Annotated in this window: 319 protein-coding genes, 12 pseudogenes, 2 riboswitches and 1 other annotated feature (1 of these 334 only partly in view); of the genes and pseudogenes, 260 read left to right on the top strand and 71 right to left on the bottom strand. The window is 46.0% G+C overall.

The genetic code is table 11. From position 1 onward, the window contains the following. The 13 genes from RQP50_RS09675 to RQP50_RS09620 all read left to right on the top strand — a co-directional run. Window positions 1–701, top strand: partial view of a glutathionylspermidine synthase family protein gene (locus RQP50_RS09675; protein WP_072728618.1) — the 3' portion only. It extends 490 nt beyond the left edge of the window; the window shows 701 of its 1191 coding nt (coding positions 491–1191); its start codon lies beyond the left edge, outside the window; the stop codon is at window positions 699–701. Between the two features lie 2 nt (window positions 702–703). Further along, window positions 704–1345, top strand: coding sequence for a hypothetical protein (locus tag RQP50_RS09670; protein WP_072728617.1), 642 nt, complete (start codon window positions 704–706; stop codon window positions 1343–1345). Window positions 1346–1413: 68 nt separating this feature from the next. Next, window positions 1414–2331 (top strand): helix-turn-helix transcriptional regulator, encoded by a 918-nt coding sequence (locus RQP50_RS09665; protein WP_315745119.1) that lies wholly within the window; start codon window positions 1414–1416, stop codon window positions 2329–2331. A 232-nt stretch (window positions 2332–2563) separates the two neighbouring features. Beyond that, window positions 2564–3133, top strand: a complete 570-nt coding sequence (locus tag RQP50_RS09660) for a YdeI/OmpD-associated family protein (protein ID WP_315745117.1) — start codon at window positions 2564–2566, stop codon at window positions 3131–3133. A gap of 135 nt (window positions 3134–3268) precedes the next feature. Continuing rightward, window positions 3269–3952: a response regulator transcription factor gene (locus tag RQP50_RS09655; protein WP_315745115.1), complete on the top strand. Its 684-nt coding sequence runs from the start codon at window positions 3269–3271 to the stop codon at window positions 3950–3952. Continuing rightward, on the top strand, window positions 3945–5321 hold the full coding sequence (locus RQP50_RS09650) for a sensor histidine kinase (RefSeq protein WP_315745113.1): 1377 nt from the start codon (window positions 3945–3947) through the stop codon (window positions 5319–5321). Before RQP50_RS09655 ends, RQP50_RS09650 begins: the two co-directional genes overlap by 8 nt. Before the next feature lie 66 nt (window positions 5322–5387). Further along, on the top strand, window positions 5388–8537 hold the full coding sequence (locus RQP50_RS09645) for an efflux RND transporter permease subunit (RefSeq protein ID WP_315745111.1): 3150 nt from the start codon (window positions 5388–5390) through the stop codon (window positions 8535–8537). A gap of 101 nt (window positions 8538–8638) precedes the next feature. Further along, on the top strand, window positions 8639–8848 hold the full coding sequence (locus tag RQP50_RS29325) for a GrpB family protein (RefSeq protein WP_394358391.1): 210 nt from the start codon (window positions 8639–8641) through the stop codon (window positions 8846–8848). 23 nt (window positions 8849–8871) lie between these two features. Then, on the top strand, window positions 8872–9108 hold the full coding sequence (locus RQP50_RS09640) for a hypothetical protein (RefSeq protein WP_315745110.1): 237 nt from the start codon (window positions 8872–8874) through the stop codon (window positions 9106–9108). A 175-nt stretch (window positions 9109–9283) separates the two neighbouring features. Beyond that, window positions 9284–9781 (top strand): GNAT family N-acetyltransferase, encoded by a 498-nt coding sequence (locus RQP50_RS09635; RefSeq protein WP_315745108.1) that lies wholly within the window; start codon window positions 9284–9286, stop codon window positions 9779–9781. A 70-nt stretch (window positions 9782–9851) separates the two neighbouring features. Further along, window positions 9852–10319 carry a GNAT family N-acetyltransferase gene (locus tag RQP50_RS09630; protein WP_072728607.1) on the top strand — a complete coding sequence of 156 codons (468 nt, stop codon included), beginning with the start codon at window positions 9852–9854 and terminating at the stop codon, window positions 10317–10319. Between the two features lie 174 nt (window positions 10320–10493). Next, window positions 10494–11024: a 2'-5' RNA ligase family protein gene (locus tag RQP50_RS09625; protein ID WP_315745106.1), complete on the top strand. Its 531-nt coding sequence runs from the start codon at window positions 10494–10496 to the stop codon at window positions 11022–11024. Between the two features lie 46 nt (window positions 11025–11070). Then, window positions 11071–11616 (top strand): GNAT family N-acetyltransferase, encoded by a 546-nt coding sequence (locus RQP50_RS09620; RefSeq protein ID WP_315745104.1) that lies wholly within the window; start codon window positions 11071–11073, stop codon window positions 11614–11616. On the opposite strand, the gene RQP50_RS09615 is transcribed toward RQP50_RS09620, so the two are convergent. Next, window positions 11570–11947 (bottom strand): hypothetical protein, encoded by a 378-nt coding sequence (locus RQP50_RS09615; protein WP_072728604.1) that lies wholly within the window; start codon window positions 11945–11947, stop codon window positions 11570–11572. The two genes, RQP50_RS09620 and RQP50_RS09615, sit on opposite strands and share 47 nt — an antisense overlap. Window positions 11948–12112: 165 nt before the next feature. Between RQP50_RS09615 and ant(6) the strand changes: the two are divergent. Continuing rightward, window positions 12113–12969 (top strand): annotated as a pseudogene (gene ant(6) / locus RQP50_RS09610) (aminoglycoside 6-adenylyltransferase). A 339-nt stretch (window positions 12970–13308) separates the two neighbouring features. Here the strand turns inward: ant(6) and RQP50_RS09605 are convergent. Then, a complete protein-coding gene (locus RQP50_RS09605) occupies window positions 13309–13746 on the bottom strand; it encodes a hypothetical protein (RefSeq protein ID WP_175560662.1) in 438 nt (145 codons plus the stop codon). Next, on the bottom strand, window positions 13730–14203 hold the full coding sequence (locus RQP50_RS09600; protein ID WP_315745101.1) for a MerR family transcriptional regulator: 474 nt from the start codon (window positions 14201–14203) through the stop codon (window positions 13730–13732). Before RQP50_RS09600 ends, RQP50_RS09605 begins: the two co-directional genes overlap by 17 nt. Window positions 14204–14477: 274 nt before the next feature. Between RQP50_RS09600 and RQP50_RS09595 the strand changes: the two genes are divergently transcribed. The 14 genes from RQP50_RS09595 to RQP50_RS09530 all read left to right on the top strand — a co-directional run bounded on the left by RQP50_RS09595 (window position 14478) and on the right by RQP50_RS09530 (window position 52222). Beyond that, window positions 14478–14816: a PH domain-containing protein gene (locus tag RQP50_RS09595; RefSeq protein ID WP_315745099.1), complete on the top strand. Its 339-nt coding sequence runs from the start codon at window positions 14478–14480 to the stop codon at window positions 14814–14816. A gap of 187 nt (window positions 14817–15003) precedes the next feature. After that, window positions 15004–15555 (top strand): GNAT family N-acetyltransferase, encoded by a 552-nt coding sequence (locus tag RQP50_RS09590; protein ID WP_072728601.1) that lies wholly within the window; start codon window positions 15004–15006, stop codon window positions 15553–15555. Between the two features lie 234 nt (window positions 15556–15789). Then, a complete protein-coding gene (locus RQP50_RS09585) occupies window positions 15790–16287 on the top strand; it encodes a GNAT family N-acetyltransferase (RefSeq protein WP_072728600.1) in 498 nt (165 codons plus the stop codon). A gap of 1367 nt (window positions 16288–17654) precedes the next feature. Continuing rightward, a complete protein-coding gene (sbnA, locus tag RQP50_RS09580) occupies window positions 17655–18626 on the top strand; it encodes a 2,3-diaminopropionate biosynthesis protein SbnA (RefSeq protein WP_227774518.1) in 972 nt (323 codons plus the stop codon). A gap of 426 nt (window positions 18627–19052) precedes the next feature. After that, window positions 19053–19580: a sterol desaturase family protein gene (locus RQP50_RS09575; protein ID WP_315745095.1), complete on the top strand. Its 528-nt coding sequence runs from the start codon at window positions 19053–19055 to the stop codon at window positions 19578–19580. 85 nt (window positions 19581–19665) lie between these two features. Beyond that, on the top strand, window positions 19666–24246 hold the full coding sequence (locus RQP50_RS09570) for a non-ribosomal peptide synthetase (RefSeq protein ID WP_315745093.1): 4581 nt from the start codon (window positions 19666–19668) through the stop codon (window positions 24244–24246). A 129-nt stretch (window positions 24247–24375) separates the two neighbouring features. Then, the gene (locus RQP50_RS09565) at window positions 24376–25698 is read left to right on the top strand and encodes an aminotransferase class I/II-fold pyridoxal phosphate-dependent enzyme (protein WP_227774516.1); all 1323 of its coding nucleotides are present in this window, start codon (window positions 24376–24378) and stop codon (window positions 25696–25698) included. Window positions 25699–25723: 25 nt separating this feature from the next. After that, window positions 25724–33073, top strand: a complete 7350-nt coding sequence (locus tag RQP50_RS09560; protein WP_315745091.1) for a non-ribosomal peptide synthetase — start codon at window positions 25724–25726, stop codon at window positions 33071–33073. A gap of 26 nt (window positions 33074–33099) precedes the next feature. Continuing rightward, a complete protein-coding gene (locus tag RQP50_RS09555) occupies window positions 33100–40494 on the top strand; it encodes a non-ribosomal peptide synthetase (RefSeq protein ID WP_315745088.1) in 7395 nt (2464 codons plus the stop codon). Then, the gene (locus tag RQP50_RS09550; RefSeq protein WP_081677043.1) at window positions 40475–41335 is read left to right on the top strand and encodes a class I SAM-dependent methyltransferase; all 861 of its coding nucleotides are present in this window, start codon (window positions 40475–40477) and stop codon (window positions 41333–41335) included. The genes RQP50_RS09555 and RQP50_RS09550 overlap by 20 nt, the downstream gene beginning before the upstream one ends. A 17-nt stretch (window positions 41336–41352) precedes the next feature. Next, complete coding sequence (locus tag RQP50_RS09545) at window positions 41353–44499, top strand: cyclic peptide export ABC transporter (protein ID WP_315745085.1); 3147 nt, start codon at window positions 41353–41355, stop codon at window positions 44497–44499. Beyond that, window positions 44499–45245 (top strand): thioesterase II family protein, encoded by a 747-nt coding sequence (locus tag RQP50_RS09540; RefSeq protein WP_315745083.1) that lies wholly within the window; start codon window positions 44499–44501, stop codon window positions 45243–45245. The genes RQP50_RS09545 and RQP50_RS09540 overlap by 1 nt, the downstream gene beginning before the upstream one ends. Beyond that, the gene (locus RQP50_RS09535) at window positions 45233–49711 is read left to right on the top strand and encodes an amino acid adenylation domain-containing protein (RefSeq protein ID WP_315745081.1); all 4479 of its coding nucleotides are present in this window, start codon (window positions 45233–45235) and stop codon (window positions 49709–49711) included. The genes RQP50_RS09540 and RQP50_RS09535 overlap by 13 nt, the downstream gene beginning before the upstream one ends. Before the next feature lie 24 nt (window positions 49712–49735). Continuing rightward, window positions 49736–52222 (top strand): non-ribosomal peptide synthetase, encoded by a 2487-nt coding sequence (locus RQP50_RS09530; protein WP_315745079.1) that lies wholly within the window; start codon window positions 49736–49738, stop codon window positions 52220–52222. Window positions 52223–52578: 356 nt separating this feature from the next. On the opposite strand, the gene RQP50_RS29320 is transcribed toward RQP50_RS09530, so the two are convergent. Then, window positions 52579–52674 carry an IS3 family transposase gene (locus RQP50_RS29320; protein WP_394358381.1) on the bottom strand — a complete coding sequence of 32 codons (96 nt, stop codon included), beginning with the start codon at window positions 52672–52674 and terminating at the stop codon, window positions 52579–52581. Window positions 52675–53049: 375 nt separating this feature from the next. Continuing rightward, the gene (locus RQP50_RS29315; RefSeq protein ID WP_394358380.1) at window positions 53050–53499 is read right to left on the bottom strand and encodes a transposase; all 450 of its coding nucleotides are present in this window, start codon (window positions 53497–53499) and stop codon (window positions 53050–53052) included. A 310-nt stretch (window positions 53500–53809) separates the two neighbouring features. Here RQP50_RS29315 and RQP50_RS09520 point away from each other — a divergent pair, with 310 nt between their 5' ends. From RQP50_RS09520 to RQP50_RS09500, 6 genes are all read left to right on the top strand, one after another. Then, the gene (locus tag RQP50_RS09520; protein WP_315745075.1) at window positions 53810–54682 is read left to right on the top strand and encodes a phosphotransferase family protein; all 873 of its coding nucleotides are present in this window, start codon (window positions 53810–53812) and stop codon (window positions 54680–54682) included. Window positions 54683–54711: 29 nt separating this feature from the next. Further along, on the top strand, window positions 54712–55218 hold the full coding sequence (locus RQP50_RS29310) for a DUF2569 domain-containing protein (protein WP_174808722.1): 507 nt from the start codon (window positions 54712–54714) through the stop codon (window positions 55216–55218). Between the two features lie 487 nt (window positions 55219–55705). After that, a complete protein-coding gene (locus RQP50_RS09515) occupies window positions 55706–55915 on the top strand; it encodes a hypothetical protein (RefSeq protein WP_315745074.1) in 210 nt (69 codons plus the stop codon). An 837-nt stretch (window positions 55916–56752) separates the two neighbouring features. After that, window positions 56753–58474 carry a ubiquinone-dependent pyruvate dehydrogenase gene (gene poxB, locus RQP50_RS09510; protein ID WP_315745073.1) on the top strand — a complete coding sequence of 574 codons (1722 nt, stop codon included), beginning with the start codon at window positions 56753–56755 and terminating at the stop codon, window positions 58472–58474. 592 nt (window positions 58475–59066) lie between these two features. Beyond that, complete coding sequence (locus RQP50_RS09505) at window positions 59067–60257, top strand: amino acid deaminase/aldolase (protein ID WP_315745071.1); 1191 nt, start codon at window positions 59067–59069, stop codon at window positions 60255–60257. After that, window positions 60245–61582, top strand: coding sequence for a D-arabinono-1,4-lactone oxidase (locus tag RQP50_RS09500; protein WP_315745069.1), 1338 nt, complete (start codon window positions 60245–60247; stop codon window positions 61580–61582). Before RQP50_RS09505 ends, RQP50_RS09500 begins: the two co-directional genes overlap by 13 nt. Before the next feature lie 158 nt (window positions 61583–61740). Here RQP50_RS09500 and RQP50_RS09495 read toward each other — a convergent pair whose 3' ends face one another. Continuing rightward, window positions 61741–62463 (bottom strand): LytR/AlgR family response regulator transcription factor, encoded by a 723-nt coding sequence (locus RQP50_RS09495; protein ID WP_315745067.1) that lies wholly within the window; start codon window positions 62461–62463, stop codon window positions 61741–61743. A 36-nt stretch (window positions 62464–62499) separates the two neighbouring features. On the opposite strand from RQP50_RS09495, the gene RQP50_RS09490 reads away from it, so the two are divergent. The 8 genes from RQP50_RS09490 to RQP50_RS09455 all read left to right on the top strand — a co-directional run bounded on the left by RQP50_RS09490 (window position 62500) and on the right by RQP50_RS09455 (window position 70613). Next, window positions 62500–62682, top strand: coding sequence for a hypothetical protein (locus RQP50_RS09490; protein ID WP_315745065.1), 183 nt, complete (start codon window positions 62500–62502; stop codon window positions 62680–62682). 195 nt (window positions 62683–62877) lie between these two features. After that, complete coding sequence (locus tag RQP50_RS09485; protein WP_174809185.1) at window positions 62878–63003, top strand: lasso RiPP family leader peptide-containing protein; 126 nt, start codon at window positions 62878–62880, stop codon at window positions 63001–63003. A gap of 105 nt (window positions 63004–63108) precedes the next feature. After that, complete coding sequence (locus RQP50_RS09480) at window positions 63109–64923, top strand: asparagine synthase-related protein (protein ID WP_315745062.1); 1815 nt, start codon at window positions 63109–63111, stop codon at window positions 64921–64923. Window positions 64924–64956: 33 nt separating this feature from the next. After that, a complete protein-coding gene (locus RQP50_RS09475; protein ID WP_315745060.1) occupies window positions 64957–65205 on the top strand; it encodes a PqqD family protein in 249 nt (82 codons plus the stop codon). Further along, on the top strand, window positions 65205–65651 hold the full coding sequence (locus RQP50_RS09470) for a lasso peptide biosynthesis B2 protein (RefSeq protein WP_315745058.1): 447 nt from the start codon (window positions 65205–65207) through the stop codon (window positions 65649–65651). Before RQP50_RS09475 ends, RQP50_RS09470 begins: the two co-directional genes overlap by 1 nt. Then, window positions 65629–67473 carry an ABC transporter ATP-binding protein gene (locus RQP50_RS09465; RefSeq protein WP_394358379.1) on the top strand — a complete coding sequence of 615 codons (1845 nt, stop codon included), beginning with the start codon at window positions 65629–65631 and terminating at the stop codon, window positions 67471–67473. The genes RQP50_RS09470 and RQP50_RS09465 overlap by 23 nt, the downstream gene beginning before the upstream one ends. Window positions 67474–67642: 169 nt before the next feature. Continuing rightward, the gene (locus RQP50_RS09460) at window positions 67643–67783 is read left to right on the top strand and encodes a hypothetical protein (protein WP_315745056.1); all 141 of its coding nucleotides are present in this window, start codon (window positions 67643–67645) and stop codon (window positions 67781–67783) included. A gap of 544 nt (window positions 67784–68327) precedes the next feature. Continuing rightward, complete coding sequence (locus RQP50_RS09455; protein WP_315745054.1) at window positions 68328–70613, top strand: ATP-dependent DNA helicase; 2286 nt, start codon at window positions 68328–68330, stop codon at window positions 70611–70613. Window positions 70614–70736: 123 nt separating this feature from the next. Here the strand turns inward: RQP50_RS09455 and RQP50_RS09450 are convergent, their stop codons facing one another. From RQP50_RS09450 to RQP50_RS09430, 5 genes are all read right to left on the bottom strand, one after another. Next, complete coding sequence (locus RQP50_RS09450) at window positions 70737–71597, bottom strand: MurR/RpiR family transcriptional regulator (protein WP_065294031.1); 861 nt, start codon at window positions 71595–71597, stop codon at window positions 70737–70739. 67 nt (window positions 71598–71664) lie between these two features. Continuing rightward, window positions 71665–72375, bottom strand: a complete 711-nt coding sequence (locus tag RQP50_RS09445; RefSeq protein WP_315745052.1) for a hypothetical protein — start codon at window positions 72373–72375, stop codon at window positions 71665–71667. Window positions 72376–72494: 119 nt separating this feature from the next. After that, window positions 72495–74642: a hydantoinase/oxoprolinase family protein gene (locus RQP50_RS09440; RefSeq protein ID WP_315745050.1), complete on the bottom strand. Its 2148-nt coding sequence runs from the start codon at window positions 74640–74642 to the stop codon at window positions 72495–72497. A gap of 165 nt (window positions 74643–74807) precedes the next feature. Then, window positions 74808–76103 carry a citrate transporter gene (locus RQP50_RS09435; RefSeq protein WP_315745048.1) on the bottom strand — a complete coding sequence of 432 codons (1296 nt, stop codon included), beginning with the start codon at window positions 76101–76103 and terminating at the stop codon, window positions 74808–74810. A 38-nt stretch (window positions 76104–76141) separates the two neighbouring features. Further along, window positions 76142–77491, bottom strand: coding sequence for an FAD-dependent oxidoreductase (locus tag RQP50_RS09430; RefSeq protein ID WP_315745046.1), 1350 nt, complete (start codon window positions 77489–77491; stop codon window positions 76142–76144). Between the two features lie 493 nt (window positions 77492–77984). Between RQP50_RS09430 and RQP50_RS09425 the strand changes: the two genes are divergently transcribed. The 3 genes from RQP50_RS09425 to RQP50_RS09415 all read left to right on the top strand — a co-directional run bounded on the left by RQP50_RS09425 (window position 77985) and on the right by RQP50_RS09415 (window position 79737). Next, window positions 77985–78473, top strand: coding sequence for an NUDIX hydrolase (locus tag RQP50_RS09425; protein ID WP_315745044.1), 489 nt, complete (start codon window positions 77985–77987; stop codon window positions 78471–78473). Window positions 78474–78612: 139 nt separating this feature from the next. After that, window positions 78613–79086 (top strand): hypothetical protein, encoded by a 474-nt coding sequence (locus RQP50_RS09420; protein ID WP_315745042.1) that lies wholly within the window; start codon window positions 78613–78615, stop codon window positions 79084–79086. Window positions 79087–79359: 273 nt separating this feature from the next. Then, window positions 79360–79737 carry a cupin gene (locus RQP50_RS09415; protein ID WP_315745040.1) on the top strand — a complete coding sequence of 126 codons (378 nt, stop codon included), beginning with the start codon at window positions 79360–79362 and terminating at the stop codon, window positions 79735–79737. 35 nt (window positions 79738–79772) lie between these two features. On the opposite strand, the pseudogene RQP50_RS09410 reads toward RQP50_RS09415, so the two are convergent. Continuing rightward, window positions 79773–80277, bottom strand: a pseudogene (locus RQP50_RS09410) (transposase-like zinc-binding domain-containing protein); the annotation flags it as partial. 101 nt (window positions 80278–80378) lie between these two features. Between RQP50_RS09410 and RQP50_RS09405 the strand changes: the two are divergent. The 26 genes from RQP50_RS09405 to RQP50_RS09280 all read left to right on the top strand — a co-directional run bounded on the left by RQP50_RS09405 (window position 80379) and on the right by RQP50_RS09280 (window position 104949). Then, the gene (locus RQP50_RS09405) at window positions 80379–80807 is read left to right on the top strand and encodes a hypothetical protein (RefSeq protein WP_315745038.1); all 429 of its coding nucleotides are present in this window, start codon (window positions 80379–80381) and stop codon (window positions 80805–80807) included. Window positions 80808–81363: 556 nt separating this feature from the next. Further along, entirely contained in the window at window positions 81364–82017 is a 654-nt protein-coding gene (locus RQP50_RS09400) for an HAD family hydrolase (protein ID WP_315745036.1), read from the top strand. Window positions 82018–82243: 226 nt separating this feature from the next. Next, window positions 82244–82843, top strand: a complete 600-nt coding sequence (locus tag RQP50_RS09395; protein WP_315745034.1) for a hypothetical protein — start codon at window positions 82244–82246, stop codon at window positions 82841–82843. A 13-nt stretch (window positions 82844–82856) separates the two neighbouring features. Further along, window positions 82857–83381, top strand: coding sequence for a hypothetical protein (locus RQP50_RS09390; RefSeq protein ID WP_174809733.1), 525 nt, complete (start codon window positions 82857–82859; stop codon window positions 83379–83381). A 25-nt stretch (window positions 83382–83406) separates the two neighbouring features. Then, window positions 83407–83904 carry a hypothetical protein gene (locus tag RQP50_RS09385; RefSeq protein WP_072728945.1) on the top strand — a complete coding sequence of 166 codons (498 nt, stop codon included), beginning with the start codon at window positions 83407–83409 and terminating at the stop codon, window positions 83902–83904. 342 nt (window positions 83905–84246) lie between these two features. Continuing rightward, window positions 84247–85101 (top strand): ABC transporter ATP-binding protein, encoded by an 855-nt coding sequence (locus RQP50_RS09380; protein WP_028532073.1) that lies wholly within the window; start codon window positions 84247–84249, stop codon window positions 85099–85101. Next, window positions 85094–85750 carry an ABC-2 transporter permease gene (locus RQP50_RS09375; RefSeq protein WP_315745030.1) on the top strand — a complete coding sequence of 219 codons (657 nt, stop codon included), beginning with the start codon at window positions 85094–85096 and terminating at the stop codon, window positions 85748–85750. The genes RQP50_RS09380 and RQP50_RS09375 overlap by 8 nt, the downstream gene beginning before the upstream one ends. Next, on the top strand, window positions 85747–86112 hold the full coding sequence (locus RQP50_RS09370; protein ID WP_072728573.1) for a GntR family transcriptional regulator: 366 nt from the start codon (window positions 85747–85749) through the stop codon (window positions 86110–86112). Before RQP50_RS09375 ends, RQP50_RS09370 begins: the two co-directional genes overlap by 4 nt. A gap of 425 nt (window positions 86113–86537) precedes the next feature. Continuing rightward, a complete protein-coding gene (locus RQP50_RS09365) occupies window positions 86538–86741 on the top strand; it encodes a zinc ribbon domain-containing protein (protein WP_021255818.1) in 204 nt (67 codons plus the stop codon). Between the two features lie 230 nt (window positions 86742–86971). Beyond that, window positions 86972–87826, top strand: a complete 855-nt coding sequence (locus tag RQP50_RS09360) for an MBL fold metallo-hydrolase (RefSeq protein ID WP_315745027.1) — start codon at window positions 86972–86974, stop codon at window positions 87824–87826. A gap of 209 nt (window positions 87827–88035) precedes the next feature. Next, window positions 88036–88542 carry a nucleoside deaminase gene (locus tag RQP50_RS09355; RefSeq protein WP_315745025.1) on the top strand — a complete coding sequence of 169 codons (507 nt, stop codon included), beginning with the start codon at window positions 88036–88038 and terminating at the stop codon, window positions 88540–88542. A gap of 114 nt (window positions 88543–88656) precedes the next feature. After that, window positions 88657–88752 carry a competence inhibitor ComI gene (comI, locus tag RQP50_RS09350; protein WP_021255831.1) on the top strand — a complete coding sequence of 32 codons (96 nt, stop codon included), beginning with the start codon at window positions 88657–88659 and terminating at the stop codon, window positions 88750–88752. Between the two features lie 787 nt (window positions 88753–89539). Continuing rightward, a complete protein-coding gene (locus tag RQP50_RS09345) occupies window positions 89540–91498 on the top strand; it encodes a hypothetical protein (RefSeq protein ID WP_315745021.1) in 1959 nt (652 codons plus the stop codon). Between the two features lie 254 nt (window positions 91499–91752). After that, window positions 91753–92466 carry a hypothetical protein gene (locus tag RQP50_RS09340; RefSeq protein ID WP_315745019.1) on the top strand — a complete coding sequence of 238 codons (714 nt, stop codon included), beginning with the start codon at window positions 91753–91755 and terminating at the stop codon, window positions 92464–92466. A gap of 193 nt (window positions 92467–92659) precedes the next feature. After that, complete coding sequence (locus RQP50_RS09335; RefSeq protein WP_315745017.1) at window positions 92660–93310, top strand: hypothetical protein; 651 nt, start codon at window positions 92660–92662, stop codon at window positions 93308–93310. A 223-nt stretch (window positions 93311–93533) separates the two neighbouring features. Then, window positions 93534–94304, top strand: a complete 771-nt coding sequence (locus RQP50_RS09330) for a hypothetical protein (protein ID WP_315745015.1) — start codon at window positions 93534–93536, stop codon at window positions 94302–94304. Between the two features lie 513 nt (window positions 94305–94817). Next, entirely contained in the window at window positions 94818–95000 is a 183-nt protein-coding gene (locus tag RQP50_RS09325) for a hypothetical protein (protein WP_315745013.1), read from the top strand. Window positions 95001–95584: 584 nt separating this feature from the next. After that, a complete protein-coding gene (locus RQP50_RS09320; protein ID WP_315745011.1) occupies window positions 95585–96835 on the top strand; it encodes an XRE family transcriptional regulator in 1251 nt (416 codons plus the stop codon). Between the two features lie 147 nt (window positions 96836–96982). After that, the gene (locus RQP50_RS09315) at window positions 96983–97219 is read left to right on the top strand and encodes an aspartyl-phosphate phosphatase Spo0E family protein (protein ID WP_315745009.1); all 237 of its coding nucleotides are present in this window, start codon (window positions 96983–96985) and stop codon (window positions 97217–97219) included. Window positions 97220–97591: 372 nt separating this feature from the next. Continuing rightward, the gene (locus tag RQP50_RS09310) at window positions 97592–98251 is read left to right on the top strand and encodes a hypothetical protein (protein WP_174809851.1); all 660 of its coding nucleotides are present in this window, start codon (window positions 97592–97594) and stop codon (window positions 98249–98251) included. A gap of 469 nt (window positions 98252–98720) precedes the next feature. Further along, window positions 98721–99110 (top strand): hypothetical protein, encoded by a 390-nt coding sequence (locus tag RQP50_RS09305; protein WP_315745006.1) that lies wholly within the window; start codon window positions 98721–98723, stop codon window positions 99108–99110. A gap of 295 nt (window positions 99111–99405) precedes the next feature. After that, complete coding sequence (locus RQP50_RS09300) at window positions 99406–99813, top strand: YrvL family regulatory protein (protein ID WP_315745004.1); 408 nt, start codon at window positions 99406–99408, stop codon at window positions 99811–99813. Window positions 99814–100660: 847 nt separating this feature from the next. Then, entirely contained in the window at window positions 100661–101383 is a 723-nt protein-coding gene (locus RQP50_RS09295; protein ID WP_315745002.1) for an ATP-binding cassette domain-containing protein, read from the top strand. A 43-nt stretch (window positions 101384–101426) separates the two neighbouring features. Further along, on the top strand, window positions 101427–101804 hold the full coding sequence (locus RQP50_RS09290; RefSeq protein WP_315745000.1) for a YrvL family regulatory protein: 378 nt from the start codon (window positions 101427–101429) through the stop codon (window positions 101802–101804). A 283-nt stretch (window positions 101805–102087) separates the two neighbouring features. Beyond that, on the top strand, window positions 102088–102894 hold the full coding sequence (locus tag RQP50_RS09285; protein WP_315744998.1) for a DUF4097 family beta strand repeat-containing protein: 807 nt from the start codon (window positions 102088–102090) through the stop codon (window positions 102892–102894). A 936-nt stretch (window positions 102895–103830) separates the two neighbouring features. Beyond that, complete coding sequence (locus RQP50_RS09280) at window positions 103831–104949, top strand: RICIN domain-containing protein (protein ID WP_315744996.1); 1119 nt, start codon at window positions 103831–103833, stop codon at window positions 104947–104949. Window positions 104950–105125: 176 nt separating this feature from the next. Here the strand turns inward: RQP50_RS09280 and RQP50_RS09275 are convergent, their stop codons facing one another. Then, on the bottom strand, window positions 105126–108998 hold the full coding sequence (locus RQP50_RS09275) for a glycosyl hydrolase family 18 protein (protein ID WP_315744994.1): 3873 nt from the start codon (window positions 108996–108998) through the stop codon (window positions 105126–105128). A 111-nt stretch (window positions 108999–109109) separates the two neighbouring features. Continuing rightward, window positions 109110–109194, bottom strand: a riboswitch (cyclic di-GMP riboswitch). A 576-nt stretch (window positions 109195–109770) separates the two neighbouring features. On the opposite strand from RQP50_RS09275, the gene RQP50_RS09270 reads away from it, so the two are divergent. The 4 genes and pseudogenes from RQP50_RS09270 to RQP50_RS09255 all read left to right on the top strand — a co-directional run. Beyond that, complete coding sequence (locus RQP50_RS09270) at window positions 109771–110580, top strand: TrmB family transcriptional regulator (RefSeq protein WP_315744992.1); 810 nt, start codon at window positions 109771–109773, stop codon at window positions 110578–110580. Between the two features lie 79 nt (window positions 110581–110659). Next, window positions 110660–111388 (top strand): AzlC family ABC transporter permease, encoded by a 729-nt coding sequence (locus RQP50_RS09265; protein ID WP_315744989.1) that lies wholly within the window; start codon window positions 110660–110662, stop codon window positions 111386–111388. Next, a complete protein-coding gene (locus RQP50_RS09260) occupies window positions 111379–111705 on the top strand; it encodes an AzlD domain-containing protein (protein WP_315744987.1) in 327 nt (108 codons plus the stop codon). Before RQP50_RS09265 ends, RQP50_RS09260 begins: the two co-directional genes overlap by 10 nt. A 105-nt stretch (window positions 111706–111810) precedes the next feature. Further along, window positions 111811–112015 (top strand): annotated as a pseudogene (locus RQP50_RS09255) (IS5/IS1182 family transposase); the annotation flags it as partial. A gap of 197 nt (window positions 112016–112212) precedes the next feature. On the opposite strand, the gene RQP50_RS09250 reads toward RQP50_RS09255, so the two are convergent. Continuing rightward, on the bottom strand, window positions 112213–112878 hold the full coding sequence (locus RQP50_RS09250) for a helix-turn-helix transcriptional regulator (RefSeq protein ID WP_142546521.1): 666 nt from the start codon (window positions 112876–112878) through the stop codon (window positions 112213–112215). A 590-nt stretch (window positions 112879–113468) separates the two neighbouring features. Between RQP50_RS09250 and sdaAB the strand changes: the two genes are divergently transcribed. From sdaAB to RQP50_RS09205, 9 genes and pseudogenes are all read left to right on the top strand, one after another. Beyond that, window positions 113469–114167, top strand: coding sequence for an L-serine ammonia-lyase, iron-sulfur-dependent subunit beta (gene sdaAB, locus RQP50_RS09245; protein WP_315744985.1), 699 nt, complete (start codon window positions 113469–113471; stop codon window positions 114165–114167). A 22-nt stretch (window positions 114168–114189) separates the two neighbouring features. Then, window positions 114190–115080, top strand: coding sequence for an L-serine ammonia-lyase, iron-sulfur-dependent, subunit alpha (sdaAA, locus tag RQP50_RS09240; protein WP_315744983.1), 891 nt, complete (start codon window positions 114190–114192; stop codon window positions 115078–115080). Between the two features lie 294 nt (window positions 115081–115374). After that, window positions 115375–116697 (top strand): aromatic amino acid transport family protein, encoded by a 1323-nt coding sequence (locus RQP50_RS09235; protein WP_315744981.1) that lies wholly within the window; start codon window positions 115375–115377, stop codon window positions 116695–116697. A 215-nt stretch (window positions 116698–116912) separates the two neighbouring features. Then, window positions 116913–117617: a helix-turn-helix transcriptional regulator gene (locus RQP50_RS09230; protein ID WP_315744979.1), complete on the top strand. Its 705-nt coding sequence runs from the start codon at window positions 116913–116915 to the stop codon at window positions 117615–117617. A gap of 264 nt (window positions 117618–117881) precedes the next feature. Beyond that, on the top strand, window positions 117882–119111 hold the full coding sequence (locus RQP50_RS09225; protein WP_315744977.1) for an aminopeptidase: 1230 nt from the start codon (window positions 117882–117884) through the stop codon (window positions 119109–119111). A 324-nt stretch (window positions 119112–119435) separates the two neighbouring features. Beyond that, entirely contained in the window at window positions 119436–120011 is a 576-nt protein-coding gene (locus tag RQP50_RS09220) for a TetR/AcrR family transcriptional regulator (RefSeq protein ID WP_142546510.1), read from the top strand. 37 nt (window positions 120012–120048) lie between these two features. Further along, window positions 120049–120699, top strand: coding sequence for a GNAT family N-acetyltransferase (locus RQP50_RS09215; RefSeq protein WP_315744973.1), 651 nt, complete (start codon window positions 120049–120051; stop codon window positions 120697–120699). A 7-nt stretch (window positions 120700–120706) separates the two neighbouring features. After that, window positions 120707–120927, top strand: a pseudogene (locus tag RQP50_RS09210) (DDE-type integrase/transposase/recombinase); the annotation flags it as partial. A 109-nt stretch (window positions 120928–121036) separates the two neighbouring features. After that, window positions 121037–122569 carry a vanadium-dependent haloperoxidase gene (locus RQP50_RS09205; protein WP_315744971.1) on the top strand — a complete coding sequence of 511 codons (1533 nt, stop codon included), beginning with the start codon at window positions 121037–121039 and terminating at the stop codon, window positions 122567–122569. 351 nt (window positions 122570–122920) lie between these two features. Here RQP50_RS09205 and RQP50_RS29450 read toward each other — a convergent pair. From RQP50_RS29450 to RQP50_RS29300, 4 genes and pseudogenes are all read right to left on the bottom strand, one after another. Then, a pseudogene (locus tag RQP50_RS29450) lies at window positions 122921–123061 on the bottom strand (ABC transporter ATP-binding protein); the annotation flags it as partial. 171 nt (window positions 123062–123232) lie between these two features. After that, window positions 123233–124729: a sodium/proline symporter PutP gene (gene putP / locus RQP50_RS09195; RefSeq protein ID WP_315744969.1), complete on the bottom strand. Its 1497-nt coding sequence runs from the start codon at window positions 124727–124729 to the stop codon at window positions 123233–123235. Window positions 124730–124962: 233 nt separating this feature from the next. Then, entirely contained in the window at window positions 124963–125679 is a 717-nt protein-coding gene (locus RQP50_RS09190; protein WP_315744967.1) for a CAP domain-containing protein, read from the bottom strand. Between the two features lie 74 nt (window positions 125680–125753). Then, entirely contained in the window at window positions 125754–125855 is a 102-nt protein-coding gene (locus tag RQP50_RS29300; RefSeq protein WP_370510407.1) for a MerR family DNA-binding transcriptional regulator, read from the bottom strand. Window positions 125856–126093: 238 nt separating this feature from the next. Between RQP50_RS29300 and RQP50_RS09185 the strand changes: the two genes are divergently transcribed. Beyond that, window positions 126094–126483 carry a spore coat protein gene (locus RQP50_RS09185; RefSeq protein WP_072728546.1) on the top strand — a complete coding sequence of 130 codons (390 nt, stop codon included), beginning with the start codon at window positions 126094–126096 and terminating at the stop codon, window positions 126481–126483. 304 nt (window positions 126484–126787) lie between these two features. On the opposite strand, the gene trxA is transcribed toward RQP50_RS09185, so the two are convergent. The 6 genes and pseudogenes from trxA to hutG (RQP50_RS09155) form a co-directional block, all read right to left on the bottom strand. Beyond that, window positions 126788–127105: a thioredoxin gene (gene trxA, locus RQP50_RS09180; RefSeq protein WP_072728545.1), complete on the bottom strand. Its 318-nt coding sequence runs from the start codon at window positions 127103–127105 to the stop codon at window positions 126788–126790. A 2-nt stretch (window positions 127106–127107) separates the two neighbouring features. Next, entirely contained in the window at window positions 127108–127479 is a 372-nt protein-coding gene (locus tag RQP50_RS09175) for a MerR family transcriptional regulator (protein WP_028532044.1), read from the bottom strand. A 290-nt stretch (window positions 127480–127769) separates the two neighbouring features. Further along, a pseudogene (locus RQP50_RS09170) lies at window positions 127770–128525 on the bottom strand (hypothetical protein); the annotation flags it as partial. Then, window positions 128500–129090 (bottom strand): sigma-70 family RNA polymerase sigma factor, encoded by a 591-nt coding sequence (locus RQP50_RS09165; protein ID WP_315744962.1) that lies wholly within the window; start codon window positions 129088–129090, stop codon window positions 128500–128502. The gene RQP50_RS09165 and the pseudogene RQP50_RS09170, both read right to left, overlap by 26 nt. A 174-nt stretch (window positions 129091–129264) precedes the next feature. Further along, window positions 129265–130455 carry a sodium/glutamate symporter gene (gene gltS / locus RQP50_RS09160; RefSeq protein ID WP_315744960.1) on the bottom strand — a complete coding sequence of 397 codons (1191 nt, stop codon included), beginning with the start codon at window positions 130453–130455 and terminating at the stop codon, window positions 129265–129267. Next, window positions 130439–131428: a formimidoylglutamase gene (gene hutG / locus RQP50_RS09155; protein ID WP_072728542.1), complete on the bottom strand. Its 990-nt coding sequence runs from the start codon at window positions 131426–131428 to the stop codon at window positions 130439–130441. Before hutG (RQP50_RS09155) ends, gltS begins: the two co-directional genes overlap by 17 nt. A gap of 110 nt (window positions 131429–131538) precedes the next feature. Between hutG (RQP50_RS09155) and RQP50_RS09150 the strand changes: the two genes are divergently transcribed. Both RQP50_RS09150 and RQP50_RS09145 read left to right on the top strand, forming a co-directional pair. Continuing rightward, window positions 131539–132495, top strand: a complete 957-nt coding sequence (locus RQP50_RS09150) for a LysR family transcriptional regulator (RefSeq protein ID WP_072728541.1) — start codon at window positions 131539–131541, stop codon at window positions 132493–132495. 130 nt (window positions 132496–132625) lie between these two features. Next, entirely contained in the window at window positions 132626–132766 is a 141-nt protein-coding gene (locus tag RQP50_RS09145; protein WP_227774501.1) for a hypothetical protein, read from the top strand. Window positions 132767–133437: 671 nt separating this feature from the next. Here RQP50_RS09145 and RQP50_RS09140 read toward each other — a convergent pair. The 3 genes from RQP50_RS09140 to RQP50_RS09130 all read right to left on the bottom strand — a co-directional run bounded on the left by RQP50_RS09140 (window position 133438) and on the right by RQP50_RS09130 (window position 134766). Further along, complete coding sequence (locus RQP50_RS09140) at window positions 133438–133590, bottom strand: hypothetical protein (RefSeq protein WP_227774499.1); 153 nt, start codon at window positions 133588–133590, stop codon at window positions 133438–133440. Between the two features lie 85 nt (window positions 133591–133675). After that, the gene (locus RQP50_RS09135; RefSeq protein ID WP_315744955.1) at window positions 133676–134617 is read right to left on the bottom strand and encodes a hypothetical protein; all 942 of its coding nucleotides are present in this window, start codon (window positions 134615–134617) and stop codon (window positions 133676–133678) included. Continuing rightward, window positions 134614–134766 carry a hypothetical protein gene (locus tag RQP50_RS09130; RefSeq protein ID WP_175560651.1) on the bottom strand — a complete coding sequence of 51 codons (153 nt, stop codon included), beginning with the start codon at window positions 134764–134766 and terminating at the stop codon, window positions 134614–134616. The genes RQP50_RS09135 and RQP50_RS09130 overlap by 4 nt, the downstream gene beginning before the upstream one ends. 390 nt (window positions 134767–135156) lie before the next feature. Between RQP50_RS09130 and RQP50_RS09125 the strand changes: the two genes are divergently transcribed. The 8 genes from RQP50_RS09125 (at window position 135157) to RQP50_RS09090 (ending at window position 149287) form a co-directional block, all read left to right on the top strand. Further along, on the top strand, window positions 135157–136938 hold the full coding sequence (locus RQP50_RS09125) for a vWA domain-containing protein (protein WP_072728539.1): 1782 nt from the start codon (window positions 135157–135159) through the stop codon (window positions 136936–136938). A gap of 55 nt (window positions 136939–136993) precedes the next feature. Beyond that, on the top strand, window positions 136994–140383 hold the full coding sequence (locus tag RQP50_RS09120) for a tubulin-like doman-containing protein (protein WP_072728538.1): 3390 nt from the start codon (window positions 136994–136996) through the stop codon (window positions 140381–140383). A gap of 1 nt (window position 140384) precedes the next feature. After that, window positions 140385–142817, top strand: coding sequence for a transcription initiation factor TFIID (locus RQP50_RS09115; protein WP_315744952.1), 2433 nt, complete (start codon window positions 140385–140387; stop codon window positions 142815–142817). 216 nt (window positions 142818–143033) lie between these two features. Further along, complete coding sequence (locus RQP50_RS09110) at window positions 143034–144314, top strand: vWA domain-containing protein (protein WP_315744951.1); 1281 nt, start codon at window positions 143034–143036, stop codon at window positions 144312–144314. 20 nt (window positions 144315–144334) lie between these two features. Then, entirely contained in the window at window positions 144335–144970 is a 636-nt protein-coding gene (locus RQP50_RS09105) for a beta-mannanase (RefSeq protein ID WP_072728535.1), read from the top strand. A gap of 13 nt (window positions 144971–144983) precedes the next feature. After that, complete coding sequence (locus RQP50_RS09100; protein ID WP_315744948.1) at window positions 144984–146246, top strand: hypothetical protein; 1263 nt, start codon at window positions 144984–144986, stop codon at window positions 146244–146246. Beyond that, window positions 146243–149086, top strand: coding sequence for a GAP1-N2 domain-containing protein (locus tag RQP50_RS09095; protein ID WP_315744946.1), 2844 nt, complete (start codon window positions 146243–146245; stop codon window positions 149084–149086). The genes RQP50_RS09100 and RQP50_RS09095 overlap by 4 nt, the downstream gene beginning before the upstream one ends. A 42-nt stretch (window positions 149087–149128) precedes the next feature. Next, window positions 149129–149287, top strand: coding sequence for a hypothetical protein (locus tag RQP50_RS09090; RefSeq protein ID WP_175560650.1), 159 nt, complete (start codon window positions 149129–149131; stop codon window positions 149285–149287). A gap of 66 nt (window positions 149288–149353) precedes the next feature. Here RQP50_RS09090 and RQP50_RS09085 read toward each other — a convergent pair whose 3' ends face one another. From RQP50_RS09085 to hutG (RQP50_RS09070), 4 genes and pseudogenes are all read right to left on the bottom strand, one after another. Beyond that, window positions 149354–150223 carry a class I SAM-dependent methyltransferase gene (locus RQP50_RS09085; protein WP_315744943.1) on the bottom strand — a complete coding sequence of 290 codons (870 nt, stop codon included), beginning with the start codon at window positions 150221–150223 and terminating at the stop codon, window positions 149354–149356. A gap of 287 nt (window positions 150224–150510) precedes the next feature. Next, window positions 150511–150807 carry a thioredoxin family protein gene (locus tag RQP50_RS09080; protein WP_315744941.1) on the bottom strand — a complete coding sequence of 99 codons (297 nt, stop codon included), beginning with the start codon at window positions 150805–150807 and terminating at the stop codon, window positions 150511–150513. 255 nt (window positions 150808–151062) lie between these two features. Next, window positions 151063–151416: pseudogene (locus RQP50_RS09075) on the bottom strand (sodium/glutamate symporter); the annotation flags it as partial. After that, a complete protein-coding gene (gene hutG / locus RQP50_RS09070) occupies window positions 151400–152344 on the bottom strand; it encodes a formimidoylglutamase (protein WP_394358376.1) in 945 nt (314 codons plus the stop codon). The pseudogene RQP50_RS09075 and the gene hutG (RQP50_RS09070), both read right to left, overlap by 17 nt. 347 nt (window positions 152345–152691) lie before the next feature. On the opposite strand from hutG (RQP50_RS09070), the gene RQP50_RS09065 reads away from it, so the two are divergent. Next, window positions 152692–155103, top strand: coding sequence for a penicillin acylase family protein (locus RQP50_RS09065; protein ID WP_315744940.1), 2412 nt, complete (start codon window positions 152692–152694; stop codon window positions 155101–155103). A 149-nt stretch (window positions 155104–155252) separates the two neighbouring features. On the opposite strand, the gene RQP50_RS09060 is transcribed toward RQP50_RS09065, so the two are convergent. The 5 genes from RQP50_RS09060 to RQP50_RS09040 all read right to left on the bottom strand — a co-directional run bounded on the left by RQP50_RS09060 (window position 155253) and on the right by RQP50_RS09040 (window position 158681). After that, window positions 155253–155723 carry an SRPBCC family protein gene (locus RQP50_RS09060; protein ID WP_315744938.1) on the bottom strand — a complete coding sequence of 157 codons (471 nt, stop codon included), beginning with the start codon at window positions 155721–155723 and terminating at the stop codon, window positions 155253–155255. A 26-nt stretch (window positions 155724–155749) separates the two neighbouring features. After that, window positions 155750–156220, bottom strand: coding sequence for an SRPBCC family protein (locus RQP50_RS09055; protein ID WP_315744936.1), 471 nt, complete (start codon window positions 156218–156220; stop codon window positions 155750–155752). 31 nt (window positions 156221–156251) lie between these two features. Beyond that, window positions 156252–156692 carry an SRPBCC family protein gene (locus RQP50_RS09050; protein ID WP_315744934.1) on the bottom strand — a complete coding sequence of 147 codons (441 nt, stop codon included), beginning with the start codon at window positions 156690–156692 and terminating at the stop codon, window positions 156252–156254. A 5-nt stretch (window positions 156693–156697) separates the two neighbouring features. Next, entirely contained in the window at window positions 156698–157195 is a 498-nt protein-coding gene (locus tag RQP50_RS09045; protein WP_262866834.1) for a MerR family transcriptional regulator, read from the bottom strand. Between the two features lie 148 nt (window positions 157196–157343). Further along, complete coding sequence (locus RQP50_RS09040) at window positions 157344–158681, bottom strand: sodium-dependent transporter (RefSeq protein ID WP_315744931.1); 1338 nt, start codon at window positions 158679–158681, stop codon at window positions 157344–157346. 307 nt (window positions 158682–158988) lie between these two features. Continuing rightward, window positions 158989–159216: a binding site (T-box leader), on the bottom strand. Window positions 159217–159356: 140 nt separating this feature from the next. Here RQP50_RS09040 and RQP50_RS09035 point away from each other — a divergent pair. The 13 genes from RQP50_RS09035 to RQP50_RS08975 all read left to right on the top strand — a co-directional run bounded on the left by RQP50_RS09035 (window position 159357) and on the right by RQP50_RS08975 (window position 182134). Beyond that, entirely contained in the window at window positions 159357–159683 is a 327-nt protein-coding gene (locus RQP50_RS09035; RefSeq protein WP_072732257.1) for a hypothetical protein, read from the top strand. Between the two features lie 104 nt (window positions 159684–159787). Next, window positions 159788–160138 carry a hypothetical protein gene (locus RQP50_RS09030; protein ID WP_227775240.1) on the top strand — a complete coding sequence of 117 codons (351 nt, stop codon included), beginning with the start codon at window positions 159788–159790 and terminating at the stop codon, window positions 160136–160138. Window positions 160139–160180: 42 nt separating this feature from the next. Then, window positions 160181–160672, top strand: a complete 492-nt coding sequence (locus tag RQP50_RS09025) for a hypothetical protein (RefSeq protein WP_072732255.1) — start codon at window positions 160181–160183, stop codon at window positions 160670–160672. Between the two features lie 73 nt (window positions 160673–160745). Further along, window positions 160746–161147 (top strand): contact-dependent growth inhibition system immunity protein, encoded by a 402-nt coding sequence (locus RQP50_RS09020; protein ID WP_083545400.1) that lies wholly within the window; start codon window positions 160746–160748, stop codon window positions 161145–161147. A 370-nt stretch (window positions 161148–161517) separates the two neighbouring features. Next, complete coding sequence (locus RQP50_RS09015) at window positions 161518–161757, top strand: hypothetical protein (RefSeq protein ID WP_072732253.1); 240 nt, start codon at window positions 161518–161520, stop codon at window positions 161755–161757. 268 nt (window positions 161758–162025) lie between these two features. Continuing rightward, window positions 162026–162802 (top strand): alpha/beta fold hydrolase, encoded by a 777-nt coding sequence (locus RQP50_RS09010; protein ID WP_315744924.1) that lies wholly within the window; start codon window positions 162026–162028, stop codon window positions 162800–162802. Window positions 162803–162933: 131 nt separating this feature from the next. Next, window positions 162934–163263: a hypothetical protein gene (locus RQP50_RS09005; RefSeq protein ID WP_083545283.1), complete on the top strand. Its 330-nt coding sequence runs from the start codon at window positions 162934–162936 to the stop codon at window positions 163261–163263. A 191-nt stretch (window positions 163264–163454) separates the two neighbouring features. Continuing rightward, window positions 163455–164249: a hypothetical protein gene (locus tag RQP50_RS09000; RefSeq protein ID WP_268627641.1), complete on the top strand. Its 795-nt coding sequence runs from the start codon at window positions 163455–163457 to the stop codon at window positions 164247–164249. 308 nt (window positions 164250–164557) lie between these two features. Next, window positions 164558–165025, top strand: a complete 468-nt coding sequence (locus tag RQP50_RS08995; protein ID WP_072730748.1) for an NUDIX hydrolase — start codon at window positions 164558–164560, stop codon at window positions 165023–165025. Between the two features lie 196 nt (window positions 165026–165221). Next, window positions 165222–165653 carry a hypothetical protein gene (locus RQP50_RS08990; protein WP_072730749.1) on the top strand — a complete coding sequence of 144 codons (432 nt, stop codon included), beginning with the start codon at window positions 165222–165224 and terminating at the stop codon, window positions 165651–165653. Window positions 165654–165691: 38 nt separating this feature from the next. Continuing rightward, complete coding sequence (locus RQP50_RS08985; protein WP_072730750.1) at window positions 165692–166858, top strand: alanyl-tRNA editing protein; 1167 nt, start codon at window positions 165692–165694, stop codon at window positions 166856–166858. A 151-nt stretch (window positions 166859–167009) separates the two neighbouring features. Beyond that, window positions 167010–167576, top strand: a complete 567-nt coding sequence (locus tag RQP50_RS08980) for a hypothetical protein (protein WP_139295403.1) — start codon at window positions 167010–167012, stop codon at window positions 167574–167576. Between the two features lie 671 nt (window positions 167577–168247). Beyond that, window positions 168248–182134 (top strand): non-ribosomal peptide synthetase, encoded by a 13887-nt coding sequence (locus RQP50_RS08975; RefSeq protein ID WP_315744914.1) that lies wholly within the window; start codon window positions 168248–168250, stop codon window positions 182132–182134. Between the two features lie 146 nt (window positions 182135–182280). On the opposite strand, the pseudogene RQP50_RS29295 reads toward RQP50_RS08975, so the two are convergent. Then, window positions 182281–182349, bottom strand: a pseudogene (locus tag RQP50_RS29295) (hypothetical protein); the annotation flags it as partial. A gap of 242 nt (window positions 182350–182591) precedes the next feature. On the opposite strand from RQP50_RS29295, the gene RQP50_RS08970 reads away from it, so the two are divergent. The 12 genes from RQP50_RS08970 (at window position 182592) to RQP50_RS08915 (ending at window position 196568) form a co-directional block, all read left to right on the top strand. Next, entirely contained in the window at window positions 182592–182993 is a 402-nt protein-coding gene (locus tag RQP50_RS08970; protein WP_315744913.1) for a hypothetical protein, read from the top strand. Between the two features lie 122 nt (window positions 182994–183115). Continuing rightward, the gene (locus RQP50_RS08965; protein ID WP_315744911.1) at window positions 183116–183847 is read left to right on the top strand and encodes a DUF695 domain-containing protein; all 732 of its coding nucleotides are present in this window, start codon (window positions 183116–183118) and stop codon (window positions 183845–183847) included. Between the two features lie 174 nt (window positions 183848–184021). After that, on the top strand, window positions 184022–184480 hold the full coding sequence (locus tag RQP50_RS08960) for a hypothetical protein (RefSeq protein WP_174810329.1): 459 nt from the start codon (window positions 184022–184024) through the stop codon (window positions 184478–184480). A gap of 600 nt (window positions 184481–185080) precedes the next feature. Further along, window positions 185081–186475 carry an MATE family efflux transporter gene (locus RQP50_RS08955; RefSeq protein WP_065294092.1) on the top strand — a complete coding sequence of 465 codons (1395 nt, stop codon included), beginning with the start codon at window positions 185081–185083 and terminating at the stop codon, window positions 186473–186475. A gap of 317 nt (window positions 186476–186792) precedes the next feature. Beyond that, a complete protein-coding gene (locus tag RQP50_RS08950) occupies window positions 186793–187299 on the top strand; it encodes a DinB family protein (RefSeq protein ID WP_072730756.1) in 507 nt (168 codons plus the stop codon). Window positions 187300–187467: 168 nt separating this feature from the next. Next, window positions 187468–189066 (top strand): response regulator, encoded by a 1599-nt coding sequence (locus RQP50_RS08945; protein WP_072730757.1) that lies wholly within the window; start codon window positions 187468–187470, stop codon window positions 189064–189066. A 7-nt stretch (window positions 189067–189073) separates the two neighbouring features. Then, entirely contained in the window at window positions 189074–190816 is a 1743-nt protein-coding gene (locus tag RQP50_RS08940) for a sensor histidine kinase (protein WP_072730758.1), read from the top strand. Continuing rightward, window positions 190813–191784, top strand: a complete 972-nt coding sequence (locus tag RQP50_RS08935) for a substrate-binding domain-containing protein (protein ID WP_227774958.1) — start codon at window positions 190813–190815, stop codon at window positions 191782–191784. Before RQP50_RS08940 ends, RQP50_RS08935 begins: the two co-directional genes overlap by 4 nt. Window positions 191785–191920: 136 nt before the next feature. After that, entirely contained in the window at window positions 191921–192949 is a 1029-nt protein-coding gene (locus tag RQP50_RS08930; protein WP_315744904.1) for a galactose ABC transporter substrate-binding protein, read from the top strand. Between the two features lie 96 nt (window positions 192950–193045). After that, window positions 193046–194557: a sugar ABC transporter ATP-binding protein gene (locus tag RQP50_RS08925; RefSeq protein ID WP_315744902.1), complete on the top strand. Its 1512-nt coding sequence runs from the start codon at window positions 193046–193048 to the stop codon at window positions 194555–194557. A gap of 25 nt (window positions 194558–194582) precedes the next feature. Continuing rightward, window positions 194583–195593, top strand: a complete 1011-nt coding sequence (gene mglC, locus RQP50_RS08920; protein ID WP_315744901.1) for a galactose/methyl galactoside ABC transporter permease MglC — start codon at window positions 194583–194585, stop codon at window positions 195591–195593. 645 nt (window positions 195594–196238) lie between these two features. Beyond that, entirely contained in the window at window positions 196239–196568 is a 330-nt protein-coding gene (locus RQP50_RS08915) for a hypothetical protein (RefSeq protein ID WP_072730762.1), read from the top strand. 142 nt (window positions 196569–196710) lie between these two features. Here the strand turns inward: RQP50_RS08915 and RQP50_RS08910 are convergent, their stop codons facing one another. Next, window positions 196711–196848 carry a LuxR C-terminal-related transcriptional regulator gene (locus RQP50_RS08910; RefSeq protein WP_315744900.1) on the bottom strand — a complete coding sequence of 46 codons (138 nt, stop codon included), beginning with the start codon at window positions 196846–196848 and terminating at the stop codon, window positions 196711–196713. Window positions 196849–196979: 131 nt separating this feature from the next. Between RQP50_RS08910 and RQP50_RS08905 the strand changes: the two are divergent. The 5 genes and pseudogenes from RQP50_RS08905 to RQP50_RS08885 form a co-directional block, all read left to right on the top strand. Beyond that, window positions 196980–197413 (top strand): annotated as a pseudogene (locus RQP50_RS08905) (transposase); the annotation flags it as partial. A gap of 96 nt (window positions 197414–197509) precedes the next feature. Beyond that, window positions 197510–198766 carry an IS3 family transposase gene (locus tag RQP50_RS08900; protein WP_315744899.1) on the top strand — a complete coding sequence of 419 codons (1257 nt, stop codon included), beginning with the start codon at window positions 197510–197512 and terminating at the stop codon, window positions 198764–198766. 680 nt (window positions 198767–199446) lie between these two features. Then, a complete protein-coding gene (locus RQP50_RS08895) occupies window positions 199447–200073 on the top strand; it encodes an immunity protein Imm33 domain-containing protein (protein WP_315744897.1) in 627 nt (208 codons plus the stop codon). A 74-nt stretch (window positions 200074–200147) separates the two neighbouring features. Continuing rightward, window positions 200148–200594: an oxidoreductase gene (locus RQP50_RS08890; RefSeq protein WP_315744895.1), complete on the top strand. Its 447-nt coding sequence runs from the start codon at window positions 200148–200150 to the stop codon at window positions 200592–200594. An 86-nt stretch (window positions 200595–200680) separates the two neighbouring features. Beyond that, window positions 200681–201226, top strand: coding sequence for a GNAT family N-acetyltransferase (locus RQP50_RS08885; protein WP_315744894.1), 546 nt, complete (start codon window positions 200681–200683; stop codon window positions 201224–201226). Between the two features lie 200 nt (window positions 201227–201426). Here RQP50_RS08885 and RQP50_RS08880 read toward each other — a convergent pair. After that, a pseudogene (locus RQP50_RS08880) lies at window positions 201427–201693 on the bottom strand (hypothetical protein); the annotation flags it as partial. Between the two features lie 295 nt (window positions 201694–201988). Between RQP50_RS08880 and RQP50_RS08875 the strand changes: the two are divergent. From RQP50_RS08875 to RQP50_RS08865, 3 genes are all read left to right on the top strand, one after another. Next, window positions 201989–202795, top strand: coding sequence for an AraC family transcriptional regulator (locus RQP50_RS08875; RefSeq protein ID WP_315744892.1), 807 nt, complete (start codon window positions 201989–201991; stop codon window positions 202793–202795). A 77-nt stretch (window positions 202796–202872) separates the two neighbouring features. After that, window positions 202873–203835, top strand: coding sequence for a proline dehydrogenase family protein (locus RQP50_RS08870; RefSeq protein WP_315744890.1), 963 nt, complete (start codon window positions 202873–202875; stop codon window positions 203833–203835). A gap of 281 nt (window positions 203836–204116) precedes the next feature. Then, window positions 204117–205331 carry an MFS transporter gene (locus RQP50_RS08865; RefSeq protein ID WP_315744889.1) on the top strand — a complete coding sequence of 405 codons (1215 nt, stop codon included), beginning with the start codon at window positions 204117–204119 and terminating at the stop codon, window positions 205329–205331. An 84-nt stretch (window positions 205332–205415) separates the two neighbouring features. On the opposite strand, the gene RQP50_RS08860 is transcribed toward RQP50_RS08865, so the two are convergent. Continuing rightward, on the bottom strand, window positions 205416–205859 hold the full coding sequence (locus RQP50_RS08860; RefSeq protein ID WP_315744887.1) for an Lrp/AsnC family transcriptional regulator: 444 nt from the start codon (window positions 205857–205859) through the stop codon (window positions 205416–205418). Between the two features lie 168 nt (window positions 205860–206027). On the opposite strand from RQP50_RS08860, the gene RQP50_RS08855 reads away from it, so the two are divergent. The 6 genes and pseudogenes from RQP50_RS08855 to RQP50_RS08830 all read left to right on the top strand — a co-directional run bounded on the left by RQP50_RS08855 (window position 206028) and on the right by RQP50_RS08830 (window position 215589). Further along, window positions 206028–207209 (top strand): serine hydrolase domain-containing protein, encoded by a 1182-nt coding sequence (locus RQP50_RS08855; RefSeq protein WP_315744885.1) that lies wholly within the window; start codon window positions 206028–206030, stop codon window positions 207207–207209. Between the two features lie 367 nt (window positions 207210–207576). Continuing rightward, complete coding sequence (locus RQP50_RS08850; RefSeq protein ID WP_315744883.1) at window positions 207577–208854, top strand: S41 family peptidase; 1278 nt, start codon at window positions 207577–207579, stop codon at window positions 208852–208854. A gap of 106 nt (window positions 208855–208960) precedes the next feature. Further along, complete coding sequence (locus RQP50_RS08845) at window positions 208961–209563, top strand: YdcF family protein (protein ID WP_315744881.1); 603 nt, start codon at window positions 208961–208963, stop codon at window positions 209561–209563. A gap of 410 nt (window positions 209564–209973) precedes the next feature. Beyond that, window positions 209974–212325, top strand: a complete 2352-nt coding sequence (locus RQP50_RS08840; RefSeq protein ID WP_315744879.1) for a S9 family peptidase — start codon at window positions 209974–209976, stop codon at window positions 212323–212325. Window positions 212326–212636: 311 nt separating this feature from the next. Further along, entirely contained in the window at window positions 212637–213515 is an 879-nt protein-coding gene (locus tag RQP50_RS08835; protein WP_315744878.1) for an S-layer homology domain-containing protein, read from the top strand. A gap of 127 nt (window positions 213516–213642) precedes the next feature. Then, window positions 213643–215589: pseudogene (locus tag RQP50_RS08830) on the top strand (prolyl oligopeptidase family serine peptidase). 133 nt (window positions 215590–215722) lie between these two features. On the opposite strand, the gene shc reads toward RQP50_RS08830, so the two are convergent. Continuing rightward, complete coding sequence (gene shc / locus RQP50_RS08825; protein ID WP_315744876.1) at window positions 215723–217615, bottom strand: squalene--hopene cyclase; 1893 nt, start codon at window positions 217613–217615, stop codon at window positions 215723–215725. Window positions 217616–217895: 280 nt separating this feature from the next. Further along, window positions 217896–218246 carry a YciI family protein gene (locus RQP50_RS08820; RefSeq protein ID WP_065293284.1) on the bottom strand — a complete coding sequence of 117 codons (351 nt, stop codon included), beginning with the start codon at window positions 218244–218246 and terminating at the stop codon, window positions 217896–217898. Window positions 218247–219221: 975 nt separating this feature from the next. On the opposite strand from RQP50_RS08820, the gene RQP50_RS08815 reads away from it, so the two are divergent. Next, entirely contained in the window at window positions 219222–219551 is a 330-nt protein-coding gene (locus RQP50_RS08815) for a DUF2834 domain-containing protein (protein ID WP_315744873.1), read from the top strand. 362 nt (window positions 219552–219913) lie between these two features. On the opposite strand, the gene RQP50_RS08810 is transcribed toward RQP50_RS08815, so the two are convergent. The 4 genes from RQP50_RS08810 to RQP50_RS08795 form a co-directional block, all read right to left on the bottom strand. Beyond that, window positions 219914–220681, bottom strand: coding sequence for an amino acid ABC transporter ATP-binding protein (locus RQP50_RS08810; RefSeq protein WP_315744871.1), 768 nt, complete (start codon window positions 220679–220681; stop codon window positions 219914–219916). Window positions 220682–220693: 12 nt separating this feature from the next. Continuing rightward, complete coding sequence (locus RQP50_RS08805; RefSeq protein WP_065293289.1) at window positions 220694–221362, bottom strand: amino acid ABC transporter permease; 669 nt, start codon at window positions 221360–221362, stop codon at window positions 220694–220696. Window positions 221363–221469: 107 nt separating this feature from the next. Next, window positions 221470–222315, bottom strand: coding sequence for a transporter substrate-binding domain-containing protein (locus RQP50_RS08800; RefSeq protein WP_072730782.1), 846 nt, complete (start codon window positions 222313–222315; stop codon window positions 221470–221472). A gap of 149 nt (window positions 222316–222464) precedes the next feature. Further along, window positions 222465–222983, bottom strand: coding sequence for a thioredoxin domain-containing protein (locus tag RQP50_RS08795; RefSeq protein WP_315744867.1), 519 nt, complete (start codon window positions 222981–222983; stop codon window positions 222465–222467). A gap of 190 nt (window positions 222984–223173) precedes the next feature. Here RQP50_RS08795 and RQP50_RS08790 point away from each other — a divergent pair, with 190 nt between their 5' ends. The 4 genes from RQP50_RS08790 to RQP50_RS08775 all read left to right on the top strand — a co-directional run bounded on the left by RQP50_RS08790 (window position 223174) and on the right by RQP50_RS08775 (window position 227385). Continuing rightward, entirely contained in the window at window positions 223174–223611 is a 438-nt protein-coding gene (locus tag RQP50_RS08790; RefSeq protein WP_072730784.1) for a MarR family winged helix-turn-helix transcriptional regulator, read from the top strand. Between the two features lie 51 nt (window positions 223612–223662). Continuing rightward, window positions 223663–224880, top strand: coding sequence for a serine hydrolase domain-containing protein (locus RQP50_RS08785; protein ID WP_315744864.1), 1218 nt, complete (start codon window positions 223663–223665; stop codon window positions 224878–224880). 767 nt (window positions 224881–225647) lie between these two features. Next, entirely contained in the window at window positions 225648–225803 is a 156-nt protein-coding gene (locus tag RQP50_RS08780; protein ID WP_155987265.1) for a hypothetical protein, read from the top strand. 79 nt (window positions 225804–225882) lie between these two features. Next, the gene (locus RQP50_RS08775; RefSeq protein WP_315744862.1) at window positions 225883–227385 is read left to right on the top strand and encodes a malate:quinone oxidoreductase; all 1503 of its coding nucleotides are present in this window, start codon (window positions 225883–225885) and stop codon (window positions 227383–227385) included. A 105-nt stretch (window positions 227386–227490) separates the two neighbouring features. Here the strand turns inward: RQP50_RS08775 and RQP50_RS08770 are convergent, their stop codons facing one another. Beyond that, window positions 227491–228240 (bottom strand): MerR family transcriptional regulator, encoded by a 750-nt coding sequence (locus RQP50_RS08770; protein WP_315744860.1) that lies wholly within the window; start codon window positions 228238–228240, stop codon window positions 227491–227493. A gap of 297 nt (window positions 228241–228537) precedes the next feature. On the opposite strand from RQP50_RS08770, the gene RQP50_RS08765 reads away from it, so the two are divergent. Next, a complete protein-coding gene (locus RQP50_RS08765; RefSeq protein ID WP_072730788.1) occupies window positions 228538–228831 on the top strand; it encodes an RNA polymerase alpha subunit C-terminal domain-containing protein in 294 nt (97 codons plus the stop codon). A 60-nt stretch (window positions 228832–228891) separates the two neighbouring features. Beyond that, a complete protein-coding gene (locus tag RQP50_RS08760; protein WP_315744858.1) occupies window positions 228892–229665 on the top strand; it encodes a CPBP family intramembrane glutamic endopeptidase in 774 nt (257 codons plus the stop codon). A 253-nt stretch (window positions 229666–229918) separates the two neighbouring features. Here the strand turns inward: RQP50_RS08760 and RQP50_RS08755 are convergent, their stop codons facing one another. Further along, a complete protein-coding gene (locus RQP50_RS08755; RefSeq protein ID WP_315744856.1) occupies window positions 229919–231577 on the bottom strand; it encodes a S41 family peptidase in 1659 nt (552 codons plus the stop codon). Window positions 231578–231738: 161 nt separating this feature from the next. On the opposite strand from RQP50_RS08755, the gene RQP50_RS08750 reads away from it, so the two are divergent. The 4 genes from RQP50_RS08750 (at window position 231739) to RQP50_RS08735 (ending at window position 234657) form a co-directional block, all read left to right on the top strand. After that, window positions 231739–232143 carry a hypothetical protein gene (locus RQP50_RS08750; RefSeq protein ID WP_036591870.1) on the top strand — a complete coding sequence of 135 codons (405 nt, stop codon included), beginning with the start codon at window positions 231739–231741 and terminating at the stop codon, window positions 232141–232143. A gap of 69 nt (window positions 232144–232212) precedes the next feature. Then, window positions 232213–232575, top strand: a complete 363-nt coding sequence (locus RQP50_RS08745) for a DUF4181 domain-containing protein (RefSeq protein WP_072730791.1) — start codon at window positions 232213–232215, stop codon at window positions 232573–232575. Window positions 232576–232659: 84 nt separating this feature from the next. Next, window positions 232660–232902, top strand: coding sequence for a hypothetical protein (locus tag RQP50_RS08740; protein WP_315744852.1), 243 nt, complete (start codon window positions 232660–232662; stop codon window positions 232900–232902). A 264-nt stretch (window positions 232903–233166) separates the two neighbouring features. After that, complete coding sequence (locus RQP50_RS08735; RefSeq protein WP_315744850.1) at window positions 233167–234657, top strand: stalk domain-containing protein; 1491 nt, start codon at window positions 233167–233169, stop codon at window positions 234655–234657. A gap of 185 nt (window positions 234658–234842) precedes the next feature. On the opposite strand, the gene rluF is transcribed toward RQP50_RS08735, so the two are convergent. Next, window positions 234843–235556, bottom strand: a complete 714-nt coding sequence (rluF, locus tag RQP50_RS08730) for a 23S rRNA pseudouridine(2604) synthase RluF (RefSeq protein WP_315744848.1) — start codon at window positions 235554–235556, stop codon at window positions 234843–234845. A gap of 89 nt (window positions 235557–235645) precedes the next feature. Here rluF and RQP50_RS08725 point away from each other — a divergent pair, with 89 nt between their 5' ends. The 21 genes from RQP50_RS08725 to RQP50_RS08625 all read left to right on the top strand — a co-directional run bounded on the left by RQP50_RS08725 (window position 235646) and on the right by RQP50_RS08625 (window position 346252). Then, window positions 235646–236173: an MBL fold metallo-hydrolase gene (locus RQP50_RS08725; RefSeq protein WP_315744846.1), complete on the top strand. Its 528-nt coding sequence runs from the start codon at window positions 235646–235648 to the stop codon at window positions 236171–236173. Between the two features lie 285 nt (window positions 236174–236458). Next, window positions 236459–236935 (top strand): hypothetical protein, encoded by a 477-nt coding sequence (locus tag RQP50_RS08720; RefSeq protein ID WP_021252564.1) that lies wholly within the window; start codon window positions 236459–236461, stop codon window positions 236933–236935. Between the two features lie 238 nt (window positions 236936–237173). Beyond that, window positions 237174–237551 (top strand): SH3 domain-containing protein, encoded by a 378-nt coding sequence (locus tag RQP50_RS08715; protein ID WP_315744842.1) that lies wholly within the window; start codon window positions 237174–237176, stop codon window positions 237549–237551. Window positions 237552–237566: 15 nt separating this feature from the next. After that, complete coding sequence (locus tag RQP50_RS08710) at window positions 237567–237962, top strand: DUF6508 domain-containing protein (protein WP_315744840.1); 396 nt, start codon at window positions 237567–237569, stop codon at window positions 237960–237962. A 213-nt stretch (window positions 237963–238175) separates the two neighbouring features. Further along, window positions 238176–239306: an amidohydrolase/deacetylase family metallohydrolase gene (locus RQP50_RS08705; RefSeq protein WP_072730795.1), complete on the top strand. Its 1131-nt coding sequence runs from the start codon at window positions 238176–238178 to the stop codon at window positions 239304–239306. Next, entirely contained in the window at window positions 239260–240372 is a 1113-nt protein-coding gene (locus RQP50_RS08700; RefSeq protein WP_072730796.1) for a DgaE family pyridoxal phosphate-dependent ammonia lyase, read from the top strand. The genes RQP50_RS08705 and RQP50_RS08700 overlap by 47 nt, the downstream gene beginning before the upstream one ends. After that, complete coding sequence (dagF, locus tag RQP50_RS08695; RefSeq protein WP_072730797.1) at window positions 240365–241120, top strand: 2-dehydro-3-deoxy-phosphogluconate aldolase; 756 nt, start codon at window positions 240365–240367, stop codon at window positions 241118–241120. The genes RQP50_RS08700 and dagF overlap by 8 nt, the downstream gene beginning before the upstream one ends. After that, complete coding sequence (locus RQP50_RS08690) at window positions 241113–242150, top strand: sugar kinase (protein WP_315744835.1); 1038 nt, start codon at window positions 241113–241115, stop codon at window positions 242148–242150. The genes dagF and RQP50_RS08690 overlap by 8 nt, the downstream gene beginning before the upstream one ends. A 9-nt stretch (window positions 242151–242159) precedes the next feature. Next, the gene (locus tag RQP50_RS08685) at window positions 242160–242873 is read left to right on the top strand and encodes a GntR family transcriptional regulator (RefSeq protein WP_065293309.1); all 714 of its coding nucleotides are present in this window, start codon (window positions 242160–242162) and stop codon (window positions 242871–242873) included. Window positions 242874–243512: 639 nt separating this feature from the next. Beyond that, a complete protein-coding gene (locus RQP50_RS08680; RefSeq protein ID WP_315744832.1) occupies window positions 243513–263474 on the top strand; it encodes a non-ribosomal peptide synthase/polyketide synthase in 19962 nt (6653 codons plus the stop codon). Window positions 263475–263640: 166 nt separating this feature from the next. Continuing rightward, window positions 263641–282918 (top strand): non-ribosomal peptide synthase/polyketide synthase, encoded by a 19278-nt coding sequence (locus RQP50_RS08675; protein ID WP_315744830.1) that lies wholly within the window; start codon window positions 263641–263643, stop codon window positions 282916–282918. 260 nt (window positions 282919–283178) lie between these two features. Then, window positions 283179–292682 carry a non-ribosomal peptide synthetase gene (locus RQP50_RS08670; protein WP_315744827.1) on the top strand — a complete coding sequence of 3168 codons (9504 nt, stop codon included), beginning with the start codon at window positions 283179–283181 and terminating at the stop codon, window positions 292680–292682. Between the two features lie 369 nt (window positions 292683–293051). Then, a complete protein-coding gene (locus RQP50_RS08665; RefSeq protein WP_072730800.1) occupies window positions 293052–294863 on the top strand; it encodes an ABC transporter ATP-binding protein in 1812 nt (603 codons plus the stop codon). Beyond that, a complete protein-coding gene (locus RQP50_RS08660; protein WP_072730801.1) occupies window positions 294860–296701 on the top strand; it encodes an ABC transporter ATP-binding protein in 1842 nt (613 codons plus the stop codon). Before RQP50_RS08665 ends, RQP50_RS08660 begins: the two co-directional genes overlap by 4 nt. Window positions 296702–296924: 223 nt before the next feature. Continuing rightward, window positions 296925–297485, top strand: a complete 561-nt coding sequence (locus tag RQP50_RS08655) for a glycerol-3-phosphate responsive antiterminator (protein WP_072730802.1) — start codon at window positions 296925–296927, stop codon at window positions 297483–297485. A 173-nt stretch (window positions 297486–297658) separates the two neighbouring features. Next, window positions 297659–298459, top strand: coding sequence for an MIP/aquaporin family protein (locus RQP50_RS08650; protein WP_072730803.1), 801 nt, complete (start codon window positions 297659–297661; stop codon window positions 298457–298459). Window positions 298460–298598: 139 nt separating this feature from the next. Continuing rightward, window positions 298599–300089, top strand: a complete 1491-nt coding sequence (gene glpK, locus RQP50_RS08645; RefSeq protein ID WP_072730804.1) for a glycerol kinase GlpK — start codon at window positions 298599–298601, stop codon at window positions 300087–300089. Window positions 300090–300266: 177 nt separating this feature from the next. Then, window positions 300267–301937 (top strand): glycerol-3-phosphate dehydrogenase/oxidase, encoded by a 1671-nt coding sequence (locus RQP50_RS08640; protein WP_315744822.1) that lies wholly within the window; start codon window positions 300267–300269, stop codon window positions 301935–301937. A 276-nt stretch (window positions 301938–302213) separates the two neighbouring features. After that, window positions 302214–303290 (top strand): monodechloroaminopyrrolnitrin synthase PrnB family protein, encoded by a 1077-nt coding sequence (locus RQP50_RS08635; protein ID WP_072730806.1) that lies wholly within the window; start codon window positions 302214–302216, stop codon window positions 303288–303290. A 168-nt stretch (window positions 303291–303458) separates the two neighbouring features. After that, window positions 303459–345107, top strand: a complete 41649-nt coding sequence (locus tag RQP50_RS08630) for a non-ribosomal peptide synthase/polyketide synthase (protein WP_315744817.1) — start codon at window positions 303459–303461, stop codon at window positions 345105–345107. Between the two features lie 245 nt (window positions 345108–345352). Continuing rightward, window positions 345353–346252: a chitosanase gene (locus RQP50_RS08625; protein WP_072731091.1), complete on the top strand. Its 900-nt coding sequence runs from the start codon at window positions 345353–345355 to the stop codon at window positions 346250–346252. A gap of 66 nt (window positions 346253–346318) precedes the next feature. Here the strand turns inward: RQP50_RS08625 and RQP50_RS08620 are convergent, their stop codons facing one another. Continuing rightward, on the bottom strand, window positions 346319–346771 hold the full coding sequence (locus RQP50_RS08620; RefSeq protein WP_315744815.1) for an MFS transporter: 453 nt from the start codon (window positions 346769–346771) through the stop codon (window positions 346319–346321). A 298-nt stretch (window positions 346772–347069) separates the two neighbouring features. On the opposite strand from RQP50_RS08620, the gene RQP50_RS08615 reads away from it, so the two are divergent. The 24 genes from RQP50_RS08615 (at window position 347070) to eutH (ending at window position 370689) form a co-directional block, all read left to right on the top strand. After that, window positions 347070–347528, top strand: a complete 459-nt coding sequence (locus RQP50_RS08615) for a GNAT family N-acetyltransferase (RefSeq protein ID WP_072731093.1) — start codon at window positions 347070–347072, stop codon at window positions 347526–347528. Window positions 347529–347926: 398 nt separating this feature from the next. Further along, complete coding sequence (locus RQP50_RS08610; RefSeq protein ID WP_315744812.1) at window positions 347927–351091, top strand: collagenase; 3165 nt, start codon at window positions 347927–347929, stop codon at window positions 351089–351091. A gap of 232 nt (window positions 351092–351323) precedes the next feature. Next, window positions 351324–351761: a LytTR family DNA-binding domain-containing protein gene (locus RQP50_RS08605; RefSeq protein ID WP_315744810.1), complete on the top strand. Its 438-nt coding sequence runs from the start codon at window positions 351324–351326 to the stop codon at window positions 351759–351761. A gap of 12 nt (window positions 351762–351773) precedes the next feature. Next, the gene (locus tag RQP50_RS08600; RefSeq protein WP_021257974.1) at window positions 351774–352232 is read left to right on the top strand and encodes a DUF3021 family protein; all 459 of its coding nucleotides are present in this window, start codon (window positions 351774–351776) and stop codon (window positions 352230–352232) included. 141 nt (window positions 352233–352373) lie between these two features. Next, entirely contained in the window at window positions 352374–353690 is a 1317-nt protein-coding gene (locus RQP50_RS08595; RefSeq protein WP_315744807.1) for an alpha/beta hydrolase family protein, read from the top strand. Window positions 353691–353800: 110 nt separating this feature from the next. Beyond that, a riboswitch (adenosylcobalamin (AdoCbl) riboswitch) is annotated at window positions 353801–353952 on the top strand. Between the two features lie 570 nt (window positions 353953–354522). Beyond that, window positions 354523–355665, top strand: coding sequence for a 1-propanol dehydrogenase PduQ (locus RQP50_RS08590; RefSeq protein ID WP_315744805.1), 1143 nt, complete (start codon window positions 354523–354525; stop codon window positions 355663–355665). Between the two features lie 195 nt (window positions 355666–355860). Next, entirely contained in the window at window positions 355861–356217 is a 357-nt protein-coding gene (locus RQP50_RS08585) for a BMC domain-containing protein (protein WP_021252539.1), read from the top strand. A gap of 12 nt (window positions 356218–356229) precedes the next feature. Continuing rightward, on the top strand, window positions 356230–356661 hold the full coding sequence (locus tag RQP50_RS08580) for a EutP/PduV family microcompartment system protein (RefSeq protein ID WP_268624682.1): 432 nt from the start codon (window positions 356230–356232) through the stop codon (window positions 356659–356661). Window positions 356662–356735: 74 nt separating this feature from the next. Further along, on the top strand, window positions 356736–357308 hold the full coding sequence (locus RQP50_RS08575; RefSeq protein WP_021252537.1) for an ANTAR domain-containing response regulator: 573 nt from the start codon (window positions 356736–356738) through the stop codon (window positions 357306–357308). Further along, window positions 357301–358725: a sensor histidine kinase gene (locus tag RQP50_RS08570; RefSeq protein ID WP_315744799.1), complete on the top strand. Its 1425-nt coding sequence runs from the start codon at window positions 357301–357303 to the stop codon at window positions 358723–358725. Before RQP50_RS08575 ends, RQP50_RS08570 begins: the two co-directional genes overlap by 8 nt. Window positions 358726–358913: 188 nt before the next feature. Continuing rightward, window positions 358914–360344, top strand: a complete 1431-nt coding sequence (eutA, locus tag RQP50_RS08565; RefSeq protein WP_315744797.1) for an ethanolamine ammonia-lyase reactivating factor EutA — start codon at window positions 358914–358916, stop codon at window positions 360342–360344. Between the two features lie 48 nt (window positions 360345–360392). After that, entirely contained in the window at window positions 360393–361757 is a 1365-nt protein-coding gene (locus RQP50_RS08560; RefSeq protein WP_021252534.1) for an ethanolamine ammonia-lyase subunit EutB, read from the top strand. 18 nt (window positions 361758–361775) lie between these two features. Beyond that, window positions 361776–362741 (top strand): ethanolamine ammonia-lyase subunit EutC, encoded by a 966-nt coding sequence (gene eutC / locus RQP50_RS08555; RefSeq protein ID WP_028531609.1) that lies wholly within the window; start codon window positions 361776–361778, stop codon window positions 362739–362741. 78 nt (window positions 362742–362819) lie between these two features. Beyond that, a complete protein-coding gene (gene eutL / locus RQP50_RS08550; RefSeq protein WP_021252532.1) occupies window positions 362820–363473 on the top strand; it encodes an ethanolamine utilization microcompartment protein EutL in 654 nt (217 codons plus the stop codon). 11 nt (window positions 363474–363484) lie between these two features. Continuing rightward, a complete protein-coding gene (locus RQP50_RS08545) occupies window positions 363485–364414 on the top strand; it encodes a BMC domain-containing protein (RefSeq protein WP_315744794.1) in 930 nt (309 codons plus the stop codon). Window positions 364415–364441: 27 nt separating this feature from the next. Then, on the top strand, window positions 364442–365917 hold the full coding sequence (locus RQP50_RS08540; protein WP_072731102.1) for an acetaldehyde dehydrogenase (acetylating): 1476 nt from the start codon (window positions 364442–364444) through the stop codon (window positions 365915–365917). 107 nt (window positions 365918–366024) lie between these two features. Further along, a complete protein-coding gene (locus tag RQP50_RS08535; protein WP_005549798.1) occupies window positions 366025–366315 on the top strand; it encodes a BMC domain-containing protein in 291 nt (96 codons plus the stop codon). Between the two features lie 41 nt (window positions 366316–366356). After that, window positions 366357–366494, top strand: coding sequence for a hypothetical protein (locus tag RQP50_RS08530; RefSeq protein WP_315744789.1), 138 nt, complete (start codon window positions 366357–366359; stop codon window positions 366492–366494). Then, entirely contained in the window at window positions 366485–367300 is an 816-nt protein-coding gene (locus RQP50_RS08525; protein WP_142544427.1) for a cobalamin adenosyltransferase, read from the top strand. Before RQP50_RS08530 ends, RQP50_RS08525 begins: the two co-directional genes overlap by 10 nt. 9 nt (window positions 367301–367309) lie before the next feature. Beyond that, a complete protein-coding gene (eutD, locus tag RQP50_RS08520; protein WP_021252527.1) occupies window positions 367310–367945 on the top strand; it encodes an ethanolamine utilization phosphate acetyltransferase EutD in 636 nt (211 codons plus the stop codon). Window positions 367946–367963: 18 nt separating this feature from the next. Further along, on the top strand, window positions 367964–368692 hold the full coding sequence (locus tag RQP50_RS08515) for an ethanolamine utilization protein (RefSeq protein ID WP_315744784.1): 729 nt from the start codon (window positions 367964–367966) through the stop codon (window positions 368690–368692). 15 nt (window positions 368693–368707) lie between these two features. After that, window positions 368708–368983: a EutN/CcmL family microcompartment protein gene (locus RQP50_RS08510; RefSeq protein WP_021252525.1), complete on the top strand. Its 276-nt coding sequence runs from the start codon at window positions 368708–368710 to the stop codon at window positions 368981–368983. Next, on the top strand, window positions 368976–369521 hold the full coding sequence (locus tag RQP50_RS08505) for a BMC domain-containing protein (protein WP_021252524.1): 546 nt from the start codon (window positions 368976–368978) through the stop codon (window positions 369519–369521). Before RQP50_RS08510 ends, RQP50_RS08505 begins: the two co-directional genes overlap by 8 nt. Window positions 369522–369573: 52 nt before the next feature. After that, window positions 369574–370689 (top strand): ethanolamine utilization protein EutH, encoded by a 1116-nt coding sequence (eutH, locus tag RQP50_RS08500; protein WP_315744781.1) that lies wholly within the window; start codon window positions 369574–369576, stop codon window positions 370687–370689. A gap of 220 nt (window positions 370690–370909) precedes the next feature. Here the strand turns inward: eutH and RQP50_RS08495 are convergent, their stop codons facing one another. Continuing rightward, complete coding sequence (locus RQP50_RS08495; RefSeq protein WP_315744779.1) at window positions 370910–371887, bottom strand: endo-beta-N-acetylglucosaminidase family protein; 978 nt, start codon at window positions 371885–371887, stop codon at window positions 370910–370912. A 489-nt stretch (window positions 371888–372376) separates the two neighbouring features. On the opposite strand from RQP50_RS08495, the gene RQP50_RS08490 reads away from it, so the two are divergent. The 3 genes from RQP50_RS08490 to RQP50_RS08480 all read left to right on the top strand — a co-directional run bounded on the left by RQP50_RS08490 (window position 372377) and on the right by RQP50_RS08480 (window position 374248). Continuing rightward, a complete protein-coding gene (locus tag RQP50_RS08490) occupies window positions 372377–372703 on the top strand; it encodes a DUF6506 family protein (protein WP_315744777.1) in 327 nt (108 codons plus the stop codon). 167 nt (window positions 372704–372870) lie between these two features. Next, a complete protein-coding gene (locus tag RQP50_RS08485) occupies window positions 372871–373257 on the top strand; it encodes a MerR family transcriptional regulator (protein WP_021257957.1) in 387 nt (128 codons plus the stop codon). Between the two features lie 151 nt (window positions 373258–373408). Continuing rightward, a complete protein-coding gene (locus RQP50_RS08480; protein ID WP_315744775.1) occupies window positions 373409–374248 on the top strand; it encodes an SDR family oxidoreductase in 840 nt (279 codons plus the stop codon). Between the two features lie 314 nt (window positions 374249–374562). On the opposite strand, the gene RQP50_RS08475 is transcribed toward RQP50_RS08480, so the two are convergent. Next, window positions 374563–375072: a GrpB family protein gene (locus RQP50_RS08475; protein WP_315744773.1), complete on the bottom strand. Its 510-nt coding sequence runs from the start codon at window positions 375070–375072 to the stop codon at window positions 374563–374565. A 288-nt stretch (window positions 375073–375360) separates the two neighbouring features. Here RQP50_RS08475 and RQP50_RS08470 point away from each other — a divergent pair, with 288 nt between their 5' ends. From RQP50_RS08470 to RQP50_RS08455, 4 genes are read left to right on the top strand one after another with little or no spacing between them, the layout of a single operon-like run. Next, window positions 375361–376425, top strand: coding sequence for a bifunctional transcriptional activator/DNA repair enzyme AdaA (locus tag RQP50_RS08470; protein ID WP_315744771.1), 1065 nt, complete (start codon window positions 375361–375363; stop codon window positions 376423–376425). Beyond that, on the top strand, window positions 376422–376628 hold the full coding sequence (locus RQP50_RS08465) for a hypothetical protein (protein ID WP_315744769.1): 207 nt from the start codon (window positions 376422–376424) through the stop codon (window positions 376626–376628). Before RQP50_RS08470 ends, RQP50_RS08465 begins: the two co-directional genes overlap by 4 nt. A gap of 45 nt (window positions 376629–376673) precedes the next feature. Further along, window positions 376674–376973: an MFS transporter gene (locus tag RQP50_RS08460; RefSeq protein ID WP_315744767.1), complete on the top strand. Its 300-nt coding sequence runs from the start codon at window positions 376674–376676 to the stop codon at window positions 376971–376973. Then, window positions 376910–377353 carry an MFS transporter gene (locus RQP50_RS08455; RefSeq protein ID WP_315744766.1) on the top strand — a complete coding sequence of 148 codons (444 nt, stop codon included), beginning with the start codon at window positions 376910–376912 and terminating at the stop codon, window positions 377351–377353. The genes RQP50_RS08460 and RQP50_RS08455 overlap by 64 nt, the downstream gene beginning before the upstream one ends. Window positions 377354–377696: 343 nt before the next feature. On the opposite strand, the gene RQP50_RS08450 is transcribed toward RQP50_RS08455, so the two are convergent. After that, window positions 377697–379244 (bottom strand): solute symporter family protein, encoded by a 1548-nt coding sequence (locus RQP50_RS08450; protein WP_315744765.1) that lies wholly within the window; start codon window positions 379242–379244, stop codon window positions 377697–377699. A gap of 3 nt (window positions 379245–379247) precedes the next feature. After that, entirely contained in the window at window positions 379248–379589 is a 342-nt protein-coding gene (locus RQP50_RS08445) for a DUF485 domain-containing protein (RefSeq protein WP_315744763.1), read from the bottom strand. 384 nt (window positions 379590–379973) lie between these two features. Here RQP50_RS08445 and RQP50_RS08440 point away from each other — a divergent pair, with 384 nt between their 5' ends. Then, window positions 379974–380990: a serine hydrolase domain-containing protein gene (locus RQP50_RS08440; RefSeq protein WP_315744761.1), complete on the top strand. Its 1017-nt coding sequence runs from the start codon at window positions 379974–379976 to the stop codon at window positions 380988–380990. Between the two features lie 124 nt (window positions 380991–381114). Here RQP50_RS08440 and RQP50_RS08435 read toward each other — a convergent pair whose 3' ends face one another. Both RQP50_RS08435 and RQP50_RS08430 read right to left on the bottom strand, forming a co-directional pair. Then, window positions 381115–382197 carry an ankyrin repeat domain-containing protein gene (locus RQP50_RS08435; protein ID WP_315744759.1) on the bottom strand — a complete coding sequence of 361 codons (1083 nt, stop codon included), beginning with the start codon at window positions 382195–382197 and terminating at the stop codon, window positions 381115–381117. A gap of 105 nt (window positions 382198–382302) precedes the next feature. Further along, window positions 382303–382725 (bottom strand): hypothetical protein, encoded by a 423-nt coding sequence (locus tag RQP50_RS08430; RefSeq protein ID WP_315744757.1) that lies wholly within the window; start codon window positions 382723–382725, stop codon window positions 382303–382305. A gap of 176 nt (window positions 382726–382901) precedes the next feature. Between RQP50_RS08430 and RQP50_RS08425 the strand changes: the two genes are divergently transcribed. From RQP50_RS08425 to RQP50_RS08370, 12 genes are all read left to right on the top strand, one after another. Next, the gene (locus tag RQP50_RS08425) at window positions 382902–383660 is read left to right on the top strand and encodes an SMI1/KNR4 family protein (protein ID WP_315744755.1); all 759 of its coding nucleotides are present in this window, start codon (window positions 382902–382904) and stop codon (window positions 383658–383660) included. A 160-nt stretch (window positions 383661–383820) separates the two neighbouring features. Next, window positions 383821–384915 carry a DUF4303 domain-containing protein gene (locus tag RQP50_RS08420; RefSeq protein WP_072731116.1) on the top strand — a complete coding sequence of 365 codons (1095 nt, stop codon included), beginning with the start codon at window positions 383821–383823 and terminating at the stop codon, window positions 384913–384915. 306 nt (window positions 384916–385221) lie between these two features. Next, a complete protein-coding gene (locus tag RQP50_RS08415; RefSeq protein WP_072731117.1) occupies window positions 385222–385590 on the top strand; it encodes a VOC family protein in 369 nt (122 codons plus the stop codon). 57 nt (window positions 385591–385647) lie between these two features. Then, the gene (locus tag RQP50_RS08410; RefSeq protein ID WP_227775052.1) at window positions 385648–386145 is read left to right on the top strand and encodes an NUDIX domain-containing protein; all 498 of its coding nucleotides are present in this window, start codon (window positions 385648–385650) and stop codon (window positions 386143–386145) included. Between the two features lie 5 nt (window positions 386146–386150). Next, complete coding sequence (locus RQP50_RS08405) at window positions 386151–386741, top strand: GNAT family N-acetyltransferase (RefSeq protein WP_072731132.1); 591 nt, start codon at window positions 386151–386153, stop codon at window positions 386739–386741. 311 nt (window positions 386742–387052) lie between these two features. After that, complete coding sequence (locus RQP50_RS08400) at window positions 387053–387484, top strand: hypothetical protein (RefSeq protein ID WP_315744750.1); 432 nt, start codon at window positions 387053–387055, stop codon at window positions 387482–387484. A 16-nt stretch (window positions 387485–387500) separates the two neighbouring features. Then, on the top strand, window positions 387501–388493 hold the full coding sequence (locus tag RQP50_RS08395) for a 5'-nucleotidase (protein WP_083545318.1): 993 nt from the start codon (window positions 387501–387503) through the stop codon (window positions 388491–388493). Next, window positions 388493–388939 carry an NUDIX hydrolase gene (locus tag RQP50_RS08390; protein WP_227775054.1) on the top strand — a complete coding sequence of 149 codons (447 nt, stop codon included), beginning with the start codon at window positions 388493–388495 and terminating at the stop codon, window positions 388937–388939. The genes RQP50_RS08395 and RQP50_RS08390 overlap by 1 nt, the downstream gene beginning before the upstream one ends. 231 nt (window positions 388940–389170) lie before the next feature. Continuing rightward, window positions 389171–389719: a GNAT family N-acetyltransferase gene (locus RQP50_RS08385; protein WP_072731140.1), complete on the top strand. Its 549-nt coding sequence runs from the start codon at window positions 389171–389173 to the stop codon at window positions 389717–389719. A 39-nt stretch (window positions 389720–389758) separates the two neighbouring features. Then, the gene (locus RQP50_RS08380) at window positions 389759–390241 is read left to right on the top strand and encodes a GyrI-like domain-containing protein (RefSeq protein ID WP_072731142.1); all 483 of its coding nucleotides are present in this window, start codon (window positions 389759–389761) and stop codon (window positions 390239–390241) included. A gap of 320 nt (window positions 390242–390561) precedes the next feature. After that, a complete protein-coding gene (gene corA / locus RQP50_RS08375) occupies window positions 390562–391515 on the top strand; it encodes a magnesium/cobalt transporter CorA (RefSeq protein WP_072731150.1) in 954 nt (317 codons plus the stop codon). A gap of 312 nt (window positions 391516–391827) precedes the next feature. Beyond that, window positions 391828–392244 (top strand): GNAT family N-acetyltransferase, encoded by a 417-nt coding sequence (locus RQP50_RS08370; RefSeq protein WP_072731288.1) that lies wholly within the window; start codon window positions 391828–391830, stop codon window positions 392242–392244. A gap of 253 nt (window positions 392245–392497) precedes the next feature. Here RQP50_RS08370 and RQP50_RS08365 read toward each other — a convergent pair whose 3' ends face one another. Then, the gene (locus RQP50_RS08365; RefSeq protein ID WP_315744741.1) at window positions 392498–392992 is read right to left on the bottom strand and encodes a DUF6022 family protein; all 495 of its coding nucleotides are present in this window, start codon (window positions 392990–392992) and stop codon (window positions 392498–392500) included. Between the two features lie 163 nt (window positions 392993–393155). Here RQP50_RS08365 and RQP50_RS08360 point away from each other — a divergent pair, with 163 nt between their 5' ends. The 13 genes from RQP50_RS08360 to RQP50_RS08300 all read left to right on the top strand — a co-directional run bounded on the left by RQP50_RS08360 (window position 393156) and on the right by RQP50_RS08300 (window position 406977). Beyond that, on the top strand, window positions 393156–393902 hold the full coding sequence (locus tag RQP50_RS08360; RefSeq protein WP_315744739.1) for a MerR family DNA-binding transcriptional regulator: 747 nt from the start codon (window positions 393156–393158) through the stop codon (window positions 393900–393902). Between the two features lie 131 nt (window positions 393903–394033). Then, complete coding sequence (locus RQP50_RS08355; protein WP_315744737.1) at window positions 394034–394186, top strand: hypothetical protein; 153 nt, start codon at window positions 394034–394036, stop codon at window positions 394184–394186. Between the two features lie 132 nt (window positions 394187–394318). Continuing rightward, entirely contained in the window at window positions 394319–395197 is an 879-nt protein-coding gene (locus tag RQP50_RS08350) for a GNAT family N-acetyltransferase (RefSeq protein ID WP_072731153.1), read from the top strand. Between the two features lie 242 nt (window positions 395198–395439). Beyond that, entirely contained in the window at window positions 395440–395994 is a 555-nt protein-coding gene (locus tag RQP50_RS08345; RefSeq protein ID WP_315744734.1) for a GNAT family N-acetyltransferase, read from the top strand. A gap of 111 nt (window positions 395995–396105) precedes the next feature. Further along, window positions 396106–396840 carry a YfjL-like protein gene (locus RQP50_RS08340; RefSeq protein WP_315744732.1) on the top strand — a complete coding sequence of 245 codons (735 nt, stop codon included), beginning with the start codon at window positions 396106–396108 and terminating at the stop codon, window positions 396838–396840. Between the two features lie 204 nt (window positions 396841–397044). After that, window positions 397045–398619, top strand: coding sequence for a hypothetical protein (locus tag RQP50_RS08335; protein ID WP_315744730.1), 1575 nt, complete (start codon window positions 397045–397047; stop codon window positions 398617–398619). Continuing rightward, window positions 398616–400571, top strand: a complete 1956-nt coding sequence (locus RQP50_RS08330) for a TOMM precursor leader peptide-binding protein (RefSeq protein WP_315744728.1) — start codon at window positions 398616–398618, stop codon at window positions 400569–400571. Before RQP50_RS08335 ends, RQP50_RS08330 begins: the two co-directional genes overlap by 4 nt. A gap of 276 nt (window positions 400572–400847) precedes the next feature. Continuing rightward, the gene (gene yqeK, locus RQP50_RS08325; RefSeq protein WP_315744725.1) at window positions 400848–401471 is read left to right on the top strand and encodes a bis(5'-nucleosyl)-tetraphosphatase (symmetrical) YqeK; all 624 of its coding nucleotides are present in this window, start codon (window positions 400848–400850) and stop codon (window positions 401469–401471) included. Between the two features lie 260 nt (window positions 401472–401731). Further along, complete coding sequence (locus tag RQP50_RS08320; RefSeq protein ID WP_315744722.1) at window positions 401732–403048, top strand: hypothetical protein; 1317 nt, start codon at window positions 401732–401734, stop codon at window positions 403046–403048. A 15-nt stretch (window positions 403049–403063) separates the two neighbouring features. Beyond that, window positions 403064–403726, top strand: coding sequence for a DUF1266 domain-containing protein (locus RQP50_RS08315; protein ID WP_315744720.1), 663 nt, complete (start codon window positions 403064–403066; stop codon window positions 403724–403726). Window positions 403727–403761: 35 nt separating this feature from the next. Beyond that, window positions 403762–404811, top strand: a complete 1050-nt coding sequence (locus RQP50_RS08310) for a helix-turn-helix transcriptional regulator (protein ID WP_315744718.1) — start codon at window positions 403762–403764, stop codon at window positions 404809–404811. Between the two features lie 129 nt (window positions 404812–404940). Further along, window positions 404941–406428 (top strand): MFS transporter, encoded by a 1488-nt coding sequence (locus RQP50_RS08305; protein ID WP_315744716.1) that lies wholly within the window; start codon window positions 404941–404943, stop codon window positions 406426–406428. Between the two features lie 51 nt (window positions 406429–406479). Next, window positions 406480–406977: a GNAT family N-acetyltransferase gene (locus RQP50_RS08300; protein WP_315744714.1), complete on the top strand. Its 498-nt coding sequence runs from the start codon at window positions 406480–406482 to the stop codon at window positions 406975–406977. Window positions 406978–407215: 238 nt separating this feature from the next. Here RQP50_RS08300 and RQP50_RS08295 read toward each other — a convergent pair whose 3' ends face one another. Continuing rightward, window positions 407216–407671, bottom strand: coding sequence for an Lrp/AsnC family transcriptional regulator (locus RQP50_RS08295; RefSeq protein WP_315744712.1), 456 nt, complete (start codon window positions 407669–407671; stop codon window positions 407216–407218). 109 nt (window positions 407672–407780) lie between these two features. On the opposite strand from RQP50_RS08295, the gene RQP50_RS08290 reads away from it, so the two are divergent. The 3 genes from RQP50_RS08290 (at window position 407781) to thyX (ending at window position 409961) form a co-directional block, all read left to right on the top strand. Then, a complete protein-coding gene (locus RQP50_RS08290; RefSeq protein ID WP_174808009.1) occupies window positions 407781–408659 on the top strand; it encodes a sulfite exporter TauE/SafE family protein in 879 nt (292 codons plus the stop codon). Further along, window positions 408656–409066 (top strand): DUF1634 domain-containing protein, encoded by a 411-nt coding sequence (locus RQP50_RS08285; RefSeq protein ID WP_315744710.1) that lies wholly within the window; start codon window positions 408656–408658, stop codon window positions 409064–409066. Before RQP50_RS08290 ends, RQP50_RS08285 begins: the two co-directional genes overlap by 4 nt. 178 nt (window positions 409067–409244) lie before the next feature. Beyond that, entirely contained in the window at window positions 409245–409961 is a 717-nt protein-coding gene (gene thyX, locus RQP50_RS08280) for an FAD-dependent thymidylate synthase (RefSeq protein ID WP_315744707.1), read from the top strand. A gap of 119 nt (window positions 409962–410080) precedes the next feature. Here thyX and RQP50_RS08275 read toward each other — a convergent pair whose 3' ends face one another. Then, entirely contained in the window at window positions 410081–410686 is a 606-nt protein-coding gene (locus RQP50_RS08275; protein ID WP_315744705.1) for an undecaprenyl-diphosphatase, read from the bottom strand. 224 nt (window positions 410687–410910) lie between these two features. Between RQP50_RS08275 and RQP50_RS08270 the strand changes: the two genes are divergently transcribed. Further along, window positions 410911–411282 carry a hypothetical protein gene (locus RQP50_RS08270; RefSeq protein ID WP_315744703.1) on the top strand — a complete coding sequence of 124 codons (372 nt, stop codon included), beginning with the start codon at window positions 410911–410913 and terminating at the stop codon, window positions 411280–411282. 485 nt (window positions 411283–411767) lie between these two features. Here RQP50_RS08270 and RQP50_RS08265 read toward each other — a convergent pair whose 3' ends face one another. Then, window positions 411768–412664 (bottom strand): alpha/beta fold hydrolase, encoded by an 897-nt coding sequence (locus RQP50_RS08265; RefSeq protein WP_315744702.1) that lies wholly within the window; start codon window positions 412662–412664, stop codon window positions 411768–411770. A 174-nt stretch (window positions 412665–412838) separates the two neighbouring features. On the opposite strand from RQP50_RS08265, the gene RQP50_RS08260 reads away from it, so the two are divergent. Together RQP50_RS08260 and RQP50_RS08255 are read left to right on the top strand one after the other, a co-directional pair. Then, a complete protein-coding gene (locus RQP50_RS08260; RefSeq protein ID WP_315744700.1) occupies window positions 412839–413261 on the top strand; it encodes a hypothetical protein in 423 nt (140 codons plus the stop codon). A gap of 223 nt (window positions 413262–413484) precedes the next feature. Further along, window positions 413485–414378, top strand: coding sequence for a PhzF family phenazine biosynthesis isomerase (locus tag RQP50_RS08255; protein WP_315744698.1), 894 nt, complete (start codon window positions 413485–413487; stop codon window positions 414376–414378). Between the two features lie 307 nt (window positions 414379–414685). Here the strand turns inward: RQP50_RS08255 and RQP50_RS08250 are convergent, their stop codons facing one another. Next, the gene (locus RQP50_RS08250) at window positions 414686–415159 is read right to left on the bottom strand and encodes a pentapeptide repeat-containing protein (protein WP_174811547.1); all 474 of its coding nucleotides are present in this window, start codon (window positions 415157–415159) and stop codon (window positions 414686–414688) included. A 524-nt stretch (window positions 415160–415683) separates the two neighbouring features. On the opposite strand from RQP50_RS08250, the gene RQP50_RS08245 reads away from it, so the two are divergent. Then, the gene (locus RQP50_RS08245) at window positions 415684–416853 is read left to right on the top strand and encodes a serine hydrolase domain-containing protein (RefSeq protein ID WP_315744694.1); all 1170 of its coding nucleotides are present in this window, start codon (window positions 415684–415686) and stop codon (window positions 416851–416853) included. Between the two features lie 52 nt (window positions 416854–416905). After that, a complete protein-coding gene (locus tag RQP50_RS08240; RefSeq protein WP_315744692.1) occupies window positions 416906–418981 on the top strand; it encodes a serine hydrolase domain-containing protein in 2076 nt (691 codons plus the stop codon). A gap of 51 nt (window positions 418982–419032) precedes the next feature. Here RQP50_RS08240 and RQP50_RS08235 read toward each other — a convergent pair whose 3' ends face one another. Next, window positions 419033–419116, bottom strand: a complete 84-nt coding sequence (locus tag RQP50_RS08235; RefSeq protein WP_072731296.1) for an IS3 family transposase — start codon at window positions 419114–419116, stop codon at window positions 419033–419035. Window positions 419117–419301: 185 nt separating this feature from the next. On the opposite strand from RQP50_RS08235, the gene RQP50_RS08230 reads away from it, so the two are divergent. The 13 genes from RQP50_RS08230 (at window position 419302) to RQP50_RS08170 (ending at window position 433411) form a co-directional block, all read left to right on the top strand. After that, on the top strand, window positions 419302–419958 hold the full coding sequence (locus RQP50_RS08230) for a GNAT family N-acetyltransferase (RefSeq protein WP_315744690.1): 657 nt from the start codon (window positions 419302–419304) through the stop codon (window positions 419956–419958). After that, window positions 419955–420518 (top strand): histidine phosphatase family protein, encoded by a 564-nt coding sequence (locus RQP50_RS08225; RefSeq protein WP_072731187.1) that lies wholly within the window; start codon window positions 419955–419957, stop codon window positions 420516–420518. The genes RQP50_RS08230 and RQP50_RS08225 overlap by 4 nt, the downstream gene beginning before the upstream one ends. A gap of 120 nt (window positions 420519–420638) precedes the next feature. Beyond that, the gene (locus RQP50_RS08220; protein WP_315744688.1) at window positions 420639–421088 is read left to right on the top strand and encodes a GNAT family N-acetyltransferase; all 450 of its coding nucleotides are present in this window, start codon (window positions 420639–420641) and stop codon (window positions 421086–421088) included. Between the two features lie 128 nt (window positions 421089–421216). Beyond that, window positions 421217–422017, top strand: coding sequence for a hypothetical protein (locus tag RQP50_RS08215; protein WP_315744686.1), 801 nt, complete (start codon window positions 421217–421219; stop codon window positions 422015–422017). Between the two features lie 84 nt (window positions 422018–422101). Further along, window positions 422102–422983: a GNAT family N-acetyltransferase gene (locus RQP50_RS08210; protein ID WP_315744684.1), complete on the top strand. Its 882-nt coding sequence runs from the start codon at window positions 422102–422104 to the stop codon at window positions 422981–422983. 359 nt (window positions 422984–423342) lie between these two features. After that, window positions 423343–424359, top strand: coding sequence for an NAD-dependent epimerase/dehydratase family protein (locus RQP50_RS08205; RefSeq protein WP_315744682.1), 1017 nt, complete (start codon window positions 423343–423345; stop codon window positions 424357–424359). Then, the gene (locus RQP50_RS08200) at window positions 424359–425426 is read left to right on the top strand and encodes a dihydrodipicolinate synthase family protein (RefSeq protein WP_072731201.1); all 1068 of its coding nucleotides are present in this window, start codon (window positions 424359–424361) and stop codon (window positions 425424–425426) included. Before RQP50_RS08205 ends, RQP50_RS08200 begins: the two co-directional genes overlap by 1 nt. A gap of 230 nt (window positions 425427–425656) precedes the next feature. Continuing rightward, complete coding sequence (locus tag RQP50_RS08195) at window positions 425657–427288, top strand: extracellular solute-binding protein (RefSeq protein WP_028531581.1); 1632 nt, start codon at window positions 425657–425659, stop codon at window positions 427286–427288. 112 nt (window positions 427289–427400) lie between these two features. Next, window positions 427401–428327, top strand: coding sequence for an ABC transporter permease (locus tag RQP50_RS08190; RefSeq protein WP_072731297.1), 927 nt, complete (start codon window positions 427401–427403; stop codon window positions 428325–428327). Further along, window positions 428321–429184 carry a carbohydrate ABC transporter permease gene (locus RQP50_RS08185; RefSeq protein ID WP_021257906.1) on the top strand — a complete coding sequence of 288 codons (864 nt, stop codon included), beginning with the start codon at window positions 428321–428323 and terminating at the stop codon, window positions 429182–429184. Before RQP50_RS08190 ends, RQP50_RS08185 begins: the two co-directional genes overlap by 7 nt. 69 nt (window positions 429185–429253) lie before the next feature. After that, window positions 429254–431503 (top strand): helix-turn-helix domain-containing protein, encoded by a 2250-nt coding sequence (locus RQP50_RS08180; protein ID WP_315744679.1) that lies wholly within the window; start codon window positions 429254–429256, stop codon window positions 431501–431503. A gap of 17 nt (window positions 431504–431520) precedes the next feature. Then, window positions 431521–432528, top strand: coding sequence for a zinc-dependent alcohol dehydrogenase (locus tag RQP50_RS08175; protein WP_315744677.1), 1008 nt, complete (start codon window positions 431521–431523; stop codon window positions 432526–432528). A 253-nt stretch (window positions 432529–432781) separates the two neighbouring features. Further along, window positions 432782–433411 carry an HD domain-containing protein gene (locus tag RQP50_RS08170; protein WP_315744675.1) on the top strand — a complete coding sequence of 210 codons (630 nt, stop codon included), beginning with the start codon at window positions 432782–432784 and terminating at the stop codon, window positions 433409–433411. A 119-nt stretch (window positions 433412–433530) separates the two neighbouring features. Here RQP50_RS08170 and RQP50_RS08165 read toward each other — a convergent pair whose 3' ends face one another. Continuing rightward, the gene (locus RQP50_RS08165) at window positions 433531–434232 is read right to left on the bottom strand and encodes a transglutaminase-like domain-containing protein (RefSeq protein ID WP_315744673.1); all 702 of its coding nucleotides are present in this window, start codon (window positions 434230–434232) and stop codon (window positions 433531–433533) included. A gap of 43 nt (window positions 434233–434275) precedes the next feature. Then, window positions 434276–435058 (bottom strand): AraC family transcriptional regulator, encoded by a 783-nt coding sequence (locus RQP50_RS08160; protein ID WP_315744671.1) that lies wholly within the window; start codon window positions 435056–435058, stop codon window positions 434276–434278. A 198-nt stretch (window positions 435059–435256) separates the two neighbouring features. Between RQP50_RS08160 and RQP50_RS08155 the strand changes: the two genes are divergently transcribed. From RQP50_RS08155 to RQP50_RS08130, 6 genes are all read left to right on the top strand, one after another. Further along, the gene (locus RQP50_RS08155) at window positions 435257–435808 is read left to right on the top strand and encodes a GNAT family N-acetyltransferase (protein ID WP_394358390.1); all 552 of its coding nucleotides are present in this window, start codon (window positions 435257–435259) and stop codon (window positions 435806–435808) included. Window positions 435809–435846: 38 nt separating this feature from the next. After that, a complete protein-coding gene (locus RQP50_RS08150) occupies window positions 435847–436245 on the top strand; it encodes a RidA family protein (protein WP_315744669.1) in 399 nt (132 codons plus the stop codon). A gap of 108 nt (window positions 436246–436353) precedes the next feature. Then, the gene (locus tag RQP50_RS08145) at window positions 436354–436893 is read left to right on the top strand and encodes a GrpB family protein (RefSeq protein ID WP_315744667.1); all 540 of its coding nucleotides are present in this window, start codon (window positions 436354–436356) and stop codon (window positions 436891–436893) included. A 176-nt stretch (window positions 436894–437069) separates the two neighbouring features. Beyond that, window positions 437070–438974, top strand: coding sequence for a DNA translocase FtsK (locus RQP50_RS08140; RefSeq protein WP_315744665.1), 1905 nt, complete (start codon window positions 437070–437072; stop codon window positions 438972–438974). Between the two features lie 88 nt (window positions 438975–439062). Next, entirely contained in the window at window positions 439063–439356 is a 294-nt protein-coding gene (locus RQP50_RS08135; protein WP_028531575.1) for a hypothetical protein, read from the top strand. A gap of 10 nt (window positions 439357–439366) precedes the next feature. Further along, on the top strand, window positions 439367–440101 hold the full coding sequence (locus RQP50_RS08130) for a YdcF family protein (protein ID WP_044355356.1): 735 nt from the start codon (window positions 439367–439369) through the stop codon (window positions 440099–440101). A 64-nt stretch (window positions 440102–440165) separates the two neighbouring features. Here the strand turns inward: RQP50_RS08130 and RQP50_RS08125 are convergent, their stop codons facing one another. Further along, the gene (locus tag RQP50_RS08125; protein WP_315744661.1) at window positions 440166–440792 is read right to left on the bottom strand and encodes a phosphatase PAP2 family protein; all 627 of its coding nucleotides are present in this window, start codon (window positions 440790–440792) and stop codon (window positions 440166–440168) included. Window positions 440793–441104: 312 nt separating this feature from the next. On the opposite strand from RQP50_RS08125, the gene RQP50_RS08120 reads away from it, so the two are divergent. The 3 genes from RQP50_RS08120 to lepB all read left to right on the top strand — a co-directional run bounded on the left by RQP50_RS08120 (window position 441105) and on the right by lepB (window position 443777). Continuing rightward, window positions 441105–442304, top strand: coding sequence for an MFS transporter (locus RQP50_RS08120; RefSeq protein WP_072731226.1), 1200 nt, complete (start codon window positions 441105–441107; stop codon window positions 442302–442304). Between the two features lie 309 nt (window positions 442305–442613). Continuing rightward, window positions 442614–443264: a hypothetical protein gene (locus RQP50_RS08115; RefSeq protein ID WP_315744659.1), complete on the top strand. Its 651-nt coding sequence runs from the start codon at window positions 442614–442616 to the stop codon at window positions 443262–443264. A 15-nt stretch (window positions 443265–443279) separates the two neighbouring features. After that, a complete protein-coding gene (lepB, locus tag RQP50_RS08110) occupies window positions 443280–443777 on the top strand; it encodes a signal peptidase I (RefSeq protein ID WP_072731235.1) in 498 nt (165 codons plus the stop codon). Window positions 443778–444064: 287 nt separating this feature from the next. Here lepB and pgtP read toward each other — a convergent pair whose 3' ends face one another. From pgtP to RQP50_RS08085, 5 genes are all read right to left on the bottom strand, one after another. Further along, window positions 444065–445408, bottom strand: a complete 1344-nt coding sequence (gene pgtP / locus RQP50_RS08105) for an MFS transporter (protein ID WP_021255145.1) — start codon at window positions 445406–445408, stop codon at window positions 444065–444067. Window positions 445409–445411: 3 nt separating this feature from the next. Continuing rightward, entirely contained in the window at window positions 445412–446461 is a 1050-nt protein-coding gene (locus RQP50_RS08100; protein ID WP_394358389.1) for an ABC transporter substrate-binding protein, read from the bottom strand. Next, window positions 446452–447276 carry a DUF3919 family protein gene (locus tag RQP50_RS08095; RefSeq protein WP_072731246.1) on the bottom strand — a complete coding sequence of 275 codons (825 nt, stop codon included), beginning with the start codon at window positions 447274–447276 and terminating at the stop codon, window positions 446452–446454. Before RQP50_RS08095 ends, RQP50_RS08100 begins: the two co-directional genes overlap by 10 nt. Window positions 447277–447349: 73 nt before the next feature. Next, window positions 447350–448792, bottom strand: a complete 1443-nt coding sequence (locus RQP50_RS08090; RefSeq protein WP_072731248.1) for a sensor histidine kinase — start codon at window positions 448790–448792, stop codon at window positions 447350–447352. A 36-nt stretch (window positions 448793–448828) separates the two neighbouring features. Continuing rightward, on the bottom strand, window positions 448829–449509 hold the full coding sequence (locus tag RQP50_RS08085) for a response regulator transcription factor (RefSeq protein WP_021255141.1): 681 nt from the start codon (window positions 449507–449509) through the stop codon (window positions 448829–448831). Between the two features lie 302 nt (window positions 449510–449811). Here RQP50_RS08085 and RQP50_RS08080 point away from each other — a divergent pair, with 302 nt between their 5' ends. The 5 genes from RQP50_RS08080 to RQP50_RS08060 all read left to right on the top strand — a co-directional run bounded on the left by RQP50_RS08080 (window position 449812) and on the right by RQP50_RS08060 (window position 457936). Beyond that, on the top strand, window positions 449812–452262 hold the full coding sequence (locus RQP50_RS08080; RefSeq protein ID WP_315744650.1) for an EAL domain-containing protein: 2451 nt from the start codon (window positions 449812–449814) through the stop codon (window positions 452260–452262). Between the two features lie 419 nt (window positions 452263–452681). Further along, entirely contained in the window at window positions 452682–454136 is a 1455-nt protein-coding gene (locus RQP50_RS08075) for a lytic polysaccharide monooxygenase (RefSeq protein ID WP_315744648.1), read from the top strand. A gap of 189 nt (window positions 454137–454325) precedes the next feature. Next, window positions 454326–456101, top strand: a complete 1776-nt coding sequence (locus RQP50_RS08070) for an ABC transporter ATP-binding protein (protein ID WP_315744646.1) — start codon at window positions 454326–454328, stop codon at window positions 456099–456101. Between the two features lie 27 nt (window positions 456102–456128). Further along, window positions 456129–456803, top strand: coding sequence for a response regulator transcription factor (locus RQP50_RS08065; protein ID WP_021255137.1), 675 nt, complete (start codon window positions 456129–456131; stop codon window positions 456801–456803). Further along, window positions 456800–457936 (top strand): sensor histidine kinase, encoded by a 1137-nt coding sequence (locus tag RQP50_RS08060; RefSeq protein ID WP_072731254.1) that lies wholly within the window; start codon window positions 456800–456802, stop codon window positions 457934–457936. Before RQP50_RS08065 ends, RQP50_RS08060 begins: the two co-directional genes overlap by 4 nt. A gap of 25 nt (window positions 457937–457961) precedes the next feature. Here RQP50_RS08060 and RQP50_RS08055 read toward each other — a convergent pair whose 3' ends face one another. Continuing rightward, the gene (locus tag RQP50_RS08055) at window positions 457962–458477 is read right to left on the bottom strand and encodes a DUF1572 family protein (RefSeq protein WP_315744640.1); all 516 of its coding nucleotides are present in this window, start codon (window positions 458475–458477) and stop codon (window positions 457962–457964) included. Between the two features lie 440 nt (window positions 458478–458917). Between RQP50_RS08055 and RQP50_RS08050 the strand changes: the two are divergent. Continuing rightward, window positions 458918–461180 (top strand): annotated as a pseudogene (locus RQP50_RS08050) (PQQ-dependent sugar dehydrogenase). Window positions 461181–461373 lie beyond the last annotated feature (193 nt).

Genomic DNA, 461373 nt, shown 5'->3' with positions numbered 1-461373 from the left:
GGCCGGAATATGCGGCTTGCGTCGCGTATGGTGAGCATGCCGAGGATTCAGGAACGATCGAGATGCTGGTCAAGCATTCGGAGCTGCAAATAAGCTGCATGGATTGCTTGGATATGTGGATCGATGAGGGTGAAGTCAAGGTGGGACAGCAGACGATACGAAGTCTGTTCGCGTTGTATCCAAAGGAATGGATGGGTATCGACGATGGCGGAGAAGCGCTCGCTTATTCGATCGAAACAGGCCAAATTCAGATCCTGAATTCCCCGCATGCCATCATTTTACAATCGAAAGGGCTGCAGGCTGTCATATGGGCTATTCACGAATTAGGCTCAGAGATGTACACGCAGGAGGAGCATGCCGTTATTGAGCATTACGTGCTGCCCACCTACAATAAGGCCGTATTTAATGGAAGCTATGTGTCCAAATCGATGTTTGGGCGCGAAGGAGGCTCCGTACGCTTATTCGATGGACAGGGCAACATGGAAGTCGAGGATAAGGACGGATTCGATACGAGCTGCTTCTTTAGCCGCGTATTCCAGAAGCGAGCAGACCTGGCGAGCATCGAGCTAAGCCACGGCACGTTTCGGCTGCTGACAGGGGTATTCGTCATTAACGGCGTTCCGTGCGGAATTTTAGGCCGTGCCGGCGGGTTAATCACGGGCAATAACAGCCAATTCATCGCGATTGGAGTGAAAAAATAGATATGAGCCGCAAACCCTATAACTCTCGTAAAATATTGACGATCGTAATAGCAATCGCCATTATTATTTTAGTCGCAAACATGTGCAATCATCGTTCGGGAGAGAGCGTGGGCAACGGTAAGAGTACTGCCAACGTGAACGCAACGACGGTGCCATGGGATTATAAAATCGAATCTGTCACGGTTGGTGATCTCATTGGAGGAGACATGACGCTTTCTCCCGATAACGAGCTGCTGCCGAACGATGGCAATTATGCAACCGGCGATACGATCTGGGCGCTGAAATATATGACGGCCGACATGGTCGTCAAGGACGGCAAGCGGAATGATGTGCATCTGTCTCCATGGAAGGCGATCAAAACCTATTCTTCCAAGCAGGCAGCGGAAAAGGAACTGAAAAATGTAAAGCTCAGCCTGAAGGCAGAAGTTGAATTGATTGGTGTATATAAAACGGAATATCAAGGGAAATACCGTCAATTTGCGGTCATGACGCTGCCATCCGGGCACACGATTAAGCAGCCGATCAATCAGGAACGGTATTCCAAAATGAAAACTAAGAAAAAGGTTGCGGTATTGCTGGAAGAAGTACACGATATGAACAATTACGACCAAGCGATGGCCAAATTCAGGGGATGGGCAGATTAAATATCTAAATAAATCTGTGATATAATACTGACCAGCCATACGAATTGTAATAACGGGTGGGGACACATATGAAATTGGAGCGATTGATCTCTATCATTTACAAGCTGCTGAACCATGACGTGTTGTCTGCCTCCATGTTGGCCGAAGAGTTTCAAGTTTCCCAAAGAACCATCTACAGGGATATCGAAGCGATCTGTGCCGCGGGCTTCCCGGTCGTATCGTATCAAGGAACGAATGGCGGATATGGGATGATAGATGGATACAAAATGGATAAAAGTCTGCTCGGTTCATACGATGTCAATTCTCTGATTACCGTGCTCAGAAGCCTTTCCACCGTATTTGATGATGAGCGTGCGCTGGGGACCATCGAAAGACTGCAGACGCTTGAATCGGAGGATCGCGCCACGACTCTGTCCGTGGACCTGGAAACCTGGCGCACGGAACCCGATGTGCTTCGTTGTTTACACATGGCAATTGCCCAGCGAAATATCGTCCGCTTTGATTATATCAATGCAAAGAATGAACGCACGACCCGTGAGCTGGAACCGCTGCGGCTTCATTTTAAATATCGAAATTGGTACATGTACGGGTTTTGCCGAGCTCGGCAAGATTATCGGGAGTTCCGACTGTCGCGGTTGATGAATTTGTTCGTGACACAGGATACTTTTCAACCACATCAAAAAGTGCCGGAAGAGGCTGCTTCTTCAAACAAGGGATGGCAAGATCAGTTGGAAGATGTAGTGATCCGGGTGCGGCCGGAGGCATTGGCGGAAGCGCTGGATCAATTTCACCAGATTGATAAGCAATTTCATGCCGATGGAAGTATGACGATGCGGATTCCTGTTTATCAACCGTTGGAAGCACGATGGCTTTGGACAATTCTGCTTGGTTTTGGCAGTGGCGCCGAAGTTCTCGAACCTTATGCACTGCGAGGCATCTTAAAAGCACAGCTTCAAAATGCGCTCAAACGTTATGAAGATGTATGACAGACTGTTGTCATACATCTTTTTTTATACTATCAACAGAGAATGGCTCCGAAGTAAGCCGATTTGATTTAAGCAAGCCATTCTGCTTAACAATCCAATGGCCGGAATCCGTCAAACACGCATATCAGAAATTGTGCCGCGTCTGGCCAGTAATGTCGATGATATCAAAGGCCATAGGCTCTATAATGAATTCAATAACCCAAAACATGAGAACGGAGAATGTGTGTAATATATGGAAATCGGAAATTTAATTACGGCAAAATCGAGAGAAGATTTGAGGGAGTGGCTGCAGGAGAATAGTAAGACTGAAACCTCTTGTTGGGTCGTAGTTCGGTTGACGCCAATCCCGGATACGCTGCTATATTTGGACGCGGTCGAAGAAGCTTTATGTTTTGGATGGATCGATGGAATCAAAAAGAAAATATCTGAAACACAACTGGCGCAGAGACTGTCTCCCCGAAGCAAAAGAAGTTCATGGACTGAATTGAATAAGGAACGTGTCCGCCGCCTCGAAAAGTTGGGCTTAATGAGAGACGAAGGAAGAAAGGTATTGCCTGATATGGGCCACGATTCTTTTAAAATAGATAAGGTTATAGAGCAAAGGCTAAAAGAGGAAAAGCAAGTATATGAGAATTTTATGGCATTTCCGGATCTCTATAAAAGAGTTCGGATCGATACGATCCAAGGCTATAAAAATCAACCTGAATTATATAGGAGCAGATTAGATAAATTCATAACAAACACCAGAGAAAACAAAATGTACGGTCAATGGCATGATAATGGACGACTCCTCGATTATTAAGTGCGCTCGGATATGTTTCAAAGAACGGACATGGCGAAAATTTCGGTTCGGAATTCATAACGTTCGTGTATTTGACTTTATAGGTTGGACAAGTTACAAAGAAAAGTAACAAACAGCCTAGAAGGAGATGACACGGTGACGAAAATATTGCTGGTAGACGACGACACTCATATCCGCGAGCTGGTGAACTTGTATTTGACCGACGAAGGGTTCGAAATAATCGAAATGGCTAACGGCGAGGATGCATGGAAATACGTTGCCGAAGGACGCCCCTTCGATATGGTCATTCTCGATATTATGATGCCCAAGCTGGATGGATGGGAGTTATGCCGCAAGCTGCGCGAACACGGGGAGTTTCCGATATTGATGATTACCGCCAAAGGCGAGCAGGATCATAAAATCAAAGGGTTTCATCTGGGGACGGACGACTATTTGACGAAACCGTTCGATCCGCTCGAGATGGTGCTGCGGGTAAAAGCGCTGTTCAAACGTTATCGCATTGCGTCCTCCCAGCAGATAGAACTGGGTGATCTAACGCTTGATAAGCTCGGGTATCAGATTTTCGACCGCTCGAATCAGGAGACAATCACGCTCCCGCGGAAGGAATTCGAACTGCTCTATCAGCTAGCGAATCATTCGGGACAACTGTTTACCCGCAGGCAATTGATCGATCAGATATGGGGCATGGATTATGAAGGAGACGAAAGAACGGTCGATACGCATGTAAAAAAAATCCGCGAGCGCTTCGCCGATCATGAGTCTTTCCGAATCGTCACCCTGCGCGGGCTTGGTTACCGGCTGGAGGTGGCGCGTGATTAAGTCGCTTTATTTCCGGGTCGCGTTAGTGTTCATCGGGATTGTTATCGTGAGTCTTATCGCTGCCCTGTCGGTATCGACGACGATTTATACGAAGCAGATCAAGGGCTCGATCGAAAATGAAATCATTGCCTATGGAGGCAAGGTGATTCGAATGCTTCAGAGCTCTCCGAATGGAGAGGCAGAGGAGTATATGAAGCAAGCTGCCAATCTGTCGAACTTGAACATAGGCATTTTCGATACGTCCAAACAATTGATTTATCAGAATAAAAATATTGGAAGCGTCGATGCTTCAAAGCTGCAGTCTGTATTGAACGGTGGTGTTTATCGGGGAACAATTCACGTCAATGAGAGTGGACGGGAGGAGGAGCATCTATTGATCGGGCTCCCTTTCCAGATCGATTCTCGTTCTTATGCGTTGTTCCTCTCGCCTCGCTTCCAAGAGATGATCAAAACCTTCCAAGAGGTTACCCGCACGGTGCTGATCATTGCCCTAGTCATCGGTAGTGTACTCATCTTGATCGCGGCGCGTTATATCGTCAGGCCTTTGCGCGTCTTAACGGAAGGAACTCGCAAGATTGCTGCCGGCAATTTCAATGTAACGATCCAGTCGAAAAGCAAGGACGAGGTCGGGCAACTGACGAGCAGTTTCAATGACATGACCAAGCAGCTCGCCGCACTGGATCAGATGCGAAGCGAGTTCGTCAGCAATGTGTCCCACGAGATTCAATCGCCGCTTATGTCTATATCCGGTTTCACCAAAGCCCTCAAGAGCAAGAAGCTGAATGAGGAGCAGCGCGTGCATTATTTGACGATCATTGAGGAAGAGAGCGAGCGATTGTCCCGCATGGGTCAGAATCTGCTGCGGCTGTCTTCTCTTCAATCCGAGCATCCGGCCGTCATTCCGCGGAAGTTCCGCTTGGACGAGCAGCTTCGAAGTACGGTGATTGCGAGCGAACCGCAGTGGAAGGCGAAGTCGCTTGAGATTGAACTCGAGCTGGAAGAAGAATTGATGATCGAAGCGGACGAAGATTTGCTCAATCAGGTATGGACGAATCTGCTGAACAACGCTGTTAAATTCACGCCTAAGGGAGGACGTATTCAGATCTCGCTTCAACGTTCCGGCCAATGGGCGATCGTTCGCATAGCGGACAGCGGAATTGGCATCGCGGAGGAAGAGCGGACATTCATTTTTGTACCTTTTCATAAAACGGATAAATCCAGGGACACAGCGGTCAAAGGAAACGGGCTCGGACTGTCAATCGTCAAGCGCATCGTAGATCTGCATCATGGCGACATCACGGTTGGCGGAGCCCTTAACGAGGGAACCGTTATGACGGTGAAGCTGCCGCTGGCCTTCGAACAATTGTAAAGCTGAGAACACATTCGGGACAAATTCAGATGGTATACTCCTTTCGTAATAGAAAGGGGACTACGCATGAGTTACTTAAGCAAGCTGAGCTTGAAAAATGGAGTGGCGGTCATTATTTTATGCATTTTGGTGACCTCCCTTGGACTTTATTCAACCACGACGATTAAGCAGCAAACGTATCCAGATGTCAGCTTTCCTGCCGTGTTCGTGCAGGCGATCTACCCTGGGGCATCGACGGAGGAAATCGAAACGGATGTCACGACTCCGATCGAGGACAGCTTGAAGGGGCTGGAGGGGTATGACACGTTAACGAGTACGACGTCTGAAAATACGTCAGCCATTTTCCTTCAATATCCGTTCGGCAAAGACATGGATAAGATTGCTGCGGATGTCGAATCGGCAGTCTCGAAGGTAAACCTGCCGGACAAGGCGAACGTGGCTGTTAAACGACTGGCTGCCAATGAAATGCCGATATATACCGCGGCGATTTTTTCATCGAAAAATGATCCCGAAGGGCTGCAAAAGCAACTGGAAACGGAAATTGTTCCGAAGCTGCAAAAGTTAGAGGGTGTGAGCTCGGTCGAGCTGCAAGGGACAACCTCGAAGCATCTGAACATTGTCGTTGACAAAGAGAAGGCAAGCGCATATGGTATTTCGCTGAGTGCGATTCAGAGCGCGCTGCAAGCGCAGAACTATGCGGTTCCTCTCGGTTCCGTCAATCAGCAAGACAATACGATTCCGATTCGGCTCGTTGGCAAGGTCAACGCGGTTCAGCAAATCGAGAATATGAAGTTGCAAGCAAGCGGCGGTCAAAGCGCGCAAGCACCGGGCCCAATGAATCAAGGCCAGATGCCAAAGCAAACTCAATCGGGTCAAGCAGGCAAAACGGGACAACAACTGTCTGCTTCTTCGACATCTTTGCTTTCATCCGTGAAGCTATCGGACATCGCCGAAGTGAAGACCATATCGAAGCAGGATCAAATCTCGCGCTTTAATGGCAAAGAAAGCTATGTCATTCAAGTCATGAAATCTCAAGACGCGAACACGGCAGATGTTGCCGACGCCGTCAAAGACGTGCTAGCTGATCATGAGAGCAAGGCAGGCATGGACATCCATGTCATTAACGACCAAGGTGCGGACATTAAGGAATCAGTATCCGGCTTGGTTCGCGAAGGCTTGTACGGGGCGTTGTTCTGCATTCTGATAATATTCCTATTTCTGCGCAACGTAAGGGCAACGCTCATTTCGATTCTTTCGCTGCCGATCTCGATTTTTGCGACGATTGCGCTATTGGATCAGATGGGATATACATTGAATATTATGACACTAGGCGGCATCGCGGTATCGGTAGGACGCATCGTTGACGACAGTATTGTCGTGATCGAGAATATTTACAGATGGCGCCAAGAGAAGGGCACTGAAATGGGCGGCAAGGAGCTTGCCTATAAGGCTACGAAGGAAGTGATCAGCGCTGTTGGATCTTCCACGTTGGCGATGGTGGTCGTGTTCCTCCCGCTGGCCTTCGTCAATGGCATCGTCGGCGAGTTTTTCCGTCCATTCTCGATTGCGGTATGCATCGCAATTCTCGTATCGCTGCTCGTTTCCATGATGCTTATCCCCGTGCTCGGCGCGAAGTTTTTCAACAAAGTGAAGCCGCATACGAAGGAAAGTATCCTCGTTCGCGGTTACGAGCGCTTGCTGCGCGGCGCGCTTCATCGTAAGGCCCTTGTGATTGTCGCGTCCATTGTTCTGCTCCTTGGATCTTTGGCAACAATCCCGCTGCTCGGCATCTCTTTCTTGCCGACAGGTGCTGCACCAGCGATTCAAATCGAAGTCAGCATGCCAGCCAAAGAGGGGCTGGAGCAAATGAACAGAGTCAGCAAGCAAGTGGACAAGTATTTGGAGTCGGTAGATGAGGTAGAGAAGTATCAGTTGTCGATTGGTATGGGGGGAAGCGGGGGTCAAATGCTGCTAGGCGCTTCGTCAGCCAATAAAGCGACTTACACCGTCACGCTTCAAGAAGGAACGGCTACGGACGAATTGATTGATAAAGCGACAAAAGAAATTACGAATTCCGTTAACGCGATCGTTCCAAATACGGAAGTCATGATCAAGGAATCGCAAGCGCAAGGCCCGCCTTCCGGCAATAATATCGATGTCAGCTTGTATTCTTCCGATGCCGTGGCGCTGTCCAAGGCAGCCCATCAAGTGGAGATGCTGATGAAACAGCGGGACGATTTGAAAAATATTACGAACAACTTGAACGGAGTCGTTCCGAAGTGGGAGCTGTCGATCAACCAGGCAGGCAAGGATGCCGGCATTTCCTACTTCCAGATCATGCAGGTCGTTAGTGAGCAATTGAAACCGACCAATGTGGGAACGTACATGTTGGACAATAAGGAATGGGACTTGACGCTCTCTTATAAGGAGCAAATTACGTCGAAGGATCAGTTGGAGAATGTGACGATTCCTTCAGCAGCTGGAATGAATAAATTAAGTGATATCGCCGATATTCACGAAATTACCGCACCTGTATCCGTCAGCCACGATAACGGAAAAACGTATGCGAAGGTAAGCGGGACAATCAAGGGCACGGATACTGCCGCGATCACGAAGGAAGTGCAGAAGGACATTGACAGCCTGACGCTTCCGGAAAATGTGGAAGTGAATTATGGCGGCGGATTGTCGATGATCAACGATGGATTCCAAAGCATATTGCTTGCCATGATTGGAGCGATTGGCCTCGTTTTCCTCGTGATGAGCGTAACATTTGGCGGGCTGCGGACGCCACTGATCATCTTGTCTTCGCTGCTGTTCGTTCCAATCGGCTCGTTCGGCGCCTTGCTCATTACCGGACAGACGTTGTCCATGAGCTCAATGATCGGTGTGCTGATGCTCGTCGGCATCGTCGTCACGAATGCGGTCGTCATGCTGGATCGCGTTGAACGGAATGCCAAGTCTGGCATGGAGCTGCAGGAAGCGATCGTCGAAGCTTGCGCGACGCGTCTCAGACCGATACTGATGACAGCCTTTGCCACCATTTTGGCACTGATGCCGCTGGCTTTGTCGCATTCGACGACAAGCTTGATTTCGGGTGGACTAGCCATCACGGTTATCGGCGGTTTAACGACATCAACGTTGTTGACGCTTATCTTCGTTCCGGTGCTATATCTATTGACCGGGCGCAAACGAAAGTTTATCGAAGAAAGCTTCTAAGAGAGAATGAAGTTATTGTATAATAGTGGAATATGACATAGCGACGCGCGACCCGACTTGAGATAATCTTATCTAAGTCCGGGTCGCGTTATTGTTAATTTCTGCACTTCGTTGTTCATAATAGCGAGAAATGGAATGCGCTACTTATATTCAGAGACCAATTAAGAGCCAATCCGAATCTTGCACAAGCATATGTCGAGCTAAAGCAGAGCCTAGCAGCATTATACAGCAATGATGAACTCGCTTACATCGCAGGAAAAGAAGCATTTGTGAAGAAGGTAATACAGGACTTTCGTTTGAATAACTCTTAGATCAGAGAGGGAAGTGATTCAGTATGAAATCTCCTGGCGGATCACTGTTTCCTTACTATTACAAGGGTGGGGAAATCCATTGCCTGAAGTACGGAAGCCATTATTCGAATACTGAAAAGCTGTTCGAACTAATGAAGCAAGAAGAGGAATGTATCCTTCACACCAACAGGAGATTGAAGATATGGGTGGATTTTTATAAGACCTCGATTACGGAACAAGTACTGCAGCAATTTATCGCGCATATTACATACATGCATTGATAAGCTTTCGATAGTAGGGTTAACAAGATTCAATATGTGGAGATTGAAAAGAAGAATGAAAAAGTCGGGAATCAGACTGAACATTTCCTTCTACGAAGATCCTGAAGATGCAAAAACATGGCTCGTAAGTGATTAGAAAGAATTCTATAAATAGATATAAGAGGTGGGAATTAGAATGAAATATCATATTAGACCAATAACGGAACAAGATATCTCTTTTTTATGGATAATGCTATATGAATCTTTGTATGTACCGGAAGGCAAGGAATCCTTCAGCCTTGATATTATTAACGAACCTTCCATTTCGAAATATGTGGAAGATTGGGGCAGGGAAGGCGATCTGGGTTATATCGCTGAAAATGCCGAAGGAGAATCCATTGGCTCTATCACGGTGAGATACTTTAGTGAGGATAAACGAGGGTACGGATTTGTAAGCAGCGAAGTGCCGGAACTGGGAATGGCGATTCTACCGGCTTATCGTGGTCAAGGATTAGGAAGCGCTTTAATGAAGAAATTATTTGCTGGATTGAGCGAGCAGCGAATTGATCGCGTATCCTTAAGCGTAGATCCAGACAATGCGGCAGCCGTGAAATTGTATCAGCGATTCGGGTTCAAGGCAGTAGGTGAGGTGGGAACGTCCATCACGATGCTGGCTCAAGTAAATAGGGCATGAACAAAGGAATATGAATAGGAAAGAGATACATAACGTACTTGATAACTAGACTAGCATGAGGAGATCAACTATGAAAAAACTATCTATCCATCCTGTCACGCGGGATAATTGGGAGAACGCCATTCAAATCAAGATTCATGAGGAGCAAGTGCCTTTTGTTCCTTCCATTTATGAAGCACTGACGTATGCATATATCAAGCCATGGGATGAGGCGCTGGATCCCTTTCTTGTATGTGATGAAGGGATTACGATCGGATTTTTCTACATCAGTTATACGCCGAATAGCGCAGATAATTACTGGATTGGCGGCTTTCAAATCGATAAGTCTTGCCAAGGAAAAGGATACGGCAAACTGGCATTGGGAGGAATCATTGAATTTATTCAAGAGACTCATCCCAAGTGCAGGTTGATCTCCTTGACGGTCGAGCAGGACAATAAGCGGGCTCAGCGGCTTTATGAAAGCTTCGGCTTTGTAAACCAACAGGAGCATAATCAAGACGACGAAGTCATTTACCAACTGGTTCTTGAAGGATCGTAACGCATGAGACCTCAGATCATGTTACATCTCTTTTCTTCGCTGGATGGCAGATTGACGATATCTCCTTACCGCAATGTCAGCGAATGGATGGCGTCGGGATCGATGGATGATTCAATTAATAGCGGGTGACAGCTATTTTGCGTGCTAGAAATCAGAATGAATGGAGAGGATGCTATGAAGTATTTTTTCGGAATTGTTCCGCCTTTGAGCATTTATGAAAAATTGATGTCGGTGCGCAATCAATACCATTACTCTGGGGTCGAACCGCATATTACCGTTAAACTTTCGTACGGGACAGGAACGATGTTGCCTGTGAATTGGATGTCTGAGTGCAAGAGTATAATAGAAGGATTTCGTTCGTTTTCCGTATCCGTTGGCGAGCTTCACTATTTCGGTGATAAGGACGTGTTATATATAGGGGCTCACTCTCCCGAATTAACCGAATTACATCGAAAGCTTGTCACCGTATTTGAGCCGACTGAAGAACAAACGACGCGTTGCTTCGAATTGGACTTGTATATTCCGCATATTACGGTGGCCAAAAAATCAAGCTTATCGGAAGAGATTCTTGAAAAAATGGAGAGAACACTTTCTCCACATTTTCAGGATAGACAAACCTTTGATGTTCATGAGATCCGGCTGTATGCGCGGGACGATCAGAATAAGACGTTTCAGAAATATGAGGACATTCAGATGACACGGTAAGTTAACATAGAGCTGCCCACAAAATAATCATAAAGGAAGATGCCTCATGAAGTTGGAATCGCCACGATTGCTTATTCGTGATTTGCAGAGAGATGATTGGCTAGACGTACATGCATACGCCTCCAATCCAGAAGTAACGAAATATATGCTCTGGGGACCGAATTCCGAAGCAGATACGAAAGCATATATGGAGGAACAGTTCGAGCAGCAGCAAACTGCCGAGCGAAGCCATTATGAGTTCGGCGTTATATTGAAGGATACGAATACATTCCTTGGCGGATGTAGTATATACCCGCAGGGGAGAAATGCCGAAATCGGGTATTGCTTCAACCCTGATTATCACGGAAATGGATATGCGACAGAAGCGGCGCATGCCTTGCTCAGGTTTGGATTCGAAACCCTCAATGTGCATCGCATTTATGCCACTTGCCGTCCTGCTAACATTGCCTCCGCAAATGTCATGAGAAGAATCGGCATGAAGCAGGAGGGGCATTTGAGGGAGCATCTATGGAGCAAAGGGATGTATCATGATTCCTATTTATTCTCTATTTTGGAGTGCGAGTACGATTATTCGAACAATCCTGGGAGCTAACCTTCTTGTAAGCAGATCGGCGGCTCGGGCCAAGGCTCTGGATGACTTGTCCTGTATCGGGGTCAATCGCAACTGAAAAATCATAAAAGTGATCGCTGAACCCTTCCATCCAGTCTACTAGATCCTCCGAATAGAACCAGAACGAGAGGATGCGGGAATCGGACTGTTGTGCCAGACGCTCCTCCCGACAGTCTATGGAACAATTGCTGAGATCCAGACCCAACTCATCCGCCTTCGCCTGAGCCGCTTCGATCGCCTTCATCAGATGTGCGGTATAGGTACGATCAATATTAAAGATACTGTTTGGAAATTGCCTATTTTCACACGTCATCGCTATCTCCTCCAATTGTGTCAACTCTCATGCTACTTCTGTTTATTCAAGTTTTCTGGTTACAACTTTCTATTTTTTATAGTAAAGGATAGAAGGCCAAATGAGAAGTAATGGGTTAAAACGCTATTAAGGCTGCATGAGAAGGGGGAATTGAATTTGAATCAATTGAGAACGGAACGAGAAATGATGGACATGTTCATCGAGTTTGCCAAGCAGGATGATCGTATCCGATTAGTGACCTTGGAGGGCTCGCGCGCACGAACAAAAATATAATCCCTGATACATACCAGGATTGCGATATTTCTTATTTTGTGACCAATCTCGATTCCTTTAAAGCAAACGATCAGTGGTTGGACGTCTTCGGAGCTCGCTTAATGATGCAAAAACCAGAGGCCATGGAGTTGTTTCCGCCCGAACTTGGTAATTGGTTCTCCTATCTCATCTTGTTCGAGGACGGCAACAAATTAGACCTGACACTGATCCCACTGAACGAGGTCGAGGCTTATTTTGCTAATAGTGACGGCTTGGTTGAGGTGCAGCTTGATAAGGATACGCTTGTTCCTAACGAAGTTGTGCCGAACGACCACCAATACTGGATTAAGAAGCCGACCGCAAGAGAATTTGATGACTGCTGCAATGAATTCTGGATGGTATCGACCTACGTCGTAAAGGGGGTGGCGCGTAAAGAAATCCTGTTCGCCATTGATCATCTGCATGAAGTCGCCCGGCCTAATTTGCTGAGAATGATGGCTTGGCACATTGGCGCAGAACGAGGTTATACCTTTAGCGTGGGGAAAAACTATAAGTTTATAGATCGTTACTTGCCACCTGAAGATTGGGATACGTAACTCGCATCTTATGCTGAGAGCAGCTACCCAAGCATGTGGCAATCTTTATTTACGTGCTGCGAGCTATTCCGAAAATACTCGAAGGCTGTGGCTGAATATCACGGCTACCCGTATCCGGATTATGAGGAAGTGATAACAACATATATGAGAGAAATTTACGAATCGTTGTCTTGATGACCGCTACTATACCTAATAATGAACATCAAAAAGCAATTATTTGAATGAAGATGCGATTTCTGCAAGTGAGATCCATGAGCCATCCCAATAAGTACACATTGATATATTGCGAAGAGAATACGGTATATCTGTTATTCGTACGGCCCGTTTTTCCCATAAAAAAATCCCCTCTGGTCTCCAACGTTTAAGTCTATCTTACCAGAAGACTTTTTTACGTTGTCTACCATGAGGGGATAATAGGGGATAATACCACATTAGGCGGTTTATTCTGAACTAGTTTCCCGTTAGCATATTGCAAATCACTGGCAGTGAAACATAGTTTAGTGCTTCAAACTTTTACTGACTTGTGTTGATTGACCTCCTTACTCTTTTTTCTTTATTTCTTGTGCCCTGTATAATGAAAGCGGCATAGATTAAGATGGCGATCGAATCGATTAACGTATTCGTAAGTGCCGAAACATCATAAAATGCGGTTACACCGAGAATGACCATTAGACGGATGAGCAGAAGTGACACGATCATCCACGCAGCAAACAGGATCTTAGATTTCTCGCTTTGAAAAGACAGGATAATGAACACGATGCCGAAAACCAGATTCTCAGCGGTGATAATGTGCCAGACATACGTAAATGTTATCCGTGTATCCAAGGCTATATTATTCACTAAGAGCGTCGGCAGTACAGCGGATTGCCCGTTCCATGCGTGCGTAACCGCAAAAAGTATTGCAAGAACACCGGCAATCAAACAATAATAATTCTTAATTCTGATGCCCATCACAATCCTCCATAATTATTTGAGGTTCCTTCTTGTGAAGATCCCTGTAAATCTCCCGAACAAACATTGCCAGCCGCTCGTCACTTTCATGATTAAAGTCCCTTAGCGTTTTAACTGCTATGTCGAGCAACTGACAGACCTTTTCAAGATGTGCGATCTTATTGTGTGTTTCTGCTTTCTTGGCATCAAGGAATTCAGCGACATCCTGGCAATAAGCAGGATCTACACTCTGCATTCTGTGGAACTGAAACTTCCCCTTGATTTCTTCTAGAGAAAAGTCCGCATACTGCATGATTTGAATATTCATCAAATCGACGATGTCGTCCCTAGAATACCTGCGATAAGAATTGTTTCCTCGAGACGGCGATACGATTCCAATACGGTCATAATACCGGAGCGTATCCTTCGGGATACCGAGTATCCGTGAAACCTCTTTTATAGAATATTGTTTTTCCATACATTCAAAATAACATTGGAGCAGACTCCAATGTCAATCGTTTTTACTATCTTTTTGCACGAGATATTCTTGCAATCCATGCAACACTATGCTGCCCATTACTTCAATAAAAAGATTAACAACACAGGTTAACAAAGCCTATTTAAAAGAAGTAATGAAATAAGAAAGGCAATGGGTTACAATTCCAAATAAGGACTTGAATAAGGGCAACGCTATACGCAATTCCTAATGAAAGATTATAAAAAACGACAAAACATAGTAAGGAATGATCATTTTGAAGCATAACGCTCAATTTACAGTATACGAAGGGCAGGTCAACTACATTATTAGCAGTATGGAACAAGCCGTAGGGAAGTTACAGATAACGGAAGAAAGTATCAAATTTAAGTCATACAAAGTGACTATGATCCAAGAATCCTTTGAAATAAGAAGAACTGATATCAAAAAAGTTGAGAAGAAAAAAACGATGTACATAATGCAAAACAAACTAAAGATTTATTTGAAGAGCGGTAAGGACTATACAATAACAACATGGGAACAAGAAAAAATATATAACATATTAACTAAAGACGATAAAGGCAAAGAACAGTTGAAAGTATATCAGGGGAGTTAGGAACTGCGTATAACAACATCTTCACGCCGCAGGGGCTTTTAGCTCTTGGTTGTCAGATGCTGAAAAGCCAGACAACACACGGCCCGACCTAAGATAAGAGCTATCTAAGGTCGGGTCGTAGATACGAGAACGATAGACGAAAGTTCTACAAGAGATTTATATCAAGGGATCAAATGGAGGGGCTCATATGTTTATTCATAAGATAAACGATGATATTCAATTAAAAATACTCGAAATACGAGATGCGAATGAACTGTTTCTTTTATCTGATAAGAATCGGGAATATTTAAGAGAATGGTTACCCTGGGTTGATAGAACTGTAAGTGTAGAGCAAACAAAGGAATATATTCAGTTTTCTCTAAAGCTATTTGCTGAAAACAATGGATTTAATTTGGCTATTTTTTATAAAAGTAGAATTGCTGGTTGTATTGGATTACATAGTATAGATTGGAGTAATAGAAAGACTTCAATAGGTTACTGGCTGGGAGAAGAATACCAAGGAAATGGAGCTATGACAAGTGCATGCAAAGCACTAATTAATTACATATTTAATGATCTGGCTCTAAACAGAGTAGAGATTAGAGCAGCTGTATTAAATACGAAGAGCAGGGCAATTCCTGAAAGACTTGGATTTCTTAATGAAGGGACAGTTAGGCAAGCTGAATGGCTTTACGATCATTTTGTAGATCATGTAGTCTACGGGATGCTGAAAGAAGAATGGAATAAAGAAGTAAAGTAACTGCTTTTTAGCGTATTCAAGAAGGCAGAACATTCGTCTAACAACATATTCACGCTTCGAGCCACTCGGCACTCGGGATCAGGTGGACACATCTGCGAGGCAACTGCGCTTCGCGCAGCCGGTTCGATCATGGCCTCACCTATCTTTTCATACCTTAAGCCTCTCGACGTCGTGAATACAAGAACGTTATATGAAACCAGTCGAAAGACATTTGAGAAAAGGAGTAATAAAAAGATGATCATAAGGGAAGTAACTCAAAAAGATGCAAGTCAATTAGTTGTTTTGCATAAACAATTAGATAAAGAAACGAAATATATGTTATTTGAGCCTAACGAAAGAGAATTGGATGAAAATCAACAATTAAAGGTGATTACGTCGTTTCTTGAATCTGATAATTCAAATATCTTTGTTGCAGAGTACAACGATAGAATAATCGGACATTTAACGGTAATTGGAGGACATGCAAAGAGAATAAAACATAGAGCGTATATCGTTATTGGAATATCAAATGATTTTACTGGTAAAGGAATTGGAACTGATTTATTTAAAGCTATGGAGAAGTGGAGATTAGCAACCAATATTACGCGAGTGGAACTAACAGTTATGACGCATAATGATAATGGAATAAAATTATATAAGAAGACGGGATTTGAAGTAGAAGGGGTAAAGAAAAATTCGATAATAATCGATGATAGATTTGTAGACGAGTACTACATGGCTAAGATTTATTGAGCTAACTCTGAGAAGTGGCTGGCATCATGTTTCTCATCTATTAACGCTCTAATTGATCATTTCTGAACACTACTCAACTCACGCAGGTTTTAGATAAACCACTATTCGTAGATTTTAATCATAGCATTGAGATCAATATTGAAACGTGAAAAGTATGTTCTTATAGAGATGTTATTTAGGGACCAGCCCGTAGGAGTTGGGATTACTGACCAAAAGGGAGAAGGTCTCCAGGCATTTATTGATTACTTTTATTTATATGGTCAATGCCGTATACATTTCAAATGTGTTGAAACATCCCAGCTTTTTGTTATCGATGGTATATCTAAAGTTTGAGGGACGCATTTCCGGATTTTCTAATAGTGATCGTGAGAGACAGAGACACTATTCGTTCATGATATTATTAAATATCCCATTTTTATTGGTAGTTGACTTATGAGGGATAATATGTTATTTTTTGTTATGTATTTTTAATTAGATTAGATAGACCATGTCAGAGATAGGACTTAACTTTTGAAGTAAAATACTTAATCGTTGTTAAGGCACGTTAAGTGTTTAATTGCAAACTATGTAATATGTAGTGCGAGTGAATTCGCGCGAACGGGCGAAGCTATGCTCGTTGGCGATTTTTGAGCTTTGATGCTTAATGTATAAGAGAAAAGAGTTGAAACTTAATAATTCATTTAGAAGTAGAACTAGGCATCGATTGTTGGTCATGAACTAACAGTTTAATCCTGGTTTTTTTGCGTTAATGGACTATTTTCACAGATCTTCAGATATTACGAGGGAGGCACTTTTCAGGATCAGTGGATTTGGAAATGCTTTTATCATTTTCATAATTAATCAATCATTTGGTAGAGAAGACAATCTGACGAACGGTCTTCTTTTTTTATTTTGGGCTCGGAATTTTGATGTATGCTTATGGTCAACGTTATACAACTACCAAGCTTGTTACATTAACTAGCAATATGGTCTATGAAAAAAGAGCGGATCTGAAAAGGGAATAGGGGCAGTAGCCTTTTTATTTCCGGTTATGTCTCCAAACTTACTTTCTTCCACGATTTAAACATATGTCTTTGTATTTCTGTACATGACGGGGCCGCTCAATGGGATTTTGAACGCATATTCAACATTGTTGCGGTGTCGCATTTTATGGAACTGTATAAAGGTGCTTTCTGCTGAAATAAAGCAGCTTCAGGCTAATTTGATTGTTATGTAGCTACAACATGAGTATGGAGCTGTCGTCTGTGAAGAGGGTAAGCGAATCAACTCATAGATGGAGCTAAAATCTCCATTGCCACTTCCACTGTTAACATATATCCAAGTTTATTAGTGATCAGTTCAAGTATCTCTAGAAAGGGGAACTAGCCTTGATTCAAAATAATATTTTAAATCTTGTAGGAAATACACCCTTATTGAAACTTGCGATGTCAGAGCTTAAGCAGCTCAATATATTCGCAAAGCTGGAGATGTTTAATCCAACGGGAAGTGTGAAAGATCGAGCAGCGTCCTATATCCTTAAAAAATTGCTAGAAGATGGAACTATAAACAAAGACACAGTTATCATTGAGTCTTCTTCTGGTAATTTTGGACTTGCTCTCTCGGCGGCTTGTCGTTGGTTAGGCTTAAAGTTTTATTGTGTAATTGATAAAAATACAATGCCTGACAATGAGTTGTTGATCTCTGCATTAAGCGATAAAGTATTCAAAATCACGGAACCAGATGAGTATGGGGGATATCTTCTGAATCGGATCAAAAAAGTAAAAGAGTTGGTAGAAACTATTCCCAACTCTTATTGGATCAACCAGTATGAGAACCCGCTAAATGCCGAGGCTTATTATCATACACTGGCTAGTGAACTAATAGAGTCTGTAACAAAGATTGATTATGTATTCATGGGGGTGAGTTCAGGGGGGACGATAACTGGGGTTTCTAACCGTATTAAAGAGTATTTTCCTGAATCGCGAATTATAGCTGTTGATATTTATGGTTCGGTAATTTTCGGGTCACAACCTAAAAAAAGGAGTATTCCGGGAATTGGATCTAGCAAGTACCCATTGATACTTAATAAGGCCAAAATTGATGATCATGTAATGGTTAGTGAGTTGGAGACGGTTAATATGTGCCAGCGTTTGCTAAAGGAATATTTTATTTTGGCAGGGGGGTCTTCGGGATCTGTAATGTCAGCTATCTTAAAGTACTTCACACAAAATTTACCCGACCGCGAAATCAATGTAGTTACAGTTTTCCCGGATCGTGGAGATCGATATACAAGCACTATCTACAACCCGGATTGGAAATTGACTAGTGAGAAGGAGATTGAACACGTTATATCTAAATGAGGAGGATTTTTTATAAGCATTGGAATGGAGGGTGAGCCATATAACTTCTCAATCAATCGGAACTATTGGGACAGGAACGATGGCAAAAGTTTAGCAGCAGACTGCATACTTCCTCTATCGCAAAAAAATGGCTTATGCCGGGAGATTAGATTGTAAAAGAACGATCTGCAGTTGAAAGAGTCAATGCGTAGGACTATCAATACAGGAGCATATGCTTCGCCCATCATCATGCACAAGTAGCATTGTCAAAGAAGAGAAGTATTGTTAACCAGGAAAAGGGTTCTGCTCTGAACCAAGTCCCCTATCTGCAGCTTCCAGTTTTTCCATCAAGCATCGAAATTCTCAAGCGGGATTTGTGTATTATTCCCAGGGATTCTCGATGATTTTGCCTTTTGAAGCTATCCATAAAAATAGAGGATGATGACAATGATGTTAGTGATTGTAAAAGTTATTGCATACTTCTTCCTTTGGACGCTGTACTCGTACAGCGTACATCGGCTAGCACATATTCCCCATAAGAAAAATTTCTTATATAAAATTCATATCGTACATCACCGTGTCAAATATGGGGATTCGAATTGGCCCGAGTTTTCAAATTATTTCTTCTGGTTCGGAAGTTTTAAGGCTTCGCTGGATATTTGGCTTACTCTGACGTTACCCTTAATTGTCCTCGTCTTCATCGACCCGGTTCCAGGGGGCATATTGTTAGGATTTCATTATGTTTATGAAGTGTTTTTGGCTGGCAAGGTAGTCGATCACAATCCAAGGATAAGGGGTATCATCACCCGATGGCTGTCGATCGGCGCCTACCATTTAAAGCATCATGATCTATATAAGTGCAACTACTCTTTTTTCATTACCTTGTGGGACCATATCTTTCAAACAACCGACAAGAAATTTTTGGGGGTACGAGGTGCGAAGGGGAGAAGAGAAAATCTTGATGAGAGATACTGACCAAAAAAACATTCCAGACGTTATATTCTAGAAATTAACCGGCAGGAACTCGCGCCTATTCTGATAAGGAAAGGTTTGAAAATTCGTGATCATACCTCATTATGCTGATTATCATTATCCGCTAAGTCATCCTCAGAAGAGAATCTGGTATACCGAAAAACTATATCCCAATACTAATATTCATCATATTTGTGGTATCGCAAATATCTATGGACAGATAGACACGGATATGTTGATGCAGTCGATTCGGTCGGTCATCGCTGGCAATCAGGTATTTCGGTTAGTCATCTCAGAGGAAGATGACGACCCCATGCAGACCGTATCCAAGGATGGTAAGCACAGGCTGCAGTTTACGGATTTTAGCACAAAAGCCAACCCACAACAAGTGTGGGATCAATGGTTGCAAAATCAACTTCGTCTGCCGCTTTCGCTAGATGGACAACAACCCCTTTATCGATTTGAAGTGTACCGGCTAGATGAGAAACATTACGGTATTTTTGCCAAGATACATCATTTGATTTTTGACGGCTGGTCGCTTCCGCTCCTGACGGCAGAGATTTGCAACCATTATGAGCGGTTATTTCGCGGCGAGGATGATGCGATACAGGAAGATCAAACGTATTTACAGTTGATAAATCAAGAACAGAAATATGCACAATCTCCTCGTTTTGCGAAGGACCGTGCTTATTGGTACGAAAAGTTTCAGACGATTCCTGAGCCTGTTTTTCATATGGGCTCCGACCGACTTGAAGCGCAGCGGGCATCCTATGCGCTGGACAGGGAAATCACTTCGTCCATACATGATTGGACACAAAAATATAACTGTTCACTGAACGATTATTTTGTTCTATTAATGAACCTCTACATATTCAAAATGTATGGTCAGACAGATGTAACGATAGGTTTGCCTGTATACAACCGTTCCGGTCCAGCAGATAAACAAACTATTGGCATGTATACAAGCACAATGCCCGTACCGTTCCATATTCAACCGGAGGCTGCGGTGTTGGAGCTGTTATCCGCTGTCAAGCGCGAAATTCGCACCGGTTATGTTCACCAGAAGTATCCGTTCGACTTGTTGATGCAGGATTTACAGTTGAAGAAAAGAGGCTACGAATCCTTGTTCCAACTGTCGGTCAATTATTATCCATTTGTACCGAGCAATCAATTACTTGATCAGCCATTCGAGGTCATACAATTGCATTCGGGCTATCAACAGCTTCCATTGCAGTTGGTGATAAAGGAATGGGCAGAAGGAGAGTTGATGCTGGAATTTGATTATCGATGCGCCATATTCAGCAAACAGGATATAGATCTAATGTTTGATAGAATAATGAGGATCGCTACGCAAATCATGAATCATCCGCAACTGATGATTCAGCAAATTTCTCTTTTATCGGAAGACGAGCGGTATAGGTTGTTGGTTGAATTTAACGATACAACGCAATCGTATCCCGCAAACCACAATGTTGTGGAGCTGTTTGAACAACAAGTGCAATTAACGCCGGAACGCATAGCTATCAGTATGTATACCAAGACATGGAACTATCAGGAACTGCATCGGCAGGTTCTGCGACTAAGTGTACGCTTGCGGCAGCTCGGCATAGGTTCCGGGCACAAGGTGGGTGTGTACGGAACGCATTCGATGGAGCTGGTGGCCGGAGTGCTGGCTATTTTGAAAGTCGGAGCTGCCTATGTGCCTATCGATCATGCATATCCAAGCCGACGTATTAATGATATTTTGCAAGATAGCACCATAAACTGTATGGTACTGAATCGGGAACTGCCAGCAGATGTGGATTACAGCGGGACTATTCTTTGGCCGGAGCAACAGGATGAAGATGACGCAGCAGTTTGGACAATTACCGGACCGTCGGCAGGTCCGAGTGAACTTGCTTATATGATTTATACTTCCGGTTCAACCGGCAAGCCGAAGGGCGTTATGATCGAACACAGCAATCTGACGAATTACATCTGGTGGGCTCATAAGGTTTACATGCGGCAAACACCGGAAGTCTTCGCTTTATATTCTTCATTGTCATTTGATTTGACGGTTACGTCTATCTTTACACCGTTAATAGGTGGGCATGAGCTGAGAATTTATAGTGAATCAGACCATGGTTTTGTATTGTATGATATCTTGCGAGATAACAAGGTTACTGTACTGAAACTGACGCCTGCGCATTTGTCTTTACTACGTGAGCAATCGTATACACAGAGCTCTATACGCACTCTGATCGTAGGCGGTGAGAATCTGAACACCTCAATCGCCAAGGAAATAAATGATTGCTTCGGTGCAAATATTCATATTTATAATGAATACGGTCCGACGGAAGCTACGGTAGGCTGTATGATTCATAAATATGACCCCCTAGAGGATACTGATGTTTCTGTACCGATCGGCAAGCCGGCGGCTAATGTGCAGTTGTATGTGCTGGATGAGCATTTGCAGCCTGTACCGACAGGCTGCATTGGAGAATTGTTCATATCAGGTGCAGGAGTGGCAAGAGGTTACTGGAACCGGGAGCGATTGTCGGAAGCAGCCTTTGTACCAAATCCGTTTCATTCGCAGCAAAAGATGTATCGGACAGGCGATTTGGTTCGTTTTACGGAGCGCAATCATCTGGAATACATGGGCCGCAAAGACCGTCAAGTCAAATTGAATGGGTACCGTATTGAAATAGGTGAAATCGAAACGGCATTATTGGAAATTGATGAAATTTCCAATGCAGCCGTGCTGGGATACCGGATGAACGATGCGGAGCATACGGATCAACAGACTGTAAATGCAGGTAAGAGTGACCAACGAAGTAAGCTTTGCGCCTATCTGGTAATGAAAACGCCTGTAGAACTGGCAATGATCAAAACAAAACTTGCCGCCAAGTTGCCGTTGTATATGATTCCACAGCTAATTGAAGTGAACGAAATCCCGTTAACGATTAATGGTAAAATCGATTTTTCCAAATTACCAGTGCCGATAATGGAGCTAGAAGTATCTGTGGAGTCTAACAAGGACGAGCTTCAGTATCTGTATTCAGTGGAACAACAGTTGTTAACCGACACGCTGCAACAGCTTTTGAATATTCCGGTTGTACGATTGGAGCACGAGTTTTTTCAATTAGGTGGCGATTCCATTAAGGCGATTCAGCTATCTTCCAGAATGAAAACAGCAGGATATGTCCTAAAGGTCAACGATATTCTGACATATTCGCGAATCGGCGATATGGTGGCTTACCTTGTCAAAGATAAAGGCGCAGAACAGGAAGATCGTCATCGAATAGCGGAGGGGGTCTTGAAGCGTTCTCCCATATACGAATGGTTCTTTGATCAGCAATTGACTCAGCAGGATTATTATCATCAATCGGTACTATTGTCGCTGGATGCCTCGGTTACATTGGAAATGATAGAATCGGGCCTGCAAGCGCTAATTGTTCATCATGACAGTTTGAGATTAAATCTGAATGATGATCGTGTTCTTTTTTATAATCCTGTTCATCTGGATCTTCCTCTTCAGGTGCAACAACTGGATTTGTCGTCCTTGTCGTATGATCAGCAGCTGGAAAGGATCGAAGCGGCGGGCAGTACATTAAAATCGTCATTTGACTTGCAGTCTGATCTGCTGTTCAAGGCGATTTTTTTTGAACTCGGGAGTCAAGGCGCAAGGTTGCTGCTAACAGCACATCACCTAGTAGTTGATGGTGTTTCTTGGCGTATCTTACTGGAGGACTTGATTACCATCTTAACGGCAAAGAAAGACGGTCATGAAGCTGTACTGCCAGCTAAAACATCATCCTACCAGCAATGGACAGAGGAATTGGAACACTATGCTGCTTCGTTGACTTCCAAAAGCATATCTTACTGGAACGAAATATTTGATGACTGGAGTGGAGGAAACGCACCGAACGTCCGAGCGGTGGAAAATCGCCACACAGCTACCGTGACCAAACGGTTAAGCGCAGATTGGACGAGTCAATGGCTGCTTCGCGCCAATGCCGCGTATCACACGGAACCAGTTGATCTGCTAATTATCGCACTAGCACAGGTAGTGCAACAACTGGATACTGGTTCTTGCATTCTGCTGGAGCTGGAGGGGCATGGAAGAGAGAGGTTTAGCGAGGCTGTGGATGTATCTCGAACGGTAGGCTGGTTCACAAGCATTTTCCCAGTTCGGATTGAACTGCCTGCCGCTGATCTAGAGCAGCAGATCAAACTAGTCAAAGAACAGCTACGCAGTGTGCCGAATAAAGGTTTCGATTATTTGATAAGTCGGCATTTACAGCCTTCATCCATTCTTTCAATGTTAGAATCACCAATCGGGCAGATGATCCGATTTAATTATCTTGGTGATTTTGTTTCCTTATCCGCTCCTGGTCTGTTTGCACTGGCGGAAGAACAAACCGGTCATAATAATGGGCTGTTCAATGCCTTTTCGGTCCGACTGGATGTTAATGCGATGACGATTGGAGGCCAGCTTCGCCTTTCGGTGACTTACGTAAAAGAACACTTTACTACGGAAGCGATGGATCAGCTAATTCATGCCTGGCATGACCAGTTGATTGCCATTATCACACACTGCACAGCCCGGCAGTCGGCAACATATACGCCCTCTGATTTTGAGACGATCGGGCTGGACCAAGCAGAGCTGGATTCTTTGTTTATAGACTGATTAAATTTGTATATAGAAAGGAATACTTCCATGTCAAACAACTCGTACTACAAGGATAAATTTGAGAATCTGGAAATGTACCAACGCTTGATTCAGTATTGGAGTATTTTGTTTGATAGACGTGAATCAATGAACATATTGGATAATATGAACTTTAATGTTCATCTCTTTCCAGAAATCTTCACCATGGACGAAATTTCTGCTTTGCATCAGATAGAGCCGGGTTACACATCTCCCGACGGTTATACCGAGATGAATGCGTTGATCCGTAGACTGGAGCTGGCAAGACTGTTACAGAATGCCCCCCAGCGGGCGGAAATTAGCTACAGGCTGGTAGAGCAAGCCGGTATAGGCTGCGGGAACGGTTGCACCAATGTGATGAACGGTGTTATTAATTCAATTTTGAAATTAAAACAGGTTGAAAAAGGACTGGAGCATCCGGAAGTGATTCTGATTTTGCCCAACTATACGGTCTATGCAGCCCAACTGTCGAATCTGAACGACAAGGCAACCTCTAAATACGTATATACACAACGAGAGAATAATTATCTGCCCACCAGTTGCGAGATTCGTAATGCGATTACACCCTCTACAGTCGCGGTAATCATCACCTACCCTAACAATCCTGCCCAATCTACCTATGAGGGCGAGAATGTAAGGGAGTTGCAGCAGATCGTAGAATTATGCCAGGCCAATGAGATTTTCTTGGTGGTAGATAATATCTACCAGGACTTGATCTTCCCTAAAAGCCGCGGCTTTACAGAAATTTTTAATCTGACGGATAAGCTTGATTACGTGATTAAAGTATATGGTTGTTCCAAAGATACACCGTTTTATTCCGGTTTCCGTACGGGATACTGGTTTGGTGATCCGCGGATTGACGAGAAATACAAATATTTTATTTCATCGATGGAAAATAGCATGAATACCCACTCGTTGGTCTATTTTGCGCTCAATCTGTATTTCAAATATAAGCTGATTACCGGAGAAGAACCGGCGCTGGAGGATATGAAATTATTTGACCAGGGATTATTCGGCTGGAGTCAGAATGTGGATGAACATCTATTGTTTAAAAAAATGCAGGAGCTTAAGCTGTTTGCGAAATATCAATCCCGCATTCAGCTTTCGGATAACATACAGGCCGATGCGCTTCGACGTGTGACCGAGTATGTGAAAGGATCGAAAGTATTTGTGGATTATACCAATCAACAGATTGGCAATGTATTCTTCATTAAAGTGAATCCCGAGTATCGGTTTGACAATGATGATGAATTCTTCAAGAAGCTGTTTTATGAAGTAAACTGTGGCATTCTTCCCGGCAATGTATTTGGTATTTTGCAACGACCTGATGAAATTTGGTTCCGTATTACTCTGATTCATGACCGTGTGGACAATATTATTCGCTATCTAAGCAAGATCGAAGACGTTTTTGCCCATTCAGCAATTATTTAATCATGCAAACATACGGGAGGTCAGTATGGCCCAAAAGGTAAACAATCAGAACATTGAAGATATTATTGCGCTGTCGCCTACACAGGAAGGCATTTTGTTTCATTGTTTAAAAGAACCAGAGGTGCCGCTCTATTTGAGTCAAGTGGCATTGCATATTACCGGTGAACTGGATGCAGAAATATTGCAGAAGGCACTGAATTGGATGGCAGTGGATAATGAATGTCTTCGCTCTGTCATTCGCTGGGAGAATCTAAGTCAGCCTGTTCAAATCGTATTAAAGCAGCAAAAGTTGATCCTGAGCCAAGAGGATCTGTCCACCTTGTCTCCGGCCGATACAGAAACCAGGTTGAGTGAAATTGGACGTCGTGAGCAGAATAACGGCTTCGATCTCACAAAAGGTCCGCTGCTGAGGACTGTATTGTGCAAGAAAGATGCGAATAGCTATACCATTCTATTGCAATTTCATCACATTATACTGGATGGCTGGTCATTGGGACTGTTTTTGAGTGAATGGCTGCAAACCTATGAATTGCTACTACATGATCAACATGTAAGCCGCAGCAGTAAGCCTGCCTATATGGCGTACATCAAATGGCTGCAACAATATGATCATGAGCAGGCTCGCCAATTTTGGCAGACCGAATTGGAATCTTTAAGCTCGTATACGAAACTGCCGTATGCGCAGCAGACGAGAACACAGGGTGGCGACATTCATAAGGTAGAAATCGATCTTCATAGCATTTTTCCTCAAGTAGAGGAATTCTCGAGAGCGTATAGCGTATCGGCCAGTTCTATAATGAATGCTGCTTGGGCACTTCTCTTGCAACGGTACAACGACAGTAATGAGGTCGTGTATGGCCTGACCGTTTCAGGCCGCCCGGATGTACTTCCTCAGGTGGAGCGGATGATAGGTTTGTTCATCAATACCATTCCTGTCATTGTAAGTGAAGCTGGTGATTTGTCGATAATTGATTATATTCGACACATACATAATAAGCTAATTCACTATAAAAAGTCCGAAAACCTACCTCTAAGCGATATTCAAAGTATTTCCCGGATGAAAGGCACGGAGACGCTGTTTAACCATATTCTGGTATTTGAAAACTACCCTCTGGATATGCAATTGCTGCAGGGCTCTTTTAGCAGCTTCAACATTATCGGATATGAAGAATACGAGGTTAATCATTACGATTTGACCGTATCCTTCCTGTTGGCTGGAAGGCCGATGCTGAAGCTGGAATATCATTCTGATCTGTTCGAACAATGGATCGTACACAAGATGGGAGAGCATTTTATTTCGATATTGCAACAATTTATGAATCAGGCTGAACTGCCGGTTGCTGGAGTGGAGCTATTGACGGAAGTTGAGAAACAACAACTGCTGGTGGAGTTCAACCAGACGGACCGAATGGACCTGAAGCAGGACAAAACCGTATATCAATTTTTTGTTGAGCAGTCTCAAGCCACGCCCGAATATACGGCTGTGGTCTTTCAAGAAAGCAGGCTGACTTATTGTGAGCTGGCCCAACAGGCAGAGCGGCTGGCTGGTTTTTTGCGTGATCGGGGAGCAGGCGAGGGCAGGATTATCGCTTTGCTGATGGACTGGTCGACTGATTTAATTACCGCCATTATGGGAGTGCTTGGTTCGGGGAGTGCTTATTTGCCGATTGATCCAAGTTATCCGGAGGAACGTATTCGTTATATTGTCGAAAGTAGCAAGGTTAGCATTATTGTAACCATGGAGCAGTACCAGGGGGTTGCTGCCGCGATGGTTAGGACTACAGTAGTGCTGGAGCAGGGCCACTGCCGGCTAGTTGAGAATACTGCCGCTGGTCAATCAGTTGCAGCAGATCATGGGGGCGTTGATTTTCCACTGGCGTATGTCATTTATACATCTGGTTCAACTGGTACGCCCAAAGGTGTAATGATTGATCAGCGTTCTTTCACTGAATTTGTATTATGGACGCTAGAAGAATATGATCATACCCCAGGATATCAGGTGCTGTTGTCCAATTCCTACGCATTTGACAGTTCCATTCAGCAGATTTTCTCGCCGCTTGTTTCAGGTGGAACACTGCACTTGCTTCATCCGGACGTACGCAAGAATGCCGACCAGTATATGGACTATTTGCAGAAACACCGGATTAACAGTATTGATGAAATACCAGTGCTGATGAATATGCTGGTGGAGCAAGCAGAAGAACGGAGCGAGCGCCCTGTATTGCCTGATCTGACCTCATTGTCTCTGGGCAGCGAATATGTGCCGATCAGTCTGGTGCGCAAATGTCGTGAGATATTGAATCCTACCGGGAAAATTATTAACGGTTACGGCCCTGCGGAGACAACGGTAGAAACAAGCACCTATCATTTTGACGGTAATTCTGAGCATGAGATTTCATTGATAGGCAAACCGCGTTCTAATCTAAAAATATATATAGTGGACCGGAACAACCGCCTGTGCCCGATCGGCATTCCCGGTGAAATTTGTGTTAGCGGCACAGGGCTGTCGCGCGGATATTTGGGCCAGCCGGAACTCACAGCCGAGCGCTTCATTCCGAATCCGTTCAGCGATATTCCTGGAGATAAAATGTACAAAACCGGTGATGTGGGCCAGTGGCAAAAAGACGGCAATTTACAGTACCTCGGTCGTGTGGATAATCAGGTTAAAATCCGCGGTTATCGGGTAGAGATCGGAGAAATTGAAGAAGCATTGCTACAGCACCCGCAAATTCAGGATGCAGTAGTCGTGCTACAGGGAAAAGCTCTGAATAACCCTGTATTATGCGCTTTTCTTAAATCTCGAACAGAGCCATCAACAGCGGAATTGCGGCAGTTCTTAGCGGATAAGCTGCCGAGTTATATGATCCCCTCCTTTTACCAATACAGTGAAGCCTATCCGTTATCACCGAACGGTAAAATTAATCGCAAAGCATTGGAAAACACTGAAATTGTTCGCACGGGTGAAGACTACAGCGAACCGCGTCATGAATTGGATCAGAAGCTGGTTGATATCTGGAAGAATGTGCTGAACCTCTCCCATGTTGGGATTCAGTCCAACTTTTTTGAACTTGGCGGAAATTCAATTCAGATTATGCGGCTGTACAACCTGCTAAAAAAAGAACTGCCTGAAATAAAACTAGAAATCAGTGATCTGTTTTCCTACAACACTATTGCTCAACTGGCAGATTATATTATGCAGCCAGCTGATGACATTCTTTCGGCACCCAAGAATAAAGATCGATTGGAACAATCTGTGCAACCGGGCGAGGGTAAGGAAACTTCGAAGGCCGGGCAGGATATTGCCATCATTGGTATCGGAATCCACCTGCCTGAAATAGATGGCCCGGACCAATTCTGGGATATGCTAGTGAACGGTCAAACGACCATCAGGGAAATTCCCTCATCCAGAAAATTGCTGGACCCTACCGGTTATAGGGATAAAAATTATTTGCGCTACGGTTATCTTGAAGGGATCGATGAATTTGACCCGCAGTTTTTCGGTATTTCACCAAAACTGGCCAAATCAATGGACCCTAACCAACGTATCATGTTGGAAACGGCCTACCATACGCTAGAAGATGCCGGTTATACACGCGAAGAACTGCATAATCGTCCGGTTGGTGTTTTTATGGCAGGAATAATTCCGACGTATTATCAATACCTGGATCTAAAAATAGATGAGTTAATGTCAAGCAATTTGCCTGCTAATCTGGCGGGAAGATTATCGTACCATTTCGGCTTCAATGGCCCTTCCATGGTGATTGAAACGGCTTGTTCGTCTTCGTTGACAGCGGTGCATACAGCAGTACAGGCTTTACGAAACGGAGAGTGTGAGCTGGCACTTGCCGGCGGCATCCATCTGGATATTGAGCCGATTGAGCGTGAACTTGCTATGGAATCTAATATTGTTTCACCTAGCGAGTGCTGTCGGGCATTCAGCGAACAGGCGGACGGAACAATCGGTGGAGAGGGCAGCGTATGTATTCTTCTGAAGCCATTGGAGCAAGCGGTACGTCATAACGATCGTGTATATGCAGTCATTAAAGGCAGCGCCATTACTCAAGACGGTGCAAGATCGAACGGCATCACTGCCCCAAGTCCTGATGCCCAGGCTGAAACCTTATTAAAAGCTTGGAGCAATGCTAATATTGATCCAACAACGATCTCTTATATCGAAGCGCACGGAACAGGAACCCGGTTGGGCGATCCGATTGAAATCAAAGGAATTCAAAAAGCATTTATGCAGTATACGGATCGTAAGCAGTTCATCCGGCTCGGTTCGCTCAAGTCCAATGTAGGCCACCTTGACAGCGCGGCGGGATTGGCTGGACTAGTCAAGACGGCGCTGAGTTTGCAGCATAATGAGTTGCCAGCTTCACTCCATGCCACACCGCTAAATTCGTTAATTCCATTTGAACAGACACCTGTCCTTGTAAACGGTACATTAAGTTCTTGGCAGCCAGTCGCTGGAGAGCCGCTTCGTGCCGGTGTGAGTTCATTTGGGCTGAGTGGTACGAATGTGCATATCATTCTGGAGAAATTCGAACCTCAATCGGTGTTGGACGGTCCACAGAATGGATCTGATCCGGATCAAGTGCAGCAGATCCCGTATCTGTTCACCGTATCAGGTTCAACTCCTGCAATTGTACAACGAAAGATAGACGGACTGCGGCAGCATCTTATGCATAATCATCAAGCTGCCCTTGCGGATATAAGCTATACGTTGAACTGCCGGCGCAGTCAGGATAATTATCGGTTCGCTGTGGTCGCTCATACTCGAAAGGAACTCATCGAACGGCTGGAACAGGCTGCTGAAATTCACGCCCGCCATGGACAAACAGAGGCAAGGGTCAGTCTGTGGCTGCAAGATTATATTCCGGGTGCGGAGCGGCTTTACGATCAATTAGTCCTGACAGGCTGGATAAACCGTGAGCAACGAGCGCAATACGATGAGTATATTGCTGCTTCAAGTGATGACCCGCAGCTTCGGGCCAGAGCGATCTATGCTTCGTTTCTGTACGCTATCGTCAGTCTATTGCAGGCAACAGGACTGAACTATGAGCTGAGTGGAATCGGCATTGGAGCAGCGGTCTCTAATGTTATGCAGAATAAAGGAACACTGGCAAATGTTACAGACGCCGCGTTGCATACGAGCTTAGCACAACACAATACGAATATGAATGAACAGCAATGGTTTGCACATAGAGGCATCCTGCTGACTGCAGGCGCAATACCCATTCATCAGCTTCTTGACACAGCATCCCAATCCACCGAGGGTTCGTCCATCCCTCCCCAGCAATGGGAAGCAGATGTGTTCGGTTTCACACAGGGGGATCACCAGTTGCTGACGGTACTGTCACATCTGTACAAAGCAGGCTGGAACCTTGATTTGACACCAATTCAGACGGGCAATGTTGTTTCCCTGCCTGTCTATCCATTCGAACGCAAATCATACTGGTTCGATATGAACTCGACAAAGCGCAAAGCGATTGAAGTTCGTCATCAAGAACAACAGGAAACAGGTGCCGTAACCAGTAAACTGCTGCATCGGCTGTATTGGAAACCGACTCAGCTTCAGCGTGAGCGCAAGCATCTATTACAGGGCGTCTTGCTGATAGTTGGCGAACACTCTGACTGGCAGGAACAACTGGCGAATAAATTCCGCGGTGAGGGCATGGATGTCGTACAAATGTATCACGGCTCTCAATATCGTCAGTTAGAGCGGCAGGTCTATGAAGTGAATATAAATGAAGAAGATCAAATCGCCGACGTATTGAAGCAATTAAGAGACAGCGGCCAAATTGTCAATACATGCATTCATATCTCATCCAGTCAACCGTTGCAGGATCGGATGGTTACCGACAGGAAGCAGTTGTCTGCGGTGGTTGACGGGATACTCGCACCTGCCTGGTATTTGACGAGGCAGCTTGCGCTGCATACGGCTGCCACACCGGCGCGGTTGTTCCATATTACTAGAAATGCGGACAAGGTTGCATCTGAAGACGCCATTGTTGACCCGCTGCAAAGTTTTATCGTATCTCTAAATCGCAGCGCCAATCATGAATATCCGTTACTGGAGTCGCGTTGCATTGACCTGGAAGCGTCGGAGTGGGCGAAGGATGTCTCATTACATCATATTTATAACGAAGTATGCTGGCATGATGAAACGAAAGAAGTGGCCTACCGGAATGGCACTCGTTATGTTCGGTATTTGAACGAATCTGTCCCTTCCAAGACAAAGCGGGAGTTGTTTCGCAATGATGGTGTCTACTTGGTTACAGGCGGAACCGGAGGCATAGCGACAGAAATATGCCGTGCGATCGCAAGCAAATATCGTGCCACTTTCGTGCTGCTGGGACGTACCCGCGAAGAGAATATGAGCCAGCGTCAGCTTGCCGATATTCGTTCCCTGGCGGAGCTAGGCGCTGATGTACAGTATTTTGCGGTTAATATTGCAGAACGCAATGAGTTGGAGTCAACCGTTGAGCGAATCTCCACTCAATACGGCAACGTCGACGGGGTTATTCATGCGGCAGGTATACTAGGGAAGCGGGTTTCGCTGCAAGAGGCAAGTATGGAAGATTATCAGGATGTATATGAAGCTAAAGTCTATGGGACGGTACTTCTGGATATGCTGCTGCGTGAACATATGGTTGATTTTTTTATGACCTTCTCCTCTGTAGACGCTATATTGTCAGAGAAAAATCTGGGACCCTATACTAGTGCTAATCATTTTATGGATCAATATGCGTTGCAACAAAGACAGCTTGGCCGGCAGTTTATATCTATTCAGTGGGGAGGATGGCAATTTACCGGGATGGGAAGCAAGAACGAAGAGCTGCAGTCCTCCCATATTCATGAAATTGCCCGTTTATCTCCACTTATTCTGGGTTATGACCGCAAGCAGGGGATTGGGGCATTTTGGACGATTACCGGTGCGCGGTCCAGTCATTTAATGGTGACTGGATTGGATGAGCAGGATTTGCAGGCGCTGGACAAGCAGGCGTATTTCAAACTGGAGCCCGATCTTAGGAAAAGGATGAATGCCTCATCTGCCAAACTATCCATAGCGGATATCAGCCTAGAGAGTATTGAGTCTACGGTTGCGCGTGTCTGGACCGAAATGTTGGAGATGGAGCAGGCTCCAGATGTGAACGAGAACTATTTCTCCATCGGTGGCGATTCGATTCTTGGAATTGATATTACTGTGCAGTTGTCGCAAATCTATCAATTGCAGCTAGATGCGAACACGCTATTCCGCTATGATACGATTCGGTCATTAAGTAGATTTATCCATGAACAACTCCAAGATGCTAAGCCGGTATCCAAAATTCGGTCTTCCATTCCGAAAGCTGTTCCGATGAATCAGGAATAAGAAACTGCATGAAAGGAAGTTTTGCGATGAATATTTCTACACAATCGACAACTAATCAATATGAATTATCACATACGCAAAAACGATTTTGGTTCCTGGACAAGCTTGATTTTTCCGATGATCCATCAGCTCGCGCAATGTCCCATGTGTCTACTGTATTTACACTGGTCGGCCCACTGGAGCTGGGGCTGTTTAAACAGACAGTACAGGATCTAGCGAAACGGCATGCTGCCCTTCGCACCAGTTATCGGGATCATGACGGCTCGCCGCTGCAGCTCGTTTTTCACGATATTCAAATTCCGGTTGCGATCTATGATATTTCGGCTGATGATTCGCGTGAGCGGCTGGAGCATAGAATACAGGAGGAATTGAATACACCGTTCGATTTGCAGCAAGCCCCGTTGATTCGGTTCACCTTGTATAAGTTATCCGCGGACAAACATATCTGCATGATCGTCGCTCATCACAGTATCGTCGATGGGCTATCTATCGACATTATACTGTCCGAACTGATGGTGATTTACAAGGCGCATGTTACCCAGGTTCCGCCTGTACTACCAGAGCTTGATATTCAGTATAGCGACTATGCTCATTGGCATAACGGTATGCTGACAGGCGGTGAATTGGCGGACCAGCGTCAATTCTGGGCTGACTATTTGGCTGGGGAACTGCTCGATCTGAACTTCCCGCTGGACTATCAACGTCCAGCGGAACGAACCTATACCGGAGCGGCCGTACCGCTGGTTATTGGCGAGGAAATGTTTGTATCGCTCAAAAAAACATGTGAGCAGTTGGATGTGAGTCTATACATGTTTTTATTAGGAATTATGAATGTGTTGCTCGCCAAATATACACGGAATCAGGACATCATTGTCGGGACTTCTTTATCAGGCCGATTTCATCCCGATTTGAACGGAATGATCGGCAGCTTCATCAATACACTACCGGTGCGTAATCAGATAAACGGAGAAGAGTCTTTCAGCGTATTTGTCAAACGAATCAAAGAAAATGTGCTAAATATTCAGGAAAATCAGGCATATCCGTTCGATATGATCGTCCATGATCTGGGGGCAGATCGCAATAATAGCCATCATCCCGTATATGATGTTGTGTTTGAAATGCATACACTGCATGCAGACAGCAAAGCTGTACGCGAAATATCGCCAGGATTGTTTTTGTCATTTGAACATTCGCTTCAACCTATCCGTTATTCCGTATTTGATTTTATATTTGAGCTTTATCAAAAGGAAGGGCAGATCGAAGGCTATATTCAGTATGCCACCCACCTGTTTGAATCGTCTTCAATGGAACGGTTAAGCTGTAATTTTTTACAACTGGTCCAGCAGGCCATCCAGAATCCAACGATACTTGTTAGCGAAATGGATATGCTGTCGGAGACTGAGCGCACACAGGTGATGGAAGATTTCAATCAGGTGTCTGTTGATTTCCCGGTACATACGCCATTTCCTATACTGTTTGAACAGCAGGTTGTACGTACGCCGAATCATATTGCGGCCTCTTACGACGGAGAGCAATTATCGTATAGAGAATTAAATGAGCGTGCGAACCGTTTGGCGCATTTTTTACGCAGCCGCGGTATAAAGTCAGGGCAATTTGTTGCTGTTATGTGTGAGCGCAATCTTGACTGGCTGACCTCGCTGCTGGCAATTCTCAAGAGTGGTGCAGCCTATGTGCCGATTGATCCGAATGTGCCGGATGAACGCGCAACTTATATCTTACAGGACTGCGCTGCAAAGCTTCTGATTACTCAGAATCAACTGCTGGAACGCGTGAGCAGACTGGATACGGTTGCAAGCCTTTCTGTGCTGTGTGTGGATATGCCGATAGGGGAAGGGCCATTATGGCCGCAGCAACATGAGCTGATCACCAGCGAGTGTCTGGCTGATTTCCCGGTAACTGACGGGGAGGACGATCCTTCAGCCGAACGGCTTGCTTATATGATCTACACTTCCGGTTCAACCGGTACGCCCAAAGGTGCACTCGTACGCCATAATGGCATGATCAATCATCTGTACGCCAAAATTTATAGCCTGCAACTGAGTGAACGCGATATTGTAGCACAAAATGCTTCGATCAGTTTCGATGTCTCTATCTGGCAATCGCTTGTTGCGCTGCTGGTCGGCGGACAGACATCCATTGTTTCCTTTGAGGTGGGGCGGGATCAAACGTTATTGTTGCAGCATATAAAGAATCATCAGATTACAGTTATCGAGACCGTTCCTTCATTGCTGTTTGCTTTCTTGGATACGATGGAAAGTATGCCTGCTTCCGAACGTTCCTTGCCCTCCTTGCGCTGGATGATTGCCAACGGGGAAGAGCTGCCTGGCAAACTGGTCAAAAGCTGGTTTACCATGCTCCCGGATATACCGTTGATTAATGCCTATGGACCTACGGAATGTTCGGATGATGTAACCCAGTATATGATGCGCAGTGATGTTCAGGATGAATCTAACTTGACACATAAGCGCATTCCTGTAGGCAAACCACTTCCTAACATGCGTCTGTATGTGGTGGATCAATTTCATAAGCCAGTCCCGGTAGGGGTAAAGGGTGAAATATGGATTTCCGGAATTGGCGTTGGAGCCGGTTACTGGCATAATGACGAGCTGACCCGCAGCAAGTTCATTGCCAATCCGTTTGCCAACCACGAACATGAGCGCATTGTTTATCGGACAGGTGATTTGGGATGTTGGTTGCCGAATGGAAATCTGGAATTTTCCAGCCGGATCGATCATCAGGTCAAGGTACGCGGTTTCCGTATTGAGCTTGGTGAGGTAGAGGCGGTAATCAATCGTCATCCAGGGATAGACGAAGCGGCGGTGATTGCGAGAAAGCAAGGAAATGGCGATTCGATGCTGGTTACCTTTTATACAAGCAAGGAGCGTTTGGAGCCGGAACAATTGCGGACTTATTTGCAGGAGAAGCTGCCCTATTATATGGTTCCAGCGCAGTTAATCAGCATTGAGCAGATGCCGCTACTGACCAGCGAGAAAATTGACCGCAAAACATTGCAGTCATGGGCGAACGAGTATATCGCATCCGCACCATCCAAACCGGCAACATGGTCTACCCCGACAGAACGGGAACTTTCCTTCTTATGGGCAGAGATCCTGGAATTAAAGCAAGTGGATGCACAGGATCATTTCTTTCATCTGGGGGGGCATTCCATCAGTGCAGTCAAACTGGTAAACCGGATTCGGAAGCAGTTTGGTATCAGTATGGCACTCCAGCAAATTTTCACGACCCCGGTATTGCATGAACTGGCGGCAGTCATTGATCAGGAAAAAGCGGCCAAAACAACTGGCCATTCTCCAACGAGAGAGGCTGCGGACAATAATCCGTTGCGCCGTTTTCCGGCCAAAAGCGCATACGCGCTTGCTCCTGTTCAACTGCCGGAGTGGTATTTGCATGAACTGGAGCCGGACAACCCGTTTTATAATGTAAGCTTTGATTTGATGTTTTATGGTGATATGAATCTTCCAGCTTTTGAGTGGGCATGGCAGCGACTGATTGAGCGGCATTCCGTGCTTCGTACTCATTTTGCCAATCATGAAGGCGCAACGGTTCAAGTTGTGACATCGGAGCAGGACTTCCGACTGGACAGCGCATATGAGAATCGAACACATATAGAGCCGGATGAAATTATGCAAGATGTCTACCGGATGGCGGAACAGCATAACAATCAAAGTTTTGATTTTGCCCAAGGGCCGCTGTTTTCGGTCAAGTTGATCGAATATGCGGACAAAGAGTTTCTGATGATGTTCGTAGCGCATCATATTATCTGGGATGAGACATCGTCCATGAATCTGATTGACGAATTCAGTGAACTGTATAATTCGCAATTAGAACATCGTACTGCGCAGTTGCCTGAGCTGGAGATTGAATATACGGATTATGCCGAATGGATGAACACTTCAATTCAATCTGGATACCTGGAAGCCAAACGGCAGTATTGGCTGGATAAATTCGCTGTCGTGCCGCCAGCACTAGACCTGCCGACTGATTATCCGCGCCCTTCGATAGTGACGTTCAACGGTGGCACTGTGCTGAAGACGATTCAACCGGATTTGCAAAAGCGGATCGCCACTTACTGTCAGCAGCAAGGGATTACATTATATATGTTCCTATTGTCGGTATTGAATTTACAAATGCACCGTTTGAGCAATCAGGATCATTTCACAGTCGGTTCTCCTATTGTGAACCGTGACGATGTGAAGCTAGAACGAATGCTAGGGCTGTTTGCCACGGCGATTCTGTTGGAATGCCGAATAGAACCGAATATGACGTTTGCTGAATTGGTTTCCCAGAGCAGGCAGACGGCAATCGAGGCCTATGATAATCATCTATATCCGAGCAACTTCGTCATTGAGCAAATCCGGACGGAGAATGATCTTTCGCGTTCTAAGCTGTTTTCGGTTATGTACGGCTTGCAAAACAATAAACAAAATTTACTGAAAAACCTGAAATTTGTTGGGCTCGACTACAATCCGCGAGTTTATGATTTCATGGAAACCAGTTCGCGTTTTGATCTGACCTTTGCTTTTGATGAACTGGGTCACGGGATTGAACTTAATTTGAACTATAATACGGATCTGTTTAAAAGAACGACGGCAGAGCGGATTGCCGAGCAATTTATCTTGCTAACGCAACAGGTTATTGATTCGCCTGACGGCTCGCTTTATGCCTATGAGTGGCTGGACAAACAGTCCGAAACGATTATCGCCAACCTACGTAATCGCAAGCCACACAGCTATGAAGCCCAATCCTGTGTGCATCAAGTGATTGAACGTCAGGTGGAATTGACACTGAACGAGATCGCCATCTTCGATCATAATCAGACAATGACGTATAAACAAATGAATGAAAAAGCGAATCAGTTGGCGCATTTGCTGCTGACTGCCGGTGTGCGGCGGGAGCAAAAAATCGGAGTTAGGTTTGAACGTTCGGCTGATTTGATTGTTTCGCTGCTTGCCATTTGGAAAGCAGGCGCCGCTTATGTGCCTATCCATCCGGAACTCCCACAAGCACGTCAATTGGAGATTATACAGGCCGCAGATATTTCTGTACTGATCACGGGAACCGGTTCATGGACGGTGCAATCTGTACACCCGGTAACCGTGCTTGATCTCAGCAAGTTGGAGGCGCAGTTGCATGCACAGTCGACCATTAATCCGGGTGTAGAGGCGGATCGCTCCACACTGGCCTATGTATTATTTACCTCGGGTACAACCGGGAAGCCCAAAGGAATTGAGATCGAACATCAGGGCATCGTGCATTTGTTTGCCGGACTGGCGCAGCATTATTCGTTGCAGGTTAATGATACGGCGCTGTTCCACACCTCGTATTCATTTGATGCTTCGTTGCTGGAGATATTTTGGCCGCTCACCTGCGGAGCGCGCATTTTCATCCCACATCCTGATGAAGCCAAAGATCCGGCTGCGCTAGGGAAGCTTGCGGAGGAGCAGGGAGTTGCATTCTTGCAGTTTGTACCGCTGATGCTGGAGGAATTCATCAACGCCCGCAGAAACGGGGTATTTACACAATGGCCTGAACTCCGGTTTGTGATTAGTGGCGGAGCGCCGCTTACACGCAAGCTGCGCGATTTGTTCCGGGAGGAATTCGATTGCGGATTGTACAACCATTATGGACCGACAGAAGTCACGGTAGATGCAACAACATTTGATTGCAGGCTGGAATTTGAAGGAGAGATTGTGCCGATTGGCTCGCCGCTGGGCAATGTAATGGTATATGTGCTTGATCGAATGATGAATATTGTGCCAGCAGGCGTGCCTGGTGAACTATACATCAGCTCACCAGGACTGGCACGTGGTTATTTACATGATCCTGAACGCACGGCAGACAGTTTTGTGAACGATCCGTTCTCTGATACGTCTGACTCGAAGCTATACAAGTCAGGCGACCTCGTCAAATATACAGAAGAAGGCATCATTCGCTACATCGGCCGGCTGGACCAGCAGGTGAAGGTGAGAGGAAACCGGGTGGAGCTGGAGGAAGTTGAAACGGTACTTATGCAGCACCGTGATATCGCCAGCGCAGCCGTTATCCACCGCCATGACAAAGGAATGGATGGTTTGGTCGCCTATGTGGAAATTACAAACAAGTATCAGCCCTTTAGCAATACACGACGTTTAAAATGGTTTAATTTGGCGCAAATGCCGCAGTTGGCCGAGGGGATGAATGCACTGCATCGGCAGTCATGGCCTGATTATTTTATCGGGGATAGTGTAATGCTGGAACACTGGCCTAAACTGTTTGCCAATTTCATCGATTATCAATTTGCCTTGCTACAAGAAGATGGAGAGATTGCCGCTGTCGGCAATACCGTTCCAATGTATTGGGACGGATCACCGGATCATCTTCCGCAAGGCTGGGATGAGGGTCTGCTGAAAAGTGTGGAAACCGCCGGTTCGTATCCCTCTCCCAATACGCTACTGATATTGGCCGGGGTGGTAAATGAACAGCAACGGGGCAATGGACTAGCCGGGCTGCTGCTGGAAGCTTTCAAATATGTGGCTGACGCTCACCAGTTGGAGCATATTATCGTACCTGTTCGACCAACAGGCAAAACGAACTATCCCGAACAGTCATTTACAGAGTACTGTGCGTTGACCAGATCAGATGGCCTGCCGTTAGATCCTTGGCTGCGAACCCATATCCGGGCAGGCGGACAAGTTCTAAGTATTGCAGAACAATCACAGACGATCACAGGCAGTATTAGAGATTGGCAGCTATGGACCGGAATCGAGTTTTCGAAAAGCGGCAGTTATATCACGCCAATCACGTTACAGCCTGTCATGATTGACTTGGAACAGAAAAATGGAATCTATTACGATCCGAGTGTATGGGTGCAGCATTTTCCACATCCGGAATCCGGTGAGGAGAAGTTCCAGACGGGAATTTCCTTGACGAACCGGCAGGCGTTGTCCTCTTGGCTCCGGAGCAGACTCCCTGGTTATATGGTTCCGCAGGAGATTATTTTTGTGGCCAACATGCCGTTGACCTCTACCGGCAAAATAGACAAGGTACGCTTATCTGAAATTCAAAATACAGATGAACGCATCCGGGAAATCATACCGCCTCAAAATGAAGAAGAAGCACTTGTTCTGGCCATCTGGCAAGATGTTCTGCAACTGGATGAAATCAGCGTCAATGATAATTTCTTTGAATTGGGCGGTCATTCTCTCAAGGCGACCGCAGTTGTCGCTAGAATAGGCGCTGCTTGCGGTTATGTTCCAACCCTGCGCGAGTTGTTTGAAATGGCTACTGTCCGCAGTCTGGCACAATGGATTCTGCAGAAAAAGCAGACCATGCCCACCCTTGAAAATCCGGCATCTGTAAGCTTCACAAAGGTGGAGCGGCGTGAACGAACCAAACGCTAAAAATTCAAATAATAAGGAGTTAGACACTGTGGAAATCAAGGATTATACCGAAGCCAACCGGCGCTCATGGAATCAGGTGGCTGCCCGCCATCATAAGGGAAAGGAGGAGCGAAAGAAGCTATTCCGCCAGAAAGGATATTCGGTGCTGGATGAGACGATAACCGCCAAGTTGAAGGCGTACGGTCTAGAAGGCAAGTCTGTTGCTCATCTCTGCTGCAATGACGGCACGGAAACGTTATCCCTTAAAAATCTGGGGGCGGCCTCCTGTATAGGATTTGATATTAGTGATCTAGCGATCGATGAAGCTCGTAAGCTGGCAATAGATGCTGGGATTGAATGTGAATTTATGCAGACCGATGTGTACGAAATCCCGGAACAGTATAGCGGAACATTTGATCTTATATATATTTCAGCCGGCTCATTGATTTGGTTTCCTGATTTATCGCTGTTTTTCCAGATGGTGCAGCGGCTTTTAAAAGACGGTGGAAATGTACTGATCTACGATATTCATCCGGTGCTGTTCATGTTAGATGAGAATGATAAGGAACATCCTCTGGAAATGAAGTTCTCGTATTTCATTGATGAACCGCGCGTATATAACGAAGGCTTGGATTATATCAACAAAGAGACCTATGAAGGCGCGCCATATTATGTATTCGATCCTACCCTGTCGCACATTATGAGCTGTACACTGAGCAATGGACTGATGATTCAGTCTTTTGACGAGTACGATCATGATATTTCAGCGCTGTATGATCATTTAAAAGATCAGGAAGTGAAGCTTCCGAAGTGCTACGTACTGAGCGCTCGTAAACAGAGAAATGCTCTACTAATGGATTAGAAGGGGCGGGATTAAGCTTGAAATCCCCGTATAAATGCTGGAGAGTACTGTGGATATGTATATTGGCGTGCTGGCTGGCGCTGTCTGCACCGGTCATGTCCTATGCGAATGCAGCAAAGGACATGACGCCCCGCTATCTGGAGCAAATTGAATCATGGGTACAGGAGCAAATGGAACATGCGGAAATTCCGGGCATGTCTGTCACGATAGTCAGTGGAGATCAGATTATATTGCAGCGGGGTTACGGGTTCAAGGACGTGTCTGCCGGCACTGCCATCAGTCCGTCCACCCTGTTTGAAATTGGTTCAAACAGCAAGGCGTTTACTGGTCTGGCAGTGTTAAAACTGGCGAAGGAAAATCGCTTGCATCTGGATGATCCGGTGAGCAAGTATCTGCCCTGGTTTCAACCTGTGTATCATAATCAACCGGCCGTAATCACGATAGAGCAACTGCTGCATCATACGAGCGGCATACCGTTTGATACGATTGGCCATCTGCCGGAGGGTTATGGAGCGGGTGAATTGGAGAGGACGGTTCGCATATTGCAGAACCAGCCCTTGAATCGTGCGCCTGGCAAAACGTATGAGTATGCGACTATTAATTACGATGTGCTTGGAATAATCATTGAACAGGTTAGTGAGCAAAGCTATGCCGAGTATATGAAAGATAATATCTTTGAGCCGCTGGGGATGAAGCATACTTTTGCGGTGCAGGAACCGATAGCCTCCGCGGAATTGGCTTCCGGTTATAAAATGGCCTATACAAGGCCGCAATTATACAGCTCGCCGCCATTCGTGGGCAATGCCCCTGCCGGATATATAGTCAGCAATGCCGAGGATATGGCTCTGTGGCTTAAAATCCAGATGGGAATCGAACATTCAGGATCTTTTGAATATTCACTGATTGATCAATCTCATCTGCCGAATCGCACGGTTCCGCCTGAGAGCAACGGTGCATCCTATGCGGTAGGCTGGGATATCTTCCAAATTGGAGAAGGTGAGATTTCGCATTCGGGTAACAACCCTACATTTTCTTCCTTTGTGGGCATGCGTCCGGCAGAAGGCATTGGCGTTGTCATTATGGCTAATATGAACAGCGATTATACGCAAGGGATCGGACAAGGCATTCTGAGCCAGTTGCATGGTGAAGAGCCTCCGTTAATTCATTCCGATACCTACAAAAAAGCGGATTCTGTGGCGGTTGGCCTAATTATCGCCTTGTCTATTATTGGAGCTGCGGTACTTGTGTATCTGGTGCTGGTCTTCCGTGACATTGGCAACGGCAAACGCAAACCATCCTTTCAACGGGCCAAGCCCTACAGGTTGCTAGGATATCATCTAATTGCTGCCTGCCTGTTCGCATGGATGATATACAAGGCTCCTGATATTCTGATGTACAAACTGACCTGGCGATTTATTGAAATATGGCTACCATCGACGGTAATGACCGCTGTGTGGCTGCTACTGATTACTGGAGCCTTGTATATGGCTTACTCGCTGCTGACTCTGTTTTTTCCAAAAAACACGGAGAAGTCATTTCTGACGCCAATTGTTCTGGGTTTGGTCAGTGGTTTAGGGAATGCGTTTGTCATTTTTATTATCAATGAATCGTTCAACCGAACGGATAATCTGATGAATGGGCTCCTGTTTTATTTTGCGATGGCGCTTGCGATGTATGTGTTCGGACAGCGAATCATCCGATCTATACTGGTTAAGCTGACCAATCAAATTATTTATGCCAAGCGGATGGAGTTGGTTGATAAGTTTTTGCAAACGAGCTTCTCCAAAATGGACAGCTTTGAAAGAGGACGTGTAGAAGCGACGCTTAATAATGATACCGAAGCCATCAGTCGCTCCATGGGAATCCTGATATCGGGCGCGACCAATCTGATTACCTTGTTATGCTGTTTTCTATATCTTGGGATTATGAACATGTATGCCTTGCTGCTATCCATAGTGATCATTGCTGTGCTAGCGGTATTGTATATGTATGTAGGAAGCCGGGCGAACCATTTAATGGAGGAAACGCGTGATCTCCAGAATGTTTTTTTTAAGTTTATCAATGATCTGCTGAAAGGCTTCAAGGAGCTTTCGCTTCATTCTGACAAACGCCGGGAATTCAGAGAAGAGATGCAAATCAGTTGCGAAACGTACAAAGAGAAGCGCAATGTGTATCAACTGCGTTATTCGGACATTTTTGTGTTGGGAGAACTGCTGTTCATACTGGTGATCGGGTGTGTAGTATTTGTATTTCCAGAGCTTTTTAAGCAGATGGATACGTCGATGCTACGAAATTATGTGTTTGTGTTCTTGTATATGACCGGTCCCGTCAATCAACTGCTGGACAGCGTTCCCCAGTATGCGCAGAGCAAGGTCAGTTGGGATCGCATTAAACAAATGATCCGGGAGGTGGAACAGAGAATTCAACATCCTTCTGCTGAAGTTGCCGTCCAGACGGTTCCGATTCGATTGCAACTGGAAGATGTGACCTATAGCTATACGGGCAATAACACATCGGGGCCAACCGGGTTTGCGGTCGGACCCATCAACTGCTCATTTGACAGTGGCAGCATCACCTTTATTACTGGAGGTAACGGAAGTGGGAAGTCAACCGTGGCTAAGCTACTTACTGGATTGTACACACCAGATACAGGCAAGGTGACACTGAATGATGGCGTGATTTCCTCATGTGGGCTAGGTGAGTACTACTCGGCAATCTTCGGCGATTTCCATCTATTCGACCGTTTGTATGGCATCGACTGGCAGGCTAAAGAAGCAGAAATGCAACACTATCTCCGCTTGCTGGATTTGCAGGACAAGATCGTTATTCATAACGGCACATTCAGTACAACCAAACTGTCAACCGGACAGAAAAAAAGACTGGCCTTGCTGATTACGTATTTGGAGGATCGTCCAATCTGTCTATTTGATGAATGGGCTGCGGATCAAGATCCGGAATACCGCCGTTTCTTTTATTATACCCTGCTGCCGGACATGAAGGATCGGGGCAAATGTATTATAGCAATTACGCATGATGATCATTATTTCCATCTAGCTGATCGTATTATCAAAATGGATGGGGGGCGCATTGTGGCTATGCAGCAGACTACACAAACGGTAGTTCCCTTAATCAAGCCAAGCATTCCGTTATTCGAGAAGGGGTGATGACCGTTAAAACCATATTATTTTGCCTCCCATATGCAGGCGCCTCGGCTACAATATACTGGCAGTGGAAAGGTCAGCTAAGTCCACATATCGAGCTCCGACCGGTTGAACTTGCCGGCAGAGGCGCTCGTTATGACGAGCCTTATGCGGCCAGCATTGCCGATATGTTAAAGGATGCGGTGACACAGATAGGACCACAAGTACAGGAAGTACCCTATGCCATTTACGGGCACAGCATGGGGGCAGTGATAGCGTATGAATTATATTATTTGCTGCTCCGGGAAGGGTATCCGCCGCCTGTCCATTTGTTGCTATCCGGTCGGCCTGCACCTTTGTCTGATCGGAAGCGTACATTTTCTTGGTCCAGTCTCAAGCAAAGGCTCCTGGCCCCATTGTCTTTTCCGGATGGCCGTATCCCAGCGGAGATTAAACGCCGTCCGGAGTTGGCCGCAAAGTTCAAAAAAATATTAAATGCCGATGTCCGTGTACTGGAGACATATCGTCTTGATCCGGCACGGCCCTTGATAAATTGCCCGGTAACCGTATTCGCCGGGTTGAACGATAAGATCAACAGGGAAGAAATCCAGTTATGGAACCGGCACACCGTTCACAACTGCGAAATCGTATGGATTAAAGGGGATCACTTTTTTCTACACAGCCATATGGAGGAAGTGGTAAGCGTTATCAATCAGACCATCCCTGCCGCAATTCAAGATCAGGAGGGTTTCATTCAATGGAAACGATAGGTTGTTATGAAACATCATCAGCTCAAAGGAGATTGTTTGTCGTTCAGCAGTTCAATCCGCACAGTGTAGCCTATAACCTATCTTCTGTTTTCAAAATACTGGGGACACTGGATCTCCAAAAATTTGAGCAGGCAGTACAGCAGCTTATCCAGCGGCATGAATCTATGCGGACGATATTTGAGACAGATCTAGACAATAACGATATTTCGCAAACCGTACTGGCTACGGTTCCGTTTTCGCTGGAAACGCTTGAGGTGGAGGAAGAGCAGCTCGAGGAAGTATTGAAATCGCTGGCACAGCCATTTGCCCTGAATCAGGCTCCATTATTCAGGCTTAAGTTGATCCGCACTTCTCCCGCAGTCTATTATTTATTTTTTGATATTCACCATATCATTGCGGATGGCATATCCATTCAAATTATGATAAAAGAGATCGGCTGTCTTTATAACGGCATTCCGCTTTCTCCGGTAGAAGTGCAGTATGTGGATTATGTAATGTGGCAAAACGATTTGTTTTCCAGTGAGAAAATGAGCGCACAAGAGCAGTACTGGATGCAGCAGTTTGCAGACGAATTGCCGGTGCTGGATTTGCAGACTGACTATGCCAGACCGTCATACAGCAGTGGTCGCGGTAACTATGTGCATTTTAAGTTAAATGCGGATGTTGTCCAATCGGCGCGGCAGATAGCTCAACAGGAAGGAGCAACACTGTATATGGTGTTGTTCAGTATTTATTCGCTACTGCTGCATCGTTATACTTCCCAGACAGATATTGTAATCGGCACACCGATTGCAGGTCGCCGAAGCGCCGAATTGGAGTCGGTGATCGGTATGTTTGTGAATACGCTGGCACTTCGTACACGTCCTCAAGGGAACATGACTTTCCTGGAATTGTTGGCCCAAATCAAGCAAACTACGTTATCTGCTTACGATCATCAGGACTATCCGCTTGATATGCTGGTGGAGCGGCTGAATATTGCGCGTTCATCAAGCAGACATCCCATTTTTGATACTATGCTTGTTGTGCAAAATATGGACAAGTACGAATTGGAGATGAGCGACCTTGTCTTCCAACGCTATGAATGGGAGAGTGACAGCTCCAAATTCGACCTGACGCTGGAATTGACAGAAGATAATGATGTGATTACCGGCAAGCTGGAATACAGCACCGATTTGTTCACACCGGATACAATGAACAGAATGGCTGCTCATTTTGTCAGATTGTCCAGACTGGTAACAACGATGCCAGGTATGGAACTGCATCAGTTTGATCTGTTGGATGAAGTGGAGAAACAGCTTATATTACATCAGTTCAACGACAATATCATCAATTATCCTCTTTTAACAATTGATCGGATTTTTGAAGAACAGACAGAGTTGCACGCGGAACGAACCGCGTTATTTCATGATGGAAGGATGTATACATATCGGGAACTAAATGATAAAGCCAATAGGCTTGCACACAGCTTGCGGAGCCGTGGCTTGGTGCAAGGAACGAATGTTGGCATAATGGCAGAGCGTTCTCTCGAGATGATCGTGGGTATGCTTGCTGTGATCAAAGCAGGAGCCGCTTATGTGCCTATCGAGCCGGATTATCCGACACAGCGAATATTAAATATGCTGGAGGATAGCAGTATGGAATGGCTGCTTGTACAGGGAGAACCCGAGCAGCCGCTTCCGGGCAGCTTGAAGATACTGGATTTGTTGGATGAATCATTGTACAGTACAAACACCGCAAATTTAGGATTGGTTAGGGAACCTGACCAGACGGCGATCATTATTTTCACCTCAGGGACGACCGGTAGACCTAAGGGAATTATGATCAAGCATCTTGGCATTTCGCGTTTGGTCAAACAAACCGATTATGTGGAATTAAGCGAGAACACCCGGCTGTTGCAAACCTGTGCTTTGGGATTTGATGTCTTTACGTTTGAGACATGGGCACCCCTCCTTAATGGAGGATGTTTGTATTTAACCGATAAAAACACGTTCCTGGATACAGCGCGATTGAAGCCGTTTCTATTACAGCACTCCATCAACATAATGACTCCAACTACTGCCCTGTTCAATCATTTGTTAAACGAAGACCCTGAAATTTTTAATAACCTGGAGACCATTATTGTGGGTGGCGAAGTGATGTCCCCCTCACATGTGCAGATTCTGTTGCAACATCATCCGCATGTACGACTCAAAAACGGGTATGGACCAGCGGAAAGTACGACTTATACTACGACCTATGATGTGACCAATCAAGAGAAAAAAAGTATTCCAATCGGTAAACCGATAACCGGCACAACCTGTTATGTACTGGATGCATTTAATCAGCCCGTACCCATCGGAGTTGCCGGAGAGCTGTTTATAGGCGGAGACGGATTAACGGCCGGTTATGTGAATCGGCAGGACCTGACTGATGAAAAATTTCTTACGGTACCATGGCTTAACCAGGAGCGACTGTATCGTAGCGGCGATTTGGTCAAATGGCGTGCCGACGGTAATCTTATATACCTGGGGCGCAGAGATCACCAGATCAAAATTAGAGGCTACCGGATTGAGTTGGAGGAGATCAAACGGCAAATTTTAAGCTTGCCTCAAATTCAGGAAGCGGTTGTTATTCCTATCAAGCAGGAGGGTAAGGAGACGCAGATTTGCGCCTATTATACTGCAACTACATTGTTAAATGAATCGGACTTGCGAACACAGTTACAACAGTTGTTGCCCGAATTTATGGTTCCTCAACTGTATGTGCAGCTCAAGCAAATGCCCATGTCTGCCAACAATAAAATTAATACTAAAGAGCTGCCACCACCTGATAGGGTCACAACTGCTTCAGATTCAGATTTCATTTCGCATGAATGGCCGCTGGATGAGCTAGAGCGGATCATTTCTGATATCTGGAGTGAAATACTAGAATTGAAGATGATCAGCGTGACAGACAATTTCTTCCTGCTTGGTGGACATTCGCTCAAAGCGGTTCTGATCGTAGCAAGGCTTCGCAAAGAGCTGGGTGTCGATGTCGGCATGGATGAGATCTTTGCTCAGCCAACGATCCGTGGATTAGCCAATCAACTGCGTTTCCGGCAAAAAGAGGACCTGCCGGTACCGCAAATTGTGGAGCAGCGCGAATTCTACCCAGCTTCATATCAGCAGACCCGTCTTTATGTTCTAGAGAAAATGAGGCGGTTCGCGGATACGAGCAACAATATAACCGATGTGAATTGGATTACTGGAGCGCTCAACAAGAAACGTTTGAAAAAGACAGTCCAGCAACTAATGGAACGGCATGAGTCACTTAGACTTTCACATGAGCGAGCAGGCGAACAGATCGTATTCAAAGTTCATGACCAAGTGGAAGTCCCGCTAGAATGGATAAGCGGGACGGAAGAACAACTTCCAGAACGGATAAGACAATTTGTCCGTCCTTTTGATTTAACACAGGCGCCTCTATTCCGTGTAGGTGTTGTGACGATATCTTCCGAGCGGCATGTGCTGATATTCGATATTCATCATAGCATTTCGGACGGTTTTTCACTTGGATTGCTGACGGAAGAGGTTATGGCTTTATTTCGGGGAGAATCGTTGCCGCCGTTGGAATTCCAGTATAAGGATTATGCGGTCTGGCAGCAGTCGTTCCGGCAGTCTGATGCTTGGCACAAGCAGGAGCGGTATTGGCTGGACATAATGAAGGGATCGCTGCCGGTTCTTCATCTGCCAACGGATTATCCAAGACCCGATGAACAGAACTATGAAGGTGCATTGTTTCGATTCCAGGTGTCCATCGAAATGACCTTCCAACTCAAACGGCTGGCGGACGACACCCATACGACACTGTACATGTTGTTACTGACCGTGTATTTCACACTCCTGCAGCATTATTCAGGAGATGAAGATATTATGGTCGGCACTCCTGTTGCTGGGCGCAATCAGGTTGAATTCCAGCAGTTGCTGGGTATGTTCGTTAATACGATTGTGCTCCGCAGCCAACCGTCTGCCAGCAAAACTGTCCGCGAACTGTTGAAGGAAGTGCGAACTCGTACCATTGAAGCATTCAGTAATCAGGATTATCCTTTGGAATTGCTAATCGAGAAGCTGGACGTTCGACCTTTGGCCAACCGCAATCCGTTGTTCCAGACGATGTTTGCCTTGCAAAATATGGATATCCATCCACTGCAAGTGGATGGGCTGGTTATCACGCCGTATGCGTATGAACGAAAATCCAGTATAGCTGATATTCTCCTGATCGCTCAGGAGGATGGGGATGCACTGGGCTTCACGTTTGAGTATTCCACCCGTCTGTTCAGACAGGATACAGTAGAGCAAATGGCAAAATATTACGTTGCTTTGCTGGAATCATTGCTGTCGGATGGTCTTGATCAAACACTAGCAAGTATGAATCGGTACAGCGACCAATGTAAAAATGCCGAAAATGGAGATATGCATTCATTGTTGACCGACACATTTTCATTTTAACGCCGCTCAGAGAGGGGAAGCATTATGTTATTATCCGAAAAGGAAAGAACAAGTCAGCTTCAATTTTGGCATAGCTATTATTCAGATGAACTTCCAGTTGCTACGGTAATACCTGACTATACTAATATGGATTTGGCAGAGCATATGACCATGGAGACTGTAGATTATACTGCAGAGGACGCTATATTTAAGCAATTGGGTCAATATTGCAAAGAGTCGGATTTTTTATGGTATTGCTTTTTGCTGGCAACGCTGAACGTTTGTCTGTATAAATACTCTGGCGAAAGGGATCGACTGCTCGGCTCGCCGATGCAAGGGGACTCCGCGCAATCTGGCAGACTTCTGCCGATCCATCTTGCTGTCGACCCGGCCTGCAGCTTTAAAGAATATGTGCTGAAGCTCAGGGAACAACTGGCTGCAGTCTATTCCCACCAGCAGTTGGCACCGAATCGGATGAAGCAGCTCCATGTGGTGGCTGCAATGGAAGGGCTTCACAGCGAGATAGCGGATGCTTCAGATCCGGCCTATATTTGCATACTGTTCAATCGTCAGAATGATCGGCTGCACATTAAGTTTGATTATTCACCCAAACGGTATAAAGAATCTACGATTCGCAACTTGTCCGTGCATTATAATGAACTGTTGCAAACAACCATTTTTAACATGGATAGGGCGATTTGTGAATTGTCCATTTGTTCGCTAACTGAACTGGAAAAGATTATGTGCGATTTCAATCCGGTTATCCCCGACAGCAGACCGGCAACAACGCTTGCCAGACAGTTTGAGCAACAGGTGTTCTTGCAGCCTGATCGAATTGCATTGGTCCATAACGGCAGGAAGTTGACTTATAATGAGCTGAATAAACAAGCAAACCGGCTTGCAAATATGCTGCGAACAGAGTGGAATATTCAGCATAATGAATTAGTGGCAGTGCGCATGGGCCAGGGCATCGAATATATCATATCTATCCTAGCAATATTGAAAGCAGGAAGCGCCTATCTGCCGATCGATATGGAATATCCGGATGAACGTATTCATTTTATTCTGGAAGATAGCCAGGCTCGGTTTATGCTTGTACAGCATGTGGATGATATTCCGCAAGGACACATGGTTTCAACGCTTCTCGTAACAGAAAGCCTGAGCCGGGAACTTCCGATGGTCAATCTCGATGTGCCGACAAAAGCGGATGATCTGGCATATTTGCTGTATACATCTGGCACTACAGGCCAACCAAAAGGTGTATTGATCGAACAGCAAAATGTTCTTAATCTGGTACAAGATCCTCATTATCTATCCATGGATTGCCAGACGGTAATGTTGCAGGCAACATCAATAGTATTTGATTTGTCGACATTAGAAATATGGGGCACCCTGTTAAACGGCGGCACACTGGTTATTGTTGATAAAGCTACCCTGCTGGAGCCAAAACGGTTGAAAGAAACGATTCGAGAACAACATGTGAATTCAATGCTCATTACAACAGCGCTTTTTCACCATCTCGCGAGTCATCACTCTGATATTTTTTCCGGTATTGGCCAACTGTTGACGGGGGGAGAAGTGTTATCGTCCGTTTTAACCAATCGTATATTAGAATCATACCCGGATTTACGGTTGGTCAACGCCTACGGACCTACGGAATGCACGGTATTAACAACATATTATGATATTCGCTCGGCTGAAAGCATCAGTATTTCCATCGGAAAGCCGATCTCGGGAACCAATGTGTCGATTTTAGGTGTGGATGATCAGATTCAACCTATTGGTGTACCCGGGGAATTATGTATTAGTGGTGTCGGCGTAGGCAGAGGTTATCTGAATCAGCCGGAACTGACGGCGGATCGCTATGTGCGGATACCTGGCCGAACAGATCAAATCATGTACAGAACAGGAGATTTAGCCTATTGGCGCGAAGATGGAACTATCGAATTTATGGGACGCAAGGATCGGCAGTTAAAACTGCGGGGATACCGGATCGAATTGGGTGAAATTGAGAATATATTATTAAAACATGATCAAGTACTTGAAGCAGTGGTCGTTCCTATTAAAAATACTTCTGACGAGTTGTCGCTGTGTGCTTATATTGTGCCTGAAATCTGTACTGATGAACTGGAGAGCCAACTGATACTGCATTTACGGAAATCGCTTCCGGACTATATGATTCCAGCTGATTGTATTATTATTGAGAGGATTCCGTTAAAAACTAACGGAAAAGTAGACACTGACCAGCTACCGGTTCCCGATAGGCAACAATTACGCGGGCAGCAAACTATAATCCTTCCACAAACCCCAGAGGAACAAAAAGTTGCAGCGATCTGGACCGAAATACTAGGCATACAGCAGATTAGCGTGCATCATAACTTTTTTGAATTGGGCGGTCATTCGTTAAAATTAATTATACTAGCTGAAGAGTTGCAGCATGCCGGCTATTCTATCAATACTATGGATTTGTATAAGTATCCGACAATAGCAAGCTTTTTGCAGTTTCAGCATAAAAGTGGTCAAGAAGGATAGAAGCTCAACCAGGAAGCGGTTAATTGGAATTATCTATACCATATGTTTGCTCAAAGGAATATTATACGATATCCAACGTGGTTTTTTACTATATATCTAGTTTGCAGAGCTATTTTTGCCCTTAATCGATGTTCTGTACTTACTTCATTTATAAGTATACGATCTTAACATGTGAAATGTTTCCGTAAAAAGGGGGCTTTCGCCCCCCTCTTAAATGTCAACTATCATCTAGAGCGAATAGGTTTATCAAAATTGATCATTGTCCCTTTCTAGTAATTGGCTTTTGAGTTCACACAAAACCATTTTACAGAACTCTATTCTGGACATACCCCTGTCAAGTAGACAGATGAAAAAAGCTAAGCTGCTAGCGCGCACTGATACTCAATCGGTGCGCGTTGTTTCAATTTGGCTTGAAAGCGGTGGTAGTTATAATGATAAATGTAATCTTCCACCGCTTGCTGACTGAGGGCTTCTCCTTTACTAGATTTGGATACCGCTTTTTTAAGTAATCCACTTGCACTTTCAGGTAATCTCGTTCTTCTTCAACGCTTCCAAACGACGTCCGAGTACGCCCATTCAGTGGATTTGGCCCGTTGCTTTTCTGCTCATCGAATGACTCCCCGTTTTGCCATTTCTTCACCCAAACCTTCAACTGTGTCAAATAACGAACTCCTTCTCGTTTGGCTACTACCTTGTAACTTTCACAGCCCTCCAAGTAGCGCTCCAACCTCCATGATAACATGACGGTTTTTATTGAGTGTGGTACTTAAGGGGAGCGGCTTTTATAAATCTCAACTGTTCAGCGGAGATTGTTCTTAGATCCGTAACTACCCGGATTTCATGTCCATGACCATCTTGAAACATGACGACTCTATGACGCTCTTTGGATCGGCATGGGGGTGTTCCCAGTTAACAAGTGATATCCTTGGTAACTGGAGACTCGTTTGTTTTCTGTCGACTCGACGTAAAGAATGTGGAGATACGGTCTGTACGTTCTCTTTCAATCGAATGACAAAGGATTGACCTTCCGTTTTATAACGATCAAATCGTTCGATTTTTCCGTACGCGCGATCTTGCACGTGAATATATGACGAATGTGCAAGTTCCTCGCCAACAGGCCCGTCATGGCGGGAGCCAACTTTCTCTATCACGTTCTGTGGCTGACTACTGGCAGCGTGGAAGGTAACGTGCAGCTTGATCCCAGCTCGTTCTCCGTGATACGGTGCCCAAGGGAGACGGGTCCCACCAACAGTGACCGTAGTTGAATCGATAAGCAACAATCATAAAGTGTATTTGACGGTAGATGCTGATAATCCTGGTGTGATTATTCGAAGTTATGAAAAGTCAGGTTTCAAGAAGGATGGTATACTAAGAGACGAAGTCTATAAAAATGGTCAATATGTCGATCGTATAATAATGAGTATTTTGAAGCATGAATATGTAAAGCTTTAGTGGTGATTCAGGAAGGCAAATAAGTCATATAACATTGAGCTATCTAAGGTTGAGGAGTTTCGTGAATACTAGAACGTTATAGGAAATCAGCAACAACTCAAGAAAGCAAAACATTTATAATGAAGGAGCTTGAATATGATCTCTACCTACGTTAAACGCATTCAAGAAGTTTACCCAAATTTACATATTCAAGATGTTAAACAAAATGAGATTGGACAGAACAATGACGTATTTATTCTTAATCAATCTCTCGTCTTTAGGTTTCCTAAGTATAAGCAAGGATTAGAGAAATTAAAGCGTGAAACGGAGTTGTTGGAGTCAATCAGTAAAACTGTAGCGATGCCGATTCCCTATCCAGCCTATAAATCTTTTGATGAGATGGAGGTAGGTAAGGCTTTCATGGGCTATAAGCTTATTGAGGGTTCTCCTTTTTGGAAGGAAGAACTGAGTAATATCAAAAGTCAAAACCTTACGAATGCAATTGCCTCACAGCTTGTTACTTTTCTAATTGAACTTCACTCTATGGATATACCGAAAGCTTTTGTTTCTCAAAAACAACATGAAAGTGTGCATAGAACTATAGAACATCTATATGTAAGAATTAAAGAGAAACTCTTTCCTTTTATGCGAGTAGATGCACAAGAAAAAGTAGCAGAGAACTTTAATGGATTTTTGAATAATACATATAATCAGAATTTGGAGCAAACCTTTATCCATGGAGACTTTGGAGCAAGTAATATCTTATGGGATCCAAAAGTGAACAGGATTTCAGGAGTTATTGACTTCGGAGGTTCCGGACTTGGGGATCCAGCATATGATTTTGCGGGAATTCTCTCCAGTTATGGAGAAGAGTTTTTTGAAGTATGCACGAATTTATACCCATATGGAAAACAAATTTCAGAACGAGTTCATTTTTATAGAAGTACCTTTGCTTTGGAGGAAGCTCTACATGGGATAGATCATAATGACCAAGAAGCTTTTGAAAATGGAATTAAAGAATTTAGATAGAACAACTGAGATAAGAGGGAGTTTTCTCAATGGAGACAAATGTTCAAGAACAGAAATATGACCATCTGCCATTAGGTGTATCTGGGCTAGGGGGGTGGTTGATTCTCGTACAAATCGGTCTTTACTTAACGATGATTCTATTAACGGTTCAACTATTCCAGCATTCATTACCTGCATTCAGATCCGATACATGGGAAGTACTAACGTCATCAACATCACAATATTACCATCCTTTATGGGAACCTGTACTTATTTTCGAGGCGATATATAATGTGCTATTTTTATTCTTCTGTATATTTATACTTATTAATTTTTATAGAAAGAAGTCCACATTACCTCGGCTAATGATAATTTTTTATAGTGTTAGTTTAATCATTGGGGTGATTGATTATCTATTAGTAATTCAAATTCCCTTAGCGAGTGAACTGGAAGATGGAAGCTCATTAAGGGATATAGTGAAATCTGTAATAACATGTGCAATTTGGATTCCCTATTTTATGAAATCAGAACGTGTACATAATACTTTTATTAAGTGAATCGATGAGCCTATATAACCGTCCTGAGGGAGCTGATTCCCGAGTTCTTGAGCGACTTCCAATTTCATCTTCTCATAAGGACGGAATCCTTTCCCAGCTATACTATTTCAGTAGTTGAGCTTCTTCGACCTTCAGCCTTCGGAAAAATAGGAGCCATATGGGTAATTAACTATACCTGGCCAGCTGCAGAGGAATATATTGTGGGTATCCTGTATCAAGGGCGTCTTGTTGGCTCACCGTCCCCGGATTGCCTCGAAACATGCATAAAGATTGGAATGGCTTGTCGGGCGTTATGTGGCATAGCCGTCCCTTGGTTAGCTGCATGCTTCGCAGTTGAAGCTGCTGTCGCGCAATCTGCTAATCTTGTCTATGACGAAAGAAACTTATGAAGAAATCTGCCAGCTGCACTGTGGCATCAATCAAGCTGAGCGTGCATCGAGAGTACGGTGATCGGAAAGGAAGTTCGAATCAAAAGGAGGAACTCTAAATGAGAGCGACGGCCCCTGCTCCAGCTTGCAATAGCTGCACGTTAGCGATCAATGGAGCAATTCGGGATTTGAAAGCAGCGAAGCGATTTGTTGCGCATAGGAAATTTGAGCGTACTGAAGATGCGTTGGCTAACAGCCTCTCAGACATCGCTCAAGCAATTCGAGCAATTAACCGCTTTGAGAAGCGAAAACGTGAAAAATTAAGATAGGATTGTGGATGGATGGCCAGTTACTGATTGTATCGGCAGCTGGCTTTCTAGCTCAATAAGGTGTATGTTCTAAAAAGAAAGGGCCATCCGGCAAAGGATGGCCTTTAAACATGCCGTTACCGACAGCGTGGGAATCGTACCATAAGTGAAGCGAAATATTTGACCTTTACTGCTTAGGACATGGAAATACGCCCCAAGGGAGAGGGGCTCTACTGAATGGGAGGATTATTTTTAATAAGGGTGAGATGATCAATACCTTCCTTTTTAATGGCGTTCTATACGATTAATATTACGAATTGCCTTGGCAATGTCTGGGAGGCTGTTAGCTAGAGCAGTTTCAGCCCGTTCCAATCTCCCACGAGAAAGAAATCGCTTTGCTGCTCGTAGATCCTTTATCGCGCCATTAATTGCGGTCTGGGCATACTGTGAACAGTCTAAACAAAACGGTGGTCTGCGCTGCGAAATAATCGCACTAGCTTTGCGTGTTTTAGCGGTTTTACGGTTATTAGAATGCATGGTATAACCTCCTTTTTTCCAGCAATATATGCTAGTCTAACTTCACTTGCCAAGGTTCGTATCACAGTAAGTGAAAATAAACGCTTAAAATCATTGAGTTGCATATGCAGCTCTTTTTTCTATAGTACTAACGGGAGCATTCCTATATTAAGTGAATGTAATGACCGAAATTTGACTACATAATCTTATGATTGAAGCCCAACAAACCCGAGATGTGGATTGTCGGGCTTTCTTCTTGGTTCAGGCTTAAATCGTTGTGAAATCAAGAATAGGGTGCTCTCATTATGGCAATATAATAAAAACAGATAAGGAGAGATTCCCTTGAGAAGAACGATAGCGGATTCCATCGTGGAATCCCTTCTGAACTCTGGCGTGAAGCGAATTTACGGCATTATCGGCGATTCGCTCAATGCCTTGCTCGATGCAATCCGTCGTTCCGGAGAAATAGAATGGATCCATGTTCGCCATGAAGAGGTTGCAGCGTTCGCAGCGGGCGCGGATGCCGCCCTCAGCGGAGGAATCGCCGTATGTGCGGGTAGCAGCGGACCAGGTAATTTGCATCTCATTAACGGATTGTACGATTGCCATCGAAACAGGGTGCCAGTACTTGCGATTGCCGCTCATATTCCGAGCAGTGAAATCGGCAGCGGCTTCTTTCAAGAGACCCGTCCGGACATGTTGTTTCAGGAATGCAGCTTCTTTTGTGAAGTCGTAACCGGACCGAAGCAAATGCCCCGAGCGGTTACGATGGCGATGCAAACCGCGACGGCAAGGTCGGGAGTGTCTGTCTTAGTTCTTCCAGGAGATGTAGCTGCTTTCGAATACGACGAAAGCCCCGTTCCAGAACGCGTCATCCATTCCACCCGGCCGATTGTCTGCCCTTCTACAGACGAATTGAAGACGCTTGCCGACTACTTAAACAAAGGCAAGAGGATCACCTTGCTGTGCGGTGCCGGCTGCGCGGGAGCTCATGCTTCGCTCATGAAGCTGTGCGAGAAGCTGCAATCCCCGATGGTTATAGCGCTGCGAGGAAAAGAATATCTGGAATACGACAATCCGTATTCCGTCGGATTAACCGGCCTCATTGGTTATTCTTCCGGCTACCATGCCATAATGGAATGCGATGTCTTACTCATGCTGGGTACCGATTTTCCATACCGGCAATTTTATCCGCAGGAAGCGACCATCCTTCAGGTTGATTTGGATTCCTCCCGACTAGGCCGGCGAACGACACTCGCATACGGGGTGTGCGGAGACGTGAAGACGACGGTCGAAATGCTGCTACCCCTGTTAGAGGAACCGCACTCCCCTGAGCATCTGCAGCATTTTGCCGCAGATTATGCCAAAGTCCGCGAGGAACTGGACAAACTTGCAGATCCCGGCCGAGCGCCTATTCATCCGCAATTCCTCATGAAGGTAATCAGCGATCTCGCAGATGAGGATGCCGTTTTGACTTGTGATGTTGGGACGCCGACTGTGTGGGCAGCCCGATACTTGAGGATGAATGGAAAAAGAAGGCTTATTGGCTCATTTAACCACGGGACAATGGCGAACGCCATGCCGCAGGCAATTGGGGCGCAGGTTGCACAGCCGGGACGCCAGGTCGTATCACTGTCGGGGGACGGGGGACTCACCATGCTGCTCGGAGATCTATTGACCCTTCGTCAGCATAAGCTCCCGATCAAGATTGTTGTCTTTAATAATGGTGCGCTTGGATTCGTGGAATTGGAAATGAAAGCAGCCGGCTTTTTAGAATTCGGAACAGAACTCGACAATCCAAACTTTGCGGTAATGGCTCAAGCTATGGGAATCGAAGGAATCCGGGTTGAGGATCCCAACGACTTGGAAAGCGCTGTTCGTCGAGCGTTCGAACACAGCGGTCCGGTAGTGCTGGACGTCGTCGTCAATCGTCAGGAGCTGGCTATGCCGCCGAAGATCAACTTCGAGCAGGCACGCGGATTTACGATGTGGATGCTGAAAGCCGTTTTGAACGGGCAAGGCAACGAAATCATCGAACTCGCGAAAACCAATCTCCTTCGGTAATAAATAGGAGCTCTTTGAAGTAGTGACTACACACATTATCTTGGTCGTATGGCTAAGTAATCATCATTGTTGATGACTATCAAAATGAAGATCGCCTTTGCAACTATTTAAAACCACATACTAACTATTGTCGGGTGAGAAGAACATATATGCTTAAAAGTCGCTTAGTTGCGGCTTTTTTTATTTTCACGATAAATGTTCTTGCCAAAAACCAATGACAAGAACATTTATTGTTTTACGTAAATGAAGACGGTTTTCAATTTCACATTTTCGCTTGGGTCAAAACTGAACTTATAGTAATAACTTCAGGGGGGCAGGGAACTATGCCTTGAAAAATGATGCAGACTGAGTAATGGGGTTAAGAAAAGGGTAGTATAATCCAACGTGTTCTTTAATCCATAAAAAGGGAGCCCATTATGTGTTCATTTTATATGATGTAGAAAAATTCAGACCCAGCCTAAGATACGAGCTATCTAAGGCTGGGTCTTTTCGTATAAGAAATGGCCTTAGAATCTAGAAATAATAAATTCAAAGGATCTTAAATAATAATATAAGAAATCGTGTATCTTCCAGACAAAGGAGGTCGAGTAGAGTGCGTGATTATCGTTACTATAAAGAAGTCTGCACGGGGCTTCCGATGCCCTTTGCCTTCGTTGATCTGGATCTGTTGCAGCAGAATATTCAGAGCGTTCTTCATAGGGCGAATGGAAAAAAAGTCCGCATTGCGAGCAAATCGATCCGCTCTGTTGATGTGCTTCGGCGCATTCTACAGGCAAATGCGCAGTTTCAAGGGATCATGTGCTTCACGGTGCCCGAAGCACTCTATCTTGCGCAGCAAGGATTCACCGACTTGCTGCTAGGCTATCCTGCGACGGACGCACGACTGTTCAAGTCCGTCGCCATGCATCAGCGTGAAGGGCGCAGCATTACGCTGATGGTCGACTGCGAGACGCATGTCGAGCAGGCGGAAGCGGCAGCCGCCAAATATGGTGTGAGGCTGCCGCTCTGTGTGGACATCGATATGTCGATCGATGTCCCTGGGCTGCACTTCGGCGTATGGCGCTCGCCAATACGCTCTACAGCTGCGGCGCTCAGCCTCATCGAGCGCATCGCGCAGTCGAAGCACGTCGTTCTCGACGGGCTCATGGGCTACGAAGCGCAGGTCGCAGGCTTAGGCGACCGCGTGCCTGGACAGGCGCTGAAGAACGTAATCGTGCGGCTGCTCAAGCGCCGCTCAATCCGTGAAGCCGCTGCCAGGCGGGCCGAGCTGGTCGCAGCGATCGAGCGCATGGGCATTCCACCGCTGCGGTTCGTGAATGCAGGCGGCACGGGCAGCTTGCATACAAGCAGCGTGGAGCCGGCCGTCACCGAGGTTACAGCCGGCTCGGGGTTCTATTCGCCCGGTCTGTTCGATCACTATCGGGACTTCACCTTCCTTCCCGCCGCAGGGTATGCGATCGAGATCGTGCGTCAGCCGCGCGGCGATCTCTACACTTGCTTGGGCGGCGGATACACGGCTTCGGGTGCTGCAGGCAGCGACAAACTGCCGCGTCCATACCTGCCGCAAGGTACGGCACTTCTTACGATGGAAGGGGCAGGCGAAGTGCAGACACCGATCCGCTACAACGGGCTAGAAGAGCTGAAACTCGGCGATCCGATCTTCATGCGTCATAGCAAAGCAGGAGAGTTATGTGAGCGATTCGCACATCTCTACTACATTTCGAACGGCAGTATCGTTGGCAAGACAACGACATATCGGGGGGACGGACTATGCTTTCTGTAAATTTGAAGGAGCGCAATACGAAAGTATGGCGCAATTGGTCAGGACTCGTGCGCGGATTGCCAAGAAGCACTGTATATCCGGCCAGCATAGAAGAGGTGGTCGGGATTGTTAAAGAATGTGCCGCCGAAGGACGGAAGCTGCGTGTCGTCGGATCCGGACATTCATTTACCCGACTCGTCCAGACCGATGATGTATTGGTCTCCTTGGATCAATTGCAGGGTGTAATTGCTGTTGATTCGGAGCAGGGGATTGCCGAGGTGTGGGGTGGAACAAAATTGGATCGACTCGGGAAAGAATTGCATGCCTATGGGGTCGCGCAAGAGAATCTAGGCGATATTAATGCGCAATCCATTGCAGGAGCGATCAGTACAGGAACACATGGGACAGGGGAGCGGCTCGGGAGCCTCGCAACGCAAGCAGTAGGTTTGACGGTAGTGACAGCGGCAGGGGAAATCCTCGAATGCTCAGCCCAGCAGGATGAAGAACTTTTTCGGGCGATGCAGGTGTCACTTGGGATGTTCGGGATTATCGTTAAGGTGAAGCTTCGTGTTGTACCTTCGTACGCTCTCCGCTATACAAGCAGCAAAATGCCATTCTCCCAATGCCTTGAACAGCTTGATCTATTCAAAAAGGAAAACCGTCATTTCGAATTTTTTTGGTTTCCTTATACGGATATCGCTCAAGTAAAACTGACCAATAAGACGGATGAGATCCCCGGAACGCCAAGCCGCTGGAGTTACTGGAAAGTCATGCTGCTGGAGAATGCGCTATTCTGGTTATTGTCGGAGTGCTGTCGTTTCATTCCGCGCCTTTGCAAGCCAATAAGCCGATTATCAGCAACAAGCGTACCGGATGTGCAGGAAGTGGGGCATAGTCACCTTATTTTCGCGACGCCGCGGCTGGTTCGATTTAATGAAATGGAGTACAGTGTACCGGCAGACCGCATGCGAACTGTACTTGAGGAAATACGCGATGCAGTAGATCGGGATCAATTTGCTGTTCATTTTCCAATCGAATGCCGTTATGTTCAGGGAGACGATATATGGCTCAGTCCGGCGAATGGACGTGATTCTGGCTATATCGCTGTACATATGTACCGTGGGATGGAGTATGCCGACTATTTTGCCAAAGTAGAGGAGATCTGCAGACGGAATGGCGGGAGACCGCACTGGGGCAAGATGCACACGATGCGCGCTGATCAGCTACATACGGTATATCCGAAGTGGGATGCATTTCTTCGCCTTCGCAAAGAGCTTGATCCTTCGGGCATATTCTTGAACCCTTACTTGGCAGAAATGCTGCAACAGAGCGAGCAGGCGCAATAGCTGACAGTAATGTAACGAGTTCTTGATGATTCACCCAAACAAAGCCCCGAACCCGGTAAGGATTCGAGGCTTGGAACATGATTCATGAGCAATCACACCCGCAACGACTAAGCGCATCGCGTCCGACCACGTTGTGGCGTTCAAAAGGTCTCTTTAATTTAGGCTTTTAAAGGACATTCTCTTAGCTTCATCAAAATTTGTTTTCTGGCACTATCTATAAATTTACGACTAATTGGTATTTCAACAGTTTGCTTATCATTTAAATTGGAGACAACACAATTATTTCTAATTTGTTTTACATATCTAACATTAACAATAAACGAGGTGTGGACTTGCACAAAATTATGATTAACTTTGGATAAAAGGGCTCTTGTTTGAAGAAGCGTTTCATATGTATCAGAGGGAGTGTGAATAAGTACGCTCCTTTTATTTTTTTCAAAGTAAATAATTTCACTAAAAGAAAGACTGTAAAAAACTTTATTAAATGTAAACATAAATTTTGAATCATCTAAATCTAAATATTTTATAGCGCGATTCAAGGCAGGATATAGTTTGTCTTTCGTTGCTGGTTTTAAAATGTAATCAAAAGTGTTAACCTTAAAAGCCTTTTCCATATATTCTTTGAAACGTGTAATAAAGATAATTGGACAAGTATAATTATTCTTTCTAATGATCTCGGCAATCTCTATTCCTGATACATTAGGAAACTCAATATCTAAAATAAACAAATCATATCTATTTCTTTTAAGTAATTCAATTAAACGAAACGGATTATAAAATATATCAATTTCAAATAAAGAGGAGTCATATTCTAACATTAAATCTTCGATATTTTTTGCAAAAACAGGGACATCATCGCAAATAGCAACTTTTATTGCCATCGTTTCACTCCTTTGATAATGGTAAGTGTAGCTTTGATGCACCATCATGTCATAAACAACAATCAAATTAAACACATTGATATTGCTAAGGAGCTTAACATTCCTATTGGCTTTTTAAAAATGGTAGGGCAATGCCGGCAATTTAAAGATGAGGCTTTTGTTGGTAGCGGTAACTTACGACCTCAGAATCAAGTACAAAAGGAATTGAAAAAAGGATAAAAGATCCTTTTCTCTATAACCAATTATTATACTAGAATTGAAATGATGTCAATTATTACATTTAACTTGCAGTTTATTACACAAAAGAAAAATTGAGTTGAAAATAGATTACTATCTAAAACAAATAGGATATTAATTTCTATTTGGAATGTAATGTGGGTGATGTGAGCATATAGGTAAAGGGGGTGGAATTCAATGACAAACGTTGTTTACTCTAAACCAACAATTGAGAAAATTGCTAGTTTTAAAGAGTCTACTAAAGGGATTTGGTTTGGTAGATACAGAGATGTTCTTGGTGGTCGTGCTTTAACTAGAATATAATCGACAATTAATTAAGAGAGAAAAGTGGTCATTGGACAATTTTGAGATGTCCAGTGGCCACTTTTTGTGAAAAATTGATTGTTTTAGAGGCTCGTATGATAAATTTTGTTCAAAATATTAGGGATTGCGAGAGGGGAGACTGTTATTAGCATTCAGTTAAAAGAAAAGTTAACAAAATTAAGTTCTGATAAAGTACCATTCCAAGTACATATAAAAACAGCTTCGGCAAGCATTTTGCTTATTTCTCAACATAAGTATGTTAAGCATTCTATAGGCGACCTAGAGATATATTGTATACCATGTGAATATCCAAAAGTTTCAGACCAGATACAGGGAACTATGAATTTTGAGATTACAAAATTAGCGGGAACTTTTCAAAAGATTGTTTCTAAAGGGATCTTTGTTCTAGTTGATAATCACGAAGTTATTGTAGGAGGAGCATTATTTGATGTTTCTCTATCATGGAAAATGTTAAATGATATTTTAATTATTAGTGATTCGGCTAGTGATATTGCGCGATATTGTGATTTACATATATCCAAATCAGCAGTTGCATTGAACTTAATAAGTAGTCTACCCTATTACCCTTTTCAAAATATGCCTTTATGGGAAGGCGTGAATAAAATCCACCCATTTTGCGTTTTGAGATATGGGAAAAAGAAACAGTTTGAAGAATTCAAAGTTTGGATGCCGCCAGAACTAAGTAATGATGTAGAATTGACGCTGCAAAATATAAGAGAGCGGTTTTTTGAATTACTAAGGAATCATACTAGCAGCTATGCTAATATATCTGCTGACCTCTCTGGAGGTGTTGATTCAGCCGCAATTGCATATACTTTAAAAGCTCAAAGTGCAGACATTAAGCTATATCATGCAAAAACAGATAGTAAATGGAATAGTGATTCTAAGTACGCCGCTATGTTTGCAAATGATATGAATGAACCGCTACATTCATTGCCATCAATCGGTGTGTCTGGTCGGAGATATGAAACAGACATGCCATACTCAGGATTAACTCTTCCGGATTCCCCAGTATTTTGGGCAGATACAGAGGGCTATGTTGAAAAAATAGTTAATTTAAATGAGAACTATGGAGATTCAGTTCATTTCATAGGTGTGGGTGGTGATGAATTGTTTACACCTATGCCAGCATATGCGTGGTCCATTGTAAGGCAGAACAGAATGCGTGGTTTATCGTTTGGCTTCCAATATTGTTTACTTACGAGAACATCATTCCTAAAAAATGTATCCAATCTTATGAACAATACATCATTTAAAGAAGCACTGAAAACGGAAATAGATATTGGATTTGGCTACGCTAAATCCCGAAGGAAAGAGTCTGATGTGGATTGGTCTGGGAAAATTGCGATTCCTGCATGGCTTGCAAAAGAATATCATGCTCCGTGTTATCAGATTGCTATGAAAACTGTAAATGAAATTTCTGGAGGTCTTGATTCTGACCGTTCTAAACATCAAGCACTAGAGTCATTGCTGTTTCAAAGGCGGGTACTAAGCCAACTTAATGCTATTTATGGAAATAGATTCACTTGGCTAGCTCCGTTTTTAGATCCAAAAATTATTGAGTCTGCATTATCTATACCAATGCGGTATCACATAAAATCTGGGATGACTAAACCCATGCTATATCAAGCTACAAAAGGAATTGTTCCCCGTGAAGTATTTACCCGAGGCTTTAAAGGAGATTATTCAACATTTTTATACCAAGGATATAAGGAATCTGTAAAAAAAAATATTCATGCAGTTAGAGATTTCAAAGTTGTTGAGCTAGGAATTGTTGACCCTGACATACTAGTCTCTGAATTATCTATGCCAACTGCTTTACACAATCGAATAGAAGCCTTTGAAAGACTATCTGCTGTTGAGCGATGGCTTCATAATGCAATGAGTTATCCGTCATAATGTGGAAATATTATTTCAGAAAGGGGAAATTTTATGAAAAAGATAAAAAGAGAACTTAAAATAATTGAACAAGATACTGGGGCAATGATTTTTGACAAAAGTAGAGGAATTTATTTTCAAGTAAATCAAGTTGGAAAACTTTTAATTCAAGGATTAGATGAAGGAAAAACTAGGAATGAATTAGTGGCTGAATTAGAAAAGACTTTTGGTTTAGAGAGTGCTATTGCAGAAAATGATGTTAATGAATTTCTTTCAATGCTTAGAGAGGTGGGACTAGCATAATGGATATACCGCTTTTTCCAGAACAGCCAGGACAAGTATCAAATGGGGCAAGATGGCATGCTAGGCTAGCTATACTTCTATCAGCACCTCTGAATTGGCTCCCTCCAAGTATGATAGAAAAGATATTTTCTCGTCTAACGAGAAGTTATCCATCGGCTTCTAAGGAACAAGTTCAGGTTATTCGTGATGCAGTATGTACCGTAAGTAAGAGATGTCGAAGTCAAGAGGGTTGTCTGAGACGTTCACTTGCGGTTGTAGTAGCAACGTGGTTAAAACGAAGATCTGTTAGTTGGTGTACCGGATACGCCCTAGAGCCATTTAGGGCACATGCATGGGTTGAATTAAACGGTATTCCAGTTGGAGAGCCGGATGAAATAAGTTTATATTCCAAAGTTATAAGTGTACCTAATTTTGGTGAGGAAATTGCAGAAAAATATGGAGAATAATAATCCCAAACCTAAAGAACTTGAACAAGATGAGCGATATGAACCGATTCCAAGAGCTAGTTTACGACAATTGTTTGCTTTAACTACAGGACATAAATTAGAATTCTTCTTGGTATTAATGCTTGGTATTTCAAGTGCAATTTTAACACTTATTCAACCAAACTTAGTGGCAGATTTAGTAAAGCAATCAAGCTCAGGATTTACAGTCAATAGTACTTTAATACTTCTTATTTTGGTTTTATCCGTTTCTATGATTTTAACTACTATACAATATTATTTGTTACAGAAAATAGGCGAAGGTGTTGTTTTTGAAGCACGAAGCAATCTGATTAGCCATTTGTTAAGACTCCCAATTTATGAGTATGACAAAAGAAGTGTAGGGGATTTGCTTAGTAGAGTGAGCGGTGATTCTTCGAGACTAAGAATGGCTCTTATTCAAGGGACAGTTGCATTAACTAGTGGATCTTTTATTGTAGTTGGTGCAGCAATAGGTCTAGCTTTAAAAGATATCCTTTTATTCTTAACAGCTTTAGTAACCGTATGTCTGGCATTTATCGGAATCGTTTTTATGAGTAATATTATACAAAAGGCAAGTTTTCGTGTTCAACAAGAACTCGGAAAACTTAGTGGACTTGTTGAACGTGATTTACATGCGATTAGAACCATTCGTTCTACAAATTCTACTTCAATAGAGGAAGATAAAGCTAAGCTACAGGCAGAGCATTTACGAAAGTTAGGAATACGTTTAGCAAAAATACAGTCATTTATGATGCCAATTTCAAATATGAGTTTACAAGTATGTGGTCTGATTGTCCTTGGTTTTGGCGGGTATCGTGTTTCTATGGGATATATGACGATTGCAGATTTAATTGCTTTTGCTTTACTACTATTTATTATGATTGGACCAGTGGGGCAAATTTTTGGTGCTTTTTCTGGAATAGGAGAATCACTTGGAGCTTTTGCAAGAATTAAAGAATTATTAGATCTTGCTTTAGAAACTGATAATGATACAAATCCTGCAATAACATTTTCACTCAATTCTTCTGCACAAAAAGGGATGGTACTTTTTGAAAAAGTTAGTTTTGGATATAACAAATTAGAGTTTAGAGCAGATATTGCTCAAAAAGAAGAGGAAATGATACTTAAAGAAGTTACTTTACGTGCAGAATATGGGAAGCGCACAGCTATTGTCGGGCCTTCTGGTGCAGGGAAAAGTACTATTTTACAATTAATAGAAAGATTTTATGATCCTATCAGCGGGCATATTTATGTAGACGGAAAGGATTATCGAAGCTATTCTCGTGAAGAGCTTCGGAAACGTATCACTTATGTTGAACAAAATGCACCTGTTGTAGCCGGGACTTTACGAGATAATCTACTTTTAGGAAATTCTAATGTATCTGATCAAGAATGTTACGATGTTTTAAAAGAGGTAAACCTTAGCTATTTGATAGAACGTTCTTCTGAAAAACTAGACATGAAAATTGGAGAATCTGGTACTACTTTATCTGGTGGAGAACGCCAGCGGTTAGCTATGGCTCGCTCTCTTTTATCAAAAGCAAAGATTGTTCTTCTTGATGAATTGACATCCAATTTAGATAGTTTAAATGAAATTGGGTTGAAAAAAGCTATTGACAAGATGAGAGAGTCTAAAACGGTCATTGTTGTAGCACATCGTCTCTCGACAATAGTTGATTCAGATATAATCTATGTTCTTGAACATGGAAGAATTGTTGGTTCCGGTAATCATAACGAGTTACTGGATAAAGTACCGTTATATAGAGAATTAGCTAAAGAACAATTTCTTGACAAGGCCATTTAAATAAATATGGTAAACCGGAGAGTTTTAATTCATGAAAGCATTGAAGCCGCTCACATGAACAACGCATAGGGCAAAGCTGCTTATCACATAATACTACTTGAGGAGACAGTGGTTTTCTCAAAACGTTCAGATAATTGCCGATTCTCACGACATGAGGAGGTGTAATGTGATGAACAAGAAGAATAATGCGAAGCATAGCTCCAAGCAAGTAAAAAAGAAATTAGGTGTTCCAAATCTTGATGCGGAATTTGGGGCAGAAACAGGCGCTGGTGCAGCTTCTAAAGGAGCGTCCCAAAAGGCGAAGCAATAGACTGTTGAAACTATGCTTGCCTTGATGCAACGAGATTTCGGAACCGCCTGTCCGGACTGGTGAGAATCCGGAAGGATCTTCGGAGTACGAGCTGCGACTTATCAAGGAGCTGCCGTGTCCGTGGAACCGCCCGTCCGGACTGGTGAATATTTGGAAAGACCTCCGAAATACGCTTTAGTTAGAACCAGGTGAGGCAGCGGCTACCGAACTGAAGGACAATCTATTAGATGCTTCAGACAATAATGAGTCTTTGTGGTATCCGAATGATATACTTGAAATAAGTGATAATAGTCTCTCCAATGCATGGCCGTTCCCGTGGAATCATCATCAACGTCGATTCATAACTAGGGTAGATTATGAAAAAAGATCGAATTTCCGATTTACGAGCTGACAGCGTCCTTGCGTTCATAATGAATGCAAGGGCGCTGTTTTTTTTGTGAAGAAAGGATTTGTTGAAAAAGGTTCATTAAAAGTAAGGAGAACTAACCGTTTTATGGTATACTATGGAACAAATGTTCTATAGCGAAAGTCAGCGGGTGAAGCGATGAAGGATCAAGTGAAAATTGCGGTGAGGCCTTTGGTTGAGTACGTGTACCGCAGCGGGGATTTGGATAGCGGTTTCAGAGCGGGAACGGCCCTGACGGAGGGAACTAAAGCGCATCAGCAGGTGCAGCGAACTTACGGTGAGGCGGATCAGAAAGAAGTATATTTATCGGCAGAGATTCCTTGCGGAGATCTGCTGTTTGTCATAGACGGGCGCTGCGATGGGTTGTTGGTAGAAGAAGACGGATCCGTCGTCATCGATGAGATTAAGTCGACATCTGGCGAGATCCCACAGACACTGGAGGATACCTATCCGGTTCATTGGGCTCAAGCTAAATGCTATGCCTATATGTACGCCAGAGAGCATGAACCTGCTCGAATGAAAATCCAATTGACCTACGTACAAGTCGCAACGGGCGAACAAAGACGGTTTCAGCAGGAGGCAATTTTTGCGGAATTGGAGTTATTTGTACGGGATGTGGTGGAGAATTACGCTCCTTATGCACGGATGCTTCGCGATCACCGGATTACACGGGACAGAAGCATCAGCGGGCTGGATTTCCCTTTCGCTTCTTATCGGGCCGGACAGCGTAAATTGGCAGGTGCGGTCTATAAAGTGATCGATGAGGGAGTAAAATTATTTGCCAAAGCTCCCACAGGGATCGGAAAGACGATTTCAACAACGTTTCCCGCAGTAAAGGCAATGGGGACGGGACAGCTTGAGCAGTTTTTCTATTTGACTGCCAAGACGACTACCCGTACTGCAGCGGAGGAGACGTTCGCCCTGATGCAGTCGCGAGGATTGCAGATGCATACTGTAACTATTACGGCCAAGGAGAAAATTTGTTTTCAGGATCAGGTGAGCTGCCGCAAGGAAGATTGTCCATTCGCGGATGGTTACTATGATCGGATTAATGAGGCTGTACTTGATATATTGACTAATGAGTTGCTTATTACCCGGCAAATCATTGAGCAATATGCACGCAAGCACCGAGTTTGTCCATTTGAATTTTCGCTTGATCTCGCTTATGCGGCGGATGCGGTGATCTGCGACTATAATTATATTTTCGACCCTAGAATTTCGTTGAAAAGAATGTTCGCCGAGCGGAAGAGCCGGACGGCGATTCTGATTGACGAGGCGCATAATCTGGTCGATCGGGCACGAGAGATGTATTCAGCCACATTGAATAAAGGGGATTTTCTCAGCTTGCAGCGGGAATATAAAGAGCTTAACGCTGAGGTGTACAAGGCGGCCAAGGCAGTGAACGCCTTCTTTATACAACTGCGCAAAGAATCGGACGCAAACGCACAAATTACGCAGGAAGTTCCTGTACAACTGGTTGAGCGGACCGCGGCATTTATCCTTGCAGCAGAAGAGGAGCTTGGCTCCCGTCAGGATACTGAGCAGTCGCAATCGTTGCTGCAGGTTTATTTTGCGACGCAGAATTTTGTGAGGATCAGCAAGCTGTACGACGAAAGATATGTAACCTATGCCGAGATTTCTTCGAGAGAAGTATCCATGAAGCTGTTCTGTCTCGATCCTTCTCATCTGCTGCGGGAAATGGGCAAGGGTTTCCGCTCGCATATTTTCTTCTCGGCTACCCTTACGCCAATGTCCTATTTTCGGGACATGTTGGGGGCAAGTCCAGAGGAGGATTATACATTATCTTTACCGTCTCCATTCTTCCGCGAGCAGCTCGCGGTTCAGATCGAGCCGTTGTCGACGCGTTATCACGATCGCGAGGGAACCAAGCTTGGGCTGGTGAGACGGTTGGGGCAGATGATTACCGATCGTCCCGGAAACTATTTATTCTTTTTTCCTTCCTATGCTTATATGAATCTCGTCTATGAAGCTTTTGCTGCTGCTCATGCCGAAGATGCAAACTTGCGGCTGTTGCTGCAGCGGGGGGATATGGCGGAGGAGGAGCGGGACAGTTTCCTGTCAGCCTTCGATGCTGGAAATGAAGGGGTATTGATCGGTTTTGCGGTAATGGGCGGTGTTTTCTCCGAGGGGATCGATCTAGTGGGAGATCGCTTGACCGGTGTTGCCATCGTTGGTGTAGGACTGCCGCAGATCGGCCTGGAGCATGATATCATCCGCGACTACTTCAACTCGCAGGGCAAGAACGGTTTTGACTATGCCTACGTATTTCCGGGTATGAACAAGGTACTGCAGGCCGGAGGACGGCTGATCCGTACAGAGACGGATCAGGGGGAATTACTGCTGATTGATGACCGTTATCTGCACCCGCATTATGCGGCATTGATGCCGGATGAGTGGAAGTGAGCCGTAACGGGGGAACTTTCACATAAATATGGATTTGACCAAAAAGGCTTTTGCCCGCAAGTGTGGTCATGAAAAAAGCGCCCCTTCCGTGATGGAAAGAACGCTTTAGGAACTTTGTAATGTTCATAAATAATAGTTGGTCATCGCCTGATCGCTGGCCAGAACGGCCTCACTGTCAAGCTTCTTCTTCAGGTAAGCCTTGTCCGATGAAATGAAGATGCTCATGATCAAATCGACGACGAACAGGAACGTGATGTGGTTGGACATGAGAGCGCTGTTATTGACCGATATCTTATCCGGCACGATGATGTTCAAGTCCGCATTCTCCGTAATGGGTGACGAATCGTAACAGGTGATCGCAACCGTCTTGACCTGGTGAACTTGTGCGATCGCAACCGTCTCCACGATTTCCTTCGTCGAGCCGGAGCGGGAGAATGCCACAACAGCGTCTTCTTTGCTGCATTGTGCGGCGGCGATTTTCATGGCGCGGCTGTCATTGATCGCTTCGGCCATGATGCCGATGATGGACAAGCGATTCTTCAAGGCGATAGCGGCCAGATAAGAATCGAACATGCCGATAATATAGATGCGCCGTGCTCCCTTCAGAATGTCTACCACTTGGCGGAGCTGTTCCTCGGTGACAAGCGCTGATGTATTGACAATCAGTTCATTATAATCGAGTGCAAGCGCATCGATCGGATTGATTTCTCGTCTCTCTTTTTTCTTAGCCTGCATATCTCGATAGAAGGCGTCTTGGGCGAAGGCGATTTTGAAATCGTTGAAGCCCTTGAATCCGACTTTTTTACAGAAGCGGTTGATACTAGTCTCCGATACGCCGATTTCATTGGCAATGGCCGTAATCGTGTTGCGCGTAATAAAATCCGGATTGTGTATGACGAAATTGGCGATCTGATTCTCACCATATGTTAATTTTTGCGATTGGGATACGATTTTGGCGATGACGGCCGGAACCTGTGAAGACATGATACCTCCTCCTGATCTAACGCTGGAAATGACTACTCCGGTGCGTGTCTGGCAATAGCTTTTCCCATTATATCATACTGAGTGAGGTATTGAGAGTTCGCCTTATCCATAATTTGCAAGTTTCGATCTGTTCCATAAAATCTCCCTTCGCAAGCTGTTGCTCCCCGATTAAATAGGCATAGTCCAGCAAATTGGGGAGGAAGGGAAGTCCCAGCAGTTCTTTGCAGAAGGCATGCGCAGCAATCTCACAGCACTGCACTACGCTTGATTTCCTCGTATATGGCCCTAACTTAAAAACCTCGATCCGCTCAAGCTTTTCATTCGTGAAAATCTTCTCCCGATACTCCAGCCAGTGATAGAACTCATGAGCCAGATGAATATCGACTAGAAGGTCGAGATCCGCTGCGCTGCCACTGGATCTTTCGCCTAGGATCTCTTGGCATACCGTCCGCATTCCTTTGAGCGAGGAGGCGTACAGAATAATTTCCGGTGTAGTCTTGGAAAAATCAATCTGTGCGCGGAAGGAGATGTTATGAAATGTGCCAGAAGTCTCCGTGATCTCATAACGAAGTCCTGCGTCCCTGTACATGTCGCGAATGCCGAAGCCTTTGTATGTCTCAGCCGCCAAGCGTCCGGCCTGAAGCGACTCATGAACGTAATATGGAATTTTATCTGACGGTATTTTATAAAACAATGGATCTTGACGCAGCTCCATACAGCCTAAAACTTCATCGGACAGACCGGACAGCGAGTACGGCGATAGGGTTTGAACTGGCATTCGAACGCCTCCTAGCTAGCAGTAGGTATCTCCTTATAGAGCAATAGGAGTGACTGCAAGCCTGTTTTTATCCTAAATAACGCTCTGCAGTTTCACTAGAAATACAAGGCGGTTTCCTGTTACTGATAAGCCACAAGCAGCATTTCATCCTCTGCTGCGAGCATCTCGGCTTCAATTTCAAGGATGGACAGCAGCTGCTCTTTGGTCTGCATGCCGGTTAAGTCCAGCATCTTCTCCTTATAAAAGACGAATACCTTCGGAATCGTGGCATTGGCATCGGAATAAATGGTGTTATCGTCCAGGAATGAGCTTAGCGCTTCCGGCGCGGATTTGCTCAGCTTCGTATAGTGCACATTGCTCTTCTTGAAGCGGACGACGCCTTCGCGGTCGAGTACGCTGACAGAGTTGGATTTCTTTTTGAACAAGCCAAAAAAAGATTTCTTCACATTCTCGCTGACGAACAGGCTCCAGCGTCCGGTCTGAGCGGCGAGTGTTGTCGATTCTAGCGGCTGGTCGATGGAGCTGGCAGCAACGGCCCTCATATCTTCCACCGACATTGCTTCCTGTGTCAGATCCTTGGAGCGCAGCTCGGTTGAGCCAGTCGCCATAGCGCGGAGAATATTCTTCTGGCTGTCGATCTCGATGCTGACTTCGACCGTCTCCTCGGAAGCGCCAGACTGTACGATACGCTCGATGATGTCGGCGCGGATGCGCTTGATATCCTCTTCGGTCGGATTGACGACCGTCCGCTCTAGCTGTTCTTTGACCATGGCCAGTGCTACGCCGATCGTGGAGACATAAGGTGCATTGTTGGCAATTTGCGATTTGAATCCTTTGCGCTCCGCCATTGCTGGGATGAGTACCGCACCGCTGCCACCGCCGCCAACCAGTGTGACAAAGCTGCGGTCAAGCTCATAGTCCTCAATCATCTCGTTGACAGTTTTCATCGTCTTATCGATGGCGATATTCATAACCTGTCTAGCGGCTTCCTCTACGCTTAGTCCAACATGATCGGCTAGCGCCTTCCAGGATTTCAGCGCCGCCTCCTTGTTTCCTCTAGCATAATCGCCCTCGGGAATATAATTCAGTATGTTGGCCGCTCCGGCTAGTGTATACGAGAATTCTTTGCCCCCGGCACATTCGCAGATGACGTATTCGGCAGGGTCGCCCTCGCGGGGGCTGATGAATTTCACCTTCGGATCGACGATGTTCTCTGTTGGGGTGAAGGCTTCGTACTCTTTACCGGCGATATGCGCACTGCGCGGCCCGACATCGGTAATTTTTCCACCTGCCACCTTGATCATGCTGCCGCCGGCGATGCCAAGTGTTCGCACATCCAAGGATTGCAGGTAGGTGCGGTGGCCGCCGACCTCAGCATTTTTGATCATTACCTTGCCGTTCTTAATCACGGAGATGTCGACACTGGTTCCGCCGACCTCGAAGAAGATACCGTCGGAAATCTTCTCGTACATCAACGCCCCGGCAACGCCTGCGGCAAGACCGGATAGCATCGTCAAAATCGGGCGCTTGCGTACCTCGTCAATGCTCATGACACCGCCATCGCAGCGCATAATCATGAGCTGGGATTGGATGTTGGCATCTTTGACGGACTTCTCGGTCATATTGGCGGTCTCCATCATTTTCGGAATGAGGGAGGCGTTAATGACGGCTGTTCTTGTCCGTGTCTTCAGACCGTAGAGCTGGCTGATCTCATGTCCGCCCGTGGCATAAAGACCCTTGCGGTTAGCAAGCTCCACAACGCGTAGCTCATTGGTTGGGTCATCCACGCTGTACGCCTCGGAGGCAACGATCACCTCGGCGCCCTGGGCCGCCAACTCGTCGATGGCATTGTTAATCTGCTCATCCGTCATGTTCTTGGAATCTAGATATGTATGAAACGTGTGCAGGAATTTACCCGGAGCCAGCTCGATATCGCCCGGATTGGATTCGGAGCGGGCGCTGAGTCCGTCGATGCCGGAGCCCATACCGATGATGCCGATACGCGCCACGTCTCCTTCGAGCAGGGCGTTGGTAGCCTGCGTTGTTCCGTGGGCGATGAAGGTAACGTCTTCAGGCTGGATCCCTTTGCTGTCCAGAATTCGCTTTAGTATTTGTACAATCCCTTTGGCCACGCCATCCGGGTCATGGTGGGTGGTTGGGATTTTCATTTTCTCAATGACTTCGAATGTTTCATTGTCAATCAGTGCCGCATCGGTAAACGTACCGCCGACGTCAATGCCGACCCTTACTTTCGTTCTCCCCATCATGTTCTCCTCCAGTTGGCGGGTCAAGGACCTTCTGCTCGAGCCTCGAGGGTTCTTCGCAGGGCCCTTGTACCCGGTTTTATCTGTAAAGGTAATTCAAAAAGTCCACTTTTGATCATGAAGTAAATCATGTAGTTATTCGACATCGAATCTTGAATTCACCCGGGCTTAAAACACCATAAACGATCCAATGATGACGGCGATCAAGACGGATACCATTGTCCATGGCAGTGTCTTTTTCAGAATCTCATTAATGTCGCTCTTCGTGAAGTCAGCTACCCATACGTTATGCGAGTTCGTAGGGTCGGAGACGGATTGCACGTTGCTGACAGCGCGCAGGGCAAGCATTGCAGCTACCGGAGTCATGCCTGCGGATACGAACAGAGCGGCGATGCCGCTGCCAAGGCCCCATACGTTCAGCGGTCCGCGGTAGATGGCCAGCGGCGACAGAATCGTGAAGAACAGGATAAACATTAGTGGGGTATTCGGCAGCACGGACTCGATCAGCGGCGAGATGACCGCCGATACTTGCGGCGACATAACGGAACTGAGCAGAATGCCGATACCGATCATGAGTCCCATTGCGCCAGCAACGTCCTGAATTCCTTCCACTAGGGCACTGGAGAGGATATGGACTGGACGCTTTGGCCAGGTGAGCAGGATCGTGACGATCGCACCGGCAATGACGGCTGGAACGATATCGATCTTGAAGATAAAGACGAGCAGTACCGGTACGAGCGGGCTAATCAGGGCAATCGCAGGCACCTTTTTGTCACCGCCGCCAGGTGTTGCAGCTGGCATTGTCCAAGCTTTGCGGCCTTTGCCATCTTTCCGGATATAGAACACGATCATGGCCAGGGCAATGAGGATCAATGGGGAAGCCACAACCAATGTGTAGTTGGCGATTTGGTCAACGGAAAGACCAAGTACATCGACATATACAGCCCAGTTGGACACGTTGAACAGGGATCCGACGCCAACGGCAAGTAGAACAACGATGGAAGCGACGAATTGGGAAATTCCTGCCGTCAGCATAATCGGAATGACGATCGTGCCGACGAGGATGACCATGCCCAGTCCTCCTGCAGCGGAAAAAATAATGGATGCGGTAATGAAAAATAGAATAGCTATAAGTACAGGTTTATCTCCGGCCAACTCGGCCGCCTTGCGAATAATGGATTTGGTGATGCCGACTTTGTTCAGAATTTGGCCGAACCAGGCACCGAAGATGAGTCCAGCAATGGCGCCAGATAGTTTCATCGAGCCCCCGGCCAGAATCGTCTTGGCGATTGTTGCAGTCTCTGGATCACTTGATAACAGAGGTACGCCTGCGATAATGGCGAACAGAATCGCCATGCACGGAAGCGCCAGAATGGTTGGGAGCTTGCGCGTCATCATCAGCCCTACAAACACCAGAAATACGAGCAGAATACCGATTGCTTGGAACCACATTGTAGTTGTCATCTGAATTTCCCCTCTCCAAATGGGTGAAAGAAGTTGAACTAAATTTCCAGATATGCCCCTTGCTCTTTGAGAATCGTCTGCACTTTCTTGATGTCGATGTCTTGTACGTTCTTGCCCTCTAACGCCGCGAGTGCAGCGGCAATCCCGCCGCCATGACCGATGGCTCCAGTTGTCGGAGTGGTTCTCATCGCCGCTTGCGCTTCAAAAGTTGCCGAGATGCAGCGGCCGATGACGATCAGGTTATGTACGGAGGCGGTAATCATGCAGGAATAAGGAATGCTATATACGCCGCCCCATTCCAGTTTCTGATGCTTGGTGCCCTCGCCGTCCGGGCTATGGATGTCGATCGGATAACCTGAATGGGCGATTGTATCGTCGAACAGGCGCTGCTGCAAAATATCCTCGGCCGTCAGCGTATAGATGCCTTTGATTTGACGAGAGCCGCGTACACCGATGCTTGGTCCGGTGGACTCGACAACTGCATGCTCGAATCCCGGTATGTATTTGCGGACAAACAGCTCCAACTCACGACACTGCTTGCGGCCTTCCATTTCTGCCTGGCTGAGACTGTGCGCATCGGTTGCGTCATAGCCGATAATCCGCGTTGTATTGAGGATGACCTCGCCCGGGTTATTGGTCTCAAAGAACAAAATATTTTCACGAGGAATGGAGATTTCGCCCCGCTCCTTGGCTATTCTGAACAGGCTGTCAAAGCCACCAACTGACAGACGTGGGGACTTCTCAATAATGGAGGTATCCCCGTTATAAAGCGGGAAGTCTTCCGGATGACTGTGAATATATTCCTTGACCCTTGGGATATCGACGTTGTACATTTTCATTTTCAGGGTCATCGGCTGCGTTGCTCCGTCGGATTCGCGTCCTTTGGAGTATTCGACCCCGGCAAGGGCAGAGAGGTCGGCATCACCTGTTGCGTCGATGAAGACAGAGGCATGGATGTCGCTGAGCCCGGATTTATTGCAGACCTGTATGCCCGTGATGCGGCCATTTTCCATATAAACGCCTGCCAGCATCGTATGGTACAAAATATCGCCGCCTGCTTCCGTGACCATCAGCTCCAGCTCATGCTTCATCGCTTCGGCGTCAAACGGGGTAACAGAATAGGTAAATCCGACCGTGTCGAAAATATGTCCCGGGGATTTGCCCAACTGCTTCAGCCGCTCGATCAGATGCCCGGTGAAGCCCTGAATAACCTGCTTCTCGCCGGCATGGAAAGTCATCATCGGGCCGACGCCGTTAGCGGTCAGTGTGCCGCCAAGAAACCCATGAGACTCGACAATAAGCGTCTTCGCCCCGGTCTTGGATGCGGCGATGGCTGCCATAGCACCGGCGATCCCGCCGCCCATTACAACTACGTCATACTGAATCATGTACGCTTCGCTCCTTTACTCGTAAGAGGAAATCCTCTGATGCCTTTAGGCTAACAAATAAAAAATAGTTTGTAAACGCTTTTAGAAAATTATTTTCTAAATATCCGAAAATAATGAAAATAATTTACTGAATTATGATGATTGATGTAAGAGGAGGGTTGTATGGAATTATCGTAAAAAGAAGACTTCCGGATGTACGGAAGCCTTGATAAGGAATCGACAATGAGATTGATGGATCGCCGTTCGTCAGCGTCACAGAAAAACATCTAAACTGGTGGAAGAAGCAAGGTAAAGGCTTTCGGAGAAAGATTCCGATCCTCTTGAGCAAATACAAGTTTGACCAGTGAATCCGATTCGTGATTACAAATTACGTGAATTTGTTGTAAAATTGAACCAATTTAATAAGGCTTTGTTATCTTCCTAAGTAAGGAAGGAGAGAAGGAATTCTCTCTTTCTTTTTTTGAAATACAAATGGTTGGAAGGGAATGATTATATGTTCTTTGTTAACTCCAGAGCGATAATTGAAAGAGACTTTAATAATGAAAGACAAATTGTAATTCAGACAAGAAATAAACCCAACGAACCATTAAAGATTGAATTACCTGGAGGACGAATTGAACCATATGAATCATTAATACAAGCATTGAGAAGAGAAGTAAGGGAAGAGACCGGACTGGAAGTAACAGAAATTGAAGGAGAAGACACAAGAATTGATACGACCGGAATAGATCCAGAATTTGAAGTTGAATGTATGAAACCCTTTGGAGCATATCAAACAATAAGAGGGCCAATTGATTCAGTAGGGTATTATTTTAGATGTAAAGCGGAAGGAGAGATAGTAGAGAGCGGGGATGAAACGACAGATATTAAATGGATTACCATAAAGGAGCTATCAGATTTAATCAATAGCAACCCATTACAATTTTCAAATGTAGATCGAGCCGGGATCATTTATTATTTAAAGCAACTTGAAAGATCTTGAATGGGTAGCTCGATGAAAGCACATGACATCAGCTATCATTGTATCTATGCTACGGCCTAAATGCCTTACATAAACGATATAGGAAGTCAGCGAAACCGAAGACCGAAACGAAATAATATGATCTAGAGGGGGGCGAAATATGAAAAAGATCATTATAATGGCACTAATGGTTATGCTCATAAGTTCTTGTTCATTGCAAACAATTACTTATCCTAAGGAACTAGCACTTGCTAAAGAAACTGAGCATGCTATGATTTACGTTCGAAAAACAGAACAGGATATTAATGCCATGGTGGAAATAATATCAAGTGAATTCGAAAGTCAATATAAACGGATTACTGATATGTTTCAAATCTCACCCTCTGAAAAAGCAATTATTCATATTTATACGGATAAAGACCAGTTTCGCCAGATGATAGGTCGAGACACCGAAGGAACATATGATGCTAGAGATAAGATAATTAAGGTAATCGTACAATTCATTTATGAGAAGTATGGAAAAGACAAGTTCAATACAATAATCAGAGAACCTGATGAGATTGAAAACATATTAAATAAATCTATTGAAGATTTGTATATGGAATGGAAAGAGTATGTAAATGCCTTATATTAATGAACACACGACCCAGTCTAAGATAGGAGCTATCTAAGGGCTGGGCCTTGTCGTGAGATACAAGGACGTTAGATGAAATCTGTGCAATTTCAAAACCATTCATAGAAGTTCAATTAATAATGGCAAAAGCAACTGGAAATTTTAAGTGAGGAAATGAAAAGGATAATAAGAAAACGCTGTTTTCTAAAAGATTGTTGTTAAATATCATGTAATTGTAGGATACTTACTTTTTCCATGGTAAAATTAGTGCGACTATAGTATAGGGGGAAAACAATGGAATTTTATAGATTCGATAAAGAGATTGGCAAGAGAATTTCAAAATTCAATTCCGACTTTATTATGTCCCGGATTATTCAAACTGAAAAGGCTGCTCACATTGGGTGTATGCATTTGGAAGAAAAAGGTATTATGGGCTATCACCAAGCAGTTGTGCCTCAAATCCTCCTTATTATGGCTGGTGAAGGGTATGTTAGAGGCGAGAAAAATGAATATTTTAAAGTTGAAGCTGGAGATGCTGTTTTTTGGGAGAAGGATGAATGGCACGAAACAAAAACGACAAATGGATTAACTGCAATTGTAATTGAGAGCGAAGAATTAACCCCTTCATCTTTTATGACTTTTAAAGAGGCATCATCAGTCAAGTCGTTTTAAATGACCGAACCGTAGTGAAATTAGGTTTCTGACACACGTCCAACTATCTTTGAAAAAATTGAACCATTGCGAACAAGTGCCACCATGACTGACACTTGTTCATCACTAATCCCACGTTTTTGAGCTTTACCGCCTCTCTTGCGGGGATGTTCAATGCCCCCCTTCTTGCCCTTGTCACTTTCCACAATGCCTTGCAATGTTAGGTGACCTAATGAACGTAAGGCATTTAGAATCTTATGTCTCCAATAAAATGGAGTAGAAACGTGTATATCGAGTCCAACTGCAATTTGGGGCAATGACTTCCCTCTGTTTTCAACCATCATCAAAAAATACCACATCCACTTCTCTGGACTGTGTGTGTCAGAGAGAGGGGGTTCGCTAATATCGTTAAAGCTTTACCGCAATCCTTGCAGTATCGTTGGCGTTCACGGTACGTTCCATTTCGCTTTACACGAGGACTTCCGCAATGAATCACGCTAAGCCGTTCCAAAAGCGGGATTCACGAATACCTTCATTTATCCCAATAACCTTCTTGGGTTCGGCATTTATCATTCTTTATCGCTTCACATAACCGCGCCTAAGAGAAAGAAGTCTTGACATTGTTCCTGGGTCGGCTGAAAAATCAAAAGAGGTGAAACAAAATGAGTCAAAAGTGCTCAGCCTTTTTTCTCCCATTTATATTGATTACTATCATAATTTCAGGATGTTCCTCTAATCATAAATCCAATCAAACGATTGATCTTGAATACTTCAAGAAGACAGCAAAGATTGGAATGACCGAGGTTGAGATGCAGGAGGCATTCGGACAAGAACCTATAAGTGATCATGTAGATAATAGTAATGTTTGGCTCTACGATAGAACAAAACCAGAATATAAATATAAGCCTGATTTGAATAAGGTTGAACATGATGCTATCAAAAAAGGAGATATAGAATATCAACTATTTATTATTTTGAAGGAAAAACAAGCTATTATGTTTTCATATTTTTACTCAGGAGAAAATAATGAAGTATGGCAATATGTATTAAACCCTGATGGTACCATATTAAATAATCAAGTAAGTAATTAATACTCTCCTATCCTAATTTGAGGATGAAGTGAGTGATATTCTAAGGAATCATGTAGCAATAACTTTGTCGGATCTGAGATGTCAAGAAGTAGTGGTACCAATAATAAAATTACTGAAAGATCCAAATACAGAAACAGAAGGTAGTAGAGGAACACTTTTATATGCATTATAGCCATTGAATTACGAAAAACATGTTGATGTATTATTCGAGGTTATACTAGAAGATAAGCTAGAAGCTAGTATACAGTCTTACATTTTACTCGAACAAATAATTGATAAAGTATCATTAGAAACTAAAGAGAAGTACGGGTCAAGGTATCGAAAAGAAATTATAAAGCATAAGAATAAGATTAACACTCTGAATAAAGTACTTCGCAAATTAAATCTATAATTTATTTAGTTATTTCGAGAAGTCAATGACTTCAGTTATAACAACGTATCTAGGCTGCGGACTGCACTTGGTTTGTAAGAAGTTGTTAGTTGAGAGGAGAAATTTTGAGATGGCAATTTGGTAAATATATTTTGTTCTAGGGAACAAGAAAAGGAGTAGAAGTCAATGATACAATCATTCATTTTTGATATGGATGGCACACTTTTTCAAACCGATAAGATCTTAGAAAAATCACTCGAAGATACCTTTAATCATCTGAAGTCACTAAATAAATGGGATAGAGAAACTCCTATAGATAAATATCGTGAGATTATGGGTGCACCATTACCCAAAGTATGGGAAACTTTATTACCCAATCATTCCATAGAAGTAAGAGAACAGACTGATGCCTATTTTTTAGAGAGATTAATTGAGAATATAAATAGTGGAAAAGGGGATTTATATCCTCATGTAAAGGAAGTTTTCAGCTTTTTAACAGAGAATAATTGCACAATTTACATAGCAAGTAATGGCTTAACAGAGTACTTAGCTGCGATTGTAAAGTTTTATGATTTGGATAACTGGGTTACTGAAACATGTAGTATCCAGCAAATAGATTCATTGAATAAATCAGATTTGGTGAAGACGATTATAGATAAGTATGGTATTACTCATGGTGCAGTAGTAGGAGATCGAATATCGGATATAAATGCAGCTAAGGATAATGGGTTGGTTGCAATCGGATGTAATTTTGATTTTGCACAAGAAGATGAACTTGCTCAGGCTGATATCGTTATAGAGGACTTAAATGAACTAAAATCAATTGTATTTCAGTTATAGAGTAACTGATATTGATCGTGCAAGGTCAAATGTATGAATCTCGAAGAGGGCGATGACATCTTATAACACAGCATCTACGCTCCTTGGTCTGTATGAAGAATATTCGGGTGAGGATTCTTCAGATAACCCTGCAAGGCTAATGTCTGACGGCCCCTGCGCGTGCGTGCTATAAGCTTCTTGGTTTCGTAGATACAATAACGTTAGAAAATAGAAGTAAGGGGAATCAATGATGCCTTACACGAAAGCAGTAATAACTGGACCATATTATGATAAACCTGAATGGATTGCTAATGAAATTACTCGAGAAGAGTTTATCTGTTTATCTTCTGAATCGAATGAGCGGGATGTTGAATTATTTCTGATTCTTCTGTTTGGTTATAATCATATCAATGTAGAACAATCATTTCTTTTATCTTTTAATGAATTATTGGAGCAAGAAGGAGTTGTACTATCAGGTGGAATTGCTTTCTTTGAAGATGAGAACAAGTATATTTTACCGAGCTGTTGCTGTGGTTTAGAAGATTTCTCTGGTGTGATTGATACGATTATAAATAAACAAAGTCCGTGGATGGGGCATGATCCTGCCCCAGGTATTACATACATTAATGATCAAGTACACGTCTGGCCCGATGCTCCGGAAACAATTGATAGTCATGTTAACAAGTCCATACAATATTCATATAAAGAACTTATAGACAGTCTCGAAAAAACTCGAAACGAAATGCAGGGTTTTATTGAAGGTCCATTATATGATTGGATTAATAAAAGAGATGAAGAGATTGCTAGTACTATAAAAGATCGGATGAAACAATGGATAATCAAATAAGAGGATGATGGTAGTGAATATTATTAAGTTCGATGAACAAACAAAGAAAAATATCCGAATCTCATTCGGATTGCATTTATTTTTCTCATTTGGATTTTGGGTTTCGTTCCTTTACTTAAATGATCAATTTTTATCAAATACTTTATGGGTTGATATGATTGGATGGGTAAGTTATTTGGTTGTGGGAATATTCATTAAAGTATCAGAGCGCAATATACAAAACATTATCTCTGTCTCATTTATATCAATCATGGGGATCTTATTTTGGCTTTTACTATTTTTGATATACGTGAATGAAATCAATAATCAAAGTCCGAGTTTTTTTGGGCCGGTAATTATTTGGTTTATTTATCTACCTTATGTACATGGTTTTTATCTTATTTTGAATCAACAAGATGTATTACAAAACGATTATTTACTACCTTATATATTATTACTAAACAATATTTGTATCTCTGTTATTTTATATATAATAGTAAAAGTAAAGCAACAATTAAAAAAGTTTAAAATGAGGGAACCTCGAAGTCCAATTGTCTAAGATCCATAGTATCAAAGGGGTAAAAATGAAAAAAACAAATCAAAAAATGCATGAGGCACTAAGTAGAATACAAGTTAATCGTTTTCATGAACATACAGAACTGATTGAGCTTATTTGGCCTACTTTTATTGAAGTAGAAGGTTGTGTCATAATTCAAAAAGATAGTGAGTCTGAAAGAAAATTAAATTTGGATTTCATACTTAGTCAATTCGGAGATAGAACAGGTTTTGAAGCTGCAGAGAGTCATGTTCATATGAGGGATGTATCTAAATTTTTTGAAGAAAATCCAATAGAGGGTTTAAGATTCGCAAAGAAAGTTGTCAGTATGTGGGCGGCGAAGTTGAAATTAGATTTTCCTAATTATCGTTTTCTAATCATCCTGACTTTTCATGGAGATGATAGTATAGTCCGGTTTCATAAGTTAAGGAATAATGAGCCCTTATGGGTTAACATTGAGAAACTAGAGAATTATAAAAATGAAGGAATACTAGTTGAGGTAGTGTCATCCAGGAAAATTTGTTGAATTATTTAGGAGCAAGTAATCCCTTAGTTAACCATACCTCTAAAAATAAAGTGATTTGATGTTTCACATTGAACTGAATCTACTAGAGTTAAGGAGTCTGCAATTAATATTGCAGGCTTTTTTGTATGTGGGTAGGAGCATCGGTGAGCGAGGTGATTGCTCTCGCCGTAGGTAGAGCGAGCAAAATAACAAAACTGTTATGACTTGGGAAGGGATTCTTAGGATAGTTGAAAAATTGCTTAATAAATTCCGGAAATTAGGCCATGAAGTAATTGACTTCTAGAAATTTCCTGTGTTATATTGTGCATACACGACATGCACAATTTGATGAGGAGGTCCCTTATGCTGGCATTAGACATTCGAAACGTAAACAAGAAGTTTCAAAATTTTCAGTTAAAAGATGTGTCGTTTCAATTGGAAAAGGGTTATATTATGGGATTTATCGGTGCCAATGGCGCAGGTAAAACAACCACAATAAAATCGATCCTGAATATGATTCAAATTGACAGCGGCGAGGTACACATTCTGGGTAGGGACATGGCCGAGCACGAACTGGGATTGAAGCAGGAGATCGGATTCGCATTCGGCGGCATCGATTTCTATACGCGAAGCAAAATGAAGAAGTTGACCGATGTGATTAAGAAATTCTATACGAATTGGGATGATGAAACCTATTACAAATATCTGAGAAGATTCAAATTGGATGAGAACAAGAAAATCGTCGAATTGTCAACGGGAATGAAAGTAAAGTACAGTTTGGCCCTTGCCTTATCTCATGGTGCGAAGCTCCTCATTCTCGATGAACCAACAAGTGGACTCGATCCGGTAGCAAGAGACGATCTTCTCGATATTTTTCAAGAGCTTGTAGTAGATGGCGAAATCAGCATTCTATTTTCCACTCACATCACATCAGATTTAGAAAAATGCGCGGATTTCATTACCTTTATCGAAAATGGACAAATTATCAGCAGTTCTGAGAAAGATGAATTTGTTGCGTCTTACCGCCTGTTGAGTGGTGACGAAAGCCAGCTAAACCAAGTGAAGGAAAAGTTAATTTCCTACAAAATAAATTCATTCGGCTTCACAGGATTGATCCACTCCAAAGACTTCGATCCATCCTCTGATATTAAAGCAGCTACGCCGAGTCTTGAGGAAATCATGATTTATTTCGCGAAAAAGGAGGATGCGTATGTTTAACTTATTGATGAAAGATTTGAAGTTAGGCGTAAATCCGATGTTTTTTGTGTTTCCTTTTGTGATGGGAGCCTTGATGCTCATTCCGGGTTGGCTGTATTTTCTTGTGGTTATGTATTTTTTCTGGGTATCGGCACCGAATTTGTTCGCCCAATTTAGAGGCGCAAACGATTTACTCTTTACCGCGATGATGCCTGTGACCAAGAAAGACATGGTGAAGGCAAGGGTGTCCGTTTTTGTTATCTTGGAATTACTGCATCTTGTGATTGCCATGATCTACAGTTTGTTCACGGTTCACCTATACCCGAATGTGACGTACCACTTCTTCGCACCGTACATGGGTTTCTGGGGACTAAACTTTGTTATGCTTGCGATCTATAACATTTTCTTGTTCCCTATGTTCTATAAGACGGCGTATAAATATGGTACGGCGCAGTTTATATCTATAACAGCTGCAATGGTTTTTGCCGGTGTTGCCCAATGGGTGGGAATCGAGAGTCCTTATTTGTATGACATTTTCAATGGGGCCGGTGCCCACAATATGACGCTTCAAATTTCCATCCTGATCGCAGGAATCGTGATATTTATTGCATTCAACATGATTGCTTATCGAATTGCGATTAGACGGTTCCTAAAAGTGGAGATCCAATGAACGTATCTATTTCGAACACATCAGAAAAGCCGATCTATCAGCAGCTTTTCGAACAAATCAGCGCTCAAATTTTGAAAGGCGAATTAGAAAGCGGCTATTGTTTGCCACCAATTCGACAAGCAGCCCTTGAACTTCGTGTGAGTGTCATCACTGTAAAGAAAGCCTGGGAAGAACTCGAACGAAGTGGCTTGATAAATACAGTAACAGGTAAAGGGTGTTTCGTAGCCGAATTCACATCCGACGAAATGCAGCAAATACGCAACGAAATGGTTTTGAAGCAAATGGTTAACGACACTTCATACTACAAATCCTTTGGCCTCACTCTAGATGAAGTTATTGAGCTGTTGAAAAAGATTTATTAATAGCTGGCAGGTGTGGTTTATTACAAATTTCATAAAGGGGTTGTAGTGTCATGGGTACTATTTCTCAATAAACGAGGGCAAATGGGATCAGGCAAGATGAAACTTTGGATAGTTGGAACACTCATCGTGTTTGTTGCTCTGAAAGTCACGATCAATATTTCATTTCCATCGTATTTAGCTACGAGTGAGAATGGAACGGAAAGCTCTCATGACGGGAGCTTTTTTCATTGGTTTTTACAAAGTACCACGTTATATTCACGCATCAGGGCTTTCGCCTCCTTATTGTCAGATGTATAATCCGAGGAAGATACAGCACACAACTAACGACCCAGCCTAATTGAAAATAGATTCATTCTGTTTTTTCGCAACCTTATATGCTTTGGAAACGTACGAAGAAACATAACATGTTGGGGAGTGACAGATGTATGAGTGAAAAAGGATGCATCAAATGCGGAAGCAAAGACGCAAGGACGAAAGAAGTAGCAATGACTGGCACAGGGTTATCCAAAATGTTCGATATTCAGCACAATCAATTTATAGTCGTGTACTGTGCAAATTGCGGGTATTCCGAATTTTACAATAAAAAATCTTCGGCTGGCTCGAATGTTCTTGATTTCTTTTTCGGTTGATAAGGTAAGGCAACAATAATTTAATCACACATCTTGTTGAGCAGGCTACCGCAGCCTGCTTATTTTATTAAGCTTACGTACTGTTTAGTTATAATTGTTTATTACCTTCTATATCATTTGAGAGATGCTATAATTGTAAAATATAACTAAATTGGTGGGGGTGGTACCAATGAAAAATTGTGATGAAGAGACTCGTGAGAAACTAAAGTTCTTAAAAGAGGGGATATTGTATGTTAAATAAATTGAGTGATTCCATTTATTATTTATCTAACCAAAACGAGAAAGAAAGACCGACATTAGGGTTGGTTTGTGGAGACAAATATAGTCTAGTCATCGATGCAGGAAATTCTGTTCAGCATGCTAGGGATTTTTTAAATGAAATCGAGAAATTAAACGTACCTCCGGTTAAGTATTTGGTAATCACACATGCACATTGGGATCACTTTTTGGGGATGAATGAGTATAATGCAACGATTATTGTGAATAGCCTTACCAATCAATTATTGAATACGTGGCGAAGCTATTCTTTTGACGATCGCTCTCTACAAGAATATGTAGATGCTAATAAGATGACTTCGCAGTGTGTGGAGATTATCAAGAATGAAGTACCAAATAGGGATGTGTTCAAGTTAAAATCTTCGGATATTGTTTTTGATGGGTCTCTCGTTCTGGACTTAGGAAATAAGATTTGTGTTATTGAGAGAATCAGAAGCACTCATACTGATGATTCAACTATTGTTTATGTTCCCGATGAAAAAGCAATTTTCCTTGGAGATAGTTTTTATGGTACAACCAAAAATTCTTTATTTCACTATAAAAAGTCTCATTTAGAGCCAATGATAGAAGATATCCAGAAATTCGACGCGAGTCATTTCATAGCTGGTCATGAATCGATTTGCGATATCGAAGAAATGGAATTGTTCTGGAAAGAGCTAAGATCGGCCAGTAAAGCCACAAATTCAACTTCATTAGAGGAATCATTAGAGACTTTTGAGGAAGAAAATAAAAGAAAGCCTATTGGAGATGAACTATTCTTCATTAAAGCGTTTGTAAACGATCAGATATTACATTCAGAAGAGCGTTAATTTGAAGTGATTTTATGGTGCCGCAGTGAACCTATAACAAAGTATTCACGCTGGGGGCTTTCGCCCTATGGTTGCCAGATGTATAATAATGGATGAAGGTTAGAGAACAGACGAGCCAGCCTAAGATGAGAGCTATCTAAGGCTGGCTCGTGTCGTGAAATACGGGAATGAGATATGACATGACCGAAGGATGAGAATGAGGTGATTCGGTGGACGAAGATCGAAAGTATCTCCTTGCGGCTTTTGAGGAAGCTGAGAAATCGATGAAAGAAGGAACTTATCCAATTGGAGCAGTAATAGTAAATTCAATAGGTGAGATTGTTAGTAAGGGAAGAAACAAGGTCTTTACTGAATGTGATACAACTTCACATGCCGAAGTTGATGCGATACGAAATGCATCACAATTAATGCTGGATATGGAGAACAAGAAATATAAGAAAAGAGAGTTGACGTTATATACAACGTGCGAGCCGTGTCCCATGTGTAGCGGCGCAATATTGCTATCTTTCTCAATAAAGAGAGTTGTTTGGGCAGCGAATGATATATCAATGGGAGCGATGAGAAAATTAAAGAAAGAACCATTATTTATCGATAGATTTTCAGATATATCCATTGAAGCTGCACCGATAAAGGAATTAGAAGATCGGCAGATAAAGATGATGGCTGAGTTTTTCTCGAATCGAGGGAAGATAAGGACTGAATGGCATGATGGTTGACTTAAAGTTCAAAACCAAAATAGGAACGATTGTGCGTGGATGTGGAAAAAGGTAAAATATAACTACAATTGAATCTTGGGTGGGCATGGTTTCCCTTCGAAAGGAGGTGAAGCCATGGAAGTAAAAGATGCGATAACGATCATGCTCCTCTTTGGAACATTCATTCTTGCTCTTTTAACGTACATTAATCATAACAACAAGAGAAAGTAAAAACCCACCCCAAGGTTGGACGCCAAAGGTGGGTTTCCATTCATGAATGACTAAGAAGGGATTACCCATCCAAGCCAATTGTATGGACCAAGTGTTAGCGCACTTGGTCTTTATTACATATATAGTACCATATCAGAAAAGATGTATCAAAGGATTGAAAAAATGTTGAAGCAAAAAAACGTCGTCATTCGTAATCGAAAGAATCTCGAATATGAGATGATGGCATCCCCCATCAGCTAACACTGTATCTACGCTGCGGACACGTCCTTGGTTAGCGAGAAGTGAGGAGAAGATGAATCGGCCAACAATCCTACGAGGCTTAAGGCACAATCGCGCCTTAAGCCTCGCGGGTTCGTAGATAAAAGAACGCATACGACAGAATCAATAAATAGAGAAATCAGCAGGCTCTCAATACAAAGAAGTATGAAATTAATTATGTATATGATGAGTGTCTTTAAAATCTTTTAAATAGAGTTCATGTTCTACAATAGCTTGAACGGCGAGGTCTGCGTCATAATAAAGTGAATAGTGTCTTTTATATATCCTCTGGTAGTAATGCATGTATCTGCTTAAAGTAGAGATTCTGTATTGAAGAGTACTGATGTAGTTGGAGTTGTCATTGATAAGCTCGCCAAAAGACTTTGGCTTTCCAATCATTCAACCTGGGGACTTATAAGGTAACATATCCAAATAATAAATTCGGTTAATAAGAGGAATATATGAAAGGGTTGTAAAGTGACAATAGATAAAGTTATCGGAAGTCAATAGAGTTTAGGGGACATATATAATGAGGGAGATCAAGTTTTATTCGAGAAATGACTCAGCAAATGGGCATATTCTACAAGAAATTGAAGCTTTTTTAATGGAACACAAAGAGGAAAAAGAACTAGCAAACATCAACGATATGATTGAAATATATAATATAAAACAATATTTTGATCATAAGCTTTACTTGCCAAAGTGGACTTCGAATGAGATTGAAAAGTACGAAAGTCAAGTCGAAATATATTTTAAGCAGGTTGCGCGGTTTTTTAATTCTATTAACGGGAAGAATCAAACAGGTTTTTTTAATGAATTGAATATAGAATATAGAGAAGATTTTTGGGCACTTTTTGAAAAATTTAAAGTATACGCAAGAATCACAGATGAAGAATTTAAGCAACTTATGCATGAAGAGAATTTTTGGCTTTATCAACTATTGAGATATAAAACCCTTGTTCAACATTTTGGTGAAGTAATTAAAGAATATATGCTGAACGATCAATCATCAGCAGAGTTGTTGTTAGATGCATATGAGATGCAGCATACAGTGGAAAAAGGAAAGTTAATTTTCCCAAAAGAGCTAACAAATTCGGATAAGGAAACAATAATTCTTAACTATATTAATAGCGAAAGTCCTAACTTAAACTATTTGCGGCTTATTGTAAATATCCAAAGTAATAAAGACAAAATTGTTCTTTCACCAAGAACTTTATTAAATGCAAAAAAAAGAGTAGAGAAAGTAGAAGAGGAACTTTTCCCTGGAGATTCTGGGATCCTAGTGGAAACTTGCGTAGGTTTTTCAAAGAGTCAAGAAGAAGCTGTTATTGTTAATGTAGATGGGATGTCAATAAAGGCAATATACAGCACAAAATGGCTTGAAGAAAACAAAGATTTTGAAACACTATTGAATAACTTCATATATTTGTTTGAATTTGTTGATTCTCAAATGAGATGTAATTTTGTAAACAAACCTAATCAAATGGGAGTGATGGAAAGAATCATTGATTCTCGCTCTCGAAATGCTTACTTAACAGGAATGGCTTTTAATCGAATGAACATGCTATCTTTATTGCAAATTAACAGATATTATAATGAATTATTTAGCTTAGGAGTACGTCTGGAGTCAGTCATTGAGTGGTTTTTTAAAGAGTACTTGTCTAATGAGTTTCAAGCAGTAAATTTTGATATAAATATGCCGTCTACTCACTCTACATTACTCGAAAAGTGTACTAATATAATGCCGGCAGTAGAGTCGGTTCTAAAACAATTTTCTTTATTTGTTGAAGAAGGCATAATCGAATTTGAATTACTTGAAATACGCTCTGAACATCTAATATATGGGAATATACCCTCATTAGTAAATAAAAAGTATGTATACGGTGTTGGAGAAGAATATAACTATGCAGCATTTCTCTTTTTCTCAGATCAAAGCGGATTAAGATATAACGAGAAAAATCAAAGTATCTATAAAAATTTCTTTGAGCTGTTATGCAATCAATCCCTCAAATTAGTTGAATACCCAGAATACCGCCGTCAGAAGATTGAGTGGCTATTGGAGAGGAAATATCTAAAAAGTGACAATGAAGGATATATTACTTTTGAGGATAAAGCTGTAATTTTGGTCATGAGGGATTTATATTTTAATCAAGTAATTAACTATTGGAGATCTTCAAAAACAAAGAGAAGTGCTATAGATAAACTTGAAACAAAAAAAGTAATTGTTTTTGAAAGCTCATTATTTTCAAAACCTGAGCAAGATTATATAAACTATACGCTCAACAAGTCTCAATTCAATAATGGGTGGGATTTAAGAAATAGATATAGTCATACTCAACCCAAAAGTACTGAAAACGAAAAAATGCATGAACAAAACTACATGATATTTCTACGATTGTTAGTTTTATTTGTGATCAAAATAAACGATGATTTTTGCATATCAGATTCGATCTCTAAAGGAGAGTTTGAAAACAATTCTATCTCATAAATTGATGCTACATTGCTATGAGAAAACTGTATGAAGGGCAATTGACTGCGCATTGTAGGAGAATAAAGAACATTAAAAGATCCGCTACTGTCTCCGATCCGCGAGAAGCGATAGGCAGCAATGACGAATCAGTGAACACATCCGTACCGATTAAATGCATCGCGGCCGGATCCTGGCGATTCTTAAGTCGGTGAGACGTTGTGTATAGAACGTTAGGTGAAATACTTGCAAAATAAATAATGGAGATGATAGTTATGTACATTGATTTATTAACATCAAACGGAAGAAGGGAGTATGAAGTGCTTCCTTCCGTCGCTTATGAAACATATTGTGAACATATTGATTTTCCTGAGGTGGACTTTAATTCCGATATAGATCCAATAGTCCACACAATAAAGCTTGTTTCTAATTTGGAATTAATAATTGATAAATATGAAATAACAGATGAAATTGAAGAACAATTGAAAAAGAAATATTGGATTGATGAAAATAGGGATCAATTAATAATTGCAAAGATGACAATGACGGAATTCCCAAATGCTTGGAGAGAACGTATGGATGTTTCTTGGTTTTACTGGCTTGATGCAATTGATGGCGATCATATGGTAATAGGCTCAAGAGCTGATGAAATAATTGATAGAGAATTATATGACACACCCTTTGATAATGGAAGTTTATACTATATTGGTGATATTACCATTCATGATTCTTTTGATTATGATGATATCGAAATAGACTTAATACGTTATACTTTTAGAAATTTCATTCAAAACGATGCAGGGATGGTTTTTTATATTGCCCAAACTATTGATAATATTGAAGAGATCCAGAATACGAAAAATACAATGATAGTAAAAGATAAAAATATGATAAAAAAGCTTGAGAAATGTGGCTTCTCAAGAATTTTCAACTCAACAGTTGAAGATATGATTATGGAGATAGAGGTACATAAACTTCAAGATTTATGATTATTCAGGAAAGCAAGTACTTCCCCTAGCACCGTATCTGGCTGCGGGATGTGTCCTTGATTCGAAAAAAAGTGTAAGCGAAGAAGTAGGATCAGAGGCTAATTCCGTACGTTTCTGGTATTCCCTAAAGCCTCTTGGGTTCGTAGATACAGGAACGTTAGGTGAAATCGTTGAGAATATTAAGGAGAGTACTATGAGGAAATTGGCTTATTCATCTCTTGTAGTTTCGATTTTTATTATTATTTGTTCAATAATCCTATTGATAACTCCAATTTCATTTTATGATTTGAATAATAATTTCTCCCCAATAATGAACATTGTTTCTATTCTTAGTATGTCGTTTTCAATTATCGCACTATTAATTGCTAGTCTTGCATTTATTGCTTCAACTGCGAAACCTAAGCTTTCAATAAGAATTACTCCATTTAGAACGGATTATATTGAACCTACATTACATGTAGAAAGAGAAACAGGTTGTGTACCGATTTATGTTCCAAACACACGATTTTTGATATCAATAGAGAATAATGGAGATTCAGTTGCTAGGTACCCTATGGTTCAGTTAAAGTTTGGCGGTATTTATTTCGGGCCTGAAGATTTCAGTGGATGGGTCAAGAATTTTCATGAACATTCTCTTGGATACTATGGAATGCAATGGGCAGGTAACGAATCTATTTTGATTTATCCTGGATTTCCTAAAGAATTGCCGTCTCTTGATTTTACAGGGTTATACATTGGAGAAGAGTCAGAATCAAATGGGTATATAAATATGGAAATAAGTTATGTAGCTGATAATTTTAATAAAAAATGTTTTAATTTTAAGTTTAAACTGATTTATGTCTAAGGATTGTTGTGGGGGCGCTTTTGAAGTCAAAAACTTGACCTAACATTGTATTCACGCTTCGGGCCATTTGGCCCTCGGTTCACAGAGGATCTTCGGATTAGCGGTTCAGCGGAAACACCCGAACTGACTATCTGCGCAAGCGCATCGGAACCCTACGGGAATGATAAATACAAGAACCTTAACCGAAACTACTTAAATATCTATTTGAAAAGCAGGTGAAGAATTGGATTTTATTTTTAATTATCTTATAGAAATTTTAGATAGAGGGTTTGCGGGAGTAATTCTTGGGGCAATCATTGGTTACTGTACTAGTTATTACTTTACTGATCGAAAGCAATTGTCATATCAAAGTAATTCTTATTTTTTCTTAAGTAATGAGGCTCATAATCCACAAAAAATTAATGGAATTTATTCCACAAAACTCAAAAGAACAATGTTTATATTCTGGAATTCGGGGAATCAGTTGATAAATGGAGATGAAATTTCAAAAGTTGAAACGTTAAAAATCAAGTCAGATGATATTGCTGATAGTTTAAATGTGAAATTATTATATGTATCAAGATTGGCTAACAAAATTGAGGTGGAATGTATAAACAATGAAATAATAATTTTTTTTGAATATATGAACCCAAATGATGGATTTATTTTGGAAGTCACCAACAACAAAAGAAGTAAGCTCGTCGTTATGGGGGAGATAAAAGGGGCAAAAAGCATTAAAAACAATGGAAATTTTGATTTTAGCAATGGTAGAAGAGGAGTGAAAGCTCTAGGTTATTCTTTGCTTGGTTGCACTTCTGTGATTTATATTTCATATATTTTCACTGGATTTATTCCTCCAAAAATAGGTTCTTTAACCGGACTATACTTAACTACTGGATTAGGCTTTATTGTCGGCTGTCTTACTTTATTTTCTGCCCATAAACATTTTCCATTAAATTTAAAAATAGATCAATTTCTTGATAATAACGAATTTGCAAGTGAAAGGAGATTGTAGCTTCCCCATTATTTACGCATCGGGCAAATGCTCTCGATCCGGTCGATGAGTTTCGAGAACGCGGAAATAGCCGGAAAACCCTACGAGTCTAAGTCTGACGTCCTGTTCGCTGACACTGACTTAAGGCTCTCCTGGTGAATACAATAACGATATATGTAATGAATGCGAATGCGAGGCCTACCTTGAATTTTTATCTGTATTCCAAACAACGACCATAATATTAGCTTTTTTAGTTTAGTATTTGCTCCGAATAATATTTATTGAGCAGTTCATTATCTAGTTCTTTAATCTCATCTCCCATATATGTCTTTGAACAATTGAGGGACGCTAGTTGATTAGAAGATCGACATCCGATGACATTACATTCACATTGTCCTCGATTTACAGATGTATAATGGTGGAAAAACTAGTCAACAAATGACCCGATCTAAGATAAGAGCTAAGTTATCTAAGGCTGGATCGTTTCGTAAATACAAGAACGTTAGGCGAAACTTTTCTAGAAGGAGAATTTAAATGGAGCAGTGTAGTGTTATTCGTATCAGTGAAGCATTTCCTGCTGAAGAAATTATTACTCGTTGGATTATTGGATTAGCTATTATTCATAATGATTTTATCTATCTCAAGAGAAAGTTCTTAATACAGTCAGAAGATATATCAGTGTTTGTGACTGAGGCGACATCAAATTTTAAATTTTAGCAGCTTCTTTACGAGAAGCGATTTTCTATTTAGAAGAATCAGAAAGAAATCCTGATATTAAGAACTACATTGATTCCTTACCATCCCATATCATTGAATTATATAATAAAATCACTCCATTATTTAGGACTGGGATTAAATCTGACTTGTTGCAAAGGTTAACAAACATAAGAAATATAACATATCATTTCTCAAAAGGTTTTTTTTGTAAGTCAACCAAGTCAATCATTGCGGCATTGTATAATGCCGTATCTGCGCAGCAGAAGTTTCGCCCTAGGTTCGCAAGATATAGTAGTCAGAGAATCAGGAGCATCCCCTCAATTTTTCAGCCTAATGAGATTTAGGACACGCTAGATAGTGTGAAAACTAACGGGCTCTACTACATCACTACTTCTATCGAACTTCATTTTACAATCTTTCGAATGAAAAAGCGCTTTTAAGTCTTTATGTGTTCAAATATATAGGGTTAAACCATTATCATTATTCATTTTTCTTCCCTGTCGTTGAATGTTTACAAAATAGTATATATATGGTAGTTTAGGGGTGGAAATATGTAATGTACTCATTTTAGTAGTAAGGCCTTTTTGAAAGAAGGTGATGGTCTGAGTAAAGGAAATAGGCTAATCGGTGAGTTAATTTACGATTATCGGAAGAGTCGTAGATACACTTTACCGCATTTATCTACTTTATCAGGTATTCCTAAAGGAACGATATCGAAAATCGAAAGAGGAGAGACAAAGCATCCTGAATTAACTACTATTCTTTCCTTAACTTCTTCGTTATCCATTCCATATTCGGATGTGGTTGGTCATTACATCGTAACGGAGAGGCGTAAGAAGGTGCTGCAACGTCTGCTAATGGAAGCTATTCAGAGGGGCGAAAGCACAGTTATTGAAAAGATAGCAGTCAGGTTCCTGCAATCTGACAGTGAAGACAGCTACGATTTAATTGAAGAGCTGTACAAAATGACAGAAGCTGTGACTGATAATACGATTAGACTCACACTATTTGCTTTAATCGCAAAGTATGCCAGAGAGCACGGAGTACAACCTTACGTTGCCAAAGCTTTTTTTCAAACGTACTTGATTGAACGTAATGATTTTAGCAGGCTGGAGCAGACATTCCATACAGGAATATACCTTCTTAATTACATTGGTTTTTTCCCAGAAGAGGAGAAAGCGCTTATTCATTTCAAATTAGGCTTTCATGCTTACGCGCTACAAATGCATGAAAAGAGCATTGAATTACTCTCTGCTGTTGTGGAAGAGTATAAGAGTGATCCACTTACCAGAGCTCGTGCCTTGCTTCTGACTAGCAATTCATATTACTATTTGGGTAATTACTTTTTGGCAGAGCATTACATGCACGAATGTAACAAGTACTCGTTTAAAGAAATACAAGAAAACATTAAGCTTAATGAAGCTTGCATCCTTGGCAAGAAAGGACATACTGAGCAGGCCATATCACAACTCCTTATCTGTTTACAGCAATCCTCATCTGATCAAACCATCCATATCATTAACGAGCTTTTCGAATTATACCTTCATAATAAAGATACAGTTTCAATTGACATTTTACTTAAGCATGAATCTCAAATAATCAACACTGAATATAAGACGCCTTTTAAAAAATCTGAATTGGCTCTGTATTTTAAGTTAAAAGCAGGATATTACATACAGCTTAAAAAATATGAAGAAGCTATTGACTGCTTTATGCTGAGTATTTTGCATTATATAGGTGTGGATTCTCGTGTCAGGGCGAATGATTGTTTCAATTTAATTTTATTTATATTACCCAAATGGGCACAACAACAAGTTGATGACTCGACCAAGTAAGAGGAAGGAAAGTAATTATTATTACTTATCCTACCTCTTACTTTTGTTTATGGCAGAATATGTCGAAAAGGTTTTGTTAGAGGAAAAAAATTACGAATATAGGAAACCTGGTTTAAATTGTCATTGAGAAGGGGGTATCCAATCTCGATGCTAACTCAAGAAGAGGAATTTATTCAATTAAAAGTTAAAGAATTGCGTGAACGATTGGCAAGAACAGTAGAAAGTATGAAAAACCTAAGTGATAGACATGTAGTGGAAATTAGTCAGGAACTCGACTGGTACATATTGCAGCTTCAAAAAATGAATTTTTCGGAAACGAAGAATAAAGGTAACCAAAAGAAGATAGAAGGAGCTAGTCGTATTCTGCTCTCTCAAGCAAGATAACACGATTAAAGAGGTTGTCTCAAGGATGCTGTGTTAGTCAAGCTAGCACTCTTGTTTCAATAATATAGAGCCGATTCCAGATGAGCATAGGCAGGCAACACCGAAAATCGACTCTGAAGCGCTCATTCCTTTGCCGTGCAAAGAAAGCAGCTAGAATCATTATAACACCAACTAAATCTTTGTAATATTGGATCGGGTAGCCGTTAAACAGAGGAGGAATGCCTATTCTATTTGGTTGTAGTGATTGACATTAAAGGATTGCTTCAGAGAATTCTTTTGTCCATACCGCATCAAACCTCATCAAAAAATTGATTTAGTTCTAAAGTCAGATCCATAAGATATCGAATCATAATATGATTAAGGAGGAAAAAAATGAAAAAGCAAATCATCACTTCAGTATTGAGTGTAAGCATGTTATTGTCAGTCTTTGCTCCAGCAGCATTCGCATCAGAGGCCTCAATTGCAAAAAATCTTCAGCAACAGTCACAGGAAAGTCGAATTCTTGAGATTGGCAAGGATGCTTTTTCTCGAAGTGTCTTGGAAGCAGCTCCGGTGATGGATAAATACATCATCATTGGTGAAGAAAGCTTCTCTCTTGATCCTGTGGCAAAAAGCATCGTCTCCCCAGAAGTTTACAACCAATACGTTATAGGTGTAGAAAGAATGAATGAAGCTTTACAGGATGGGTATCTGTCCATTCAAAATGGGCAGATCAAGATTGTGCCGCCAAGTGAATTTCAAACAAATGCGTTTAGCAATGTATACTGGTGGGGAGTTGCTGTCACATACAGCGATTCAGAAACAAAGAGCTGGGTATATGCACTTAATCAAGGTGCAGGCTTATCTGGGTTTTTAGCAAGCATGGCGTCATTGATTCCTGGAGGTCAAATCGTGTCGTTCTGGTCGGCGGTTGCTGGTTTCGGAGCTTTATGGTTTGCGAATGAGCTGTCCTACAAAAACGATGGAAAGGGAGTAACGTTTAATTTTCATTGGCTCCCTGCACCATATTTTGTTATAACCTCAAATAGTTAATCGAACAGAAAGGAGGGGCTATGCACAATATTCTGCTAATTGTATTTGCTGTTTTAATAATAGCCGCTCTTGTAGGTAGCTTGATTTTCAAAAAGAACATTTTCAAATCAGATCAAACTGTAATGGTATTGTTTGTACTTATGGTTATCTTGTCATGGAATTATACAATCTCATATGACCACGCAAACATGTACTATTCGATTGCTCTGACGGTTGTCTTGATCTTATTTGCACTAAAAACATTCTTGTGGAGTAAGAAGAAGTGATTTAATAGGGCACGTTAGCTATCACACCAGCAAGCATACCCTAAATCTCAGTAAGCTGAAATAAGCGGATTGAACTCACAGGAACAGAAACTTGTAGCTTGTGAGTTCTCCCTCATAACTGGAAGGAAGCATGAGGCTTGTAAATCAAGGATTAAAAGAAATGAATATGTTAGACCTTGTAGTCTGTCAAGGAGTTGAGGACTTTGAAGGTTAAACGAAGCTCGTTTTTATTTTTTACTATACTCGTTATTTTCACTTTGTTCACACTAACAAGCTGTGGAAAAGAGCAAGTCTTTAAAGGTAGTGGTGAGTTTTGGAATGTTAAAGTTGTGCAAAATTCGGTACCCGATCACTTTGAGATCGGCTTCGAATATATTGGACAAGAAAGCTTATTGAATTCATTTGAATTCAAGTTTCTAAATAGCGATTTCAATGCTTCTGGATCGACGCAGATCAACAAAGAACCTCCCTACATTTATAGTGTCAAGTATGTAAAAGAACAAGATGCAGGTGAGAAACTTCAAACAGATTCATTAAAAGCAAAGATCAAATGGAATAACAAAGAAGAGGAAGTAACGCTTTCGAAAAGATAGTCCAATTTATGAGTTCAGCAATTACTTAGAGGAATATATCAAAATTATCTGAGCTTTTTACTGAAAGGGGACGCTAGAGAACTTCTGGATAGCTTGGAGGCAAGCAAAAAGTCAGTTCTGTTAGAAGAAAAGCCCCTTCCCCATGAAATTGAGGATGAAATAGAAGAATAATGATTTAATAATTACTCTAGGTGAGGATATGATGAAAAAAGAAGCCAGCTTCAATAGTTGGCTTCTTCACTTGTAACCATGTTATTAAAAATGAGGATAGAAAACGAAAAGGAATAAAGAAATCATGAGAAAGATAGTTCCTATTGTGATAGTAAGTATACTATTGCTCATTATTCTGCTCGGCGTGGCTGCCTTTTTGCTATTCTTCCATATTGGTATTTTCGAGGTATTAGGGATTCGATACGAATCATGGACATCAGTCTTCCTGTTTATCGGTTTATCGTTCGTTGCTGATACGGTTACCAAAGTATTATTTATATTTATGAAGACTAGGTATTTTTTCTCTACTGGCCAGCATTTTAAGCAGTACCATGACGCTATTTTCCGAATACTCCTCGATTTTATGGCCGTTCATCTGATTGATGAATGGATGACGTCCGTTCATTTTTCTATTTTTTCTGAGATTGGTTTTGTTCTTATTATCTATTTGATTGATACTTTACTTTTTCAGAAAAAAGACCATGATCGTTGATCAGAAAGAAGCAAAATAATGATTTTGTAATTCAAATGATTCCATTCGGTTAACGGGGAGTGAACGTTACATTGTCAGTTGCTCGAGAGTATATTAGATTGTATGCAAAAATAACGTTGAATCAGAAAGTGAGTTTCTTGTGGTACTTGCTTTTACCCTTAATTCTCTTTTTCGTATATCATTACAATTGGATCATGACTAAGCCAGAAGCTTCTTTTTTTCAATATCAAGCCAGCATGTTCTTAGCCTATATTACATTTGTTATGTCTATTGAGGTTACCACAAGTTTGATCCGTATGAGAGAAGATGGCTTCTTGAAAATGTTCGCATTCGTTTCGGGCACGAAGTATCCTATGATTATAGGAAAAGTCTTAACGCAATTATCCTTCCTGATTCTTTCGATCCTCATCTTTTCTCTAGTGACCAGCTTATGCAGTCTACATAACCCTACAGAAATTATATTATTTATGATTAGTTCCGTCGTTGCGGGCTTAATCGGGGCAATTCCGATAATGTTCTTCTTTTTAATACTTATGATTTTCCCGATGAAGCAAGAATCACTAGTTACTGTATTGAATATGCTCCTACTTGTATTTTTGTTAATAACCGCTAATAATTTGTCGCAATCATTGTCGTGGGGAATCCTGCTGTTATATATTAATCCATTAGAACTGGTTAGAGCTTTGAATCTATTAATAGCAGAATTCATAACGGGTAGGGAATATATGAATTTTGGCTCGGCTCATATCGTATTCGGCCTGATTTTATATACGGCTATCGGACTTTTGGGGATGAGATATACAAGAATCGTATCCCCGACAAATCGAACATGAATTGGGGCAGGCATATGATTACAATTGAGAATTTAAATTATAGGCATAAGAATTGTAATAAGAGTAATTTGGAAAATTTAACTGTAGATTTTAAACCGGGTATAGTAAACGTCATTATAGGAAAAAACGGTTCCGGCAAGACGACGCTTTTTGATTTGATTACAAATGTTATCCCAAGACCTGATGTAATCAAAGGTGTACCTAACCATTCTGAAATTATTTATCAGTTACAGGGGTTATCGTTTCCTTCGACTTTGAAAGGGAAGGATTTGTTTCGGTTTTTTTTGTACACGGATCACAATAATAGTATAGAGGTTTCGAATACTCCATATACCGATAAATACATGGAATCTTCAGAAATTGAGTTAATGGAAAAAGTATGGGACACCCAATTTGGTCAGTTATCTATAGGAGAGCGCCGATACTTAAGTATTCTGGCGGTAACGCTTATGCAAAGGAAGCTGTATGTATTTGATGAACCGACTTCCGGAGTTGATCTCGAAGCAAGATTGCAAATTTTAAAAAGAATAGAAAGACTTACTCTTGGTACAAGTTCGACAGTCATTCTTTCCACTCATACTTTACATGAGTTTCGAAATATACATTGTAAAATTCACTTATTGCATAAAGGGAGTATAAGATTCCAAGGAACGTTTGAGCAATTTATCGAAAACGGCGAAAACGGTGATCCAGACTCAGCATTTTATCAAAACCTCATGCTGCATCAAGCAGAGTAATGAAAAAAATCAATTCAACACATTTTAATACAAGAGAATTCAGATGGGCACGGTAGAGAAAATAATAAGCTCTATTGTGTCCTTTTTCTTCCATATTGGAATATTCGAGGTATTAGGGATTCAATACGAATCGTGGACATCGATACTTCTGTTTATTGGTTTATCGTTCGTTGCTGACGCGGTTACCAAAGTATTATTTATATTTATGAAGGCAAGGTATTTCCTCGCTACTGATCAGCATTTTAATCAATACCATAACGCTATTTTCCGAATACTCCTCGATTTTATTGCCGTTCATCTGATTGATGAATGGATGACGTCCGTTCATTTTTCTATTTTTTCTGAGATTGGTTTTGTTCTTATTATCTATCTGATTGACACTTCTTTATTTCGGAATGGTGAGAAAGATAGTGAATCATGAAGTAACATGAGACTATGTTAAAGCTTTATGGCTGTCTGTTTACATGGTGACTATGGTTCTTGTTATGACGGTGTTTACCGTTCCATTGAAAAAGTTTTTTCATGAGCATCATAGCACATAGAGTCAGCTTAAGAATTTCGTAAGAGTAAAGTAAGAAAAAAGAAGAATACGTCCCGTAAGATATAGATATGAGAGAGCGAGAGGAGAAAAGAGTATGGAGCATAAGTACGAACGATTCCAGGTTAATCAACACATCTAATGCAGAAGAAAGGAAGATAAACGTATGAGCAACAATATGAAGTTAACTATGATTCTCCTGGCCGCTGCCAGTATCGGACTCGCCGGATGTGCGAAAGAATCCTCCGTCACTAGTACACCAAGTTTGTTCCAGCAAAATTCTTCTATATCGACAAACACAATTGCAAATCCAGGAGACATGAGAAATGTCTCGAACGCAGTAAAAGGGGATATTTCTCAAATAGATGTAACTAACATTCATTCCCTAAAAATTCAGAGTAACGCTGCTATAGTTACAGTTATAGGCGACAAAAAAATCAATCAAGCAGAATTGGAATTATCCAAGGGCAATTCACTAGGAATGGATACCAACGTGACTACGTCGATCCAAGATGGAACATTACAGATTATCCTTGAAAATAAACTAAAGATCATAAATATGGGGCCATTGCCATCTTTAACGATTCGTCTTCCGTATAAAGAATTGAAATCCCTTGAGATAGAAAATAAAGTTGGCAACATATCCGTTGAGTCAGAATTGTCGGTCCAACACTTAAATGTGAGCAGCGATACCGGTGACGTTACTGTAACGGATGTAATTGGTATGGAAAGCAGTAACATATCTACTGACGTTGGTAGCGTCGAATTCGCTCTACCTGATCACCCAGCACCTCTATATGTAAATCTATCAACAAAAATAGGAACTATCGATAATCAGGTTGCTCTTGAAAAAGAAACAAATACCACAAAGGTTGTATCCAAAGAACTCCATGGATATGTTGGTAAGGCTCAATCCGAAAGTGCAACGCTCAACATTTCCACACAGGTGGGTGAAATTACGTTCAAAAATTAAGTGTCATCATCGTGCCTGGCTTGCCATAATGATCACGTGAATGAGAGACGTTAGAATATAGTTCATCGAGATTATATTCTCTACCCAATTCAATGGATAGAGTCCTTGTACATGAGCTTGGAAAAGCAACAGATCGTGATGCAATAAGAACGATATTATTCGTTCCATCAAATGGAGAACCGACAAAGAAAATCCCACTGCGAGAAATTACAAATATTTATTAAGAAGAGAGCGAGCCAAATAGGATACGCTCTTTTCTCATGTTCCCGTAGGAGCTCGTACTCCTGATCCTTCCGGATCCGGCCGTACTACCGATCGGTACGCCGGTGACGGCGGCGATCAAACATGCCCTGCAGCAGCTTCTTTCACTACCGAAATCATAGCAAAATCAATTTAGAAGGGGAAAGTACACAATATTTTGGGGAAGCGCTTCTAGAAGATAAAAAAATCAGTTGGACGTTTTATCCTTAAAGTTGCGCCAGGCCGAAATGATGATCGACAACACTTAAATCGTTTAATAGCACATGTTCAACAACCAAACCTTATGCAAGGGCTACCAATTGACTCGGCAGCCCTTGCTTCAATTTTTCACAAATGCAGAGGGGGAATGAACCATAAAGAGATCACAAAATCAGCAGTAGACTTCATAAAAAGGAATAAACTGCATAATATTTCCTGGTGGGCCTCAGCTTTGGGGGGAACCATTATCGCTAAAGTAACGGAACAGCTGCGGATTTTAGGGTGGGAAGGAGGAACGTTTCGATGAAGGTGGAAATTATCAGCGATATCGCATGTCCCTGGTGTTAGGTGGCCAAAACACGTTGCTGACGTGCGTTAAGCGAAATTTCCGGCTGTAATCGATGACATCCGGTACGCTTGGAACCAAGGATCTACAACGATAAGAGCTAGTTCGGTTCAAACAAGGAGGAATAGGATTTGATTCGAAAATTGTCAATGATTTTGATGATGATGGTACTATTCAGTTCTGAAGTGATGGCGGTTTCTGCCGAGACTGCTTCCTACACAGACGGAACCTACACATTAGAAATGAATAACGAGGATCCATCTTTTGATTCGACAGTGAAACAACGAATGATTGATACCTTCTTTATCGTATATCCTCAAATGGTTGCACGTTTCAATGGTCAGGCAGCTCAGAAAGTATATTTTACAATTGATCCGACATACTCTGGTGTTGCGGAAGCAGGAGGGGGCAAGGTTAGATTCAACTCTAATTGGCTGCGAAAGAATCCGGAAGATATCGATACGGTGACCCATGAGTTAATGCATATCGTTCAAGCCTACCCTGGGGGGAGTCCCGGATGGATGACCGAAGGGATCGCGGACTATGCCCGTTATAAATATGGCAGAAATAATGGTCCGGCAGGATGGTTCCTGCCTAATTATAGCCCTAATCAAAAATATACGGATAGTTACCAAGTTACAGCTCGCTTTTTCGTATGGCTGGAAAATCGGATCCGTCCGTCGATTGTCAATGAGATGGACTTCAATCTTCGCAATCGAACTTATAGTGAACAATTATGGGTGAACGTAACTGGCCAGACTGTCGATCAGTTATGGCAGCAATATTCCAAGGATCCAAACTTGACTAGCAACGATGTGCTTGTGGGAAGACCCTATAAATTAATTAATGTAAACAGTGGAAAAGCATTGGATGTTCAAGGATCAGGGGCAGCGAATGGCACAAATGTTCAGATTTATTCAGATAACGGATCAGCAGCTCAGCGTTGGACAATGTATCGAAACCAAGATGGCACCTATAAACTGATTAACGCGGTTAGCGCCAAAGCACTGGATGTGCAAAGTTCGGGGACAGCAGACGGTACAAACGTACAGATTTGGGATGACAACGGTTCAGGTGCACAGAAATGGAGTTTCATACGCAATACAGATGGCTCGTATAAACTAATTAATAGTAACAGCAATAAGGCTCTGGATGTATCCGCATCAGGCACGAACGACGGTACGAACGTGCAGATCTGGACGGATAACGGGACCGCTGCCCAAAAGTGGAAGTTGGTACTTTTAAATTAATATGGGTAGGAATTCATATGACCAGTTAGATCAAATTGATCTAGCTGTTTTTTTCATATTCTCGCGTAATCGGAAGGACTTTGGCCCTTGGCCCGAATAAGTAAGATTCGTCTTGATTCTCAAAAGGGACCAACCCGTGAAGGGTCAGTCCCTGTAGTTACAACTGCGTCTTGCTATTATTCTACAAGCTTCCAGGATTCATCGCTGCCCGGAATGCTCTTCGTCCACCACTTGGCTTGGTAGAGCTTGCCCTCATAGCGAACCAAATTGCCTTCTACATACACATTGCCCGGCACGTAATCCACGCTGCCGTCTTCATTTGGAATCACTTCTTTTTCCCATGCTTGGGAGGAATCCGGCGCTTGGCCTTGTACCCACCATTTAGCTGTGTATTTCTCTCCTTTGTAAATGACAGAATCACCTTCGTAGTAGATCTTGTTCGGATCATACGTATCCGCGAACCCGTCGATAACGGTGATTTTTCGCTCTGCGGAGGCTAGCAGACCTTGATTGTCTTCTACGGTGTACACCAGCTTGTAGGTTCCCGGAGTAGAGGAATCAACTGTGCCTTCGATCACGATGCGATCGGTCAGGTCGCCGTCCTCTTCATCTGTAGCGGTAACCCCTTCTTTCGGATCGAAGTGCTCGCCAACGAGAATCGTTTTATCCATTGCGCCATGAATGACTGGCTTGTGATTCATCTTTTCTGCGACAGTGATCGTACGTTCTGCAACCGCTTGCAGCCCTTGGCTGTTCTCTACGGTGTACACCAGCTTATAGGCTCCTGGAGTAGAGGAGTCAACCGCTCCTACGATCACGATGCGATCGGTCAGGTCGCCGTCCATTTTGTCCGCAGCGGTAACTCCTTCTCTCGGATCGAATTGCTCGCCAACGAAAATCGTTTTATCTGTTGCACCATGAATCACTGGTTTAGAAGCGACCGGCGGGGTGCTTCCATTTCCGAATGCTTTGAAAATATCTGTGTATTGATATTGAGCCGTTACGCCATTGTTGTTTTCCAACATCGCATCCCGGTTCATCGACCAGAAGGAGGTCATCGCCAGCCCTTTCTCGATCGCATGATCCACAACCAACTGGGACCACTCTGTCGTAAAGATCGGATGAGCCGCGCCTTCAAAGCCGATGGATGGCGTCGTTCCAATGAGGCCATAAGCCTCTTGATCCGTTAGATCCGTGTTAGCAAATTGTTTGAAGTACTGCTTGACTTGATTCTTCGTCGAATCAACGGCTCTCAGCGAAGCGGAACCATAGTTCTCGCCAGGCAGGAGCGTTCCGCTGCCATAGCACATCGTCATGATGTTCACGACTTTGACATCCACGCCGGCAGATAAGTAAGCTTCCAATACATCCAATTGAACAGAAGTCAGACCGCTTGGCAGTACAGGGAGTGTTAATACAATATCGACTCCCGTTGCATCCTGAAGCTTCTTAATCGCCTGCGCGTTGGCGACATTCAGGGCTTTGTTCTGAGCGCCGCCCTCAATGTCAAGGTCTAAGCGGGTCAGTCCATAGCCTTTAACAATTTCCATATACGTATTGAAGAGGGTATCGGTGTCTTGAGTCACTTCCCAGAACGATACGCCATTCAAACCGCCCAGCGAGATCGTGACATCGCCGCCCATTTCGCGAATTTCCCGAATAGACTGCTTAATCCCTTGGTATTGGGTGTTATCCGCATTCTTTTCATTCAGTACGGAATATCCTCCCCAGCCCCATTGCACTTTGCCGTCCGCGATTTGCTGCGAACTGGATTGAATAAAGCCGAGATTGAAAAATTTCACGCCGGTATCCTCGGAAATTCTGGCGAGGTTAGGGGCGCCGTTGTTGGAGTATCCTGGCTTGGTAACCCATGCAACCATATCAACGAATGGAGAATTGACTTGCTTCGGCCACTCGATTCCTTGGCCAACCCCAAATTCATGCCCCGGAGCTGTCGTTTCGTTAACTGTAATGATGCGTTTTTTCTCGACCGTTAATCCTTGTGAATCCGTAACGGAGTACCCCAGCTCATACTTGCCGGCTGCATTTGTATTAACTTCTCCCGTCACGGCAATACGTGATGTGAGATCTCCGTCTTCTGCGTCCGTAGCAGTTACGCCAGCCAGCTTATCAAAGTTGTCGCCGACTGTAAGCGTCAGGTCTGCTATGCCATGCAATACAGGAGGTTGATTCTTGCTTGGAGCTTCATCACCCAGAATGAGCTGTCTGTTCATCTCTGGGCTGTTATCCGACACCCGCTGAACCAGCTCCATGCTTGTAATCTTGGCATCTCCCTTAAGTTTGAATGTATAGGATCTGCCAGGTTCAATCGTTTTGGCATCATAGACCGATTTCAAATCGACGGCCGTGTAACCGTTCTCATTTGTTACGGTTCCCGCTAAATAATCGCCGGAAGTCAACGGTCCATCGGCTTGGATGTAGAGCTTCGGCAGCTTAACCGTTTTTGCTCCTCTTTCCACCGCTTTCAACACTTGATTCGATTCGGTCATAGACTCGTTATTGAAGAGGGTAATTTCATATCCCTTATTGTTGCCCCAAGCCTCGGTATACGGTTTCACATCCGCCGTAACATCCAGCTTGGTATATTGGATTTCATGTGCTGTCAACGCCTGGCTTCCGAAGAGGCCTTCTTTCGTTGTCTTTGTTAATTTATCACGCTTGGCAGGATCCGCAGTAGGGGCATCGTTGGAAGCCATCCAAGCAATGACGCCGCCCAGACCATTCTCAAGCACATATTTCGTTTTCTCTTGAATGGATCTTTCATTGTCATACGTGTAGAATACACCAGTTGTCCCATCATACAGATAGGGAGCTTTGGATGCATCATCCCAATATTCTTTGAGATTCGGGTAAGTGGCCTTCAGCTTGTCGAGGTTGCGATAAGACCAAATCCCTGTTCGGCGGCCGCCGTCCCCAACAGCGAGCGCTGCCTCGCCAACCGCGCCGCGGGATGGAGTCTGATCCGCATCCTTGGCGGATAGTGCTGCTTCGCCGAATAGCCCCGGATGATTCGGATCGGATCCTTGCGACACTTTATCCCAGCCGCGAGTATAGTAGGCCGCCCCGATCACAATCTTATTCGGCTCAGCACCTTGCTGAATCAAATAATTCACGCTCTCGTCGATGGACAGGTTGTTGCCCGTGAGCGGGTCGTTCGGGTTCGTATACAAGCCGGTATGGTGGCCGCTTACTTCATCCCATGCGCCGCGCATGTCATAAGTCATAATGTTGGCAAAGTCTACAATGTTGAACAGTCTCGGCACATCAATGCCGATATCGATCTTACTCTTCGGCGCCGGAAGCGCAACAGACAGTTCATACGCTTTACCAAGCTGGGCTCCTTGCTTATTCAATGCGTTTTTGATATCTTGCAGCAGTAAAATATAATTGTTTTTATCCTCTGGTATAGCGTATTTCGTACCTTCATCGTTCTTATTATCGACCATATCAGGCTGTCGAACTTCAGCCGGGAACTCCCAATCGACATCCACGAAGTCCATGTTCGTGTACTTGATGAATTTCATGACATTTTGGATCAGATTTGCCCGTTTGGAAGCATCGGCTGCAACGACAGCGAAGTCGCCTGATTTCGACCATCCGCCAAGAGAGATGCCGATCTTCAGATTCGGGTTTTCTGCGCGCAATTGCTGCAGGGCGATAAGGATGCCTGCATTGGCCGCTTGCCATTGAACGCCATCCTGGCCGACAGGCGCTTCTACTGCCGCATCCTTATCCGTAAAGACAAGGTTGCCTTGGGCATCAAAATCGAGAAACGCATAGTTCAGGTGGGTTAATTGATCGGCCGGTATATCTTTGGGATAAAAGTTTCCTTGTCCTCCCCAAATCGACCAATCGCCATAGTACATGACATTCCGGATTTCTTTTGTTGCATTTTTGAGCACAGGTTCCTGTGCTGCGGAAACAGTCGTTCCTGCGTAAGTCGGCGCCAACGAAGACACGAACATCATGATGGTCATTACCGTCATTGCGAACAATCTTCGGGCGCTGCGCTTTCTCCCAGTCTTCATCCGTTATTCACTTCCTATCAATAGATTTTATTAATAGGCAGCTAGGGTGGGGCATCTCGCCATGGATCATACAAAAACAACCATACGACTAATAGAGATGGGGGTCTATTAATCGGCAACTGGCTGGCATAGAATTTCTTCCTTAGCCCCTTTAGTTTTGCGTCACTAGATTTCCCTAGCTTTGCCTAGTAATACCTGCAAACATGCATACTCTTGCATAACGATACATGTTTACACCGTTAAATATACAGCAGTTTTGAGTATATTTAATGGGTCATACGGATTATTTGTGAATATATGAACATAGTTCGATATTATTATTCACTAGAAATATATCTTGTTGAAATCCGGATGGAATAAGAGGATGTATGTTAATTCCATATGGTTTGATACTGGACATCATCCTAGTAACTGCACCGATCCTTTGTTATGCTTTTTTACATATTCTACATGTCCGACAAGGTTTGGGCAGTAGGTCTTAGGGAGGAGGGGAGATATATTGTAGTGTGGATGAACGAGCCAGAGTTCGCACAATGATAACGGAATATAACTTTCCTTATCAGTAAAATTCATGCAACTATATAGTACTTGGATTGGATTAAAAAGGACTGATCCTCCTTTTCTGGGCAATTATACCTCGCCCAAAAGTTGAAGAATCAGGAACAAAACAGTGGTCTGACGATCATTTTTCGATAACGGAACCAGGATTGCTTTGACAGGTAATCCATTTTATTTTATAGTAAGTAACACACTAACTACTAAAGGAGTTGCCATGGAAGAACTTTATAAAGAACTTCAGAAGTGGGGCTTTTCACAATATGAATGTAAAGCGTACATAGGGCTTTTGAAAAATTCCCCTATAACCGGATATGAAATAAGCAAAAGGTCGGGTGTGCCTCGTTCAACGATTTATGAAGTATTGGCAAAATTAATGGATAAAGGTGCGGTGTACACAGTACCTTCTGACCCCGTAACCTATGCACCTTTACCAGCAAAAGAGTTAATCCATCGATTGCGTAATGACTTTGACAATTCTATGGATTATCTTGAAAAGAATTTATCTGCGTTAGAAAGTGAACAAGAAGTAGATGTTATTCGACGCATCAGCAGTGATGAGCGCGTTGTGGCCGAAATGATTGACATCATCGATAAAGCTAACAAAGAAATATGGTTGTCGATCTGGGAACCACAAGTCGATTCGATAAAAGGTGCTGTAGATACGCGGATAAAGGATGATATCCACGTCTTTTCTATTCTTTTTGGAGCACCTGAGATTCAGCTTGGAGCAACTACTCATCACAATTACATGGCTCCAGAAGTAGCTGAGGAACGTATGAACGGTCGCTTAACGATTGTTGCACGGGACAATGAGGAAGTATTAATTGCAAATTTCTCGCCAAATACACCTGCATGGGCGGTAAAAACGGAAGACCCGGCACTTGTGTTAATCGCGATGGAATACATCAGGCATGATATTATGTTCTCAGAATTAGTGAAAGAAGTGGGCCCAGAGAAAGCAGAAGCGCTTTGGAAAAACACTCCTAACCTATTTCATGTTGTTACTGGAAGACGGTTCAAATAAATTGAACCGTATTTTCTTTCACTTTTTAGTAGTAGTTAGTAAGTTAGCTTCTAATACTTGAAAATAAAGAGGGAATGAAATGAGTCTGTCGAACGTCCAAATAAATTCGTCTCCGAGAGATGAAGATAGCTTTATCCAAGGAGTAAAAGATTGTGTCCCCACGCTGCTGGGTTATTTAAGTATCGGATTAGCTGCAGGTGTGATCCAAAAGACTGCGGGACTTAGCATCGCTGAGATCGCTCTGATGACTATGATTCTCTATGCTGGCTCAGCTCAGTTTATTGCTGCGGGTATGATAGCAGCAAGTAGTTCGATTACTGCCATTATTATTACGATTTTCTTTGTCAATCTTCGTCATATTTTACTTAGTGCCGCACTAGCACCTTATTTCCGGCATCTTACTCCACTTCGCAACATGCTAGTAGGTTCTCTACTCACCGATGAGACATTCGGTGTCGCGATTACCGAGGCGGCCAAGAGAAAGCGAATCAGTGAGAAATGGATGCATGGTCTCAACATAACCGCTTATGTAAATTGGCTTGTAGCGAATCTAGCAGGAGCATTTTTGGCACAATGGATTTCGAATCCGGAGAAATTCGGACTAGCATTTGCCTTGCCAGCTATGTTTATTGGAATTCTCGTACTCTCTATGGTAGGGCGAAATAGAATCAAACTTGATATCGTTGTCGCCATTATTGCAGTGGTCATTGCTGTGGGAAGTTCTTTCTTTTTGTCCAGCAGTATGGGCGTTATTGTGGCTACAATTATTGCTTCAACAATAGGAATGGTGGTAGAAAAATGGAAGTAAGATGGGACATTTTTTTGATTATTCTAGGCACAGCTTTTGTAACATTTATTCCAAGGGTCGTTCCTCTGATGGTGCTTAGTCGTTTTGAATTACCAGGATGGGCAATGCGATGGTTAAATTATGTCCCCATTTCCGTTATTGCTGCTCTGATAGGTCAAGAGATATTTATCCATGACGGAAAGCTTACATCTCTTACCAACAACATTGAATTTTTTGCAGCCATACCGACTTTTTTAATTGCGATAAAAACAAGAAGTTTATTGGGAACCGTACTGGGCGGTATTATTTCCATTATCATTTTACGCTTATTGTTTTGAAACTTGATACTAGAGTTTTATCGAGGATACATGGCTATGAGTAAAAATTTTATATGCGCGCTGTAAAAAGGGTCTAGTGGATGAAATACCTACTGCCAAAAACTACACACCGAGCAAATGGTATTCCAAGAGGGAGAATATTTCAAAACAAAGGCAAGAGAACGCTACAAAATTGAGGCGAAGAACAGTGAACTCAAACATAGACATGGGTATGGTGTCGTTATCCTCGGATCTTTTTGGCATGGAGTTACAAGGCATAATGGCAATCTTCGCTCTTAACGTGAAGAGAATAGTAAAGCTACCGAAGTGAGAAGCCAGTGGTACAGGCTTGTGTATACAGTGAAAAAGACGACTATTATCCCATTAATAGAATAATAGTCGTCTTTTGTTTCGCTCTACGGCCTCGGATTGATCCAAGGTTTTTTGATTTACATTCATTTAGTTGAGAATTGTATACGCCTATCTATGTCTTGTATTGCTCGATTTATTGTTCTGATTCGATTGGGGCTACTTGTCGTTGCGAGATATCATTTGATGATAACGATAAACACTTGATTCCGACATTCCCATTATTTCAGCAACTTCATTTATTGTACCTTTAACTTCGAATACCCCGTATTCTTTTAATTTGAAAATAGCAAGTCTCTTTTGTTCAGGTGATAACTGAGCACCGGATTCTAATATATCTTTATCTATTACTCCATAAATGATATTACGAATATTATCGGTAAGTTTTTCAATAGGTTGTTCCTGGTCAGTTTCCTGTTCGATAAGATCTATAGCTGAACTTAGATTGGCCAATTTTAATATATCCTTTGCGACTTTCCTATAGACATCCGCATCAAAATTTATACATAAAAGACCTTGTAATTGACCTTCACGATCTTTTATAAATAAAGTTGATGAACGGAATTTTTTACCTCTGGGTCCTTCTCCAACATAATCTACAACATAATCCTTTTTTAGATATACCTTTTCGTTAATTAATTTTTTTGCATAGTCAGTTAAAGGGCCATTTAAAGATCTTCCACTTAAGTCTCCATTGACTATGTGACCGATTTGAGAACCCCCATTAGGATTTAAAACATGTAATACAAATTCATAATTAGATCCCAAAATTTCCCCGAAATAATTCATTATATTTTGATAATGTCGAAATAGTTCATTATCCATTTAAGTATTCCTCCTTATCAGTTATTCCTGAATTTTATTCACTATGAAATTGCTCGCGAATTCATATTCAATTCCAGGGTTGAGCAAAATCTCAATAAAAGATGCGCTTTACTTCTCGTACAAGGATGCATTCTTCTTTTTTCAGCTATAGACAACCCAACTTCGGGTCTTTTATCGACAAGGATTTCGTTTAATGAAGAAGCCAGCATTCAAAATAGACAACCCTATTATAACTTATAACAAGTTTTTTAGAATTTTAAAAGGGAGAAACATTAAATTTGCAATAAAAAATTCCGATAAAAATAATTTATTATCATTTGTTTGACTTCGCGATTATCTATGTGCTACTCTGTCTGTGTAGTAATAAAAAATAATTACTGTAATAAATTATTTTAAGTTATTCTTTGAGAAAGATCAGAAAATGATCGTTGTTTTGATGGCATTGATTGCAACGAGTATGATTACAACGATAATTTATCCAAGTATTCAATTCGTACTAAGAAAGGGTTTGATGATTCTTAGTTTTACTTTTGAAAACCCTTACATGGTGGGCGGGTGACTAGTATGGCAACTATGGGGAGGAAACTTATATGAACATGAAATTAGTACCTGTTAAAGAAAAAAGGGTTGTTAATTACAAAAGTTGTTTTGATGTGATTGGACCGGTTATGATCGGCCCCTCCAGTTCACATACTGCAGGTGCCTTAGCTATTGGAACAGTTGCCAATAAATTATTTCAAGGTCTTCCCAAAAAAGTTGTGGTAAGGTATTATGAATCATTTGCTGAAACCCATAAAGGACACGGAACTGATTTTGCAATTATTGCCGGTATATTAGGATTTGCTGCCGACGATAGTAGGGTGCCTGGTGCTATTGAAATAGCAGAATCTAAAGGAATTGACATTACCTTTTTAGAAGAAGCAGGTGATAGTCCTGCCGGTCATCCGAATACTGCAGATATTTATCTGGAGGATGGAAATCGAAATATTAGAACAATGGGAACTTCAGTCGGTGGCGGATTAATTGAAATTAAACATATAGAAATTGACGGGTTTGGCTTACATCTTCAAGGGCCATTGCCGGTTATTATAGCGATTTCCGAGAGAGATGACCTTGAATTTATATTACGCAGGATCTTTAAACAATATAATGTGGAAATTAACAATTTTTATAGTTTGGAGAAGTCAGGAAAATATTTATATCAATTTGATGTGGATTCTCAATTATCTAGTGATGTTCAGAAGGAATTGAGAAATTCTAGCAGTGCAGCTAATATCATTATTCTTTAATTAGATTAGGGGTGAAAAGTTTATGTACATGACTATAAAGGAAATTATCGATGCAGCTAATCAAAGACAAAAGCCAATTTATGAATTAGCAATTGAGCAGGAAATCGAGCAAACTAAAACTTCTTATGAAGATGTTTGGAGAAAAATGGAAAGAAATTTAGTAACTATGGAGAATGCTGTAAAGAAAAGCGCTGAGGGCAACGGAGTATTTTCTCCGACCGGTTTATCCGGAGGGGATGCTGTTAAAATAAAACAATATCGTGAAAGCGGAAAAACCCTTTCTGGAGATTTGATGATGCTCGGGGTCCAAAACGCTATCGGAGTTAATGAAGTAAATGCGTCGATGGGAGTTATTTGTGCAACTCCAACTGCAGGTGCAAGTGGGACAATCCCGGGAGTGCTGTTTAGTATCCAAGATAGTTTACAATTAAGTCATGAAGACAAGGTTCATTTTCTATTCACTTCAGCTTTATTAGGAATGGTAGTAGCAAATAACGCTTGTATTTCCGGAGCCTTCGGAGGATGTCAAGCTGAAGTAGGTAGTGCCTCAGCAATGGCTGCAGCAGCAGCAGTAGAAGCTGCCGGAGGAACACCTCAGCAATCATCTGACGCTTTCTCAACTGCACTGCAAAATTTACTCGGTCTAGTTTGTGATCCGGTTGCAGGCTTGGTAGAAGTTCCTTGTGTAAAGAGAAATGCTATTGGAACGGCTAATGCCTTAGTAGCAGCGGATATTGCATTAGCAGGCGTAACCAACATCATCAATGCTGATGAAGTAATTGAAGCGATGTTCGTAGTAGGAAGACAGATGCCTCGCGAATTAAGAGAGACAGGTTTAGGTGGAATTGCAGCCACTCCCACAGGAATTGCTATTAAAAACAAAATTTTCGAAGATAAGGTTACTAGAAAATAAGATAATAATAATATATAATTATAGTAATAAAAGATTACAATATTTACACTGAAATGTAAGCGTTATAGCAAAAAAATGGGATTACAACTCATGATTTGTGAAAAAAATCACAGTTATTAAGGTTCATTCTCCAATGCTGCTTTCAAGGATGAGAGGAGTGAATATCGATATCTACCATTGCCACATAATGTAATAGTATGCATTAAATAGTTTTGAAAACGTAAACAATTTTAACAGTTTTAAAAGAGAGGAAATGATAAAGTAGTTAACCAGTATACAAGGAGGAATTATAATATGAATGGGAATACAGCGAAAAAACTTGAATTTACTGCTGAAAATACTACAGGGAAAAACGAAAAATATCCAGATCCCAAAAAGTGGCACAAGCAAGATACCACCTGGGCATTGAGCCTTTTTGGAACAGCAATTGGAGCAGGCGTACTCTTTTTACCTATTAATGCGGGAGCAGGTGGTTTATTATCGTTACTGTTAATTACAATACTTGCATTTCCTGTTATGTACTTCTCGCATAGGGCGCTTGCTAAAATGATATATGCTTCCAAATCTGCTGATGAGGGGATTACAGGTACGATAAGAGAGTATTTCGGTAATAAGGCAAGTATAATTTTTAACATCGTATTTTTCTTCTCGATTTATATTATCGTGCTGATGTATTCGGTTGCACTAACAAATACTGCAAGTAGTTTTATCGTGAATCAATTGCACATGAATGAGCCGCCAAGAGCCATTTTATCGCTTGTATTAGTACTCGGTCTTATAGCTATACTGAACTTCGGTCAAGATATTACTGTAAAGGTAATGAGTATGCTAGTATATCCTTTTATAGCTTCGCTGCTTTTTATCTCAATATCTTTAATTCCACAGTGGAATACGTCGATGCTTAGTTTTTCAAGTGTTTCTACTGCTCCAACAGGAGTAGGAGGATACTTCAATATGATTTGGATGATACTGCCAATTATTGTATTCTCGTTTAATCATTCTCCTATGATATCGTCATTTGTTATGAAACAGAGACAAACTTATGGAATACTAGCTACAGACGCCAAATGTTCTCAAATACAAAAAGTGTGTTATATCATGACTTTCATTGTCGTTATGTTCTTTGTTTGGAGTAGTGTCTTGAGTTTGACTCCAGATGATCTTGTAATAGCAAAAGAACAGAATTTATCAGTACTTTCATACCTTGCCAATCGGCTTAATTCGCCTCTAATCACTATTGCAGCTCCTATTATTGCGTTTGTGGCCGTAACAAAGTCCTTTCTTGGCCATTATGTAGGAGTATACGAGGTAATGCGTGACATGATTATCTCGGCCGGTAAAGCACGTGGAAAAAACCTCAAAGAAAAAACAGTTAAGAGAGCGATCCTTGTTTTTGTAGTATTAACATGCTGGTATGCCGCTTATGCAAATCCAAGCATTCTTGGAATTATAGATACTCTCAGCGGACCGCTAGTTGCTGCTATCTTATGTCTCTTACCAATGTATGCGATCAATAAAGTTCCTGCGCTAGCTAAATACAAAGGAAAACTTAGCAATATTTTTGTCACTGTTGTGGGCGTTCTCACTGTCCTTGCAAGTTTGAAAGCATTATTCTAATTAAATATCTTTTGAGCTTTCTCAGGTGGCTTGTCATTGACACCTAAGAAAGCTCTCTTTTTATTGATTAGTCGACTCATTCGTGATTTCAATCATGAGATGAATCGGGGCTATGATTTATAGAATAATACTATAAATTGGTTAATTAAATGAACAAATGTTGAGTCAATCAGTTCTATTGGCAACTATACACATAGAAGGGAGGATTACCAATTATGAAGAATAAGAATTTTACAGAATATGATCGGGCGATATTGCAATCCTATGACTCCATCGTGGAAGGCTTGGCCGATTATTTGGGAGATGCCAGCGAGATTGTGCTGCATAGCTTGGAAGACTATCAAAATACTGTTATCAAAATCGCGAACGGGCATCATACGGGCAGAGAATTAGGAGCCCCGATTACGAATATGGCTTTGCAGATGTTGAGTGAGGCTAAGTACTCTAACGCAAAGCAAGCGATCAGTTATTTTACCAAAAGCAAGGACAACCACTCAATGAAATCAAGCATGATAGCCATTCGTGGTGAAGCTGGCAAAATTATTGGTTTTATGTGCATTAACATAAACTTGGATGAATCGTTTTCTGGATTTCTTCAGACTTTTTTACCGCAAGCGGGTTTTGAAACAAAAGCACAGGAGGAAAATTTTTCATTATCCATTGAGGATATGATTCTTGAAATGATAGAGCTGACGATTGAAGCGGTGGATGCTTCTCCTGACATATCGTATGCAAATCGAAATAAGCACATTATCGGTCTTTTGTATGATCGGGGAGTGTTTAATATGAGAAATGCGGCTACAATCGTGGCAAATATGTTGAAAATTACGAAACATACCGTTTATTTGCATTTGCGTAATCATACTCCCAGAAACGAGAAGGAAACCTGTACAACCAGTAAACAAGGCTCATTTAATTGACCAAACTTTTTATAAAAAGGAATGTTCATTCAAAAAGAAAAGAATCCATTTTGATTAATCTCTTGTCAAAATGGATTCTTTTTTATTTACTCTATAACCTAGATTTACATATTTTTTACCACACTTTTGAAAAAATGAGGTTCAACGGCTTGATAATTTATTTAAAATGATTTATATTCATATCAATTGATATGTTTATCTATCAAAAATGAATAAAAGCTAACGGATGGTAAAAAACAATTGGACAGAAGCGAGGTAAATAATATGACTTTTGAAGAAAAATTACAAGCATATGCAGAACTTTTGGTAAAAGTCGGTGTCAATATTCAACCAGGGCAATACTTATTAGTCAATACATCTGTGGATGCATTGGATTTCGCCCGTTTAGTTGTGAAAGAGGCTTATAAGGCTGGTGCAGGACGTGTTCATGTTAACTTATCAGATGATGAAATGGATCGTGCTTACTTTGAGCATGCCTCAGATGAAGAATTTAATCGTTTCCCAGAATGGATAGTCAAAATGAATGATGAGCTGATCGAACGTAAAGGAGCACTATTAATGATAGATGCTGCAGACCCTGATAAATTTACAGGTATTTCAGCCGATCGTCTAGCTACCTATCAAAAGGTATCAGGAGCTGCTCTGAGAAACAATCGCAACACCGTAATGAAGGATTTAATAGCTTGGTCGTTGGTAGCAGTTCCTTCACCAATGTGGGCATCGAAGGTGTTCCCGAACTTAGCTGCTGAAGATCAAGTACCAGCATTATGGGAGGCTATTTTTAAAGCTGTTCGTATTGGTGAAGGCAATGCTGTTGAAAAATGGCGTGAACATGTAACAAATTTAGAATCTCGTGCGGTTCTACTGAACAATAAAAAATATGCGAAGCTTCACTATACAGCGCCAGGTACTGATTTAACAATTGCATTAGCACCACAGCATAAATGGATTACTGGAGGTGGTAAAACGCCAGATGATACTATCTTTATGGCTAATATGCCGACAGAAGAGGTTTATACGTTACCGATGAAACAAGGTGTAAATGGCTATGTAAGCAGTACAAAACCATTAGTTTACCAAGGGAATATTATCGACGGCTTTAAACTGACATTTGAAGAAGGAAAAATTGTTAAAGCTGAAGCACAGATAGGACATGATTTATTACAGGAGCTTATGAATGTGGATGAAGGCTCTTGCTATTTAGGTGAGGTAGCACTTGTACCACATGAATCGCCAATTTCAGCATCGGGGATTTTATATTTTAATACATTGTTTGATGAAAATGCATCGAACCATTTAGCGATTGGTAATGCTTATCCAACTTGCTTAGAGGGAGGAAGAGATTTAGAAAACGATCAGCTTGAAGCGTTAGGTGCAAATATTTCAGTAACACATGAGGACTTTATGATTGGCAGCAGTGAGATGGACATCGACGGTATTCTACCAGATGGAACTGTAGAGCCAATTTTCCGTAAAGGTAGCTGGGCATTTTAAGTTTTTGATTTGAAGTAAGGAGTAGAGTAGATGAAACGATTACTAACCATAATTGGTGCAACTGGCTGATGACCAAATAACCGGAAGTGAATTTTAAAGTAAACCGATAACCTTATGCTAGAAATCAACTTCATTAAAAAAATATTCTGCAAAATGAAGTACAATCGGAGTTCAATAATAGTAGAAAAATTACTGTAACTTCGTCATGAAAAGCTACATTCAACAGTTGGACACTTTGTTTTAAATGATTTATGATAATATCAAATGATATATTTATCTATCAAAAAAATGACGAATTTATACAGAAAAAGGGAGAGATTGACGATGAAGAAAGGCTTGTCAGCGTTGAAGGAAGCGAGATTTAATGCAATTCTTGATTCGGCTACTATATTGCTTGTTGAAAATCCTACTGCTTCGATGAATGAAATTGCGGAATATGCGGGAATTGGCATTGCTACACTTCATCGCTACGTCGAAAGCAGAGAGAAATTGATGCTGCTCTTGGGCCATCGGGCTATACAACTGGTAAGTGATACCGTAAACCAGATTCCACTAGATGAGGAAAGAAGCGAAAACTATATCCCGGAACTCATTGAAGCGTTAATCCCCTTAGGTGACAAAATCTATTTTCTAGGTCATGATGCATCTGTATTTAACAACAAAGAATTAGGTGAAGCCGAAGAGAAGCTGAGGGAACCCTTACGACGCGTTATTGAGTTGTTACAACAAAGAGGTTACTTTCAGCAAACGGTTAGCAGCGAATGGATTTTGAATACGCTTTATGCCCTGCTTTTCCATACATGGGAGCAGGTACATGAAGGTAATGTGCCTAAAAAATCGGCTGCAGAGCTTTTCTTAAATACGTTTTATCATGGTTTCAAAGCTAAAGATGATAATTAACATCAATAATATAGAAAGAAAAAAGGAGTGCTAGGAAATGAATCAAATCTCTATTGTAAAGGCTGATCGTCGATCCATGGTCAGCGCTAAGCTAAATGTAATGGCATTGGAATATATGGCGTTTTCACTTGCAGGATCTGAGAAGAATAACACGGTCGAAGGGACATTTCGTACGCTATGGCAGCAGGAGAACAATCGTTTTAGTCATCAATACGCTTACGAAGCTCAAATGGACGGGAAAACTTTAGGGATGATTACTTGCTATCCCGTACCTGTTTTAAATCGTCTTGCATGGCCCACATTTAAACAGCTGCTTTCATTCCGAATGCTGGGTCTTGTTGTTTATAATATTCTGAATATCAAAATGTTTTATTCCATGATCACCATGAAGGAGGGAGAAGATGACGAGTTTCACATCGGAACAATCGCCTTATTGCCCGAGAGCCGGGGATTAGGGATGGGTACCAGGCTGCTTGAGTTTGCCGAGGAACAGGCTTGCCTGCAAGGCTTTGCCAAATGCTCTCTGACGGTAAAGAAAGAGAACCATCTTGCCATTAAATTGTATCAGAGGATAGGCTACCAGATTTCAGGTGAAATCAATAAACCCAAGTTATCGTTGTACAGAATGGTCAAAAATGTAGAACCTTCAACCATTTATAAAAAAGTGATACCGGATAACCCCTTTTGATTAAAGCATTAGAGTCAAAAACAGATGGCACTACATCTGTATGTTTGTCGATCTCTTTAATCGAGAAATTAATGGATTCAGTGCGGGGCCTAACAAAGATGCTGCACTCGAAATGCGGGCATTTGCTTAGCACAAAGTGTTCTACGTCAGATCCAATTATTCCATACCGATCGTGGTAGTGAATTTAAGAATCAGTTGATCGATGAAACGTTGACTGTATTCCAAATAGGTTTCCTTTTATGGTCATGTCCTCTACATATATCCATACTAAATCGATATATTTGAATAGACTGTAAAGAACTATGTGCTTTGCACTGATCGCTCAAGGAGGAATCGTATGGATGACTCATGTGTACTCGGCCCTTTAGATCCAAAGGAAAGACGACATAAAGCGTATCAAATTCGAAAACAAGCAGCTAAAGAAGAAAAGTCGCGCAAAATCCTACCTCAGCCTTGCAATCACGATGAAAGAAAGTATCCGAACAAAATCGGAAATTTCTCGAAGGGACTGCCGCATAACGGTCTTGGAGAAGTTGATCAGCATGCCTACGGGGCATATCTCAAAGCATTGAAGAGCGGCAAGCCAAGTAAATTCGAGGAAATTCCACTCGGTGGAACGCTCAAGTTCGTTAATCCGCAAGGCGCTTACGTGTATGATCTTGCTGGTCCCGACGGACATTCCTTAACGATTCCAGCCCCGCCTTCGATAAACAGTGCAGCCGCCGCCAGCGATATGGTAGAACTATACTGGGAATCGTTGTTACGGGATGTTCCGTTCAACAGCTACGATAGAGATCCATTAGCAGCTGAAGCAGCGGGGAGCCTTTCGAATCTGAAGGATTTTTACGGGCCCAAAATAAATGGACAAGTAACACCGCAAACTTTATTTCGCGGCGTTACGCAAGGAGATCTGGTAGGGCCGTATATCTCACAATTTTTATACAAAGATATTCCATTTGGCGCCACTTCTATTATTCAAAAATACAAAATCCCTTTGGCGGGTCAACATTTCTTAACGGATTATCAAACATGGTTGAGCATTCAAAATGGTGCTGCTCCGTCTGCTTCCATTGTCTACGATCCTGAACCTCGTTTTTTAAGAAACGGAAGAGATCTGAGTGAATGGGTGCATAAAGATTTTTCTTATCAAGGTGTGTTAATGGCCTGTTTATATTTGTTGAGCTTGGGATCTTCTGCACTTGATCCGGCCAATCCGTATTTCCATTCGCGCGCCCAAACTGGATTTGTTACCTTTGGTTCTCCGTATATTTTGGATTTGGTCGCACGGGCCGCGAATTTCTCGATGGAGTCTGCCTGGTATCAGAAGTTTCTTGTGCATCGGAGACTGCGGCCGGAAGAGTTTGGCGGTCTCGTTCAACAGAAAATAACGAACAATGCAAATTATCCGATTAATGAGCAACTCGTGAATTCTCCTGCAGTTGATCTAACCTTCAATAAATACGGAACCTACTTGCTGCCGCAGGCTTATCCGGAAGGCTGCCCGGCACATCCGTCCTATCCGGCAGGTCATGCCGTAATTGCCGGCGCAGGCGTTACGATGTTAAAGGCGTTCTTCAACGAAGATTTTGTTCTCCCGAACCCAGTTACAGTGAGCAAAGACGGTCTGTCCCTTGAGCCCTTTAACGGAGCGCCGCTCACAATAGGCGGTGAATTGAATAAGCTTGCCAATAACTTGGCCATCGCTCGGGCATTTGCAGGTATTCATTATCGTTCTGATTGTTTCCATGGCATGAATTTGGGCGAGGCTGCCGCCATTGGTTTGCTTCGCAACTACCGGCATACGTTTAACGAGCCATTCTGCGGATTCAAGCTTACGAAATTCGACGGCACAACTATAATTGTGAAATGATTGCCCGAGTATAAAGAGCCTCTAACTTTCCTTTCCTCGAGAAGTAGTACAAGGTGTTTATGAAAATATAGGTTGTTATAAAACAGTGACAGCATGGACGAGAAAATAATGTCCTAGACTGTCACTGTTTATATCACTATTAATCCCATTTGAAGAAGCGCAGAGACATACTCCTACATATTACTGTAAGTACAATCATCACAACCACGGGAGTGATAACACGATCCATTGGCAGGCTAAGTGAAGCGGTTTTTAACATCATAATGCCCTGTGTTAGCGGTAATATATCGGCCACTTTTTGAAGAGCCGCAGGCATAACTTAATAAGGCAAGGTAGGTCAACAGAATGGTTAACCCTTTTGCTTTTGCCTGCACCGTTTGCGCCCAGTAAGCCAAAACCTTCACCACGACAAATCGATAGATTTAGATGATCAACTGCTTTGACATTGGCGTAAGACTTGCTCAAGTTTTCTACCTTGATTGTTGTTTCCACGTGATCAGCTCCCTCCTTAATGCTCTCTTTGCATAAATAAAATAACACCAGAGCAAAGTCTGGTGTTAAAGTGTAGGGTTTGTTGTAAATTTCGTTTTCATTTCTCCAAGGCGAGTGAGCATCATTCGAGCGTTGTTCTCGGCGTATTGCAGGGATGTAAGCCAAAATTGATCATGCTTCTTCTACATTTGTGTGTAACCGTTTCAAGCTGGTATCAAACTCTTTCTCGATAGCTTCGTCCCGTTGATAGGTAAACAGACTTATGGCAATAATGACGATAAGGTTGACGATAAATCCGGGAATGATTTCGTATATATCTCTAGTGATTTGCAAGTCAATATTTTTCCAAATAATCACTGTTGTAGCGCCCGCTAACATTCCGACAATGGCACCCCAATTGGTCATTTTCCTCCAGTACAGGCTTAACAGGATAACGGGGCCAAAGGAAGCGCCAAAACCGGCCCAGGCGTAAGCGACAAGACTTAAAATGGTTTTGTTTTCACCGCCCAGCGCAACCAGGCAGGCAATGACTGAAATCGTTAGAACAGCCATTCGTCCAAAGAACACAAGTTCTTTATCAGAGGCATTTTTACGCAGAATCAGCTTATATAAATCTTCTGTCAATGCACTTGAGGTTACAATGAGCTGAGAAGAAACCGTGCTCATTATTGCAGCCAATACGGCAGCAAGGACAAGTCCGGCAATAAACGGATGGAATAAAATTTGTCCAAGTTGAATGAAGACAGCTTCTGGATTAGACAATGTATAATTTGTTTGTGCAAAAAAAGCAAGACCTACTAATGCTGTTAATGAAGCGCCAAGTAATGTGGCAACCATCCAGCCCATACCAATACGTCGCGCAGTTTTGGTCTCTTGTACAGAGCGGATGGCCATAAATCGGACGATAATATGCGGTTGGCCAACATAGCCAAGTCCCCAGGCAGCTGCAGAGATGATGCCGAGCACAGTAGTTCCGTTAAATAAATCTAGGAGGGACGGATCTATGGCTCTGATTGTATCAACGGTGTTGGCAAACCCACCCGTCTCGCTCATTGCTAATACCGGTACAAGGATAAGAGCAAGCAGCATGATAAGTCCTTGGACAAAGTCCGTCCAACTGACAGCAAGAAAGCCCCCAAACAATGTATAGGCAACAACCACTCCGGATACGAGGAGCAGCCCCGCTATGTAAGGAAGAGAGAATGAGTTTTCAAAAAAGACGGCTCCTGCCACCATACCTGAGGAAATATAGAACGTAAAGAAAATGAGGATAACAATGGAGGAAACAATCCGCAGAAGTTTGGTGCTATCCTTAAATCGATTTTCCAAAAATGACGGAATGGTAATGGAGTTCCCGGAAACTTCCGTGTATGTGCGCAAACGTGGAGCAATAAACAGCCAGTTCAGATAGGCGCCAACCGATAAGCCAATGGCAATCCAGATATTTGACAGTCCTGTCAGGTAAATTCCTCCCGGAAGCCCCATTAACAGCCATCCGCTCATATCGGCAGCGCCAGCACTTAAAGCGGTTACAGCAGGCCCTAAGGAACGTCCCCCTAACATATAGTCCGTCAAGTTTGTCGTTTTTCGGAAAGCATACCACCCTATACTCAGCATAGTTGCCATATATATCACGATGGCAATAATTCTTGAAATATCTTCTAACACTGTTCCACCTCGTTTAAAAGATGATATTATTCAATATATTACCATTATTACGACATATTGACTTGAATTTTAAAAGTGAGTTGAACGCTACTAAGTGGGATGTTCGTACATCGTTATCTGGGAGCATCAGAGAACTTCAACTTGCCAATAGACGGAGAGGGGTCAGCCTGAAGTGCCAAAAACCCGCATAAATTGCGGGTTTTTGAACCGTTATTGTTGGGAGATGAAAGGCGTTATCCAGTAAATTCCTGAACCCATGTGTTGTTATAAAAAGCAATACCGATATGGGTATAGTTATTATTCAGTATATTTGCTCTGTGGCCTGGGCTATTCATCCAATCCTTCATAACCTGGGTAGGGGTAGTTTGCCCTTTTGCGATGTTTTCTCCAGCAGTGTTGAATGTAATCCCGAATTCCTTCAACATATCGAAGGGGGATCCATGTGTGGGAGAATTATGATCAAAGTAATTGTTGTTGTACATGTCCTGTGCCTTGACCATAGCCACATTTGACAATTCTACACTCCTACTTAAGGAACCTAATCCTGTTTTGGACCTTTCTTGATTTACTAGATCCAGAACCTGCTGCTCGAATTCGGATAAATGATTATCCATAGTACCTTCCTGTACTGATCCTGTTGAACCTGTTGGCTCCTTATTTTCAGGATTCCCTGTAGGTACCTGGTTTGCTGGATTTCCATCCGGTGTTCGAATCAGATCCAACAAATCCAATGGAATTCCATTTTGTGCTTCTTTTGTTGTCATGGAAGATCGCTCTTTCCATGACGTAGCTGTTGATGATGCCTGTGTGAGGACAGAGTTTGGCGCACTAGTATGATCATGAGTTGAAGTTCGTGTTTGCTTAGGAGTCACTTGCTTTTGCATCATATTGTTATGGGACGAACAACCTGCCACCAATAATAATACTGCTAATACAAAAAACTTTGCCATTTGCCAACCTCCTAGATCCGTTAATTAATGAAGTTACCGGATTTAGGTTTTCCTGCAAGCCTTTTACTTATTCCTCAGTACGGTTTTGGAATAAGACCAAGTTCCTCATAAAGGCGCACAGTATTAGGATGGATTCCAAAGCTACGCGCGATTTCTGCTGTTCTGTACGTATTCATGAATCCTATCACCTCATCTCTGCACGATAATATCATCACTTAAAAGTCTGGTGTGCAGAAAGAATGTAATCACGATCACGGCCAGCACTAAATAGGTGGGGGAAGCTTTTACCTGGAAGGTAGTTTAAAACCTTGATTTTCTTCTGACTGGTACGTGCCGTTATCGAATCTATTAATATAGCATATTATGTAAAGCAACGTGAAATCTACAAATGTTGCGAAAAGGGGATGGATATAAATGGCTTCATTTGAAATTGGGGCGAGATGTCTTTTCAATTTTCGAAACGAACGCTTTTTCCTATTAGTTGAAGATGAAATTAAAGTTCCAGATAAAGGTGTGGAGATTGATCCGGTTAATATCTATGAAATTGACCAGCAAACTTTCAATTTTATCGGTGCTGAAGGAGATACGAACGAGTGTGTACCAGTTGCGACACTCCCAATTGTACCACCTGGATTTAAATTAGAACGAAAATGTATTTTTACAGTAGATAACGCATACTGGGTAATCTATGATTTAGAAGATGGAACTGACAACAATGTTATATTAATCATCGATGCAGCTTTATTTAACTCATTGAAAAATGCTGGTGTTCGTGAATGTGTTCCTCAAAATTTCATTAGTTAAATGGATCAGACCTCAAGTAGAATACTTTTTGAAAAAAATTACCCCTCGTAGTTTTTTACGGGGGGAATTTTTTATGTATAAGCCTTGATGTTGTAACGTTGAATATGCATCAGGAATATTACTTTGGGCACAGATATCACTGCGGTTACAGCAAAAACGAAACAGCCTTAGCCCGATGGAAGCACGAGCTAAGACTGTTAAAGCATTTTATTTTACTGTCTATTTTACGGGGATCAGCTCAGTCATGGATAAAAACAGGACAGAAATGCCCTTCTTTGTTCCATAAGAAATGGAGCTCCTGAAATTAAGCGTATCGCTCGATCAGCGCTTCATACACACTTTTTGGACGGAGTCCGACTAATTTCTCTACCGGCTCGCCGTTATGAAACATAATGACGGTCGGCATGGACATAACGCGGTATTCAGACGCGATGGCAGGGGAGTCGTCACAGTCTATCTTGACTACGTTTACCCGTTCCCCATATTGATGATCCAACTCGTCAAGAATTGGAAGAAGCGCTTTACATGGCGGGCACCACGTTGCTCCGAATTCAACAAGTGTAACCCCTTGCTCGCGAATAAATTCGCGAAATGATTGTTCATTAACTTCGTATATACTCATCGTTATTCCTCCCGGTTCGTTGTTTGTCTTTCCTTCATAATGAAGCGGATGCGCTCTTGCAGATTGGACTTTATAGATTGAAGAAGATGAATTTGCTCGTCGATTTCCGCAAGCTTTTGCTCATATATCGGGAGCACTTCTTGGCAGAAGGCTTCTTCATTCTTGAGGACGCATTGCAGAAATCCAGCGATTTGCTCCGTTGTAAGTCCAAGGCTTAAATAAAACTGAATGGTGCGAACTTGTTCTTCCGCAAACGTTGAATATTCGCGGTAGCCATTCGTATGCCTAGCGGGAGTAAGCAATCCCTGCTGCTCATAATAACGCAGTGAGCGAAGGCTAACCCCAGTTCGGGCGGAAAGTTCACCGATTCTCATATTCAAATCCCCTTCACGAATGATTCTTCTTCATTATAAACCCTGACATTAGTGTTAAGGTCAACCACTACTTGATGTAATGTATCCAAAATAGTTGTTTTACCAAGCTAATGGCTAACGGGCATGCTAAGCGCCTTTTAAACGAAAAAGGCCAGTATCCTGTACACTAAGGATACCAGCCTCCTATTACTTTTTTACCAATCTCGATGTAGTCGTGTACATACTTGCTTCGTTAGTTTTTCCACGGTGTTTCCGTTTTGTGATCAATCACTTGGTGTAGACTAATTATCTCCGATCCGAGAAAGACTGATTGTATTGCCCTGAACAAATACCTGGAAGAACGGTGATTTTGCTCCCTTCTTGGTATAATTCATCATCAACGTTTTTTGATTCGGATTCTCCATTTGCTCCATAGTAAACTCGTATTCTCGGATGCTGCCATACATGTTATCAATGAGATTATCTACCTTCGCCTTGATTTCCTGATCGGTTAACGTAATGAGCGGCTTCTCCTTAGGCTCCCAATTCTCTTGATTCAGGTGTTCAACCTCGCCTGTAATACCGTTTGTATGAAGGGTAATCTTTTTGCCGGTTCCTCCTTTTTCCTGCAGTACGATGCTTGTTTGGTTCACATTCTCTGTGGCTGCATTAGAGGAGTCTGTCGGCTGCCCCTTTTTGCGGGAGAAATCAGCGTCACCTCGAACGTAGCTTGCATCGATAATCTCGAATGATTTTGTTTCGGGAAATGCTTGATACAGCTTCTCAAGCGTTGCTTTGCCAACCTCATCCAGCTTGACTTGTTCAGCAGTCAATGGTGTTCTAGTAAGCATTTCAATCAAGGGAGAGGACGCAAATGCTGCAGTAGGGATCAAAATTGCGACAGCGACAATACCGCCAATAAATCGTTTTTTCATCGTTTTTTCACTCCTGTTTCGTTGCAAATATTGAGAATAGGATTGTTCGATTCTTTTGGAAATGCCCGGAGGGCACTCCATAGTTTCTGCTTCTTTATGCAGATGCTCACGGATTTTGCGTTCGATAGTCATTGATCATTTCCATCCTTTCCGGGGGAAGACTCCATACGTTTTTTCGAAGCGCCTGCAGGCCGGCATGATATCTGGACTTCACTGTACCGAGCGGAATGTCGAGCAATGTCGCGATTTCCTCGAGCGTATAGTCGTGAAAAAAGCGGAGAATGATCACCGTTCGCTGTTTGTCGGTCAGTTTTTGGATTGCCTGCGATATCATTTGGTTTGTCTCATCCATCAACACAGTAGGTTGATCCCAATGAGACTCTTCCCGGGAGAAGGCACGAATGCGTTCAAAAATACGGAATCTCCGCCAGCCCTTGACCCGAAATCTCTGCACTTGACGGATTACCAAGCCGCGCAGCCAGAAGTGGAAAGGTCTGTTCGTATCATAGTTGTCAAGTGAGGTCCACATTTGCATATAAATCTCATTCATGACATCTTCTCGATCCTGCTGATGATCCACTAGAAAGGAGACTGTCCGGTAGACGTCCTGATAGGTGGCATCATACAGCGTATGGAACGCCTGTTGATTGCCATTTTTCATTTTTGTGAGCAATTGGTACATATATTCACTTTGCATTCAGAGGATCCTCCTGAGTAAGCAGCTTACACACTATATTGTCACTTTGTCGGAAAAAGGTTCGGTTCTCTTTTTATTTTTTCTCAAACGGATGCGTGCAAGAGCAAAAAAACCTCCTATTCCACACATCGTGGACTGGAGGTTTTGTTATGATGGACGAGCTACATTAGGATTCTATTTAAATAAATTAAGCGTTGTAATGATTATCGGCATGGCAAACACGTCGATAAGAAAGGCGCCTACAATGGGAACGATCAGGTACGCTTTGCGGGAAGGCCCGAAGCGTTCCGTTACCGCAGCCATATTGGCCATTGCATTAGGCGTGGCGCCGAGGCCATGTCCTGTAAAACCGGCGACCATCACGGCGGCGTCATAGTCTTTGCCCAGCAACCTGAACAAAACGAAAATCCCGAACAGAACGATAAAGAGGACTTGTACCAGCACGATGGCGAGAATCGGAAGGGCAAGATCCGCCACTTCCCATAACTTGATGCTCATAAGCGCCATGGATAGGAAGATACCAAGTGTAACATCGCTAACCAGATTGATGCTCTTCATGTCGATGGCATTCGGATTAAATCTGTCCACAATGTTGCGGACGATAACGGCCACGAACATGGCTCCGACATATCCAGGAAGGACAAAGCCTGTCGCTGACGTGAACAGTTCTCCCAAATACGTGCCAAGCGCCATACAGAATGTAATGAGCAGCACTTGGATGAAGAAGGAATTTGTCGTTATCGGTTGAACGTATGCTTCTACGCTCGCTGCTGCTTCTTCATTTGTTTCCGTCGGCTTCAGGTTGTATTTCGCTATCAAATATTTTACCGTAGGGCCTCCAACCAGACCGCCTGCGATTAGACCGAAGGTAGCTGACGCGATCCCAATTGACAATGCCGAATGGATTCCCAGATCTTCAATGGTTTGTCCAAATGCGCTTGCCGCTCCATGTCCGCCTTCCATAGACACGGCTCCTGCCATCATCCCAATAAGCGGATGAATGTCGAATAAGGAGGCGAGGGAAACCCCGATTACATTTTGCGCCAAAGCGAGGAATCCGCAGGCAAGCCAGTAAATGACGAGCAATTTGCCACCTAATTTGATGAGTTGAAAGCTTGCTCCCAATCCTACCGTGGTGAAGAACGTGAGCATGAATAGACTTTGGAGCGAAGTATCCAAGGTAATTTCCAATAGACCTGTCGCTTTCAGGATCGTTGCTAGGATAGCAAACAGCAGTCCACCAACAACGGGCGCTGGAATACAAAACTTTTGCAGTACTCCCGATTTTCTGACAAAAAAGGTTCCTAGTACAAGCAGGGCTACAGCCAAAAATATCGTACTCACTTGATTAAGCGCCAGCGTCATCAGTATTCCTCCCCATAAATGTCATGATAGCTTCATTCGTCAAGTATGCTCCCAATTTTATGGTTCTTCCGTTCTCGTCAACAGCCGGGTTCACCTCGCAAATATCAAACGAAAGCGTTTTCTTATGAGCGGCGACTGTGCGAATAAGGGTACGTACGACCATCGGTGTTAATCCGAAAGGAGAGGGAGCGCTGACTCCCGGCGCAAATGCCGCATTGAGAACGTCGGTACATAGGGTGAGCATGACATATTCTTGTTGTTCCATGAACGTGTGTAAGGATGAAATGATGGTATCGATCTGTTCTTCATGCATATCTTCTTCAAGAATGTAGCGGGCACCGAGTTCGTCCGCTTTGTCGAACAGTTCTTGTGTATTCCCGAAACGCTGGATGCCAAGCACCAAGTAGCTGCTGCTCTGATCCTGCTCTAGTATTTGGCGGAACATCGTTCCTGATGATGGCTGAGTGTCGTAGGGGCGTAGGTCGAAATGGGCGTCAATGTTGATAATTCCTAGCGGAGCATCTGGTCCGATATGCTGGCGAACACCTAAATAATGTCCATATAGCGTCTCATGTCCTCCGCCTAAAATAATGGGAGTAGCAGATTTGGCAAAGAGATCAGAGACGGCACAGCCCAATGCTGCCTGGGCATCTTCAAGCTTGTCATTGGAACAAGTCACATTTCCCGCATCGACAAGGCGATGATCTTCCGCTGTTCTCCAGGGGAGGCTTGCGAGAGCTTGCCTGATCGCATTCGGAGCCTTTGCCGCTCCTAATCTCCCTTGATTGCGCCGCACGCCTTCTTCGCATTCAAAGCCGATGATGGCGCAAGTGTTTGGAGAAAAGGTTTCCCATGGTGCATCCAGCTCCATCCGCTCCACAATTTGATGGTAGCGGAAGCTGCTTCTTCTCTCTGCATGATCCGTTCGGCCGACCCATACATCGGCTCCAATCGATTTTCGCAATGACCCCACCCTTTCTCGTATGCTGTTGTTTCATTATATGATGACATTCTTATAATTTTAAATATATAATATAAATATATTAATAGCTTTAAGCTATAAATAGGGAAAGGAAGATCGTTCTGGATATCAAACAACTCCATTATTTTGTGACGGTTGCCGATCAGTTAAGCTATTCCAGAGCCGCGCAAAAACTGCATATATCACAGCCCTCTTTAAGCAATGCTATTAAAAACTTGGAGCATGAGGTCGGATCGCCGTTGTTCGAACGAAGCACGAGAAAAATCGAACTGACGGACGCGGGCAGCGTGTTGTATGAGAAGTCGATTCGGCTGCTCTCCCAAATGAACATTTTGAAAAAAGAGATGGAGGAAGTAAAGCTGACCGGAAGAGGGGAGCTCGTGATTGGCATGATCGAGTCCGTAAGGCAATGGGTGCCCCAAGTGATCCGTGAATATCACAGTCGCTTTCCTTCGATGCATATTAAGCTGTTCGAGGTGCTGAGCAGAAAGGCGGTCGTCGATTCCTTGCGGAAATACCATACCCACCTCGTCATTACGAACCAGTGCATCCATGAAGGCGATATTGAATCGCTCCCTTTGTATAAGGAAAGGTTAGTCCTAGTGCTGCATCGGGAACACGCTTTAGCCCAGAAGGATTCCATTACATTCAAAGAGTTGGAGAAAGAACCCTTCATTATTAGCATGGAAGGTTTCCAGACGAGAGAAGATATTTTGAGAGCCTTTGCGTTCGAGCAATCATCTCCGAACATCAAATTCGAAATCGAACGGTTTGAGACTGCACTGACATTAGTAAGAGAAAACCTTGGGGTTGCTATTATTCCAGAAAATTATTTGGTTGAACCGAAGGATGAATCGATTGTCCGCAAAACGTTGGATTCACCTGCGTTGGAACGTACAGTCTATTTGATGGTTATGAAAAATCGGTATTTGGCCCCTGCAGTTCAGTGCTTCTTGGAAGAGATACAACGCAACTTTGCGCCGAGGCACAAAGCAACGGATGTGATATATCGTATGGGTAAGGGTGAAAAAGAGAAGTTAGAGAGTAGTAATCTTTAAGGTAAGGAGGTTCGTGCCATTTCTTTACTTTGTATCTGTTCGTGAAGTTCATAGATATCATCGTGGTATTTGCAAGCTTCGCAAAAATCATGAGAAAGCTCAATAATAAGATGAAAGAGGTATCAATGAGATGGAACAAATCAAAGCTATAAAAACCGAAATAGGTGAAATTCATGGAAGAGACGCGATCTTTCTGGATGATATTCAATTCAATTATCAAAAGAATGAAGTTAAAGATAAGTGGTTCATTATGTACAGAATCGGATTATGATGAGTTTATTGGATACGAGTTGCTATTCAAGAAAGTTTATTACTTTAATATGGTTGAGTTAGATGTGAGTTTTCAGATGTTTGATGATTCATACAATGAATGTTGTAGTTTTGCGGAAATATATAATACAAAAATACTTAGAGATATAAAAAATGCAAGAAATATGGAGTTAAAGCAATATGTAATATATACATATGACGACGATCGCATGTGAAGAATTCGAATTAAGATTAAAAAATTAAGAGCAGTAGGCGACGTTACACGAAAGGCTAAGAGAACAAATCGAAGCAATCAACTTAAATGGATAAGATCTAGGGTTGAATATTTATGTTCCAAAGCTCGAACCATCGTAACTAGGAGGTAGGCTCTCGGAGCGTAGATAAGATCGTTATATGAAATTTCAATAGTCAATCTTGTCGGTGTGACGCATCCTCCACTCCACGAGACGCTTGATTCTTCTTGGAGTCGTGGTAGAGCTTTTTCTCCCTTCTTGCCTTTCTTTGTTTTATTTTTACGCTTGCGTTGTTTCTTGGGTTTGAGATTTTTGTCCACAGTAGGCCCGAGTCGGTTGAAAAAAGAGTTTAGCAACGTTTCACACATATTTTTACCAATTGAAGATGTAGTAGAAATAAAGAATCCCCCTACAGAAGTAGGAGGATGACAAGCCCTCGCTATTCGACAGCTTCGACCGTGACGATCGGATTGGCCAGCAGATTCGTCTTGATCGATGCATCACCGCTGTCCTCCAGTTGCGCCTCGAAATAATCCTTGAACCGGCTGAAATGCTTCTGCATCCGGTCTGCGGCCCGCACGGAGGCCAGCATTTGAATCCCCTTGAATCCAATCATTACCACCGCGGCAGTGCATAACAATTCAGCGGGTTCAGGACGTCTCGGATCGTCATATACATTAGCCTCTCCCGGCCGAGTCCTGAAAGTCAGGATCCCATTCGTATTTCTCGCGCACAATCCGGTTCACCTCGTCGGCGATGCGATCCCATTTTTCATGCGGGTGCTGTCGAATCATCCGGTGCAGCCGGAGCAAGCGCACCTTCGGCAGTCGATGGGCGTAGCGTCGTACCAATCCGGGATAGGCGAGCACGTAACGCTTCATGCGTACGGCCGCGCCGGCCACGCCCGCCAGGATGTCCTGGCCGTTGTCCAGCCCGAGAATTTCCGGCTCATAATGGATGACAAACTGGAACGTGCGGTCCTTGATCAGATCCCGCTTGATTTTGGCGATCTCGCCGATGTAATCGGCCAATAGCGGATCATATTGCTGTAGCAAGAGCGGTTCCAGTTCCAGCTCCATATCTTTGCGCAGTGCGAAGTAATGAAGCAGTGCCAACTGCTGCAGCCGAATCGTATCGTTGCGGATTAACGGCAGCAGCTGGCGCAGCAGTTCGTAGGTGAGCTGCTTGTCGTCATCCCAATGCGAGAAGGCGTGCTCCCAGTCGCGGTATAGATCCTGAGCCAGCTTCTCCTGCTCGCGCTGCAGCAGCTGGTCCAGCTCGCGGCTGGCTTCGGCGGACCTCGCCTTGCGCTGGACGAACCAGAGCAGGCCGATAAGCAGAATGGACGCTGCGGCGCAGAGCGCCATCTGACCGAATGTGTCGCTAAGCAGGATGCCGATGAGCCCAAGCAGCAGGGCGAAGAGCTGCTTCGTCTGCATTGATCGCCTCACCCGGGCGGCCGCGTACCGTTCGATCGGGCGCAGCGAGGTTTTGCCGCAGACAGGACAGACATCTTCCTCCAGCGCGGTGAAGGCCTGACACGAGCCGCATCGATGCACGAGATGATAGAGATGCTTCGGCTTGCGGTACGGTCTGAAATAGACAGGTATTTTTTTCATGTCGGTCTCCCGCTCTCTCCGTTCACAATAGAGACAAGCCGGGCGTCAATATCCGCCGGCGAAGGCGTCGTCTTCCGCCGAACCCAATAGAGGACGGTCTGGCTGGCGACAAATAGAAACAAAATTGCGATACAACAGTATGCTAACATAGTGAGTTCCTTCCTTTTAACAGCAAACTAGAGTAATAGGATATGCTCCGCAAGCCCATAGTAAACTATCAAGGCTGCGTGTCCTTGTATTCGTATACTGATTAGACAAATTTCGACAATTGTATCCTTCATTCGGATGACTTTGTCCCTATTGCATAGTGTCGAATAAGGTTGAACTTTATAGTTACTGATTATATCATAATGACAGATTGGTGATAGAATCGACAAATATATTGTCATTTCAGACGATATGGTGGCGGGGAAGTCGAGAAAATTCAGAAAATGTTCATCTAATCTTAATAACTATAAGGTATAACAAAATAGTGCCTTCTTCAGTGGCGCATGTGTGCCTGCCATTAACCTATCACTTTATGATAAAGGAGTACAATTATGCTTCGGAGAAAATTAGCTGCTTACATGATGTTATTCACTCTGGCATTCGGCTTGCTGCCCATGCTCGGGAAGGTGCCTGCAGCGCAGGCGGCCGAGGCGGCCTCGAAGATCGATGCCATGCTTGTTATCGATGTGAGTAATTCGATGGATACGAGCGATACAGACAAGATCGGCAACGAAGCGATGAAGATGTTCATCGATATGCTGTCTTCCGCAGGCGACAAAGTCGGCATCGTCGCTTATACCGATAAAATCGAACGCGAGAAAGCGCTGCTGGAAATTCAGTCCCAGGAGGACAAGGAGGATCTGAAGCAGTTCATCGATCAATTGAACCGCGGGGCCTATACCGATATCGCGGTTGGGGTGAAGGAAGGCGTCAAGGTGCTCGAGCAGGGAGCCGACCCGGCCCATGAGCCGATGATCGTGCTGCTGGCTGACGGCAACAACTATTTGAACAAGAACAGCGGCCGCACGCAGGCGAAGTCGGATCTGGAGCTGAGCGCGGCGGTAAAAGAAGCGAAGCAAAAGGGCATCCCGATCTATACGATCGGACTGAACGCCGACGGGCAGTTGAACAAGGAAGCGCTGGCCGAATTGTCGAAGCAGACGAACGGCAAATCGTTCGTCACATCGTCGGCGGACGACCTTCCGCAAATATTGAGCGAAATTTTTGCCAGCCATCAGAAGCTGAAAATCGTTCCGGTCCAGCCGATCACCGGGAACGGGAGCTATCAGGACGTGACGGTGAACGTGCCGAATGCGAACGTCATGGAGGCCAATATTTCGATCCTGTCCTCGAAGCCGGTTGAATTGAAGCTGTACGACCCGTCCGGCAAGGAGGTCGCGATTCCTTCCGATGACGTCCAGCTATCCCGTTCGAATAGCTATTCGCTCCTGAAGCTGATCCAACCGGTCCAGGGCGACTGGAAGCTGAAGGTCAAGGGGGCGGATAAGGACAAGATCGATATTAATCTCGTCTTCAACTATGATCTGGATCTGACGATGGACCCGATTTCGGCCAAAACGTATAAAAAAGGCGATAAAATCAAAATCGGCGCCTACTTGACCAGCAATGGCCGGAAGCTGCAAAATGATGCGCTGTACCAGAACATGAGCGCCGTGCTGAATGTCAAGGATCTCGATACCGGCGATACGGTCGATCTTCCCCTCGCTCAGGCGGGCAACCGCTTCGAAGGGGAATTCGAGGTGAAGGACAAGCATGATTACGAGATCATAGTAAGGGCGGAGGAGAAAAGCTTCTACCGGGAGACGGAGCCGGTCAAGGTGAGCGCCAAGCCCGCGGGCGCCGGATCGTCTGCTCAAGCAGGGGCAGGCGAAGGAGATGCGGCTAAGCCGTTCCCGACGTGGATCGTCTATGCGGCTATCGTCCTCATCGTCCTCGCTCTGACCGCCGGGTTCCTCCTCGCGGCATGGAAGAAGGCGAACCGCGGCTTCGTCGGCCAGATGGTCATCGAGATCCGCGATGAGAATACGGGAGAGAAGACCTATCCGCAATATAAGAAGTTGACCGCCTTCAAAGGCAAATTCACGATTCACCAGCTGCTGCAGTTGGCGCCTGAGTTCAAGGAGACCGAGAAGATGGTGTTTATGCCGGGCAAGAGCGACCGCATCCTGCTCAAGAACGGATCGGCCGGGACAGTTGAGAAATCGGGCCGCGCCGTCGATGCGAGCAGAGGGCTGGAGATGAAGAGCGGCGACCGGATTACAGTGCCGCTGCAACAGGTTGATAAAACGGTCTGGATTGAATATATCGTGTAGAACCGTTCCGCAAGCCCGTTTTTGAACTTGAAATGATAGGGAGGAACATCCATTTATGAAACCAATCGTCAGAGAACATATTCAGCAATTGGACGTATCGCTAGGCGGAGGCATCGTCAGCGACAAGATCCGCGTCGACACGATCGACAATCCGATCCTGATTATCGGCTTGGGAGGGACCGGCATCGACGCCCTGCTGCGCTTGAAGTATCAGATCAATCGCAGATTCAAGCTGCCAGAGGATCCGATCTCGAAGAAGAAGCGCGGGAAGCCGGACAATGTGGAGTTCCTGGCATTCGAGACGAATGAACAGGATCGCAACAAAACATACCGCGGCATCGGACTCGATCCGCTCAATGAATTCGTGCTGCTGTCGAACGCCGAGATAGGCGGGCTGCTGCAGAACCGCAGCATTCTGGAGCCATATATTACCGAGTGGCTCTCCCCTGAGCTGAGCATCACCGACGGAATGAACGGCGCCGCCGGCGTGCGCCAGGCGGGCCGCCTGCTTCTGTTCACCAAGATCAATCAGGTCGTGCAGGCGATTGACAAGAAGATTAAGACGCTGTCCGTCGGCACGAACAAGAAGCTGATGGTGTTTCTGCTGTCCGGCTTGTCCGGCGGGACCGGCAGCGGCTGCTTCTTGGACATCGCCTATATCGTGCGCGGCATTATCGAGCGGGATTATGGCTCGGCGGGCATCGATCGCGTCAATACGCTCGGCTATCTGTTCACTCCGGACGTGAACCTGTCGAACAAGAGCCTAAGCGAGCATACGCGCGAATATATCAAGAAGAACGGCTACGCTGCGCTCAAGGAGCTTGATTACTGGATGAACGTCGATAGCCGCGGCGAGCGCTTCCGGCAGAAGTACGGCAACATTTTGACGGTCAATTCTCCGCTGTCACCGTTCAACCTGTGCCATCTGATCTCGGCGACGAACACGGAAGGGAAGCTGCTGGAGAACGCGTATGACTACTGTATGAACGTGACGGCGGAGAACATCACGAACTTCATGGCGAGCGAGGAGAAGCAGTCAGGCGAGGAATTCGCGATTCACGATTACATCAGCAACATCCGCACGAATATCGCCCAGATGAACCGGGCGTATCCGGCGAATTACGAATACAACATCATCGGGGCTTCGTCGGCCGTCTTGCCGATTGAAGAGATGACGACCTATCTCGGGTACCGCCTGTTCCAGAAGATGGAGAAGATGTTCCAGAAGGCGCCGAGCCAGGAGGAGGTCGAGAAGTTCGCCCGCAAGCTAGGCGTCGATCTCGACACGATGGTGCAGACGTTCGAATCGCGCGTGCCGGAGCCGCTGCCAGGCTTCGAGAACAGCGAGCGCCTGAGCTATAACAATGTCATCAAAATGCAAGTCGTCAATATGGATACGGAGCTGGAGCAGACATTCCTAGCACGGGCGCGCGAGGAATACATCAAGGCGAAGAAGCAGCTTCCCGGCGAGATCGTCGGCAGCTTCACCGATCAGATCCGGCGGATGTTCCTCCATCCGGAGCAGGGGCCGTTCTATGTGTCTCGTCTTATCTACACGGAGAAGGGCTTCTGCTTGTTGAAAATGCTGCTCTCCTACATCGAGACGCTGCGCGAAAATCTGCATCATATTCCGCGCGACATCGAGGCGGCACAAGAGCAGGCGAGCGAGCGTCTCGGCGATGCGAAGAGCGCCTTTATTTCCAAGGACAAGAAGAAAAATATGTACATCGAAGCCAAAATTCAGGAATATTGGCTGCATGCCGATGTGGAGCGCACGGAGCAGATGATCGAATTCTACGAAGATCTGTATCAGTTGTTGAACCATGAGAACAACCGCATTTATAGTGTATTTACTGAAATATTGAACGCGCTCAACTCGATCTTCGAGAAGAACGGCGACATTCTGATCAACGGCGAGGAGCAAGCCGACCATAAGGGGAACCGGACCTATTACTGGAACATCGTCAGCGTACCGGACATCTCGAAAGTGATCAGCAACATTATGGATCAGAAGGAAGTCGACGACCTGATCCGCGACTTCTCGCTGGAACTGCTGAATCACTCGAACCAATGGGTCAAGGAGCAGGAGCTTGATATCGTCAGATCGATTTCGGATTTCCTGTCGGACAAGTTCGGCGATCTGATTACGCAATCCATGGAAGAGTTCCTTGTCATGAAGTTCGGCAACGACGAGTCGATCGATAAGTTCGTCGAGCGCCAGATCGCGAGCAAGCTGGATGACGAGGCGGTTCCGGTGTTCCATTTGAGCAACAGCTCGGGCAATCTGCATTTTCCGCGCTGGGGCTTCGTATCAGTGCCCGTCAAGGCGCCGAGCATTCTCAAAGGGATCCGCAACTACCAGAACAATGCGGTCGGCAAGTCGAACTTCACCGTCAAGGAGAGTGAGGTGAAGAACCGCATATTCTGGCTGAATACGCATAACGGGGTGCCGCTCTTCGTCTATACGCCGCTCAAAGTATACGAGGAGAGTTATGAGCGCACGATTCTCGACAAAGAAGGGATCGGCCGCCATCTCGTGCAGACAGACAAGGCGAACTGGACGTATCTTCCTTCCCCAATCCCGGAGCAATCATGGGGAGATACGTACCGGAACGAACGGGTGCAGAAATACAACGCCCGCGTCCGCACCGAGTTCGAGCGGGGCGCGCGGTTCAAGACCGTCATCGAGAAGGGGATGGACGACAATACGAGCAACCGCTATGCCGTCGTCTTCACGAAGCCGTTCAACCTCACGGACATGCTCACAAGCTACGATCTGCAGCTGCAGGCCGCGAAGCCGAATCTCGGGGAAGTGAAGCGCGCATACCTGGATCTGAAGCGGCTGCTCGAAGAGGGCTTGGAGCCGGTTGAGACCAAAGATATTTTCGGCAGCATCAGCGAGGAGCTGGCGAAGGAGAATCTGATCCGTTCGCCGGAGCTGATCGCGCGTCTGCGTGAGGAGCTGGCCAAGTACGAAGCGATCAAGGCGAAGGTGGTGGAGTTCGAGCAATTGCTCGGACAGCATCAGGACGAGGAGAAGCAGCAGGATCAATTCATCGAAGCGATGTACACCGGAACGATCTGCAAAAAAGGCGCGCTCTATGTATATGACCGCGACGAGGAAGAGGAAGCGTGGGAGCCGTTCGTCAATCTAATGAAGAGCCGGGATTATGTCGAGTACGAGGTATACGAGCACTTCCGCGGCCTGGATGAGAAGCATCGCGGCACGCTGCTGCGCAAATCGGCCCGCCGCGCCGCCGAGATGACGGCAACGGAGGATGTCGATCCGCTGCTGGCGAAGCTGGATGAGCTGTACACGGCGTTCCTAGAGGCGCGCGAGCGGCTGGAATACGAGAAAATCGAACTGGCGAACGGCGAGGATACGTACCAGTTCTACAAGCAGTTGACGACCAAGCTGAACGCCATTCGGAGAAAGTTGAAATAAGATGATGACGCAGACCAAAGTGGAAAGGTTCGCAACCGAATATGCGCGCGACGAGGATCGACTCACCGGCCGGGACGATAACCAGAGCAGCATTCATTATCCGACGGTGTTCCTCTTCATCGGGAACAAGGCGGGGGACGCGATTGAGCCGATGATCCAGATTAGCGAGCGGAAATGGGATAACAGTGCCGGCGTCATGTACGTGCACATTGCGTCCCGTGGTCTAGGGGTAGAAGTCTCCGGCGGGGAAGATTCCGCCGCCCGCAGCGCCGCTTCCGCACGGCATGGCGCAGAACCCGGCGGCAGAGTTGCCCGGCTCGTGCTTCCGCTCGGCGGAAGCGGGGATAGCGACAGCCGCAGGACGATACGCCGCGATGTGCACCGTATGTTCTACGCGGAGGAGGGCGGCCTGCTTGAGCTCAACCGCATCTTGCGGAAGGTGAGCAGCGATATCGCGGAGTACGGCCGCCTCTATGCTTCGTTCGATCGGATTCATCTGGCGGTCATTACGCGGGCCGATGATCCGCTCACTGTGCTGGTGCCGGAAATTACGCTGCTGGCGGAAGCTATTTTTCAGCAATCGTTCAAGTCGGTGCAGACGGATCTGTACGCGCTCATCAGCGAGCGGGAACAAGCCGAATCCTTCGGCTATGCCAGCTCGGCGGGAGTCGCGTTCCTGCGTGAGCTCGATTATATGCAGAGTCCGGACTACTCGTTCTCGGCCCCGCTGCATGTGACGGAAGACAGGATTGCGATCGAGGTGACGCATCCCGCTTCGCCGTTATTCGATCTCGTCTATGTGCTGACGGACAAAAATGAACGCGGCATGTCATCCTTCGACGAAGAAGACAATTACGAGATCATTTGCCATATGAACCTGTTGAAAAACCGGAAGCGGATCGACTCGGCTGGGGCGCATGGAATGGATAGCTACAACAACACCTCCCTGCGCAACAATCTGATGACCGAATCCGGCCGGATCGGGTTCGTCTCGGCGGGCTTCTCGAAGGTGAAGCGCCCGAATCATTCGATAGCGCTCGCTGTGCTGTACCATTTCTTCCGGGAGCTGACCGAGCGGATGAAGGGCGGGCCCGAGCGAACGGCCGCGGAGAAGCTTGCCTGGTTCGGACTGAACACGGAAGCGATAGAAGCCCAGGTCGATCAGACGGTCCCGGCCGCGGAGCGGCTCGGCGACATGAACGGCTTGATGACGCATGGCATCAGCTTCAGCCAGCTGAAGCGCATGACGCTGCGCGAAGCAGAGGCAGCGCTGTTCGGCAGCGGCTGCACCGCTTTTTTCCGGGAGAACTATGAACGGGCCGCCGAGAGCGCGATCCGGCAGCTTCCGGACGACGAGTTGCATGATGCGATCCGGCAGCGGTTGGCCGCCCAGACGGATACCTGCTTCTATCATGTGTACGCCTGGACGAACGAGGCCGAGGAAGCGGGCAGCGTCTGGCCGCTTCTGCACGGCCGCATCCGCGAGGCGGCAAGAGCGCTGGAAGCGGCGCGGGCGGAGCTGGAGCAGAAGTATAGCGAGAAGGTGGAGGCGCAATCGTTCCAACGGCTGCCGTTGATGGATAAGCACAATGTACGCAGCTTCATCCGCGCCTTCTTCGACACCGTGTACTGCCAGAAGCTGGAGGTGCTGCGGCTGGAGACGGAGCTGCGGCTGTATCGGAAATATGAAGCGGAGCTGGAACGGCTGCACGCGATCTGCAAGCAGTACGTGCAGCAGATGGAGTCGCTGGAACGGACGCTCCGGGAAGCGGCGCTCGCCAGCATCCGTCGGGCTGATGATTATATCGGCCAAAATATTATGGAGTATTATGAACGTGTGACGGCGGATGTCATGCGGGACATCGAGGCGAAGCGGGGGCCGGGGGCCTTCGGCGAAGAGCGGTATATGGGCAGCGTCACCCGCCTGCTGGAGCAGGGGATAGAAGCCTTGGCCGCGCGACTGTGCGAGGTATGCCGGGATCATATGTTGACCGCGGCTCCGTTCCGGCAGACGTTCGAGGAAGAACTGCTGCGGCGGGCGAACGTGACGATCGACTACAGCAACCAGGAGGTGCTGTCGCGGGACGAACTGTTCAAGAAGCTGAATCGGACGCTGGAGGAGTATGCTGGCATTCATATCCGCTTGCTCGATTATACGCATAAGCACCGCTACGAGGAGAAATATTTTTTCGGCGACGCGACGAGCGAATTTATGCGGTATGCGTTGAACGAGGAGGAGACGTCCCGTATCTACAAGCTCGGCTGCGTGCACGAGAAGCGAAGCAGCGGGGTAGAGAAGCTGAACATGATGGGCGGCTTCCGCGTCGAGGACCTGATGTATTACCGGAATGGCAAAATGTACTACGAGAGCTACGTGCAGAACGGGTACCGATTCCATGGTATCGATCCTGAACTGCTGCCGCCTATCCGATAATCCGGGTATGCCAGGCGAGTGTCCGCCGGGTTTCCGTACGGACTGCTGCCGTTCTCGGGGGAAGCGGAACGCCAGCGCATTGATCCGAAGGGCAGAAGCTGCATCCGGGGCAGCGGACCTGGAATGGAGTCATGACGATTACCTGAGCGTATATGTAAATACCGGCCTTTATGAACACGTATTTTTTGTGAGATTATGTGAGAGGATGCTATATTTATGCAGCGAAAAGTGAATTGGCTCATGGTGCTGTTCAGCCTGATTGGAGGCACGGTCGGCTGGGCCGCCGGGGAGTGGCTGCTGTGTCGTCTGGTTGGCCACTGGCCGGATGTCGTGGTGAGCGGGCTCTACTTCGGGATCATCGCCCTATTCATCGGCCTGGCCTGTCTGACGGCCGAGATGATCTCGCCCCAGCTGAATGGCCAATCGTGGCGGCAGCGGTATGCGGGCACATCGTGGCTGGTGCTCGTGCCCGCGACGCTCGTCCTGCTGTTCATCGCGGGGCTGACGCTCGAAGCGGCCTACCAGATTGAAGCCGGCGGCGTGAAGTCGATCGAAAATATCGTGCTTGTGATCGACAATTCGGGCAGCATGGAGCAGACGGATCCGAACCAGGATCGCTATAAAGCGGCCAAGCGAATGATCGAAGAGATGGATCGGGACAAGCGGGTAGCTGTGTTTGTATTTAACGACAGCGTGACCCTGCTTCAGCCTTTCGTGCAAGTGAAGGATCAGGCTGTCAAGGATGAGCTGTTCGCTAAGATGGATGGGCTCCAGCCGACGCAGGGCCGTACGGATATCGGCCTGTCTCTATCCGAAGCGATGAAACATATTAAGGACAATCCGGCTGATTCGGGCGGCACGATGGCCGTCCTGCTGTCGGACGGCTTCAGCGAAGTGAATACGAACGAAGTGCTCGCTGATTATAAGGCGAAGCATATTGCCGTTCACACGATCGGCCTCAGTCTGGTGGACGCGGAAGGCTCGGGCCTACTACGCCAGATCGCGGACGAGACCGGCGGCCAGTATTACGATGTGTCCAAAGCGGACGATCTGTCGTTCGTTTTCGAGCAGATCTACAGCAGCATCGGCGATCGGACGTTGGTGACGGAGCGTTCCGGGCCGCTTCGGGACAGCGGCTATTATAAGGCGCTGCATGTCATTGCCCTCGCGCTGATTGGCACTGCGCTTGGCTTGTCGCTCGGCCTCGTGTTCGACAACCGCTATCTCGCCAAGAGCTTCGCTATCGGCGGGGCTGTGGCGGGGCTGCTTGCTGGTCTATTGCTGGAGGCCGGCTTGACCGGACGACCGCTTGCGGACGGAGCCGTGCGCCTCGGCGCCGATCTAGTGCTGGCGGGCGTCATTGCGATGTTCACGCTGGCCGTGCCTGTGCAGGAGAGCCAGCGGCAGCAGGAAAGCCGCCCGCGAAGAGGAGCGGCAGGGAATGAAGGCAGCAGCCTGTCCGGACGGCAGCCCGATCAGAACAGCCGTGGATTCTAGTGTGGAGGGGGCTATGATAGATGTATTATTCGGAAGCGGGTTCGGAGACGCCGATCATCCGCAGACTGGCACATAGTATTGACGAAGATCGATGTACGCTGCGATGGCTGTGGCCTGATACGATTCAGGCCGTCTACGTGCACAAGGCGGCGGATCGCCTGGCGGCCGAGCGTCCGCCGGTCGCGGAGCTGAAGCTATATACGAGAGACGAGTACAAAGCCAACAACGGGTACCATGACCGGATTGATGGGATCGGGCGGCTCGTCTATACCATCTACGCTTGTCTACTGCAGGAGGATGGACAGCAGCAGCTCGTCATCCAGCAGGATGGCGGGAACCGGATCGCACTGAGCACCGGCCGGGCGAGAATCTGTTATTCGATCCGCTATAAAGGCGGCTGGTTCAAAACATTCAAGACGGCGCAAATCCAGGTGGCGGCAGAGGTGCCGCTCCCTGCGGATGTGCTGTGCTATGTGAAGAAGCACGGCGGCTATCCCGCCAGTAAAGACGACGGTACGGTCTACCCGTTCGTCGAGCCGTTCGCCCCGGGCCGGAACATGCTGCCGGAGATTGAGATCGGGAAGGACGATTATATTCGGCTCTTCTTCACCGACGGCCGCCAATACGGCCAGCTGTACGAGCTGATACCGGAATGAGGAGGAGAAGACATTGGGGATTTTTGATTTTCTGAAGCGCAAGCCGCAGCCGGCGTCACGGCCGCTGTTCTATGATATCGTATGCCCGTACTGCTTCAGCAAGTTCTCGCCGGCGGAGGTCGTGTTCCGCGCGGCGCATCACCGCGAGGATGACGAGAATTATGCGCTGCAGGAGGATGAGAAGCTGAACAAATACCGGGACCGCTTCGGCCTGGACACGGTCTATGATATGGAGGCGGTCATCGAGCCGCGCGATGTTCCCGAGGAGCATCATCTGTATTCCGACCATGTGCTTATCGGGCTGAATGACCGCTATGGCGTCGTCACGCGCAGAAGGCTGTGCCCGCACTGCCATAATGAGCTGCCCGTAACGGCAGGGAAGGTGCCGAGCAATATCATTTCCATTATCGGAGCTTCCCAGGTCGGCAAATCGGTCTACATGACCTCGCTGATTCATACGCTCCAGCATGTGACGGCCGATCATTTCGATGCCGCCTGCATGCCGCTCAATGCGGAGATAAGCCGCAAGTTCCGCACGTTGTACGAGGAGCCTCTGTTCGAACGCGGCGATCTGCTCGCGTCGACGCAGAAGGAGAAGATGCAGGAGCCGTTCATCTTTCAATTCGTCTTCAAGGATGAGACGAAGCCGCCGCTCACACTGGTGTTTTTTGATGTCGCGGGGGAAGGGATGGTTGATCAGGATTATCTCGGCCTGCATGGCCAGCATATTAAAAATTCGACCGGCATTCTGTTCATGATCGATCCGCTGCAAATTCGGTCGATTCGTGAAAAAATCCGTATGCAATACGGCGGAGCCTCGGACGATTGGGTACCGCAATATGACGAGCCGCGCGATGTCGTGCTGACGCTGTTCGGCGACTTCATCGCTTACCAGGACAAGAATAAGACCAACATTCCGACGGCGGTCGTACTGACGAAGAGCGACATGCTGCATGCGTTGAAGGATGAGGATGGAGACTATATTAAGTCGAATAGCAATATTTTCCACAATATGGTTCATCGCAAATATCTCGATCTGACGGAATTCCATAATATCGACGGCGAGATCCGGCGCTTCATCGAGAAGGTGGACCGTCCATTCAAAGGAACGATGGATGTCTATTTCTCCAATACGGCCTACTTCGCCGTGTCGGCATTGGGCAGCAACCCGGTCAATCAGAAGCTGCAGGGGGTTGTCAGTCCAATCCGGGTAGATGAGCCGTTCATCTGGCTGCTGCATCAATTGGATTATATCGAGGGGAGAGAGCAGCATTGACATCGAACAGATCCTCTCGCATCCAGCAGCAAATGTACACGCGGGAGCGGCGCGGTATTTTCCGCTTCAACGAAGGCTTCGACACGATCGCGGTCTCCGGCGGGCTTGATACAGGATTCATCAAAAAAGTACTGCATCCGTTCTGTGTCTATGACGCACCGGCGGAGCTGGCCGCGCGCGGTGAGAAGGACGAAGCGCGCTATCCGCAAGCACTGCACCTGTTCCACGCTGAGATGGGGCAGCTCGTCCTAGGCCGCAGCATCTATCAGGCGGCGGATTTCACGGGCTTGCGCAGCGCCTTCTTCACCCATAACTATATTATGCCCGCCGATCAGGTGGCTGAAGCGGTGAAGGACTACCCCTCGCTGCTGAACGCGGACTTCGGCGGCAGCTATGATATCGAGCAGGGTACAGAGCTGCCTGAGTTGGAGAGGATTCCTGCCGCGGCGGAAGCGCGCCGTTCGGCTTCGCCGACCTCCCTGCTCGCGAGCCTCGGCATCGATGAGAAGATGTTCAAGAAGCTGTTGTTCGCCGTCATCTCGTCCGTTGTCACAAGACGCAAAGTGTTCGTGGCGCTCGACGTCGCGGTGGAGGAATTGTCGGAGACTGCCTTGCAGCTGGTCGGCGTGCTGTACGGCAGTCTGCCGTATGCGTACCGCCGTGCGTTCGGCTTCCTGACGTTCTCGAAGGAGCCGCAGAGCCGGAAGGGCATTCATCTGACGTTCGTCGAGCAAGGGAGCTTGCGCCCGAATGATCGCAGCATCGACAAGGATTATACCTTCGATCTCGCGTCCAAGCGGGTGACGAATGTCGATATCGATCTGGGGAAGCAGCCCTACTTGAGCTTCGCCTGGAGCAATCTGGATCAGCCCGGGCGGGCGGAAGCCTTCTATGTCTTCCACGAGCAGATGCTGGAGGGTATGGACTCGCAGCGGCATACCGCGATCGCGAGCTGCCACGAGCTGGCTGTCTTGTACCAGATCGAGGAAGGCAGTGATTCTATGTATATGCAGAATCGGGTTGGCGCGCTGCGTTCGATGCTCGATTACTTGGCGCCGGAAGGGGCTGTTCAGTCGAAGCGGCGGCTGGCGGAGCTGTTCCGCGGAGGCTTCCAGCGCGAGTATGAGCTCGTCAAGCAGGGCGAGATGCCCGATCCGGCTATCGTGAAATGCTTCATGGAATTCGAAGCGCTTGCCGGGGCGGCGCTGGGCAGCGATCTGCTCGGGTACTTGATCCGGAGCTTATATGAAGCCAATCAGGCGAAGAGCCGTGAGCGAACGGAAGCCTATTATGCGCTCATCGAGGGCAGCGACAGCGTCAGCAAGCCTTTCTTCGACACGTTGCTGCGGGGCGGCAAGACGGTGGAGCTTTTCTTCCCGTATATGCGGCAGAAATTCCAGGAGATCGTCCGGGCCGAGGAGCTTGTGAAGCTGGCTCACCATTGGTCCAGCCAGCATCCGGTACTGCTGTGCAAGGCTGAGTTCACCGAGCTGGCTGCCGGGCAGCTCGCCGAGAAGCTGCGGCATGATGCGGAGCCGGTGTCCGCCGTGAACGCGGTGCTGGATACGGTAGACCGCCTGCTCGCGGAGAAGGGGCGGATTGCCGACGAAGATATGCTGCTCTTGATGGAGCAGTTGTCTTATGCGGCGAATGTGTTCCTGCTGAAGGAGCTGAATCTGGAGGAGACGCGCCAGGAAGCGTTCCTTCAGATCGGTTTCCTAGCGCACCCGGGCGAGGTGAGGGAATGGGTCGCCCGTTATTCGCCTCAGGTGCAATCCACGGCGAATGTCATGCTGGCTGCATATCGCTGGTTCCGCGACGCCGAGCCGGATGAATCGATCTTCGGCGGCTTATCGCCTGCCGAGCTGGATCGGTTGCAGCAACTTGGACGACGCTGGTTGCAGAAGGATCTGGAGCCGTCCCGCTTCCGGCGTCTAGTGCTGGCGTTCTACCGGGATGCCGACACAGGCTTGATCGAATACGGAGCGCTGCTCCATTATTTGCACCTGCATGCGCCGAACCGGGAGACCGTCTATCTGTTCATGAACTGGTCCGAGAAGCAGCGCTTGTTCTCGCGAGAAAGGAAGCTCGAGCCGGGATATGTCGCGGCGGTGGTCGCTTATTTCAAAAAATACGACCAAGACGCGTTCAAAAACCGGACGAACCGTAAGCTCTATTTCGAGCAGGCGGGCGCGCCGCTTCAGGCTGCATACGTCAAGGCCCGCAGTGAGTTATCGCCGCCCATCGTCAGATGGCTGCGGCGCAACCGGAAAGCGATGGTGTGGTTCGCGACCGCGATCCTGGTCATCGGCGGCATCGGCGGCGGATTGGCGGCTTCCGGCGTCTTCGACAGCGGCAAGCCCGCAGTGGCGGATATCACTGCGTCCAATCCTGCGCCGTCTCCGCAAGAGCGGGCAAATAAGATCGAACCGCAAGTCTACGCGAGGCAAGTCGAAGATTTCGTGGACGGCGAATGGAAGCCGACGACAGAGCTTATATTCGAGTTCGGAACGGAGGCGGAATGCTCCGCTTTTCAGGCGGGCACGATTACATTGAAGCTGGAGGGTGGCACCGAGCAGACGTATAAGGATCGTCCTGTGCAGCATCCCTGTTCTTCGGGGGCCGCTTCTTCTTCCACAAGCGGCGGGCAGCAGGATCAGAATGGCGGCGGGAGCGGACAACCAGCCGGAGGAGCAGATGGTAGCACTGGCGGGACTTCGGCCGAGCCGACCCAGCAGCGATCCTATCAAGCGATTGTTTCTTTGGGTAAAATGATAGATATCGGAAAAATAAGCGGAGTACTTGTGAATCAGAAAATAGTTGAGTATATTGAGAAATAGAGGCTGACAGTCAGCCTCTATTTTTTTGTCATCCTGTACCGAATGACAGAGAAGACTGTGAGCCATGCGCTCGCTGCCGGTACGCTTGAACCGCGAACGCGAATGGATTCGATGGGAACGGTGCCATCGCTCGTGCTGACGATTGGATTGTGGGGAGTCCGCTATGTGGCGGCGGGTGCAGAGAAAGATAGATTCGAATAAACATTGAATGCTAGGTTACTAGGGGGATGTCGGATATACAATGTCTAGTTTGGAAAACGGCCTAAATCATTTTGTCGCGTTTGGCTTGACATCCGTCTTTTTACGTGCTACGACATACAATTCATGTCCGCGCATGTCTGCTTGGAGATGGGGAATAAGAGCCATCTTCTGTGGTATAGAAATTTCTTTGTATCGGTCCGATTTCTGTAGACTTAGATTGATATCCATATGAATTCGGTGCGGAGCTTGGCGAGAAAAGATAGTAATTGGTTCAAATGAAGCCTGTTCCAGCAATAAAGGTAAATTATAATTAGAGTAATGAAATAAATGATCGACTTCTGTATAGAGTAAAGATTCAACTCCGCAAATTTCATTGGTAAAGGAGTGATGGTTTGGAACGCTAAAAAATAGCAAACCATCCTCATAAAGTACAGAATGAACTTCTTGTAGAAAAGTAATTGGTTCCGGAACATGTTCGAGCACATGCCAAAAAGCAACGGCGTTAAAGGTTGGTTGTGTGGGGAAAAGCGATCGCTCCCACATGCTGTTATTCAATTTAATACCGTAATTTTCTTTAACATATTGGCAAGAAGTGGCGGATGGTTCTAAACCTGAAACATTCCATCCCGCAGCTTGTGCAGCGTATAAAAATTCACCGGTGCCAGAACCTATTTCAAGCAGATTTCCTTTGGTTGCGTGAAATTGTTGAATTAAAGTGATATTGAATAATGCAAATTCAACAAAAGTAGATTCTTTATACGGCTCTCTCATAGATAACCAAGCTTCATTATAAATTTCCGGAATAAATTTTTTAGTATTGATATTTGATAATCCTTCCTGAAATACCAACTCGCAATTAGAACATTGCAATAAGTTAAATTGGCTATAACGATGAAAGTATGTAATAAATTGTGATTCGCATATCGGACAATTCATGGATAGCCCTCCCCCTTCACATTATGGTATATGACTTCGTGGAGCATTGTGTTCTATCCTAAAAAAAGAAATCAGGAACAATCGCGGAACAAGGCTGGCATGACGTGTTGTTGACATTGGGTGGTCGTATGCCCGGCTGTGAAGACGACAGCAGGAAGGGAGCGACTGGAGCTTATCTTCATGAGGCTGCAAATCTTATTACGCTCGATTCCTTGGCAGACACACTGGATTGCAGTACCATAACCAGTTTCCCCGTTGGATAAGTGGCAGTCTACAACTATGAGCGGTTACCAAAAAAAATGAAGCAGCCTTAGCCCGATAAGTTTTTCTACCGGCTCACCGTTATGAAACATCATGACGGTTGGCATAGACATAACGCGGTATTCGGACGCGATGGCAGGGGAGTCGTCACAGTCTACCTGGAGTACGGTTACCTGTTCCCCATATTGATGATCCAACTCGTCGAGAATAGGCAGAAGCGCCTTACATGGCGGACACCATGATGCTCCGAATTCAACAAGTGTAACCCCTTGCACGCGAATAAATCCTTGAAATGATTGTTCATTAACTTCGTACATACTCATCGTTATTCCTCCCAGTTTGTTGTTTGTCTTTCGTCTAGAATGAAGCGGATGCGCTCTTGCAGGTTGGACTTTATAGATTCAAGAAAATGGATTTGCTCGTCGATTTCCGCAAGCTTTTGTTCATAAATCGGGAGTACTTCTTGACAGAAAATAACTATAGTCAAGCAACAAGAAGTGTCTTAACATCTGCAGAAATACAGCAAAACCTCCAGTTCCACATCGTGGGCTGGAGGTCTTTTTGTTTTGAATGGTGAACCCTAAAAGTGCACCAAGGATCCTATTTTGCGCCAAAGCGAGAAATCCGCAGGCAAGCCAGTAAATGACGAGCAGCTTGCCGCCTAATTTGATGAGTTGAAAGCTTGCTCCCAATCCTACCGTAGTGAAGAACGTGAGCATGAATAGACTTTGGAGCGAAGTATCCAAGGTAATTTCCAAAAGTCCAGTCGTTTTCAGAAACGTTGCTAGGATAGCAAACAGCAGTCCACCGACAACGGGCGCTGGAATACAAAACTTTTGCAGTACTCCTGATTTTCTGACAAAAAAGGTTCCTAGTACAAGCAGGGCTACAGCCAAAAATATCGTATTCACTTGATTAAGCGCCAGCGTCATCAGTGTTCCTCCCCATAAATGTCATGATCGCTTCATTCGTCAAGTATGCTCCCAGTTTTATGGTTCTCCCGTTCTCGTTAACATATGGATTCACCTCGCAAATATCAAAAGAAAGCGTTTTCTTATTAGCGGCGACCGAGCGAATAAGGGCACGAACGACCATCGGTGTTAATCCAAAAGGAGAGGGAGCACTGACTCCCGGCGCAAATGCCGCATTGAGAACATCGGTACAAAGGGTGAGCATGACATAATCCTGCTGTTCGATGAACACTCGTAAGGTTGAAAGGATGCTATCCATCTGTCCTTCATACATATCTTCTTCTAGAATGTAGCGGGCACCGAGTTCGTCCGCTTTGTCGAACAGTTCTTGTGTATTCCCGAAACGCTGGATGCCAAGCACCAAGTAGCTGCTGCTCTGATCCTGCTCTACTATTTGGCGGAACATCGTTCCTGATGATGGCTGAGTGTCGTAGGGGCGTAGGTCGAAATGGGCGTCAATATTGATAATTCCTAGCGGAGCATCTGGTCCGATATGCTGGCGGACACCTAAATAATGTCCATATAGCGTCTCATGTCCTCCGCCTAAAATAATGGGAGTAGCAGATTTGGCAAAGAGATCAGAGACGGCACAGCCCAATGCTGCCTGGGCATCTTCAAGCTTGTCATTGGAACAAGTCACATTTCCCGCATCGACAAGGCGATGACCCTCCGCTGTTCTCCAGGGGAGACTTGCGAGCGCTTGCCTGATCGCATTTGGAGCGTTCGCTGCGCCTAATCTCCCTTGATTGCGCCGCACGCCTTCTTCGCATTCAAAACCGATGATGGCGCAAGTGTTTGGAGAAAAGGTTTCCCATGGTGCATCCAGCTCCATCCAGCTCCATCCACTCCACAATTTGATGGTAGCGGAAGCTGCTTCTTCTCTCTGCATGATCCGTTCGGCCGACCCATACATCGGCTCCAATAAATCGAAGAAATCAACTTAAATCGATAAGATCTAGGGTTGTCTGTTTGCTCCGAAGCTAGATCCACCATCGGTCGCGTGGGGCTCCCTTAAGGTTCTCTCGGGATTGTACATTAGAAATTTCAACAGCCAGGCCGTAAGTCATCGGGTTATCCGATGATTTACGGCTTTTCACGTTACCCGTAAATATGAACATTAGAAAGAGTATTCATTAATATGATTATGAATAGATATTGTGCTTGTTTGTAAGCGCTTAACCACTTATAATGGTTGATAATCCACAAATATCCAAATTAGTCTAGAGGGGGTTCTGCATGAATCTTTTGGCCGCTGTAACCGTTCCGAGCGTCAAACGTCACAAGAAAAAACGCTGGCCGCGCATTACCGGAATCATTGTTTTGGTCTTAGTTCTTTTGCTTGCCTGCGCAGGGGGATACGTTTATTGGTTCGTGAATAAAAGCCTGCCTGTCGTACAAGGGAAACTCAATATTTCTGGACTGGAAAAGGAAGTGACGGTATGGAGGGATGCTTCCGGTGTTCCGCATATCGAGGCGCAAAACGAACATGATCTCTACATGGCTCAAGGTTACGTAACGGCGCAGGATCGCATGTTCCAGATGGATTTGAGCCGCAGGCAGGCTTCCGGGCAGCTTAGTGAAGTAGTGGGGGCTAAGGCAATCGACCGGGATAAATTTTTCCGGGCGTTTAGTTTGCGGCGTGCGGCAGAGGTTTCTCTGGGAGCTTACTCAGAAGAGTACCGACAGGTGCTGCAATGGTATGCGGATGGCGTCAACAAGTACATCAAGCATGCAAAAGCCGCCAGTTCACTACCGGTCGAATTTGCGATTCTGGGGTATGAACCCGCGGAATGGCAGCCTGTGGACTCCTTGACGATTGGCAAATACATGGCCTATGATCTGGCAGGCAACTGGGAGGGGCAGGCTTTTAGGTACGCAATGGCGCAGAAGCTGTCAACAGAGAAATTTCAGTCGCTTATGCCAACCTATCCGAAGGATGGGGCAATGATCATTCAAGCGTTAAAAGAACGACCGGTCGATGTGACAGCGCTGGCAGCTACCGCGGTTCCGCGGGATCCATTTAACGGCAGCAATAACTGGGTCGTATCTGGAGAGAAGTCGGTATCCGGCAAGCCGATGCTGGCCAATGACCCGCATCTAGGTCTGAGTACGCCGTCCATCTGGTATGAGACGCATCTCACAGCACCGGAGCTGAACGTGAGCGGAGTGATTTTTGCGGGCGTTCCAGGGATCATTCTCGGGCATAACGACACGATAGCCTGGGGGGTGACGAATCTGAGTCCGGACGTACAGGATCTCTATATTGAGAAAAGAAACCCGAACAATCCGCATCAATTCGAATATATGGGGAAATGGGAGGAGGCCAAGGTTTATCAAGAGGAAATTAAGGTAAAAGGCGAGGCTCCGGTGCCCTATGAAGTTGTCGTGACCCGGCATGGCCCGATTATCTCTGAATTCGCGCATGATCAGCGGCAGGAAACAGCGCTTGCGATGAAATGGACCGCCTTGGATGCAACGACCGAGCTCGAAGCGGTTCAGATGTTCGCGAAAGCGCAGAACTGGGAGGATTTCAAGCAGGCGTTGACACATTTTCAAGCACCTGCTCAAAATTTTGTTTTTGTTTCTACGGATGGCACGATTGCCTACCGTGGGAACGGCCTGATTCCGATCCGCAAAAAAGGCGACGGTTCGGTTCCGGTACCAGGCTGGACGGATGAATATGAGTGGATGGGATATATCCCGTGGGATGAACTGCCCACAACCGTGAACCCAAAGGAAGGGTATATCGCTACGGCGAACAATAAAGTGATCGGAGACAGCTATCCGTATCATCTAACGGACGTCTGGTCCCAGCCATACCGTGAAGCGCGTATCCAACAGGTGCTGTCTGCCAAGGATAAGCTAACCATAGAGGATATGGAAAAACTTCAATTTGACCGCCATAACCTTCAGGCAGAAGAGTTTGTTGATGAGTTGATTGCCAAGATCAAAGACTCGCCGGATTTGCGGCAAATCGACCGCGACGTGCTTTCGCTTATACAAGGCTGGAATAAAGTGAATGATCCGGATCAGGCTGCGCCGCTTGGCTTTGAGCTGTGGATGCAGGGTTTTGATGATGTGCTATTCAAATCCGAAATCAACGCTGATTTGATGGAACTGTTTAACAATAAATCGGTTGTTAAGGATGAAATGCTCCGCCGAGCGCTTCAAGGCGAGCGGGAGCCATGGATCGACGAAAAAGGCGGAATCGAAAAGGTGGCGCTGCAGGCATTCCAGCTGGCTGTGGATCAGGCTGTTTCGCTGCAGGGCAAACATCCGGACAAATGGCAGTGGGGTAAGTTCCATCAGGTTGATTTTGCCCATCCTCTAGGCGCTGTGAAGCCGTTGGATCTGATTTTTAATGCCAAGTCAGTTCCGATGGGCGGCGGCCGTGTCACCGTCGGGGCCGCAGGTTGGGATGCGGAGAGCGGCGAAGTCACCCATGGGGCACCGTGGCGAACGGTCATCGATATGTCCAATCCGACCCGTTCGATGAATGTGGTGGGGCCCGGCCAATCCGGACATGTGCTGAGCAAGTGGTACCATGACCAGGTGGATGACTGGTCGACCGGACAATACCACGTCACGAGTATCGAACCGAATGAATACCGAAAGGCAGGAAATGAACTGAAATTAGTGCCGGAATGAGAAGGGAAATGCGATAGATTCTCCAGACAACACACGACCCAGTCTAAGATAGAGCTATGTAAGGCTGGGTCGTGTGACGCTTACAAGAATACATGAAAAAAACCGGCCTCGCGACCGGCAGGAGTCTATCGGAAAAGGTACTCAGGCTCTCAGATGGACATCTTCTGCAAATGCGCTTCGAGCCGGTCAAGATTTTCCTTGGTGTGTAAAGATGCGATTTCCTTGATGGCGTTGAATATGGCTTCATCTTCAAAAAGCTGGCGCATCGTTAGTTTGGTTGTGCCGCCAAGAGCCTCGAAGGTTGCCGTGAGTTGAAAATGGGGGTCATATAGATAGCGCAGCACGATCCGTTCTAGCCCGATTTCGACAAATTCGTTTTTATTGGGATAATCGACTCCGTCCGGTCCGTGCATCACAAACTCCCATATCCCTCCCGGCCGTAAATCAAATTCGAGAAAAGTGTTCGTAAACCCGTTCGGACCCCACCACTTTGCCAAATGCTCGGGTTTAGTCCAGGCTTCGTAAACGAGAGCAGTGGATGCATGTATCACCCTCGTTGTTACCAATTCGTTTTCTTCCGCTGCGCTGATTTCGCTGTTTGCCGCATGGTTTTCCGTCATGCCCGTTCCTCCCACGTCTTAAGTTCTCAGATGGACATCTTCTGCAACTGCGTTTCGAGCCGATCAAGATTTTCCTCATTGGCTGAGGATGCAATTTTCTTGATAGCGTTCAAGACGGCAGCGTTTTCGAAAAGCTGGCGCCAAGTTAGTCTGGTTGTGCCGCCAAGATCCTCGAAGGTTGCCGTGAGTTGATAATGGGGTTCACATACGTGCCGCAGCACGATCCGTTCTGGCCCGATTTCGACAAATTCGCTTTTATTGGGATAATCGACTCCGTTCGGTCCGTGCATCACAAACTCCCATGTCCCTCCCGGCCGTAAATCAAATTCGTGAAAAGTGTTTGTAAACCCGTTCGGGCCCCACCACTGAGCCAAATGCTCGGGTTTAGTCCAGGCTTCGTAAACGAGAGCAGGGGATGCATGTATCACCCTCGTTGTTACCAATTCGTATTCTTCCGCTGAGCTGGTTTCGCTATTTGTCGCATGGTTTTCTGTCATGCTCGTTCCTCCTTTACATAGTTTGAATAGGTTAGTCGATCTCCAGCTGCATACCCAGCTTATCCATCATCTCCTTGGTGCCTTGCTCGCGCTGAGCCGGCGTATCGTGGCCATCGAGAAAGACGCCTTGCTCGGTGAAAATCAGCTTTGTGCCTTCTCCCTCTGGCTTGAACTCGACGGTCGTTGCGGAAACGGAAATTCGCGTCTCGCCCATATCCAACGTATAGGTATAAACGATGCGCTCGTCTGGCACAATGTCGTGGTACCGGGCATTGAAGGTAAACACTGCTCCGCCGGGAGGCCCACCTTGTGTGCGTTCTCCACCGCCGACACGGAAGTCAAACTCATCTGCTTTCGAAAACCATTGCTCTTTCATGTGAGGATTCGCCCAGTAGGCAAAAACCTTTGCTGGCGGAGCTTTGTACACTCGTTCAACGACGAAAGTGTGATGAATGGAAGATCGTTCGTTCATGATTTTCAGCTCCCTTGATTCGATTCGTCAGCATCCTTGTCGAGGAGGTCGCCAAGCTGATCCAGGCGATGCTCCCAGTTCATCCAACGTTCGAGGATCACTTTTTCTTGGCTCTTTTTCATCATTTCTAATAATTTTGTAAAATCTTCAACCGTCACTGGTTGTTTCAAAAGCATGAGTTCGGACACGGATTCCAATCCGGCCAAAAGCTTTTGTTGCATCTGGATCGTTTCTTTTAGACGGGCGATTTGCAGCGACACAATTTGCAGCGGACTAAAATGGCCGCCGGTTACTACGGACTTAATCTCCTCAAGCGATAAGCCTAGCTCTTTTAAGGACAAAATTTGCTGCAGTCTCGATAGGTCGGCCTGGTTATACAGCCTGTGCCCCGAATCGGAATGCGCCGAAGGAGAAAACAGGCCAATCTGATCGTAAAATCTCAATGTTCGTAATGTGAGTCCTGTGAGCTTAGCAAGATCTCCGACTTTCCAAAGCTGCTTCATAATCACCTCTTTTTGTGCTGCGCATCTATTTGCCGGCAACTATACTATAAAACATAACGTTACGTAAGGTGCAAGTGTTATCTCTTGAAACGGAAAAAATATAACGAAAAGGCCCTAACATAATGTTATGCTAGGGCCCTTCGTATTTCTAAATCACTCCAATTACATTTAAAAATACGATTATAATTGCAATTGGTGCTATATAGCGAAGTAAGAATAACCATAATACGAATAATTTATAGCCTTTATTTTCACTTACTTCCAATTCTCTCATTAATACATCTTTCTTCATTTTTAACGGTACAAAGATCGCAACTAATAATACACCGAGTGGCATAAGAACATTACTTACTGTAAAGTCTGCTAAATCGAAGACGGTTTTTCCAAACAATGTCACATCGCTTAATACACCATAGGATAGCGCCGACGGAATCCCTACAACAAAGATTAGTAATCCGACAATCAGCGCCATTTTTTCGCGTTTCCCGTTCCCTTTTTTCGTTAAAGAGGCAACGCTAATTTCCAACATAGAAATTGCTGATGTTATCGTTGCAAAGAAGAAAAGTAACAAGAAAATAATGAAGAATAGCTTTCCGAATGCCATTTTGCTGAAAATCGCTGGCAATACAATAAATAATAGACCTGGCCCTTGAGATGGTTCCATTCCAAATGCGAATACAACCGGGAAAATAGCAAGACCTGCAAGCAATGTAATCACAAGCGTTAAACCGACGATAGAAAATGCGGAACGCGGTAAACTTTCTTCTTTCGGTAAGTATGAGCTATACGTTACCATGACTCCTACACCGACAGATAATGAGAAGAATGATTGACCCATCGCATATAACACAATTTCAGATGTTACATGTGAGAAATCTGGTTGTAAGAAGAAACGAACTCCTTCTCCAGCACCATCTAATGTAAGTGCTCGAACAATTAATACAAAGAATAAAACAAATAGTGCTGGCATGAAATATTTATTTACTTTTTCAACACCGTTTTGTACACCTTTACTTACGATAAAAATAGTAATCAAAATAAATAATAGCTGTGCTCCAACCGCCAAATATGGATTGGAAATGATTTCACCAAAAGTTGCTTCGTACGCGCCATTTCCTTCCCATAGTCTGCCTGTAATTGCGTTCCATAAATATAATAGAATCCATCCTCCTACAACACTGTAGAATGAAAGCAATATGAAGCAGGTTACAATCCCTAATTTGCCGACCCACGGCCATAGCGTCTTTGGAGCAATATCTCTGTATGCCTCAACAGCCTCTTTTTGTGCACTTCTTCCAATTACAAATTCCGCCAATAATAACGGTAAACCAATTAATAAAGTAAAACCGATGAAAATAAGAAAGAACGCACCGCCGCCTCCAATACCGGCCATATATGGGAACTTCCATATCGCGCCAAGGCCAATTGCTGAACCTGCTGCAGCTAAAATGAAACCTAATTTCGATGTCCATTGCTGTGAATCCATCTCTTTATCTCCTCTCTGCTTCTTCTATTTCTTTGTCTATTACGATTCGGTCTTTATTCATATTGTTCTATCGTAGATCCTTTCTCATACAACCACTTCCTTTCAAATAAAAAACGTCCCTACGTAAATACGTAGGGACGATGAAATATCGCGGTACCACCCTAGTTGTGAAGATACAACAAGAGTAAGACCTAAATAAAAACGTCCCTACGCAAATACGTAGGGACGATAAAATATCGCGGTACCACCCTAGTTATGAAGATAGAACAAGAGTAAGACCTAAATAAAAAACGTCCCTACGTAAATACGTAGGGACGATATATATATATCGCGGTACCACCCTAGTTGTGAACAAAATTCTTCACCACTTTATTTGATAACGGTATTCACTACCGTCTTTCATTTCCTCACAAGTGAGATTTATGAAAGATGCTCCAGGACGAACTTCATGAATAATCTATATACTGATTCACACCAACCATCAGCTCTCTGAGATAGGGAGATTTCCACTACTTTATCCTTTCATAGCCCAAATATGTAGTTTTCCGAAATGGATATTAACATTTTTATCACGCATTAAAAATTGTGTCAACTAATTTTTGATTTTCAATGTATTATTTTTCGATATAAATAAACTTTTGAATGAATACTACTGAACCCACGATATGCCTTTACTTGAAATTACAAACGGTTGTAATATTTAGTCAGGAAATTTCCGAAAAAATAACTGAATATAACTCATATTTAGTTGAGAAATTCGGACTGAAGCCGATTCAAGCAAGTAGTGAATCTGTAAGTGAAGCGGCTAGAGAGCTTAAGCTTAAACATGGCCTTGATAAAGTTTATCCAGTAATTTATAACGTAGATCAAATGTTTTTAGTAAAAAGAACTTTTGATAAAGTTAGTGGGAAATTGTCAGTAAGTCACATGTGGTCAATCAACTTTGTCACTAGTAATACTGGGATAACAGTAACTGTATTGAATATCGGCAATGATTCATAACGTGGCATCATCTAAAATAAACAACCCTTATTTTCTCTTTCCAACTAAGTGTAGCTGATCCAAATGATCAAAGTATGTATGAGAGGATGAGATAATTGAATCTAATGCAACTTAAGGTGCCAGCAGGTTATGCCGTAACCTATAACAAATTCTACGATATAGATCCTATGCTTAGTGAGGGTAATGATTACCTAATTGAGAACTGGGGATTCTTCACAGAAGATTTATTACAAATAGTTAAGCTGAAAATTAATAATGGAAAATGGTACATTCCTGAAAATGAAGACGTTTTACTCTTTGATCTAGGTTGGTACCCAGATTCAGATATAAATGGTCATTACCATTTGCAACTTGTTGATGGACAATGGAATCAAATTAAAAGCATCTCTTCAAAAGATCGATTTTTAATTAAAGTGGCACTTGAAGAATGGATGGAAGAACATCAAAAAGTGTAATATTATTGCGCAACTCAAAGAAATTGGAGTAATCCTAAGGGGATGAAAGACATAATAAACAAACTATCGGTTGAGAATCGGAAAAGCAAGTATGTAAAAATTGCTCATCCAATAATACTAATTGATGAGCAGCCTCTGGATGACATATTAAATGAATTCTATCCTGATGATATGATTGTAGGTTTGATTCCAACAATCGTTGATTGGATAAGTTTTGATGAGGAATCGAAAGTAATAGAGCATATATATGAATCGAAGGATGTTATTAAGATATTACCGATACTAATGTGTCCGGATGATTGCGATTTGTCATGTACTGTCATTGTTGCAGAGGTGGAAACGACAAATGATCAGATAAAGTGGAACCGGATTGGAATAGATAAGAATAATCCTATGGAAGTAATTAATAAATATAAATTCTTTGAAACAGGAATTGAATGGCTAGATAACGTTCCAGGAATGACTTTTAGTAAAGAAGATTACAAATCTTTAGATAAGATTTATAAGCGCAGAATCCCATGCCTAGCTCCTTAAGGCTCTCGGATTCGGAGATAGATACAAGAACATTATGTGAAATACCTGCAAAGGAACTGGTGGTGACATTGAGTTGCTTAATTTCGATTTGAATAAGTCCTTAGATGACCTTGAAGGATGTGATTGGGGGCATCCAGAGTATAATTCAGGTCTCATCATAAATGTACATAGATTAAGAAAAACACCCTTAAAGGATTTTACAAATGAAGATCTAAGAGTAATGATTTTGCAGCAAATTAGCCTAGATTACATACTGCCGATTGCTTTCACACGGTTGATTCGTAATCCGATTGCCTCTGGTGACCACTACACAGGTGATTTGTTCTGTGCAATCTTACATGTGAATCAAAATTATTGGAGGAATAACGATGAACTGAAACATGAGTTAGAATACTTAATTGATGAATTTGAGGAGACGATTAATAGTATCATTGGTTCCATTAATAAATATAGAAATACGATTAAGGATATCTAAACCAATAGAATATTTGGGGAAATAATGAAGTTATTCTTAAACACTACGCCGTTCAGGCTTGAAATAGGATGTGGATTAGGTTACGGATCGAGCGGTTAAGTACAGAATCCTGGGACTTTTCATGCGCAGTATTAAAAAATAGAAACAGTAAATAGCTAGATGAAGTTTCGAAGAAAGTCAAATAACACCGTATTTGAGCTATGGGCTTGCTCTTGGTAGGTGACAGAACCCCGTACTCAGCTTATAAGCCTGCAAGGTTAATTCCTTTTGATCCAAATTGACACGGCTTAGGTCTCTCGGGTTCTCAATCCCAGAACGTATACGAATCGGGGGAAAAGAGTGAGTTCGTAAAAGAGAGGGAGTAATTGAGTTGATAATCGAACTAGACGGTTACTTTTTACATAAGTACTTATTGTCTAATTCTGATTTAGAAATAAGTGAACTTGAAAGAATGTTTGGTCAAATTACTGTTCGAGGTGAAAGACCGGAAGGGATCTATGAATACTTGTGTAAAGAATATGGAATGAAAGAAATTGAAAAAATCAATGATAGAAGAATAGATATAGTGATTGATCTTGATACCTTTAAGATTTACAAACCGATTTATTAAACATAATATCTGATAGGCAATTCGACGCATACAATAACATCATCTTGCAACACATTTACGCATCGAGTTCCCGGCTCTCGTTCCCCGAGAAGAATTCGGTGGAGAAGCGGAAACAGGGAGTCAACCCTACGGAATCTAAACGTGACGCCGACGGTCGCTGACCCTACATAAGATGAAATCTGGATAAATCCATAAACAAGAACATGAACTGAAATCATTGAAAAACTAGTCAAGTAAGATCAAATGAAACAGTAAAGGGTGGAATCCATTGAAGCTACATTACACAGAGTCGGGAAATACAAAAGCTTCTCTCATTGTTTTCTTACATGGGGGAGGAGTGAGTGGTTGGATGTGGGCGAAACAAATTGAATACTTTAAAGATTATCATTGCTTAGTTCCGGACTTACCTGGACATGGGAAGAGTCCTTGCACAGACTTCTCAATTCAGAATTGTGCTGAAGAAATATTAAATTTGATTCTAACTAAAGCACAAGGCAAAAAGGTTATTTTAATCGGATTTTCTTTAGGCGCACAAGTTGCTATGGAAATACTAAGTATGAACCCAGATATAGTAGATTATTCAATAATAAATAGTGCACTTGTTAGACCAGCTCCATTTGTAAATAAAATGATTCAACCTGCCATCCGGTTAACTTATGGGCTAATAAAAAATCGAACTTTCTCGAAGCTTCAAGCCAAACAGTTATACATTGGTGAGGAAATGTTTGAAACCTATTATAAAGAAACCAGTAACATGGATATGAACCTTCTTATTCAGATTTTAGAAGAAAACATGTCTTTTCGTATACCAACAGATTTCAGCAAGTCTACATCAAAGATTTTAATTACGGTTGGGGAAAAAGAGAAGAAAATGATGAGGAAATCCTTATTAGACATCGTAGATAACACAATCCATTGTAAAGGCGTTATCATACCTAATGTTGGTCATGGAGTATCTCTTGCCCAACCTGAGTTATTTAACAAGCTTGTTGAAGCCTGGATTCATGACCGAGAATTACCGTATGGACTTACCCTCGTAAGGTAATGGATTGACATCCGGAGAAAGGTTTGCTTACTCAAAGAAAGGTTGGCGCTAAAATTGCGGATATGGTTTTTATCAGGCTTTTATTACAGTAACGAGTTAATCTTTACGAGTGTATATAAGGAGAGACAAAATTGATAATTTGTTTTTACGATAATTCCGAGATTAAGGACGAACCAATTATTAATATTGATCGTGTATATTGTTTGGATTTTGAGAAATTCACTAACGATTCATGGGATAGATTGGCTGAAATTTATTCTTTGCTCCCATCTCAAATAATTATGAATCATATTGGTCAGCCATGTTGGTTTGGTGAAGAAGGTAAAACTGACTTCTTTCTATGGGCATCAGTAGAACCATCAGGGCTGCAGATTGCAGGGACTCTGAGATCAGGTGATTGGAACGAATGGGAAGGTAAATTTAATAAGTACATAGCTGTGTTTCCCTTTTTTGAATGTTAGCGATTACAGGAATCGATAGGAACTCGAAGAGAGTCATGGCCTCATCTAACACCATAGAGAAGACTATTTTTCCTTGAATGTCAGATGTATAATCATGGAAGGCGCCAACCACTTATAACACCATCTACGCAGCGAAATTTTCCAAGAACGTCATATCTATTATCAAGTAACGAATAAGGGGACGAGCGGATATGAAAGGAATTACGAATGAAAGATTCGCTGTTATAAGACGTTCCTTTCCATTTTATTTATGTGCTTTATATCTAATTTTAGAGGTCGTTACGATATGGCACTTAAGTAAAGGCGATCATCCAAAAGAAGTGAACTACTTTCAAATAACTGCTGATAACGGTGTTGTTCTTCATGTGCTGAAGACGGAGCCGAGTCGTATTTCGCTTCATAGCATAAACGACAACGTCGTGAAATCGGGAACCAATGGGATAAATGGTGGATTCTTTTGGGGAAATCAGTTGTTAAGCATCGCGGCTATGGATGGTATGCCCGTAAGCGGAAGTCCGAAAGAATACGGATCAGGCTGGTTTAATGTCAAATATGCTCGGGGAACCATCGTTTATGATCGGGTCACAAAAATAGTCGACGTGCAACGAGCTACAAGCGTCGATGATCTACATATCTCAGATGCTGCGAACTTCTGGGCTCAGGGTGGAATCAGTATGAATATAAAGGACGATAGCAACTGGTATAGAATTGCGGTTGAAGAAGAAGGGTTGCCGTTTCCCGATGACGAGCGCCTTCGCAGTGGTATGGTCTATGATAATTATGGGGAATTATACCTGGTTGTTACTTCTACCAAATGTACGGCAGAAAAATTTCGTACTGCGATTAAGGGAAGTATTGCCGATGGGGAGTTGAATGAGGCCATATTTCTAGACGGGGACGGGTCTTCACAACTACTCGCTGGTAACATCGAACTGAAGGGTGACGGCCGACCGGTGGTGCAGATGATCGCGGTAAATGGAGAATAACAAGAATAACACGATCAAGGCTATCGCCCTTTGATTGTAAGCTGTATAATCGTGGAAGGAATGATGACTTAGCCTAAGATAAGAGCATAGGCTGGGTCATTTCGTGTATATAAAAACATTAGACGAAAATTATCTGAAGCATGAAGGGAGATAAAGTGAAAATGAAATTGGATATTATATATGTACCATCGGTTTGGGGACTGAATTAAAACATAAACATTTCAGGAGATTCAAGTGGTTGGCATTTTGAGTCATTTTTGAATCGTTCTTGTATTCAGAATCTTAAAAGATGAAGGGATGACAATCCTATGGATTTTCTATGGTACGAGCTAGATGACATTTTACATGACAAGATTACGTTTGTTGTTATGATAGCAAAATATAAAAATGAACTAATTATAATTAGAAACAGGAATCGAGAAGTTTGGGAGCTTCCAGGAGGAAGAAGAGAAGAAGGAGAATTTATTATAGAAACAGCAAGCAGAGAATTGTATGAGGAAACAGGCTCCATAAAATTTGAATTATCACCATTAGGCATATATGCGTTTCATGATAGTTATGGGATGGCATTTTATGCAGAGGTAGAGGAAATAGATGAATTACCGGAATCAGAGATCGCTGAAATACGATTGATAAAATCATTACCCGAAGGACTGAACTATGGAGAAGTGTATTATAAGATGTATGAGAGACTAGATCTAGTAAGGAGAACAAATAAAGGATTGAAAACGTATAAAATCAATTACATGGATCGACCTGCTAAATATGAATTTTGAAAACAATTCAGAAAATATAATAATTCTTAAACACTTAGCTTCGTATTTCGAAGATCCATTTGGTGATATGTTGAATTTATTTGAGGGATTAGAAAAGCAAAAAATGCTTGTACATATTCATGGTGTTGTATATAGAAAGATTCTTCAGAATGAAGAATCATGTTGAATAATCAATCATTTGAAGGATGAATGCAGCATGGACACTTTAGGTATTTGGTCGTCAGGGAAATTTTTTTATGATTGTTTTGAGGACAGTGTAGTTGTTTTTACAGGGACGGATATTGGTTATATCGTGTTTTTCAACCTTATATGTGAGGATATTATCGTGTTTAAGCATCGAAAAGATGCTGATGGTGAGTATATAAGTACACGATTTGAATGTTCCTTCATGGACGGAGTACTTACGAAAATCGAAAGAGTGAAGCAAGAAGAGAAGTTTACATATAAGCAATATAAAGAAGAGATTTATACTGGGGAAGTTGTAGAAGTTATCGAATTTGATAAGCCAGTCATTATGGATGATTCTAGATTCGGTCTTGAAACCCGAGATTTAGAATCGTATCGTATATTACTAACAATTCAGCAAAGACTTCAGTTAATACCAGAAGAATATAGAGCTCTTTTATAGTAAAGTAAATGTAATCTAGGAACAGTGAGGACATAAAGATGACGAAGAAGCTATATTATGAATCCGCCTATATCCGGGAGTGGAAGACACAAATCACTCGCAGATTGGAGCGGGAGGATGGAACCTATCTGGTATTGAATGAGACAGCCTTTTATCCACACGGTGGGGGACAGCCCTGCGATCTGGGGTGGATCAATAAAATTCCAGTTCTTGATGTCGTTCTCGAGGAAGGGGAAATTCTGCACAAAGTCGAGCATTCTCCTGAGGTGGAAGAGGTCGACTGCCGCTTGCATTGGGATAGAAGGTTCGACCATATGCAGCAACATAGCGGTCAGCATCTGCTGTCAGCTATGTGTCTGGAAGCATGCCAGGCGGAGACGCTCAGCTTCCACCTAGGTGAGGATTATGCCACGATTGATGTTGCCCGACCTGATTTGCCGAAGGATCAGCTTATGATGTTGGAACTGGAGGTTAATGATCAGATTTACCTGAATCGCAAGGTCACGAATTATGTTGTGACTCAAGCGCAAGCTGCGGAGCTGCCGCTTGTGAAGCAGCCCAAGGTAACTGACGATATTCGGATCGTTGAAATCGAAGGTATCGAGTATAACGCTTGTGGCGGCACACACGTCTCAGCAACAGGTGAGATTGGAATGATCAAGCTGTTGAGAGCTGAGAAGCAGAAGGGGCATATGCGTATCTATTTTAAGTGTGGATACCGTGCGTTGAACGAATTTAATGCCGGTGTGGAGATTCTCGGTAGTCTAGCGGCCCGATTCAATACGGGAAAGGAAGAGATCTTGGATCGGATTGAAAAATGGGATCAGGAGCAGAAGCAGCTGCAAGCTGAATTGAATGCGGTGAAGGCTGAGAATGATGCTTATCTGGCTGAGAAGCTGTTGGCAGACCGTCAGGGGAGCTTAGTTAAGCATGTATTCACGGATAAGATGCTGAAGGACATGCAGAACTTGGCTGCTAAGCTCACCGAACAAGGTGACGTTATCGTGCTTTTCATGTCCAACTCTGATCATAAGGTACTGCTCGCCCGAGGAGGAGAGGATGGTCTTGCCTGCGGTGCCTTCTTCAAACAGCATTTGGCCGATTATCGGGGCAAAGGCGGAGGCAGCGACAAGATGGCACAGGCCGGATTTGCTACTCGAGAGGATGCAGAGGCATTTTATCAATTTGCAGCAGAGTCATTATAAGGGAAATAGATTTGTTTAAAACAGACAACACGCGGCCCAGCCTAAGATACCAGCTATCTAAAGCTGGGTTGCGACGTATTTACACCTGTCATCGAGGGCATTGACTAGCAAATACATAAAATGTTCAGGCCAATGAAAAGGGACGATCAAATTGAAAATAGTAAAATTAGAGATATTGTTGTTATCTATGCTTTTTCTGCTGGTTGGCTGTACGACAAATGTCGAGCAAGAATTAACGAAAGAAGAAGCGATTCGATTGGCCATAGAAGGCGAAAACCAGTTATCGACGATTGTTGTATTTGGCCAGATGGATCGTAACAAAGCGTTAGATCCCGGGTGTGATAGCTTTCAATCAGAAGATCACTACTTTACTTATATTTGTGATGCAACAACTGAAGTGGACATTAGAAACAAGCTTGATCCATTTTACACTCCGAAGTACATTGAAGAAATCATGGGAGATTTCCGTATACAACATGATACAAACGGAGTTCTGGCGGAATTATTCGACGGAGGTTACTCCCAACAATCAAAGGATTCTATACGCAATGTTACCATCGAACAGAATGGGAACAGAACAAAGGCAATTCTTGATATGTATGTAGGCTTAGACGGAGAAAGAGACGTTAAAACTTCAAAAGTAGAATATGAATATATACAAAACGCAGGCTGGAGGATTGCATCGAACGGTTTATTATTCTCAGAAATGAAGCAATAATAGGGCAGAAAACACCCATCATGTTTTTGATCATACAATCGAAAGCTCTAGTTAAGAGGGTGGTTAATGTCTTAAAACCATTGTCCCCCAAGAGCTCTTCATTACGAACATGAGGTTTGCAAGTGGATGGCAGATCGATCGCCTAACACAATATTCGCATGCGGGCAATGCGGCCCTTGATCTCTAGCAGATGTTTCGTAGAAGCCTTCATCAAGAGATACGTACATTACCCTGTGCCGGTGATTTGAAGATTAAATATCGTTAAGCTTGAACATAAATGTCGGCGGCTCGTGCCTTTAAGGTACGGGCTTTCTTTGTGTTACTTTCGTTTTTCTGGAGTGAAGCTGTTCATAACTCATATTTTGGATTGGTGGATGCACATTTTGGGTATAGATCATAAACTTTACAATTATGTCAAAAAAACAACAATTCGTATTGTGTTACAAAAAATTAACGGATTTCGACATGATTCTTAATAATTCCTTTATATAATTACAAAAGGTACCATTTGTCGCCACGATTAGGGCGACAAGGTGCCAGCAAATTGAAGGGAAGGAAGTGGTGACGTCCGTCTTGAATAGAGCGTCATTGATTATGAATTCAATAACTGTACTGTACGGATGTGAGGAAACAGAGTATGGGAACATGTAAAAAATCATATTCGGAAAGGGATGGTTTACTTGTCAAGTAAAACGTTTATCAAAACAATTCCGTTGTCAAAGGGACAAATCCCGCTTTTATCGCATGATTCGATGTATCCAAACAACACTTGCTACAATGAATCGTTTGCGTGGCATATTTATTCAAAGCTGGATATAGAAACTGTACAAAATGCTTTTATTGAATTCGTAAAACGTCATGAATGTTACCGAACTGTCTTTATAATGGAAGAAGAGCATGTGCAAAAAGTGTATAGCGAACCAGTTCTCGATTTCAAGTCAATCGCAGTAGGGGATTGGGGAGAGTCGGCAGTTAACCAGTACCTGTTGGCAGAGTCTCAGGAGAGTTTTGACCTGAGCAATGGGCCATTGTTTAAAGTCAGGTTGCTGTGTTTTAGCGAGGAACATTATGTGCTGTACATCATACTCCATCATATTGTTTTTGACGGCTGGTCTTTATCTCTGATATTAGATGAGTTTGGTTTATTGTATAAACGTTTATATAACGGAGATCTGCAAGAGAATACCCAACTGCAATGCGTGGAGTTCTCGTATTCGGATTTTGTCAGTTGGCAGGAAAGCCTGTTACAGAGCGAAGCCGGGCAAACATCAGCGCAGTTCTGGAAACATAAACTATCAGGCGAACTTCCTGTGCTGGAACTGCCAGTTGATAAGAAGCGTCCGCCTGTTCCTGCTTTTGCCGGGGGATTGGCGCCTTTTGCCTTGCAGGCGAAAACGAGCGAGAAGCTGTCTGCATTTTGCAATAAAGAAGACAAGTCTTTGAATCGCGTGTTATTAGCTCTCTACTCTGCTTTTTTACATCGGTTATCGGGGCAAAACGAAATTATCGTTGGAACGCCCAGATACGGTAGAAAAAATCGAGATTTCCATCATTCTTGTGGTTACTTTGTGAATTTACTTCCGATTCGGATGCGTTTTAGTGAAAATGACTCTTTTAAACAATTGCTTCTGCAAGTACAAGAAGAATTAACGGATTGTACCAATCATCAGGATTATCCCTTCTCGCTTATGGTTAGCGAAAACAGTCTTCAGCGTGATATGAGTATTCCAGCAGTTTTCCAAGCGGGGTTTGTACTGCAAAAAGCTTGCAAACAAGATGCGGCTATTTTTCTGGGCAATGCTACAAATGTTTTCGATTTGCACGGGTTAAAGCTCGCTCCGTTTCCTTTGGAAAAGAAGGTCTCCAAATTCGATCTGACTTTATTTGTTGAACAGGAAAGTAATGGAACGATTGCAGCGAATTTTGAATATAATAAAGATATTTTTCATGAAGATTCAATTCAAAGATGGATTCGTCATTTTGATCATTTTATTCATACGGTGCTGGATAATGCTGAAGAAAGAATGGCTGACATTCGTCTTTTATCTCAGGATGAGGAGCAGCAGCAACTGGTGGCATGGAACCGGACGAAGACGGCGTATCCACGGGATCAGGTGATTCAGGAGCTGTTCGAGGAGCAGGCGGCGGCACGGCCGGAAGCGGTGGCAGTCGTTGACGAAGCCCGCCAGCTGACGTATGGGGAACTGAATGCGCGGGCCAACCAACTGGCGCACTGTTTGCGAAAGAAGGGTGTGAAGCCGGAGACGCTGGTTGGAATCTGCATGGAACGCTCGGCGGATCTAATCGTCGGGATCATGGGGATCTTGAAAGCCGGGGGCGCATATGTGCCGATGGATCCGTCGTATCCGCAGCAGCGCTTGACTTACATGACTCACGATGCGGGGATTGAGTTAATGGTAACCCTGAACGAGGCAAGCGGATGGGTGCCGGAGCCTATCACGCGCATCTGTCTGGACAGCGCTGCCGATCAGAAAATGCTGTCACAGGAGAGCGATCGGAATCCGCCGGTCATGACGACATCGCAAAATGCAGCTTACGTCATGTATACGTCAGGATCTACTGGAAACCCGAAAGGCGTCGTTGTGGAGCAGCGCAACGTGGTTCGTCTGGTGAAAGAAGCGGGCTACATCCCTTTCAGCGCCGAAGATAGAATGGCTCAAACCGGTGCGATCGGGTTCGATGCCAGCACGTTTGAAGTGTTCGGCGCGCTGCTGAACGGAGGATCGCTGTATCCTATCCCAAGGGAAACGTTGCTGGATGCGCCCGCGCTGGCGGCGTTTGTACATCGTCATCAGTTGACGACGATGTGGTTGACATCTCCATTGTTCAACCAGCTCGTTCAAAAAGACGCTGCTATGTTCGCGGGTCTTCAGCATCTCATCATCGGCGGGGATGCGCTGTCGCCGGTTCATGTCAATCAGGTGCTGCGTTCTTCTCCTGAATTGTCGCTGTGGAACGGGTACGGTCCGACCGAGAATACGACGTTCTCAACTTGTTTCTTGATTGACCGTGCGTATGAGGAACAGATCCCTATCGGTAAACCGATCGGCAACTCGACGGCGTATGTGGTCAATCAGCACAATCACTTAAATCCTGTCGGCGTACCGGGAGAGCTTTGTCTGGGCGGAGACGGCGTTGCGCGCGGGTATTTGAACCAGCCTGACATGACAGCGGACAAATTCGTGTCCAATCCGTTCGTTGCGGGAGAGCGCATGTACCGGACAGGGGATTGGGTGAAGCGGATGCCCGATGGAAATCTGGTTTATTTAGGGCGGATGGACAAACAGGTGAAAATCAGAGGATTCCGGATCGAAGTTGGTGAGATTGAGGCGATTCTCAACCAACATCCGACTCTGCGACAGGCGACCGTCGTCGTGCGGGAAGACAGGCCGGGGGAAAAGCAACTGGCGGCATATCTGGTCGGAGAAGGCAGCACGCAGGAATGGCGGGCATACTTGAGCGAGCGATTGCCAAGCTATATGGTGCCAACATTTTTTGTGCAACTTGATAGTTTACCGATAACGCCGAACGGGAAAATCGATACGAGGGCGCTGCCGATTCCGACAGTGTCGTCGCAAGAGGACTATGCGGCGCCGCAAACTCCGGCGGAGGAGCTTGTTTCCGCGGTATGGAGCCAACTGCTTGGCGTGGAGAGGATCGGTATCTATGATTCCTTCTTTGATTTGGGAGGCCACTCGCTGCTGGCGACGCAAGCGGTTTCGCGTCTGCGCGAGGTGTTCGGCGTGGAGGTGGCGGTGCGCGACCTGTTCCAACACCCGACGATCGAAGGCTTATCCCGCCGATTAACGCTGTTAGCTCAAGGGGGAGAAGGGGCGAAGCGACCGCCGATTCAAGCGGTGGAACGAGGCGTAAATATGCCAGCATCGTATGCCCAGCAGCGGCTCTGGTTCCTCGATCAACTGGAACCGAACAGTCCGCTGTACAATATTCCATGCGCATGGCGGTTACAGGGAGCCTGGAAGCTGGACGCGTTGGAACAAGCCTACCATGCGCTGATTCAGCGTCATGAAGCGCTTCGCACTGTCATTGGCGAGGCGAACGGCGAGCCGGTGCAGATCATTCGCGAACATCAGCCTGAGCGTCTGCCTGTGACGGATCTTCGTCATCTGGCAAGCGAGGACAGGGAGCGCGAGCTGAAATCGCATATGCAAGCGGAGGCAGACAAGCCGTTCCAACTGGCTGAGGGACCGTTAATCCGGGCGCAGGCCATCGCGATGGGAGAGAACGATTGGGTGCTGCTGTGCACGCTGCACCATATCATATTTGACGGATGGTCGCTGGACATATTCGTTCGGGAATGGCTTGCACTATATGAGGCGTTTGCAGGAGGGCAGCCAGCGGCATTGGCACCGCTATCGTTGCAATATGCCGACTACGCGCATTGGCAGCGGAGCTGGATGAGCGAAGACGTGATGAACCGTCAGTTGGCGTACTGGGAGGAAGAGCTGGGCGGGGAGCTGCCTGTGCTGCAGCTGCCGACGGATCGTCCGCGTCCGGCGCAGCAAAGCTACCGGGGAGAGCGGTATGAAACTGATCTTCCGGCCGCTTTGCTCGTCAAGCTAAAAGCGCTCAGCCGTCAAGAGGGAGCGACGTTATTCATGACGCTGCTCGCCGCCTACCAAGGATTCCTCTCCCGCTATACGGGACAGACGGATATCACCGTCGGCAGTCCGATTGCGAACCGGCATTACGGGGAAATCGAGGAGATGATCGGATTTTTTGTCAACACCCTTGTGTACCGTGCAGATGTGTCAGCCAATCCGAGCTTCCGGGAGTTGATATCGCAAGTGCGCGGGAAAGCATGGAAAGCGCAGGAGCATCAGGACATCCCGTTTGAGAAGATCGTGGCGGCGCTGCAGCCGGAGCGGTCGGCGAGCTATTCGCCATTGTTTCAGACGATGTTTACGCTGCAAAGCCGTCCGAGCGAGCTGCCGATGAACTCGGAACGCCGGATGGACACGATAAGCAGCTTTATGTCGGTCGCGAAGTTCGACTTGACGGTAGGTGTGCAAGAAGTCGAAGAGGGGATGCGCGTCAGCTTCGAATACAGCACGGACTTGTTCGACGCGTCAACCATCGAGCGGATGGCGGCACACTTCGAGCGATGGCTGCATGAAGTGGCGGAGTATCCGGAGCGATCGATAGGCCAGATGCAGTTGATTAGCGAAGCAGAAACGAAGCAGCAACTGGAGATATGGAACCGGACGGAGACGGCGTATCCACGGGATCAGGTGATTCAGGAGCTGTTCGAGGAGCAGGTGGCGGCAAGGCCGGAAGCGGTGGCTGTTGTTGACGGAGACCGCCAGCTGACGTATGGGGAACTGAATGCGCGGGCTAACCAACTGGCGCGCTGCTTGCAAAAAAAAGGCGTGAAGCCGGAGACGCTGGTTGGAATCTGCTTGGAACGCTCGGCGGATCTGATCGTCGGGATCCTGGGGATCCTGAAAGCCGGGGGCGCGTATGTGCCGATGGATCCGTCGTATCCGAAGCAGCGTCTGACTTACATGGCCCACGATGCAGGAATTGAGTTTCTGGTGACCCAGAGCGAGGCAAGCGGATGGGTGCCGGAGCCGATCACGCGCATCTGTCTGGACAGAGCTGCGGATCAAGAGATGCTGTCACAGGAGAGCGATTGGAATCCGCCGGCCATGACGACACCGCAAAACGCAGCTTACGTCATGTATACGTCAGGATCTACCGGAAACCCGAAAGGCGTCGTTGTGGAGCAGCGCAACGTGGTTCGTCTGGTGAAACAAGCGGGCTACATCCCTTTCAGCGCCGAAGATAGAATGGCTCAAACCGGTGCGATCGGGTTCGATGCCAGCACGTTTGAAGTGTTCGGCGCGCTGCTAAACGGAGGATCGCTGTATCCTATCCCAAGGGAAACGTTGCTGGATGCGCCCGCGCTGGCGGCGTTTGTACATCGTCATCAGTTGACGACGATGTGGCTGACATCTCCATTGTTCAACCAGCTTGTTCAAAAAGACGCTGCCCTGTTCGCAGGTCTTCAGCATCTCATCATCGGCGGGGACGCATTGTCGCCGGTTCATGTCAATCAGGTGCTGCGTTCTTCTCCTGAATTGTCGCTGTGGAACGGGTACGGTCCGACCGAGAATACGACGTTCTCCACGTGTTTCTTGATTGACCGTGACCGTGCGTATGAGGAACAGATCCCTATCGGTAAACCGATAGGCAACTCGACGGCGTATGTGGTCAATCAGCACAATCACTTGAATCCTGTCGGCGTGCCGGGGGAGCTTTGTCTGGGCGGAGACGGCGTGGCACGCGGGTATTTGAACCAGCCTGACCTGACAGCAGACAAATTCGTATCCAATCCGTTCGTTGCGGGAGAGCGCATGTACCGGACAGGGGATTGGGTAAAGTGGATGCCCGATGGGAATCTGGTTTATTTAGGGCGGATGGACAAACAGGTAAAAATCAGAGGATTCCGGATCGAAGTCGGGGAGATCGAAACGGTGCTCAGCCAGCACCCGACTCTGCGGCAGGCATCCGTCGTCGTGCGGGAAGACAGGCCCGGGGAAAAGCAGCTGGCGGCGTATCTGGTCGGCGAAGGCAGCGCGCAGGAATGGCGGACATACTTGACCGAGCGATTGCCAAGCTATATGGTGCCGACGTATTTTGTGCAACTGGACAGTTTGCCGTTAACGCCGAACGGGAAGATCGATACGAGGGCACTACCGATTCCGACAGTGTCGTCGTGGAATCAAGAGGGCTATGCAGCGCCACAAACGCCAGCGGAGGAGCTCGTTGCGGCGGTATGGAGCCAGCTGCTTGGTGTGGAGAGGATCGGTAGCTATGATTCCTTCTTTGATTTGGGAGGCCACTCGCTGCTGGCGACGCAGGCAGTTTCGCGTCTGCGCGAGGTGTTCGGCGTGGAGGTGGCAGTGCGCGACCTGTTCCAATACCCGACGATCGAGAGCTTATCCCGTCGATTAACGCTGTTAGCGCAAGGTGGAGAAGGGGAGAAGCGTCCGCCGATTCAAGCGGTGGAACGAGGCGTGCATATGCCGGCATCGTATGCCCAGCAGCGGCTCTGGTTCCTCGATCAACTGGAACCGAACAGTCCGCTGTACAATATTCCATGCGCATGGCGGTTGCAGGGAGCCTGGAAGCTGGATGCGTTGGAACAAGCCTACGATGCGCTGATCCAGCGTCATGAAGTGCTGCGTACTGTCATTGGCGAGGCGAACGGCGAGCCGGTGCAGATTATTCGTAAACACCAGCCCGAGCGTCTGCCTGTGACGAACCTTCGCCATCTGGCAAGCGAGGACAGAGAGCGCGAGATGAAGTCGCTCATGCAAGCGGAGGCAGACAAACCGTTCCAACTGGCTGAGGGGCCGTTAATCCGGGCACAGGCCATCGCGATGGGAGAGAACGATTGGGTGCTGATGTGCACGCTGCACCATATTATATTTGACGGATGGTCGTTGGACATTTTTGTACGGGAATGGCTCGCGCTGTATGAGGCGTTTGCGGAAGGGCAGCCAGCGGAGTTGGCACCGCTATCTTTGCAATATGCCGACTACGCGCATTGGCAGCGGAACTGGCTGAGCGAAGACGTGATGAACCGTCAGTTGGCGTACTGGGAGGAAGAACTGGGCGGGGAACTGCCTGTGCTGCAACTGCCGACGGATCGTCCGCGTCCAGCGCAGCAAAGCTACCGGGGAGAGCGGTATGAAGCGGATCTTCCGGCCGATTTGCTCATCAAGCTAAAAGCGCTCAGTCGTCAAGAGGGAGCAACGTTATTCATGACGCTGCTCGCCGCCTACCAAGGTTTCCTCTCCCGCTATACGGGACAGACGGATATCGCCGTCGGCAGTCCGATTGCGAACAGGCATTACGGGGAAATCGAGGGGATGATCGGATTCTTTGTCAACACCCTTGTGCACCGTGCGGATGTGTCGGCCAATCCGAGCTTCCGTGAGTTGGTGTCGCAAGTTCGCGGGAAATCATGGAAAGCGCAGGAGCATCAGGACATCCCGTTTGAGAAGATCGTGGCGGCACTGCAGCCGGAGCGGTCGGCGAGCTATGCGCCATTGTTTCAGACGATGTTTACGCTGCAAAACCGTCCGAGCGAGCTGCCGGTGGACTCGGAATGCCGGATGGATACGATAAGCAGCTTTATGTCGGTCGCGAAGTTCGACTTGACGGTAGGCGTGCAAGAAGTCGAAGAGGGGATGCGCGTCGGCTTCGAATACAGCACGGACTTGTTCGACGCGTCAACCATCGAGCGGATGGCGGCACACTTCGAGCGATGGCTGCATGAAGTGGCGGAGCATCCAGAGCGATCGATAGGCCAGATGCAGTTGATTAGCGAAGCAGAAACGAAGCAGCAACTGGAGATATGGAACCGGACGGAGACGGCGTATCCACGGGATCCGGTAATTCAGGAACTGTTCGAGGAGCAGGCGGCGGCACAGCCGGAGGCGGTGGCAGTCGTTGACGAGGATCGCCAGCTGACGTATGGGGAACTGAATGCGCGGGCGAACCAACTGGCGCACTACTTGCGGAAGAAAGGCGTGAAGCCAGAGACGCTGGTCGGGATCTGCATGGAACGCTCGGCGGATCTGATCGTCGGGATCCTGGGGATCTTAAAAGCCGGGGGTGCGTATGTGCCGATGGATCCGTCGTATCCGCAGCAGCGTCTGACTTACATGGTCCACGATGCAGGAATTGAGTTGATGGTGACCCAGAGCGAGGCAAGCGGATGGGTGCCGGAGCCGATTACGCGCATCTGTCTGGACAGCGCTGCGGATCAGGAGATGCTGTCACAGGAGAGCGACCGGAATCCGTCAATCGCCACGACGCCGCACAACATGGCCTATCTGATTTACACCTCAGGAACTACAGGGAATCCGAAAGGGGTTATGGTCGAACATCACACACTGATCAACATGGTGTTCTGGCATCAGCAATTTTATCAAGTAACGGAACAGGATCGTGTGAGTCAAATAGCAAGCATCGCATTTGATGCTGCAGTTGCAGAAATATGGCCCTGCTTGAGCAGAGGCGCCAGTTTGTATGTGTGCAAGGAAAGCGTAAGAACGGATCCTGAAGCGTTGCAGGATTGGGTCGTTGACCAGCAAATTACGATCAGTTTTATGCCAACGCAGATGGCCGAAATCATGATTCATCTGCCCTGGCCGTCGCATACATCGTTACGCTGTTTGCTGACGGGGGGGGATATGCTGCGGCAGTCTCCGCCAGCTTCATTGCCTTTTGCACTCATCAACAACTACGGTCCTACAGAGTGTACAGTCGTGGCTACAGCAACAGAGGTCAGCCCTTTGCAGGAGGGCGTACCGCCGATTGGAGGGCCAATAGCGAATACGAAGTTATACGTATTGGATCGCCATCAACAACCTGTACCAATCGGTGTCGTCGGGGAGCTGTACATTGGCGGGGCAGGGGTTACCCGTGGATACTTGAATCGTCCAGAGCTGACGGAGGAGCGATTCCTTCCGGATCCTTTCAGCGGTGAGTCTGGAGCGAGAATGTACAGAACGGGAGATGCTGTAAAGTATCAGCCGGACGGCAACCTGATCTATGTAAGCAGGATCGACGACCAGGTGAAAATCAGAGGATTCCGGATTGAGCTCGGAGAGATTGAAATGGTGCTAAGTCAGTTGCCGACGATCAAGCAAGCTGTCGTCATCGTGCGGGAAGATAGGCCAGGGGAAAAGCAACTGGCGGCGTATCTGGTCGGAGAAGGCAGCGCACAGGAATGGCGGACATACTTGAGCGAGCGCTTGCCAAGCTATATGGTGCCGACGTATTTTGTACAACTGGACAGTTTGCCGTTAACGCCGAACGGGAAGATAGATACGCGGGCACTGCCGATCCCGACAGTGTCGTCGCAAGAGGGCTATGCGGCGCCGCAAACGCCAGGAGAGGAGCTCGTATCGGCGGTATGGGGCCAACTGCTTGGTGTGGAGAGGTTCGGTATCTATGATTCCTTCTTTGATTTGGGAGGCCACTCGCTGCTGGCGGCGCAGGCGGTTTCGCGTCTGCGCGAGGTGTTCGGCGTGGAGGTGGCAGTGCGCGACCTGTTCCAATACCCGACGATCGAGAGCTTATCCCGCCAATTAACGCTGTTAGCGCAAGGTGGAGAAGGGGAGAAGCGTCCGCCGATTCAAGCGGTGGAACGAGGCGTGCATATGCCGGTATCGTATGCCCAGCAGCGGCTCTGGTTCCTCGATCAACTGGAACCGAACAGTCCGCTGTACAATATTCCATGCGCATGGCGATTGCAGGGAGCCTGGAAGCTGGATGCGTTGGAACAAGCCTACGATGCGCTGATCCAGCGTCATGAAGTGCTGCGCACCGTCATTGGCGAGGCGAACGGCGAGCCGGTACAGATCATTCGCGAACACCAGCCTGAGCGTCTGCCTATGACGGACCTTCGCCATCTGGCAAGCGAGGACAGAGAGCGCGAGATGAAGTCGCTCATGCAAGCGGAGGCAGACAAACCGTTCCAACTGGCTGAGGGGCCGTTAATCCGGACGCAGGCCATCGCGATGGGAGAGAACGATTGGGTGCTGCTGTGCACGCTGCACCATATCATCTTTGACGGATGGTCGCTGGACATTTTCGTCCGGGAGTGGCTCGCACTATATGAGGCGTTTGCGGGAGGGCAGCCAGCGGCATTGGCACCGCTATCTTTGCAATATGCCGACTACGCGCATTGGCAGCGGAACTGGCTGAGCGAAGACGTGATGAACCGTCAGTTGGCGTACTGGGAGGAAGAGCTAGGCGGGGAACTGCCAGTGCTGCAGCTGCCGACGGATCGTCCGCGTCCAGCGCAGCAAAGCTATCGGGGAGAGCTGTATGAAGTGGATCTTCCAGCCGCTTTGCTCGTCAAGTTAAAAGCGCTCAGTCGTCAAGAGGGAGCGACGTTATTCATGACACTGCTCGCAGCCTACCAAGGTTTCCTCTCCCGCTATACGGGACAGACAGATATCGCCGTCGGCAGTCCGATTGCGAACCGGCATTACGAGGAAATTGAGGGGATGATCGGATTCTTTGTCAACACCTTGGTGTACCGTGCGGATGTGTCGGCCAATCCGAGCTTCCGGGAGTTGGTGTCGCAAGTGCGCGGGAAAGCATGGAAAGCGCAGGAGCATCAGGACATCCCGTTTGAGAAGATCGTGGCGGCGCTGCAGCCGGAGCGGTCGGCGAGCTATGCGCCATTGTTTCAGACGGTATTTACGCTTCAAAGCCGTCCGAGCGAGCTGCCAATGGACTTGGAACGCCGGATGGATACGATAAGCAGCTTTATGTCGGTCTCGAAGTTCGACTTGACGGTAGGCGTGCAAGAAGCCGAAGAGGGGATGCGCGTCAGCTTCGAATACAGCACGGACTTATTCGACGCGTCAACCATCGAGCGGATGGCGGTACACTTCGAGCGATGGCTGCATGAAGTGGCGGAGCATCCAGAGCGATCGATAGGCCAGATGCAGTTGATTAGCGAAGCAGAAACGAAGCAGCAACTGGAGATATGGAACCGGACGGAGACGGCGTATCCACGGGATCCGGTAATTCAGGAGCTGTTCGAGGAGCAGGCGGCGGCACGGCCGGAAGCGGTGGCAGTCGTTGACGAAGACCGCCAGCTGACGTATGGGGAACTGAATGCGCGGGCGAACCAACTGGCGCACTACTTGCGGAAGAATGGCGTGAAGCCGGAGACGCTGGTTGGGATCTGCATGGAACGCTCGGCGGACCTGATCGTCGGGATCCTGGGGATCTTAAAAGCTGGTGGCGCGTATGTGCCGATGGATCCGTCGTATCCGCAGCAGCGCTTGACTTACATGACCCAGGATGCGGGAATTGAGTTGATGGTGACCCAGAGTGAGACAAGCGGTTGGGTGCCGGAGCCGATTACGCGCATCTGTCTGAACAGCGCTGCCGATCAGGAGATGCTGTCACAGGAGAGCGACCGGAATCCGTCAATCACCACGACGCCGCACAACATGGCCTATCTGATTTACACCTCAGGAACTACAGGGAATCCGAAAGGGGTTATGGTCGAACATCACACACTGATCAATATGGTGTTCTGGCACCAGCAATTTTTCCAAGTTACGGAGCAAGATCGTGCGAGTCAAATAGCAAGCATCGCATTTGATGCCGCAGTGGCAGAAATATGGCCCTATCTGAGCAGAGGCGCTAGTTTGCATGTGTGCAAGGAAAGCGTAAGAACGGATCCTGCAGCGTTGCAGAATTGGGTCGTTGAACAGCAAATTACGATCGGTTTTATGCCAACGCAGATGGCCGAAATCATGATTCATCTGCCTTGGCCGTCGCATACATCGTTACGCTGTTTGCTGACGGCGGGGGATATGCTGCGGCAGTCGCCGCCAGCTTCATTGCCTTTTGCACTCATCAACAACTACGGCCCTACAGAGTGTACAGTCGTGGCTACAGCAACAGAGGTCAGCCCCTTGCAGGAGGGCATACCGCCAATTGGAGGACCAATAGCGAATACGAAGTTATACGTGTTGGATCCACATCAACAACCTGTACCAATCGGTGTCGTCGGGGAGCTGTACATTGGCGGGGCAGGGGTCACTCGTGGATACTTGAATCGTCCAGAGCTGACAGAGGAGCGATTCCTTCCGGATCCTTTCAGCGGTGAGTATGGAGCGAAAATGTACAGAACGGGAGATGCTGTAAAGTACCAGCCGGACGGCAACCTGATCTATGTAAGCAGGATCGACGACCAGGTGAAAATCAGAGGATTTCGGATTGAGCTCGGAGAGATTGAAATGGTGCTAAGTCAGTTGCCGGCGATCAAGCATGCTGTCGTCATCGTGCGGGAAGACAGGCCAGGGGAAAAGCAACTGGCGGCGTATTTGGTCGGAGAAGGCAGCGCACAGGAATGGCGGACATACTTGAGCGAGCGATTGCCAAGCTATATGGTTCCGACGTATTTTGTGCAACTGGACAGTTTGCCGTTAACGCCGAACGGGAAAATCGATACGAAATCTCTCCCGAAAATCGACAGTGTACTGCAAACATCTGCAAGTTATATCGCGCCTCGTCATGCAACAGAGAGAAAACTTGTACAGATTTGGTCAAGCGTGTTAGGGATGAAGGAAACTTCAATTGGCGTCCACGATTCCTTCTTTGACTTAGGCGGGCACTCCATGAAAATTATGGAGGCATTGGCAAAAGGGCTGACAGAAGGATGGCATGTAACGGTTAAGGATTACTACGATCTGCAAACCATACAAAAAATCGCGCAAAAGATTGACCATGGTTCAAAAAAATACTTGCATTCCGATACATCTAGGCTGCAATTTCTCAAGCCTCCGAAGAAAGACATCGCTCATGCAACCTACGACCCTATCGGTAATGTATTGCTTACAGGGGTCACGGGTTACCTGGGCATACATTTACTTGCGGAGCTGCTGGATGGAACCAATAGCAGAGTATATTGTTTGATTCGGGGAAGAGACCCACGGAATCGGTTGTTGGAACAGATTTCCTTTTACTTTCATGACAAGTTTGAAAAGTATAAAGTTATGCTAAGCAGCCGGGTTGTTATCGTAAAGGGGGATTTATCTGAGAAACAATTCGGCCTAAGCGATGCTGAATATGCTCAACTTGACAGTACGATCAGTAGTGTCATCCATTCTGCCGCGTTGACCAAACACTTCGGTAATTACGCTGATTTTGAAAAAGCGAATGTAACAACGCTTGAAGAGCTTATATCGTTCGTAGGACGTAATAAAAGGCTGCATTATATGTCCACGATGAGCGTATCAGGTCATATTACATTTGGGGAAGAGCAGCATGTATTTACCGAAAATGATTTTTACGTACAACAAAATTATGAGGATAATGTGTATGTGAAAAGTAAATTTTGGGCGGAACATGCACTATTCCAAGCGATCTCGAATGGGGTGGACGCTGCCATTTACCGGGTGGGCAATCTGACCAACCGGCACAGTGATGGGCAACATCAACATAATATCGCGGACAATGCATTTATGAGCCGCTTCAAATTTATGTTGCAACATGGGGTTGCCTCGAATCAATTCATATCTAATGATATAGAGTTTACTCCTGTTGATGCGTGCAGCAGAGCCGTCGTTGCCTTAATAAAAGCAGATGCAAGCGCTGGGGAAAACTACGTTTTCCATGTGTACAATCATCACAAAGTTGGACTTGGCGAGGTCTTGCAATTGCTACACAAGTCGGGGCATGAGATTGCTTTGTTGGATGGTGCGGCGTTCCAGGATCTTATGCTTCGATTATCTCAGGATGATAAGCACATTCATGACATTCAAATGTTAATGGCAGCAGGAGAACAGCATGAAGGCGATTATGCCATTGTCAAGCATGATTCGTTACAAACACAAATCGCCTTAAGCAAGGCTGGATTTTATTGGCCTAAAATTGATGCACTGTATATGCAAAAAATCGTGACCTACTTGCAAAATTCCGGATACTTACCAGTGAATGAGATGAGAAGCTTGATCCAGCACGTGTAGTGCTATGGCTGTGTATCTTGGGTTCGATCTCACATGATTCCAGGATTGACATCTAAACTGAGCATATATTTAACCTCGCAGCAGCTCCCTTGTGATTGGAGCCTTGCTAAACTCTCGTCAAGTAGACATCACTAAAGAAGCTGCCTTTAAGCAACCTTAGTTCGGTATTGAACCGGACTAAGGTTGTTTAGTCTCTTTGGAAAGCGCTCGTTGTTATAGAAATCTTAAAACCTCTATCATTTACGTATGGCTTATTGTCTTTTCCATATAAATGCTTACAATAGGTCTTGTACCATTTGCTATTTCGAGGAACATTTTGTCAACGAAATTCATCTAAGGAAAAATAAAAATGAAAATAACATTTCGAATTAGACTTCTATGATCGAGAACTCTGGAAAAGATGAAAATCGCCTAAAAACTATCTACGCTACGCATCGGGCTAGAAAGGTTGAAAGAGATGGAAAAAATCAAAGCTATAAAAACCGAATTGGGTGAAATTCATGGAAGAGACGCGATTTTCCTTGATGATATTCAATTCAATTATCAAAAGAAAGAAGTTACATTAATTGGCGAGATAAGCGGAGGATTATGTACAGAATCAGATGATGAAGAGTTTATTAAATACGAATTGCTATTCAAGAAAGTTTATTACTTTAATATGGTTGAGTTAGATGTAAGTTTACAGATGTTTGATCATCCATACCATGAAAGTGGTAGCTTCGTGGAAATAGGTAATACAAAAATACTTAGAGATATAAAGAATGCAAGAGGTCTGGAGTTAAAGCAATATGTAATATATACATATGACGAGGTTTTCGTTATCGCATGTCAAGAATTTGAATTACGTTTAAAGAAATAAGAGCTTTAAGCAACATTACACGAAAGATTGGGTATAGGTTTTGTCGTAATATATGTTTGGCTAAGCACTTGGTTCGCAAATAGTATGAAGAAGATGAGATTTCCTGAGGAGGTATAGTGTATATGTCTAATCATTGGGATATTTATTTTTGTGAGATTGAAGGTAAGTTTGCATCAGTTGTATTGGATATGGATATCTGGAAGGAGATTGAGAAATCTGAGTATCCACATCCGATGGTTTTAAGAATACGAATCAAAAACCCTGGAGAAAGCGGTACTCCAATTAATGAAGAGGCTGAATTAATCAACGACCTAGAAGATAAAATCAATGATGAAAGTGCAGGTTTTGGATTCCATGTTGGCAGGGTGACTACTGATGGGATACGGGATGTATTTTATTATTTTTCTAAACCTTACGAGCTAGAAAAAGCAGCAGAGACATATTTCTTGGAACATGGATATGAGATAGAGGTTCTTCATCTTGAAGAGGAAAATCCTTGGGATTTTTATTTTGAGTACCTTTACCCCGACAAATATCAAATTCAACATATGGGGAATCGAAAAGTTGTCGATCAGTTACGAGAGTCAGGGGATACATTTGAAGATGTGAGACAGGTAGACCATTGGGTCTATTTTCAATCTATTGAAGATAAAGAGTATTTCGATGCTAAGGTTAAACTTTTGGGATTCGAAATCGATTCAGATGCTCCTAATGACGATAAAATTTATTCTCATATCTATCGTTCTGATTACGTCGACTTCCATTCGATAAATGAAGTTACGGATATTCTTGTTGATTTAGTAGAAGAATGTAATGGCGAATATGATGGATGGGGAACTACAGTAGTTAAGTAGATGAGGAAGTGGAAATGAATGTAGCTATCATGTAAGTGTCAGATCAAATCTTTACAAATTGCCAGGGGGAAGGAATCGAAGATAAAGAAACAGAAGTTTAACATTTTTAAGAGAGATTAGAGAAGAGACAGGTTATGAAGCTGTTATGATGTATTATTAAGGAGAAGTAAGTAAATGAAACAGTTTGGTTGGTTTATAATAAATTTGTTGATTCTCTCCATTATTATATATATATCTTCTATTTCATATAGGATCTATACTTCTGCTGAAATTGACATAGCAACGTTGGGTTTTGAGAAACAATATGAGGTATATCCAAAGAAAGATGCTTATTGGTTTTCGTTTCTTTTTGCAGTAGCGGGGATATTATGTATAATGCTATCCCGATTTCAAAGAGGCTCAGAGAAAAGTAAGATTTTGATTTCATTCTTAATAATCCTTATACACATCCTTTTTATTCTTAACACACTGCTATCTCTTGCGGTTAATGACGAATACCCGCCGCTAACCATTATGACAAGAGTTGCGAACATAATAAGTATAATAGTTATATTATTAGCAGGAATTGATTTAATAGGTAACTTTAATAAGGCAGCAGACAATAGAATAAGAAAAATGGAAGAGCTGACTTGAAAGATGCTAAAAGAGGACTGTAACTTCTAGAAGTCGGAGGAAGGGAAGAGAAAATTTATGAAATAGGCTGGAGTGTCCTGTCACAATATCAGGGGGTAAAGGGATAGCGGCACTTGCTGTTGCGGAAGCCGTTGTCTATGCCAGGGAAACAATGATGAACAAGTTTATTCATGCCGTTTCTTCCATTCTTAATCCAGCATCGAACGCGATTTGCCGCAAGCTCAACTTTTCGGTTAGGAGTGAATGAGCTTTCGGAATATTCCCTTGGAAATTGCATGCGATGAAATGACTGGGTGACCGGCGATTAGAACCCCTCGGGACAGTAAAAAAAAGGAACTTTCTGTAGGAGTGATCTCGAACTCAACCGTAAAGTATGTTTCATTATGATTGGACATGATGTGTAGGCGAGTATGAAGCCGTATCTCTGCCATATGTATATAAAAAGACTGCAAAAGCGAGTACGGTGCTCGGAAATCACGAAATATGCGTAAATAAGGACACACACCTCACTTTCATCTCCTCTAAAGAGTGGTATAATAGTGCGTCACTATGTGAGGTCAAGGGGATCCTTGGCACAATACATGAAGAAGAGATGATACGGTGAGTACAATTGTTCCCAGTATAAAGAGAAGAACGACCTTCCTGTTGAATAAATATTTCACAGGAGAAACGCTTGATTATAAGCAAATTATCGCGATTATTATTCCGATATTTGTGGATCAAGCTTTTATTATTTTGATGAGCCTATTGAATACGGCCATGATCAGCTCCTCAGGGGTAGCGGCGGTAAGTGCGGTCAGCATGGTGGATTCGTTGAACATCTTCTTGGTCAACGTGTTTGTAGCTGTGGCGACGGGGGGAACCGTCATCGTCGCACAGTATAAAGGCAGGGGCAATGCGGATATGGTTTCGAAGTCAGCTGCTCAAGCCATCTCGGCAGTTGCGCTGCTGTCGATCTTGATCAGCGCGGTCGTTATTATTTTTCATAACCCCACACTAGACTTACTGTTCGGTCGTGCAGAAGCGGATGTCCTGGATAATGCAAGGATCTTTTTGATCGGGAGCTGCCTCACGTACCCGTTCATTGCGATTTTTCAAGCTGTGACGGGGGCGTTGCGCGGCGTGGCAGAGACGAAGGCCTGCTTGGGTCTATCGTTCATTATGAACTTGACCTACCTGTTTCTGAATATATTGTTCATTACGGTACTCGATATGGGCGTAGTCGGATTGATCATTTCCATGCTTACGGCTCGTGTGCTGGGAATGGTGATATCGTTAATTTATTTGTTGAAGATCAATCAGACGTTGCAGTTCCGAATTCAGAATGCACTAAAGTTGGATTTTTCGATTTTGAAAAAAATTATGATTATCGGCGTTCCTTTTGCAGCGGAGCAGATGTTCTTTAACGGCGGGAAGCTGCTTACACAGACGTTTATCGTTCAGCTCGGTACGCTTGCGATCACGGTCAATGCCATAAGCGGCTCCATATCGCTTGTGTTCCAGATCGGAGCGAATGCCTTAAGCATCGCGATCGTCACGGTCGTAGGCCAATGCATCGGACGACGCAATATTGAGGATGCGAGGAAGTTTATCAAGTCTTTCCTGTGGCTGTCCTCCATCATATTCGTTATTGCGGCAGTGATTCTCATGCCTTTATTCCCTTGGATCGTGAGATTGTTCTCTCCTCCGGCAGAGATCATTCCGGAGATCTTTAAACTTACGGTGCTGATTGCGATTACCCAGCCATTTTTATGGTCGATCAGCTTTATTATGCCATCGGCTCTTCGTGCAGCGGGTGATTCCAACTTTACTTCGATTACTGCTATGCTCACGATGTGGTTGTTCCGTGTCATTCTGGGCTATGTACTCGGGATACCACTTGGCCTTGGTATCATGGGGGTATGGATTGCAATGGTCATAGAGTGGGGGATCCGCGGCTCCGTCTTCCTCTGGCGCTTCCGCGGGGAGAAGTGGTACAGCCGGAAGTTGATTTGATAGTTTCATGAGCCATTACGTTAGCTCTTAAACAAAGAGAAAAGACAGCGAAATCCTATTTAAGGAGGAGTCACGCTGTCTTTTTTTTGCTCTCGTACACTGGATGACTCCCGGAGAGGAAGGAACAGGAGGGCATTTTGCAGAATATTCTAAATGAAATGTATTTACATATGATAGTAGCAGCCCAGTCATACATCAGCAGTTTCGTTTATCCGCATTGTGCAGCCCCATCTATTGTGCAATTTTACACCCACCTGACAACCACTTCGTAATGTTCTAACCGTTTCATCACAACAAGTAATGAAAGGGAGGTTTCTATGGAACTGGAAGAAATCAAGCAAAACTTAAAGGAAACAAGAGACAAACTGTTCGGAATTCTGAAAGGATTAAATGGAGATCAATTAAACGAACGAAAAGATGAGGATAGTTGGAGTATTGGTCAGATATGTCAGCACCTTGCCAAGGTAGAAGAAATATATGTCGTAGCCATTAAGAGGGGGTTACAGAATACAGAAGAATCATCCGTAGAACACAAATCAATCGATTCTTTACTGGACAGAAAAATAAAGCTAGCGGCTCCGGACATTGTAAAGCCAACGGATGAACGTTACGAATATGAAGACATCATTGCAAAACTAAACAGTTCCAGACAACAGTTTGTTGAAATGCTAAACGCCTTAGAGGATCCATCGATACTGAGTAGAAGACATTTTGTTCACCCTGCCTTTAAAGAGATGTTATTGATTGATTGGGTGAAATCGACGTACCTACATGAAGAAAGGCACATTCAACAAATTCAAGACATAATAAATGGGGTTAGATAAAGACTGGCATGCGGAAGATGCGGTCATTTAATTCCGAACTATACAGGTGAAGTCAATTTACTAGCGAATAATAATTTCATACGAGCAACAGCCGGTAATTGAAAGCAACTTTACGCTTGCATTCGATTGCCGGCTTTTTTAGCTTTTCTCATAAAAAGGGGGATGTCCATGTACAAATTAATACTCGTTGATGATGAAGAAGATGTACGAGAAGGTGTGCTGCATGAAATGGACTGGGAGTCATTAGGGTTTACGGTCGTGGAGACGGCAGAGAATGGTCAAGAGGCAATGGAGTACATAGAAAGATTGCAGCCGGATATTGTGGTGACCGATATTCATATGCCTTTCATGAATGGATTGCAGCTCGCGGAGTGGATTCGTAGTCATGATCCTTCGATGAAAATCATGATATTAACAGGCTACGATGAGTTTGAATATGCGCAGAAGGCGATCAAGCTCCATATAGACGAATACGTGCTCAAGCCATTTTCCGCTGCGGAATTGCAAGCCGCACTGGTGAAGGTCAAGCAGCAGATGGATCAGGAGGTTGCGGAGAAGAACAATCTACTAACGCTACAGGATCATTATCGAAAGAGCTTACCTGTATTGCAGCATGTATTTTTATCTTCTCTCCTTACAGGCAAGTGTTCATTGGAGGATATTCATGAGAAATGCGAGCGTTATGAGATGGATTTATCGGGTTCCGCTTATTTGGTCTCTGCGATTCAAATGGATCATAGCAAGGAAGAGAAGAACCGTTATTTATTGCAATTTGCAATATGCAATATTGCTGAGGAGCTCGTGCTGAAGCATATGCCGGGACGGGTATTTATTCACCATGATCATGTCATTGTGTTAACGATGAGCGCAAGCCGAGAGGGAGATAGGATGAGTCAGGAGACGATCGGGATCGTAGAAGAAATTCTTCAGAGTGTCCATCGATTTCTCAAAATAACGGTAACGATTGGCGTGGGAACTGTCGTGAATGATTTGTCCGAGTTGGCATCTTCTTATCAGGAAGCGGTACAAGCACTGCATTATCGATTGATTCACGGAAATCATCGCGTCATCTGGATTGAAGATGTAGAGGCGAAGCGGGTGAATCCACTTGTATTCGACGACATGAAGGAGCAGGCCTTAATCCGCTGTATGAAGGTAGGGACGATAGAAGAAGCGCAAGCGATGATGGGCGAGTTTTTTGATGTCGTGGAATCCTGCACGGTTTCGCTGCAAGATTTTCAAATCTATTGGATCGAAATTTGGACAGCCATGATGAAAGTGGCGAAAGATATGGACGTCAACTTCGAGCAGTTCCTCGGGGGTGCCGTACATCCATTGATGGAAATCTATCATTGCAATAATGCGTCAGAGGCAAAGAATTGGATGCTTCATCAATGTATGAAAATTATGAATTGCATCGCCGTCGAGCGGCAGACTGGCTACAAGAAGCTGGTGGATGACGCAAAAGCGTATATGAAGCTTCATTATGCGGATCTGGATATTTCGATTCATACGGTGTGCAGGCATTTGCACATCAGCACAGGTTACTTCAGCCATATTTTTAAGAAGGAAGCCAAAACCACCTTCGTAAGCTACCTACTGGAGCTAAGAATGGAAGCGGCGAAGGAGCTGCTGCGGTCAACGGATCTCAAAGCGTTCGAGATCGGTGAGAAGGTAGGGTATGCGGATCCGAATTATTTCAGCTTCAGCTTCCGCAAGCGCTACGGATTGTCGCCCAAGGAATACCGCAATCGGGATCGAGGGTGAAGGTCGCATGATCAACGTCAGGAGCATTCAGTTTATTATCGCAAAAACATTTATTTTCATAACCGTTGCTGCGGTGTGTATGGTCAGCGTCATGCTGTATAACAAATTTTCCAGTACGGCAGAGACAAATGCGGACTTGAATATTCAGCAGGTCGTAGAGCAGGTCAATTATAATTTGGAGATATATGTGAACAACATTACAAGTATCTTCGACGTCGTTCAAGACCTGATTCGTAGGAGTCCTTCCGTGACGAATCCTATTTTAGTAGAGCAGCTGAAATCTATTATGAAAACAAGAGAAGATTTGATTTCGATCGCCTTGTTTACCAAGCAAGGAAAGCTGGTCTTCAACACTCCTCAACTGACCATGCGGAGCAATACACAATTAGAGCGGCAAAGCTGGTTCGAGGCCGCTATGGCGCGCCCAGATCAATTATCGTTCTCCTCGCCTCATATTCAGAATTTATTTAAAACCACTTACAAATGGGCCGTCTCCATCAGTAAGCAAGCTGGGTATCGTACAGGGCGGGGGCAGCCCGATCAGGGTGTGCTGGTTATCGATATGAACTTCAAGACGATCAACGAATTAAGCAAGCAAGTATCTTTTGGCAAGAGGGGCTATATCTATATTATCGATTCTTTCGGCAACATCGTCTACCATCCGCAGCAGCAACTGATTTATGCAGGGTTAAAGTATGAGAACTTAGAACGCGTCCTTACCTACGCATATGGAAGCTTCCAAGATAACAGCAATGACGAGAGCAAGCTGATTACCGTCAAAACGGTAAATCCGATCGGCTGGAAAGTTGTAGGCGTTGCCTACAAAGATGAGATCGTAACAACCAAGTCTGAACTAAATACCTTTATACTGTGGTTTCTCGTAATCGTCATTCTGATTGTTCTATTCGTGTCGATCGTTGTATCTGCGAGAATCTCACTGCCCATTCAGAATCTAGCTAAATCGGTAAAGAGCGCGGGGGAAGGGGATTTTACAGTACCGATCTCGACGATGGGCATCTATGAAGTGGATCAATTGTCCAGCCGGTTCAACATGATGCTTCGGCAAATTCGGCAGTTAATGGATCAGATTATTGTGGAGCAAGAGGCGAAGCGCAAGAGTGAGCTTGATGTGCTGCAAGCACAGATCAATCCACACTTCCTATACAACACCTTGAATTCGGTCATCCGGCTTGCGGAACGGGGAGAAACAAGGGAGGTCGTTACGGCAATTACATCTTTATCGCGATTTTTTCGGATTAGCTTGAGTAAAGGGAAGAACATCATCACCGTACAAGAAGAGATTGAACATGTCAGACATTACTTAATCATTCAGACCATCCGTTATAAACGCAAATTTCAATATGCAATAGATATCCAGGATGAGGCATTGGATTGCATGACCATGAAGCTTATTTTGCAGCCAATCGTCGAAAATGCGATCGTGCATGGGATTGAGATGATGCAGGAGGAAGGGATGATCACCATAACAGCCGCTATTGTAGAAGATAAGTTGATGCTGCAAGTAACGGATAACGGCTTAGGCATGAGTCCTCAGATTGTGAACAGTCTTCTAACGAAGAAGGTAAGAAGTGAAAGTGGGTCAGGCGTTGGCGTGAAAAATGTACATGATCGTATCCAGCTATGCTTCGGTCAAGGCTATGGACTGGAGTTCGAGAGCGAGCTGGAAGAAGGCACGACGGTCAAAATCTGGCTTCCCATTGTCCGGGATGAAAGGGAGGCAGAGTCGTGAATCGAAGAATGAATCTATTGTTAATCGTGATTTTATCACTCTCCTTCTCGCTGTCGTCTTGTTCCATTCAGACCAATATGATGTCGGATAATATGCTCGCTATAGACCTAATCGTCAAGATGAATCAGGGCGATTACTGGAACACGCTGAAGAGCGGGGCTGAGGCTGCGGCCAAGGAATTCAATGTGAAGCTTCATTTTCTGGCTCCAAATCATGAAGATGATATTCCAGGTCAGATTGAATTAGTGAATCAATCCATTCAGAATCGTCCGGATGCCATCATTCTTGCGGCAAGTGATTATATGGGGTTAGCACAAGCGACCGATCGAATTGCCTATGAAAACATACCGATCATATCCATCGACTCAGAGGTTGGATCCGCACGTGTGAAGACGTATGTCGGTACGAACAATTATGAAGCAGGGCAGCTGGCCGCGAAGCGAATGATCGAATTGATTCATGAATCGGGTCAAATTGCGGTCATGAACTTTGTAGAGGCAGCCAAAAATGCGAATCAACGGGAAGAAGGGTTTCAAGATTATGTGGCCAGATTTCCGAATGTTCGTGTAGTGGATATTCAATATTCACAGTCCAATCAACGAAATGCGGAGGAGATTACACGCAGATGGCTCGCCCAATATCCAAGCCTGGACGGGATTGTTGCATTAAATGCAGAATCTTCAATCGGCGTAGGGCGTGAGGTTCAACGATCCGGCCATGGTGGAAGAGTGAAGGTGATCGCATTCGATAGTCCGCCTGAAACAATGGGGTTGTTGCAGGATGGAGTTGTTCAGGCGCTGGTCTTGCAGAATCCATTTAATAACGGATATCTCGCCGTGAAGTACGCCGTCGACATTATTGAGGGGCGGAACGTACCTGAAAGAATAGATACAGGCGTTAAGCTAATTGATCTGGACAATATGCTGTGGCCAGAAAACCAGAAGCTGTTGTTTCCGTTTGTAAAATAACTCAGTGCGCAAGGTGATGAGAATTTCGATAGAACTCAGGAGGATTTTCGATACCGAATCCCATGAGAATCCATCATAATGAAAGCGTATTCTTTTCTAGGGTATTCAGGAATGATGTTGAGGAGGTCTTGATCAAATGAAGAAAGTATCAGCTTTGATTCTGGCGAGTGCATTAATTGCGACAGTTGTTAGCGGCTGCGCAAACGGGAAAAGTTCAAGCGGTGACGGTGGCAGTGAACCCCAAGTAGGTGTTGCGATCTATAAGTTCGACGATACGTTCATGACAGGCGTACGGAATGCGATTTCGGATTCAGCGAAAGGGATTGCCCAAGCCGATATCGTGGACAGTCAGAATTCACAGCCGACCCAAAACGATAAAGTGGATTTGTTCATCACGAAAGGGGTTAAAGCCTTGGTCGTTAACCCTGTTGATCGTACAGCAGCGGGTGTCATTATCGATAAGGCGATGGCCAAAGACATTCCGGTCGTATTCCTGAATCGCGAGCCTCTGCCGGAAGATATGAAGAAATGGGATAAAGTCTATTATGTCGGAGCGAAGGCAGAGGAATCGGGTACAATGTCCGGTCAGCTCATTGCGGATTACTGGAAGGCGAACCCGGGAGCGGATAAGAACAAGGATGGCGTTTTGCAATATGTCATGTTAAAAGGGGAGCCTGGTCATCAGGATGCTGAACTCCGTACGAAGTACTCGATCCAAGCGATCGAAGACGCGGGGATTAAAGTTGAGAAGCTGCAGGAAGATACCGGGATGTGGGATCGCGTAAAAGGGCAAGAGAAGATGGCGGCGTTCTTGGCTGCACATGGCGATAAGATTGAAGCCGTCTTTGCGAACAATGACGATATGGCCTTGGGCGCCATTGAGGCATTGAAGGCGAATGGCTATTTCAAGGATAACAAATTCATTCCTGTGGTAGGTGTAGATGCGACAGCACCGGCGCTGCAGGCATTGGAAGAAGGCACATTGCTTGGAACCGTTCTGAATGATGCAAAGAACCAAGGAAAGGCTGCGATCACGCTTGCAAGCGTGCTGGCGAAAGGCGAGAAACCTACGAAGGAAAATGTCGGCTATGAGATCACGGATAATCATTATATCTGGATTTCTTATAAGAAAATTACGAAAGACAATATGGCGGACGCGAAGTAATGTGAACCGTTGAACTATTGGCTTCAAGTTGGGGAGGTAGAATGATTCGTTATTCGTACCTCCTCTTTTTACGAAGAGACTTAGGGGGCGAAAGGGATGGGACAGCATGAATTCGTGCTCGAAATGAACAACATTTCCAAGGAATTTCCCGGAGTTAAGGCGTTGGATCAAGTGACGCTGCAAGTGCGGCCTGGAACCGTACATGCACTGATGGGCGAAAATGGAGCGGGCAAATCAACGTTAATGAAATGCCTCTTCGGGATCTATACCCCTGATGAAGGCGAGATTATGGTGAAAGGCGAAGCTGTGCAGATTCCGAACTCCAAAACGGCATTGAATATCGGGATATCGATGATTCATCAGGAGCTTCACCCTGTACCTTACCGAAATGTGATGGAGAATATTTGGCTAGGACGGTTCCCGACGAGAGGGATTGGCCCTCTACGATTTATTGATCATAAGCGAATGGCGCGAGATACGCGTGATTTATTCAAACAGCTGGACATCGAGTTGCAGCCCGAGACAATGGTTCATACGTTATCGGTTTCCAAAATCCAATCCATCGAAATTGCCAAGGCTGTATCCTTCCATTCCCGAATCATTGTGATGGATGAACCGACGTCATCGCTTACCGATGTCGAGGTTGAGCAGCTGTTCCGAATCATTCGAGAGTTGAAAAAAAATGGCGTCGCCATTATTTATATATCGCACAAAATGGAAGAAATCCTGCAAATATCAGATGAAGTGACGATTATGAGAGATGGGAAAAAAATCGGGACGTGGCCGGCATCCGAATTAACAACGGACCTGATTATTTCTAGAATGGTTGGACGCGATTTGACGAACCGATTCCCACCACGGAACAACGTGCCCGGCGAGGTCGTGATGCGCGTTCAAGGACTGACCTCCCCTCTACCCAAATCGTTCAACCATGTGAGTTTTGACTTGCACCGTGGTGAAATCGTTGGGATCGGCGGATTGGTAGGCGCACAGCGCACTGAATTGATGGAGGCCCTATTCGGACTCCGGGACATCCAATCGGGTACCATCTCGATTCAAGGCAAGGAGGTACGGATCGATTCTCCCGTCATTGCGAAGAAACATGGTATGGCATTGTTAACGGAGGAACGACGCGTGACAGGCATTTTCCCGGTGTTATCGGTTCATGAGAATGCGGCAATCGCGAATTTGGATCACTATCGCAAGCCTTATTTCCTATTAGACGGGAAGAAGAAGAAGGCAGAAGTGGATGCGATGGTTCAGAAATTGAGAACCAAAACACCGTCTACGCGCGAACTCATTATGAACCTGTCTGGCGGGAACCAGCAAAAGGTGCTGTTTGCACGCTGGCTCCTGACGGAACCGGATATATTGCTGTTGGATGAGCCTACCCGCGGCATTGACGTTGGGGCTAAGTATGAAATTTACTCGATCATTGCTGAACTGGCCTTGCAGGGCAAAAGCATTATTATGATCTCTTCGGAAATGCCGGAGCTCATCGGGATGTCAGATCGCATTATGGTCATGTCCGAAGGGCGGTTGACTGGGATTTTGAACGGGAAGGAAGCGACGGAAGAGGAAATCATGCGGCTAGCGGCACAGCATTAAGCGGCAGAGAAAGGTGAGATCTACGATGAACGCGAAGCGAATTCAAAGTTTTATTTCCCAAAATGTCATCTATATGGTTCTGGCTGTTCTTATCATTGGAATTGCGATTTACGATCCTTCATTTATAGGATTAAATCCACTCCGGGATATCCTGAATCAGTCATCTACACGGGTTATTATCGCCCTGGGTGTTGCATTTGTGCTCATTACAGGCGGTACGGACTTGTCTGCAGGCAGAATTGTGGGTTTATCCGCGGTCGTATCGGCGTCCATGCTGCAGACAACCGATTATGCGCGCAGGTTTTTCCCCGATCTGGAGGAACTGCCGTTATTCGTGCCGATTCTACTAGCAGTCATTGTAGGCCTAATATTTGGACTCATTAACGGTATAATCGTCGCGAAGTTCAAGGTGCCTCCATTCATAGCGACTTTAGGTACGATGGTTGCAGTGTATGGCGTCAACTCCCTATACTTTGACACGGCTCCGAATCATTCGCAGCCGATCGGCGGCTTGCGGCCTGATTTTAAAGAATATTTCGGCACAGGAAGCATTGGGTTTAGCGGTGTATCCATTCCGATTATTGTGGTGATCGCAATCGCAGTTGCGTTTATCGTATGGGTCGTGTTCAACAAAACGAGATTAGGCAAAAACATGTATGCGATCGGCGGGAATCAGCAGGCAGCAAGGGTATCAGGCATTAACGTGGGCAAAAACCTTGTGTATATCTATGCCATTGCTGGCGCGCTGTATGGCCTGGCCGGGGTTCTCGAAGCGGCAAGAACCGGGGGAGCGACGAATAACTACGGGAATATGTACGAATTGGATGCGATTGCCGCCTGCGTTGTCGGTGGCGTGTCGACCACTGGGGGCATCGGAACGGTTCCTGGTGTAGTGACGGGAGTACTTATTTTTACGGTCATTAACTACGGTTTAACCTTCATCGGCGTAAGCCCATATTGGCAGTTGATTATTAAAGGCTCGATTATCGTAGCGGCTGTTGCCTTCGATATGCGGAAATATGCAGCTAAGAAATAAAGGATTTGATTAGGTTGAGGCCTTCCTTACGGAGATCCCTGCAAAACGAATACAGTTTGTGTAAAAAGCAGGGGCTGTCCCAAAAGTGTTCGCATGAAATGAGAACATCCCAATTCATGAACGAAAGAACCTCAAACTCCACCGCTAAGTTGAGGATGAGGTCCTTTGTGAAATTCAACTCTTAGTGGGGCTTGAAAATCGTAAAATGACTTCTGGGACAGCCACAATGTTTTTACTCCTTCTGTTTCAGTTGGCGGCTAATCAGAAGGGTGCTTAAATAATTATTCAAAGCACCGCGGGGAAATCCCCAGCAGTCTATTCATGAGACCTTCGTTACGCCAATAACGATGGCCTTTTTTTATTTGTAGTTATTTCTTACTCTTATGATACATATTGGTATATTCACATATATCTCGATAAGTCGATATAGCTCAATAGACACTAATATATGCAAGTTATATCAAGATCACACCACAAATATACATAATTTCAATTAGATTAGCATTACATAGCCTCCTCTTTGGACATCTAAATTAAAGTCAAAAGATCACTATATAAAGTAATCATTGTCTACTATTTCCTTCCTTTAGCGCATCATATAATAAAGGCAGAGGAGCAACTATCAAACAAAAGGAGACTATTAAAATGAAAAAAGTAACGATGGGCTTATTAAGTGTCGTGCTTTTGTTTTCGGTAGCAAGTTCTGCATTGGCTGCTCCATCAGTAAGCAGTCAAGGTAACATCAGCGCTATGAGAGCAGAATGTCCTTCTGCTGGCGCAGTGCAACCTATTGAAGTAGGAGTAAAATGGTTAATACCTACGAAAGGCGCAAGCTACTCGATTGCTTCTAAAGAGAATATTGAAATTGTTAATGGTCGTTATGTGCTTGCCCACGAACGAGGAAATGCAGACGTAAAAGTTTTTGACAAAAACGATAGATGTATTGCTCGCTATTATATAGCTGCGAGCAACTAATCAAATGGTGCTCCTCTAATTGAAGCAAGGAATGGACTGTAACCTGTAACCTGTAACCGTACTTGTAACCCTAATAAATGGGTCATAGAAAGGTGAAAACCACCAATTCTATGACCCATTTTAAAAATAATGCCTTATTATCTTATCTAGCCAGTAAGCCTTCGTCTCGTGCTTTTTTAACGGCCTCTTCGCGATTTTTAACACCCATTTTTACAATCACTGTAGTGCAATTGCGTACCGTTCCTTCAGAAAGAAAGATTTTCTCCGCGATTGTTTTCATGTGAAGACCCTCTACTAACGAGGCCAATATGCCTCTTTCTCGTATATCATCCCATAAGGACACTCGCGTCCTTGCTTTGACGAAATCCATTCAAATCATATGCAAACGCAGAGTTTATCTAAGGCTACCCGGCAGATACTGCATATTCCGGTAAGGATAATTTGGCAGAATGAAAAAGGAGAACATATTACCTGTCGTACCGCTAAACCCCGTCGTTCACGAGGGAGGCCAGCCTCGGGAAGGATTTGAATATAACAAGGACGCCAATTTCTTCGTCTGTCCGGCCGGTGAGCAAAGTAAGCGCAAGGCGGTTCAAGGTAGCAAGACCAGTGGAGATAGTCGCTCTCTTGTGTATTACTTTGACGTCGAGAAGTGCAAGACGTGTCCGATGCATGAAGGATGTCACAAGCCAGGCTCCAAGAGCAAAACTTACTCGATTCGAATCATCGCCGAACATTTCAAGGAACAGATCGAGTTCGAATTAAGCGACACGTTCAAAGAACGAATCAAACGCAGACCGATCATTGAACATAAAAATGCAGAAATGAAAAGATCCCATGGTATGGACACTGAACTATGACCCGAGAGATGGACATTTTAAAAAAGTGCCTCTCTCGGGTTCTTTACGTTTATGATTGAATTTATTTATTGAGAATGGAGTATGAGCATGCGGTATAGCGAGTTACAAATCAAAAAACTTGAGGGAAATCCAAACGTATTGCGTGTATCAGAGTCGAATATATCCTTCACTCCTGCCTTTGATTTAGATATGTTTAGTTCACGTAAACCAAAGGAGAGTTTGAAGCGTTGGAGATCTATTTACGCCGCTCATGGCGAAGCAGGTCTTCTTGAGGAACGGCGAGGCAAAGGAAGCTCTGGAAGACCCTCCAGTAAAGAGCTTTCAGTCGAGGAGAAATTAAGACGAGCTGAGGCCAAGATCAAGCTTCTGGAGATAGAAAATGAGTTTCTAAAAAAGCTGAAGGCACTAGAAAGGCAGGCGAAGCAAGACAAAAGCACATCATTGCGCTTCGAGCTTGTTAATCGAACCGTTCGTCAATTTAGTATAAAAGGTTTGACTCGCCATCTCTGCTCACTTGCTAAGGTAAGTGTTAGCGGTTATTATCGGTGGCTTTCAGCCGAAGATACCCGTCAACAAAAAGAGGAGGCCGATGAGCGTGATCTGTTGCTCATTAAGACCCACTTTGATCGTTTAAACGGAAAAGCCGGTGCGCTCGTAATTAAAATGAATCTCGAGAACGTGGATAACGTGGTGATGAACCATAAAAAAATCCGTCGACTCATGCGTAAATATAATCTCATAGCAAAAGTACGTCGAGCTAACCCTTATCGGAAAATAGCTCAAGCTACTCAAGAACATAAAACGTGCGCTAATTTGCTAAAGCGTCATTTTGATCAGGCAGAGCCGGAAAAAATACTGCTCACAGATATAACATATCTCAAGTACAACCATGGGCAGCAATGGGGATATCTCTCTTGCGTGAAAGACGGTTCTACGAATGAGATCTTAGCACATCATTTGTCGACTTCGCTGGAACTGTCTCTTGTGAATCGAACGCTAGACAAGCTACTGGAACGACTGGTTGGAAATATTCATCCTGAAGCCATTCTTCACTCGGATCAGGGCATGCATTATACACATCCAGAGTTCCAAAAACGTGTAAGTGAAACTGGATTTAGACAATCCATGTCCCGAAGAGGAAATTGTTATGATAACGCACCAATGGAATCATTTTTCGGTCATATGAAAGACGAATTAGAGTACAAAGATTGTACAAGTATTGACGAACTTCGGAATCGAATTAATGAGTATATTCACTTTTACAATACCGAGCGATATCAATGGACATTAAAGAAGATGACTCCTAACGAATATAGGAATCATCTTCTGGCAGCGTAGTGCTTTCTTTATCCTGTCCACATTAAGGGTTATAGTTCACACAGCTAAATACCAGGGACTCTTTCGTATGCGAATACAAGGCTACCTCACCGCGTTCGAAACGCAAAGTGGATGGTAAAGCTAATAGAGCAAAAGCAGCCCATACCTCGGTGAGGATGGACTGCTTTTTTTCTCTCAGGGGACTCTATTTTCCATTTTTGGGCTTTCACCTCGATGAAATTGGGGCTTTTGCAGTAGTCTCCTTACGGGAGGGCTTTTTTTTGTTAGTTCGTGGAAACTTTTATGGAGAATGGAATGTATAGTTAGTAATGGGAGGGGCATGAACACTGCTTGTTTTCATTATGTGTTACATATTACTGAATCCCAAGTAAGAGCCATCATTTCAAGTGAAGAATCAATGAGAAGTAGAGATGTCGATTCATTGTTGTTTCCCGTCGTTAGGATTGGAACCGATAATTTTATTAGTACGGATGGATTACAGGAATGGTTAAGGGAGTCTCTAAAACGTCGATTGAATTATCAATGAACGTGAACATCGAAGATGGATGAAAATCAGACAACATTTATTTATTCTGAGATTGCATTTGTCCGATATTTATCATAAATAATGATGTTGCTACAGAATCCAAAGATGAAGTATGGTATGAGAACACCTGAAGTGCAAAGGAGATATTTATAAAATGACATGGAGTTTGGACAGTGTTGTAGAAAGACATAAGGAAGCGCCCTATACGTTTTATGTGCCTAGTGAGTATGTATTGAGCAAGATTGAGGTTGGAGAGTTGGTCAAGCTTAGCTTTCTTAGTGACGAAGAAGATGCAGAATATTGTGGAGAGAGAATGTGGGTTGAAATCATCCATCGATCAGGTGATGAACTGATTGGAACATTACGGAATGAGCCGGTATCTATTAAGGATCTGGTTTTCGGTCAAGAAATCCATTTTAAAATCGAACATATTTGCGACACGATGCATCATGATCCTAGCGCTGTAAATTGGGATTATTATTTTGAGAAGAAGGTTGTTGTAACGAACGATGTGCTGGAGCGAAATGAATTTAATTTTATGGTAAGGGACTTTCCTAATGAAGGCTCAGAATCGGATACGGGATGGAGTTTCTTTACGGGGTATGAAGAAGAAAACGATCCTGATGATATCGATAATTATCAATTTATTTCGATTGGGAAGGTATTGAATATAGATGATTCGATTCTAGCTTTTATAGATCGGGAGCCTCAATGTGCCTTTGAGAGGAATCTTGCGACGAAAGAGTTTTATGAGGTATTTGATTATGAATGGGAAGAATAGTTGAACGCTATGCCGGATATCGCACATTCGATTTATAGAAAATGACTGATGTCACAGTTATGAAGGAGAGTAAAATGAAAAAAATTAATTTCTTGGAAACGAAGCCTGCCACTCGATTTGATGAACTTGATCCGAATCAAGATGGAAATAAGAACACCCGATTCGCAGATTTGATTATTGACGGAAGATCTATCTATCAAATGTTCAAAAAGCATGACTTGGTTCCATGTCTTGGTTGGGGGAGCGAAGCGAATCAAAAACTTATGATCGATTATTTTTTGTTGAGAGAACAACATGAATATATGTACAATAGATATCCGATTTTAGTATGTCCCTGGTGTGGCGACGAAGATTGTGGATTTATTTCGGTATTTATTGAGAGGGAAGAAGATATCGTAATCTGGAAGGATTTCATGAAAGATCATGATAATAAAACGATTCCTTTAGGGCCTTTTTACTTCAAATGGGATAACTATAAACAGGTAATTGACAGTACGTTTGGAACCGCAGGTATCCAGTAATTATTGTGTTCGTAATTCAAGACTGCTGTGACTGCAATGACCCAGACTAAGAGGTAAGCTATCTAGGTTGCATAGGGGGAGTATATATGAAGCAATTGCCGACGATTGAATTAGAAAGATTGCTATTGCGACCGTTTCGTTTAGATGATGCGAAAATTGTTCAAGAATTAGCAGGTGATAAATATATTGCGGAGATGACCTTGTACATTCCTTATCCTTATGAGGATGGAATGGCAGAACAATGGATCAATACACATGCCGTTAATTTTGATGGAAATCGTTCACTCGAACTAGCAATTGTACATAAGGAAGATCAATATGTAATCGGAGCCATCTGTATCGGACTGAATCCCAAGTTTGAACATGGTGAATTGGCCTATTGGATAGGGAAAGCGCATAAGAACAACGGATATTGTACAGAGGCAGCGAAGGGAATTGTCAAATACGCATTTGAAGAAATGAATGTGAATCGAGTTTATGCACGTTTTTTAGGGAAAAATCCTGCATCGGGACGAGTAATGGAAAAGCTGGGTATGAAATACGAAGGAACACTGAGACAACATGTGAAAAAATGGGGTGAATATGAAGACCTCATTTATTACGGGCTTTTAAAGGATGAGTATCTTAATTAATGAAACTCTGCAATAGATTGAAATCTTAGAGATAAGGATGATCCTGTGATGGATATCCCGTTTATCTCGAGATGAGCATTCGAATTGTAATTGTTAAGAAAGACATGTCAAGTTTTCAAACGTAAAAACACCTCCAAGCTTGACGCCCGTATCTTACGATATAAGGGCATTTGCTTGAAGGTGTTTTGATATGTCTCACGTTACTTATTTTTTATTTGCACTAAAACTCTTGATATTGCCATCCATAAATTGATAAACATCAAAGTTCCGAAAATATTAGCCACAACTACATTATATCCTGTAAATAGGTTTTCAAAGCGGAATAATGGCGTGTTATAAATGGCTATGGATAAAGATATAATCATTAATAACAGAAACAGCTTTTTCTTGGTTATCATATAAATGCAATACAGGAACGTATAGTAAGCCCAAAATTGCGCGGCAAACCATGCATGAGAGAGTCGAATACTCCGATTAGGTGGGGATGCATTGAAGTATGTAATGAGTTTTCTGATTACAGGTTCTCTACTTGTATTGCTGTTTCTTTCATGCGATGATCCGGTTGCCACGACAGCTTCTTATATTCACTACCTACGAGTATACCGATATAAACAAGAGGGTGGAACTAGTCTCTATAAAATATCCATCATAACCCCAAAAACAGTCATAATGATGTGAATGTCTGTTGTTTGCAATGCGATTGGCGAAATAACGTATCTGATTATGATTGGGAAGTATAGTTGAACATTTGGAGGTTAGAAAATGACAGATGTAACCTTTTACCGTGATGAAGCGCTCCCTTTCCTGGAAGCGAAGCGCTGCCATAAGAGTGACCTGGCATATCAGAAGCATTTTCACGAAGAGTATTCCATCGGTTTAATCGATGAAGGCGAAACGCAGGCATGGTGTGATGGCGACTTGTGGCGCGTTGAGAAGGGAAGAATAATCAGCTTTCCGCCGCTTATCCTACATGCCTGCCAGCCTGCGAAAGATGAAGAATGGAAATACAAAATGTTGTTCATTAAGGCGAAATGGTTCGCTCATCTTGAAATGCCTGATATTAATCGTCTTCAAATCCCTTTCTTGCTCGAAACTGGGAGGAATGAAGCTTGCAGCATGCTGCTCAATCGCACCATGGAGGCACTGACTCGCAGTGCTACTCCACTAGAAATTGAAACATCGTTAATCGAACTGGTGCACAAGCTTGTAGATAAGCATGCATACGATCTGACGCTTGAGCCATATGGAATAATGGAAACGAAGTACGTCAATTTGATCAAGGAATATATCCATGCGCATTATACGGATCGGATCACGCTCGACACGTTGGAGCATGAAGCCGGGATCAGCAGATATCATCTTATCCGCATGTTCAAAAAAGGAACGCATTTGCCGCCTCATGCGTATCAAAATCTACTTCGTATCAATCATGCCAAGAAGGAACTGAAGAAACGGCGCTCTATTGCCGAAATTGCCGTAGATGCCGGCTACTATGATCAAAGCCATTTTATAAAAGCCTTTGCCAAAATAGTAGGGGCAACACCTCAAGCTTATGCTATCTCCGTTTAGATAAGCGCAATTTTTTACAATCGTAACCTCCTCTTATCCTGTAGATTGAACCTATAGATAAGAGGAGGTATCATTTGATGATAACAACGACTAATGTGGAAGAGCAATTTTCTAAAACGATGAAATCTATTGCCCGTCGAGCTGATTTGAAGGCTTTTGTTGAACAGACACCCGCCATTTATCAGCTTTTGCAGCGCGCGGCAGCAAAGTATGTGACAGGGGAGAATCGCCAGGATGGCCTTGAGGTAGGACGAAAGCTAGCCGATAAAGGGTACGCTATATCGCTTGAATATATCGGTGAAAATACGACGGATATCCAAGACTGCGAACATGCGGCTCTGGAGCTTACGCTGCTTATTCATACGTTGGCTCAACATGGAATACCAGCTCGCGTATCGTTCGATCTATCTCACATCGGCTTATCGATAGATAGCGAATTGGCCTATAAGAATTTGACAGCAATGGCCGCACTAGCTCGACAGGCCGACGTCGAGCTGTTTGTCAGCATGGAGGAATCAGCTAAGACAGACGCCATACTTTCGATTTATACAAAAGCAGCAGCCGTATATGCGAACCTCGGCATCACACTTCAGGCACAATTGAACCGTACGGCACAGGATTTGAACGATATCTCAGGACGGATTCGCATTGTGAAAGGTGCGTACCAAGAAACGGAGAAGATCGCCATGCCGCGTTCATCTGCCTTAAATGAGCGATATATACAGCTTATAGAGCAGGCCATCCGCAAAGGGCATCGTCTGTCGATCGCTACTCATGACGAGTCTATCATTGATCAAGTTATTAAGCGGGGATGGATCCATGAGCCGGGCGTTGAATTCGAGATGTTATATGGGATTCGGCCTGATTTGAGCAGTCGATTGAAGAAGGCAGGTTATCCTGTTCGGATTTATCTGACGTTTGGTCGTGAATGGTATTTGTATCTATGCCACCGGATTGCGGAATACCCGCCAAATGTATTTCAAGCAATTCTAGATATGACGGAGGCTGGAGCAGCAGATCCCGTACAGAATTATGAATAAATCCGTGTGTAGCTTCCACTGCATGTTAGCTACTATACATCCATACGAAATTTGAGAGTAAATAGAGTAATATTCAATAAGTGGAGATATACAAGTAAGTCGGAAGGCGGTATCTAACGATGCCGCCTTTTTTTGCATTTATTATAAATGAAATAACAGAAAAATAACTGAATTATGACGGAAGATTGTTGCCAATTCCTTTAATCTTGCATGCCAATTTGCGACGGTTTTCTATATGCTTAAACCCGAAGCATGAAAACCATCGATAAAGGAGACTTGGCATGATTGTAAACACAAGAACGAGGGTTGCATCCCAAAACAGCTCTAACGAAGTGCCTGCAAACCGTCTTCCGATCGTTAGTTTGTTAGCGCTGGCCATGGCAGCCTTCATATGCATTCTGACGGAAAGTCTGCCAGCAGGTCTTTTGCCACAAATCGCACAAGATCTCCAGATCACGGAGTCACTTGCTGGACAGCTAGTTACGGTATATGCGATCGGTTCGCTGATTGCCGCCATTCCGTTAACAACGGCTACTCGTGGATGGAGACGCCGACCGCTGTTGCTGCTTTGTCTTATTGGTTTTCTTCTATTTAATTCGATAACTGCATGTTCTACTTCCTATGGTCTGACCCTTGTGGCTCGTTTCTTGGCTGGGGTATCAGCTGGCGTGTTATGGGGGATGACCGCAGGCTACGCCCGTCGCATGGTGCCTGATTCACAGAAGGGGAAAGCAATGGCCATAGCCATGGTTGGAACGCCATTAGCATTAGCGCTAGGTGTGCCTATCGGAACCTTATTAGGTACTCATATCGGATGGCGAATGATTTTCGGTTCCTTGTCTATATTGACCACCTTCTTACTTGTCTGGGTACAGTGGAGGCTGCCCGATTACGAAGGGGAACAAGCAAGCAAACAACTTCCACTCTTCCAGATTTTCAAACTTCCTGGTGTGAGATCAACCCTGTTTCTTGTGTTCACTTGGGTGTTGGCGCACAACATACTTTACACCTATATTGCTCCTTATCTAGCTGGTACTTTACTTGCCAATCGAACTGATCTGGTGTTGCTGGTGTTCGGCATTGCTTCGGTGTTCGGTTTATGGATTGTAGGGATGCTGATAGACCGTATTCTGAGAACGCTCGTGATCATCAGCCTTGCAGGATTCGCGTTGGCTTCGATCGCCATGGGCATTGGCAGCGAACAACCGATCATTATTCTGTCAGCTGTTGCGGTGTGGGGACTTACGTTTGGTGGGGCGGCCACCTTGCTGCAGACCGCAATTGCCCAAGCAGGGGGCGAAAGTTCTGATGTTGCTCAATCCATGCTTGTAACCGTGTGGAATCTTGCCATTGGTGGAGGAGGAGTGAGCGGTGCGCTCCTGCTTGAGTTGCTAGGGGCAAATTTTCTACCAGGGTCCCTGTTTATCCTCTTACTCCCTGCTCTAATTGTCGCCTGGTTGGTTCAAAGTCCCGCGTTCTCCAAAGAAAAAGCATAAAAATACGAAAACGAATACTGAAAAAGGAATCCGATATGAGGATTCCTTTTGTGTGTTCTGCCTCAGTTAAAATACCGAAACGTACTACGCAAGCAAATTCGTCCCCTCAATTAGATTTTTATATGCAATAGGGGATGACATCACAATTAGGGTTGTATAGGTGCCATAAGGATCGCACTTATTTTCAAACGCTTCTAAACCATGCGTGGAGTCTGTCAATACTTTTAATAAATAGTTGTGTTCGCCACTGATTCGATAACACTCTGCGACTTCAGGAGCTGCACGGCAAAAATCTAAGAAGGCAAAGCAATCCCTCGTTCGAAAAAGCATGTAGGCCGTACAAGCTCTGCCCACTTTAGGTGGGGATACTACGGTACGATACGCTTCGATAACGCCTTTTTCCTCCATTCTCTTCACGCGCTCCGTTACCGCTGGCTGAGACAGGCCTACTAATTTGCCCAAGTCGGTCATTGATAATCTCGCTTGATTTTGCAATTGAAACAGAATGTGATGATCAATTTCGTCCACGGGAAGATCCTCCTTAGAGTTCAACGATATTCTTGAGAATTACCTTTATAATCATCGTATTTTGAAGTAAGAAGCTTTAACATCCTATGTTAAAAGAAGGAGGTTATTTTTATAATAAACGCACAAGCTTGAATGAATCAACAACTACGCCTGGAGAGGAATGAGAATATGCGCAGCATCGAGACAAATCATTTGCAATCATTCGTAAATAATGTCATTGATCACACACTTTCGGAAAAAAGAATTGTGGGTACTGTGGTTCAAATTACATGGAAAGGAAAACTGGTATTCAATAGGGCAGCAGGGCTTGCTGATCGAGAGCAGCAGCGGGTGATGCAAGAAGACGCTTTATTTAGGTATGCATCGGTAACGAAACCAGTCGTTTCTGTAGCGGCTTTAGTTTTGATTTCACAGGGGAAATTACAGCTTAGCGATTTGGTGGAAACGTGGCTTCCGTATTTTCGACCCATCTTGCCAAATGGGGGGCATGCTTCTATAACAGTTCATCAGTTGCTGACACATACGGCCGGGCTAACCTATCGGTTCTTTCAAGAGGATAACGGAACCTATGAATTAGCTGGTGTATCCGATGGTATGGACGCAGCAAGAATCACATTAGAGGAAAATCTGAGGAGGATCGCATCAGTGCCTCTTCTATATGAACCAGGAACAATGTGGAGGTATTCGATAGCAACGGACGTACTGGGCGCTGTAATTGAAAAAGTGACGGGCATGCCTCTCAGTGAAGCCGTTCAAAGACTCGTTACACAACCGCTTGGGATGACTGATACGGCTTTTGTAGCCGTAGATGAAGCGAGACTTACAGCTGCTTATGCAGATCATCCTGGGGAACCTCGCCGCTTGCTCGAAATGGATGCCATACCTTTTGTAGAAGGGACAGCTGGTTTTCAGCTTGCTCCTAATCGGGCACTCGATAAGTCCGCTTATCCTTCCGGCGGGGCTGGTATGATTGGCAGCGCAGGAGACTTCCTTAAGCTGCTGGAAACATTGCGACTAGGCGGTGCACCTATTCTTCCAGAAGCGCTGGTTGCTGAAATGACAACCAATCAAATTGGTGACCTGAATATGCCGTTTTGGCCTGGGAGAGGATTTGGATTAGGTTTTACATTGCTGAAGGATCCGCTAGCTGCGAACACGCCTGAATCACCAGGATCGTGGAGGATGGGCGGTACGTACGGTCATTCTTGGTTTGTTGATCCACAGGAAGAGCTAAGTGTTGTGGCCTTTACGAATATTGCACTGGAGGGGATGTCTGGTAGATTTACGACGGATATCTGCGAGGCGGTCTATGCCGGTATTCAGCAGGAGAAAAATAATCTTGCTGATTAACGCATTGAACAAATAGTTTATTTCTCTAAATAATTTTCAGTCATTCTACTTCCCGATTCGACACCTTGTGCTCCTATTCCACTAGATGTATAATAATGGAAAAAGCTGTGTAAATACATGACCCGACCTAAGAGGTAAGCTATCTAGGGTCGGGTTTATTTACAAAGGGGGACTATTAGTCGGAAGCTTAACTATTCACTTATTAATGAGTGTGCTTTTGAATATCCTCCTGGTCACATCATGCGATGTAATGACTGGCGTTAGATATTTGATGTTGAAGCCGAAAAGAGATCATAAAATGTTCGAGTATAACCAAACTATTCGATGAGAGTCTTTGTCTAATAAAGATACGGAGGGGAAATATAAATTGAAATACGTAAATATATTTGCTGAGATTGTATCTATCATGCATCAGGATTATGCAGGGTATGAGGAGAAAAAAGGCTGGGATAATCCTGATTATTTTACAGAAAAAATAGAGCGCCTTGAATCCAGTGAATTAATGACACCACAACAGTTTGCTGAAATTGTGAATGAATATCTTATTAGCTTCCAAGATCGCCATATGTATTTTCACTTACATCATTCAGAAAAGGTAGAAGTTAAAACTTGTGGTTTTACTGTAAGAAATTACGAAGACACCTTATACGTAACAGAGGTTCATGAAGAGAACAGATTTGGAAAAGGGGCAAGAATTGTTTCTATTGACGGACAATCGATTTCTTCGATAAGAAAACAGCAACGTGCAATGCTTAGAGAATCTCATCCGGAGAGAGAGGAATGGGATGAAATCCTAAACAAGGCTACGTATTTTGAGCTTATTAATGAGAATGGAGATGTAGTTGAACTGGAATTGAATTTATATCGACGAACTCCTAAAAAGTCAACTTATGATATTCGTTCTATTAACGAAGACACTTTATTAGTAACCCTTTCTGATTTTGGAGATACCGATCGTATCGTGAATCTAATTGAAAAGCATAAGGATGACCTCCTTGCAAGCAAAAATGTAATTGTTGATGTCCGACATAATAGCGGAGGGAATGCTCATGCTAGTAATTCTTTAGTGAGATATTTTTATAAAGAAGGAGAAAAACCAAGTACTGAACTGAAAGTACGAGAATTTAATTGTTCTGATCGTAATGTGGAGCTATTTTTAAAATTTGCCGAGAAAGTTCGAAGCTCAACAGATGATGAAGATACGCTTAAAATGCTAGAGTGTGGTGAAAATCAATTTAAAACCTATCGAAATCAAGGATTTGTTGCTTTTGATTTTTCAGAATTTATAGCTGACAGAGTAAACGATTTTGAAGGGGAAGATAACCCAGAAAATGTAATTATATTATCGGACTATTATTGTGCAAGTGCCGGTGAGGAATTTGTGGGGACTAGTAAAGGATCATCCAAAGTAACAATAGTAGGACGTGCTACTATGGGACTAAATGATTATAGTGACTTAGTTAGTATCAATTGGGACAATCAGTTTACTCTATATTATCCCATATCAAGACTTGAACAGAAAACCGAAGTACACCCAATACACGGAAAAGGGATTCAGCCAGATATCTATATCAAATGGACACCTAAACATATTGAAGAAGATATAGATTTACAGCAAGCCTTGAAATTAATTAATAGAAGCTAAGGGGTGTACGATAGACTTTCGAGTCACGTAAAATGCCCGAAAACATCGTTATTTTGCCCTTCGAGCGACACTTTGCATATATATGATTAAGAGAGGAGGGACAACGTTGTATCTATCTGAGTTAGAAGAAGGAGAGGTATCCAAGGAGCTCGCACATCAGATTTTGTTTCAGGGAATACGAGATGATGACGCTAAGTGCGATTGTATTGTTGTGCCGTCTAGCAGAACGAGCAATAAATATAGAACGCCAGCTGCAGTGGAGCTGTTTTTCCAGGGACGTTCGTCTAGATTGCTCTTCTCAGGAGGATATAATGGGGAATTTATCGAGTCTGAATCCATGCGATCGTTTGCGATAGAAAGAGGTATCCCGGAGAATGCGATCATTATAGAGACGATTTCAACCAATACGAAGGAGAATGTGATTGAATCCTTAGCTGCATTGGATAATCATATCGGGCTGAATAATATGAAGCGAATTTTGATCTGCACGGCCTTTTATCATATGCGAAGATGTCATTTAACCTTTTTAAGGTATGCGCCTTCATGGTTTGAATATAGTTTTCATCCAGTATTAGATCAAACAACTAGGCCAGATAATTGGTGGAAGTATGAAAATGGAACGAAAAGAGTTCAAAAAGAAGTCAATGGATTGATACACTACGCGAAGCATGGGGATATTATGGACTTTAATCTTGATGAATTGAGATGAACGAAAGCTTTGATTCAGGTAGATTGTTTAGGCTAAAGGGACACGATAGTTGAATACGTTACATTGTTGAGCAGACTACCGCAGTCTGCTCATTTTATTATGCTGATGGGCAGGATAGTTTGACCGATCTTCAAAAATTGGCTCGTGGTCTGAGAGAGGCTAAAATCAGCTTCATGGATAGTTACTTGAACACATATGTTTTTGAACAGTGGCAATTATCGCACATAGAGTCAGCTTAAGAAATTCGTAAGAGTATAGTAAGAAAAAAGAAGATTACGTCCTGTAGGATATTGTTATGGGAGAGAGTATGGAGAAAAGAGTATGGAGCATATAGTATGAACGATTCAATTGACCAATGCGCAAAATTGATCAAATCGATATTCGTTAAGCAGAGAGGGGAAACTTAAATCATGAATGCAAGAAAAAAAAGACTAGTCTCCACAGCGATTGCGGCTATTATGGCCGTATCCGTTCCCGTGTCAGTCATGGCACAGGATGGAGCGAAACAAGCAGCACCATGGTATCAAGATGAAGTACAGGTACTCGCAACGAAGGGAATCGTTGATAAAGGGGTACAACAAAATCAAGCGATTTCTGTTAAAAATTTTATCCGCTATGCGGTAGTATCGCTTACCTATCAACATGGCATCGATCCGATGAAGGTTGCTTCCGAGAAAGGGTGGTTGAAGGAAGGAGAATTCACTTCCGTTGACGCTCCGATCAAACGCGGCGAGATGGCACGCATGATGGTGCGGGCACTCGGCAAGGAACAGGGAGAAACGAGCTTGGCCGAATATGCAACAAGCGCCAAGGCACTTGGGCTCATTCAAGGGAATGCAGATGGAAGCTTACACGAAGATCAGCCAGTGACTGTAGCTCAAGCGGCTGTTGTGCTTAAAAATCACATAAATAAAATGCTAGCAACGATGGACGACAGAGGTGTGTCACAAATTTCCGTGGAAGACTTCTTTCGGAGTCCGGGCAGCTTTGGGTATGAGCTTTCTCCAGATGGCAAGTATCTTTCTTATGCGGGTACTTGGGAGAACCGTTCCAATGTGTTTGTAGAGAAAATCGGTGAGAAAAGCGAGCCTATTCGCGTGACAAGCTCGAAAGATCGCGATATCGCCGGCTTCTTCTGGAAAGGCGATAACATTCTATATCGCAAAGATAAGGGCGGAGACGAGAATTTCCATGTGTATTCGTCCACTTTTAATGGCAATAAGGAAGTGGATTTGACGCCTTACGACAAGGTCAGTGTTCAACTCGTGAGCGAATTATCTGGTGTGAAAGACGAAATTCTGATCTCGATGAATAAAGAAGATGCTGCCATCTTCGATGTATATAAATTGAATGTAAAGACAGGGGAAACGAAGCTGATCGCCAAAAACCCAGGGAACATTACGGCATGGGTAGCTGATCGTCAAGGTAAGATTCGGCTCGCTTCTGAAAGCGACGGTGTCGTAAGTACATTGTTGTACCGCGATACGGAGGAAGAGGCGTTCAAACCGCTGGTTACGTTAAATAACGGGGATGCGATGAATCCGCTTGGTTTCTCGGCAGACGGTAAATCGATCTATGCAGTCTCCAATAATGGTCGGGACAAGATGGCGCTCGTCAAGCTGAATGTAAAGGGTGAGGAAGAAGTTCTGTATCAGCATCCGGAAGTTGACGTAACTGAAGCATATTACGATAAAAATCAAGATAAAATGCTGGCGGCTGTTTATGTGACAGATAAAGCGCATTTGGCGTTTTTCGATGATAAATTCGAGGCGATGTACCGCAAGCTGCAGCAGAAGCTTGGCGTCAGTGAAAGTGAAATCGGGCTAAATGATTATAACGAGGATATGACGAGGCTGATCGTTAGTGTTTCGAATGACAAAACTTATGGGATGTATTATTTGTACGATAATGTATCCGGTGAGTTAACATCCTTAGGTAATCTGAGTACGTGGCTTAATCCAGATCAGATGGCTGATATGTATCCGATCTCTTACAAGAGCAGAGACGGATTGACGATTCACGGTTACTTAACATTACCGAAAAATAAAAAGCCTCATAACCTGCCGATGATCGTAAATCCGCATGGTGGACCGTGGACACGTGATACGTGGGGCTTCAACCCGGAAGCACAATTGCTCGCAAACCGCGGGTATGCCGTACTTCAAGTGAATTTTCGTGCATCAATGGGGTATGGGAAGTCCTTTAGGGATGCAGGAAATAAACAATGGGGATTGAAAATTCAAGATGATATTACTGACGGTGTGAAGTGGTCGATTCAGCAAGGGATTGCTGATCCGAAACGAGTTGGTATTTATGGCCAATCGTTTGGCGGATACTCAACCTTGACGGGCATTACGAAAACGCCGGAATTGTATGCTGCTGCTGTTGATTATGTAGGTGTATCGAATATGTTCACGTTCTTGGGATCGATCCCACCGTATTGGGAGACCATGAGAAATCTCTTAAACGAACGTGTCGGCGATGTCGAAAAGGACAAAGAAATGCTGAAGCAAGTTTCGCCGATGTTCCACGTCGATAAGATCGTAACTCCATTATTCGTGGCTCAAGGGGCGAATGATCCGCGGGTGAACAAAGCAGAATCCGACCAACTTGTCGAAGCACTCAAAAAACGCGGCGTGCAAGTGGAGTATATGGTCAAGGATAATGAAGGACATGGCTTCACTAGCGAAGAGAACTTGATCGATTTCTTCAGTACAATGATCAAGTTTTTGGATAAAAATTTGAAACCGCAGAGCAAATAAGGTATCCATAGGCGAGGAGCATGGCGTAGCCATGAAGCGGAGAGAAAGCTATAAGCGTATAGCAATTCGAGTTGCTGAACAAGGTGTTTATGTAGAACATACTTTGTCAACGCCGAAATCAATGGAGAGCGCCCGCAAGGTTGTGGGCGTCCCTTTTCTCTTTTTATGGACATTTTCTCGAACGGAAATGATGAATTTACATCCTTTGTGATATGGAGTCGATTAAGAGGTTTATTATTTTTCCATCTATGTAACATATTTCAGCACATTCACGTCTAGGGGAATAATAAAGATATGCGGAGGGAAACAAGATGAGACATGTAATGAAAAAGCCATTGATTTTACTCATGTTAATCGCCGTCTTCAGCATGGGCATTAGCGGTTCCGCTTTTGCTCATAAAGAGAACAATCAGAGTAAGGAAGACGGGAAAGAAAGCTTGAACGCGGCAACAGCAGTGACAATGATCGTAAAAGGCCTGGATTTAAACATCGACAATATTAAATTTATCAAGAAACCGGAGGCAACCGACTATTATACGAAGGTTAAAAACAACTCTTCATACGCGGAAGACTTCATCATCGCTCAATATAACGGGCTAGGCATTGCGAAAGACATTAATCCTTCTGCTAAAGTCACACGGGAGCAATTCGCCAAATGGCTATTTGGGCAAGTAAGCCATAAAGGAAATTATGCATGGATCGAAATTTTCCAAAGCGTTTCGGATGCCGACCAGGTGACAGACGGATACATGGACAGTATTCAGAAGCTGCTTATTGCCAAGATCGTATCCCTAGATAGCAAGCAACGCTTCTATCCTAAGAGCTATATCACCCGCGCAGAAGCTGCCGATATGATCCGCAAAACGTTAACATTCATTAAAAACACAAAACCGGAAACACCTGATACTTCCGATCTCAACCAAGTAAAAATCACTTCGGAAAAAGAAACGGATTCTGTCACACGAGTTACGTTATCCGCCCTGGCCCCTCACTCTGGATATGGACTCGAGATCACGGGCATCCAATTCTCGAAAGGCGTGGCCACTATTCAATATAGAGTCGTGCAGCCTGATCCTGACAAAATGTACATGCAAGTCATCACGGAGTTAAAAGCTGTGACTTATATACCTTCGGACTACAAAGCTGTACTTGGGCTAGTAAAACCACCCACTGTTCCATTCCAAGGCTAATATTGTTGAGCAGGCTGCCGAAGCCTGCTCATTTTGCTAAGCTACCGGGTAGGAAAGTTGAATAATACCCCGAATATAGTATGGAGAGTTTAAAAGCGTATCTTTAGGCACTACGAGGGGGGGATTAATGGAAATGAATGAAAAAGCATATCTAAGTATAGAAGAGATTATTTCATTACCAACCTTATCAGGTACAAATATAAGTGATAATGGCAAAAACGTAGCATTTGTCAAGAAGACAGCTAACTGGAAAGACAATATATATAGGAATCATGTATGGATATATGAAAAAGATAAGGGGCAGAGTTATCTATTAACAACTGGGGATATAGATAGTACATACCCATTATGGTCTCCAGATTCTAGAGATATCGCATACCTTAGCCCAGTCGGTGACGGGGATAATAAGAAAAATCAGATCTTTATTAAGTCGATAGATGGTCATAGTGGGGTTCAAATTACTAATGAGAAAGAAGGGGTCAGTAAATTCCAATGGGAGCCTACTGGCAAGGGTTTTTATTATGTTGCACAGGCAAAAGAATCAGAGACGTTAAAGAAACGTAAGCAACTATATGGAGATTTCCATCATGTAGGTAAGGAACACCAGAATAATTGTTTATATTACATTGAAATAGAAAACGAAAATAGCGTTGTTTATCAACTAACTAATGGTAAGGATTTTCATGTCCGTGAATTTGATATTTCAAATGATGGGAAAAAGGCTGTATTAATGGCTACACCAAGCCCAAATATGGGAGATTATTTTAATGGAGATCTATACATACTAGATATTAAAGCTGGCGAGCTGCAAAAGATGAATATAGATAAGTTGTTGGGAGGGAGCGTCTGTTTTTCTCCTGATGGCAGCAAAATATGCTACTCGGCAAGCATAAGGGAGAAGGAATACTATAAGACCCATATACAAGACAGTACGCTCGAGATATATGATATTAATAATGGAGAGCTAATTCAACCTTTAACAGATTTTGATAGTACGGTTGTTCCATTACGGTGGACAGCTAAAGGAATCTTAATTAGATGGCAGAATAAAACGAATTATCTTATTGGGTTGCTATCTGAGGATGGCACTGTGGAAAAGGTAAGCGAAAAAGTAGATGGCTTTATAATGGACGCTTCTATAACAATGGATGGCAATCATATATCCTATAATAAAGCTATAACAAATGAAACTTTTGAAATCTATGTAGACGATAAAAAAATAACGAATGAAAATAGCTTTTTCAAAGGAAAGCTTACAAGTAACAGGGAAATAATCTCATGGCAAAGTAGTGATGGTCTTGAAATAGAAGGAGTGTTATCAACCCCAGTAAGGTTTGACGCAAATAAAAAATATCCTTTATTAGTGGTAATCCATGGTGGCCCGGCTTGGGCATCCTTTCCGATATTTTCAGGCTGTTTTAATGAGAAATATCCGATTGAACAGTTTATTGAAAAAGGCTTTATCGTTTTAGAACCAAACTACAGGGGAAGTTCTGGTTATGGTAATGAATTTTTACAAGCAAGCTATAGAAAACTGGGAATTTCCGATTACGATGATGTTATATCTGGAGTGGATAGTCTAGTAGACAAAGGGATTGTAGATAAAGATAGTGTAGGAGTTATGGGATGGAGCAACGGGGGATATATATCAGCTTTCTGTTCTACATATAGTAGTAGATTTAAAGCTATTTCAGTTGGGGGTGGAATTACAAATTGGAGTACCCATTATGTAAATACAGATATACCTTACTTTATTAAGATGCATTTAGGAAATAATCCATGGAATGATCCAGAGATATATACGAAAACATCACCAATGACGTATATTAAATCAGCCTGTACGCCCACCTTAATCCAACATGGCTAAAAGGATGCAAGAATTCCAATTTCAAATGGATATGAGCTATATCAAGGATTAAGGGATATGGGAGTTGATACAGAATTCATTATATTTAAAGGAATGGCCTATAGTTCTGACCAGCCAGGAATTAATGTGGCTATTATGAAGCAGAATTTGATGTGGTTCTCGCACTATATTCTTGGAGAAAGTATGAAAGATTTTAGGGTTTTATGATTAATAAATGGATATCCTCACAGAATAGTGCTCAAGTTAATAATCGTAGTTCCAAATCATGCGATAGTTGTGACACCCCCAATGGAAAAACGAGAACGGACCGCAGCGAATGCGGTGCCGTTCTTTTTTAGCTCTATGGATTTCCATACCGCTTCTTATAGTGGCTTAGCGCCAGAAGAGGCCAGATGTAGCGATAACTGTGATAATGAGAATAGAAGTAACCGGGGAGGCCGGCACCTGTAGGATATGTGCTCTTCCAGTTGTCTTCATGGAGTAATGCGATAAGTCTATGGATTCCTTGATCGACCTCTGGTGTTGGCTGTGTCTGAACAGCGATTAAGGCGTCTAACGCCCATGCGGTTTGAGAAGGAGTGCTTTCCCCTAAGGGCACATAGTGCCTCAGCCGATCGCTTTGACAGGATTCGCCCCAACCGCCGTCCGGGTTTTGGATGTCCATAAGCCAACGGGCTCCTTGTTGTAAGGGTTCATGGTTAGCTGGAAGGCCGACCGCTGCCAATCCCGTCAGTGCCGCCCAAGTACCGTAAATATAACAAACGCCCCATCTCCCGTACCAGGATCCATCCTTCTCCTGGTGGCGAACTAGCCAATTTGTTCCCCGTTTGATGAATTCGTGCCGGCTATCGAGTCTGGCAAAGTTCCCGAGATACTCTAATGTGCGCCCAGTAAGATCAGCCTCCGAGGGATCAATGGCCGCAGATTTGGAGCCGTCTATGGCGAGCCAGGTGAGTATTTCGTTGTCTGTATTTTTCTCAAATGCGGGCCAGCCTCCGTCTTTATTTTGCATGGATAGAGCCCAATTCAGTCCGCGATTCCAAGATTCCAGGTAAGTAGAATTGGTATTAGATAACCTCCTGATCGCCCGTAGAGCTGCGGTTGTATCATCCACATCGGGATTGATCGTATTGGTCTCCGAGAATCCCCAGCCCCCGGGAATGGTGTCCGGGTTATGAATGCTCCAATCGGCAGTCTTATCCTGCTGTTTGGATAGCAGATACGTGGCGGCACGCCGGATCGTTAGATGATCAGCGGCGATTCCGGCTTCCTGCAATGTGTAGGCAAGCAGAGCGGTATCCCATACGGTTGACGGGGAGTTCTGCATTGTAGTTGTCCCGTTATAATGGAACTGCATGTCGGTAAGTCCCTGAATGGCACGGGTGATGAGAGGATGCTGCTGATCATACCCTAGGGCAAGCAGGGCGAGAATCATGAGAATTGTACTGTTCGCATAGCTGTAGAGTGTACCATCGGCTTCAATCCTTTTTAACATGAACTGCTCGGCCTTGGTTGTAGCTGCTTCGTGGATATAACGGGGGGTGCCGATAAGCAGTTTTAGCCCTTCCTTTATCATGTTTTGTATCTCCTGGAAACTGCGGGGGAGAGGATCTTCCTCGTCCATCGTTCGAACATAAAGATCAGATAGATCTGGCGTATGAGCGGAGCTCATCGAGAACTGCTTGTCGCCCATAATGAGCATTGGGATAAGATGAACCCTTGAGTATCCTGAGAAATCATAAATAGTAATCGGAAAATAAGTTGGAAAAAGAACAACCTCGATCGGAATGGACGAGATGGATGCAGGCCATTTCCTCTGACCTGTGGCGGCGAGGATGGCTGTGGTCATGATGTTGGACACTTTTCCGAGACCGCCTTTGGATAAAATATATCGCCTGGCTCGCTGAATAGGTTCGTCTGCCGTCTGGCTGTACCCGGAATAAAGCAGGGCGTAATAGGCTTCAACCGAAGCGGACAAGTTTCCTTCTTCTTCATCGGCAAACAGTCTCCAACAGCCATCTGGCTGCTGTGCGGCAAGAATCCGGTTATGCAGCTGCCTAATCAACTCTTCATTCGGAACGTTCAGCAATCGAAAGAGAATAATCACATAAGCATCAACTGACGTCCCGTTTTCAAAGCAAAAACGCCAGGATCCATCCTGTCGCTGCTGTTGAATAAGTGTTTTCGTCAGCCGCTCTATTTCATCATCCACTGCTCTTAGCACATCACTCATTTGCATGGTACCTCCGGGGTGGTTTTTTAGAATTATATGAGGGTGGGCAGGGGGACATATCCTTTAATCTCAATAAGTACAGGGAATCCGATGGCTCCGAATATGATCAAGATACTGGTCATACCACCAGACTCCATAAAATAGTTTTAGACTGACCTGAGAAATAAGAACAGCGACAGCTAAGGACGAGAGAATAAAGTCCTAGACTGTCGCTGTTCCATTGAAATAACGTTCTCATTAGCTTAGCGAGATGTTTATGATTTCAAATGTACAAAGCCTACTAAAATACTTGCCGCAATTCAATCTGACCTTCCCCATGTCCTTGCGGGTCCGGCATCCGCATGGCCCACTCGATGGCTTCTTCTCTCGACTTCACATCAATCAGAATGAACCCGGCAATCAATTCTTTCGTTTCCGTAAATGGGCCATCCGTAACCACTGGCTTTTCCCCTGGTTTCGGAAACGAAAGGCGAATCCCATTTGAACTTGGATGAAGTCCTTTCGCCATAACCCGCACGCCTGCCTTAACTAATTCCTCATTGTACTTATCCATGGCTTCCATGAGCTCAGGGCTCGGAAGATTTCCGGCTTCCGAATTCTTCGAGGCTTTGACAATCAACATAAACAGCATAAAAATCTCCTCCTTCTTTTTAAAAGCAAAAATTGACCTCTTAATAAATACAACGAACCGGTATCTTCAAATCGACACTTTGAAAAAAATTTTTTTAAAAGACAGCTTGTAATATGAAATGCAGCAGTAAAAAAAGGCTCATGCGAGTTTTCGTGTAAAATGGGAGTTACGGAGCCCATCACCGTACTGAAATTGGATATGCTCTTAATAACCGAAGCAATGACACAAGTTCTTAATTTTGGCTTCAATGAGTTGGATATAAATAGAATTGGGCAAGATGTAAGGCTGAAAATTCTGGCCCAGGGCGGCATAACTCCTTCTATGAACAGAGTAACACGACCGAACAATAATATACTGTCAGTGCGTGCGATCGTTTTACAAATTTGACCATGTTTTATTGTGCTATTTTATCACAGCCCTGGGCGACTGTATTGTGTAATTCTGCCCGTTAACTTAATGAAGTATCGTCAGTCTACCACTTTATTTTTCAGTCTAGAACTTTATTTTCTTCTGACAGTATGAGTTAATGGAATACATCATGAGGAAACACCGATGAATCAGTCTGCAATAATTGTTGCAGGCTTTTTTTGTGATTCAAGGCTTGTACTCCAGCTATTTTTCGAATATGGTTCAATATGGAATCCAATAGTATGATATATGCAGTTATTCCTTGGTCATAGAAGGTTTAATTATGCAAATGCCTGTGAATATCGAATGAGGAGGCGGCCGAGATTCAAAACGTTACATTTGTTTATGCCACGACCAAATCAGATATGCCGTTTGGTGATCCTCTCTGACATACCTGGAAATCCAGACTATACCGAACCAGAAATGAAGGATGAGCTCGCTAAGAAATTAGAGGAGAACATGATCAACGGGAGAATTGGGTTCAAGGAACAAAAATACATCTGGAGTGCTGTGAAGCCATAGGCTTTTTCCATAAAGCTGATGTCATTATTTTAGTGGGGGAATCAGATGAAGGTTCTATATGGGGTTTTAGCGTTGCTTGGGATTGTGCTGCCGTACTCTCAGCTCATTCCCTGGATATACGAACATGGATTGCAGTTACCTTTGCTTATCGAAGAAGCAGAGAGAACCCGAATTGGCTCATTTGCCTGGTTAGATGTCATTGTATCTGTGATCGTATTATTAGTGTTCATTCGATACGAGGGAAAACGAACCGGGATGAAAATGAGTTTGTGCTGGATTCCGATACTTGGCACATTAACTGTAGGAGTTTCTTTTGGGCTGCCTATGTTTTTATTGTTGCGAGAGCTGCATTTGGAAAAGACGACAGTTGAATAACCCTACGTATAAAATATCTCTGAAAGTCGCTGGAATGGCTGCAGATAGGGGGAATTAATGTGGTCACATTTGTGATAGACAAAAATTATCTTACGGAAAAAGGGCTCAACCTCATAATCATAACATGTAGTAAAAAACGGAAAATTAAAGTACGAGGCAACGGCTGTGGAGCATTTATGGGCAACAGCTTGATGCTACTCGGTCTAATACTATATTTACTCCATGCAGATGGATGGCCAATTAATAGAACCATCTAATGTATGTGAAATATCCCTTTTAGAAGTGAACTTTTTATTACTTGCACAGACGCTGCTGACAATGATGATGCCAGCAGCGTCGTTGTAACATGGAGAAGAGAGGCTTTATATCGAATATTCCGTTGAATATCCATTGAGCGTGTTAACGTAATTTCTAATAAACTTCTTGGTTCTTTCATTTTGCGTGTGCAAAAATAGCTCCTCGGGTGTTCCTTCCTCGATAATGTGACCATCAGCCATGAAAATGACGCGGTCGGCTACATTTCGAGCAAAATCCATCTCGTGCGTAACGATAATCATGGTCGTATTTTTCTTCGTAACTTCCTTAATGACATGCAGCACTTCTTCCACTAATTCCGGATCTAATGACGATGTAGGTTCATCGAATAAGATCACATAGGGATCAAGCGCTAATGCTCTGGCGATACCTACTCGCTGCTGCTGACCACCTGAGAGCACGGCCGGATAATGATGCTCTCTGCCTTCCAATCCGACCTCGTGCAGCAATTTCATGCCGATCTCTACAGCCTGCGCTTTATTCATCTTGCGAGTGACGATTAGGGATTCCGTAACGTTCGCCAGAGCTGTTTTATGTTTGAAAAGGTTATAATTCTGGAACACCATTGCCGTTTTCTGTCGCAGCTGATAGACCTCCTTCTTCGTATATTTCTCCGCGTTGATTTGAACACCATCGATGGTAATCGTGCCTCTCTGAGGCTGTTCCAATAAGTTGAGCGTACGTAAAAAGGTGGACTTTCCTGAGCCAGATGGGCCGATGATGGCAATAACTTCACCCTTATCGATTTGAAGATTGATCCCTTTTAACACATCGGTATTTCCGTAGCTTTTATGCAAATTGTCGATTGTAATCATATGTTGCTCCTCCTATCGATAAGGCTTCTCCATTCTCCATTCAATTCGGGATTGAATCGAGGAGAAGATTGCAGTGACGACCCAGTAGATGAATCCAACTGCCAGAAATGCCTCCAAGAACTTATAAGTAACAGCCGCTTCCAGCTTGGCTTGTCCCAACATGTCTGTGACCCCAATTGTAAAGGCGAGCGAGGTTTCTTTGAAAATCATAATGAAATAGTTCCCGGTTGGCGGGATTGCGGTTCTTGCAGCTTGTGGCAGTACAATTCTTCGAATTGCTTGCCATCTTGTCATACCGACGGATAAAGCTGCTTCAGCTTGCCCTTTATCTACCGATGCCAACGCAGATCGGAAGACTTCCGATAGATATGCGGCGTTGCGCAAGCTTAATGCGATGATGACGGCTGTAACTGCATCCATCGAATTCATCCACGGGAACAGCTGCGGCATACCAAAATAAAAAACAAAGATTTGAATGAGGGACGGCGTTCCCCGGAAGTAAGAAATAATTACGAGTAAGATCGGATATATAATCTTCGTTTTATTTGAAATGATCCAAGTAAACACCATGCCTAGCAAAATAGCGAATAAGAAAGCCAGCAGCGTGATGTACAGGACGAGCGGCAAATATTCGAGCAGCGATGGAAACAGCCCAAGCATATATTTCACATCAAAATTCATGGATAGACACCACCAATTGTAGTCTTAATTCATGTTGAATAGGGAATGAAGAAACCCCCTGAAATAGGGGGATCTGTAACATCTAATTATGAGCTGAATGACGAGCTTTAAGGTTTCGTCACGTCAATCTCACTCCATTTGTCCGAAAGCTCCTTCAATTTGCCGGAGTCTTTCAACTCTTGCAGCGCTTTGCTGAACTGCTTAATGAACTCTTCATTCTCTTTGCTCTTTACAAATGGAAATGCATTCTCGGTTGTGTAGAGAGGCTTCTCCGAGAAAATCTTCAGCGGTAAGCCTTCCTTTTTAATTCGAGAGTGCGCAACAAAGTTACTGTCAATGAAGGCGTCAATCCGCCCCATATCCACTTCTTTATATGTACCGCTTACGTCTTGATAGGCACGGATATTGATCTCATTCCCATGCTCTTCATTCCACTTTGTTGCATACTTATGCATATTGTTGCCAAGCAGGGCACCTAGGTTTTTCCCTTTCAAATCATCCATGGACTTGATATCATCACGGTCATTTTTGACGACGAGAGTAACTGAATAATATGCATAGGGATCGGTAAAGTCATATTTTTCTTTCCGTTCATCGGTAACGGCAATTAGGTTGGCGATAGTGTCGATACGACCGCTGTCCATCATGCCGAATAATCCGGAAAATTCAGCTACCGTCCATTCAATTTCATAGCCTAGTTTTTCGCCAACTAGATTCAATACATCGACATCATAGCCTTCAAGCTTTTGGTCCTTACCTTTTGATACAAACGGCGGATAAATGCCAGAAGTCCCGACGCGAAGCACTTTTTTCGGTGATGCTCCTTGGGCATCCTTCGCGATATTCGAATTGGCAGAATCGCCAGTTTTACCTGCACCACAGGCGGTTAGAAATACGGCAAAGATCGTTAACGTTAACAATAGACGATAGGATTTAGATAAATGCTGCTTCATAATGTCCTCCTGTAGATTGTGCATGCTTGCATCTTATGTGTAGTGTAAACATATGCGTAAAGTCGGAATTGATAGATAAGGAATTCAACAAAACGAATGAAATGAACGTGCTCTAAGAATATATGTTCAGAGCTTTGGCGACAAAGAGATTACTTTGCCAGGAGAGCTTCGATTTCAGCCTTCAATTCGTCTGCATCAATTTCTTTAGGGAACTGATATTCTTTATCGTTGATAAATACAGTCGGAACCATCTTCACGTTTCTGCGAATGGCTTCTGCCGTGACATGCAAGCTAATTTCCGTGTTATCCGGCTCTTCTTGCAGTTGATAGTTGGAAGCTAGCAGATTTTTGATTTCTTGATTGTTCAACTGATCCCATTGGGATTGGGTTTTGAACAATTCTTTGATAATCTCTCTTGCACGAGCAGGATTTCTATAGTCCAAGAACAAGTTAACCAGCGTTCCATTTAACAGCATCTCTCTAGGCTTATCATAATGCTTGACGATAAATTCAACTTGACCTTGTTCCAAGAAGGCTGGCAGAACATCTTCCGCGATGCCGAAGAAGGTTGCGCAGTAAGGGCAGGTTAAATTCAAAAATACCTCAACCTTAATAGGGGCGTCTTTCTGTCCAAAACTCAATTGTCTGTTCTCAATGTGATTGGTCATGTTTAACCCGCTTTCTTAGAAGAATGTTGATACTAGTAAACTATAATTATTCCGACCTATATTGTCAACATTAATTGCTATCGGTTAAAAGCTAAGTTACCATACTACAATCCATTATCGAATAATTTGACTTATCGCAGCTGCCCCTCTAATATATTAGGTATCTAACATATTTCAGAGGGTGAGCTGCGTGAACATCTATGAACAAGTAAAACAAATTAATGAAGCTGATTATGCCATTAACCGCTTGATTTTTAAACACTATGAACCATATTTAGCTAGCTCTATCACCACTCAGCAAGCCGTGTTGCTGGATATTGTATATGCAGCCAACAAAATAACGGTAGGTGAGATTGCTATAGAAATGAACATTAGTTCTAGTGCAGTAAGCCAGCTTATTGCGAAGATGGAGAAAAACCAGTTTATTCATCGTGCTATCAATCCTGATAATCGCCGAGAAGTGTTTATTACGCTAGGAATTAAAGGCGAGGAGTACTTTGAAAAGCAAGAATATGTCGAGCGCTCTGTGGCCGATCGTTTATTTTCTAAACTAACTGTTGCCGAACGTAACGAGTTAGAAAGAATTACGAAAAAATTGAAACAAATTGCAGCTGAAGAGTTCATTTGAGTTCTTCTCATCCAATATGTTAGACAACTAATATATTTAGGAGGCTTAATTATGTTTAACTCTATTTATTCTACGCTTGAAAAAATCCAGTTCAATGGTGCAGTTTATGTAGAAACGAGCAATAACGAAATTGTAGATGTGACAATAGGTTTTGCAGATATGAAGAATTCAGTTCCGATTACGGGGGAAACACTATTTAACATTGCTTCTTTAAGCAAAATGTACACTGCTGTAATGGTTCTTCAATTAATAGAGCAGAAGGTGATTCATTTTAAAGACAACCTAACAAAGTGGTTTGATACAAGTATCTTTAAAGATGTAACGATTAAAGATTTGTTGATGCATACATCCGGTATCCCAGAATATATCGATAATTCTTCAGTTGAGAAAATTGAAGATATTTTACATAACAAGGAGCCTTATTTCCTACCAGGTAGCGGTTGGCTTTATACAAATACAAATTATGTTTTGCTAGCTAAAATTATCGAACAGGCAAGTCAACTTTCTTATGAGGATTATTTACAAAGAATGATCGCCCAACCTCTTCAACTTCAAAACACGACAACGAAGCCAAAATTGAAACTAACTGCTGTCGGTAAGCTATTTGATTTTATAAATAAGAAATATATCCATGCAACAGACGATCCGATTTTTAAAGATATCGATAAGAAACACGATTTTTATGGTGACGGAGGCATTTATGCAACAGCTCAAGATATAGCCCGATTTGTAAAAGGGTTTCTTCAAGGTAAATTAGTATCGCTTGAAATGGTGAATCGCGCCCTTACTCCTTCACCGTTACATAGCTCATATGGTTGTGGGTTTATCATTCAAGACGGTTCTATTGGTCACTCTGGTGGTTGGCCTGGCTATTCGTCGCATTGCTTATGTTCCGTGACAAGCGGAGAGGTGACGGTTCTCTTAACGAATGAAGAGGTAAGCCCTTTTTACGAGCAGCAAATATTAGAATTCTTAAACCAAGCTAGTGAAAGTAAAGAACCTGATGCTCCAAAGCATCCTAGTATCATGAAATTCAATAGTGCTGATAATCTCGCAGGTACTTATCAACTCGCTGATGAATATCAAACATCCTTCATAATTAAAGAGGGAATAAACTCGTATATTATTTCTTTCCATGACCAACATGATACCCATTTATTTAAAGTGGAACCGAACCTGTATTGGATTCGAAATACGATGAGTTATATCGATATTTCTGAAGGAATCTTTATTGATGAGGGTGTAGAAATACCGTTTCATAAACTATAGATTAAGGAGTGAAACTTGAAACAAATATTAATTTGTATGTTTCTGTCGAGTCTTCGAGATTGTAAATGGTAGGTAGCAACAACATCATCATCAACAACTGCAACAGTAACTGCAAATGAAAAGGCTACTGTATATGGAACAATCGTATCTCTATCACCACAGAATCAAGTCGTTAGGGGAAAAATAGAGAAAACTGCACCGTGGGAATCAATGAATTCTAATGATGTAGAATCTATATATGTTTTTGTAAAAAGAATTCTGATGTACATGTTAAAGTTCAAGTTATTTTAATTTGTTTCTATTTAAATTAGTTTCTTGAAAGCCGACAATGCCATTCAAGTCGAAGTAATCTAGTCCATTAACAGTTAAATAATACAATGAGGCTACTCCAGTCCAAGGTGACTTAGGTGGGAGCCTCATTTTATTTACAATGAGGGTTTGGACGGTATGACCTGATCCAAACAAAAATCAATGACTATCCATACATTTATGTTTAAAATCAATACTAACAAATGGATTTTTTTATGTTATGATAATATTAATCCTCTAAAGGAGTCACGGCACCCCAGATATACAGCAAATGAGGAGATTCAATCATTTTTGAATCTAGAGTTTAACAAAGGGGTCTCAATTGATATTCCTTTCCACTGAGAACATGGAACTTTGCTCTCAGGTTGAATTTTTTGCTGTTAAGATTGCTGTTTACAAGTCGTTGGTGAGAAAAGCATATTGGGGATGATCGCTAATCCAAAATTGGTGGTACCACGATGTTATTGCGAAGAGCATTTTTCAAGTCCAAAAAAGCAGTACAGCGCAAACTAGGGGGCTCGCAGGGCGGTTATTCACTGGAATCGGAGCAAACCAAAGCAACATTCCTTGCAAGTAGTTGGGAGAAGGCCTTGGTTTTTATGCATCCCGATTGACTATCTGGATGAATGAGTCAAGCAGGCAGGTGCGCCTATATCTTTTCTACAAATACATTAGCATGTAAGGACGGTAAAAATGATCAACAGACAAACTAAAACAGACGTTATCTTAATTGGTGCCGGAATTATGAGCGCGACTTTGGGGACAATGCTGAAAGAATTAGCACCGGATTGGGAAATTACAGTTTTTGAAAAACTCGCTAACGCAGGAGAAGAAAGCTCTAACGAATGGAATAATGCAGGAACAGGGCATGCTGCGCTATGTGAGCTTAACTACACCGTCGAGAAGAAGGACGGAACCATAGATATTAGCAAGGCGATTAAGATTAATGAACAATTCCAGCTTTCAAAGCAATTCTGGGCTTATCTCGTAAGCAGCAAATTAATCCGTAATCCGCAGGATTTTATTATGCCCTTGCCTCATATGAGCTTAGTCCAAGGGGAAAGCAATGTCGCCTTTTTAAGAAATCGTTTTGAAGCGCTATCAAATAATCCGCTGTTTCAAGGTATGGAATTCTCCGATGATACGGCCAAACTATCGGAATGGATTCCGCTTATTATGAAAGGCAGAACGACGAATGAGCCGATGGCAGCTACCAAAATTGACACCGGAACGGATGTTAACTTTGGCGCTTTAACGCGCATACTGCTTGACCATCTGAAGAGCAAAAACGTTGCGATTCAATACAAGCATAGTGTGGATGATCTGAAGCGGACGAAGGATGGCTTATGGGAGCTGAAGGTTCGGAATATGCAAAGCGGTACCGTTGAACGCCATTCGGCAAAGTTTGTCTTTATCGGCGGCGGGGGTGGCAGTCTTCATTTGCTGCAAAAATCAGGAATTCCTGAAGGCAAAGGTATCGGTGGCTTCCCGGTAAGTGGATTGTTCATGGTATGCAATAATCCGGAAATAGTAGAGCAGCATCATGCCAAGGTATACGGGAAGGCTCCTGTTGGCGCTCCGCCAATGTCTGTCCCGCATCTGGATACTAGATATATTGATAACAAGAAGACATTGCTGTTCGGACCGTTTGCTGGCTTCTCGCCAAAGTTCCTGAAGACGGGCTCCATGTTCGATTTGATTACATCGGTGAAGCCGCATAATCTCTTTACGATGCTAGCAGCTGGAGCGAAGAACGTCCCATTGACAAGATACCTTATTCAACAAGTGATGTTATCCAAAGAAAAGCGCATGAAGGATTTGCGAGATTTTGTCCCGGACGCGAAGAGCGCGGATTGGGATTTGGTCGTGGCAGGTCAGCGTGTGCAAGTCATTAAAGATACGTCACATGGCGGCAAAGGTACACTTCAGTTCGGCACAGAAGTAATTAGTGCTGCTGATGGTTCGATTGCTGCCTTGCTTGGTGCATCTCCAGGTGCTTCAACAGCCGTTCATGTCATGCTGCAGGTCATTAAGCAATGCTTCCCGCAATATGTGAAGGAGTGGGAACCAAAGATCAAGCAAATGATACCATCCTATGGTGTATCACTTGCGGAAAACCCGGAGCTATTTAAAGAAATTCATGCGTCAACTGAACGTACGCTTGCTCTTAACAGTGAGCTTCAGCCAGTGGTGTAGACGATAAACATAATGAAGAGGCCTTAGTCCTGAGATTTACAGGATCAAGGCCTTTTTAGTAATCAAATATATCAGCTTATATGCCCATTTGTTCTGGGCGATGAGTTATGAATTTGTTGTCTCGAAAGACGCTGCCGCAGCTGCAAGATAATAAGCCAATCCAGTCTGCTGACTCTCGAGCATATTAAGATGAAAATCATCACTAAGAAAAAATTGAGTCTGTGCGGCAAATTCTTTAGCAGACGTATTGTGCCCACGGTTATTCATAAACGCTAGATGGTATCGAATAAGACTGACTATTTTCTCATCGTTATGCTTAATTCCATCTCGTAAGGAATTAGCCATTTTGTTCATGAATGTCATGGCTTCAACTGCTTGTTCATTGATATTCTGAACTTCCTCAGGAGCAACCTCCAGAGAATCCATCCCGTACGAAGCCTTCAAATACTCATTTTGTTCAATCAGCGCTTTGTTCCACTCTTCTTCGCTTGCAAACCCTATGAACATTTCTTTGTTATCCATAGATTCACCATCCTTACTACACTCAATGGATTTACGTAATGTTTGAACAATGGTGTCCAACCTGTCTTTACGATGGAGGAGCAGCTCCTCCTGCTGGGCAAGAATAGATAGTCGATCTGAATGATGTTCCATCATTTCCTTGATTTGATCTAAGGAAAAATCTAATTCTCTGTAAAATAGAATCTCTTGCAGACGTTCAAGCTCTTTCGTTCCATATAACCGATATCCAGCTTCGCTTCGCTTGCTTGGCAAGAGGAGACCAATTTTGTGATAATGATGAAGCGTTTTGATTGTAATATTGGACATCTCGGATACTTCTTTTACGGTGTACAAACGATTGCTTCCTCCCTTCCTTATGTAGTGTAAGGCCTTCCCTAAGAGGAGAGTCAAGACGATTAGCTAGTGTTTGTTTTTTCGCAGGATTTCTAATAATGATTCCGTTTCCGTTCTTCCGAAGCGAAGGTGAAAGGGAAGCAAAAACGTCAAATTCCCTCAGATGTAAGCAAATATCTTTTGTCATAACACAATTGAATGTATAATCGTGGAAGGTGTTGTGGCTGCAGCATCTCGGCCTAAGATCTGCTTATCATGTACAATTAACAGCTAGCAATAGGAGAGGGGACAACCACTATGACCGCGTCCAATAAAACGCTAAGAACATGTAAACAGGGACATCAATATTATAAAAGCACAGATTGTCCAACTTGTCCGGTTTGTGAGCAAGCGCGCAAGCCGCAGGAGGGGTTTCTAGCGATTCTCTCAGCACCAGCTAGACGTGCGTTGGAGCACAATGGAATAACCACGTTGGAGGAACTGGCTAAGCACACCGAAAAAGAGATTATGAAATTTCACGGAATGGGCCCAGCGTCATTGCCTAAGCTTAGAAATGCATTGCAGGAAGCGGGCTTGTCATTCAAATCATAAACAATCGAACAGCAGAATGATCCTGATTATACTTCAAGTTGAAAGTTGAGGAGAATGTGGATGTCGCTGTGGGCTCAGATTTTACTATACGGAGTAGTAGGAGCAGTGCTGTACTGCGGATTTTATGTTTGGACGCCTAAGCTAGTGAACAGGGGCGCCTCCCTTTTGTTTTCGTTCTGGTTCTTTTTATGGGCACCTGTCATCATGCTGTTGCCGGTAAGTATTTTGCTTTATTGGTTAGATGGCGGCGTTCTGTCTCTAGCATCCTTCATAGAGCGATTCCGCTTAACGCCCATTGATAGCCAGGACTGGCTGTGGGTCATTGGAGCCGTTGTTTTTACTATTTTATTTGATCAGTTATTAGAACCGGTAGGTAAATATTTCGCACGCAAACGCCTTTTTGCTCCACCTCCATACCTTCCGGCGCCTTTCAATCCGCTCAAGAAGTATTCCATACCGCCTACTGAATTTTTTCATACACCGCTGCGTCGAAATGGGAAGCTGCTTGCTTGGTTCATTCCGCTGCATTTGATTGCTATGTTCAGCGAAGAGCTAATGTGGAGAGGGTATATGCTTCCCTTGCAAATCGATCTATTCGGTTCATACGCTTGGGTCGTTAACGGATTGCTGTGGGCTTGGTTGATACATGCATGCTTAAAATGGCATTTTATCGGAATGCTTCCGGGCATGCTCATTGCACCATGGATTGCACAGTATACGGGTTCGACATGGGCTTCGTTCGCTGCACATGCAATTGGCAATGCGCCACTCTGGGTCTTGCTATGGATTGGCGTTATGCATACGCCGACTACGAAGGTGGATGAAGGCTGCTAAAGGAGAAACTTCATCTGCACAGCAGTCCAGCAGCTCAGATGCTTCAGTGTAGCAATATCGAAGTGCCGCTCCCATCGCATTCACGTAGACAAGAGAAAGTGGGTTCAATCCTGCATTCGAAGATATAACGGGAACTATGTATGGTGTGGAGAGTGTGCACATGGTTAGTAACGAAGGAGCAACAGCCTCCACTTCTGGAAGACGGTTGCTCCTCCTTCCAATGTTATCGAATTAGACTGCACTACATCCGGATTTATTGCAGCGCTTTAATCGCATATTCCAACTCCACATCTATACTATCAACATACTTGGCCTTAAACGTTTCTCTTGTTAGCGGAATTTGAATATCTGGGGTAACGCCTCCTTTTCCGCTAAAGTCGCTGTCGACTTGAATCTCATGGTTGCGGTTCAATGATCTGCCATCTGGCAATTGTACGACATATCCCTCTGGCAGCTGAATGGTAATCGGAGCTGTGTATAGACCAAATGAGCCATTGGTAGGCGTAAATCCAATGATTTTGACATTGGGCAGTCCTTTCAAGGCTAATGGAATTCCTTCTCCAGAGCTGACCGTTTGACTGTTGATTAAGATGGCGATTTTCCCGTTGAACGATGGTTCTGTTGGCGTGAGCGTTCTAGTTTCATTATGATTCAACTCGAATTTGTGGGTATACCTGTTATAATAGCTCGTAATTTCGTAAAAGCGTTCCTCCTGTACAAAATGCCGGGCTATATCCGCTACTAATTGGTCTTCACCTCCTCGATTATCTCGAACATCAATGATCAATCCTTTCATTTGATGATCCAGATATGCCTGCAACTTGCTGGTCAATATTTCTTCCGGACTTGTAGAGAAGAGATCTTTCTGAAATGAATTAATCTTCAAATAGCCGTATCCGCTGCTTAATAATTGACCTTCGATGATGTCCTGTCCAGCATTGTCCCTTTGTAAAGTTAGGAAGTTGTCGTCATATGCCTGAAGTGTAACCTTTTGGGTTTTCGTTTCGTTTAGATTGATAAAGGCGACTTGCACCTCTTTGCCAATTGGGGCTCGTGTCATAAGCAGACCTTGATGATGCATCTTCGCTTGTTCTGTAGCCAACGAGGTGACTATAAAACCTGAGTTGTTGTAGGCTTCTTGCGCATCACGGCCATCCCAAGTCACAATCTCTGCACCGACTTTGATTCCTATCTGTTCAGCAGGACTATCCTTAATGACCTTGTTTACGAATATCGTACCATCATCCAGACGGATCGCGGTTATGCCGAATCCGCCTCCAATTTCAGCCTTAAGCTCTGCCTTATTTTCTTTAAGACCGACATGACCATCGGGAATGGAGCTGACGTATTCCTTCAAGGTCTGGTAATAGAGCGCTTTATCCTGATTTTTCTCAGCTTTTTGGAAGATAGGCTCGAACTTACTTCTTAGCGCATCCCAATTGATTTTTTTCCAATCACTGAACGGGTATTCCACTGACAGTCGCTCATTCATTTTTACAAATGCTTGGGAGTAGCTCAGGCTGCTTAAGTCGCTTACCGGATTGTACCTCAATTGCCCTGCGAACATCAGTGCAGCTACAAAGGGGATCACCCCGACGATACAAACTATAATCCGCCATATTCGATACTTAGGAACAAGGATGCGTCGAGAAGGCTTGAATATCTTTTTGATGGTGCAGATGAATACGAGGAATGTCCAAGAATAGATGAGCAAGGATAGATCTGAAGTATCCCCATCTAAAATGCTTATAACTGCTCCAAGAAGGGTGATACTCGGCACAAAGTCTAACCACCTGTAATATTTCTGAATCGGCACAGCATACCAGATCAGAACAAATAAATTCAAAGCGCTAAGGATTAAATCCCAGACCGTAAACCACTTGATGGAATCAATCGTGCCGTAAAAGCTCATGAAAGAGCACCTCTCCCCATAAAATCAGTTTCTATATAATGCCATTCAGAAGCTGCTTGAACGATACATAAATTGTTCCTAAATTTTCGCACGCTCGTGAATACTGCTCTACAGTGTGTCTGGTCTAAACAGCAATCTTATTTTGAAATGAGCTGATACTTATGCATAAAGGAATCTTTACATTACTGCTTTTATTAATGTTGTTAGGCATTACCGGTTGTGGAAGTAAATCCATAGTTTCTATAGAGCTAGAGTGTCAAGGGTTGGAACGAGTGGAGAAGTGCAGCAATTATAGCAGTAGTAATGAGCAGATCATGAAGAAGTTCGAAAGGGCAACCGATACAGCGACGAAATTGCCAGGCGCATTAGATTACGCAGCAGAATATCGCATGACCATTACTTATTCTGACCATACGATTGCTAAGTACGATTTATCATTAGGTGCAGAGAGAGGAAAGAAAGGCTTACTAGTCGACCTGAATCATTCTGAAGTAGGATACGAAATAGGAAAAACCTATGCCAATCAACTGCGGGAAGTTATCAACAAATCGGGGAAGAGCGAGTAGAAGAAATACGACTGCTTGAACGTACCCATGTAGAATTTCGAATCTGATAAAAATAAAGGGGTGAATACGATGCCCAACTCATCTATGATCTCATTTATCGTTCTTTTTATAGTGCTGCTTAAGTCGGTACTCAGCAGATTGATTATCGGGCCCGAAAAAACGGAGATTCGTGAAGAAGGCAAGAAACTACAATGGTGGGGCTTGATCATAGTAGCGATTATCTATTTAGGTGTATTCTTCTTCTATTATGATTACATCTATTCCAAGACCATCGTATTGAAGATGTTTTGGATATCATTTTTGACGATTACAGGAGCGTTCAATTTTTTTATCGAATGGAAGTATTCCAGCAATCGAAAACAGTGTATCGTAACCGCGATCATTATACCACTAGCAGCATTACTGGTTGCCGTTGTTATTTATGAACCTTGATTTCGTACAGACGGCTTCATTTTGGTTTGTGCTTCACCATTTGTAGCCGAAGATGTTGATTATACCGTGCAAGAGTTGTTTGTATTGAAAAGATATCGGGGTACGAACATTGCATCGATCACAGTAGAGAAGGTGCTTGGGCAGCTTTCTGGGAAGATTTCCATCTGTCAGTTAGCAGCAAACCAACGAGCGGTAGGCTTTTGGAAGAAGTATTATCGGGAACATCATATTGATTACGTTGAAACTCAAGAGCGTATCCCGGTAGATGGACTTGAAGGATTGCGAGAAATTATTTCTCAATCCTTTGAAATCCAGCGCACATGTTGAGTCCATATATGATAGATCTCTAGGTACGATGCTTGCTACCCTCAGGCAAATCCAAAGCATGTATCGGGAATAAGACTTGTTCGATTAATTCCTTAATCATTCGATGTATAAGCCACCCTCACGATACCCAACATTCTCCTATTTATTTAGAAAACTTTAGGTGTTACACTAATTTGTCGATAGCGTAACGGATATTCATTATGTCTATTCTTATCAAGAGTAGCTCAAGGTAACAAAATACAGTCATCAGAGGGAATGATCATCATGAAGAAACGTGCTGTAAGCTTACTTATTTTTATTTTTTTCCTAAGTTTGGCCCTTCCAGGACAAGCTTCGATGGAAGCGGTTAGCCAAGAACCGATTATTAAAGATGGAAATCTCGAAAAATCGATTCGTTCATGGATAGGTAAAAAAGACGATGACCCACTTACCAAAACGGATTTAGAATCTCTCACCGTTGTATCTTTGTCAGGTAAAGGAATTAAAGATCTGCAGGGATTGGAGTATGCCGTCAATATCACAGATCTCGATTTAGACATTAATGAAATTACTGATCTTGCACCGCTAAAGAAACTCTCAAAGATCCATACTCTCAGTCTCAAAGCCAATCAAATCTCATCGATTGAGGAATTGTCAGCTATGAAGGAGCTGAAATATCTAGAAATAAGTTGGAATCGGGTCTCATCGTTAGATGTAGTGAAACAATTGCCTCGTCTAATTGAGTTGGGCGCCAGCCACAATCAAATTTCGAATGTTCCAGCACTCTCTAGTGCCGCAGAATTAGCGTATTTGAAAATGGACGACAATGCGATAGAAGACATAGCTCCTCTCGGAGATATGAAAAAATTGACATATCTTAATGTATCTAACAATAAAATTAAGGATTTCTCGCCGCTACGAATGATGTCCAAAAGTCTTACATATCTGGGGATTGATGGACACCAGGTAACTGATCTTAAGCTGCTAGAAGGATTCAACAATCTCGAAGGTCTCTCTGCTAACAACAATAACATCGAGAGTCTTGCTCCTTTAGCAAAATTAACTAACTTGTCTACTTTGGATCTTTCTTCTAACAAGATTAAAGATATAGAACCATTAAACCATTTGAACAAGTTGGATTCCCTCTACTTGAATAACAACCGAGTGTGGAATTTGGAACCGTTAAGAAATTTGAAAGCCCTAAAAATCCTACATTTGAACAACAACCGGGTGTGGGATTTGGAGCCGATTCAAAATAATAGTTATGATTTTCATTGGGATACGGGGGCAGAACGATACGGACTGCAGTTGAAAGATAACTACTTGGACTTAAGCCAAGGCACCCAAACCTATAAAATATTTAAAAAATTAAATGCGGATAACTATGGTATTAAGTCTCAGCGTAAGACTCAACGCTTGGTGATCGGCAGCAAGGCAGCCTATGTGGGCGACAGTATCTACAATCTAACAGCAGCGCCATTCATTCAGACAGGCCGTACCTACGTACCTATCCGTTTCATTTCCGAGAAACTTGGGGCAAATGTAAGTTGGAACCAGAGTACGAAGGAGGTAACGATTCAAAAAGACAGCAAAACGATTCGTTGGGTTGTGGGGAATAGGCAAGTTAAGATAAACCAGCGAACTGTGATGTCCGACGCTCCTTTACTACTGAGAAATAACAGCACGTTTGTTCCAGTTCGCTTTGTGTCGGAGCAGCTTAATACTTCGGTTGAATATTTAGGCAGCAAAAAAATGGTCATCATATTCCCAGAATAAGACCGCATAACAGAACTCAATTTTGGACGCATCTAAGGACAACTGGATTGCGTCCTGTTTCTTTACTTGCTGTTACAGACAGCGCGGAGAATATGGCGGAGACATTTTTTGAAAAAATCGAGTTAATCGACAAACGTTAAGAAAGTCCATCCTTAAGCAGGATGGACTCTAATGTCCCTTAGTTTTTACCATTCTTTTGGCTCATAATTTAAGTCTCTAAATAATTGAGATAGCTCCTTCTTTGATAAATCTCTCCATTGTCCAACAGGAAGGTTGGCTAAATGAATATTCATGATTCGGATTCTTTGCAATCGGCGAACGCTGTATCCTAATGCAGTGCACATGCGGCGAATTTGACGATTAAGCCCCTGTGTCAAAATGATTTGAAAATCAAATCTTGATAATTGAACTACTTTACAAGGCAGTGTTGTTGTACCTAATATTCTGACACCCTCTGACATCTTCTTCAAGAATTCAGGAGTAATTGGCTTGTCTACTGCAACGATATATTCCTTTTCGTGCTTATTTTCAGCACGCAGAATTTCGTTAACAATGTCGCCATCGTTTGTAAGTAGAATTAGGCCCTCTGAATCTTTATCCAGGCGTCCAATATGAAATATTCGTAATGGATGGTTGACGAAATCAACAATATTCCCCTTTACACCTTTTTCTGTTGTACTAGTGATGCCTACAGGTTTATTTAAGGCAATATAGACATTATGCTTTGCTTCTCGGTTTTGGATTGGATTGCCATCTACTCGAACGTCATCCCCAGCTTCAACTTGGCTTCCTATAGTTGCAAGTTTACCATTAATAGTAACTCTTCCATCGGTAATTAATTTATCGGCACCTCGTCTAGATGCTTTTCCAGATTCACTTATATATTTATTAATACGCATGCTGACACATCCTTAATGAGAGGATTATTTAATTAGATACTAACTATACTTTATTTTAAGGATGAATCACATACTATTATTCAGATATAATGGATAAAAATTTGTTCCAAAAGTATCCATCCTTTTATTTACATAGAAGCTATTCACCCGTATATCCAACGGTAGATATTGTTGTTTCAGCGGATGGACATAAATTAGAATTAGATTCGATAACGCTGACATTTTATCAAGCACCTGGTCATACGAATGATGGTTTATTTACAGTGATCGAACCATATGGTCTATTTTGTTCTGGAGATTACCTGTCAGATGTTGAGTTTCCGTTCATCTTTAGCAGTTATGAAGACTATGTACATACGATCAATAAAGCAGAAAATATTTTGCAAAATCATCAAATAACGACTCACATACCTGGACACGGATCGACAACACAGAATCAAGAGGAAATTCAAAAAAGGATAAACAGTTCAAAATATTACTTAAAACAGCTTCTTCATGATAACGGAGAGTTAGAAAAATACTTAAGCAGGGAGTATCCATTTTTTGAAGGAATGAAAAGCATTCATGCTGACAATAAAGAGATGGTCAAGGTGACTTCCCCTCCTTCAAGCGGCTAAATGTCTGCATGAACTGCTCCTTCGTAATCGATACGGTCGATCCAATTTGGTTAAATACAGCATGCGATTGGCGGATTGGAGCGTTTTGCTTCGCCCCGCTAGATGAGGGGATTGGATGCAACAACGTCGTATATCTAGAGAGACATTTGTTAATACCAGTCTATGTGAACACCATTTAATAAACCAGCAAATTTGCCAGTCGAAATTTTCCCTTGAATCATCATTTTTGGCATTATATTTGATAAGAGAATTAGGAAACCAAAGAAAGAGAAATGAGGGATCGAAGTGTCGTATATCGTTGATTTTAAAAATGTGTCTACGGTTGGTTTAGAATCTTCACCTGTAGCAGAAACACTTGCTGGTTTACGTGCTAACGAAGCCCGTTACTTCATGAATAAATACAAACATGAATTTACGGTTGTACCAGCTAGCGAAAGTCAGGAGAACCTTGATTACGTGAACCGAATCTTGAAAGAGGAACGTGATATTGAGTTTGCGGCCAAACCTTTAGAAACGTCGCACTTTCAAGTGGAAAATATTCAAATCACCTACGTTTTTTATGAGGATGGTCTTGGGCTCAATGTCATGTATACGGTGGATGACCCGAAGAAGCGAGCTGTTGGATTTAAGCTTTCTGAGGGGATGGAGGTACCAAAGGAGTTAGAGGGGAAGTTTAAGTTCGCCAGACAGAAATCAAAATTGGCGGGAACAATTCGAGGCTCGTATTTTGTGATTAAAGGAGAATATGAATATACATTGTGACAATATGCAGGCCATCCACACTGGATGGCCTTAAAATTTGCCGTTAAAGAAGCGCGATGAACTGTATTACAGGTAAGGCGAGAATGATGTTTTGAGGGATGTGAATGTTCAGCCTCAACAGCTAGTACGTGGGGTAAGTAACGTTTCATGATATCGAACATTTGTTCTTTTCTGGGAAAGGCTATGATGGTACAATACTCGTATGTGAAGCAGTAATTACATGATGAGGTGTGCGCAAATGAACGATTATATCGTGATCAAGAAGCATAGATCCAATTATCCCAATCCGCTGACGTTAATAAAGGGACAATCCGTCATTATGGGGGAAAAATATGAAGGGCCTGAAAATTGGGAGAACTGGATTTTCTGCACGACGCAATCAGAGGGGAACCAAAAAATCAGCGGATGGGTTCCGATGCAGCTCCTTGACACTAAGGGGACAGAAGCAATTGTCCTTGAGGACTATACCGCACGAGAATTGAATGTTGATGAAGGCGATCAGCTCGTGGGTTATAGGGAGCTGAATGGTTGGAGATGGTGCACTCACCGGATGAACACCGAAGAAGGATGGGTACCAGCGGGAAATCTACAACTTGCAGACGAATATTTTTTGTAAAGGGTGGTTGGCGCATTGAGTGACATTCATATTCTAGCAAGGACAGAAATAGAAAGACTTCTCGTTTTCATTGATTGTTTACAAGACGCCGATCATGAACATATTCGAATCGTGAACGGGTATCCTTGTGAAAGTGAAGTTGTTACCGCATTTCGAAAAGCGCTTGATGATATTGGATTTTTGGTTGTGTTTGATTGGAAAGCTTGGCTCGCGGAGCACGAAACCTATCAGGACATCAGGAACAATATCGATGAACAAATTAGGAACGCGGATATCGATACGCTTCGTAAACTTATGACCTGCTATATTCGTGGCGATCGATTCAATGAAGGAATGTTCGCAGCCGTTATTCAAAATGGGAATGTTTCGATAATTCTGCGTCGATTAAGAGAGTTATTTCCGGAGGAATAAAGAGCACTATTAGGTGTCTAGTTAACGAGTTATGACAGAAACGTGATAACTCGTTTTTTATATGCTTAAACATTATAACGTTATATTGACGTCGGTAACATGCGGTGCTACTATGAATTCAAACATTATAATGTTTCGCTTAGTCTTTATCCTTCCAATGTGAAATCAAGTTGTTAGATTGATAGATTGTTTACGCGAAGCGAGGTGAGCAGCATGAGCGAACGGATCGTCATAAGAGGCGTGAAGTATGTGGACGGTACAGAAATAGACATCGTAGTCGATGATGGAACTCTCTCCGCCATCACGGAAGCAGGCAAGGGTCAAGGTGGCCGGATATTGGATTACAGCGGAACGAATACATACGTGTCAAGCGGCTGGATTGATATGCACGTCCATGCCTTCGAGGAATTTGATCCTTATGGCGACGCTATTGATAAGATTGGTGTCGAGCAAGGCGTTGCGACCATCATTGATGCCGGAAGCTTGGGGGCAGAGCGAATAGGGGAACTGAAGGAGAAGGCGGAACAATCTGTCACGAATGTGCTGGCATTCCTTAATATCTCCAAAATTGGACTGAAGCGTATCGATGAATTGTCGGATATGTCTTGGATCGATGAATCAGCGGTGAAGGAAGCGGTAGAACAATATAAAGACTTCATTGTTGGCCTCAAAGCTCGGATTAGTCGAAGTGTTGTGCTGGACGGCGGCATTGAACCGCTTCGCAAGGCACGGCAGTTTTCCGAAGACAGGGGGCTCCCTGTTATGGTGCACATCGGGTCGGCACCTCCGGATATTGAAGAGATCGTTCCTTATTTGCAGCAGAAGGATATCATCACACATTATTTAAATGGTAAAGCAAACAACTTATTTGATGCGAAGGGAGAACCACTTCATGTGTTGAAGGAGGCGGTAGCACGTGGCGTCCATCTGGATGTTGGACACGGTACGGCGAGCTTCTCCTTCAAGGTAGCGGAAGCGGCTAAGTGTCATCACATTCCCGTGGATACAATCAGCTCGGACATTTATCGCGGCAACCGGCAGAACGGTCCTGTGTACAGCTTGGCGCATGTGCTGTCGAAGTTCTTGTACTTAGGGTATACGCTCGAAGAAGTGATCGATGGCGTAACGAAGCGTGCTGCGGAGTGGTTAGGCAAACCGGAGCTTGGTCGCATCCAAGTAGGAGATCGCGCGAACTTGACGCTGTTCGAAGTACGCAATGAGCCAATTGAACTCATCGATTCAGAAGGCGATGTCCGTATCGGGCATCAACATATCGTAACCAAGGGAGTGTTTGCAAATGGCGAGTACGTTGCATGTAAAGTACGGACTGAAGCGCGTCATTAATGCCAGCGGACGCATGAGTATTCTCGGTGTATCGGCTGTGTCCGATACAGTAATGGAAGCGATGAAGGTCGGCGGACAGAGCTATGTAGAAATTGCCGACCTCGTCGATAAAGCAGGCGATTACGTTGCAGCGCTCATCGATTCCGAAGCTGCCGTTATTGTCAACTCAGCCTCAAGCGGGATTGCACTGTCTGTTGCGGGAATCGTGACACAAGGCAATCGCCGCAAGAGCCTCCGCCTGCATCAAGATCCGATTGAGAAGAACGAGATCATTATGTTAAAAGGTCATAATGTCCAATACGGTGCACCTGTCGAGACGATGGTCTACTTAGGCGGCGGGAAACTCGTGGAGGTTGGGTATGCGAACGAAGGCAAGGCCGAGCATATCGAGGATGCCATTCATGAGCACACCGCGGCAATTCTCTATGTGAAATCCCACCATGCTGTGCAAAAAAACATGATATCCGTTGAGGAAGCATGGGAAGTAGCGCAGCGTAATGGGGTGCCGCTCATCGTCGATGCGGCTGCGGAAGAAGATTTGCACAAGTATGTGCAGGTATCTGACCTTGCGATCTATAGCGGCTCCAAAGCAATTGAAGGTCCAACGACAGGCATAGTGGCGGGCAAACGTCAAGCCATCGAATGGGTGAAGGAACAGCTTCACGGGATCGGGCGGAGCATGAAGGTAGGCAAAGAATCCGTGTTCGGACTGCTGCAGGCTTTGGACGAATATATGGTGAAGGAAGACAAGAGCGAACAGGAGAAGGCAGAGCTTGCCAAGCTTATGCCGCTGAATGAGCTCCAGGGTGTCACATGCACGATTGTACAGGATGAAGCGGGGCGTGCAATATACCGTGCTCGCATTCAGATCGATCCTGCTCTGGCCAGCACGACGGCGAAGGACGTTGTGAAGGGCTTGCAAGAAGGGGAGATCGCCATTTATACCCGTGACTACGGGGTTAGACAAGGATACTTCGATATCGATCCGCGTCCGCTTATGGGGGATGACATGGACGTCATTGAGTCACATATTCGCAAATTAGTGGGAGGGCCTACTCATGTCTAATATGGATAAACGTTTATACAAAGGACGCGCGGCGCTGAATGTGCTGGCAAACAGTGTGGAAAATGCAAAGGAAATTTTCGAGGCGGCAGAAGGTCATGTACTTGTTGGCGTCCTGTCCAAAAATTATCCGACGGTTGAGTCTGCTGTAGAAGCGATGAAGGAATATGGCGCAGTGATTGACGACGCAGTTTCAATCGGACTCGGAGCTGGCGACAATCGTCAGGCGGCTGTAGTGGCAGAGATTGCGAAGCATTATGGCGGCGGTCATATCAATCAAGTATTCCCTTCGGTTGGGGCAACACGCGCGAACTTGAATGGCAAGGATAGCTGGATTAACAGCTTGGTATCGCCGACTGGGCAGGTGGGATACGTTAATATCTCGACAGGCCCAGTTAGTGCGGATCAGGCAGACAAGGCCATTGTTCCTATTAAGAGTGCAATTGCGCTTGTACGCGACATGGGCGGGAATGCATTGAAATACTTCCCGATGAATGGGCTTGCTTGCGAAGAAGAGCTTCGGGCGGTTGCAAAGGCGTGCGGTGAAGAAGGGTTCGCACTAGAGCCGACTGGCGGCATTGATCTGGATAACTTTGAAGCGATCCTGCGCATTGCACTGGAAGCGAAGGTGCCAATTGTCATTCCACATGTGTACTCTTCAATCGTGGACAAAGCAACGGGCAACACGAAGGTAGAGGATATTCGCACTTTATACGCTGAGATGAAGAAATGGGTCGAGTATTATGCCTAATGTGCCTAAGCTGGGCATGAAGAAGGTAGCGGCCTTCGGCGAAGTGATGATGCGACTGACGGTGCCTGGCGTGGAGCGATTAAGCCAAGCAAGTCATCTGGATTACTCGTTTTCGGGTACAGGCGTCAACGTTAGCTCGCAGCTTGCTCGCTTCGGCCATGATGCCTATTTGATATCGCGGCTGCCAGACAATCCGCTTGGCGAAGCTGCGGAGGCATATCTGCGCAAGCTCGGGATAGGCACGGCATTTATTAGCCGTGGCGGCAAATATATCGGCATGTACTTTTTAGAACAAGGATTCGGTCCCCGTCCTGGGCGCGTAACTTATACAGATCGGCTTGGAAGCAGCTTCAATACGGCGCCCAATGATGTGTATCCATACAGTGGGATTGCTGACAGCATCGATGCGATTCACTTCTGCGGCATTGCACTCGCGATGAATGATGGTGTTCGCCAACATATGAAGGCATTAGCTGCCGCCGTTAAGGCTGCGGGAGGTACTGTCATCTTCGATTGCAACTATCGTCCTGCGCATTGGGGCGAAGAGGGCTATGTGAAGGCAAGAGCACATTATGAAGAGATGCTCAGGTTCGCGGACATCGTCATGATGAATGAGAAGGACGCGATGCTGACGCTCGGGATGGAGACGGAGAAGACGGAGCGGTGCGAACAGCTGGAGGAGTTGATTCCTCGAGTTGCGAAGCTGTATAATATTTCGGTCATAGCAGGTACTCACCGCGCTATTCACGAGAATCAGACGCATTCCTTGCAAGGCTTCATGTATAAGCAGGAATCCTTTACCTTCTCGGAACGATTAACGTTTGCGGTTCATGATCGGATCGGAGCGGGGGATGCCTATACATGCGGTATTTTGCACGGAGAATTCCAAGGCTTCGCTCCAGAGCAGACGGTAGAGTTCGCCGCTGCTTCCAGCATGCTTGCGCACACATTTGAGGGTGATACACCATTGGCCACGGAGCGTGAGGTGCTGCGAGCGATGGTGGAGTCTGGGATAGATGTAGAAAGGTAGGCAGTAACATTGAGATTGTCACGCAACAAACGTCCCTTGTACGTACAGGTAAGAAATATTTTGCGAGAGCGCATTTTGCACGGTGTATATCCGCTAGGGACATACATCCCTTCGGAACCGCAGCTTGAAGAAGAGTTCCAAGTTAGCAAAATTACAGTACGCAATGCAATTATTGAGCTTGTGCAGGAAGGGTATGTGGAGAAAGGAAGCGGCAAGGGAACCAAGGTCATTCGCAATACTTCCGTCTCGAAGCTGTCCAAATGGAAGCGGTTCACGGAAATCCTAGTCGAAGAAGGCCACAAAATTCAGAAAAGAGTCATTCGGGCCGAGGTCATACACAATGAAGCAGGAACGATTCCATTTCCATTGTTCGGGGGACATTGCCTGTGCATTGAACGGGTATATGATTTGAACGGAACGCCATATATTCACTATACCCATTATGTAAGGCTGCAGGAGGAAGGGCTCGATCTATCTGAATTGAGCGAGCAGTCGCTGTATGAATGGCTCGAAGATCAGCATATCGAGCTTGGAAAATATAAAGACGAGTTTGCTGTTGCGACTGCACCAGAGGCTGCGAGATCAATACTTGAAGTCAGTCACGAAATGCCGCTATTAAAGCGTTCCCGCTATTCTTATGACATTGACGGGGCGTTGATTGAATATAGCGAAGGGTATTATCATACGGAACTTCATAGCTATGTTGTCAATTATGATGGTTAAATCCATGCATGTTCGAATCAGATGTACGTAAATTCATAAAAGACAGAAGCCCGCTCTTCATGCAAATTTCAGTTCGATTGCATAGAGGAAGAGGGGCTTCTGTCTTGTTTTGTTTTAGGGGATTGTGCAGCAGTGGGTGAATTGTGAAAAATGATTGACAAAAAACGGTGATCATTTACAAAAAATTAAAGAATTATGCTAATTTATAGTAAATGATATTGTTAATGGCCTCAATACTGTATATAATACGTTATGGAAATCATTAACTTTCTCTACAAAAGGTGCATCTTCTTCCTCCATAGAATTACGCATGTAGAGTTTTATATGAGGAGGTGTCCAGCATCACAAGCAATGCCTAATTTGAGCCTCATAAATGTCTATATTCGTTTCTGCCTCTACACTACTTCGTCGCAATTTGTCAGGAACAGGTTTTGCCCGTAATCCAACTTAGATCCCCATCACAGTTTACGATTTTTCAACAATAACCTTGATAGCCACGATCATGACGAGCAATTATAACTTCATATAGCCATGGATCTTATCTCTTCTGCGGATATGATTGTGAACTCTTTTGGAACAGAATCCACTGATGATGTTTCCGGACGCTTACGAATATTTTTCGAATAGGGGAGAGTCAACGTGAACGCGAATCCTAACGAATGGTATCCTTTGACGCAAGCGCAGCGCAGAATCTGGTACACAGAAATGATGCATCCTAATACGTCAGTTACTACCGTTGCTGGAACAATGTACATACGAGGCAAGGTAGACGTTGAGATTTTGAAAATGGCGATATATCAAGTGATCATGCAGCATGATGCCTTCCGAATACGAATCGCAATGACAGACAATCAGCCGAAGCAGCAATTTGCTCCCGTAGAGCAAATCGTCCCTCACGTTGATTACTTAGAGTGGGATAATCAGAATGAAGCTGAGAGCTGGTTACAGCGATTTAATCATATTCCTATCCATATGTTCGACCCAGCGTTATATCACTTTGTCGTATTTAACGTCAATGATGAGGAAGCATGGTTCAATTTGAAAATGAATCATATTGTAACGGATGGAGTCTCTTCTCATCTTATCGTTTATAAAATCATGAAGAATTATACAGCAATATTGAGTGGCAACGCGGACTCGGACGAACAAGAGAGCACTTACCTGGATTACATATTCGCGGAACGAGAGTATGAACAATCTGATCGATACGCGAAAGATAAGGCATATTGGCTGGATAAGTTCAGCACAATGCCAGAAGTGATAGGTATCAAATCTTACCCTCCTCATTCAATCGGCACTGAGGCCAGTCGGACAAGCACCACGGTTAGCGGAGAAATGTACGAGAAGCTTTACCAATTTAGCCAGCAGCACAATATCAGTCTCTTTACTCTATTTCTAGGTTCTTTATACGCATTTCTATATAAGACGACAGGGAACAACGATATTGCTGTCGGTGCCGCTTATGCGAATCGAACTTCCAGGCAAGACAAGGATGCTCTGGGCATGTTCGTAAGCACGGTAGCCGCTCGTTTGACGATTACCCCAGACCAAGATGTACTAACCTTCCTACATAACGTTGCCAAAGAGCAAAAAGCAATTTTGCGACATCAGAAGTATCCTTACAACCAGCTTATTCTTGATTTAAGAGAGCAAAATAATAGTGTTGAGATTCAGGATTTGTACCGTATTTCCATCGACTATATGCCGATACGCTGGTTCAGTCACGGAGAACTAGCCGCCCGCCAACGCAGCAGCTTTTGCGGTCATGAGGTAGACGATTTTGCAGTTCACGTAGAAGATATGATGGATGATAATCAGATCATTTTCAATATCGATTATCGCAAACAGTTGTTCGAAGAGCATGAAGTCATTCGTATCATCGATCAAATGATGACCATCGTTGATCAGATGTTGAGTAATCCGAGCCAGAGCTTGCAGCAGTTGTCCATGATCAGTGATAAGGAAGCTCAGATCATCCTGACACGCTTCAGCAACGGGAATTGGTCAACGCCGCAGCCAGTTGGACGAACGATTCACCAGTTGTTTGAGGAACAGGTCGAACGCACGCCTGATCAGGTTGCTGTCGTGTTCGGAGATCGGCACCTAACCTACAAGGAACTGAACGAACAAGCCAATTGCTTCGCTCGAACATTGCGAGCCCATGGTGTAGCAGCAGAGCAATTCGTAGGCATCATGGCAGACCGCTCGATTGAGATGGTCGTCGGTATACTTGCAATATTGAAGGCGGGTGGAGCCTACGTTCCGATAGATCCTGAATATCCAGAAGAGCGCATTTTATATATGCTGGAAGACTCTAATGCAAGAGTACTCGTATCGCAAAGTCATTTACAGACACGGCTCGGTTACACAGGAACATGGGTATTGCTTGATGATGAGAACGACTATGAAGCAAACCGCGATAACTTGGAGTCGGTCAACGAAGCACATCATTTGGCTTATGTCATCTATACATCCGGTACAACTGGAAAGCCGAAGGGCGTCATGATTGAGCATAAGCAGATTACAGCCTTGGGGGATGCATGGAAGCATGCCTATCAATTAGGCGAACCGGGAATTCGGACGCTGCAATGGGCAAGCTTCTCCTTCGACGTATTTACGGGAGACATGGTGCGAGCGCTGCTGTACGGAGGCGAGCTTATCATCTGCCCAAGCGAAGCGCGAGCTAATCCTGAAGCGATATGCGAGCTAATCGCAAGACATCGCATCCACATATTCGAATCAACCCCAGCCCTCGTTATTCCGTTGATGGATTATGTGCATGAACAAGGGAAGGATGTAAGCAGTCTGCGCCTGCTCGTTGTGGGCTCGGATCATTGCCCGGCTGCGGAATATCGCAAGCTGATGGAACGATTCGGCTCGCAAATGAGAATCCTGAACAGCTATGGCGTGACTGAGGCTTGCGTCGATGCGTGCTATTACGAGAGAAATGGTAGTGTGGATTTCATCACCATGCTTCCGATTGGTAAACCACTGCCTTCGGTATCCATGTACATTCTAGACGAGAACAAGGCGCTTCAGCCAATTGGAATTGTAGGAGAGCTCTACATAGGTGGAGCCGGTGTCGGCAGAGGTTATTTGAACCGTGATGACTTGACAGCAGAAAAATTCGTTGATGACCCCTACTCACAAGGAAAGATGTATCGGACAGGTGATTTGGCAAGATGGCTGCCGGACGGAAACATCGAATACCTTGGAAGGCTCGATCATCAAGTCAAAATTCGGGGTAACCGGATAGAAATAGGGGAAATTGAAACGCGCATGCTGCAAACATCACTCGTGCGGGAAGCCGTTATCGTAGCGCGCGAGGATGAAAATGGACTGAAAGCTCTGTGCGCCTATTATGTTGCCGACAGCGAGATATCCGTACAGCAATTGCGTTCAACCCTAGCAGAACAAGTACCGGATTATATGATTCCGTCTTATTTCATGAAGCTAGAGCGATTGCCGCTTACGCCGAACGGCAAAATCGATCGGAATGGATTGCCTGCACCGTCTGGTCAGGACTATTCCGGCAAGATTTATGTGGAGCCTCGTAACCAAGCGGAACAAACGCTGGCTAGCATCTGGCAAATGGTGCTTGGAGTCAAGCGAGTGGGTATTTTGGATCATTTCTTCGAGCTAGGTGGAGATTCGATCAAGTCCATTCAAGTATCTTCTCGCATGCAGCAAGCTGGATATAAGCTGGATATCCGGGATCTGTTCAAGTATCCGACCATTGAACAAATAATTCCACATCTGGTGGAGGTTCAGCGAAAAGCTGAGCAGGGAGAAGAGAGTGGTGAGGTTGGGCTCACTCCTATATTGCGCTGGTATTTTGATCGAGATGAAGTGAGTCTGCATCATTACAATCAATCCATAATGCTGCATCGCAAGGATGGATTCGATGAAGCGGCACTTCGCAATGCATTGCACAAGATAACGGAACATCATGATGCGCTGCGCATGGTATTCCGCCGCACGGAACAGGGAGAATACGCGGCCTGGAACCGGAGAATCGAAGAAGGCGAGCTTTACCGTCTTGATGTGTTGGATATCAAGGAACGTTCCGCTGGCGTAGAAAGCGAAGAATCTCTTCACAACATGCTCATAGCTGAAGCCGATGTGATTCAGGCGGGGTTCGATATAGAGGCAGGGCCACTTGTAGGCGCAGGATTGTTCCGCTGCCCAGATGGAGATCACCTGCTTATCGTCATTCATCATGCTGTTATTGATGCCGTATCTTGGCGCATTTTGCTCGAGGATCTTGCCGCCGGATACGAACAGGCACTTCAAGGCAGCGAGATTCGTCTCCCTGACAAGACCGACTCCTTCCGGTTATGGTCAAGACAGCTTTCAGCATATGCGCAGCAGTCTAACATGAACGAGGAGCTGAAATATTGGCACCAAGTCGCACAGACGACGATTACTCCACTGCCGACGGATTACGCGGGAATTGCTCTTCAACGAGATAGCGAATCGGTCACGGTTGAATGGAGTGCTATTGAGACCGAACTGCTGTTGAAGCAGGCGCATCGGGCCTATAACACGCAGATGGACGATCTTCTCTTAACGGCACTCGGCATTGCATTCCGGAGATGGTGTGGGCATGGGCGCATCCGAATTAATTTGGAAGGACATGGTCGGGAGTCGATCCTGCCAGATCTTGATATCACACGCACGGTAGGCTGGTTCACGAGTGAGTATCCGCAGCTTCTCGAGGTGGGCTCTGAGGAAGAACTGCCGCGAATCATCAAGTCGGTCAAAGAAGATTTGCGCAGCATTCCGAATAAAGGGATCGGTTACGGCATTTGTCGATATTTATCAGACGCGGGTATGCAGGATGATTGGGGAACAGCACCTGAGGTTAGCTTCAACTACTTGGGGCAGTTCGACCAAGATTTCCAGAACAGCGGGTTTTCTCCATCGCCGTATTCTACAGGCAGCAATATTGGGGGAGATCAGCTAAGACCTTATCTGCTGGACATGAATGGCATGGTCTCGGACGGCAAATTGCAGCTCGACATCAGCTATGGACGGACACAATATCGTGTCGAGACGATTGAGCGATTGGCAAGCTTGATTCGGGACAGCTTACTTGAAATCATCGATCATTGTGTGGCCAAGGAGCGAACAGAGCTCACGCCAAGTGACGTGTCATTGCAGCGCATTAGCATTCAAGAGCTGGAGCAGATCGTTGAACGGACAAGCGGTATCGGTGAAGTAGAGGATATCTATGCATTAACGCCGATGCAGAAGGGAATGTGGTTCCATACAGCAATGGACAGCCAGGCGGGGGCCTATTTCGAGCTTACACGCTTAACGCTTGAGGGAACGCTGAACATCGAAGCCTTCGCCGCAAGCTGGAATGAACTGGCGGCTCGGCATGCTGTATTCCGTACCAACTTCCTCGTCGATTCGAACGGCGAGCCGTTGCAAGTTGTATTTCGGAGCAAGCGCATCAGCGTAAAGTACGAAGATTGGCGTTCTCTGAATCCAAATGAGCAGGCTGTGGCGATTGGGAACGAAGCGGCCAAGGAACGCGCACAAGGCTTTGACCTTGAGAATGGGGATGTCATGCGCGTGTCCGTACTCCAGACGGCAGACGAGGTGTATGAAGTTCTGTGGATCTCCCATCACATCGTCATGGATGGTTGGTGCCTCCCGCTCGTCGCTGCTGAAGTATTCAGTACGTACTCCGCACTGGTGGAAGGCAACAAGCCGATTCTTGCTTCGGTACCTTCCTATAATCAATACATTCAATGGCTGGAGCGGCAGGATGAATCCGCAGCCGCGGCCTATTGGAACAATTATTTGTCTGGATTTGAAGAGACGACAGAACTTCCGCATAGCAAGGGGCGCAGACATTCTGGTCAATATGAAGCAGGTCAGGTTCAGATCGATCTAGGCACAAGCCTGAGCCTCGCTCTCAATCAAGTTGCAACGCAGCATCAAGTGACATTGAATACATTGCTGCAGGCATCATGGGGAATTTTGCTCCAGAAATACAACAGAACTTCAGATATTGTATTCGGCAGCGTTGTATCCGGCAGACCAGCAGAACTAGTCGGAATCGAAGAGATGATTGGTTTGTTCATTAACACGATTCCCGTGCGTGTGAGCAGTCAGGCGCACGAAAGATTTGCAGAAGTAATGACGCGTATGCAAGAAGATGCATTGTCATCTGCCAAGCACGACTACTATCCGTTGTATGAAATCCAAGCACAGTGCACCCTGAAGCAGGATCTCATTACTCACATCATGGTGCTTGAAAACTATCCGATGGAGCAGCAGCTCGATCAATTTAACAGTTCAGACGGCAGTGGACTGAAGCTGACAGACGTTACCGTAACAGAACAGACGAATTATGATCTGAACCTCATCATCATACCTGGCGACAATATCGTCATTCGCTTCGATTTTAATAAACAAGCACTCGAAGAAGCGGATATGAATGTGTTGAAGCAGCATCTGTTGCATGTACTGGAACAAGTTGCATCGAATCCGCGGATATCCATAGGAGAGCTGCAGCTGGCGACGGATGAAGAGCGTGCCGTAATGATGAGCGAATTTAATGATACGTTCGTGGCTTATCCGCGCGAGAAGTCGATCCATCGATTGTTCGAGGAGCGAGCTGAACATGAGCCAGACGCGCTAGCTGTCGTGTCTGGAAATGAACAGATGACCTACGGAGCATTGAATGCCGCAGCCAATCGAATGGCTCGGAGACTCCGGCATGCCGGGGTAACGAGCGGTGAACTGGTTGGCATTTGCGCGGATCGATCGCTGGATATGGTCGTTGGCTTACTGGCAATTATGAAGTCCGGCGGGGCTTATGTACCGATCGACCCGGCTTACCCTCAAGAGCGGATTAGTGCAATGCTCGAAGATACATCCATTACGACGATGGTTACACAGAAGCATCTGTGCAGCTTATGGCCTGAACATCTTAACGTGATCGTGCTGGATGTTAACGAGACAGACGTAAGCAACTTAATGGAAGATATAGAAAGTACAAACCTGTCTATTGATGGGGCTGGAGACGATTTGGCATACATCATCTATACGTCAGGGTCTACGGGAACACCGAAAGGGGTTTGCGTAACGCACCGCGGGGTGGTCAGGCTCGTATGCGGCGCGACGTATGTCGAGATCGACAGCTCGGATGTCTTCTTGCAAGGTTCCACAATCTCGTTCGATGCAGCAACCTTTGAAATATGGGGAAGTCTGCTGAATGGGGCTGCGCTGGCCATCTTGCCTCCTGGCAATGTGTCGCTTACAGATTGGAGCGAAGCGATTCAGCGTCATCGGGTGACGACGTTGTGGATGACAGCTGGTTTGTTCCAGGTCATGGTTGAACAGCAAATCGAGGGCTTCTACGGAGTCAAACAGCTGCTGGTGGGTGGAGATGTTGTATCTCCTACGCACGTGCGCAAAGTGATGGAGAAGCATAACGGTATAAGGGTGATTAATGGCTACGGGCCGACGGAAAATACAACCTTCACCTGCTGCCATACCATTACGGCTGCTGATTTGGATCGAGGCTCGATTCCGATTGGCCGACCGATTGGCAATACGCGAGTGTATGTGCTGGATGAAGCTGGGGACGTTCTTCCCGTTGGCGTATGCGGCGAACTGTATGCGGGCGGAGATGGCTTGGCACGAGGATACTTGAATCGTCCGGAATTGACGGCAGAGAAATTCGTGAATGATCCATTTATCCCAGGCGAACGCTTGTATCGGACAGGCGATTTGGCGAGATGGCTGCCAGATGGTTCGATCGAATTTATCGGGCGCTGCGACGAACAAGTGAAGATTCGCGGTTACCGGATTGAACCAGGTGAGGTATTAGCCTATCTTCTGCGGGTCGATGAAGTAGGAGAGGCGGCTGTAATCGCGCGGGAGGATTCGAGTGGACAGAAGGAGCTATGCGCCTATTTCACAGCGGAAGTTGAGCTATCGGCTAGTGGACTAAGGGAGACACTGGCTCGTGAACTGCCAGCTTACATGATCCCGTCGCATTTTATTCAGATTGAAGAACTTCCTTTGACACCTAACGGCAAGGTGGATCGCAGAGCCCTGCCTCAACCAGGGGAAGGAATGCGTTTGAATATGCAAATCCAGCCGCGCACGGAACTGGAAGCTAAGCTCGCACTCATCTGGAAGGATGTGCTTGGTCTCGAGAACGTAGGCGTTACAGATTCATTCTTTGAACTGGGCGGCCATTCCTTGCGCGCGACGACCCTCGTCAGCAAGGTGCATCGGGAGTTGAGTGTTGTGCTGCCACTGCAGGATGTATTCCGCTACCCGACGATTGAACAAATGTCTCTCGCCATACAGGGGATGCAGAAGGAAAGCTTTGCATCCATACCTCGGGTGGAAGACCGAGAGTGGTACCCGGTATCTTCCGCGCAGAAGCGGCTGTTCGTTCTTCATCAGATGGAGGGCGCAGAACTGTCCTACAATATGCCGGGCGTCATGGCGATTGAAGGCAAGCTCCATCGCGATCGCTTGGAGGCGGCATTCCGCAGCTTGATAGCAAGACATGAAGTGCTGCGTACCGGGTTCGAAATGCACAACGGGGAACCCATGCAGCGAATTTACAGCGATGTAGAATTTACTGTCGAGCATTGGACAGTTGGAGCTTCCTCGGAAGCGGAGTCAGTCATTCGCTCGTTCGTACGGGCGTTCCAATTGAATAAGCCACCGCTGCTTCGGGTCGGACTGATCGAAGTGGATGCGGATCGGCACCTGTTGCTGTTCGATATGCATCATATCATTTCGGACGGGGCATCCATGGGCATTTTGCTGGATGAATTCGTTGCACTGTATAGCGGCGAGGAATTGCCTGAATTGCGTCTTCAGTACAAGGATTATGCTTCGTGGCAGCATTCGGAAGCATACTTGTCCAAGATGGAAGAACAGAAGGCGTATTGGCTGGAGTCATTGCGAGGCGAGCTTCCGGTTCTGCAGCTTCCAGTGGATTACACTCGGCCTGCATTCCGCAGCTTTGCAGGAAGCACACTGGAATTCATTGTTCCTGCCGACAAGGCGGATCAGCTTAAGCAGCTTGGAGCGGGTTCGGATGCCACGATGTACATGGTGCTGCTGGCGTTGTATACGGCCTTGCTTCACAAGTATACCGGACAAGAAGACGTCATCGTGGGGATGCCGATAGCCGGTAGAACGCATGCAGACATCGAGCCGCTTATCGGTATGTTCGTCAACACACTTCCACTCCGCCATTATCCGGCTGGAGAGAAGACGTTCCGCTCCTTCCTAGGGGAGGTTCGGCAATCCACATTACAAGCATATGAACACCAGGAATATCCGTTCGAGGAGCTTGTTGATCATATTCAACCGACAAGAGATGTAAGCCGTAATCCAATATTCGATACTGTGCTCGTCCTGCAAAATACAGAAAAAGGCGCATGGTCCATCGATGGACTTGCCGTGACGCCGAATCCGATTGAGCATGCCGTTGCTAAGTTCGACCTTACACTTCATGTCGAAGAAGATGTCGATGGCCTGGCGTGCAGCATTGAATATGCAACCGCCTTGTACAATCGAGAAACGATTGAACGGCTGGCATGCCATTTCAATCAATTGCTGGAAGCAGTCATAAGCAATCCCGATGCTCGGTTGGAGCAGCTTGGCATCATAACGGAGACAGAGAAGCAGCAATTGTTGGAACAGTTCAACGATACGTCAGCGGATTATCCGCGTGATAAGACGATTCACCGACTGTTCGAGGAACAGGTCGAAAGAACGCCTGATGCGATTGCTGTAACGGGAACAGACGGACTCTTGACTTACCAGGAGCTGAATGAACGGGCTAACAGCTTGGCGTGGGTACTGCGTGCAGAAGGCATCGGGGCAGACAAGCTGGTAGGCATCATGGCCGTGCGTACGACTGATATGCTTGTGGGGCTAATCGCCATACTCAAGGCGGGAGGAGCTTACGTACCAATCGATCCCGAATATCCAGACGAGCGCATCAGTTATATGCTGAGCGATTCCGGGGCAGATATTTTGCTATTGCCTCGACATCTGCGGGATCAAGTCGCCTATGAGGGCACCGTGTTGTTCCTTGATGACGAGCAGACATACAGCGGGGACAAGTCCAACCCGCCATCAGTCAACAAACCTTCCGATCTGGCTTATGTCATCTATACATCGGGAACGACTGGCAAGCCGAAGGGTACATTGATTGAACATAAGAACGTCGTGCGGCTGTTGTTCAACAGCAGAAATCTGTTCGACTTCCGTTCAACCGATACATGGACGCTGTTCCACTCCTTCTGCTTCGACTTCTCGGTATGGGAAATGTACGGCGCTTTACTATACGGAGGGAAATTGGTGGTTGTACCGCAGCTGACAGCCAAAAACCCTGCGATGTTCCTGCAGCTGCTGGCTGAAGAGCGGGTAACGATTTTGAATCAGACTCCGACCTATTTCTATCAATTAATAAGGGAAGCACTTACGGATGGAAGCCCAGAATTGAACATTCGAATGGTGATCTTCGGCGGAGAAGCGCTGAGTCCGCAGCTGCTTAAGGACTGGAGAGCGAAATATCCGCGCACGCAATTGATCAATATGTATGGGATTACCGAGACTACGGTTCATGTCACGTACAAAGAGATCACGGAAACCGAGATTGAGCAGGCAAGAAGCAATATCGGATTCCCAATTCCGACCTTGCGCATTTATATTCTGGATGCGAATCGACAATGCGTGCCAATAGGCGTGGCTGGGGAAATGTTCGTCGCAGGAGAAGGGCTTGCACGCGGATATTTGAATCGCCCTGAGTTGACCGCGGACAGATTCTGTGACAATCCATTCGAACCGGGCAGCAAGATGTACAAGACAGGCGACTTGGCGAAGTGGTTGCCAGACGGCAACATTGAATACCTAGGCCGGATTGATCATCAAGTAAAAATTCGCGGGTATCGGATCGAGCTAGGCGAGGTAGAAGCCCAAGTAACGAAGGTAGAATCGGTTCGTGAAGCCGTTGTTGTTGCACGAGAGGAGAATGGCGAAAAGCTGCTGTGTGCTTATTTCGTGGCGGATCGGCAACTGACCGTAGGGGAAATGAGAGCCGAATTGGCGCAGGAGCTGCCAGCTTACATGATTCCATCCTACTTCGTGCAGATGGAGCGGATGCCGCTTACCTCCAACGGGAAGGTTGACCGCAAGGCGCTGCCTGCACCGGAAGGCAGCATCAACACGGGCAAGGAATACGTAGCGCCGCGTACACCAATGGAAGCTAGCTTAGCCCGCATGTGGGAGGAACTGCTTGGAATTGAGCAGGTCGGCGTGACAGACAATTTCTTCGAGCTAGGCGGACATTCCTTAAGAGCAACTGCGCTGGTTAACAGGGTGCACCAAGAGATGAATATCCAGTTGCCGCTGCGCGATGTGTTCCGCTTCTCTACGATAGAAGAACTGGCAGCTGCCATGTCCGAGATGGCGGAGGAATCCTATTCTTCGATACCAGTTGCTGAGGTTCAGGATCATTATCCGGTATCTTCCGCTCAGAAGCGGCTGTACATCCTTCACCAGCTTGAAGGGGCAGAGCAGGGCTATAACATGCCTGGTATCATGCTGCTCGAAGGCGAGTTGGATCGAAGCAGGTTCGAGGCTGCATTCCGCAAATTGATTGCGCGTCACGATATTTTGCGTACCGGCTTCGAGCTTGTGCAGGGAGAGGCTGTACAGCGAATACACGATACTGTGGATTTCGCGATTGAATATCGGAAAGTCGAAAAACAAGAGGTTCAGCAGCAAGTAAAACAGTTCATCCGCACATTCGAGCTTGATAAGCCGCCGCTGCTTCGTGTCGGGTTGATCGAGATTGCGGAGACGAAGGAACAGCATGTGCTTCTGTTCGATATGCATCATATTATTTCCGACGGCGTATCGATCGGTATCGTGCTGCAGGAAATCATGCGGCACTATCACGGGGGACAGGTATCGCCGCTTCATATTCAATACAAGGATTATGCGGCATGGCAGCAATCAGAAGCCCAGAAAGAACAGTTGAGGCATCAGCAAGCATATTGGCTTGACCAATTCCAAGGTGAATTGCCGATATTGGAGCTGCCAACAGACTATGCTCGTCCGGCCATGCAACAATACGGCGGTCTCACGCTGCCATTTAGGATCGATAAGGACGTGGCAGATGGTTTGAACCGAATTGCCGCTGACACCGGAACGACATTGTACATGGTTCTCCTAGCTGCTTATACCGTCATGCTGCACAAGTATACGGGCCAAGAAGACATCGTGGTCGGAACACCGATTGCCGGCAGAACACATGAAGAACTTCAACCGTTAATTGGCATGTTCGTCAATACGCTTGCCATTCGTGCTTATCCGGAAGGTGCTAAGGCATTCCGTTCATATCTGGATGAGATTAGAAGCACAATGCTGGGGGCTTACGAGCATCAACAGTATCCGTTTGAGGAATTGGTGGAAGGTCTGCAGTTGACTAGGGACTTAAGCCGCAATCCGCTGTTTGACACCATGTTCGCCCTAGACAATACGGACATGATGGCTGATTCCCTGGGCGAGCTTCAAATGAAGCCATATCCGCTGGAATACACAATATCGAAGTTCGATGTGAGCTTGGATGTGAAGGCAGATGAGGCGGGGCTGGATTGCAGCTTCGAGTATGCGACTTCCTTGTTCAAATCAGAGACGATCCACCGCATGGCAGAGCATTTCAACCAATTGTTGAAGAACATCGTCAATCACCCGGATGCGCAACTGGGCGAACTAGGGATGCTTACCATGCACGAGTGCGACGAGATCTTGCAGGTGTTCAATCCAACTCGCTCATTGAAAGCTCCTGACGGAACGATTCATCGATTGTTCGAAGAACAGGCAGAACGGACACCGGAGCAACCTGCAGTCGTATTCGGGAATAAGCGCATGACTTACCGCGAGTTGAACGAACGGGCGAATAAGCTTGCGAGAACATTGCGGGCAGAAGGTGTGGAGCCAGATGACTTAATTGGCGTTATGGCCGATCGCTCGATTGATATGGTCGTGGCAGTTATGGCCGTCTTGAAGTCAGGCGGAGCTTATGTCCCGATTGATCCGGAATATCCGGAGGATCGCATTCGCTACATGCTGGAAGATGCGAAGGCAAGTATACTTCTGACGCAGTGTCATTTACAAGATAAAGTGACCTTCGAGGGAACGTGGGTGCTGCTGGAAGACGAAGCTTCCTATCATGAGGACGATACGAACCTGGAGCCGAACTGCGAGCCAGACCATCTCTGTTATGTCATCTATACATCGGGTACAACCGGCAATCCGAAGGGAGTTATGATCGAGCATCGTCAGCTTGCTGCGATGGCAGAGGCTTGGAAGGCCGAGTATGAATTGCATGAGCCGGGCATTCGCTGGCTGCAATGGGCGAGCTTCTCGTTCGACGTATTCTCAGGTGATCTCGCTCGCACACTGTTGCATGGAGGAGAGCTTGTACTCTGCCCGAGCGATACAAGAGCGAACCCAGGTGCATTAGCAGAGCTTCTTCGCAGCAGCGGCATTCAGATGTTCGAATCGACACCTGCTCTCGTCATTCCGCTTATGGAGCATGTGTATGAGCATGGCCTGGACATCGACAGCCTGAGATTATTAATTATTGGCTCCGATCTGTGTCCTGCAGATGAATTCCGCAAGCTGCGCGATCGCTTCAGTTCACACATGCGCATTATTAACAGCTATGGCGTCACGGAAGCTTGCGTTGATTCGAGCTACTATGAGCCGATTTCATCAGATTCAGTACGCTCTGTGCCAATCGGTAAGCCGCTTCCTTACGTATCGATGTACATTCTCGGTGAGAACTTGTCGCTTCAGCCTGTTGGTCTGGCTGGAGAGCTGTATATCGCAGGCGCCGGAGTCGGACGCGGATACTGGAATAGGCCAGAAATGACAGCAGACAAATTCGTGCGCGATCCGTTCGCTGACGGTCAACGCATGTATCGTACAGGGGATTTGGCGAAATGGCTGCCGGACGGCAACATTGAATTAATCGGGCGCACCGATCATCAGGTGAAAATTCGCGGCTACCGCATCGAAATCGGAGAGGTCGAATCGAAGCTGCAGCAAACGCCGCATATCCGCGAAGCAGCCGTCGTCGCGCAGGAAGATGGGGGAGGGCGGAAGGTACTGTGTGCTTATTACACATCCGATCGTGAGCTGACGGCAGGTGAATGGAGATCTGCATTGGCGAAGGAATTGCCGGCCTACATGATACCGTCGCACTTTATGAGGCTTGAGCGGATGCCGCTTACGCCTAACGGCAAGCTGGATCGCAAGGGACTTCCAGCACCGGAAGGCGCGGCGTATACGGGGACGGAATATGAAGCTCCACGCACGGATGCAGAGATTGCGCTGGCTGCCGCATGGCAGAGTGTCTTGCATGTGGAGCGGGTTGGAACGAATGATCATTTCTTCGAACTGGGTGGAGATTCGATCAAATCGATTCAAGTGTCATCGCGTCTGCATCAGGCTGGATACAAGTTGGAAATACGCGACCTGTTCAAATACCCGACGATAGCGCAATTGAGTCTGCAGCTTCAGCCGATCGGCAGGATAGCCGATCAAGGCGAGGTGTCTGGCGAGGCTGAGCTGACGCCAATCCAACGCTGGTATTTCGGACTGGATCTAGATGACATGCATCATTATAACCAGTCGTTCATGCTGTATCGGCAGGACGGATTTAATGAGGAGGCTCTGCGCAAGACTTTACGAACCATCGTGGAGCATCATGATGCGCTGCGAATGGTATTCCGTAAATCAGACGCTGGGGTTACGGCTTGGAATCGGGCAATTGAAGAGGGGGAGCTGTTCGACTTCCTTGCCTTCGATATCGCAAACAGTGGAAATGCTGAACAGGTTATCGAAGCGAAAGCGAACGACATACAGGCTAGCATCGATTTGCAAGGCGGGCCGCTTGTGAAGGCTGGATTGTTCCGCTGCGAGCAAGGCCATCATCTGCTCATCGTGATCCACCATGCTGTCATGGATGGAGTATCATGGCGCATCCTGCTGGAGGATATCGCGACAGGCTATGAGCAAGCGTGCAAGGGTGACGACATCCGCTTGCCTTCGAAGACCGATTCTTATGCTACGTGGTCACGGAGTTTGGTCGAATATGCTGCACACACGGATTTGGGTCATGAGCGCAGCTATTGGAGACACGTCTTGAACGCTGGAGCGAATCCGCTGCCGAAGGACTTTGACACAGAATCAAGTCTGCAGCAGGACAGTAATTCCGTCACCGTAGCTTGGAATCAACAGGATACGGAGCATTTACTGAAGCGGGTGCACCGAGCCTATAACACCGATATGAATGAGATCTTGCTGGCCGCTCTCGCGATAGCCATACAGAAATGGAGTGGGCACAATCAAATTCTCGTCAACCTAGAGGGTCATGGACGTGAGCCAATCGTAGGCGAATTAGATATTTCACGGACAGTCGGCTGGTTCACAAGCGAATATCCGGTTCTGCTGCAAGCGGAGCGAGATCGAGGTTTGGCGTACCACATCAAGAGAGCGAAGGAAGAATTGCGGCAGATTCCGAACAAGGGAATCGGTTACGGCATATGCCGCTACTTGTCTGAGCCGCAAGATAACTTGGAATGGGGAGCTGCCCCAGAGATTAGCTTCAACTACTTGGGACAATTCGATCAAGACTCGATGGGAAGCGGTATGATGTTGTCTCCATATTCGAAAGGTTCCGATGGAAGCGCCTTGCATACACGTCAATATGTCCTCGACATCAATGGCGCCATAACTGACGGCATATTGACCTTGGATATGAGCTACAGCGAGAAAGAGTACCGCAAGGAGACGATGGAACTGCTGGCAGGCCATTTCCACGAGAGTCTGCTTGAGATCATCGACCACTGTGTCTCACGTGAGAAGACAGAATTGACACCGAGTGATCTCCTGCTGCAAGGACTGAGTATCGAACAGCTGGAGCAGATTGTTGTAGAGACGAAAGAGCTTGGCATCATCGAAAATATGTACATGCTGACCCCGATGCAGAAGGGGATGTGGTTCCATAACGCTCTCGATGGTCAAGAAGGCGCATCGGGTGCTTATTTCGAACAAACCCGATTTACGCTGCGAGGTGAGCTTGATCCTGCCCTGTTTGCCCAGAGCCTGCACGAGCTGGCTGCCCGGCATTCCGTGCTGCGGACGAACTTCTGCAGCTTGGACGGGGAACCGGTACAGGTGGTGTTCCGGGAAGGACGAATTACATTCACGTACGAGGATCTGAGCCAATTGCCAGCTGATGAGCAAGCAGTTGTGATGGAACGTGTTGTCGCGAGCGACAAGCTGCAAGGGTTCGATCTGGAACGCGATCCGCTTGTTCGCGTCACATTGATGCGTACGGAGGCATCTAGCTGCCATGTACTGTGGAGTTCTCATCATATTCTGATGGATGGCTGGTGCTTGCCGCAGTTGACGGACGAGTTGTTCCGCATATACTCAGCTGTCACGAATCATGCAGCCGGAACTACTGAAGCTACTGGAACGGTCGGAATTCCCGGATCTGCCGAATCCATGCGGAACAAAGAGGCCAACCTGCCTGACTATAGCCGATATATCGAATGGCTGGCAGAGCAGGACATGAGTGCGGCGGCAGAATATTGGAACGGGTACTTGGCGGGCTACGAGCAGCAGACTCGATTGCCAAATGGGAAGATCACAGGCAAGGATAAGCCATATGTGCTGGAACAAGCGTCCCGCAAGCTCGGAATTGATCTTACTTCCCGTATGATTCGGATTGCCAAGCAGCATCAAGTTACGTTAAATACGCTGCTGCAAGCCGCTTGGGGGATCGTGCTTCAGAAGTATAACGGGACGCAAGATGTGGTGTTCGGCGGAGTCGTATCGGGTCGACCTGCTGATGTTCCGGGTGTCGAATCGATGATTGGACTATTCATTAACACGATTCCGGTTCGTGTAAGCTGCGAAGCCGGCGCAAGCTTCTCAGACGTGATGGAGCAGCTGCAAAATGCGGCACTCGAATCTGGGCGATATGATTATTATCCGCTCTATGAGATTCAATCGAGAACGTCACAGAAGTCGGAACTAATCAGCCACATCATGGTGTTTGAGAACTATCCATTGGACGAACGAATGGAGCAAACCGGAGACGGTAACGACGGAGCTCTCGCTTTAACCGATGTTCAAGCAGCTGAACAGACCAATTATGATTTCAATCTAATGGTCGTGCCGGGTGATGAACTTATCATTCGCTTTGATTTCAACTCGGAAGTGTATGATCGCGGTCATATGGAACGGCTGCATCATCATCTGATGCATGTACTGGAGCAAGTAACAGGCAATCCTGCAATCTCCATTGCTGAAGTGCAGCTCGCTACCGAAGCGGAGAAGGCAGAAGTCCAATCTGCATTCAATGACACAGCTGTCGACTACCCTCGCGAACAGACGATTCATCGGATGTTCGAAGAGCAGGTGCAGTGGACGCCGGATGCTGCAGCAGTGCTGTATGGGGATGACGTCATAACCTACCGAGAGCTGAACGAACGTGCGAACCGGCTGGCAAGGACGCTGCGTGCGGCAGGGGTTGAACCCGATCAGATTGTCGGTATTATGGCAGAGCGTTCTCTGGAGCTAATGGTTGGCATTATGGGGATTCTGAAGGCAGGAGGCGCCTATGTGCCTATCGCACCGGATTATCCAGAGGATCGCATTCGATATATGCTGGACGATTCCAAGGCTCAGGTGCTGCTTGTTCAAGGAAGCGCGGGAGAAGCGGTTGACTTCGCGGGCCGCATCATCAATCTGGATGATGCAGAAGCATACGATGAGGACGGTTCGAATCCTGAGCCAGTCAACAAGCCGACCGATATCGCCTACATCATCTATACGTCGGGAACGACCGGACGTCCAAAAGGGGTTATGGTCGAGCATACTTCGGTCATCAACCGCTTGCTGTGGATGCAGAAGCGCTATCCGATAGGATCGGAAGATACGATTATGCAGAAGACGGCGATCACGTTTGACGTATCGGTCTGGGAGCTGTTCTGGTGGGCATTTGTCGGCTCGAAGGTGCTTATGCTTTCAGTCGGTGGGGAGAAGAACCCACATGCGATTGTGGATGCGATTGAGCGTCACCGAATAACGACGATGCACTTCGTTCCATCCATGCTGCACGCGTTCCTTGAGCATGTGGAGCAAATGACAGATGCAGAGCGTGAGCGCGGTCTCGCACCGCTGCGGCAGGTGTTCACGAGTGGCGAGGCACTGCTTGCCTCACAGGTCGAGCGGTTCCACCGTTATATTGCACCTGCAAGCGGAGCGCAGCTTATTAATCTATACGGGCCGACTGAGGCGACGGTGGACGTAACGTACTTCGACTGCGAGCCAGGCCAGACTTATGTAAGTGTGCCGATTGGCAAGCCAATTGACAATACGAGCATTTATATCGTGAATGAGCATAATCAAGTGCAGCCGATCGGCGTTGCTGGTGAACTGTGCATCGCGGGAGTAGGGTTGGCGCGCGGTTACTGGAACCGTCCAGATCTGACAGCAGAGAAATTCGTTACAATTCCTTCCGTCGGCGAACGGATGTATCGAACCGGAGACTTGGCACGGTGGCTGCCTGACGGCAATATCGAATACTTGGGCCGAATCGACCATCAAGTGAAAATCCGCGGATATCGGATTGAATTGGGCGAGCTGGAAACTGCTCTGCTGAATGTCCAAGAAATTCGGGAGACGGTTGTAGTTGCGCGAGAAGAGGAAGACGGACAGAAATCACTCTGCGCCTATTATGTCGCAGATGGCGATCCAACGGTAGGTAACCTTAGAGCGGCGCTTGCTGCTGAACTGCCAAGCTACATGATTCCATCGTACTTCATTCAGCTGGAGCAGATGCCGCTGGCGCCGAACGGCAAGCTTGATCGTAAAGCGCTCCCTGCTCCGAAGAACGTGATTCGGACGGGAACTGATCACGCCGCACCACGAACAGCATTGGAAGTGAAGCTCGTTCGCATATGGCAGGAAGTACTCGGTCTCGATCAAATCGGAGTGAAGGACGACTTCTTCGAATTGGGAGGGCACTCCTTGCGCGCAACTGCGTTGGCAAGCAAGGTAAGCAAGGAAATGCACGTTGCTCTTCCGCTGCGGGATATTTTCCACTATTCGACGCTGGAAGCGATGGCGCAGGCGATCGGCGAATTGGAGAAGCAGGAGCACCGAGCGATTCCTATCGCGTCAATGGCCGAGCATTATCCATTGGCTTCAGCCCAGAAGCGGTTATACATTCTGCACCAGGCTGAAGGAGCGCAGCAGAGCTACAACATGCCGGGGGCGATGTCCGTCAGTGGACACATCGATCGAAATCGACTGGAAGCGGCGCTTCTGCAATTGATTACACGCCATGACACACTGCGCACAAGCTTCGAAATGGTTGATGGTGAGCCTGTACAGCGCGTACACCAGCACGTTGATTTCGCGTTAGAGTATTCGACTGCGAGAGAGAAGGATATCGATCAGGTTGCCGAGCAGTTTGTCCGCGATTTTGATCTGGAGCAGCCTCCACTACTGAGAGTCGGACTTGTCCAACTTGAGCAAGAAGAACAACATCTATTGCTGTTCGATATGCATCACATCATTTCGGACGGGATCTCTATGGACATATTGGTTGATGAGCTTGCTCGCTTGTACAACGGGGAGGAACTTCCTCCACTTGAAATCCAGTACAAAGATTATGTGCTGTGGCAGCAAGCAGAAGCAAGCAGCGAGCAGATGAAGGAACATGAAGAATACTGGCTGCGGACATTGGGCAATGAACTTCCGTTACTGGAGCTGCCGACCGAATTTGCAAGAGGCGAACAGCGCAGCTATGAAGGAGATAAGCTGCACTTTGCGATTGATGGGCAGTTGAACGAGAAGCTGCAGCGCTTGGCATCCCAATCGGGAGCAACCCTATATATGGTGCTGCTGGCGGCTTATACGACCTTGCTTCATAAATATTCAGGACAAAATGACCTGGTTGTGGGTACCCCAATTGCGGGCAGAACCCATGTAGATGTAGAACCGCTAATTGGGATGTTCGTCAATTCGCTTGCGATTCGCAATTACCCAAATAATGACAAGACGTTCCGCAGTTATTTAGAGGAAGTGAAGGAATCGACGCTGAGCGCCTTCGAGCATCAGGATTATCCGTTCGATAAGCTGGTGGAGCAGTTAGAGGATGCTTGGGTTCCAGGCCGTAATCCGGTATTCGACACAATGTTCGTCCTGCAGAACGCAAAAGCGCGCACGATCAACCTGGGAGAATTGGCCTTCGAGCCTCTAATTCCATCACACACGGTTGCGAAATTCGATTTAACCTTGGAAATGGCTATCGAAGACGGCATGCTGAGCGGGCAGTTTGAATATTGCACAAAGCTGTTTTCCGCCAACATGATTGCGAATTTCGCAGAAGACTTCTTGGAAATTCTATCTCAAGCTTGCGAGCAGCCTGACATCCGCTTGGAGGATATTCAACTGAGCGGCAGTGCTTATCAAGAGGAAGAATTGGAAGAAGAAATTGACTTTGCATTCTAAATCGCTGCATTTGACACTGTTGTTCGGTTGTTAACGCGTCATTCATGACACTAGGATTGGATTTCGTTCATTCGGGCTGCGTGCAATGGATTTACAGGCACGTACCCGGATGGACGGATGCCGTCCTCTAGGGGCTTTACTTGATTTGAGAGGGGAGATGATCAGAATGGCTTTTGATAAAGAAATCGAATTTTGGAAAGCGAAACTCGATACTGAAGATACGCCTACGACTTTGCCCTACACGAGCACTCCAAGCAGTGAAGCGGCACGACATTATTCCGTTTCTGTTACGATGCCTGCTGAAATTTCGGAACGAATTATTCGCATGTCTAAGGGCTCGCATCAAGCAGCCTTCATGATTTTACTAGGTGGCATCCAATGCTTGCTGCACAAATACACGAGTGAGAATCGCATCGTCATCGGCATGCCTATCGTGCGAAAAGCAGGGGAGAAGAGACTTCCCATCAATCAAGTCGTCCTATTGAAGGAGAATGTCAATGAAGAGCTCACGTTCAAATCCTTGCTTACTTCACTGAAACAATCCTTTACAGAAGCGATTCGACATCAGCATATCCCCTTCCGGCTCATAACTGAGCAGATGAATGTACAAGAAAAGAATGGCTTGCCTGTCATCAATACGATGGCAGCTCTGAAGAATATACATACCGTTAACTTTATTCCAACGGTTGTTGCAGATGTATTGTTCCAATTTGAGTTCGAAGCTGAGAACCTCCTTTTGAGCGTTGTATATAACGAACGTGTCTATGACTCGGTATTTATATCGCAAATCATTGAGCATTTGCAGCGCGTGCTGAGCATCGTATTGCTTGAGCCAAATACGAATTTAGGGGATCTTCGCTTACTTTCGGATGAGGAAACATCGCTGCTCCTGCACGGATTTAATACGACGGCTGCAGAGTATCCACGTGACCGAACAATTCATGAACTCTTCACGGAACAAGCACGTCGCACGCCGAATGCTGTTGCGGCAGTTTATGGGCAGCAACAGTTAACATATGCCGAGCTAAATGGAAGGGCGAACAGGCTGGCGCGTACGTTACAGAACGCTGGCGTTCGATCCGATCAGCTCGTTGGCATCATGGCCGAACGGTCGCTCGAAATGATTGTAGGCTTGCTAGCCATCATGAAGGCTGGCGGGGCCTATGTTCCGATCGACCCTGAATATCCGCAGGAGCGCATTCGTTATATGCTCGAGGATTCGGGAGCGCAGACGCTACTGCTTCAAGACCATCTTCGCGAGCGTGTCACCTATGAAGGCACGATCGTGGATATGAATAGCGAACATAATTATCATGACGACGAGACGGAACTTTCCTCTGTGTCCGATTCAAGCAACTTGGCATATGTCATCTATACTTCGGGCACGACAGGCAATCCGAAAGGGGTCATGATTGAACATAGAAGCGCAGTCAATGCGCTGTTGTGGAGAATTCGGACATACGGGCTTTCTTCCTTCGACCGGGTTCTGCAATTGTTTTCATTTTCCTTTGACGGCTTCGTCATGAGCGCGTTCTGCTCATTATTGTCCGGCGCAGGTTTATTTTTACTTAAGGAAGAAGACGCGAAGGATCCGCTCGCCTTGCATGGCGCTATCAGCCAATCGGGAATCACGCACTTCATTTGCGTACCAAATCTATACGGAGCGCTGCTCAATGTGATGCAGGCCGAATCTGTGTCTACGCTGCGTACAGTGACATTGGCTGGCGAGAGTGTCAGCAGTGCATTAGTAGCTAGAAGCAAGGAGCAGCTTCCTGATGTAAAGCTGTTTAATGAATATGGACCGACAGAGAACAGCGTCGTGGCGACCTGCGCAATCGGCCTCGAGAAGGATCAACCCATCACCATTGGTACACCGATCTCTAATGCGAGTGTACTGATTTTGAATACTTCTGGAGAGTTGCAGCCGTTACATGTGCCGGGCGAATTATGCATAGCCGGTGAGGGACTGGCGAGAGGTTACTTGAACCGTCCGGAATTAACGGAAGAGAAATTTGCGGCTCATCCATTTGTGCCAGGTGAACGCATTTACCATACTGGTGATTCCGCCAGATGGCTGCCGAACGGCACAATTGAATATTTGGGACGGATTGATCACCAAGTCAAAATCCGTGGATTCCGTATCGAGCTGGGCGAAATCGAGTCGAGCTTGAAGAAGGTAGCGGGTGTGCGAGAGGTCATCGTGGATGCTAGGCCGGACGGTAATGGCCAACATATGCTGTGTGCGTACATGGTAGCTGACGCTGAGCTTACTGTGACGGAATTAAGGGAGGCGTTGTCTTCCAATCTGCCGGATTACATGATTCCTTCTCACTTTGTGCAAATGGAACAGCTGCCACTTACGCCAAGCGGCAAGCTGGATCGCAAGTCATTGCCCGATCCCCAAGCTAACATGGCTATTGGCACGGAGTATATTGCGCCTCGTACTCCACTTGAAGAACGACTTGCGCAAATCTGGCAGGAGTCGCTTGGTGTGGAAAGGGTCGGCATCAAGGATAATTTCTTCGCCCTTGGCGGACACTCGCTGCGGGCAGCTACATTGGCAAGCAAGCTTCACAAGGAGTTGAACGTCAATGTGCCGCTTCGGGATTTGTTCCGCAATCCGACGATCGAAGAATTGGCTTTGCTTATGGAAGGGATGGAGCAGCAGGAGTTCAGCGCGATTGAACGGGTAAAGGAAAGCGAGTATTATTCGGTATCTTCAGCGCAAAAGAGGCTGTATGTCCTGCAGCAGCTCGAAGGTGCGGAACAGAGTTACAATATGCCGGGTGCCATGCTGCTGGAGGGACTGCTGGATAGAGAACGCCTCGAAGCCTCATTCCGCAAGCTGATTGCACGACATGAGACACTGCGTACCGGATTCGAGCTGATGGACGGAGAACCGGTGCAGAAGGTGTATCAGGATGTAAGCTTTGCCATTGAGTATATGCAGACAAGCGAGGCGGAAGCGGCGCAGAAAGCCCGCGAATTTATCCGAGCGTTCGACTTGATGACTCCGCCGTTGATGAGGGTTGGCTTAATTGAAATGGCGCCGGATCGACATGTGCTCCTCTATGACATGCACCATATCATTTCTGACGGTGCATCTATGGGAGTCGTAGTAGAGGAGTTCGCTCGGTTGTACGGGAGTGAGGAGCTGCCACCGCTGCGTATTCAATATAAAGACTTTGCCGCTTGGCAGCAATCGGAAGCACAGCAGAAGCGCTCGAAGCAGCAGGAGGCCTACTGGCTGCAAGCATTTAGCGGCGAACTTCCTGTACTTGAGCTTCCAACGGATTTCGCGCGTCCAGCCATTCAGAGCTACGAAGGGGAGACCTATGAATTTACGGTCGATTCGGATATAAGTACGGCATTGCAACGCCTCGCAGCGGATAGCGGAACGACGTTATACATGGTTCTGCTCGCAGCTTACACGGTGCTGCTGCATAAGTACACGGGTCAGGAAGATATTGTCGTCGGCACGACGAACGCAGGGAGAATGCACGACGATTTGCAGCCGCTTATTGGTATGTTCGTCAATACGCTCGCAATTCGCAATTATCCCGCTGGAGAATCGACTTTCCGTGCTTATTTGGAACAAGTGAAGGAGCAGGCGTTAGCTGCATTTGAACATCAGGAGTACCCATTCGAAGAGCTTGTTGAGAAGCTTCATGTTACAAGAGACATGAGCCGCAACCCGCTGTTCGATACGATGTTCTCCCTACAAAATATGGAGAACAAGGATTTTGAACTTCCAGGACTCCAATTGAAGCCGTATGGCTTCGAACACCAAATATCCAAGTTCGATCTCAGCTTGGACGTTGCGGAAGGAGCGGATGGGCTCGCTTGCAGCTTGGAGTATGCTTCGTCCTTATACAGACAAGACACAATCGTAAGAATGGCGGATCATTATCGACAGCTGCTTCATTCAATTGCACAGTCGCCTGAGGCGCAAATCTCCGTGCTCGGGATGTTGACGCCGGGTGAGCAAGAGCAAATTCGTTTCAAGTTCAATCATGATCCGTCAGAAATGGAGCAGAAGCACACGGTTCATCAACTCTTTGAGGAGCAGGCCGCTCTTACACCGGAACGAACTGCGGTCGTGCATGAGAATGAACAACTGTCGTATCGGGAGTTGAACGAGAGGGCGAACCGTCTGGCACGTACGCTTCGTCAACACGGCGTGCAGCCGGAGCAGCTCGTCGGCATCTTGGCAGACCGTTCGCTGGACATGATCGTGGGCATTATGGCGATCTTGAAGGCAGGCGGTGCTTACGTTCCGATTGATCCGAAATATCCGGAAGAACGTATCCGTTACATGCTGGAGGATTCCAAGGCAAACGTATTGGTGGCACAGAGCCATTTACAGTCTCTCTCATCGTTCGGCGGTACATGGGTGCTGCTTGATGAGGAGTCATCCTATGCCGAGGATGCTTCCAATCTTGTGTCCATCACTGAACCACAACACCTAGCTTACGTCATTTATACATCGGGCACGACCGGACAGCCGAAGGGTGCCATGATTGAGCACAGACAACTGACAGTTATGGCGAAGGCTTGGGAACGTGAATATCGTCTGCGGGAAGAAAGCATTCGCTGGATGCAATGGGCGAGCTTCTCATTCGACGTATTTTCAGGTGATTTGATTCGTGCGCTGCTGCATGGCGGGGAATTGGTTCTTTGCCCTGAGCATGCACGTGCGAATCCGGCTGCAATCTACGAATTGATCCGGAAGCATCGTCTTCATATGTTCGACTGCACGCCGTCTATCGTCATTCCGCTTATGGAATATGTGTATGAGAACAAGCTGGATATCAGCAGCTTGAAGCTTGTCGCCGTTGGATCGGACTATTGCCCGCCGGATGAGTTTCAGAAGATGCTGGATCGATTCGGTTCGCAGTTCCGCATCATTAATAGCTATGGCGTGACTGAGACATGCATCGATGCCAGCTATTATGAACCAACGACTCCAACTGTTCCGAGAGCGCTGCCGATTGGAAAACCATTGCCGGGTGTAACGATGTACATTATGGACGGACAACGTTCCTTGCTTCCGGTTGGTGTCATCGGTGAGCTTTATATCGGCGGCCCATGCGTCGGTCGCGGGTATTGGAATCGCCCAGAGATGACGAGTGAGAAATTCGTCGCAGATCCATTCCTGCAGAATCACCGAATGTACCGCACAGGGGATCTGGCTCGTTGGATGCCGGATGGCAACATCGAATATTTAGGCCGTATCGACCATCAAGTGAAAATACGCGGTTACCGCATTGAGATCGGCGAAGTCGAGTCCAAGCTTCTCAAGGTGGAGACTGTTCGGGAGAGTGTCGTCGTGGCGCGTCAGGATCCGAACGGGACAAAAGCATTATGCGCTTATTTCGTTGCGGATCGCAATCTGACGGTGAGTGAACTGAGAACCGCATTGGCCGATGAATTGCCCGCATATATGATTCCATCCTATTTCGTTCAACTGGATCGCCTGCCGCTCACACCGAACGGGAAAGTCGATCGCAAGGCGCTGCCTGCCCCGGAAGCGGGTGCGCACACGGGGATTGAATACGTGGCGCCACGCACGGAAGAGGAGTTAGCGCTGGCGAATGTATGGCAAACCGTCCTTGGTATTGAACGAGTCGGTGTGCTGGATCATTTCTTTGAGCTTGGAGGCGACTCCATCAAGTCTATCCAAGTTGCTTCCCGATTGCAGCAAGCAGGCTATAAGCTTGAAATTCGTGATCTGTTCAAGTATCCAACGATTGCCCAACTGGGATCACACTTGCAGAGGGCAAGCAAGGTTGCAGATCAGGGTGAAGTATCAGGTGATGTGCCGCTTACACCGATTCTTGGATGGTTTTTCGAACAGCAGTTTGCCGACGCGCATCACTATAACCAGTCGATCATGCTGTACCGGAGAGAAGGCTTTAACGAAGCGGCAATCCGCAATGTACTTCAGGCAGTAACGGAACATCACGATGCGCTGCGCATCGTATTCCGACGGAATGATCAAGGTGATTATACAGCTTGGAATCGCGCAATCGAAGAGGGAGAATTGTTCCATCTGGAAGTTCTGAACCTTACTGGCTCAGCATCAGGTGATCATGAGCAGAATGTACGGCAGATCATTGAAGCCAAGGCCACGGAGATTCAGCGCGGCTTCGACCTGCACGATGGGCCGTTGGCAAGAGCCGGATTGTTCCGTACCGATGAGGGGGATCATCTTCTGCTTGTTATGCACCATGGCGTTGTTGACGGTGTGTCCTGGCGCATCTTGCTGGAGGATATCGCTACTGGATATGAACAAGCGTTGAAGGGAGAGCCTGTTCGGCTGCCTGCCAAGACGGACAGCTTCCGCACATGGGCGAATCAGCTCGCGTCATATGCACGAAGCGAAGCCATGATAGAGGAACAAGTCTTCTGGGAACAGGCAGAAGCGAATGCAACGAGTATTTTGCCTTTGCCGAAGGATTTCGAAGCGAAGACATCCTTGCAACAGGATAGCGAGTCGGTCGTAGTGGAATGGAGCCGGGAGGAGACGGATATGCTGCTGAAGCATGTTCACCGGGCTTATAACACGGACATGAACGACATTCTGCTCGCGGCGCTCGGCATGGCTATACAGCAATGGTGTGGACATGAGAAAGCCCTAGTTACACTTGAAGGACACGGCCGCGAAAATATCATGCCGGAGCTTGATATTTCGCGCACTGTGGGGTGGTTCACGAGTGAATATCCATTCCTGCTCGAGAGCGATCCGAACAAGAGTTTGTCCTATCGAATCAAACGAATGAAGGAAAATTTGCGACGTATTCCGAATAAAGGCATCGGTTATGGCATTCATCGATATTTATCGGACTCAGGTACGGAAAATGTATCACGATCAGAAGCATCAGCTCAGCCAGAAATCAGCTTCAACTATTTGGGACAATTCGATCAGGATTTGCAGAACAATGAGATGGAAGTCTCTCCATATTCGGGCGGAGCAGAGATAAGCGTTCGTCAGGCTCGTAACACCACACTTGATTTTAACGGGATGATATCGGCTGGGGTTCTTGCATTGGAAGTGAGCTACAGCAGCAAGCAATACCGCCGCGATACGATCGACCGACTGGCAGGATTGCTGAAGGGAAGTTTGCAGGAGATCGTTGCCCACTGCGCATCGAAAGATAAGCCAGAATTGACACCAAGTGACGTATTGGTTAACGGGCTTGGTATTGAGGATCTGGAGCGTATTGCGGAGCAGACGAGGGATCTCGGGGACATCGAGAACATTTATGCACTGACGCCGATGCAGAAGGGAATGTGGTTCCATAACGCGATGGACGGTCAAGCGGGCGCTTATTTTGAACAGACTCGCTTTACGATTCAAGGAGAGCTTGACGTTCAGCTATTCGCAAGCAGCCTAGATGTACTCGCGACGCGCCATGCGGTGCTTCGCACCAATTTCTTCAGCGGCTGGAACGGAGAATTGCTGCAAATTGTATACCGGAATAAGAATCTGGAATTTAGTTACGAGGATCTAACGGAATTGCCGGAGCATGAGAAGCAGGATGGAGTTGAAGCGATGGCGCAAGCTGACAAGCAGCGGGGCTTCAATCTGGAGCGCGATGCGCTCATGCGGGTGTCCGTGTTGCGGACGAGCGTGAACTGCAGTCATGTCATTTGGAGCTCTCATCATATTCTGATGGATGGCTGGTGCTTGCCGCAGCTCACGCAAGAATGGCTCGAGACGTATTCCGATTCCGTAAATGGACGGTCAAGCAGCCGATCGGGAGCATCGCCATACAGTCTCTATATTGAATGGCTGTACAGGCAGGATTACACAGCTGCATCCCAGTATTGGAGTGACTATCTGTCGGATTACGATCAGCAAACGGTTCTTCCTCAGAAGAAATCGAGCGGGCGCAGCGATGTATATATTGCTGACAATCTCGTATTTGAACTGGGCGAGGCTTTAACTGCGAAGATGCATCGGGTAGCGAAGCAGCATCAGCTGACGCTGAACACGCTAATGCAGGCGGCATGGGGCATTATTTTGCAGAAGTACAACAATACCGGCGACGCTGTATTCGGCGGAGTCGTATCGGGCAGACCGGCGGAAATCCCAGGCATTGAATCCATGATTGGACTATTCATTAACACCATTCCGATTCGTGTTGTGTGTGAAGCGGATGACAGATTTGCCGACGTGATGAAGCAACTTCAGGAGAAGGCACTGGAGTCAGGGCGGTATGATTATTATCCGCTGTATGACATACAGGCGCTCAGCGCTCATAAGCAGGATTTGATTAATCATATTCTGGTGTTCGAAAATTACCCGATGGAAGAGCAAATGGAACAGGCTGGTGATGAGCGGGGACAATTGAACATTACTGACGTGCGGGTGGCCGAGCAGACGAGCTATGATTTCAATCTCGTAGTGATGCCTGGCGAGGATATGATGATTCGCCTCGAGTACAATGCCGCCATGTATGTTCGAGCAGATATGGAGAGAGTGCGGCAGCATCTGATTCACGTCCTTGAGCAGGTAACAGCTGATCCGGCCATTGCTGTGAAAGATGTCCGTCTGGCGACCGACGTCGAGAAGGCAGAGCTTCTGACGGCATTCAATGATACGGAAGTCGAATATCCTCGCGAACAGATGATTCATCGGATGTTCGAGGAGCAGGTTCAGCGGACGCCGGATGCGGCGGCGGTGTTGTACGGAGCAGATACGATGACCTACCAGGAGATGAATGATCGTGCCAATCAGTTGGCGCGGACACTGCGAGCAGCAGGCGTTGTTCCGGATCAGATCGTCGGCATTATGGCGGAACGATCGTTAGAGCTAATGGTTGGCATCATGGGGATATTGAAAGCTGGCGGCGCTTATGTGCCGATCGCGCCGGATTATCCAGAAGAACGCATCCGATATATGCTGGACGATTCCGAGGCTCAAGTACTGATTGTTCAAGGCAGCGTGGGTGAAGCAATTGATTTTGCTGGCCGCGTTATTAATCTGGATGATGCTGACTCGTACGATCAGGATAACTCAAACCTTGAGGTGGTCAACAAGCCAACCGATATCGCCTACATCATCTATACATCTGGTACGACCGGACGTCCGAAAGGGGTTATGGTCGAGCATACGTCAGTCATCAACCGCTTGTTGTGGATGCAGAAGCGGTACCCGATTGGCGCGGATGACACGATTATGCAGAAGACGGCGATCACGTTCGACGTATCTGTTTGGGAGTTGTTCTGGTGGGCATTTGTCGGCTCGAAGGTGCTTATGCTTCCAGTTGGCGGGGAGAAGAATCCGGCAGCAATCGTTGAGGCGATCGAACAGTACGAAATTACGACCATGCACTTCGTGCCATCAATGCTGCACGCCTTCCTCGAGCATATCGAGCAGCTGCCTGAGGCAGAGCGTGATCGTCTGTCTCCACTCCAGCAGGTGTTCACGAGCGGTGAGGCGCTGTTGGCATCGCAGGTCGAGCGATTCCATCAGTATGTTGTACCTGCCAGCGGAGCACGACTCATCAATCTGTACGGTCCGACAGAGGCAACGGTTGATGTCACGTACTTCGACTGCGAACTAGGCCAAACGTATGTGAGTGTGCCGATTGGCAAGCCGATTGACAATACACGCATCTATATCGTGAACGAGCACAATCAAGTACAGCCGATCGGCATCGCGGGCGAACTGTGCATCGCGGGCGTCGGATTGGCGCGCGGATACTGGAACCGTCCAGAACTGACAGAAGAGAAATTCGTATTGGTGCCTTCCGTGGGTGAACGGATGTACCGAACAGGTGATCTCGCGCGGTGGCTGCCAGACGGCAACATCGAATATTTAGGACGGATTGATCATCAGGTGAAAATCCGCGGCTATCGAATCGAGCTTGGCGAGCTGGAGACTGCGCTGCTGAATATTGACGCGGTTCGGGAGACAGTCGTCGTTGCGAGGGAAGACGAGAGCGGACAGAAGTCACTTTGCGCCTACTATGTAGCAGACGGAGAAGCAACAGTAAGTGACCTGCGAGCCGCACTTGCCGCCGAACTGCCAAGCTACATGATTCCATCATACTTCGTAAGGCTGGAGCAGATGCCGCTGGCGCCGAACGGCAAGCTGGATCGCAAAGCTTTACCGGCTCCAGAGAGAAGCCTTCAAGTTGAATCGGAATATGTTGCTCCGCGCACGGAAGCGGAACAGATGCTGGCAACCGTATGGCAAGCCGTACTTGGCATCGAACGTGTCGGGATAACCGATCACTTCTTCGAGCTTGGCGGAGATTCCATCAAGTCCATTCAAGTGGCAGCAAGAATGCAGCAGGCGGGCTTCAAGCTTGAAATTCGCGACTTGTTCAAATTCCCAACGGTTACACAGTTGGTTCCATACATGCAGCCGATTAATCGAACGGCTGATCAGGGAGAAGTCGTCGGTGAGGTGCCGATGACACCGATTCTTCATTGGTTCGAGCATCAGCAGTTTGCGAATCCGCATCATTTCAATCAGTCGGTAATGCTGTATCGCAAGGATGGCTTTGTCGCAGATGCAGTGCGCAAGGCGCTTCAAAAGTTGGTTGAACACCACGATGCGCTTCGTATTGTAATTCAGAGAACGGAACAAGGAGAATTTTCGCTCTGGAATCGATCCCTAGTAGAGGGCGAACTCTTCAGTATGGAAGAGATCGATTTAACGGATCAGTCGGATTTTGCCGCAGCGATTGAAGCGGAAGCAAACCACATTCAAGGCAGTATTGATCTACAGGCAGGGCCTTTGGTCAAGGCAGGCTTATTCCACGGCAGTGATGGTGATCACTTGCTGCTCGTTATCCACCACGCAGTCATCGATGGCGTGTCTTGGAGAATATTGCTTGAGGATCTCGCATCAGGCTACGAACAGGCGCTGAATCAACGCCAAGTACGTCTGCCGATGAAGACGGACAGCTTCCGTACATGGGCGGAACAGCTAGTAGAGTATGCGAATAGTTCAGCGATGGATAAGGAATCTGCTTATTGGCTCGGCGTCGCGCAGACGAAAGTGGCCGCCCTGCCTAAAGACAGCGAGTGCACGGTTTCCTTGCAGCGCGATAGTGAATCCGTCGTGCTCGAGTGGAATCGGGAAGATACAGAACGGCTTCTGAAGCATGTTCACCGTGCTTACAACACCGAAATGGATGATATTCTGCTCACAGCGCTTGGCAGGGCACTCATGAAGTGGCGCGGCATCGAGCGCATACTGGTTACGCTGGAAGGGCATGGACGCGAGTCCATTATACAAGGCATGGATATTACGCGGACGGTTGGCTGGTTTACGACCGAATATCCGTTTGAGCTCGGGATGGAAGCGAACGACAGTCTTGGATCTCAGATCAAGAAGGTAAAAGAGGATTTGCGCCGCATTCCGAACAAAGGAATTGGGTACGGTCTGTTCCGGTATTTATCCAATTCGGGCAAACAGGCTTGGAATGATGCGCCAACGACACAAATTCGTTACAACTACCTGGGACAGTTCGATGCGGACTTGAGCAATAACGAACTGAGTGTATCTCCATATGCAAGCGGTTCGGAGATTAGCGATGAGCAGGAGCGCAAGTATCCGCTCGATATTAACGGCGTGATCGCAGAAGGCCAATTGACACTGGGATTAAGTTACAGCGTCAAGGAGTATCGCAAAGAGACGATGGAGGAATTGGGCGATTTCCTTACAGAATCACTGAAGGAAATTATCGCACACTGCGAATCACAGGAACGGACGCAATTGACGCCAAGTGATGTCTTGTTTAAGGGACTTAGCTTGGAGTGGCTGGATCGGATATCTTCGCAAATGCAGCATATCGGCGAGATCGAGAATGTATATGCATTGACGCCGATGCAGAAGGGAATGTGGTTCCACAGCGCGATGGACAGTCTGACGGGGGCGTACCATGAGCAGACGATGTTCACATTGGAAGGTACGCTTGATGTGGAACTGTTCTCCAGCAGTCTGAACGAATTGGCGAAGCGGCACGCTGTGTTGCGAACGAACTTCATTAGCGGCCCTCAAGGCGAACCGGTACAAGTCGTATTCCGGAACAAACCAATCGGATTCTCGTTCCAGGATGTGCGCGCTTTGAATGAAGAGGAGCAGCAATCCTTCATTAAGGAAGCGGTCAGCAGTGACCAACTGCTTGGCTTCGATCTCGCACAAGGTGCCCTGATGCGTGTATCGGCTATCCGTACAGGGGAATTGAGCTGCCGTGTACTGTGGAGCTCTCACCATATCTTGATGGACGGCTGGTGCCTGCCACAGCTGATGCAAGAGCTGTTCGATACGTATGCCGCCTTGCTGCAGAAGAAGTCGCCGGATAGAACAGCGGTTCCAGCTTACAGCCAATACATTGAATGGCTAGGGCAGCAGGACGAGGAGGCGGCCGGGACTTATTGGTCTGCATACTTGGCTGATTACGATCAGGTAACAGAGATCCCGCAAGAATCATCGGCGGGAATCGATAGCGAACCATATAAGGCTGAAAAATGGAGTCGTGAATTGGATGCTGGCTTGAGCGCATCCATTAGCCGGACGGCGAGAAAGCATCAGGTTACGCTTAATACTTTACTGCAAGCGGCATGGGGCGTTATTTTGCAAAAATACAATGGCACAAATGATGTTGTTTTCGGCAGCGTCGTATCAGGCAGACCAGCAGAGGTGCCAGGCATTGAGACGATGATCGGCTTATTCATTAATACAATTCCGATCCGCGTCAAGTGCGAGGGAAGCACCAGCTTTGCGGAACTGATGGGGCTGCTTCAAGAACAAGCGCTGGAGTCCGGCAAGTACGATTATTATCCGCTGTATGAGATACAATCTCGCAGTTCGCTGAAACAGAATGCGATCAGACAAATTATGGTGTTCGAGAACTACCCGATGGACGAACAGCTAGAGCAGGCGGGCGGCGACGAGCACGGTATGCCATCCTTAACTGATGTAGCGGTGGAGGAACAGACCAATTACGACTTCAACTTGATCGTTGTACCGGGAGAACAAATCTCTATTCGGTTTGATTACAATGCTAACCGCTTCGTACAAGCAGACATGGAACGGTTGATGGGGCATTTGAACAATATTTTGGAGCAGATCGTAGACAATCCACGGATTGCTGTAGAAGATCTGGAGCTCGCGACGGAAGCCGAGAAGTCGGAAGTGGTCCAATCATTCAACGATACATTTACGAATTACCCTCGAGACATGATGCTGCATGGCTTATTCGAGGAACAAGCCGAACGACATCCTGATGCAGTAGCCATCTCCTTCCGAGATGTCCAGATGACGTATCGTGATTTGAACGATCGGGCGAACCGATTGGCACGTACACTGCGGGCAGTCGGAGTTGGAACGGATAAGCTGGTAGGCCTCATGTCTGAACGTTCGCCGGATATGATTATTGGTATTCTGGCAATCTTGAAGGCAGGAGGCGGGTATGTGCCAATCGATCCGGAATATCCGGAAGAACGGATTCGGTACATGCTTGAAGATTCCGGTGCGCGAATCATGCTGGCACAGCAGCACTTAACGGGGAAAATTCCAGTCATGGACGCATCACCACTTGATGCAATTATCCATCTTGACACCGAAACATCCTATGACAGCAACGGTTCGAATCTTGAGGCGAACACAGACGCAAGCAGCGAGAACTTAGCCTGTGTCATCTACACATCCGGCACGACGGGTAAGCCGAAGGGGAACTTGACGACGCACCGCAATATTGTACGTGTGGTGAGAGAAACCGAGTATATCGACATCACAAATCATGACAACGTGCTGCAAATGTCCAGCTATGCATTTGACGGGTCGACCTTCGACATCTATGGTGCACTGCTGAACGGGGCCAAGCTTGTTCTTGTACCACACGAGACGCTTCTGGAAGTACGGCAATTGGCTGAGTTGATCGTACAAGAGAAGATTTCGGTTATGTTCATCACGACGGCGTACTTCAACGTACTGGTTGATGTCCAGGCTTCCTGCTTGAGCAATATTCGGGCTATCTTATTCGGTGGCGAACGGGTATCTGTCAGCCACGTTCGCAAGGCGCTCAATCATGTCGCGCCAGGTGCACTCAAGCATGTATACGGCCCGACGGAGAGTACCGTATTCGCGACTTGCCACGATGTGTACGAAGTCACGGAGAATGCGGTGACGGTACCGATTGGACGTCCGATCAGCAATACGTCAATCTATATCGTTGATGCGAACAATAAGCTGCAGCCAGTAGGCGTTGCCGGCGAGTTGTGCGTGGCAGGTGATGGATTGGCACGAGGATATTTGAATCGTCCAGACTTGACGGCAGAGAAGTTCGTCGATTCCCCGTACGTCCAGGGAGAGCGGATGTACCGCACGGGAGACTTGGCGAAATGGCTTCCTGACGGTTCCATTGAATATGTTGGCCGAATCGACCAACAGGTGAAAATTCGCGGATATCGGATTGAGCTAGGAGAAATCGAGGCGCAACTGCTGAATGTAGAGGATGTGCAGGAAGCGGTCGTCGTCGCACGAGACACTGACACAGGCGAGAAGCAGCTATGCGCCTACTATGTAGCGATGCGTCCGCTTGAGGCGAATCATTTGCGCGAAGTGCTGGGTCAAGCTATGCCAAGTTATATGCTTCCAGCGCACTTTATTCAGCTGGAACAGCTTCCACTCACACCGAACGGCAAGGTAGACCGCAAGGCGCTGCCGGCTCCGGAAGAAGGACGGAGCGGAGAGACTTTCGTTGCGCCGCGGACGCCGCTTGAAGCACAGCTTGTTCAAATTTGGCAGGATGTGCTCGGTATTAGCAGTGTAAGCGTGACGGATCATTTCTTCGAGTTGGGTGGTCATTCCCTGAAGGCGACGCTGCTCGTAAACAGACTGCATCAGGAGCTTAATATCGAGTTGCCGTTGAAAGACGTATTTCAATATCCGACGCTTGAAGTGATGGCGAAGCGACTCAGCAATGCGGAGGGAAGCAGGCATGTGAGTATCCCGGTGGCGGCTCCAAGCCAGCATTATCTGGTGTCTTCGGCTCAAAAACGCTTGTATATTCTTCATCAGCTTGAAGGGGCGGAACTGAGTTACAACATGCCGAACATGATGCTGCTTGAGGGAGCTGTGGATCTTGGGCGATTGGAAGAAGCCTTCAAGAGACTGATTGAGCGCCATGAAACGCTGCGCACTGGATTTGAGATTGTGAACGGCGAGCCTGTTCAACGGATTTACCCGGAAGTAGACTTCGCAATCGAGCATGTGCTCGCAAGCGAGGAAGGTGCTTCGAAGCTTATGCAGCAGTTTGTCCGTTCCTTCCAATTGGAGAAGCCGCCTCTGCTGCGAATCGGAGTTATCGAATTGTCCGAAGAACGTTTCATTCTCATGTTCGATATGCATCATATCATCTCAGACGGTACGTCGATGGGCATTCTCATCAATGAGTTTGTCCGCTTGTACAGTGGAGAAGAGCTTACGCCGCTGCGGATTCAATATAAGGATTACGCCGTATGGCAGCAATCGGATACTCAGCAGGAGGCAATGAAGCTGCAAGAAGGATATTGGCTAAAGGTACTGGGTGGAGAGCTTCCGGTGCTGGAAATGCCGACGGACTCCATTCGTCCGACAACGCAAAGCTTCCGCGGAGATTTGCTGCAGTTCAATCTAGATCCATTGAGAAGTGCGGGGCTGCGGAGAATTGCAGCGGAGAACGGAGCCACAATGTACATGGTGCTTCTTGCGCTGTACAAGACTATGCTGCACAAGTATTCCGCTCAAGAGGACATTATCGTAGGTACGCCGATCGCAGGCCGGAACCATGGAGACTTACAGCCGCTTCTCGGCATGTTCGTCAATACGCTGGCCATTCGAAGCTATCCGGCTGCCAGCAAGACTTTCTTATCCTATTTGGATGAAATAAAAGAAACAACGCTTGGCGCCTTCGAGAATCAGAATTATCCATTCGAAGCATTGGTCGAACAGGTGCAAGTGATGCGCGATATGAGCCGCAATCCGGTATTTGATACGATGTTTATTTTGCAAAATGCGGATCAAGGTGAAATGAAGATTGATGGGGTACGACTCCAGTCGGTGCCGAATGAACACACCGTATCCAAGTTCGATTTGACCTTCCAAGCGGAAGAGGATGAAGCGGAAATCGTGTGCAGCATTGAATACGCAACAGATTTATTCAAGCGAGGCACGATTGAGCGAATGGCAAGACATTTCGAACAATTAGTCGATGCGGTGCTGGATAACCCGCAAGCAAGTCTATCTAACTTGAGCATGGTAACAAATGAGGAAAAGGCGCTGCTTCAGGATAAGTTCAATGATACGGATATGGCGCATCCAAGCGACAAGACGGTTCATGAACTGTTCGCGGAACAGGTGGAGCGGACACCAGATGCTGTTGCTGTCGTCTCTGGCTGCGAGCAATTAAGCTACGGAGAGCTCAATCGGAAGGCGAATCAGCTAGCGTGGAAGCTGCGTGAGTATGGGGTGACCGCAGAGCAGCCTGTCGGCATTATTGTCGAGCGAACGCTGAATACAGTTGTCGCAGTGATGGCCGTACTCAAGGCATCGGGCACATTCGTACCGATCGATCCCGAGTATCCTGAGACGCGTATTCGCTATATGCTGGCAGACAGCGGGGCTAAGCTGGTGTTGGCGCAATCGGAACTGCCGGGGATCATTCCTGATGACGTCCGCCTAATTGATGTACGCGATGAGTCCCTGTACCAAGGCGACGGAGCTGACGTACCGAATGGCAGCAAACCGTCCAACCTGCTCTATATCATCTACACATCCGGAACGACGGGCAATCCGAAAGGGGTCATGCTGGAGCACGGCAACATGGTCAACCTGCTGCATTATCAGCAGAAAGGCACGAACATTCCGATGCCTTCGCGGATCTTGCAATATGCGTCCGGCAGCTTCGATGTATGCTATCAGGAAATGTTCTCTGCGCTCTTGTTCGGCGGAAGCTTGTATATGGTCGACAATGAGATGCGCAAGGATCCGGTACGCTTGTTCCAGGAAATCGAAAAACATGAAATCGATGTGATGTTCATTCCAGTGGCGTTCCTAAAATTCATCTTCGCCGATCCGGAGTGGGCCGAAGCATTCCCGCGCTGCGTTCGCCATATCATTACGGCGGGCGAGCAGTTGGTCGTGACACCACAAGTGCAGGCGTGCTTGAAGCGACTCGATATCTGCCTGCACAACCATTACGGGCCATCGGAGACTCATGTCGTGACGACCTACACGATGACGCCGGAAGTTATCGAGGTTGGTCTGCCGCCAATCGGCAAGCCGATCGCGAACACGAGCATTTACATCGTGAACGACAGCTTCGAGCTGCAGCCGATCGGCGTGAAGGGCGAGCTCTACGTATCCGGGGCATGTGTCGGACGCGGGTACTGGGGGAGAACGGACTTGACGGAGGAGAAGTTCCTTGATAACCCGTTCGCACCTGGTGAGCGGCTGTATAAGACAGGTGACGTAGCGCGCTGGCTTCCAGACGGCAGCATCGAGTATGTGGGACGAAGCGACCATCAGGTGAAAATTCGGGGCTTCCGCATTGAGCTGGGCGAGGTGGAATCGCAGTTGCTGCATGTACCGGCGGTACAAGAGGCGACCGTGGTGGCACTGGAAGATCATGCGGGCCAGAAGCAACTGTGCGCGTATTTCGCGGCAGAGCGCTCGCTCACGGCAGGCGAGCTGCGGGCAGCATTGTCGCAAGAGCTGCCAGGCTACATGATTCCGTCCTACTTCGTACAGTTGGAGCGGCTGCCGCTGACGCCGAATGGGAAGATCGATCGGAGAGCGCTGCCGAAGCCAGAAGGCGGCATTGAGACTGGGGCGGAGTATATCGCGCCGCGTACAGATACGGAAGCAAGGCTTGCACGCATCTGGCAGGATGTATTGGGGTTACCGAGCGTAGGCGTTAAGGACAACTTCTTCGAGCTGGGGGGTCACTCGCTGCGGGCAACGACGCTGGTGAGCAGGCTGTACAAGGAAATGAACGTCAACTTCCCGTTAAGAGGTGTGTTCCGTCATCCGACCATCGAGGAGATGGCTCAAGCAATCTCGCAAATGGAGACCTCATTGTATACAGCCATTCCGAACGCCGAGGAGCAAGAATACTACCCGTTATCTTCGGCTCAGTTGCGACTCTATATCATGAGTCAGCTGGAAGGAAGCGAGCTCAGCTACAATATGCCAGGCATGCTGGTGCTTGAAGGACAGCTGAATCGGGATCAATTCCAGACGGCATTTTTGAAACTTATCGCTCGTCACGAGACATTGCGTACTGGCTTCGAGATGGTAGAGGGCGAGCCGATGCAGCGCATCCATCGCAATACGGAATTCGCTATTGACTACAGACAGGCATCCGAGGATGAAGTTCCGGAGATGATTGGACAATTTATCCGACCGTTCGACCTGGAGCATCCGCCATTATTGCGGGTCGGGTTGTTCGAAGTTGGGCAGGATCGGCATATTCTCGTCTTTGATATGCACCATATCATTTCTGACGGTGTCTCAATGAGCAATTTAGTTGATGAATTTACTCGATTGTATGCGAATGAAGAACGGCCTCCGCTGCGTATCCAGTACAAAGATTATGCGGTATGGCAGCAGGCGAGAGAGAATCTCGAACGGAGGAAGCGCCAAGAAGACTATTGGATGAGTGTGCTGCAAGGCGATCTTCCAAACGCAGAGTTGCCGATGGATTATGATAGAACGGCGGTTCGCAGCTTCGATGGGGAGCAGATCGAATTCGAAATTAACCCGGTTGTGACGGGACAGTTGAACCAACTTGCTTCTAATCATGAGTGCACGCTGTACATGGTCTTAATGTCCGCCTATCAGATTCTGTTATCCAAATATTGCGGTCAGGATGACATTATTGTTGGTACTCCTGTTGCGGGTCGCAATCATGCCGATTTGGAGCCGTTGATCGGTATGTTCGTCAATACCCTCGCGATTCGTAACCGTCCGCAGGGCGATAAAACGTTCCAATCGTTCTTGGCAGAGGTGAAAGAGACAACATTAGGTGCATTCGAACATCAGGAATATCCATTCGAGGAACTGATTGACCTCTTGAAGCTGCAGTGGGAGACAAGCCGCAATCCGCTGTTCGATACGGTGTTCGTCCTCCAGAATACGGAGGAGCTTGAAGCCGAAATCGGTGGATTGACGATATCGCCTTACGTGACAGATGACTCGGTCAGCGCAAAGTTCGATCTGACGCTGTCTGTATCGGAAGAAGACGATGGGATGAAGGGAAGCTTCCTGTATGCTTCCAAGCTGTTCAAAGCAGCTGGCATACACAGAATGATGAGAGATTACTTGTCAATTCTGTCCCAAGTATGCGAGAACCCTCGCATCCGCATTCAAGATATTTCGATAAGTGGACAGCAGACACAGGAAAAGAGCAAGATCGATACGATCGAGTTCGCGTTCTAAAATGTCTGGCAGCAGGTATTGCGGTAAGGCAGCAATGCCTTACCGCCTCCACCCTGAGAAACCCCGCTTATCTAACGATCATAGCTAGGGTTGCAGCTCTATCAATTTGGTTAACTAGGTGCACAACCTTGTTCTACATTTGTACATGTACACAAGCGATACATGCTGAGCTTGGAACTGTGTAATTGCGGGAGCGCGTGGCCGCTGCAGGAACGCGCTCTCCTATTTCATTACACCCGTTAAGACAGGGAGGTTCACGAATGAAGTCGGTATATGAGAAAGAAGAAGCCTATTGGAATGGGATGTTTGATTCGGATGACAGCATGAGCATCTTGCCATATTGCAGTACACACGGAAGAGAAGCGAACGCGGATACGAATGCCGCCAAAGTGTCTATGATCCGAGCACTCCCAACAGATCTGTCAGACAGAATGAACACTCTTGCGAACGGTTCGGATATTGCCCTGTACATGATTGGATTGGCAGGGGCCACTTGCTTGCTCCACCATTATACGAACCGAGAAAATGTGCTTGTAGGCATGCCGACGATGGATGAATCGGATGATGACTCATCACCTCGTGACGTACTCATTATGAAGACGAATTTGACACGCGGAAGCAGCTTTCGTTCCGTATTGGGGTCAATTAAGACAGCTGTCGGAGGAGCATTGGAGCATCGTCATCTTCCGTTTCGGAAGATGGTACACAACCTAAACCTGGAGATGGACACGAACGGACTTCCGGTGATGAATACGATAGTGTCTTATTCAGCCATACATACCGCTTCTATCGACCTTAGTGTCAGCTCTGACGTCATATTCCGATTCGATGCGAAGGACGATGGCCTTCATTTGGAGGTGCTTTATGATGAAAGCCGCTATGACGCCTCCTATATTGCCACTCTATTCGAACATTTTTTCAGACTGCTTCATTTTGTGTTATTCCAGCCAGACCAGCCTATCAGCAATGCCGTGTTATTGTCCGAAGATGAGAAGCATCGCCTGCTTCATGAATTTAATGATGTGTGGACGGATTTCCCTCGTCAAGCAACACTACATCAGTTCATTGAGGAACATGCGGAGCGACAGCCAGAGGCAATCGCGGTTTCTTATGAAGATACCAAGCTGACGTATCATGAGCTGAATACCCGGGCGAATCGCCTTGCCAGAACACTTAGATCTGAAGGTGTGCAGCCAGAAGCACTAGTTGGGCTCATGGCTGAAAGATCGATCGACATGATTGTTGGGATGCTTGCCGTTTTGAAGGCGGGAGGCGGCTACGTCGCGATTGATCCGGAGTATCCGGAGGAGCGCGTTCGCTACATGCTGGAAGATTCGGGTGTTCGTGTCATTCTGGTTCAGCAGCATTTGCAGAAGCGTGTGCCAAATACGGAATCAGCAGCTAGACTCCTTATACTTGACGATGAGCAGTCTTATCATGAGGATGCTTCGAAGTTGGAATCGAAGAGTACAGCTGTAGATTTGGCTTGCGTCATCTACACTTCGGGGACAACGGGTAATCCCAAAGGCAACCTGACGACACACCGCAATATCGTACGCATCGTGAAGAATACCAACTATATCGAAATTTCGGAGCAGGATAAGGTACTGCAATTATCGAGTTATTCTTTCGATGGCTCCGCATTCGATATTTTCGGGGCATTAACGAATGGGGCCCAACTGGTTCTTGTTCCTCATCATACATTGCTTGATGCACGCAAGCTGGCGGAGCTGATCGAAACGGAACAAATATCGGTCATGCTGATTACTACCGCTTATTTCAATGTTCTTGTTGACGTAAACGTATCCTGCCTGCGTCATATCCGCGCGATATTGTTCGGAGGCGAGCGCTCCTCTGTCGCGCATGTCCGTAAAGCACTTGAACAGACTGGTCCGGGAAGACTGAAGCATGCCTACGGCCCTTCTGAAAGCACGGTATATGCGACATGGCATGATGTGACAGAGATTCCGGAGCGAGCCGTAAGTGTACCGATCGGTCGTCCAATTAGTAATACAGCTATTTATATCGTCAATGAACGAAATGATTTACAGCCGATAGGGGTATCCGGTGAGCTGTGTGTAGCGGGAGAAGGGTTAGTTCGCGGATATTTGAACCGTCCAGAACTGACTGCACAGAAATTCGTTGATAATCCGTTCGTACCGGGAGAGCGCATGTATCGTACTGGGGACTTGGCGAGATGGCTGCCGGACGGAACGATTGAATATGTTGGCCGAATGGATGATCAGGTGAAAATCAGAGGTCATCGCATCGAGATTGGGGAAGTAGAGGCGCAGCTGCTCAAAGTGGCGCCGATTCAGAAGGCGACGATTGTCGTCCGAGGCCGCGAGGACGGAGAGAAGCAGCTGTGCGCATATTATGTAGCAGATCGTCTGCTTCCTGCAGGCGAGATTAGAACAATGCTTGCCAAAGAACTGCCTAGTTATATGATTCCGGCATACTTCATTCAGCTTGAACAGATGCCGTTGACGACTAACGGCAAGGTAGATCGCAAAGCCCTGCCAGAACCGGAAGAGCACGTACAAGCAGAGACGGAATATGTGGCGCCTAGAAGTGAACAGGAAATTCGGCTTGCGAGAGTCTGGCAGGAAGTGCTCGGTCTAAGCCGAGTCGGTGCAAAGGATCATTTCTTCGAGCTGGGCGGCCATTCATTACGAGCGACGACACTTGTCAGCAAGCTGCACAAAGAAGAGAATATCAGCCTGTCTCTGCGCGATGTGTTCCGCAATCCTACTTTGGAAGCGATGGCCGCGCTCATGGAAGATGGTCAAGGACGCAAATTCGCACCCATCCCGACAGTTGAGGAGAAGGATGTATATCCGGTATCTTCGGTGCAGAAGCGATTGTTCATTTTGCATCAGCTGGAAGGAGCTGAGCAGAGCTATAACATGCCAGGAGCATTACTGCTTGAGGGCGATGTTGACCGGAACCGATTAGAGTATGCATTCCGTCAGCTGATCACACGTCACGAAACGCTTCGCACCGGCTTTGAAATGGTGAATGGAGAACCTGTGCAGCGCATTTATCCGACTGTTGATTTTGTAGTGGAAGAGATGTCAGCCCTGGAAAGGTCGGAAGTCGAGAAGCAAATCCGGCAATTCATTCGCGCTTTCGATCTGTCCACAGCGCCACTGTTCAGGGCGGGGCTGATTGAGCTTGCTCCGCAGCGTCACATTCTCCTGTTCGACATGCACCATATCATTTCGGACGGCACGTCAATTGGCATTATGATCGAGGAATTCACAAGCTTATACAGTGGGAATGAGCTTGAGCCGCTTCGCATTCAGTACAAGGACTTTGCTGCGTGGCAGCGTTCCGAGGAGCAGATCGAGCAGTTGAAGCGCCAAGAAACTTACTGGTTGCAGCAAATGGAAGGCGTACTTCCTGTGCTTGAGCTGCCTACTGATTATGTACGTCCTGCTGTACAGAGTCATGATGGTGCGCTGTTCGAGTTCTCGCTTGATCGCGAGCAGAGCCAAGACTTGAGGAAATTAGCCGCCGATACGAGAACTACCTTGTACATGGTGCTGCTAGCGGCATACACGATCATCCTTCACAAGTATTCAGGCCAGGAAGACATTGTTGTAGGAACACCGATTGCGGGTCGAACGCATGACGATGTGCAGCCGCTTATCGGTATGTTCGTCAACACGCTGGCGATTCGCAATTATCCTTCAGGGTCCAAGACTGTGCTTACCTACTTGGAGGAAATCAAAGAAACGACGCTGGGAGCGTTCGAGCATCAGGACTATCCGTTCGAGGAACTCGTGGAGAACGTGCAAATTTCGCGAGATATGAGTCGTCATCCGGTGTTCGACACGATGTTCGCCCTTGAGAATACAGAGCATCGGGAATTCGATCTGGATGGTCTTCAGGTGAAGCCATACGGTGCTGAATATGGCATGGCTAAGTTCGACTTGAATCTGACCGTAACAGAAGATGGCGATGGACTCTACTGCACCATGGAGTATGCTACAGCATTGTACAATCGATCGACCATTGAAAGGCTTTGCGGCCATTTCCTGCAGGTCGTTGGAAGCATGACTCATAATCCGCAAGCAGCAATCTCATCACTGCAAATGGTAACCAGCGAGGAGAAGGCTCAACTGCAACATGAATTCAATGGTACGGTTATGGAGTACTCAAGCGACAAGACAGTTCATGAACTGTTTGCGGAACAGGTGGAGCGGACGCCGGAGGCTGTCGCTGTTGTCTCAGGCAGCGAGCAATTGAGTTACCGAGATCTTAACCGGAAGGCGAATCAGCTTGCGTGGAAGCTGCGTGAGTATGGGGTGACCGCAGAGCAGCCTGTCGGCATTATTGTCGAGCGAACGCTGGATACAGTCGTCGCAGTGATGGCCGTACTCAAAGCATCGGGCACATTCGTACCGATCGATCCCGAGTATCCTGAGACGCGTATTCGCTATATGCTGGCAGACAGCGGGGCTAAGCTGGTGTTGGCGCAATCGGAGCTGCCGGGGATCATTCCTGATGACGTCCGCCTAATTGATGTACGCGATGAGTCCCTGTACCAAGGCGACGGAGCTGACGTACCGAATGGCAGCAAACCGTCCAACCTGCTCTATATCATCTACACATCCGGAACGACGGGAAATCCGAAAGGGGTCATGCTGGAGCACGGCAACATAGTCAACTTGCTGCATTATCAGCAGAAAGGCACGAACATTCCGATGCCTTCGCGGATCTTGCAATATGCGTCCGGCAGCTTCGATGTATGCTATCAGGAAATGTTCTCTGCGCTCTTGTTCGGCGGAAGCTTGTATATGGTCGACAATGAGATGCGCAAGGATCCGGTACGCTTGTTCCAGGAAATCGAAAAGCATGAAATCGATGTGATGTTCATTCCAGTGGCGTTCCTGAAATTCATCTTCGCCGAGCCGGAGTGGGCCGAAGCATTCCCGCGCTGCGTTCGCCATATCATTACGGCGGGCGAGCAGTTGGTCGTGACACCACAAGTGCAGGCGTGCTTGAAGCGACTCGATATCTGCCTGCACAACCATTACGGGCCATCGGAGACTCATGTCGTGACGACCTACACGATGACGCCGGAAGTTATCGAGGTTGGTCTGCCGCCAATCGGCAAGCCGATCGCGAACACGAGCATTTACATCGTGAACGACAGCCTTGAGCTGCAGCCGATCGGCGTGAAGGGCGAGCTCTACGTATCCGGGGCATGTGTCGGACGCGGGTACTGGGGGAGAACGGACTTGACGGAGGAGAAGTTCCTTGATAACCCGTTCGCACCTGGTGAGCGGCTGTATAAGACAGGTGACGTAGCGCGCTGGCTTCCAGACGGCAGCATCGAGTATGTGGGCCGAAGCGACCATCAGGTGAAAATTCGGGGCTTCCGCATTGAGCTGGGCGAGGTGGAATCGCAGTTGCTGCATGTACCGGCGGTACAGGAGGCGACCGTGGTGGCACTGGAAGATCATGCGGGCCAGAAGCAGCTGTGCGCGTATTTCACAGCAGAGCGCTCGCTCACGGCGGGCGAGCTGCGGGCAGCATTGTCGCAGGAGCTGCCAGGCTACATGATTCCGTCCTACTTCGTACAGTTGGAGCGGCTGCCGCTGACGCCGAATGGGAAGATCGATCGGAGAGCGCTGCCGAAGCCAGAAGGCGGCATTGAGACTGGAACGGAGTATGTCGCGCCGCGTACAGAGACGGAAGCAAGGCTTGCACGCATTTGGCAGGATGTATTGGGATTAGCAAGTGTAGGCGTGAAGGACAACTTCTTCGAGCTGGGCGGTCACTCGCTGCGGGCAACGACGCTGGTGAGCAGGCTGTACAAGGAAATGAACGTCAACTTCCCGTTAAGAGGTGTGTTCCGTCATCCGACCATCGAGGAGATGGCGAAGGCGATAACCGAGATGCATCAAGAACTTTACACGGAAATACCTATCGCTGAGGAAAAAGCCTATTATCCGTTATCTTCAGCGCAGAAACGGCTGTTCATTGTAAGCCAGCTGACAGGAGCCGAGGTAAGCTATAACATGCCGGGGGTGCTGATTCTCGAAGGAGAGCTGGATCGTGCGCGATTCGAACAGGCTTTCCAGGAGCTGATCAACCGACATGAATCGCTGCGGACAAGCTTCGAGACGGTACGCGGTGAGCCTGTGCAGCGCATTCACCCGCAGGTGGAGTTCGCTATCGAATATCACCTTGCATCAGAACAAGATGCAGTGGCGCTGATCACTCATTTCGTACGTCCATTCCAGCTTAATCAAGCACCGCTGCTCAGAGTCGGATTGATTGAAACTGGACATGAACGCCATATTCTGATGTTCGACATGCACCATATCATTTCCGATGGCGTAACGATGGGGCATGTCGTGAATGAATTCTCCCGGATATATGCAGGCGATCAACTGCCGGCGCTGCGTATCCAATATAAGGACTATGCTGTATGGCAGCAATCCAGTGAATATGCAGAGAAGCTTGCGCATCAGGAATCCTATTGGCTGAAGCAATTGGACGGAGAACTGCCGACGCTCGAATTGCCGACCGATTATGTGCGACCGGCTGTACAGCAGTTCGAAGGTGATGTGGCCTTGTTCACCTTAACGAACAGTCAGGCCGAGCAGCTGCAACGATTAGCGGCAAACTACGGCGCAACCTTATATATGGTTCTGCTTGCAGCATATACCGTGCTCCTGCACAAATATACGGGACAGGACGATATCATTGTCGGAACACCGATCGCGGGCCGCAATCATACGGAATTGGAGCCGCTCGTTGGGATGTTCGTCAATACGCTCGCCATTCGCAATTATCCAACTGGTGAGAAATCCTTCGCGGAACTGTTAACCGAGGTGAAGGATACAGCCCTCGCCGCATTCGAGAATCAGGATTATCCGTTCGAAACGTTGGTGGAGAAGGTTCACAAGTCTCGGGATATGAGCCGCAATCCAGTGTTCGATACGATATTCAGTGTAGAGCATGCACAGGAAGGCTCCTTCCATATCGATGGACTTCGGATAAGTCCATACCCGCACAGCCATTCTGTCGCGAAGTTCGATTTGACCTTCCATGCCGAACAGAATGAAGAAGGGATACTTTGTGGTCTAGGGTATGCGACTGCTTTATATGCCAGTGAGACTGCGGGGCGCATGGGAGAGCATTTCGTGCAATTAATTGATGCCATCATCGCAGAACCGAATGCGAAGCTAATGTCGCTGAATATGATGAGCCTGCAGGAAAGAGAGCAGGTCAAGCTGGTATTTAATGATACGATAACGAATTATCCGCGGGAGAAGACGATTCAACATTTGTTCGAGGAGCAGGCAGAGAAATCGCCGGATGCGGTTGCCGTCCAATTCGGAGAAGAATGGCTCACATACCGCGAGTTGAATGAACGGTCGAATCGCTTGGCGAGAACACTGCGAGGTAAGGGTGTAAAAGCCGGCCGCTGCGTAGGTCTAATGACGGATCGTTCGCTAGACATGATTGTAGCGATTATGGCAACCCTGAAGGCAGGCGGGGCATATGTGCCAATTGATCCGGACTATCCAGAGGAACGCATTCGATACATGATCGACGATTCGGGAGCTTCGCTTCTAGTCGTTCAACGTCATTTGCAGGCGAACCATATTCCTGCGGATTGCATGGTTGTACTTGTAGATGATGAGGGCTCCTACCACACAGATGGCACGAATCTGGAGCAGCATAATGGGGCTTCTGATCTCGCTTACGTCATTTATACGTCAGGTACAACGGGAATGCCGAAGGGGAATTTAACAACTCACCGCAACATCGTCAGAGTAGTGCGGGATGCGAAATATATCGAGATCGATCAGCATGACACGGTGCTGCAATTATCCAGCTACGCTTTTGACGGCTCGACTTTCGACATATTTGGCGCCTTGCTGAATGGAGCGAAGCTTGTCCTGATAACGCGCGAGGTAGTACTCGACGCTGGACGATTGGCCAACACCATCGAGAGCGAGAAGATTTCGGTTATGTTCATCACAACCGCCTATTTCAATCTGCTCGTCGATCTGAGAGTGGACAGCCTGCGCCATATGCGCGCGATATTGTTCGGTGGGGAACGCGCATCTGTGAGCCATGTGCGCAAGGCGCTCCGACATCTGGGTCCAGGCAAGCTTAAGCATGTATATGGGCCAACGGAGAGCACCGTATTTGCGACTAGCCACAACGTTGATGAAGTAGCTGACAGCGCCGTTACCATACCGATCGGACGCCCAATTGGCAATACGGCCGTATATATTGTTGGCGAGGGAGACGTTCTGCAGCCGATTGGTGTAGCTGGTGAGTTATGCGTAGCGGGCGATGGAGTAGCCATAGGATATTTGAACCGTCCAGATTTGTCAGGAGCCAAGTTCGTGAATAATCCGTTCGTTCCGGGTGATCGCATGTACCGAACGGGTGACTTGGCAAGATGGCTGTCAGATGGAACGATAGAGTATGTGGGACGGAAAGACGATCAGGTGAAAATCCGTGGTTATCGAATCGAGCTTGGTGAGGTCGAAGCCCATCTGTTAGACCTTGAGGCGATCCAAGAAGCTGTGGTCATCGTCAGGGAGGAAAGTGACGGGCAGAAGCGCCTATGCGCTTACTATGTAGCAGCTCGTCCGATTACGGCTGGTGAGATGCGGATAGCATTGGCTCAGCAGCTCCCGGGATATATGCTTCCATCCTACTTCGTACAGCTCGATAAGCTTCCACTGTCACCGAACGGCAAGGTGAACCGGAAGGCACTTCCGGCCCCTGGATTGCACGTGCAGGCAGCCTCGGAATACGTGGCCCCGCGCACGCCGCAAGAAGTACTGCTTGCTCACATATGGAGGGAGGTGCTCGGGCTAGGTCAGGTAGGCGTTAAGGATAATTTCTTCGAGCTTGGCGGTCATTCCTTAAGCTTAATGAGGCTAGTGGAGCGCGTCTATACCGAGACTGAGGTTGAAATCCCAATTCACAGCGTATTCCGGGAGCCGACAATTGAAGCGATGGCGTACGAGATGTTGAAATCCGAACTTGCAGGCAAGGCAGGAAATCATTTTATGAAATTGAACGAAAACGGTCATATCCCTGTCTTCTGCTTCCCTCCGGGACTTGGTTACGGTCTCAGCTACTTGGAACTGGCCAAGCAGCTGGATCATCACTGCATCCTGCATGGCATTGACTTTATCGATGATGCTGAAACTCGGGAGGAACTGCTTGAACGATACGTGAATGCGATCCTTGCTGTTCAACCGCAGCCGCCATTTATATTGTTAGGCTATTCTCTAGGTGGCAATCTGACGTTCGAGGTTGCGAAAGCGTTGGAGTGCCGAGGGTATCCGGTATCGGATGTCATCATGGTTGATTCCTTGCGGAAGCTGAAGGTGCATGAAGTAGACGAATTCGACGGCGACATCGATCAAATGATTGAGGGTGTGGAGGAACTGAAAGAAATGCTGGTTCACCATCCTCTTCTCCGCGATCAGGTTAAAAACAAGATGAGGGCGTACTGGTCGTACGCGACTGAACTCGTTAACTCCGACATCATTGATGCCAATATTCATGCACTGATGGCGGAGCCATCCGAGGTGAACCAGGCAGACGGGGAGCAGCTCGCAACATGGCAGGAGGCTACTCGCGGCAGGTATGCGGAATACAACCTACGCGGTGTACACGAAGAAGTGCTTCAACCGCCTTTCTTGGAAGCGAACGCTAACGTCATGCAAGCAATCATTCGGCATATTCTCGAGCAAACAATGGTTACCCACTAGTTGTACAGATTTCTGGCACCTGATGAAGAAAGGCATGCTTGCAGGCCTGCATCAGTTGGCGATAAGTAGCTAAACGCACCACAGACTGCTGATGTACAAAGGCTGCTGATGTACACAGATTGCTGAAGCACAAAGGCTGCTGATGTATACAGATTTCTGAAGCACACAAGCTCCTGTTGCATACAGCTTGTTGATGCACACAGCTAACTGATACACACAACTATCTGATGTACACAGACCAACTGATGCTCATAGCCTGCTCATGCGCACAGACTGCTCGACTTCGGCGAAGGCAATGCTTGAATGCTGTAGAAGGGGGCAGTTTGTGAGCGGTGCCGCGACTATGGGACACAAAGGGGAGACCGTAACGTGAAGCAGCAAAAAGAAAAAGGTGTGTTTGCCCTATGGAAGTCCGTGGCATGGCTAGTATCATTCGCGAAGTCGCACAAGGGCTGGTTAATTGCCGGTATGCTATGTGCCATTGCTGCGGCGGTGATCGAAATATGGACGGGCAGTCTGATCCAACAACTGACCGCCAAGGCTGAACGAGGGGATGGGCAGGTAGTTATCAACACCGTGTATATGGTGCTTGTCGTTATTGCAGTAGGCGTTCCCGCGAAGTACATGATGACATTCGGGATTGAAAAAGGGAGCGCCCGTACAATGCGGGATGTACGCAACTCTATGATGCGTCATATCGGAAAACTTCCTGTCCATTATTTGGATAAGCAGCACTCGGGTGATATGGTCTCACGATTCACAAACGACATGCAAATCATAAACCAGTTCATGATACGCGACTTGCCGCAATGGTTCTATCATCCTCTCCTGTTTATCGGATGCTTTGCTTATTTACTCTGGATCCGGTGGGAGCTTGTGCTGCTAAGCATATTACTTGTGCCAGTATCTTTGTTCGTGTCTCAGTGGATTGGCAAGCAGCTGCAGCAATTGACAGAAGAAGCACAGGAGAGCACGGGACAGATGAATGCCATCGTGCAGGACACATTGAACGGCATGGTGCTTGTCAAAAGCTATTTGCTGCAAGGCTTGTTGTTCCGTTCCTATCAATCGCTGCTGCAGCTCACCCTGCTCAAAAAACTGGCCGTCAGCAAAAGAGAAGCCATCATTACGCCGGTTTTATTTACGCTAATGATGAGTCCGGTCGTCTTTTCCGTTCTATATGGAAGTTATTTAATTTCACAAGGCTCGTTCAGCACAGGAGAGCTGATTACATTCCTTTACCTGCTCAATCTATGTCTCGAGCCGCTGCAAAACATCCCGACACTTATCACACATACGTTCGAGATGGGCGGTGCATTGAAGCGGATTTATGATGTTGCGTCCCAGCCTGTCGAACAGCAAGGAGAGAAGCTTGCAGACGAAAGTTTGAATGATGGTGGCATACGGGATCAAATGCCAATCGCCTTTGAACAGGTTAGCTTTGCCTATGAGAAGGATTCACCGCTGCTGCTTCGGAATTTGAGTTTCGCGGTGGAGCGGGGGAAGACCGTGGCGTTAGTCGGCGCCAGCGGCGGCGGGAAGAGCACTGTCATGAAGCTGATATGTGGATTTTATTCATTGCCTTGTAACGGAGGAACGATACGTGTATATGGACATTCCGTATCGAATTGGAATCCAGATGAGTTGCGTTCGAACCTGTCTGTTGTCACGCAGGATTCCTACTTGTTCAGCGGAACGATAGCCGACAATATCGGATACGGCAGGCCTAATGCTGCGTTTGATCAAATTGTCGAAGCAGCTAAGGCTGCTCATGCGCACTCTTTTATTATGGAACTCCCGGATGGCTATCAGACGGAGGTCGGAGAGCGTGGAGGCTTGCTGTCAGGTGGACAACGACAGCGAATTACGATTGCGCGTGCAATCTTGAAGGATGCGCCTATACTGCTGCTCGATGAGCCGACATCTGCCTTGGATACAGAGTCTGAACATCTCGTTCAACAAGCGCTCGACACGCTCATGCAAGACCGAACAACGATCGTCATCGCACATCGCTTGTCAACCATTCAACACGCAGATGAAATATGGGTGATGGAAGGCGGAGGGATCGTCGAAGCAGGAACGCACGATGAATTATTGGTCAAGGGCGGCGCTTACGCCAGCTTATATCATCGACAATTCTCTGCTGAGCCATCAGGGCGGGAGGAGGTGGCCTGCACGTGAGACTATCTGACATGATTACATATGGGAAAGAAATAGTCGGCATGATGAATTTCATGAGCAAAAAGCATAAGCTGCATTATTACATTGGTATGATTGCGAGCGGCGCCGTAAACACCCTGTTTATTTTATCCTTCAGCTTGTTAGTGCAGAGTCTGGTTAATTATGCCGAGTCAAATGATATATCCCTTATGTATGGAGGACTGTACATTTTGGGGGGCTCCATTCTGCTGTTGAACCTGATAGCTCCGCCGTTCACGTATTTGTTTCATCGAAGTGTGGAACTGACACTGGCGAACATACGTGAGCGCTTGTATCGGAAGATGTGCAGCCTGCGAATGTCAATGCTTGAGCGAACCCACAACGGTGAGCTGCTGTCCCGGATGAATAATGATGTGTCGACACTGGAAGTGACCTACTGCGGCATCCTGTTTGCCATGCTGCTCGAGATTATGATTAGTTTTGGCTCCATCATCATGATGTTCGCGCTGCATTGGCAATTTGCCTGCGTTTCTTTACTCGTGCTGCTCTTATCCTTCTATATCAGCTCGCGGTTCGTAAATACGGTACGGAATCTATACGACCAGCATCTGCATGTGACCGCTAAGCTGACTGAGAAATTCTCCGACTTTCTTGGTGGGATTCAGTTGGTAAAGCTGTTCCGCATTCGATCGATCTATGGACAATATGAAGCGTTGAACGAGCAAGTAACGGAACTATCGAGTCAGATTGCCCATAAGAAGGGGCTGCTCGCAGCGGTCAATCATTTCGTCAGTTACATTACGTTTTGCGGAATTATTGTTATTGGGAGTTTGCTGTATGCATACGGGTTCATTTCAATGGGGACGGTAGCGGCATTGGCCGTGCTGCAAATTCACTTGACTCATTCGTTCATGAATGTCGGCTCTACGATGTCGCTTATCCAAAACTCGTTGGCTGGTGCAAGTCGAGTCCAGGAGCTGCTTTATGAAGAAGAAGAGCCGGAGAGATTCGGCAGTGAGATCAAGAGTGAAGATGCCATACTTGATATGACCCTTAGACCTGATCTGAACAACGACACTGTAAATCAAACTGGTACAATCGATAGAGCGGACGACATCGATAGCCATACCAACACGGCAGCACCGATGCTCGAACTAGATGATGTTGAATTCTCCTATGCTGCTGGAAAAACAGCCATATCCCAAGTATCGATGAAGGTATATCCGGGACAAGTAGCAGCTATCGTTGGCGCCAGCGGCAGTGGGAAGAGCACACTGATTAAGCTGCTGCTCGGATTTTATCCGGTTGAAAGAGGAGATGTTCGCCTCCTAGGCAAATCATTCGGGCATTATACGCTGGAGGAAATTCGCAGATTGATTGCCTATGTGCCGCAGGAAGCATTTTTGTTCAGCGGAACCATCGAAGAGAATATCCGTTACGGCAACCCGCAAGCATCCCATGAGGAAGTGGTGGCTGCAGCGCAAGCCGCATACGCCCATCATTTTATTGAGGAGCTGCCAGATCAATATCAGACTTCAGTAGGGGAGCGGGGCGCCTCCTTGTCCGGCGGGCAGCGTCAGCGGATTGCAATTGCACGAGCATTGCTCAAAAATGCACCGATCCTGCTCCTTGACGAGGCGACGTCTGCGCTTGATACGGAATCGGAGCACTGGGTGCAAAAGGCATTGCAGCAGTTGATGCAGGGGAGGACGACCATCATGGTTGCCCACCGCTTGTCGACCGTGGAACATGCGGATATTATTTTCGTCATGAAGGAGGGAACCGTTGCGGAGCATGGCACGCACCGAAGCTTGCTCCAACATGGCTCCTATTATGCGAGCCTCCAAGGACAGGCTTAGATTCCTATTCTGGAAGTGTCGAAATATAACCTGACATGGAACCTTCGATCCTAATAATCGGAGGTTCTTTTCATTTATTTCACTTTCCGGTGGCTGTGTAAGCGTGTAAGATATAAAAATACTTGCATATGAGCAAGATCACACTTACTATTAGAAAGGTATGAACAGAATTACCACAGCATAGGAATAACTTGAGATCGATTCAACCGAAGGGGCTCGACCAATGAATTTTTATGAACAGCGAATATTGCCCGCATCGAGGCAAATGAAAGACTTGGAGAAAGCCGTAGCTTCACCATACGAATATTTGGTCCTGCTCGATGTCCATATCGCTCAACTTAAGCACGCCTGCAGTATGGTACATCAAGCGAACAAGAAATTATTTTTGCATATCGATCTGATCCAAGGACTTCAAAGCGACGCTCACGCGACGGAGTACCTTTGTCAGGAGTATCGACCGTACGGGATTTTGTCGACAAAATCCAGCGTCATTCAAAAAGCGAAGCAAAAAGGCGTCGTAGCTGTGCAGCGCATCTTCTTGATCGACAATAGCGCTCTGGAGAAGAGTTGCAAGCTGCTGCAGACGACGCAGCCCGATGTCATTGAAGTATTGCCAGGGGGCATGCCGAACGTCATTCGCAAAGTAAAAGAACGAACAAGCCTACCAATTTTGGCAGGGGGGTTCATCTCGACGAGAGAAGATGTGGAGCTCGCTCTGCAAGCTGGTGCCGAGGCGGTTACAACCTCAAATACGAAATTATGGACAAAATATGAAAAAAAGTGATTGACAACGCTTACAATTTTAAATAAAATTTGAATCAAGTTAATACTGTTACGGAGACTTGGAGATCTACTTTCAAACGCGTTGTCATCTCTGCTTGCAGCAGATGCGACGTGTGCTTGAACGTAGGTCTCTTTGCATTTTCTTAACAGGAATGAACAACAGGAGGGGTCAATATGTCGGCGTTTTGGGGAGAATTTATTGGAACTATGATACTGATTGCACTCGGCGGGGGCGTATGTGCAGGGGTATCACTAAAGAAATCGTATGCCGCAAATTCGGGCTGGATTGTCATTTCGATGGGATGGGGTTTGGCTGTCGCGGTTGCGGCGTATTCCGTAGGTTCGATAAGCGGAGCCCATCTCAACCCAGCACTTACATTGGGGCTCGCTTTTATTGGGAATTTTCCTTGGGCTGATGTACCGTCGTACATAGCGGCACAGATGCTAGGCGCTATTGTTGGAGCTGTTCTTGTATTTCTGCATTATTTGCCGCACTGGAAACTGACGGAGGATCAGGGGGCGAAGCTGGGTGTATTTGCGACAAGTCCAGCCGTCTATCATCCATTCTCCAACTTAATTAGTGAAATGATAGGAACGTTCATTTTGGTTCTCGGTATTTTGGCGATTGGCGCCAACAAGTTCACGGATGGTTTGAATCCACTGATTGTTGGATTTCTCATTGTCAGCATAGGGTTATCATTAGGAGGAACAACGGGATATGCCATCAACCCAGCACGCGACCTGGGGCCGCGAATCGCGCATATGCTGCTGCCGATTGCAGGCAAGGGCGGTTCCAATTGGAAGTATGCCTGGATACCCGTCGTTGGGCCGCTGCTTGGAGGTTCGCTCGGTGGGCTGTTTTATAAAAATGTATTTTTAGGTCAGTTTGATGCAGTAATATGGGCAGTAGCGGGTACCGCACTTGTTATCCTTGTATTTTCGTTGTTCTTGTCTAGAAAAAATGCTGTTCGATAAGTATTATCGCTAGGATATAATCAACAATTTTTCCGTGATGTGCATGATCACTTAATCCTCTTGCATGGATCACGATGAAATGAATCATGATGATTCAACAGATAGGGATTCACCACTACTGAATATGGGGGAATTTTATATGGAAAAGTACATCTTATCTCTTGACCAAGGCACAACGAGCTCCAGAGCCATCTTGTTCAACAAAGAAGGACAAATCGTCCACGTTTCCCAGAAGGAATTTACGCAAATTTTCCCTGAACCGGGCTGGGTAGAGCACAACGCACAGGAAATCTGGGGAACGATTTTGGCTGTCATCGCGACATGCCTCATTGAATCCGGCGTAAAGCCAAAACAAATTGCAGGCATCGGTATTACGAACCAGCGCGAGACGACTGTCGTGTGGGATAAGGAATCTGGCCGTCCGGTATACAATGCGATCGTATGGCAATCGAGACAGACGAAGTCCATCTGCGATGAATTACAGGAGGCAGGTTACGGTGAACTGTTCCGCTCCAAGACGGGGCTTCTCATTGACTCTTATTTCTCGGGTACTAAGGTCAAATGGATTCTCGATAACGTTCCTGGCGCGCGGGAAAAGGCAGAGCGTGGCGATCTATTGTTCGGGACAATCGATACATGGCTTATTTGGAAGCTCACGGGCGGCAATGTGCATGTAACAGACTATAGCAACGCTTCACGTACCCTTATGTACAATATACATGAGCTGAAGTGGGACGATGAACTGCTGGAGCTGCTAACGATTCCGAAGCAGATGCTTCCAGAGGTGCGTTCTTCTTCCGAAGTATACGGCAAAACGGTGGACTTCCATTTCTTCGGCGAGGAGATTCCGATTGCGGGCGCTGCGGGAGATCAGCAAGCGGCACTGTTCGGGCAAGCATGTTTCCAGCAGGGCATGGCCAAGAACACGTACGGTACGGGATGCTTCATGTTGATGAATACTGGCGAACAGGCTGTGAAGTCCTCTCATGGGTTGCTAACGACAATCGCTTGGGGTATTGACGGCAAAGTAGAATATGCGCTGGAAGGAAGCGTTTTCGTTGCTGGCTCCGCTATTCAATGGCTTCGCGATGGGTTGCGCATGATCAAGGAATCCAAGGATAGTGAGTTATATGCAAGCAAGGTGGAGTCAACAGACGGCGTGTATGTCGTTCCAGCCTTCGTCGGATTGGGTACGCCGTACTGGGACAGTGAGGTGAAAGGTGCGATCTTCGGCCTGACGCGCGGCACTTCGAAAGAACACTTCATCCGCGCAACATTGGAATCGCTCGCTTATCAGACGAAAGACGTATTGACTGCAATGGAGGCCGACTCGTCCATCAAGCTGACCAAGCTGCGTGTGGATGGAGGAGCAATTCAGAACAATTTCCTGATGCAGTTCCAGAGCGACATGCTGGGCGTACCGGTGGAATGCCCGCAAGTATTTGAAACAACTGCGCTAGGCGCGGCATACCTTGCCGGTTTGGCTGTAGGATACTGGAGCGACCGGGACGAGATAGCGGCGCAATGGAGCATTGATCGTACCTTTACACCGTCCATGCAGGAAGAACGCCGCAATGCCTTGTATTCCGGCTGGGGCAAAGCCATTGAGGCAACAAAAGTATTTAAATAAGAGCACGAATATGCTACAATTTTAAATAAGTTAATATTTAAATTCGGTTGGAGAATTGAGAACCGCAATTGCACTTTAGTCTATGACTTTAGTGTTATTGCGGTTTTTTTGTTTTCGATGTGAGCATGGGCGAGTACTTACTTTTCATGCCGTCTTTATGACGAGGGAGGTTATCATATGACAACTGTCTTTTCCGCTATGAAGCGCAAATCTATCGTACAAGCAATGGGTCAGAAGCCGCTTGACGTGATCGTTATTGGAGGAGGAATCACGGGCGCAGGGATTGCGTTGGATGCGACAACGAGAGGATTGAGAACTGCACTATTCGAGATGCAGGACTTCGCCGCAGGGACGTCTAGCCGTTCAACGAAGCTTGTTCATGGCGGTCTCCGCTACTTGAAGCAATTTGATGTGAAGACGGTAGCTGAAGTCGGCAAGGAGCGCGCCATTGTATATGAGAATGGGCCGCATGTAACAACGCCTGAGTGGATGCTGCTTCCGCTTCATCGCGGCGGAACGTTCGGCAAATTCAGCACTGGGATCGGCTTGCGTGTTTACGACTTTCTGGCTGGTGTTAAGCGCAGCGAGCGACGCCGTATGCTGTCGGAGCAAGAGACGCTTAGACGTGAGCCGCTGTTGAAGCAGGAAGGGCTCTTAGGTGGCGGTTATTATGTAGAATATCGAACTGACGACGCGCGGTTGACGATTGAAGTCATGAAGGAAGCCGTTCGGAATGGAGCCATGGCTCTGAACTATATGAAGGTAGATTCGTTTTTGTATGATAACGGAAAAATTGTTGGCGTCCGTGTTGTTGATCAATTGGATGGGGAAGCGTTCGAATTCCGTGCCAAGAAGATTATCAATGCGGCAGGTCCTTGGGTTGATGACCTTCGTAATAAGGATCATTCGAAGACAGGCAAGCATCTTCAACTATCCAAAGGGGTGCATCTCGTCATCGATCAGTCGAAGTTTCCGCTCAAGCAAGCGATTTACTTCGACACGCCGGACGGCCGAATGGTGTTCGCAATTCAACGCGACGGAAAAACGTATGTAGGCACAACGGATACGTTCTATAAGGCAGATCCGGTTCAACCTGTCATGACGAAGGCGGATCGTGACTATATCATGAAGGCGATTCATTATATGTTCCCTTCGCTTCAGCTTACCGCAGACGACGTTGAATCGAGTTGGGCAGGGGTAAGGCCGCTCATCTATGAAGAAGGGAAAAATGCATCTGAGATTTCCCGCAGAGATGAGATTTGGCAATCTCCATCTGGATTGATTACGATTGCAGGCGGCAAACTGACCGGATATCGTAAAATGGCTGAAATGATCGTTGATTTGGTCATGAAGCTGCTTAGCCAAGAAGAAGGAATTGCGTTTACAGCTGCAATGACGAAGCAGATGCCCATATCAGGCGGGCATGTAGGCGGCTCGGCCGATTTCCCGAGCTTCGTGGAAAGCAAAATGAATGAAGGCATACGAAATGGGCTTGATGGGGCACTGGCCAAGCGCTGGGCACGTATGTACGGCTCTAACGTGGATGTAATCTTCGAACTGGCCGACCGTTATCGGAGCAAGACGGAACAAAGCGGTCTTCCGCTAGAAGTGCTTGTCCCGCTGTTATATGCCATGGAAGAAGAAATGACATTGAAGCCGGTGGACTTCTTCATTCGCCGAACGGGTGCACTCTTCTTTAACATCCAGTGGGTACGGGATTGGAAGCAGCCGGTCATTGCCTACATGGCTTCTGCGTTCGGCTGGACGGAAGAACAGCGCAATCAATATACATCGGAGCTCGACACCGCACTTCATCATGCCGTCGTCCCACAGGTGGAAGCGAATTAATGTTTTGGATTAAAGAACTTTATTGTAAAGGCCTCTGATCAATCATGATTGGAGGCTTGATTTTAGTCGATCAGCTTTGTAGTCTCCTCTATTTCTAGCAAATCAACTAAACACTCCCATAAGAAGCCACAAATTGAGCTAGAACATAAGTTACAGGTATTTATAAGTGAAAAGGATAAAATTGACATCAAAACCTTTATGTGATAGTTTAAACCCACAAGAATCATAGATTACTATCTTTCTCGTAACCAACTTCATATCGAAGGAGAGAGTGATATGACTAGCGTGAATTGCATTGGTCAGGACCTGCATTATCCATTGGGTCACTTTAGTCGATTTGTAGTACATGACCTTCCCCACCTGAATAAAACGGGTTCTCCCGCCGACCTTATGAGGATCGGCCTTCCACTTCTGTCAGCCGATAATCAGCAGCTAGTCGATTTTGCATACCATCGCCCTTACAAGGATAAGGTGCTGGCAATGGGCGACTTGGGTATATACTTCGTTTCGTGCTTAAAACTAGGAATCAATATTTCTGAACTGCACAGGGTGTACTCGATGTTGGAGTTATTTTCTTCACTGACTGGCTTAATTCCCAGAGATACCTATGCTTCGTATATTGCATATAACCCCGCCGAATGTTTGCGATCGTTTACGGGAGATGCGAGTGAAGTCGCATTTATTACGAGGCACCAACAATCGGATATTGCGCTTAAGCCAGCGGTTGAGGAATTAGTGAAGCTTCAGCGAAATCCATACATGCCGGAACGGATAGAGATTCTGAATGCTGTTAGAGCGGCTATGCGGCAGGTGCGCAAAGAAAACGCGGAGGTACATAAGGGAGTAGATCCCGTATTTTTCATTACCTTCTTCAGAGATTATTTTTTTCCCATCAAGCTTAATGGAATTAGCTACAATGCGCCTAGTGGCGTGCATATTGCGGGCGTGATCCTAACCGATTTGATTACGGGTACTGCGGACGATGCTTATATTGAAACGACTCATGAGCTTTTGCCGTATTTGGAGCCGAGCGAGCAATTTTGCATCAAAAATGTATTGGCTTCCCCATCTTTAAAGCAAATCTATACCGCCGATTTGAAATCGGGCATAGATTGTTCTGCAGAATTGACCCTACTTGTCGATATTTATGATGAAATTATCAAATTCCGCAATGTCCATCAGGGATTAGTCAGCAGATATATTCGCAATCAAGATGCTTCCGTTGCCAAAGGTACGGGAGGATTTGCGTTCGATACCTTTTTGCAGGAGAGAATTAACGTCGTCGCTCAGGCCAAGTGTACCGTTACGGATAAATTAATACCTCAATCAGACATGATAATACCTAAATTATGACAGAAACATAAAAATCTCTTCTTACATCTATTGTAATAATTATATGTTTCTCACCATGAGCACCTTCCAGATTTTTTACACCCCTAGAACCCCAATTTGATAGATATTAAATCTTTCCGAAAAAACGCCCTTGACTGCATTTCATTTAAATTAGGGAGAAGGATGAATATGTCAAATAGTAATAAATCACAATTAACCGTAAAAAATACCTGGACGCTAACAGAAGCGCAGCGAAGAGTATGGTATATGGAACTGCTTAGTCCCAATACAACCGTTGCCTTGCTGAACAGCTTGCTTACCTTGCAGGGAATGATTATCGAAGAGAAGATTATACAGGCCATACATATGCTGGTTTCCCGGCATGATTCTCTTCAAGTGAGATTACGACAAATTGACGGCCAGGAGCCGCAAATTTATACTGCTCTGTTCGAGCCATTCCATGTTGATGTACTAGATGTCAGGGGGGAAGGAGAAGAAACATGGCGGGAGATCGTCGATTTGCGTTCGCGCCAGCCTCTCATTCTATTTGACTCCCCATTGTTTGAATTCACGTTGTTCCGGACAGGAGAGTTGGAGGCTCGCTTGTTTTTGAAAATTCATCATGTGATAGCTGACGGTTATTCCTTGAACCTGCTTGGCAACGAAATCATTCACAATTATATGTCCTTGCTGCGTAATGAGGAGCTTCCATTGGAATCAGCGCCCTCTTTTACAGAACTTCTTAATAGCGAAGCTGCCTATCTTGATTCTTCCCGGTTCCTTAAGGATAAGGCATATTGGGACAAAGAATTTAGTACGTTGCCGCCAATCACAAGCTTATCTTTTTCCGAGCGCGCATCCCAGACGGCCACCAGTGAAGCCTCTTACAGTCGACATCAACTTCCCTCATCCCTATGCACAGACATTCATGAATTCTGCGAAAAACACCAAGTATCTGCCTTTAATTTGTTTGTAACGGCTCTATGTCTTTATCTCGCGCGACTATGCGGAGAAGAAGAGGTTGTATTAGGAACCATGTATGCCAACAGAACGTCTGCTGATCAGAAAATGATGGTCGGAATGCTCGTCAGCACGACACCATTTCGCATGCGCGTAGATGGTTCAATGTCTTTCGCTGACCTTTTGAGACGGGTGAAAATGAAGCAGGGCGAGCTAATTAGACATCAGAAATACCCTTACAATCGCATCATTCCTGAGCTCCGTGAGCGATTTGGTTTTACGGGATCGCTGCTGCCCATTTTCTTTAATTATCATCCTATGGCATGGGACACTGTTCCGGTAGATGCCCCTATACAATATGACACGATGCCCCTCGGAAATGGCCATCAAGATAACGAGTTAACCGTACACATCCGTGAAAATGTAAAAACTGGCGAGATGGCGATCCAAATCGATTATTTGACGGATCTTTTCGCAGTTGAAGATATACAGCGCCTGTTTGCGAGATTAATGCATGTACTCCGGGAAGGAATGGCAGCACCGATGGAGGCGGTAGCCCAAATTAATGTAATGCCGCCGGAAGAGCGCAATGAAATCCTTGAATGCTTGAGTGCGGGACGAAAATGTGATTGGCATCCCGGAGGTCTGCTGCATGAACAGTTCGAGGAACAGGCCGTAAAGACGCCGGATCGCATGGCTGTGCTATCGGGAATGGACGGATCGTCGTTGAGCTACGGCCAATTAAATGAACGTGCCAATAAACTCGCTCGTACCTTGAGAAATCAGGGGGTTGAGATGGGACACCCCGTGGCGATTTTAGGTGAACGTTCGCTTGAAATTGTAGTGGGGGTTCTTGCTGTGCTTAAGGCTGGCGGAGCCTTCGTGCCTTTGGATCGCTCTTTGCCTCCCGAACGGCTTGCTTATATGTTGGCTGATAGTGGAGCCGGCATTTTGTTGACGGCCGCTTCCGTTAGTTTTGCTGTGCCTGAAGATTGCGTGATCTTGAATTTGCAGCAGGATGAATGTTATGCCGGTGATGCTGCGAATTTAGGCGTTCATTGTAGCCCAGAACAGCTTGCTTATCTGATTTATACTTCGGGGACAACGGGAACACCGAAAGGTGTTATGGTAGAACACCATAGCTGGATGCAGACGGCTTGGGCGTGGCGCCAAGAATACAAGCTTCAAGAAATGGAGGTTCGGCTGCTGCAGCTTGCCAGCTTCTCATTTGATGTATTTGCCGGTGATCTAGCCAGAGTATTGCCGAATGGGGGAGTACTCGTTTTTTGCCCGAATGAGGCTCGTCTTCAGCTGCCGCAGCTCCATCGGCTGATTGTAGAACATGGCATTACGCTGCTGGAATCGACACCTGCCCTGCTAGTGCCGTTAATGGACTATATTTACGATCATCGCCTGAGTACCGGTAAGCTTGAATTGCTTATTCTTGGTTCGGATCGCCTTGCGGCTAACGACTTCCTTCGATTGAATAGGCGGTTTGGCTCCAAGATGCGCATCCTGAATAGCTACGGGGTAACAGAGGCTTGTATCGATGCGTCTTATTATGAATTGGAACAGGGTGGACAGCTGTTTAATGAAGAAATTGTGCCCATTGGCAAGCCGCTTCCCCATGTCAAGCTGTATGTACTAGGGGCGGGAGGAACGCTGCAGCCTGTAGGAGCAGCCGGCGAGCTGTGTATCGGAGGAGAAGGAGTAGCAATAGGCTATTTGAATCGGCCAGAGTTGACGAGCGAGCGCTTCGCTGAAGACCCTTATGCGGCAGGCGGACGGATTTACAAAACCGGTGACCAGGCCCGCTGGATGCCAGATGGTAATTTAGAGTTTCTAGGCCGCATGGATGATCAACTCAGTATTCGCGGCTTCCGTGTTGAACCGGGAGAGATTGAAGCGCATTTGATGCAGTTCGGGGACATCCGCGAGGCGGTGGTTGCCAATATGTCCGATGCACAGGGAGAGTCTGTGCTTTGCGCCTATTATACAGGTGGAGATATTGAGTCGCAGATTGCCGAATTGAGGGCATTCCTTTCCACGAAGCTTCCGGACTACATGGTACCGGTCACATATATGAAGCTTGATCGGCTTCCCTTGACGCCGAATGGCAAGGTGGATCGTAAATCTTTGCCGAAACCTGATGCAATTGCATCCCACAAAGAATACGTTCGTCCAACGACAGGCGCAGAGCAGCAAATGGCGCTGTTGTGGCAGGAGGTATTGAATAAGGATGTCGTGGGACTCCATGATAATTTCTTTGAGCTCGGAGGCCATTCGCTGAAAGCGATGACGCTGCTGACGCGCATTCATCAGGAGTTCCAGTCCGAAATTGGCTTGCGAGATATCTTTCAATCGACCGATCTGAAGACATTGACTCAAGCGGTCACTTCAGCAGGCGAGCGGGTCTATGAGTCTCTTCTTCCCGCAGCGGAGCAGGATCATTATCCGCTGTCATCGGCACAGAAACGATTATATGTGCTGCATCAACTGGATGAAGCAGGTCTTGGTTACAATATGCCGGCTGCTTTTCAAGTTGCAGGTCATTTGGATAAGGAACGACTAGAAGCGGCATTTCAAGCACTTATTGCCCGCCATGAGGCGCTGCGCACCTCGTTTACGGTTGTGGACGGAGAGCCAATGCAGCAAATCCATGATGCCGCTGCTTTTGCCTTATCTTATGAGGAAACGGAACAAAGCAGAGCAGAAGAAAAAATCCAGGCATTCATCCGCCCATTTGATCTCGGTACTGCCCCACTACTGCGAGCGAAGGTCATTCATTTTGGGAAAGAGCGCCATTTGCTCTTGTTCGATATGCATCATATTATTTCAGACGGTATTTCCGTTCAAATTTTAACGGAAGAAATGGCATCTCTATATGCTGGAGAAGATAGCGCCCCGCTGAGGCTGCAGTATAAGGATTATGCGGTGTGGCAGCAAGAATATCGTCAGTCGCAAGCCTATATGAATCAGAAAGCCTATTGGCAGAAGGAACTGGCAGGTGAGCTGCCGGTGCTGAACCTGCCGGCTGATTATCCGCGTCCGGAGATGCGCAGCATCGAGGGTGGTCGAGCGGATTTTGAACTGAGAGGCGAGTTGGCGGAAGGGATCTGCAAGCTGGCGCAGGAGAGCGGCAGTACGGTGTACATGGTGCTGCTTGCGGCATATAGCACGCTGCTGTCTCGTCTTAGCGGGCAGGAGGAGATCATTGTTGGCACGCCAGTGGCTGGTCGTCCGCATGCCGACTTGGCAAACATTCTCGGCATGTTTGTCAATACGTTGGCACTGCGTACGCTTCCTGCAGGTACTAAACCTTTTTCCGCTTACTTGAAGGAGGTTCGCCAGACGGCATTATCCGCTTTTGAACATGGGGATTATCCGTTTGAGGAACTGGTGGAACAGGTTGTGAAGCAGCGCGACACAAGCCGTAATCCGATTTTCGATGCAATGCTTGTGCTGCAAAATTCCGAACAATCTATGGTTCAGCTTCCAGGCCTGCTTCTTTCCACTTATCCATTTGACTATATTGCATCTAAGTTCGATTTGACGCTCACGGTTACAGAAGAAGCCGAGGGTTTTTCCTTCACTTGGGAATATGCGGCGTCCTTGTTCAGTCGCAACACGATAGAGCGGTGGACAGCTTGTTTCCTAGAATTACTGCGCCAAGCGGTAGCATCGCCACATTCTCGATTGGACGAATATGTCTTGGTAAGTGGACAGGAAAGAAAGTTATTGCTTGAGCAATTTGCAGGGACGAAGGCAGATTATCGTTCTGACGCTACGGTGCTCACTTTATTTGAAGAGCAGGTTGCCCGCACTCCTGAGCTGCCAGCGGTTATTTTTGGAGACGAGGAGTTGAGTTACCGAGAACTGAATGAGCGAGCAGAACAGTTGGGAGCTGTGCTTCGCGCGCAAGGCGTAGGTGCGGAGACAATTGCCGCCGTCATGATTCATCGGTCTTGTGACATGGCGGTTGGTTTAATGGCTGTTCTGAAGGCAGGAGGAGCCTATCTTCCGCTTGATCCACAATTTCCGATGGATCGGATTCGTTATATGTTGAACGACAGTTGCCCTAAGGTTCTGTTGACTTCGATAGAGTACCGGTCTCTGGCGGAGGAGATCATCGGCAATAGTTCCGTTATTTATTTTGAGGATAATGAGCATCCGGATAGGGCTGCAGCGTTCATGAAAGGAAGAACTGTCGAGCCTGCGGATTTGGCATATGTGATTTATACATCTGGCACTACGGGGAACTCCAAAGGTGTTATGATCGAGCACGGCAGCTTGGCCAATACGCTTCAATGGAAAGCGAACCGCTACCGGTTTATAACTGGTGACAAGGCGTTAATGTTGAATCCTTTCATTTTCGACTCATTCGTGACCCACTTTTTTGGCCCCCTTGTGTCAGGAGCGGCGGTTGTTTTGTTGAACGATCAAGACAGCAAAGATCCGTTGGCCATTCGTGGGGTCATCACTAAATGTCGCATTACCCATATGCAAAGTCCACCGAGCTTCTATTCGGCATTGCTGGAGAGTATGAATCCCGATGACTGGCGCACGGTACGAAGCGCTGTGCTGGCTGGGGAAGCCGTTGGGACAGCGCTCATCAGCCGTTTGAAGTCGATGAATGCCAACATGGAATTGATGAATGAATATGGTCCGACCGAAAATACCGTAGTGACGACTGCGATTGAGCTAGAGCCAGAGAAGGCTGTTACAATTGGGCGCCCGATTCCAAATGTACGAGTATATATTCTTACCTCACAAGGGCAGCTCACTCCGCTCGGCGTACCAGGGGAACTGTGTATTGCCGGTTCTGGCGTAGCGCGCGGTTATCTCAACCGAACACAGTTACCAGCTGATAAGTTCACCTCCGATCCTTTCGTTCCCGGCGAACGAATGTATCGAACCGGCGACTGGGCACGCTGGCTGCCGGATGGAAGGCTGGAGTATTTGGGTAGAATCGATCATCAGGTGAAAATTCGCGGCAACCGTATTGAGCTCCAAGAAATTGAGGCGCATCTATTGACGCTTCCAGGCATAAGAGAGGCAGCCGTTACGGTTGTGGGGGAAGCGGAGAATATCGGTCTGTGCGCTTACTTTGTGGCGGATCGGGATTACCCGGTAAAGGAGCTGCGGACAGCACTTGGCAAAACGTTGCCGTCCTATATGATTCCTGCTTATTTTATTCCGATGAAGCAGATGCCTCTCACCGTGAACGGCAAATTGGATCGACGGGCATTACCTTTGCCAACCGGACAGTTGGAGAAAGACAGCAAGTACATTGCCCCGCGGAATCCTGCTGAACAGGAAATGGCAGAGTTGTGGCAAGAGGTGCTTGGTATCAGTCTGTTAGGCATGGGGGACGACTTTTTTGAACGAGGCGGGCAATCGTTGAAAGGGGCCGTTTTGGTAGCGCGCATCCAGAAGCAACTGCAGGCCGACATCTCACTTCGTGATCTGTTCCAGTATCCTACCGTAGAGACATTGACTGATGTAATAGTGTCCCGGAAGAACAAAGCATTTAGAGGAATTGGACAAGCTGAAACCCGGGAACATTATCCGCTTACCTCTGCACAGAAGCGAATTTATGTGCTCCAGCAGTTGGAGGGAGCAGAGGTAAGTTATAACATGCCAGCCGTTCTTCGAATGGAAGGCATGCTGAACTGGATGCTTTTCGAAGAAATTTTGCAGCAACTGGTTGCTCGTCATGAATCGCTGCGAACTTCCTTCATGATGGCAGACGGAGAGCCAGTGCAGAGCGTACACGAAAAAGTAGCGCTTACAGTTGACTATTGTGACGTGGAAGAAGAGCAGCTTCATTCGATGATCTCAGAATTCATCATTCCCTTCGATCTCAGTCATGCGCCACTTCTACGCGTGAAAATTGTTCGTGCGGCAAGTCATCTCCATTATGTGTTGTTGGACATGCACCATATTATTTCTGACGGCGTGTCGATGGACATATTCGTCAAGGAATTTACGAGTATGTATGCCGGGAAAGAATTGCCCCCGCTGAAGCTGCAATACAAAGACTATGCGGTGTGGTACCAAGAATACGTGCTTAGCGATTCTTATCGGGAGCAGGAAAAATACTGGCTTGATCATTTTGCGGGCGAGCTGCCGGTTCTGCAGCTGCCAACCGATTTCGCGCGTCCGGCATTGCGCAGTTTTGCAGGCGACCGGGTTGATTTCAAGCTGGGGAAAACATTGTCGGAAGCAGTACAGAAGCTGGCGCTGGATAAAGGGGTTACCGTCTACATGGTGTTCTTGGCCGCGTACAGTACTCTGCTCTCCCGTTTGAGCGGTGACGAGGAGGTTATTGTCGGCTCGCCGGTAGCCGGACGCCCGCATGCGGATCTAGCGGACATGATGGGGATGTTTGTCAATACGCTAGCATTGCGCACGTTCCCTTCCGGACAGAAAACATTTGCCGAATACGTTGAGGAAATCAAGCAAACAGCGCTCGATGCTTTTGACCATGGCGAGTATCCCTTTGAGGAACTGGTAGATCGAGTTGCCATCCAGCGCGACATGAGCCGAAATCCGCTCTTCGATGCCGTATTTGTACTGCAAAACGCGGAGAACTCCCTTCTGGATCTTCCTGATTTGAAAATCGAGTCCTGTGCGTTTACGGATAAGCAATCCAAGTTTGACCTTACCTTGATGATATCCAAGAGAGCGGATGGCTACCATGGTTCGTTGGAGTTCGCTTCCGCCTTGTTTACGCGGGAAACGGTCGAACGGTGGTCAAACCATTTGACGGAGCTGTTGAATCATGTGACGTCTGAGCCGGTTACGACACTTGGCGAAGCAAGGTTATTAAGTGGAGCAGCCGCGCTCAATCAACTGATGACATTCAGCGGCTTGCCAGTCCAAAAAACCACGTCTCAAACGACAATTCATCAACGTTTTGAAGAAATAGCCGTCCTATATGCGGATCGGACAGCCATCATGTGCGGTGAGCGGCATTTCACTTATGCGGAGCTGCGCCTTCAAGCGAATCTTGTTGCCGCCATGCTGCGGAGGGAAGGTATACAGCCGCGATCAGCCGTAGCCATTCTGGCGGAACGCTCAATCGAATTCGTCGTTGCGGTACTGGGAATTCTGCAGGCGGGTGGAGTCTATGTACCGCTCGATCCAGATGCGCCTGAGGAGCGACATCTGTATATATTGGGTGACTGCGGAGCAGAGTTCCTGTTGGCCGTACAAGAATTCAAAGCACCTGTTTCATACCAAGGGACGGTTATCACGCTTGATGGCGGGGTTCTTCTAGATGAAGCGTTAACAGCGCAAGAGGATTTGAAGCGCTTGGGACTTGAAGAAGCACACGACAGCGACTCCGATTACCCGGCTTATATCCTGTATACCTCGGGTACAACGGGAAGACCAAAAGGCGTACTGGTGACACATGGAAATGTACTCAATCTGGTGAATAACGATGGATACGTGCCGTTCCACGCCCATCACCGCTTCGCGCAGACCGGATCGGTAAGCTTTGATGCGGTTACGTTCGAAATATTTGGAGCGCTCCTGCATGGAGGCTCTTTGCATCCAGTTGAGAGGGATGTGCTGCTGGATGCTCATCGGATGGGGCCGTTTCTGAAGGATCATGGAATCACAGTCATGTTTTTGACGACCTCGCTCTTTCATCACCTGGCCGATGAGGATGCGGGTCTGTTTACTGGCGTAGAACATCTGATTATGGGCGGAGAGGTTCTGTCGCCGAAGCATGCGTTTGCAGTGAAGGAGGCATGTCCGGGACTGACGATCTGGAACGGTTATGGTCCTACCGAAAACACGACCTTCTCAACTGCATTTGCAGTTATGGAAGAAAACGGCAAAAGAAACATCCCGATCGGCCGGCCAATTAAGGGGACAACAGCCTACGTGCTGAGCGCTCAGGGGCAGCTGCTTCCAGTAGGAGTGCCTGGAGAATTGTGCCTTGGAGGCGCAGGCGTCGCTGCAGGATATTGGAATTTGCCAGAGCTTACGCAGGAAAAATTCGTACCGGATCCTTGGATTGAAGGCGGACGCATGTACAAAACTGGGGATTTGGTTCGCTGGCTGCCGGACGGAACGCTCGAATATTTAGGAAGAATCGATCAGCAGGTCAAAATACGGGGTTACCGGATTGAACTTAGCGAAATCGAAGCGCGGATGCTTCTTCATGATGACATTCGCCAAGCGGCTGTCGTGACATGGGAAGAGCGAACGGGAAGTGAGGCTTTGTGTGCTTATTACGTGGGGAGCAAACGCCTGGAGCCGACCGAATTGAGGCATCACCTGAGCATCGCTTTACCTGAATATATGGTTCCTGCGCATTTTGTGCATTTGTTGGAGCTTCCGCTTACAAGAAACGGCAAGCTGGATCGGAAGGCGCTGCCGGAGCCCGTAGAAGATATGGCGAGAGCCTCCAAATATACAGCTCCACGAACTGTTACGGAAGCTAAGCTCGCAGAGCTTTGGCAGGAAGTATTGCATGTATCTCAAGTGGGGATCCACGACAACTTCTTTGAACTTGGCGGCCACTCACTAAGAGCGATGATACTCGTATCTCGCATTCATCAGAGTATGGGTAGTCCTATTGCCATTCGGGACGTATTTCGGTACCCGACCGTTGAAGCCATGGCACTGACTGTGGACGGAATGGCTGAAATCACTCATGAAGGCCTGCAGTCTGTTGGGGAGCGGGAATATTATCCACTGTCTTCTGCACAGAGAAGACTATATGTTCTGCAGCAGCTCGAAGGAGCGGAGCGAAGCTATAATATGCCTGCGTCGCTGCTGCTCAATGGACAATTGAACGTAGCAAGATTGGAATCCGCTATACAGGAGCTGACGATTCGCCATGAAGTCCTTCGCACACGTTTTGATTTCGTAAATGGCGAACCCGTTCAAATCATTGGCCCGGAAGCTGATTTTTCGCTGTCATTCCGCGATGTCGAGGAGGATCAGCTCCAAGAGATCATCCAGAATTTCATTCGTCCTTTTAATCTGGAACAAGCGCCGCTGCTGCGCATCCAATTGATAAAGCTGGCAGATACACGGCATCTGTTGTTGTTTGACATGCATCATATTATTTCCGACGGCACATCTATGGAGATATTCATAAAGGAACTCACGAGTCTGTATATGGGAGAGAGCTTGCCGCCGCTATCTCTTCAATACAAGGATTATGCAGTATGGCAGAACGCGCAGGAGCATTCCGAGGCGTACAATCTGCATAAGGAATACTGGCTGGAGCAGCTTGGAGGAGAACTTCCGGTTCTTTCCTTGCCCTATGATTTTGTTCGTCCGCCAGTACAAAGCTTTGCAGGAAGCCATCTCGATTTCTGGATAGATGCGGAATTGACCGACAAATTGCGCAAACTCGCGCAAAATACGGGAACTACCTTGTTCATGGTACTGCTATCTGCGTATAGCGCGTTTCTCTCAAGGATATCCGGTCAGGAAGATCTGATTGTCGGGACGCCTATTGCCGGCCGTCCTCATGCTGATTTATCCAATATTCTAGGAATGTTCGTGAACACATTGGCAATTAGATCGACGCCATCCAGGGAGAAAACATTTGCCGAATATCTTGAAGAAGTCAAGCAAATTTCTATCGTAGCGTTTGAACATGCGGAATATCCGTTCGAAGAGCTTGTCGAGCAAGTGGTTCAACAACGGGATGTCAGCCGAAATCCGATTTTTGACGTCATGTTTGCACTGCAAAACATGGAACAATCCGAGCTTCAGATGCAGGGAGTAGAGGTATCTCCGTTTGAACTGGAGAATCCTACTGCGAAATTTGACTTGTCCTTGTTCGTCAGTGAATGGGGAAATCAGCTTCATTGCAGTCTAGAATACGCAACAGCCCTGTTTGAAAGGGACACGATCGGACGTTGGCAACAAAATTTCATCCAATTACTGCGGCACGCGGTCGATGAACCGGGGATTGCACTCGGTAAAGTGAATTTGCTGAGTGAACAGGAACGGAATAAGCTGTCGTCTTGGCATGTCGGAAGTTCCATGGAGATTCCAGATGCGACCATTCATCAATTGTTCGGAGAGCAGGCAGTTAAGACTCCGTATGGCATTGCTCTGGTATGTGGTGAAACCATGGTTACTTACCAAGAGTTGGATCAACGTTCTGATCGAATTTCGCTTGCTTTGCAGCATCGCAACATAGGGGAGGGCAGCATAGTCGGCATTATGGCTGGTCGTTCTCCTCATATGATAATCGGCTTATTAGGGATTCTTAAAACAGGCGCGGCTTTCCTGCCTATCGATCCGTCCTACCCGGAGGAGCGTATTGCTTATATGCTCGAGGATTCCCAGGCAGCTTGCTTGCTCATCGATTCAGAACGGATGGCTCAAAGCTTCGCCTATGACGGAACAATGCTGATAATGAGCGAATTGCTATCTGAGAATGATGAAATTAGAAGAAGCGTCCATGAGTCGACTGAGGTTTCATTGGGCGAAGAAAATGGATTGCCGATTTACGTCATTTATACTTCCGGGACTACGGGCAACCCTAAGGGCGTTATTTTGAATCATCGAAACCTTATCAATCTTGTGCTTTATCAACATAAGCATACGGACATACCTTTTCATAAAAATGTGCTTCAGTATGCTTCCTACAGCTTTGATGTCAGCTACCAGGAAATTTTCACTACGCTGCTTGCGGGCGGGACGCTTCATGTCGTCGATGAGGAGATGCGTCGGGATCCCGTCGCGCTCTTCCGATATATCGAGGATCAGGACATAGAAACGATTTATTTGCCTGCTTCCTTTGTAAAGTTTGCATGGAATGACCCAACTTATGAATTCGCGTGGCCTAGCAGCGTGCGTCACATCATAACAGCAGGAGAGGCGTTGGTTGTCGGAAAGTCGCTGCAGCGTTATTTGGGCGGGCGTGGGGTGACTCTTCATAATCACTACGGGCCTTCCGAGACGCATGTTGCTACTACGTACACGGTTACGCCGAATGATATCGGGACAAAGCTTCCTCCAATCGGCAGACCGATCAGCAATTCTTCTGTTTATATTTTGGATCCGCTGGGCTGCCCGCAGCCGATAGGTGTTGCAGGTGAGTTGTGCATCGGGGGTGCATGCGTCGGAGAGGGTTATTTGAAGCAGCCTGAACGTACTCGCGAGAAGTTCATCACCAATCCCTTCTCTTCCGGTGAACGGATGTACAAAACAGGTGATTTGGCTCGTTGGTTGGCGGATGGGAACATCGAATATTTAGGTCGTATGGATCATCAAGTGAAGATTCGTGGATATAGAATTGAACTTGGTGAGATCGAAAACCGGCTTCTCGGGATCAAGGAGGTTCGAGAAGCAGCCGTTGTCGTACATCGGGATGAGGACGGCAATAACGAGTTATGCGCCTATATCGCAGGTGAACGCGAGTTTTCTTCTGCCGAGCTGCGCGAGGCTCTCGGGGCGGTAATGCCGGATTATATGATTCCTACATTCTTCGTCCAGCTTGAGAAACTGCCTGTTACACGGAATGGAAAGGTCGATCGCCAGTTGCTGCCGAAGCCGGATGGCGCCAAGGTGGGCAAAGATTATCAGGCTCCACGAACAAATATGGAAACCAAGCTTGCATTGTTGTGGCAGGAAGTGCTGGGTGTTGAGCGCGTGGGCGTCCATGACAATTTCTTTGAATTAGGCGGTCATTCTCTGCGGGCGATGACACTTGCATCTCGTATTCGCCAGGCTTTTGATGTGGAAGTTCCATTGCGCTTGTTCTTCCAGGCGCCTACGGTAGCAGGATTGGCAGCGGCAATGGAAGCCTTAACTTGTCATACGTATGAAGAACTGCTGCCTGTAGAAAAGCAAGCATATTATCCGCTATCCTCTGCTCAAAAACGGCTGTACTTGTTACAGCAATTAGAGGGGGTGGGACTTAGCTACAATATGCCGGTGGCGCTGCAGCTCGAGGGGGCATTGGATAAGGTTCGTCTGGAAACCGCGCTGCAGGCGATGGTCAGCCGCCACGAGTCGCTGCGTACTTCGTTCATTGTCGTGAATGGAGATCCGGTGCAGCGGGTTGAGGATGATCCGGTGTTGCGCGTGATTTATAAGGAATTTGAGGGGGCGGCCGTTGAGAAGCAAATCCAAGCATTTCTCCGTCCGTTTGACCTTAGTGAGGCCCCGCTGCTGCGCGCGGCCGTGATTCGTCTCGGCGAAGAACAGCACCTGCTGTTGTTTGATATGCATCATATTATATCGGACGGCACGTCGATGAATATTTTTATAGAAGAATTTATGAAGCTGTACGCCGGAGAACAATTAGAGCCGCTGCGGCTGCAATATAAGGACTATGCTGTATGGCAGCAGAAGTATGCACAGATGCCATCGTACCGCGAGGTGGAAGCTTACTGGCTGGAACAGTTTGCAGGCGAATTGCCGGTGCTGAACCTGCCGGTTGATCATTCGCGCCATGCATTGCGCAGCTTTGAAGGAGGCCAAGTAGACTTCGAGCTGGGCGATGGACTTGCTTCGTCATTGCACGAGTTGGCACGAGCGAACGGGGCCACGTTGTACATGGTGCTGCTTGCAGCATATAGTACGCTGTTATCGCGTCTTAGCGGGCAGGAAGAGATCATTATCGGCTCGCCGGTGGCGGGAAGGCCGCATTCTGATCTGGAAGGCATGCTTGGAATGTTCGCGAATACCTTGGCGCTGCGGATGTATCCGGTCGCAGACAAAAGCTTCGCCGTTTATTTGCAGGAAGTAAAGCAGACGGCGCTTGGGGCTTTCGAGCATGGAAACTATCCGTTCGAGGAACTGGTGGAACAGGTCGTTCGCCGGCGCGATACGAGCCGCAATCCGATTTTCGACGCGATGCTCGTCTTGCAGAACACAGAACAGGTGGAGCTGGAGCTTCCGGGACTGCGTTTATCCTCTTATCCGTTCGACTATAACGCGGCGAAATTCGACGTGACCCTATCGGTACGCGAACACGAGGAAGGAATGCGCTGCTCGCTCGAATACAGTTCTATGCTGTTCGATCGAGAAACGATTGAACGTTGGGCGAATCATTTTACGGAGCTGCTGCGTCAGGTCTCTGCTAATCCGCAAGTCAGGCTGAATAGTGCCGGCTTGCTGGCGGCGGCCGAGCAAGAGCAGTTAATGGTTCAGTTCAACAACTCGAAGGTTCCGATTCCTGTAGAGGCAAGTATTCCTTCCCTGTTTGAGCGGCAGGCGGCGAAGACGCCTGATCGTCCGGCAGTGGTGTACGCGTACCAGCGGTTGACCTACCGGGAGCTGGAGGAGCAGGCCAACCGCATAGCGCAATGGCTGCAGGCTCATGGCGTGGTGGAGGAAGAGCGCGTAGGTGTCTTGATGAACCGTTCGCCGCAGCTCATCGCCGGTCTCCTGGGGATTTTGAAAGCAGGTGCTGCTTATGTGCCGATTGACCCTATTCTGCCTAAGGAGCGAATGGAGGGGATGATCCGGGATTCCGGGATGCGGGTAATGCTGACGGATTCGGTTCAGCTTGGAAGTGTGACAGTAATGCAGGCCACATCGCTGCGTGATGTATTATGTCTGGATGATGGATTGACGAAAGAAATGGTCGGTCTGCTGGGTATGATGGAGCATGTCAATCAGGCAAGAGGCTTTGATGGTGTCCATGAATGTGACGATAAGTGCGACAATCAGGGCGACCATGAAGGCGTCAATATTGGCGATAATACAAGTGTTGGCGGTGAAGCGATCTCAATCTCCTTCAGCGAAGAGCTGGCCGGGTATTCTTCTGCACCTGTCGGCGTGGAAATAAAACCATCCAACAGCGCATACGTCATCTATACTTCTGGCACGACTGGTATGCCGAAAGGGGTCGTCGTTGAGCACCGGAATGTGGTCAATTTCATCTCGGGAATGATTCGCGAACTACCGTACGTGGCGCATGATGCAATGCTGTGCCTCACGACGGTGTCCTTTGATATCTTTGCCGCGGAGAGCTGGGTGCCGCTGAGCTGCGGTATGCAGATCGTTCTCGCCAGCGAGGACGCGCAGCAGGATCCGGCCGTACTAGCGGAACTGTTAGCACAGCATCCGGTGCAGATGATGCAGCTTACACCTTCGCGTCTCATGTTGCTGCTTGGGGATAAGCGATGCACGGCGAAGCTGCGGAGCATCAAGACGCTGCTGGTTGGCGGTGAAGCCTTCCCTTCCACCCTGTATGAGCAGGTAAGAAAGCATTCGGACGCAGAGCTGTATAACATGTACGGGCCGACGGAGACGACCGTTTGGTCCACATTCGACCACTTGGGCGAGGATGAACGGATCAGTATTGGACGGCCGATGGCGAATACGCAGGTGTACGTCTTGAACGAGGCGCTGCAGCCGCAGCCGATTGGCGTGGCAGGTGAGCTCTGTATCGGTGGTGCGGGAGTCGCCCGCGGATATTGGGCGCGGCCAGAGCTGACGGCCGAGAAATTTGTGGACAGTCCGTTCGTATCCGGGGCTGGGGAACGATTGTACCGAACCGGAGATTTGGCGCGCTGGCTGCCTGATGGGCGGCTGGAGCATCTGGGACGGATCGACCATCAAGTGAAGATTCGTGGATACCGGATTGAATTGGGCGAAATTGAAGCCAGCCTGCTGCGCATCCCGGGTGTAAACGAAGCCGTCGTAACGGTAGTAGAAGCGAACGATACAAAAGAGAATGCACAGGAATTATGCGCTTATGTAACGGGTGGACAACCGCTGGCAGCAGCCGAGTTGCGTGCCGCATTGGCCGCATCGTTGCCGTCGTATATGATGCCGTCCCTATTCGTGCAGCTCGATGAGCTGCCGCTGACGCCAAACGGCAAGGTGGATCGCAGAGCACTGCCGAAGCCGTCTGGAATCGCGGGAAGCGGAGTGGCAGCGGATTATACAGCGCCGCGAACCAACGCTGAGGCGGAACTAGCCCAATTATGGCAGGAAGTGCTGGGTGTGGAACGCGTAGGCATTTACGATGACTTCTTTGAATTGGGCGGTCATTCCTTAAAGGCGATGATGCTCGTATCGAGGATTCATCAGGCGTTGGGGACAGAAATGCCGTTAAGACAACTGTTCCTCACGCCGACGGTTGCAGGAATTGCGAGCGTGCTGGACGATACGGCTGGCAGAACGGGGTATCAAGCGTTGGCCCCGGCAGACGAACGGGTACAGTACCCATTGTCCTCGGCCCAAAAACGGCTGTACGTCCTTCAGCAATTAGAGGGAGCTGAACTAAGCTACAACATGCCGGTGGCGCTGTGGCTTGAAGGCCAATTAAATCGTAAGCGTCTGGAAGCAGCTCTGCACGGGCTCATTGCCCGCCATGAATCGCTGCGCACTTCGTTTGCTGTTGTGGACGGCGAGCCGGTGCAGCGGATACAGGAAAACTGGAGCTTTTCTGTGGCTTATGAGAAAGCTCGGGAAGAAGAGATCGAGGAGTCCATACGGGCTTTCGTCCGCCCGTTTAACCTAAGTGAAGCTCCGCTGATGCGTGCATCCGTCGTGAGTCTTGAAGAAGCACGCCACGTGCTGCTGTTTGATATGCATCATATTATATCGGACGGCACCTCGATCAACATTTTGATAGATGAATTTGCAAAGCTGTACGCAGGAGAAGCGTTGGCTCCGCTTAAGCTGCAGTACAAAGATTACGCGGCATGGCAGCAAGAGCACTTCGCAGATAGTCAAGTGTATGGGCAGTTGGAATCGTATTGGGTGGAACAGTTTGCGGGCGAAATTCCGGTACTGAGCCTGCCGGCGGATCATCCTCGTCCGGCCGTTCGCAGCTTCGAAGGCGGCCGAGTGGACGTAGAATTGGACGACGAGCTTTCGTCTGCCGTTCGGGAGCTGGCCCGCACGAGCGGCACTACGGTGTACATGGTGCTTCTTGCTGCTTACAGCACGCTGCTGGCGCGCCTTGGGGGTCAAGAAGAAGTAGTTGTTGGATCGCCTGTGGCGGGAAGGCCTCATGCAGACTTGGATGGCATGCTGGGGATGTTCGTCAATACGCTGGCGATGCGGATGTACCCGAGCGGGGAAAAGTGCTTTGCCGCTTACTTGCAGGAGGTAAAGCAGACAGCGCTTGATGCCTTCGAGCACGGGGACTATCCGTTCGAGGAACTGGTAGAACGAGTTGTTCGGCAGCGCGACGAGGGCCGTAATCCGCTCTTCGACGCGATGCTCGTCCTGCAAAACATGGATCAGGCGCAGCTTGAGCTTCCCGATCTTCAGTTGGCGCCGTATGTGATGAAGAACACGGTAGCCAAATTTGACGTAACCCTGATCGTATCCGAGCAGGGGGAGGGATTCTCCTGCAGTTGGGAATACTCGTCAGCAATCTTCACGGAAGATACGATTAAACGTTGGGCGGAACACTTTGCCGAGCTTTTGCGCCATGTAGTGAAACAGCCTGAAACGGCGTTAGGAGTTGTTTCTCTGCTTACGGCGGCACAGGAACGTCAATTGATGCAAGAGTTTAACCCGGCGCGGATTGAACCTGCAGGCAGCAAGACCATGCTCGAACTGTTTGAAGAACAAGTGTTGTTGAATCCGGATCGTACGGCAGTCATCTTCGACAATCGTAATTGGAGTTATGCAGAGCTGAATGATCTAGCCGGCCTTTACGCTCAGGTACTAAAACAGCATGGAGCCGGTCCTGAGGAAATTGTCGGCGTTCTTGTATCTCGTTCCGTCTGGATGGTCGTGTCCGTATTGGCAGTCTGGAAATCGGGTGCTGCCTATTTACCGCTGGATGCCAATTATCCAACCGAACGGATTGCCTATATGCTGGAAGAATGCGGTGCCCGTCTTCTTCTTGCAGAACGGGAATGCGGCGAGGCATGGGGAGCGGATTACGATGTTGTTTATTTGGAAAACGATGCCCCAGCAGCAGCGGAAGGCACTTCACAGCAACTGCCTGAGCCTGGACATTTGGCCTATGTTATTTTCACTTCGGGTACTACTGGCAAGCCGAAGGGCGTCATGATTGAGCATGGGCATGTAATCGAACGAATATTTGCTTGGAAACAAGTTTACAGTTTGGACTCAGAGGAAGTCCGATTGCTGCAGATGGCCAGCTTCTCGTTTGATGTATTTGTCGAAGATATGGCACGTACACTTCCTTTTGGCGGAACGATGGTCATTTGTCCAAGCGAGCTGCGATTGCAGCCCGCGGCAATAGCGGAATTAATCCGTACGCATGCGATCACACTGCTCAACTCGACGCCGTCATTAGTCATGACCATTATGAAATACATCGATGAGCGGAAAATAGATATCCCTTCGTTACGGCTTTTAATTTTGGGGGGAGACCGTTGTCTTAACCCTGATTTCCATTGGCTGCTTCAACGGTTCGGACATGGAATGCGGATTATTAATTGTTACGGAGTAACGGAAGCGACCGTAGATTCCTCCTTCTATGAGTGGACGGGGGCTCCGAAGCAGTATCCGTTAACGACATCGGGGCACGTACCGATCGGAAAGCCATTTCCAAATGTAAGGCTTTATGTCGTGAACCCTCAACAGGATCTTTTGCAGCCAATCGGAGTATATGGTGAGTTGTATGTCGGCGGTGCAGGAGTAGGGCGTGGATATATAAAGAGACCACGGCTGTCTGAGGAAAAATTCATCCCAAGTTCCTTTGTGGAAGGGGAACGACTGTATAAAACGGGAGATCTGGTACGCTGGTTGCCTGACGGCAGTCTGGAATTTGCCGGGCGCAATGACCACCAAGTAAAAATTAGAGGATACCGGATCGAATTAGGCGAGATTGAACAGCACCTTACCGAGCTCGAAGGAGTTGCGGATTCGGCAGTCATCGCTTGCGAGTTGAAGCAGGGAGAGCTCGAATTGTGTGCCTATGTGGTCGCGAACCAAGCCATAGAGATGACATCATTGCGTAAGGCCCTGTCCGCACGACTTCCGGGATTCATGGTTCCGGCACACTTCGTCCGACTGGAAGAGCTTCCGCTGACGCCGAACGGCAAGGTGGATCGCCGGGCACTGCCGAAACCGTCTGGAATCGAGGGAAGCGGGACGGCAGTGGATTATACAGCACCCCGAACCGACGCCGAGGCGAAGCTGACACAATTATGGCAGGAAGTGCTAGGCGTTGAACGTGTAGGCATCCATGACGATTTCTTCGAATTGGGCGGACATTCACTGAAGGCGATGACACTCGTATCGAGGATTCATCAGGTGCTGGGGGCAGAACTGCCGCTCAGTCAGCTGTTCCTCTCGCCGACAGTCGAAGGAGTGGCGGCAGCGCTGAAAACGGCAGCTAGCAGCAAGGAATATCAAGCGTTGCAACCGATCGGCAAGCGTGCGTATTATCCGTTGTCTTCGGCTCAAAAACGACTCTATGTCCTGCAGCAGTTAGAGGGGGCAGAGCTGAGCTACAATATGCCGGTAGCGCTGCGGCTTGAAGGAGAACTGGATCAGGTACGGCTGGAAACGGCGTTGCAAGCACTTGTCTCCCGCCATGAATCGCTGCGAACCTCGTTTGCCGTCATGGATGGAGAGCCGGTGCAAATGGTATCGGATGAGGTTAAGTGGGGCGTGTCGTATAAGGAAGCGCATGAAGAAGGAATCGAGGAGCTCATTCGTACATTTCTTCGCCCGTTTGACCTGGCCGAATCGCCGCTGCTGCGAGCGACCGTCGTGCGTCTCGGAAATGCGAATCATGTGCTTCTGTTCGATATGCATCATATTATCTCGGATGGCACCTCGATCAGCATTTTGGTAAATGAATTTGGAAAGCTGTACGCGGGAGAAATGTTGGCTCCGCTTAAGCTGCAGTACAAAGATTATGCAGCATGGCAGCAGGAGTATTACGCCGATAGTGAGGCGTACGAGGAACTAGAAGCGTATTGGGTGGAAAAGTTATCCGGCGAATTGCCGGTACTGAACCTGCCGGTTGATAAACCTCGTCCGGCCGTGCGCAGCTTCGAGGGTGGACGGGTTGACGTAGAGCTAGACGGTGAACTTGCGTCTGCCGTACGCGAGCTGGCCCGCGCGAGCGGCACTACCGTGTATATGATACTGCTTGCCGCCTACAGCGTGCTGTTGGGGCGCCTTGGGGGACAAGAGGAAGTCGTTGTCGGATCGCCAGTGGCGGGAAGACCGCATGCGGATTTGGAAGGCATGCTGGGGATGTTTGTTAATACATTGGCTCTACGGACGCAACCGTCCGGGGAGAAAAGCTTTACGACTTATTTGCAGGAAGTGAAGCAGACGGCGCTCGAGGCCTTCGAGCATGGAGACTATCCCTTCGAAGAACTGGTGGAACGGGTGGTTCGGCAGCGCGACACGAGCCGCAATCCTCTTTTCGATGCGATGTTAGTGCTGCAAAATATGGATCAGGCGGAGCTGGCACTTCCAGGGCTTCAGCTCACCTCGTACCCGTTCGAATCCAATGTGGCCAAGTTCGATCTGACCCTATCGGTAAGCGAACAGGAGAACGGCATGCGCTGCTCATGGGAATATGCTGCCATGTTGTTTGAGCAATCCACGATTGAACGATGGGCCGGTCACTTTGCGGAGATTTTGCGTCAGATTACCCTTAATCCGCAGGCGGCATTGGGAAGCATCGGCCTTCTGACGGCGGCGGAACAGGAACAATTGCTGAAGCAGTTCAATGAGTATGAAATGAAGTCATTCAAACAAGATAATGGAACTATTGCTGAGTTGTCACGGGATATAGAAATGACACTGCACGAGATGTTCGAAGAGCAGGCGGAAAAGACGCCGGAACGTTTGGCCGTTGTATGCGGTGAAGCTGGTCTGACATACCGGGAGCTCAATGAACGGGCGAACCAGTTGGCTCGAGTCTTGCGCCATCATGGGGCAGGGCCCGAAAGCCTTATTGCTGTACAGTGCGAACGATCCGTAAAAATGGCTATTGCACTGCTTGCCGTGCTGAAGTCGGGAGCAGCCTATTTGCCGATATCGCCACAGGATCCAGCGGAACGTGTACGATTCATTTTGGAGGACAGCGGCGCTACCCTGCTATTATCGAGCACAGCAGTGGATGATGTTTGTTGTCCGGTGCTAGGTTTGGACGATGACCATATAGAGTTGGAGTCGCCTGAAGATCTCCCGAGCACAGCGAATAGCAATAATTTGGCGTATGTAATCTATACATCAGGAACTACCGGTCAGCCAAAAGGCGTCATGGTGGAGCATGGAAGCATCGTTCATACGCTTCGTTGGAAGGCAGCAACCTACAACTTCGACGGAGGCAGGGTGCTGCATGCGAGCCCATTCGTGTTTGACGCGTTCATCTCGCATTTCTTTGGCCCCCTCGTTGCAGGCGCGACTGTTGTCATGCTGGGCGATGAAGAGCTGAGCGATCCGGCAGTCATTATCCGTACGCTTGTTGAGCAGAAGATTACCCATGCGCAATTCCCAACTGGTCTGCTCGCGGCACTGTTTGAAATGATCGCGCCGGAACAGCTGGCAACCGTCCGGAGTGTGGTTACCGGCGGGGAGAAGATCGGTGCGGCGTTGATTGAAAAAATGCTTTCATACGGCCACATTGAGTTTGTTAGTGAGTACGGGCCGACGGAGAACAGCGTAGTGACAGCCGCTTTGCCAGTCAGCAATCCGCGGCAGTCTCATACACTTGGTAGAGCGATTGGCCAAACGAAAATGTATGTGTTGGGTGCGAATGGTCAACTGCAGCCGATCGGCGTACCTGGCGAATTGTGCATTAGCGGGCCTGGATTAGCCCGGGGGTACCTCAATCAGCTGGAGCTGACAGCGGAACGTTTCATTGCCAGTCCGTTTGCGGCCGGAGAGCGCATTTACCGCACAGGGGATCTGGCTCGCTGGCTGCCGGACGGCAATCTCGAGTACATGGGCCGGATAGACGGACAAGTGAAGATCCGGGGCTATCGGATCGAGCCAGGCGAGATAGAAGCCGAACTGCTGCGGTCGGCTCAGGTAAGCGAAGCCGTCGTGGCCGCACTGCCGGATGCCTCAGGCAACCTTCAGTTGTGCGCCTATGTCGTAGGCGGCGAACTGGATCCTTCTGAACTGCGCAGCTTGCTGTCTTCTACGCTGCCGGCATATATGGTTCCGTCCACCTTCGTGCGACTTGAACAATTGCCGGTGACGACCAACGGTAAAATCGATCTCAAAGCGCTGCCGAAGCCGGATACAGTCATGGCCCATACGTTGTATGCAGCTCCACGTACACCAGAGGAGCAGGCACTAGTGTCGGTATGGCAGCAGGTGCTCGGGGTGCCGCGGATCGGCATCCATGACAGCTTCTTCGACCTGGGAGGAGACTCAATTAAGGCGATTCAAGCTATGTCCCGACTCATGCAGGCTGGCTATAAGCTGGAGATGAAGGATCTGTTCCGATATCCAACTGCGGCCCAGCTCAGCGAATACATTGCTCCAGTTAGCCGCATTGCGGAACAGGGACAGGTTCGAGGTTCGGTGCCGCTCACGCCAATTCAGCACTGGTTTGCCGAGCGGGATCTGGTTGATGCGCATCACTTCAACCAAGCCGTGATGTTGTATCGAGAGGAACGGTTTGAGGTAGAGGCGCTGCATCTGGCGATGAAGCGGATTACAGAACACCATGACGCGCTGCGAATGGTGTTCACGCCTGCAGCGGACGGCAGCTATGCCGCTTGGAACCGTGCCGTGAATGAAGGGGAATGTTACGGCTTGGAAGTATTCGACTTCCGAGAGAAGGATCGGCAAATGCACGATTGGCAGGATCCTGATTTACAGGAAGAGCAAGCAGAGCCATCGTGGAGTCGTTTAGTGGAAGCGAAGGCTCGCGAGTTGCATGCCAGCATCTCCTTAGAGACCGGTCCGCTTGTGAAGCTGGGCTTATTCCAATGCGGCGATGGCGATCATTTGCTCATCGTGATTCACCATCTCGTAATTGATGGCATCTCCTGGAGGATTTTGCTGGAGGATTTCGCCACAGCGTACGAGCAGGTTGTACAAGGGCAGGACATCCGGCTGCCGCTGAAAACCGATTCGTTCCAAGCCTGGGCACAGCAATTGGAAGCATATGCTTCAAGCCTGGCTGTGGAAACGGATTATGAATATTGGAATCAACTGAAGAATGTCAGTTTAGCCCCATTACCAAAGGATAACGAGCTAGGTGGAGATAAAATTGAAAACAGCGCAGCGTTGACGCTGCAATGGTCACGGAGCGAAACGCAGCAGTTATTAACGCAAGCGAACCGGGCATACGGAACCGAGATTAACGATCTGCTGCTGACCGCGCTGGGAATGGCGATTCAGGAATGGACCGGAATCGATCAAGTGGCCGTTATGCTTGAGGGGCACGGCAGGGAGACCATCTTGCCGGATGTGGACGTTAGCCGGACGGTAGGCTGGTTCACAAGTGCGTATCCGGTCATGCTGGACATGAAAGAGGGTCTGGATTTGCCGATGCGCATCAAGCTGGTCAAGGAAACATTGCGAAGCATCCCGCATAAAGGCGTCGGTTATGGAATTTTGCGTTATTTGGCATCAGCGAAAATTCAAGCTCTCGACCCGGAAATTTCGTTTAACTATTTGGGTCAGTTCGACCAGGACTTGCAAAGCAACGCGCTCCAAATATCGCCGCTTTCTTCTGGGGATGCAGTTAGCCATAGGCAAAAAAGGGCAGCTACGTTGGATTTCAACGGTATGATTGCCGGCGGAGCGTTAACTTTGAATGTAAGCTATAGCGCCAAGCAATATCGCAAAAAAACGATGCAGCAGTTGGGCAAGCGGCTAAAGCATCATTTGCAGGAAGTGATTCGTCACTGTGCAGCAAAAGAATGCACGGAACTGACGCCTAGCGATGTGATGCAGCCAGGTATGACGATTGAGGAGCTGGAAGCACTGGTACAGCGAAATCGTCACATCGGGGACGTCGAGAATGTATATGCTTTGACGCCAATGCAGCAGGGAATGCTGTTCCACAGCCGCTTGGATCCTCAGGCGGGCGCTTATGTGAACCAAATGCTCATTTCGCTGCAGGGAGAACTGGATCTAATCGCATTGGAACGAAGCTGGAATATGGTCATCCAGCGGCATGCGGTACTGCGGACGAGCGTAGACAGCGGCTGGCACGATCAGCCGCTGCAGGTGGTCTATCGAAGCCGTACCTTGAAGATTGATTATTCCGACCTATCGATGAAGGATGCTGCGGAACAAGAGCAGGCGTTGGGCTTACTCAAGGAAGAAGACCGCAAGAAAGGATTTGCGGTAGAGGCGGACGGCTTGATGCGTGTAGTGGTCGTGCGTACGGGACTGGAGATGCACCAGCTGCTATGGAGCTTCCATCATATTCTGATGGATGGTTGGTGCCTGCCGCTCGTGGTCAAGGAAGTACTCGAAGTGTATGCGGCCTTGTACAAGGGAGAGGAGCCGCAATTGCCGCGAGTAAGCGAGTATAGCGAATATATTCGCTGGCTGTCCGAACAGGACGCTCAAACGGCATCGAACTATTGGACAGATTTGCTTTCGGGCTTCGACCAATCGGCAGAACTTCCGAGACGGCAGCGCCAAGCGCAGGGATATGAAGCAAGGCGGGTGACCTGTTCATTGGATCGGAAGCGAACCGAACAGATCAGCCAAGCAGCGCGGGAGCAGGGAGTGACGGTAAATACCCTGCTGCAGACGGCATGGGGACTGCTGCTGCACCAATACAGCGGGACAAGCGACGCGGTATTCGGCAGCGTGGTGTCAGGCAGACCGGCAAATCTCCCTGGCGTGGAAGGGATGATCGGGCTGTTCATCAATACGATTCCGGTTCGGGTGAAGTGTGAGCAGGGAGACACAGTAGCCCAAGTGGTACAAAGAATTCAAGAGCAAGCACTGGCGTCCCAGGCTTACGACTATTATCCGCTGCATGAGATTCAAGCTCAAAGCTCGAAAAATCGAGAGCTGTTCCATCACATTCTGGTGTTCGAAAACTACCCGGTGGAGGAGCAGGCAGGCGCGCTGGGGGATGCGGCAGGGCTGAACATTACGGAAGTTCAAGCAGAGGAACAAACCAACTATGACCTGAATGTGATGATTTTGCCTGGGGAAGAGATGACGCTTCATTTTGACTACAATGCGCAGGTGTACGAACAAGATGGAATGGAGCGTTTGCAAAGGCATCTTGTACAAATTGCGGAGCAGATTGCAGCGGACTCAAGCATTCTGGTACAGGAGCTGGAACTGCTGACAGCGGCTGAGAGAGAACAACTGCTCGTGCAGTTCAATGATACGCAGGCAGCGATTCCGGAAAAGGCAAGCATTCCTTCGCTGTTCGAGTGGCAGGCAGCACATACGCCGGATCAACTGGCTGTCGTGTGCACAGACCAGCAGCTGACTTACCGGGAGCTGGAGGAGCAGGCGAACCGCATTGCCCAATGGCTGCGGGCTCATGACGTAATAGGGGAAGGGCGCGTTGGGGTGCTGATGAACCGTTCGCCGCAGCTCATCGCAGGGCTACTGGGGATTTTAAAAGCCGGAGCCGCGTACGTTCCAATTGACCCTATTCTGCCTAAGGAGCGTATGGAGGCGATAATCCGGGATTCCGAGATGCGGGTTATGCTGACGGATTCGACACAGCTTGGGATTGTGAGAGGGCTGCACGATGTATCGCTGTACCATGTATTGTGTCTAGATAAAGTATCGCAGGATGATGTGAATGATGAATGGGCGGAAGAAATGGTTGGTTTGACGGGATACGTCAATCAGGCAGGAGGCCATAAAGACGACCAGAAAGGTGACCAAAACGGTGACAAAACAAGTGTTAGCAATGAGGCCACCTCATTCTCCTTCGCAGAAGATCTGGCCGCATATACTTCTGCACCTGTCGGCGGGGAAATAAAACCATCCGGCAGCGCCTACGTCATCTACACCTCCGGAACGACCGGCTTGCCGAAAGGGGTCGTGGTGGAGCACCGGAACATGGTCAATTTCATCTCGGGAATGATTCGCGAGCTGCCGTTTGGAATGCATGATACGATGCTGTGCATCACGACGGTGTCCTTCGACATCTTCGCCGCGGAGAGCTGGGTGCCGCTGAGCTGCGGCATGCAGATCGTTCTTGCGAGCGAGGAAGCGCAGCAGGATCCGGCAAAACTGGCGGAACTGCTGGATCAGCATCCGGTGCAGATGATGCAGATGACACCTTCGCGTCTCATGCTACTGCTTGGGGATAAGCGAAGTGCGGCGCGGCTGCGGAGTGTCAAGACGCTGCTGGTCGGCGGGGAAGCTTTCCCTTACACCTTGTATGGACAGCTGAAGGAATATACGGATGCGGAAATTTACAACATGTACGGGCCGACGGAAACGACTGTGTGGTCTACGTTCGATCGCTTGGCAGGGGATGAACGGATCAGCATTGGACGGCCGATGGCGAATACGCAGGTGTATGTGTTGAACGAAGCGCTGCAGCCGCAGCCGATCGGCGTAGCAGGAGAACTGTACATCGGAGGCACGGGAGTTGCCCGCGGATATTGGGCGCGTCCAGAGCTGACGTCAGAGAAATTCATGGACAATCCGTTCGTTGCTGGAGAACGGATTTATCGAACCGGAGATTTGGCGCGCAGGCTGCCTGACGGGCGGCTGGAGCATCTGGGACGTATCGACCATCAGGTGAAGATTCGGGGATACCGGATTGAGCTAAGCGAAATCGAAGCCAGCATGCTGCGCATTCCGGGCATAAGCGAAGCCGTCGTAACTGTTGTAGAAACGAAAGAGCATAAAGATCATGCGCAGGAATTATGCGCCTATGTAACGAGCGGGCACATGCTTTCGACAGCCGAGATACGCGCCGCCTTGGCTGAATCTTTGCCAGCGTACATGATTCCATCGTACTTTGTACAGTTGGAGGAGCTTCCTCTGACACCGAACGGCAAGGTGGATCGTCGGGCACTGCCGAAGCCGTCTGTAATCAAGGGAAGTGGAGCGGCAGCGGAATACACAGCGCCGCGAACCAATGCTGAGGCGAAGCTGGCGCAGTTGTGGCAGGAGGTACTGGGCGTTGAACACGTAGGCATTCATGACAATTTCTTCGAGCTGGGTGGACATTCACTGAAGGCGATGACGCTCGTAGCGAGGATTCATCAGGCGCTGGGGGCAGAATTGCCGCTAAGACAGATGTTCCTCTCGCCAACAGTCGAAGGGCTGGCCGCTGCGCTGGAGGCTGTGGACGGCAGCGTGATTTATCAAGCGTTGGCCCCGGCAGGAGAACGGGCGCATTACCCGTTGTCTTCGGCTCAAAAACGGTTGTACGTCTTGCAGCAGTTAGAGGGTGCTGAGCTTAGTTACAACATGCCGGTGGCACTGCGACTTGAAGGAGAACTGGATCGGGTGCAGCTGGAATATGCGCTGCGAGCACTAATTGCCCGCCACGAATCGCTGCGCACTTCGTTTACTATCTTTGATGGTGAATCGGTACAGTTGGTTCAGGACGTGTTGAACTTCTCTGTGTCCTACGAGGAGGCTGAGGAAGAAAAGATTGAGGAGCATATTCATGCATTCCTCCGTCCGTTTGACCTAACCGAAGCGCCGCTGCTGCGTGCGACCGTCGTGTGTCTTGGAGAAGCGAGACATGTATTGCTGTTCGATATGCACCATATTATCTCAGACGGTACCTCAATCAGCGTTTTAATAGGCGAATTTGCGAAGCTTTACGCGGGAGAAGCGTTGGAGCCTCTTAAGCTGCAGTACAAAGATTACGCGGTATGGCAGCAGGAGCACTACATCTCTAGTCAGGGATACGGTCAGCTAGAAGCATACTGGTGGGCACAGTTTTCCGGCGAATTACCAATATTGAACCTGCCGGTTGATCACCCCCGTCCAGCCGTACGCAGCTTCAAAGGCGGCCGGGTGGACATAGAACTGAACGGCGATCTTACCTCCGCAATGCGTGAGCTGGCCCGTATGAGTAGCGCTACGGTCTATATGGTGCTGCTAGCTGCTTACAGCACGCTGCTGGCACGTCTTGGGGGGCAAGAAGAGGTCGTTGTCGGATCGCCGGTGGCGGGAAGACCGCATGCAGATTTGGAAGGCATGCTGGGGATGTTCGTTAATACATTAGCACTTCGGACGCAACCGTCTGGAGAGAAAAGCTTTGCGACCTATCTACAGGAAGTAAAGCAGACGGCACTCGATGCCTTTGAGCATGGAGACTATCCGTTTGAAGAACTGGTAGAACGGGTGGTTCGGCAGCGCGACACGAGCCGCAATCCTCTCTTCGATGCGATGCTTGTTCTGCAAAACATGGATCAGGTGGAGTTTGATCTTCCAGGGCTTCAACTCACCTCGTATCCATTCGAGTCCAATGTGGCCAAGTTCGATCTGACGCTGTCGGTGATCGAACACGAGAACGGTATGCGCTGCTCGTGGGAATTTGCCGACATGTTGTTTGAACGATCTACAATTGAACGCTGGGCTGGTCACTTTGTGGAGCTTTTGCGTCAGATTACCCTGAACCCGCAGGCGACATTGGGAAGCATCTGCCTCCTGACGGAAGTGGAACGGGAACACTTGCTGATGCAGTTCAATATGTCGAAGCCATTCAATAATGGAACGGATAATGCTGAATCGCTCCAGAGCATGGATATAACATTGCAAGCGATGTTCGAGAAGCAGGCGGCAAAGACGCCAGAGCGGTTGGCCGTTGCATGCGGTGGAGATGGCTTGACGTACCGTCAGCTCAACGAACGGGCGAACCAGTTGGCTCGAGTCTTGCGCCATCATGGGGCAGGGCCCGAAAGTCTTGTTGCTGTACAGTGTGAACGCTCCGTAAAAATGGCTATAGCACTGCTTGCCGTGCTGAAGTCAGGAGCAGCCTATTTGCCGATATCGCCACAGGATCCAGCGGAACGTGTACGATTTATTTTGGAGGACAGCGGCGCTACCCTGCTATTATCGAGCACAGCAGTGGATGATGTTTGTTGTCCGGTGCTAGGTTTGGACGATGACCATATAGAGTTGGAGTCGCCTGAAGATCTCCCGAGCACAGCGAATAGCAATAATTTGGCGTATGTAATCTATACATCAGGAACTACCGGTCAGCCGAAAGGCGTTATGGTGGAGCATGGAGGCATCGTTCATACGCTTCAATGGAAGACAGAGAACTATGACTTCGACGAAGGCAGGGTGCTGCATGCGAGCCCATTCGTGTTCGACGCGTCCATCTCGCATTTCTTTGGCCCTCTCGTTGCAGGCGCGACTGTTGTCATGCTGGGCGATGAAGAGCTAAACGATCCGGCAGTCATTATCCGTACGCTTGTTGAGCAGAAGATTACCCATACGCAATTCCCAGCCGTTCTGCTCGCGGCACTGCTCGAAATGATCGTGCCGGAACAGCTGGCAACTGTTCGGAGTATGGTTACCGGCGGGGAGAAGATCGGTGCGGCGTTGATTGAAAAAATTCTTGCATACGGCCACATTGAGTTTGTTAGTGAGTACGGGCCGACGGAGAACAGCGTAGTGACAGCCGCTTTGCCAGTCAGCAATCCGCGGCAGTCTCATACACTTGGTAGAGCGATTGGCCAAACGAAAATGTATGTGTTGGGTGCGAATGGTCAACTGCAGCCGATCGGCGTACCTGGCGAATTGTGCATTAGCGGGCCGGGATTGGCTCGGGGGTATCTCAATCAGCCGGAACTGACGGCGGAACGTTTTATCGCCAGTCCGTTTGTGGCCGGAGAACGCATTTACCGCACAGGGGATCTGGCACGCTGGCTGCCGGACGGCAATCTCGAGTACATGGGTCGGATGGACGGACAAGTGAAAATCCGGGGCTATCGGATCGAGCCGGGCGAGATAGAAGCCGAGCTGCTGCGATCAGCTCAGGTAAGCGAAGCCGTCGTGGCCGCGCTGCCGGATGCCTCAGGCAACCTCCAGCTGTGCGCTTATGTCGTAGGTGGCGAACTGGAGCCTTCTGAACTGCGTAGCTTGCTGTCTTCTACGCTGCCGGCATATATGGTTCCGTCCTCCTTCATGCGACTGGAGCAATTGCCGGTGACGACCAACGGTAAAATCGATTTCAAAGCACTGCCGAAGCCGGATGCAGTTATGACCCAAGCGCTGTATGCAGCTCCACGCACGCCAGAGGAGCAGGCATTGGTGTCGGTATGGCAGCAGGTGCTCGGGGCGCCGCGGATCGGCATCCATGACAGCTTCTTCGACCTGGGAGGCGACTCAATTAAGGCGATTCAAGTTATGTCCCGGCTCATGCAGGCTGGCTATAGGCTGGAGATGAAGGATTTGTTCCGATATCCAACTGCGGCCCAGCTCAGCGAATACATTGCTCCAGTTAGCCGCATTGCGGATCAGGGTCAGGTTCGGGGTTCGGTACCGCTCACGCCAATTCAGCACTGGTTTGCTGAGCGGGATCTGGTTGATGCGCATCACTTCAACCAAGCTGTGATGTTGTATCGGGAGGAACGGTTTGAGGTAGAGGCGCTGCATCTGGCGATGAAGCGGATTACAGAACACCATGACGCGCTGCGAATGGTGTTCACGCCTGCAGCGGATGGCAGTTATACTGCTTGGAACCGTGCCGTGAATGAAGGGGAAAGTTACGGCTTGGAAGTCTTCGACTTCCGGCAAGAACAGATTCGGAAAAACGGTCGGCAGGGTACCGATTTACAGGAAGGACGGGAAGAGCTGGAGGAGCCGTCGTGGAGTCGGTTAGTGGAAGCGAAGGCTCGCGAGCTGCATTCCGGCATCTCCTTAGAGACCGGTCCGCTCGTAAAGCTGGGCTTATTCCAATGCGGTGATGGCGATCATTTGCTCATCGTGATTCACCATCTCGTAATTGACGGTATATCCTGGCGGATCTTGCTGGAAGACCTCGCCACGGCGTACGAGCAGGTTGTACAAGGGCAGGACATTCGTCTTCCGTTGAAAACCGATTCGTTCCAACTCTGGTCGCAACAACTGACTGCTTATGCTTCAAGTCCGGCTATGGAGGCGGAACGTGAATATTGGAGTCAGATGACGGGACGGGAGCAAAGACCATTGCCGAAGGATTACGATCAAGGCGGAGACACGGTCGAAAACAGCGCAACGTTTACCTTGCAATGGTCGCGGCGCGAAACGCAGCAGTTATTAACGCAAGCGAACCGGGCATACGGGACGGAGATTAACGATCTGCTGCTGACCGCACTGGGAATGGCGATTCAAGAATGGACGGGCAGTGAGCAGGTTGCCGTCATGTTGGAAGGGCACGGCAGGGAATCCATCCTGCCGGATGTGGACGTAAGCCGGACGGTAGGCTGGTTCACGAGTGCGTATCCGGTCATGCTTGACATGCAAGCGGATCTGGATCTGCCGCGGTGCATCAAGCTGGTCAAGGAAACGCTGCGAAGCATTCCGCATAAAGGCGTCGGGTACGGCATTTTGTGCTATCTGTCCCCATCGCGGGAGGATAGTATCCGGACGTTGGCGCCTGAGATCTCGTTTAATTACTTGGGGCAGTTCGATCAGGACTTGCAGAGCAGCGCGCTTCAAATGTCTTCGCTTTCGTCCGGGGATGCGGCAAGCCGCAGGCAAAAAAGGGCAGCCACGCTCGAATTTAACGGCATGATCGCCGAAGGAACATTGACATTGAATCTGAGCTATAGCGCCAAGCAATATCGCAAAAAAACGATGCAGCAGTTGGGCAAGCGGCTAAAGCATCATTTGCAGGAAGTGATTCGTCACTGTGCAGCAAAAGAATGCACGGAACTGACGCCTAGCGATGTGATGCAGCCAGGTATGACGATTGAGGAGCTGGAAGCACTGGTACAGCGAAATCGTCACATCGGGGACGTCGAGAATGTATATGCTTTGACGCCAATGCAGCAGGGAATGCTGTTCCACAGCCGCTTGGATCCTCAGGCGGGCGCTTATGTGAACCAAATGCTCATTTCGCTGCAGGGAGAACTGGATCTAATCGCATTGGAACGAAGCTGGAATATGGTCATCCAGCGGCATGCGGTACTGCGGACGAGCGTAGACAGCGGCTGGCGCGATCAGCCGCTGCAGGTGGTCTATCGAAGCCGTACCTTGAAGATTGATTATTCCGACCTATCGATGAAGAGTGTAGCGGAACAAGAGCAGGCGTTGGGCTTACTCAAGGAAGAAGACCGCAAGAAAGGATTTGCGGTAGAGGCGGACGGCTTGATGCGTGTAGTGGTCGTGCGTACGGGACTGGAGATGCACCAGCTGCTGTGGAGCTTCCATCATATTCTGATGGATGGTTGGTGCCTGCCGCTCGTGGTCAAGGAAGTCCTTGAAGTGTACGCGGCCTTGTGCAAGGGAGAGGAGCCGCAATTGCCGCGAGTGAGCGAGTATAGCGAGTATATACGCTGGCTGTCCGAACAGGATGCTCAAACGGCATCGAACTATTGGATAGATTTGCTTGCGGGCTTCGACCAAGCGGTAGAGCTTCCGAGACGGCAGCGCCAAGCGCAGGGATATGAAGCAAGGCGGGTGACCTGTTCACTAGATCGGCATCGAACTGAACGGATCAGCCAAGCAGCGCGGGAGCAGGGAGTGACGGTAAATACCCTGCTGCAGACGGCATGGGGACTGCTGCTGCACCAATACAGCGGGACAAGCGACGCGGTATACGGCAGCGTGGTGTCAGGCAGACCGGCAAATCTCCCTGGCGTGGAAGGGATGATCGGGCTGTTCATCAATACGATTCCGGTTCGGGTGAAGTGCGAGCCGGGAGACACAGTAGCCCAAGTGGTACAAAGAATTCAAGAGCAAGCACTGGCGTCCCAGGCTTACGACTATTATCCGCTGCATGAAATTCAAGCTCAAAGCTCGAAAAATCGAGAGCTGTTCGATCACATTCTGGTGTTCGAAAACTACCCGGTGGAGGAGCAGGCAGGCGCGCTGGGGGATGCGGCAGGACTGAACATTACGGAAGTTCATGCAGAGGAACAAACCAACTATGAACTGAATGTGATGATTTTGCCTGGGGAAGAGATGACGCTTCATTTTGACTACAATGCGCAGGTGTACGAACAAGATGGAATGGAGCGTTTGCAAAGGCATCTTGTACAAATTGCAGAACAGATTGCAGCGGACTCAAGCATTCCGGTACAGGAGCTGGAACTGCTGACAGCGGCTGAGAGAGAACAACTGCTCGTGCAGTTCAATGATACAAAGGCAGCGATTCCGGAAGAGGCAAGCATTCCTTCGTTGTTCGAGCGGCAGGCAGCACAGACGCCGGATCAACTGGCTGTCGTATGTGCAGACCAGCGGCTGACTTACCGGGAGCTGGAGGAGCAGGCGAACCGCATTGCCCAATGGCTGCAGGCTCATGGCATAACGGAGGGAGATCATGTAGGCGTGCTAATAAATCGTTCGCCGCAGCTCATCGCAGGGCTGTTAGGAATCCTAAAAGCCGGGGCCGCGTACGTTCCAATTGACCCAATTCTTCCTAAGGAGCGTATGGAGGCGATAATCCGGGATTCCGGGATGAAGGCAATGCTTACTGATGCAGGATATGCGAAGACAATATCTGCCTTGCAGGAGACATCGCTGCGTTATGCATTAGATGTGGACGATCGTGAACTGCTGGAAGGATATTCTTCCGAGCCATTCGGCGTGGAAATAAAGCCATCCGGCAGCGCATACGTCATCTATACCTCTGGTACGACCGGCACGCCGAAAGGGGTCGTGGTGGAGCATCGAAACGTGGTGAATTTCATCACGGGAATGATCCGCGAGCTTCCGTTCAGGAAGCATGCTTCGATGCTGTGCGTAACGACGGTGTCCTTCGACATCTTCGCCGCAGAGAGCTGGGTGCCGCTGAGCTGCGGCATGCAGATCGTCCTCGCAAGCGAGGAAGCGCAGCAGGATCCAGCCGTATTGGGAGAACTGTTGACTCAGCATCCGGTGCAGATGATGCAGATGACGCCTTCGCGTCTCATGCTGCTGCTCGGCAATGCACGGAGCGCGGCGCAGCTGCGGAGCGTCAAGACGCTGTTGGTAGGCGGGGAGGCCTTCCCTTCCAACTTGTATCGACAGTTGAAGAAGCATACGGATGCGACGCTGTACAACATGTACGGGCCGACAGAAACGACCGTGTGGTCCACGTTCGACCGCTTGGACGGGGAGGAGCGAATCAGCATCGGACGGCCGATGGCGAATACGCAGGTATATGTGCTGAACGAGGCGCTGCTACCGCGGCCGATTGGTGTGGCAGGAGAGCTCTGTATTGGTGGTGCGGGCGTCGCACGCGGATATTGGGCGCGACCAGAGCTGACGGCCGAGAAATTTGTGGACAATCCGTTCGTCTCTGGAGAACGTCTGTACCGGACCGGGGATTTGGCGCGCTGGTTGCCAGACGGGCGGCTGGAGCATCTGGGACGTATCGACCATCAGGTGAAGATTCGGGGATACCGGATTGAACTAGGCGAAATCGAAGCCAGCCTGCTGCGTATTCCGGGCGTAAGCGAAGCCGTCGTAACTGTTGCAGAAACGAAAGAGGAAAAAGATCATGCGGAGGAATTATGCGCCTATATAACAGGTGCAAGGGATGAGCAAATGCTTGCGGCAGTCGAGATCCGCGCCGCCTTGGCTGAATCTTTGCCATCGTACATGATTCCATCGTACTTCGTGCAGCTGGAGGAGCTTCCGCTGACACCGAATGGCAAGGTGGATCGCCGGGCACTGCCGAAACCATCGGGAAGTGGAACGGCAGCGGAATATACAGCGCCGCGAACCAACGCTGAGGCGAAGCTGACGCAGTTGTGGCAGGAGGTACTGGGCGTTGAACGCGTAGGCATTCATGACAATTTCTTCGAGCTGGGCGGACATTCATTGAAGGCGATGACGCTCGTATCAAAGATTCACCAGTTGCTCGGAATAGAACTGCCGTTAAGACAGTTGTTCCTTTCGCCAACGGTCGAAGGACTGGCGGCTGCGCTGGACGCTGTGGAAGGCAGTGCGGTGTATCAGGCATTGACTCCGGCAGGAGAACGGACGCATTACCCGCTGTCATCGTCCCAAAAACGGCTCTATTTCCTGCATCAATTAGAAGGAGCCGAGCTTAGCTACAACATGCCAGTGGCGCTGCGGCTTGAAGGAAAACTGGAACGGGTACAGCTTGAAGCAGCGCTGCATGCGCTCATTGCCCGTCACGAATCGCTACGCACTTCGTTTGCTATCATAGATGGCGAGCCGATACAGCAGGTACAAGACAAATGGAGCTTCTCTGTATCTTATGAGGAAGCGGAGGAAAGCGACGTCGAGAAGCTCATCCAGGCATTCCTTCGCCCGTTTGACCTAAGCGAAGCGCCACTGCTGCGCGCAACCGTGTTGCGGCTTGGTGAAATGCAGCACTTGCTGTTGATGGATATGCACCATATCATCTCGGACGGTGCGTCAATGAATATTTTGGTGACTGAATTTGTGAAGCTGTACGCGGGCGAAGCGCTGGATCCGTTAAAGCTGCAATACAAAGACTACGCCGTATGGCAGGAGAAGTACGCGCTTAGCGATGCTTACCGGGAGCAGGAACAATACTGGCTCGATCATTTCACGGGCGAACTACCGACTTTGCAGCTGCCAACCGATTTCACGCGTCCCGCTTTGCGCAGTTTTGCAGGCGACCGAGTTGATTTTAAGCTGGAGAAACCATTGTCGGAAGCGATCCAGCGGCTGGCACTGAAGCAAGGGGTTACCGTCTATATGGTATTCTTGGCGGCATACAGTACCCTGCTGTCCCGCTTGTCTGGCAACGAGGAGATTATTGTTGGCTCGCCGGTAGCCGGACGCCCGCATGCGGATCTCGCAGGTATAATGGGGATGTTTGTCAATACGCTGGCCTTGCGCACATTCCCTTCCGAACAAAAAGCATTTGCCGAATACCTTGAGGAAATCAAGCAAACGTCGCTTGATGCCTTTGAACATGGCGAGTATCACTTTGAGGAATTAGTTGACCAAGTTGTCATCCAGCGTGATTTGAGCCGCAATCCGCTCTTCGATGTGATATTCATGCTTCAAAATGCCGAAACCTTACAGCAGGATCTTTCGGATTTGAAAGTCGATTCTTATCCGCTTGCCGATACGCAGGCCAAGTTTGACCTCAGCTTAATGGTATCCGAGAGCGAGGCTGGCTACTACGGATCATTGGAGTTCGCTACCGCCTTGTTCACGCGGGAAACGATAGAACGATGGGCTGGTCATTTGACGGAGCTATTGAATCATGTGACGTCTGAGCCGGATACGACTCTCGGTGAAGTTAGATTAATGAGGGGAGACGATGAGCTCAATCAACTGATGGCATACAGCGGCTTGCCTATCCAAACCAAGCCTCGAACGACGACGATTGATCGGCGATTTGAGGAAATAGCCGGCCTATATCCGGATCGGACGGCCATTGTAAGCGGTGATCGGCATCTCACTTATGCGGAGCTGTGGATACAAGCGAGTCTTGTTGCCACTAGACTGCGGAGAGAAGGAATGCAGCCGCGGGCAGCCGTTGCCATTCTGGCGGAACGCTCAATCGAATTCGTCGTTGCGGTACTGGGAATATTGCAGGCGGGTGGAGTGTATGTGCCGCTGGATCCGGACGCGCCTGAGGAGCGTCGCCTGTATATCTTGGGCGATTGCGGAGCGGAATTCCTGTTGGCTGCACAAAAACGAACAGTTCCGGCGTCTTATCCGGGAACGGTCATCCAGCTTGATAATGGAGATCTTCAGGATCAAGCTTTAGTAGCGCTAGAGGATTTGGAACGTTTGGAGCTTGAAGAAGCGCATGACTGTGGTTCTGATGAGCCGGCCTACATTCTATATACCTCGGGCACCACGGGGAGACCAAAGGGAGTGCTGGTAACGCACGGAAATGTACTTCATCTGGTGAACAACAATGGGTATGTGCCTTTCCATGACAATCATCGCTTCGCACAGACTGGTTCGGTAAGCTTTGATGCGGCTACGTTTGAAATTTTCGGAGCACTCCTGCACGGTGGATCCTTGCATCCGGTTGAGAAAGACGTGCTGCTGGACGCGCGTCGAATAGGGGCGTTTCTGACGGAGCAAAGGATTACGGTTCTGTTCTTGACGACATCTCTCTTCCATCATCTATCCGATGAGGATGCGGCTCTGTTTGCCAGCGTACAGCACCTGATTATTGGCGGGGAGGCTCTTTCGCCGAAGCATGCTTACGCTGTGAAGATGGCATGTCCAAAGCTTATGATCTGGAACGGTTATGGACCTACCGAGAACACAACATTCTCGACTGCATTCGCAATCGAGGATGTCCATAGCAAAAACAACATTCCGATCGGCCGGCCGATTGAGGGGACGACAGCCTACGTATTAAGCACGGAGGGTCAGCTGCTCCCAGTCGGGGTGCCTGGGGAATTGTGTCTTGGGGGCGAAGGCGTAGCTGCAGGGTATTGGAATTTGCCGGAGCTTACACATGAGAAATTCATGCCGGATCCATTTATTGCAGGCGGAAGAATGTACAGAACTGGGGATTTGGTGCGCTGGCTCTCGGACGGAACGCTCGAATATTTGGGAAGAATCGATCAGCAAGTCAAAATACGCGGCTATCGGATTGAACCTGGCGAAATTGAGGCGCGACTCCTGCTTCATGCCGATATTCGCCAAGCGGCGGTCGTAACTTGGGCAGAGCCGGCTGGAAGCGAGGTTTTGTGCGCTTATTACGTAAGCAGCAAGCGCCTGGAACCAGCTGAATTGAGACATCACCTTAGCGTCGCTTTGCCTGAATATATGGTTCCTGCGCATTTCATGCATTTGTTGGAACTTCCGCTTACGAGAAATGGCAAGCTTGATCGCATGGCGCTGCCCGAGCCAGAAAAGAATGAGGTATCGGACAGTGCGTTCCTGCCGCCGCAGACAGTAACGGAGATTAGGCTTGCGATGCTATGGCAGGATGTATTAGGGGTACAGCGGGTAGGTCTGAACGACAATTTCTTTGAACTAGGAGGCCAATCTTTACGAGCAATGACGCTGGTTTCACGGATTCATCAACAGCTGCATGCACAAATCAAGCTGCACGATGTATTCCAGGCGCCTACGCTTGAACGGATGAGCCAAATTATCGAATCATCAGCAGGCTCACCGTATGAAGATTTGATTCCTATGCCAAATCAAGATTACTATCCGTTATCCTCTGCTCAGAAGCGGATGTATGTATTGCAGCAGCTTCAAGGAGAAGAACAGGCTTATAATATGCCGAACATTTTCCACTTGGAAGGGCCAGTTGATTTGGAGCGCATAAATGATGCGCTTCATGGCCTAATTCAGCGGCATGAGGTACTGCGTACCTCATTTGAAATGGTGGAGGGCAATCCCGTTCAGCTCGTACATGATACGGTGGAATTCTTCGTTTCTTATACGGAGACGAACGAAGAGGATGCGAGCCAGGCGATTCGCGAGTTTTACTTCCCATTTGATCTCACGCGCGCTCCGCTGCTTCGTGTAGGACTGATACGCGTGCAAGAGGAACAGCACTTGCTGCTGTTCGACATGCATCACATCATTTCGGATGGCGTTTCAATGAGTATATTGATCAAGGAGTTCGGGAAGCTGTACTCTGGCGAGACTATGCCGATCCCGCGCCTTCAATATAAGGATTACAGCACTTGGCAAAGCCGGTATGTGATGATGGAAGGTTACAAAAAGCAGGAAGCCTATTGGTTGGAAAAATATACAGGAGAGCTTCCGGTATTGGATTTGCCTCTGGACTACCCGAGACCGCCTGCACGCAGTTTTGCCGGAGACAGGGTGCATCTGGAATTGGATCTCCATCTTACCGGAGAAATGACAAAACTAACGCAACATACAGGGACTACCTTCTACATGCTGCTATTGGCGGCGTACAGTACGCTGCTGTCGCGTCTCAGCGGACAGGACGATATCGTTGTCGGCTCGCCGACTGCTGGCAGGCCGCATGCAGATCTTGCTGATATGCTGGGCATGTTTGTCAATACACTGGCGCTGCGTACCAACCCAGCCGGCGAAAAAGAGTTTCTAAGCTATTTGCTGGAAGTGAAGGAAAACGCGCTCGATGCGTTCGTCCATCAAGAGTATCCATTCGAAGATCTGGTGGAAAAGGTTGTTAGTCGGCGGGATATGAGCCGCAGTCCTTTATTTGATGTCATGCTTGTCTTGCAAAATATGGAGCAGCAGCAAATGGAGCTTGAACATGTCCGGTTAACCGCCTATCCGTATGAAGGAATCGCTGCAAAGTTCGATCTCACGCTAACCGCCATTGAGCATGAAAAAGGGATGAGCCTTACTTTCACGTATGCTGCGGATCTGTTTGACCGTGCAACGATTGAACAATGGGCATCTTATTTTAAAGTGCTATTGGAATCCGCTGTTTTGGAGCCAAAGCAGCGGCTCGCGGATTTGCCTTTGCTTGACGAAGAGGAACGGCAGCGGATGCAAGTCTATACGCAAGGTGCATCAATGAATAGTTGTGCGGAGCACACTTTGGATCAATGGTATGCAAAGCAAGCCAACAGAACGCCTGAGCGATCCGCTGTCATTTGCGGTGAAAGCCGCCGGATAACTTACAAGGAGTTGAATGAACAAGCAGACCGCCTCGCCGAGCTGTTGGTTGACAGAGGAGTAGGCCCGGATCGGATCGTTGGTCTCTTCCTGCCGCCATCACCGGAATTAATTATCGGGATGCTCGCGATTTGGAAAGCCGGCGGTGCCTATCTTCCGATCGATCCTGAGGTGAATTCAGAGCGGTTGACATACATGCTGAAGGATTCGGAGACAGCCCTGCTGCTGACGATAAGCGAATGGGAGTCCAGTCTGCATCTTCCGGTGGAGTGTCTGAGTTTGGATCGGCTTCCTGCAAAATCGTCGGGTGTCAGCAATGATAGGCTGAATGCAAGTCGCAGCTTGGACGATTTGGCATACGTCATTTATACATCGGGAAGTACGGGGAAGCCAAAGGGCGTCAAAATTATGCATCGAAATGTAGCAGCTTATGCAACATGGTTTATCGAAGAAGCTGGCATTATGGAGGAAGATCGCACAGCCCTTGTTTCCTCATTCGCCTTTGACCTTGGATATACGGCCGTATTTTCAGCTCTATTGTCCGGGGCGGCGCTGTACTTGCCTGGTAAAGATACTTACATGGATCCGGAAAAATTGCTGGAGTACCTTATCCGGGAAAGAATCACTTACGTCAAAATGACACCGTCCCTGTTCGGTCTTCTTGTAAGAAGTCAGTGTTTTGCGGAGCATATCGTCAACGACTATCTTCGTTTGGTCGTGCTCGGCGGGGAGTCGATCAACTGTGCGGATGTGGAGCTTTTCTTTGCCAAGTATGAGTGTGCCGAAGTGATGCAGCATTATGGGCCGACGGAGACAACAATCGGATCCATAGCGTTGAAGATGGATTGCGAACAGTTCCAATTTTTTCGGAACCGACCGATATTAGGAAGACCGATTGCCGGCGAACAGGTTTATATTGTCGACTCTAATGCAATACCAGTTCCGATGGGTGTTGTGGGAGAAATCGCAATTGGTGGACACGGAGTAAGCCGAGGCTATGTGAACCTGCCTGTTGAGACAGACAAGCGATTCGTCAGTCAACCGATCGCTTTGAATCAGCGGTTGTACTTGACAAATGATCGTGGCCGAGTACTGGCGGATGGTACGATCGAGTACTTAGGTCGCAGCGATCATCAAGTGAAAATCCGCGGTTACCGGGTTGAGCTGGGAGAGATAGAAGCGCGATTGAAGCAAATGGACAGGATTACAGAGGCTGCTGTGTTGGCAATTCCGGATAGCCAGGGTATTTTGGATTTGAGTGCATTTGTCGTGGCCGAAGATCCAATTGACAAGGCAGAACTGAGGGAACAATTGCGTCTGCAACTGCCTGAATATATGATTCCGTCCCGCTTCCATCAGTTTGAAAAGCTGCCGCTGACAGCCAACGGCAAGGTTGACCGTGCAACGCTGGCTAAGCAGCAGATCTCGATGCCTGCAATTCAGCAGGCTAAATATACGGCTCCTCGAAATTCACTGGAGCAAGCACTTGCCGATCTATGGCAGGAGGTATTGGGTATAGAACGTGTTGGAATTGAGGATGATTTCTTCGAGATCGGCGGGCAGTCGTTGAGATTGATTCAGACAATCGGGAAGATTCGGCGAGAATTGAAGCTGGAAATTTCTCTTCGTGATGCCTTTGCCCATACGACAGTGGCAAAATTGGCGCAATATTTTGAAGCCCATGGAAGTCAGGTTGAGGAACATGTATGTTCGGTATGGAACCCGGATAACGAAGTATCCCTGTTCTGTTTCCCGCCAATTGTGGGGTACGGTCAGGTGTTCATGAAAATGGCGGATGAACTGCAAGATCTAACCGCGATTTACGCATTTGATTTTATCGAAGCGGAAGATATGATTCGCTATTATGCGAACCATATTCAGAAGCTGCAGCCACAAGGAGTTCTTCATTTGCTTGGCTACTCGGCAGGTGGAAATTTGGCTTTCGAAGTGGCCAAACAATTGGAAAGCGATGGGCGGGAAGTAGCTCATCTCATTATGCTAGACGCTTATCCAAGAAAGAACGCGCTCCAAGCTGCGGATCAGGCAGCGTATGTTGAGTCGCTGCAGGACGAAATTTCGCGCTTCATCGCTCATGTGCCTGAAGCAGACGGAGAGGAAGTACTTCAGAACATCGTCAAATACAAGTCATGGGTTGACAGCGTGGCGACGACTGGAAGGACTCATGCCTGTATTCACTTGATTCGCTCGGAATATGCGGAAGAGCAGTCAACGCATAATTACTGGGAGAACTGGACCTCTGGAGATCACAACCTGTATCAAGGAAGCGGGAAGCATGAAAAGATGCTGGAAGACGAGGATGCAAGCAGGAATGGAGCTATTATCAGAACCATATTCCAGCGGGAAGTGTAATGAAGAATAACGGTAAAGGTAGAAGGCGGGGGAGTTATTATCTCCCGTCTTTTTCCATATTTCACAAATAAGTAAAGAATTCTTTTAGATGTAGCTTCATAATATTCAGGGTGGCATGCCCAAGAGCAACAGCAAATCAAGCAACATTGGCATCATTTTTCGATCTTGAAGGAAGGAGATGAAAAAGGTTTGAAGTTTCGCATGGAGTTTCGCTTTAAACCATTATTTTTGGAGGTGCTACTGGTATGTTCAACGAAAGGCCAATTATGAAAAGGACAAAATTAATGGCCGTCCTGCTCTCATTTTCTTTACTTGTTTCCTTGTCCGGAGTAATTGCGCTGCTTCCATCGAAGGCTTCTGCTGCAAGCTCTCCCGATGACAATTTTTCAGCAAAGACGCTAAAGTTCCTTCGTGCCAATACAGGACTTGATGGCGAGCAGTGGGACAATATTATGAAACTCATTAACAAACCTGAGCAGGACTCGCTTAAATGGACCGAGTACTATGGGTACTGCGAGGACATTGATGATGATCGCGGGTATACAATCGGCATTTTCGGAGCCACGACAGGGGGAGACAACGACAAGCATCCGGACGGCCCGACTTTGTTCAAGGAATTCGACGCTGCTAGCGGAGCTTCTAAACCTTCGGTTGAAGGAGGCTTGTCCCGAATTGGTGTTAATGGGTCAATGAAAGGATCGATATTGAAAATTAACGATAGCGAAAAAGTGTTCTGCGGCAAAATCAAAAATTTGCAAAACAATAGTGCGTGGAGAGAGGCAATGTGGCAAACCTTTTATAAGGTTTACATAAAATACAGCGTGGAGCAAGCGCGCCAACGCGGTTTCAATTCTGCGCTGACGATCGGTTCCTTTGTGGATACAGCCTTAAATCAGGGCGCTACTGGAGGTTCTGGAACACTTGAAGGCCTTTTGTCTCGCTCAGGCAAAAGTAACGACGAGAAGACATTTATGAAAAAATTTTATGACGAGAGAACAAAAATCGTAGATACCAACCAATACAATCAGCCGCCTAACGGCAAGAACCGTGTGAAGCAATGGAGCCAGCTGTGGGATATGGGGAAAGCAGACCTCAAGAACGCTGACGAAGCGGTCGTTAAAGTCACCAGTTGGAAAATGAAATAAGTCAAAAATCCCGCGACCGTTGTTCGGATGCGGGATTTTTTCTGTCATCTTTTTGAAAGGTACAGTTTAATTCCATCTAACTATCATTAAAAAAGTGATGAAAAGAATGCAGCAGCCCGCTATAAATGGAGCGAATAGATTGGCGTCAAATAAGAAACCAGCCAAAGTGGGGCCAACAATATTTCCAACGCTCATGTAAGCATTATTCATCCCGGCTACATCCCCCTGCTCATTGCCTGCCATCTTGGATAATTGCGTATTCAACGCTGGCCGAAGCATGGATACCGCAAAAAATATGATGGAAGTGACAAGGAATATGCTCCAAAAATGAGTAGCGAATAAAAGTACAATATAGGCAGTTGACATTAAGAGAAGAGAGCCTTTGATTACCTTCGTTTTACCGAATGCCTGAATGATTTTCGCGACAAGCAATGCTTGCATGCCAACGCCGGCCATCACAATAAATATATTGAGCATTAATATTGCGAGTATTTTGTTGTTTTTGAGAAAGGTAACCATACGAAAGCCTCCTTACTGGTGGACTGCACCACATGAATGATGATGTTTTAGCAAGTTGTAGAAACCAAAAAACCTCCTTATCCATACTGGATAGGAGGCAGACATGTCTGGATACGTACCATCCAAAATACGCGAATAGAATAGAACTCGATCGATTTTAAACAACATTGTCGCTAAAATATGGGTTGTCCGTGTATTCGTAGATTTGGTACGATAACGGAAAATAGGGCTACGACAAAGGAAACAAATGAATACATTAGAACTGGTGAATTCGTGAAAAGGGAAGGGGACCACGATCTTGCTGCAAATTATCAATTTGAAAGACCGAATGGATTTACTGGAACAGGTGAGTCATTGGCTGTGGCAGCAATGGGCAAGCGATAAGCCCTACGAAGCGATCAAGTACGCGACAGAACATCATGTCCATGTCGACCGTGTGCCGATGACATTCGTGGCTTTGCTGGATAAGCAGCCTGTAGGTACGGTATCGCTATGGATGAATGATTTTAAGTGTCGTCAAGATTTGTACCCATGGCTGGCGAGCTTGTATGTGACGGAAGCAGCAAGGGGACAAGGAGTCGCGGCTGCGCTTCAACAATATGTTGTACAAGAGGCAAAGCGGCTCGGATATGATAATTTATACTTGAACACGAATCATATTGGATTTTACGAAAGACAAGGTTGGGAGTTTGTAGAATCAGCGCCGCTGCTGGAAGGTGGTTATAAACGAATATACAGGAAAAAACTAACATATTAATCGAAAGGGCAGCGGAGAGCTGCCCTTTATTTTTGCCAAAAAGAGATATAATTTCTCTCAAATCCCCAGAATTAATGATTTATTCAATGGATGTTTTCCCTAGTTTGATGAAAAGGAAACTGATTTTGTATGCTCTTATTTTAGAGTGACCTCCTCATTACTTGCAAAATTCGACAATGTGATGAAATGGGTGAAAGCGCCCTTGTAAAGGTTTACGGGATTCGAATATGTATGGTCTTCGTCCTAATTCTGGGAAGAAGTTGCTGCGTCGAAAGTACTATTCGGAAATAAAAACAGGAATTTAGCTGCATGACTGTAGCTCTGTGTGACGCCGATATTAGGTTTATCGTTCATCTATCGTGAACGTACACCAATATACACATGGGGGATAACTGCAGATGAAACATCAGACGAAACAACTGACGAAAAAACAGAAGAAACAACAGATGAAGGAGCAGATGAAACAACGAGCATGGATGAAGTGGACTTCGATTTTGTTGGCGGCCACTGTCGCGACGGGGAGTACAGCGGGCTTCGCAGCAGCTGAGGAGCGAGGATTGCAGGTTCGGGAAGATGCCGCTCAGTTTGGAATTCACAATGTGATCGCACAGCAAGAACCTTCTGGATCTGATTTGCCGTCCGACATGGAAGGAAGACTGCCGATGGCGGAACAGTCTGAAGATCCAGGGATCCCGGAGCCGCCTGCCCGGGCTGTAAAGAGCATAAGCAAACAATCCACATACAGCATGGCCGATTTGAATGCACTGTCGTATGAGGAGCTTACAGATCTGCTGGTAAGCATTGATTGGGAAAAGATTCCTGAGTTGTTCAAATTAAATGAGGATAGTCGACGTTTTTATGCGGACGAAAATCGCATGCAAGCGATCATTGATCGGCTGGAGGAGAGCGGAAGACGATTTACAACTGAGGATATGAAGGGTATTCCAACGTTGGTAGAGGTACTGCGTTCTGGTGTATACCTGGGGTATTACAATAAGGAGCTGAGTCGCCTTAATGAGCTGGATTTCCGTGAGAAAATGCTGCCTGCTATAAAGGCGATTATTGATAACCCGTCTTTTACTTGGGGAAATGAAGTGCAGCATTCAGTTATTTCGGCAACGGGCAGACTGATTTCTAACGTCACAGTTGATACGTATATCGTCAACCGGTTGACCGGACTGTTGTCAGACTTTACTGATCGCCAAGAGCAATTAGGAGGTAATTTCTTATCTGGAAAGGCCTTCTACGACGTAATCCAGGGCGTCGGGTATGTTCTGATGTATCGCATGACCGAGCCGGATCAGAAGGCCGAATTCAAAGGCAATATAGACGGATATTTGGAGCAATTATTCCGTCTGGGGAGCGAAGGTTCCACAGCAGAGGATAAGAAATGGCTGACCAGCAATGCAATTTACTATTCTGGCGCGCTCGGGCATTATCATAGCGATCCGGAGAAAGCGAACCGGGTGCTGACGGACGTTATGCAGACGCAGCCGAAGCTTGGGGAGTTCTATTTCGTAGCAGCAGATCAGATTGCACGGAATTACGATGAGAAGGACGCTTTTGGCAACCGGGTTGATATCGACGAACTGAAGCAGCGCGGAAAGGAACATTATTTACCGCAGCGGGTTGAATTCGATGATGGCCAGATAGTGTTCCGGGCGGGGGGCCAATTGACCCAAGAGCAACTCCAACGCTTATATTGGGCGGCGAAAGAAGTGAAGGCCCAATTCCACCGGGTCATTGGCAATGACAAGCCATTAGAGGCGGGAAATGCAGACGATGTACTTACGATCGTCATTTATAACAGTCCGGATGAATACAAGATGAACAAGTTCTTGTACGGGTACGACACGGAAAACGGCGGTATTTATATCGAAGGGGTAGGTACCTTCTTTACGTATGATCGCACGGAAAATCAAAGTATTTATAGTTTGGAGGAGTTGTTCCGGCACGAGTTTACCCATTATTTGCAAGCACGCTTTGAGGTGCCGGGCCAGTTTGGACAAGGGCCGTTGTATCAAGGCGGACGCATGCAATGGTTCGATGAAGGCGGAGCCGAATTCTTCGCTGGCGCCACGCGAATGGAGGGAATTAAGCCCCGCAAGTCGGTTGTCGGCTATTTGGTTGGTGACGAGCCGGGGCAGCGCTTCACTGTGTCGGATACCGTAAATTCAAAATATGGATCATGGCAATTTTATAATTATTCCTTTGCATTATACGACTATTTATATCATCATGACTTTAATGCGATGGATCGGATTCATCGTGCCATCCGGTACAATGATGCGAATGCTTATGAGCAGCAGCTCGCGTCCATAAGCGGCGATGCACGCACGAACGAATCATACCAGCGCTCTATCGACGAGGCGGTTGCTCGCTATGAAGAATTGTCGACACCGCTCGTATCTGACGACTATTTACAAGCGGTAGAGCAGAAGCCGGAACTCGAAATTTACGATGAGATCACGAATGTGGCTGGACTTCGCAACAGAAGCGTTAAGAAAAGTAATTCTGGCTTGTTCAAATCGTACGAACTGCGCGGCACTTATGTCGGCGGTGCCTCTGCAGGAGTAGAACAAGATTGGCAGTCGATGAACAAGTTGACGGATGGCTTCCTGCAATCTTTGTCAGACAAACCATGGAACGGATACAAGACGCTTACGGCATACTTTACTAATTACCGTGTTAATGATGAAGGCAATTTCGTTTATGATGTTGTGTTCAATGGCAAGCTTCCCGAAGGTGCAGACGGTGGGGATGTAGAATTGCCGGATGGCGGCACCAATCCCGGAAACGGCAACGAAGGCAACAATGGGGATAAAGACGGCGATCAAAAAGATACTGCGGATCGTGAGCCAAACGACACATGGAAGACAGCTGTTCGACTCGACGATACAGGAAAAACGATTTCCGGTAAATTGAGTAATAAGGATGCGCTGGATATTTATCGTTTTGACGCGAAGCAGGCAGGGGAATGGACGATCGAATTGGAATCGGCGCAGGAACTGGGAGTAGCTTGGGTGCTATTCCATGAGTCTGACCCGAACAATTATCAGGCCTATCCGACTAAAAGGGAAGGGAACAGCTTAGCTGGCTCTATATCCGTTTCCGAGCCGGGAACCTATTATTTACACGTATATGCGGCAACAGAAGGAGATCAGTCGTATCGTCTGTCTGTTAAGTCGGAAGCGCAGCAACAGCCTGAACCAGAGGTGTCTTTATTTGAGGAGACTGAACCGAATGATGCGCCTGACATGGCTAATGGACCGGTACCAGTAGGCCGGACGGTAAATGGAACGCTTGAAGGAGACGACAAGCAGGATGTATTCATGATTGACTTGGACAAACCAACATCGTTGAACATTGGATTGGAAAAGCAGCAGGGCGAACACGTAAATTGGGTGTTGTACCGCGAGGGCGATAATGAGCAAGTTCTGTATCCTGTTGATATAGACGGAAATTGGATGAAGGGTCAAGTCGAAGCGGAACCTGGCCGGTATCATTTGTATGTGTATAAATTTGCCGATGAGGATGTTCGTTACAAGCTCGAAATTCAATAATATTTAATTTCATAACAGGTAAGTTGGTTACCCAAGTGCTGCTGTAACCGAAAAAGCGAGCGTGTCACTCTTCATTGAGCGGCACGCTTTTTTTCAGTTATCAAGCGTTTATCAAAATATATTTCCAATTTTATGAACCACAATTATACTTAGTAGAGTGAGTTTGGTGTAAGGAAATGAAAAAGTCTAGCGATGACCGACAAAAGGTGTAAATAGGCGGTGAATAATAGCTATGAAAATATCAATCGAAGAAATCGATATTCAGAAGGAAGAAGAAATTATTATACGATGTCATGAAGTCAATGATGAAATCATGAGTCTAATAAAACGGATAAAACTGAAAAATAAGATGCTCATGGGCTTTCAAGAGGATACGATTCACCAAATCAAGCTCAGCGATGTGTACTATTTTGAATCGGTGGATAACAAGGTATTTATGTATTGCAAGGATAAGGTGTTTGAAGCGAAACAGAAGCTGTACGAGCTCGAACAGATAGTTGAGGGAAAGAAGTTTTTCCGCGCATCGAAATCTAGCATTCTCAATATCGCTAAAATATCGTACATCAAGCCGTCTATCAGCGGCAGGTTCGAGGCGAGAATGGATAATGGAGAGACGGTTATGGTGTCGCGTCAATATGTGCCGATTCTGAAATCGATGCTTGGTCTATAGGGAGGGACGAACATGAATGTTTCAGAGATTGTAAAAAGCTTTGTAAGAAATTACTTGCTTGTATTTGCAGGCATTGTCATATTCATCACCCTGCTGAATCATCTAAATATATGGGTAGACGGCTCGGATGCTTCGATATTTTCTCTCGGTTTCCATCATATATACGCAATCATGATATGCGCTTTGGTGGGTGTCTTGCCAAGTCCTTTGTTCTATTATTCTGCTGATGATACAAGCGAAAAGGGGATGCGGTTGCGAATTTTGATCCATTTTGTGATCTTGGAAGTAGTGTTGCTTATTTTCACGAATTGGATGGGTTGGGTAACGGGAGTAGTTAACACAATGATACTCGCATTTGAAATCGCAATTATCTCCCTGCTTGTCCGTTGGCTTGAATGGAGCAGTGACAGGAAGGTCGCAATGGAAATCAACGAGAAGCTACAAAAACTAAAAAATGATGAAGAACAATAAGACGGGGAGGCAGCAGCTTACCTCGTCTTTTTTACAGCTTACTTTGTTATTCATACAGCATAGTGTCGTTCATATTTACTCTGCACCAATCGTTATGTATGCTGATGCTGCACGAATGAAGCAGAGGAGGCTTGGATTTGGATGATAGGAAACATAATATTGATCATTGCAGCAGTTTGTGAAATATCATTTGCATTATATCGCATTTGTACGAAGTCGTATCAGAAAAAGATCAAAGCCATGATAAGGATTGGCGCTTTTGCAGCATTCCTAATTTTCACACTGGCTTCGGTCATCGAGTGGAGCTTCCGTTGGATGGGACTTGGACTGCTGCTGCTTGTCTGGGCGCTTCTTGGAGTGTGGACGCTCATACGCAGCAAAGAGGAGCACAAAGAATATAAAAGCAGCCGCGTTATCAGAAATACTATTGCTATGCTTATGCTCGTCGTCATCGCTATAATTCCTGCTCTCGTATTCCCGCAGTATCATTTGCTACCTGTTACGGGGAAATATCAAGTCGCAACCTCATCATACACCTATGTTGACAAAAATCGTATCGAACAATTTACAGACACAGGAGAAAATCGTCACGTCAATGTTGAGTTTTGGTATCCTGAACAAGTAGACGAAACCTATCCGCTGTTGGTATTTTCTCCTGGTGCATTCGGCAGCAAAGGAAGCAATACCTCAACCTATATGGAGCTTGCAAGCCACGGATACGTAGTATGCGCTATCGATCATCCGTATCATTCTTATTATACGGAATCTGAAGATGGAAACAGGACATTCATCGATTCGGGATATATGCAGGAAGTCAATGGCTCCAACATGGGCAAATACACGGTAGAGCAAATGTATGGGCTTATTCAAAAATGGATGAAGCTGCGTACAGATGACATGAATTTTGTAATCGATACGATTTTGGAAAAAGCAAAAACGAGCAGTGACCAGGTTTATGCGCTAGTGAATACTCAAAAGATAGGTGTGTTTGGACACTCCATGGGCGGAGCAGCAAGCACTTGGCTTGGCAGGGAGCGTAATGATGTTGGCGCCGTTGTTAATATCGATGCTGCGATGTTTGGCGAGCTCGTATACAACAAGGAGACCGATGATTTTGCGGCAAGCAACAAGACCTATACGACTCCGCTTCTTAATATCTATTCTGACGCTGTGTGGGTACAACTCCTACAGCGCAACAGCAAATCCCCTTATGCAGCTAACAAAGTTATTGATAAAAACGGTAAAGTAGTGCATACCGTCCATTTCCAAGGAGCGGAGCATATGAGTCTTACCGACCTATCCCTCATTTCCCCGCTAATATCTAATGTGCTGCAGGGCGGTAGGATGGCAGAAATTAATCCTTATTACTGTCTTGAGACGATGAATCATATTCTCGTACAGTTTTTCGATTGCTATCTCAAAGGGCAGGGCAGCTTCACATCTGCGGGAACATATTGACGGGCAAATCACTCTTAACGATTTCGATCCTCAACTTTTATCTTTTTTCATATTGCGCTTCAGATCGTTTGTGCTATAATAAATGTCGAATGGACGACCATTCACGTCATGCACAACAGAAGAAGTTATAGACAATGGAAGTTTGGTGCAAATCCAACACGGTCCCGCCACTGTAATAGGCTGAATCCTCGGTCTTAAGTCAGGTCTTTTGTCTAGTAACTTTGCCAGGCCAGTCATTTCGAGGCGAAAGTGACTGGTTTACAAGTCTAGTGACGATTGCGCCTCACTAGGCTTTTTTATATTTCTCGAAGGCAGTCGACAATGCAGTCGAGTTGGCCTGGTGGTCGCCGCCGAATATACGATGATGTACAAGCGAGGCAAGCGGGACGTTCTTCAACGAAGAAGAATCAGATGCACAATGATGTGCATGTCCCAACTTTTTCTTATAGAGGTTGTTCAAAAAGTCCGCTTTTGATCACGAAGTAAATCATGAAGTGGACTCGGCATCGAAATTTGAATTCAGCCGGACCTTCCGGTGCTCATGTACCCAAAACGTACGCTCCGCTCCTCAGGTCCTAGCTTCATCCAACTTTCTCGGTGCTGAAAACCGGCCTTTTTGAACACGGACTTATACAAATTTGTCGTAATGATGAACTCGACCCTATTGAGGTTGACGCATGTTTGCGATACGATGTACAGTATAGATGATAATTGAATGATAAGTTGCACAATGGCGTGCACACGACATAACAAGCAAAGAGGCTTTTTGAAGGGAACCATCCCTTTGAGAGGCCTCTTTTTTTGTTGCAACTACTCGTTGGAGGTGCTTTACGTGGATAAACTTTCGATCAAAGCCGATCTCTATATGGGTCATGGCGCGCTGGATCGTCTGATGGAATGGCGTAATAAGCGGATTTTCATCGTTACCGATCCATTCATGGTCAAATCAGGGATGATCAACATGGTATTCGACCGACTGCATGAGAGCAATGAGCAATATATTTTCAGCAATATCGTACCCGATCCTCCTGTTGAAATCGTAACTGAAGGTGTTGAGGCATTGGGTGCGTTCAACACAGATTTAATCATTGCAATTGGCGGTGGATCTGCGATTGATGCGGCTAAGGCAATGAAGCTGTTTGCGCAGAAGCTGCTGAACCAGCAGGAGATTCCGTTCGTCGCGATTCCAACTACAAGCGGAACAGGATCAGAAGTGACATCGTTCTCTGTTATTAGCGACAAACAGAAAAACATCAAATACCCACTTGTGTCCGATGAAATGCTGCCGCAAGAGGCAATATTGGATCCGGAGCTGGTTAAGAGTGTGCCGGACTTCATTACGGCAGATACGGGAATGGATGTATTGACGCATGCGATTGAAGCTTATGTGTCTACTAAAGCGAATGATATATCCGATGCGCTTGCTGAGAAGGCAATTAAGCTGGTGTTTGCTTACTTGCCACGTGCATATAAAGATGGTGGAGATCTAGAAGCACGTGAGAAGATGCATAATGCCTCCTGTATTGCGGGCATGGCATTTAATATTACTTCGCTCGGGCTAAATCATGGCATTGCGCATGTCGCAGGAGCCAAATTCAAGATTGCGCATGGCCGCATGAATGCAATGCTGCTCCCGCATGTTATTGAATTCAATGCAAATTATAAGCCAGGCTATGGCAGGGAAGAGAGCACAGCTGCAGCGGTTCGCTATGCAGAAATCGCGAAGAGCTTGGGTCTATCCGCACCGAATCCGAAGAGCGGTGTACGCAGCTTGGTGCAAGCTATCAAGCAGCTGCAGAAGCAATTGCAGATGCCGCAGACGCTGAAGGAATGCGGAATTGAGAAGTCGCAGCTGGACGAAATGAGAGAGTCGATAGCCGATGGCGCGTTGAAAGATGGCTGTACAGCGACGAATCCTCGTGTACCAAAAACTGGAGATGTGGCTGAAATTTTGAACAAAATGTTTCAATCGTAGGTTTGCGTCGAATTTTGTCTGAATGTGTATTGACAACGTTTGCAGTATTAAAATATAGTAAAGGTAACACAACGGCGTGTTGCATACAAAACCAAGCAAAGAGGCTTCTTAAAATTCCTGTGCGAACTTTTAAGGGGCTTTTATGTTTTTTTACAGCAATTTCACGTGTTTCTGACATGAGAGTGAGATGATGGTATGGAGCAACACACTGAGAAACAACGCGTTATCCAAGAGTACGTGCCTGGTAAACAGGTCACGCTGGCTCATATTATCGCGAATCCGAATCCAGATATCTACAAGAAGCTGGGATTAGGGAATGACGCACATGATTCAATCGGAGTCATGACGATAACACCAAGCGAGGCGTCCATTATTGCAGCGGATATCGCGACGAAGGCGGCTGGCGTACAGATTGGCTTCGTCGATCGCTTCAGCGGATCACTCGTCATTACAGGCGATGTATCTTCTGTCGAATCCGCCATAAGTGAAGTGCTGTTTGGACTGCAAAATATTTTAGGCTTCTCAACTGCTGCGAACATAACAAGAACGTAGGTGAAGAAGCTGATGAGAAAAATTATTTTCGCCGGAAGTACCGGTTCTGGCAAGACGACTCTATGCCAATGGCTGCATGGTCAAGAAATTGCCTATAAAAAGACGCAAGCGATTGAAAGCTTCGACCAAGCAATCGATACGCCTGGCGAGTGCATCGAGAACCGATATTTGTACAAGATGCTGCTCGTATCGAGCGTAGATGCTGACGTAATCGGGCTTGTGCAAGATTGCACGAAGGAAGATAGCTACTTCCCACCGGCCTTCGCAACTGTATTCGCCAAGCCGGTCATCGGCGTGGTGACGAAGGCGGAACTGGCCGAGTCGCAGGAGCAAATCGCACAAGCGAGAGCTCATCTGCAGGCGGCTGGTGTGGAGCAGATATTTGAAGTCTCGACGATAGAGAATGTGGGAGTGGAGGCGCTTCAGCAATACTTGGAGGCGTAAACGGCTAATTCTATTTCAAGAGGCGCAATACCAATAGACAAGCAAATAACGGCAGACAATGAGGTGCATGACACATGAATGGAAAAATTGTAATAGTCGACGATGAACCTATTACAAGAATGGATATTCGTGAGATGCTCGAAGAGGCGGACTACAATGTAGTAGGCGAAGCTTCCGATGGATTTGAAGCCATCGAATTATGTAAGAAGCATCTGCCTGACCTCGTCATCATGGATGTTCAAATGCCCATCCTCGATGGGCTCAAGGCTAGTAAACGAATCTTATCAGAGCAGCTGGCAGGAGGGATTATTCTCTTGACCGCCTTCAGCGACAAGCAAACAATCGAGAAAGCCTCGGCTGTCGGTGCGCTTGGCTATCTGGTAAAGCCGCTTGATGAAAAGTCGTTCATTCCCATGGTGGAAGTGACCATTGCCAAAGGCAAGGAGATACGCAAGCTGGAGCAGAATCTATCGAAGCTGACGCAGAAGATGGAAGAGCGCAAAGCAGTGGAGAAGGCGAAAGGGATCTTGATGAAGGAAAATGGCTATACCGAAGAGGAAGCCTATCAAACCCTGCGCAAATTAAGTATGGATAGACGATGTCCGATGATGGAAATCGCAACCACGATCGTCATGTCCTATGATTGATTTCAAAGAACGAATCAAGCAGCTGTGCAGACTCCATACGGGGTTGTCTGAAGCGGATATGGCATGGATATGCGAAATTGCAGAGTCTTTTGAACATACCGAGGTACAAGACGATGTGTTCATTGATGTACTGTCCAGTGTATCGAACGAGGCTATCGTCGTATATCATCGCCGTCCGAGCGAACGACAGTCCTTGTATGAGCGGCCAGTTACGGGAGAGAAGGCGCTGCGCGAGAATGAGCCTGGCGTTCTGAGAACACTGGAGACTGGCATTATGTCGCAAGGTCTTGTCGCCAACACACAGGAGAATCATCTTGTTCGGCAGACGGTATATCCGATGAAAAATCAAGATGGCGTCATTGCGGTCGTCATTTATGAAAAAGATGTGAGTGACAATATTCAAGCTCACTTCAATATGGCGGGAGCGCCGTATGAAGATGGCGAGATGTCTTCTATGCTGACGGCTATGCTTCGCTTCAAGGATTCGCTTATCAATCAGTTGGAGGACGCTGTTCTCGTGTTCGACAAGCATGGATTTTTGAAGCTCAAAAATAAGCAGGCAGATGCGTATTATAGACAGCTTGGTTATTTAGAGGATATACAGGGCTTGCATTATGACAATTTGTCGCTCGATCAGACGATGTTCTCCGAGGTTATGAAGCAGCATTCATCTTCGCCGTGTTGTCCATTGACGACAGATGTGAAGGCTGCGGGCCGTTACTTCCAAGTAAAGCGGCTATTTATTGAGGAGAAGGATCTGTGCGTAGGCGTCATTCTGCACGATGTAACCGAAATTAAGGACAAGGAAGCAGAGATTATCTCGAAGTCGGTAGCCATTCGTGAAATTCACCACCGGGTGAAAAATAATTTGCAGACGGTGGCGTCCCTGCTGCGCATTCAAGGCCGACAATGCAAGAGCCCCGAGGCTAAGAAATGTCTGGATGACAGTGTCAGCCGGGTATTGGCAATTGCGGCAACTCATGAATTGCTATCAACGGAAATCGATGCTCAGGTAGATCTGCTCGATGTCATACGACTCATAGCATCGAACATTGAGCGCTGCTTCGTCCATTGCCATGCTGTCGGTGTGAACATCTCTTCAACGGACAGTATTTGCTTAGATAGTGATCGTACCGTAGATATCGCGTTGATTGTAAGTGAGCTGCTGCACAATAGCTATGAGCATGCGTTCGAGGATTGTGCATCTGGTGAAATCACGATCACGGCGCAAGTTGAAGGAGGTCTTGTTACCGTTGTTGTTGCAGACAACGGAACAGGATTCGTGGTAGAAGAAGCCTCTCGCAAGAGCTTAGGGCTGTCGATTGTTCGCAGCTATGTGAAGGATAAGCTGAAAGGGAAGCTCACGATTGCATCAAGTGATAAAGGCACAGCTGTTACATTTACGTTCAAAAAATAAATATTCGAACTACAAGGGCGTAGTTTTAGAAGCAAAGAGGCTTAAAGTCAACCATATCCGGTATGAATCGGAAGTGGTGCTTTAAGCCTTTTTTTGTTCGAATGGTGTTGTTCGAATGTTACCACAATGCGATTCAGGAACTATGCCCAGTGGAGTTAGAAGGAAATCAATCGGTGGGGGTGAGGAAAGTGGAAGAACAATTGCTGAGTGTAGGCATCGATATGGGGACTTCTACGACACAGATTGTGTTATCGAAGCTACACATTCAGAACATGGCATCTTCCTTCACAGTGCCGCGATTGGTCATTACGGACAAAGAAGTTGTATATCGAAGCGATATTTGCTTCACGCCTGTAATGGAGGACAATCGCATCGATATGCAGCAGATTCAGGTGTTTATTGAAGAGCAGTATGCGAAGGCTGGCATTCGCAAGGAAGATATTCAGACAGGCGCCGTCATTATTACGGGGGAAACAGCTCGCAAAGACAATGCCAACGAAGCGGTTCTGTCGCTAAGCGGTTTCGCTGGAGATTTCGTAGTTGCGACGGCTGGCCCGGATCTGGAGAGCATTATCGCTGCGAAAGGTGCAGGTGCCCATACGTATTCCAAGGAGCATTCGACTTCCATCGTCAATATCGATATTGGCGGAGGTACGAGCAATCTGGCGCTATTCGCTAGCGGCGATCTCATCGATACAGGCTGCCTTGATATCGGTGGACGACTCATTAAGGTGGATCAAGCCACACATAAAGTGACGTACATTGCACCGAAAATTAAGCAGTTGGCAGAGCGGAGAGGCATTAAGCTCACACTCGGTCAGCAAGTTACTCCAGCCGACTTGGAGCCGATTATCGGAGAGATGGTCAAGCTGCTCGAAGAGAGTGTTGGCCTAAGGCAGACTGGCGACTTCTATAACACGATTATTACGAATAAAGGGATCAAGCTGGATCGTTCGATTCCGTGCATTTCTTTCTCAGGCGGCGTCGCGGACTACATTTATGAAGAGGCGACGGGCGATGTGTTCCAGTACGGTGACATCGGCATCTTGCTCGGCCGTGCCATCGCAGCGTCTCCGCTTACGACGCAAATGACAGTAGCCCGATCGGCTGAGACCATCCGAGCAACCGTAGTTGGAGCAGGGTCTCATACGACGGAAATTAGCGGCAGCACGATTACGTACACGGAAGAGAGCTTCCCGATTAAGAATATTCCGATTCTGAAGCTTGCTGCGGCAGATGAGTCGGGAAGCAGTGAGACGCTAGCGCAGGCGATTGCCGACAAGCTGAATTGGTTCAAGCTGAACAACGATCTGCAGCGGGTTGCGATCGCATTGGAAGGGAAGAAGAGCCCCAGCTTCCAAGAGGTTCAGAAATATGCGCAAGGGCTGTATCAAGGCATGTCCGAGCTGCTGGAGCGGGATTATCCCCTCATCGTGATCGTCCATCACGACATGGCGAAAGTGCTGGGACAGACGCTGTACGCCCTGCTTGACTACAAGAAGGATGTTGTCTGCATCGATAGTGTTGTGGTTGACAACGGCGACTATATCGATATCGGCAAGCCGATTGCGAATGGCAAGGTGCTGCCAGTCGTCATTAAAACCCTCGTATTTCATTAGAGGAGATTATTAAGACAAATTGATATTGAGTTGGAAGGAGGAGCTTTTGTGATTTTAAAAACGAAACTGTTTGGCCGCGTGTATCAGTTCAGCAGCCTTATGGAAGTTATGGCAAAAGCAAACGAGGAAAAATCAGGGGATACACTGGCTGGGCTGGGTGCTACTTCGTCCGAAGAGCGTGTAGCTGCGAAGGTAGTACTCTCCCAAATTAAGCTGTCTGATCTGCGCAACAATCCAGCCGTTCCTTACGAGGTAGATGAGGTTACCCGCATTATCCAAGATGGGGTTAATGAGCGCATTTACAGTGAAATTCAAAACTGGACGGTTGAAGAGCTGCGGGAGTGGATCTTGAATGAGAACACGACCGAAGCTGACATTAAACGCGTATCGCGCGGGTTGACAGCCGAAATGATTGCAGCGGTTGCGAAGATTATGTCCAACCTTGACCTGATGTACGGTGCGAAGAAGATTCGCATTGAGGCTACTGCCAATACGACGATTGGCCGTGCAGGTACGTTGTCCGCACGTTTGCAGCCGAATCACCCGACAGATGATCCGGATGGAATCATGGCTTCCCTTATGGAAGGCTTGACCTTCGGTATCGGGGACGCTGTACTTGGTCTCAATCCAGTTGACGACTCTGTTGAGAGTGTAACGCGTGTATTGAAGCGATTCGAGGAGTTCCGTCAGAAGTGGGAGATTCCAACGCAAACTTGCGTTTTGGCTCACGTTACCACGCAAATGGAAGCGGTGAAGCGCGGCGCACCGACAGGACTTATCTTCCAATCGATCGCCGGCTCTCAAAAAGGGAATGAAGCATTCGGCTTCAATGCCGACACGATTGCGGAAGCGCAGCAGCTTGTCTTGCAGCACGGGCAAGTAGCAGGGCCAGACGTCATGTACTTTGAAACAGGGCAAGGCTCGGAGTTGTCTTCCGAAGCGCATCACGGCATTGACCAAGTGACGATGGAAGCGCGTTGCTACGGTTTTGCGAAGAAATACAATCCGTTCCTAGTCAATACTGTTGTTGGATTTATCGGGCCTGAGTATCTGTACGATGCGAAGCAAGTCGTTCGCGCCGGCTTGGAAGATCACTTCATGGGTAAGCTGACAGGCGTCTCCATGGGTTGTGATGCTTGTTACACGAACCATATGAAGGCTGACCAGAATGACTTGGAGAACTTGGCTGTGCTCTTATCTACAGCAGGTTGTAACTTCTTCATGGGCATCCCGCATGGCGATGATGTCATGCTTAACTATCAGACAACGGGCTATCATGAAACCGCGACACTGCGTGAATTGCTTGGCTTGCGTCCAATCCGCGAGTTCGAACAATGGATGGAGAAGATGGGCTTCATTGAAAATGGCAAGTTGACGAAAAAAGCCGGAGACGCATCCGTGTTTCTTAAGTAGGGAAAGGAGGAAGCTCACATGAACGAAAAAGATCTAAAATCGATGATTGAGTCGATATTGAACGAAATGGTAGGAAACGAGACGGTGCCGGCTGCAGAAGCAGTGAAGGAAGTCGTCACGAAGGCAGTGGAAGTGACTGCTCCGCAAGAGGGAAAAACGGAGTTTGCCGTAGGTGGGCTGGTACAAGCCACCATGCCTGCAGAAGAGCAACTGGACGATGGCGAATGTCTGGATGATATTACAGATATCGATCTGCGCAAGCTGCTGCTTGTACCGGATCCAGAGGACCGCGAAGGCTACTTGAAAATGAAAGAAAAAACACCTGCACGCCTTGGCGTATGGCGTGCAGGCCCACGATACAAGACAATTACGTCGCTGCGCTTCCGTGCTGACCATGCTGCAGCACAAGATGCCGTGTTCTCCTACGTGTCTGAGGACTTCGTGAAGGAAATGAATCTTGTGCCGATTGCGACAAAATGTCGGGACAAGGATGAATATATTACGCGCCCTGACTTGGGACGCCAATTCTCTGATGAAACGATTGCGACGATTAAACAGCGTACGACCAATCAGGCGAAAGTTCAGATTATGGTTGGCGATGGCTTAAGTTCCGCCGCGATTGAAGCCAATTTGCGCGACATCATTCCATCCATCACACAAGGTCTGAAGATGTATGGTTACGAAGTCGGCAATATCTTGTTTGTTAAGCATTGCCGCGTTCCTTCCATGGATGTCATTGGCGATGTAACAGAAGCGGATGTCGTGTGTCTGCTCGTTGGCGAACGTCCAGGATTGGTTACCGCTGAATCAATGAGTGCCTACATCGCTTATAAGCCGACGGTAGGTATGCCTGAAGCGAGACGCACGGTTATCTCCAACATTCACTCAGGCGGTACGCCTGCAGTTGAAGCCGGCGCGCATATTGCAGAGCTGATCAAGACGATGATTGACCGCAAAGCATCAGGTATTGATTTGAAACTGTAGCGTTCATTCCAATGTCGTTCAATAATCACGACAAGTTGAACACGCAATTTATAAGCTATCGCAAGGAGGAAGGCACGTATGAGAAACGAACCGATTCATGCAACGGTGCTCGGCATGAAGCTCATTTCCAACGTAAGCCTGGATATGGCAAGCAAGCTGGAGCTGAAGCCGCACCATAAGAGCTTAGGTATTATTACTGCTGACATTGACGATGTCACGTACGTGGCATTGGATGAAGCGACAAAAGCAGCAGCCGTTGATGTTGTCTATGCAAAAAGCATGTATGCCGGATCGGCCAATGCTTCAACGAAGCTGGCAGGCGAGGTCATTGGTATTCTGGCAGGACCCAATCCAGAAGAAGTGCGCAGCGGCATGAGCGCCGTTGCGGATTTCATCGAGAGCGGAGCGCATTTCGTGAGTGCAAATGAAGATAACAGCATTACGTATTTCGCTCACTGTGTATCCCGTACAGGAACGCACTTATCCGAGACAGCAGGCATCAAGGAAGGAGAAGCGATCGCTTACTTAATCGCTCCTCCACTTGAAGCAATGTATGCACTTGATGCAGCACTGAAGGCCGCAGATGTGACAATTGCCGCTTTCTTCGGACCACCTTCAGAAACGAACTTCGGTGGTGCATTGCTTACGGGCAGTCAATCGGCCTGCAAGGCAGCATGCGATGCGTTCGCAGACGCTGTTCAATTCGTCGCAGACAATCCGACGAGTTATTAAGGTAACGGGCGATGAGAAATAGTGCATTAGGATTGGTTGAAGTTAGGGGATATCTCGGAGCAGTCGCTGCCGCAGATGCCGCTTTAAAGGCAGCAAGCGTTACTTGCATCGGTGTTGAGATCATCAATGGTGGATTGGTAACGGTGAAGCTCGATGGTGATGTCGGAGCTGTACAAGCTGCCGTTGACGCGGGAGCAGAGCTGGCCAAGCAGCTGGATGTACTTGTCACTCGTCATGTGATTGCTCGCATGCATGAAGAGACAGCAGCAATGGTTGCGACTCCGGATACTCCTGATGATGAAGGGGACAATCACTGTCAGGTGCAAGAGAGCGACAGCACGAGTCAAAATAAACAAGGCGAGGCGGAACTCGTATCTGAGATTGCGGCTGAACATGAAGCTGTGACAGATACGAATGAAGCTAAGGATGTTGCAAATAAGTTCGCTGCAACGAGCATCAACGAAGCTGACGAGAAGAATTTCAGAAGCGAAAAGCATGATGCTTCGGAAGGAGTTTCGAAGTCGGTCAAGCTAGAGTCGACCGAAGGAAACATCAATGCAGCTGCTGCAACTGGCCAGGAACGCATCTCTGGAATCACGGATTCCGTTATCGCAATACAAGCAGATGAAGCCCCTGCAGCTGAGGACGCTAATGATAAGGTAGAAACTGTTACTAAGTCTGAACAAGTAGCTGCTCCGAAGGTTTCGCAAGCGAAAGCAGAATCAACTGCTGCTAAGGCTAGCAACAGTACTGTTGAAGGTAAGACAAACGCTGGCATAACGAAAACCGCTCATCCTTCGAATTCTGCGGGTTTGAATACGTCAACTGTTGGCGACAAGCAGAAGCAAGCTAGTACCGGTAATGGCGGCGCTGCACGCGTAAAGCCAGTGTCTTCACCAGCCGCGAAACGGAGCAAAAGCACAAAAAAAGCAAGTTCGTAAAAAATGGAGTAGAGAGAAGGAATATTGATGGAAACATTGGATAAAGACCTACGATCCATTCAAGAAGTCCGTGATCTGATCAAGAAAGCGAAAGAAGCACAAGCCAAGCTTGCCGTCATGACGCAGGAGCAGATTAACGCAATCGTCAAGGCAGTAGCGGATGCTGGCTACAAGCATCGCGAGAAGCTCGCGAAGATGGCAAATGAGGAAACTGGCTTCGGCCGTTGGCAGGATAAAATCATCAAGAACTCATTTGCTTCGAAGCACGTGTATGCATCGATCAAGGACATGAAGACAGTTGGCGTGTTGAAGGATGACAAGGCACACAAGGTGATGGAGGTAGCGGTTCCAGTCGGCGTTATTGCGGGTCTGATTCCGTCTACGAATCCAACATCGACAGTTATCTACAAGGCGCTCATCGCGTTGAAAGCTGGGAACAGCATTGTGTTCTCTCCACATCCGAACGCGCTCAAGAGCATTTTGGAAACAGTGAAGGACATCAGCGAGGCAGCTGTGCAAGCAGGTTGTCCGGAAGGTGCCATCGGCGTCATGACCGTTCCTACGATCCAAGGTACGGATCAATTGATGAAGCACAAAGATGTTGCCTTGATTCTTGCAACTGGTGGAACAGCGATGGTCAAAGCCGCTTATTCCTCCGGTACGCCGGCAATCGGGGTTGGTCCGGGCAACGGCCCTGCCTTCATTGAGAAGAGTGCGAACATCCCGCTTGCAGTCAAGCGCATCATGGATTCCAAAACGTTCGACAACGGCACAATCTGTGCATCCGAACAATCCGTTGTTGTGGAAGCATGCAGTAAGGATGCGGTAATTGCGGAATTTAAAAAGCAGGGGGCTTACTTCCTTTCGAAGGAAGAGGCAGCACAGCTTGGCAAGTTCATTATGCGTGCCAATGGCACTATGAATCCGCAAATCGTCGGACGCAGTGTGGAACATATCGCGAAGCTGGCGAACCTGAGCATTCCAGCAGATGCACGCGTGCTGATCGCAGAAGAGACACAAGTTGGACCGAAGGTTCCATACTCTCGCGAGAAGCTGGCTCCGATTCTTGCCTTCTACACAGAAGACAACTGGGAAGCGGCATGCGAGCGCTGCATCGAGATTCTGCATGGCGAGGGTGCAGGCCACACGATGGTCATTCACTCCGAAAATGAAGAGATCATTCGCGAGTTCGCATTGAAGAAGCCAGTATCCCGCTTGCTTGTGAACACACCGGGTACACTTGGCGGTATCGGCGCAACAACAGCAATTGCACCGGCGCTTACGCTGGGATGCGGTGCCGTTGGCGGCAGCTCGACATCCGACAACATCAGCCCACTTAACCTGCTCAATATCCGCAGAGTCGCTTATGGACTTCGCGAGATGGAAGATTTGATGGAGCAGGAGCAGCCTGTGGCTCAGCAAGATAAATTGGCAAGCCTTAATTTAGGAGACAAAGAAGAGCTGATCGGCATGATCGTCGCTCGTATTCTCGAAAAACTGTAAGTTGATAGATTCATGAGGATTCCTATTTATTTGTTTCACAACAATGGTAACTCAACACTTTATATACAATTAATTCTAATTTATTGACTACTAGGAGGAATTTTATTATGGCAAACGCAAACGCATTGGGAATGGTAGAAACGAAAGGTTTGGTAGGCGCAATCGAAGCAGCAGACGCAATGGTAAAAGCGGCTAACGTTACATTGATCGGCAAAGAGCAAATCGGTGCAGGTCTCGTAACTGTAATGGTTCGCGGCGACGTAGGTGCAGTTAAAGCAGCTACAGATGCAGGTGCAGCAGCAGCAGAACGTGTTGGCGAATTGTTGTCCGTACACGTAATTCCAAGACCACATTCCGAAGTGGACGCAATCTTGCCTAAGACAAAAACAGTAGAGTAATTCAGATTCCGGACGAGTTTTATTGAAAGAGATGAAGCAGGATGCAGGCGTTAAGCTCGGCATCCTGCAACTCATCTATCGTGATGAATCGGCTTGTTCAAGCCGAGATGATTGGCGTTAACGATATGGATTTGAACAACACGCATTCGCACGAGAAGGATGTGAGAACATGGCTCTGATTACGGAAAGCGAACTCCGCAAGCATTTTCGAAACCAGAATTTGAAGGATGTTGCCGTATATGAGACGGCGGCAGGTACAATTCTAACGCCGTCGGCCAAGAGCTTCTTGACCGATCACCAGATCGAACTCCGATATGTGACGGCTCCTGAACTTGGGGCGAATACGGCCACGGTGGAGGCACCGTCGGCGACTAAGGAAGTTAAACTGCAGATTACGAAAAACCTGGATGTCGAACCTGCGACAGAAGGCAAGAAGCGGTTTCGCACGCTGTATGGCGGTTTTTTGGAAACGAAGCCGGAGCATATGACCCATTTATATGGCAATATGCTTGTATTCAAGGATCATCCACGGATCCTCTTCCGCGGGAAGTTGGATTCACTAGAAACAAAATTATTAGAAGCGCAAATTAGCTGCTTCAAGTTGAACATGACCAAGCTGGTCGATGATTTGGAAGAAATCCTGCAATTCGTACGGCGAGTCGTGCGATGCGAGGTACTGAGTGAGAGCATTGAAGAGTTTCATTTGCTTGGGATGACAGCGAAGGAACTTCGAGAGCAATCTCATTTTCCTAAGAAGTACTTTGGATTGGAACATTTTCAACCCAGCTATGAAATGGGCGAAGCGGTTGTTGTTATAAATGCGTTGCGCACATTGACAAGGGAGACGGAACTGTTGGCTTATCAGGCCTTCAAGAAGGAGCATGGCGAAGCAGATCGCGAAGATATTATCCGTTCGCTGAACCGTTTGTCCTCCTTGTTCTGGATTATCATGTTCCGCATCCGTGTTGGACACTACGATAAATGAGGTGAAAAGGTGGATAACCAACTGGTAGAAAGCATTATTAACGAAGTGGTGAAACGTGTGCAGAATGAAGCCTGCTTCGAGGTGGAAGCATCCGGCAAGCATGTGCATTTGAACCGGGAAGCGATCGATGCGTTGTTCGGTGAAGGCTATCAATTGACGAAGGCGAAGGAGTTGTCCCAGCCTGGGCAATATGCCTGTAAAGAACGCGTTACACTGATCGGTCCGAAGGGCTCACTGCATAACGTAGTCGTGCTCGGCCCTGAGCGCAAGGAATCTCAAGTTGAGGTATCACTGACAGATTCTGTTGTGCTTGGTGTGTCTGTACCTGTAAAAGAAAGCGGCAAGCTGGAAGGAACTCCGGGCATCGTGATTGCTTCTGGCAGTAACATGATTCGATTGGAAAAAGGACTCATCGCTGCACAGCGTCATATTCATGTGAAAGCTGAGGATGCTGAGAAGTTCAACGTGAAAAATGGCGAGATCGTACAGGTGAAAGTGTTTGGCAAGCGCCCGCTTATTTTTGACGATGTGCTTGTACGCGTCAGCTCCAACTATGAGACTTACATGCATATCGACTATGATGAGGCAAATGCATGCGGCTTTGCAAAAGGGACGAAGGGCATAATTGTAAAGCAGAGCATCTAGGTTTAGGAGTGTGAAAAAATGAACATAGAAGCTCAAGACCGAGCTGCAATCATTGAAGCCGTAGCAGCAGAGGTAATCAAAAGACTAGGGCAACAGGACAAGAAAGAACCGGCTGCAGCGAGAAAGCAAGCGGTTCTTCTATCCATGGAAGCGGTACCGGAATTGGAGAGCGTACTAAATTCGCATGTTGACGTTCGTTATTATGATGAGACGCTCAGAGATTGTGATGTACTCATTATTCCGCAGTTATGTATTCAGCTGTTAGCCAATCTCGCTAACGGCATAAGTGCAGGCCCGCGTGAACGTTTTGTCTTGACGATGCTGCTTAAGGGACGAGAGGTTATCGCACTCGAAGAAGGGTTGCAGTATCGCAAATACAAGTCGACGGCACCTGTACTCTTGTACAAGATGTATGACGAGTTTGCGGCAAAGCTTAGTGCTTACGGCATTCGGCTGGTAAAAGAGCAGGATCTTCCTGCAGCCTGCCTAGAGAATGGCAATGTCTCTGGAAAACTGCAAGCTGGACAACAGCCAGTGGCTGCACAGGAAGATACTCGGGTTGAATCCGTAGTAGGTGACCCAGCGTCCCACGCGCTAGTGTTGAATCGCAAGGTTATTACGGAAGCGGAATTGAAGAAGCATCGTCTGCATAACGGAAAAGAAATTGTCATTGATCGGCACAGCATCATTACACCGCTCGCGCAAGACTACTTGCGGATGCAGAAGATGCAGGTGCACAGAAGATAACGGCGGGGTGAAGCTATGATCGTGGGACAAGTTACGGGCAGCCTATGGGCGACCCGCAAGGACAACAAACTGAATGGTCTGACCTTCCTGGTGGTCAAGCCGTTATCGAATCATGATGAACCCGTTCAGCGTGATTACTTCGTCGCTGCGGATAATGCAGGAGCGGGCATCGGTGATACTGTGCTCGTGACAACGGGAAGCGCAGCCCGTGCATCATTCACGAACTCAGACATACCGGTCGACGCGGTTATTGTCGGCATTGTCGATTCCATCGAGGTATCTCATGACTAGTGCAATCGGTGTGATTGAACTGCGCAGCATTAGCAAAGGCTATGAGACGGCTGACCGCATGCTGAAGACTTCTCCCGTCAGCGTGCATCATATGAAGCCGATCTGTCCGGGGAAGTTCCTCATTATGATGAGCGGAGACACGGCAGATGTTCAGGCTGCGATGGAAGCAGCCCGAGCGGAAGCAAGTGATTTCCGTATTAGCGATTTCGAGCTGCACGGTGTTCATTCCGAAATCGTCGAGGGGCTGAAACGCAGCAACGCTTCACTACCTGTGGATGCGCTTGGAATTGTGGAGACTTCTACAGTGTCTTCCGGTATTTATGCACTGAATGAAGCACTGAAGCAAAGTGACATTCACGTGAAGAAAATGAATCTCGGCATGGCTATCGGCGGCAAGTTCCTCGCCGTATTCACGGGTAGTGTGAGCGATGTCGAGCAGGGGATGAAGGTGTTCGTATCCTCCATGGATCAAAAGCGGATTATTCATTATTCCGTGATACCTTCTCCATCCGAAGAACTCAAACAACACTTCCGATAGGTAGTTTAAAAAGTTCGCTTTTGATCTTAGGTAAGAATGGAGGAGCACGTTCGTGGAGATTAATGAAATCATCATATACGGCATGGTTATCTTCATGATTCTCGGTGCGCTCGACAAGTGCATCGGGTATAAATTCGGATTGGGTCACCAGTTCGATGAGGGTATTATGGCAATGGGGTCGCTCACACTAGCCATGGTGGGGATTATCTCTCTGTCCCCAGTATTGGCCAAGGTGCTAAGTCCGGTGGTCGTACCGCTGTACAGTGCGCTCGGAGCAGATCCGGCAATGTTTGCAACGACGCTGTTAGCCAACGATATGGGCGGGTTCTCACTCGCACAAGAATTGGCACAGACGCCGGAAGCGGGATTGTTCGCGGGTACGATTCTAGGCGCCATGCTCGGGCCAACAATCGTATTCATTATTCCAGTCGCACTTGGCATTATTAAGAAGGAAGACCAGAAGTACTTGGCAACCGGCGTATTGGCTGGTATAGTTACCATTCCTCTTGGTTGCTTAATCGGGGGATTGGTGGCAGGTTACTCGATTTCAATGATTTTGACCAACCTAGTTCCAATCATCCTGTTCGCAGTGCTGATTGTGTTAGGCTTATGGAAATTCCCGAATGGAATGATTAAGGGCTTCACGATCTTCGGTCAGTTCATCGTCATTGTTGCGACGCTTGGACTTGCGGTTGGTATCACGCAGCAATTGACCGATATTACAATCATTCCGGGACTTGCACCGATTGAAGAAGGAATTAAGATCGTTGGCGATATCTCCATTGTATTGGCTGGTGCTTTTGCGATGGTATTCGTCATTACGAAGGTATTCAACAAGCCGCTTATGAAGCTGGGCAAAATGCTCGGTATGAACGAGATTGCTGCAGCAGGCTTGGTAGCAACGCTTGCTAACGTCATCCCGATGTTCGGCATGATGAAGGATATGGATGTGCGCGGTAAGGTCATCAACGTTGCATTCGCTGTCTCTGCCGCATTCGTATTCGGCGATCACCTCGGCTTTACGGCTGGGGTTGCGAAGGAAATGATATTCCCAATGATCGTCGGCAAGCTTGTCGGTGGTATTACAGCGATTATCGTCGCTATGTTCTTGGCCAAAAAATTGGCACCCGAACCGGAGCAGAAGGAAGAGCTTCCGGAATCGGTTTAATGAATGGTATGGGAACTCTATCTCTCTATTTTATGTATATGGGCATGATATAAATTGTTTTGAACTCTTCTTTAGGTGTAATGCCTAAGAAGGGTTCTTTTTTTGATATTGGTTAGGGAAATAACTAACTCGGAGCCATACAATGTGGACAGTGGTGTGTCGGAAAGTGAACGTAGTCGGGTGCATGAATGAACGCTCATGCACCCGAAATTAAGGATATTTAGTTGTTTCTCATGACATCAATCAATCTTTTTGTCCAGCTAAAGTCTGTTTTCGTAATTGAATTATCTCCGTATACTTTGCCATCTCTATCGATGGCATAGATAAACATTCCGCCCTTTGGGCCATCTTTCGGCTGCCAAGTGGCATATTTGTAAGCTCTACTTGTTTCAAATGGTTCCTGTGCATCACCCCAGTTTGCACCTAATTCTTCTTGAAAAGATATTCCCGGAAGAAATTGATCAGGGGAGATCGTATTTTTATAAGTTGCCCATGTAGTATCGAGTCTACTAGGGGTTCTGCCATAAGCTTGAAGGAACAAATAGTCACAAAATGGAGCTACTTTTTTGAATAGGCTGTGATTGTCTTTGTTTGTATCATAGATAAGCAGTTTGCCGCTATTCGATACTGGCCCTAAGCGTTTAGACAGAGCTTCAAAAGTACCAAATGCTTTTGTTTCTTTTTCTTGGGTTAACGTTTCTTCCATATCAATATCTAAGCCATCTAAATTGTAGGGAGTTACGTATTTATCAATTAAGGATTGCGCGTAATCATCATATTCTTTGGAGGTGGGCGTTTTACCCATACTAGGGACGTTATAAAGCTCCCTGATATCTATCGTGCGTATCACTTTGGTTTGACGTTCGTGCAAGGTAGGCACATATGTATCACGAAGTGTGTCCCAAAATAATTGTTCATCTGTACCCGGGTTAACATAGTGAAAGACGGAAACGATATCGACTTCTTCAGGAATATCTGTCATCGCTGTCACATTAGGGTCTGGAAGAGTTGAATTTGCATCGTGTGGCATGGTTACGTCACGCCATGTTCTGTAGTATGCCATCATTACAGGAGATTTTTGACCTTTGGTCAATTCATTTGTTAAAGAAGTTGAAGGACTAGCTGAAACAACTGAGCCACTCACTAAAGATAAAATTAAAACGGCTGACAAGAGCAACAACATGGATGTCTTTTTCATAAAAGATAACTCCCTTTCTTAGATGATAATTTACCACAACAAAGTAAGCGGTTACATTTCAGAGGAAATCACGTCTTCAGCGCTGTCCTTCATTCCATAAATTCAAAACCTCCCCAAAGAAGTATTCACGCATTATGTTTTGACTCTCGATTTGCGTAAATTCCTGAATTTGCAAAAGTTGAGTCATTACTATTATCGTACAGAATTACAAAAAAGTGAATAGGACTAATAGTGTAATAAAAATAATATTATCAAACGGATGTTGAAGTGATTATCCAGACTTTTGAAGGTGCTTTTCTGTTTTTGATATTCATGACAAATTTATCGTCTCCATTATTGGGGCGCTAAGAGCGGACATGTGTAACAAACAAGGATAAACATGAAGACAATGCATTACCTCCAAATAAAATGTATGGTATTTGCAATAAACAATTTTTGTATTTATAATTTTTATATAAAACGACTAGGATAGGTTTGGAGGATGATTTTATGGCGCTTCATAAGTGGGCATATATTTATTTATCTCCAGGATTTAGTCCAGAAGAAAATACTATCACCACTGGAAACCAGCATTGTATTTTTATTGCTGTTGGAATCGATTTTAATGACAAAGAGCGGGTAATACCAATTGCGAAGCAACTTGTCAAAGAGGGAGTACAAATGATCGAGCTATGTGGAGGATTTGGACCTATATGGATTGCAAAAGTAAGTGAAGCCATAGATAATGCAGTTCCAGTAGGAAGTGTGGCATATGGACCTGAAGCACGCCAACCTATGCTTGATTTACTCGCACCAGATGGTTTGAAAACAGATTAATATAGTAAATTGTGATGTAGAATCACTAAATAATTAATTTCTCAAAAATATGTTCAATCTGAAGAATCCATTTGGAATATTGGATTCTTCTTTTTATAATGTTTTTGAATGATAATGAATTAAACTGATGCTCAAGTAAGCTTTAACGAAGAAGGGTGATAAATTTTATGTTTTACACAATAAATGATGTGAAAAAAATGTATGGAATATCAGCATCCACATTACGTTTTTATGAAAAGGAGGGTATTCTGCCCAAAATAAATCGAGATAGAAGCGGACGAAGAGTATATGAGGAAAAAGAATTAGAATGGTTGCAGTTAGTAATTGCATTAAAAGATACTGGAATGGCTTTGGAGACAATAAAAGAATACATTGCTATGGTTTATGAAGGTGACAAAACCTTAGAAGAAAGAAGAAAAATCCTGTTAGAACATAAACAAAGTGTTGAAAAAAAATTAACTTTAACGTTGGAGCACCTTGAAAAAATAAACAAAAAAATAACAGTTTATGATGTGTTGGTTCTTAAGAAGAATCCAAAGGATCTTTTTATTTAATGTTTCTCTTGACTTAAAGTTTACTTCAACTTGTATAGTTAGAGTAACTTATGAATGAAGAAGTCTTTTACCAGTCAGCTAACTGGGATCAGTCAGTTTAATGAGAAAAAGATCCACTGCTTAAACGACTCAATATTAAGGGGTTTTATACATGAATAAAATTATCGCTATTACTGGTGCTTCATCAGGTATTGGTCTAGCTACTGCCAATTTATTTGCTGATAATGGGTGGACGGTTTATGCAGGTACACGTAACGTTCAACGTGATCAGGAGAAACATGGAAACCGAGCAAATCTTCACTTTCTTGAAATGGAAGTTACGAAACCTGAATCATTGGAAAGAGCTTTTGCAACGATCGAGAACAATCACGGTCATTTGGATGTACTTTTTGCTAATGCAGGATTCGGTTATTTACGGCCCCTAGGGCAAGCAACATTTGAGGAAATCAAAAGCATTTTTGATACAAATGTCTATGGGGTAATGCATACCATTCGGGCTGGTCTCTCCCTCTTATGCAAAGCTGAGTCCGGGCATGTTATAGCAACAACAAGTGTTGGAGGATTAGTCGGTCAACCCTTAAACGAAATATATTGTGCGAGCAAATTTGCAGTCGAAGGTTTGTTAGAGAGTTTAGCCACTTACTACAAGCCTACATTTAACATCGATGTTACTCTGCTCGAACCAGGCGCGATAGCGACCAATTTCAATAACACGGTACTCTCGCATATAGAACAAACTGGAGGTATTAAAGAAGATGAATACAAACCAGTTTTTGAAAGGTATATAAGCACGTTCTCCAAACGGAATTCCGTTCCACAGCGTCCGGAGTCTGTGGCTGAAGTTATGCTGAATTTGGTAAACATGGAGACGAAGCCAATGCGCATTCGTACATCCGAGCAAGCAGACGCTTTTGTGCGATTTAAAGTGCAGCAAGATCCTACTGGTCTTGACAGCATGCTAAATATTCGAAAAGTACAATTGAATTTGTAAAGCCATAAGAGAAGAGGAGCGGTAGTTAATAGTACTTCACTATTTTCCGTGTAATCCAGTGTAACTCAAATATAAAGATAGTTTATCAGCGTGAAATGAGAAAAAACATAGTCATTGGAAAATGGAATAGGAATTGCCCTTCGGATGGAGCTTAATGAGAGCGTATCCCAAACTTATGCATTATAATAAACTCGACAAGGGCGGACACTTTGCAGCCTGGGAACAGCCGGAACTTTTCATTTCAGAACTCCGAGTGGCATTCAAGTCGCTACGTTAACCGGATTCAAGTCGAATTCGACTCTACGGATGGTAGTTTAAGCATGCCAATCTATTGCTTCTTTTTCAAGGTTCTTCACGAACGAATCCTTCCCGTCCATATAAGCTTCGATGTCATCAGGGTATTGTCGCGCTAGTCTTTCTTTTAAGCTGCCATATTGTGATGCTACCTCGGGGTGTGTTCGCAAAAAATCTCTTACTGCCAAATGGCGCTGAATATCTTCTATGTTATCCATCTGAAACGCATGCACGTGGTGGGTTCGATGATCTCCGCCCTTTCTGAAATACCGTCTTCCTTCCATGCCGAACTCGCCCATGCATTCGTAACCAAGTTCCTTCATTTGCTCATTAAAAGAATCGATTCTGGTGATGTCCTTTACAACTGGCATCATATCGATAATCGGTTTGGCTTGTAGCCCGGGTACTGAAGTGCTGCCGATATGATGGATGTCGATCAACTCATCTCCGAATATCGCTTTTATTTTTTGTGCTTCATCCTCGAACATACGATTCCAGTCTTCATTATATTTCGTTACGATTACGTTCATTGTTACTGATCTCCTCCTTCGAACCTGTACGTTATGTTGATCTTACTAGCGATCTATTCCTGTAGATATATAATAGGGGGGACGGCTACTGGGTTGCTGGAATTTCCCGAATCGCAAGGCATCTTGATCAACGCTTCGCTTAAGTTGACTTCTATATTTTAATGTGGATTAACATGAAAAAATAAATGCCCGATTTTCGGCGGAACTATTTTTCGGAAACGTTATAATCATAACAGTGTTTCGCAATGGCTTCAAAGAATTCAAAACCGTTTTAAAAGGAGGAGCAGAATGATACCGACCGACAGGAAACTCGTGTATTACCAGGCGCTTATCGATAAAAAGTCCGAGTATGAAGGCATTTTCTATGTCGGAGTGAAGACAACCAGTGTGTTTTGCCGACCTACATGTCCGGCAAGGAAACCCAAATTTGAAAATTGTGAATTTTATGAGACAGCCAAGGAAGCCCTTCTGGCATCATTCCGACCCTGCCAGCGCTGCCGTCCGCTATCCCATCCGAGCCATGTCTCGGAGCTGGTTCGTAAACTAGTCAACGCGGTGGAAGAAAACCCGGAACACCGCTGGACGGACGAAGACTTCCGAAAATTATCCGTGGATGCTTCAACTGCGCGCCGCCAGTTCAAGAAGAGGTTCGGAATGACTTTTGTTGAATATGCGAGATCTCGGCGAATGGGAATAGCCTTGAAGCATATCCGGGCAGGCAGCACGGTCATAGAAGCGCAGTTGTCCGCAGGTTATGAATCCGGCAGCGGCTTCAGGGATGCGTTTTCGCGCATTATGGGTACAGCACCTGCCGGGCTGGGCAATCAACAGATTTTAAAGGCATCGTGGTTGGATACGCGTCTTGGTCCGATGATCGCAATCGCTGATGAACAAGCGCTATATTTACTCGAATTTATAGACCGCAGAGGATTGGAGCGAGAGATTGAACGCCTGAGAAGGAAGACAAAATCCGTGGTCATTCCGGGCAGCACAGCGCCGATCAATTCGATTGAAAGGGAACTCAGAGATTATTTCGAAGGTAAGTTAACAGAATTCAAAACGCCAGTGAAATTGCTTGGATCGCCTTTTCAGAAGAAGGTGTGGGAACAATTGCGGCAAATTCCTCCGGGTAAGGCGACTTCGTATGCCGACATTGCCTCGGCGATTGGAAAGCCAAGTGCTTATCGTGCCGTAGCCCAAGCAAATGGAGCCAACCAGATGGCGATTGTGATTCCATGTCACCGTGTTATCAACTCGAACGGCGACTTGGGCGGTTATGGAGGAGGTATATCTCGGAAACAATGGCTGCTTGACCATGAGAAGAATGGGAGCGTGGAGGAGGACATAAGATGATGAAGATCAAGCAGTCGGGCAAGTGGTCCATTTTACTCGTGGTTACACTCGTGTCATTTATTACGAATCTAGATGCTACGATTGTGGTTAACGGTCTCCCTCCACTCATGGAAGAACTGCATCTTTCGATTGGAACGGGAATGTGGACGATCACCTCGTTCTACATTACTAGTACAGTATTCCTCCTTCCTTCTGGCCGATGATCCGATATGTTCGGTACCAAACGCATTTTTCTATGGGGGTTCGCTTTGTTCACGATTGCTACTGCTTTTTGCGGTATGTCAGACTCCGGCGCAGTTCTAATCGCGGCTCGCCTTCTGCAAGGTACCGGTGCTGCCATGGCGATGGCGGCATCCACTCCGATCTTGATACGGACATTTCCGCCTAATGAACTTGGGGTCGCACTCGGCATTAACAATATCGCATGGGTGACAGGCTCTCTCATTGGTCCTGTTGCCGGAGGTCTACTAATCGGCGAATTTGGATGGCGTTCCATGTTCTACGGGTCGTTCCGATCGGTATTGTTGGTTTGGTCACCGGTATTCTAATTCTAAAAGATGATAAATCGAGCGAAAAAACGAAGACTGACTGGCTCGGCGTGTTGACGTACGGAACAGGTTTAACCGCACTGCTTATCGCCTTGTCCGTGGCTCAAACTTGGGGGTGGATATCGGAAAAAACGTTCGGACTGTTCGCAGTAGCGCTGTTCCTTTGGATTATCTTCATCTTCATTGAGAAGAAGGTTAAGCATCCATTGTTTCATTTGGGTCTTTTCGCTTATCGGGAATACTCCATAGGACTCGGAATCACAATGAGCTACTGTATCGGTTATTTCGCCGTCACCATTCTGCTCACGCTGTATATGCAAGCTGCATTACACCTCAGTCCGTTAGAGTCGGGGTTGTTATTGATTCCGCTAAAGGCCTAAAGAGTATAGGGGTACAAGTTGGTAATGGATTTCGATTTTTATGACCCTAGCGGTAATATATTAGTGGCTCATAGTAAATCAAATTTCGTAAAGTAGCTCTCTGTCGCCGACACTTAACAATAGATTGAAAAATAAATAGTTCGTATCTTCACCATTGCATGTAAAGCGATCAGATCAGATTCAAAGTAGGTGGGAGCGAAGTGTAACCGAATGTACTCAGGCTATCAAGACGAGATAGGGCATCGCGTCGCAGATGATGCAACGTCTCGTATCCATGATGCATTGTGAGCAAGAGATACAGCAAAAAGCATCCGCAGAACGGATGCTTTTTGCTAATTAAGGATCACACCGTGGTATCGATTCCCGTATTAGAGCGTACGAGAATTTCATCGAATTCGACTTGATTGTCGGCTTTTCCTGTTTTTCTCGACAATATGGTGCCGATATAACCAGCGATGAAGCCGAGCGGAATGGAGACAATACCTGGAGTCGTGAGCGGATACAGTGCGTGTCCAACGAATATCGCCTTTCCAGCTTCAGGATGAAATACGTTCGGACTGACGAGAACGAGCCCCACGGAGGCGATCAGACCAACCATCATGGCCCAGATCGCACCATTCGTATTAAATCGCCTCCAGAAAATCGTATATAAAATAACAGGAAGGTTTGCACTTGCTGCAACGGCAAACGCTAGCGATACGAGAAATGCAACATTAAGATTTTGTGCAAACAAGGCTAGAATAATGGAAATCACAGATATCCCGATGGAAGCATAACGTGCCATATTGACCTGCTGCTTCTCTGTCGCTTGCCCTTTTCTTAAGATTTGATTGTAGAAGTCATGGGAGAAGGCTGCAGCGGCGGTAAGTACAAGTCCTGCTACAACGGCGAGAATGGTCGCGAAGGCGACAGCAGAAATAAATGCAAATAGCATATTGCCACCCAGTGCTTTTGCGAGGAGCGGAGCTGCCATGTTTCCTGCTTTATCCGCAGCGGTAATATCTCCATTTCCAACAAATGCAGCAGCCCCAAAACCTAGGAATATCGTCATCACATAGAAAATACCGATAATCCAAGTTGCGTATACAACCGAGCTGCGAGCTATTTTCGCATTTTTAACCGTAAAGAAGCGGACAAGAATATGGGGAAGGCCTGCGGTTCCAAGTACTAATCCCATCGTTAAGGAGAGTGTATCAAGACCATCTTTATATTTAACACCGGGATTAAGGAATTTCTCTTTGAGTGGCGTTGCATCCTTGACATGATCAAACATGCCTGTGAGGCTCCAGTTGAATTTGTATAGCACAAGAATCGAGATAAGAAGTGTCCCGGCCATAAGCAGAATTGCTTTGACAATCTGTACCCAGCTCGTTGCGTGCATACCGCCAAAAGTGACGTAGACTGTCATAAGAACACCTACGATGATGACGGAGGTTGCAAAATCAATGCCGAGAAGCAGCTTGATCAAAGCTCCTGCACCTACAAGCTGTGCAATCATGTAGAAGATCGATATGGCAATGGTGTTAAACGCAGCGAATCCGCGAATTTTTGTCGTTTTAAAGCGAGCGGCAATCATATCCGCAAACGTATATTTTCCTAAATTTCGTAAAGGTTCTGCGACCAAGAAGAGTACGACTAAGTAAGCAACAAGGAAGCCGATACTGTAGAAAAATCCATCAAATCCTGCTAACGCAATTGACCCCGCAATTCCTAAGAACGAAGCCGCTGACATATAGTCCCCAGCAATCGCCATCCCGTTCTGCCATCCAGTCAAGCCGCCTCCAGCTGTATAGAATTCGCTTGCAGATTTACTCTTTTTCGAAGCCCAATAGGTAATTACAAGTGTCAAGGCAACGATGGCCAAAAACATAATAAATGCAGCAGTATTCATAGTCTACCTCCCTTTCTCAGCAATAATTTGGTCGGAGGCTTTATCAAATTTCGATGCCTTTTTGTAGTAAATCATACAAAATGCCCAGGTCATAACAAATTGCAGAAAGGCAAAGACCCAAGCCCATGTAATACTGCCGTAAAAGGAATAATTCAAGATGTCCGTGTAGGATGTAAGGATCGGCAAGGCGAAATAGAAGCAGAGGAAGAAGATTGTGAAAGGAATTATGAAGGTTTTCTTGGTTCGAATCAGCTTTCTGAAGTGATCTGACTTCGCAATTGATGAGTATTGTTCGGGAGTTAATTCCTGCCTTGTGTGCTCGGCTGTTAACTTTTTACCTGCCATCAGCAATCCCTCTCATTCAATGAGTATACCTGCATCGTACAAAAACGAAGCGCTTACAAAATACTTCGTGCAGTTATTAGTGGCCACCACCTTTAATGTAGATGTGTACAATTTGTGAAAATACAATTCGAAAACATTATACTATAAAATGAAATCTTGTAAAGATATGCCTGATATATAACTTTATTTCAGTCCGTTACGATTTGTAATCGTGAAGAGGTGTCTTCGAAATAGGCTTGTTTACGGAATCTCATGCTGCGTAGTTGGATGTGTAACGTTATATGCACCATGCTGGGGATGTATACCTATGTTTATAATTGAGGGAACTAGATAAGAAATAAACGATCTGTTAAGATTCGAAGCAGAAGGGGGGAAGAGTAATCTATGAATAAGCCATGTACGCAGCATTTCGCAGCATTGAATGAATATGTTGAGCGGATTCGACATCAAATTTCAGCCACAGCAGCGGCTACCTATATTCTTCATGAGCAGAAAGTTGTTAACGAATGGTACTCTGGGACTCATGACAGGGCAAGGCAACGCATTGTAGATGCAGCGTCTCGCTTCAACGTCGCATCAGTGAGAAAAACATATCTAGGGTTCGTGGTCAGCTTAGCATTGTATGAAGGAAAAATCCGCAGCTTGGATGACTCTATCACGGACTACATAGACGACTACATAGACGACTACTTAGATATCACAGATCAACAAATGGCAGCGATGCTGAGCGGAACGACGATACGGCATTTGCTGACTCATACGCATAAACTCCATCATTCGAATCGAAGATTGTTTTCTGCCGGTACAGACTGGGTCTATAACAACATGGGTGTAAACATACTTATTAAGTTGATGGAGAAGCTGTATGAGAAGCCGTTTGTCCACGTAATGGAGGAAAAAGTGTTCCACCCATGCGGATTTACGGAGACAGGATGGAGCAAAAAACGAGATGATAATCTGGTCTGGCTTCATGAAGAATATACGGATGATCAGGGGAATGATGGGAATTTATTTGTAAGTGCACGTGAGTTGGCGAGATGGGGACAGCTTCATTTAGATAGGGGCATGTACCAGGGAACAAGAATCATTCCAGCAGAAGTCTTCGAGCTGGCGACATCCATATGCACCCCACCTCAATTAGAATCGCATCTGCCAAGGAACGGATTTTTCTGGTTTGTTCAGGATGTTCCGCGCGCTGCATCTGAGCTGGGGGATCAGCTTCCGGGAGGTTCGTTTCAATCGCTCGGCATAACTGGCTGCGCTTGCCTTGTCATTCCGAAATATCAAACGGTGGCAGTAAGAATGTACAATCAACAGGGTGGAAATCCTGCAAGTTATGACTATTTAGAGGATATTAAAACGTTTGGCAATATGGTGTGCAATATGATCGAGAAAATGTAGTGAAAACTGTGTTAGAAGGTTAGCATCAACTAGATATACAATAAAGAAGCTCTCGATATTTCGAGAGCTTACTAACCTGATTCTCATTACATCATATGTATGACACAAAATTAGAACTACTGTTTTATGTCACTAAATCTCCCTCGACAATCTTCGTCATATAGAGCTCTGGCTGTGCAAGGAAATCCTCGAAGCTGCATACGTCTCCGTATTCCTGGTGTTCTTCATCATAGTAGCCGACGCATTTCGTCTTTGGATTCCAGACAAGGAGAATCGAAGAATAATTATCAACTTCCGCGGAGAGACGCAGCAATTTCTTCCTGCCTGCCTTCATTTCAATCGTATCTGAAAAAGTGAAGAACTCGATGTAGCCGATTTCGTACTCATTGTCAGGCAAATCGATTCGCAGCTTGTCTCCCAATAGAAAATCAATCAGTCCTTGCGGCAGCTTATAGCTCTTCAATGCCAATCTTTTATTTTCAATGCTATGAAAATCAGCAGGCTCCAGGGACTTCAAATACACAGACATAGCGCTATCTTTATTTTGCACAGCAATCGTATAGGCACGATCACCGCCTTTTTCACATATACACACGTCAGCTCCATGTTCAACTAAGTATTGAACCATCTTCAAATCGCCATTTCGTGCGGCAGTGGTTAAGGGGGTTGCACAATAAGGGAAGACCATATCCGGCTTATTGAAATTGATATCCACTCCATACTGAAGCATGAATTCAATCGTACGCCAATCCCGATCGTTAACGGCTTTACGTAGTGTATAGCCGCCATAATGGGCTGCATCCAAGCCAAGCTCATGGATAAGCGGGAGGTTGTGTTTGTTCCCGTAATAAGCTTGTTGATAGGCATTGGACTTAAGCTGATCCAGGGCATCGACCTTGGCTCCATGCGCCACGATGTATCTTATGATCTCCTCTTCACAATAGCGAACAGCGAGCAGGAAGGACGGTTTTTTCTCATGATTCAAATTCACACCGTGCTCGATAAGCAATTTAATTACCTCGAATTGTCCTGCAATTAAGGCTGCTTCTATTGGGATCACAGTCGTATATTGGCTTATTCTAATCTCTTGTTCCATATCCCAGCCCTGTGCAATGGCATCGCACAGCTCTGAGAGATTGCCTTCATTGATGTGTCTGACAAGATCAGGAGGCGACGTATCGGTTCCAATGTCCTTTAGCTTAAACATCTCAACAACTCCACTCGTGTAGGGATTCTACTTCTTTCGTCATCTTTCCAGTATAGATGGTGGAGAGTGAATTGAACAACAGGCAGAAAGGCTTATGCGCCCACGTTAAACCTCACAGTTGACCGAATACGTGGATGCTATTAATTCTACATAGCTATCATATCCTGTAATCATATAATGCCTTAGACCAAGCCTATTTTTAGGGTCATATTTCTTTACGTTTTCCTGTAGGTATGTAGAATTAGCCACTTCATAAAAACCTAAATGATGAAGTTTTTCTTGATCAGGAACATCAATATGATAACCATTATAATGATTCTCATAGAAAGGTACAGTTACGCATTTAGCTTCTGCCACTAGTGGGAAACAAATTTCAATATTCACACACTTGTCCCAATCCATGCTTTGCGGATTTTTCAATGGTATAGCACCAACTTCAACTTTTACACCATCTGATTCTGTATAAACTACCTTTAGGTTAGTGGTGGATATTTTGAATTCGGGCATTACAGGTTTTAAAGTTAACATATGTTTAAATCCTCGATTATATAAATTCTCAACGATTTCTATCAAAATTCAACTACATTAATTACAGCAGATTACTCCAAAAAGTTCAATCGCTAAAATAGCGGTTGTATCTAAATGTAGATTTTAGTGGATGGGTATGCTACCGTATTTGCAGTACAGACTGGAGGTTTTAGACGATGAAGGATAGACCTAAAAGTATATGGGTTGATATCGTGCTTGTTAAGTTGCCACCTGATGGCTTGAAGGGGCTGATACATCTTAGAGAAGCTTTGCAACTCACCACGAATGCAACACATTTATACCAACAATCTAAGTCATTGCCATATACGCTTATGGAAAAGGTGTATTTTGGAACAGCCGACAACTTAGTTAAACGACTAAAGAACCCAGAGATCCTTCAAATCATCGAAAGGGGTGATAGGGAGGAAGTGATATCCGTTGAAGCCCGAATCCCCGAGGAAGCCAAACAGATTCCAACCTTGCCGAAGCAGCTAGTAGAATTTATTAATCTTGATTTCTGCTTTGATTATATAGGAATGCTCCCAGCATATTACGCAGACATAAATGATTTTAATAAAATACAGGAAGGCTATCGCTTTAACTCTCTCTCAGGGGAATTTCTCGTTTCAGATAAAAACGGCGATTGGCAAGATGGCTGGTATGTTTTCGCGGTGAACACGATGGACGATCCTTTTTATATTGACTTTACTCAAAAAGATCATGGCTTTCCTGTCTACTTTTCATATCACGGAACGGGAAAGTGGGTTCCGATTAAAATTGCAGATACGTTAGAACAATTTGAACAGATTTTGAGAGTACTCAAAAGTAAAGATTTAGAGGTTCCCTTTGAATTAAGTGAACTGTCTTTAGAAATTGATTTGAACAATGAATTTTGGGATGAAGTGAACGGAACGTGCAAAGAACTGGATCAGTAGTAAGGGCATGTATTTACATACATCGAATAAGCAATACGGCGTAGGGAGATCAATTTTAGCGAACGGCAATAATTATATTTTGCGTGGCGACGTTTGTGTTACGCCTTGTTTTGGATGTTTTGGGTGAACGCAAAGAATGCTTGTGAAAAGGGGTACCTAGATGAGTTATTTTACTGAAGCTGATTTTAAAAACTTATGGAAGAGGGAAGGATCAGCGTATTTTACCCTGCCACTGCCATCCGATGAGGAATTAGCAGCGTTGGAGCAACGGCTTGGCGTTAAACTTCCCGCTTCTTACATTGAGTTTGTGTCCACATCTCAAAATGGTGGATTACTTAAACGCAATGGCTTTCCTATTCTTGATGGATCCGGCAATACGATTCGGCATGTAAAAATTGATTATATTAATGCAATCGGTCACCGTCCTGGAGATGAAAGTCTTCCAACGCACTATGCCGGACACAAGGCGCGTGATATGCCCCCGCTCTTCTATGACATTCCAAATCTATTGGAAATTTGCGGCATCTTGGGTGCGCCTTATTATGATTTCTTTGTTTTAAACTATTTGGAGTGTGGGACAAGCGGGGAGCCGTCTGTAGCTTTCATAACTCGAAAAGTTCGACGTGGCAAAAACGGCGAACCTGTCAATGGAAAAGAAGACTGGCGGAATATTAACGAAACATATTATTGGGAATTGACAACCGTTGCCCCTACTTTTGATGCATATATCAAAGACCTTATCGTTATGCCCAAACTGCCCGCCTTTGACTTTGCAGCATTAAAAGCACCATTGAAACAAGCCGCACAAAAATCATTCCGCGAAATAATAAAAGCGCATGGACATGAAGTAATTATCTCTTTTGGCCTGTACGTTGATGATGAAGGCTCTATGGTAGCGGACGCGGCAAATACAAAAACACATTTCGAAAAACTTGTGGCTGAAGATCCCTCAGATAAGGATTATTTTGCTTACGCCACTAACGAATGGCGTTATGAAGGCACAAATTTTACGCTCGATTTGTTCGAGCCGATTTGCAACGAACTTGCCATGTATAGTGCGGCTTTGGGATCAGATGGCAAAATGAAACGTTTCCGCGATAAGTTGCTTGATCTTTGTACGGAGGTATTGGCGGAATTAAAAGCAGAGGATTTCTTCGCCAAAGAATATAATTCACCAGTCTTGCTTAGTGTCGGCGTTTCAAACGGCGATGTTTCTACTGCAAAAAGGAAAAAGATTCGCGCACTTTTGGCATAGTACTTGAAATAGTTCATCGTTTCGCAAAACTATTTAGGTCGTTGGGGCAAAAAGAAATTTTAAACAGTAGAATCAATCAAATTCCGACAAGCTCGAGCAACACGCTCTGGCTTGTTTTTTTGCCAAATCCCGAAAAAGCTTTTATACAAAACAATTCAAAATTACGATGCATATAGTGATCATCGCTTCATCGGAATGAAAGTATATACTTCCTTTTGTAGGTAAAGTACACTTTAAGAAAGGAAGTTCATGGTAGTATAAGGTGAATACGGAGTCAAGGTCTGATTTCTCATGATGGAGGTACCTATGACGGTTAAACGAATCGTTGCCAATATAGCTGCATTGAATCTATCGGAAGCCAAGCGTTTCTACGAGGAAATATTGGGACTTGATCTCATGATGGATCACGGTTGGATTGCTACCTATGGAAATGACGCTCAAATGAGTGTTCAGATTAGTATAGCGTCACAAGGAGGTTCAGACACGCCTGTTCCGGATGTGTCGATTGAAGTGGATGATGTCGATGCTGTCGACGCTGTTCTGGAAAAGATGGAGCTTGCTGGTTTCCCGATTGAATACGGGCCTGCAGATGAGCCTTGGGGAGTGAGACGCTTCTATGTGCGTGATCCTTTCGGTAAGGTTGTGAATATTTTGGCACATACCAGTCGTTCGTAATTGAGATTTCATATGAAAGATTCGCAAGTGCATTCCTACATAAAGCTTCATATAACGATGACATCGGAGAGGATTGAGTTCGAAATGCAGCATGAGATGCGACAAAAATATCATGTGTTAGCCAGAGGCATTATTTTATCAGGGGAATACCTGCTAGTGGCACATTGTATTGGGATGGACAATACGTTCCTGCCTGGTGGACATGTTGAATTTCGGGAAGGAATGCAGGAGTCGCTGTCTCGTGAAATATTCGAAGAGATGGGCCTACAGTGTGAAGTGAAGCAGTATATTGGTGCGGTTGAAGCGGGCTATGAAGACAACAATGTTTATCATCAGGAAATCAATCATTTATTTATAACTGATGTACATGATATCGATCCAACTCGGAATCCCAGATCGATGGAAGCACATTTGGAGTTTTATTGGATTCATGTCAATGAGATGGACGAGCATAATCTGCTTCCGTATCCTGTTCGGGAAGCGGTTACACATTGTAAGAATGGCAATCGAACTCCCTTCTGGGGGAGCGACATTGTATCATCAGGGGAGTGCTGACCAGAATGACAGAGTTAACAATTGATTGTGGCGACATATTGCTGCGGGAGTATCGAATGGAAGATGTGGATGCTATATGTGCATTAACGCAGGAGCCTGCTATTTTGGAATTCTTACCGGATTGGAACGCATCGAAGGAGCAAAGGTTGGATTGGATGGCCAACTACGAGTTGGTAGAAAATAAACAATTTCTGCAGGCGGTTGCAGAAGACGGACACATTGGTGATCTTTGCCTACGCTTAGGAATTGTGCTGAAGGAGACAGGTGCGTTTATAGGATGGTGCGTAACAGGGATGAAGGATGAATTGCCGTCTCCGAATCGGGAAATTGCGTATGCAATCTCTCAAGATTATTCCGGGAAGGGATATATGACGCAGGCGGCGCGAGCGCTTATCACCTATTTGTTCGAGAATACGGATGTAACTGAGCTGAATGCAGTTGCACGCTTGAACAATATTTCTTCAAATAAAGTGATCCAAAAGTGTGGGTTTATTCAGTATAGTGAGATCGATATCGACAAGCAGCCGCATTTGTATTACAAGCTGCGCAAGTCTGAATGGACTGGGAAGCAGAAGTGTGAAGGAATGAATGTTTAGCATCTAAGTATCAGAACAGTCCATATTGCTCAAGGAAGCTATGATTCAATTGTACATACGAATCGGATTAAGTATTAAGCACCATCCGCATGATTTACCTGAATATTTGGCTGCTTGGGAGTATTGGAAGGAACAAATGGCCGGGTATGTAAAAGAAGTTGATCATTAAGAAACAGCGGACTGGGAAAGAAGAATGGCATCCTTATTCAGAAGGCGTTACTGTGAAACTAACTAGTATAGTGAGCCTGGGCATGCTTGTTCATGAAAAGATAGAGAATAACGACAACGAGAATAAATTGGAGGACAACAACATGGAAGCATACAGTTTGCATGAAATGGTCGTACATCATACGAAGCTAGCCATTCAAATTGCTGAAAAGACGGGGCACACGCTGGACTTCAGCAGCGAGAGTATTCATCGGGTGGAAGACATATTGGATAACTACGCGAATGATTATGCGAGTCATGATGATATGGTTAAGCCGCTCGATCGAGAGGTGTGGTCAATAGCGGCGATTTGGGGCATCTATGTAGGAGAGATTATGAGGATTGAACTGGGCGAAGCATGCAGATGGGAAGAGGTTGATGGAGGGTACCTGTTGAATGCTCATGGAGCCCAGGCCAATCCGATAGGGAAGGCATATAAACGCATCGTCAACGGTCCTGAGGATAATATCGTGTCGTTCTATGACATCATTGGGGAGAAAATGCGCGAGCATATCCAAAAAGGACAGGAGATCTAGCAGAGAGGAAAATGATATGGGGTATCACATCCAAGATAAATTGGTAGTGGCTGTAGCGTCGAGTGCGTTGTTTGATTTGACAGAATCAGATGCTGTTTTTCAGGAACATGGTGAAGAAGAATATCGGAAGTATCAGCGTGAGAATGAGAAGCGAGTGCTGAATAAAGGTGTGGCTTTCCCACTTATTAAGAGATTGCTCGGTCTGAACGATGCGGATATCGGTGATCAAGCCGTAGAGGTCGTTCTGTTGTCCCGTAATGATCCGGATACCGGCCTGCGCGTATTCAAATCGATAGAGTATTATGGTCTGCCTATTACACGGGCGGTATTCGTCACGGGAAATGATCCGTTTGTATATATGGATGCTTTTAATGCGTCGCTCTTCTTGTCTGGCAATAAGGATGATGTGAAGCAGGCCGTTGAGTTGGGGTTGCCAGCGGGTTGCGTGTATCCGACTGATTATGTTGATGATGAGGAAGATGAAGAGCTCCGTATTGCCTTTGATTTCGACGGTATTATTGCAGATGATTCGGCAGAGGCTGTATATGAAAAGGGAGCAATTGAGCTGTTTCACCAGCATGAGCGGTTGAAGGCGGGAGAGCCGCTCCCTGCCGGGCCATTGTTGCGTTTCTTTCTCGAAATTTCCAAGCTGCAGCGGAGAGAGATCAATCGTAGAATTGAGAATCCAAATTATCGACCGAAAATAAGAGTAGCTATCGCGACGGCACGGAATGCGCCTGCGCATGAACGGGTGATTTCCACTCTACGAAAGCTGGATATTCGGATTGATGAAGCATTTTTCTTAGGCGGAGTTGAGAAGGAGCGGGTACTGAAAATCTTTAAACCACACATCTTCTTTGATGACCAGGTTGGGCATATAGAAGGAGTTGCGAGAATCGCACCTTCCGTCCACGTCCCGTTCGGAGTAAGAAATGTTGAGGCAGTAGGCGAGACACGACAGAGCAGAGAACTTGCATCGATCCTCTTAACAGAAGGGGCTGAGATGTAGTGAGTCAGAACCGCGTAATAAAACATACTCACCTTGGAGTCTATGGTGTGATGATGAGAAATAATGAAATCCTGCTGATCAAAAAAGCAAGAGGCCCGCATACCGGTAAATGGGATCTTCCGGGTGGAAGAATTGAGTTTGGAGAAGAGCCCTATGCAGCGCTGCTACGGGAAATTGAAGAGGAAACAGGAATCGCGAATTGTTCGGGAACGATACGAACCGCTCTCTCCTACACCCTGATTTATCCCTATGCTGAGGATACGTTAGAAGAGCTCCACCACATTGGCATCATTTACAATGTAGACATACCTAATGATCATGAATTGAGAGTGGGCGGAGATGGGGAGGATTCACTTGGTGCTTGTTGGATTGCCATTGAAGATTTGCCCAAGTGTAAAGTTACTCCTTTTCTATCCTTATTGTTCGAGCTTGATGCTGTCATTTGAATGAAAAATACGAACGTTCGTTCTTTTGTTTTGTGAGAAAATGTGGTATAGTTAAAATCTGAGATAGGAAGAAAAGAGGACTTCGTGAGAGTTCTATCCCTTAGATCCGTTTTTGAATAGCTGCATAACTAAACGTACTGCAACCCACCTTTCGATATTCGCTAGATGTGGGTTGTTTTGCATCCTATTATTAGAAGAGGAATAAGTGGAACATCATACGAGGTGACAATAATGGAGAATACGATCATCAAGCAAGATTACTTAGCTCAGGAATATCTGATTTGCCAGGCGACATCTGAGCATTTTGAGGCAATGCTGAACATATTTCTAGAGACGGCTGAGTGGCTCCACAGCAAGGGAATAAGACAATGGGGACATTTTCTTGACGGATACGGCAGAGATGATATTACAGCGAGCATTGACAGTGGATCTGCCTATGTTGTATTGCAAGGAGATACTGTGATTGGCACGGTTTGTGTGCTCATGGAACCAGAAGAGTGGGATCTCCATATTTGGCCTGATACCGACCTAGGAGATTCTGTAATGATTCATCGCTTGGCCGTGTCACGAGACTATGCTGGGGCGGGGATAGGCAAGCATATCGTAGCGTGGGTAGAGAATGGCTTGCAATTTCTTTCTGGCAAGAAGTATATCCGGCTGGATTGCGTTGGTGATAATGAGAAGTTGAATGCGTATTACGTGACACAAGGCTTTGAGAAGGTAGGGAGTACAGACGGTCATAGCAAATACCAAAAGGAAATTGGAGTTGTCGTTCCATAATCGTTGTATAAATGCTATATATTGAAGGGAGATGCGGGCATGGAGGCAATACTTGTTGATAAAGGGTCGATGATGGCAGTAGGTGTTTCTTTACAAGCGATCTTGCCAATTGAACGGGAAGAAAGAAATATCCCGAAGCTTCACGATGCATTCGAAAGTCGGATAAGTGAAATCGAACACCGAATGAATAATGATTCGATTGGTATCTTTATCGATCCACCCAATTATGATTACAGAACGGATCCCTTCACATGGATGGCTGCTTTAGAAGTATCTTCATTAGAAAACATCCCCGAAGGAATGAGTTCGATTACCCTTCCTGCCAGCACTTATGTTCGAGCTGCCTATCAAGGACAACCTCATGAAGCTTATCGAGTCTATGACTTTTTATATAACTGGATTAAGCAATCAACCTATGAACTTGCTGATTCATACGGCATTGAAATTCGAAGAGTATCTGTCGAAGGCGATCAAGGAGAAGAAATTATCGAGTTGATGCTGCCTGTAAAATCAAAATCGTAAAGAGCGTGGGGATGAACGCCGTTTGGAATAGCAAAAATCAAATCTTAGATGTCAGTAAGGTAAATCGGATATACAAATTTTCATTTTTATCGATTTCTCAAATTTATGAACTAACAAAATCAGCTGGGGTCGAATCGGTACAAACTATGGCGAGCGAGTCTCAAAGTGAGACTGTATTTCACCTTTCAAAAGGTATGGAAAGCATATCGCCTGAATGGTCGTCCGATTTATACGCAGTAAGTTATGATTATGACACATAATACAACTGGATCCTATTTTATCTGAATGTCATTTAACTAACTTGAGGGGATCGATGTACTATGATTCGTGTATTGGCTGTGACGGATAAGTTAGAATTGAGAAGGGATATTACCTTAGAGGAGCTTAAGCAGATACAAGCAAAGTGGTACTGGGTCGACTTCAATGAACCTTCGCCTGAAGAAGCGTTGCTCCTGGAGCAGTATTTTCATTTCCACCCGCTGGCAGTTGAAGATTGCTTGCATCATTTGCTGCAGCGGCCGAAAGTTGATCATTATGAAAACACTCATTTTTTTGTTCTGCACTCACTCCACCCTCATACATTTGCGGCGGAAGAAGTGGATTTGTTTTGGGGAGACAATTTTATTGTAACGTTTCATTTGAATCCGTCACAGGAAATCGACGACGCATGGAATCGCATTGCGGAGAATCAGCAGTTGTTCGAAGCTGGCCATGTGTATGCGGCTCATTTGGTTATTGATAAGTTAGTCGATCAATATTTCCCTGCGGCCTATCAGCTTGAAGATCAATTGTCTGACATTGAATCCAAAGAGGGGAAAGACTCTATCCAAAGCGTGATGAACGACATATTTGAAATCAGATCCAAGCTGTTAAAACTGCGAAAAACGATCTTGCCGATGCGGGAATTGATGTACCGAATCATTAATTCCGAGCGCATCGAAGGCGTAAAGACCAACATGCTCTACTTCACAGATATTTATGACCATTTGCTGAAGCTCTCCGAAATGATTGAATCGAACCGTGAGATGACTGCTGATATGAGAGACAGCTATATGTCCTTAAACTCCAATCGAATGAATACGATCATGAAGACATTGACTGTCATAACGACCATTTTTATGCCACTAACTTTCATAGTTGGAATATACGGTATGAACTTTGATAACATGCCTGAGCTTCATTGGAAATGGGGTTATTTTATCGTTTTGGGAATTCTCGTTGGCGGCGGCATTGGAATGTACGCATGGTTCAAAAGAAAAGGCTGGTTTGATTAAGGCCCTAATTATTGTTGGGGAAATAAGAAATATAGACAAGCAACGACAAGATTTTCTGATGAATATGCTTGAACAGAGGTTAGTCTAACTCCCGATGTAAGATTGTCCATAATGTTAGCAATAAATTGCAGCCCATGAGCGGGTTCGGCTAGAGATTTTTTTCTATTGTTTCTCGTTGATTTTGATTCGTTGTGGATTTGTGAGTAGAATGATTTTTCTGAACGTTCAAGGAGGGGTAATCCGATGGAACCTTCTCCTTGGTATTCAAAATAGAAGAGCTACATGGGGGAAGTATGAAGGATGGACACGATAATGAACTTAGCAAGCTCTTCCGATTGGGAGCAAGTGCGTGAATTGCTGGCTCTATGCATGTATCCTAATGAGGAGAAGATTAATAGACAGGCTGAGATGTATCAGAGCGATGAATCTCTGCAATTGTACGGAATGATGGTTCAAGAGGAGTTGGTTGGACTCATAGGAATTAGCAAACACTCGTACGGAGAAGCCGTATTGCAGCATATTGCGGTTAAACAAAATCATAGAGGCCAAGGTATCGGCCGCTCGATGATCAATGAATTTATGAAGAGCAATAATATCACTAGACTTGAAGCAGAAACGGATAATGATGCAGTCGGCTTTTACCGGGGAGTAGGCTTCGAGATTACAAGTCTTGGAGAGAAGTATCCAGGCGTAGAGCGATTTTTGTGTATTTTGAAGCGCCTGAAATAGCAGCATTGAGGAGAGGAGGTAGGATACGGTTTCATTTTCAGCAAATGATTCAAGAGCAGGCGAATGAAATTGCGTATAACTAGAATTATCCGGAGATATATTCCTTCTGCCGAATAATGCAAAACAGGAAGCAGTTGATACCGCAATCTGCTCCCTGTTTGTTTCAACCCGTTAGTTTCATATATGCTTTGTTTTAGTTGTTTTGTTTATGGATGTGTTCTCTTCCGAAATATACATCTCTATTTTATTGGGCCTAGCCTAATTCCTTAATTCGCCTGATTCCTTGCACGATCCGCTCCTTCAGACTCTCCTGCAGAGAGTAAATGACCGGTGCAGAAGGGATGTCGAATTTCAGATGGGAGTGAGGAATTTCCGTGAGTATGGTGCCGATTGCGTTGCCTTGCTTGTCATGGATTACGTTCCAAAATATTCTTGATCTGTTGTCTTCCGTCCCCCATTTCTCAAGGGAGTTGCGAAAAATCAAGCGTTCCGCGATAACGAAGTCATTTTCTTCGAGCTTCTCCACAGTACTGAAACCGGCATCTTCCAGCTGTTTGAATATGAACGGCATAAGCTGATCCAAATAAAGACCGTAAGCTGCATCTTCGATTTCATCAAAAGCAGCCGTCAATTGTTCATGCATGGATTCGTACAATGATCTCCATTCGGACTCGATAAAACGGTTTGCCGTCTTACTAATTTCTTCGATCGTCATGTCTTGCCGGAAAACCAGAAATTCTTTCTTCACCAACAATCGCCTCCTTCACTTTAATGCAATTCTATTGTATTACATGCAAGCCAATTCAAAGGTTAAGCAAAAAACAAGAAGGAATATCAACCATTATTATTGAAAACCTTATAACTATGTTTAATCTTGAATGCTTGTTATGAGGAGAGGTGAAGCGTCGAGGATGCGTCCCAAAAAAATGGCGGCGAGATTCATGATTAGCGCCAGTACCATAAGGAATTACGAGGCTAAAGGCCTTATACCTCCAGCTGAACGATCATCGAATGGCTACCGTATTTATACAGACCAGCACGCAGCCTATTTGTCGTGTATTCAAGCGATGGCCCCGGCATTCGGAATGGAAGTAACGACCGAGGTGGTTCGTTGTCTCCGTCAAGGCAAGCCGCAAGATGCAATGTGGATCATTAGGGACACAGAAATCGTTTTATATGAGGAAAAAGAGAAATTAGAGAGGTTAATCCAGGATATTCGTATACAAGCTGAACGAAATAGTTCTCCTTATGACGAAGAGCCGTTCACCATCAACGAAGCATCCGAACTGACACAGGTACCTAAATCGGCGATCCGCTACTGGGAGCAAGCAGGATATGTAACGGCGGATAGGAACCCTGACAACTGTTATCGCCGATATAGTAGATCCCATTTGCTAAAAATCAGGTTGATTCAAGTGCTGCAAAGCTCCGTGTATTCAGAAGATACTGTGAATTTTAAGCAATCCCTCGCGTTGGTCAAACATACGGATCTTCAGGGGCTCATCAATGTGGCTGCGAATGTTAGGACTTATTTAGATAAAATGATCGAGTCCCAGATGTGCGGGGTATCTTATTTTTACCAATTGATGCAGTTTACAAGGACGAGGTCTACGACAGGGAACATTCAACCAGGCTCGAAGAATGGAATTGAGGAATAGATCATGGCCTCGGGAAAAGCATGTGGACACGATTCAAAGCGATGATTATCTTCATCTGATTATAGACACGATGAGTAACCGGAAGGTTGGTTATGTAATTGTGGCTGGATGTGAAGGAGCATAACGTACGTGTGAAGCATATCTACGCAGCTGCGGGATTTCGAGTAGGGATGTTAAGAGAGTGTATTCGAACGGCGCATTCCTATGAGACCTTGATTATCATGGGAATGCTGAAGCGAGAGTGTCGCCCGCAGGATGGTGAATTCTACCGTTTGAAGCTTTGAATTACTCGTCTATCGAATGTATAATAATGGAATACACAATTTTTATCCACAACCCAGCCTTAGAGAATATTAATCTGATGTGCGGGGTTCTTTTTATTTCAATTTCAAGCAAACAGAAAGGTGATAGATAAGATGCAGAAGCAGACGGGGATACAACTGGCTGTGGAGCAATTCGACAGGAAAGATACTAAAGGACTCATTGCTTTGTCCGCTTCGATTGGGTGGGATTATGATGAACAGGATATTCAGACGATTATGTCATCTGGCACGGTATGGGGACATCGCAATGAGCAAGGCGACATTATTTCAAGTGCTGCTATTCTTACCTACAAGCCTGGATTGTCTACCATTGGCATGGTTATCGTTGATCAACGCTATAGAGGGCTGGGCTTAGGGAGGGCGGTTGTTCAAGCTTGTATGGACGCTGTTGATAACAGCGATACCATAATGCTGATTGCAACGGAAGAAGGCCGACCTTTGTATGAAGGCATGGGGTATCATATCGTGTCGTACGTCAATAAGCTTGTATGTTCTAGCTACAACACATTATCTAATCGGAGTGATTCTGTCTCTGAAATGCGTACCATGCCGCTAGGGTTGGAACACTTCCCTGGGATTCGTGAACTGGATCAGTTGGCCGTTGGAGCAGACAGAGAGACATTCCTATCTGCTCGCTGGAAACAGGCGAAGCAGGGGGTAGTTGTACTGGATAACAAAGGTACTCTGATCGGGTATGGATTTGCCGTTCAAGGCCCGAAGTATCTCGTTCTTGGACCAGTGGTAGCTGTACAGCAGGAAGCGGCATCAGCCATGATTCATTACTTGGCCGAAGGTAACCGGGGCAAGCTGCTTCGTATTGATGTGCCAGAGGAACAACCTGAATTTATCGAGCTTTTGAGACAGGCTGGTTTTGAGAGAGAGACTCATCCTCCGGTGATGATTAAGAATGCACAACAGCTGCCGGCAAGAAATCGTACACTATACGGGATTGCAGCGCAAATATTTGGATAACGGGTGGAACTAGGTCAGAAGTGTCTTGCCCATACGCGTGCAGCTGGTCAACGACAATGTAAACTGAGGTGAAATGAATATGGAGTGGTCTGCTCTTATTATTTCGTTTTTCTTCTTAGCTACACTCGTATGAATTGAAATTAACACCAAGAAGAAGCTTGATAATGATAAGAAGATAATGAAACAGCTTCAGGATATCTTGGATGAATTAAAGAACATGAAGAATTGAAGGAGGAAGCAAGATGATATCAACATTTCCTAGATTAGAAACGGACAGAATGATTCTACGGCAGCTCAGGTCGGAGGATGCGCCCAATCTATTCGAGAACTTCTCAACGGACGAAGTAACGCAGTATTATAACTTGGATAATTTCGTGGCGATTGAACAAGCCGAACAATTAATAGAGAGATGGAATCAACGATTTGAGGAAGGACAGAGCATTCGCTGGGGAATTGCACTTCGATCGGAGGATAGAATCATTGGGACTTGCGGCTATCACAACTGGCGGAGAGCAGATTGCAAAGCCGAGATCGGATACGAATTGAATCCAAGCCATTGGAGTAAGGGCCTGATGACGGAAGCATTGAACCGCATAGTCGCATTTGGATTTGAGGAGATGCAATTAAATCGAATCGAAGCCTATGTGTTTGAGACAAATACGGCTTCCCAAAAACTGCTTGAGAAGTCCGGATTCCACCAAGAAGGATTGCTGCAGGAGTGCTATCGCAAAAATGACAGTTTTATAGATGCTATTCTATTTGCCAAGCTTCAAAAGGATCATGCAGAAAACATATAAAAGATGAAGTGATACTGTACACCCCTCACTCGCATGTAGTACACGAATCAGTTACGCGGAGAAGCGAGAACAATGAAGCTAGTGTGTACAATTAGGTTAGGTAGGTGTTGCATGAAGAAAATAATATCGATTGTGGTTGTTGTCTTGCTTTTGTCCTTTGTGTTTTTCGTCTATACGGAAATGGAAGGATTACCTTGGAAACATGCTGAAGTAAAGCGGAAGGCAATCGATTATATGAAACAAAAGTACAATATGGATGTTGCAGCGGAAGGAAGTTCTTATAATTTTAAATTTAAAGTATATACAGCGAAAGTATATAACGTGAAGGATTCGAACAAAGCGATTATTCGTGTGGACGATGATAGTGACTTCGACGCCGAGGGCAACTATGTTGGGAAGCGATTGCAAGACGATTATACCCTTGTGTATTGGTCTGAATCTATTCGCGATGGACTGCAAGTAAAGCATCCTGATCTGTTCAAGCTTCAAGATATTGAGTCGATTCAGATTGAATACGCATATTACACATTATCACTTACCGAAGGGCTTAGCGGTGATCAGGATCAGAACGGGGTGCACATTCCGGTAAAGCCCAAGGATGTTCCTGAATTGTTTATTCGATTGAAGTCTGTCGATATAGGCGACCATGTGTTGGAGCAATTGCGTGAGGTAATCAATGATATGGTGAGAACCTCTCAACCAATGGGTGTCTTCGTTAGGGCAGCTGAGACGAAAGGGACTCAAAAAAATGAAATCTCAAAGACCGAAATGCTTCATCTAGAGCACGATCAACTCAAGCCTATCCAATCTATTGAGGATTTGAAGAAGAACATAAAGCTCTTGTAAGGGAGCGCCGAGCTGTCTCAACTGTCATTACGCTAATGACATGAGGCAGCTCTTTTTTTGTTGCAGTAGGACTGGGCTGTACGCGAGTCATAGTGAAGCGGACGTCGACATACGTTAACAATGACATTTCTAGGTCGGATTCACGATAACGAAGCGAATCGAATTCAATGAAATATAGGTGTTTGTGGGAAAGGAGGATTGTTTATGTCTAAGCAAGAGAAAGGAGTACTTGCGATTGGCTCGGGATCCATGCTGGATTCATTGGTTAAAACCTGGCATGAAGCGGGAAACTTCACACTGACGGTTTGCACAACTGACACGGAAACTCCCGATCATGTTGCATTTGCGGTATATCAGGAGCCTGACGAACAGGGAGGATTGACCCCAAATGTCACGATGAAACGGAGAGATCTCAAACAAGATTGGCGCAGTATTATTCGACCATACCGTTTTATCCTATACGCTGCCCAACTTGATAATTTGGCTGAATGGAGAGACCTTCAGGATGCATGTGAATTGGAGGGGAAACCCCTTCTGTCTGCGATAACCTTACGTGGGGTTGGATTAGTTGGGCCATTGTTAGATGTGGACGGAACAGCACGACCAGAAGCGGTGTGGCGGAGCCTGCACCCGACCGTGTTCCGAAGTGAGAATGAGCAACAGAGCTTCTCGTTAACGGCACTTCATATTCTTACAAATCTGGTTGTGCATGAATATCATCGGGAAGTGACAGCAGGAAGAGACGGGAATTGTAGAGATCAATGCTATATTCTTGATCCGAACAGCTTAACAGGGAGCTGGCATTCCATTCGTTCACATCTCATCGATGTTGAACGAGGGAGTAAGGCGGCTTGCCGTATATCTACAGTGGATGAAATCATCACAGCAAGTACTGAGCGAATGAATGATTCAGATTGGTATACCAGCTTCGCAGATATGACTTCCTCTTCAATTGGAATTTTTCACAAATGGGAAGAGGCGGGAATTGTGCAGCTTCCTCTCGCACAATGCATGGTTCAGCCGATTGATCCGGCATCTGAATCATTTGTCCGACTACTGCCAGCAATCATATGCAGTGGATTGACACATGAAGAGGCTCGACGTGAGTCGGGGCTTGCAGGATTGGAAGCGTATGCGGCACGTTTATTACCGTTTCTGTTCCCTGTATCGGGGAATGATCATGTGGCTGCTATCGGTGTAGGTGCTGGTTGTGAGGCAGCTGAAGCTGTTGGACGGGGAATTAGGGCATGCTTGACGAAACGGTTGCAGGATCGTATTGACCGCAGCCGACACGGAGCGAGTCAGATGATCGTATCGCGACTGCGATTTGAACATGTAGCAGACAGCCGCTGTCAGTATTATTTGCAGTCGCTAGGTATCATGGGAGTTGAGTCTATTATTGCGGTTGGGGAGCCGCTGCTAGGTTATCCGGTAGTATGGGCCTATTCGAGGGATAATTGGTATGGAAGTGTGGATGTAGATTTCACAATTGCGCTTCGCCAGGCCCTTCAGAAGGCGCTAAATCAGGTTGAGGGGCATGCGTCCGATCTATTTCTAGTTCAATGCGAAGAAGATAATTCAATGAACACGGCCGAAATCCCTCATATTTCCTATCCGTTCACATCTGCTTATTGGATAGCAACGGTGCAAAGAGTATTGGAGAAGAACAAGAAGAACGATTCGTGCTTCGAAATATATGATTTACACAGCAGTTCTTTCCTGGGTACAGAGGCATTCTTCGTATGTGGAGTGCGGCTCAGAGAGGAGGGCTCTACGTGAACACTGTCCTGGTGATTGGAGAGGGATTACTTGCGGATGTCGTATATGCACAGTTAATGGATCAATGCGATTACAACATAACAAGATTGACGAATCACAATGAAGGAATTCCAAGTACAGGTATGAGCATCGCATTGGTGCTTCAGGATCAAGAAAACCTTGGCTTGCTGTTGGAAATGAATGAGAAGCTTCAGCAATCGGGAATTCCGTGGATATCGGCTTATTTGAGTGGGGAAGAAGGGTTCGTTGGTCCAATGAACTGGCCAGGTGCATCCGGATGCTTCCAATGCGCAGACATTAGAATGTCGATAGCGGGCAGCAATACTAATGCAACTAATGACATGCTTTTGATGCTGGTTAACCCTGACTATGTCCCTCGAGTTGAATCGGACATTGAAGTGACAGGGTATCGATTTATGGCTCAGTTACTTGTTGAGGAGACATCGAAATGCGTAAACGGACACAGTCTGTGTACCGACAGTCACATTTATATGATCAACTTGCACAGCTTGAACTGTACGCGGCATTATATTCTTCCTTATGGTGCTTGTCCAGTATGCGGCCAGCTAGAAGAAGATTCGCCGGAAGCAGCGAGTATTGTGCTTAAACCATCTCCCAAGCTGGATAATAGCTATCGGTGTCGTTCCATGAATGAATTACAGGGGGTTCTGTTCAACGACTATTGGGATCGTCGATCCGGCTTATTTAACGACTTAGAGTTGCATCTTTCTTCTGTATTTGCAGATGCAGTCGTCAATCTCCCGCTCGGCTATTACGATGAGGTGACAGGGGGACGTTCCCATTCGTTCATGAACAGTCAGCTTGCTGCCATATTAGAGGGATTGGAACGTTATTGCGGCATCACACCCCGCGGTAAACGTCTAGTTGTGTTCGATAGTTACAACCAACTGAAGGAAATTGCTATGGATCCTGCTACAATCGGGCTTCATGCACAAGAACAATACGAACAGGAAGGTTTTCCGTTTGCCTCCTTTGCTCCAGATACCCCTATTGAATGGGTGTGGGGTTATTCATTTTTACAGGAGCGCCCAATTCTAGTTCCTCATCTAGTAGCCTATTACAGCTTAGGCTACGAAGGGAGTTTCGTGTATGAAACCTCCAACGGCTGCGCATTAGGAGGCAGTCTGGAAGAAGCGGTGCTGTATGGCATATTTGAGGTAGTTGAACGAGATGCCTTCTTAATGACTTGGTATGCGAGGCTCCAATGTCCTAGGCTAGATCCAAATTCCTCAGGGGATCAGGAGCTGCTTCTCATGCTTCTTCGGATCAAGGCTGTCTTAGGATATGAGGTGTTGTTGTACAACACAACAACGGAGAATGGGATTCCAAGCATTTGGGCGATTGCTAAGGGAACACCAGAACATGAAGTGAGTGTAGTCTGTTCTGCGGGAGCTCATCTTGACCCGATACGAGCAGCTAAGAGTGCTGTCCATGAACTTGCGGGGACGATCTCCATGGTTGAAAAACGTTGGAAGGAACGTGGTTCGGAAGCACTGTCTATGTTTATGGATCCGTATGAGGTACAGCAGATGGAAGATCATACCTTGCTGTACAGTTTGCCAGAAGCAGCGGAAAGACTTCACTTTCTGTTAGAGGAGCAGCGTCCAGTCCGTTCTTTTGCCGAAGAATTCCAAACACCAGTGGTTCCGGTCAGTACAGATGTAACAGAAGAGCTGAAGGAAGTTCTTGAAGTGTTCCGTCGATTGCAATTAGACGTGATTGTTGTTGATCAATCGTCCAGCGAGACGCTACGCAATGGCCTACACTGCGTGAAAGTGCTGATTCCAGGCATGCTTCCAATGACTTTTGGCCACCATCTACGTCGATTGGAGGGGATTGACAGAGTGTTGGAAGTACCGATGAAACTTGGATATGTGGATCGCAAGCTTACACGTGAGGATCTGAACCCTTATCCGCACCCATTTCCGTAAGGGATGTTGAACGAACGGCATTCGGATTGACTCCAATGATTATTCATGATTCATGCATGAGGACGCAAAAACGAGGTGGTATTGAAATAAACATACCGGTAAAATCAGTGAATGAGAAGTTGATTCCATGAAACAGCGATTGGGATATGTTGAGCTCAATCGCTGTTTTGATCTATTTCTAAATGCTATCTGATAAGAAGCCGACCATTTCTTTTTCAAAATAGAAATAAATGAGTAATAGGGATGACATTCCATAGTGAGAGAGGTATATCTATCATGCATCTATTATTTGAAAAGCTTGTGCAAGAAATTGAGTTCACGGGAAATATGAAGCAGGATATTCAACAGTTTCTAACCGCAAATCATAGCCCGGGCACTGCAGAGCATTGTATGGATGTAGGGACAGAAGCTAGAAGAATCGCGCAATTATATTATGCTGATCCGGAGAGAGCGGAATTGGGGGGATGGCTGCATGATATAAGCGCCGTATTTCCTAACGAGGAACGCATTGAGGCGGCGAGGCAGCTAGGAATTGATATACTGCCCGAAGAAGAGCAATTCCCGATGATCATCCATCAGAAGCTATCCAAGGTGATGGCCCGGGACATATTTGGCGTTCAGGATGCCGAAGTGTTGGATGCGGTGGGCTGCCATACTACGCTGCGAGCCGATGCCTCGCAGCTTGATCTTGTCCTATTTGTTGCCGACAAGATTGCATGGGATCAGCAAGGCATTCCTCCTTATATCGAGGAATTACATCATAATCTCGCAATATCGCTGGAACATGCGGCGTTTGCTTATATTCAATATTTATGGGATCGCAAGGACACACTGAAGGTCATCCACCCTTGGCTTGCAGATGCTTATGAACAATTACATGTACAATTGAATGCGGAATGAAGTTGCAATGTGGAGTGGTCTGACGCAGTAGGCGTCAGACCACTCCATTTTTCGTTAGCTGCTACCGGAAATTTGAAAGAGAAATGGGGCTCCCACTTAGTTCGAATCTAGTATAAATTGGATTATCTCTTGTGGTATTGGTAGAATAAAGAATGGTTGAAGGAAGTTTTTCGATTTTACTATTGACTATCGGAATATTGAAATAGCCACCAAAGCATATTGGGAACGGCTGGAGTTGAGGGAAAGGTGGATGGAGTAACTTGAATGTATGGGATGTATTAGGGATTGAACCAACGGAAGATGATTCTGTCATCTCAAGCGCTTATGCGAAGAAGCTGACGCTAGAGCATCCGGAAAATGACCCACAGTGGAAAGAAATGCTGCATGAAGCGTATGAAGTAGCGTTGAAGCTGGCGCGCAAAATATCAGCAGCAACAGCATCTTCCAGTATGACTCAGATCGATCATGGTGAACGGTTGGAAGAGCCATATGAACATATGGCGAGTGCAAGAGAAGAGGTTGCTGTGAGCACAGCTTATCCGTATCCCGCCAATCCGATTCAGGTATTTCTAGGCCGAGTATCTGAACTGTATAGCAACTTCACAAATCGAATCCAGCCTTCATCTTGGAAAGCCTTGTTCCAGGAGAACGCGGAATGGGATATTAAGAATCCGCAGTTACGTGATGAAATGGTGATGTTTCTTGAGGAGAAGCATTATTTTCCGATGGCGGTATGGGCCGTGCTGGAGAAGACTTTCCGTTTTCTAGAGCATGAGGAAGAATTAAGGGAACGCCATGCCGGGGAAATCATTGATTACATATTCGAACAGGTTAACGGTACGATGGAGCTGACCTATGATTGTTTCATTGATGCGGACATCGATTTTGATATTGACCGTTATCTCTACCTGCGTGAGATGGCGCAGTATATGCTTATGCAAGGAGAACTGGAAGAGGTAGGCGCATATTTGAGTGAGGCCCATGAATGGTTCCAAGACGATCCTGACCTAGAGCTCATGCGCGGCAAATACTTCGAAGCAATCGGCGAAATGGAGCAAGCAATGGATTGCTTCAATCAAGTGATTGCGATGAAACCCGATGAGTTTGAGGGACGATGGCACCGTGCACAGCTCCTATACAAGCTTGAACAATATGAAGCTGCCTTGGCGGACTGCAACCGCTTGCTGCAGATTGAGGAGAAGCAGCAAGATGCGTTGATGCTGTCCATTCATTGTTATACGCAATTAGGGCAGCTGAAGGAAGCGCGTATGAAGCTCCAGCAATCCAATGACATTGACAATGTTCATGACATTTTACGGTATGTTCACGGTATTAAGTTATTTAACAAATATAGATATGCACAAGAAGTGGAAGAAAAGGGACAGAGACAAGCACGCAAACAAATTTCATTATTTCTCGTCTACTACTATCTCCGCTTGACTTGGCTATACCTACTCATCTATGTCGGGCTTCAACTATTTATAAGCGTGCCTCTTGTCGTTACGGTAGTGTGGCTTGCAGTAATGGTGTGGAACGGTTGGAAGACGTTCAAGACTTACCGAATGATGACTACCTAGAAGGAGGGCTCCAATATGCCAAGCGAATACAATAAGCAACAAAGAAAGCAACTGGAGCTGTACTTCCGTTGTCTTTCTTCTGTATGTACGGACAGTGTGATGGGGTATCATTATATTCCGTTTGGTTTTCCATTTACGGATCGAATTCTGCGCAGAAGCTCGATGAAGAAGGCGTTCGCCGCTTGGGGAGTTACGGACAAGGAATCATTGCTCAGTCGAGTTCAGTGGCTGCTCGAAGATGGACTGCGAGAGGAGTACAAGAAGCTGCATACGAGTCTGGCAGCACGCAACGAAGTCTCTCGCAAGCGTTATGTGGAATCCTCTGTTGATCATCCTGACCATGCCAAGGTCGTAATTGTCAATGCATTTTTAAACCAGCTTCCTTCCGGAGAAATTGCGGCGTTTGGCGGGGCTTGGGCTATCTATATGTGCAATATGGGAATTACCTACGGCTACTTAACCAAGGATGAAGCCTGGGGGTTGAAGCTTAAGTCGGCACACCATTTACAGAACTGCTACAAGAGCTGGGAAGACTATCTTGCCGCTTTTGCTGCAGGCAATAGCTACTTTGCCTCGGATAGTGAAATGAAGATGCAGACTCACATTACGAGTAGAGCCTCGCTGCTGCTTGGATCGAGCACATTGGCCATGGATAAGGCGAAGTGGGGGTTAGCTTGACGATTTACTAGCAAGGTGGAATAGAAGGTGATCAGATGGCAGCTGAGGTTCATGTAGCCAGCATCCATGATTATTTTGAGCGTTATTCTGAAATGATTCATGGTGAGATGGAAAGCAGCACTTGGGAGCAGCGAGTGTTCCTTCCTCCTCACATAGGAACGGGCAGTGTGATCCGGATGCGCGTCCGTGAAGGTATGGAAATCATGGTGACCGACGTCACTTATGCGGAAGATATGAGGCTCCACATTCAGGAGGCATGCCGTCTGTTTGAACTGAGTTATTGTTTGAGCGGAGAAGTGTATTGCGAATGGGGTGGAAAAGCAAGCCATACGGAACCGCAGTCTGGCAATGTGCTGCTGTTGGAGGATGTGCAGGTATATGAGGAGAAAAAGGCAGGAATGCACCATCATATGGTCGAGGTGAGATTTTCACCGGATGAACTGTATGCCTATGCCGCTGATGCGGCCGAGAAGCAGAACATGGAGAGATTGCTTCATCGTCACCTTGGCAGTATTGACTCCTATTCGGTCACACCTGACATTCATCGATGTGTAACGGATATGCTTCGGTGCAATTATCGGGGAAAGATGAAGCGACTATACATGGAGAGCAAAGCTATCGAATTCCTCGCCTTATTCGGAGAGACTGACGAAATTCATGATCGAACAGTGAGACGAATCGTTCGACGCGATGATATCGTGAAGCTTCATGAGGCAAGGGAAATTGTAATGAACAACTATGAACAGCCCTTGTCGATACGAGAACTCTCCAAGCATGTCGGGATCAACGAATTCAAGCTGAAAGCAGGATTTCGAGAATTGTTCGGCTCAACAGTATTCGAACTGGTGCGCAAGCAGCGGATCGAGAAAGCGATATGGCATATGGAAATGGGGCATCTGAATGTAGGGGAAGCAGCCGTCGCGGTCGGGTATAGTAATGTTAGCAACTTTACGGCAGCCTTTCGCAAGCATTACGGCTGCAATCCAAGCTCGTTCCTCAAGCAGTTGGAACAGCAGGATCAAGTTCGAAGGTCGTCTTCGAATGGCGCGACTCTTTCATTTCGCAAGGGGGACCCTTTGGCCTAATGTAGGTAGAAGGGTTCTTCAATTATTTCCTCTATAGGGACAAAGACTCCCTCTTCAGGTAGAGCATGTGAACATGATTGGCTCATAATTAGAGTATTCATGTGATTCTAACTACTGGAGGGAATCGTAATGTCTCCTATTTTGATAACTACATCACAACGCACGGATGGTAATCAGCGAATAGAGGGGAATCCGAAACGATGGATTGCACTCGTTATCGTACTGCTGCCGACGCTGCTTATCTCACTGAACACTTATATGATTCAGGTTGCTCTGCCGTCGATGCAGCACAGCTTGAACGCAAGCTTCGCTGAAGCGCAGCTAATCGTTACAGGTTTCTCTCTTGGCTTGGCGGTGGCCTTGATCATCAGCGGGAAGTTGGGTGACATATACGGAAGAAAACGGCTGCTTCTTATTGGAGTGAGCGGGTTCACAATCATGGCCATGCTTGGAGGCTTGACCTCGGATCCTTCCCTGCTTATTGCCATTCGGATCGTTCAAGGCTTGGCTGCTGCGCTCATTCAGCCCCAGGTTCTTTCTACGATGCAGGTCAGCTTTCCGCCACGAGAAAAGGCAATCGCGTTCAGCATATATGGTGCAATCATTGGATTTGGATTTGCTTTTGGACTCATTTTTGGGGGCCTTATCGTCAACTGGAACCTGTTCGATCTTGGCTGGCGGATGGTGTTCTTTGTTAACGTTCCATTCGGTATGCTGGTTCTGATGCTGCTGCCAATCATTCCAGAATCGAGCGGGGAGAAACAGCCTATTGATTGGAGTGGTGCACTTCTGCTCATAAGTGGCTTATTTTTGCTTGTATATCCTTTATCGGAAGGGCAGAGGCAGGGGTGGCCGTTGTGGGTTTGGTCTTGCTTGCTGATCGGTATTGGTGTACTCATTACTTTTGTGGTATTCGAGTGTCGCACGAAGAGAAGAAACGCCTTTCCATTGGTGAATCTTGATGTATTTCGGCATGCTTCCTTTCGCGTAGGTATGTTGGCTGTGCTTGTCGTGTACCTGGGCATGTTCGCTTTCTTTTTCCTATTAAGCTACTATGTCCAATACGGCCTGCATAAGGATGTTCAAACTACAAGCATGGTGTTTCTGCCATTGGGGGTCGGGTTCTTTCTGTCCTCTCTTTTATCCTCCCGTTTCGTAGAAAAATGGGGGATAGGTACACTGAAGCTCGGCTCGATCGGCATGGCTATATGCATATTGCTGCTGATTGGTTCTATCTTGTATGACGCGAGGGCAATGCTTGATTACCGTAATCTTCTCCTATTATGGATGTACGGATTCAGTCTTGGCATGGTCACGACACCACTTGCGAATATCGTTCTGAGCACAGTTCCGAAGAAGGATGCAGGATCGGGATCAGGACTATTCACGACCTGCATGTACTTGGCGAATTCGCTAGGGGTGGCATTGATCGGTATTGTGTTTTCCGGCGTACTTGGACATGCACTCGTAGAAGCAGAGCTGTCTGATTATGTACGCGCATTTTCTGTATCAGTTGGTGCTTGCGGAGGGCTGGCATTGGAGACTTTCGTCTGTCTCTGCTTTTTACCGGATCATAGCCGGAATAACCGATTGGCAAAAGCGAAGCATACATTGTGAAAATGGAGAGAAGTAAGAGAGAAAACCATTAGAATTGGAGGAGAGCAGGGCATGAGTATGGTCACGCTGCATCAGGTCGAGTACGAGCAAAAATCTACGCTTCGCAATTTGCTGGAGCTGTATAAATATGATTTCAGTGAATACGATCCTGAGGACGTCAACGAGAACGGTCTATATGAATATATGTATCTGGATCATTACTGGACAGAGGAAGGGAGATATCCTTTCTTCATTCGAGTGAATGGGAAGCTTGCGGGATTAGCGCTCGTAAGGAAGTTGGGAACGGATGACGACAAGAGAACGGTTTATTCGATGGCGGAATTTTTCGTAATGAAAAAGTATCGGCGTTCCGGTGCAGGAAGGTATGCGGCAACAGCATTGTTCGATCGGTTTCAGGGAACTTGGAAGGTCGGGCAGATTGACGAAAACATACCTTCGCAGCATTTTTGGAGAAAGGTGATTGCAGCGTACACAAACGATAACTATGAAGAGATTCGGGAAAACGGCTGGGACGGCCCGATCCAATGCTTCTCCACTGAGCTTCAGTAGAAGAGAGTTTCAATAATCGTTGTCCGAAAAAAAATATTTTAAAATAACGACATCAATTTTACGCCCCGCTTGTGGCTTCTGGATCGCTGCATACACCAGTAGCTTTTTTAGTGGGGAAGTGTGAAGTGAACAGATGAGCATGCAAATGAAAAAGCCCGCTTGACGAACGGCTGATATGCACGAGCTATTTGTCTGAGCGGGCTATTTGGTAGTTATGTTTTATTTATTGCAGATTTGTTTAGATCAACAATCCGCCTCTTTCTTTATGCCGCGCAATGAGTACCTCACTAGTGACGGAAGTGATACCGTCTATCGCTTGAAGCATCCTCAAGCACTGCTCAGCATGCTCCGGGTCGTCCAGCAGTGCATGGACATGCAGATGCGGCTTGCCGCTCATTTGATACACATTCGTAATCTCCTCAGCCAATCTTAGCCGTTCTACGACATGCTGAAGCTTCACCCAATCCACTTCAATATCGAAATACATCGACAAGGTTTTGCCCGCCTTGAGCGGATTCACGACAATGGTGAACCGGTCAATAATTCCATCCTCCATCAATTGATGGATTCGTTCGCGAACAGCCGCTCGGGTCAAGTTGACCATTCGTCCAAGCTCCGCATTACTTAAGCGTCCATTCTCGGATAACAGCTGCAAAATCCGTGTATCGATTTCGTCTAAATTACGGAACTGCATTTGATCAACCCTTTCGACTTGTACTTGTCCTATTAAGCCCATTATAGCACATACAATGTAAAGTTAATGATGCAATCTATTGATCGAATGTATAAAAAGGTGTATACATATGTATGAGGAAGAACATGGCGCGGAAGGGGAGAGGATGTTGTCTTTACTAGCGATTGAAATACTGTTGATCTCCGTGTTGGCTGGAATCGTCGGGGCAGTGCTTGGTCTGGGTGGAGGGATTATAGTTACGCCAGCATTGACCTTATTGTTCGGTGTTGATATTAAGACGGCGATTGGCGCAAGTATTATTTCGGTCATTGCAACCTCCAGCGGGGCAGCGATCGCTTATATCCGAGATCGGATTACGAATGTGCGAGTAGGCATGTTCTTGGAGGTTGCAACAACGGTGGGAGCGATAACCGGTGCATTTCTAGGCGGAATCATGGCGCCTACGGTACTGTATATTATCTTCGGTCTGCTGCTGCTATACTCGGCGGGGACTATGCTTAAGAAGCGGAATGATGAACTGCCGAAGGATGTACATATGCATCCGGTTGCGGAGAAGCTGCGCTTACAGGGCGAGTATTATGATAAGGCGTTGAATCAGACGGTTCCGTATAAGGTGGACAATGTATACGGCGGATTCGGCGTCATGTACGGGGCAGGGGTCATATCGGGTCTGCTTGGAATTGGCAGCGGCAGCTTCAAAGTGATGGCGATGGATGTCTTCATGAAGCTCCCGCTTAAGGTATCCAGTGCGACGAGCAACTTCATGATGGGCGTTACGGGCGCGGCAAGCGCGGGGGTCTATCTGTTCCGTGGTGACATTGATCCGGCAATCTCGGCTCCGGTGGCGCTGGGGGTTCTGATGGGAGCAACGGCTGGCGCGAGAATCATGCAGAAGATGAAGAGCAAGACGATTCGTAAATGGTTTATTCCCGTATTGGCTTATGTGGCCATTCAGATGATTGTACAGGGATTGGGGGGACTTCTATGAGTGAGCTTGGGCGAGAAGGCAGCGTACAACAGTCCGAGATTGTAAAACTGCGAGATGATAAATCGGAAGCGGTAGAGGTTGTTGTCAGCAAGTGGCTTCGGGTAGGGGTACTGGCTAGTGCAGCGGTGATCCTTGCTGGCTTGCTACTGTTCCTCATTTCTGGAGACAGTGGATATCCTGAGCAGACCTTTCCAACCAGTCTGGCAGGAATTTATGCCGGTCTATTATCAATGAAGTCATATGCGATTATCCTGACAGGACTGCTTATGCTCATTGCTACACCAGTACTGCGGGTCTTTATCTCTATTTTTGTTTTTCTGCATGAACAAGATTATTTGTATGTAGGAATAACAATGGCAGTGTTCTTGATCTTGGTCGCCAGCTTTTTCATTGGAAGTGCAGGGTGATCTATTGTGTTAGGAGTGCCTGAACAGAGAAAAGTGTCAATAATATTCGCCAGGAAATACCTGTTCATCCACTTGGATTCATGTATACTAAAATAGAATATGTATCCAAATGAAGAGAGCATTGAGTGGAAACTTGATGTTCTCTTTTCGTCTCATTTACTAGATAGGAGTGGTAGCCATGTCTATGCTGCAAGTATTAGATAAGGGGTATGTCCGGTTAGTCAACACGATGGGTTCGGATTTGACGGTTGTCAACTCCGCACGGGTATCCTATGCCAAGGAATCGATGGAGCTAAGTGAACGGGATATTCGATTGATTCAATTTCTGGCTAGAGAAGGACATACCTCGCCATTTCGACATGTCATGCTGCAGTTCGAAGTGTACGCGCCGCTTATGGTTGCTAGACAGTGGTGGAAGTATGTCATAGGTTCTTCCCATATGGAAGGCACAGGCGACAGCTTGGAGGCTTGGAATGAATCGAGCCGTAGATATATCACTGAAGATCCTACCTTCTACATACCGTCTCAGGGGGAATGGAGAAGCAAGCCTGAGAATTCGAAGCAGGGCAGTGGAGACATTGTATCCTGGGAAATCGGGCAGAAGCACACGGACGAGCTGATGAACTACATCGAGCTTGGCGTTGCCAAGTATGAAGCGGCACTAGAAGATGGCATATGCGCGGAGCAAGCTAGATTATTTCTGCCTTCCTATGGCATGTATGTGCGCTGGTATTGGACAGCCTCCCTGCAATCGGTAGCTCACTTCTTGAATCAACGCCTGGAGCATGATGCTCAGAAGGAAATTCAATCTTACGCGAAGGCGATATTGGAGCTTAGCAGACCTATTTTCCCACATTCCTTGCAAGAGCTCTTGAAGCAGGATGTTGGGGAGTAAATGCAGGTATCAAGTGCATGTAAATGGTCTTGAGGAGAGTATGCAATGGACGCAGCCATATTGGTATTCGGCTACTCCAATATGGTGCGTCCATTCTCATTTTCTATGAAATGCTTTACTTATAGACCTTTAGATTTATTGCCCGCTGGTAGTAAGCGTCGTTCCACGCTCTCGTACATATCAAGCAAGCGAGATAGCCACGCAAATCTAGTGGATGACCAGCACACGAGCACTGCTGAGAAGATCCCGATCATTGCGCCTACTGCAATATCTACAGGATAATGTACGCCAACCCATACACGAGATAACGCTACACAACCCGCCAGCACGAGCCACAACCAGCCCCAGCCTGTTTTTTTGCGCATCAGCCAGAACGACGCACAGATGGAGAAAAACAATATCGTATGATCACTGGGAAATGAATTATTGATGCTGTGATCGATTAATTTACTAACATGCGGGAGTTCCGCAAATGGTTGATGATGCGAATGGAACATTCCAACCGCTTTGCCAAGGAGCTCTGCGAGAATGAATGCAAATCCGCCCTGCAGCACCATCATGCGATTGGCTGTTGTACGAGTGAACCAAAATAACAGCATGCTAGCTGCTAACAGATAGATCGTATATTCCGCAATGAATACGACAGATGGATTTAGAAAGGAGAGCTGCTTGCCTAAGTCGTTAATTCCACGAAACATTTCAATATTTAATTGGGGTAATGACACGTATGTTCTTCCTCCTTGTGACCTATATCAATTAGATCTAGTATTTATTCCATATGCTTAGTATAGGGAGAGGGCTTTAATTGCTCCTTAATAAATTCTTAATATTACATAAAAATCTGATCAGAATCACCTGGTTATTTATGGGTTATCGCGTATTTGCTAATATGAACCGAATGGGGAACACGATTGTTATGATTCCTATGTTGAAATAGGAGGCTGTCAAAATGGACTTCAATCTTTTGTGTCACTATTACGAAGCCGCACGAGGGCCATTTCACAATTTGTCTGCACTGTCTATTGAAGAAGCGAACAGCATCTTGTCCGAGTTAAGAGAGAATGGAAGAGGTTTTGCAAGCAAACGATCTGAAGATTACATGCAAATTAGGCGTCAATTAGAGAAGCAGGCAAGAATGATGTTTGTAGAGCAAGGCGGCAATCCTCGGACGCTATATCCTCACTATATGACATTAGGGCAATGCCACTGGCTGCTGGAGTGGTATGAAGAGGGAAGAGAAATACTAATCTATATTGATGATTTCGATCTTAGTACCATTAGTTTTACTTATGGAGACTTATTTCAATACGATGCGAGTTGAGGACGGGAAGCCATATCGCAAAAAGGTATATACCCGAGATAGTATTCGGCAGGTAGTTGAACAGTTTGGCTGGCCACAGCAATGGAACGCGCACGGTCATTATGGCCCTGAGCGATATATTGAAGTTCAAATATGGGATGATCGGGTCATAGAACGATACAGAAACAAATGGATAAATACTGAACATGCAGACATCCACGCTTTTGAGGGGAGAACAATGGTATGAGTATAGCGTCGCTTATTACTTTGCAGCCTGAGTGATCGAGGGGAAGCCATGTATTCAGGTTCCGGACGAGTTTCATTAACGACATGGATTGGAATGATAAAGGAAAATTGTGAATATTGATGATGGTCTATGAGGAAGATGTGAAATCTTCATTCAAATGTTGGAGACGAGAATGAGAGAAATACCAGAGCCATAAGGCGTCTCTTAGGAGGATTCTTGTGACAAGGCATAATAATCCACCTAAGCGACGATAGCGAATCTATGTAAATTTCGTTACGTAATAAGTTTGCAGGAACAAAGAGATTTCATCGTTAATGGTGACCAAATCGGATTCTGAAGGGAAATGTCCCATCTCGTATGATTTGATTGCGGTCAGATTCGGGATGATTGCGCGTGCTGTTTGATTGACCTGCCGTTCAGGGAAAAAGATGTCCTTTCGGCCTGTAATAAGAAGAGTCGGCGCATGGAAATGCTGGAGTTCCTCTTTTTCTGTAAGCTTAGGCATATTTTGCTCAAGTTTCACATATCGAAAAATGTCTCCAATAATTTTCTTGTCTATTGCCTTCATCGTGTTGTCAGACATGGCATTGGTTAGCTTATCAAGGTATCGATCTGAGGAAGTTGCATGGAACAGAAGCAGTGGCAAAAGGATGTCCTTGATCATTTTGAGCTTCGATCCTAAGCGTATCCCTGCTGGTGACACAAGCACGGCGCAGTCTATTCTATGCGGCATACAGGCGGCTAGTCTTAATATGATTCCTGCTCCATAAGAGGTGCCTATAAATCCACATTTCTCGATATCAAGACCGTTCATGAGTTCTTGAAGCCATAGGGCGAAGCTATTATCCTTAGCTGACACTCTAGTTTCTGCACTAAACCCAGGATGACCAATCGTATCAGGCGCATAAATTCGATACTGGCTCGTTAATGGAGAAAACCAAGACAATGTCATTGGGTTGATGCAGTTTCCCCCTTGTAATAGGAACAACGGTTTTCCATCAGTGGGTCCCACAGCTAATAGATGAGTTGAGCCAAAGCTCGTATTCAGATACATGCGTTCAACGGGAAACGGCAAAGCTTGTATATAGTTTTCATAATGATTCGCAATCAAACTCTTACCCTTTTCGCTTTTATAAATCGTTACTATGCTGTTCATCGAACGCCTCCTCCGTACTTAGCACCATCCTATAGTTACGTTACATATCGAAATTGGATGCAGATGGGGCGAGAAAGTTTAATTCTCTAATTGAAGATGTGGCGAGGCTGATCTTTGTCAGGTTGAAGACGTAGGTGGTTGCTCGGCATTTGAAAAAAGAAGGAGTGTTGGTTAATGGGACGTGTCTGTAGAAATAGGTATGTCGTTCAGACTGTATGGCTTGTCATATTTCTCATTCTACTTCAAGGCTGTACATCCAAGTCTGGCCCTGAGTATTTGGAAATGAAGGGCTTGAATCAAGATGAACAAGAGATTGTACAGCTCATCAACAAACGAATGCAATATTTGCATGAGGGCAATGCGGAGGAATATATGAAGCTAATCGCACCGAATAGTCCGATAACAGGCATGCCGACCTATCAATTGAAGGCGGTGAAGCTGCACACTCCCATCCATATCCAAGAGCAGAAGAAGGCATATCAAGTCCTTCTCCTAGCTGATGATATGCTGACCAACGATGATTATTTCACGTCACAATACGTATTTATCAAAGGGAAAGATCCCGACTCGAAATGGCTTATCTACGATATTGATTAAATTTATTCGTAAAGAAGGTCAGAGGTTTGCCATTTGAAGAGGTCGAAAGGATATCTGATATGAAGAGATTGGTGTAGGGTATAGTTAGGTGGAGCGGATTATCCGCTATGGTTTGCTGGCAGCAGCTATTCTGTTCGTGGTATCATTTTTTGCATGGAAAAATAGAAGGCAGTAGATTACATGATCTACGAAATGAAAACCAATTTGAAGGAGGTAGGATAGCATGAGCTCAATCACTGTTCTTCACTATGATGCGTTCACTACAATTCCACAGAAGGGCAATCCAGCAGGTATTGTGCTTGATGCATATGCATTAAGCGAGCAGGACATGCAGCGAATTGCGAAGCAGGTCGGATATAATGAAACGACATTCATTCTTCATTCGGATCAAGCAGATGTTCGATTGCGATATTTTACCCCAGGGCATGAGATGAATCTATGCGGCCATGCAACTATAGCGTCGTTGTATTGTTTACATTCGAGGGGCTATTTTGGAGAAAAGAAAAGCATCAACATCGAAACGAAGGCAGGTATATTACCGATTGAATTCACGATCCTTGATGGACGACTGTACATCAAAATGAAGCAGAACAGTTCACAGTTTATTCCCTTTCAAGGAGATATCGCGCGATTAGCGGAGTCAATCGGATTGCAGGTAGACGATATCGATCTGACCGCATCTATAGCTTATGGAAGCACAGGCATATGGACTCTGCTAGTACCTATTAAGAGACTTGAGAAGTTTAAGGCCATGAAGCCTATGAATACCATGTTCCCGAGTATATTGACAGAAATCCCGAAAGCGTCCATTCATCCATTTTGTATGGAGACTTATCATCCTGATGCGTTCATGCATGGAAGACATTTCTCCTCTCCGTATTCAGGAACGGTAGAAGATCCTGTAACAGGTACAGCATCCGGGGTTATGGGGGCTTATTACTTGCAATATATGCGCACAGATCTGAATTCAGCTGAATTCGTTGTAGAGCAAGGCCAAGAGATGGATCGCGATGGCAGGGTTAAGGTTCAAGCAGTGAGAAATGATGACCAGATTGAAGTTTATATTGAGGGGACTGCTGTATTCGTCAAGGAAATAACCGTTGATATTGACCAATAAAGTGTATAGTAATGGAATATGATAAGCGTCCTTATAAAACACTAAGTGACCCGACTGAAAACTCGTTTTTTAGTCGGGTTATTTCATTATAGGGGGAGACTTCATAATAAGGTTCTCAGTAAATCGAATCTTTAATAATTATGGACGGAAAAAGAAACATAGAAGTGAAAAACTTCTGTGTTTCTTTTTGTTTAATAATTTTGTTTTGTTAAATTCTAATGTTGATATTTGACCATAAGAAAACCGCCTTGGCGTGAAAAGGCGGTTTTTTGAACCATAGTATCCGTTAGTTAACTAACTAATATATTCATTTCATATTTTTCAATAAGTCTTCTACCAATATTCCATTAACCTTCAATCCAGATATATCGCAATCACGAATGTCCAGATTTGATAAATTACAGTTGGATAATTGCCCGTTAGATAGGTCACAATTCATAAAACTAATTGGTTTGTAGTCACCACTGGGATTGTAATTCCCATCCCCCTCCATAGGGAGAACAATATTACGAAATTCAGTTCCGAATAATTGAACATGGTCAATTACAACATGGCTAAGATCAGCATGATTAATTTCAGTACCAGAGAGATTAGCATTTGAGATTCTGCCATCAGACATGTTCACATCATTCAATGCCATCCTTCTCAAATTCGCATTATTAATTTGTGTCTTTGCCAAGTTAACATTGTCAAAATGTAACTCCTCAGCCTTAACTTTATGGAACCTCGACTTTGAAATATCAGCCATTTCAAAATCTAAATGTTCAACATTTAATTCCATCTTATTAACCTCCAATTAATGGTGTTATAAAATATTCGACACCTGATTAGGAGTACCTTTATTTCCGACACGATAAAAATGCAATGTATCTCCCACACGCTACTGCCAGTTAGCTTAACAAGAATAAGCAGAAAGCCGAACAAGATTTTTCAGTTCCTTTAAATCCATGGTTAAACCATCTTCGAGCAGTGATATTATCTTTAATATAGAACATTTGTTCTTAATTATCAAGTATCAACAACAAAGTTTAACAAAGCCAATAATTTATTGGAAAAAGCTTCACGTTTTCGGGCACAGATGCTCCTTCTACCCTTTTATTGAAGCTATTTTGCAGGTAAGGAATTTGTAAGGAATGGATAAGAAAAAAGAAATTTTTATTGTGTAGGATAAAAATGTAAAAACGGGCGAAAGGGGATTAGATAAGATCCATGTTGCCCTTTTGTTAGGGGAGATGATAGCAGTGTAATTAGTACGGAACAACAAGCAACCACCCATACAAAATGAATAGAGGAGTGGAATGCCCTATGAAAACAAGTAGTCCAATTACATTTGCAAGTTTGGCACTTTTAATAGCTGGAAGTTCCCTGTTATACACAACGCCAACCCCATTTGTAAAAGCAGAGCCCACTCAAAATGGATCAAGTTCGTCACAAACAAGTATTCAACGAGATCGTTCTTCCGTCAAGCAAGCAATGCGGGATACATTGCAGCTTGGATACCCGGGGATACTCGCTAAAACTTCTGAGGGTGGAAAAACGTGGAGTTATGCTGTTGGGATAGCGGATCTGAGAACCAATAAACCAATGAAAACAGATTTTCGCTTTCGCATTGGCAGCGTGACGAAGACGTTCACCGCAACGGTTGTACTTCAATTAGTTGGAGAGAACCGCTTGAATCTAGACGATTCCATTGAAAAATGGTTGCCTGGTGTCATTCAAGGAAACGGATATGATGGCAGCCAGATTACGATCCGGCAAATATTGAACCATACAAGTGGAATCGCTGAATACTCAAGGTCAAAAGAATTTGATCTTATGGATACAAAAAAATCGTATGCAGCTGAAGAATTAGTAAGTATGGGGATTTCTCTACCCCCTGACTTTGCCCCAGGAAAGGGGTGGTCTTATTCGAACACAGGATACGTATTACTGGGTATCCTTATTGAAAAAGTAACCGGAAACAGCTATGCGGAAGAAATTGAAAATCGGATTATTGAACCGCTTGAATTGTCGGATACATTCCTACCTGGCAATTCGACCGTTATTCCAGGCACCAAGCATCCCCGCGGATATATCCAACTAGACGGAGCAAGTGAGCCAAAGGACGTTACTTATTATAACCCAAGTATGGGTCAATCGGCTGGAGAGATGATTTCTACTGCTGACGACTTAAACAAATTCTTTTCTTACTTGTTCGGTGGCAAATTACTAAAAGATCAGCAACTAAAACAAATGCTTACTACCGTTCCTACAGGAATAGAAGGAATCGATGGATTTGGTCTTGGAATCTATGAAACTAAGCTTCCAAATGGTGTCTTGATATGGGGACATACGGGTGGAATTCCAGGATTTGATACCTTTGCTGGGGGTACACATGGAGGTAGACATACGTTAGCCATCAGTTTGAACAGTATGGGTAAAGTTAAAAGTTCGGAACTTTTTAAAAATATTTTACTTGCTGAATTTAGCAAGTAGGTAAAAAGGAAAAAGGTTAAACTATGTCATTATCCAAGGAGGCAATTCTCTCATGAAAAATAAACTAACCGGGGTATTAGCCGCTACATTGGCGATAACGATGACCCTACCAACAGGCGCGATCGCAGCTTCTAGCAGTAAGACTACAATTGTAGCAGGCCAAGAGGTTGCTAGCAAAGAACTGAAGAAGATTGCAGCTGAGAAAGCTGCTCTACTCACGAAGTCCTATGAGACGACTAGCGTGCAGTATGCGCTAATTGATAATGGCAATATTATTTTGTCGGGTCAGACAGGCAAGAACGATATGGAAGGGAAACTCCCGCTGACCAAAGATACTCTATACGGGATTGGTTCAACCAGTAAAGTATATACAGCTGCGGCTGTAATGAAATTGGTCGACGAAGGAAAAGTGGATATGGATACTCCTGTTGTTCGCTATGTTCCTGATTTCAAGATGAAAGATGCGCGGTATAAACGTATTACGCCGCGTATGCTGTTGAACCACTCCTCGGGTTTGCCAGGTACGTCGTTCAATAATGTAGTTTTATTTAATGATAATGATACTTTTGCCCATGATAGCTTGTTGCGGGAACTATCCAGCCAAAGCTTGAAGGCCGACCCTGGCGCGTTCTCGGTATACTGTAACGACGGCTTTACGCTGGCCGAGATTTTGGTAGAAAGAGTCAGCGGTATGAGTTTTACTGAATTTCTACATCAAAAGTTTACAGAGCCATTAAAACTTAATCATACGAAAACGCCGCAGGACAAATGGGAAGACGAAAAGCGGGCTGGACTTTATATTCCGACGTACCAAGGACAGCTTCCTATTGAATCATTGAATGCGATTGGTTCGGGAGGGATCTCTTCCACGGCAGAAGATGTGGTGCGATTCTCACAATTATTTTTGGGACAGGGAAAAGGAATTCTTTCTAATAAGGCAGTCAAGGAGATGGAGCAAGAGGAATATAAAAAAGGAATGTGGCCGGAGAACGGAGATAGTGTGTTTAACTATGGTCTTGGATGGGATAGTGTAGAACTATATCCATTTAATAGATATGGGATAAAGGCCTTGGCTAAGGGTGGAGACACGGTACTGCAACATGCTGCACTGGTCGTGCTTCCAGAACAGAAGATGGCAGCGGCTGTGTTGTCGTCAGGCGGTAGCAGCGTTACAAATCAAATGGTGGCAACTAAATTACTGCTAACCGCGCTTAAAGAGAAGGGTGCAATTAAAGATATAAAGCCGGATAAATCCTTCGGCAAGCCAGTCAAGGTCAAGATGCCTCAAGACGTGGCAAAGAAAGCGGGCTTTTACGGGAATACCTACAGTCAGTTCAAAATAGAAATTACGAAAAAGGGAGAATTGTCCTTACCTCTTAAGCCAGGAGAAAAATATGTATATACGGCGGATGGAAGCTTTATTAATGAGAAGGGTACTTCCAAGCTCAACTTCGTCACCGAGAAGAATGGAAAAACGTATTTGAGGGAGAGCAAATATGAACTATCGCCAGGCTTGGAGCAAACTGCAATGAATAACTATTTAGCCGAGAAACTAGAAGACAATGTGCTACCGAAGAAAACCGCTGCTGCATGGGCGAAGCGGGAGGATGGCAAGTTCTATCTCGTGAACGAGAAATTTAGTTCTATGATCTATCTCGGAATACTAATACCTCTTACCACACAAATTACTCTCAATGAGGGCTATTGGGACAGCAAACAAATTACAGGTCCGAATACGGCAAAGCATCAACTCCAGATTCCCGTGATGGGTGGGCGTGATACGGCGGAAGCTCGTTTCTATACAGAAGATGGAAATGAATATATGGAGATGGCCGGCTTCTTATATGTAAGTGAATCCAAGGTAAAACCGCTTGATGCAGGTCAATCATCCAAAGTTAAGCTGCAAGCAAATGGGCATGCGAAATGGTTTACGATCCCGCAAGCGGCAGCAGGGAAAACAATGACCGTGGCGTTGCCATCGAAGAGTTCGTTCGCGGTGTATGATGAGAAGGGAGTAAGTATCAACTTTACTGTTGCGAGCGGAAATAACAAAGTAAAACTGCCGAAGAACGGAACGGTTGTATTTGCTGGCGCGCCAAACTCGGAATTTACAGTTACGCTGAACTAGCTACAGTTCAAAATGATCTTCAACAAGACCAGCACGACATAGGTAAAATACCTAAGCAGCAAGCTGTCGTCGGTACTCTACTGGCGGCAGCTTCTTTAACTTTCTTTGTGGTCGATTATGATTATATAAATGAATATATTCTTGTCTTCATTGAAGGAACAGCTCGTCCAAGAAAATGAAGTTGAACGTAACCCTTCTATCTGAATTGACAATTGGAGTGTATAATAATGGAATATGATTCAGTGTAGTAAGACACCAAATGGCCCGACTGAAAACTCGTTTTTGGTTGGGCCTTGTCATGATAAGGAGAGAACCTCAAGATGAATATAAGATTAGCCGGCGTACAAGACATTGATCAGCTTATTCGAATGCGATGGGATTTCTCGAATGAGTATAACGAAGAGCAGGTTGAAGAGGAACTATACGAAGATTTTTACAAGGAGTGCCGTTCCTTTTTACTAGAAGCAATGAAAGGGGGAAACTGGTTTATTTGGGTCGCTGAATTAGATGGCAGTGTCATCTCCCACATCTACTTGGAATTGATTCACAAAGTCCCTCGACCTGGTCGGAAGACAAATCCATTTGTATATATGACGAATGTATATACCGTACCAAAGCATCGCGGCAACCAGATTGGAAGCAGGTTGATGAAGGAGATAGAGGCTTGGTCGAAGCAGCAGGAGCATGAATTCATCATCGTATGGCCTAGTGAATGGAGTATTCCTTCTATGAAAGGAACGGGTACAGCCTATGCAATGACCCGATGGAGCTGCATTTATAGTGTAGTTCTCAATCACAGAGGGAGGGCTATTCATGAATTTGGCAAATCGAATTACCGTAATCAGAATTGGTTTCGTACCCTTGTTTATTCTCATGTATCAACAGTATCCTGCATGGATGGCAGAGCAGGCTGGAAATACACAAGAAACAACTGGCATCGTCTGAACTTGCAAATGGAATGGGGTGAGATGATCTGACGACTACACTCTACTTTGTAAGGCATTGTGAATCACCATATGTTGAAGGGGAAGAGCGCTCAAGGGGCATATCTGCTGCAGGAGAACAAGATGCAATGAAACTTGCCGAATTAATGCAGCATATCTCGATTGATGTATTTGTATCAAGCCCGTATGCTCGGGCGATTCAAACGATTCAGCCGCTTGCTGATTTTGTGAATCGTCCTATACACATATACGAGGATTTGAGAGAACGGCAAATTGGTGCATTTGAAGGGTTGAGCTTCCAAGAGGCAAAACGTAAGTTGTACGCAGACTTCCATTTTTCTTTTCCTGATGGAGAATCAAGCCGTGACGCTCAGCGAAGAGCAGTTGCTGTACTTCAAGAATTGATAAGCAAGTATGAAGGACAGCATATTGTATTTGGGACACACGGGGACATTATGACGTTGATGTTGAATTACTTTGATCCGGCTTATGGATTCGAGTTCTGGACCTCCACGACAATGCCAGATATCTATAAGCTTGAGCTTCAGGATATGCGAGTTCTACGAGTTGATAAGCTCTGGCATTATAAATAGTCGAATTGATATTACCCCTACTAAGAAATGAGGGAGACCTTGAAAATTCGCATCATTGGTCGATCGTGATTTGCATTCGATTATGGAAGAACGACTAAATAATCGGGAGGGCATTCAACAATGATAACGTTTAAAAATATTGATCAGGACAATTGGGAAGAGAGCATCAACCTTCGTCCGTCGGAGGAACAAAGCAAGTTTATAGCTTCTAATCTGTACTCCATAGCAGAAGTGCAATTTTTGCCGGGGTTCGTGGCGCAGGCAATTTACAAGGATGAACAAATGATAGGCTTTACGATGTATGGACTAGATACGGATGACGGCAACTACTGGATCTATCGATTCATGATCGATGAGAAGCATCAGAGCAGAGGCTATGGCAAGCAGGCCCTGCAGTTGTTAATGGATGAGCTTCGATCCAAGGAGGATCGAACAGGGGTAGTCTTTATTAGTTACAATCCTGAAAATGAAAGAGCGAAGCAGTTGTATGCGAGTATTGGGTTTGTTGAACAAGGGTTAGCGGATTGGGGAGAGATGATGGCGAAGTATCAATTTGAATCGAATGCATGACTTCATGGAATGAACAGCATAGAGATGCACTTAAAGATTATATGGATGGAAAACAAGGTATATGCAGATTAAATAGAGCTAGGATTTCAAGTCGGTATTGCATCAATTGGTTGAAGAGGTGATCCGGATTGATTACGAATTCCGGGATGAGAATGGAGAAGCCGAGAGGGGATCGATATGCAGCATATATCCTTTCCAAGCTGTCAGGTGCAGGCTTCTCTTTGTTTGTTTTCTTTGCTATGTTTGTATTACCGAAGATGGATTTGTACGCGTATTCAGAACAGTTTGCCAACTCTGCCTACTGGAAGATTTTCTTTGGGTATGGAATTGCATGTTCAGTGATCATTGATCTTATCACGATCAAACTGGGAAGGCTGAAGGTGCTGTCACGTATTCTGCTGCACGCGATAGCGGGAAATCTCTTTTTTCTAGGACTGGAAGTGAGTATGAGCTCATTTCTTATCGGAATGTTCGGCTCGTTCCTCGCCCTTTTCTTTTTCTGGGGAACATATGCTTATCCAATTATATGCGGCCGGAAGCTTGCTCCCTATCTCTTCTCCGTCATTATCCCCTCCATCCTCCTACTGATTGCGATTATTGATTTCACAACGAAAAGCAACTGGGTTGAGGAGCACACCGCGAATACGTATACGGCTGATTTTGATTATTTCCATGGAAAGCATGAAATCCCGATACAAGTCAGCCAAGGTGATGTGATAACACTATCCATTTACGTGCGTAACAAGAATAGCGGAGGGCACGGTTTTCATATAAAGGATGAGCGAGGGAACCACGTCGGAATGGAGCCTGATGGGGACAGCTCGGTGAAGCTTTACGCTCAGAAATCGGAGATCTATGATGTGACGGTAACAGGAGATAAGCTTCAAGGCGGCTTTACGCTTGCTTGGCGTATAGAAAGACGTACTTAATCCTCTTTGATCTACTTTATTATTTTTCACTGTTGTTCATAATTAAATGGTATATCATCAACAAGGCGATGAGGGAGAGTTATTATGAAAGAACTCGTATTCATTAAGGATTATAAAGACATAGAGAAATACCGTGTCAGCTTCAATGCATTGGCGCAGGAATCCTTCGGTATTCAGTTTGAAGATTGGTATCAGCGAGGATGCTGGAATGATCGATATATTTGTTATTCTTATGCTGATGGTGATAGAGTCATTGCTAATGTGTCAGCGAATGTAATGGATATCATTGTTAAAGGTGAGATTCATGAAGCCATTATGATCGGCACGGTCATGACGGATGAAGCGTATCGGAATCAAGGCTTGTCTAGAAAGCTAATGGAAATCGTAATCGAAGAGTATCAGCAAAAATGCAGCTTTATGTACTTATATGCGAATCGAACGGTTCTCGATTTCTATCCGAAGTTTGGTTTTCATAAAGTACAAGAACCGGAATTCTACTCCGTGATAAATACACTAGAGGCACACAGCGATCGTCCTCATATGCGGAAGCTGAACGTAATGGACGTTCAGGATTGGGAGCTTGTCATGCGATACTATTCTTCGCGGAACGTAAGATACTCGACGTGTGACGCTATTCATGCAGAGGGCATCTTCGCTTGGTATTGCTTGCACGTGTTTGAGAACGATCTGTATTTCATCGAGGAATTAGATGCGGTCGTTATCTTTATGCAAGATGGAAATTCAATACAACTATACGATGTCCTGTCTCCGAACCAAGTTGATCTCTCGCAAGTTGTCAATAAGATTTCAACTGAGCAGACGGAACGGGTGTACTATCAATTTCATCCTGAGCAAGGTGGGTTTAAGGTCGAGTACCCAGAACCATCAGATGATAATTTGTTTATGTTGCCAAATCGTCTTCAATCCCTTGATCACATAAAGCTCCCTAAAATCGCGCAGGCATAATGAAGCGTGAAATGAGTGAAATGCAGCAAAGTTATTACTTCCAAATGGAAATAAACCATTATGTTTACTTCTTTCAAAAAGTGACTTGCGATCCATGCGCCCCGTGCCTATTGATCGCGAGTCACTTTATTTATTTCGTCTACTTGATGATTTTCAACCTTCATAATTGCCCGAGAGTTAGGCTGTATAACATTGGGAGATACCCCTATTCCGAAATACGTAAGATGTGGGAAAAAGCATGATATACACGATCTTCTGTCTGGTATATATATGGTTTCATGGAAGCTTGTCGGTTTCGCAGGATCAGGTTCCATACGTAGATGGTGAAATCGAATAAATCCAGAAGGGGGATGATGGATATGAAATCTGTGCTTGAACTGGAGAAGAGACTAGCTGAGCCTTCAGATGAATGTATTCAAGATCTGGCGAGAGTCGACGGAGATATTGTTATTCTTGGTGTAGGAGGGAAAATGGGGCCAAGTCTCGCTAAGCTGGCGGTTAATGCGGTTCGCAAGGGCGGGCTGAACAAGCGAGTGATCGGAGTATCTCGGTTCACTGGAGGCGATGTACAGCGCGAACTAGAGGAAGCGGGAGTTGAGACGATTGCATGCGATCTCCTTCATGATGGAGAATTGTTAAAGCTTCCACATGCATCGAACGTGATCTATATGGCGGGCAATAAATTCGGCACTACGGGAAGGGAGCATTTTACATGGGCAATGAATGTGTATCTGCCTGGAAGAGTGGCCGAGAAGTACAAGGACTCTCGCATTGTTGTGTTTTCCTCTGGTAATATCTATCCATTCATGCCGATCGGCAGCGGAGGGGCTGATGAGTCTGTATCACCAGAACCAATCGGTGAGTATGCGCAGTCCACATTAGGTCGAGAGCGAATCTTCGAATACCATGCCCATAAAAACAATACCCCAATGCTGTTCTACAGATTGAACTATGCGATTGATCTCCGTTACGGTGTCTTGTTAGAAATAGCTAAATCTGTGATGGAAGGGAGTCCGATTAATCTGAGTATGGGGCATGCAAATGTAATCTGGCAAGGGGATGCGAACGCAATGGCTCTTCGCTCCTTGACGGAATGCACGAGTCCGCCGACCATCATGAACATCACAGGGCCAGAGACGATGTCGGTGAGATGGGCAGCGGAGCAGTTCGCTATGCGCTTCAATAGAAGCGTGCATTTTCAGGGGGAAGAGTCTGAACTGGCATTGTTGAATAATGCATCGAAGTCACATCAGCGCTTCGGGTATCCATCTGTATCATTGCTGCAGATGATCGACTGGGTGGTGGAATGGGTTCAATCTGGAGGGGCAACATGGAATAAACCTACTCATTTTCAGGAGAGAGGTGGGAAATTCTGATGCTGACACGCAATAAGCTTTCGAACACGCTGCATGAGGCTCTCCATCAGGGCTTAGTTATTCCCGCGCATCCACTTGCACTCAATGAGGAGCATCAGCTGGACGAACGCCATCAGCGCGCGTTGACGAGGTATTACATTGCATCCGGAGCAGGTGGAATCGCAGTAGGAGTTCACTCCACACAATTTGAGATTCGCGACCCTAAGCATGATTTATTTGAGACGGTATTGCGCATGGCCGTTGAAGAGGTGGAACGAGCTAACATAGAACGTCCGTTTATGAAGATTGCCGGTGTGTGCGGCAGTACGGAACAAACGATGAGGGAAGCGGAACTGGCACAACAGGTGGGGTATGATGCCGCATTGCTAAGCATGGGAGGGCTCTCCAGCATGAGTGAAGAGGAACTGCTTGAGCGTACTGAGAGGGTTTCTGCTATTATGCCGATAATCGGATTCTATCTGCAGCCGTCTGTTGGAGGGCGTGTCCTCAGCTTTGATTTTTGGCGCAAATTCGCGGACATCCCGAATGTAGTAGCAATCAAAATGGCTCCCTTCAATCGCTATCAGACCATCGATGTTGTACGAGCGGTATGCTATTCTGACAGAAGAGATGAGATTGCATTGTACACAGGGAATGACGATAACATTGTTAATGATCTGCTTACAACGTACCGCTTCGATGTGAGAGGGCAGTCAATTGAGAAGCGTATTGTGGGCGGTCTTCTCGGCCATTGGGCTGTATGGACGAAGAAGGCAGTCGAATTACTGGAGGAGATCAAGAAGGAGAGAGAACGCGGCGAAATCTCTGGGGAATGGTTAACTAGGAACATACAGATTACAGACTGCAATGCTGCATTTTTCGATACTGCTCATCAATTTCATGGATGTATTCCAGGGATTCATGAAGTGCTGCGCCGCCAAGGGCTGCTCAAGGGCATTTGGTGCCTGAATCCGAATGAGACGCTTTCTGCTGGGCAAGCGGACGAAATCGATCGAGTATATAGACAATATTCGCATCTTCATGATGACGAATTCGTTGCAGCCCATCTACAGGAATGGCTGGAATAAACATTAACTGTATTTCATCAAATTCAACCACTTTATCATTTTCCACTCGGGGGGAATCCTTGGTGCATAAGGGTTTTACGTGAACTTTTATCCCGAGGAGGGTCTATTAGAACAATTTATGAAAACGCTTTATTTATTAAATGGTGACTGCTTCTTATACTGAGAGAGAGAATTAAGTTGGAAGCTGCCAGTAGGGAATGCGCAACAATACAAAGGGGGAAATGATCGCAATGTCAAAAAGAGTCATAAGTGTTGTCATTATGATGACAATGGTCTTCACGCTTCTTGCGGCATGCGGAGGCGGAGGGAGTGCAAGCAGTCAAGAAAGCAGCACAAATTCCAACAATAACAGCAGTAACAGTGGTAATGCAGGTTCCGGTTCTACAGTCACGGGGGATAGTGAGCAATATGGGGATACGGGCGGGCTGAAGCTTCCGATCGTTGATAAGCCTGTAACGTTAACATGGATGCATCCTGGTAATGTCTCCATTACGAATGAAATGCTCGTCGTCAAGGAAATTGAGAAGCGAACAGGCATTAAGGTGGTGTTTCAGACATACTCCAGCCAGACTTACGAGGATAAGTTGAGAACGACCGTTGCCTCCGGGAAGCTTCCAGATATTTTCAATGGATTAAAGGGTGCCGAACTGAAGGATATAGGCAAGCAGGGCGGTGTTGTGGCCATTAATGAGCATGTCGATATGCTGCCCAACTTCAAGAAGCTGTACATGGAAGAAAACCCGTGGGTAATCAAGTCATTCGGCGATCAGAGCGGGAACTTATACTCATGGCCGATATACAAGTTGAATCGGGACGTCAATCACGGTTTCATGTATAGAAAGGATATATTCGATAAAAACGGCATCAAGCCATGGACGAATACAGATGAATTCTACACTGCTATGAAAAAATTGAAGGAGCTGTATCCGAACAGCTATCCTTACGCTTCTAAGACGAAAGAACACATTTATGGAGACTGGTCTTATGGTTGGGGAATAGGCGGTGAGAACTATCCAATTTATTATGATGAAGCAGATAGAAATTGGAAGTTCGCCTCCGTGCAGGATGCGCACAAAGATATGCTTGACTTCATGAAAAAGATGTTCAACGAAGGGCTGCTTGATCCTGAGTTTTTAACGAATACGCAGGATTCTTGGACAACGAAAATGACAACAGACAAGGCATTTGTAACTTTCGACTGGATTGGCAGATTGGATCTGTTCTACAACCAGGTGAAGAGTGCGATGCCAGATTACAACTTGCGATATGCACTGCCAATTGGTCCGACGGGGCACGTAAGATCGCTGCCTGAGGTTAGCGACTTCGGTATCGCAGTAGCGGATAACGACAATAAGGAAGTTGCGCTGAAGTTGCTGGATTACTTAACAAGTCCATCTGGCGGGGATTTAATGACACTTGGTGTAGAAGGTGTGAACTTCAAGTGGGGTGAGGATGGATATCCTGTGTATCCAGAATTGGCTAACCTGCCGCTAGTGGATATTAGTGTTCTCGAGGATCGCTATGGGATGTGGCAGGAAAGCGCCTATTTGCGACCGAATCCGAAGAGTGTCTATTTCAAGTTCTCGGAAAAAGAACAGGAAGCGCAAGATCTAATCATGAAGGATAATCGAAGAGAGCCGCTAGATCCAACCCTTAACTTCACAGATGATGAAATTGCGACCCTATCAGAGCTGCAGACGTCGATCCAGAAGGCAGCGGAAGAGTTCAATTCGAAGTATGTGATGGATAAAAACTATGGTGAGAAGCAATGGGAGGACTGGAAAAACACTGCGAAAAAAGCAGGGATTGATCAAATGCTTGCCATATTTAATGAAGCACAAAAGCGTTTTGACTCCAAGTAAGCTGCGGATCATTTGAAATCGGAGGGGCACCTGGATCCTGATTCAGGTGCCCATTCCTCAAGGGGGAACAATTGTGCAGCAATCAGAGCTTGAGACTGAGCACCAACGAACAATGACGCCAAGTCGTATGCGTTGGGTGAACTTCTGGAAGCATATCAAGCGCGATAAGCAGCTTCTTGTGCTTTTTATTCCTTGTATTCTCTTCTACGCAATATTTCGATACGGGCCCATGTATGGGTTAATCATCGCATTTAAGGATTACAGTGTGTACAAAGGCGTATTCGATAGCAAATGGGTAGGACTGAAGCATTTTATTAAATTTTTCAGCAATCAGGACTTTCTTATTCTCTTTACAAATACATTCCTGCTAGGCTTCTACACGTTATTATTCGGGTTTGCGTTTCCGATCCTATTTGCCGTTTTCTTAAATGAAGTTCGAATAAAATGGTTTAAGAAATCGATTCAAACCTTTAGTTATTTACCCTCCTTTCTATCAGTAGTCATTATTTGCAGTATGATCATTGACTTTCTCTCTCCAACGAATGGGATCGTCAATCAAGTTCTTTCCTATTTCGGATTTGAAAAAAAGCATTTTTTGATTGATGCTGCATGGTTTCGGCCGATCTACGTCATATCCGATATTTGGGCCACGATGGGTTATCAGGCGATTATCTATTTGGCGGCTGTAGCCGGTATTAATCCTTCGCTGTATGAGGCAGCTAAGGTAGATGGTGCGAAGCGGCTGCAAATGATGCGGCATATTACGATACCAGGAATCATGCCGACGATCGTCGTCATGTTCATCTTAAATATGGGGAATATGTTCAGAATCGGTTATGAAAAGGTGCTGCTGCTGTACAACCCAATGACATATAGTGTCGCCGATGTGTTCTCCACCTATGTGTACCGAAAGGGCTTCCTCGAATCAAGCTACAGCTATGCAGCGGCTGTTGGGATGTTCGAATCGGCCGTAGCTTTGGTTATGCTGCTCGGAGCGAACTATGTAAGCAAGCGATTTGGAGGTAACAGTCTATGGTAGGGGAACGTAAGCTGTCGATCTTCAATGTTGTCAATACGATCCTATTGCTTCTCGTTGCAGTGTGTACCCTTTATCCGGTATGGTATATTGCTGTCATTTCATTTAGTGATACGGTTTCCGTTCTGCAAGGAGAAGTAACCCTGTTTCCGAAGGGCTTCAATATAGATGCTTACGTTGAGGTGCTGAAGGATGACAAGATTCCAAGGGCGTATCTGAATACAATCTATTATACGGCGCTTGGCACATTCATCAACTTATTGTTTACGGCCATTTCCGCTTACCCATTAGCGCAGCGCAATTTTGTCGGCAGAAAGTTCTGGATGCTTGCGATCGTGCTGACGATGTTCCTGAATGCAGGAATTATCCCAACTTTCATGGTGGTCAAAGGACTGGGCTTAATTGATACAGTATGGGCACTCGTGCTGCCTAATGCAATCTGGACATTTGAGCTCATCATACTCAAGAGCTTCTATGAGAGCATGTCGTCCCAAATTCGGGAAGCGGCCAAAATCGATGGAGCTTCCGAGTATCGCATCTTGTTCAGCATCGTAATCCCGTTGTCGAAGCCCGCCTTGGCGTCGATTGGACTCTTTTATTTCATGGGGCATTGGAACAGCTTCTTCCTCCCGTTAATTTATTTAAATGACAAGGATATGTTCCCGCTTCAGATTGTCCTGCGAGACATGCTCATCTTCAATGCAGAGTCGGATGCTTCGCTCGTAGATCGTGCAGCTTTGGCTCCACAGGCGATGAAGAACGCGACAATTGTATTGTCTATGATCCCCGTCTTGCTTATTTATCCTTTTGCACAGAAATACTTTGCAAAGGGGGTTATGCTAGGAGCGGAGAAGGGATAGTTGATCACGGTGTAGAATGTAGTTGGAATCGCTTCATGCGTATGAGAACATGACAAGGGGAAGAGCGAGATGAAAAGATTATTGATGAACGTCGGCCTGCTTCAAATTTTCATGGCTTTGTTAATCGTGATCATGGTCATGTTTGTCTCCAACTATATTGTACACAAGAACTCCATCTCAGAAGTCTATGACGAAGTAGCTCAAAATAATGCGTTAGTCGTGAAAACGATGATTCAATCGATCGATAACAGCTTCAGGTCCCTAGACAGCATGAATCATTCCATTCACTCCTTACCCTATAACAACATTGTAAATAGTGATGGAAGCCTGGATATGGCGAAGGTGTACGATTTACAGAAAAATGTTACCGCACTCGTCTCCAAAGCTGATTTTATCGAAGATATTATTGTATTTCATGACAATTCGAATCTTGCAATAACCTTGCACGGTACGACTGATTTAGGAGAGCTATTTGAGCAAAAATATGTACATTCCATCTACAATGCAGCGTATTGGAAGCGCTTTATGTCCATGCCCCATGAATCGAAAGTCTTTCCGTCCGATACATACAAGGTCATGAACAGCGGTACGACATGGCAAAAAAAGAAACTGCTGATTATGGTGGGAGGCAATAAATTTCGTCTATCCGATAAACATATCATGTTTTTGATCAGTGCCGAAAAGTGGATGAAATTCGTTGACCAAACTGCTGTTATACCAGGAGCATCATTTATCGTGCTTGATTCGAATCGCAATGTGATACTCAGCACGAATGATGATTTTGACTTGGTAGAGGTATGGAATCAGCTGACGTCTAATTTCCAATCGGAAGGGACGATCACGGGCAAGGATTTCGAGTACAATTTCTACAAATCGACGTACAACGGATTTATGTACATCAATAAAATTCCTTATAAGTTTAAGAACATCAACTCCGTAAGCAGTGCGAATCTTACGATCATGATCACTGCCATATTTGGAGCTATCACTTTATCTTACTTGCTCAGCATGTACTTATACCGACCCATCCGTAACATCATTCAGCAGTTGGGCATGGAAACGAGTAAAGGAAATGATATTCGCAATATCCATAAGGCTATTCGTGTGCTCCAATTAGACAATGGTAAGCTCAGAGAGCAACTTGAAGTCGTACGTGTAGAACATCGAAGGGCTGCCTTCCTTCGAGCGATAGATGAGTATGCAGATCCAAGTGAATCGGAGCAGCTTATCCGCAAATACTTCCCAGAAAGCACTGTGAAGAAACAATTTGTGATGGTTCTGATCCAGCTGCTGCCTAAGGAGGAAGCGGAGTCACATGAGCGTATCCATGTCGATGAGTTGGAATCACGTATTGCTGCTGGATTGAAGCGAGAGTCGATAGAGGCACTTCTATTTCATGCCGATAAGCTGCAATTTGTCGCGTGGATTGGATTGGATCAGCCTTTAACTAGGCGTACACTATTCAAACAGCTTCGTGCTTACATTGCTGCTGCAGGAAATAATGAGCTGAGCCGCTATGAAGTAGGGGCTTGTGTAAGCAGTATGTACAGCACTGATGAGGTACATTGGAAACGCGCTTTTCAAGATGTAAGCCATGGGATGTCACATCGGTCGGTAAGCAACGATGAACCTGTGATGGATGCCGAACAGATAAGATACACCTATAACTTGTACTACCCGCTGGACAAAATAGAGAAACTCTCCAACCACGTGCTATGCGGAAGGCTGAAAGATGCCGTCCAAATCATAGAAGATACATTCGAAGCGAATAACAAGCGCAATATTCATATGCATCAGATGGTGCATGTGGCGCAAGCGATGTTCTATGATTTGTTCCGCATGATCGGCAATCCGTCGTTGGAACAGGCGGAGTGGAGCAAGCTTGAAGGGGATTTTCTTCGAAGCATTACACGGGCGAATCGATATACCGAGATGAAGCAGGCGCTTATTAAGGTTGCTGCATTTTTGGTAAAGCAGTGCAAGAGTGAGCCAACAAATAAGTTGAATCCTGCGTTCATTGCACAATATATCGAGCTTCATTATATGGAGAATTTGTATTTGGATTATATTGCAGAAGTCTTCCATACTTCACCGAAATACTTCTCTAGTTATTTCAAAAAAGCGTTCGATATTAACTATGTGGATTACTTGAACAAGGTGCGACTAGCCCATGCCAGAGAACTGCTGAAGCACACCTCCTACTCCGTGTCTGAGATCGGAGAAAAAACAGGGTATTTGAATGCGTCTACATTTGCTACTACATTTAAGAAATATTACGGAATATCGCCTAGTGAGTATCGAAAACGGCAGACAGGTTAACGATTGGGGGGATTAAAGTGAAGGCTGTGGCGACACAATCCGGTACAATTGTGATTGCAGAAGTGGAACCGAAGGAACTGGAGTATGGACATGTCAGAATTCGAACGGAATATTCAGCAATCAGTCCAGGGACAGAGCTGAGCATGGTAAACAGTTCATCGGAATCGCTGCTCCTCTTGGGATATAGTGCAGTAGGCATCGTTGAGCAGGTAGGGGATGGAGTGAGTCATGCTTTAGTTGGGCAACGGGTGGCTTGCTATGGAGCGCCGTACGTATGCCATGCGGAATGGCTGACTGTTCCCACGAATTTGATCGCACTTGTGCCTGATAAGGTTGATCCGAAGGAAGCGGCGTTCGGGGGCTTAGGTGCAATTGCGGTGCATGCGCTGCGTGTAGCTGATTTACGATTTGGGGAATCTGCCGTCATTGTTGGTCTAGGGACTTTAGGCAATTTGATCGCACAAATCGCTCATGCTGCGGCCTATCGAACGGTTGCGCTGGATACGGATGCCCGTAGGGCAGAGATGGTCAGACAGCACGGATTAGACTATGTGTATGCGGATCAAAGGCTAATGGAACTGGAATTGTCTGAAGCGGTTGGAGAGGCGGGAGCAGATGCCGTATTGCTCTGTGTGAGCGGATCGGGAGAGGCAGTGACGAACAGTGCGCTGACATGGATTCGAGATCGGGGGAAGGTGGTCATTGTTGGCGATCTGTCGATGTCCTATTCCAGAGAGCTCTTGTTCCAGAAAGAGGCTCAAGTTCTCATTTCAAGGGCAGGAGGACCCGGTCGGTATGACAAGCAATATGAGCAGGAGAATCGAGATTACCCGATCGGTCATGTGCGTTGGACGGAGGGGAGAAATCTCGAAGCCTACATACGGCTGCTCGCTGATGGACGCATTTCGATGAAGAAATTGATCACCCATGTGTATCCGGTAGCAAGAGCCGAGGAGGCTTACGATAATTACAGGGAACGTAGAGACGTGATTGCGACCTTGCTTCAATACGGGCATGAGACGTAATACTCGCGTCTATATATACTTGTATTCTTGTAAGTACATATGAGCCGTACGACGAATCCATGATTTGTGATGTACGGCTTTTTCTGTTGAGAGAAAGGCAATTCTATAATAGACTAGTATGGAAAAATGAACCAATGATTCTCTCTGTGGTTACTGGGCTGATGTAGCAATACATCCAGATTGCCTACTAATCTCGACTGTATGATGCTAGTGATTTGAATTGCGAGTAGTCGTTAATGGGGGAGATGGTCTTATGGATATGAATGAAGTGAAAGAGATTGCAAGAAAGACAATGAGCAAGCGAAAATCTCATCTCAATCGAGAACGCGGATTCATTTACTATCATGGTCAACGTGTGGCGAATCTAGCCATGCATTTGCGGAAGAGTCTCTTTCCGAACGAATCGACAATGGATGACATCATCTATGCGGGCGCCTTGTTCCATGACGTAACGAAAGGGATTGAGCCGCATCATCTTACTGGAGCCGAACTTGTGCATACCTTGCTGAACGGCGCATGTTCAGCAGAGGAACTCGCAGGTATTTCAGAAATTATCAGACACCATAATACGCGGAAGCAAGCCGATTCGCCTGATTTGCCATATTATATGAAGCTGGTTCAGGATGCAGATATACTGGATCATTTCGGCTCCATGGAGATATGGCTGAAATTTGTATACAGCGGGAATAACGAAGAGAATGTATTCGACGCCATTCAATTGTGGGATAGTGAGAACTATGCCAAGTATGTATCTAGCTCGCGAGAAGCGCTGAACTATGAGCTTTCCAAAGATATTTTCGATCAGAAGTTGATCTTCGTCGAGCAATTCCAAGCGCGATTTCGTGCAGAATGCAATGGTGAGATCTTGTTGCATCATCGATGACGTAATGCCCGCACTGCTTGCTATCCCGAAGCAATGCGGGTATGGTTGTTGAGGTTGCATCTAAGCCTACTCTCTTTGGGGATAGGCTATTTATATTTGGGGTCAGGTATAGTTGCTAATTATAGTTTGCCTCCCCGTAATGCGTCGGTGCGTCGATTTACCCGCTTGCGAAGCAGATTCAACATGGCTTTCTTAAGCCGACTCTTCGTATTGTTGTATGCCGCGAAGAATTCATCTGGGTTATCGTAGTAGCCTAAATCCTCCGTAATCGAGAAGTTCTGAATATAGGTGCTGTCGCCACGCCAGCATAAGTTGATGTTCTTCACGTCTTTCACTGCTATACCGTATCCGATATGACCATCGTTGTAGCTGCACAGTCTATCTTTTACTTGATGAAGGTACGTATCATCGATAATGACGCCCTCAAGCGCCAGCCATTTGCCTTGGTAATGAACTTCTGTCCAGGCATGAACGATATTGCGGGGGGCGAATGTATAGACGATGCCAGTCAATGCTCCCTTTTGCATTTTCTTATCGATATAGAAGCCGTGAATGCGGCAAGGGATTCCGACTCCACGCAGCAAGGCCATCAGCAGGATGCTCTTCGTATTGCACTGGCCATATCCATCTGCTAATACCTCCGAAGCGGGAATATCGTCTCCACGGTTGTAACCGAACTTGATCTGGTTGCGCACATAATCGTATATATCACGAATCTTATCGTACTCTTTAGCCTCTTTCCAGGATCGCTCTATGATAAGCTTCTGAATCGATGGATGGTTATAATCAACTAATGCCGTTGCTTCTAAATAGGATGTCATGGTCATTCCTCCTTCTCCTTCAACTATAAATGAGAGGAGGAATTCATACTTTCAAATATCTGCTATGTTGAACAATTGTACGAGCGGTCATGCCAAGTTTGTCTCGAACGGTCTTAGAGAAGTGGGAAGGGCTATTAAAGCCCGCTTCCATTGCTGCGTCTGTTAAGGGTTTTCCGCTAAAGACAGCATGGAATGCGTGTTCTAATTTATGATGAACGATATAGCTGGCGAGTGATATGCCGATCTTGTCTTTGAATAGATGAGATAGTCTGCTCTCGGACAGAAATACTTTCTTACTGAGTGTTTTTACAGTCAATTGAGGGAGTGAAATACTCTCTAGTGCTTGCATGATGTGATGAATTCTTTCGTCTAGAACAGGCGGCAGATTATCATCCGTCATGCTCAATATGTGCTTGCACTCGTTCCAAATCCGGTCGTATTCCATTGCTTGCTGTAGCGAAAATAAATGCTGGATTGCAAGGTGCGTCAGTTCCTCGATTTGATTGCTTGTTAGGATATAAATCGGTGAGTGCTGTAAGTAGGTTCTCTTCAGATGCTCACCGAATGCAGATTCAGGGTTGATGAGCATATACCATTGCCACTGTCCATGGCCTTGCAGTTCATGAACGATGTTAGAATGCAAGATTAATCCGGAAGCTTGATAGGCGACTCCGTCTACCGTAATCGCTACATCTTCTTCAAGGCCGATCGTAATCTGAATATAGTTATGGCTGTGATTGTCCGCATCTACTTTGTTCGTGAGAAAAGATACATGATCAGAGCCAAAATAGACGATTAGATCGTAGGGGCTCATGATTGCAGACATCTTGTTTACTCCTCCTTTGCGTGCCATCATCGTTTGACCAATGGAGCATTGGTTCGAATTATACCTAGCGGTACGGTTGAAGTAAAGGGAGGGAGTTGCAGAAAGAATGGTAATTTTGTAGCGTTTCTTGCTTTGACAGGTTCTATTAGGGTGGATAATAATAGATATCGAGAGGTATTGTGGAAGCAATCGTGGAGCATGTTCTTGGATATACATGACAGACGAACGGAGTGGAAGTCTATGGACAGTCGTGTTCAAATTAGAGAGATAGAGCAGTTGGATGAAGAGGTGCTTCATGGGTTATCAACGTTGTTAATGGACGTCGTGAATGATGGTGCATCAATAGGATTCCTTCCTCCACTGGATCGCAAGATGGCTGACGATTACTGGGCGGCGGTATTGCAGCCGGAGGTGCGCCTGTGGGTTGCGCTCGTTGATAATCAGGTGTGCGGTACAATCCAGCTTCATCTCGCTCAAAAGCCAAATGCTCTTCATCGTGCGGAAGTGGCGAAGTTGATGGTGCACCCTTCCCAGCGCAGAATGGGAATTGCCAAGGGGTTGTTGCGTGTTGTGGAAGATTGCGCGCACCATGAAGAACGAAGCCTGCTGGTGCTTGATACGAGAGAAGGAGATCCTTCCAACTTGTTGTACCAATCGAATGGGTATATGGAAGCTGGACGGATTCCGGAATTCGCCAAGTCTGCAGATGGAGATTATCACGCAACCGTTATTTATTATAAGAAGTTCTAACGGTAACGTGGGACATGATATAGAGGGAGTGGGATACAATGGCCGAACGAGTTCGGGTAACTACAGGATCACCTTGGGAGCCATTGGTAGGCTATTGCCGAGCGATACGAGTGGGCACTCAAGTCGAGGTTGCGGGTACAACAGCGATGCGCGATGGTAAAGTGGTCGGCGAAAATGACGCTTACGCTCAAACTACATATATTCTGCAGGTAATTTCTGATGCGCTTCACGAAGTGGGGGCCAACATGTCCGATGTTGTTCGAACAAGAATGTTCGTCACAGACATAACCAAATGGGAAGAGATCGGCAGAGCTCACGGTGAATTTTTCCGCGACATTTGCCCGGTAGCTACGATGGTAGAAGTAAAGGCCCTAATTGATCCTGCCCTGCTCGTTGAAATCGAAGTACAGGCGATTTTGACGGGTAAGGTTGTATAGACGGAGTGTACTTGATAGGGTGTCAGCTACTGTTGAAGTGACTGTGCGCCAATCTTTGATTGTCTATGCACATGAAACTAGGAGACTTCAGAGGAGATAGCAAGACTTATGGATATAGAGATTGTACCGTACGATCCATCCTGGAAAACCGAATTCACCGAAATCGGACAGAAAATCAGAGAGGTGCTTGGTGATACGGCGCTTCGGATCTATCATATTGGTTCTACTTCTGTGGAAGGATTGGCAGCCAAGCCGATTATTGATATACAGGTATCTGTTCGTTCGTGGAATAACTTTGAACATTTGATACGTCAATTCAATTCGATCGGCTATGTTCATCGCGCAGATAATCCAGACAAGACGAAGCGTTATTTTCGCGAAGCTCCTGGAGGGAAGCGCACGCATATCCATGTGAGAGAATTGGGGAGTTGGGCGGAGCAGTTCCCGCTTCTGTTCAGAGATTACTTGCGCTGCCATACTGATGAATGTGAGTTGTATGCTGCGGTCAAATATGAGCTGATGAAGAAGTACCAGAAGGACAGGCATGGATATGTTGATGCCAAAGAACCTATCATCTGGGATATTATGCGCAGAGCGAGCAGTTGGAGTCAGGAAGTTGGCTGGAGGGCTGGAGAGACGGATGTGTAAAATCGTCCTTCAATTAGCCTGATATAGGCAATCATGGTTCCATGGAAGGCAGCGAGCATAATTGATCCTTTTTTGGATTCGGAACATATAGCTTCGACCGTATCAAAAATTCATCATCGCATTACCGCAACTCGAATTAGGATAAGGAAAAAATAGAGAGAGTATGGGGTGTACGTGTGAATCTACCATGGGTCATATTTTTTATTGTTTGGATGACAATTTTCTTTCTGACAGAATATTCTCTGTTATTGGGTGTATTATTTGGCAGTGTATCAAGCATCTATGTTATATACCGTTATTTTAGCGATAAGAAAGAACGCGAGGCGGAAAGGCAGAGAATGATTGCTGATGCGACAAGCTATGAAGAAGACTACGAAGATAACGAGGAAGAGGAATATGAGGACGATGGGGAAGAAGAAAGTGCGGATGGTGATGAAGAGGACGAATTGCTCGAAGATGCAGCCATAATTGTAGCGGAAGTCGGATACGCGTCAACGGCTCTCCTTCAATCAAAATTAAATATAGGAGCACAGAGAGCTCGGCTCATTCAGGAGCAGCTAGAGGTGGTGCAAATTGTTGGCCCGCCATCAGCAAGTGATAGACGGCAAGCGCTCCTAACCCCAGATGGAGTAACTGCACTTATCAAAGAGGTGTATTCCAATGAGGAGGACTTGACTGAAGAAGAACAGGCTGAAGCGAACCGAAATATAGAAGCCCTTTTGCAGGAGCTTCATGAGTTAACGGGTCTTGATGCGATGCATCAGAACATTCAGCGCCTCGTTCGACTAATCCAGAGGCTTAATAATCGCTATGATTTGGGACAAGACATTTATTATCCGAGAATTCATATGATTTTCGCTACGGAACCGGGTACTTGGGAGATGAGGGCTGCTGATCTCATTTCTTCTCTCTTTCACGAACTGTTCTACTTGTCTGAACGAACGGTAACTGAGGTGAATTATAAACAATTAATTGATCCGTACCGCCGAAGACGCTCACAGTCTACGCTCGATATTGTTGAACAGGCACGCGGAGGCGTACTTGTAATACAAGATGCCTACAAGCTGCTTGAAGACGATCGAACCGGACAGGGGCGGGAAGCGCTAGATATGTTATTTTGTTGTTTGGAAAATGAGACTGAAGAAGATGATGAAATTCTCGTCATTTTAACGGGAGCGCCAGCGAAAATGCACCGCTTCTTGGAGGAACATATTGAAATAGGACTTTATTTCACAAGTGTGTATGCGCTCAACATTGAGGTTCCATCCGCTAGTCGGACGACTTCTCCATCAGTAGAGAAGCGGAAGGAGTCAACATCGCTGAGCGATACTGAGCAGTCAGGCAATCACACAGCAGAAATGCATTCCAATATGAAGAGTAGCGAGATATCGAATGCTGATGAATCCCAGCAAACTGATAAATTTCAACAGCCAGATGAATCGCTGCAGGGACGAACATTATCAGCAAATCCAAACTACTCTAAGGCACAATCAGATCAAACGGGGGAAGCAAGATTCGATTTACAAGGTAGTTTGAATGAATTCCTATCCAGTGGAGTACTTGGCGAATATGCAGAATCGCTATGCCAACTTGTCCATCGGTTGTCACAATATCAAGAAGGGAAGGCAAAAGGATTGTACGTCGATATGCCTCCCATGTGTCTTGCAGTTATGGGCGGTATCGAGCCTGCTAGGGTACAGGTAATTGAACTCTTGTCTCAGGTGTATAAGAAGTGCGGCATTCTATCATGGGGGCAAATCGTACCTGTATCAATAGACAATATGGAGGATCAGGATCCAAGTTCCATAAGCAGTAACGTTATATCGAATCTCCAACATGCGAAGAATGGTATGCTTGTGCTGCGGCTTCCTGCACAAGATAGAAATCGTACACATGCAGACAAGGTGCGTGCATTAACGGAGTCTCTGGTGAAAGCTACGGATCGCTATTCCTCCGAAACCGTAATCATCATCGAAGGGGATGCCAACGATGTTGCCGTCTTTTTGAAAAACAGCTCAGTACTACGGATGCGTTTCTCAGAAATCATTCAATTACCAAGTTTGTCGGAAATCGGCTCTTAACCATGTGATGCACCATATTGGATTAGCGTAAGATGAGGACTGGGTGTCATTCTATTTTCTGCAAATAGAACAGGGGGGGATGTAGCGCATGGGGATTGTTGTCGTTATCATTATTGCAGGTATTGGTTTATATATTTGGTACCATCTGATTCAATCTGCCATTGAACAGTCGAAGATGGCCCAACATATCAAAGAAATTCGAGATTTGTTGGTTGAACTGCATAAGGATAAGATACAGACCCAGACGCAAGTACAAGAAACCCCTGATTCTGTTCAGCCAAGCCATGATACTGAATGTTGTCCGGCCTGCGGCATACGGGTAAGTATGGATGATACCGTATGTCCTGAATGTGGGTTGACCCTGGCGAATACGGAGAATTAGGAGCGTGAAGATGAAAAGCTGGAGTCGTAAGTCAATGCTCGTCGATCTTGGTTTGATTGGGCTATGTGTTGTATTGTTTATCGTTTATGGAAGAACTTTCGAAGTCGCCTTCGCGTGTTCGCTTAGCTTCCTGTATATTCTGTTGCGTAAAATAGACTTTCAAAAGTATAAATGGTTGCGGAATCTATTCTTGATCTGTGTGTCCATAGGTTTAATGCTGTTCGTTGTAGTGGAATCGCTCATTATATCCGAGATGGGGACAGATGATCGTAATCAGGCACAAGTCGATTATGTAATTGTTCTAGGTTCAGGATTAAGAGGCACGAAGCTCTCAACAACGCTGCAAGATAGACTTGATGCAAGCTTGCCTTATATTCGAGCCAACCCTCAAGTTCCCGTAATTGTATCGGGAGGTCAGGGGCCAGGTGAAGATATACCTGAAGCAAGTGCAATGGAAGATTATTTAATACAGAATGGGATACCTAAGGAACGTATACTTGCTGAACGGAAGTCAACCTCAACGAAGGAGAATCTACTCTATTCACAGACTCTGCTTCGAGAACAAGGTGCATTAGGCAACAAGTTAATGATTGTCACAAGTGATTTCCACATGTATCGCTCGAAGATGCTCGCCAGGAAGATTGGGTTTGAGCCGTACGGAATATCAAGCAGTTCCCCTAATCATCTGAAACCGACGAATATGATTCGTGAATTTTTAGCGATGGTGAAGGCGGTTTTGTTTTGAATAAATTAGCGGTAAGGGAGATTCCTCATGCACAAGTGCTCGGGGATCTCCCTATTTGTGTATGCTAGGGAACGATGTTAAGATACGATAGCCATTTTCGTATAAGATTGTATACCAAATCTGCAACTACAATCCCTGCCGCCACATCCATAAATACATGCTGCTTCACAAACAATGTCGATACTATGATTGCCCATGAGAGGATGAGGACAATGGCTCGTAAATAGGGGAAGCGATGCTGTGAATCTGGGTCGGATACAGCCTTAATCATAAGATAGGATGTGAAGACATGAATGCTTGGGAAGCAGTTGAATGGTGCATCTGTTTGATACACAAGCTGTACAAGAGCTGTCAGCAATCCAGGCTCTCCTATTTCAGGACGTGGTACAGTCGTTTGATATACTGCATAGACCATATAACAGATGACCAGTCCGGCACAGAGGGAGAGCAGCGTTCGATAGTACACATTTCTTTGCTTCCTGAAGACCAGCACAAGTACGGTGAGAATATAGGGATACCAAATCACGTAGGGAATGATAAATGCAGGGATAAAGGGGATTTCCTGATCCAAATCAGTCGATAGGTCATGAACGATCGTATTCCCATGGTTTAATAACCCGTAACAGATGTTAAGCACCGGGATTGCTAATAGCCACAGCAGGGGAATATATGCCGAGAGCTTTCGATTCATCTTCGCTCATCCTTTCTTTTACGAACTTGAACTCATCGTAAAGCATAAAACTATAGACGAACCGTATGAAAAGCTGAAGAATGTATGAAGAACGGATGAGAACAATACAGCTTTTCTTTTTGTGATGAATAAGGGTTGTAAATACGGGGATATCGTAGTAAACTTTGATTATTGTTTCAGGCGTAACAATATTGGTAGTCTCATTTTAGATGTCTATATCATTTTCATACCCATATCGTTACATATGTAACAATAAATCGAGTACTAGATTACGTAATGAGCAATCCAGAGATCTGATGAGGAGGAAAGCGAATGCAATCAAATTCTAAGCTAATTTTATACGTAGTATGTCTAAGCACGTTCTTCGCATCATTGATGCAAAACATCTATTCCCCGATTATTCCGCTGTTACGTGATACCTTTCATGTGTCGCTATCGATGGTGAACGCATCGGTCTCGATTTTCATTTTTATCGTTGCGATCATGCAAATTGGGTGTGGGGCACTCATTGATGTGAAGGGAGCAAGGTATATATTAATGCCTAGCATTGCTATATCGATTGCTGCTAGTATCGGCTGCGCAGTGTCGGAGGATTTTACTTTGTTTCTCGTATTTCGCGCATTGCAAGCTGTAGGGACAGCATCGATTCCGTTAATTGCAGCTACCACCATTGGGAAGCTATACCAAGGAGCGGAGCGGGGCAGTGCAATGGGGACTTATCAGATGCTAATGTCAATTGCTCCCGCTGTTTCCCCCGTGCTTGGTGGATGGATAGGAGGGAAATATAATTATCCCGGCATCTTCTGGTTCCTCACTGGCGTGTCGCTATTATTGCTGCTTGGGAATGGATTATACTTTCCGAAGGATCAGAGGAATCGGTCAGCTTCCATAAATATTCGCAGGATGATCGTTCAATATGGTATTGTGTTACGAAGCCAAGTCGGGAGAGGAATTCTTATGATTAGCTTCTTGTATTTCTTCCTGTACTTCGCACTCATCGTATATTTGCCTGCGCTTCTGACCGATCAATATCACATGAGCTTGACGATTGTCGGATTGCTCTACCTTCCTATGGCGGTCAGTATGATACTGGGAACTGTGGTATACAAATCAATTCAAGCTAAAATCGATCAACGTCGTTTACTGCTCTACAGTAATCTAATGGCAGCATGCAGCATTCTTATATTTGCTCTGACTGAATCGTACTCTTTAGTAGGGCTGTCAATTGGTTTGTTCTTGTACGGCACAGCAGGTGGGTTGATTGCGCCTCTCTATTCAACCATGATTAGCAGCGAGTTCGAAGAACAGAGAGCAAGTGCATTAGGCTTGTACAATCTGATCCGCTATGTTGGGATGTCGGCCGGGCCGCTTATTTGTGGTCTGATTATCGTGAACTTTGGTTCAAGCATGACATTTGCTGCCTTTGGCGTACTGTTTGTCGTGCTCTCGATATGGATGGTGAAACGGGTATCTACCCAACATGTTACCCAACCAGTTGCCAAAGAAATATAACAAATGCTTCCGTCTCTGTTGATTTGTATGTATAATTATGGGATGTGAAACTGATTGTTACATCTTGCTCGCTTTATATGGACATCATGACCTGGCTTTGTTACGAGACCGGGTTATTTGTCTATTCTGAAACAGTACCTTTCGAGAATGGGTTTGAAGCCACGTTTTGCTAGGGAATATGGCATATTGCTGATTATAACAGACATTATTTTGCGAGTATTGTGTTTATAAAGGAGCTCTTTGAGAGGGAAGTTTATCCTCATGACCCTACATTGGGTAAATCCTGAACAAGAGAGGGAGGGGAGATTGTTGCTGAAGCCGGGGCCAATTTATTTGGGGGCGACATTTGTTGGTATCGTTTTGATATCCATGCATCACTTAGGACGTTCCTTCGGAGATGAGATCTTTCTCTTTCTTGGTCTATCGCCGTGGGTACAAATGGATGGTGGGAGTTGGCATCCGCCTGTTATTTTTGGTATCCTTTTATTAATTGTTGGAATTCGGGGTGCAGCTCGCTCTTATAATCATCCAAAACTAGCAAAACGGCTGATTATCGGATGTATTTTGTTTGCGATGGCATCCCCTACGGTTAGCAAAGGTGTGATGTTCACCGTGAAATATTTCGCATCGGGGATATCTTCGTTAGACTACGCAAAGAAGGGCAGCAGCTGCTCGACTGTGCAATATTCTGAAGATGTGAAGCAGCTGACCACTATTTGCACATTTACCGTATATAATTACGGTGAAGAAACAAATGTCCGCATTCGTCCCATGCGATTGATGAATGACGAAACTATTGAGTTTGATTTTCAAAGTGTAGAGCTGATCCCTCACCAGAAAAATAGTGTGACCGCGGAATACCGTGTCTATGCGAGAGATTCTACGGCTTTTTACAGCGGGAGATCGAACGAGATTGGAGCGGAATTGGAGTTGTTTGGTGAAACTAAAAGCGATAAATAAGAAAGGAACCGAACTATGTGGAAAACGTTGAAGCAGTGGATTCCAAGTGTAATTGTCGCAGTCGGTCTGTCATTATTCATTAAAGCATATGTCGCGGAAGCGATGAGTGTCCCGACTGGCTCGATGATCCCGACGATAGAGAAGAAGGATCACTTGATCGTTGAGAAAATGATGTGGTTAACCGATTTAAAGCATGGGGATATTGTTGTATTTTATCCGCCAGTTGCGGAAGACCGGTATGTGAAACGGCTTATCGGCTTGCCGGGAGATCGTATCGAAGTTAAGAATGGACAGTTGTATCGGAATGATGCTCCCGTCGAGGAGCCATATATTCAGGAAAAGATGAACTATTCCTATGGCCCGATCACGGTGCCGCAGGATCATTATTTTTTCCTTGGAGATAACCGAAACAACAGCTCTGATTCCCATCTTTGGGATAAGCCGTTCGTGAGTACAGACGCAATAATCGGCAAGGTGCTGGCTGTTGTACCGACACATATTTTTAGCCAATAGGCGTCGCCATTTATCCATTCATACAAGTAGAAGCTATAAGACCTCACCTGTGATTACCTGCTATTAATCAAGGGTGGGGTCTTTTTATGCAAGGTATGACCCTCGATATGTATTTGGAACTGTTGCAGAACATCAATATTTCCCATAGCTATTCAAGCATAGATGGGAGGATTGAGATTGGCTTTGGTAGCGGGGAAAAGAAAACCCTCTGTATGCTGAGCCTATTAGCTCGCAACAGAGGGTGTGTACATGGTAAGTTAAATAAGTAATTCCAAGTCTCGATTCACTTATGCTTGATTTGCAGTATTGCGAATATGCTTCTTGCGGCCGATCTGAATAAGCGTCAAGAAGAATGCTGCCAATACACCGCTTCCAAGCAGCATCAGGAAGCAGCCGTTCCAGCCGGAGGATTCAACGATAAATCCAACGAGTGCGCTTGCAGTCAAGTTACCGAACAAGTAAGCGAACAAACCAGTCAAACCAACCGTTGTACCTACAGCGAACTTCGGTACGAAGTCGATTGCGCTAAGGCCAATCAAGAACTGTGGTACATAGATGAGACAGCCGATAATGGATACGGCGATCGTAATTACCAGCACGTCCGAAGACTGCCAATATACGAGCGTAGCCAACAAGACTCCGACCATGCTGATGATACAGAGCGGCATCCGGTTGCCTTTGAACAACTTGTCGCTAAGGATACCGACTACGAGCGAGCTTACAATTGCTGCCCATTCGAATACAGCAAATGCAACATGAGATTGCGATTGTGTGAAGCCTTTTTCTTCCGTCAAGTATAATGGTACCCAGTTCAAGACACCGAAGCGAATAAAGTAGACGAATACGTTCGACAAGCACAGGAACCAGATAAATTTGTTTTTAAGTACGTATTTAAACAAGATTTCTTTCAAGGACAGCTTGTCGCCGTCTGGATTGCGTTCTACATCATCATAATCGTTGCGATATTCGTCGATTGGCGGAAGGCCGATCGATTGTGGCGTATCCTTACCGGAGAACCATACGAATACGGCGATAACCATGGCCATAATCGAGGGAACGACGAAAATTGCGGATTGCCAGTAAGCATTGCCGAGAACCCCTAATGCAACACCGACGATTGGTGCAATAAGACCTCCGCCGATATTATGGGATGTATTCCAGATTCCCATATAAGTACCGCGCTCTTTCTTCGAGAACCAGTTCGCCAGGGTGATACTGCAAGGAGGAGCACCCATGCCTTGGAACATCCCGTTCACGATAAGAAGCATGAAAATGAGACCGAACGTGGAAGAAGAGCCCATGATAAGGTTAATAATGGCAGACAAGAACAAACCAACAGCGATAAAGCGCTGTGTATGGGCTTTATCTGCCAAGTTCCCCATGAAGAACTTGCTTATCCCGTAAGTGACGGCGAGTGCCGAGCTCAACAAACCAATTTGTGAAGTGGTAAACCCGAGCTCACTCTTTAAATAAGGTGTGGATAACGTAAAGTTGCTACGTACTAAGTAGTAGCCTGCATAACCGATAGAAATACCGATCAATGTACGAATCCGGAAGATTCGGTACAATTTCGCGATCATGTGCTCCGGCAATCGAGGTATGGCGGGAGCTTTTTTCAACCAAGCAAACATTTTTCATTCTCCTTGACCTTTTGTGTCTGCACGCAAGTTGTTCCATTGATTCAAAATCTGTTCATGTCTGCGTAGTGAGCTGTGTACGGGAAGTACAGCTGAATTCGAAATATCCTGTTCGTTCTGATGAACGATAGGAGTACCGAACGATACTTGTTCCAGAACAGCTGCTGCCTCTTGGGACAAGCTGTAATTAATGAACCAGTCCGCAGCGGTCTCATTAGGTGCATTCCGAATTTTAGAGATCCCGTTCACAGATAAGCTCGTATCCTTCGGAACACTGCTAACAAGATCGAATCCTGCATCGCGCAGCTTGCGCTGATCTCCGAGGAAATTGATACCGATTACATACTCGCCTGAACTAACGTATTGAGCTGGCATGTAACCGTTCACTGTGAGAAGCCCAACATTGCGGGTAAGACCCTTGAGAAAGGCCGTTGTTCTCTGCTCGCCCCATGCCTCGTATAAGGAGGAAAGGAATGTATATGCCGTTCCGGAGTAATTCGGATCGGGCATAACGATCTTCCCTTGGTAAGCAGGAAGAAGAAGATCTTCCCACTTCTTAGGCATCGTTAAGCCTAATGGCGCAAATTCCTTATTCCAACGGTCACGATTGACAGCAATAGACAATTGTTCAATCTCATATCCTGCCCAATACCCATCTTCATCCTTGAAGGAGCTAGGAATCGCAGCGAGATTCGAGCTGCGGATAGGGGAGGAGAGCTTCTCCTGTTTCATTGTCAAATGCGCGTCAATCGTTCCGCCGATGACGAGATCCGCTTGCGGTTTGGCAGATTCCTGTGTAACACGCCGCAATATTTCTTCTGTGGACAAACGAATGTACTCATACGTACAACCTGTTCGTTGACAGAATGAGGATAGCAATGCGCTACCGACTTCCTCACGAGCAGCGACGTATGCAACGATATGGCGCCCATTTAATTGGGGCACACCTTGCTCATCTACGGTGATCGTATTTTGATCTTTGGTACAGCCTGCCTGCGTGAATAGGCAGATAAATAATAGAAGGTAAAGGAATCGTGTCATTTTGATTGTGCCCCTATGTTCTTCCCATGAAGTAGTGACCCCAATTTTGTCCGCAAATAGATTGAATTGCCGTTGTCATCCCCCATGTATTCCATGACGACGTAATCGGCGTATACGACCATATGCAGCAGATTGTTGCGGTCATTCAGCATCTCATTATCCTGTTTGAAAGCGGTAATATAAGCGAGCGGCTTTTGCTTGCGCAGCAGCAGCAGCTGTTTCATCTCTACCGGATCCTTAATTTCAGATGCCTGACTTATCTGAGATACCAAGTAACCCTTTTCATCATCTTGCAGACTTTCCTGAATACCATCTATACGATAGGTAAGCTCTTTGGAAGAGCGGATAAATTCCGCATAATGTTCTGGCGTATAGAACAGACTTAACAGCTGCGTCTGCATAGCAGACAGCATTGGAGTCTCATGTCCTGGGCCGTAAGACCATTTGCCAAGGGTTAAGGTATTTTCGAGCGAGAAGGTCTGTTCACTTCCGTTCAAATAGCGAATTCGTCCGGAGAACATGGCATTTCCTTCATCTCTCGCAGTCATTATCTGCTTCGGTTCATACTGCTGCTTAATGCGATCCACATAGGATACAAATGCATGCAAACTTACCTCGTCATTGACCTGGAGAGTTCCCCATTTCCCATGAAAGATAGTTGCCTGCACGGGAAGGGAATCGCTTACTTTTTGCAGTACTTCATGCTTATCATAGATAAGGCCGACTTCTTGATAGACTTGTTCATTCAAGTAATAGCCGGCGATCATCAGCACCAGAATGACACCTCCAAATAGGAAGGCATTCCTTAACATCTTGTTCATCCTTCATTATTCTCCTTGGACAGAATAAACGACTATCATTTCATAATCGCCTCGTAATTGTTTCGTAAATGTATTATTTCGTGAAAATCGGCAGCGGATGTGAATCAAGTGCTGCTGGTGAACGAAAATCCAGCGTAACGATAGTTCCGATTCCCTCCTCGGAATGGATAGACATCGAGCCGCCTTGTCTTGTCATTAACTGTTTACAGATGAGCAGACCGAACCCGTTGCCTTCGCTGGAGCAACGAAGGGAGTCATCTGCTGATGCGATCCTGAATCTCTCAATTAGTGAGTGACTAAGTCCGATACCATCATCTTGGAATGTAATGGATACTGTCTGCTCACTGGTGCGCTGTTGAATGATGAGTTCAGACGCATCGCTATATTTGATTGCATTATCAAGCAGATTCAACAAGATTTGCTTTGTCTTATCCGGGTCGGCTACGACCATTGTGGAGATTAGCTGATTCGTAAGCTTAATCTGATATTTATCTAATCGTAGCTGAACAATATAGACAGCCTCATTGGCAATGGTTGCGATATCACATATGGTAGGTGACACCGAGAACGGGCTGTCGCTATATTTCGACTGAGACAGCAGTTCCTCTACTAGGGTAAGCATTCGTTCGCTTTCGACGGAAATATGGCGCAGGCTCGTCTCAACATCCTTACTGTCCTTCAACCGCGGAATTAAATTTGAATACCCCATAATTGCAGTCAGCGGAGTCTTCAACTCATGGGTGACCCGATCAAGGAAATCACGCTGCTTGTCCTTCTCCTGACTTAATTGCTGAACATGAAGCTCGATTGCATCGGCCATAGCATGGAAGGAATGGGCGAGTTGGCTAATCTCTTCGTAGGCGCTTAATTCGATGCGTGTACTATAATTGCCGCTTGCCAGCTTCTTCGCCATATCTCGCAGCTGCTCGATAGGCTTGCTTAATGATTTCGCGAAGCGATTCGCAATAAGCACAGCAACGGCAAGAATGAGAAGGAATGTAATCGCAAAGGTCGCATTCATTCGATTCAGTAATTGAGCCTCTTCTTCCAAGGGTTGAAGAAAACGAATCAAGCCGATGACTTGATTATCCACATAGATAGGACTCGAGAACAGGAGCAGCGGCGAAGGAGAAGCTTTTTGAATCATATAGGACTTGGTCCCATGCAAAGCTTGCTCCGTATCTTGATTTACATAAGACAGCGATCCGCGTTCCGTATCCGAAAGGACATGCTGCTGTGCATTCATGATCTGTACCCGGACACCCATCCGTTTGGACAAATAAGAGGCAATGAGCGTTGCACCTTTTTGAAGCGTTTCTTTTGGTTCGCCCTGCTGCTCGCGTTCCACATAATTGATCGTATAGATCTGGGCCTCGATGCTGAGCTTCTGCAAGGAATGAACGGCTGATTGATAAATATTATTCTGCAGTGAAATGTCGAGCACAATATAAAGAAACAACATAACGGGTATGAAAAGGGCGAGTAGTGCCAAATAGATTCGTTTCTGTAAAGTCATCGGTTGTCCACCTTGTAATCATCATAGCCAACTGTGTCAGCAATCAATTTTATAGCCAACTCCATAAATGGTTTTGATACGATCACCTTCATTGCCGAGCTTTTTGCGAAGGCGCTGAATCATAATATCAACGGCTCTCGTATTTTCTGGATAGTCGAGCTTCCACACTTTCATGAGAAGATCGTCACGTGTAAATATGCGCTGCTTGTTCGAAATGAGCAGCAGAAGCAAATCATATTCACGATAAGTTAATATTAGTTCCTTGTCATTTACGTGGATGGATCGCTTCTCTGAATCTACCCGGAACGGGCCACATTGAATAAGGCAGCCATTGCTGTCATTTACTTGAACTGGCTTATTCAATCTGCGTTCGATAACTTTAATTCGAAGCAGCAGCTCCGTGCTATGGAAGGGCTTGACAAGGTAATCATCTGCTCCTAATTGTAGTCCGAGCAGCTTGTCATTAATTTGTCCTTTGGCAGTAAGCATGATAATCGGAATATCCGCGTTGCTAGCGCGGAACTCGCGAAGCAGCTGATAGCCGTCTGTATCAGGCAGCATCACATCGAGAATAATGAGGTCGATATGCTCTTTCTGCCACTGCTCATTGGCTTCGCGGCCGTTAGCGGCGGTATGTACTTGATATCCTTCGATCTCCAAGTTAAGTCGAATGAGATTCAAGATACTCTCTTCGTCATCGACAACTAGAATATTCATCGTGTTCTCCTCGTTGATAGGAATAATAATAGTGCTTATTTATAAAAACAGCCTTGGAAAAGGCCACTGCAGAGATCCTGAATGAACCACACCCATAACTGTACACGATAAGCGATGCAAGCATGCGTGGTAATGTTTGCTAAATATACAAAATTAATTGGTTCATTAGTCCTATAAAAAGCATCTTATCGCCTAGAAGATATTTAAAATTTATCAGTAATATAGTATGATTGTCGCATAAATACGGTTGCTTTGAAATGATGGCAAGTGCCTATCAACAAAGGGAAAGAAGGTGTCTGAAAATGGGGCATGTCCATCATATTCATGGGACATATGATTTGTTTCTCGTTATCGTTTCTTATTTAATTGCTGTAACTGCATCCTACTCTGCATTGGATCTTGCCGGGAGAATCAGTATGAGCAAAGGAAACAGAAGATTAATCTGGCTAATATGCGGGGCAACATCAATGGGATTGGGCATCTGGTCCATGCATTTTGTGGGGATGTTATCCATGTCGCTGCCGGTGAAAGTTACATACGACATCGACTATGTAGTTATCTCCGTAATCCTTGCGATTTTCGTCTCAAGTATCTCTCTCTTTACCGTAGCGAGGAAGAAGATCGGCATTGGCGAGCTTATCCTATCAGGCATATTGATGGCGCTTGGAATATCTGGCATGCATTATGTTGGCATGGATGCGATGATGATTGGGATTACCTATGATACAGCAATTGTGATATTGTCGATTGCAATCGCGGTGACTGCTTCTGCGATCGCTCTGTGGCTTCTGTTCTATTTCCGCAAGGATCAAGCAGGAAGCGGAACATGGTACAAGCTGGGAAGTGCGTTGATCATGGGCGCTGGCATTGCAGGCATGCATTATACAGGTATGATTGCAGCTCATTTCTACATTGATCCGAACATTTATCGGAGATCTGCCTTATTGATCGATCCGGCAGTGCTCGCTTACATTATTGCCTGTGCGACATTCTTGTTACTGGGCATGACCTTATTCGGCGTATTTATCACCAGACGTCTGTCCCAGAAAGATTATGTGATTCAAGAACATGCTGGTTGGTACCGGACATTGTATGAGAACAATGTGGATGGAATCATATCCGTAGATACGAACGGACAAATCATTAGCATAAATCCTGCGGTCATTCGGATGATTGGCGGGCAAGCGGAAGAATACATAAACCAAAATATATCTAATATTGAAGCGATCGTTGCCGATGATTTAACTGAAAGAGCCCGCAAGTTGTACGATATTGCGATTGAAAACAAAACACATAGCTATGATACGGCAGTGATTGCGAAGGATGGGCGTCGGTTAGAGCTGAAGGTAATTATCGTACCGGTGGAGATTGAAGGTGAGCTTGCAGGCAATCATGTTATCGCTCGGGACATAACGGAAGAGAAGAAAGCGAAGGAACAGATTAAGCATCTGGCCTATCATGATGATCTGACCGGACTGCCGAATCGTCGCATGTTCAACGAGATTCTGACACAGCTCATTAAGGATTGTGAACGGGAGGATGGATACTTCGGCGTAATGGCCCTGGATATTGATAGGTTCAAGTTAATTAATGACTCGCTTGGACATACATACGGCGATATATTCCTGAAGGCTGTAAGCGATCGAATTATCTCCAGCGTAGAAGGGTATGAAGCAACGATTTCACGGCTCGGAGGCGATGAATTCATTGTACTCTGCCGTACGAATCCGGCTGGAACTGATTGTGAGAAATTGGCCACGCGTATCGTCGAGGAGATGCGGCAGCCATTCCGGCTGAAGGATAATGATTTCTACATTTCAACAAGTGTCGGCACGGCTATCTATCCGAAGGACAGCACAGATCCGGTTGAATTGATTAAGAAGGCCGATGCAGCTATGTACGAGGTGAAGAAACACGGCAAGAACGGTCATCAATTCTACATTTCAGATCTCGATGTTGGCCTGCTAGGCAAGATCGAGCTAGAAGGCGACTTGCGCAAGTCAGTACAGAAGGGAGAGCTAGTCCTGCATTATCAGCCTCAAATCAGTACGGAAGAGAACAAAATGATCGGCGTCGAAGCGCTCGTGAGATGGAACCATCCGACGCGAGGGCTGTTAATGCCAGGCGTCTTCATTCCATTAGCTGAAGAGACAGGAATGATTAGTGAAATCGGCAATTGGGTCATTCGGGAGGCATGCCGTCAGATGAAGGAATGGCATGATGCGGGAGGTCCGCTTATTCCTGTATCTGTCAACCTGTCAACACAGCAGTTCCATCATTCGAATCTCACCGAGCAAGTGAAGCTGGTACTGCACGAAACAGGTCTGCCCTCGCAATATTTGGAACTCGAAATCACGGAGAGCATGATGATGGATGCGGGGATATCCACGACCATTCTGCATGAACTCAATAAGCTTGGCATTCGTATTAGCTTGGATGACTTCGGTACAGGATATAGTTCTCTCAGCTACTTGAAGACGTTCCCGATACATAAGTTGAAGATTGATAGATCCTTCATTACGGATATATCCAGCAACGAGAATGATAAAGCGATCGTTGCAACCATTATTTCCATGGCGCAGCATTTGAAGCTGAATGTGATTGCAGAAGGAATTGAGACGAAGGAGCAGTTGGATATTCTGACTGAGAAGGAATGTCGTGAAATTCAAGGCTATTACTTCAGTAAGCCGCTGCCTGCAGCAGATGTAGAGAGTTCCTTTTTTGTACCGCTGCGAACTGAAGATACGGTATGAAGATAAATGTAGAATAATTTTCGGTTAAATAAATGATCATGAAGACATATGAAATTGGTGTCTTCATAGTCACAATGAATTATAATGCTTTAACTTTAATAGCATTTTTTGATTATTTTTCAATGAAGAAGAATCGTGCCAAAATTCCGGTAATTGGGATAATGGTATTTCATTTTCAAATTATGGAAATATACGGAACTAATTCCTGTGACTTAAGTCGCGATAATGGTTCTTTCCTCATGAAATTATAATCCCGTATGTAGTGCTGGTTCGAAAGCGCGTCTATAGGTATGTGGAACCTTTGCAGAGCGTGAAGTTATGGGTAAGATGTGGTCGGGACAACTAATGAATATATGCTCATATTGTCCTGTACATTTTCACCTATAAGTGACGTGATGACACGGAAGGAGACAGTACGAATGACGAAGAGAAGCGAATGGAGCACAAATGTTAAAACGCTTATCCTTTCATGCGGGATAGTTGTATTAGGTGCCGCAGCAGCAGGCGGTTATGCTGGTACAGCGTACGCACATGGTTATATGGAAGGACCGACAAGCCGGGCGCTGCTGTGCAAGCAAGGAGAAAATAAAAACTGTGGTTCTATTCAATATGAGCCGCAGAGTGTAGAAGCAAAAGGTAATTTCCCAGTAGGCGGTCCGAAGGACGGAGAAATTACAGGCGGTGGGATCTTCCCCGAGCTGTTCGAGCAATCGGCAGATCGATGGACGAAGGTTACCCTGCATGGCGGCAAAAACACGATGTCTTGGCATCTAACTGCTCCGCACAGCACGAAGGAATGGAAATACTATATTACGAAAAAAGGCTGGAATCCGAACGAGCCGTTGAAGCGCTCGGACTTGGAACTGTTCGCATCGTTCCAAGATGGCGGTAAAAAGCCACAGACCAAAGTATCTCATGAGGTAACCATTCCAACAGACCGCAGTGGTTATCATATTATATTGGGTGTCTGGGAAATTGCGGACACAGGCAATGCATTCTATCAGGTCGTGGATGTGAACTTGGTGAACAATGGCGAGGTTCAGCCTCCAACGGTTCCATCTAATCTCGAATCGAAAATCCAAACGGCTGCAAGTATTGAGCTAGGCTGGGCAGCATCAAATGCTTCAAATGGCATTAAGCAGTATGAAATTTACCGTGATGGCAAACTCGTTGGCACATCTGTGACTCCATCCTATGTAGATAAAGGGTTAACTGCATCCACCTCGTATGTGTATACGGTAGTCGCAGTTGACGGGGCTAATAATCGTTCAGCGGCAAGCAGCCCGCTTACTGTGACAACGAAGGCGCCTGTTGTGGATACAGAAGCTCCATCCGTTCCGACGAACGTAAGAGCGCCTCATACGATGACTACAGGTGTTCATCTCGTATGGGATGCATCCAAGGATAATGTTGGGGTGGCCCAATACGAAGTTTTCCGCAATGGTACGTTTGTCGGTACAGCAGTGGAGCCATCCTTCATGGATCAAGGGCTGAAGTCTGGCACGACGTATACTTACACTGTAGTGGCTGTAGATGAAGCGGGCAACCGATCTGCGGCGAGCAATGCGGTTCAAGTGACTACGAAGTCGGATGAGCAGACATCGACGACATGGGACAGCACGAAAGTATATGTAAGCGGCGATCGCGTCACTTATCAAGGTCTGGATTATGAAGCAAAATGGTGGACGCAAGGCGATAAGCCAGGCTCTTCTGATGTATGGAAACTGCTGAACGATGTGGCACAAGAGTGGAATTCTTCAACCGCCTATGATGGACAAGCTAAGGTGACATATGAAGGCGCCACGTACCAAGCGAAGTGGTGGACAAAAGGCGAGACGCCAGGAAAAACAGATGTGTGGAAGCTTGTAAAATAAAAGCATATTTGAATACAACCCGAAAAAGCCGTTCTCGAACGAAAGAAGCCGGAGAATTTACACTCCATCCGCTCTCGTTATGGGACGGCTTTTTGCATGGATGTCGCTTCTGTTTACATTCCGTTTAAATTCATTGATTATGATGGACTCAACTTCACAAGTGGATAATATATAAGGAGCTGGGGATCAATGGATAGAGAAATAGAAGGAACGAAGGGGTCATTCGGAAATTGGCGGCAATTTTTACGCGTCATAAATGAGACAAAGCCATCGAAATTGATGTTATTTATTGCGTTGCTGATGAGTATTGGTTCAACTGCAGTCTCACTGGTAATACCGATGTTTACGAAGGGGATGGTAGACAACTTCTCCATGTCGAAGCTGGATACGATGCAGATTGTGGCGCTGGCCGCAGCTTTCATTATTCAGACGGTTGCTTCCGGTTTATCGATATACATGCTGAATCTTATCGGCCAACGGGTTGTAGCTGGATTGCGGGATCGATTGTGGAGGAAGCTCCTGATATTGCCCGTATCGTATTATGATGAGAATAAGACTGGTGAGACGGTAAGCCGAATTACGAATGATACCGGGATTGTGAAAGGGTTCATTACCGAGCATTTATCAAGCTTCTTCACAGGAATCGTTTCCGTGATCGGTTCATTTATCGTATTGCTGTACTTGGACTGGCAGATGACGGTCATTATGCTCGTTGTCATTCCACTCGCAGCACTGGTTTTACTCCCGCTTGGGAAACAAATGTTCAAAATATCAAAAGGCTTGCAGGATGAGACAGCGTCCTTCACTGCTGTATTAAGCCAAGTCCTGTCCGAGATTCGTCTCGTGAAAGCATCGAATGCAGAGTCCAGAGAATATGAGAACGGACGCAAGGGCATCAATAACTTGCTTCGTTTCGGCATTAAAGAGGGTGTCGTTCAGGCGTTGATCGCTCCGATCATGTCCTTTGTATTAATGGTCTTGCTTGTTGTTATCATCGGATATGGTGGAATGCGGGTATCCTCAGGCGTGTTGTCTGCGGGTGAGTTGGTTGCCTTCATTTTGTATCTGATTCAGATCGTGATGCCGATGAGTCAGCTCTCGATGTTCTTCACGCAGCTGCAGAAGGCAATTGGAGCAACGGATCATATGATCTCCATCTTCGATGCAGCAGAGGAAGATCATGTACATGGCAAGCAGGTGGAACAAGCCGATCAACCGATACAAGTGGAGAATGTCCACTTTGCTTATACTCACGGTGAGCCTATACTAGAGGATGTAAGCTTCACGATTCCTGCTGGAAAAGTGACGGCAATCGTAGGTCCAAGCGGCGGTGGGAAGACCACACTGTTCTCGCTGTTCGAACGCTTCTATTTGCCAACCTCAGGGGCAATTAAGCTTGGAGAGGTGGATATTAACGAGTTCTCTCTCCAGTCTTGGCGGACTCAGATCGGTTATGTGTCACAGGAAAGTCCGCTTATCGATGGAACGATTCGTGAGAACATCTGCTATGGTATGAATCGTGAAGTGACGAACGAAGAACTGGAACATGCCGCGCAAATGGCATACGCAGACGGCTTCATCCAGGAGCTTGCTGAAGGGTATGAGACTCCTGTAGGAGAGCGGGGGCTTAAGCTGTCTGGCGGTCAGCGGCAGCGGATTGCCATTGCACGGGCACTGCTGCGCAACCCGCGTATCTTGATGCTCGATGAGGCAACATCCGCGCTGGACAGCAAATCAGAAATTGTTGTACAGAAGGCATTGAACAATCTGATGCAGGGCCGTACCACGCTCGTGATTGCACATCGATTGTCTACCGTAGTAGATGCAGATCAAATTTTGTTTGTCGAGAAGGGCCAGCTAACAGGCTGCGGCACCCATGCGACATTGTTCGAGACGCACGAAATGTACCGTGAATTCGCTGCACAGCAGCTCCGCATTCTGGATGAATCGGAGGAGGCTTGCTAGTAGGAAGAAAGGGGCGGTAATGAGTAGATGGCAACCATACTCGTCGTTGACGATGATCCACATATTCGCAAGCTAGTCACCGTGTTTTTGCAGAAGGAGGGCTTCAAGACCATTGAAGCCCCTGATGGAGTTGAAGCTCTTACCCAGATGGAGAGCAATAAGGCTGACTTGGTTGTGCTCGATATTATGATGCCGAACATGGATGGGTGGGATTTGTGCCGTGAATTAAGGGCGCTGTATGATATCCCGCTCCTTATGCTAACCGCTAAGGGAGAGACATCACAGAAGGTCAAAGGGTTCAACCTTGGAACAGACGATTATCTAGTGAAGCCTTTCGATCCGATGGAGCTTGTCGTTCGCGTCAGGGCGCTGCTCAAGCGGTACCAGATCGCTACATCAAAAATCGCTCAGTTCGGACGTATCGTCATGAACCAGCATACATTCGAAGTAACCACTAGCGATGCGACGTTTTCATTGCCTTTGAAGGAGTTCGAACTATTATTCAAGCTGGGCGGATATCCAGGCAAAACCTTTTCCAGGGAACAATTGATAGAGGATATATGGGGGTATGACTACGAGGGTAATGAGCGGACAGTTGACGTGCATATTAATCGCTTGCGGGAGAGGTTCCCTGAGACTGAACATGGGTTCAAGATCAAGACGATTCGCGGGCTTGGCTATCGGCTAGAGGTGCTCGAATGACCCTTCGTGAACGGTATGCAGCCTTTAAGGCGACGAAGATAGGTCGTGTTCTGAAATTCATAACAGGAATGGCAACCATATTATTACTTATCCTGGCATCATGGTCATTATCGTATTTGATTAATCCTTACGTCATGAACTGGGTCGGTTGGAAGCAAGACAGCTATTGGGCTTTTCTTGTTCTATGCGTGATGGGACTGCTATTTTTCGTTGCGGTACTTGCAATCATATTCCCGTTTGTCCGCGTTAAGCACGTTAAGTTCTACCAATCCATTCTGGATGCGCTGAAGAAAATTTCCCAAGGGGAGTTTAATATCAGTATCCCGATGTATGAGGATTTCCGCGATGAATACGGATCTCTCGTTGACGGGATTCAACAAATGGCAGACAGCTTAGGGGAAATGGAGCAGATGCGGCAGGAGTTCATATCGAATGTCTCGCACGAAATTCAGTCACCATTGACCTCGATTCGCGGATTCGCACGTGCCTTACAGAGTGAGGAACTGAGCGAAGAAGAGCGTCTAAATTATCTTCAAATCATTGAAATGGAGACGATGAGACTATCCAAGCTTAGCGAGAATTTGCTCAAATTAACGTCACTGGAATCGGAGCACCATCCGATGGAAATGAAGCGCTATCGATTGGATCAGCAGCTTCGTAATATCGCGTTGATCAGCGAACCCCAATGGCTGGAGAAGCGTATCGAATTAGATTTGAATGTAGATAAAATGGAGATTTCAGCGGATGAAGAGATGCTGAGTCAAGTATGGATGAACCTTGTGCATAATGCGATTAAGTTCACGCCTGAAGGTGGGGCTATTCATATCGAGGCGCGCATGTCTAATGGAACGGTTGAAGTGTGCATTAGCGATAGTGGGATTGGGATTGATGAGGAGCATATTCCGCATTTATTTGAGCGGTTCTTCAAGGCAGATGTGTCTCGCAATCGTACCATTGCTGGTAATGGGTTGGGGCTGTCTATTGTGCAGAAGATCGTCCAGCTTCACTCTGGAGATATCCAAGTGTCAAGTAGGAAGGGAGAAGGGTCAACCTTCTGTGTGAAGCTTCCCTTAGACCCAAATGCGGCTGAATCATCTATTTTAGAAGCAGGAAGCGCCGGTTTACGTAAGTAGCGTGAGCGGCGCTTTTTTAATAGGTTCAGTTTTTCTTTCTTGGAATGGATAAGGTGCTCCATTTCTCGGACTTCAATTCCTTGGCAGCGTACACAATTTGACCGACATGATAGGCGTAATGAGACATCTGGCGCTCGATGGCCTCCATGACAGTGTGCGGCTGCTGTCGGATCGTCACCGTCTTGGTAAGATCGTCTACGGTCAGCGATTGAAGGGTGTCCAGAAACACCTTCCATCCCTGGTCCCACACATCAAGGAGCATCTCACGACTCGTTATGTTGTCCTCGAATTCTTCATCTCGATTGCGATCGTCCTTCTCGCCGTCTGTAGTGAGAAAGTCGATCCAGCGTGAGATCATATTGCCGCTCATATGCTTTACGATGACCGCGATGCTGTTCGAGTCCACATTGTAAGACCAGTTCCACTCTTCGTCCTCTAATTGTTCAAACGTTCGTTCACCCATCTTCTTCAATTCTACGAATTTCTCATTCACGACATGCAAATAATGATGGGCGATCTGGCTTTCCGTTTGCAACCCCATAGGAATCATCCTCCTCGAATGAACATCGTTACTATTCGCCTACGGATCAACACGAAATAATGAGTAGTATAGCAGCTTCCTCATGATGGTAATGATACTTCGTATTATGCAATGAATATGCACTGTGGGCAATGGCACTGTGCAAATTTTTGTATGGACAAAAAAGGGGATCTTGAATTGATTGAACATTACTACCAGGAAGAATACCTAGATCCGATCAACTATAACCTTGAATTTGGGGGCGAGACACGCAAATATCGCACCGTAAGAAAGAGAATAAACGAATGCATCGAATGCTTTTAATAAGAATTTTATATTTGTTTTCGTTCCAATAAATTGCAGTTTAGATAAATATGGTGAAATATTGATCATAAGTATAAGTGGTTTAATTTTTTTTGGGGAGGAGGATTTCATCCAAAATCTAAAAAGGAGGTGTAACAATGAATGCACGAAACAAAATGATGGCTTTGAGTCTCTGCTTTTGTATGCTGCTCGCTTTATTACCTACATCAGGTTTTGCCGAGGCAGGGTTTGATGTCGCAGCTATAGCAGGAGCTATACCGAATCCGTGGAAGCAACAAAATATCGGTTCTCCTGCATTAACGGGCAGCGCTTCTTATGATCCAGGGGGTGATCAATTTACCGTAAGCGGTGCTGGCACAGACATCTGGGGCAAATCAGATCAGTTCAATTACCTCTATCAACCCTGGACAGGAGATGGCGCTATCATTGCCCTTGTCTCTTCTCAGACCAATACACACGATTTTGCGAAGGCAGGAATTATGATAAGGGAAACGTTGAATGCCAACTCCAAGCATGTCGATTTGCTATTGACGCCTTCCAACGGGTTCACGTTCCAGTACCGGACTGAGACGGGCGGAGCATCTCAGAGTGTTAAAATTGCTTCGACGAGTCCGGCCTGGGTAAAGCTTGAACGCAAAGGCAATGTGATCAAAGGATATGTATCCAACAACGGGTTGAACTGGGGCGATCTGGGCAACTTGACTATTAATATGAATGCTTCGTTGTATGTAGGATTGGCTGTCACCAGCCATAATGTATCCAGCCTAAGCACGGCCACCTTTGACAAGGTAAAAATCAATGCCACCGGTGATGTATTCCCGCCTACAGAACCAACAAATCTACAAGCAAACCAAGTAACGGATACAACTGTGAACATATCTTGGACTGCATCGCTGGATGATGTTGGCGTGAAGGGCTATGACTTATACAAAGATAATGTCCTGACGCAAGCGAATGTCAAGGATACTAGCTACACCTTTACCGGATTAACGCCGGATACCACCTATCAATTTACAGTCAAAGCCAAAGATGCGGCAGGAAATATATCCAATGCCAGCAGCCCTCTCACTGTAAAAACGACAAGCCAAACCGACACGCAGGCCCCAACTGCTCCGACAGGACTTGTAAGCCCAAGCAAAACATCTTCGTCAGTCAATCTGTCCTGGACGGCATCTACAGATAACGTAAGCGTCTATGCGTACGACATATATAAAAATGGCACACTCGCCGGAAGCACGCCTGCGACATCTTTTAATGTAACAGGACTTACGGCAAATACCTCGTATACCTTTACCGCGAAAGCAAGGGACTTAGCAGGAAATAGTTCCGCAGCTAGCAGTGCGTTGTCTGTCAAAACGAGCCCTGCCTCTTCCGATCCTTATACGCCAGAGGTTGTTGCTAACAACTTGGAAACCCCATGGGCTGTTGATTTTGCACCGGATGGGCGGATATTCTTCACCGAACGCAACAGCGGCAGGGTTCGTGTCATTGTGAACGGGAAGTTGAAATCCACGCCAGTCATTACGCTGGGTTCGCCTTTCTACTACATGCCTAAGAGCGAAGGCGGCTTATTGGGCCTGGTTCTCGATCCTAATTTCACCACCAATCATTACATGTATATCTACCATTCCTACAAAACATCAGACAACAAAGTTGCCAATCAGGTCGTTCGGCTTAAAGAGAATAACAACATCGCTACAGTAGATAAAATCCTTATTACGAATCTTCCGGGTGCGGTCTATCACAATGGCGGCCGACTGAAAATAGGTCCCGACAACAAGCTGTATTTCAGTGACGGCAATTATGGCAACAAAGACGATACACTCATTTACCTTGGAGGGAAGATATTCCGCCTGAATCTAGATGGCACCATTCCAAGTGATAATCCGTTTGCCTCCTCGCCCATTTATAGCCGTGGACATCGGAATCCTCAAGGATTAGCATGGCAGCCTAGAACGAACCGTCTCTTTGCATCAGAGCACGGTGAATCCTCCAAAGATGAGATTAACTACATTCAATCCGGTAACAATTACGGTTGGCCTAAATATGAGGGGGGGGAATCAGAATCAACCAGGTATTACGCCCCCACTCATTTATGCGAATGGCACTACCTGGGCGCCTTCAGGCATGACTTTTGTAACTCAAGGTCCTTGGGCAGGGAATCTGCTTGTTTCCAATTTAAAAGGCAAACAGATCATTCGCATGATCATTGGAGAGCAGAACGGCCAACCGACGATCAAGAGCAGTGATCTTACTTACTTGTTTGTGAATAAATACGGACGCATTCGCGACATTGTCGAGGCGCCAGATGGATCACTCTATTTCGTCACCAGTAACAATGGCGACAAAAACGGTGACGGCACCCCGGATAAGCTTATTCGATTGGCACCTAACTTCTAGCGGATATACGACTTGGTCTGTTTAAGCTTCTAGATTAAGAATAGGGGGTGTCCCAAAAGTCTAAAAAGATTTGGGACGCCCCCTTGTTTTCAAATATGTAAAACAAAAAGAAACCGTTCTTTAGTAAAATGGAAGTACCACCCACCATTTACGAAAGGAACGGTTTCTTTGTACATTCAATATAGCATGGATC

This window comes from Paenibacillus suaedae (assembly GCF_032337355.1).
Classification (GTDB): Bacteria; Bacillota; Bacilli; order Paenibacillales; family Paenibacillaceae; genus Paenibacillus_B; species Paenibacillus_B suaedae.
This window is presented reverse-complemented; position numbering and strand designations above follow the sequence as displayed.

What these genes read in the sequence shown, in the direction of transcription:
- RQP50_RS08190 (WP_072731297.1), top strand. Translation starts at nt 427,401, where the DNA reads ATGACGCCAAGTCGTATGCGTTGGGTGAACTTCTGGAAGCATATCAAG.
- RQP50_RS08120 (WP_072731226.1), top strand. Translation starts at nt 441,105, where the DNA reads ATGCAATCAAATTCTAAGCTAATTTTATACGTAGTATGTCTAAGCACG.
- RQP50_RS08220 (WP_315744688.1), top strand. Translation starts at nt 420,639, where the DNA reads ATGATAACGTTTAAAAATATTGATCAGGACAATTGGGAAGAGAGCATC.
- RQP50_RS08995 (WP_072730748.1), top strand. Translation starts at nt 164,558, where the DNA reads ATGGATTTTCTATGGTACGAGCTAGATGACATTTTACATGACAAGATT.
- RQP50_RS08735 (WP_315744850.1), top strand. Translation starts at nt 233,167, where the DNA reads ATGAAGAAACGTGCTGTAAGCTTACTTATTTTTATTTTTTTCCTAAGT.
- RQP50_RS08750 (WP_036591870.1), top strand. Translation starts at nt 231,739, where the DNA reads ATGCATAAAGGAATCTTTACATTACTGCTTTTATTAATGTTGTTAGGC.
- RQP50_RS08925 (WP_315744902.1), top strand. Translation starts at nt 193,046, where the DNA reads ATGGGACAGCATGAATTCGTGCTCGAAATGAACAACATTTCCAAGGAA.
- RQP50_RS08495 (WP_315744779.1), bottom strand. Translation starts at nt 371,887, where the DNA reads ATGAAAAAGACATCCATGTTGTTGCTCTTGTCAGCCGTTTTAATTTTA.
- RQP50_RS08975 (WP_315744914.1), top strand. Translation starts at nt 168,248, where the DNA reads ATGGTTTACTTGTCAAGTAAAACGTTTATCAAAACAATTCCGTTGTCA.
- RQP50_RS09635 (WP_315745108.1), top strand. Translation starts at nt 9,284, where the DNA reads ATGAAATATCATATTAGACCAATAACGGAACAAGATATCTCTTTTTTA.
- RQP50_RS08965 (WP_315744911.1), top strand. Translation starts at nt 183,116, where the DNA reads ATGTCTAATCATTGGGATATTTATTTTTGTGAGATTGAAGGTAAGTTT.
- comI (WP_021255831.1), top strand. Translation starts at nt 88,657, where the DNA reads ATGGAAGTAAAAGATGCGATAACGATCATGCTCCTCTTTGGAACATTC.
- RQP50_RS09360 (WP_315745027.1), top strand. Translation starts at nt 86,972, where the DNA reads ATGTTAAATAAATTGAGTGATTCCATTTATTATTTATCTAACCAAAAC.
- RQP50_RS09585 (WP_072728600.1), top strand. Translation starts at nt 15,790, where the DNA reads ATGATCATAAGGGAAGTAACTCAAAAAGATGCAAGTCAATTAGTTGTT.
- RQP50_RS09565 (WP_227774516.1), top strand. Translation starts at nt 24,376, where the DNA reads ATGAACATATTGGATAATATGAACTTTAATGTTCATCTCTTTCCAGAA.
- RQP50_RS08350 (WP_072731153.1), top strand. Translation starts at nt 394,319, where the DNA reads ATGCAGAAGCAGACGGGGATACAACTGGCTGTGGAGCAATTCGACAGG.
- RQP50_RS08060 (WP_072731254.1), top strand. Translation starts at nt 456,800, where the DNA reads ATGACCCTTCGTGAACGGTATGCAGCCTTTAAGGCGACGAAGATAGGT.
- RQP50_RS08990 (WP_072730749.1), top strand. Translation starts at nt 165,222, where the DNA reads ATGGACACTTTAGGTATTTGGTCGTCAGGGAAATTTTTTTATGATTGT.
- hutG (WP_394358376.1), bottom strand. Translation starts at nt 152,344, where the DNA reads ATGCAGAGAGAAGAAGCAGCTTCCGCTACCATCAAATTGTGGAGTGGA.
- RQP50_RS09220 (WP_142546510.1), top strand. Translation starts at nt 119,436, where the DNA reads ATGAAGAAAGGCTTGTCAGCGTTGAAGGAAGCGAGATTTAATGCAATT.
- RQP50_RS08250 (WP_174811547.1), bottom strand. Translation starts at nt 415,159, where the DNA reads ATGGAATTAAATGTTGAACATTTAGATTTTGAAATGGCTGATATTTCA.
- RQP50_RS08080 (WP_315744650.1), top strand. Translation starts at nt 449,812, where the DNA reads ATGGGGCATGTCCATCATATTCATGGGACATATGATTTGTTTCTCGTT.
- RQP50_RS08810 (WP_315744871.1), bottom strand. Translation starts at nt 220,681, where the DNA reads ATGATTACAATCGACAATTTGCATAAAAGCTACGGAAATACCGATGTG.
- RQP50_RS08485 (WP_021257957.1), top strand. Translation starts at nt 372,871, where the DNA reads ATGTTTTACACAATAAATGATGTGAAAAAAATGTATGGAATATCAGCA.
- RQP50_RS09575 (WP_315745095.1), top strand. Translation starts at nt 19,053, where the DNA reads ATGATGTTAGTGATTGTAAAAGTTATTGCATACTTCTTCCTTTGGACG.
- RQP50_RS08755 (WP_315744856.1), bottom strand. Translation starts at nt 231,577, where the DNA reads ATGAGCTTTTACGGCACGATTGATTCCATCAAGTGGTTTACGGTCTGG.
- RQP50_RS08405 (WP_072731132.1), top strand. Translation starts at nt 386,151, where the DNA reads ATGACAGAGTTAACAATTGATTGTGGCGACATATTGCTGCGGGAGTAT.
- RQP50_RS08795 (WP_315744867.1), bottom strand. Translation starts at nt 222,983, where the DNA reads ATGACCAATCACATTGAGAACAGACAATTGAGTTTTGGACAGAAAGAC.
- RQP50_RS29310 (WP_174808722.1), top strand. Translation starts at nt 54,712, where the DNA reads ATGGAGACAAATGTTCAAGAACAGAAATATGACCATCTGCCATTAGGT.
- glpK (WP_072730804.1), top strand. Translation starts at nt 298,599, where the DNA reads ATGGAAAAGTACATCTTATCTCTTGACCAAGGCACAACGAGCTCCAGA.
- RQP50_RS09190 (WP_315744967.1), bottom strand. Translation starts at nt 125,679, where the DNA reads ATGGCAAAGTTTTTTGTATTAGCAGTATTATTATTGGTGGCAGGTTGT.
- RQP50_RS08635 (WP_072730806.1), top strand. Translation starts at nt 302,214, where the DNA reads ATGACTAGCGTGAATTGCATTGGTCAGGACCTGCATTATCCATTGGGT.
- RQP50_RS08380 (WP_072731142.1), top strand. Translation starts at nt 389,759, where the DNA reads ATGGAGGCAATACTTGTTGATAAAGGGTCGATGATGGCAGTAGGTGTT.
- RQP50_RS08415 (WP_072731117.1), top strand. Translation starts at nt 385,222, where the DNA reads ATGACGGTTAAACGAATCGTTGCCAATATAGCTGCATTGAATCTATCG.
- RQP50_RS08580 (WP_268624682.1), top strand. Translation starts at nt 356,230, where the DNA reads ATGAGAAAAATTATTTTCGCCGGAAGTACCGGTTCTGGCAAGACGACT.
- RQP50_RS08725 (WP_315744846.1), top strand. Translation starts at nt 235,646, where the DNA reads ATGGATAAAAATTTGTTCCAAAAGTATCCATCCTTTTATTTACATAGA.
- RQP50_RS09065 (WP_315744940.1), top strand. Translation starts at nt 152,692, where the DNA reads ATGAATCTTTTGGCCGCTGTAACCGTTCCGAGCGTCAAACGTCACAAG.
- RQP50_RS09515 (WP_315745074.1), top strand. Translation starts at nt 55,706, where the DNA reads ATGAGAGCGACGGCCCCTGCTCCAGCTTGCAATAGCTGCACGTTAGCG.
- RQP50_RS09400 (WP_315745036.1), top strand. Translation starts at nt 81,364, where the DNA reads ATGATACAATCATTCATTTTTGATATGGATGGCACACTTTTTCAAACC.
- RQP50_RS08865 (WP_315744889.1), top strand. Translation starts at nt 204,117, where the DNA reads ATGATTGTAAACACAAGAACGAGGGTTGCATCCCAAAACAGCTCTAAC.
- RQP50_RS09050 (WP_315744934.1), bottom strand. Translation starts at nt 156,692, where the DNA reads ATGAACGAACGATCTTCCATTCATCACACTTTCGTCGTTGAACGAGTG.
- RQP50_RS09105 (WP_072728535.1), top strand. Translation starts at nt 144,335, where the DNA reads ATGTATTATTCGGAAGCGGGTTCGGAGACGCCGATCATCCGCAGACTG.
- RQP50_RS08090 (WP_072731248.1), bottom strand. Translation starts at nt 448,792, where the DNA reads ATGACTTTACAGAAACGAATCTATTTGGCACTACTCGCCCTTTTCATA.
- RQP50_RS08395 (WP_083545318.1), top strand. Translation starts at nt 387,501, where the DNA reads ATGGGGTATCACATCCAAGATAAATTGGTAGTGGCTGTAGCGTCGAGT.
- RQP50_RS08650 (WP_072730803.1), top strand. Translation starts at nt 297,659, where the DNA reads ATGTCGGCGTTTTGGGGAGAATTTATTGGAACTATGATACTGATTGCA.
- RQP50_RS08445 (WP_315744763.1), bottom strand. Translation starts at nt 379,589, where the DNA reads ATGGCAGGTAAAAAGTTAACAGCCGAGCACACAAGGCAGGAATTAACT.
- RQP50_RS09540 (WP_315745083.1), top strand. Translation starts at nt 44,499, where the DNA reads ATGACCGTTAAAACCATATTATTTTGCCTCCCATATGCAGGCGCCTCG.
- RQP50_RS08525 (WP_142544427.1), top strand. Translation starts at nt 366,485, where the DNA reads ATGGCTCTGATTACGGAAAGCGAACTCCGCAAGCATTTTCGAAACCAG.
- RQP50_RS09420 (WP_315745042.1), top strand. Translation starts at nt 78,613, where the DNA reads ATGAAAAAGATCATTATAATGGCACTAATGGTTATGCTCATAAGTTCT.
- RQP50_RS08505 (WP_021252524.1), top strand. Translation starts at nt 368,976, where the DNA reads ATGACTAGTGCAATCGGTGTGATTGAACTGCGCAGCATTAGCAAAGGC.
- RQP50_RS08620 (WP_315744815.1), bottom strand. Translation starts at nt 346,771, where the DNA reads ATGGTTACCTTTCTCAAAAACAACAAAATACTCGCAATATTAATGCTC.
- RQP50_RS08210 (WP_315744684.1), top strand. Translation starts at nt 422,102, where the DNA reads ATGAAAGAACTCGTATTCATTAAGGATTATAAAGACATAGAGAAATAC.
- RQP50_RS08345 (WP_315744734.1), top strand. Translation starts at nt 395,440, where the DNA reads ATGATATCAACATTTCCTAGATTAGAAACGGACAGAATGATTCTACGG.
- RQP50_RS08780 (WP_155987265.1), top strand. Translation starts at nt 225,648, where the DNA reads ATGTTATTGCGAAGAGCATTTTTCAAGTCCAAAAAAGCAGTACAGCGC.
- RQP50_RS08745 (WP_072730791.1), top strand. Translation starts at nt 232,213, where the DNA reads ATGCCCAACTCATCTATGATCTCATTTATCGTTCTTTTTATAGTGCTG.
- RQP50_RS08240 (WP_315744692.1), top strand. Translation starts at nt 416,906, where the DNA reads ATGAAAAATAAACTAACCGGGGTATTAGCCGCTACATTGGCGATAACG.
- RQP50_RS09430 (WP_315745046.1), bottom strand. Translation starts at nt 77,491, where the DNA reads ATGATTCAGTATGACGTAGTTGTAATGGGCGGCGGGATCGCCGGTGCT.
- RQP50_RS09165 (WP_315744962.1), bottom strand. Translation starts at nt 129,090, where the DNA reads ATGCAAAGTGAATATATGTACCAATTGCTCACAAAAATGAAAAATGGC.
- RQP50_RS09625 (WP_315745106.1), top strand. Translation starts at nt 10,494, where the DNA reads ATGAAGTATTTTTTCGGAATTGTTCCGCCTTTGAGCATTTATGAAAAA.
- RQP50_RS09630 (WP_072728607.1), top strand. Translation starts at nt 9,852, where the DNA reads ATGAAAAAACTATCTATCCATCCTGTCACGCGGGATAATTGGGAGAAC.
- RQP50_RS08530 (WP_315744789.1), top strand. Translation starts at nt 366,357, where the DNA reads ATGCAGGCGTTAAGCTCGGCATCCTGCAACTCATCTATCGTGATGAAT.
- RQP50_RS09440 (WP_315745050.1), bottom strand. Translation starts at nt 74,642, where the DNA reads ATGATGGGGAGAACGAAAGTAAGGGTCGGCATTGACGTCGGCGGTACG.
- RQP50_RS09620 (WP_315745104.1), top strand. Translation starts at nt 11,071, where the DNA reads ATGAAGTTGGAATCGCCACGATTGCTTATTCGTGATTTGCAGAGAGAT.
- RQP50_RS08510 (WP_021252525.1), top strand. Translation starts at nt 368,708, where the DNA reads ATGATCGTGGGACAAGTTACGGGCAGCCTATGGGCGACCCGCAAGGAC.
- gltS (WP_315744960.1), bottom strand. Translation starts at nt 130,455, where the DNA reads ATGACGCTGGCGCTTAATCAAGTGAGTACGATATTTTTGGCTGTAGCC.
- RQP50_RS09340 (WP_315745019.1), top strand. Translation starts at nt 91,753, where the DNA reads ATGTACATTGATTTATTAACATCAAACGGAAGAAGGGAGTATGAAGTG.
- RQP50_RS09530 (WP_315745079.1), top strand. Translation starts at nt 49,736, where the DNA reads ATGTTATTATCCGAAAAGGAAAGAACAAGTCAGCTTCAATTTTGGCAT.
- RQP50_RS09110 (WP_315744951.1), top strand. Translation starts at nt 143,034, where the DNA reads ATGCAGCGAAAAGTGAATTGGCTCATGGTGCTGTTCAGCCTGATTGGA.
- RQP50_RS08515 (WP_315744784.1), top strand. Translation starts at nt 367,964, where the DNA reads ATGAACATAGAAGCTCAAGACCGAGCTGCAATCATTGAAGCCGTAGCA.
- RQP50_RS09445 (WP_315745052.1), bottom strand. Translation starts at nt 72,375, where the DNA reads ATGCCAGTTCAAACCCTATCGCCGTACTCGCTGTCCGGTCTGTCCGAT.
- RQP50_RS09275 (WP_315744994.1), bottom strand. Translation starts at nt 108,998, where the DNA reads ATGAAGACTGGGAGAAAGCGCAGCGCCCGAAGATTGTTCGCAATGACG.
- RQP50_RS08835 (WP_315744878.1), top strand. Translation starts at nt 212,637, where the DNA reads ATGAGACATGTAATGAAAAAGCCATTGATTTTACTCATGTTAATCGCC.
- RQP50_RS09030 (WP_227775240.1), top strand. Translation starts at nt 159,788, where the DNA reads ATGCAACTTAAGGTGCCAGCAGGTTATGCCGTAACCTATAACAAATTC.
- sdaAA (WP_315744983.1), top strand. Translation starts at nt 114,190, where the DNA reads ATGTACATGACTATAAAGGAAATTATCGATGCAGCTAATCAAAGACAA.
- RQP50_RS08095 (WP_072731246.1), bottom strand. Translation starts at nt 447,276, where the DNA reads ATGAACAAGATGTTAAGGAATGCCTTCCTATTTGGAGGTGTCATTCTG.
- RQP50_RS09270 (WP_315744992.1), top strand. Translation starts at nt 109,771, where the DNA reads ATGGAAGAACTTTATAAAGAACTTCAGAAGTGGGGCTTTTCACAATAT.
- RQP50_RS09300 (WP_315745004.1), top strand. Translation starts at nt 99,406, where the DNA reads ATGAGAAAGATAGTTCCTATTGTGATAGTAAGTATACTATTGCTCATT.
- RQP50_RS09125 (WP_072728539.1), top strand. Translation starts at nt 135,157, where the DNA reads ATGCTTCGGAGAAAATTAGCTGCTTACATGATGTTATTCACTCTGGCA.
- RQP50_RS08700 (WP_072730796.1), top strand. Translation starts at nt 239,260, where the DNA reads ATGGCGAGTACGTTGCATGTAAAGTACGGACTGAAGCGCGTCATTAAT.
- corA (WP_072731150.1), top strand. Translation starts at nt 390,562, where the DNA reads ATGATTCGTGTATTGGCTGTGACGGATAAGTTAGAATTGAGAAGGGAT.
- RQP50_RS08675 (WP_315744830.1), top strand. Translation starts at nt 263,641, where the DNA reads ATGGCTTTTGATAAAGAAATCGAATTTTGGAAAGCGAAACTCGATACT.
- RQP50_RS08895 (WP_315744897.1), top strand. Translation starts at nt 199,447, where the DNA reads ATGACATGGAGTTTGGACAGTGTTGTAGAAAGACATAAGGAAGCGCCC.
- RQP50_RS08085 (WP_021255141.1), bottom strand. Translation starts at nt 449,509, where the DNA reads ATGAATATTCTAGTTGTCGATGACGAAGAGAGTATCTTGAATCTCATT.
- RQP50_RS08490 (WP_315744777.1), top strand. Translation starts at nt 372,377, where the DNA reads ATGGCGCTTCATAAGTGGGCATATATTTATTTATCTCCAGGATTTAGT.
- RQP50_RS08420 (WP_072731116.1), top strand. Translation starts at nt 383,821, where the DNA reads ATGAGTTATTTTACTGAAGCTGATTTTAAAAACTTATGGAAGAGGGAA.
- RQP50_RS09375 (WP_315745030.1), top strand. Translation starts at nt 85,094, where the DNA reads ATGTTTAACTTATTGATGAAAGATTTGAAGTTAGGCGTAAATCCGATG.
- RQP50_RS09145 (WP_227774501.1), top strand. Translation starts at nt 132,626, where the DNA reads ATGGAACAAATCAAAGCTATAAAAACCGAAATAGGTGAAATTCATGGA.
- RQP50_RS09060 (WP_315744938.1), bottom strand. Translation starts at nt 155,723, where the DNA reads ATGACGGAAAACCATGCGGCAAACAGCGAAATCAGCGCAGCGGAAGAA.
- RQP50_RS29300 (WP_370510407.1), bottom strand. Translation starts at nt 125,855, where the DNA reads ATGAATACGTACAGAACAGCAGAAATCGCGCGTAGCTTTGGAATCCAT.
- RQP50_RS08480 (WP_315744775.1), top strand. Translation starts at nt 373,409, where the DNA reads ATGAATAAAATTATCGCTATTACTGGTGCTTCATCAGGTATTGGTCTA.
- RQP50_RS08900 (WP_315744899.1), top strand. Translation starts at nt 197,510, where the DNA reads ATGAGCATGCGGTATAGCGAGTTACAAATCAAAAAACTTGAGGGAAAT.
- RQP50_RS08125 (WP_315744661.1), bottom strand. Translation starts at nt 440,792, where the DNA reads ATGAATCGAAAGCTCTCGGCATATATTCCCCTGCTGTGGCTATTAGCA.
- mglC (WP_315744901.1), top strand. Translation starts at nt 194,583, where the DNA reads ATGAACGCGAAGCGAATTCAAAGTTTTATTTCCCAAAATGTCATCTAT.
- RQP50_RS09365 (WP_021255818.1), top strand. Translation starts at nt 86,538, where the DNA reads ATGAGTGAAAAAGGATGCATCAAATGCGGAAGCAAAGACGCAAGGACG.
- RQP50_RS08800 (WP_072730782.1), bottom strand. Translation starts at nt 222,315, where the DNA reads ATGAAGCAGCATTTATCTAAATCCTATCGTCTATTGTTAACGTTAACG.
- RQP50_RS09435 (WP_315745048.1), bottom strand. Translation starts at nt 76,103, where the DNA reads ATGACAACTACAATGTGGTTCCAAGCAATCGGTATTCTGCTCGTATTT.
- RQP50_RS08255 (WP_315744698.1), top strand. Translation starts at nt 413,485, where the DNA reads ATGAGCTCAATCACTGTTCTTCACTATGATGCGTTCACTACAATTCCA.
- RQP50_RS08985 (WP_072730750.1), top strand. Translation starts at nt 165,692, where the DNA reads ATGACGAAGAAGCTATATTATGAATCCGCCTATATCCGGGAGTGGAAG.
- RQP50_RS08070 (WP_315744646.1), top strand. Translation starts at nt 454,326, where the DNA reads ATGGATAGAGAAATAGAAGGAACGAAGGGGTCATTCGGAAATTGGCGG.
- RQP50_RS08960 (WP_174810329.1), top strand. Translation starts at nt 184,022, where the DNA reads ATGAAACAGTTTGGTTGGTTTATAATAAATTTGTTGATTCTCTCCATT.
- RQP50_RS09055 (WP_315744936.1), bottom strand. Translation starts at nt 156,220, where the DNA reads ATGACAGAAAACCATGCGACAAATAGCGAAACCAGCTCAGCGGAAGAA.
- RQP50_RS08075 (WP_315744648.1), top strand. Translation starts at nt 452,682, where the DNA reads ATGACGAAGAGAAGCGAATGGAGCACAAATGTTAAAACGCTTATCCTT.
- RQP50_RS08890 (WP_315744895.1), top strand. Translation starts at nt 200,148, where the DNA reads ATGAAAAAAATTAATTTCTTGGAAACGAAGCCTGCCACTCGATTTGAT.
- RQP50_RS08270 (WP_315744703.1), top strand. Translation starts at nt 410,911, where the DNA reads ATGGACTTCAATCTTTTGTGTCACTATTACGAAGCCGCACGAGGGCCA.
- RQP50_RS08155 (WP_394358390.1), top strand. Translation starts at nt 435,257, where the DNA reads ATGTTCTTGGATATACATGACAGACGAACGGAGTGGAAGTCTATGGAC.
- RQP50_RS09295 (WP_315745002.1), top strand. Translation starts at nt 100,661, where the DNA reads ATGATTACAATTGAGAATTTAAATTATAGGCATAAGAATTGTAATAAG.
- RQP50_RS09535 (WP_315745081.1), top strand. Translation starts at nt 45,233, where the DNA reads ATGGAAACGATAGGTTGTTATGAAACATCATCAGCTCAAAGGAGATTG.
- RQP50_RS09520 (WP_315745075.1), top strand. Translation starts at nt 53,810, where the DNA reads ATGATCTCTACCTACGTTAAACGCATTCAAGAAGTTTACCCAAATTTA.
- RQP50_RS08315 (WP_315744720.1), top strand. Translation starts at nt 403,064, where the DNA reads ATGCCAAGCGAATACAATAAGCAACAAAGAAAGCAACTGGAGCTGTAC.
- RQP50_RS08360 (WP_315744739.1), top strand. Translation starts at nt 393,156, where the DNA reads ATGCGTCCCAAAAAAATGGCGGCGAGATTCATGATTAGCGCCAGTACC.
- RQP50_RS08465 (WP_315744769.1), top strand. Translation starts at nt 376,422, where the DNA reads ATGATGAAGATCAAGCAGTCGGGCAAGTGGTCCATTTTACTCGTGGTT.
- sdaAB (WP_315744985.1), top strand. Translation starts at nt 113,469, where the DNA reads ATGAACATGAAATTAGTACCTGTTAAAGAAAAAAGGGTTGTTAATTAC.
- RQP50_RS09025 (WP_072732255.1), top strand. Translation starts at nt 160,181, where the DNA reads ATGAAAGACATAATAAACAAACTATCGGTTGAGAATCGGAAAAGCAAG.
- RQP50_RS09000 (WP_268627641.1), top strand. Translation starts at nt 163,455, where the DNA reads ATGAAAGGAATTACGAATGAAAGATTCGCTGTTATAAGACGTTCCTTT.
- RQP50_RS08535 (WP_005549798.1), top strand. Translation starts at nt 366,025, where the DNA reads ATGGCAAACGCAAACGCATTGGGAATGGTAGAAACGAAAGGTTTGGTA.
- RQP50_RS08385 (WP_072731140.1), top strand. Translation starts at nt 389,171, where the DNA reads ATGGAGAATACGATCATCAAGCAAGATTACTTAGCTCAGGAATATCTG.
- yqeK (WP_315744725.1), top strand. Translation starts at nt 400,848, where the DNA reads ATGCATCTATTATTTGAAAAGCTTGTGCAAGAAATTGAGTTCACGGGA.
- RQP50_RS09490 (WP_315745065.1), top strand. Translation starts at nt 62,500, where the DNA reads ATGCACCATCATGTCATAAACAACAATCAAATTAAACACATTGATATT.
- RQP50_RS09385 (WP_072728945.1), top strand. Translation starts at nt 83,407, where the DNA reads ATGAAAAAAACAAATCAAAAAATGCATGAGGCACTAAGTAGAATACAA.
- RQP50_RS09140 (WP_227774499.1), bottom strand. Translation starts at nt 133,590, where the DNA reads ATGCTGGCCTCCGTGCGGGCCGCAGACCGGATGCAGAAGCATTTCAGC.
- RQP50_RS08475 (WP_315744773.1), bottom strand. Translation starts at nt 375,072, where the DNA reads ATGAACGTAATCGTAACGAAATATAATGAAGACTGGAATCGTATGTTC.
- RQP50_RS09260 (WP_315744987.1), top strand. Translation starts at nt 111,379, where the DNA reads ATGGAAGTAAGATGGGACATTTTTTTGATTATTCTAGGCACAGCTTTT.
- RQP50_RS08305 (WP_315744716.1), top strand. Translation starts at nt 404,941, where the DNA reads ATGTCTCCTATTTTGATAACTACATCACAACGCACGGATGGTAATCAG.
- RQP50_RS09670 (WP_072728617.1), top strand. Translation starts at nt 704, where the DNA reads ATGAGCCGCAAACCCTATAACTCTCGTAAAATATTGACGATCGTAATA.
- RQP50_RS09645 (WP_315745111.1), top strand. Translation starts at nt 5,388, where the DNA reads ATGAGTTACTTAAGCAAGCTGAGCTTGAAAAATGGAGTGGCGGTCATT.
- RQP50_RS09590 (WP_072728601.1), top strand. Translation starts at nt 15,004, where the DNA reads ATGTTTATTCATAAGATAAACGATGATATTCAATTAAAAATACTCGAA.
- RQP50_RS08690 (WP_315744835.1), top strand. Translation starts at nt 241,113, where the DNA reads ATGCCTAATGTGCCTAAGCTGGGCATGAAGAAGGTAGCGGCCTTCGGC.
- eutL (WP_021252532.1), top strand. Translation starts at nt 362,820, where the DNA reads ATGAGAAACGAACCGATTCATGCAACGGTGCTCGGCATGAAGCTCATT.
- RQP50_RS08870 (WP_315744890.1), top strand. Translation starts at nt 202,873, where the DNA reads ATGATAACAACGACTAATGTGGAAGAGCAATTTTCTAAAACGATGAAA.
- RQP50_RS08455 (WP_315744766.1), top strand. Translation starts at nt 376,910, where the DNA reads ATGGCGTTCCATGTTCTACGGGTCGTTCCGATCGGTATTGTTGGTTTG.
- RQP50_RS09040 (WP_315744931.1), bottom strand. Translation starts at nt 158,681, where the DNA reads ATGGATTCACAGCAATGGACATCGAAATTAGGTTTCATTTTAGCTGCA.
- shc (WP_315744876.1), bottom strand. Translation starts at nt 217,615, where the DNA reads ATGAGTGATGTGCTAAGAGCAGTGGATGATGAAATAGAGCGGCTGACG.
- RQP50_RS09495 (WP_315745067.1), bottom strand. Translation starts at nt 62,463, where the DNA reads ATGGCAATAAAAGTTGCTATTTGCGATGATGTCCCTGTTTTTGCAAAA.
- RQP50_RS08670 (WP_315744827.1), top strand. Translation starts at nt 283,179, where the DNA reads ATGAAGTCGGTATATGAGAAAGAAGAAGCCTATTGGAATGGGATGTTT.
- RQP50_RS09205 (WP_315744971.1), top strand. Translation starts at nt 121,037, where the DNA reads ATGGATGACTCATGTGTACTCGGCCCTTTAGATCCAAAGGAAAGACGA.
- RQP50_RS08425 (WP_315744755.1), top strand. Translation starts at nt 382,902, where the DNA reads ATGAAGGATAGACCTAAAAGTATATGGGTTGATATCGTGCTTGTTAAG.
- dagF (WP_072730797.1), top strand. Translation starts at nt 240,365, where the DNA reads ATGTCTAATATGGATAAACGTTTATACAAAGGACGCGCGGCGCTGAAT.
- RQP50_RS09640 (WP_315745110.1), top strand. Translation starts at nt 8,872, where the DNA reads ATGAAATCTCCTGGCGGATCACTGTTTCCTTACTATTACAAGGGTGGG.
- rluF (WP_315744848.1), bottom strand. Translation starts at nt 235,556, where the DNA reads ATGCGTATTAATAAATATATAAGTGAATCTGGAAAAGCATCTAGACGA.
- RQP50_RS08165 (WP_315744673.1), bottom strand. Translation starts at nt 434,232, where the DNA reads ATGACATCCTATTTAGAAGCAACGGCATTAGTTGATTATAACCATCCA.
- RQP50_RS09310 (WP_174809851.1), top strand. Translation starts at nt 97,592, where the DNA reads ATGAAAAAGCAAATCATCACTTCAGTATTGAGTGTAAGCATGTTATTG.
- RQP50_RS09615 (WP_072728604.1), bottom strand. Translation starts at nt 11,947, where the DNA reads ATGACGTGTGAAAATAGGCAATTTCCAAACAGTATCTTTAATATTGAT.
- RQP50_RS09175 (WP_028532044.1), bottom strand. Translation starts at nt 127,479, where the DNA reads ATGAGAATCGGTGAACTTTCCGCCCGAACTGGGGTTAGCCTTCGCTCA.
- RQP50_RS08295 (WP_315744712.1), bottom strand. Translation starts at nt 407,671, where the DNA reads ATGCAGTTCCGTAATTTAGACGAAATCGATACACGGATTTTGCAGCTG.
- RQP50_RS08765 (WP_072730788.1), top strand. Translation starts at nt 228,538, where the DNA reads ATGACCGCGTCCAATAAAACGCTAAGAACATGTAAACAGGGACATCAA.
- RQP50_RS08930 (WP_315744904.1), top strand. Translation starts at nt 191,921, where the DNA reads ATGAAGAAAGTATCAGCTTTGATTCTGGCGAGTGCATTAATTGCGACA.
- RQP50_RS08610 (WP_315744812.1), top strand. Translation starts at nt 347,927, where the DNA reads ATGAAACATCAGACGAAACAACTGACGAAAAAACAGAAGAAACAACAG.
- RQP50_RS09560 (WP_315745091.1), top strand. Translation starts at nt 25,724, where the DNA reads ATGGCCCAAAAGGTAAACAATCAGAACATTGAAGATATTATTGCGCTG.
- RQP50_RS08135 (WP_028531575.1), top strand. Translation starts at nt 439,063, where the DNA reads ATGGGGATTGTTGTCGTTATCATTATTGCAGGTATTGGTTTATATATT.
- RQP50_RS08915 (WP_072730762.1), top strand. Translation starts at nt 196,239, where the DNA reads ATGAAAAAAGTAACGATGGGCTTATTAAGTGTCGTGCTTTTGTTTTCG.
- RQP50_RS09460 (WP_315745056.1), top strand. Translation starts at nt 67,643, where the DNA reads ATGAACAAGAAGAATAATGCGAAGCATAGCTCCAAGCAAGTAAAAAAG.
- RQP50_RS08470 (WP_315744771.1), top strand. Translation starts at nt 375,361, where the DNA reads ATGATACCGACCGACAGGAAACTCGTGTATTACCAGGCGCTTATCGAT.
- RQP50_RS09475 (WP_315745060.1), top strand. Translation starts at nt 64,957, where the DNA reads ATGAAAAAGATAAAAAGAGAACTTAAAATAATTGAACAAGATACTGGG.
- RQP50_RS08340 (WP_315744732.1), top strand. Translation starts at nt 396,106, where the DNA reads ATGAAGAAAATAATATCGATTGTGGTTGTTGTCTTGCTTTTGTCCTTT.
- RQP50_RS08435 (WP_315744759.1), bottom strand. Translation starts at nt 382,197, where the DNA reads ATGTTTAAGCTAAAGGACATTGGAACCGATACGTCGCCTCCTGATCTT.
- RQP50_RS08310 (WP_315744718.1), top strand. Translation starts at nt 403,762, where the DNA reads ATGGCAGCTGAGGTTCATGTAGCCAGCATCCATGATTATTTTGAGCGT.
- RQP50_RS08230 (WP_315744690.1), top strand. Translation starts at nt 419,302, where the DNA reads ATGAATATAAGATTAGCCGGCGTACAAGACATTGATCAGCTTATTCGA.
- RQP50_RS08170 (WP_315744675.1), top strand. Translation starts at nt 432,782, where the DNA reads ATGGATATGAATGAAGTGAAAGAGATTGCAAGAAAGACAATGAGCAAG.
- RQP50_RS08260 (WP_315744700.1), top strand. Translation starts at nt 412,839, where the DNA reads ATGGGACGTGTCTGTAGAAATAGGTATGTCGTTCAGACTGTATGGCTT.
- RQP50_RS09265 (WP_315744989.1), top strand. Translation starts at nt 110,660, where the DNA reads ATGAGTCTGTCGAACGTCCAAATAAATTCGTCTCCGAGAGATGAAGAT.
- RQP50_RS08855 (WP_315744885.1), top strand. Translation starts at nt 206,028, where the DNA reads ATGCGCAGCATCGAGACAAATCATTTGCAATCATTCGTAAATAATGTC.
- RQP50_RS08940 (WP_072730758.1), top strand. Translation starts at nt 189,074, where the DNA reads ATGATCAACGTCAGGAGCATTCAGTTTATTATCGCAAAAACATTTATT.
- RQP50_RS08205 (WP_315744682.1), top strand. Translation starts at nt 423,343, where the DNA reads ATGAAATCTGTGCTTGAACTGGAGAAGAGACTAGCTGAGCCTTCAGAT.
- RQP50_RS08950 (WP_072730756.1), top strand. Translation starts at nt 186,793, where the DNA reads ATGGAACTGGAAGAAATCAAGCAAAACTTAAAGGAAACAAGAGACAAA.
- RQP50_RS08600 (WP_021257974.1), top strand. Translation starts at nt 351,774, where the DNA reads ATGAATGTTTCAGAGATTGTAAAAAGCTTTGTAAGAAATTACTTGCTT.
- RQP50_RS09045 (WP_262866834.1), bottom strand. Translation starts at nt 157,195, where the DNA reads ATGAAGCAGCTTTGGAAAGTCGGAGATCTTGCTAAGCTCACAGGACTC.
- RQP50_RS08130 (WP_044355356.1), top strand. Translation starts at nt 439,367, where the DNA reads ATGAAAAGCTGGAGTCGTAAGTCAATGCTCGTCGATCTTGGTTTGATT.
- RQP50_RS09665 (WP_315745119.1), top strand. Translation starts at nt 1,414, where the DNA reads ATGAAATTGGAGCGATTGATCTCTATCATTTACAAGCTGCTGAACCAT.
- trxA (WP_072728545.1), bottom strand. Translation starts at nt 127,105, where the DNA reads ATGAGTATATACGAAGTTAATGAACAATCATTTCGCGAATTTATTCGC.
- eutC (WP_028531609.1), top strand. Translation starts at nt 361,776, where the DNA reads ATGAACGAAAAAGATCTAAAATCGATGATTGAGTCGATATTGAACGAA.
- RQP50_RS08180 (WP_315744679.1), top strand. Translation starts at nt 429,254, where the DNA reads ATGAAAAGATTATTGATGAACGTCGGCCTGCTTCAAATTTTCATGGCT.
- RQP50_RS09600 (WP_315745101.1), bottom strand. Translation starts at nt 14,203, where the DNA reads ATGGAAAAACAATATTCTATAAAAGAGGTTTCACGGATACTCGGTATC.
- RQP50_RS09215 (WP_315744973.1), top strand. Translation starts at nt 120,049, where the DNA reads ATGAATCAAATCTCTATTGTAAAGGCTGATCGTCGATCCATGGTCAGC.
- RQP50_RS08970 (WP_315744913.1), top strand. Translation starts at nt 182,592, where the DNA reads ATGGAAAAAATCAAAGCTATAAAAACCGAATTGGGTGAAATTCATGGA.
- RQP50_RS08585 (WP_021252539.1), top strand. Translation starts at nt 355,861, where the DNA reads ATGGAGCAACACACTGAGAAACAACGCGTTATCCAAGAGTACGTGCCT.
- RQP50_RS09470 (WP_315745058.1), top strand. Translation starts at nt 65,205, where the DNA reads ATGGATATACCGCTTTTTCCAGAACAGCCAGGACAAGTATCAAATGGG.
- RQP50_RS08430 (WP_315744757.1), bottom strand. Translation starts at nt 382,725, where the DNA reads ATGTTAACTTTAAAACCTGTAATGCCCGAATTCAAAATATCCACCACT.
- RQP50_RS08910 (WP_315744900.1), bottom strand. Translation starts at nt 196,848, where the DNA reads ATGAAAACAATCGCGGAGAAAATCTTTCTTTCTGAAGGAACGGTACGC.
- RQP50_RS09085 (WP_315744943.1), bottom strand. Translation starts at nt 150,223, where the DNA reads ATGAATTGTCCGATATGCGAATCACAATTTATTACATACTTTCATCGT.
- RQP50_RS08840 (WP_315744879.1), top strand. Translation starts at nt 209,974, where the DNA reads ATGAATGCAAGAAAAAAAAGACTAGTCTCCACAGCGATTGCGGCTATT.
- RQP50_RS08185 (WP_021257906.1), top strand. Translation starts at nt 428,321, where the DNA reads ATGGTAGGGGAACGTAAGCTGTCGATCTTCAATGTTGTCAATACGATC.
- RQP50_RS08625 (WP_072731091.1), top strand. Translation starts at nt 345,353, where the DNA reads ATGTTCAACGAAAGGCCAATTATGAAAAGGACAAAATTAATGGCCGTC.
- RQP50_RS09185 (WP_072728546.1), top strand. Translation starts at nt 126,094, where the DNA reads ATGGCTTCATTTGAAATTGGGGCGAGATGTCTTTTCAATTTTCGAAAC.
- RQP50_RS09605 (WP_175560662.1), bottom strand. Translation starts at nt 13,746, where the DNA reads ATGGGCATCAGAATTAAGAATTATTATTGTTTGATTGCCGGTGTTCTT.
- RQP50_RS09555 (WP_315745088.1), top strand. Translation starts at nt 33,100, where the DNA reads ATGAATATTTCTACACAATCGACAACTAATCAATATGAATTATCACAT.
- RQP50_RS08145 (WP_315744667.1), top strand. Translation starts at nt 436,354, where the DNA reads ATGGATATAGAGATTGTACCGTACGATCCATCCTGGAAAACCGAATTC.
- RQP50_RS08200 (WP_072731201.1), top strand. Translation starts at nt 424,359, where the DNA reads ATGCTGACACGCAATAAGCTTTCGAACACGCTGCATGAGGCTCTCCAT.
- RQP50_RS09325 (WP_315745013.1), top strand. Translation starts at nt 94,818, where the DNA reads ATGGAGCAGTGTAGTGTTATTCGTATCAGTGAAGCATTTCCTGCTGAA.
- RQP50_RS08945 (WP_072730757.1), top strand. Translation starts at nt 187,468, where the DNA reads ATGTACAAATTAATACTCGTTGATGATGAAGAAGATGTACGAGAAGGT.
- RQP50_RS09380 (WP_028532073.1), top strand. Translation starts at nt 84,247, where the DNA reads ATGCTGGCATTAGACATTCGAAACGTAAACAAGAAGTTTCAAAATTTT.
- RQP50_RS09080 (WP_315744941.1), bottom strand. Translation starts at nt 150,807, where the DNA reads ATGAGTATGTACGAAGTTAATGAACAATCATTTCAAGGATTTATTCGC.
- RQP50_RS08285 (WP_315744710.1), top strand. Translation starts at nt 408,656, where the DNA reads ATGAGTGAGCTTGGGCGAGAAGGCAGCGTACAACAGTCCGAGATTGTA.
- RQP50_RS08265 (WP_315744702.1), bottom strand. Translation starts at nt 412,664, where the DNA reads ATGAACAGCATAGTAACGATTTATAAAAGCGAAAAGGGTAAGAGTTTG.
- RQP50_RS08400 (WP_315744750.1), top strand. Translation starts at nt 387,053, where the DNA reads ATGGAAGCATACAGTTTGCATGAAATGGTCGTACATCATACGAAGCTA.
- RQP50_RS08370 (WP_072731288.1), top strand. Translation starts at nt 391,828, where the DNA reads ATGAACTTAGCAAGCTCTTCCGATTGGGAGCAAGTGCGTGAATTGCTG.
- RQP50_RS08820 (WP_065293284.1), bottom strand. Translation starts at nt 218,246, where the DNA reads ATGCTGTTTATGTTGATTGTCAAAGCCTCGAAGAATTCGGAAGCCGGA.
- RQP50_RS08595 (WP_315744807.1), top strand. Translation starts at nt 352,374, where the DNA reads ATGATAGGAAACATAATATTGATCATTGCAGCAGTTTGTGAAATATCA.
- RQP50_RS09425 (WP_315745044.1), top strand. Translation starts at nt 77,985, where the DNA reads ATGTTCTTTGTTAACTCCAGAGCGATAATTGAAAGAGACTTTAATAAT.
- RQP50_RS08290 (WP_174808009.1), top strand. Translation starts at nt 407,781, where the DNA reads ATGTATGAGGAAGAACATGGCGCGGAAGGGGAGAGGATGTTGTCTTTA.
- RQP50_RS08160 (WP_315744671.1), bottom strand. Translation starts at nt 435,058, where the DNA reads ATGTCTGCAATCATGAGCCCCTACGATCTAATCGTCTATTTTGGCTCT.
- RQP50_RS09120 (WP_072728538.1), top strand. Translation starts at nt 136,994, where the DNA reads ATGAAACCAATCGTCAGAGAACATATTCAGCAATTGGACGTATCGCTA.
- RQP50_RS08875 (WP_315744892.1), top strand. Translation starts at nt 201,989, where the DNA reads ATGACAGATGTAACCTTTTACCGTGATGAAGCGCTCCCTTTCCTGGAA.
- RQP50_RS08440 (WP_315744761.1), top strand. Translation starts at nt 379,974, where the DNA reads ATGAATAAGCCATGTACGCAGCATTTCGCAGCATTGAATGAATATGTT.
- RQP50_RS09370 (WP_072728573.1), top strand. Translation starts at nt 85,747, where the DNA reads ATGAACGTATCTATTTCGAACACATCAGAAAAGCCGATCTATCAGCAG.
- RQP50_RS09315 (WP_315745009.1), top strand. Translation starts at nt 96,983, where the DNA reads ATGCTAACTCAAGAAGAGGAATTTATTCAATTAAAAGTTAAAGAATTG.
- pgtP (WP_021255145.1), bottom strand. Translation starts at nt 445,408, where the DNA reads ATGTTTGCTTGGTTGAAAAAAGCTCCCGCCATACCTCGATTGCCGGAG.
- thyX (WP_315744707.1), top strand. Translation starts at nt 409,245, where the DNA reads ATGTCTATGCTGCAAGTATTAGATAAGGGGTATGTCCGGTTAGTCAAC.
- RQP50_RS09500 (WP_315745069.1), top strand. Translation starts at nt 60,245, where the DNA reads ATGCTTTCTGTAAATTTGAAGGAGCGCAATACGAAAGTATGGCGCAAT.
- RQP50_RS08785 (WP_315744864.1), top strand. Translation starts at nt 223,663, where the DNA reads ATGTTTAACTCTATTTATTCTACGCTTGAAAAAATCCAGTTCAATGGT.
- RQP50_RS09405 (WP_315745038.1), top strand. Translation starts at nt 80,379, where the DNA reads ATGAGTCAAAAGTGCTCAGCCTTTTTTCTCCCATTTATATTGATTACT.
- RQP50_RS08640 (WP_315744822.1), top strand. Translation starts at nt 300,267, where the DNA reads ATGACAACTGTCTTTTCCGCTATGAAGCGCAAATCTATCGTACAAGCA.
- RQP50_RS09225 (WP_315744977.1), top strand. Translation starts at nt 117,882, where the DNA reads ATGACTTTTGAAGAAAAATTACAAGCATATGCAGAACTTTTGGTAAAA.
- RQP50_RS08805 (WP_065293289.1), bottom strand. Translation starts at nt 221,362, where the DNA reads ATGAATTTTGATGTGAAATATATGCTTGGGCTGTTTCCATCGCTGCTC.
- RQP50_RS08540 (WP_072731102.1), top strand. Translation starts at nt 364,442, where the DNA reads ATGGAAACATTGGATAAAGACCTACGATCCATTCAAGAAGTCCGTGAT.
- RQP50_RS08300 (WP_315744714.1), top strand. Translation starts at nt 406,480, where the DNA reads ATGAGTATGGTCACGCTGCATCAGGTCGAGTACGAGCAAAAATCTACG.
- RQP50_RS09450 (WP_065294031.1), bottom strand. Translation starts at nt 71,597, where the DNA reads ATGTCTTCACAGGTTCCGGCCGTCATCGCCAAAATCGTATCCCAATCG.
- RQP50_RS08150 (WP_315744669.1), top strand. Translation starts at nt 435,847, where the DNA reads ATGGCCGAACGAGTTCGGGTAACTACAGGATCACCTTGGGAGCCATTG.
- RQP50_RS08605 (WP_315744810.1), top strand. Translation starts at nt 351,324, where the DNA reads ATGAAAATATCAATCGAAGAAATCGATATTCAGAAGGAAGAAGAAATT.
- RQP50_RS08575 (WP_021252537.1), top strand. Translation starts at nt 356,736, where the DNA reads ATGAATGGAAAAATTGTAATAGTCGACGATGAACCTATTACAAGAATG.
- RQP50_RS09455 (WP_315745054.1), top strand. Translation starts at nt 68,328, where the DNA reads ATGAAGGATCAAGTGAAAATTGCGGTGAGGCCTTTGGTTGAGTACGTG.
- RQP50_RS08630 (WP_315744817.1), top strand. Translation starts at nt 303,459, where the DNA reads ATGTCAAATAGTAATAAATCACAATTAACCGTAAAAAATACCTGGACG.
- RQP50_RS08450 (WP_315744765.1), bottom strand. Translation starts at nt 379,244, where the DNA reads ATGAATACTGCTGCATTTATTATGTTTTTGGCCATCGTTGCCTTGACA.
- RQP50_RS08775 (WP_315744862.1), top strand. Translation starts at nt 225,883, where the DNA reads ATGATCAACAGACAAACTAAAACAGACGTTATCTTAATTGGTGCCGGA.
- RQP50_RS09250 (WP_142546521.1), bottom strand. Translation starts at nt 112,878, where the DNA reads ATGGATAATGAACTATTTCGACATTATCAAAATATAATGAATTATTTC.
- RQP50_RS09335 (WP_315745017.1), top strand. Translation starts at nt 92,660, where the DNA reads ATGAGGAAATTGGCTTATTCATCTCTTGTAGTTTCGATTTTTATTATT.
- RQP50_RS08335 (WP_315744730.1), top strand. Translation starts at nt 397,045, where the DNA reads ATGTCTAAGCAAGAGAAAGGAGTACTTGCGATTGGCTCGGGATCCATG.
- RQP50_RS08885 (WP_315744894.1), top strand. Translation starts at nt 200,681, where the DNA reads ATGAAGCAATTGCCGACGATTGAATTAGAAAGATTGCTATTGCGACCG.
- RQP50_RS09285 (WP_315744998.1), top strand. Translation starts at nt 102,088, where the DNA reads ATGAGCAACAATATGAAGTTAACTATGATTCTCCTGGCCGCTGCCAGT.
- RQP50_RS08195 (WP_028531581.1), top strand. Translation starts at nt 425,657, where the DNA reads ATGTCAAAAAGAGTCATAAGTGTTGTCATTATGATGACAATGGTCTTC.
- RQP50_RS08715 (WP_315744842.1), top strand. Translation starts at nt 237,174, where the DNA reads ATGAACGATTATATCGTGATCAAGAAGCATAGATCCAATTATCCCAAT.
- RQP50_RS09290 (WP_315745000.1), top strand. Translation starts at nt 101,427, where the DNA reads ATGGGCACGGTAGAGAAAATAATAAGCTCTATTGTGTCCTTTTTCTTC.
- RQP50_RS08410 (WP_227775052.1), top strand. Translation starts at nt 385,648, where the DNA reads ATGACATCGGAGAGGATTGAGTTCGAAATGCAGCATGAGATGCGACAA.
- RQP50_RS08655 (WP_072730802.1), top strand. Translation starts at nt 296,925, where the DNA reads ATGAATTTTTATGAACAGCGAATATTGCCCGCATCGAGGCAAATGAAA.
- RQP50_RS08065 (WP_021255137.1), top strand. Translation starts at nt 456,129, where the DNA reads ATGGCAACCATACTCGTCGTTGACGATGATCCACATATTCGCAAGCTA.
- RQP50_RS09235 (WP_315744981.1), top strand. Translation starts at nt 115,375, where the DNA reads ATGAATGGGAATACAGCGAAAAAACTTGAATTTACTGCTGAAAATACT.
- lepB (WP_072731235.1), top strand. Translation starts at nt 443,280, where the DNA reads ATGTGGAAAACGTTGAAGCAGTGGATTCCAAGTGTAATTGTCGCAGTC.
- RQP50_RS08570 (WP_315744799.1), top strand. Translation starts at nt 357,301, where the DNA reads ATGATTGATTTCAAAGAACGAATCAAGCAGCTGTGCAGACTCCATACG.
- RQP50_RS08815 (WP_315744873.1), top strand. Translation starts at nt 219,222, where the DNA reads ATGAAGGTTCTATATGGGGTTTTAGCGTTGCTTGGGATTGTGCTGCCG.
- RQP50_RS08545 (WP_315744794.1), top strand. Translation starts at nt 363,485, where the DNA reads ATGAGAAATAGTGCATTAGGATTGGTTGAAGTTAGGGGATATCTCGGA.
- RQP50_RS09485 (WP_174809185.1), top strand. Translation starts at nt 62,878, where the DNA reads ATGACAAACGTTGTTTACTCTAAACCAACAATTGAGAAAATTGCTAGT.
- RQP50_RS08055 (WP_315744640.1), bottom strand. Translation starts at nt 458,477, where the DNA reads ATGGGGTTGCAAACGGAAAGCCAGATCGCCCATCATTATTTGCATGTC.
- RQP50_RS08245 (WP_315744694.1), top strand. Translation starts at nt 415,684, where the DNA reads ATGAAAACAAGTAGTCCAATTACATTTGCAAGTTTGGCACTTTTAATA.
- RQP50_RS09130 (WP_175560651.1), bottom strand. Translation starts at nt 134,766, where the DNA reads ATGTTAGCATACTGTTGTATCGCAATTTTGTTTCTATTTGTCGCCAGC.
- RQP50_RS09660 (WP_315745117.1), top strand. Translation starts at nt 2,564, where the DNA reads ATGGAAATCGGAAATTTAATTACGGCAAAATCGAGAGAAGATTTGAGG.
- RQP50_RS09230 (WP_315744979.1), top strand. Translation starts at nt 116,913, where the DNA reads ATGAAGAATAAGAATTTTACAGAATATGATCGGGCGATATTGCAATCC.
- RQP50_RS09115 (WP_315744952.1), top strand. Translation starts at nt 140,385, where the DNA reads ATGATGACGCAGACCAAAGTGGAAAGGTTCGCAACCGAATATGCGCGC.
- RQP50_RS08705 (WP_072730795.1), top strand. Translation starts at nt 238,176, where the DNA reads ATGAGCGAACGGATCGTCATAAGAGGCGTGAAGTATGTGGACGGTACA.
- RQP50_RS08760 (WP_315744858.1), top strand. Translation starts at nt 228,892, where the DNA reads ATGTCGCTGTGGGCTCAGATTTTACTATACGGAGTAGTAGGAGCAGTG.
- RQP50_RS09135 (WP_315744955.1), bottom strand. Translation starts at nt 134,617, where the DNA reads ATGAAAAAAATACCTGTCTATTTCAGACCGTACCGCAAGCCGAAGCAT.
- RQP50_RS09415 (WP_315745040.1), top strand. Translation starts at nt 79,360, where the DNA reads ATGGAATTTTATAGATTCGATAAAGAGATTGGCAAGAGAATTTCAAAA.
- RQP50_RS09090 (WP_175560650.1), top strand. Translation starts at nt 149,129, where the DNA reads ATGACAGAGAAGACTGTGAGCCATGCGCTCGCTGCCGGTACGCTTGAA.
- RQP50_RS09345 (WP_315745021.1), top strand. Translation starts at nt 89,540, where the DNA reads ATGAGGGAGATCAAGTTTTATTCGAGAAATGACTCAGCAAATGGGCAT.
- RQP50_RS09395 (WP_315745034.1), top strand. Translation starts at nt 82,244, where the DNA reads ATGATGCCTTACACGAAAGCAGTAATAACTGGACCATATTATGATAAA.